Annotated in this window: 415 protein-coding genes, 7 tRNA genes and 3 pseudogenes (2 of these 425 running past the window's edge); 227 read left to right on the forward strand and 198 right to left on the reverse strand. The window is 58.9% G+C overall.

Features of this window, described 5'->3' with window-relative positions; translation table 11 throughout:
• A protein-coding gene (locus DESLA_RS0101835; RefSeq protein ID WP_051434286.1) for a KamA family radical SAM protein crosses the window boundary here: on the forward strand, positions 1-813 show its 3' portion. Its footprint begins 300 nt before the window's first position; the window shows 813 of its 1,113 coding nt (coding positions 301-1,113); its start codon lies off the left edge, out of view; its stop codon occupies positions 811-813.
• Between the two features lie 153 nt (positions 814-966).
• On the opposite strand, the gene DESLA_RS18125 is transcribed toward DESLA_RS0101835, so the two are convergent.
• The 5 genes from DESLA_RS18125 to DESLA_RS0101860 all read right to left on the reverse strand — a co-directional run bounded on the left by DESLA_RS18125 (position 967) and on the right by DESLA_RS0101860 (position 4,677).
• Positions 967-1,287 carry a type II toxin-antitoxin system YafQ family toxin gene (locus DESLA_RS18125; protein WP_035261213.1) on the reverse strand — a complete coding sequence of 107 codons (321 nt, stop codon included), beginning with the start codon at positions 1,285-1,287 and terminating at the stop codon, positions 967-969.
• Positions 1,259-1,537 (reverse strand): type II toxin-antitoxin system RelB/DinJ family antitoxin, encoded by a 279-nt coding sequence (locus DESLA_RS0101845; RefSeq protein WP_028571163.1) that lies wholly within the window; start codon positions 1,535-1,537, stop codon positions 1,259-1,261. Before DESLA_RS0101845 ends, DESLA_RS18125 begins: the two co-directional genes overlap by 29 nt.
• Positions 1,538-1,641: 104 nt before the next feature.
• On the reverse strand, positions 1,642-3,699 hold the full coding sequence (locus DESLA_RS23525) for an alpha-1,4-glucan--maltose-1-phosphate maltosyltransferase (RefSeq protein WP_028571164.1): 2,058 nt from the start codon (positions 3,697-3,699) through the stop codon (positions 1,642-1,644).
• Positions 3,700-3,713: 14 nt separating this feature from the next.
• On the reverse strand, positions 3,714-4,448 hold the full coding sequence (locus tag DESLA_RS18130) for a HesA/MoeB/ThiF family protein (protein ID WP_156932834.1): 735 nt from the start codon (positions 4,446-4,448) through the stop codon (positions 3,714-3,716).
• A gap of 4 nt (positions 4,449-4,452) precedes the next feature.
• Complete coding sequence (locus DESLA_RS0101860; RefSeq protein WP_028571165.1) at positions 4,453-4,677, reverse strand: MoaD/ThiS family protein; 225 nt, start codon at positions 4,675-4,677, stop codon at positions 4,453-4,455.
• Positions 4,678-5,105: 428 nt separating this feature from the next.
• Between DESLA_RS0101860 and DESLA_RS0101870 the strand changes: the two genes are divergently transcribed.
• From DESLA_RS0101870 to lptA, 4 genes are all read left to right on the forward strand, one after another.
• Positions 5,106-6,785 carry a DegT/DnrJ/EryC1/StrS family aminotransferase gene (locus DESLA_RS0101870; protein ID WP_337833213.1) on the forward strand — a complete coding sequence of 560 codons (1,680 nt, stop codon included), beginning with the start codon at positions 5,106-5,108 and terminating at the stop codon, positions 6,783-6,785.
• 32 nt (positions 6,786-6,817) lie between these two features.
• Positions 6,818-7,819 carry a Gfo/Idh/MocA family protein gene (locus DESLA_RS18135; RefSeq protein WP_156932835.1) on the forward strand — a complete coding sequence of 334 codons (1,002 nt, stop codon included), beginning with the start codon at positions 6,818-6,820 and terminating at the stop codon, positions 7,817-7,819.
• Positions 7,820-7,821: 2 nt separating this feature from the next.
• On the forward strand, positions 7,822-8,973 hold the full coding sequence (gene lpxB / locus DESLA_RS0101880) for a lipid-A-disaccharide synthase (RefSeq protein ID WP_035261217.1): 1,152 nt from the start codon (positions 7,822-7,824) through the stop codon (positions 8,971-8,973).
• Between the two features lie 343 nt (positions 8,974-9,316).
• A complete protein-coding gene (lptA, locus tag DESLA_RS18140) occupies positions 9,317-9,826 on the forward strand; it encodes a lipopolysaccharide transport periplasmic protein LptA (protein ID WP_169732581.1) in 510 nt (169 codons plus the stop codon).
• A 78-nt stretch (positions 9,827-9,904) separates the two neighbouring features.
• Here lptA and lptE read toward each other — a convergent pair whose 3' ends face one another.
• Together lptE and DESLA_RS18150 are read right to left on the reverse strand one after the other, a co-directional pair.
• A complete protein-coding gene (lptE, locus tag DESLA_RS18145; RefSeq protein WP_051434290.1) occupies positions 9,905-10,402 on the reverse strand; it encodes an LPS assembly lipoprotein LptE in 498 nt (165 codons plus the stop codon).
• A gap of 60 nt (positions 10,403-10,462) precedes the next feature.
• Entirely contained in the window at positions 10,463-12,883 is a 2,421-nt protein-coding gene (locus tag DESLA_RS18150) for an LPS-assembly protein LptD (protein ID WP_051434291.1), read from the reverse strand.
• Between the two features lie 207 nt (positions 12,884-13,090).
• Here DESLA_RS18150 and DESLA_RS0101905 point away from each other — a divergent pair, with 207 nt between their 5' ends.
• Positions 13,091-13,537: a hypothetical protein gene (locus tag DESLA_RS0101905; RefSeq protein ID WP_156932836.1), complete on the forward strand. Its 447-nt coding sequence runs from the start codon at positions 13,091-13,093 to the stop codon at positions 13,535-13,537.
• Positions 13,538-13,629: 92 nt separating this feature from the next.
• On the opposite strand, the gene DESLA_RS0101910 is transcribed toward DESLA_RS0101905, so the two are convergent.
• From DESLA_RS0101910 to DESLA_RS18155, 3 genes are all read right to left on the reverse strand, one after another.
• Complete coding sequence (locus DESLA_RS0101910; protein WP_028571171.1) at positions 13,630-14,976, reverse strand: glutamine synthetase family protein; 1,347 nt, start codon at positions 14,974-14,976, stop codon at positions 13,630-13,632.
• Between the two features lie 378 nt (positions 14,977-15,354).
• Entirely contained in the window at positions 15,355-15,969 is a 615-nt protein-coding gene (gene aroL / locus DESLA_RS0101915) for a shikimate kinase AroL (RefSeq protein ID WP_051434292.1), read from the reverse strand.
• Positions 15,966-19,163, reverse strand: coding sequence for an HAD-IA family hydrolase (locus DESLA_RS18155; protein WP_051434293.1), 3,198 nt, complete (start codon positions 19,161-19,163; stop codon positions 15,966-15,968). The genes aroL and DESLA_RS18155 overlap by 4 nt, the downstream gene beginning before the upstream one ends.
• A 360-nt stretch (positions 19,164-19,523) precedes the next feature.
• Here DESLA_RS18155 and DESLA_RS0101925 point away from each other — a divergent pair, with 360 nt between their 5' ends.
• Positions 19,524-20,792 (forward strand): radical SAM family protein, encoded by a 1,269-nt coding sequence (locus tag DESLA_RS0101925; RefSeq protein WP_028571173.1) that lies wholly within the window; start codon positions 19,524-19,526, stop codon positions 20,790-20,792.
• A gap of 63 nt (positions 20,793-20,855) precedes the next feature.
• Here DESLA_RS0101925 and purM read toward each other — a convergent pair whose 3' ends face one another.
• A complete protein-coding gene (gene purM / locus DESLA_RS0101930) occupies positions 20,856-21,908 on the reverse strand; it encodes a phosphoribosylformylglycinamidine cyclo-ligase (protein WP_028571174.1) in 1,053 nt (350 codons plus the stop codon).
• Positions 21,909-22,213: 305 nt separating this feature from the next.
• Here purM and DESLA_RS0101935 point away from each other — a divergent pair, with 305 nt between their 5' ends.
• The 5 genes from DESLA_RS0101935 to DESLA_RS0101960 all read left to right on the forward strand — a co-directional run bounded on the left by DESLA_RS0101935 (position 22,214) and on the right by DESLA_RS0101960 (position 25,704).
• Entirely contained in the window at positions 22,214-22,642 is a 429-nt protein-coding gene (locus DESLA_RS0101935; protein ID WP_028571175.1) for a hypothetical protein, read from the forward strand.
• 214 nt (positions 22,643-22,856) lie between these two features.
• Positions 22,857-23,921 carry an AmmeMemoRadiSam system radical SAM enzyme gene (gene amrS, locus DESLA_RS18160; RefSeq protein WP_035261220.1) on the forward strand — a complete coding sequence of 355 codons (1,065 nt, stop codon included), beginning with the start codon at positions 22,857-22,859 and terminating at the stop codon, positions 23,919-23,921.
• Positions 23,918-24,424 carry a cob(I)yrinic acid a,c-diamide adenosyltransferase gene (locus tag DESLA_RS0101945; protein WP_028571176.1) on the forward strand — a complete coding sequence of 169 codons (507 nt, stop codon included), beginning with the start codon at positions 23,918-23,920 and terminating at the stop codon, positions 24,422-24,424. The genes amrS and DESLA_RS0101945 overlap by 4 nt, the downstream gene beginning before the upstream one ends.
• A 272-nt stretch (positions 24,425-24,696) precedes the next feature.
• Positions 24,697-24,773: transfer RNA gene (locus DESLA_RS0101955), tRNA-Pro, on the forward strand.
• Between the two features lie 67 nt (positions 24,774-24,840).
• A complete protein-coding gene (locus DESLA_RS0101960; protein ID WP_028571178.1) occupies positions 24,841-25,704 on the forward strand; it encodes a YitT family protein in 864 nt (287 codons plus the stop codon).
• An 8-nt stretch (positions 25,705-25,712) separates the two neighbouring features.
• Here the strand turns inward: DESLA_RS0101960 and DESLA_RS0101965 are convergent, their stop codons facing one another.
• From DESLA_RS0101965 to DESLA_RS0102010, 9 genes are all read right to left on the reverse strand, one after another.
• Positions 25,713-26,483, reverse strand: a complete 771-nt coding sequence (locus tag DESLA_RS0101965) for a hypothetical protein (protein ID WP_051434294.1) — start codon at positions 26,481-26,483, stop codon at positions 25,713-25,715.
• 4 nt (positions 26,484-26,487) lie between these two features.
• Complete coding sequence (locus tag DESLA_RS18165) at positions 26,488-27,246, reverse strand: energy-coupling factor ABC transporter ATP-binding protein (RefSeq protein WP_051434295.1); 759 nt, start codon at positions 27,244-27,246, stop codon at positions 26,488-26,490.
• A complete protein-coding gene (locus DESLA_RS0101975) occupies positions 27,243-27,812 on the reverse strand; it encodes a biotin transporter BioY (RefSeq protein WP_028571180.1) in 570 nt (189 codons plus the stop codon). The genes DESLA_RS18165 and DESLA_RS0101975 overlap by 4 nt, the downstream gene beginning before the upstream one ends.
• A 98-nt stretch (positions 27,813-27,910) precedes the next feature.
• Complete coding sequence (locus tag DESLA_RS23530) at positions 27,911-28,951, reverse strand: rhodanese-like domain-containing protein (RefSeq protein WP_271121201.1); 1,041 nt, start codon at positions 28,949-28,951, stop codon at positions 27,911-27,913.
• Positions 28,952-29,056: 105 nt separating this feature from the next.
• The gene (locus tag DESLA_RS0101990; protein ID WP_028571181.1) at positions 29,057-30,352 is read right to left on the reverse strand and encodes a rhodanese-like domain-containing protein; all 1,296 of its coding nucleotides are present in this window, start codon (positions 30,350-30,352) and stop codon (positions 29,057-29,059) included.
• Between the two features lie 138 nt (positions 30,353-30,490).
• Positions 30,491-31,216 carry a formate dehydrogenase subunit gamma gene (locus DESLA_RS0101995; protein WP_028571182.1) on the reverse strand — a complete coding sequence of 242 codons (726 nt, stop codon included), beginning with the start codon at positions 31,214-31,216 and terminating at the stop codon, positions 30,491-30,493.
• Positions 31,217-31,227: 11 nt separating this feature from the next.
• Entirely contained in the window at positions 31,228-32,004 is a 777-nt protein-coding gene (locus DESLA_RS0102000) for a 4Fe-4S dicluster domain-containing protein (RefSeq protein WP_028571183.1), read from the reverse strand.
• The gene (locus tag DESLA_RS0102005) at positions 32,004-34,196 is read right to left on the reverse strand and encodes a molybdopterin-containing oxidoreductase family protein (protein ID WP_028571184.1); all 2,193 of its coding nucleotides are present in this window, start codon (positions 34,194-34,196) and stop codon (positions 32,004-32,006) included. Before DESLA_RS0102005 ends, DESLA_RS0102000 begins: the two co-directional genes overlap by 1 nt.
• A gap of 308 nt (positions 34,197-34,504) precedes the next feature.
• Entirely contained in the window at positions 34,505-34,849 is a 345-nt protein-coding gene (locus DESLA_RS0102010) for a c-type cytochrome (RefSeq protein WP_028571185.1), read from the reverse strand.
• Positions 34,850-35,243: 394 nt separating this feature from the next.
• Between DESLA_RS0102010 and DESLA_RS18180 the strand changes: the two genes are divergently transcribed.
• The 4 genes from DESLA_RS18180 (at position 35,244) to DESLA_RS0102030 (ending at position 38,469) form a co-directional block, all read left to right on the forward strand.
• Entirely contained in the window at positions 35,244-36,587 is a 1,344-nt protein-coding gene (locus DESLA_RS18180; RefSeq protein ID WP_051434832.1) for a sigma-54-dependent Fis family transcriptional regulator, read from the forward strand.
• 2 nt (positions 36,588-36,589) lie between these two features.
• A complete protein-coding gene (gene tsaA / locus DESLA_RS22155; protein ID WP_028571186.1) occupies positions 36,590-37,621 on the forward strand; it encodes a tRNA (N6-threonylcarbamoyladenosine(37)-N6)-methyltransferase TrmO in 1,032 nt (343 codons plus the stop codon).
• A gap of 74 nt (positions 37,622-37,695) precedes the next feature.
• Complete coding sequence (wrbA, locus tag DESLA_RS0102025; protein ID WP_028571187.1) at positions 37,696-38,310, forward strand: NAD(P)H:quinone oxidoreductase; 615 nt, start codon at positions 37,696-37,698, stop codon at positions 38,308-38,310.
• 83 nt (positions 38,311-38,393) lie between these two features.
• Positions 38,394-38,469: transfer RNA gene (locus DESLA_RS0102030), tRNA-Ala, on the forward strand.
• Between the two features lie 310 nt (positions 38,470-38,779).
• On the opposite strand, the gene DESLA_RS0102035 is transcribed toward DESLA_RS0102030, so the two are convergent.
• From DESLA_RS0102035 to DESLA_RS18205, 21 genes are all read right to left on the reverse strand, one after another.
• Positions 38,780-39,142: a diacylglycerol kinase gene (locus DESLA_RS0102035; protein WP_028571188.1), complete on the reverse strand. Its 363-nt coding sequence runs from the start codon at positions 39,140-39,142 to the stop codon at positions 38,780-38,782.
• Between the two features lie 8 nt (positions 39,143-39,150).
• Complete coding sequence (locus tag DESLA_RS0102040; RefSeq protein ID WP_028571189.1) at positions 39,151-41,472, reverse strand: methyl-accepting chemotaxis protein; 2,322 nt, start codon at positions 41,470-41,472, stop codon at positions 39,151-39,153.
• A gap of 151 nt (positions 41,473-41,623) precedes the next feature.
• On the reverse strand, positions 41,624-43,243 hold the full coding sequence (locus tag DESLA_RS0102045) for an ABC transporter ATP-binding protein (protein ID WP_028571190.1): 1,620 nt from the start codon (positions 43,241-43,243) through the stop codon (positions 41,624-41,626).
• A gap of 247 nt (positions 43,244-43,490) precedes the next feature.
• Positions 43,491-44,516 carry an ABC transporter permease gene (locus DESLA_RS0102050; protein WP_028571191.1) on the reverse strand — a complete coding sequence of 342 codons (1,026 nt, stop codon included), beginning with the start codon at positions 44,514-44,516 and terminating at the stop codon, positions 43,491-43,493.
• Between the two features lie 10 nt (positions 44,517-44,526).
• Positions 44,527-45,603, reverse strand: a complete 1,077-nt coding sequence (gene lpxK / locus DESLA_RS18185) for a tetraacyldisaccharide 4'-kinase (RefSeq protein WP_051434297.1) — start codon at positions 45,601-45,603, stop codon at positions 44,527-44,529.
• A gap of 151 nt (positions 45,604-45,754) precedes the next feature.
• Positions 45,755-46,519, reverse strand: a complete 765-nt coding sequence (locus DESLA_RS0102060) for an enoyl-ACP reductase FabI (protein WP_028571192.1) — start codon at positions 46,517-46,519, stop codon at positions 45,755-45,757.
• A gap of 67 nt (positions 46,520-46,586) precedes the next feature.
• Entirely contained in the window at positions 46,587-47,486 is a 900-nt protein-coding gene (locus DESLA_RS0102065) for a phosphoribosylaminoimidazolesuccinocarboxamide synthase (protein WP_028571193.1), read from the reverse strand.
• A gap of 199 nt (positions 47,487-47,685) precedes the next feature.
• Positions 47,686-48,987: a histidinol dehydrogenase gene (gene hisD / locus DESLA_RS0102070; protein ID WP_028571194.1), complete on the reverse strand. Its 1,302-nt coding sequence runs from the start codon at positions 48,985-48,987 to the stop codon at positions 47,686-47,688.
• Positions 48,988-49,138: 151 nt separating this feature from the next.
• The gene (locus DESLA_RS0102075; protein ID WP_028571195.1) at positions 49,139-49,351 is read right to left on the reverse strand and encodes a type II toxin-antitoxin system HicA family toxin; all 213 of its coding nucleotides are present in this window, start codon (positions 49,349-49,351) and stop codon (positions 49,139-49,141) included.
• Positions 49,344-49,544 carry a type II toxin-antitoxin system HicB family antitoxin gene (locus tag DESLA_RS0102080; RefSeq protein ID WP_028571196.1) on the reverse strand — a complete coding sequence of 67 codons (201 nt, stop codon included), beginning with the start codon at positions 49,542-49,544 and terminating at the stop codon, positions 49,344-49,346. The genes DESLA_RS0102075 and DESLA_RS0102080 overlap by 8 nt, the downstream gene beginning before the upstream one ends.
• Positions 49,545-49,658: 114 nt before the next feature.
• Positions 49,659-51,389 carry a Na(+)/H(+) antiporter subunit D gene (locus DESLA_RS18190; RefSeq protein ID WP_035261228.1) on the reverse strand — a complete coding sequence of 577 codons (1,731 nt, stop codon included), beginning with the start codon at positions 51,387-51,389 and terminating at the stop codon, positions 49,659-49,661.
• Positions 51,379-51,630, reverse strand: coding sequence for a hypothetical protein (locus tag DESLA_RS18195; RefSeq protein ID WP_035261231.1), 252 nt, complete (start codon positions 51,628-51,630; stop codon positions 51,379-51,381). The genes DESLA_RS18190 and DESLA_RS18195 overlap by 11 nt, the downstream gene beginning before the upstream one ends.
• Entirely contained in the window at positions 51,627-53,162 is a 1,536-nt protein-coding gene (locus DESLA_RS18200; protein ID WP_035261233.1) for a monovalent cation/H+ antiporter subunit D family protein, read from the reverse strand. The genes DESLA_RS18195 and DESLA_RS18200 overlap by 4 nt, the downstream gene beginning before the upstream one ends.
• Positions 53,163-53,174: 12 nt before the next feature.
• Positions 53,175-54,671, reverse strand: coding sequence for a complex I subunit 5 family protein (locus DESLA_RS0102100; protein ID WP_028571197.1), 1,497 nt, complete (start codon positions 54,669-54,671; stop codon positions 53,175-53,177).
• The gene (locus DESLA_RS0102105; protein WP_028571198.1) at positions 54,668-55,036 is read right to left on the reverse strand and encodes a cation:proton antiporter subunit C; all 369 of its coding nucleotides are present in this window, start codon (positions 55,034-55,036) and stop codon (positions 54,668-54,670) included. Before DESLA_RS0102105 ends, DESLA_RS0102100 begins: the two co-directional genes overlap by 4 nt.
• 2 nt (positions 55,037-55,038) lie before the next feature.
• Entirely contained in the window at positions 55,039-55,509 is a 471-nt protein-coding gene (locus DESLA_RS0102110; protein ID WP_084031816.1) for an MnhB domain-containing protein, read from the reverse strand.
• The gene (gene mbhE, locus DESLA_RS0102115) at positions 55,506-55,808 is read right to left on the reverse strand and encodes a hydrogen gas-evolving membrane-bound hydrogenase subunit E (protein WP_028571200.1); all 303 of its coding nucleotides are present in this window, start codon (positions 55,806-55,808) and stop codon (positions 55,506-55,508) included. The genes DESLA_RS0102110 and mbhE overlap by 4 nt, the downstream gene beginning before the upstream one ends.
• Positions 55,805-56,050, reverse strand: coding sequence for a hydrogenase subunit MbhD domain-containing protein (locus tag DESLA_RS0102120; RefSeq protein ID WP_028571201.1), 246 nt, complete (start codon positions 56,048-56,050; stop codon positions 55,805-55,807). Before DESLA_RS0102120 ends, mbhE begins: the two co-directional genes overlap by 4 nt.
• Positions 56,051-56,053: 3 nt before the next feature.
• Complete coding sequence (mnhG, locus tag DESLA_RS0102125) at positions 56,054-56,374, reverse strand: monovalent cation/H(+) antiporter subunit G (RefSeq protein ID WP_028571202.1); 321 nt, start codon at positions 56,372-56,374, stop codon at positions 56,054-56,056.
• The gene (locus DESLA_RS0102130) at positions 56,371-56,643 is read right to left on the reverse strand and encodes an MrpF/PhaF family protein (protein ID WP_028571203.1); all 273 of its coding nucleotides are present in this window, start codon (positions 56,641-56,643) and stop codon (positions 56,371-56,373) included. The genes mnhG and DESLA_RS0102130 overlap by 4 nt, the downstream gene beginning before the upstream one ends.
• The gene (locus DESLA_RS18205; protein WP_156932837.1) at positions 56,644-57,219 is read right to left on the reverse strand and encodes a Na+/H+ antiporter subunit E; all 576 of its coding nucleotides are present in this window, start codon (positions 57,217-57,219) and stop codon (positions 56,644-56,646) included.
• A gap of 346 nt (positions 57,220-57,565) precedes the next feature.
• Here DESLA_RS18205 and uvrC point away from each other — a divergent pair, with 346 nt between their 5' ends.
• Complete coding sequence (gene uvrC / locus DESLA_RS18210; RefSeq protein ID WP_035261239.1) at positions 57,566-59,566, forward strand: excinuclease ABC subunit UvrC; 2,001 nt, start codon at positions 57,566-57,568, stop codon at positions 59,564-59,566.
• Positions 59,567-60,052: 486 nt separating this feature from the next.
• Here uvrC and DESLA_RS0102145 read toward each other — a convergent pair whose 3' ends face one another.
• Together DESLA_RS0102145 and DESLA_RS0102150 are read right to left on the reverse strand one after the other, a co-directional pair.
• Positions 60,053-60,787 (reverse strand): metal-dependent hydrolase, encoded by a 735-nt coding sequence (locus tag DESLA_RS0102145; RefSeq protein ID WP_028571204.1) that lies wholly within the window; start codon positions 60,785-60,787, stop codon positions 60,053-60,055.
• A gap of 390 nt (positions 60,788-61,177) precedes the next feature.
• Positions 61,178-61,459: a hypothetical protein gene (locus DESLA_RS0102150; RefSeq protein WP_028571205.1), complete on the reverse strand. Its 282-nt coding sequence runs from the start codon at positions 61,457-61,459 to the stop codon at positions 61,178-61,180.
• A gap of 270 nt (positions 61,460-61,729) precedes the next feature.
• Here DESLA_RS0102150 and DESLA_RS0102155 point away from each other — a divergent pair, with 270 nt between their 5' ends.
• Positions 61,730-62,986, forward strand: a complete 1,257-nt coding sequence (locus tag DESLA_RS0102155; protein WP_028571206.1) for an AAA family ATPase — start codon at positions 61,730-61,732, stop codon at positions 62,984-62,986.
• 260 nt (positions 62,987-63,246) lie between these two features.
• On the opposite strand, the gene DESLA_RS18215 is transcribed toward DESLA_RS0102155, so the two are convergent.
• Both DESLA_RS18215 and DESLA_RS0102165 read right to left on the reverse strand, forming a co-directional pair.
• Positions 63,247-63,870 (reverse strand): UbiX family flavin prenyltransferase, encoded by a 624-nt coding sequence (locus DESLA_RS18215; RefSeq protein ID WP_051434299.1) that lies wholly within the window; start codon positions 63,868-63,870, stop codon positions 63,247-63,249.
• An 8-nt stretch (positions 63,871-63,878) separates the two neighbouring features.
• Positions 63,879-65,288 (reverse strand): UbiD family decarboxylase, encoded by a 1,410-nt coding sequence (locus DESLA_RS0102165; RefSeq protein WP_028571207.1) that lies wholly within the window; start codon positions 65,286-65,288, stop codon positions 63,879-63,881.
• 98 nt (positions 65,289-65,386) lie between these two features.
• Between DESLA_RS0102165 and DESLA_RS0102170 the strand changes: the two genes are divergently transcribed.
• Positions 65,387-65,463, forward strand: a tRNA-Arg gene (locus tag DESLA_RS0102170).
• A gap of 115 nt (positions 65,464-65,578) precedes the next feature.
• Here the strand turns inward: DESLA_RS0102170 and DESLA_RS23635 are convergent.
• The 7 genes from DESLA_RS23635 to wecB all read right to left on the reverse strand — a co-directional run bounded on the left by DESLA_RS23635 (position 65,579) and on the right by wecB (position 75,090).
• On the reverse strand, positions 65,579-65,758 hold the full coding sequence (locus tag DESLA_RS23635; protein WP_084031818.1) for a type II toxin-antitoxin system HicA family toxin: 180 nt from the start codon (positions 65,756-65,758) through the stop codon (positions 65,579-65,581).
• Positions 65,755-65,973: a type II toxin-antitoxin system HicB family antitoxin gene (locus DESLA_RS0102175; RefSeq protein ID WP_028571208.1), complete on the reverse strand. Its 219-nt coding sequence runs from the start codon at positions 65,971-65,973 to the stop codon at positions 65,755-65,757. The genes DESLA_RS23635 and DESLA_RS0102175 overlap by 4 nt, the downstream gene beginning before the upstream one ends.
• Positions 65,974-66,432: 459 nt before the next feature.
• The gene (locus DESLA_RS0102180) at positions 66,433-67,107 is read right to left on the reverse strand and encodes an HAD family hydrolase (protein WP_028571209.1); all 675 of its coding nucleotides are present in this window, start codon (positions 67,105-67,107) and stop codon (positions 66,433-66,435) included.
• Positions 67,108-67,145: 38 nt separating this feature from the next.
• On the reverse strand, positions 67,146-68,150 hold the full coding sequence (locus DESLA_RS0102185; protein WP_028571210.1) for a DUF4434 domain-containing protein: 1,005 nt from the start codon (positions 68,148-68,150) through the stop codon (positions 67,146-67,148).
• 34 nt (positions 68,151-68,184) lie between these two features.
• Complete coding sequence (locus tag DESLA_RS0102190) at positions 68,185-71,640, reverse strand: NfrA family protein (protein WP_028571211.1); 3,456 nt, start codon at positions 71,638-71,640, stop codon at positions 68,185-68,187.
• A complete protein-coding gene (locus DESLA_RS0102195; RefSeq protein ID WP_028571212.1) occupies positions 71,637-73,907 on the reverse strand; it encodes a glycosyl transferase family protein in 2,271 nt (756 codons plus the stop codon). Before DESLA_RS0102195 ends, DESLA_RS0102190 begins: the two co-directional genes overlap by 4 nt.
• A 4-nt stretch (positions 73,908-73,911) precedes the next feature.
• Entirely contained in the window at positions 73,912-75,090 is a 1,179-nt protein-coding gene (gene wecB, locus DESLA_RS0102200; RefSeq protein WP_028571213.1) for a non-hydrolyzing UDP-N-acetylglucosamine 2-epimerase, read from the reverse strand.
• 464 nt (positions 75,091-75,554) lie between these two features.
• Here wecB and ercA point away from each other — a divergent pair, with 464 nt between their 5' ends.
• Genes ercA through DESLA_RS0102225 form a run of 5 tightly spaced genes read left to right on the forward strand, consistent with a single transcriptional unit; the run spans position 75,555 to position 84,336 of the window.
• Positions 75,555-76,724 carry an alcohol dehydrogenase-like regulatory protein ErcA gene (gene ercA, locus DESLA_RS0102205; protein WP_028571214.1) on the forward strand — a complete coding sequence of 390 codons (1,170 nt, stop codon included), beginning with the start codon at positions 75,555-75,557 and terminating at the stop codon, positions 76,722-76,724.
• Positions 76,705-78,468 (forward strand): hybrid sensor histidine kinase/response regulator, encoded by a 1,764-nt coding sequence (locus tag DESLA_RS18220; protein WP_084031820.1) that lies wholly within the window; start codon positions 76,705-76,707, stop codon positions 78,466-78,468. Before ercA ends, DESLA_RS18220 begins: the two co-directional genes overlap by 20 nt.
• Positions 78,469-78,524: 56 nt before the next feature.
• Entirely contained in the window at positions 78,525-79,811 is a 1,287-nt protein-coding gene (locus DESLA_RS0102215) for an ABC transporter substrate-binding protein (protein ID WP_028571215.1), read from the forward strand.
• A complete protein-coding gene (locus tag DESLA_RS21380; protein WP_051434301.1) occupies positions 79,808-83,365 on the forward strand; it encodes a response regulator in 3,558 nt (1,185 codons plus the stop codon). Before DESLA_RS0102215 ends, DESLA_RS21380 begins: the two co-directional genes overlap by 4 nt.
• Positions 83,366-83,370: 5 nt before the next feature.
• A complete protein-coding gene (locus tag DESLA_RS0102225) occupies positions 83,371-84,336 on the forward strand; it encodes a response regulator (protein WP_035261243.1) in 966 nt (321 codons plus the stop codon).
• 22 nt (positions 84,337-84,358) lie between these two features.
• On the opposite strand, the gene DESLA_RS0102230 is transcribed toward DESLA_RS0102225, so the two are convergent.
• Together DESLA_RS0102230 and DESLA_RS0102235 are read right to left on the reverse strand one after the other, a co-directional pair.
• Positions 84,359-84,754, reverse strand: a complete 396-nt coding sequence (locus tag DESLA_RS0102230; RefSeq protein ID WP_028571217.1) for a response regulator — start codon at positions 84,752-84,754, stop codon at positions 84,359-84,361.
• Between the two features lie 100 nt (positions 84,755-84,854).
• Entirely contained in the window at positions 84,855-85,241 is a 387-nt protein-coding gene (locus DESLA_RS0102235) for a response regulator (RefSeq protein ID WP_028571218.1), read from the reverse strand.
• A gap of 292 nt (positions 85,242-85,533) precedes the next feature.
• On the opposite strand from DESLA_RS0102235, the gene DESLA_RS0102240 reads away from it, so the two are divergent.
• The 4 genes from DESLA_RS0102240 to DESLA_RS0102255 all read left to right on the forward strand — a co-directional run bounded on the left by DESLA_RS0102240 (position 85,534) and on the right by DESLA_RS0102255 (position 90,104).
• The gene (locus tag DESLA_RS0102240; RefSeq protein ID WP_028571219.1) at positions 85,534-86,220 is read left to right on the forward strand and encodes a hypothetical protein; all 687 of its coding nucleotides are present in this window, start codon (positions 85,534-85,536) and stop codon (positions 86,218-86,220) included.
• Positions 86,221-86,300: 80 nt separating this feature from the next.
• Positions 86,301-86,741 carry a winged helix-turn-helix domain-containing protein gene (locus tag DESLA_RS18230; RefSeq protein WP_035261245.1) on the forward strand — a complete coding sequence of 147 codons (441 nt, stop codon included), beginning with the start codon at positions 86,301-86,303 and terminating at the stop codon, positions 86,739-86,741.
• A 188-nt stretch (positions 86,742-86,929) separates the two neighbouring features.
• On the forward strand, positions 86,930-88,603 hold the full coding sequence (locus DESLA_RS0102250) for an FmdE family protein (RefSeq protein WP_245589985.1): 1,674 nt from the start codon (positions 86,930-86,932) through the stop codon (positions 88,601-88,603).
• A gap of 19 nt (positions 88,604-88,622) precedes the next feature.
• Complete coding sequence (locus DESLA_RS0102255; protein WP_028571221.1) at positions 88,623-90,104, forward strand: fused MFS/spermidine synthase; 1,482 nt, start codon at positions 88,623-88,625, stop codon at positions 90,102-90,104.
• A gap of 258 nt (positions 90,105-90,362) precedes the next feature.
• On the opposite strand, the gene DESLA_RS0102260 is transcribed toward DESLA_RS0102255, so the two are convergent.
• Positions 90,363-91,568, reverse strand: coding sequence for a bifunctional nucleoside/nucleotide kinase/histidine phosphatase family protein (locus DESLA_RS0102260; protein ID WP_028571222.1), 1,206 nt, complete (start codon positions 91,566-91,568; stop codon positions 90,363-90,365).
• A gap of 433 nt (positions 91,569-92,001) precedes the next feature.
• Here DESLA_RS0102260 and DESLA_RS0102270 point away from each other — a divergent pair, with 433 nt between their 5' ends.
• The 4 genes from DESLA_RS0102270 to DESLA_RS0102285 all read left to right on the forward strand — a co-directional run bounded on the left by DESLA_RS0102270 (position 92,002) and on the right by DESLA_RS0102285 (position 95,636).
• A complete protein-coding gene (locus tag DESLA_RS0102270) occupies positions 92,002-93,990 on the forward strand; it encodes a BCCT family transporter (RefSeq protein WP_035261248.1) in 1,989 nt (662 codons plus the stop codon).
• 36 nt (positions 93,991-94,026) lie between these two features.
• Positions 94,027-94,341 carry a sll1863 family stress response protein gene (locus tag DESLA_RS0102275; protein WP_028571224.1) on the forward strand — a complete coding sequence of 105 codons (315 nt, stop codon included), beginning with the start codon at positions 94,027-94,029 and terminating at the stop codon, positions 94,339-94,341.
• 234 nt (positions 94,342-94,575) lie between these two features.
• Positions 94,576-95,118, forward strand: a complete 543-nt coding sequence (locus tag DESLA_RS18235) for a sll1863 family stress response protein (RefSeq protein ID WP_051434302.1) — start codon at positions 94,576-94,578, stop codon at positions 95,116-95,118.
• A gap of 44 nt (positions 95,119-95,162) precedes the next feature.
• Positions 95,163-95,636, forward strand: a complete 474-nt coding sequence (locus DESLA_RS0102285; protein ID WP_028571225.1) for a hypothetical protein — start codon at positions 95,163-95,165, stop codon at positions 95,634-95,636.
• A gap of 93 nt (positions 95,637-95,729) precedes the next feature.
• Here DESLA_RS0102285 and DESLA_RS22690 read toward each other — a convergent pair whose 3' ends face one another.
• Complete coding sequence (locus DESLA_RS22690) at positions 95,730-95,882, reverse strand: hypothetical protein (protein ID WP_156932838.1); 153 nt, start codon at positions 95,880-95,882, stop codon at positions 95,730-95,732.
• A gap of 53 nt (positions 95,883-95,935) precedes the next feature.
• On the opposite strand from DESLA_RS22690, the gene DESLA_RS0102295 reads away from it, so the two are divergent.
• The 11 genes from DESLA_RS0102295 to pyk all read left to right on the forward strand — a co-directional run bounded on the left by DESLA_RS0102295 (position 95,936) and on the right by pyk (position 105,926).
• The gene (locus DESLA_RS0102295) at positions 95,936-96,235 is read left to right on the forward strand and encodes an MrpF/PhaF family protein (protein WP_028571226.1); all 300 of its coding nucleotides are present in this window, start codon (positions 95,936-95,938) and stop codon (positions 96,233-96,235) included.
• Between the two features lie 4 nt (positions 96,236-96,239).
• Entirely contained in the window at positions 96,240-96,659 is a 420-nt protein-coding gene (locus DESLA_RS18240) for a cation:proton antiporter (RefSeq protein ID WP_245589986.1), read from the forward strand.
• A complete protein-coding gene (locus tag DESLA_RS0102305) occupies positions 96,656-97,672 on the forward strand; it encodes a hydrogenase subunit MbhD domain-containing protein (RefSeq protein WP_028571227.1) in 1,017 nt (338 codons plus the stop codon). The genes DESLA_RS18240 and DESLA_RS0102305 overlap by 4 nt, the downstream gene beginning before the upstream one ends.
• Positions 97,669-98,037, forward strand: a complete 369-nt coding sequence (locus DESLA_RS18245; protein ID WP_084031823.1) for a sodium:proton antiporter — start codon at positions 97,669-97,671, stop codon at positions 98,035-98,037. The genes DESLA_RS0102305 and DESLA_RS18245 overlap by 4 nt, the downstream gene beginning before the upstream one ends.
• A gap of 14 nt (positions 98,038-98,051) precedes the next feature.
• Positions 98,052-99,608 (forward strand): complex I subunit 5 family protein, encoded by a 1,557-nt coding sequence (locus DESLA_RS18250; protein WP_169732582.1) that lies wholly within the window; start codon positions 98,052-98,054, stop codon positions 99,606-99,608.
• The gene (locus DESLA_RS0102320) at positions 99,605-101,116 is read left to right on the forward strand and encodes a complex I subunit 5 family protein (RefSeq protein WP_028571228.1); all 1,512 of its coding nucleotides are present in this window, start codon (positions 99,605-99,607) and stop codon (positions 101,114-101,116) included. Before DESLA_RS18250 ends, DESLA_RS0102320 begins: the two co-directional genes overlap by 4 nt.
• 189 nt (positions 101,117-101,305) lie before the next feature.
• The gene (locus DESLA_RS0102325; RefSeq protein WP_035261251.1) at positions 101,306-103,138 is read left to right on the forward strand and encodes a complex I subunit 5 family protein; all 1,833 of its coding nucleotides are present in this window, start codon (positions 101,306-101,308) and stop codon (positions 103,136-103,138) included.
• Between the two features lie 9 nt (positions 103,139-103,147).
• Positions 103,148-103,699 carry a Na+/H+ antiporter subunit E gene (locus tag DESLA_RS18255; protein ID WP_084031824.1) on the forward strand — a complete coding sequence of 184 codons (552 nt, stop codon included), beginning with the start codon at positions 103,148-103,150 and terminating at the stop codon, positions 103,697-103,699.
• Positions 103,700-103,878: 179 nt separating this feature from the next.
• On the forward strand, positions 103,879-104,130 hold the full coding sequence (locus DESLA_RS0102335; RefSeq protein ID WP_028571230.1) for a type II toxin-antitoxin system Phd/YefM family antitoxin: 252 nt from the start codon (positions 103,879-103,881) through the stop codon (positions 104,128-104,130).
• On the forward strand, positions 104,120-104,401 hold the full coding sequence (locus tag DESLA_RS0102340; protein WP_028571231.1) for a type II toxin-antitoxin system RelE family toxin: 282 nt from the start codon (positions 104,120-104,122) through the stop codon (positions 104,399-104,401). The genes DESLA_RS0102335 and DESLA_RS0102340 overlap by 11 nt, the downstream gene beginning before the upstream one ends.
• Positions 104,402-104,483: 82 nt before the next feature.
• Positions 104,484-105,926 carry a pyruvate kinase gene (pyk, locus tag DESLA_RS0102345; RefSeq protein WP_028571232.1) on the forward strand — a complete coding sequence of 481 codons (1,443 nt, stop codon included), beginning with the start codon at positions 104,484-104,486 and terminating at the stop codon, positions 105,924-105,926.
• A gap of 32 nt (positions 105,927-105,958) precedes the next feature.
• Here the strand turns inward: pyk and DESLA_RS0102350 are convergent, their stop codons facing one another.
• Positions 105,959-108,160 (reverse strand): bifunctional alpha,alpha-trehalose-phosphate synthase (UDP-forming)/trehalose-phosphatase, encoded by a 2,202-nt coding sequence (locus tag DESLA_RS0102350; RefSeq protein ID WP_028571233.1) that lies wholly within the window; start codon positions 108,158-108,160, stop codon positions 105,959-105,961.
• Between the two features lie 135 nt (positions 108,161-108,295).
• Between DESLA_RS0102350 and uxx1 the strand changes: the two genes are divergently transcribed.
• The gene (gene uxx1 / locus DESLA_RS23535) at positions 108,296-108,502 is read left to right on the forward strand and encodes a UXX-star selenoprotein family 1 (RefSeq protein ID WP_492207358.1); all 207 of its coding nucleotides are present in this window, start codon (positions 108,296-108,298) and stop codon (positions 108,500-108,502) included.
• A 94-nt stretch (positions 108,503-108,596) separates the two neighbouring features.
• Here the strand turns inward: uxx1 and DESLA_RS0102360 are convergent, their stop codons facing one another.
• Entirely contained in the window at positions 108,597-110,399 is a 1,803-nt protein-coding gene (locus DESLA_RS0102360) for a hypothetical protein (protein WP_156932839.1), read from the reverse strand.
• Between the two features lie 362 nt (positions 110,400-110,761).
• Here DESLA_RS0102360 and DESLA_RS0102365 point away from each other — a divergent pair, with 362 nt between their 5' ends.
• Positions 110,762-111,667, forward strand: a complete 906-nt coding sequence (locus DESLA_RS0102365; RefSeq protein WP_028571235.1) for a 50S ribosomal protein L11 methyltransferase — start codon at positions 110,762-110,764, stop codon at positions 111,665-111,667.
• Positions 111,668-111,732: 65 nt separating this feature from the next.
• Here DESLA_RS0102365 and DESLA_RS21385 read toward each other — a convergent pair whose 3' ends face one another.
• Positions 111,733-113,889, reverse strand: coding sequence for a methyl-accepting chemotaxis protein (locus DESLA_RS21385; protein WP_051434306.1), 2,157 nt, complete (start codon positions 113,887-113,889; stop codon positions 111,733-111,735).
• Between the two features lie 437 nt (positions 113,890-114,326).
• Here DESLA_RS21385 and DESLA_RS0102375 point away from each other — a divergent pair, with 437 nt between their 5' ends.
• From DESLA_RS0102375 to DESLA_RS0102405, 7 genes are all read left to right on the forward strand, one after another.
• Positions 114,327-115,484 carry an ABC transporter substrate-binding protein gene (locus DESLA_RS0102375; RefSeq protein ID WP_051434307.1) on the forward strand — a complete coding sequence of 386 codons (1,158 nt, stop codon included), beginning with the start codon at positions 114,327-114,329 and terminating at the stop codon, positions 115,482-115,484.
• A gap of 85 nt (positions 115,485-115,569) precedes the next feature.
• The gene (locus DESLA_RS0102380) at positions 115,570-116,493 is read left to right on the forward strand and encodes a branched-chain amino acid ABC transporter permease (protein WP_028571237.1); all 924 of its coding nucleotides are present in this window, start codon (positions 115,570-115,572) and stop codon (positions 116,491-116,493) included.
• Positions 116,494-116,629: 136 nt separating this feature from the next.
• Positions 116,630-117,643, forward strand: a complete 1,014-nt coding sequence (locus tag DESLA_RS0102385) for a branched-chain amino acid ABC transporter permease (protein WP_028571238.1) — start codon at positions 116,630-116,632, stop codon at positions 117,641-117,643.
• Positions 117,644-117,662: 19 nt separating this feature from the next.
• Positions 117,663-118,430, forward strand: a complete 768-nt coding sequence (locus tag DESLA_RS0102390; RefSeq protein WP_028571239.1) for an ABC transporter ATP-binding protein — start codon at positions 117,663-117,665, stop codon at positions 118,428-118,430.
• On the forward strand, positions 118,427-119,152 hold the full coding sequence (locus DESLA_RS0102395; protein WP_028571240.1) for an ABC transporter ATP-binding protein: 726 nt from the start codon (positions 118,427-118,429) through the stop codon (positions 119,150-119,152). Before DESLA_RS0102390 ends, DESLA_RS0102395 begins: the two co-directional genes overlap by 4 nt.
• A gap of 217 nt (positions 119,153-119,369) precedes the next feature.
• Entirely contained in the window at positions 119,370-119,951 is a 582-nt protein-coding gene (gene thrB / locus DESLA_RS18270) for a homoserine kinase (protein WP_028571241.1), read from the forward strand.
• Positions 119,948-120,937: a hypothetical protein gene (locus DESLA_RS0102405; RefSeq protein WP_028571242.1), complete on the forward strand. Its 990-nt coding sequence runs from the start codon at positions 119,948-119,950 to the stop codon at positions 120,935-120,937. Before thrB ends, DESLA_RS0102405 begins: the two co-directional genes overlap by 4 nt.
• Positions 120,938-121,302: 365 nt before the next feature.
• Here the strand turns inward: DESLA_RS0102405 and DESLA_RS0102410 are convergent, their stop codons facing one another.
• From DESLA_RS0102410 to DESLA_RS0102445, 8 genes are all read right to left on the reverse strand, one after another.
• Positions 121,303-121,686 carry an SgcJ/EcaC family oxidoreductase gene (locus DESLA_RS0102410; protein WP_028571243.1) on the reverse strand — a complete coding sequence of 128 codons (384 nt, stop codon included), beginning with the start codon at positions 121,684-121,686 and terminating at the stop codon, positions 121,303-121,305.
• Positions 121,687-121,771: 85 nt separating this feature from the next.
• A complete protein-coding gene (locus DESLA_RS0102415) occupies positions 121,772-123,238 on the reverse strand; it encodes an SLC13 family permease (protein ID WP_028571244.1) in 1,467 nt (488 codons plus the stop codon).
• Between the two features lie 49 nt (positions 123,239-123,287).
• Positions 123,288-123,857, reverse strand: coding sequence for a hypothetical protein (locus DESLA_RS0102420; RefSeq protein ID WP_028571245.1), 570 nt, complete (start codon positions 123,855-123,857; stop codon positions 123,288-123,290).
• A gap of 25 nt (positions 123,858-123,882) precedes the next feature.
• Positions 123,883-124,272 carry a response regulator gene (locus DESLA_RS0102425; RefSeq protein WP_028571246.1) on the reverse strand — a complete coding sequence of 130 codons (390 nt, stop codon included), beginning with the start codon at positions 124,270-124,272 and terminating at the stop codon, positions 123,883-123,885.
• A gap of 365 nt (positions 124,273-124,637) precedes the next feature.
• On the reverse strand, positions 124,638-126,104 hold the full coding sequence (locus tag DESLA_RS0102430; protein ID WP_028571247.1) for an SLC13 family permease: 1,467 nt from the start codon (positions 126,102-126,104) through the stop codon (positions 124,638-124,640).
• Between the two features lie 75 nt (positions 126,105-126,179).
• Positions 126,180-126,749 (reverse strand): CBS domain-containing protein, encoded by a 570-nt coding sequence (locus tag DESLA_RS0102435; RefSeq protein ID WP_028571248.1) that lies wholly within the window; start codon positions 126,747-126,749, stop codon positions 126,180-126,182.
• A gap of 132 nt (positions 126,750-126,881) precedes the next feature.
• Positions 126,882-127,262: a response regulator gene (locus tag DESLA_RS0102440; RefSeq protein WP_028571249.1), complete on the reverse strand. Its 381-nt coding sequence runs from the start codon at positions 127,260-127,262 to the stop codon at positions 126,882-126,884.
• Positions 127,263-127,544: 282 nt separating this feature from the next.
• Complete coding sequence (locus tag DESLA_RS0102445; RefSeq protein ID WP_156932840.1) at positions 127,545-127,919, reverse strand: dinitrogenase iron-molybdenum cofactor biosynthesis protein; 375 nt, start codon at positions 127,917-127,919, stop codon at positions 127,545-127,547.
• A 262-nt stretch (positions 127,920-128,181) separates the two neighbouring features.
• Here DESLA_RS0102445 and DESLA_RS0102450 point away from each other — a divergent pair, with 262 nt between their 5' ends.
• The 8 genes from DESLA_RS0102450 to DESLA_RS0102490 all read left to right on the forward strand — a co-directional run bounded on the left by DESLA_RS0102450 (position 128,182) and on the right by DESLA_RS0102490 (position 137,541).
• Complete coding sequence (locus DESLA_RS0102450) at positions 128,182-128,757, forward strand: TetR/AcrR family transcriptional regulator (protein WP_028571251.1); 576 nt, start codon at positions 128,182-128,184, stop codon at positions 128,755-128,757.
• Positions 128,758-128,776: 19 nt separating this feature from the next.
• On the forward strand, positions 128,777-129,163 hold the full coding sequence (locus tag DESLA_RS18275; protein ID WP_035261256.1) for a response regulator: 387 nt from the start codon (positions 128,777-128,779) through the stop codon (positions 129,161-129,163).
• A 68-nt stretch (positions 129,164-129,231) separates the two neighbouring features.
• A complete protein-coding gene (locus DESLA_RS0102460; protein ID WP_028571252.1) occupies positions 129,232-130,512 on the forward strand; it encodes a sulfite exporter TauE/SafE family protein in 1,281 nt (426 codons plus the stop codon).
• A 2-nt stretch (positions 130,513-130,514) separates the two neighbouring features.
• Positions 130,515-131,240 carry a hypothetical protein gene (locus tag DESLA_RS0102465; protein WP_051434309.1) on the forward strand — a complete coding sequence of 242 codons (726 nt, stop codon included), beginning with the start codon at positions 130,515-130,517 and terminating at the stop codon, positions 131,238-131,240.
• Positions 131,241-131,512: 272 nt separating this feature from the next.
• Positions 131,513-134,167 carry a PEP/pyruvate-binding domain-containing protein gene (locus DESLA_RS18280; protein WP_035261259.1) on the forward strand — a complete coding sequence of 885 codons (2,655 nt, stop codon included), beginning with the start codon at positions 131,513-131,515 and terminating at the stop codon, positions 134,165-134,167.
• Positions 134,168-134,176: 9 nt separating this feature from the next.
• The gene (locus tag DESLA_RS0102480; RefSeq protein WP_028571254.1) at positions 134,177-135,433 is read left to right on the forward strand and encodes a response regulator; all 1,257 of its coding nucleotides are present in this window, start codon (positions 134,177-134,179) and stop codon (positions 135,431-135,433) included.
• Positions 135,423-137,195, forward strand: coding sequence for a sensor histidine kinase (locus DESLA_RS18285; RefSeq protein WP_035262250.1), 1,773 nt, complete (start codon positions 135,423-135,425; stop codon positions 137,193-137,195). The genes DESLA_RS0102480 and DESLA_RS18285 overlap by 11 nt, the downstream gene beginning before the upstream one ends.
• Complete coding sequence (locus DESLA_RS0102490) at positions 137,173-137,541, forward strand: response regulator (RefSeq protein ID WP_028571255.1); 369 nt, start codon at positions 137,173-137,175, stop codon at positions 137,539-137,541. Before DESLA_RS18285 ends, DESLA_RS0102490 begins: the two co-directional genes overlap by 23 nt.
• Position 137,542: 1 nt before the next feature.
• Here the strand turns inward: DESLA_RS0102490 and DESLA_RS0102495 are convergent, their stop codons facing one another.
• Together DESLA_RS0102495 and DESLA_RS0102500 are read right to left on the reverse strand one after the other, a co-directional pair.
• Positions 137,543-138,763, reverse strand: a complete 1,221-nt coding sequence (locus tag DESLA_RS0102495) for a response regulator (RefSeq protein WP_028571256.1) — start codon at positions 138,761-138,763, stop codon at positions 137,543-137,545.
• A gap of 54 nt (positions 138,764-138,817) precedes the next feature.
• Entirely contained in the window at positions 138,818-140,677 is a 1,860-nt protein-coding gene (locus tag DESLA_RS0102500; protein WP_028571257.1) for an SLC13 family permease, read from the reverse strand.
• A gap of 277 nt (positions 140,678-140,954) precedes the next feature.
• Here DESLA_RS0102500 and DESLA_RS21390 point away from each other — a divergent pair, with 277 nt between their 5' ends.
• Positions 140,955-141,644 carry a sensor histidine kinase gene (locus DESLA_RS21390; protein WP_051434310.1) on the forward strand — a complete coding sequence of 230 codons (690 nt, stop codon included), beginning with the start codon at positions 140,955-140,957 and terminating at the stop codon, positions 141,642-141,644.
• Positions 141,645-141,650: 6 nt separating this feature from the next.
• On the opposite strand, the gene DESLA_RS0102510 is transcribed toward DESLA_RS21390, so the two are convergent.
• The 5 genes from DESLA_RS0102510 to DESLA_RS18300 form a co-directional block, all read right to left on the reverse strand.
• Positions 141,651-144,257: a PEP/pyruvate-binding domain-containing protein gene (locus tag DESLA_RS0102510; RefSeq protein WP_084031829.1), complete on the reverse strand. Its 2,607-nt coding sequence runs from the start codon at positions 144,255-144,257 to the stop codon at positions 141,651-141,653.
• Between the two features lie 44 nt (positions 144,258-144,301).
• Complete coding sequence (locus tag DESLA_RS18295; RefSeq protein ID WP_035261263.1) at positions 144,302-144,694, reverse strand: response regulator; 393 nt, start codon at positions 144,692-144,694, stop codon at positions 144,302-144,304.
• A complete protein-coding gene (locus DESLA_RS0102520) occupies positions 144,691-145,101 on the reverse strand; it encodes a response regulator (RefSeq protein ID WP_051434311.1) in 411 nt (136 codons plus the stop codon). The genes DESLA_RS18295 and DESLA_RS0102520 overlap by 4 nt, the downstream gene beginning before the upstream one ends.
• Positions 145,102-145,111: 10 nt before the next feature.
• The gene (locus DESLA_RS0102525; RefSeq protein ID WP_028571260.1) at positions 145,112-145,543 is read right to left on the reverse strand and encodes a response regulator; all 432 of its coding nucleotides are present in this window, start codon (positions 145,541-145,543) and stop codon (positions 145,112-145,114) included.
• A gap of 139 nt (positions 145,544-145,682) precedes the next feature.
• Entirely contained in the window at positions 145,683-146,708 is a 1,026-nt protein-coding gene (locus DESLA_RS18300) for a sensor histidine kinase (protein WP_051434312.1), read from the reverse strand.
• A 293-nt stretch (positions 146,709-147,001) separates the two neighbouring features.
• On the opposite strand from DESLA_RS18300, the gene DESLA_RS0102540 reads away from it, so the two are divergent.
• Both DESLA_RS0102540 and DESLA_RS0102545 read left to right on the forward strand, forming a co-directional pair.
• Positions 147,002-148,498 (forward strand): sigma-54 interaction domain-containing protein, encoded by a 1,497-nt coding sequence (locus tag DESLA_RS0102540; protein ID WP_051434313.1) that lies wholly within the window; start codon positions 147,002-147,004, stop codon positions 148,496-148,498.
• Between the two features lie 36 nt (positions 148,499-148,534).
• Positions 148,535-148,918, forward strand: coding sequence for a response regulator (locus DESLA_RS0102545; RefSeq protein WP_028571262.1), 384 nt, complete (start codon positions 148,535-148,537; stop codon positions 148,916-148,918).
• A 96-nt stretch (positions 148,919-149,014) separates the two neighbouring features.
• Here DESLA_RS0102545 and DESLA_RS0102550 read toward each other — a convergent pair whose 3' ends face one another.
• Positions 149,015-150,607, reverse strand: a complete 1,593-nt coding sequence (locus DESLA_RS0102550; protein WP_028571263.1) for an FMN-binding glutamate synthase family protein — start codon at positions 150,605-150,607, stop codon at positions 149,015-149,017.
• A 375-nt stretch (positions 150,608-150,982) separates the two neighbouring features.
• Between DESLA_RS0102550 and rnk the strand changes: the two genes are divergently transcribed.
• On the forward strand, positions 150,983-151,396 hold the full coding sequence (rnk, locus tag DESLA_RS0102555) for a nucleoside diphosphate kinase regulator (protein ID WP_028571264.1): 414 nt from the start codon (positions 150,983-150,985) through the stop codon (positions 151,394-151,396).
• 17 nt (positions 151,397-151,413) lie between these two features.
• On the opposite strand, the gene DESLA_RS0102560 is transcribed toward rnk, so the two are convergent.
• The 5 genes from DESLA_RS0102560 to DESLA_RS0102580 form a co-directional block, all read right to left on the reverse strand.
• Positions 151,414-154,164 carry a response regulator gene (locus DESLA_RS0102560; RefSeq protein WP_084031832.1) on the reverse strand — a complete coding sequence of 917 codons (2,751 nt, stop codon included), beginning with the start codon at positions 154,162-154,164 and terminating at the stop codon, positions 151,414-151,416.
• A 270-nt stretch (positions 154,165-154,434) separates the two neighbouring features.
• Positions 154,435-156,651 (reverse strand): PAS domain-containing hybrid sensor histidine kinase/response regulator, encoded by a 2,217-nt coding sequence (locus DESLA_RS21395; RefSeq protein WP_051434314.1) that lies wholly within the window; start codon positions 156,649-156,651, stop codon positions 154,435-154,437.
• Positions 156,652-156,672: 21 nt separating this feature from the next.
• Positions 156,673-157,296: a chemotaxis protein CheC gene (locus tag DESLA_RS0102570; RefSeq protein WP_028571266.1), complete on the reverse strand. Its 624-nt coding sequence runs from the start codon at positions 157,294-157,296 to the stop codon at positions 156,673-156,675.
• Between the two features lie 11 nt (positions 157,297-157,307).
• On the reverse strand, positions 157,308-157,676 hold the full coding sequence (locus DESLA_RS0102575; protein ID WP_028571267.1) for a response regulator: 369 nt from the start codon (positions 157,674-157,676) through the stop codon (positions 157,308-157,310).
• Between the two features lie 202 nt (positions 157,677-157,878).
• Positions 157,879-159,204 carry an OmpP1/FadL family transporter gene (locus tag DESLA_RS0102580; RefSeq protein ID WP_051434315.1) on the reverse strand — a complete coding sequence of 442 codons (1,326 nt, stop codon included), beginning with the start codon at positions 159,202-159,204 and terminating at the stop codon, positions 157,879-157,881.
• Between the two features lie 271 nt (positions 159,205-159,475).
• Here DESLA_RS0102580 and DESLA_RS18310 point away from each other — a divergent pair, with 271 nt between their 5' ends.
• The 15 genes and pseudogenes from DESLA_RS18310 to pal all read left to right on the forward strand — a co-directional run bounded on the left by DESLA_RS18310 (position 159,476) and on the right by pal (position 171,534).
• Positions 159,476-159,970, forward strand: coding sequence for a MarR family winged helix-turn-helix transcriptional regulator (locus tag DESLA_RS18310; RefSeq protein ID WP_084031833.1), 495 nt, complete (start codon positions 159,476-159,478; stop codon positions 159,968-159,970).
• A 492-nt stretch (positions 159,971-160,462) separates the two neighbouring features.
• On the forward strand, positions 160,463-160,756 hold the full coding sequence (locus tag DESLA_RS0102590) for a hypothetical protein (protein ID WP_028571269.1): 294 nt from the start codon (positions 160,463-160,465) through the stop codon (positions 160,754-160,756).
• 47 nt (positions 160,757-160,803) lie between these two features.
• Positions 160,804-161,010 (forward strand): annotated as a pseudogene (cutA, locus tag DESLA_RS23755) (divalent-cation tolerance protein CutA); the annotation flags it as partial.
• 355 nt (positions 161,011-161,365) lie between these two features.
• Entirely contained in the window at positions 161,366-162,292 is a 927-nt protein-coding gene (locus tag DESLA_RS0102600) for a carbohydrate kinase family protein (RefSeq protein WP_028571271.1), read from the forward strand.
• 42 nt (positions 162,293-162,334) lie between these two features.
• On the forward strand, positions 162,335-163,441 hold the full coding sequence (locus DESLA_RS0102605; RefSeq protein ID WP_028571272.1) for a phosphotransferase: 1,107 nt from the start codon (positions 162,335-162,337) through the stop codon (positions 163,439-163,441).
• A 24-nt stretch (positions 163,442-163,465) separates the two neighbouring features.
• The gene (locus DESLA_RS0102610) at positions 163,466-164,047 is read left to right on the forward strand and encodes an adenylyl-sulfate kinase (protein ID WP_028571273.1); all 582 of its coding nucleotides are present in this window, start codon (positions 163,466-163,468) and stop codon (positions 164,045-164,047) included.
• Positions 164,044-165,408, forward strand: a complete 1,365-nt coding sequence (gene miaB / locus DESLA_RS0102615) for a tRNA (N6-isopentenyl adenosine(37)-C2)-methylthiotransferase MiaB (protein ID WP_028571274.1) — start codon at positions 164,044-164,046, stop codon at positions 165,406-165,408. The genes DESLA_RS0102610 and miaB overlap by 4 nt, the downstream gene beginning before the upstream one ends.
• The gene (locus DESLA_RS0102620; protein ID WP_028571275.1) at positions 165,405-165,899 is read left to right on the forward strand and encodes a bifunctional nuclease family protein; all 495 of its coding nucleotides are present in this window, start codon (positions 165,405-165,407) and stop codon (positions 165,897-165,899) included. Before miaB ends, DESLA_RS0102620 begins: the two co-directional genes overlap by 4 nt.
• 7 nt (positions 165,900-165,906) lie before the next feature.
• Positions 165,907-166,569, forward strand: coding sequence for a histidinol phosphate phosphatase domain-containing protein (locus DESLA_RS0102625; protein ID WP_028571276.1), 663 nt, complete (start codon positions 165,907-165,909; stop codon positions 166,567-166,569).
• A gap of 50 nt (positions 166,570-166,619) precedes the next feature.
• Complete coding sequence (locus DESLA_RS0102630) at positions 166,620-167,369, forward strand: NAD-dependent deacylase (RefSeq protein ID WP_028571277.1); 750 nt, start codon at positions 166,620-166,622, stop codon at positions 167,367-167,369.
• A gap of 85 nt (positions 167,370-167,454) precedes the next feature.
• Positions 167,455-168,189 (forward strand): MotA/TolQ/ExbB proton channel family protein, encoded by a 735-nt coding sequence (locus DESLA_RS0102635; RefSeq protein WP_028571278.1) that lies wholly within the window; start codon positions 167,455-167,457, stop codon positions 168,187-168,189.
• Between the two features lie 24 nt (positions 168,190-168,213).
• Positions 168,214-168,624 carry an ExbD/TolR family protein gene (locus DESLA_RS0102640; protein ID WP_028571279.1) on the forward strand — a complete coding sequence of 137 codons (411 nt, stop codon included), beginning with the start codon at positions 168,214-168,216 and terminating at the stop codon, positions 168,622-168,624.
• A gap of 36 nt (positions 168,625-168,660) precedes the next feature.
• Positions 168,661-169,581 carry a cell envelope integrity protein TolA gene (tolA, locus tag DESLA_RS0102645; RefSeq protein ID WP_051434317.1) on the forward strand — a complete coding sequence of 307 codons (921 nt, stop codon included), beginning with the start codon at positions 168,661-168,663 and terminating at the stop codon, positions 169,579-169,581.
• Between the two features lie 6 nt (positions 169,582-169,587).
• Positions 169,588-170,919: a TolB family protein gene (locus DESLA_RS0102650; RefSeq protein WP_035261269.1), complete on the forward strand. Its 1,332-nt coding sequence runs from the start codon at positions 169,588-169,590 to the stop codon at positions 170,917-170,919.
• Between the two features lie 39 nt (positions 170,920-170,958).
• Positions 170,959-171,534: a peptidoglycan-associated lipoprotein Pal gene (pal, locus tag DESLA_RS0102655; RefSeq protein ID WP_028571282.1), complete on the forward strand. Its 576-nt coding sequence runs from the start codon at positions 170,959-170,961 to the stop codon at positions 171,532-171,534.
• A gap of 112 nt (positions 171,535-171,646) precedes the next feature.
• Here pal and DESLA_RS0102660 read toward each other — a convergent pair whose 3' ends face one another.
• On the reverse strand, positions 171,647-172,114 hold the full coding sequence (locus DESLA_RS0102660; protein ID WP_028571283.1) for a phosphatidylglycerophosphatase A family protein: 468 nt from the start codon (positions 172,112-172,114) through the stop codon (positions 171,647-171,649).
• An 85-nt stretch (positions 172,115-172,199) separates the two neighbouring features.
• Positions 172,200-172,796 (reverse strand): DUF1134 domain-containing protein, encoded by a 597-nt coding sequence (locus tag DESLA_RS18315; RefSeq protein WP_051434318.1) that lies wholly within the window; start codon positions 172,794-172,796, stop codon positions 172,200-172,202.
• Positions 172,797-173,031: 235 nt separating this feature from the next.
• Between DESLA_RS18315 and DESLA_RS18320 the strand changes: the two genes are divergently transcribed.
• Positions 173,032-176,196 carry a hypothetical protein gene (locus DESLA_RS18320; protein ID WP_051434319.1) on the forward strand — a complete coding sequence of 1,055 codons (3,165 nt, stop codon included), beginning with the start codon at positions 173,032-173,034 and terminating at the stop codon, positions 176,194-176,196.
• 32 nt (positions 176,197-176,228) lie between these two features.
• Here the strand turns inward: DESLA_RS18320 and DESLA_RS23760 are convergent, their stop codons facing one another.
• Both DESLA_RS23760 and DESLA_RS18325 read right to left on the reverse strand, forming a co-directional pair.
• Entirely contained in the window at positions 176,229-176,741 is a 513-nt protein-coding gene (locus DESLA_RS23760; protein ID WP_435050753.1) for a sensor histidine kinase, read from the reverse strand.
• A gap of 36 nt (positions 176,742-176,777) precedes the next feature.
• Positions 176,778-178,061 (reverse strand): annotated as a pseudogene (locus DESLA_RS18325) (sensor histidine kinase); the annotation flags it as partial.
• 373 nt (positions 178,062-178,434) lie between these two features.
• On the opposite strand from DESLA_RS18325, the gene DESLA_RS0102680 reads away from it, so the two are divergent.
• Together DESLA_RS0102680 and DESLA_RS0102685 are read left to right on the forward strand one after the other, a co-directional pair.
• Positions 178,435-179,670, forward strand: coding sequence for an inorganic phosphate transporter (locus DESLA_RS0102680; RefSeq protein ID WP_028571284.1), 1,236 nt, complete (start codon positions 178,435-178,437; stop codon positions 179,668-179,670).
• Between the two features lie 29 nt (positions 179,671-179,699).
• Positions 179,700-180,377, forward strand: a complete 678-nt coding sequence (locus DESLA_RS0102685) for a DUF47 domain-containing protein (RefSeq protein WP_028571285.1) — start codon at positions 179,700-179,702, stop codon at positions 180,375-180,377.
• 272 nt (positions 180,378-180,649) lie between these two features.
• Here DESLA_RS0102685 and DESLA_RS0102690 read toward each other — a convergent pair whose 3' ends face one another.
• The gene (locus DESLA_RS0102690; protein WP_028571286.1) at positions 180,650-183,307 is read right to left on the reverse strand and encodes a cytochrome ubiquinol oxidase subunit I; all 2,658 of its coding nucleotides are present in this window, start codon (positions 183,305-183,307) and stop codon (positions 180,650-180,652) included.
• Complete coding sequence (locus DESLA_RS0102695) at positions 183,304-184,377, reverse strand: hypothetical protein (protein WP_028571287.1); 1,074 nt, start codon at positions 184,375-184,377, stop codon at positions 183,304-183,306. Before DESLA_RS0102695 ends, DESLA_RS0102690 begins: the two co-directional genes overlap by 4 nt.
• Before the next feature lie 535 nt (positions 184,378-184,912).
• Between DESLA_RS0102695 and DESLA_RS0102705 the strand changes: the two genes are divergently transcribed.
• Positions 184,913-188,173 carry a PAS domain-containing protein gene (locus DESLA_RS0102705; protein WP_028571289.1) on the forward strand — a complete coding sequence of 1,087 codons (3,261 nt, stop codon included), beginning with the start codon at positions 184,913-184,915 and terminating at the stop codon, positions 188,171-188,173.
• Between the two features lie 33 nt (positions 188,174-188,206).
• On the opposite strand, the gene DESLA_RS0102710 is transcribed toward DESLA_RS0102705, so the two are convergent.
• Positions 188,207-189,607 carry a sigma-54-dependent transcriptional regulator gene (locus tag DESLA_RS0102710; protein WP_051434320.1) on the reverse strand — a complete coding sequence of 467 codons (1,401 nt, stop codon included), beginning with the start codon at positions 189,605-189,607 and terminating at the stop codon, positions 188,207-188,209.
• 2 nt (positions 189,608-189,609) lie between these two features.
• Positions 189,610-191,115, reverse strand: a complete 1,506-nt coding sequence (locus DESLA_RS0102715) for a sensor histidine kinase (RefSeq protein WP_051434321.1) — start codon at positions 191,113-191,115, stop codon at positions 189,610-189,612.
• Between the two features lie 264 nt (positions 191,116-191,379).
• On the opposite strand from DESLA_RS0102715, the gene DESLA_RS21400 reads away from it, so the two are divergent.
• Both DESLA_RS21400 and DESLA_RS0102730 read left to right on the forward strand, forming a co-directional pair.
• Positions 191,380-191,778 carry a DUF4168 domain-containing protein gene (locus tag DESLA_RS21400; protein ID WP_169732583.1) on the forward strand — a complete coding sequence of 133 codons (399 nt, stop codon included), beginning with the start codon at positions 191,380-191,382 and terminating at the stop codon, positions 191,776-191,778.
• Positions 191,779-191,808: 30 nt separating this feature from the next.
• A complete protein-coding gene (locus DESLA_RS0102730; protein ID WP_028571292.1) occupies positions 191,809-192,084 on the forward strand; it encodes a hypothetical protein in 276 nt (91 codons plus the stop codon).
• 103 nt (positions 192,085-192,187) lie between these two features.
• Here DESLA_RS0102730 and DESLA_RS0102735 read toward each other — a convergent pair whose 3' ends face one another.
• Together DESLA_RS0102735 and DESLA_RS0102740 are read right to left on the reverse strand one after the other, a co-directional pair.
• The gene (locus DESLA_RS0102735) at positions 192,188-192,532 is read right to left on the reverse strand and encodes a tRNA-binding protein (protein ID WP_028571293.1); all 345 of its coding nucleotides are present in this window, start codon (positions 192,530-192,532) and stop codon (positions 192,188-192,190) included.
• Between the two features lies 1 nt (position 192,533).
• A pseudogene (locus DESLA_RS0102740) lies at positions 192,534-192,746 on the reverse strand (tautomerase family protein); the annotation flags it as partial.
• 537 nt (positions 192,747-193,283) lie between these two features.
• Here DESLA_RS0102740 and DESLA_RS0102745 point away from each other — a divergent pair.
• Positions 193,284-195,752, forward strand: a complete 2,469-nt coding sequence (locus DESLA_RS0102745) for a sensor domain-containing protein (protein ID WP_028571295.1) — start codon at positions 193,284-193,286, stop codon at positions 195,750-195,752.
• Between the two features lie 164 nt (positions 195,753-195,916).
• Here DESLA_RS0102745 and DESLA_RS18335 read toward each other — a convergent pair whose 3' ends face one another.
• Complete coding sequence (locus tag DESLA_RS18335) at positions 195,917-196,501, reverse strand: 4Fe-4S dicluster domain-containing protein (RefSeq protein ID WP_084031835.1); 585 nt, start codon at positions 196,499-196,501, stop codon at positions 195,917-195,919.
• Positions 196,494-197,603, reverse strand: coding sequence for an FAD-dependent oxidoreductase (locus DESLA_RS18340; protein ID WP_084031836.1), 1,110 nt, complete (start codon positions 197,601-197,603; stop codon positions 196,494-196,496). The genes DESLA_RS18335 and DESLA_RS18340 overlap by 8 nt, the downstream gene beginning before the upstream one ends.
• A 347-nt stretch (positions 197,604-197,950) precedes the next feature.
• On the opposite strand from DESLA_RS18340, the gene DESLA_RS0102760 reads away from it, so the two are divergent.
• Together DESLA_RS0102760 and DESLA_RS0102765 are read left to right on the forward strand one after the other, a co-directional pair.
• Positions 197,951-198,268 carry a carboxymuconolactone decarboxylase family protein gene (locus tag DESLA_RS0102760; RefSeq protein ID WP_028571296.1) on the forward strand — a complete coding sequence of 106 codons (318 nt, stop codon included), beginning with the start codon at positions 197,951-197,953 and terminating at the stop codon, positions 198,266-198,268.
• Positions 198,269-198,297: 29 nt separating this feature from the next.
• Positions 198,298-199,650: a dihydrolipoyl dehydrogenase family protein gene (locus DESLA_RS0102765; protein ID WP_028571297.1), complete on the forward strand. Its 1,353-nt coding sequence runs from the start codon at positions 198,298-198,300 to the stop codon at positions 199,648-199,650.
• A gap of 391 nt (positions 199,651-200,041) precedes the next feature.
• Here the strand turns inward: DESLA_RS0102765 and DESLA_RS0102770 are convergent, their stop codons facing one another.
• Positions 200,042-200,566, reverse strand: coding sequence for a type 1 glutamine amidotransferase domain-containing protein (locus DESLA_RS0102770; protein ID WP_028571298.1), 525 nt, complete (start codon positions 200,564-200,566; stop codon positions 200,042-200,044).
• 309 nt (positions 200,567-200,875) lie between these two features.
• On the opposite strand from DESLA_RS0102770, the gene DESLA_RS0102775 reads away from it, so the two are divergent.
• Entirely contained in the window at positions 200,876-202,840 is a 1,965-nt protein-coding gene (locus tag DESLA_RS0102775) for an ABC-F family ATP-binding cassette domain-containing protein (RefSeq protein WP_028571299.1), read from the forward strand.
• Between the two features lie 103 nt (positions 202,841-202,943).
• On the opposite strand, the gene DESLA_RS0102780 is transcribed toward DESLA_RS0102775, so the two are convergent.
• The 3 genes from DESLA_RS0102780 to DESLA_RS18345 all read right to left on the reverse strand — a co-directional run bounded on the left by DESLA_RS0102780 (position 202,944) and on the right by DESLA_RS18345 (position 205,049).
• The gene (locus DESLA_RS0102780) at positions 202,944-203,396 is read right to left on the reverse strand and encodes a PIN domain-containing protein (protein ID WP_028571300.1); all 453 of its coding nucleotides are present in this window, start codon (positions 203,394-203,396) and stop codon (positions 202,944-202,946) included.
• The gene (locus DESLA_RS0102785; RefSeq protein WP_028571301.1) at positions 203,356-203,580 is read right to left on the reverse strand and encodes a hypothetical protein; all 225 of its coding nucleotides are present in this window, start codon (positions 203,578-203,580) and stop codon (positions 203,356-203,358) included. Before DESLA_RS0102785 ends, DESLA_RS0102780 begins: the two co-directional genes overlap by 41 nt.
• A 329-nt stretch (positions 203,581-203,909) precedes the next feature.
• Positions 203,910-205,049, reverse strand: a complete 1,140-nt coding sequence (locus DESLA_RS18345) for a sigma 54-interacting transcriptional regulator (RefSeq protein ID WP_051434324.1) — start codon at positions 205,047-205,049, stop codon at positions 203,910-203,912.
• Between the two features lie 155 nt (positions 205,050-205,204).
• Between DESLA_RS18345 and DESLA_RS0102795 the strand changes: the two genes are divergently transcribed.
• From DESLA_RS0102795 to pspC, 3 genes are read left to right on the forward strand one after another with little or no spacing between them, the layout of a single operon-like run.
• The gene (locus tag DESLA_RS0102795; RefSeq protein WP_028571302.1) at positions 205,205-205,960 is read left to right on the forward strand and encodes a PspA/IM30 family protein; all 756 of its coding nucleotides are present in this window, start codon (positions 205,205-205,207) and stop codon (positions 205,958-205,960) included.
• Between the two features lie 49 nt (positions 205,961-206,009).
• A complete protein-coding gene (locus DESLA_RS0102800) occupies positions 206,010-206,258 on the forward strand; it encodes an envelope stress response membrane protein PspB (RefSeq protein WP_028571303.1) in 249 nt (82 codons plus the stop codon).
• Positions 206,255-206,632 (forward strand): envelope stress response membrane protein PspC, encoded by a 378-nt coding sequence (pspC, locus tag DESLA_RS18350; RefSeq protein WP_035261276.1) that lies wholly within the window; start codon positions 206,255-206,257, stop codon positions 206,630-206,632. The genes DESLA_RS0102800 and pspC overlap by 4 nt, the downstream gene beginning before the upstream one ends.
• A 14-nt stretch (positions 206,633-206,646) precedes the next feature.
• On the opposite strand, the gene DESLA_RS23640 is transcribed toward pspC, so the two are convergent.
• From DESLA_RS23640 to DESLA_RS0102825, 4 genes are read right to left on the reverse strand one after another with little or no spacing between them, the layout of a single operon-like run.
• On the reverse strand, positions 206,647-206,931 hold the full coding sequence (locus DESLA_RS23640) for a type II toxin-antitoxin system RelE family toxin (protein ID WP_353740156.1): 285 nt from the start codon (positions 206,929-206,931) through the stop codon (positions 206,647-206,649).
• Positions 206,922-207,149: a hypothetical protein gene (locus DESLA_RS0102815; RefSeq protein WP_028571305.1), complete on the reverse strand. Its 228-nt coding sequence runs from the start codon at positions 207,147-207,149 to the stop codon at positions 206,922-206,924. The genes DESLA_RS23640 and DESLA_RS0102815 overlap by 10 nt, the downstream gene beginning before the upstream one ends.
• A 34-nt stretch (positions 207,150-207,183) precedes the next feature.
• Entirely contained in the window at positions 207,184-208,653 is a 1,470-nt protein-coding gene (gnd, locus tag DESLA_RS0102820; protein WP_028571306.1) for a decarboxylating NADP(+)-dependent phosphogluconate dehydrogenase, read from the reverse strand.
• 32 nt (positions 208,654-208,685) lie between these two features.
• The gene (locus DESLA_RS0102825; RefSeq protein ID WP_211239016.1) at positions 208,686-209,075 is read right to left on the reverse strand and encodes a DUF1622 domain-containing protein; all 390 of its coding nucleotides are present in this window, start codon (positions 209,073-209,075) and stop codon (positions 208,686-208,688) included.
• Between the two features lie 76 nt (positions 209,076-209,151).
• Between DESLA_RS0102825 and DESLA_RS0102830 the strand changes: the two genes are divergently transcribed.
• On the forward strand, positions 209,152-209,631 hold the full coding sequence (locus DESLA_RS0102830) for a rhodanese-like domain-containing protein (protein WP_169732584.1): 480 nt from the start codon (positions 209,152-209,154) through the stop codon (positions 209,629-209,631).
• A 22-nt stretch (positions 209,632-209,653) separates the two neighbouring features.
• Here the strand turns inward: DESLA_RS0102830 and DESLA_RS0102835 are convergent, their stop codons facing one another.
• The 9 genes from DESLA_RS0102835 to hisS all read right to left on the reverse strand — a co-directional run bounded on the left by DESLA_RS0102835 (position 209,654) and on the right by hisS (position 218,572).
• Positions 209,654-210,505 carry a flagellin N-terminal helical domain-containing protein gene (locus DESLA_RS0102835; RefSeq protein WP_028571309.1) on the reverse strand — a complete coding sequence of 284 codons (852 nt, stop codon included), beginning with the start codon at positions 210,503-210,505 and terminating at the stop codon, positions 209,654-209,656.
• Between the two features lie 254 nt (positions 210,506-210,759).
• Positions 210,760-212,085: an RsmB/NOP family class I SAM-dependent RNA methyltransferase gene (locus DESLA_RS0102840; protein ID WP_028571310.1), complete on the reverse strand. Its 1,326-nt coding sequence runs from the start codon at positions 212,083-212,085 to the stop codon at positions 210,760-210,762.
• A 54-nt stretch (positions 212,086-212,139) separates the two neighbouring features.
• The gene (locus DESLA_RS0102845) at positions 212,140-212,388 is read right to left on the reverse strand and encodes a DUF2442 domain-containing protein (protein WP_035261280.1); all 249 of its coding nucleotides are present in this window, start codon (positions 212,386-212,388) and stop codon (positions 212,140-212,142) included.
• 10 nt (positions 212,389-212,398) lie between these two features.
• Positions 212,399-212,668: a DUF4160 domain-containing protein gene (locus DESLA_RS0102850; protein ID WP_028571312.1), complete on the reverse strand. Its 270-nt coding sequence runs from the start codon at positions 212,666-212,668 to the stop codon at positions 212,399-212,401.
• 68 nt (positions 212,669-212,736) lie between these two features.
• Positions 212,737-213,510: a DUF116 domain-containing protein gene (locus DESLA_RS18355; RefSeq protein ID WP_435050754.1), complete on the reverse strand. Its 774-nt coding sequence runs from the start codon at positions 213,508-213,510 to the stop codon at positions 212,737-212,739.
• A gap of 65 nt (positions 213,511-213,575) precedes the next feature.
• Entirely contained in the window at positions 213,576-214,670 is a 1,095-nt protein-coding gene (gene fmt, locus DESLA_RS0102860) for a methionyl-tRNA formyltransferase (RefSeq protein ID WP_084031839.1), read from the reverse strand.
• Positions 214,652-215,155: a peptide deformylase gene (gene def / locus DESLA_RS0102865; RefSeq protein WP_028571314.1), complete on the reverse strand. Its 504-nt coding sequence runs from the start codon at positions 215,153-215,155 to the stop codon at positions 214,652-214,654. The genes fmt and def overlap by 19 nt, the downstream gene beginning before the upstream one ends.
• Positions 215,156-215,164: 9 nt before the next feature.
• Positions 215,165-216,964, reverse strand: coding sequence for an aspartate--tRNA ligase (gene aspS / locus DESLA_RS0102870; RefSeq protein WP_028571315.1), 1,800 nt, complete (start codon positions 216,962-216,964; stop codon positions 215,165-215,167).
• Between the two features lie 345 nt (positions 216,965-217,309).
• Positions 217,310-218,572 carry a histidine--tRNA ligase gene (hisS, locus tag DESLA_RS0102875; protein ID WP_028571316.1) on the reverse strand — a complete coding sequence of 421 codons (1,263 nt, stop codon included), beginning with the start codon at positions 218,570-218,572 and terminating at the stop codon, positions 217,310-217,312.
• A 241-nt stretch (positions 218,573-218,813) separates the two neighbouring features.
• Here hisS and DESLA_RS0102880 point away from each other — a divergent pair, with 241 nt between their 5' ends.
• The 3 genes from DESLA_RS0102880 to DESLA_RS0102890 all read left to right on the forward strand — a co-directional run bounded on the left by DESLA_RS0102880 (position 218,814) and on the right by DESLA_RS0102890 (position 222,079).
• A complete protein-coding gene (locus tag DESLA_RS0102880; RefSeq protein ID WP_035261283.1) occupies positions 218,814-219,551 on the forward strand; it encodes a molybdopterin-guanine dinucleotide biosynthesis protein MobB in 738 nt (245 codons plus the stop codon).
• Positions 219,548-220,855, forward strand: a complete 1,308-nt coding sequence (locus tag DESLA_RS0102885) for a molybdopterin molybdotransferase MoeA (RefSeq protein WP_028571318.1) — start codon at positions 219,548-219,550, stop codon at positions 220,853-220,855. Before DESLA_RS0102880 ends, DESLA_RS0102885 begins: the two co-directional genes overlap by 4 nt.
• A gap of 255 nt (positions 220,856-221,110) precedes the next feature.
• Entirely contained in the window at positions 221,111-222,079 is a 969-nt protein-coding gene (locus DESLA_RS0102890) for a carbamate kinase (protein ID WP_028571319.1), read from the forward strand.
• 105 nt (positions 222,080-222,184) lie between these two features.
• Here the strand turns inward: DESLA_RS0102890 and DESLA_RS0102895 are convergent, their stop codons facing one another.
• The 3 genes from DESLA_RS0102895 to DESLA_RS0102905 are packed head-to-tail and all read right to left on the reverse strand — an operon-like array spanning position 222,185 to position 223,489.
• Positions 222,185-222,637 carry an Hsp20/alpha crystallin family protein gene (locus tag DESLA_RS0102895; RefSeq protein WP_028571320.1) on the reverse strand — a complete coding sequence of 151 codons (453 nt, stop codon included), beginning with the start codon at positions 222,635-222,637 and terminating at the stop codon, positions 222,185-222,187.
• A 51-nt stretch (positions 222,638-222,688) separates the two neighbouring features.
• Entirely contained in the window at positions 222,689-223,057 is a 369-nt protein-coding gene (locus DESLA_RS0102900) for an Hsp20/alpha crystallin family protein (RefSeq protein WP_028571321.1), read from the reverse strand.
• Between the two features lie 18 nt (positions 223,058-223,075).
• Positions 223,076-223,489 carry an Hsp20/alpha crystallin family protein gene (locus tag DESLA_RS0102905; protein WP_028571322.1) on the reverse strand — a complete coding sequence of 138 codons (414 nt, stop codon included), beginning with the start codon at positions 223,487-223,489 and terminating at the stop codon, positions 223,076-223,078.
• 234 nt (positions 223,490-223,723) lie between these two features.
• On the opposite strand from DESLA_RS0102905, the gene DESLA_RS0102910 reads away from it, so the two are divergent.
• Positions 223,724-224,275: a class I SAM-dependent methyltransferase gene (locus DESLA_RS0102910; RefSeq protein ID WP_028571323.1), complete on the forward strand. Its 552-nt coding sequence runs from the start codon at positions 223,724-223,726 to the stop codon at positions 224,273-224,275.
• A 15-nt stretch (positions 224,276-224,290) separates the two neighbouring features.
• On the opposite strand, the gene tmk is transcribed toward DESLA_RS0102910, so the two are convergent.
• Complete coding sequence (gene tmk / locus DESLA_RS0102915; RefSeq protein ID WP_028571324.1) at positions 224,291-224,938, reverse strand: dTMP kinase; 648 nt, start codon at positions 224,936-224,938, stop codon at positions 224,291-224,293.
• Between the two features lie 595 nt (positions 224,939-225,533).
• On the opposite strand from tmk, the gene DESLA_RS22170 reads away from it, so the two are divergent.
• A complete protein-coding gene (locus tag DESLA_RS22170) occupies positions 225,534-226,187 on the forward strand; it encodes a hypothetical protein (RefSeq protein WP_084031840.1) in 654 nt (217 codons plus the stop codon).
• Complete coding sequence (locus DESLA_RS22175) at positions 226,177-226,929, forward strand: class I SAM-dependent methyltransferase (RefSeq protein ID WP_084031841.1); 753 nt, start codon at positions 226,177-226,179, stop codon at positions 226,927-226,929. The genes DESLA_RS22170 and DESLA_RS22175 overlap by 11 nt, the downstream gene beginning before the upstream one ends.
• A 71-nt stretch (positions 226,930-227,000) precedes the next feature.
• On the opposite strand, the gene DESLA_RS18360 is transcribed toward DESLA_RS22175, so the two are convergent.
• A complete protein-coding gene (locus DESLA_RS18360) occupies positions 227,001-228,080 on the reverse strand; it encodes a 3'-5' exoribonuclease YhaM family protein (RefSeq protein WP_084031842.1) in 1,080 nt (359 codons plus the stop codon).
• Between the two features lie 149 nt (positions 228,081-228,229).
• Here DESLA_RS18360 and DESLA_RS0102925 point away from each other — a divergent pair, with 149 nt between their 5' ends.
• The 19 genes from DESLA_RS0102925 to DESLA_RS0103020 all read left to right on the forward strand — a co-directional run bounded on the left by DESLA_RS0102925 (position 228,230) and on the right by DESLA_RS0103020 (position 244,147).
• On the forward strand, positions 228,230-228,478 hold the full coding sequence (locus DESLA_RS0102925) for a 4Fe-4S dicluster domain-containing protein (RefSeq protein ID WP_028571325.1): 249 nt from the start codon (positions 228,230-228,232) through the stop codon (positions 228,476-228,478).
• Entirely contained in the window at positions 228,462-229,625 is a 1,164-nt protein-coding gene (locus tag DESLA_RS0102930; RefSeq protein ID WP_028571326.1) for a 2-oxoacid:acceptor oxidoreductase subunit alpha, read from the forward strand. Before DESLA_RS0102925 ends, DESLA_RS0102930 begins: the two co-directional genes overlap by 17 nt.
• Before the next feature lie 18 nt (positions 229,626-229,643).
• The gene (locus DESLA_RS0102935; RefSeq protein WP_028571327.1) at positions 229,644-230,480 is read left to right on the forward strand and encodes a 2-oxoacid:ferredoxin oxidoreductase subunit beta; all 837 of its coding nucleotides are present in this window, start codon (positions 229,644-229,646) and stop codon (positions 230,478-230,480) included.
• Positions 230,477-231,061, forward strand: a complete 585-nt coding sequence (locus DESLA_RS18365) for a 2-oxoacid:acceptor oxidoreductase family protein (RefSeq protein ID WP_035261286.1) — start codon at positions 230,477-230,479, stop codon at positions 231,059-231,061. Before DESLA_RS0102935 ends, DESLA_RS18365 begins: the two co-directional genes overlap by 4 nt.
• Positions 231,046-231,801: a 5'/3'-nucleotidase SurE gene (gene surE, locus DESLA_RS0102945; protein WP_028571328.1), complete on the forward strand. Its 756-nt coding sequence runs from the start codon at positions 231,046-231,048 to the stop codon at positions 231,799-231,801. The genes DESLA_RS18365 and surE overlap by 16 nt, the downstream gene beginning before the upstream one ends.
• An 83-nt stretch (positions 231,802-231,884) precedes the next feature.
• Positions 231,885-232,604 carry a hypothetical protein gene (locus tag DESLA_RS0102950; protein WP_028571329.1) on the forward strand — a complete coding sequence of 240 codons (720 nt, stop codon included), beginning with the start codon at positions 231,885-231,887 and terminating at the stop codon, positions 232,602-232,604.
• Between the two features lie 77 nt (positions 232,605-232,681).
• Complete coding sequence (locus DESLA_RS0102955) at positions 232,682-233,857, forward strand: homocysteine biosynthesis protein (RefSeq protein WP_028571330.1); 1,176 nt, start codon at positions 232,682-232,684, stop codon at positions 233,855-233,857.
• Complete coding sequence (gene larE / locus DESLA_RS18370) at positions 233,854-234,690, forward strand: ATP-dependent sacrificial sulfur transferase LarE (RefSeq protein ID WP_051434325.1); 837 nt, start codon at positions 233,854-233,856, stop codon at positions 234,688-234,690. Before DESLA_RS0102955 ends, larE begins: the two co-directional genes overlap by 4 nt.
• A gap of 49 nt (positions 234,691-234,739) precedes the next feature.
• Positions 234,740-235,885 (forward strand): DUF362 domain-containing protein, encoded by a 1,146-nt coding sequence (locus DESLA_RS0102965; protein ID WP_028571331.1) that lies wholly within the window; start codon positions 234,740-234,742, stop codon positions 235,883-235,885.
• Between the two features lie 458 nt (positions 235,886-236,343).
• Positions 236,344-236,655 (forward strand): FmdB family zinc ribbon protein, encoded by a 312-nt coding sequence (locus DESLA_RS0102975; RefSeq protein ID WP_028571332.1) that lies wholly within the window; start codon positions 236,344-236,346, stop codon positions 236,653-236,655.
• A gap of 56 nt (positions 236,656-236,711) precedes the next feature.
• A complete protein-coding gene (gene purB, locus DESLA_RS0102980; RefSeq protein ID WP_028571333.1) occupies positions 236,712-238,004 on the forward strand; it encodes an adenylosuccinate lyase in 1,293 nt (430 codons plus the stop codon).
• 9 nt (positions 238,005-238,013) lie between these two features.
• A complete protein-coding gene (pyrE, locus tag DESLA_RS0102985; RefSeq protein ID WP_028571334.1) occupies positions 238,014-238,586 on the forward strand; it encodes an orotate phosphoribosyltransferase in 573 nt (190 codons plus the stop codon).
• Positions 238,570-239,172 (forward strand): hypothetical protein, encoded by a 603-nt coding sequence (locus DESLA_RS0102990; protein WP_028571335.1) that lies wholly within the window; start codon positions 238,570-238,572, stop codon positions 239,170-239,172. Before pyrE ends, DESLA_RS0102990 begins: the two co-directional genes overlap by 17 nt.
• Positions 239,173-239,234: 62 nt before the next feature.
• The gene (locus tag DESLA_RS0102995) at positions 239,235-239,936 is read left to right on the forward strand and encodes a hypothetical protein (protein ID WP_028571336.1); all 702 of its coding nucleotides are present in this window, start codon (positions 239,235-239,237) and stop codon (positions 239,934-239,936) included.
• A 46-nt stretch (positions 239,937-239,982) separates the two neighbouring features.
• A tRNA-Lys gene (locus DESLA_RS0103000) sits at positions 239,983-240,058 on the forward strand.
• Positions 240,059-240,063: 5 nt separating this feature from the next.
• Positions 240,064-240,139 (forward strand) — tRNA-Glu (locus tag DESLA_RS0103005).
• Positions 240,140-240,330: 191 nt separating this feature from the next.
• Positions 240,331-242,202: a bacteriohemerythrin gene (locus DESLA_RS18375; protein ID WP_051434326.1), complete on the forward strand. Its 1,872-nt coding sequence runs from the start codon at positions 240,331-240,333 to the stop codon at positions 242,200-242,202.
• A 123-nt stretch (positions 242,203-242,325) separates the two neighbouring features.
• Positions 242,326-242,604 (forward strand): hypothetical protein, encoded by a 279-nt coding sequence (locus DESLA_RS0103015; RefSeq protein ID WP_028571337.1) that lies wholly within the window; start codon positions 242,326-242,328, stop codon positions 242,602-242,604.
• Positions 242,597-244,147, forward strand: a complete 1,551-nt coding sequence (locus DESLA_RS0103020) for an ABC1 kinase family protein (RefSeq protein ID WP_028571338.1) — start codon at positions 242,597-242,599, stop codon at positions 244,145-244,147. The genes DESLA_RS0103015 and DESLA_RS0103020 overlap by 8 nt, the downstream gene beginning before the upstream one ends.
• Positions 244,148-244,152: 5 nt before the next feature.
• On the opposite strand, the gene DESLA_RS18380 is transcribed toward DESLA_RS0103020, so the two are convergent.
• Positions 244,153-245,079 carry a DMT family transporter gene (locus DESLA_RS18380; protein ID WP_035261289.1) on the reverse strand — a complete coding sequence of 309 codons (927 nt, stop codon included), beginning with the start codon at positions 245,077-245,079 and terminating at the stop codon, positions 244,153-244,155.
• Between the two features lie 384 nt (positions 245,080-245,463).
• Between DESLA_RS18380 and DESLA_RS0103030 the strand changes: the two genes are divergently transcribed.
• Positions 245,464-246,225: an HAD family hydrolase gene (locus DESLA_RS0103030; protein WP_051434327.1), complete on the forward strand. Its 762-nt coding sequence runs from the start codon at positions 245,464-245,466 to the stop codon at positions 246,223-246,225.
• Positions 246,226-246,239: 14 nt separating this feature from the next.
• Here the strand turns inward: DESLA_RS0103030 and DESLA_RS0103035 are convergent, their stop codons facing one another.
• Positions 246,240-246,542 (reverse strand): hypothetical protein, encoded by a 303-nt coding sequence (locus tag DESLA_RS0103035; protein WP_028571340.1) that lies wholly within the window; start codon positions 246,540-246,542, stop codon positions 246,240-246,242.
• Positions 246,543-246,665: 123 nt separating this feature from the next.
• Positions 246,666-246,971 (reverse strand): hypothetical protein, encoded by a 306-nt coding sequence (locus tag DESLA_RS0103040; protein WP_245589988.1) that lies wholly within the window; start codon positions 246,969-246,971, stop codon positions 246,666-246,668.
• A 216-nt stretch (positions 246,972-247,187) separates the two neighbouring features.
• On the opposite strand from DESLA_RS0103040, the gene DESLA_RS0103045 reads away from it, so the two are divergent.
• The 3 genes from DESLA_RS0103045 (at position 247,188) to DESLA_RS0103060 (ending at position 249,556) form a co-directional block, all read left to right on the forward strand.
• Positions 247,188-248,438 (forward strand): NupC/NupG family nucleoside CNT transporter, encoded by a 1,251-nt coding sequence (locus DESLA_RS0103045; RefSeq protein WP_156932842.1) that lies wholly within the window; start codon positions 247,188-247,190, stop codon positions 248,436-248,438.
• A gap of 263 nt (positions 248,439-248,701) precedes the next feature.
• On the forward strand, positions 248,702-249,088 hold the full coding sequence (locus tag DESLA_RS0103050; RefSeq protein WP_028571343.1) for a hypothetical protein: 387 nt from the start codon (positions 248,702-248,704) through the stop codon (positions 249,086-249,088).
• Between the two features lie 117 nt (positions 249,089-249,205).
• Positions 249,206-249,556: a hypothetical protein gene (locus tag DESLA_RS0103060; RefSeq protein ID WP_028571344.1), complete on the forward strand. Its 351-nt coding sequence runs from the start codon at positions 249,206-249,208 to the stop codon at positions 249,554-249,556.
• A 155-nt stretch (positions 249,557-249,711) separates the two neighbouring features.
• On the opposite strand, the gene DESLA_RS0103065 is transcribed toward DESLA_RS0103060, so the two are convergent.
• Positions 249,712-250,008, reverse strand: coding sequence for a hypothetical protein (locus tag DESLA_RS0103065; protein WP_028571345.1), 297 nt, complete (start codon positions 250,006-250,008; stop codon positions 249,712-249,714).
• A gap of 108 nt (positions 250,009-250,116) precedes the next feature.
• Between DESLA_RS0103065 and DESLA_RS0103070 the strand changes: the two genes are divergently transcribed.
• From DESLA_RS0103070 to folD, 6 genes are all read left to right on the forward strand, one after another.
• Positions 250,117-251,550: a sigma-54 interaction domain-containing protein gene (locus DESLA_RS0103070; RefSeq protein WP_028571346.1), complete on the forward strand. Its 1,434-nt coding sequence runs from the start codon at positions 250,117-250,119 to the stop codon at positions 251,548-251,550.
• A gap of 42 nt (positions 251,551-251,592) precedes the next feature.
• Positions 251,593-252,396: an MBL fold metallo-hydrolase gene (locus DESLA_RS0103075; RefSeq protein ID WP_028571347.1), complete on the forward strand. Its 804-nt coding sequence runs from the start codon at positions 251,593-251,595 to the stop codon at positions 252,394-252,396.
• On the forward strand, positions 252,389-253,753 hold the full coding sequence (locus DESLA_RS0103080) for an MFS transporter (protein ID WP_211239017.1): 1,365 nt from the start codon (positions 252,389-252,391) through the stop codon (positions 253,751-253,753). The genes DESLA_RS0103075 and DESLA_RS0103080 overlap by 8 nt, the downstream gene beginning before the upstream one ends.
• Before the next feature lie 287 nt (positions 253,754-254,040).
• A complete protein-coding gene (locus DESLA_RS0103085) occupies positions 254,041-254,844 on the forward strand; it encodes a type III pantothenate kinase (protein WP_028571349.1) in 804 nt (267 codons plus the stop codon).
• Entirely contained in the window at positions 254,841-256,154 is a 1,314-nt protein-coding gene (eno, locus tag DESLA_RS0103090) for a phosphopyruvate hydratase (protein WP_028571350.1), read from the forward strand. Before DESLA_RS0103085 ends, eno begins: the two co-directional genes overlap by 4 nt.
• Positions 256,155-256,159: 5 nt before the next feature.
• Positions 256,160-257,008, forward strand: a complete 849-nt coding sequence (folD, locus tag DESLA_RS0103095) for a bifunctional methylenetetrahydrofolate dehydrogenase/methenyltetrahydrofolate cyclohydrolase FolD (RefSeq protein WP_035262304.1) — start codon at positions 256,160-256,162, stop codon at positions 257,006-257,008.
• A 26-nt stretch (positions 257,009-257,034) separates the two neighbouring features.
• Here folD and DESLA_RS18385 read toward each other — a convergent pair whose 3' ends face one another.
• The 13 genes from DESLA_RS18385 to DESLA_RS0103160 form a co-directional block, all read right to left on the reverse strand.
• Positions 257,035-257,391 carry a hypothetical protein gene (locus DESLA_RS18385; protein ID WP_051434328.1) on the reverse strand — a complete coding sequence of 119 codons (357 nt, stop codon included), beginning with the start codon at positions 257,389-257,391 and terminating at the stop codon, positions 257,035-257,037.
• Complete coding sequence (locus DESLA_RS0103105; RefSeq protein ID WP_028571352.1) at positions 257,392-258,000, reverse strand: DUF8043 domain-containing protein; 609 nt, start codon at positions 257,998-258,000, stop codon at positions 257,392-257,394.
• Positions 258,001-258,062: 62 nt separating this feature from the next.
• Positions 258,063-259,646 (reverse strand): glycosyltransferase family 9 protein, encoded by a 1,584-nt coding sequence (locus tag DESLA_RS0103110; protein WP_028571353.1) that lies wholly within the window; start codon positions 259,644-259,646, stop codon positions 258,063-258,065.
• 69 nt (positions 259,647-259,715) lie between these two features.
• Entirely contained in the window at positions 259,716-260,297 is a 582-nt protein-coding gene (locus DESLA_RS0103115; RefSeq protein ID WP_051434329.1) for a Fe-S-containing hydro-lyase, read from the reverse strand.
• On the reverse strand, positions 260,261-261,100 hold the full coding sequence (locus tag DESLA_RS0103120) for a fumarate hydratase (RefSeq protein ID WP_028571355.1): 840 nt from the start codon (positions 261,098-261,100) through the stop codon (positions 260,261-260,263). The genes DESLA_RS0103115 and DESLA_RS0103120 overlap by 37 nt, the downstream gene beginning before the upstream one ends.
• Positions 261,101-261,110: 10 nt before the next feature.
• Positions 261,111-261,857 (reverse strand): fumarate reductase iron-sulfur subunit, encoded by a 747-nt coding sequence (locus tag DESLA_RS0103125; protein ID WP_028571356.1) that lies wholly within the window; start codon positions 261,855-261,857, stop codon positions 261,111-261,113.
• A 69-nt stretch (positions 261,858-261,926) separates the two neighbouring features.
• Positions 261,927-263,756, reverse strand: a complete 1,830-nt coding sequence (locus tag DESLA_RS0103130; protein WP_028571357.1) for a fumarate reductase flavoprotein subunit — start codon at positions 263,754-263,756, stop codon at positions 261,927-261,929.
• A gap of 57 nt (positions 263,757-263,813) precedes the next feature.
• Entirely contained in the window at positions 263,814-264,470 is a 657-nt protein-coding gene (locus DESLA_RS0103135) for a succinate dehydrogenase/fumarate reductase transmembrane subunit (RefSeq protein WP_028571358.1), read from the reverse strand.
• A 104-nt stretch (positions 264,471-264,574) separates the two neighbouring features.
• Positions 264,575-265,378 carry a tetratricopeptide repeat protein gene (locus tag DESLA_RS0103140; protein WP_028571359.1) on the reverse strand — a complete coding sequence of 268 codons (804 nt, stop codon included), beginning with the start codon at positions 265,376-265,378 and terminating at the stop codon, positions 264,575-264,577.
• A 10-nt stretch (positions 265,379-265,388) separates the two neighbouring features.
• Entirely contained in the window at positions 265,389-266,540 is a 1,152-nt protein-coding gene (gene carA, locus DESLA_RS0103145; protein WP_028571360.1) for a glutamine-hydrolyzing carbamoyl-phosphate synthase small subunit, read from the reverse strand.
• 40 nt (positions 266,541-266,580) lie between these two features.
• Positions 266,581-267,339: a 3-deoxy-manno-octulosonate cytidylyltransferase gene (gene kdsB / locus DESLA_RS0103150; RefSeq protein WP_028571361.1), complete on the reverse strand. Its 759-nt coding sequence runs from the start codon at positions 267,337-267,339 to the stop codon at positions 266,581-266,583.
• Complete coding sequence (locus DESLA_RS0103155; RefSeq protein WP_028571362.1) at positions 267,336-268,640, reverse strand: homoserine dehydrogenase; 1,305 nt, start codon at positions 268,638-268,640, stop codon at positions 267,336-267,338. Before DESLA_RS0103155 ends, kdsB begins: the two co-directional genes overlap by 4 nt.
• Positions 268,625-269,815 (reverse strand): aminotransferase class I/II-fold pyridoxal phosphate-dependent enzyme, encoded by a 1,191-nt coding sequence (locus DESLA_RS0103160; protein ID WP_028571363.1) that lies wholly within the window; start codon positions 269,813-269,815, stop codon positions 268,625-268,627. The genes DESLA_RS0103155 and DESLA_RS0103160 overlap by 16 nt, the downstream gene beginning before the upstream one ends.
• A 171-nt stretch (positions 269,816-269,986) precedes the next feature.
• On the opposite strand from DESLA_RS0103160, the gene DESLA_RS0103165 reads away from it, so the two are divergent.
• Positions 269,987-270,081 (forward strand) — tRNA-Ser (locus DESLA_RS0103165).
• A gap of 298 nt (positions 270,082-270,379) precedes the next feature.
• On the opposite strand, the gene DESLA_RS0103170 is transcribed toward DESLA_RS0103165, so the two are convergent.
• The 10 genes from DESLA_RS0103170 to DESLA_RS0103220 all read right to left on the reverse strand — a co-directional run bounded on the left by DESLA_RS0103170 (position 270,380) and on the right by DESLA_RS0103220 (position 280,412).
• A complete protein-coding gene (locus DESLA_RS0103170) occupies positions 270,380-273,436 on the reverse strand; it encodes an efflux RND transporter permease subunit (RefSeq protein ID WP_028571364.1) in 3,057 nt (1,018 codons plus the stop codon).
• Positions 273,437-273,475: 39 nt separating this feature from the next.
• Positions 273,476-274,585, reverse strand: a complete 1,110-nt coding sequence (locus DESLA_RS18390) for an efflux RND transporter periplasmic adaptor subunit (RefSeq protein ID WP_035261292.1) — start codon at positions 274,583-274,585, stop codon at positions 273,476-273,478.
• A gap of 22 nt (positions 274,586-274,607) precedes the next feature.
• A complete protein-coding gene (locus DESLA_RS0103180) occupies positions 274,608-275,177 on the reverse strand; it encodes a TVP38/TMEM64 family protein (RefSeq protein ID WP_028571365.1) in 570 nt (189 codons plus the stop codon).
• Positions 275,174-276,358 (reverse strand): AI-2E family transporter, encoded by a 1,185-nt coding sequence (locus DESLA_RS18395; RefSeq protein WP_051434330.1) that lies wholly within the window; start codon positions 276,356-276,358, stop codon positions 275,174-275,176. Before DESLA_RS18395 ends, DESLA_RS0103180 begins: the two co-directional genes overlap by 4 nt.
• A gap of 73 nt (positions 276,359-276,431) precedes the next feature.
• The gene (locus tag DESLA_RS0103190) at positions 276,432-276,641 is read right to left on the reverse strand and encodes a cold-shock protein (RefSeq protein WP_028571366.1); all 210 of its coding nucleotides are present in this window, start codon (positions 276,639-276,641) and stop codon (positions 276,432-276,434) included.
• Between the two features lie 133 nt (positions 276,642-276,774).
• The gene (gene cbiB, locus DESLA_RS0103195) at positions 276,775-277,719 is read right to left on the reverse strand and encodes an adenosylcobinamide-phosphate synthase CbiB (protein ID WP_028571367.1); all 945 of its coding nucleotides are present in this window, start codon (positions 277,717-277,719) and stop codon (positions 276,775-276,777) included.
• 151 nt (positions 277,720-277,870) lie between these two features.
• Positions 277,871-278,119, reverse strand: a complete 249-nt coding sequence (locus tag DESLA_RS18400; protein WP_035261294.1) for a hypothetical protein — start codon at positions 278,117-278,119, stop codon at positions 277,871-277,873.
• Positions 278,120-278,130: 11 nt separating this feature from the next.
• Entirely contained in the window at positions 278,131-279,816 is a 1,686-nt protein-coding gene (gene ettA / locus DESLA_RS0103205; RefSeq protein WP_028571368.1) for an energy-dependent translational throttle protein EttA, read from the reverse strand.
• Between the two features lie 117 nt (positions 279,817-279,933).
• Positions 279,934-280,122, reverse strand: a complete 189-nt coding sequence (locus DESLA_RS0103215) for a hypothetical protein (RefSeq protein ID WP_435050748.1) — start codon at positions 280,120-280,122, stop codon at positions 279,934-279,936.
• Between the two features lie 17 nt (positions 280,123-280,139).
• Positions 280,140-280,412, reverse strand: coding sequence for an HU family DNA-binding protein (locus tag DESLA_RS0103220; protein WP_028571370.1), 273 nt, complete (start codon positions 280,410-280,412; stop codon positions 280,140-280,142).
• A gap of 323 nt (positions 280,413-280,735) precedes the next feature.
• On the opposite strand from DESLA_RS0103220, the gene DESLA_RS0103225 reads away from it, so the two are divergent.
• Positions 280,736-281,203: a hypothetical protein gene (locus DESLA_RS0103225; protein WP_028571371.1), complete on the forward strand. Its 468-nt coding sequence runs from the start codon at positions 280,736-280,738 to the stop codon at positions 281,201-281,203.
• A gap of 27 nt (positions 281,204-281,230) precedes the next feature.
• On the opposite strand, the gene DESLA_RS0103230 is transcribed toward DESLA_RS0103225, so the two are convergent.
• The gene (locus DESLA_RS0103230; protein ID WP_028571372.1) at positions 281,231-282,136 is read right to left on the reverse strand and encodes an LOG family protein; all 906 of its coding nucleotides are present in this window, start codon (positions 282,134-282,136) and stop codon (positions 281,231-281,233) included.
• A gap of 178 nt (positions 282,137-282,314) precedes the next feature.
• Here DESLA_RS0103230 and DESLA_RS0103235 point away from each other — a divergent pair, with 178 nt between their 5' ends.
• From DESLA_RS0103235 to argH, 4 genes are all read left to right on the forward strand, one after another.
• Entirely contained in the window at positions 282,315-283,514 is a 1,200-nt protein-coding gene (locus DESLA_RS0103235) for an aminopeptidase (RefSeq protein ID WP_028571373.1), read from the forward strand.
• Positions 283,515-283,933: 419 nt separating this feature from the next.
• Positions 283,934-284,842: an ornithine carbamoyltransferase gene (gene argF, locus DESLA_RS0103245; RefSeq protein WP_028571374.1), complete on the forward strand. Its 909-nt coding sequence runs from the start codon at positions 283,934-283,936 to the stop codon at positions 284,840-284,842.
• Between the two features lie 33 nt (positions 284,843-284,875).
• Positions 284,876-286,069 carry an argininosuccinate synthase gene (locus DESLA_RS0103250; protein ID WP_028571375.1) on the forward strand — a complete coding sequence of 398 codons (1,194 nt, stop codon included), beginning with the start codon at positions 284,876-284,878 and terminating at the stop codon, positions 286,067-286,069.
• Entirely contained in the window at positions 286,069-287,478 is a 1,410-nt protein-coding gene (argH, locus tag DESLA_RS0103255) for an argininosuccinate lyase (RefSeq protein ID WP_028571376.1), read from the forward strand. The genes DESLA_RS0103250 and argH overlap by 1 nt, the downstream gene beginning before the upstream one ends.
• A gap of 111 nt (positions 287,479-287,589) precedes the next feature.
• Here the strand turns inward: argH and DESLA_RS0103260 are convergent.
• Positions 287,590-287,683 (reverse strand) — tRNA-Sec (locus DESLA_RS0103260).
• Between the two features lie 268 nt (positions 287,684-287,951).
• Between DESLA_RS0103260 and ftsH the strand changes: the two genes are divergently transcribed.
• The 7 genes from ftsH (at position 287,952) to priA (ending at position 297,910) form a co-directional block, all read left to right on the forward strand.
• Complete coding sequence (gene ftsH, locus DESLA_RS18405) at positions 287,952-290,009, forward strand: ATP-dependent zinc metalloprotease FtsH (RefSeq protein ID WP_084031845.1); 2,058 nt, start codon at positions 287,952-287,954, stop codon at positions 290,007-290,009.
• A gap of 19 nt (positions 290,010-290,028) precedes the next feature.
• Positions 290,029-290,919 carry a dihydropteroate synthase gene (gene folP / locus DESLA_RS0103275; protein WP_028571377.1) on the forward strand — a complete coding sequence of 297 codons (891 nt, stop codon included), beginning with the start codon at positions 290,029-290,031 and terminating at the stop codon, positions 290,917-290,919.
• On the forward strand, positions 290,913-291,668 hold the full coding sequence (gene cdaA, locus DESLA_RS0103280) for a diadenylate cyclase CdaA (protein ID WP_028571378.1): 756 nt from the start codon (positions 290,913-290,915) through the stop codon (positions 291,666-291,668). Before folP ends, cdaA begins: the two co-directional genes overlap by 7 nt.
• A complete protein-coding gene (locus DESLA_RS0103285; protein WP_028571379.1) occupies positions 291,665-292,609 on the forward strand; it encodes a CdaR family protein in 945 nt (314 codons plus the stop codon). Before cdaA ends, DESLA_RS0103285 begins: the two co-directional genes overlap by 4 nt.
• Positions 292,610-292,656: 47 nt before the next feature.
• The gene (gene glmM / locus DESLA_RS0103290; RefSeq protein WP_028571380.1) at positions 292,657-294,009 is read left to right on the forward strand and encodes a phosphoglucosamine mutase; all 1,353 of its coding nucleotides are present in this window, start codon (positions 292,657-292,659) and stop codon (positions 294,007-294,009) included.
• 250 nt (positions 294,010-294,259) lie between these two features.
• Positions 294,260-295,132, forward strand: a complete 873-nt coding sequence (gene galU, locus DESLA_RS0103295; RefSeq protein ID WP_028571381.1) for a UTP--glucose-1-phosphate uridylyltransferase GalU — start codon at positions 294,260-294,262, stop codon at positions 295,130-295,132.
• 165 nt (positions 295,133-295,297) lie between these two features.
• Positions 295,298-297,910 (forward strand): replication restart helicase PriA, encoded by a 2,613-nt coding sequence (priA, locus tag DESLA_RS0103300; RefSeq protein WP_028571382.1) that lies wholly within the window; start codon positions 295,298-295,300, stop codon positions 297,908-297,910.
• Positions 297,911-297,928: 18 nt separating this feature from the next.
• Here priA and DESLA_RS22695 read toward each other — a convergent pair whose 3' ends face one another.
• Together DESLA_RS22695 and DESLA_RS0103310 are read right to left on the reverse strand one after the other, a co-directional pair.
• Complete coding sequence (locus DESLA_RS22695; protein WP_156932843.1) at positions 297,929-298,093, reverse strand: hypothetical protein; 165 nt, start codon at positions 298,091-298,093, stop codon at positions 297,929-297,931.
• Between the two features lie 101 nt (positions 298,094-298,194).
• Entirely contained in the window at positions 298,195-299,427 is a 1,233-nt protein-coding gene (locus DESLA_RS0103310; RefSeq protein WP_337833214.1) for an ATP-binding protein, read from the reverse strand.
• 240 nt (positions 299,428-299,667) lie between these two features.
• On the opposite strand from DESLA_RS0103310, the gene DESLA_RS0103320 reads away from it, so the two are divergent.
• From DESLA_RS0103320 to DESLA_RS21410, 19 genes are all read left to right on the forward strand, one after another.
• Positions 299,668-300,021: a type II toxin-antitoxin system RelE/ParE family toxin gene (locus DESLA_RS0103320; RefSeq protein ID WP_245589989.1), complete on the forward strand. Its 354-nt coding sequence runs from the start codon at positions 299,668-299,670 to the stop codon at positions 300,019-300,021.
• Between the two features lies 1 nt (position 300,022).
• Positions 300,023-300,307 (forward strand): addiction module antidote protein, encoded by a 285-nt coding sequence (locus tag DESLA_RS0103325; RefSeq protein ID WP_028571385.1) that lies wholly within the window; start codon positions 300,023-300,025, stop codon positions 300,305-300,307.
• Positions 300,308-300,369: 62 nt separating this feature from the next.
• A complete protein-coding gene (locus DESLA_RS22700; protein WP_156932844.1) occupies positions 300,370-300,552 on the forward strand; it encodes a hypothetical protein in 183 nt (60 codons plus the stop codon).
• 420 nt (positions 300,553-300,972) lie between these two features.
• Entirely contained in the window at positions 300,973-301,251 is a 279-nt protein-coding gene (locus DESLA_RS23100; RefSeq protein WP_169732585.1) for a hypothetical protein, read from the forward strand.
• The gene (locus tag DESLA_RS0103335) at positions 301,244-301,864 is read left to right on the forward strand and encodes a nucleotidyl transferase AbiEii/AbiGii toxin family protein (RefSeq protein WP_028571387.1); all 621 of its coding nucleotides are present in this window, start codon (positions 301,244-301,246) and stop codon (positions 301,862-301,864) included. Before DESLA_RS23100 ends, DESLA_RS0103335 begins: the two co-directional genes overlap by 8 nt.
• Before the next feature lie 712 nt (positions 301,865-302,576).
• On the forward strand, positions 302,577-303,641 hold the full coding sequence (locus DESLA_RS0103340; RefSeq protein WP_084032177.1) for an N-acetylneuraminate synthase family protein: 1,065 nt from the start codon (positions 302,577-302,579) through the stop codon (positions 303,639-303,641).
• A complete protein-coding gene (neuC, locus tag DESLA_RS0103345) occupies positions 303,634-304,788 on the forward strand; it encodes a UDP-N-acetylglucosamine 2-epimerase (protein ID WP_028571389.1) in 1,155 nt (384 codons plus the stop codon). Before DESLA_RS0103340 ends, neuC begins: the two co-directional genes overlap by 8 nt.
• Positions 304,781-305,647 carry a class I SAM-dependent methyltransferase gene (locus DESLA_RS21405; RefSeq protein WP_084031847.1) on the forward strand — a complete coding sequence of 289 codons (867 nt, stop codon included), beginning with the start codon at positions 304,781-304,783 and terminating at the stop codon, positions 305,645-305,647. Before neuC ends, DESLA_RS21405 begins: the two co-directional genes overlap by 8 nt.
• Complete coding sequence (locus DESLA_RS0103355) at positions 305,644-306,345, forward strand: acylneuraminate cytidylyltransferase family protein (RefSeq protein ID WP_028571391.1); 702 nt, start codon at positions 305,644-305,646, stop codon at positions 306,343-306,345. The genes DESLA_RS21405 and DESLA_RS0103355 overlap by 4 nt, the downstream gene beginning before the upstream one ends.
• 73 nt (positions 306,346-306,418) lie before the next feature.
• The gene (locus DESLA_RS0103360) at positions 306,419-307,378 is read left to right on the forward strand and encodes an NAD(P)-dependent oxidoreductase (protein WP_028571392.1); all 960 of its coding nucleotides are present in this window, start codon (positions 306,419-306,421) and stop codon (positions 307,376-307,378) included.
• Position 307,379: 1 nt separating this feature from the next.
• Positions 307,380-308,165, forward strand: a complete 786-nt coding sequence (locus tag DESLA_RS0103365) for an O-methyltransferase (RefSeq protein ID WP_028571393.1) — start codon at positions 307,380-307,382, stop codon at positions 308,163-308,165.
• Positions 308,166-308,313: 148 nt separating this feature from the next.
• Positions 308,314-309,348, forward strand: coding sequence for a class I SAM-dependent methyltransferase (locus DESLA_RS22180; RefSeq protein WP_084031848.1), 1,035 nt, complete (start codon positions 308,314-308,316; stop codon positions 309,346-309,348).
• Between the two features lie 46 nt (positions 309,349-309,394).
• A complete protein-coding gene (locus DESLA_RS22185) occupies positions 309,395-312,631 on the forward strand; it encodes a surface carbohydrate biosynthesis protein (protein ID WP_084031849.1) in 3,237 nt (1,078 codons plus the stop codon).
• Positions 312,624-314,789, forward strand: a complete 2,166-nt coding sequence (locus DESLA_RS22190; protein WP_084031850.1) for a glycosyltransferase — start codon at positions 312,624-312,626, stop codon at positions 314,787-314,789. The genes DESLA_RS22185 and DESLA_RS22190 overlap by 8 nt, the downstream gene beginning before the upstream one ends.
• Positions 314,790-315,067: 278 nt before the next feature.
• Complete coding sequence (locus DESLA_RS22195; RefSeq protein ID WP_084031851.1) at positions 315,068-315,799, forward strand: class I SAM-dependent methyltransferase; 732 nt, start codon at positions 315,068-315,070, stop codon at positions 315,797-315,799.
• A 44-nt stretch (positions 315,800-315,843) separates the two neighbouring features.
• Positions 315,844-318,432, forward strand: coding sequence for a glycosyltransferase (locus tag DESLA_RS22200; RefSeq protein WP_084031852.1), 2,589 nt, complete (start codon positions 315,844-315,846; stop codon positions 318,430-318,432).
• Between the two features lie 24 nt (positions 318,433-318,456).
• Positions 318,457-319,890 carry an RNA-binding domain-containing protein gene (locus DESLA_RS18420; RefSeq protein ID WP_051434332.1) on the forward strand — a complete coding sequence of 478 codons (1,434 nt, stop codon included), beginning with the start codon at positions 318,457-318,459 and terminating at the stop codon, positions 319,888-319,890.
• A 74-nt stretch (positions 319,891-319,964) separates the two neighbouring features.
• Positions 319,965-321,737: a glycosyltransferase family 4 protein gene (locus tag DESLA_RS0103415; protein WP_028571397.1), complete on the forward strand. Its 1,773-nt coding sequence runs from the start codon at positions 319,965-319,967 to the stop codon at positions 321,735-321,737.
• Entirely contained in the window at positions 321,734-323,371 is a 1,638-nt protein-coding gene (locus tag DESLA_RS21410) for a glycosyltransferase family 2 protein (RefSeq protein ID WP_051434333.1), read from the forward strand. The genes DESLA_RS0103415 and DESLA_RS21410 overlap by 4 nt, the downstream gene beginning before the upstream one ends.
• Here DESLA_RS21410 and DESLA_RS22205 read toward each other — a convergent pair.
• From DESLA_RS22205 to DESLA_RS0103505, 16 genes are all read right to left on the reverse strand, one after another.
• The gene (locus tag DESLA_RS22205; protein WP_035261305.1) at positions 323,343-324,401 is read right to left on the reverse strand and encodes a radical SAM family protein; all 1,059 of its coding nucleotides are present in this window, start codon (positions 324,399-324,401) and stop codon (positions 323,343-323,345) included. The genes DESLA_RS21410 and DESLA_RS22205 overlap by 29 nt on opposite strands.
• A 52-nt stretch (positions 324,402-324,453) precedes the next feature.
• Positions 324,454-325,128 carry a phosphocholine cytidylyltransferase family protein gene (locus DESLA_RS0103430; protein WP_028571398.1) on the reverse strand — a complete coding sequence of 225 codons (675 nt, stop codon included), beginning with the start codon at positions 325,126-325,128 and terminating at the stop codon, positions 324,454-324,456.
• A gap of 184 nt (positions 325,129-325,312) precedes the next feature.
• Positions 325,313-326,497 (reverse strand): CDP-glycerol glycerophosphotransferase family protein, encoded by a 1,185-nt coding sequence (locus DESLA_RS0103440; protein WP_028571400.1) that lies wholly within the window; start codon positions 326,495-326,497, stop codon positions 325,313-325,315.
• 133 nt (positions 326,498-326,630) lie between these two features.
• A complete protein-coding gene (locus DESLA_RS18435) occupies positions 326,631-328,274 on the reverse strand; it encodes a glycosyltransferase family 2 protein (RefSeq protein ID WP_051434335.1) in 1,644 nt (547 codons plus the stop codon).
• Positions 328,275-328,363: 89 nt separating this feature from the next.
• Positions 328,364-329,605, reverse strand: a complete 1,242-nt coding sequence (locus DESLA_RS0103450) for a glycosyltransferase family 2 protein (protein ID WP_028571401.1) — start codon at positions 329,603-329,605, stop codon at positions 328,364-328,366.
• Complete coding sequence (locus DESLA_RS0103455; RefSeq protein WP_028571402.1) at positions 329,602-330,984, reverse strand: protoporphyrinogen/coproporphyrinogen oxidase; 1,383 nt, start codon at positions 330,982-330,984, stop codon at positions 329,602-329,604. The genes DESLA_RS0103450 and DESLA_RS0103455 overlap by 4 nt, the downstream gene beginning before the upstream one ends.
• Positions 330,985-330,988: 4 nt before the next feature.
• A complete protein-coding gene (locus DESLA_RS18440) occupies positions 330,989-332,692 on the reverse strand; it encodes a glycosyltransferase family 2 protein (protein ID WP_051434336.1) in 1,704 nt (567 codons plus the stop codon).
• Positions 332,693-332,696: 4 nt separating this feature from the next.
• The gene (locus DESLA_RS23105) at positions 332,697-333,290 is read right to left on the reverse strand and encodes a hypothetical protein (protein ID WP_028571403.1); all 594 of its coding nucleotides are present in this window, start codon (positions 333,288-333,290) and stop codon (positions 332,697-332,699) included.
• Between the two features lie 97 nt (positions 333,291-333,387).
• Positions 333,388-333,840, reverse strand: coding sequence for a type VII toxin-antitoxin system HepT family RNase toxin (hepT, locus tag DESLA_RS0103470; RefSeq protein WP_028571404.1), 453 nt, complete (start codon positions 333,838-333,840; stop codon positions 333,388-333,390).
• Complete coding sequence (locus DESLA_RS0103475; protein ID WP_169732586.1) at positions 333,837-334,283, reverse strand: nucleotidyltransferase domain-containing protein; 447 nt, start codon at positions 334,281-334,283, stop codon at positions 333,837-333,839. The genes hepT and DESLA_RS0103475 overlap by 4 nt, the downstream gene beginning before the upstream one ends.
• Positions 334,284-334,338: 55 nt before the next feature.
• Positions 334,339-335,421, reverse strand: a complete 1,083-nt coding sequence (locus DESLA_RS18445; protein ID WP_051434337.1) for a glycosyltransferase — start codon at positions 335,419-335,421, stop codon at positions 334,339-334,341.
• A gap of 346 nt (positions 335,422-335,767) precedes the next feature.
• On the reverse strand, positions 335,768-336,640 hold the full coding sequence (locus tag DESLA_RS22210) for a glycosyltransferase family 2 protein (protein ID WP_169732587.1): 873 nt from the start codon (positions 336,638-336,640) through the stop codon (positions 335,768-335,770).
• A 135-nt stretch (positions 336,641-336,775) separates the two neighbouring features.
• Positions 336,776-336,952 (reverse strand): hypothetical protein, encoded by a 177-nt coding sequence (locus tag DESLA_RS22705; RefSeq protein WP_156932847.1) that lies wholly within the window; start codon positions 336,950-336,952, stop codon positions 336,776-336,778.
• Between the two features lie 27 nt (positions 336,953-336,979).
• The gene (locus DESLA_RS0103495; protein ID WP_028571406.1) at positions 336,980-337,312 is read right to left on the reverse strand and encodes a ferredoxin-thioredoxin reductase catalytic domain-containing protein; all 333 of its coding nucleotides are present in this window, start codon (positions 337,310-337,312) and stop codon (positions 336,980-336,982) included.
• Complete coding sequence (locus DESLA_RS18450; protein ID WP_051434338.1) at positions 337,309-337,593, reverse strand: glutaredoxin family protein; 285 nt, start codon at positions 337,591-337,593, stop codon at positions 337,309-337,311. The genes DESLA_RS0103495 and DESLA_RS18450 overlap by 4 nt, the downstream gene beginning before the upstream one ends.
• Before the next feature lie 53 nt (positions 337,594-337,646).
• Complete coding sequence (locus DESLA_RS0103505) at positions 337,647-338,621, reverse strand: D-2-hydroxyacid dehydrogenase (protein ID WP_028571407.1); 975 nt, start codon at positions 338,619-338,621, stop codon at positions 337,647-337,649.
• A gap of 306 nt (positions 338,622-338,927) precedes the next feature.
• Here DESLA_RS0103505 and DESLA_RS0103510 point away from each other — a divergent pair, with 306 nt between their 5' ends.
• Positions 338,928-340,280: a UDP-glucose dehydrogenase family protein gene (locus tag DESLA_RS0103510; protein WP_028571408.1), complete on the forward strand. Its 1,353-nt coding sequence runs from the start codon at positions 338,928-338,930 to the stop codon at positions 340,278-340,280.
• A 124-nt stretch (positions 340,281-340,404) separates the two neighbouring features.
• On the opposite strand, the gene DESLA_RS18455 is transcribed toward DESLA_RS0103510, so the two are convergent.
• Positions 340,405-340,662: a hypothetical protein gene (locus DESLA_RS18455; protein ID WP_051434339.1), complete on the reverse strand. Its 258-nt coding sequence runs from the start codon at positions 340,660-340,662 to the stop codon at positions 340,405-340,407.
• 448 nt (positions 340,663-341,110) lie between these two features.
• Here DESLA_RS18455 and mfd point away from each other — a divergent pair, with 448 nt between their 5' ends.
• The 19 genes from mfd (at position 341,111) to DESLA_RS0103620 (ending at position 365,639) form a co-directional block, all read left to right on the forward strand.
• A complete protein-coding gene (gene mfd, locus DESLA_RS0103520; RefSeq protein ID WP_035261308.1) occupies positions 341,111-344,629 on the forward strand; it encodes a transcription-repair coupling factor in 3,519 nt (1,172 codons plus the stop codon).
• Positions 344,630-344,634: 5 nt separating this feature from the next.
• Entirely contained in the window at positions 344,635-345,621 is a 987-nt protein-coding gene (locus tag DESLA_RS18460) for a peptidylprolyl isomerase (protein WP_156932848.1), read from the forward strand.
• A gap of 194 nt (positions 345,622-345,815) precedes the next feature.
• Complete coding sequence (locus DESLA_RS18465) at positions 345,816-346,760, forward strand: SurA N-terminal domain-containing protein (protein ID WP_051434341.1); 945 nt, start codon at positions 345,816-345,818, stop codon at positions 346,758-346,760.
• A gap of 105 nt (positions 346,761-346,865) precedes the next feature.
• A complete protein-coding gene (locus DESLA_RS0103535) occupies positions 346,866-347,987 on the forward strand; it encodes a helix-turn-helix domain-containing protein (RefSeq protein WP_028571410.1) in 1,122 nt (373 codons plus the stop codon).
• 36 nt (positions 347,988-348,023) lie between these two features.
• Positions 348,024-348,827: a DNA repair protein RecO gene (recO, locus tag DESLA_RS0103540; RefSeq protein ID WP_028571411.1), complete on the forward strand. Its 804-nt coding sequence runs from the start codon at positions 348,024-348,026 to the stop codon at positions 348,825-348,827.
• 49 nt (positions 348,828-348,876) lie between these two features.
• A complete protein-coding gene (glyQ, locus tag DESLA_RS18470; RefSeq protein ID WP_051434342.1) occupies positions 348,877-349,803 on the forward strand; it encodes a glycine--tRNA ligase subunit alpha in 927 nt (308 codons plus the stop codon).
• Complete coding sequence (gene glyS / locus DESLA_RS0103550; RefSeq protein ID WP_028571412.1) at positions 349,800-351,902, forward strand: glycine--tRNA ligase subunit beta; 2,103 nt, start codon at positions 349,800-349,802, stop codon at positions 351,900-351,902. The genes glyQ and glyS overlap by 4 nt, the downstream gene beginning before the upstream one ends.
• A gap of 19 nt (positions 351,903-351,921) precedes the next feature.
• Positions 351,922-352,065, forward strand: a complete 144-nt coding sequence (locus tag DESLA_RS22710; protein ID WP_156932849.1) for a hypothetical protein — start codon at positions 351,922-351,924, stop codon at positions 352,063-352,065.
• A gap of 239 nt (positions 352,066-352,304) precedes the next feature.
• On the forward strand, positions 352,305-352,571 hold the full coding sequence (gene rpsT, locus DESLA_RS0103565) for a 30S ribosomal protein S20 (protein ID WP_028571413.1): 267 nt from the start codon (positions 352,305-352,307) through the stop codon (positions 352,569-352,571).
• A gap of 262 nt (positions 352,572-352,833) precedes the next feature.
• Positions 352,834-353,817, forward strand: coding sequence for a UDP-glucose 4-epimerase family protein (locus DESLA_RS18475; protein ID WP_051434343.1), 984 nt, complete (start codon positions 352,834-352,836; stop codon positions 353,815-353,817).
• 29 nt (positions 353,818-353,846) lie between these two features.
• On the forward strand, positions 353,847-354,950 hold the full coding sequence (locus tag DESLA_RS18480; RefSeq protein WP_035261311.1) for an MraY family glycosyltransferase: 1,104 nt from the start codon (positions 353,847-353,849) through the stop codon (positions 354,948-354,950).
• 97 nt (positions 354,951-355,047) lie between these two features.
• Positions 355,048-355,473: an acyl-CoA thioesterase gene (locus DESLA_RS0103580; RefSeq protein ID WP_028571414.1), complete on the forward strand. Its 426-nt coding sequence runs from the start codon at positions 355,048-355,050 to the stop codon at positions 355,471-355,473.
• Between the two features lie 239 nt (positions 355,474-355,712).
• Entirely contained in the window at positions 355,713-357,251 is a 1,539-nt protein-coding gene (locus DESLA_RS0103585) for an SDR family oxidoreductase (protein WP_028571415.1), read from the forward strand.
• A gap of 263 nt (positions 357,252-357,514) precedes the next feature.
• The gene (locus DESLA_RS0103595; RefSeq protein WP_028571416.1) at positions 357,515-358,933 is read left to right on the forward strand and encodes an ATP-grasp domain-containing protein; all 1,419 of its coding nucleotides are present in this window, start codon (positions 357,515-357,517) and stop codon (positions 358,931-358,933) included.
• A 2-nt stretch (positions 358,934-358,935) separates the two neighbouring features.
• Positions 358,936-360,519, forward strand: coding sequence for a KamA family radical SAM protein (locus DESLA_RS0103600; RefSeq protein ID WP_035261313.1), 1,584 nt, complete (start codon positions 358,936-358,938; stop codon positions 360,517-360,519).
• Between the two features lie 7 nt (positions 360,520-360,526).
• Positions 360,527-361,681 (forward strand): M20 family metallopeptidase, encoded by a 1,155-nt coding sequence (locus DESLA_RS0103605; protein ID WP_028571418.1) that lies wholly within the window; start codon positions 360,527-360,529, stop codon positions 361,679-361,681.
• A 114-nt stretch (positions 361,682-361,795) separates the two neighbouring features.
• Positions 361,796-362,755, forward strand: a complete 960-nt coding sequence (locus DESLA_RS0103610; protein WP_028571419.1) for a TAXI family TRAP transporter solute-binding subunit — start codon at positions 361,796-361,798, stop codon at positions 362,753-362,755.
• Between the two features lie 88 nt (positions 362,756-362,843).
• Complete coding sequence (locus DESLA_RS18485) at positions 362,844-365,093, forward strand: TRAP transporter permease (protein ID WP_084031858.1); 2,250 nt, start codon at positions 362,844-362,846, stop codon at positions 365,091-365,093.
• 108 nt (positions 365,094-365,201) lie between these two features.
• On the forward strand, positions 365,202-365,639 hold the full coding sequence (locus DESLA_RS0103620) for a universal stress protein (RefSeq protein ID WP_028571420.1): 438 nt from the start codon (positions 365,202-365,204) through the stop codon (positions 365,637-365,639).
• Between the two features lie 278 nt (positions 365,640-365,917).
• On the opposite strand, the gene DESLA_RS0103625 is transcribed toward DESLA_RS0103620, so the two are convergent.
• The 4 genes from DESLA_RS0103625 to DESLA_RS0103640 all read right to left on the reverse strand — a co-directional run bounded on the left by DESLA_RS0103625 (position 365,918) and on the right by DESLA_RS0103640 (position 371,142).
• Entirely contained in the window at positions 365,918-366,889 is a 972-nt protein-coding gene (locus tag DESLA_RS0103625; RefSeq protein WP_028571421.1) for a hypothetical protein, read from the reverse strand.
• A gap of 128 nt (positions 366,890-367,017) precedes the next feature.
• Positions 367,018-367,605, reverse strand: a complete 588-nt coding sequence (gene plsY, locus DESLA_RS0103630; protein WP_028571422.1) for a glycerol-3-phosphate 1-O-acyltransferase PlsY — start codon at positions 367,603-367,605, stop codon at positions 367,018-367,020.
• Positions 367,606-367,608: 3 nt separating this feature from the next.
• A complete protein-coding gene (locus DESLA_RS0103635) occupies positions 367,609-369,696 on the reverse strand; it encodes a ribonuclease catalytic domain-containing protein (RefSeq protein ID WP_028571423.1) in 2,088 nt (695 codons plus the stop codon).
• A gap of 171 nt (positions 369,697-369,867) precedes the next feature.
• Positions 369,868-371,142, reverse strand: a complete 1,275-nt coding sequence (locus DESLA_RS0103640; RefSeq protein WP_028571424.1) for an IMP cyclohydrolase — start codon at positions 371,140-371,142, stop codon at positions 369,868-369,870.
• Between the two features lie 188 nt (positions 371,143-371,330).
• Here DESLA_RS0103640 and DESLA_RS22220 point away from each other — a divergent pair, with 188 nt between their 5' ends.
• Positions 371,331-371,657 (forward strand): hypothetical protein, encoded by a 327-nt coding sequence (locus DESLA_RS22220; protein WP_028571425.1) that lies wholly within the window; start codon positions 371,331-371,333, stop codon positions 371,655-371,657.
• On the opposite strand, the gene DESLA_RS18490 is transcribed toward DESLA_RS22220, so the two are convergent.
• On the reverse strand, positions 371,580-373,061 hold the full coding sequence (locus DESLA_RS18490; protein WP_051434344.1) for an MltF family protein: 1,482 nt from the start codon (positions 373,059-373,061) through the stop codon (positions 371,580-371,582). The genes DESLA_RS22220 and DESLA_RS18490 overlap by 78 nt on opposite strands.
• A gap of 291 nt (positions 373,062-373,352) precedes the next feature.
• On the opposite strand from DESLA_RS18490, the gene DESLA_RS0103655 reads away from it, so the two are divergent.
• From DESLA_RS0103655 to DESLA_RS22715, 17 genes are all read left to right on the forward strand, one after another.
• A complete protein-coding gene (locus DESLA_RS0103655) occupies positions 373,353-374,636 on the forward strand; it encodes an adenylosuccinate synthase (protein WP_028571426.1) in 1,284 nt (427 codons plus the stop codon).
• 12 nt (positions 374,637-374,648) lie between these two features.
• Positions 374,649-375,662, forward strand: coding sequence for a DNA polymerase III subunit delta' (locus tag DESLA_RS18495; protein WP_051434345.1), 1,014 nt, complete (start codon positions 374,649-374,651; stop codon positions 375,660-375,662).
• A 410-nt stretch (positions 375,663-376,072) separates the two neighbouring features.
• Positions 376,073-376,357 (forward strand): FeoA family protein, encoded by a 285-nt coding sequence (locus DESLA_RS0103665; protein ID WP_084032178.1) that lies wholly within the window; start codon positions 376,073-376,075, stop codon positions 376,355-376,357.
• A gap of 178 nt (positions 376,358-376,535) precedes the next feature.
• Entirely contained in the window at positions 376,536-379,073 is a 2,538-nt protein-coding gene (gene feoB / locus DESLA_RS18500; protein WP_051434346.1) for a ferrous iron transport protein B, read from the forward strand.
• 2 nt (positions 379,074-379,075) lie between these two features.
• Positions 379,076-379,264 (forward strand): FeoB-associated Cys-rich membrane protein, encoded by a 189-nt coding sequence (locus tag DESLA_RS23785; RefSeq protein WP_028571428.1) that lies wholly within the window; start codon positions 379,076-379,078, stop codon positions 379,262-379,264.
• Positions 379,265-379,446: 182 nt separating this feature from the next.
• Entirely contained in the window at positions 379,447-379,767 is a 321-nt protein-coding gene (locus DESLA_RS0103680; RefSeq protein WP_028571429.1) for a hypothetical protein, read from the forward strand.
• A gap of 101 nt (positions 379,768-379,868) precedes the next feature.
• Positions 379,869-380,693, forward strand: coding sequence for a DUF4198 domain-containing protein (locus DESLA_RS0103685; RefSeq protein ID WP_028571430.1), 825 nt, complete (start codon positions 379,869-379,871; stop codon positions 380,691-380,693).
• A 199-nt stretch (positions 380,694-380,892) separates the two neighbouring features.
• The gene (locus DESLA_RS21420; RefSeq protein ID WP_051434347.1) at positions 380,893-381,309 is read left to right on the forward strand and encodes an HMA2 domain-containing protein; all 417 of its coding nucleotides are present in this window, start codon (positions 380,893-380,895) and stop codon (positions 381,307-381,309) included.
• 171 nt (positions 381,310-381,480) lie between these two features.
• On the forward strand, positions 381,481-381,786 hold the full coding sequence (locus tag DESLA_RS0103695) for an HMA2 domain-containing protein (protein WP_028571431.1): 306 nt from the start codon (positions 381,481-381,483) through the stop codon (positions 381,784-381,786).
• Positions 381,787-381,855: 69 nt separating this feature from the next.
• On the forward strand, positions 381,856-382,194 hold the full coding sequence (locus DESLA_RS0103700) for a hypothetical protein (RefSeq protein ID WP_028571432.1): 339 nt from the start codon (positions 381,856-381,858) through the stop codon (positions 382,192-382,194).
• On the forward strand, positions 382,161-382,481 hold the full coding sequence (locus DESLA_RS0103705) for a hypothetical protein (RefSeq protein ID WP_028571433.1): 321 nt from the start codon (positions 382,161-382,163) through the stop codon (positions 382,479-382,481). The genes DESLA_RS0103700 and DESLA_RS0103705 overlap by 34 nt, the downstream gene beginning before the upstream one ends.
• Positions 382,478-382,906 carry a thioredoxin family protein gene (locus DESLA_RS18515; protein ID WP_051434348.1) on the forward strand — a complete coding sequence of 143 codons (429 nt, stop codon included), beginning with the start codon at positions 382,478-382,480 and terminating at the stop codon, positions 382,904-382,906. The genes DESLA_RS0103705 and DESLA_RS18515 overlap by 4 nt, the downstream gene beginning before the upstream one ends.
• Before the next feature lie 41 nt (positions 382,907-382,947).
• Positions 382,948-384,048, forward strand: a complete 1,101-nt coding sequence (locus DESLA_RS21425; protein WP_028571434.1) for a sensor histidine kinase — start codon at positions 382,948-382,950, stop codon at positions 384,046-384,048.
• Between the two features lie 182 nt (positions 384,049-384,230).
• On the forward strand, positions 384,231-384,638 hold the full coding sequence (locus DESLA_RS0103720; RefSeq protein ID WP_156932851.1) for a hypothetical protein: 408 nt from the start codon (positions 384,231-384,233) through the stop codon (positions 384,636-384,638).
• Positions 384,639-384,733: 95 nt separating this feature from the next.
• The gene (locus tag DESLA_RS0103725; protein WP_028571436.1) at positions 384,734-385,012 is read left to right on the forward strand and encodes a DUF2325 domain-containing protein; all 279 of its coding nucleotides are present in this window, start codon (positions 384,734-384,736) and stop codon (positions 385,010-385,012) included.
• A 35-nt stretch (positions 385,013-385,047) separates the two neighbouring features.
• Positions 385,048-385,494 (forward strand): flavodoxin, encoded by a 447-nt coding sequence (locus DESLA_RS0103730; RefSeq protein ID WP_028571437.1) that lies wholly within the window; start codon positions 385,048-385,050, stop codon positions 385,492-385,494.
• Positions 385,495-385,712: 218 nt separating this feature from the next.
• Positions 385,713-385,865 (forward strand): hypothetical protein, encoded by a 153-nt coding sequence (locus tag DESLA_RS22715; RefSeq protein ID WP_156932852.1) that lies wholly within the window; start codon positions 385,713-385,715, stop codon positions 385,863-385,865.
• A gap of 2 nt (positions 385,866-385,867) precedes the next feature.
• Here the strand turns inward: DESLA_RS22715 and DESLA_RS21430 are convergent, their stop codons facing one another.
• The 6 genes from DESLA_RS21430 to DESLA_RS22720 all read right to left on the reverse strand — a co-directional run bounded on the left by DESLA_RS21430 (position 385,868) and on the right by DESLA_RS22720 (position 394,015).
• Positions 385,868-388,312 carry a cache domain-containing protein gene (locus DESLA_RS21430; protein ID WP_051434349.1) on the reverse strand — a complete coding sequence of 815 codons (2,445 nt, stop codon included), beginning with the start codon at positions 388,310-388,312 and terminating at the stop codon, positions 385,868-385,870.
• Positions 388,313-388,364: 52 nt separating this feature from the next.
• Positions 388,365-389,036 (reverse strand): PAS domain-containing protein, encoded by a 672-nt coding sequence (locus DESLA_RS0103745; RefSeq protein ID WP_084031859.1) that lies wholly within the window; start codon positions 389,034-389,036, stop codon positions 388,365-388,367.
• The gene (locus tag DESLA_RS18530; RefSeq protein ID WP_084031860.1) at positions 388,940-389,371 is read right to left on the reverse strand and encodes a helix-turn-helix domain-containing protein; all 432 of its coding nucleotides are present in this window, start codon (positions 389,369-389,371) and stop codon (positions 388,940-388,942) included. The genes DESLA_RS0103745 and DESLA_RS18530 overlap by 97 nt, the downstream gene beginning before the upstream one ends.
• A 414-nt stretch (positions 389,372-389,785) precedes the next feature.
• Positions 389,786-392,230, reverse strand: a complete 2,445-nt coding sequence (locus tag DESLA_RS21435) for a cache domain-containing protein (RefSeq protein WP_051434350.1) — start codon at positions 392,228-392,230, stop codon at positions 389,786-389,788.
• 9 nt (positions 392,231-392,239) lie between these two features.
• Positions 392,240-393,769 carry a PAS domain S-box protein gene (locus tag DESLA_RS0103760; RefSeq protein WP_028571439.1) on the reverse strand — a complete coding sequence of 510 codons (1,530 nt, stop codon included), beginning with the start codon at positions 393,767-393,769 and terminating at the stop codon, positions 392,240-392,242.
• Positions 393,770-393,868: 99 nt separating this feature from the next.
• Complete coding sequence (locus DESLA_RS22720; protein WP_156932853.1) at positions 393,869-394,015, reverse strand: hypothetical protein; 147 nt, start codon at positions 394,013-394,015, stop codon at positions 393,869-393,871.
• A 268-nt stretch (positions 394,016-394,283) separates the two neighbouring features.
• On the opposite strand from DESLA_RS22720, the gene DESLA_RS0103770 reads away from it, so the two are divergent.
• From DESLA_RS0103770 to DESLA_RS21440, 6 genes are all read left to right on the forward strand, one after another.
• On the forward strand, positions 394,284-395,060 hold the full coding sequence (locus tag DESLA_RS0103770; protein WP_028571440.1) for an amidohydrolase family protein: 777 nt from the start codon (positions 394,284-394,286) through the stop codon (positions 395,058-395,060).
• Between the two features lie 498 nt (positions 395,061-395,558).
• Complete coding sequence (locus tag DESLA_RS0103775) at positions 395,559-396,533, forward strand: GGDEF domain-containing protein (RefSeq protein WP_051434351.1); 975 nt, start codon at positions 395,559-395,561, stop codon at positions 396,531-396,533.
• Position 396,534: 1 nt separating this feature from the next.
• Entirely contained in the window at positions 396,535-397,287 is a 753-nt protein-coding gene (locus DESLA_RS18540; RefSeq protein ID WP_245589991.1) for an HD-GYP domain-containing protein, read from the forward strand.
• Positions 397,288-397,325: 38 nt separating this feature from the next.
• Positions 397,326-397,631: a BrnA antitoxin family protein gene (locus DESLA_RS0103785; RefSeq protein ID WP_211239018.1), complete on the forward strand. Its 306-nt coding sequence runs from the start codon at positions 397,326-397,328 to the stop codon at positions 397,629-397,631.
• A 696-nt stretch (positions 397,632-398,327) separates the two neighbouring features.
• Positions 398,328-398,537, forward strand: coding sequence for a hypothetical protein (locus DESLA_RS0103790; protein WP_199221549.1), 210 nt, complete (start codon positions 398,328-398,330; stop codon positions 398,535-398,537).
• Between the two features lie 701 nt (positions 398,538-399,238).
• Complete coding sequence (locus DESLA_RS21440) at positions 399,239-400,288, forward strand: type II secretion system protein (RefSeq protein WP_028571444.1); 1,050 nt, start codon at positions 399,239-399,241, stop codon at positions 400,286-400,288.
• Positions 400,289-400,562: 274 nt separating this feature from the next.
• On the opposite strand, the gene DESLA_RS0103800 is transcribed toward DESLA_RS21440, so the two are convergent.
• Positions 400,563-400,802 (reverse strand): antitoxin, encoded by a 240-nt coding sequence (locus tag DESLA_RS0103800; RefSeq protein ID WP_028571445.1) that lies wholly within the window; start codon positions 400,800-400,802, stop codon positions 400,563-400,565.
• A gap of 129 nt (positions 400,803-400,931) precedes the next feature.
• Here DESLA_RS0103800 and DESLA_RS18550 point away from each other — a divergent pair, with 129 nt between their 5' ends.
• From DESLA_RS18550 to DESLA_RS0103825, 5 genes are all read left to right on the forward strand, one after another.
• Complete coding sequence (locus DESLA_RS18550; RefSeq protein WP_035261321.1) at positions 400,932-402,710, forward strand: type II secretion system protein; 1,779 nt, start codon at positions 400,932-400,934, stop codon at positions 402,708-402,710.
• Between the two features lie 43 nt (positions 402,711-402,753).
• A complete protein-coding gene (locus DESLA_RS0103810) occupies positions 402,754-404,337 on the forward strand; it encodes a hypothetical protein (RefSeq protein WP_028571446.1) in 1,584 nt (527 codons plus the stop codon).
• The gene (locus DESLA_RS0103815; protein ID WP_028571447.1) at positions 404,312-404,857 is read left to right on the forward strand and encodes a coiled-coil domain-containing protein; all 546 of its coding nucleotides are present in this window, start codon (positions 404,312-404,314) and stop codon (positions 404,855-404,857) included. The genes DESLA_RS0103810 and DESLA_RS0103815 overlap by 26 nt, the downstream gene beginning before the upstream one ends.
• A gap of 89 nt (positions 404,858-404,946) precedes the next feature.
• The gene (locus DESLA_RS0103820; protein ID WP_028571448.1) at positions 404,947-405,327 is read left to right on the forward strand and encodes a hypothetical protein; all 381 of its coding nucleotides are present in this window, start codon (positions 404,947-404,949) and stop codon (positions 405,325-405,327) included.
• Positions 405,320-407,185 carry a type II secretion system protein GspD gene (locus tag DESLA_RS0103825; RefSeq protein ID WP_169732589.1) on the forward strand — a complete coding sequence of 622 codons (1,866 nt, stop codon included), beginning with the start codon at positions 405,320-405,322 and terminating at the stop codon, positions 407,183-407,185. Before DESLA_RS0103820 ends, DESLA_RS0103825 begins: the two co-directional genes overlap by 8 nt.
• 220 nt (positions 407,186-407,405) lie before the next feature.
• Here the strand turns inward: DESLA_RS0103825 and DESLA_RS0103830 are convergent, their stop codons facing one another.
• Positions 407,406-407,690, reverse strand: a complete 285-nt coding sequence (locus tag DESLA_RS0103830) for a CopG family antitoxin (RefSeq protein ID WP_035261324.1) — start codon at positions 407,688-407,690, stop codon at positions 407,406-407,408.
• A 541-nt stretch (positions 407,691-408,231) separates the two neighbouring features.
• On the opposite strand from DESLA_RS0103830, the gene DESLA_RS18555 reads away from it, so the two are divergent.
• The 6 genes from DESLA_RS18555 (at position 408,232) to DESLA_RS0103865 (ending at position 415,187) form a co-directional block, all read left to right on the forward strand.
• Positions 408,232-409,410 carry a type IV pilus twitching motility protein PilT gene (locus DESLA_RS18555; protein WP_084031863.1) on the forward strand — a complete coding sequence of 393 codons (1,179 nt, stop codon included), beginning with the start codon at positions 408,232-408,234 and terminating at the stop codon, positions 409,408-409,410.
• 3 nt (positions 409,411-409,413) lie between these two features.
• Complete coding sequence (locus DESLA_RS0103845) at positions 409,414-411,084, forward strand: GspE/PulE family protein (protein ID WP_028571452.1); 1,671 nt, start codon at positions 409,414-409,416, stop codon at positions 411,082-411,084.
• Between the two features lie 155 nt (positions 411,085-411,239).
• Positions 411,240-412,445: a type II secretion system F family protein gene (locus DESLA_RS0103850; protein WP_028571453.1), complete on the forward strand. Its 1,206-nt coding sequence runs from the start codon at positions 411,240-411,242 to the stop codon at positions 412,443-412,445.
• A gap of 184 nt (positions 412,446-412,629) precedes the next feature.
• Positions 412,630-413,523, forward strand: coding sequence for a peptidyl-prolyl cis-trans isomerase (locus DESLA_RS0103855; protein WP_169732590.1), 894 nt, complete (start codon positions 412,630-412,632; stop codon positions 413,521-413,523).
• A gap of 180 nt (positions 413,524-413,703) precedes the next feature.
• Entirely contained in the window at positions 413,704-414,273 is a 570-nt protein-coding gene (locus tag DESLA_RS0103860) for a hypothetical protein (RefSeq protein ID WP_028571455.1), read from the forward strand.
• A 296-nt stretch (positions 414,274-414,569) separates the two neighbouring features.
• A complete protein-coding gene (locus tag DESLA_RS0103865; RefSeq protein ID WP_028571456.1) occupies positions 414,570-415,187 on the forward strand; it encodes a hypothetical protein in 618 nt (205 codons plus the stop codon).
• 243 nt (positions 415,188-415,430) lie between these two features.
• Here the strand turns inward: DESLA_RS0103865 and DESLA_RS0103870 are convergent, their stop codons facing one another.
• From DESLA_RS0103870 to DESLA_RS0103880, 3 genes are all read right to left on the reverse strand, one after another.
• Complete coding sequence (locus DESLA_RS0103870) at positions 415,431-416,570, reverse strand: murein transglycosylase domain-containing protein (RefSeq protein WP_028571457.1); 1,140 nt, start codon at positions 416,568-416,570, stop codon at positions 415,431-415,433.
• A gap of 31 nt (positions 416,571-416,601) precedes the next feature.
• Positions 416,602-419,280 carry a PocR ligand-binding domain-containing protein gene (locus tag DESLA_RS21445; RefSeq protein WP_051434352.1) on the reverse strand — a complete coding sequence of 893 codons (2,679 nt, stop codon included), beginning with the start codon at positions 419,278-419,280 and terminating at the stop codon, positions 416,602-416,604.
• 223 nt (positions 419,281-419,503) lie between these two features.
• Positions 419,504-420,838 carry a CBS domain-containing protein gene (locus DESLA_RS0103880; RefSeq protein ID WP_028571458.1) on the reverse strand — a complete coding sequence of 445 codons (1,335 nt, stop codon included), beginning with the start codon at positions 420,836-420,838 and terminating at the stop codon, positions 419,504-419,506.
• Between the two features lie 421 nt (positions 420,839-421,259).
• Between DESLA_RS0103880 and DESLA_RS0103885 the strand changes: the two genes are divergently transcribed.
• Positions 421,260-423,797, forward strand: coding sequence for a glycogen/starch/alpha-glucan phosphorylase (locus tag DESLA_RS0103885; RefSeq protein ID WP_084031866.1), 2,538 nt, complete (start codon positions 421,260-421,262; stop codon positions 423,795-423,797).
• 89 nt (positions 423,798-423,886) lie between these two features.
• On the opposite strand, the gene DESLA_RS18565 is transcribed toward DESLA_RS0103885, so the two are convergent.
• Positions 423,887-424,882 carry a nucleoside recognition domain-containing protein gene (locus DESLA_RS18565; protein WP_051434353.1) on the reverse strand — a complete coding sequence of 332 codons (996 nt, stop codon included), beginning with the start codon at positions 424,880-424,882 and terminating at the stop codon, positions 423,887-423,889.
• A 125-nt stretch (positions 424,883-425,007) separates the two neighbouring features.
• Here DESLA_RS18565 and DESLA_RS22725 point away from each other — a divergent pair, with 125 nt between their 5' ends.
• The 11 genes from DESLA_RS22725 (at position 425,008) to DESLA_RS18585 (ending at position 440,511) form a co-directional block, all read left to right on the forward strand.
• On the forward strand, positions 425,008-425,208 hold the full coding sequence (locus tag DESLA_RS22725; RefSeq protein ID WP_156932854.1) for a hypothetical protein: 201 nt from the start codon (positions 425,008-425,010) through the stop codon (positions 425,206-425,208).
• A 144-nt stretch (positions 425,209-425,352) separates the two neighbouring features.
• Positions 425,353-428,715, forward strand: a complete 3,363-nt coding sequence (locus tag DESLA_RS0103895; protein ID WP_028571460.1) for a PAS domain S-box protein — start codon at positions 425,353-425,355, stop codon at positions 428,713-428,715.
• Between the two features lie 3 nt (positions 428,716-428,718).
• On the forward strand, positions 428,719-429,636 hold the full coding sequence (locus DESLA_RS0103900) for a diguanylate cyclase domain-containing protein (protein ID WP_028571461.1): 918 nt from the start codon (positions 428,719-428,721) through the stop codon (positions 429,634-429,636).
• A 390-nt stretch (positions 429,637-430,026) separates the two neighbouring features.
• Entirely contained in the window at positions 430,027-432,186 is a 2,160-nt protein-coding gene (locus tag DESLA_RS0103905) for a methyl-accepting chemotaxis protein (RefSeq protein ID WP_028571462.1), read from the forward strand.
• Between the two features lie 564 nt (positions 432,187-432,750).
• Positions 432,751-433,233: a chemotaxis protein CheW gene (locus tag DESLA_RS0103915; protein WP_028571463.1), complete on the forward strand. Its 483-nt coding sequence runs from the start codon at positions 432,751-432,753 to the stop codon at positions 433,231-433,233.
• Between the two features lie 390 nt (positions 433,234-433,623).
• On the forward strand, positions 433,624-435,780 hold the full coding sequence (locus DESLA_RS21450; protein WP_051434354.1) for a HAMP domain-containing methyl-accepting chemotaxis protein: 2,157 nt from the start codon (positions 433,624-433,626) through the stop codon (positions 435,778-435,780).
• 138 nt (positions 435,781-435,918) lie between these two features.
• Positions 435,919-436,512, forward strand: coding sequence for a helix-turn-helix domain-containing protein (locus tag DESLA_RS21455; RefSeq protein ID WP_051434355.1), 594 nt, complete (start codon positions 435,919-435,921; stop codon positions 436,510-436,512).
• A 47-nt stretch (positions 436,513-436,559) separates the two neighbouring features.
• A complete protein-coding gene (locus DESLA_RS0103930) occupies positions 436,560-437,846 on the forward strand; it encodes a PAS domain-containing protein (RefSeq protein WP_028571464.1) in 1,287 nt (428 codons plus the stop codon).
• Positions 437,780-438,526 (forward strand): sensor histidine kinase, encoded by a 747-nt coding sequence (locus DESLA_RS18580; protein ID WP_051434356.1) that lies wholly within the window; start codon positions 437,780-437,782, stop codon positions 438,524-438,526. The genes DESLA_RS0103930 and DESLA_RS18580 overlap by 67 nt, the downstream gene beginning before the upstream one ends.
• Before the next feature lie 56 nt (positions 438,527-438,582).
• On the forward strand, positions 438,583-438,777 hold the full coding sequence (locus DESLA_RS0103940) for a PLDc N-terminal domain-containing protein (protein ID WP_028571465.1): 195 nt from the start codon (positions 438,583-438,585) through the stop codon (positions 438,775-438,777).
• A gap of 63 nt (positions 438,778-438,840) precedes the next feature.
• Positions 438,841-440,511: a carboxylesterase/lipase family protein gene (locus DESLA_RS18585; protein WP_211239019.1), complete on the forward strand. Its 1,671-nt coding sequence runs from the start codon at positions 438,841-438,843 to the stop codon at positions 440,509-440,511.
• Between the two features lie 431 nt (positions 440,512-440,942).
• Here the strand turns inward: DESLA_RS18585 and DESLA_RS0103955 are convergent, their stop codons facing one another.
• The 19 genes from DESLA_RS0103955 to DESLA_RS18615 all read right to left on the reverse strand — a co-directional run.
• A complete protein-coding gene (locus tag DESLA_RS0103955; protein ID WP_051434357.1) occupies positions 440,943-441,884 on the reverse strand; it encodes an AAA family ATPase in 942 nt (313 codons plus the stop codon).
• Positions 441,885-442,042: 158 nt separating this feature from the next.
• Positions 442,043-443,785 carry an NAD+ synthase gene (locus DESLA_RS0103960; protein WP_028571468.1) on the reverse strand — a complete coding sequence of 581 codons (1,743 nt, stop codon included), beginning with the start codon at positions 443,783-443,785 and terminating at the stop codon, positions 442,043-442,045.
• A gap of 205 nt (positions 443,786-443,990) precedes the next feature.
• Positions 443,991-444,527, reverse strand: a complete 537-nt coding sequence (ybeY, locus tag DESLA_RS0103965; protein WP_084031868.1) for an rRNA maturation RNase YbeY — start codon at positions 444,525-444,527, stop codon at positions 443,991-443,993.
• Positions 444,457-446,760: an HD family phosphohydrolase gene (locus DESLA_RS18590; RefSeq protein ID WP_051434359.1), complete on the reverse strand. Its 2,304-nt coding sequence runs from the start codon at positions 446,758-446,760 to the stop codon at positions 444,457-444,459. The genes ybeY and DESLA_RS18590 overlap by 71 nt, the downstream gene beginning before the upstream one ends.
• On the reverse strand, positions 446,720-447,697 hold the full coding sequence (locus DESLA_RS0103975; protein ID WP_028571470.1) for a PhoH family protein: 978 nt from the start codon (positions 447,695-447,697) through the stop codon (positions 446,720-446,722). Before DESLA_RS0103975 ends, DESLA_RS18590 begins: the two co-directional genes overlap by 41 nt.
• Before the next feature lie 31 nt (positions 447,698-447,728).
• The gene (moaA, locus tag DESLA_RS0103980) at positions 447,729-448,790 is read right to left on the reverse strand and encodes a GTP 3',8-cyclase MoaA (protein WP_245589992.1); all 1,062 of its coding nucleotides are present in this window, start codon (positions 448,788-448,790) and stop codon (positions 447,729-447,731) included.
• Between the two features lie 36 nt (positions 448,791-448,826).
• The gene (locus DESLA_RS18595) at positions 448,827-450,479 is read right to left on the reverse strand and encodes an NFACT RNA binding domain-containing protein (protein ID WP_051434360.1); all 1,653 of its coding nucleotides are present in this window, start codon (positions 450,477-450,479) and stop codon (positions 448,827-448,829) included.
• Positions 450,480-450,842 (reverse strand): RNA polymerase-binding protein DksA, encoded by a 363-nt coding sequence (gene dksA / locus DESLA_RS0103990; RefSeq protein WP_028571472.1) that lies wholly within the window; start codon positions 450,840-450,842, stop codon positions 450,480-450,482.
• 302 nt (positions 450,843-451,144) lie between these two features.
• Entirely contained in the window at positions 451,145-452,152 is a 1,008-nt protein-coding gene (locus tag DESLA_RS0103995) for a Tim44 domain-containing protein (protein WP_051434361.1), read from the reverse strand.
• A 161-nt stretch (positions 452,153-452,313) separates the two neighbouring features.
• Positions 452,314-453,597, reverse strand: a complete 1,284-nt coding sequence (locus DESLA_RS22730; RefSeq protein WP_156932855.1) for a hypothetical protein — start codon at positions 453,595-453,597, stop codon at positions 452,314-452,316.
• Positions 453,598-453,622: 25 nt separating this feature from the next.
• Positions 453,623-454,153: a PilW family protein gene (locus tag DESLA_RS0104005; RefSeq protein ID WP_028571474.1), complete on the reverse strand. Its 531-nt coding sequence runs from the start codon at positions 454,151-454,153 to the stop codon at positions 453,623-453,625.
• Between the two features lie 4 nt (positions 454,154-454,157).
• Entirely contained in the window at positions 454,158-454,619 is a 462-nt protein-coding gene (locus DESLA_RS0104010; protein WP_028571475.1) for a type II secretion system protein, read from the reverse strand.
• On the reverse strand, positions 454,616-455,089 hold the full coding sequence (locus DESLA_RS18600; RefSeq protein WP_051434362.1) for a prepilin-type N-terminal cleavage/methylation domain-containing protein: 474 nt from the start codon (positions 455,087-455,089) through the stop codon (positions 454,616-454,618). Before DESLA_RS18600 ends, DESLA_RS0104010 begins: the two co-directional genes overlap by 4 nt.
• A gap of 280 nt (positions 455,090-455,369) precedes the next feature.
• Positions 455,370-455,858 (reverse strand): hypothetical protein, encoded by a 489-nt coding sequence (locus tag DESLA_RS0104020; RefSeq protein ID WP_028571476.1) that lies wholly within the window; start codon positions 455,856-455,858, stop codon positions 455,370-455,372.
• A 357-nt stretch (positions 455,859-456,215) separates the two neighbouring features.
• Positions 456,216-456,602 (reverse strand): type II secretion system protein, encoded by a 387-nt coding sequence (locus DESLA_RS23540; RefSeq protein ID WP_281172395.1) that lies wholly within the window; start codon positions 456,600-456,602, stop codon positions 456,216-456,218.
• A 436-nt stretch (positions 456,603-457,038) separates the two neighbouring features.
• Positions 457,039-457,290: a DUF2283 domain-containing protein gene (locus DESLA_RS18610; RefSeq protein WP_051434363.1), complete on the reverse strand. Its 252-nt coding sequence runs from the start codon at positions 457,288-457,290 to the stop codon at positions 457,039-457,041.
• Positions 457,291-457,641: 351 nt separating this feature from the next.
• Positions 457,642-458,862 carry a type II secretion system F family protein gene (locus DESLA_RS0104040; RefSeq protein WP_028571478.1) on the reverse strand — a complete coding sequence of 407 codons (1,221 nt, stop codon included), beginning with the start codon at positions 458,860-458,862 and terminating at the stop codon, positions 457,642-457,644.
• A 175-nt stretch (positions 458,863-459,037) separates the two neighbouring features.
• Entirely contained in the window at positions 459,038-460,735 is a 1,698-nt protein-coding gene (locus DESLA_RS0104050; protein ID WP_028571479.1) for a GspE/PulE family protein, read from the reverse strand.
• Positions 460,736-460,850: 115 nt separating this feature from the next.
• Positions 460,851-461,373 carry the 3' portion of a secretin GspD/PilQ domain-containing protein gene (locus DESLA_RS18615; protein ID WP_051434364.1) on the reverse strand. It continues 1,148 nt past the right edge of the window, so 523 of the gene's 1,671 nt are visible here — the last part of the coding sequence; its start codon lies off the right edge, out of view; it ends in the stop codon at positions 460,851-460,853.

Consider the following 461,373-nt stretch of genomic DNA (forward strand, 5'->3'; position numbering starts at 1 on the left):
GGATACTGCCGGTTCTGTTTCCGCAAACGGCTGTTCATCCACCCGGAGCAGCGCGAATTCCTGACGGACGTGGACGCGGCCCTGGACTACGTGCGCGGCCATCCGGAAATCAACAACGTCCTAATCACCGGCGGGGACGGTCTGATGCTGCCTACGGCCCGGTTGGAGCGGATCGTCTCCGGGCTGCGGGGGATCGACCACGTCCGGATCATCCGCGTGGGCACCAAGCTGATGGCCTACAACCCGTACCGGGTGCTCAATGATCCGGAACTGATCCGACTCGTGGAGCGGTACAGCCTGCCGGATCGGCGGATGTACTTCATGCTCCATTTCAATCATCCCCGGGAGATCACCGAGCAAAGCATCGCCGCCTGCGACATGCTGCTCAGAGCCGGAGCCGTGCTCTGCAACCAGACCCCCATGCTGCGCGGGGTGAACGACACGCCGGAGGTCCTGGGCGAACTGTTCAACAAGCTCTCCTACATCGGCGTGCCGCCCTACTACGTGTTCCTGTGCCGGCCCACGGTGGGCAACCTGCCCTTTGCCGTGCCCGTGGAACAGGCGCATAACATTTTTCTGGGGGCCAAGAGCATGTGTTCGGGTCTGGCCAAACGGCCCCGGCTGACCATGTCCCACGCCACGGGCAAGATCGAGGTCCTGGCCTCCACCTCGGACCAGATGATCTTCCGCTACCACCGGGCCGCGACCCCGGAGCAGAGCGCGGAAGTGGTCATCTGCAAAAAGAACCCCGAAGCCTACTGGTTCGACGATTATCAGGAGATCATGGAAGTGGTCAGTTTGGGCGACGGGTAGTTTTCATTCGCAACAGAGGCAAGCAAAAAGCCGGGGCGCCGCGATGGAATATCGCGGCGCCCCGGCTTTTTTGGGGGGAGACACTTTGGGGAGCTTCAAAATACGGAGAAATACTTCATCCGTCGGCATCTCTTCAAGATTGTATCGGGCGGTTCACTTTCCAAAAAGCTCCGAGTGCGTACCAGCACGGACGAAAACGATGGAGTCGCCAGCAAGGCGGTAGATCAAGAGAAAATCGCCGCCTATATGGCATTCCCGATGATCACTCCAATTCCCTTTCAGTTGATGATCCTTCCATTCCGGGCCAAGCGGCACGTCATTGGCCACCAACTGAAGCATCACACCTTTGAGAAGGTTCATGTCATATCGGGCGCTGCGGGAAAGTCGTTCCCAGTCTTTCAAGAATTGCTTGGCGTAGTCCGTCGCGCGAGGCGGACGGGTTCGTTTACTTCCGGGCGCTTTTTTCGAGGTCATCCATCAACGCCTCGGGTGTGGTGAACCGCAAAGGCCGGGAAGCCATTATTTCACGCGCTTCCTCCATCGCAGCCTGCGTCTCGGCGTTTGGAACCTTGAGCTCCAGGGGGAAGGCCTGATCAGCAATGATGCGTTTCAAGAGAATCCGCACGGCGTCAGAAACCGTCAGCCCCATGGAACCCAAGGCCTGAACGGCTTGATCCTTCATTGCCGTATCGACGCGGACATGAAGCATGGATGTTTGCGGCATACTCAAAGTCTCCTTTCGATCCACAATGTATCTCTTTTGGTATACGGTCAAGTAGGGGCACGGCGCGCCGTGCCCCTACGCGAACAGAGGCGGGCTGGAGGGGATCAGAGAAAATAGTCGAAGTCGTGTTCGCGCTTCATGGTGCGTTTCAGGGTCAGGATGCGGGCCGGGAGGGTGTGGGGGTTGAGTTCCAGGGTGGGGTGCCGGTTTTGCCAGATGAAGCGTTCGCCGCTGAGTTCGTCCTTGAGCAGGAAGGGGCGGCCTTCGGTCAGGCCCAGCTCTTCCAGGGGCAGGTCCAGCTGGCCGGTTTGGGGCTGGAACGGGTCCAGGACCACCGCGATGAGCAGGGTGTCCGCTCCGTCGTCCGTGGTTTTGAGGTAGCAGATGATGTTGTCGTTGGTCACCGGGACGAAGCGCAGATTGTCCGTGCGGTGCAGGGCCGGGTGGTCGCGGCGGATCCGGTTGACCCGGGCGATCAGCTCCTTGAGGTTGCCCGGTTGGTCCCAATTCCAGCGGCGGCACTCGAATTTTTCCGAATCCAGGTATTCTTCCTTGCCGGGCAGGGCCTCGGCCACGCACAGTTCGAAGACCGGGCCGTAGATCCCGTAGCTGCTGGAGAGGGTCGCGGCCAGGATCAGGCGGATCATGAAGGCCGGTCGTCCGCCGTACTGGAGGTATTCCGGAAGAATGTCCGGAGTGTTGGGCCAGAAGTTGGGGCGGAAGCAGTCCCGCAGCTCGGTGCGGGTCAGTTCGGTCATGTATTCGGTCAGCTCGGCCTTTGTGTTGCGCCAGGTGAAGTAGGTGTAGGACTGGGAAAAGCCCAGCTTGCCCAGTCTGGCCATGATCTTGGGCCGGGTGAAGGCCTCGGCCAGGAAGATCACGTCCGGGTGGTCGGCGCGGATGGTCGAGATCAGCCAGTGCCAGAAGGCGAAGGGCTTGGTGTGCGGGTTGTCCACCCGGAAGATCAGGACGCCCTTGTCGATCCAGAACCGGACCACGTCCGCCAGTTCCCGCCACAGGGCCTCCCAATCCTTTGTTTCGAAGTGAAAGGGCAGCACGTCCTGGTATTTCTTGGGAGGATTCTCCGCGTACTGCACCGTGCCGTCGGGTCGCCACAGGAACCAGTCCGGATGCTCCCGGACATAAGGGTGGTCCGGGGCGCACTGAAAGGCCAGGTCCAGGGCGATTTCCAGACCGTGGGCCCGGGCCTGGGCCGTGAGTTCGGCGAAGTCGTCCCAGGAGCCCAGTTCCGGGTGCAGGGCCGTGTGCCCGCCTTCCTCCGCGCCGATGGCCCAGGGGGAGCCGGGTTCGTCGGGCTTGGCCGCCACCGCGTTGTTCCTGCCCTTGCGGTTGGCCCGGCCGATGGGATGGATGGGCGGAAAGTAGAGGACGTCGAAGCCCATCCGGGAAATCTCCGGCAGCAGGCGGATCACGTCGCGCAGGGTTCCGTGACGACCCGGCTCCGGTGACCAGGAACGGGGAAACAGTTCGTACCAGGTGCTGTACAAGGCACGTTTTCGTTCCACATGCAGACTGAGAACACGAGGATAGCGGGTGATCAGTTCCTGGTCCGGAAGGGCGTGGACGGCTTGGAGCAGGGCGGGGTTTTCCAGTTGGGCCAGGGCGGCTGGTGGGTGGGCTTGGGTGGAAATCAGCGCTTCCCCTGCCTTGCGCAGGAGGTCTTCCAGGTCCGGGCGTCCGGCTTCCCTGGCCCGAGCGGCGATGGCCCGCAACAGGGCCGCGACGGAGAGCAGGTCCACGGAAATGTCCTGGCCCGCGTCCAGCTTTCTGTGCATGCCGTGGAGCAGGGTGCCGTAGTGGTCGACCCAGGCTTCCAAGGCGTATTCGTACTCCCCGGTGCGCTCCGGCGTGACCCGGGCTTCCCAGAGGTCGTTGGGCAGGGGGCGCATGGGGTGGAGGGTCCACTGATCCGTCTCGTTCGCCTGATCCGCCTGATCGGCCTGATCTGTCTGTCCCGCCTGACCCGTGCCGCGAGGGCGGAAGAGCAGCCGGGCCTGGATCTGGTCGTGGCCGTCGGTGAAGATGTCGGCCCGGACCACGAACTCTTCGCCGACAACCCGTTTGGCGGCGAAATGTCCGTCTTCGATCTCCGGACGGACCTGCTCAATGATCACGCGGTGGCGTCCGCTGGATGGGTGCATGGCGTCTCCTGGGGTTATTGGGAGGTGGAAGGCAGTGTGATGCGCTCCCAGGAAGGGTCGGTGAGGTCGATTAGTTGCAGGCAACCGTGAAACAGGGGGCGATGGCCGCAAGCCACGGCCACGGCCTCGCGGCACTGCAACGCGGCGACCAGCCAGACGCAGGGGGCCAGGGTGCCCAGGGGAACTTCCGCGTCTTCTGTCCGGTCGTTCTGGCCCAGCACGCCCTGGAAAATGCCCGGGTCCGGATCTCCCGGAAGCTGGGTGGTGATGAAGCCGGTCCAGCCGGCCACTGCCGCGCTGATCACGGGCAGGCCGGCTTGGGCCGCGGCCTTGCGCAGGGCCAGCTTGGTGGGCAGGTCCCCCAGGGCGTCCAGGACGATGTCCGCGCCCTGGATGAAGTCCGGCATGTCCTTGGGGGCGACGACGGCCTGCCGGGTGGAGAGGTCCACTTCCGAGTTCACGGCCTGGATTCGCTCCAAGGCCGCCTCGGCCTTGGGCCGTCCGATGGTCGACTCCAGGCAGAACAACTGGCGGTTGAGGTTGCTGGCCTCGAACACGTCGCCGTCCGCGGCTCGAATCCAGCCCTGGTCCCTGCGGCCGAAGCCCATCCGGGCCAGCATTTCCAAAAGGGTTCCTCCCAGACCGCCGAGACCCAATTGGCAGATCCGGGCCGCGTGCAGCCGTTGCTGATCCGCCTCGGAAAGCGTTGAGAAGTTTCGGATATAACGCTGGTCAAGGGATGCGGACATGGCCTCAACCACCTCCAACCGCTGGAAAGAGACCGACCCGGTCGCCCTCCTGCAGTTCGTATTCCGGGCCGACGATCACGCCGTTGGCGAAGGAAATCTTGATCTCGCCCTCGGGAATGCCCAGAAAGGCGATCAGGTCCCGGAGCATGGGCTTTGGTCCGAGATGGAATTCGCTCTCTTTGGGCTGAAATTTGGCCAGGGTGGCGTAGCATTTGACTTCGAGCAGCATGGGAGATCCTTGGTTGATGATGAACGATGGCCCGTCGAGGCGGGGAGGGAGCCGTTCCGGGGTTTTCTCCGCAACACGATAAAAAATGTAAAGAAGCCGGGGCGGATGGTCAACTGGAAGTGGAGGAGGAAAGGAGGGCAAATTTGATCTCGATTCTCACGCGCTCTCGGATCGGTATTGAAATCGGAATCGCTATCGAAATCGAACGTCAATGGCACTAAAGATATCGTAATCACAGGATGATGCACAGTATTTTTTCGATAGCGATTTCGATACCGATTTGGATCGGAAAGAGGGATATTGAAAATCTTTCGCGGAGACGGGAGGGAGGCGCGCGGGCATGTGAAAGAACCTTTTGACATCCGTGGGGCAACAACCTAAATTTCGCCTCTTTTGCCCGCCCTATATCATTTCGAGGTACAATAACCATGCATCAGTTTGTTTTGGATAGCGATGCTCTGGCCTTGGCGCTGGAGATCGCGGCGTCGGACTCCGTCCCGGACGAGGACCGGGAGCGTACGGCCATGGCTTCTCTGCTCGCCATGGCCGGGGACGAGACACTCGGGTTGTGGGTTCATCCGCACACGGTGTCCGACCGCTTGACCCGAAGGCGACGAGAGCTCGCCCTGGAAGGTATCTTTCCGACGAAAGAGAAGGAATCCGTCTCGGAGTTGGCGGGGGGGATGGCCGCCCTGCTGGAGACCGTCCGCCTGCTGCCCGCTCCAGGCGTGCAGTTGTTGCAGGTTTTGCATCAGGAAGCTGCGGACCCGCTGCTGGACCTGACCCTTCTCGCTGCTGAAGAGTACCTTGAAAGCTTCGTGCTTGTTTCGCGTCTGGCCGAAGACTCGTCGGTCCGACGGCTCACCCCGGAAGCCTGCGTGCGCCTGGTGGCCGAGGAATTGGAATCCGAATTGTCCGAAAACGGGGCGACTCCCGTGCCCCCCGTTCCCTTTGTCGATTTGAAGGCCCAGCAGATGAGCATCTACCCGGTCCTGGAAGCGAACATCTTCCAGGTCGTGAAGAGCTGCAAGTTCATTCTCGGGCCGGAAGTGGAGGAGCTGGAACAGCGCCTGGCCGACTACACCAAAACGCGGCACGTGGTGTCCTGCTCATCGGGCACCGAAGCCCTGGCCCTGGCCCTGATGGCCTACGACATCGGGCCCGGAGACGCGGTCTTCACCACGCCGTTCAGTTTCATCGCCACGGCCGAGGTGATCTGCCTGCGGGGGGCCACGCCGATATTCGTGGACATCGATCCCCGGACCTTCAATCTGGACCCGGAAAAGCTGGACGCGGCCGTGACCGCCCTGGTTTCCGGAAAGGGCGATCACCCGTTGCCCGATGCGGCCCGAGGGCTGACGCCCCGGGCCGTGATCACCGTGGACCTGTTCGGTCTGCCCGCGGACCATGCCCGCATTCGCGAGGTCGCGGTCAGGCACGGCTTGCGGGTCATCGAGGACGCGGCCCAGTCCTTCGGCGGGATGGAGCATGGCCGACGGGCCTGCGCCCTGGGCGACATCGGCTGCACGTCGTTTTTTCCGGCCAAGCCTCTGGGCGGGTACGGCGAAGGCGGGGCCTGCTTCACGGACGACGCGGAGTTGGCCGAGCGGATGCGGTCCATCCGGGTCCACGGTCAGGGTACGTCGCGCTATGAACATGCTCGGCTGGGCACCAACGCCCGTTTGGACAGCCTGCAAGCGGCCGTCTTGCTGGCCAAGATGGACGTCTTCCCCCTGGAACTGGAGCGTCGCGAAGCATTGGCCGCCGCCTATTCCCGGCTTCTGGAACCCTGCGCCCTGACTCCTCCGTACATTCCCGAAGGGTTCGGCTCGGCCTGGGCCCAGTACTCCCTGCTGGCTCGGGACGAGGCCCATCGGGACGCCTGCCGTCAAGCCCTGACGGATGCCGGGATTCCCAGCGTGATCTACTACCCCATTCCCCTGCATCTGCAACGCGTTTTCCTGCCGTTGGGCTACGCGCCGGGGGACCTGCCGGTCTGCGAGGCCACGTCGCGACGCATTTTCAGCCTGCCCATGCACCCCTATCTGCCCAGCCGAACCCAGGAGCGGATCGCCAGGATTCTGTGCGATATCGCGCCGCGGAATTGAACGCCGTGGCACATCACGAAAATGAGAGCATCATGAACGATTCCCAACCACTCAAAGTCGGCCTGATCGGGGTCGGCAAGATGGGCGGCAACCATTTACGGGTGCTGTCCTACATGAAACCGGTGCAGGTGGTCTTCATTCACGACCGCAACCGGGACAAGGAGGCCAGGCTGGCCGAGGAATACGGCACGCGACCGGCCGAGGACCTGGAAAAGGATCTGGCCCTGGTGGACGCCGTGGTCCTGGCCACGCCGACCTCCACCCACCTGGAGTACATCGAGCTGGCCAGCCGGTTCGTAACCAATATGTTCGTGGAAAAGCCGCTCACGGACAGCCTGGAGACCACCCGGGCCGCGGCTAGGCTGGCCCGTGACAAGGGCCTGCGCATCCAGGTGGGCTTTATCGAGCGCTTCAACCCCGTGGTCACGGAACTGGTCAAGATCGTCGGCCGCTCCGCGGACGTGGTGAACATGGATCTGACCCGCACGGACAAGGTGCCGGACCGCAATCTGGACGTGGACGTGGTGCTGGATCTGATGGTTCACGACCTGGACCTGGCCCTGCATCTGCGCGGTCCGGTGGAGCGGATTCAGGCCTTCGGGCATGCCCAGGACGGGCTGACCGCCCTGGCGCACGCCGTATTGGTCCACAGCAACGGGACCATTTCCCGGGTCATGGCCAGCAAGATCACCGAAAAACGGATCCGTCAGATCGCCGTGACCTGTCCGGAGATGTACGTGGAGGCGGACCTGCTGCAAAAGGAACTGGTCCTGCATCGCAAGACCGTGGCCCAGCGCTACGCGGATCTGTCCCTGGCCTCGGTGCGCGAGGCCGTTTTCGTGCCCCATGAGGAGGCCCTGCTGGGGCAGTTGCTGGCCTTTGCCGGATACTGCCGGGGTCGGGACTGCTCCATCCCCGCCTCCGTGCCCACGGTGGAAGCGGCGGTGGCGTCCATGGAACTGGCCGAGGTGATCCGCAAAAGCATCACGGAAAACGCCACCGCGCCGGTTTCGTACCAGCCCATCGGGTTCTGAGCATGGCCGCGCTCCGGGTTTGGCTGAGCGCCTGCGAACCTTCCGGGGACCTGCACGCCGGGCTGTTGGCCGGGGCGCTGCGGGAGCTGCACCCAGGAATCCAGCTCTCCGGCATGGGCGGTCCGACCATGGAGGAACAGGGAGTCGACCTGCGGCTGCGCATGGAGGGGCTTTCGGTGATGGGCGTCTCCGAAGTGTTCGCTTATCTGCCCCGAGTGTTCGGGATGTGGCGGACCATCCGCAAAGAGTTGGCCGCGTGGCGACCCGACGCCGTGGTTCTGGTGGATTCGCCGGACTTTCATTTCCGGGTGGCCCGAATGGCCTCCTCCCTGGGCATCCCGGTCTTCTACTACATCAGCCCCCAGGTCTGGGCTTGGCGGCAAGGCCGGGTCGAGTTCCTGAAGCGGCACGTGCGGCGGGTGTTTTGCATCCTGCCCTTTGAGCCGGAGTTTTATCGCGCACGGGGGATGGACGCGGAGTTCGTCGGCCATCCCCTGGTCGGTGAATTGTCGCGCCCCGAAATTCTGTCCATCGTCCCAAAGCCGAACCGGATCGGCATTCTGCCTGGCAGCCGCAAATCGGAAATCCAGCGGATGATGCCGATTTTCGGCCAGGCGGCCCAGGAACTGCTCACGGAGAACCCGAAGCTCGAGTTTTGCGTGGTCAAGGCGCCCAGCGTCGGCGAGGAACTGCTTCGCGAGCACTGCCCGGCTCAGCTTCCCTTGCGCTTCATCGAAGCCAAGGACCGCTACGCGGCCATGCGTTCCTGCGCCCTGATTCTGGCCACCTCCGGAACCGCGACCCTGGAATGCGCCCTGCTCCAGGTGCCGACCATCGTAGCCTACCGCTTCTCCCGGCTCAGCTTCCTGGTCGGCGTACGGCTGGTCAGGGTGCCGGCCATCAGCCTGGCCAATCTCGTGCTGCGTCGAGCGGTGCTTCCGGAGTTTATCCAGAATCAGGCCCGGTCGGAGACCATCGCGGCCCAGGCCCGGGAATGGCTCGCTCACCCAAAACGGATGGATCGTATTCGCCATGAGTTGGCCCGGTTGCCCGAACTTCTTGCCTCTTCCTCCGGCTTCTCCGAAGAGCCACGGGAAGCTCCGGCTCAACGCACCGCCGCGATGATCCTGCGCGATCTTTCAGGTCGGGGCTGATTTTTGATTATTTCGCTGACAGCGAGAGCGGTGACGTTCAGGAAGATTGATCTCGATCCTCACCCGCTATCTGAATCGGTATCGAAATCGAAATCGTGATCGAAATCGAACATCATGTCCAAGAAGATGACGTAATCACAGGTTGATGCACAGCATTTTTTTTATTGCGATTTTGATCTCGATTCGGATTTTGATGAGAACAGATTGCCCTGAGGTGACGTTTCTTGGCGCTTTACATCCTCGACGATTCCAGAGTAGCTTTTTTCACAGTGCCTTTACGGGGCTTCCACACAAGGCGCCAACAGTTCCAGTCAATTCAACCTCAATGCAGGAGAACAGCGAGATGGTACGATTAGTGAAAATCATGGCGACCACTTTGGTTTTGGCGTGCATTGCCGCGTATGTCCATGCCCAGGATCAAGTCCCGGTGAAGATCCTCTCCGACCAGATGGATTATGTTCAGGAGAACAACACCGTCATTTTTCGCGGCAACGTCCATGTGGACCGCGAGGACTTCCAGATTTGGAGCGACAAGCTGACGGTGTTCATGGAGTCTTCCGGGGAGCAGGGGCAAATGTCCATGGGTCCGGACGGCTCCCAGGACATCGAGAAGCTGCTTGCCGAAGGCTCCGTGCGCATCGAACGCGACAAGCAGGTGGGCACCAGCGAAAAGGCCACGTATTGGACCAAGCGCGGCGTCGTGGTCATGGAAGGCAATCCCGTGCTCAAAGACGGCGAAAGCTCCATCAGCGGCGAAGTGATCACCTACCACCTGGAAGACAATCGCGGGGTGGTGGAGGGCGGTGAGCGTCAGCGGGTTCAGGCGATTTTTATGGCTCCGCCCACGCCATAGTCGGCGCATTGGGACAATGAATAAAAAAGGCGGCTCCGCGAGGAGCCGCCTTTTTTATTCTCGTTTCGCGGGAAGTTTTCAATAGTCCGCGCCCAGGGCGTCTGCCGTGCGGCGGATGGCGTTCTCAATGGCCCGTTCTCCGGCGGCGACTTCATTGGTTCCGGTCTCAAAGGTTTCATAATCGGAAATATGGCCGGAGGACCAGATCCGCGAGCCGTCGACCGCGCTGAGAAACTCGGTCTCCAGGATGACGGTGGCGCGCTCTCTGAGCGTCTGATCCTGGGCTCCGGAGAGTTCCGTGTCCGTGGAATAGGCGATGATGCGCAGGACGACGTGCGCTTGAGCCTGCTCGGCGTCGACCCAGTTCACCTGGGCGCGGCGGGTGAATTCGTCGCGAAATCGCGAGCGGAGATACGGATCAATCCAGGCTTCGAGGGTTGGGTTGTCCACTTCCTGAATATGAATGTTCACCACTCCGCTGGGGAGGGTGATCGGGGCGCTGGCGCTGAAGTGGTAGCCGCAACCCACCAGAAGGAGGAAGAGGCCTATTGTCAGGTATGGGAAAGTCCGTTGCATGCTTGCTGTCCTTTGCGTTGTCGTGGGTGAATGATGGTGCGTCGGCGTTTGTGAGGACGACTAAAGGCCCAAGCCCAGCATGTCCTCCAACCCCTTGAGGGATACTCGCAGTTCGAAGCGATCTTCGTCCTGGGTCTGGGAAAAGAGGAAATCCAGAAAATAACACTGGTGGGTGAAGCCGATACCGAAAATCTTTTCGAGGTCTTCCTTGGCCAACATGTCTCGCTTGAAATCCGCACGCGCGAACCAGCCCCGAGGCAGATGGACCAGGCCGCCGATGCGGAGAATCTCGCGTTTTTGCTGGTTCTGGCGCCAAATGTCGTCGGTGACTTCGGACCGGAAGTCGAACCCGAAATAGGCCGAACCCAGGCCGGGATAACTCCCGTACAACAGATGTTCATGTTCGGTGATGGTGTTCATGTAGGGCGAATACCAGGATCGGGTGATCAAATCGATGTATCTTCCCGGCGAAAAGACCACGTCCGTCCGGATGTCGGAGAAGGGGCGGCGTTCGTATTGATCCAGATTATCGCCGCGATCGGCCTCTTCGATGTCGTACGCCTGGTCGAAGCGAACCCGCAGGAAGTCGCGATAGGTGGTCTCGACCCGGAGCATGTCCTCGGTAAGAGGCGTGTCTTCGGTTCCTGGACGTCGCACGACGACCTGGTCCATGCGTCGATTGAAGATGTTGTGCAAGCTGTAGGAGAGCAGATTGCGCTTGTTGATCCGGTCGTCGCGGGTGAAAAGCGGGTTTTCGTCCTGGTCCACGTGGGGAATGTACGAGTAGGTCAATTCGGGCTGGATCGTGTGCTTCATCCTGGTCCAGTACGCATTGCCGACATTGTCCAGGGTCGGCGTGATCCGGTCCTGTTTATCAAAGTCATAGATGTTGAATAAAGAGGTGAAGGCGTCCACGCGGAAATCGGGAATCCCGCGCTCGTTGAAGTCCTTGGATTCGTTCACGCTGTCCGGGATTCCCGTGACTTGCTGGTGCTTATCGATGGCGTACAGGGTTTGGCGCCAACCGGCGCTGGGGGTCACGGTACCGAAGCCGGTGGTCCAGGGCAGACTGAGGCGCGGATATATATCGGCTCGGGCGCCGGTGGTTCCCTTTTCGCGCCAGAAATAGACGGCTTGGGTCCTGGCCTCCAACTCAAACGGAGACTCTCCGATGCGGGTTTTGTAGAAATCCAGGTTCAACTCGGGGAGACGCTGCAGGGTGGGGTTTTCGTTGCTGGGATTGTTGTCGGTCCAGTACTGGAGGGCCTGGGTGTAGTACATCGCCCCGCGGAACCCGACCTGGCTCCAGTTGCGGCTGAGTTCCACGGCGTTACTCCGATACAGGGAGTCGATGTTGTTCATCCCCCGGCCGAAGTCGCGGAGCATGGTGTCGTGGACCCTGGTGTATCCGGTATGTCCGTGCTTGAATTCGCGCAGGTAGTTCTGGTCGGAGACCATGTCCAGATCCAGCTTGGTCCGCCACAAGGGGTCGCCAAGGTAGCCGTCGTACTTGCCGCGAATCCAATAGCGGTGCTTGTTGTCCCGGGTCAGGCCGTCCCCGCGGAACTGGGGATCCTCGTCGGCCTCGGTGGAGGCGGTTTTGGAGTCGTGCAGCCAGTCGGCCTGCCAGACGCCCTTGGAGTCCAGATTGTTGAAATGACGGTATTCCATACCGGTCATCACGCCGCGCTTGCTCATCATGTTGGCGTAGAAGGTGGCGTCTTGTTCCTCATCAATGGCCCAGTAGTAGGGCAGGGTGAGGCCGGCTCCCAAGCGGGAGCTGAAGGACGGTTCGGGGATCAGGAAGCCGCTTTGGCGTTCGGTCTTGACCGGAAAAATCATGTACGGAGAGTAGAGAACGGGTGTGTCCTTGACCTGAAAGCGGGGGTGCCACATCTGGGCGTAGCCGCCGGAGGTGACTTCGCCCTCGCTGCTTTTGATGGACCACGCCGGAACCGGACCGTCGCAGGTGGTGAGGTGCGCCCCCCTGAAGGCGTAGGTCTGTTCGCAGCGCTTTTCCAGCAGTTCCCCGCGAATATACACGTGGTCCTGGGCCAGGAACATCTCCCCGTCCGTTACCCAGCCAACGTTGTTCAACAGGTCGAAGTCCGCCTTCCGGCCCACGAGAATATCTCCGTCCCATTCGATCCGGACGTTGCCGTCGAGAAAAGCGAAGCCGGTCTCCCGAAAATAACGGGCCGTGTCCGCCTGGATCAGATTCGGGCCCTGCCGGATCAGTACGTTGCCCTGGGCTTCGAAAACCTGTTCGGCTTGCAGGGACTCGACCCGGTCGGCCTCCAGGGTCCAGGGAAGCTCGGAGTCCATGGAAAAATCTTGCTGGAACATGGACTGGGCGTTTCCGGGGCGCGGCCAGGCGAGCAACAGGCAGAGCAAGACCCAGAGCAGCGCCCAGAGATGGTTCGGAAGGACCGGAAGCGCGGAGGGCCGGAAGCGGAGGGGGGGATGGAACGAGTTCGTCATGGGGAAAAGGACTCCTTGGCGAAAGCAGTATGATGACAAAACTGCATTCCCTTAATCCGTTTCAGGATTTGAGTAAAGAAGGTCTTGTTTCCAGGTAGGACATGGTTTAGAGATGCGCACATGGACTTTGGGGGTTGTTTGCGGTGCCTGGTCGCGCGTGGTTTGGCCGCAAGGCCCGGCAACATTTTGAAGCCGTGGAGGATAAAGGTGAACATGCTGAAGTTCGGACGATGGTACATGATCTGTTTCGTGGCGGTGAGTCTGCTGGTGATCGTCACGGGGTGCGGCAAGAAAGGCTGGCCCGAGCCGCGACTGGACGAGGACCGCTTTTCCTGGGGCCAAATCCAGCATCAGCGTCAGGGAGCGTGTCTGGACGCGAGGGCTCTGGTGCACGGGGCTGCCAACAAGCTCGGATTCGTCTATTTGGAGTGGATGCGCCTGGACACCGCGGAGGATTGTCCGGACTGCCCCTTTGAGGTGACCGAAAGGGTTCGCCTGGGCGACGGTTCCAGCGAGTTCAAACGGCAAAACGGGGTGATCCGGATCTTATATTGCGAGTGGGATCCCGACGCTTCATACAGGTGGCGGTTGGTGGGCATGAACGTCCACCGCGGATTGGGCTCGGTACCCTCCCAGGTAGAGTTCTCCCGCTGATAATACCGTATTTACAGGGTTCGCTAAGAACGAGAACGCCCCGGCGCCTTCAAAGGTGCCGGGGCGTTCTTGTTCTCGGGCTTGATCGAAATCTACAGCAGAGGCAGGTACCGGTCGATTTCGTACTGGGACACCTGGATGCGGTAGTCGTCCCATTCCTTTTTCTTGTTTTCGATGAACTTGGAAAAGATATGTTCGCCCAGAGCTTCCTTGAGCAGAGAGCTTTGCTCAAGGATTGCCACGGCGTCCCCGAGGCTGCCCGGCAAGGCGTCGATATGGTGCTGGGAACGTTCCGAGGCGGACATTTCAAAGATGTCCTCTTCCACGGGGTCCGGCAGTTTGTAGTTCTCTTCCATGCCCTTGAGGCCGGCGGCGAGCATCACGGCGAAGGCCAGGTAAGGGTTGCAGGCCGGGTCAGGGGAGCGCAGCTCCACGCGGGTGGCGACCTCCTTGCCGGGCTTGTACAGCGGCACCCGGACCAGGGAAGAGCGGTTACGACGGGCCCAGGCCAGGTAGACCGGGGCTTCGTAGCCCGGAACCAGCCGTTTGTAGGAGTTCACCCACTGGTTGGTGACGGCGCAGAATTCCGGGGCGTGCTTGAGCAGGCCGGCGATGTAGCTCTTGCATTCAGCGCTGAGAAAATGCTTGTCGTTGGCGTCGTAAAAGATGTTCTTGCCGTTCTTAAACAAGGACTGGTGGGTGTGCATCCCACTGCCGTTCTGACCGAAGATGGGTTTGGGCATGAAGGAGCAGTAGCAGCCGTGCTTGCGGGCGATCTCCTTGCACACGACCTTGTAGGTCACGGCGATGTCGGCCATTTGCAAGGCCTCGGCGTAGCGCAGGTCGATCTCGTGCTGGCTGGGGGCCACCTCGTGATGGCTGTACTCCACGGTGATGCCCATGCGGTTCAGGGCGAAGATGATGTCCCGGCGGACATCGTTGCCTAGATCCAGAGGCGGGGCGTCGAAGTATCCGCCCTGGTCGATGATGATCGGTTCGTGGGCGGAGTCGAACAGAAAGAATTCCAGTTCCGGGCCGACGTAGAACGTGTACCCCTTTTCCGCGGCCTTGCTCAGGATGCGCTTGAGAACGTACCGGCTGTCCGCGACATAGGATGTTCCATCGGGGTTTTTGATGTCGCAGAACATCCGGGCCACCGGGCGGTCCATGGGACGCCAGGGGACCATCTGAAAGGTTGTCGGGTCCGGAATAGCGACCATGTCGCTTTCGTGGATCCGGGCGAAGCCGAGAATGGAAGATCCGTCGAAGCCCATGCCTTCTTCAAAAGCGTTTTCCAATTCACTGATGGTGATCTGAAAGCTCTTCAGGGTTCCGATGACGTCCACGAACCAGAATTGAACGAAGCTGACATTGTAGTCGCGCACCGCCTTCATCACGTCGTCGGCATTTTTGCAGTTGAATACGGGTGAATCGGTCATGCGGGGGAACCTCCGAATGTTAAAAATTGAAGTATCTACTCAGCACATTTCGTGTCCGCCCTTGCTCCGGCAATCGGAGTCGGGGTCGCTATCGGAATCGGAATCGGAATAGGAATAGGAAAAATTATGAACGCTTCCCAGCGTTTTCGATCCCGATACCGATCCCGACTCCGACCCCGGCAACGGTATTACTCTATGCTGAATAGTTACAAATTGAGAACCGTGACGAGGAGCATTCAAGTTCAAGGCCATTTGGAGAAAGAAGAAGAATAACGAAAAGGTGGCGTTTCAGCCGTTTGTCGGCGCACGAAAATACTCTTCAAAAATGTAAATTTTGATGTGTGCTGATGGAGGGCCTGTACGTTTTTGTAAAAAGCATCATCGGGCATTGAGTTTCTCCTTGGCGTTCTGGAGAACGGCGTCAAGGCTGTCCTCGGAGCGCAGAATATGGTCGGCCAGATTCATGTAGATCGGGCTGCGCTGGATATTGCTTTGGATCAGTTCCTGCTCCGGAGTCAGGCCGGAGAGGGGCGGTCGGTGGTCCGGAGTGGGTGCCGCGTTCAATCGTCCGAGCAGGGTGGAGATTTCGGCCATCAAATAGAAGGTTGTTCCGGATTGTTGAATCAGTTCTTGATTATCCGCGGCCAGGACGATGCCGCCACCGGTGGCCACGACCTGGCCGCGCCGGGCGCAGACCTCCCGTAAGGCCTCGGACTCCAGGACGCGAAAGGTATCCCAGCCGTCCTCGGCCACGATGTCGGCGATGCTCCGTCCGGCCTTGTCCACAACCAGAGCGTCGGTGTCCACGAAGCGCATCTCCAGGCGCTCAGCCAGGAGTTTGCCCAGGGTGGACTTGCCGCTGGCCCGGAGCCCGACCAGGAAAATGTTGGTCGATTGTGGATCGAAGACGTCTCGTTTTCGTGTTTCCGGCGCGTGGACCATTCGGGCGTCGGGATCGCCCACCTGTACGGTGTTTTGGATGAACCTGTTCATACCTCGATCCGCCAATCCATGGGCATGGGGTCATCCGGAAAATCAGCTTCGGTGCATCGGCCCGGAAGCAGGTGGAACGTCTTGTCGTCCAGGGCGATGGTCCGTTCCTCGCCCTCGCGGCCGGTGATGGACAGCCTGGCTCGGCCGTGTTCCAACTCCACATCGTACCAGGTCCGCTGGAGCTGGAAGCGGAAGGACAGCTTTTGCCAGTGCTCCGGCAGCCGGGGCTGGATCACGGGATGCTCTCCGGTGAGTTGCAGCCCGGCGAAGCAGCGCAAGATAATGTCCAGGGTGGCGGCCATCACTCCGGTATGGATGCCCTCCTTGGTGGTCCCGCCCTGGGTGTCGTAGACGTCGCTTTTCATGGCTTCCACGAACCAGCGCCACGTTCCGGCGTCGGAGTGGATGAAGTAGGAAACCACGGCGTGGACCACCTTGCTCAAGGTGGAACCGTGGCTGGTGCGCGGTTCGTAGAAGTCGTAATTCTTCTGGAGCAGTTCCAAGGGGTCTTCGATCTCGTGCCCGAGTTCGCGCAGAATGTGCGCCACCTCGCCGGGGTCCAGCAGGTAGTACATCATCAGCACGTCGGCCTGCTTGGCCAGTTTATAGTGGTCCGGGCTGTCCCCCTCGGCCTTGAGGATGCGGTCCATGCGATGGATGTCGTAGTAGCGGCGGCGGTAGGCGTCCCAGTCCAGCTCTTTCAAGTCCATATATCCGTCGAACTGGTGGATGATGCCATCAGGAGACAGCAGCACGTTCAGTTTGTGGATCATGTCCCGCCACTTCTCCGTCTCCGAGAGGTCGAAGCCGATCTGCTCGCGCAGCTTCTTCATGGTCGCGGCGGGCAGGCGCTCCACCAGTTCCAGTGCCCGTTCCAGGAGCCAGACCACCATGACGTTGGTGTAGGCGTTGTCCTTGATGCCGGGCTCCTCGGATCCAGGCAGCTTTTCATGGAACTCGTCCGGTCCCATCACGCCCTCGATGTGGTAGCGGTCCGTCTCGGGATCGAACCTGGCGATGTCCGCCCAGAACCGGGCGATTTCCAGAAGCATTTCCGCGCCGTGGTCCCGCAGGAATCGCTCGTCCTTGGACCAGTTTACGTAGCGCCAGACATTGGCGAAAATGGCGATGGAAACGTGGCGTTGACGGCGGCTGAGATCCGGGTCCCAGGTCTTGCCGGCGGGGTTGTAGTGGATTTCCTGGGTTTCCTCGTCCCCGCCGTCCGCGGTCTGCCAGGGGTACATGGCGCCCTTGTATCCGTATTGCCGGGCGTATTCCCGGGCCCCGTCCAGTCGGTGATAGCGGTAGAGCAGCAGGGAACGGGAGATTTCCGGAAAGTGGAGATCGAAAAACGGCAGGATGTAGATCTCGTCCCAGAAAATATGACCGCGGTAGGCCTCGCCGTGCAGCCCTCGGGCGGGCATCCCGGTGTAGAGCAGACGGTTGTGGGGCGAGGCCGTGGTCAGGAGGTGGTAGATGTGCAGCCGGGTGGTGCGCTGAATGAAGCGGTCGCCCTGGATGCGGATGTCCGCCTTGTCCCACAGCGCGGCCCAGGCGCGTTCGTGGGCGCTGCAAATCTTGGCGAAGGACGCCTGTTTTCCGGCCAGGTTGGAAGCCGCACTGCCCAGATCCTGGACTCCGTCCAGGGAGCTGTACACCGCGACGATCTTTTCCAGGGCGTAGGTTCGGTTCTCATGGGCATGGAAGCGCAATTCCTCCCCGATTTCCGCGTCGTTCTTGAAAACCTCACGTTCCGGAGACAGGGGCTTGTTCTCCTCCAGCAGACGACTTTGGGCCTCCATGTGGATCTGGTAGCCGGAGCCGGTGGTCTTGACCCGCAGGCAGACTCCGCCGGAAGTTCGGCCGGAGTGCATCAGCTCCAGGTGCTTGGACGTCAGCTGGGAATACCGGGGCACGCCTGCGTTTTCCACGTTGCCGTCCAGGCTGACCCGCATGGTGATGGGCGCGGAGTAGTTGATGGGCGTCAGCTCGAAGCGCAGCGCGCAGAGATGCGGCTCGGCCATACTGGCCAGACGTTTGGACTGAATCCGGGTGATCAGGCCGTGGACGTCCCGGCAGATCATGGTCCGTTGGAGCACGCCGCGGCGCAGATCCAACTCCTGCTTGTAGCTGAGCAGTTCCATTTGCAGCGGGCTCAGGAATTTGCCGTTGCCGATCTTGAATTCCACGGGCAGCCAGTTCGGGCAGTTCACGAAGTCGTTGTTGAAGATTTCCTTGCCGTGGACCATGCTCGGGACGCGGTTGAAAATGCCCGCCATGTAGGTTCCGGGGTAATGGTTGAAGGAGGCCCGCTCGCCTTCAAAACACCCTCGCGTGCCGATGTAGCCGTTGCCCACGGTGGTCAGGGTTTCGCGCAGCTTCTCGTCACCGCGATCCAGGCCGACATAGGCGAGCTTCCAGCCGTCCCCGGGCAGTTCGTGCTCGAACCAGGCCCGGATGTCCTCGGGGCAGGTTTCCGATAAGTCGCCCAAGACCATGTCCGCGCCGAACTGGCGCAGCATTTCTCCTTCGCCGTTGCGAGCCAGGCCGATGACCATTCCGAAGTTGCCGGCCCGTCCGGCCTGGACCCCGGCCAGGGCGTCGTCCACCACCAGGCATTCCCCGGGGTACCGGCCCATGGCCTTGGCCGCGGCCAGGAGCATGTCCGGATGGGGTTTTTCCCGCAGGCTTTGTTCGCGGAGCATTTCGTCATCCATGCGCACGTCGTACAGGCCTTCCAGACCCGCAAGCTTCAGAATGCAGTCGCAGTTCAGGCTGGAAGAGGTGATTCCGATTTGAAAGCCATCGTTTTTGAGGGATTTCAGGAGTTCGACCGAGGAGTCGATGATTTTCGGGCCATGGGTGTTGAGCATGTCCAGGAACAGGTCGTTTTTTCGACGACACAAGCCGTGGATGGTCTGGGCTTCGGCCGAGTCATCCGAGCGACCATAGGGCGGTTCGATGTTTCGGGATTTGAAAAAACTCAGCGCTCCTTCAAAGCCCGGACGGCGTTCCAGATGGTTGCGGTAGTCGCCTTGGGGGTCAAAGGGCCGGAACGGGCTGCCTTCCTTTTCGGCGACGTTTTCCAGGAACGGATTGAGGATCTGCTCCCAAGCCTTGGCGTGCAGATGGTCGGTGCTGGTCAACACGCCGCCCAGATCGAAGATGGCCGCCTTGGGTTTTATTCCGGTCATGATTCCTCCCGAAAGGCATAAGGGTTGCAAAGGTTTAAAATCGGAGTAACCAAGTCAGCGCATTTTGCGTGCGGCCTCATTTCGGCATTGGATTCGTGCCTCTGCGGGAATGACTTGTCTTGCCGTGGCGTCTTGGAACCAGTCATACCCGCGAAGGCGGGTATCCAGCCTTTTCACGGATCAGCCGAATGGTTACGTCGTCTGAAGGTTCTGGTCGCGTATTCTGAGCAACGAAACGGATCAGGTCAACCTTGTGGAGAGAATTCTCTTGAAAAAACGAGATCAACCACGGATTGCCAAGGAACGGAGGATGTCCTATCCGTCGGGGCGGAAAAAACGCTGATGGAGAGAGGCCCGAACATGAACAAGCACGTCGACGTCAATCCCCGCATGGTCTTCGCGGACCGGCGCGGACGGATCTTCGATCATCCTTCCCTGGGCATGGTGTGCCGGAGTGGCTGGGAATTTCGACGTCCGGAGCCCGAGGAACTGATCCCGCTACCGAAGGAATGCGAGTTGTTTTTGCTCCCTGGTCGGCGTGCCCTGGGCTGGGACGGGGACCGAGGGCGGATCGAGGCGGGAGATCGGACCGCAGTGGCGGCCTTTGTCAGTCCGGGGCATACGCTGAGCGCGGTTTGCGCCTATGAGACGGATCCCGGCGCTCCGGTTCTGCCGCTGTTCGCGTACGGCGCGGTGGGGTATGCCCGGGGGCGGTTTTGGGTCTGCGCGACCCGGGTGGATGAAGACCCGCGACAACGATTTGAGGGCATCTCTCCGAAGCGGATCCAGGCCGGGGCCAGGCAATGGTTGAAGACGTTTCCCAACAATCGGCTGGTTCGGCATCTGGCCGACTGCGCCCTGGTCTCGTCCTGCCCGGCGGCTCGAAACCTGGCCCTGGGGCGGTACGAAGCGCCCTTGCCCACGTCGCGTTCCTGCAATGCCCGCTGCGTGGGCTGTTTGTCCCTGCAACCGCCGGACTCGGGCTTTCCCTCCACCCAGAACCGGATCCGGTTTCAGCCTTCGGCCCGGGAAATCGTGGAAATCATGAACCAGCATGGACAACGGGAACCCCGGGCCATTTTTTCCTTTGGCCAGGGGTGCGAGGGCGAGCCTTTGACCGAGGCGGAATTGATCGCCCGGGCGGTACAGGATTTTCGGGCCTCCGGCGGCCAAGGGACCGTGAACGTGAACACCAACGCCGGTCTGCCGGAGACGATTCCGGATCTGGTCCGGGCCGGGATGTCCTCGATCCGGGTCAGCCTGAACAGCGCTCGGGAAGCGGTGTATGCGCGATACCATCGCCCCCAGGGCTACGCCTTCAGTGACGTGCGGGAAAGCATCCGCAAGGCCAAGCAAGGTGGCCTGTTCGTGTCCCTGAATTATCTATTTTTTCCGGGGATCAGCGACAGGCCCGAAGACGTCGCGGCCCTGATCGACTTGGTCAGGGCCGAACGAGTGGATTTCATCCAGCTCCGGAACATGAATCTCGATCCGGAGGTATATCTTGGTTTGTATGGGGACATGAGCGAGGAGCGGGAGACCGGAATGGACTTGCGATCAATGATCCAGGAGCTGCGACATCAAGCTCCGTGGATTCGCTTCGGCTACTTCAATCCATATCTGGGCTGAGGGGCGGGCTTTTGAACAGCCCGCGGAATCGGGCTGTATCAACATGCCGCCAGTCGTCTCGGATCAGAAGACGATCCGCACCTGTTCTTCGTCCTTATCCTTGCGCTCGTGGAGTTCGCCGATCAGGAAGGCTTCCTGGTTCTGGGCGTTGAGCCGGGAAATGATCTCTTCGGCGTGCTGTTTATCCACCACGAGCAGGAAGCCGATGCCGACGTTGAAGATTTGGTGCATTTCCTCCCAGGAAAGCCGGCCGGCCTGTTTGGCCCACAGAAATTCCTGGGCCACGGGCCAGGAGCCGAACTGGATCGAGGCCAGCAACTGGTTGGGGATGATCCGGGGAATGTTGTCGTAAAATCCGCCGCCGGTAATGTGGACCATGCCTTTGATGGGCAGGTCGCGCAGCAGGTTCAGCACCGGCTTGACGTAGATCTTGGTGGGGCTGAGCAGGACGTCAGCCACGGAGTTCTGGGTTCCGGGGAAGGTGTCCTGACCTTGCAGCCTGGATTCGGCAAGCACTTTACGCACCAGGGAGTAGCCGTTGGCGTGGAATCCCGAGGAGGCCAGCCCGATGAGTTGGTCTCCGGGGCTGGAACGTGAGCCGTCGATGATTTTGGTGTCTTCGACGATGCCGACGCAAAAACCGGCCAGATCATACTCTCCTGGAGAATAAAAGTCCGGCATCTCGGCGGTTTCCCCGCCCAATAGGGCGCACCCGGCCTCCTTGCAGCCCGCGGCGATGCCGGTCACGACCTGTTCGGCCTGGTCCAGGTCCAACTTGCCCGTGGCGAAGTAGTCCAGGAAGAAGAGCGGCTTGGCGCCCTGAACGAGGATATCGTTGACATTCATGGCTACCAGGTCGATACCTATGGTGTCGTGGCGCTGAAAGGCGAAGGCCAGCTTCAGCTTGGTGCCCACGCCGTCCGTGGCCGCGACCAGCACCGGCTCGTTGAACTGGTTCATGTCCGGCTTGAACAGACCGCCGAACCCGCCGATGTCCGAAATGACGCCCTTGGTGTGGGTGGTTGAAATGGCTTTCTTGATCCGATCGACAAGCCGATTGCCTGCCTGGATGTCAACGCCGGCCTGTTGATAGGCCTGAGAGCGATGAGGCATCATGATGACGGTTGCTCCTTGGGAAGGTGATGACGAACGATTCGGGAGAACTACCACTCCCGCGATCATTGTTCAAGGAAAATACTCGGGCTCGTCCAGGACGGATTTCTTCTCGATCCTCACCCGCTATCTGGATCGGTATCGAAATCGAAATCGAAATCGGAATGGGAATCGGAATTTGGAATTGGAAAATGCAGTTCATCACCTCGTGATTACGTCATCTTCTTGGACATGCGTTCGATTTCGATCACGATTTCGATTTGGATTTGGATTTCGATGAGTGTAGCGTCAGGATAAGGAGGTATGGGATGCTTTGTCGATGGATATGGATATTCGGGCTTGGATTCGTCGTGGCCGTGTTTCCGTGTTTCGCGACCGCCGAGGAGTCATGGAGGTCGCACATCCTGGCTCAAGCGGCAGGTGGAGCGTACATTGGCACGGACGAGCGCTCGGGCGACTCCGTGATCCGAGTCGGCCCTTCCGGGGAAGCAAAACCGGGAACCCGGATGTACATGGACAGGAATCCCGGTCCCGGCGGCGACTTGGGGGACAGGGTGATCCATGTGGTCCCGCCCCCGGAGGAAAAGCAGGAAACCGAGGTGCTTTTCGGACCGTTGCTGATCACTCCGGAAATTACCTGGCCTGAAAACACCTGGCGTGGCATGACCAAGCCGGACCCGCGCGTGCCGCATGGTCGCATGCCTAGGGAGCAAAGGGCACCCGGAAGGCGGGAGTAAGACCATTTTAATGCAAAGCTTCTCTTTCGGTATCGGTATCGGTATCGGTATCGGGGTCGAATTAGGATTATTGGCGAACAAACAGTATCGATCCCGATCCCGATACCGACGCCGACCCCGATAACTGCATTTTCTCAAGCGAATAACGCATTGCCGAAGTAGAATTGGTATAAGGCCGAGAGAGGCCCGAATTGGAACCAGCGAGGAGGTGGTGATGAACACGTTCCTGAATTGTCCAACGGATGAGGCCCGTCTCTGGAAGCCGCTCAAGGAGGAAAAGGTGCAGTGTCGGCTTTGCGCTCACTTCTGCGTGATCGCCGAGGCCGAGCGAGGACGATGCGGCGTGCGGGTCAATCGGCAAGGCCGGTTGTATACCCTGGTTCGGGACACCGTGGCCGCGCTGAACCTCGATCCGGTGGAGAAGAAGCCGCTGTATCACTATTTCCCCGGCACCAAGACCCTCTCCCTGGGAACCATGGGCTGCAATCTGTCCTGCTCCTTTTGCCAGAATTCCAGCTTGTCCCAGCCGCCGCGCCGGGGTGAGGCCGTGCGGGGGGAGCGGGTGCAAGCGGAAGCCGTGGTGGACTTGGCCGTGCGTTCCAAGGCCGCCAGCATCTCATACACCTATTCGGAGCCCACGGTATTTTTCGAACTGGTGGAAGACGTCGCCACGCGGGCCGGGGAGCGGGGTCTGGGGAACATTATCGTGTCCAACGGGTTTCAAAGCAGGGAATGCCTGGAGTCCTGGGGGCCGTTGATCAACGCGGCGAACATCGACCTGAAGGCGTTCACCGAAGGGTTCTACAAAGACATCTGCGGGGCCGGGCTTCAGCCTGTTCTGGACAATCTGAAGATCATTCGCGGGCTGGGGTGGTGGTTGGAAGTCACCACCTTGCTCATCCCCGGACTGAATGACGACCCTGGCGAATTGCGGGCCATGGCCGACTTCATTTGCCGGGAATTGGGGCCCCAAACACCCTGGCACCTGTCGCGCTTTCATCCGGACCATGTCATGCTGGACAGACCGCCTACTCCGCCGCAAACTTTGCGGCGGGCCTGGGAGATCGGCAAGGAGTCCGGATTGTTTCATGTCTATGTCGGCAACATCACCGGGGTTGCCGGCGAACAGACCGAATGTTCCGGATGCGGGGCGGCTCTGCTTCGTCGTAACGGGTTTCAGGCCGCCAACATTGGAATGCGTGACGGAGCGTGCCGAGCGTGCGGCGCTCCGGTGGAAGGACACGGCATGGAAATCATGCCGCTGGAGGCATCGACGTGATCGTGGTGTACACCGGAGACGGCAAAGGCAAGACTTCCGCGGCCATGGGGCAGATCATCAGGGCCCTGGGACACGGCCTGCGCGTGGCCTGCGCGCAGTTCATGAAACGGGACGACGTTGCCGGGGAACAACGGTTTCTGGCGTCCCAGCTCGGTGACGACTTCCTTGTCGGCGGTCTGGGATTTTTTCGGGACAACCAGGACCGGACCAGGCACCGGGAGGCGGCCCTGAGCACCCTGGCCTGGGTCTCGTCCAAGGTCGAAGCCGACGTCCAGGTCCTGGTGTTGGACGAGCTCCTGTACGCCCTGGGCGCGGGCGTGCTGGAGCAGAAAGAACTGCAAGCCTTGCTGGACAGGGCCCGAGAGCGAGACGTGCATCTGGTCCTTACCGGGCGCGGTCTCCCGGAATGGCTCGGGCGCCAGGCGGACCTGATTACGGAAATGCTCCCCGTCAAACACCCCTTCAACCAGGGCCAGGGGGCGTTAAAAGGCATTGATTTTTGACGCGTCGGGTCGTAGCGGGCAATACTCAGGGCCAATCTGTTCTCATCAAAATCCACGTCGCGATCGAAATCGGAATCGGAATTGGAATTGGAAAATGCAGTGCAACACCTCGTGATTACACCATCGTTATTGGAGATGATGTTCGATTTCGATCGCGATTTCGATTTCGATACCGATTCAGATAGCGGGCAGGGATTGAGAACAAAATTGCCCTGGGGCAAGTCCGCCGCGGACTTGCCTTACTTCATTGATTCGACTAGTTGTTCGGGGATCGGGGCGTAGCGCAGTTTGGCAGCGCACCTGCCTTGGGAGCAGGGGGCCGGAGGTTCAAATCCTCTCGCCCCGACCAGTGGAACAACGAAGGGTTGCGATGGGTGATCATCGCGACCCTTTTCCTTTTTCTTTGGAGGCCGAGGATGACGAAGCGGGTTGAGAGATTTACGTATACGATCTGGTGGAACCTTTTGTTGATCACCGTTGGGTCGGTGATCATTTCCGCCGCGATGAAGGGCATCGTGGTGCATCACGCGTTCGTTCCCGGCGGGGTGTTCGGCGTCGGACTGCTGATCTTTTATGCGTTCCCGGTGGTATCCGCCGGCATTGTGTACTTTCTTTTGAACATCCCTTTGTTCGTGGTGGGCTGGGTCAATGTCAGTCGGCGATTTTTTTTCTACAGCCTGTATGCCATGGTCGTCGCCACCTTGACCTACGAGCTGATCGATCTGGACTTCGGCATTCAGGACCAGCTTTACGCGGCCATTGCCGCCGGAGGGATCATCGGTTTCGGGGCGGGCATCGTGCTGCGCTCCCTGGGGTCCAACGGAGGGCTGGACGTGGTGGCCGTGTTGTTGAACCAGAAGTACAACATCGGCATCGGGAAAACCTACTTTATCTTCAATTTTGCCTTGTTCAGCGTCAGCTTGCTGGTGCTGGACATTGACCTGATCATTGCCTCCCTGATTCTTGTATTCATCACCTCCGTGGTCCTGGAATCCACCCTGGGCTTGTTCAACCAACGCAAGCTCGTCCTGATCATCTCCGATCGCAGCCAGGAGATCGCCGACGAAATGATCAACCACCTGAAGATGGGCGCGACGTTCATCCGCGGTCACGGGGCTTACTCCCGGAAGGATAAGGACATCATCATGGCCATCACCAACAACATCGTCTTAAAACGCCTGGAAGAGCTTGTTTTTTCCAAGGACGAGCACGCCATTTTCGTCGTGGAAAACACATTCAACGTGCTGGGCTCCAGTTTCGCCAAGCGCAAGATTTATTGAACGGCTCGTTATTCCGTCAGAATCAGGCCAAGTTGCGAAAGCACTCCCCAAAGGACACCCAAGACCAGAATCGGGATCAGGACCGCAGCCCATTCTTCAGGTTTAACCGCTCGTTCCGGTCGCCAGGCCTCGGGGCAATCCAGATCTCGGGCGGCCACGGCCAGGGTTTGGGTCCATGTTGTCTGACTGAGTACCCGGAGCAGGGCCAGGGGGATCAGGCGGAGGCGGGTCGTCCAGGGGCAGTCCGGCCAGCGCATGGTCAGGCCTTGGCGCAGTCCGCCGACAGCCGCCAGGGCCAGGGGCAGGAAATGGATCATCAGGCTCAGGGCCAGGGCGGTTTTCCAGGCTCGGGAGCCGAGCACGGGCCGCAGGTACCAGGCCAGGCCGAGGCCCAACCGACGCGGGGAGGTGGACAGGGTCAGGGTGAAGCCCAGCAGGAGAAGTGTTGTCAGCCTGACCCCCAACTCGGCTCCCGCTCCCAATCCGGCGAGCAGCTCGGCCCCTGCCCAGATATCCAGTCCGCACTTGAGTCCGGACCAGACCGAAACAAAAAGAAACGCCATCCGCCACAACGTCCCGTTGGCCCTGGTGAATCCCCCCAGGGCCCGGCAGGACGCCCCGGCGAACAGCGTCAGAAAAAACAAGATCGGCAGGGGAAGCTGCCAGAGGACCATGCCGACGAGCAGGGCAAAGGCCAGCTTGGGGCGGGCGTCCAGGGCCAGGAGGGCGCGGCCGAGTCCGTCGCGTGGGGTTGGGGCGAGCAGGGGGATGAAGGTCATGCTTTCAGGTGAGTGGGGTCGGGGCCGGAGATGGGGCGTGGCGATCGTCCCAGGGCAGGATGCCCAGCCCGGCTCGCCAGGAGCAAGGCGGGCGCACGTCCAGGGACTCCAGAAGGGGGAAGACCTCCCGGGCCGGGCCAAAGGCCGTTTGGCGACCGCCGGACAGGACCAGCCACAGGTCGGCCAGATCGGCCAGGGGTTCCAGGTCGTGGCAGGCGATGATCTGGGTCAGGCCGCTGTCCCGGTTGGCCTGGAGCATGGTCCGGATTTCCCGGATGCCCGGATAGTCCAGCCCGGCAAAGGGTTCGTCCAGGAGCAGCAGTTCCGGGCGGGGCAGCAGGGCCGTGGCCAGGCAGAGTTTGCGTTTCTGGCCGTGGGACAGGGTATGCACCGGGGTGTCCGGCCCGGGCAGGTGCAGACGGGCGGCCAGATCCAGGGCTTCGCCGCGGCGCTCAGGAGCCAGCCCCAGACAAATGTCCTCGTCGATGGTGGTCCCGATAATGCTCAGATCCGCCTCCTGGAGCACCAGGGCGGCTTTGCGTCGCACCGTCTCGCCATCCTGAAGCGCGTCCTTTCCAGCGACCCGGAGGGTGCCGGATGAAGGCGGCAGCAGTCCGGCCAACAGAGCGAGCAGCGTCGACTTGCCAGCTCCGTTGGGACCGACGAGGCCGAGGATTCGCCCTTTGTCCAGAGTGAAGGCTATGTCCCGGAGGATGGGAGCGGACGGCGCATAGGCAAAATGAACCGAGGCGGCGCTGATCACCGTGGCAGCAACCCCCGACCGTGCATGATCCGCCAGGTGGCCACGGCCATGACCAGCTTGACCAGATCCTGCAGGATGAACGGCAGGAAGCCGATGGTCAGGGCTTTGTTCCAGCCGATGTCCAGAACGCGGACCAGGTTGAGCAGGCCACAAGCGTAGAGCAGGGCCAGACCCAGCAGTCCGGCCAGCAAGCCGAGGGCCCAACTGGGTGTTTGGCTGGGTGTCCGGGCGGTCTTCCGAGCCTGGGTGAGCAGGCCGATGGCCCCGGCGGCCAGGACGAAGCCGATCAGATAGCCGCCCGTGGGGCCGAAAAGCACGGCCAGGCCGGATTTCCCCCCGGCGAAGACGGGCAGGCCGATGCTCCCGGCGGCGACGAAGAGCAGGACCGCGATCATCCCGTGGGGCCAGCCCAGCAGAAAACCGGCCAGCATGATGAACAAGGGCTGCATGGAAAAGGGCACCGGCCCCAGGGGAATGGACAAAAACGACCCCACGGCGATCAAGGAGGCCATCAAGGCGGTCCAGACCATGACGTGGAGGGATTGCAAGGAGGTGGTGGCGGGCATGGTGAGCGATTCTTCCTGGTTGAGGGTGATCAAAAAGGCCGCGTAACCGAAGTATGTTAAGAGACCTCTCAAGATCGCACAAGCCCCACTTTTCCTCCCTATTGCGCCACCACGGCCTTCCTGATCAGTTCGAACAACGCATCCACGTCCTCCAACCCTCCCTCGTGGTACAGCACCACCTGGACCCGGGCGTCGGGCAGGATTTTGACCAGGTAGATCAGCGGGATTTCACCGGCGCCCACGGATTCGAACATGACTTGGCGTTCGTCGGGCAGGAGCGGATACGGCACGTGGTGCGAGCGCTTGAAGCGCAGCACGCTGCGCTGGGTGTCGCCCACGCCGATGCCGATCATTTTCAGGCGCGGTCCGACTCCGGGGTCGTTGTGGAGCAGGGTGAACAGACGGTTATATTGCTCCACCTCCTGGACGCACTGGTGGCAGTGCTCGCCGTAGTACTTGAGCAGGACGAACTCCGCGGGCACGTCGGCCAGGAAAAAATTGGCCGATTCCTGCTCCAGCCCCAGGTAGGCGAAATCCTCCGTTCTGTCCGAGGCGGTGAGCACGCAGGGCGGGAAGTACTGACCGGGCTGGAGCCGATGAGATCGGACTTCGCAGACTTGAAGGTCCGGGTAGTGTTCGCGCCAGGCGATGTACCCGGCGGGGTAGCGGATGACGTTGGCGTATCCCAGGCGCACGGCCCAGGCTGCGGCGATCTCGCTGAGCAGTCAGCGAAAGTCCCGGCAGTAGATCACGATGGGCCGATCCTTGTCCGGCCCGAAGGTGTCCAGCATGGCTTGGCGGCGCTCGGGGGGCAGGTCGCCCCGGTCGCGCAGATCCACGGGCAGGCTCACGGCCTCGGGCATATGGCCGGAAACGAACTCGTAGGAAAAGCGCACGTCCACCAGCAGCACGTCAGGATTTTCGTCCATCAACCGACGCAGTTCCGGGGTGGTGATCAGGGTGTAGCCGTCTCGGTCCGCGCTGCGCTGGGCCTGGGTGAACAGGGGCGAGGTTTCTTCGGCTGCCTGGACAACGCTGCCCTGGGGCGCGGCCAGGGCTGGCCAGGCGCTGGAGAGCAGGAACAGGGATACGGCCAATGCCTTGAAACGGTTGGCGAAGTGGTTTCGATTCATGAGCATGGAAAGCCTCCCGTGTCGTGAAGTGAACAAAAAAGCCGTCCTCCCCCGGCTTGCCGGGCTTGGACGGCCTGATTCTATCTCATCGAGCGAACCGCGATCAGAGCGTTAATTGATCGTGAATTCACCCGCGGGAGTGTAACTGACGTTGGCGTCGACATAGTAGACGTCCTTCAGGTCTGGACGCATGAACTGGAAGAGGTAATAGGCTTCTCCACTGCGCGCGCCCGTGGAGCAGATGAAGACGATGGGCTTGTCATCCGTGCTGAAGACAGCGATCTGGTCTTCCAGTTCGTTCACGGTCATGTTCAGGGCGCTGGGGATGTGTCCGGCGGCGAACTCTGCCGGGGAACGGACGTCGATGAGCTGGATGCTCCCCGGGTTGTCCTTCATCAGTTGGACGAAGAAGTCGTTGTCAATGGTCCCTTCAGCCGAACCGCTTTTCAGGGTGCCTTCTTCAGCCGGAGCCTTGGGCGCGGCCGGGGCCGCGACAGTCATGTGCGGGCCGTCGGCGGTCCAGACCACGTAGCCGCGTTCCACCCACTCGGGATCCCCGGCGGGGTAAACGGCGATATTGGTGTAGCCCAGGGCCTCGGCCTTCCAGGCGGACTGATGGCTCAAGGGGCAGTGCGTCCCGCCGCAATAGAAGATCAGTTTGGTGTTTTTGTCCGCTGGCAGGACCTCGGCGGCCATCCGGTCGAACTGGCTGTCCGGCAGGCTGACGGCGGTGGGGATGTGGCCCACGTCGTAGCGGGGCTGCTTGGGCCGGGAGTCGATGATCATCACGTCGGTCACCGGAGTGGCCGAGAGCACGGCCCGGGCCACGATGGGCCGGACGGTGTCGATGGTGATCTGGGTGTGGTAGGGTTCAGGAACCTGGGCCTTGTCCAATTCGGGGAGCGGGGTGCGCACGTCGCGGGCGGTCCAGACTTGGTAGCCCAGCTTGACCCATTCCGGATCCCCGGCGGGATACACGGCCACGTTGGTGTAGCCCAGGGCCTCGGCCTTCCAGGCGGACTGGTGGCTCAGGGGGCAGTGCAGGCCGCCGCAGTAGAAGACCAGCAGCGTGCTTTTGTCCGCGGGGAGGACTTCCGCGGCCCGACTGTCGAACTGGCTGTCCGGCATGCTGACGGCGGTGGGGATATGCCCGACGTCGTAGCGGGGTTGTTTGGGCCGGGAGTCGATGATCATGAAATCCGTGGGCGATTCGCTGCGCAGCATGGCCTCAAAGACCAGCGGCTTGACGAACTCGATGTCCACCAGGGTGTGGTAGGGTTCCGGGACCTGGGCCGGGTCCAGGTCGAACTTCGCGGTTTTGGGGCCGTGGTGCCCGGCGCAACCGGCCAGAAACAGGACCGCCAGGGCGGAGATGATCAGCCGCATGGTAATCGAATATTTTCGCATGTTCTCGCTCCTTGGGTTGATGGTTTCGCTGCGGGCGTCTCTCCCGCGGCATGTTTTTTCAGCGTGTAGTGCCAGGTTTTTCAGGTAAAGGCGGTTCGCTCAGTAGAGGCGATTCGCGAACCGCCCCTCCAGCACCCTTCACCCTTCGACCTTCCTTTCCTCCCCAGCCACTTCCTCGTACCACAACTGGTGATGGTGCTTGGCGTAGTGTTCGGGAACGGTGCCGGTGAACATGGACTTGAAGGCCGGCTTTTCCTCCTTGGAAATGGCGGCCATGTAGATGTGCACCAGCATTCCGGCGGTGACCAGGCCGACCGTGAGGTAGTGGATGGTCCGGGACCAGGCCGCGGGATCAGGGTTGTCGAGCATGATGGGGGAGAGGAACATGATCACGCCCGTGACCACGATGACGATCCCGCCCAGCACCGTGGCCTGGGCGAAGAGCTTCTGCCCGAAGTTGTAGAAACCCTGGGGCGGCATGTCCGGGGTCATGCCGAAGCGCTGAAAGCCCTTCTTGCCCATGGTCATCTTCAGGTTCATCTTCATGAACCAGGTCATGTCCCTGGACGGGGAGACGGTGAAGACTTCTTTCAGGAAGAGCCATGTCTCCCTGGGCTTGAGCAGCACGTAAAGCACGAACACCCCGGCCCAGATCAGGCCCAGATACTGGTGTACGGCCAGTAGGTTCTCGCCGCCCCCGAACAGGGCGCGCATCAGGTTCGGCCACCACGCACCCAGAGGATTGAGCTGGTCGTTCTTGATCAGCCCCAGGCCGGTGAGCAGCAGGGCGATCCAGCAGAAGGCGTTGAACCAGTGGATGAAAATGGACAACTTGTCATGTCGATGAATCAGTTTTTCACTCATGGCACACACCTTTAGTCCTGCTTGGAGACTGTCGATTCAGGGGGGTTTGCTTCGTGCTCGTCGTCCTCTGGATCTGGCGGGTCCGGAGCAAAGGCCTGCTTGGCCCACATCCCGGCAACGCCCAGGGCGGACAGCCCCACGGCGACCGTGACCAGCGGATTGACCAGCGAGGCCATGACTGAATAGGCCTGTGGATACTCCACGTCTCCTGGCCAGTCCGCGGGCTCCGTGGCCGCGATATAGTACAGGTTGGGCTGGGTATCGATGTTTTTACTGGTCACCCGCACCGTGGTTTTTTCCCGCAGCAGCCGGGAGACTTCGCTGTCCGGATCGTTGAGATCCCCGAAGACCCGTGCCTTGGTGGGACAGGTGTCCACGCAGGCCGGAACCAGTCCCCGGGCCAGTCTGCCCGAGCTGAAGCAGAAGTCGCATTTGTCCGGAACGCGTTTTTCCGGATGCCGGTACCGGGCCCCGTAGGGACAGGCCCGCACGCAGTTGCCGCAGCCGATGCATAGGGATTCATTGACGTGGACGATCCCGGTTTCCCGATCCTTGAACGTGGCCCCGCTGGGACAGGCCGTGACGCAGGTGGGCACGTCGCACTGCATGCACCCGCCGGGCTGGAAATGGGTCCGGGTCAGCTTGCCCAGGGAAAAGTCCGGGGTGGTGTGCTTGATCCAATTGCGCCAGTACCCCTTGGGCACGTTGTTCTGGACCTTGCAGGAAACCATGCAGCCCTTGCAGTCGATACAGACGGAAGAGTCCACGACCATGGCGTATTTTTTCATCAGCCCACCTTCCTGCTCACGGTTACAAGGGTCTCATGCATGGCCATGTTGCCGGAAATATGGTCCACGTGATCCTCCAGGACTTCGGCGATGCTGGCTCCCCGGTTGTGCACCAAGCGCTGGCCCGGAGAGAGCGCCCCGAAGCCGGTGGCCATGTACACGGTGTCTTTTTCAATGCCCTCGAAGAATTTCAAGGCCAGTTCCACCTGGGCGACACCGCTGGTCACGAAGACCCGCTCTCCGTCGCCAAAGCCCATCCGCGTGGCCGTTTTGGGGTGAATCCAGAGGGTGTTTTCCTCTTCGAACTCAATGAGCAGGGCGTTGTTGGTATTGCTGTGGGTGAAGAAGGCCGTGCGGCCCACCACCAGACGGAGCTTGCCCTCTTCCCGACGCGGTGGCTTGTACGTCGGCATGGGGTCCAGGCCCATGTTGGCGTAACGCTGGTTGTAGAGCTCGATCTTCTGGGCCTGGGTCTTCAGCGGCACGTCGAAGTAGATGCCGTAAACCTTGCTGGGGTTGTAGTAGACCCCGTCTTCCTTGATGGCCTGGGCCGCTTCGGGGATGCTGGCCAATTGCCATTCCCGGTACTGGTCGATGGTGAAGTCGAACGTTTCCGGAAAACCCAGGCGCTTGGACAGCTCGGTACATATCCAGCGCATGTCCCGGGACTCGTACATCGCCGGGACCACGGCGTCGCGCCAGATGGCGCAGGCGCAGGCCGAGGAGCCCTGCAGGGCCGAGACCGGGTCGTTGCGTTCCAGAAAGCTGGGAGAGGGCAGGAGCAGGTCCGAGTACCAGGCCGTGTCGGTCATGGCGATGTCCGCGTTGACGATGAAGTCGAGATGGTCGAGCATCTCGATGGTCTTCTTGCGATTGGCCGCGGTCTGCATGAAGTTGGTCTTGAAGGTGAACCAGCCCCGGATGGGGTAAGGCTCTTCCTTGATGATCGCGTCGCGCATCAGCTTGAACGAGCCCTCGTGATGGATCAGGCCCGGGGCCATGCCGTGGTCGATGCGGTCGTCCGGGTTGTCGTCGTACCAGGGGATGTCGAAGTACGGGGCGCGTACGCCGACTTCCCGTGACGCCAGGATTCCGCCGGGGCGGTCCCAGTTGGCCAGCAGGGCGTTGACGATGGCCATGGAGCGGCGAATCTGGGAAGAATCCTCATAGTCCGAGGTTCGTCGTCCGGTATAGACCATGGCCGTGGGGGCCGCGGCGGCGATTTCCCGGGCAATGCGCCGGATGTCCTCGGCCGGTATTCCGGTCTCCCCGGCGGCCCATTCCGGGCTGTATTCGCGGACATGGGCGCGCAACTCCTCCAAACCGAAGAGCATTTCGTCCGCGAACTGGCGATCGTACAGCCCCTCGTGAATAATCACATGGGCCAGGGCCAGGAAAAAAGCCATATCCGTGTGCGGCCGGATGGAGAACCACTCGTCGGCCATGGCCGCGGTCTTGGTGTAGCGCGGGTCCAGGACGACAATCTTACAGCCGTTTTTGCGGGCCTCCATCAGGTCGATGGTGTCCGGAGTGATGATGGCCTCAAAGGGGTTGGCCCCGGCGATGATGATGTACTTGGTGTACAGCACGTCCGGGTAGGGAGTCTCCCCGAAGGTGTCCAGATAGGCCCGGGCGTTGCTCAGCAGGCACAAGGTTTCGTGGGAAGTAATGTTGTAGGAGCCGAAGACCTCGGCGAAGCGGATCAGGAACTGGGACTGCATGTCCGAGCCGGGTGAGAACATGACTCCGCAGCGGGTATACTTTTCAGCGATGCGCTCAAACTGCTCGGCGGTGTGGTCCAGGGCCTGGTCCCAGGAGAGGCGCTGCCACTTGCCCTCGCCCCGGGCCCCCTTGCGCAGCAGAGGGTGTTTGAGTCGGTCCGGGTCGTAGATGTGCGCCGTGGCCGCGTTGCCCCGGGCGCAGAGCATGCCTCGGGATTTGAGGAATTTCGGGTTGGGGTCCAGCTTGATCACCCGACCGTTCTGGACCCTGGCGATCATCCCGCACCGGTTGAAACACATGTCGCAGGCCGTGTAGTGATCGGTGATCGGCCCGGCCTGAAGGGCCGGAGCCGCGGCGTGTCCGGTGGACACCAGGCCCGTTAGGGCCGGGACCCCGGCCGCGGCGGTCATGGCCGCCGCGGATGCCCGCAGGAAATTACGTCGTGAAAGTGTTTTCGTCGTCTCATCCATGCCAAGCTCCTCGTGGGACCCAGCCCGGATTCAGCGGGCCCCGCTGAATCCGGGCATACGTCCGGAGTCGGTTCTCGGTTCACAAGCCAACGAATCGGCTTTATGACGAGTGTTCAGCCCTTTTTTGGGCTTATAACATCCTGCCCTGTAACTGCTCAAAAAGGTCGGGCGCAGCCAGAACGTTACCTTAAGCATCTGGATTCCCGCCTTCGCGGGAATGACTTCAATTCGTACGCTTTTCGAAGCTCGTCATGCCCGCGAAGGCGGGCATCCAGGCTCTGCTTGCCATAAGTTTCAGAGTTACACCGTTATCCGCACTTGGCCGGAGTCGGGGAGTCCATGGCTCCGTCATACAAGTACTGATAGATGTCCAGGCGATCCTGGTCCGAGAGCTTCTCGCCCCAATGTTCAACACAAGGCATTTCCGTGTAGGCGTCGAATACCGCTTTCCAGTCGGCCTGGGTCTTGGAGTCCGGGCCGAGGTAGTGTGAAGGAACAGCTCCCACCGGGTTTTCCATGTGACAGGGGCGGCATTCCTGGCGGAACAGGAACCGGCCTTTCCGGGCGTTGCCGGCTTCAGCGGCGACGGAAATGCCAATGTAGGATGCCAGGATGACCGCGACGCCGATGCCCATCAATGTTTGCTTTCTCATGCTCGTCTCCTTTTCGTGGTTATATGATTTTGGGTGCGTTCAATGTCGGTTGGTACGCCTCACTAAGCAGAATGTATGCCAGTTAGGGGTGTGTTGCTATAAGCTTTTGAATGATATATGTTTTATCTTCCCTCCTTCTGCTTTTTGGACCGCCAACAGGGTCTGATGTGTGAGGGTGTGCGTTGACAGGTGTTTAATCATGTCCATAAATTGATGAACAGCCGTTCGACGAGGCAACGGTTTTTTTAGTCTCGTACTCATGATACACGTTTTTGGAGAGAGCATGCAACCGGCAAAATTACTTGAAAACACCTTTCAATCCGGCGGCCCGGCTCAGGGCCGGGCCGGGCAGTTTCCGCCGTTCGACGCGCATTGGCGGCAGATTCTCGAAGTCATGCAGGAGGGGCTGCTTTTGGTGGACGCCAACGGGACCATCAAGTTGGTCAACAAGGCCATGGAAGAAATCACCGGTTATTCCCGCGATGAGCTGATCGAGTCCTCCTGCTCCATTTTCAATTGCGACGCCTGCAAGCGCGTCCGCTCCGACGCTCGCCATGCTTGGTGCAAACTCTTCGAAAAAAAAGACTTCGTGCGCAAGAGATGTCACATCATGCGCAAGGACGGCACGTACGTACATATCCTGAAAACGGCTTCCGTGCTCTACGATGACGACGGCCAGCCTTTCGGCGCCGTGGAAACCTTGACCGACGTCTCCGAGCTGGACCGCAAGGAACATGAACTCCAGCAGCTTTCCCGGCTGTTGGACGAGCGGACCATTTTTCACGGCATGGTCGGTCGTTCCGCCAAAATGCAGAATATTTTTCGGCTGGTGGAAAAGGCCGCCCAAAGCGACGCGCCGGTGTTTATCTGCGGCGAATCCGGTACGGGTAAGGAATTGGTGGCCAGGGCGATCCATGATCTGGGGCCGCGATCCGAAGAACCTTTCGTGCAGTTCAACTGCGCGGCCCTGAATGAATCGCTGTTGGAAAGCGAGCTGTTCGGCCACGTCAAAGGGGCTTTTACCGGTGCGTTCCGTCATCGCCAGGGCCGGTTTGAAGCGGCCCACGGCGGGGATATCTTTCTGGACGAGATCGGCGACCTGCCCATGTCCGTCCAGGTCAAACTGCTCCGCGTTCTGGAGACCAAGACCTTCGAGCGGGTAGGGGACAACCGGCAGCTTTCCGTGGACGTGCGGATCATCACCGCCACCAATAAATATCTTCCGAAGTTGATTTCCGAAGGCCTGTTTCGGGAGGACCTGTTCTACCGGATCAACGTGATCCCCATCCGGTTGCCGGCATTGCGCGAGCGGCGGGACGACATCCCGTTGCTGGCGGATTTTTTCATCCAACGCCTGCGCTCCAAAAGCGAAAAGGACATCAAGGGATTGAGTCCCATGACCTTGGGCATGTTCATGAGGTATTCCTGGCCCGGCAACGTGCGCGAACTGAAAAGCGTATTGGAGTACGCCTTTGTTCTGGCCGACCGCGGACAGATCGAACCGGAGCATCTGCCCATGGATATTCAGGTTCCGGTGCCCACGAAAGGCCCGACGGAATCCGTCGCTTCCCAGGCCTGTCCCGCGGAAGCCGATCAGAAGACGCAATTGGTGGAGGCCTTGCGCCGCACCGGAGGGAATAAGTCCGAGGCAGCGCGGATTCTAGGCATCAATCGGGTGACTGTGTTTAATCGGATGCGCAAGTACGGGGTCGACATGAAAACCGTGATCCAGGTGTAGCCATGGACCAGAACTTGATCTTGGCCCTGACTCCCGTCGGCGTGGTTCGTTCGCCGCTCATACGTCTGGAGGACTGCCCCAAACAGGGGCTGGAGAACGGCCCCACGGCCCGGATCGAGATCGACGCCGCGTTTCTCGATGCCCTGGACGGCCTGGCCTTGGGCGCGGAGATCCTGGTTTTCACCTGGATGCATTTGGCCGAGCGGGATCGTTTGAAAGCCAGGGCCCGGGGCAATCCGGACAACCCGCTGCAAGGGGTCTTCGCCCTGCGCTCGCCCCATCGCCCCAACCCCCTCGGCCTGCACCAGGTCCGGATTGTCGGGCTGGACGCGGAACGGGGAATGTTGGACGTCTTCCCTCTGGAAGCCGTGGACGGGACCCCGGTTGTGGACGTCAAGCCGGTCTTGGAACGGGGCCGCGGCGACGGAACGCCCTACGGCCTGCCCTGGGGCCCCCGGATCAGCGCCCGGGAAGCGGGCTTGATACGCGAGGCCGGGAGTCGGGCCTGGCAACGGGGGCTGATGGCCGGTCTGAACGGAAACATCAGTCTGCGCCAGGGCGATGCCATGATCATCACGGTTTCCGGAAGTGCCAAGGGGCGGCTGCGGCCCGGCGACCTGGCCCTGGTCAACCTGGCCTCCGGAACGGTGACCGGCCCGGGCCGACCCTCCACCGAGGCGACCCTGCACCGGGCCGTATATGCGTCACAGTCCAAGGCCCAGGCGGTATTGCACGTCCATCCTCCCCATTTGCTGGCCCTGAGTCTGGCCAAGCCCCAGGACGACCTGCTGGAACTGCCGCTCTTCGAAGCGGATGTCTGGTCCCGGAAAATGATCCGTCTGGCCCCGCTCCAGCCCGGATGCGAGGCCCTGGCCAAGCAAGTGGGCCGGGCGGCCATGGCCTACCCGGCCCTGTTCATGGAACGCCACGGTCTGGTCTGTTGGGGGCGGGACATGGACGAGGCTTTGGCCCTGGCCGAGGAGCTGGAGAGCTTGGCTCGGATCGACGTGCTGAATCGGAGCATGGTGGGCTGAAGTTGACTTCCCAGCGCGGAACAGTGAACATGACTCAATCTGTTTGTCCGAACATAAGCCCAAAGGAGTCCATTATGAAAGCCCTCGTTGTCTACTATTCGATGTACGGACACATCCACGCCCTGGCCGAGGCCATGGTTCAGGGAGTCGGTCAGGTGCCGGGCGCGACCGTTGAACTGCGTCGGGTTCCGGAAACGCTCCCCGAAGAGGTTCTTGCCAAGATGGGCGCTTTGGACGCGCAAAAAAAACTCACGACGGTCCCGGTCTGCACCGTGGACGAACTGGCCGAGGCCGATGCGATCATCTTCGGCACCCCGACCCGGTTCGGGAATATGTGCGGTCAGATGCGCCAGTTCCTGGACGCCACCGGCGGGCTCTGGGCCGAGGGCAAACTGATCGGCAAGGTCGGCAGCGTGTTCACCAGCTCCGCCACCCAGCACGGCGGCCAGGAATCCACCATCCTGACCTTCATTCCCTTCCTGTTGCACCAGGGCATGGTAGTGGTCGGTCTGCCCTATTCCTTCCAGGGCCAGATGCGCATGGATGAAATCACCGGCGGCTCCCCCTACGGCATCTCCACCATCGTCGGCGGTCAGGGCGAACGCATGCCCAGCGAAAACGAACTGGAAGGCGCCCGCTTCCAGGGACGCCATGTCGCTGAAATCGCGACGAAACTGGCCAAGCCGTAATCCATTGCCCAACGAACCGGAAAAAAAATCTTTCAACCCACTTGACTTCTCCGGCTATTTGAATAGATTCCGGCTCTTCGCACGGGGCTGTAGCTCAGCTGGGAGAGCGCTTGAATGGCATTCAAGAGGTCAGCGGTTCGATCCCGCTCAGCTCCACCAAGAAAATCAAAGGGTTTAAGCAGAAATGCTTAAACCCTTTTTTCGTTCCCACCATTTCCATTCCCACTTTTTTCCCACTATGGATTGTCGGTTTTCTACCAATTCTACTTCGGCAATGCGTTTTTCGCTTGAGAAAATGCAGTTATCGGGGTCGGTATCGGTATCGGGATAGATACTGTTTGTTCGCCAATAACCCTAATTCGACCCCGATACCGATACCGATACCGAAAGAGAAGCTTTGAATTAGAAATGGTTTTACTTGGGAAGTGAGGCGTGACATCAAGGAGGGATGGGGAAGGGGGCGAAGGAGTCAGCCGAGAAGAACCAAGGCCCAGACCACCGGGACGAGGAGGAGGGAGAGCAGGACGGCTGCGGAGCCGATGTCTTTGGCCCTGCCGGACAGCTCGTTGTGCTCCATTCCTATCCGGTCCACCACGGCTTCCACGGCGGAATTCAGCAACTCGACGATCAGGACCAGGACCACGCTGCCCAGCAGCAAGGCCCGTTCCACGCCGCCTTCTCCCAGCCACAACGCGACGGGGACCAGCGCCAGAGCGGCCAGAACCTCCAGCCGAAAGGCCTCTTCGTTGCGCCACGCGCTACGCAGTCCCAGTAGGGAACAGACAAATGCCTGGATCAGCCTGGGGATGCCTCGTAAACCGCTTTTTCCCATGGTGGGCCTCAGCACGAAACCTGCATTTCCTGGATCAGATCCCGCAGGCGGCGGATCTGGTCCACGAGACCGGCGAGTTCCTGTTCCGCCAAGGCCATGCCCTGGGCGGTCTCCGTGGAAATTCGGCTGATCTCGGAAACGGACCGGCTGACCTCCTCGCTGGCCGCGGATTGCTGGTTGCTGGCCGCGGCCATGGCCCCGACCTGGGAAGCGTTGTTTTCCACGAGGTCGGCGATCACTTGCAAGGACGCATCGGAGCGGGTGGCCAGCTCGGCGGAAGCCGTGACATAGTCCGTGGCCGATCGCACCGCGGAGATGCCGCGGTGGGTTCCGTCCTGGATTGAGGCAATGGATTCCGAGACTTCCTTGGTGGCGGCCATGGTTTTTTCGGCCAGCTTGCGCACCTCGTCGGCCACCACGGCGAACCCGCGACCCGCGTCCCCGGCCCGGGCCGCCTCGATGGCCGCGTTCAGGGCCAGAAGGTTGGTCTGGTCGGCGATATCCTCGATCACCGTGATTACCCGGCCGATGTTCTGGGCCCGTTCGCCCAGGACGTTCATGTCCGCCTGGAGGCTTTGCGTCTGCTGCTGAACCTGGGTGATGGAATCCACGACCTGGTTGACCAGCCCCCGGCCTTCCAGGGCTTGTGATTTGGCCTCATCCGAGTTTTGCGCGGCATGTCCGGCGTTGGCGGCGATTTCCTGGATCGAGGCGTTCATCTCCTCCATGGCCGTAGCTGTTTCCGCGGAGCGCTGTTCCTGCCGACGGGAACCGTCGCCCGCCTGAGTCACCTGTTTGGCGATGCGTTCCATCGCGTCGGAGACCTGCTGGGAAATTTCCTGAACCCGGGCCGCCACGCTTTCGATTTGCGTATTCTTGCCCTTGATCTCGGCTTCCTGCTCTCGGATGGTGGTCAAATCGTAGTATAGGGTCAGGACGCCGGTCAGGTTGCCGTCCCAGTCGTAAATGGGGTTGGCGTTGACGCTTAGGATTTTCTTGCGCCCCTGGACCAGTACTTCCATTTCGCCCTCCACGCGGCGTTTCTCGATGAGCGCCTGAGAGGATCTGGTCCGACGTCCGGCCTCGCCATGAAAAAACAGACCGGCATCCTGGAATTGATAGTCTTCCGGAGCGCCTTCCTTGGCTAAAATTTCCAGCAACAAGCGGTTCGTGTGGGTGATGCGGGATTCGGAGTCCAGGATGAGAAAAGGAAAGTTGGCGGAAATGCTCTTCAGGACACCCTCGGAAAAGCCCAGCTTGTTTTTCAATTCCTGGACCATGGCGGTCAGATTGCCGGCCAGTTCCGCCAGTTCGAACCGAAATCTTCCGTCCAGACGAGCGCCCAGGTCGCCGTGAGTGACCTTGCCGGCGTAGGACTCGATGGAAGTCAGGGGAGCCAGGACGTACCGCCTGAGCATGAGGATGATCAAGCCGGCCAGGAGCAAGGCCATGAACAAGCCGCTGGCGATCAGGGTGTTGCGTTGGCGGTTGGGCACGGTGTTCATCTCCGCGGCGTCAATGACGGTGCAGACCTTCCATCCGTTGAGCGGCATGGTGGTCACGGCCATGAGCATGGCCCGGCCATCGTGGCTGAAGGAGATCAGGCCCTGCTGGATGTCCATGGCCTGCCCCAGGCCGCTCTCGGCACCGGAGGTCAGAATGCGCCCCGGCTCCCGGCCATGGGCCGCCAGGCGGCCGTCATTGTCCAGAATGGCCGCGAAGCCGGTTTGACCGACGGAAATCGTATCGATGAACTGCCGGGTGAAGTTGTCCCACCGGGTGGAAACGGATACGCCGCCGGCGACCTGGCCGGTCAGGTCGCGAACCACCGCGGCGGCGCTCATGGTCGGCGCAACACCGCCCATGGCCCTGCGTACCCGGTTCTCGACGACCACCCCTTGGCCTGTGAACAATGTCCGCATGAACGGCTCGTCCTTCAGGGACATGCCGGTCAAGTCCCGGTCGTCGGCGTTGTAGCCGACGATGACGTCGCCATTTTCGTCAAACAGCGTCACGGCCCAGATATCCCCGTAGCCGCTCATGAAGTTGGTGATGATCCGGGAGGCGTCCTGGCGAAAATAGTCGGACTGCAGGGCGCTTTCAAAGGCGTTCTGCTCCGCCAGGGATGCCGTCAGGGAGACGAGGTTGTGGATGGAGTTCTCCAGGACCCGTGAGGTGGAATCGGCGACATTGTGCATGGTTCGGGTCTGCAACGTAAAGGCCATGTCGGACGTGGACTTGTTGACGTAAATGATCAACGCGCCGATGGACAGCGCCACGGAAAGGGTCACGACCAGGATCAACTGCGTGTTCAGGCTGCGAATGTTCATGCTCGGGCTCGAAGGAAAGGGTGATGGACATTACGGATTACGGTGGGTCAAAAGCAGACTCCTATATGGCTTTCATGTCGAAGTAAAACCTTGCAGCCGGTTTTACGTAAATGTAACATTCGCTACTGAACAAATCGGGCACCCGGAAAGATCAGACATCCGCCGCGGCCTCCAAGTCAAAGGCCGCGGCCATCAATGCGCGCGTGTAGGGGTGTTTGGGCCGGGAGACGACGTCTTGGGCCGGGCCCTGTTCGACCACATGCCCATGGTGCATGACCAGGATGTCGTGACTCATGGCCCGGACCACCCGCAGATCGTGGCTGATGAACAGGTAGGCGGTGCCGTGCTCGTGTTGCAGGGTGCGCAGCAGGTCCACGACCTGGGCCTGGACGGACATGTCCAGGGCCGAGGTCGGTTCGTCCAGGACCAGCACGTCCGGCTTGAGAATCATGGCCCGGGCGATGGCGATGCGCTGGCGCTGGCCCCCGGAGAATTCGTGGGGATAGCGGTGGCGGCTTTCCGGGTCCAGGCCGACTTCCTCCAGGGCCGAGGCGATCAGGGCATCCCGCTCCCGTCCGGCATGTCCCAGGCGATGCACGGCCAACCCCTCGCCGATGATCTGAGCAATGGACATCCGCGGATTGAGGCTGCCGAAAGGGTCCTGGAAAACGATCTGCATGTTCCGCCTGAGTGGGCGCAGGGCGCGGGGGGGCAACTGGTGGATTTCCCGGCCCTGGAAGACGATCCGGCCCGTGGAGGCGTTCAGGCGCAGTAGAGCCAACCCCAGGGTGGTCTTGCCCGAGCCGGATTCCCCGACCACGCCCAAGGTCCGGCCGGGATACAGCCGTACGTTCACGCCGTTGACGGCCTTGACGTGCCCCTTGGTGCGCTTAAGCAGTCCTTTCCTGATCGGAAACCAGACATTGACCTCCCGCCCGGCGAGTACCGGCTCCGTGGAAGCGGGGTCGGCCACCGGGCCGTCCCGGGGCTCGGCCTTCAAGAGCCGTTGGGTGTAAGGATGCTCCGGCGTGGTGAAGACCCGCTCCATCGGACCGGACTCAACGATTTTGCCCTCCCGCATCACGCAGACGTCGTCGGCGTTTTTGCGCACGATGTTCAGATCGTGGGTGATCAGGAGCATGGCCATGCCCAGGCGTTGTTGCAAATCCTTGAGCAGGGCCAGCACCTGGGCCTGGATGGTCACGTCCAGAGCCGTGGTCGGCTCGTCGGCGATGAGCAGATCCGGGTTGTTGGCCAGGGCCATGGCGATCATCACCCTCTGACATTGACCCCCGGAAAGCTGATGCGGCCAGGAGGACAGCTTTTGTCCGGGATCGTCCAGGCCCACCAGTTCCAGAAGCTCCACGGCCCGCGCTCTGGCTTGGTCCGGAGCAAGCTTCTGGTGCAGGCGCAGGGTTTCCACGATCTGCTTTTCCACCGTGTGCAAGGGGTTGAGCGAGCTGTGCGGCTCCTGAAAGATCATCCCGATCCGTCCCCCGCGCACTTCGCGCAGCACCGCTTCCGAAGCGCCCAGCAATTCCTGGCCGTCCAGCAGAATCGAGCCGCCGGGGTGAAAGGCCTGGGGATAGGGTAGCAATTGAACCAGGGACAGGGCCGTGACCGATTTTCCGGAACCGGACTCGCCCACCAGGGCCATGGTTCGCCCCTTACGCAGCGTGAACCCGACGTTTTGCACGGCGGGAACGATGGCCCCGGAGCCGTGAAAGGAGACGGACAGGTCGCTGACGTGGAGCAGGGGGGAAGTGGGCATGGGGGGAAGTCAGAGGGCTGAAGGCTGATTTATAAGTAGATGTTGGGGCAACTCTTATGGAGTTGGGATCGAAATCGAAATCGTGATCGCAATCGAGAATAACGACTCTACGCTGGGACGATACCGATTTCGATACCGATTTCGATTCCAAGCGGGTTCTGGGTATCGCATCATGTTGATCGCAAATCAGATCGAGGGGGGCCGACAATGGCTCCGCGTGCGGCTGGGAAAAGAATTGGTTTCGTCATCATACCGTCTTCTTCCTCGGATCAAAAGCGTCCCTGGCTGCCTCGCCGATGAAGATCAGCAGGCTGAGCATTACGGCCAGGACCATGAAGGCGGTGATGCCCAGCCAGGGGGCCTGGAGGTTGGCCTTGCCCTGGGCCAGGAGTTCCCCCAGGGACGGGGAGCCCGGCGGCAGGCCGAAGCCGAGGAAGTCCAGGGACGTCAGGGTGGTGATGGAGCCGTTGAGGATGAAGGGCAGGAAGGTCAGGGTGGCCACCATGGCGTTGGGAAGGATGTGCCGGAACATGATGGTCAGGTTGCCAACGCCCAGGGCCCGGGCCGCCCGGACATAGTCGAAATTGCGGGTCCGCAGGAATTCCGCCCGGACCACGCCCACCAGGGCCATCCAGGAAAAAAGCAGCATGATCAGCAGCAGCCACCAGAAACTGGGCTCGATCAGGGCCGAGAGGATGATGATCAGGTAGAGCAGGGGCAGGCCGGACCAGATTTCCATGAACCGCTGGAAGAGCAGGTCGGTCCAGCCGCCGAAATAGCCCTGGACCGCCCCGGCGGCAATGCCGATGACCGTACTGGAAAGGGTCAGGAGCAGGCCGAACAGCACGGAAATCCGAAAGCCATAAATGACCCGGGCCAGCACGTCCCGGCCCTGGTCGTCGGTGCCGAGCCAGTTTTCCCAGCTGGGCGGGGAGGGGGCCGGGACGTCCAGGTTGAAATTCACGGTCTGGTGGCTGTAGGCGATGGGCGGCCAGAGCATCCAGCCCTTTTCCCGGATCAGGTCGGCCACGAACGGGTCGCGATAATAGGCCTCAATGGGGAAGTCCCCGCCAAAGGCGGTTTCCGGATAAACCTGGAAAATTGGGAAGAACCACTGCGCGTCGTAGCGGACCAGGAGCGGCTTTTCATTGGCGATGAAGTCCGCGCCCAGGGTGGTCAGGAACAAGACCAGAAAGATCCACAGCGACCAATACCCGCGCCGGTTCTTCCGGAAATTGGCCCAGCGGCGTTGATTCAGGGGGCTCAGACGCATGGGCGGACCATCATACCTGGGTCAAGCGGCGTTCCAGCCAGTCCTCGAACCGGGGAGCGTCGGTGGTGAACGGCGCGAATCGGACCGACATGTCCAGGCTCCACCACTGCGGCGCCTGGATCGGCCCTCGGTTCGCCTCCTGTTCCTGGGGCAGTACGTCGCGGATTTTGACGGCGTCCTTGGCCGTGCAGACCAGGTGATCCGTGTTTGCGGTTGCGGCTTTTTGGGCCAGCCGGGCGACGTCCTTGGCGGAAAAGGGATGGTGATCGGCAAAGGCGTCGAAGCGGACCGGCTTGCGGCCCAGGAAGGTTGAAGCCGTGTGCTCCACGGACAACGGGTCGGCCACGCCGCTGAACAGGAGGTAGCGTCCCTCGGCTTGGGAGGGCAGATCATCCCGGCGTTCTCCGGTGCGGAGGTTGGTTAGGAGCAGGGGCAGCGGGGTGAAAAAAAAGATCGGTTTTTTGTACGTTCCAAGCTGGTGGTCGATCCGTTCCCGTAGGCTGGCGTTCATCATCTTCAGGTCCGGCAGCTTGATCAGGAAGGCGTCCGCCCGGGACAGAGCGGAGGGGCCTTCGCGCCAGGGGCCGCTGGGCACGACTCTGTTCCAGTCGGTGTCCAGGTCCTGGAGGGTCAGCAGCGCCAAGTTCACGTCCCGGGCCACCGCCATGTGCTGCAATCCGTCGTCCAGCAGGAACAGATCCGGTTGCCATGCGTCCCAGGCCCATTTTCCGGCCCGGGCGCGTTTGGGGTCCACCACGATCCTGGCAGCCGGGTTGGAACGGGCCAGCAGCAATGGCTCGTCACCGGCTTCATGCGGGGAGGCGTCCGATTCGACAAGGAAAGGAAGGCGGGGAGGATGGGCGCGGTAGCCGCGGGTCAGCAGCACGCATTGCTTGTTGTTCTCCGCGGCCCAATTCAGCAACCAGGCGCAGACCGGGGTCTTGCCCGTGCCGCCCCAGCGGACGTTGCCCACGCTGATGCAGGGCCGGGGCGGTCGCCATGCGGAGAAAACGCCTCGGACGTAGGCGGCGGCGCGCAGGGCCATCAATGCGCGGTACAGCGCGGCAGGTGGGGAGAGGAGACGCATGCGCAATAGCTCAGTATGGCCGGGAAAATCGTGCTCGTGTTCAGCCGGTTGCGGTGTTCGGAATCGATTTCGATTTCGATTGCGATTGCGATTTCGATAAGGAACACCGCTTTATTGAGCACGAGCACGATTTGAGATCGTGGACCAGGTGTCACATGCCCATGATGTTATAGCCGGCGTCCACGTAGATGGTTTCTCCGGTGATGCAGGTGGAAAAGTCCGAGGCCAGGAACAAGGCCAGACCGGCGGCGTCTTCCTGGGTCACGTTGCGCTTCAGGGGCGCGCGGTCCTCGACGTGCTTGAAGATCTGCTTCATCCCGGAGATGCCCGAGGAGGCCAGGGTTTTCAGCGGGCCGGAGCTGATGGCGTTGACCCGGACCCCGCGCGCGCCCATGTCCACGGACAGATAGCGGACGCTGGCCTCCAGGGCGGCCTTGGCCACGCCCATGACGTTGTAGTTGGGAATGACCTTTTCCGCGCCGTAGTAGCTCAGCGCCATGACCGACCCGCCCTCGGACATCTGGGGCTCGAAGGCCTTGCACAGGGTCACCAGGGAGTAGCAGGACACGTCCAAGGCCAGGGCGAAGCCGGCGCGGGAGGTGTCCACGTAGCGTCCGGCCAAGTCGTCCCGGTTGGCGAAGGCCACGGAATGGACCAGGATGTCCACGCCGCCCCATTTTTCGGCGACAATCTGGGCAGCGGAGGCGATTTCCTCGTCCTTGGTCACGTCGCAGGGAAAAATGAAGTCCCCGCCCAACTCCTCGTTGATGGGCTCAACCCGTTTGCGGATGGCGGCGTTGACGAAGTTCAGGGCGATGGACGCGCCCTGATTCTTGAAGATCTTGGCGATGGCGTAGGCGATGCTGCGATCGTTGGCCACGCCAAAGATCAGTGCCTTTTTTCCGGATACGAGCATGCGAGTCTCCTTTGATGGTGTTCGCGGGACCGAAAGAATATTCAGGGAAAGGTTATTGGGAGATGGGTCAGGGAAGTTCCAGCCGTTGGCCGGTGAGCATGGCGTAGGCGTCCAGGTAGCGGTCCCGGGTCTGCTCAACGACGTCCGGGGGCAGGTTCGGGCCGGGCGCTTTTTTGTTCCAGCCGCTTTTGGTCAGCCAGTCCCGCAGGTATTGTTTGTCGAAGCTGGGCTGGGAATGGCCCGGAGCGTAGCCCTTCTGGGGCCAGAACCGGGAGGAGTCCGGGGTCAGGACTTCGTCGATGAGCAACAGCTCGTCGCCCACGAGACCGAACTCGAACTTGGTGTCCGCGATGATCAGGCCCAGGCCTTTGGCGTATTCCCGAGCCTGGGAGTAGATGTCCAGGGAAATGCGCTCCACGGCGGCGAACCGCTCCTGCCCCAGGAGTTCCGCGGCCTTGGCCACGGAGATGTTCTCATCGTGTTCGCCCACCTCGGCCTTGGTGGAGGGGGTGAACAGCGGTGGGATCAGTTCCTGGGATTCCTGGAGCCCCGAGGGGAGTTGGTGCCCGCAGACCATGCCGGTGTCCTGGTAGTCCTTCCAGCCGGAGCCGGTGATGTAGCCGCGCACGATGCACTCCACCGGCAGCGGGGCCGCCTTGCGGACCAGCACGGACCGACCTTCCAGTTGGTCCGCATAGGGGTGCAGGGCCTTGGGAAAGTCGGCGACATCGGCGGCCAGGAGATGGTTGGGGACAACGGCGCGCATCCGATCCATCCAGAACAGGGTGATTTTGTTCAAGACCACGCCCTTGTAAGGGATCGGATCGGGCAGGACCACGTCGAAGGCGGACATCCGGTCCGTGGTTACGATGAGCAGGGTGTCCGCTGAGACTTCGTAGATGTCTCGAACCTTGCCGCGGGAGAGCAGCTTAATTTCAGGCAGGGATGTTTGACTGAGGATTTTCATGGTTTTCCGCGATCAGTGGGTTGGGGTTGATGGGCGTTCTTCTTGGTGATTCACGGGCAATACATTGTTGGCGGGAAGAAAAAAGTCAACTCTTGTCACTCCAAGCACTTGATCCGTCAGTCCGCATGCGTGACGATTTTGGAGCAGTTGCCTCCGTGATTCGGCATTTTGGATGACGGAGTGCCTGCCTAATGGCGGTTCAGCCTCTTTGTAGAACCGAGCGGGCGTGGGCGTCCAGCCCTTCCAGCGTCGCCAGTCGGGCCACGGCCGGGCCGTGTTCGGCGACATACGCGCACGACGTGGCGATTATGTTGGATTTCTTGATGAAGTTGTCCACGGAAAGGCCGGAAGTGAAGCGAGCCGTGCCCATGGTGGGCAGGACGTGATTTGGTCCGGCGAAGTAGTCGCCGATGGGTTCCGGGCAGTGATGGCCCATGAATACGGCCCCGGCGTTGCGGATCAGTCCCAGAAGCCGCCAGGGATCGTCCACGCACAGTTCCAGGTGTTCCGGGGCCAGAAGGTTGATCAACTCCGTGCCGACACGAATGTCGGGCACGAGGATCAGGGCGCCCCAGTCAGCCAGGGATTGCGCGGCGGTTTCCGAACGCGGGAGTTCCGCCAATTGCCTGGAGAGCGCGGCCTTGACGTTGTCCAGGAGCGACTGGCTGTCGGAGACGAGGATGGAGGCGGCCAGGGGGTCGTGTTCGGCCTGGGAGAGCATGTCAGCGGCCACCCATTCGGGATTGGCGGAAGCGTCGGCCAGGATGGCGATCTCGCTGGGCCCGGCGATCATGTCGATGCCAACCTGGCCCACCAGCAGGCGCTTGGCCGTGGTCACGTAGATGTTGCCCGGCCCGGCGATGACGTCCACCGCCGGTACCGTCCCGGTGCCGAAGGCCAAAGCGGCCACGGCCCAGGCGCTGCCCAGGCGGTAGACCTCGGTGATGCCCAGCAGGGCCGCGGTGGCCAGGATATAGGCGTCCAGGGTCCCATCGGCCCGGGGCGGGGAAACCGCGGCCACGGCGTCCACTCCGGCCACCTGGGCCGGAACGGCGTTCATGATCAGGCTGGAAATCAAGGGCGTGGTCCCGCCCTGGCCCCCGGGAACATACAGGCCCACCCGCTCCACGGGCCGAACCATCTGGCCGAGGATGGTTCCGTCCGGCTTGGTCTGGAACCAGGAGCGTTGGACCTGCTGCTCATGAAAACCGCGCACATTGCCGATGGCGGCTTCCAGGATGGCGACGTCTTCCGAAGGGATGGAGGCCAGGGCCGCGGACAGATCGGCCTCTGGAACGCGGATCATATCCGCCTGAAAGTCGGGGCAGTCAAAGCGGCGGGTGTAGTCGACCAGGGCCTCGTCCCCTTGTTCCCGGACCTGGGTTAAAATGTCGCGAACCCGTTGTTCCATGGAGAGATCCGGACTCCAACGCCCCTTGAGCCAATCATTCAAGGCCCGCCAGTCGTCCTTCGAGGCATAGCGTAATTCACGGCACGGCAAAATGGTGCTCCTTCATGTGGTTGAAAAAAGTATGGGCAAGTATTCGCGTATGCGCATCGGACAAAAGATGGAGGCGTGAAGCAACGCGGTAAGCGGTTTGAATCGCGGTGGAGGAGGCAGTATGGTCAGTTGGTTGAAGAGGGGCAGCATGTCAGACAAGTTTTTTGAACTCGTCAACCGTCAACCCCGCATCCCTGATAATTCCGCCCATGGTGAAGGCATCCACGGGATTTGCGCGAGGGATGGTCAGAATCCTCTCGCCGTTGGTCATGGTGATATGTTTTCTTGTTCGAACAACCCGGAAGCCGCATTTTTCAAAAGCTTTAACGGCTCGTTGGTGGTTGATCCCGGCAAGTTTAGGCATGAGCGACTTCTACGTACCGTACTTCCTTTTCCGCGGACAGCAAGTCCATGACATGAACATAGTCCTCAATGGCTTCCTTGATATTCTCAAGGGCTTCTTCTTCCGTGGCCCCTTGCGACCAGCACCCTGGGAGGCCGGGCACCCGAACGGAATATCCTTCATCGGTTTTTTGGATATTTACGGAATATCTCATGTAACGTCCTTTTTCGGCTGGCTGTGCCCTCTGTGAAGAGTCGGACTTGAAAAAACAAACGGGCTTCTTTTACGAAGCCCGCTTGGTGAGGTCAATGTTTGCGGATGGAGGGCATCAGCGCCAGAGGCTCCAGGCTGCTACGGCAACCGTGACCAGCAGGGTCAGGGTGATGGGCGTGCTCAAGGGCTGACGGTCGGCGTCCGCGTCGAAGTCGCGCAACGGTCGATGCAGGGTACGCAAAACATGCATGGGGTCCGAGGAAAGGAAGGATACGAAGTCGGCGAAGCGGAAGCTCAGTCGTTCCGCGGTGTCGAAGAAGACGTTCACCCAGCCGATGAAGAACCGGCGCAGGTACGGGGCCAAGCGGCGATAGAACCAGTCCACGTCCAGGGAGATCTTGTCCTTGGGCGTCAGCTTGGCCCGGACCAGCCAGAACCCGAGGAACGTGAAGATCAGGATCTGAGTGGTTTCCACCAGCAATGGGATGGCGAACGGGGTGAAGTCCATGAAATAGGGCAGTTCGGCATAGAGCAGCCCGGGAAAGACGCCGTAGATCACGCAGAGCACGGCCACGCCGGTCATGGCCGCGAACATGCCCGTGGGGATGGGCCGCAGCTGGGCGTGGTGCGTTTTCTCTTCATGGAACCAAGTATAGTAGGGCAGCTTGATGCCGACGGAGAGAAACGTGCCCACGGAAGCGAAGATGAGCAGGAACTTCACGGCGTAGGCGGAGCTTTCCCCGGCCGCGGTGATGATCATGGTCTTGCTGATAAAGCCCATGAACAGCGGAAAGCCGGAGATGGACAGAGCCCCGACCATGTACAGGACCAGGACCCATTTCATCCGCGACGCCAGGGCTCCCAACTCGCTGAGCTTGCTGGTGCCCGCTGCGTAGAGCACGGCGCCGGTGGCCATGAACATCAGGGTCTTATACAGGATATTGCTGAAGGCAAAGGCCGCGGCGCCGTTGAGGGCCAATTCCGTGCCGATGCCCACGGCGGCGATCATGTATCCGACCTGGCTGATGATATGGTAGGAGAGAATTGCCCGAATATCGTTGGCCAAAAACGCGTAACTCACGCCCCAGAGGGCCATGGCCACGCCCATGATCATCAGGATCGGCCAGCCGGGAAAGAGGACGATGGCCACGTAGACCGCGACCTTGGTGGTGAAGGCGCTGAGAACGCAGGCTCCGGTGATGGTCGCCTTGGGATAGGCGTCCGGCAGCCAGGCATGCAGGGGGACCATGGCCGCGTTGATCATCACGCCGAAGAACATCAGCCAGGCGGCCAGGGATTCACCGGGAGCGAATCCACTTTCAGGCAACAAGAGCGAGCCGGTGGACTGGGCGTGGACGATGATTCCCGCCAGCAGGAGACTCCCGCCGAACAGGTGGTACAGCAGGTAGCGCATACCGGCCTGCTGGGAGGACTTGGTGCGCTGCGCCCAGATCAGATAGGTGGAACCGGCGGCCATGATTTCCCAGCAGACCAGCAGGGTGAAGAAGTCGCCGCAAAAGGTCACGCCCAGGGCGCCGCCGGCGTACAGCAGGGCCGCGGCCTGTTGCCCGGTTTCGCGCATGTGCAGGGCGTACACCCCGCAGAAAAAGGCGATCAGGGCGAAGATGATCCCAAAGACCCGACTGAGCTGGGTGACCTGGAGGACCACCAACTCGTAATGGGCAAAGGGCATGGTGACCACGGTTCCCAGGGGAATGGTCAGGATGAGGATCAACGCGGCGATGGGGAATGCCAGGAAGGCCGCGGGCCGGGCGTTCTTGGGCAACAGGGGCAGGATGATCAGCCCCAGCCACATGACGAGAACCGGAGGCAGTTCAATGGGCATTGGTGTTCACTTCCTGATCGGTATCTTGGTCTTGCTGAAGAGCGTCATAGTAGTTGGGCTTCTGGGCGATGAACAGGTTCGCGCAGAATTTGGCCACGAATATGAGCACAAGGCTGCCGGCGAACCCAAATACGGCGAAAAAGCCGGGAATGGCTTCCCACCAGTAATGGTGTTCGATGAATTGGCCAATGACCGAAAGCAAGGTGAGGCCGAGTAGAACGATCCAGTGCCACTTTTTCATGGCCAGACTCCCGAAGCGGTGAAGATTGCCGGCAGCTGGAAGACGCTTTGCGAGATGCCCGCTGCCAGGTCATACATGTTGAGAATAAAATTGGGCTGCAGGCCCAGCACGACGGACAACGTGGCGACGATGCAGATGGGCACGACCATGAACAGCGAGGCCTCCCCATGCTTTTCCAGGTCCTTGCCGCCGGGGCGGAAGAAAGCCCGCTGAACGATGGGAAAGAAGTAGGCGGCGTTGAGCAGACCGCTGAGCAGGAAGATGCCCAGGATGATGGTCTGGTCCGCGGCCATGGCCCCCTGACAGAGGAACCATTTACTGACAAAGGCGTTGATGGGCGGCACGCCGGCCAGGCCCAGGGCCCCGATGGTGAAGGCCCCCATGGTCCAGGGCATCACCCTGCCGATGCCGTCCAGCTGGGATATCTTGGTCTTATGCAAATTGACGTAGATGGCTCCGGCGCAGAAAAAGAGGCAGATCTTGGTCGTGGCGTGGTTGGAGAGGTGCAGCAGCCCGCCGGTGAAGCCCTCGGGGGTGAGCAGGGCCACGCCGAGCACGATGTAGGACAGGTGCCCCACCGTGGAATAGGCCAGCCGACGTTTCAGGTCGTCCTGGTTCAGGGCGATCAGCGATGCCAGGATGACCGTGGCTCCGGAGAAGGTGGCCAGGATCAGGTTCAGGCTGAATTCATGCATCACTTCCGGTCCGAAAATGAACCCCACGACCCGGATTACGCCGAAAACCCCGGCCTTGACCACGGCCACCGCATGGAGCAGGGCGGAGACCGGTGTCGGAGCGACCATGGCCGCGGGCAGCCAGCTCTGGAGGGGCATGATGCCGGCTTTTACGCCCACCCCGGCGATGAACAGGATGAAGACCACCTTGATCAGTACGGGGTCGAGCACGATCCCGCCGAAGATTCCGCCGGGATTGAAATCCAGCGTGCCGGCGATGGAATAGGTGATCCCGATGGCCGCGATGAGCACCACGCCTGCGGACATGGCGTAGAGCAGATACTGCCGTCCGGAGCGCATGGCCTCCTTGTTTTCCTTGTGGATGACCAACGGATAGGTGGCCAGGGACAGGATTTCGTAGAAAATCAAAAAGGTAAGCAGGTTGGCCGAAAAGGCGATGCCGATGGTGGCCGAGAGGCAGACCGCGAAGCTGGCGAAGTAGCGGGTCTGCTTTTTTTCATTGGCCCCGCGCATGTAGCCGATGGAGTAGAACGAGGTCAGAATCCACAGGCCCGAAGCGACCACGGCGAAGAGCATGCCCACGGCATCGGCCCGCAGCTTCAGGGCGATGTCCGGAGAGGCCGAGATCTGGACAATGGTGAATTCCGCCACTTCTCCGGCCATGACGCCGGGCAGCAGGGACAGAACCAACGGGAACTTGATGAACGCCGCGGCCAGGGTCCAGAACTCGCGCATGTTCGGCCGGTTGGTGCTGGCATAGATCAGCGGGACCGCTGCCAGGGAAACCAGGACCGCCAGAAAGGGAACCGAGGACGTATAGGTGACGATTTCGTGCATTTTAGTAGTCCCTTAGAGCCAGCCGGGGATCATGGGCACGATGAGGTTGGTGACGATCCAGGCGTTGGCGAAGCCCAGCACCAGGAGGCTGATGGCCAGAAAGAGGGTTGGAATGAGCATGGACGCCGGGGCTTCATTGCGGGCGATGGTCTGTTCGCTGTAGTCCACGCCGCCGGTTTCCTGCGGTTTGAGGTACATCCGCTCCATCACCCGGAAAAAATAGGCGACGTTGAGAATGGTGCTGATCAGCAGGGCCGTGAGGAAAATCCAGTGGGACTGTTCAATGGCGCCCAGGGCCAGATACCACTTTCCGAAGAAGCCGGCCGTGGGCGGCAGGCCGATCATGGAGATGGCGGCCAGGGTGAAGGCCGCGGACGTCCAGGGCATGGATTTGCGCAGGCCGTTGGTCATCTGGGGGATGGAACTGTGGCCGAGGCGCAGGCGCATGTTGCCGCTGACCAAAAAGAGGCAGCACTTCATCACGGCATGATTCAGGGCGTGCAGGATGGCCCCGATGAAGCCCAGGGGCGAGGCCAAGGCGATGCCCACGGCGATGTACCCGACCTGGGCCACGCTGCTGTAAGCCAGCATTCGCTTCAGCTCGGACTGGCAGATGGCCATGATCGAGCCCCAGATGATTCCAATCGCGCCCAGGTATCCGATGATCGCGAGGATATCCAGTTCGTTGCGCAGATAGTCCGGGTCCACCACGAAGAACAGGACCCGTAACAGGACATAGGCCGAAACCTTGGTGCCGATGGGCGCGATCAAGGCCGTGGCCGTGGTGGAGGCATGGGTGTAGGCGTCCGGCAACCAGGCGTGCATCGGAAACAAGGCCATCTTCAGGGCCGTGCCCAGGACGATGAGCACCAGGCCGACGATCACTGCCGGTGAATCCTGGACCAGGGGCATCAGCTCGGCGATATCCGCCATGTTCAGGGTGCCGGTGCTGATGAAAATCAGAGCCACTCCCAACAGGTAGAAGGTCGCGCCCACGGTGCCCATGACCAGGTAGCGGAAGGCCGAGACCACGGCCCGCTTGTCGCCGATGGCGACCAGGGCGTATCCGGCCAGTGCTCCGATCTCCAGGAAGACGTAGAGGTTGAAGAGGTCGCCGGTCATCACCATCCCGGCCAGTCCGCCCAGGAGGAGCATGGACAGACTGTAGAAGGCGATCTCTTTCTGGGGGATTTCGTATTCCACGCTGCGTTTGCCGAAGACCATCACGATGAAGGTCACGCCGCAAAGCAGGGTACAGACAAAGGCGGAGAGGGGGTCCAGGACGAATTCGATCCCGATGGGCGGCATCCAACCGGCGATGTGGTAGCTGATCCGACCCTGGGCCAGGGTGGCCTGCATGCCGATTACGGAAAAATACAGGGCCAAGGCCGATCCCAGGACCGCGGTCAGGTGCGCCGCGGCGCGATGCACGGACCCCACCAGGGGGACGAGCATGGCCGCGAAGAGGAACGTGATCGGGATGAGGACGGGAGCTTGGGAGCTGATCATTTCATCCGCTCCAGGAGGGTTGGTTCGTCAAGGGTTTTGAATTCCCGGTAGATGCCGATGAGCAAAGCCAGGGCCACGCCCAGGGTGACCACGGCCACGACGATGGCGGTAAGCATCAGGGTGTGCGGCAGAGGATTGAGGTAGAGCTCAGGATTTTCCACGCCGTAACGCGGATCCAGGACCGTGACGCCAGCCCCTTCCTTGTAGGCGCTGACAATCCAGAACAAGATCGTACAGGCCGCGACCACGGACATGCCCAGGACTTTTTTCATCAGATTCTGCTTCATCATCATCCCGTAAAGTCCGATGGTGAACGTAGCGGCCAGAAAGATGTAGGCGTAATAGCCTTGGATGAATTCGATCATGGTCAACATCCTAACAGGTCGTCGTAAATGGAGACGAGCGTTGTCATGACGGTTATGGTTACTCCTACCTCAATCATCAGGATGCCGTAGTAGCGGAGGTAGGCCGGGTCGAGCCATGGCATGGGGAGAAAGTGGTAGTCCAGAAAGTTGCCTCCGAAGAGAACGGCCACCAGGCCGATTCCCGCGAAGATCAACGCCCCCAGGGCGCTGAGGCGCAGGGTAATCCAAGAGGGCATGATCGGCTGGGACAGGGAGGTTCCCAGGCTTAAACGCAGCAGCAAAATCGCCGCTGCCAGAAGCACGCCGCCTTGAAAGCCGCCTCCAGGACTGTAGTGGCCGTGAAAAAAAACGTACAGGCCGATAAGCAGAATAACGGGGGAGATGCCCCGGCTGGCCAAATGGATGATGGGGCTCTCGGTGGGCGCCATCATGGTCGTTTCCTTGCTGCACAATTCCACGTTTCTGCTGCTCATGGCTTCCTCCGTCGAACGTTCAGAATGAAGAAGCAGGCGATCCCGCCGGCAAAGACGACGATGACCTCGCCCATGGTATCAAATGCCCGGTAGTCGGCGAGGATGACCGTGACCATGTTCGGGGTTTTGGTGTCTTTATAGGCGTGCTGGATGAAGTAGGTTCCAGCAACCGGTGTGCCCGCGGGGTTGACGTGCTGGTGCACCGGAGCCGTAACGTCGCCCCGGGGCGGCAGGTTCGTGACCGCGATGATCAAAATGCCCAGAAAGGCCAGAAGAAGGAAATATTGAAGTGTTTTCAATCTCGACTCTTCCTTGATGTCATGAGGATGGCGACAATGCTGAACACACCCACGGCGCCCGCGCCGACCACCGCCTCGGTGAAGGCTACGTCGATGGCCCCCAGGGAGACCATGATCGCCGCGGTGAGAAAGCTGAAGATGGTCAAGATGACCGCCGCGGCCAGCAGATTGCGGACCGAGAGGCCGACGACCGCGGAAACGATCAGGATTACGAAAAGAAGGAATTCAATCATCCAATGCATGGATCAACCCTCGTTCTTAGGGTTTCCGTACCAAGGCTTCATGCCGTAGAGCAGGGCGCGGCGGGCCAGGGCATGGGCGGCGACGGGGCTGGTAAAGGCCACGAAGACGATGATCAGCAGGAGTTTGGCAGCGTTCAGGGTGAATCCCTCGAATACGGCCAAGCCGGTCAGGAACATCAAGATGCCCAGGGTGTCCACTTTCCCGGAGGCATGGGCCCGGGTGAAGAAGTCCGGCAGACGATTGATGCCGATGCTGCCCACGAGCATGAAGAACGTTCCACCCAGGACGAGAAGGACGGCCAGTCCGTCTTGAAGAAAGGTCATTTCGCGGCCCTCGCGCTGGAACGAAAATATTTGGCCATGGCGATCACGCCGACGAAGTTCAGGATGGCGTAGCCCAGCGAGATGTCGATGAACATGTCCAGGCGATCGAACATCAGGCCGAAGAGCAGGATCAGGGTCAGGATCTTCGCTCCGACAGCGGCGGATCCCAGCAGGCGGTCGAAGACCGTCGGCCCCTTGTAGACCCGATAAAACGGGATCAGCAGGGCAATGCACAGGACCAAGGCGATGGTGATGAAAAAGGTCTGCATCTATTTCCCCCGTCCGGAAGTGATCAGTTCAATATCGCAGCACATGTCCTCACGTTCACACTCCCGCATGTACAGCCGGGCCACCCTGGCTTCCATGTCGCCGCTGACCAGGTCTTCCTCGGTGTCCCGGGTCAGGGCGTGGACCGTGAACAGATCGTCTTCGATGTCCAGGGTTAAGGTGCCCGGAGTCAGGGTGATGGAGTTGCCGAGAATGACCCGGGCCAGGACGTTGGGCTGCTTGGAGGTGAAGCGGACGATCATCGGTTCGATGGGCATCTTGGGATGCAGGACCACGTAGGCCACGTAGACGCCGGACTTGATGATCTGCCAGACCAGCCAGAACAGATAGACGATCAGCCTGGGGATGATGATCCGGGTCGAGCCGCAAGGTTCGTCCTTGGCCAGGGGGATGGAGTTGAGCTTGCCGCTGAGCCAGATGACGAAAGCGATGGAGATGGCTCCCCAGAGCAGGTAGATGGCGTCAAGCTTGCCGCTGAGAATCAGCCAGATGGCCGATAGCAGCAGGATCTGGAGGATCAACCCGCGGTGGCGAAGCCAGAAGGATGTGTTGTTCATTGTGCTAAAGGGAAACACCCGGTTGAAAGAGGAACGGTTGCGTTGCAAGGACAACTTTGCACATTTTGGAACAAGGTGGGCAGGGCTTATGTTATTTCAGGGCCTGCTGTCAAGATTATCAGCCAAAAAAAGGTCATTTATCGACTGGATTGTGATTTCGTGGACAAGGGGGCATGCGGGTGGGCGCTATGCCGATTGAAAGGCGCTTTCCGTGGGTGATGGCTCGACCTTGGCACGTGAAGATACTGCACGTGAAGATACTGGTTGTTGAGGTCAGAGGCTGTCAGCGCTAGTATGCAGTGCTTCTGGTCGTTTTCGTCCACCTTCCTTCACCCCATCGACTTCCATGACTGAACCAGTTGTTTCGCACCTTGGTCGCCAAGAGCCGCGGTCGTTTTCCCTCTCCCGTGACCATCCCGAAGGCCCCGGCGTCTATCTGTTCAAGGACGCCAAGGGGCGGATTCTCTATGTCGGCAAGGCCAAGAACCTGCGCCGCCGGTTGGCGTCCTACTTTCGGCCTCCGGCGCAGCTCCCGCTCAAAACCCGAGCCATGGTCGCCAAATCGGCGGCGGTGGACACGCTGTGCACCACCACGGAGAAGGAAGCCCTGCTCCTGGAGTCCAGCCTGATCAAAAAGCATCGTCCCCGTTACAACATCTGCCTGCGCGACGACAAGCAGTACGTGCTGTTCAAGCTGGACGCCCAGACCGAATATCCCCGCCTGACCCTGACGCGCAGGGTGCTCAAGGACGGGGCCCTGTACTACGGCCCGTTCATCTCCTCCCAGGCCGCCCGCCAGACCCTCAAGGCCGTGCACCGCTTGTTCAAACTGCGCCGCTGCAAGGACACGGTGTTCCGCAACCGGATCCGGCCCTGCCTTTACCACCACATGGGCCAGTGCCTCGGGCCGTGCGTGCTGGAGGTCTCCAGGGAGAACTACGCGGACATGGTCCGCAGGGTGCGGATGTTTCTGGGCGGTCGATCCAAGGAGCTGGCGGCACTTCTCAAGAAGCGCATGCAGGACCACTCCGAACGGCTGGAGTACGAAAAGGCCGCGGAGATTCGCGACCTGCTCAAAGGGATTCAACAAACCCTGGAACGCCAGGTGGTCGTGCTGTCCGACGAGTTGGACCGGGACGTGATCGGCCTGGTCCGCAACGCCCGTGGCGTGGGGCTGAGCGTCCTGTTCATTCGACAGGGGCGGCTTCTGGATAGCAAGAGTTTTTTTTGGCCCGCGGTGGAAGAGTCTGGAGGTGACGAGCGGGCATCCCTCGGGATGATGGATGGCCTGGAAGTCCAGCTGACCGAGAATGCGGAACACCCTGCAATCAAACAGAGCCAGGCTGTGGACGGAATGGAGGGTGAAGCGGTCGGCGGTCTGGAGGACGAGGACGGCGGCGGCGAGGTGCTTGAGAGCTTCCTGGTCCAGTTCTATGGCCCGGAGCGGTTCATCCCGGAGCGGATCGTCCTGCCGACGCGGTTGTCGTCGGGAACCGTGGAGAACGAGTCCATTGTCCAGTTGCTGGCCGAACGCCGCGGTGCGTTGGTCCGCCTGACCGCGGCCCGGGGCGAGGCCGAGCGGCGGCTGGTGGACATGGCCGAGGCCAATGCGCTGGAAGCCATGAAGCGGAGGGAGCCGGACCTGGCCGCGCTTTTGGCCGCCGGTCTGCGCCTGGCGACCCCGGTCCGGCGCATTGAGGCCGTGGACGTCTCGCATCTGGGCGGGCAGGGCGTCCGGGTGGGCATGGTGGTCTTCGAGGACGGGCGGCCGCGCACGGACGCCTATCGCGTCCACGCCATGCCCGAGCTGGAGGGAACCCATGACGACTACCTGGCCCTGGCCCACTGGGCCGAGCGGCGGATCAAGGCCGGGCCGCCGTGGCCGGATTTGCTGCTCATCGACGGCGGCCTGGGGCAGCTCGCCGCCGTGCAGAGAGTCTGTTCCGCCGCGGGTCTGGAACAAACCTGGAACCTGGCCGCCATGGCCAAGGCAGGCCGCCGGGGCGGGGAACTGGAGGACAAGGTGTTCCGACCGGGCCGCAAGAATCCGCTCCCGCTTCGGCCCGGAAGCAGGGAACTGCTTTTTTTGCAGCAGATCCGGGACGCGGCGCATCGGTTCGTGATCTCCCGGCAGCGCCAAGCCCGGAAACGCAAGGCCCTGGACACCCGCCTGGAAGCCATCCCCGGCGTAGGACCAAAGACCGCCAGACTGCTCTGGAACCACTATCCGGACATCGCGGCCATGGTCCGGGCCTCCCTGGAAGAGCTGACGGCCCTGCCCGGCCTGGGGGCGGATAAGGCCAGGAAGGTTTATGAGGGGTTGCGGGAAGGCCGGGACAAGGGCTGACCCGCCAAACTTCAAGCCAGGGAGATGGCCGTTTCCAAATTGCCGGTTTGTTTCAGATTTATGACTTCAGAGTTCCCTGGATGATTCTCCAAAAATCTCAAATCAAAAAGAAATGGTATCTGCTCAGCACATTTTACGTCCGCTCTTGTTCCGGCAATCGGGGTCGGGGTCGGTATCGGAATCGAAACAGGAAAAATTAAGAACGCATCCCAGCGTTTTCGATCCCGATTCCGATTCCGATTCCGACCCCGACAACAGCATTGCTTTGTGCTGAGTAGTTACAAATCATCAATCCTCAATCCTTCCGGTAAATTCAGAACAGTCAACTCCCCTAACTGAGTGTTGAAAAAGTCCTTATCCGGCAGTCCGTTCAAAAAAACCAAGTGCAAGGAGCAAAAAAAGTTCAAGGTCGAAGCGTATTTATTCATACGTGAGAGTTTGAACTTTTTGCAGCGACGCAGCAATTGGGAGTTTTTCAACGGACTGCTAATCCCCGGCGAGTCGGGCCACGAAATCCAGGCTCTGCTTGCCCATGATCAGGGTCTGGCCGGGCTTCATGGCGTTGAGCCGCACTTTCGGGGCGTGGATGCCCAATTGTTCGGCGAAGTTGTCGCAGTTCTGCTCCAGAACCGGGAACGAACCCCAGTGCATGGGCACGACTTCCCCGCACTGGAGCAGGGCGCAGGCCATGGCCGCCTGCCTGGGGTCCATGGTGAACACTCCGCCGATGGGCAACAGGGCCAGGTCGATGTTGAACATTCGCCCGAAGAGTTCCATGGACGAGAAAATGCCCGTATCTCCTGCGTGATAGACGCAGGTCCCGTCTTCCAGGGTCAGGATGTAGCCCACGGCCAGACCGGTTTCCGAGGAGTGCTGGGCCTGAACCATGGTCGCCTGGAGAGTATGGAAGGACACCGTGCCGCCGATGTTCATGCCGATGCCGTTGACCACCTGATCCGCGGGCAGGCCGAGGTTTTTGAGCTTGGCCACGGTTTCCACGATGCCCAGCAGGTGCGCTCCGGTTCGTTTGCAGATTTCAACGGCCTGACCGACATGGTCCCCGTGATCGTGGGTGATCAGCACCAAATCCACCTTGTCCAGGGCTTCGTGCGTGGTTCGCGAGGACGGGTTGCCGTCGAACCAGGGGTCGATCAGCACGCTCAGGCTGGGTGTGACAATCTGAAATGCGGCATGTCCATGCCAGATCAATCGATGTTCCATTACGAGCCTCCTGTTGACGTCGAGGTGAAGATCAGAGGGCACTGCGCGGTTTTACATATCCTAAGGAATATGGCTGTTACTGAAATACCGTTTTTGAATTTGGTAGTGCAGGCATCTTGCCTGCACGGACAGGCAGGATGCCTATCCTACCATTGAGACATGCCTCTTGCCCAGTCTTGCAGAGCAAAAAGCACGGGTGGGGCAAAAACGGTACATCAGCATCCGCCAACTCCCTAAGTCAGCAATTCGTTCAAAACCAGGTGCAGGAGCAAAAAGTTCAATCGCAGGATGCTATTTTTCATATGCGAGAATTGGAAATTTCTCAATGTACCTGAGTGTGGAAACTTGAGAGGCGGGTTTGTACCCGAACCCCGATCCTCATCGCCGGTTTCAGTTTTCCCCGGCGATGGCACCTTCTCCTGTTTCATTCGCTTGCGCCCTTCCAGGTAATACCAGCGCAGCGCCTCTCGACGGACCGCGAACGATCAGGAGCCAGATACGATTGCTTCCACTCCAAATGTCGTTTAAAGGCTTCAGCATTTGGTACATTATCGGTTTTCCGAAGCCAGTACCGGGTTTGAGGATGGCTTCCCGATACGCGTGATAAGGTTCCGGTGGGACACTGGCCTTCATGACCTTCTCCCATTCGTCAACAGTAATCACGGTTTTCATCCATCATTTCCTCCGAAGTTGGCTTTATGCCCCGCTCTTGTGGTGATTATATGGCTGCCGCATAAAGCTAACTTCAGCACAAAGCATAAAGCTGACCTCGGATTTAGGAAGGATTTGGCAGGCGTTTCTCAATATGCTGAAATAGCATGTCAAATGCGGACAATTTTATCAAAAAGTGCTTGTCAAATCAGCTGGTGTTAAGGCCGGGAATTTGGAGGGGCGGATTTTTGTGAATTCCGCATAATAACACTGTTAGCAGAGGAAAAATGCATGAGTAATACCCTAAAACCTGGAGATGTATTTGTCCCAGGCCAATTCCCCATCGAAGAGTCGAATGCCTACGCAGACCGAGGGACTCCCCAAAAAGATACTGCGACGGCTCTAAGGCGGGGTTACGTGCCCTTGGTATATGGCGGATATGGCGTCGGTAAGTCGAGTATGGTAGCTCGTGTCGCTAAGAGCTTTGAACATGAAAACAAATTGGTTTATGTGGAAACAGTCTACGCGAAATCGCTTGATGCCATTTTTAAACAGGTTCTTGAAGCGCTTGGCTATGAAGTTACCGTCCAGCGTACGACGCAAAACAACAATAAGACAACATCTAGTGTAGGAACAGAGGTCGAAGGAGGAGTCTTCCAAGTTCTGAAAGCCAAAGTCAAAGGTGGATTGTCAAAAAGCAGAGAAGACAATCAAACAATCGTTAATGAATTAGTTGTCACATCACCTACGGAATCAAAAATAATAGATGTATGCGAAGAGAACGGTATTCTTCTGATTATAGATGAGTTGCATCGAGCTGATCAATCACTTACAAATGATCTAAGTGCCTTTTTAAAAGCATATGCAAATAAAAATTGTAAAAAATTTAAAATTGCATTATTGGGTACTGAGAATGAGGCATCTCGGCTTGTTATTAGTGATCCTGGCACAGATAGGTTGCTGGAAGAAATATCCCTTCCGCCTTTGAGCGCATTGGAGGCGGAAGAAATAATCTCAACTGGCTTTCCAAGGCTTGAAATAGCAGTTTCACAAGAAGTCAAAGATGATCTTGTTAAGTATTCAGTGGGCTCGCCTTTTGTATTGCAGTTTCTTTGCCTAGAGGTTTCAGAAGCTAGTGAAGAAGAATCAAAGCGACCGATTCGATATGAAGATATTGAAGTTGCTTTAAAAAATTATGCACGTCGAAAGGCTCAAAGATTAATTCGAGAATACCGCGCGGCTATAGAAACTAGTGGCGACAAGCGTTATCGAAAGCAGATACTGCTAGCCATGGCAAATAGTGATGATGAATATGTCACTATGGAGTTTCTTGTCGAGGAGATATCGAAGTCACTTGGTGAGAGCGTTCCCGCCACTGCTCTCTCTGGACCGTTAAGAGCACTTAAAACGGAAAAATATGGCTCAATCCTAAGAGATGTAGAGAATCCCGCTGGTGGTGGCAGGCTCTCTAACTATTCTGGATTTTCTGATCCAGCTATGAAGGCGATTATTAGGATGGTAGAAGCGTCACCTGTCGCAATTGGCTAACAATACGGTCAACGGGACCGCTTTTCCGCGCCGCCTTCGGCTCTACTCCAAAGCGGCCCGTTACCTCGGCGTTGGGCTTTCCCAAATCACTCCGAGAGGAACCGGAACTATCAACCGTTATACCCCCCCCAAAAAAAAATGGCGGCTATGTCGACTACAACCCCGTTTTCGTCAGCTTGCGAAGCCGAGCGGTCCAGGCGTTGCTGACCAAATTCCTTGGCGCATCACCTCATTCATCAAGTCAGCTTCAAACGCCTTCCTCATTCCCCTGCCAAGCCAACAGTTATCGCGCGGGAAGAGGGGGCGACGTTGTGCTGTTCACCCCATCTGGGAGTCAGGCTGTGATCGATCCGCAGGGCGTCCAGGATTCGGCCGGCCAGTTGGTCTACAAGTTCCTGCAAGGTGCGGGGGCGGTGGTAAAAGCCGGGACTGGCCGGCATGACCACGGCTCCGGCGCGGGTTGCGGCGAGCATGTTTTCCAGGTGTATGGCATTTAAAGGGGTTTCCCTGGCGACGAGAACCAGGGGGCGGCGTTCCTTCAAGGTGACGTCCGCGGCTCTATGGATCAGGTTGTTGCCCAATCCGTGCGCTATGGCGGCCAGGCTGGCCATGGAACAGGGACAGACCACCATGCCCTGGTGCTGCCAGGAGCCGCTGGCCGGAGGCGCGGCAAGGTCGTCCTGAGCGTAGCTGCAATGCGCTTTGCCCAGCAGACTCTCCTGGGGCAGGCCCAGTTCCTGGTTCCAGACCAGCCATCCGGCCTGGGATACGATCAGGTGCAGTTCGCAGAAATTTTGCAGATACCCGGCCAGGGTTTCGGCATAGGCCATGCCGCTGGCTCCGGTGACGGCCAGGACGATGCGGTTTCGCGCGGGTTGGGACATATTGGAGGCTACCTTTGTTGGAGGGTTTGCCAGAGTCGTTGGATGGTCTCGGAGAAGCGCGGATCGGAATGGGTCGGCATGCGCCGGGCCGGAGGCTTGGCCCGGGCGTCCAGGAGCAGTTTTCCGCCTTGTCCCGGCGTTGTCGATGGATGCCATGGGGCCAGCGGACCCTGAATGCGGACCATGTCGCGGTCCGGGTCCAGGCAGTTGCCCAGGCGCCAGAGAACCTGGGAAACGTCCGCGCAGTCCACGAATTCATCCACGGCCACCAGAAAGCGAAACCGGCGCAGCTCGCGTTCCTCGCTCAAGCAACGCAGCAACTCCAACGCATTTGGTGCATCATGCTGGTCCGAGTCCAGGACGACGAACAGAAAGTTTTGGTAGATGCCCTCCATGGGCAGGGCGATGTCCCGGATTTCGAGATATGCGGAGCACAGTCGGGCTCGGAGCATCGCTTCCTGGGCCTTGGCCATCCAGGTGCTTTCCGAAGGTGGTGGGCCGGCGACGATGCACGGCAGGATCGGGGCCGCTGCCTGGGAGATGGCACGTAACCGGAGGACCGGGCAGGGGCGTGGAGTGCTCAGCAGTCCGGTGTGGTTTCCGAAAGGGCCTTCCAAAGCCCGTTCTTCAGGTAGCGCGTACCCCTCCAGGACAAATTGGCTTGTGGCCGGGACCAGCAGGTCTACTGTGCGGCAACGGGCCAACGACAGCCGGGTGTTCGTCACGCGGGCCGCGAACTCCAACTCGTCCACCTCCCGCGGCAAGGACAGCCCGCTGGCCAGGAGCACGGACGGAGGCACGCCCAGGGCCACGGCGACTTCCAGTGGTCGCTTCATCGCTTTGGCCGCTTGAAAATGTTCCGCCGCGTCGCTGCCCGGATGCCAGCCCAAGGTCGCTCTGGTATTGTCCAGGATTTGGATTCGGTAGATTCCCGCGTTGCGCCGTCCGGTCCGGGGATGCCTGGTTACGACCACCCCGGCCGTCAGACAGGGCCCGACGTCGCCCGGCCAGAGCGTCATGCGCGGCAGGTGCTGAAAGGTGGCCTCAGGTCCGGTAAGGGAATGTTCCTGGCAGGGCGGTTCATCCACGATGTCAAAAAAATCATCGTGATGATCCGCATCGCCGGGTGTTTCCAGTGCAAGACTGGATTTGCCCAGAAGAAGGCGGTCAGCCTCGTTCCCGAAGTCTCGGAGCGAGGCATGGTTCAGGGCCAGGGCGATGCGTTCTTCCGAGGCCAAGGCGTTGGTCAGGATGGGATGCTTCGAGTCGCGGACGTTCCTGAAAAGCAGAGCCGGTCCTTGCTCGCGTACGGCCATGGCGCTCAGGGCGGCTATTTCCAAGTGGGGGACCACCGGCGCGTCGACGACCATCAGGGCATCGCGTCGGGCAAGTTCCTCCAGAAAACGCGGTAGGTCCATGGGACGGAGTGTAGGCGATCCCCGGAAAAAAACCAATCACGGCCAAATTCGAATTCCTTGACAATCGTTCAGCCGTAGATGTAAATGTACCCTCTTTCGGGCAATTAGCTCAGTTGGATAGAGCGTTGGCCTCCGGAGCCAAAGGCCGCAGGTTCGAATCCTGCATTGCCCACCAAAAAATCAAGGGTTTACGATGAAAAATCGTAAACCCTTTTTTGTTGTCTTTTCATACCCACCTGCGCGTCAATTGCGGCGATTCAAGTGGAAGATGTTTTTGAATTTTGAAACGCTCAAATAACGCTGAGGTTTTTCAGAATTTTTATAGCCAGTGGTTCTTTGACTTCAGTATGTCTCGGGACAGCTTCCACAACGCCGGTGCGGGGGTTGATCCACAATGAGTGCGCACTGCCCTCCCTTTTCAGATAGCAACCAGCCATGCGCAGTCTTCGCTCTAAATCTCTTCGCTTCATCCGACCATGACCTTTTCCTGGATAGCATCGGCAGGAAGGCCGCGAAGAATGTCCGCCATTCGATCCTCCAGAATCATTTCAATGGCCTGCCGCAAGCTCTCCTTTGTTTCCTCAATGGTTTCCCCTTGGCCGTTGGCTCCGGAAATCTCCGGGCAGACCGCCCAGTAGCCGCCTTCTGGGGCTTGCTCAATGATGGCTGTTAATTCAGCTTTCATAATTTCCTCACGGTTCGCTGTTTGCAGTGCGCGATATAGGGCCCTAATTCAACTCACCCCGAAATTTCCTCGAAAGCCGGAACACAAACACCTTGCGCGGCTTCAGGGTGATGACTTCGCTGGTCGCTGGTTGTTGGGTCGGGATGCCATGAAACTCTGTCCTCCCGGCCCAAACATCTGGACGCGGCCTTACGAGAATCGGCTTCAGCTATGGTGAATTCATCCTCCAGGGCCGCTCGCTCTCGGATGAACTCGGGGTCATGAACAAAATTTTGGCGGGTCCGCTCATGGTCATGGTTCAAGCTCCTTCAGTCCGGCCAGGGCAGGTAGGGTGCGCCGATCCGCACCAGTTGGCAAGTGCACGATGAAGGGAAAAGTGCTCACGCAGGCCTTGGAACGAGCTCCACTTTCAGCTTGGTGCCGGTGGTCTGGGCATATCTGATGTTCTAGTCTGCACGATCAACAGTCAGCAGCCAACCATTCCAGCAGTTCCATTGGGGTGCGCAGGACCACGCGTGCACCGGCGGCGCGGAGTTCTTCAGGGCCGCGGAAGCCCCAGGCCGCGCCGAGCGGGGTCATGCCGGCGGCCTGGGCGGTGCGCATGTCCACATCGGAGTCGCCGAGAAAAAGAATGGCGCCGGGGTGCAGCCCCAGGTGCTCGGCCGTCTCCAGGGCCGTGGTCGGGTCGGGTTTGCGGGGTTTGTCCGGATGCGCGCCCATGACCACTCGAAAAAGGTTTGCCGAGAAAAAGTGGTCGACCATGGCCAAGGTGGCGTCGTGGGGTTTGTTGGACAGTACGGTCATCGGAACGCTCTTGTCCCGCAAGGCGTTCAGGAGGTGGTCGATCCCGTGGTACGGCTTGGTCTTGTTGGCCCATCCGCGGGCGTAGACCTCTCGCATTTCCGAAACGATCTCGGCGACCCGCCGATCTTCGCGGCGTTCTTCCTCCGGCATGGCCCGGCGGACCAGCATGGTCACTCCGTTGCCGACGAATCGCCGGTAGGCGTCCAAGGGGTGCGTGGGCCAGTGGTGCTCGGCCAAAACCGTGTTCATGGCGTCGGCCAGGTCTTCCAGCGTGTCGAGCAGGGTTCCGTCAAGGTCGAAGATGACGCCTTGGAATGGAGCGGTGGACATCAATGCATCTCCGGTGGAGCGTTGAGGTGTGTCATGGCTCATTCCTGTTTCAGTCCAGAAATGCCCAGATATGTTACATAGTCGGTATACAAAACCTCGGCGAGGGTGTTGCCAGCCAAGGGGTGGAGGTAATCCGGGATGCTGAAGGCCACGATGTCGTTGCCCGCGAGGGTTTGGGCCTGGAGCAGTTGTTGTTCGATTCGTTCCATGGGCGCTGGAATAAAGCCGAGGCCGTCTTCCGTCGGGGCGAAGGTTTCCACGATGACGCGAAGACGCGCGCCGGTCCGTGGGATGGATGCCGCCAAAGCCTCAAGGTATGCCGCTGACTCGGCGTGCAGAAGACGTTCGGTACCCAGGCCGTCCTGGTACAGCACTTCCGTGATGTTTCCGGACTGAGCCAGGTCGGCCATGAGCGCGGCAAATCCGGCTGGATCGTTGTGTCCGGTGGCGAAGCACGAGACGGTCACTTCCACTTCCGGGGAGAGTTCGCGCAATCCGTCGGTGAGCCGGGCCAAATGCTTAGTGAGCCGGTTCAGGCGTTCCGGGTCGATCCAGGTGGCGTCGTCGATTTCCTGTGGAATATAAAAACCCGCGAAAACCGGATCCTTGCCGTATCGCTCGACCAAGGTCCGGGCCAGGGAAAGCTGGTCCTGGAGCAGGCGGTTCAGGAAGACCTCCACAAGTCCGGCTTCATTCTTGATTTTTTCCCACCAAGCGCGGTCTTCAGTCAGGCCGAAACGGACCGACAGGCCATGCCGCCTCGCCGCATCGACGAGCAGGTCCACGGCGGGAGCGGGATCGACGCGGTCGTGGGGAACGTCCATGCGCTGGTCAGGGGTCAGTCGCCAGAAAAACGCCGGTTCGGTGATCAGCGACCACTGGAGGATGATTTCCCGGACTCCCATGGCCTTCAGGTCCGCGCAAAGCGTGTCCCAGGTCTGCTCGGACCATTCGGCGTGACGGTCCCAGATCTGGATGAAGGTGGCGGAGAAAGCCGGGGGAGAATCGGCCCGGACTGGAAGCGCGCCCCAGGTCAGGGCCAAGCTCGTCAGCAGCGCCCACCAGGTAACCCGGAGTCTAGAACCGGAACAAAAGTGTCGCGAAAAGGGCGTCGATTTGATCGTCCTGGATGTTGTCCACATTGAATACTCTGCCGATTTTGTAGGTCAAAAGGAGTTCCACGCTCTTGCGGGGCAAGGTGTACTTGTCCTCGTCGTACAGGTAGCGGGCCGAAAGGCCGAGGCCGCCTTCGTAAAAAGAGACGTCGTCGGCCCTGGAGCCTGACCACCATTTGGCGTCGGCAACCAGAAACGGCGTGAGGATCATGTTGTCGTGCACCTTCCAGTTAAAGCCTTGGCGGCCCTCCACATAGGCGGCCAGTCGGGAGGGAGACTCCAGGTAGGCGTCGACTTCCCCGAACAGAAATGAGTAATTCCAGAACGTTTCATTGGGACGGATTCGGTCCGAATCGTCGAACAGGGAAAGCATGGCCCGGGCGACCCAATTGTCTTCGCCCTCCCCGGAAAGAGCAAAGAGCCGTTCCACTCCCAGGTTCAGGTTGTACTGTTTCAGGGGCTTGTAGCGCAGGCCCAGGGCCGCTTCCCAGGAGTTGTCCCGCACGCGCAGGCTGTCCGGCTCCATGCTCCAGCCCAGTCGCCCGATGAGCTTGAATATTCGGTGATCCTGGAATCCCCATTCCGGCGGGATCCAGCCGAGTTCGATCCCCGATGACGTACGCAGCACGTCCCGGCCCGGCGCGGCCAATCCGCCGAGGGTTCCGGTTTTGCCCGAAGTGTAGGTCAGCCAGAAATCCAGGTCCACGGCATTGCGCAAGGCGCGTATTTCGCCGCGCATCCTCCGGACGTCCTCGGCTACGGCTTGGGCCTGTTCTTCACCTTCCATGGGGCGCAGGGGAGCGTTGTCGATGGCGTCCATGAAGTGCTCCACGGCCTCATCGTTGTCGCCCTGGCGCATGGCGATGTAGCCCAAATCCTGATGCACCGCGAGGAAGTCCGGCTCGTGCAGGGCTGCTTCGCTCAAAAGAGGCCGGGCTTCGTCCAGGTGGTCCAGGCCCAGAAATTCGTAGCCCGACGCCATCAGCATCGCCGGCGTTCCGTGCAGGTTGGCGGCTTGCGCGAAAGCTTTGGCCGCGGCTTGATGATCTTCCTTGCGACGATAAATCCCGCCCAACTCAAACCAAAGCTCCGCGAGCCGCTCATCGCCGTGCTCTCGATTCTCGGTCCAAGCCAGTGCGTCCCGATAAAGAGCCTCTGCTTCGTCCAGGCGATCGAGAGCTCCGCTGATTCGCGCCAGTAAGACGATTCCCGGAGGTTGGTCGTGCTCCGGAAAATCGGTTTGATCCAGAACGCGAAGCAGGTCGTCGGCACGTTTCGCATCCCCACTGGAAAACGAGGCCCTGGCCAGGCGATAGCGTGTTTCCGGGGTGTCTTGCAGTTTCAGGGCCTGTTCGTACCAGTCGGCGGCCAGATCATGGCGGGCAAGTGCCTCGTTCAGATAGCCTAAAAGCATCAGCACGGGGTACTGTTCTGCTTTCGGCAACACGCTCAGATCCGTATCCAAATCCGTCTGCCCACGCATGAACGGGGCTTGGCTGAGAGAGTACAGGGCCAGGCCGGGTTGATCGAGGCGTTGATAGGATCTGGCCAAGCCGATCCAGGCCATATCTCCGGCGCCAAGCTCGGCCGCCCGGGCAAAGGCGTCCCGAGCCCGGCGGTAAAGGTCCATCGAGGCCAGGGCATAACCAAGCCGGAGCATGCGTCCGGGCTGTTCGCCATCTCGAATCACGGCGCGTTCCAGGGCTTGCAGCGCCCGGATGCGCTCGCCTTGGCCGATGAGGATGTCCACGGAGGATTCCGCGATTCGAGCGGCTTCTTCCGGTGGGAGACCGGGTTGATCCTCGGCTTGTTCAAGAAAGGCCACGGTTCGTTCCGGCCAGCCTGGCAGGGCCCGGACTTCTTCCAAGCGGGCCAGGCGCAGCAGAACGTCGGCTCGCTCCGATCCGTCAGCCGCATCCTCCAGAAGAGTGACCAGGACGTCGCTTGCCTGGTCCGGCCTGTTGCCCTCCAAAAACAATCTCTGTGCGCGTTCCAGGAGGTCCGCTCGCTTTTCCGCGTCCACCGCGGGCAAGTCCGCGGCGCGGAGCAGGGTCAGCGCCGCGGCGTCCGGACTGCCGACCTGTCGCTGCAGATGCGCCGCGGACTCCATGGCTCGAAGTCGGTCCTTTGGGTCGGCATCGGTGTTACCGGCCAATTGCAGGGACGTGGCGATGGCTTGGTCCATCCGTCCAGCCCTGGCCCAGAACCCGACGATCATTTCCGCCATGGCGGAATCCTTCAGTCCACCGGCTTTCCAGGCTTTTTCGTAGTTTTGGGCCGCGATGTCAAAGCGTTCCTCCTTCACGGCCAGCGCACCCAGGGTGGCCCAGGATGCCGGAGTGAGGTCGTCTTGGGCGGCCTGCTCAAAAGCCAGACTCGCTCCTCGGAAGTCGCCGAGACGCTCGCGGATGACGCCGAGCATGACCAGGGCCCGCTTGCGCTTTTCCGGGTCGGTGGTCTTTGCGAGGATTTCAGCGTGTTGTTCGGCTTCCTGGAGCTGTCCGAGGTCGAAAAGCAACTGCGCGAGATGCTCGCGGGCTTGCTGATCACCTGCTTCCACGGCTCGGCGGTAGTGCTCCGCGGCCTCACTGGGAAGGTCGGCGCGCAGAGCCAGTTCGGCCAATCGCGGTTCCAGGCTGGGGGGGGGCTGGTTCACGGTGGATTGCAGAAGCAGCGATCGTGCTCTTGCGTATTGCCCCACATGGATGGCCTCTTCGGAGGCGGCCGCGAGGGCTTGTTCGCGGGTTTCCCTGGTTTTGGCCTGGATTGCGGCTGTTTCCAGCGAGTCCAGGGCCAGGGCGTGCTCACCGAGAGCGGAAAGGGCGAATCCTCGGACCAGGTTCGGTGACCACGAGAGCTCTTCCTGGACTGATCCGTCGAGAAGAGCCAGAACTTGGTGGAAATCCTCCCGAGCCATGGCCCGGTTGACCAGGGTCAGGAGGATGTCGTTGTGTTGTTTCTCGGAGATATCCGCTAAACTCAGGGCCCGTTGAAAATCGACCTGGGCTTCGTCCCAGCGTCCCAGACGGTCCAGTGCCCAGGCCCGATACAAAAGCGGGACCAGGGCGTTTGGTCGGTTTTCCAGAATCCGACCGGCGTGTTCGACGATTTCAGGGTCATTTCCAAACTGCTCCAGCAAAACGATCAACTGGAGCCGTACGTTGTCCTCAATGGGGTCGATGTCCAGCAATGCCCGCAATTCGTTGGCCGCGCCATGAATGTCGCCCTTGGCTTGCAGCCGATTGGCCATGTCCTGGTGCGGCCAGGTACGGTTCGTGCGGAGTTCCCGGGCAATGACGCCTTCGCGTTCCCGAGGGATCTCAAACCTGGGAAGTTGTTCCTCGGCATGCGTGGCCCAAGGGAGGAAAAAAAGGACAAGGCCGAGGAAAAACAAGACGCGAACAAGGAGGTGCTTCATGCATCGGTTCCGGAGATACGGGTCGAAAGAGATTCCAATGTTGCCTGATCGATCACACCCATGTCGGTCAGAATTGTTTCCAGCTGTCTGGTCTTTCTGTTTTGTAAGTGCAGGGCTTCATCCAGTTGGGCTTGCGTTATGACACCTCGCTCCAGGAGACAGGTTCCCACCGGGGCGATGTCCCGTCCGTTCTCCAAGCATGATTTGAGTTCGCTGAGACTGGATCTGTCCAGATGTCCAAGTGCTGTAAAAACTTCTCCGAGACTCCGGTATCCCTTTCGCTGCCTCTTGCGGGCCTCGGCGAGTTGTTCCGGAGTGAGCAGTTCCAGACGGAGGAGTTCCGCTGTGAGTTTCTCTTCATGCGATTCTCGTGCCAATCGATCGTAGCCAAAGCGTATCGCGAAGGACAGGTCGCCGCGGGTGGTCAGACGCAACTCGACCGGACGGTCGATGTCGCTCGCCAATTGTCTGATTTCATCGGAGTCCGGCATGGATTCCATGGCCAGGATCAAGCCTCCGTTCGGGGAGAGACCCACCGGAAAGAGGCGTTGTCGTCGGGCCATGCCGAGCGGGACCATGGCAATGACCTCTTTGTCCACGGCATACGGATCGACGGGGGTAGTCTGAAGGCTGAGTTGGATCCCCAGGGTCTGTAAAAGTTTGTCCTCTTCAATGACGCCCATGTCCTCCAGGATCGCGCCCAGAGGTTGGCCGGTGGCTTTTTGACGCTCCAGGGCCGTGTCCAACTGGGCCACGGTCACGAACCGGCGATCCAGCAGCAAGTCGCCCAACCGGCGCCGATAGCGGACCAGTTCTTCTTCACTCGGGTAGGAGTGGTCGGTCTTGTCCCAGGCCACGGGGGCCCCGGTGAGCAGGTATCGGACGTAAAGCCTGATGGCCCGGATGGTGGCGAAAAAATTGATGACGTTGGCCCAGATCAATCGGAAGGGGCTCAGGGCGGCCTGAGCGATGTTATAGGTTCGGGCCACGTACCAGGCCCGCATGCCGAGCTGCCAGAGCAGCAGGCCAAGGTTGGCCAGCATCAGATGGAAAAGGATCGTTCCGCCGGTGACAACCGGGGGGTAGCGATAGGCGTCGGGGAAGAAATACACGTAGCCCCAGACGGCCAGATAGACCGGCACCAGGATGTTGGCCAGCATGTTCACCTGATTGGTGATCAATCCAACCCTGTCCCTGGCCAGCATGTACCGGGTCCAGAATCCGCCCACCCAGCCGATGGTTTCCCAGGCCTGCAAGGTGATGCCCAAAATCCAGCGTGATTTTTGGCGGACCGCGGTGCGAAAGGTGCTGGGGAAGAATTCCCGAACGCCGATATAATCCCGCTTGCGGGCAGAATATTCACGGCCGGTCAGGCGGCTTTTTCGGCGCACGGTGCGCTCAAAGGCCACCCGGGAGAATATCTGGCGCACTCCGGGAACGTCGCCCAGGCGGATGCCGAAGTCGTAGTCTTCGGTCACCGAACCGATGGTGAAAAGGCGATTCTGATTCTTTTGAGCCAGGCCGAGCAGCAATTTTCTGGAAAAGGCCGTTCCGACTCCGGCGGAGGGGAGGTTCCCGGTGAGCAGCTCCCGGACGACCATGTCTCGGGAGTGGTTCGTGGCGAACTCATCCAGGTAGGTGCCCATGGTGAATTGCCACCACTTGGGTTCCATGGGGAGAACCGGAACCTGGACCATGTCCATCCGGGGAATCAGGTAATTGAAGAGTTTGAGAAGCATGGGATGGAGGATGTCTTCGGAGTCCTCCATGACGATGATCTCGAATTCGGTGCCGTGCTCCTTCTCGTAATGGCGGATGCCCTCGAAAATCCAGTTCAGGCAGTCGGCTTTGGAGGTCGGACCGTCCTTGGGGCAAACGATGCGCTCCACGTTGCCGAAGCGTTCCCGAACAAGGTCCACTTCCCGCTGCGTGGCCGGGTCATTGGGATACGTACCGACGAAAAAGACGTAGTTGGAATAGTTGAGCACCTTGATGGAGTTTTCCAGCATGCGACTGATGACCGCGGACTCATCCCAGCATGGAATCATTATGGCGATGAACTGTTCGGGGCGGCCCGTCAGGTCGGCTTCGGTGAGGTGCTTGGACTTTCGAAACCCGAAGATGAACACTCGCCGCCAGACTTCAATGCCGATGCGGACCAGGTCGATGAACAGATCGCTGAGCCCGTTCAGAAAAAAGACCAGTCCGAAGACCCACAGGCCGGCCTTCAGAAAGATGAGCAGAACGGGCAGGAAATCCAGAAGCATGCGCTTATGCCTCAACCTCGGAACAGGTTCCGAAGAAGGTTTCTTCCGGGAGCAGCAAGGGACGTTCTCCGCGCAGAAAACGCCTGGTCGCCAGGACGATGCGCCGCGATGCCCGGCCGTCGCCGAAGGGATTGCCGGTCCGGCGTATGATTCGGGAAACCTCGGACCGCTTGGCGAGCACCTCGCCGACGGCTTGAATCACTGTTTGGGGGTCCGTGCCCACTATCCGGGCCTGACCGCAGTCCACGGCCTCGGCGCGTTCGGTGACGTCGCGGGTGACCAGGACCGGTACGCCGAATGAAGGGGCTTCTTCCTGCACGCCTCCGGAGTCGGTCAGGATCAGTTCGGCTTGGTACATCATCCGAACAAATTCCAGGTACGGAACGGACGGGAGCAGAACGATCCGGTCATGGTGTCCGAGGATTTGTCGCGCGGTTTGTTGGACAATCGGGTTGGCGTGAACCGGAAACACCGCGACCACGTCCGGATGGTCCTGAACGATGGTTTCCACGGCCCGGCAAATATTTTCCAGGCCTCGGCCCCACGATTCCCGGCGGTGAGCCGTGACCAGAATCAGTCGGCGGCCCTGGAGGCGGCTTTGGACGTCCTGGGCCAGGGGGCCCAGTTTGTCCGCGAAATGCAGCAAGGCGTCCACCACGGTATTGCCCGTGACGGCGATGTTCTCCGCTGGGACGTGCTCGGCCAGCAATTCCAAGGCCGCCGAGTCCGTGGGCGCGAAGTGCGGTCCGGTCAGGATGGAGACCAGGCGACGATTGGCTTCCTCGGGAAAAGGGTTTTGGAGGTCATGGCTCCGCAGGCCTGCTTCCACGTGTCCCACGGGCACGTGATGATAAAACGCGGCCAGGGCCGCGGCCAGGACCGTGCTGGTATCGCCCTGGACCAGGAGCAGATCCGGACGGTGGCTTTTGATTTCCTGGTCCATGACGCGGAGCACGTCCGCGGATATCTCTGCCAGGGATTGGCCCGGGCGCATGATTTCAAGGTCGCGGTCGGGTTGTAAATCGAAGGAGTCCAGGATCTGCGTCAGCATTTCCCTGTGCTGTCCGGTACTCAACACCCGGACCGAGAACTCATCGGGGAAGTCGCGAAAAGCGGCGATGACAGGGGCCATTTTCACGGCTTCGGGCCGTGTTCCGAGAACGATGTCGATGGAGTGGGGCATGGGAAAGGGGTTGGGGTTGGGGGATGGGTGGGGAGGTACTCGCTTGCCGCGTCTTTTCTATTCACTTCTGAACCGAAACACCAGAGCGTAAGGTGGAGCGAGGTAGAGAAGTGGTCGGGTATCATCTTGTTGCTCGGCGTAGTTTTTTTTGTATCTACTCAGCACATTTTGTGTCCGCCCTTGCTCCAGCAATCGGGGTCGGTATCGGAATCGGAGTCGGAATCGGAACAGGAAGAATTTAGAACGCTTCCCAGCGTTTTCGATCCCGATCCCGATTCCGACTCCGACCCCGGCAAAGGCATTACTCTGTGCTGAGTAGTTACGTTTTTTTTTTGAGATTCTCCACCGTCGTCTCTGGATTATTCAGTTTTTTTGCGATAAGACCTTTTTCAGGCTCGAATTCCATTCCCAATCACGTTGTCGTGGCTGGGGGCGCTTTGCGGTCCCGGTTTGGAGGTGCGGCCATGTATCAAGCTTCCATGGAGAATTTGCGGAAATTCGTGGCCCCGGAGTTTGTTTTCGGGGTGGGGGCGCGTCGGCTTGTCGGGCAGTTTGCCCGGAACTTCTCGGTGCGGCGTGTTCTGGTGGTGGTGGACGAGGTGGTCGGCGGGCTGCCGTGGACCACGGACGTCCTCGGCAGTCTGGATCAGGCGAATCTGGAGTATCGCATTTTCTCCGACCTTTCTCCCAACCCTCGGGCGGACGAGGTCATGCGGGGGGCGAGGTATTATCTTCAGGAGGATTGCCAGGCCATCGTCGCTCTGGGCGGCGGCAGCGCCCTGGACTGTGCCAAGGGGGTCGGCATCGTCTGCGTCAATAATAAGCCTATCCTGGATTTTGAAGGTGTGGACAACGTTCCCGTGCCCGGACCGCCTTTGATCTGCATTCCCAGCACCGCGGGCAGTTCCGCCGACGTCTCCCAGTTCGCGATCATCACGGACCAGGCGCGCAAGGTGAAAATCGCCATCGTGAGCAAGGCCATGGTTCCGGATATCGCCCTGATTGATCCGGAAACCACGGTCAGCATGTCGCCGCATCTCACGGCCTGCACCGGCTACGACGCCCTGACCCATGCTGTGGAAGCCTATGTGTCCAACGCCAGCTCGGCCATTACGGACCTGCACGCCCTGGAGGCCGTCCGCCTGGTCGGCAAGCATTTGCCGCGCGCGGTGGAGGCACCCCTGGACATGGAGGCTCGGTCCGGAATGATGCTGGCCTCGCTGCATGCCGGGCTGGCCTTTTCCAACGCCAGCCTGGGCGCGACCCACGCCATGGCCCACAGTCTCGGCGGACTGTTGGATCTGCCCCATGGCGAGTGCAACGCCATTCTGCTCAGCCGGGTGGTGGACTTCAATTTCCAAGCCGTCCCGGATCGTTATTTGCGGGTGGCTGAAGCCCTGGGGCTGGATTGTCGAGGGCTGGAGGTCGAGGGGCGACGCCAGGCGCTGGTGCAGGGGCTGACGGCGTTGCGCAAGCAGGTCGGACTGACCAGGGACCTGGAAGAACTGGGCGTCAGTCAAGCGGATATCGAGGGATTGTCCCGGCAGGCCGTGTGCGATCCCTGCATGGTCACCAACCCTGTCCACCCTGCCGTGGAAGACATCGAACGATTGTATGTCCGAAACTCTGAATAAAACCATCCCGCCGGAAGTCCTTCTCTCCGAGGGCGATGCGGGCGTCGGTCCTCAAGGGACGACCACGAACCGCGATGCCTTGCGTCGCCGGATCATCGGTCTGGGCGAGGGGTCCATCCATAAAAGCTATTACCCGCAGTTGCAGCAGCGCTTGCGGGAGCTGCATCGCTTCAAGACCCTGCTGGACGGCAGCAATGAAGGCATTTTTCTGATTCGGTTGCCAAATTCGCTCCAAACGGATTCGCGCGAAACGGATTCCGGCGTGCCGGATGGCGACATGCCGGATGTCGACATGGTGGACGTGAACGAATCAGCCTGTGCCCAGCTCGGCTACTCCTGCCAGGAAATTCTGGAACTCTCATTTTTCGATCTTTTTCCAACCAAGGATCATCGTCGGCTGGAGTCGTTTCTCTCCACCATGGACCAATCCGAGCACGGGCGGTCCATTATCACGGAGTTCATTCGCTCCAATGGAGAATGTTTTCCCGTGGAAGTCTCCTCGCGGCTGGTCCGGTTCGATCTGGACCCTTACGCCGTGGTCGTGGCCCGGGACATCACCGAACGGTTGCGCATGGAGGAGGAACTGCAACGAGCCGGAAACCTGGAAGCCCTTGGGGTGCTGGCCGGAGGCATTGCGCATGATTTCAATAATTTTTTGACGGCGATCATGAACCAGATTTCCTTGGCCAAGCTGCATTTGGATCAGGCGGATCATGTTCTGGAAAAGTTGACCTACGCGGAAAACGCCTGCTTGCAGGCCAAAGGATTGACCCAGCAACTGTTGACCTTTGCCAAGGGCGGGGAGCCCGTGCGCAAGATCACTTCCATGGCGAGTTTGGTCGGCGATGCCTTGCGATTGGTTCTGGCCGGAACCAACGTCAAACCCATGCTGACCATTCCCGATGATTTATGGCTGGTGGACATTGATTCGGGACAGATTTCGCAGGTTTTGAACAATCTCCTGATCAACGCGGTTCAGGCCATGCCCGAGGGCGGGATGTTGCGCGTGACCGTGCGCAACGTGATACACGCCAAGGGGGGGGGAGAATCGACGTTCGGAGAGCATTTGCCCCATGGCGACCATCTCTGCGTGACCATCCAGGATAGTGGCCCGGGAATTCCCGAAGAGACGTTGGCCAAAATTTTCGATCCCTACTTTACCACCAAGCCCCAGGGCAGTGGCCTCGGATTGGCCACTTCCTATTCGATCATCCGGAAGCACGGGGGAACACTCACCGTACGGTCCAAGCAGGGACAGGGCGCGACGTTCATGTTTTGCCTGCCCGCCACGCGGTTCGAGACGGATTCGGCTCACAGCCAACCCAGTGAGCCTTTTCACTCCGCTGAGGTGGCCCATCATATTCTCTTCATGGACGATGACGACATGATTCGCGAATCCATGGGCGAGATTCTGGAGGACATCGGCTATACGGTGACGCTGGTCCGGGACGGACGAGAGGCCTTGGAGGCGCTGCATCAGGCGCGGGAGGACAACCAGGTGTTCGACGTGGCCATCATGGACCTGACCATTCCCGGCGGCATGGGCGGAGCGGAGGCGGTCGGGCGGCTGAAGGCCGTGGATCCGCTGCTCAAAGCCGTGGTTTCCAGCGGCTACAGCACGGCTCCGGCCATGGCCCACTATCGGGAATACGGTTTTGACGCCGTGGTGGCCAAGCCCTATACGGTGAACGAGTTGCGAAGCGTTTTGGCTCGATTGTTGAGTGGAGACGAGGAAGAAGGATGAACGACCGAAAACTTTTTTTGAATCAATATGTGGTTCAGGAGTCGGCGAGCACGCACATGAAAGCAAGTTGGTTGTTGAAGTGGATCCAAGAGGCAGGGGGACTGTTTGCGCTTTTGCTTTTCGTACTGTTTTTGGGGATTCCGGCCCTGGCCTCCGATGATGAGCCGGAGCCGATCCGGGTGGGCATGTCCGGGGCGTTCAGCGGGCCGATTCGGGCTCTGGGCATCGAAGTGTACCGCGGGGCCATGGCGTATTTCGAGCATGTCAACCGCCGAGGAGGAATCAACGGTCGGCCCGTTACCTTTCTGGCTTACGACGATGCGTATGATCCGGCCTTGGCCCTGGAAAACGCGGTCCGGCTGTTGGAGCAGGACCGGGTGGACGCGTTGTTCAGCTTCGTGGGCACGCCCACCGTGACCCGCGTCCTGCCCCTGCTCAAGGTTTATGACGACAGAGACATTTCTCTATTCTTCCCGGTGACCGGAGCTGAACCTCAGCGCCAGCCGCCCTATGGCGGTTACGTCTTCAATTTGCGGGCTTCCTACGCTCAGGAAGTGGACGCTTTGGTCCGGGAATTCGTTCGGTTGGGAAAAACCCGGTTCGCGATCCTTTACCAGGCCGATTCCTATGGCCGCAGCGGTTGGGAGGGGCTGCGCAACGCCTTGCATCGGCACTCGCTCTCCATTGTGGAGGAGGCCACCTATTCCCGAGGGTTTCGGTTTGAACAAAGCATGGGCAAGCAGGTGGACATTTTGCGCGACGCGGACCCGGACGTGGTCATCAGCATCGCCTCCTACGCCGCTGCCGCCGCCTTTATCCGCGAGGCTCGGGACCTGGACTGGGGCGTGCCCGTGGCCAACGTCTCCTTCGTGGCCAGCGAAAGCATGCTGGAGTTGCTGCTGGAGCAGGAGCGACGTACGGAGCGGAGCTATACCTGTAACCTGGTCAATTCGCAGGTGGTGCCCAGCTACGAGGACTATTCGCTGTGGGGGGTGATGGAGTATCGATGGATCATGGATCAGTGCGTCTGTAAGCTGCCCGGGCAACTCGCCCCGGACCATTATGATCCCTTGCCCTACAGCTTCGCCAGCTTCGAGGGCATGCTCAACGCCAAGGTGTTCACGGAACTCGCGCGGAAAATTCCGTTGGGTGAGCTGGCCGCTGACGAGAATGGTGAGTTTGAAGCCGTCCCTCTGCTGATCAACCTGGGCATCGGCGCGCCGGTTTTTCTGGGTGCGGGACGTCGTCAGGGAATGGACGCCGTCTATTTCTCCACTGTCCGGGACGGTCGTTTCGTCCCGCTGCACGACTGGAAGCAATGGTCCGAGGAGGGGCGGCGATGAAATCTTCCAAGCTGTTTCGCAAGACGCTCCTGGCCATGATTATTATTTTCGGAGCCATGGCCACGGTCTCCTCCCTGTACTCCGGATGGACCCTGCACCGGCAGTTGATGCTTGAAAACGAAAGCAAGGGCGTGGCCATTGCCCGAAGTATCGCCAACTCCAGCACGGAGCTGCTTTTGAATCGGGACGCCGCCACTGTGCAGGCGGTGATCGATCAGTATCTGGAAATCAAAAACGTGGCCTACGTTTATGTCCAGGATCGCTCTGGGGACGTGATCTCCCATACGTTTACGCCCAGGGCGCCCGAGGAGTTGCTGCGCCTTCGCCCTTCCTCGGTCACTGATCGAATGCCCTACCATGAAATCGATCTGCAAAAGGTCAAGGTACCGGCCCTGGGCATGGTGTTGGACATCGCGCACCCCATCCTCGGCGGGCTGGCCGGGACCGTGCATGTGGGCATGGACCTGGACAGTATCAACTCCTTCATCTGGCGGGAAATTCTGTTCCAGCACGGGATGTTCATCTTTTTTTTCGTGGTGGGCATCGGCGTGGCCTTCATCCTGATGAACCGCATCTCCAGGCCTTTGACCCAACTCTCGGACTATGCCAAGCGCGTGGCTGATCATGAATTCGACGCCCCGCTGCATGTCAGTTCCAAGGATGAGATCGGGGACCTGGCCGGGACCATGCAACGGATGGCCCGGCATCTGGACGAAATGATCTCCGGACTGCACGGACGGATTCAGGCCGCCACGCGGGAACTCCAGGACAACCTGATTTTTTTCAACGCCATCTACATGAACATGGCCAACGGCATGATGGTCTACGACTTGCGGGGCAATCTCCTGCAGTTCAATCCCGCGGCCCGGACCATGCTGGACTATTCCGAGCAGGAGTTCGCCACCAAAAGTATGGAGGACCTGTTCGGCGGCGATGTCGCGCGGCGGGTGTTCGAGGAAATGCGGCAATTTGCCGAGCGAACAGAGGCTTCCTCTGATCTCGCGGCGGGTCCTGACGAAAAGCGACGCTATCAGGTGCTGGTTCCGAACAAGGGCGGCAAAAAGCTGGATATCGAAATCGTGGCCACGATCCTGCGCCTCGGCAACGAGGCGTTCGTGATTCTACTGGTGCGCAACGTCACCTCGGCGAAGCGTGCGCAACGCGCCCTGAAGCATGCTCATCTGGTGCTTGACCGCCGGGTCAGGGATCGGACCGGCGAGCTTCACTCCGTGGTGGAGCAGCTCAGCCAGGAGGTGACGGAACGGATGAAGGCCGAGGAGGAGTTGCGCCGGGCCAGGGACGCAGCGGAGGCGGCCAACCGTGCCAAGAGCGAATTCGTGGCCAATATGAGCCACGAAATCCGCACTCCGATGAACGGGGTGGTGGGCATGACCGAACTGTTGGCCCGTACCGACCTGAGCGATCAGCAGCGTCATTACACCATGACCGTCAAGAGATCCGCGGAGGCGTTACTGGGGATCATCAACGACATCCTGGACTTCTCCAAGCTGGAGGCCGGCAAGCTGAGCATTGAATCCATTTCATTCAACCTGCGGGTCATCGTCGAGGAAATGGCCCACCTGCTGGCGGCCCGGGCCGAGGAAAAGGGCCTGGAGCTGATCATCCGCTATCCCCCGTCGTGTCCGGACCGCTTCGTGGGCGATCCGGGTCGAATTCGTCAGGTGCTGACCAACTTGCTGGGCAACGCCATCAAGTTCACGGAGCGGGGGCATGTCTATCTGGGCGTGGACTGCCTGGATCTGGACCAGGGCCGCCACGAATTGCGGATCGCCGTGGAGGACACCGGAATCGGCATTTCCCAGGAGATGGTTGAACGGATATTCGAGTCCTTCACCCAGGCGGATCAGTCCACGACCCGAGTCTATGGCGGTACCGGGCTGGGACTGTCCATCTCCCGTCAGATCGTGGAATTGATGGGCGGCAAAATTCAGGTCCAAAGTCGACTTGGGCAAGGCTCGACCTTTACGATGGTCCTGGAATTGCGCGGGGCCGAACAGGTCGAGATGGACATTCCCCAGGCCGTGGACATGGAGTCGTTGCGGGTGCTGGTGGTGGACGACAATCCGGTCAACTTGGAAATTTTGGAGGAATTGCTCCAAGGGTGGCGGATTCAGGCCGGCCTGGCCGACTCCGGAGCGCGGGCCCTTGAACTGCTGCGACAAGGAGTTTCCAACGGCACGCCCTATCAGATCGCGATTCTGGATTTTCACATGCCGGGAATGGACGGGGAGGAACTGGCTCGGAGGATCAAGGCTGATCCGGACCTGAACCCGACGAAACTCGTTCTGCTCAGCTCCATGGGCAAGCGAGGCGACGCCAAGCGGATGGAGCACGTGGGCTTTGCCGCGTATCTGCTTAAGCCGGTGTTGCAGTCGCATCTCTATGATACGTTGACGCTGCTGGCCAGCCGGAAAGGTCGGGACCCGGGCGGCCTGATCACCCGGCACCGCATCGCCGAGGCCCGGGCGGCCCAAGAGGGACGAGAATCCGGTGGACGGGGCCTGGGGGGCAAAATCCTGCTGGTGGAGGACAATCTGGTCAATCAGGAAGTCGCCAAAGGATTACTCAAGGAGATAGGGGCTTCCGTGGACGTAGTCGGTAATGGGCGCGAGGCCGTGGAGGCCGTGCGGGCCGCAAAGTACGACTTGGTGTTTATGGATTGTCAGATGCCGATCATGGACGGGTTCGAGGCCACCAGGCGCATTCGGGAAGGCGAGTCCGGCGGTCGGCGCACGCCCATCGTGGCCATGACCGCCCACGCCATGGAAAAGGACCGGGAGAAATGTCTGGCCGCTGGAATGGATGATTATCTTTCCAAGCCGGTGAAGACCGGTGACTTAGTCCGTATCCTTGAAAAATATCCGCCTGACCGATCCGATGTGCGCGACACGGACGGGCCTTCACCGCTCGGAGATGCTCGTGGCGATAAAAGCGAGGAGGATCAGGACCACGGACATGGCGAGATCATCGACAGGGCCATGGCGCTGTTTATCAAGCATACCCCGGAAATTCTGGCCCAGCTTCTCGCGGCGGAGGGGAAACGGGATGTGGCCAATGCCCGGATGTGCGCGCATACCCTGAAGGGCAGCGCGGCCAACTTGCGTCTGGAGGACGTTCGCGGGGCGGCCGAAAATCTGGAGACGGCCCTGGAGCATGAGGACTGGGCGCAAGTCAAGCCGCTGATCGCCGCGATCCAGGCGCGGGTGGAGGCGATGATCGCGACACGAGCGCCAAGCGTTCAAGAAGGTGATTTGGAAAAAGTCGACGAGGATCTGGCCGTGCGGGCTTTCGTTTTGGCCGTACGGGACGACCCGTCCGCGGCGACGCACTGGAATGATCTCCGCAAGGCCTTGAAGTCCAGAAACGTTCGGCGTATCGCGACCCTTGGCGAAGAGCTGACGGTAATGCTCGAAGCCGGGGGACTTCCGGAGGCCGCGGCCTGGCCTCGTTCCCTGCACGGTCACGCCCGGGACATGGACATGGCCGCCTTGCGCGACGCCTACGCGAAGCTGACTCGGATCGAGGAGTTGTGAGCACCATGAAGACGGTTTTGATTGCCGATGATTCACCGAGCAACCTGCATTTGTTGCACGATATCCTGACAAAATCCGGTTATGAGGTCTTGGTGGCGGAAAACGGAGAGGAAGTCCTGGAGATCACCGAAGAAGAGACTCCGGACATTTTTCTGCTGGACATCATGATGCCCGGCATGGACGGCCTGGAGCTGTGTTGCAGGATCAAATCCATGAGCCGCTTCACGGCCACGCCCATCGTCTTCATCACGGCCAAGAATTCCTCGGAGGACATTGTACGGGGTTTTGCCGCCGGAGCGGTGGATTATATTCCCAAGCCGTTCAACGAGGCGGAAATCCTGGCCCGGGTGCAGACCCACATCCGTCTGCACGACGTGTTGATGGAACTGGAGCGGTTGCGGCAACTGGCTCTGGACGCCAATCCCTTGACTCAGTTGCCGGGCAACAATTCCATCGTCAAGGCCATCTCCGAGGCCTTGAATGATCAGCGGCCCCTGAGCGTGGTCTACGTGGACATCGACAACTTCAAGGCCTTCAACGACAAATACGGGTTCGCTGCCGGTGATCAGGTCTTGCGTTTTACGGCGAACCGGATCGTCGCGGCGGTGGAAACGGCTTGCGGCAAGGGGCGGATGGTGGGTCACGTGGGCGGCGACGATTTCGTGTTCATTGCTCCCACGGACTGTACCCGGACCGCCGTGGATCGGCTGATCCGGGATTTCGACGAAGGGATTCGCTCCTTCTACTCTGGAGAAGACCTGGAGAAAGGCGAAATACGGGTCAAGGACCGCAACGGAAATCTACGGTTTTTTCCATTGATGACCATCAGCCTGGGAGTGGTGGAAGTGGATAAAAAATCCTTCAGCCATCACTTGGAGGTCTCCGCCATGTGTGCGGAGGTCAAGAAAGTCGCCAAGAGCATTACGGGAAGTTCTTTTTTTATCAATCGCCGGAGCGCAGTCGGCGATTGATAAGGGCGGCTGTCCCGGTCCGTCAGAGCGAAATACTGCCCAGGGCCGTGTCCAGGCCTTCCTTGCTCAACGGCTTGGTCAGATAGCAGGTGGCCATGCCGTGAAAAAAGGCTTGGCAGACATTTTTTTGGTCCTCAAGGCAGGAGACCATGATCACCTTGACTTCGCTTCCAGGGGGAACGCCGCGGTCTTTTTCCACCTTGCGGATGGCTTTCAGCGCCTCATGACCGTCCATGACCGGCATCATGATGTCCATGAGAATCAAGGTGTACGGATCCTGGTCGTCCAGAGCCATGGCGAACGCCTGGACGGCTTCCTCACCGTTGGCGGCCATGTTGATGTGGGACGCCTTTTCGCGCATGAACGTCTGCATTACCACGCGATTCGCCAAGTCGTCATCGACGATAAGAACCTTCATAAGCTTGCTCCTTTGCAAACTGGGGAAACGGCATGATCGGTTTAAAAACCTGGTTTGCTTCCCAAGGCCCGTGAAGTTGCCGTCTTATGCCATTTCTAATTCAAAGCTTCTCTTTCGCGATATATTTGCGCAAAACCTGTTCCAACTGCTGATAGGTGGTGGGTTTGGCGAGATAGTCATTCATGCCGGAGGCCAGGAATTTTTCCTTGTCTCCCGGCATGGCATACGCCGTCAGGGCGATGATGGGTGTTTTGGGATTGTATCGGGAGCCGTCGTGGGCCCGGATGATCTCGGTGGCTTCCACTCCGTTCATGATCGGCAACTGGATATCCATCAGAATGCAGTCCACGGTTTCCTGTTCCAACACTTCCAGGGCCCGTCGTCCGTCTTCGGCCTCACGAACGGTGAAGCCGCCTTTTTCCAAGAGCTTTTTGAGCGCGAATCTGTTGAGTTGGTCGTCCTCAACCACGAGAATTCGTGCGGACATGATTCTCTACCCTGGTTATTTCTTGCTCCGTCCAAGGCTTGTCCACCGGACGGAGGTAGGCTAGTTTTTTCAGTAGAGCGCCTTGCTCTGGTTCCCATCGGGCCTTTGCGGGCGTTGGACCGTTTCTTGCTTGATAACTTGCCAGATAAATGCAGGAGTCGCAAAAAATTTAGTTTAAAACGACTTCACGGCTTCATAAAGGTAATCGCCATAAAACGCAAACCTGAGCCACGAGAAGCCGTCCAGGCAACACTCTTTCCGTCGACCGATTGATAATCGTACCCGTCTCACCATGAACGCATCTTACGATGACCGAAACGAAGCGCATTCGCCCCTGCTTGTGCGCGACCAGCGACTGATCACCTCCTGCGCTCTGGACATCATCTCAGCGGTGGAGCGGACTCGGGGAATGCCCTTGCAGCCGCGGGACCGGATGGCTCTGAAGCTGTTGACGCCCAGAAATTCGGCTCTGTTGGTTCGGGAAAAGCAGCGACATTTGGGCTGTCGTCAGGTCAGTTTCGACATTAAGACCGACGACCTCGGCCTGGGCTCCTACCAGCTTGTTCCTTCCGGGGTTCATGTTTTGAATCACGAGGGCGTCTGGTGGAGCGACAAGTATGGGGTCGGGCGGTTTCTCTGGAATCTCTATGTCGGCGAGAATCCTCAGGCCGGGATGATGCGGGTTCTGGAACGTTTGTTCAAGTTCAAGATTTCCGGAGTGTTCGGCCCTCGGGCAAATTTTTCGGTCCGGGAAAAGACGGGAACCATTGAGGGCGATGTCCGCCCCGACCTGCGGCTGTACATCCACCGCCGCGAAGGAAGCGTGGAGACGTCCTTGCGGAAGCTGATCAAGGCCCGGGCCATTTTCCGTCCTAAAGACCTGGGGCTCCAGCTCGACGGCAATGAGAACGGCCGAATTGCCCTCCTGTTCGGCAAGTTCAAACGCTACGCCGTCAGCTTCACCATGCAGAAAATCTAGAACGCACGGCGACCGAAGGTCTGTCCGGGTCAAGAAACCGTCGCTTGATGTTATGTTTGTATTAGCATATGGAAGTGCCCATGCAAAAAAATACATCTCCGTCCATGCGCCTGCACCTCTGGCTGGAAAACGACCGGGGCGCGTTGATCGGCCTGGGCCGGGCCATGCTCCTGGTCAGGATCAGGGAATGCGGTTCGTTGCGCCGGGCCGCGGAGAAGCTGGGTATTTCCTACCGGGCGGCCTGGGGCAAGATTCGGCAGGCTCAGGAGTATCTGGGAGAGGATCTGGTCCGCAAGGAGGGCAAGGGCTATGTGCTCACCGACTTCGGCGAGCACTTGGCCGACGGCTTTTTGAAGTGGCACGACGCAGTGGAGCGCTGCGCCCTGGCCTTGGCCCAAGAGCATTTTCCCTGGCCGGTGCTGCCGTATCGTTCTTCGCCCGGCTCGCCCACACCACCTGCTTTCGGCTCTGTTTCGACACCAACAGATTCCGCTGATGATACGGATTTGCATTCAATATGACACGCGAAGACACCGCCATGTTCCAAATCGAATCGTGATCGAAATCGTTCTTGAACAAACATATTGCAATACTTCGTGATAACGAGTTTTTTCGATTTCGATTTCGATTTCGATTTCGATCCGGACTCTAATGCCTCGTTGACCTGAGCAATATCTTTATTGAAAGCAAGATGGAATAAGGAGCATCCATGACCACTGAAGAGATCGTGAAAGAGACCTCGGAAGGCCAAGCCGTGTACGTTGGTTCTCAGTCGTTCGACGATTTTGTCTTGCAGGTTCGTGATTTTCACGGATCCGCCGCGCCCGGGCTGGTGCTGGGGGGCTTCATGGTCGAGGAGGCCCGGCGGCATCTGCCCGAGAATACGCTCTTCGACGCCATCTCCGAAACCACGCACTGTCTGCCGGACGCCGTGCAGCTGCTCACGCCCTGCACCATCGGCAACGGCTGGCTGCGGGTGATCAACCTGGGTCGATACGCCCTGACCTTGTACGACAAGTATTCCGGCGGCGGCGTCCGGATTTACCTGGACCCGGAAAAGGTCGCCGACTGGTCGGCCATCCGGACCTGGTACATGAAGCTTCTGCCCAAGAAGGAGCAGGACAGCGCGGCCTTGTTCGCGGAGATCAAGGCTGCCGGGGCAAGCGTGTGCAGCCTGGAGACGGTTCAAGTGGCCCCTCATCTGATGCAGCGTAAAGGGCGGGGCGGCATCATGGTCTGTCCGGTCTGCAAGGAGGCCTATCCTCAGCTGGACGGCCGGATCTGCCGGGCCTGCCAGGGGGAAGCCCCTTATGTGCAGAATATGGCCGCCCCGGTGGCGCCCGAGCCCCGGGCCGTGCCCGTGGACCAGGCCGTGGGCCGCAAGGTCTTGCACGACATGACCCGGATCGAGCCGGGCAAGACCAAGGACGCGGTGTTCGTCAAGGGCCAGGAGATCAGCGTAGGCGATATCTGCCGGTTGCAGCAGATGGGCCGGATGCGGGTCTATGTCCAGGAGTCCGAAGCTGAATCCGGCGAGGGAGCGGACTGGGTGCATGAAAACGAGGCCGCCGAGACCTTTGCCCGGGCCATGGCCGGGGAGGGGGTGGATCTGCGTCTGCCGCCCAGGGAAGGCAAGGTCGATCTGCTGGCCGCCCGGGACGGGCTGCTCACCGTGGAACGGGATCGGCTGGAAGCCTTCAACTTGGTTCCGGAGGTAATGTGCGCCTCCCGGCACGACGCCGTGCTGGTCAAGCAGGGCATGACCGTGGCTGGGACCAGGGCCATTCCGCTGTATCTGTCCCGGCATCGGTTTTTGCGGGCCATGAGCGTCTTGGAGCCGGGACCGCTGTTTTCCGTCCTGCCGCTGCGCAAGGCCAAGGCCGGCGTATTGGTCACGGGTACGGAAGTGTTTCAGGGACTGGTGGAGGATAAATTCGTGCCCATTGTCGGTTCCAAAGTGCAGGCCCTGGGGAGCGAGGTTTTGGCCAGCCGGATCGTCCCGGACAGCAAAGAGGCGATCGTCATCGCGGTCCGAGAGCTTCTGGATTTGGGCGCGGATCTGCTGATCACCACGGCCGGATTGTCCGTGGACCCGGACGACGTGACCCGCCAGGCCCTGTTGGAAGCCGGAGCCGAGGATATGCTCTACGGCGCACCCATTCTGCCCGGAACCATGACCCTTTTCGGGCGCATCGGCTCGGTCCGGGTCCTGGGAATTCCCGCCTGCGCGTTGTTTTTCAAGACCACCAGCCTGGATCTGTTCCTGCCCAGGCTCCTGGCCGGGCGCAGCGTCAGCCGGAGTGAGCTGGCTCGGATGGGGGCCGGTTCCCTGTGCATGCAGTGCCGGACGTGTTCTTTCCCCAAATGTCCTTTCGGCAAATAGCTTTGGGAATCGGATCGTTATGCTGGAACTGACCGTATTTCTCTGTGGGGCCGTGGTGATGATCCTGGAGCTGACCGGTTCGCGGCTCATGGCCCCGTTCCTGGGTACGTCCCTGGTGGTCTGGACCGGCCTGATCGGCGTGGTCCTGGCCGCGTTGAGCATCGGCTACTGGTGGGGCGGTCGTTTGGCGGACCAGGGACCGACCAGGTCCGGCCTGGCTTGGATCGTCTTCTGGGCCGGGGTGTTGATCGCCTTGACGGCGGTGCTTCAGGCCCCGGTTTTACGTCTGATCCAGGGCCATGTGCCCGGTCTGCGTCTCGGGGTGCTCCTGGCCACCGTGAGCCTGTTCGGCCCGGCAAGCATCCTTCTGGGGATGATCGCCCCCTATGCCGTGAAGATGAAACTGGCCTCCCTGGAGCATTCCGGGGCCGTGGTCGGGCGAATGTACGCCCTGTCCACCATCGGCAGCATCGTGGGCACGTTTCTGGCCGGCTTCGTGCTCCTGTCCTTTTTCGGCAGTCTGCCCATTTTGCTGGTCCTGGGCGCGGTCATGGCTCTCTTGGCCATGGCCTTGTCCCCGCGCTCCGGCATGGTTGTGAAAAGTGCGTTTCTGGCCGTGTTGATCGTGGGCGGATTCCTGCACGTCCAGTATCGCCAGGCCCTGGCGGCCCAGGGCTACTTTGATCTGGACACGGCCTACAACCGGATCATCGTGGCCGAGGCCGAAGAGGAAAGCTCGGGCCGCCGAATGCGGATCATGTCCACCGGGCCGGGTTGGCTCCAGTCCGCCATGTACCTGGACGATCCCGTGGAGCTGGCCCTCCCGTACACGCGCTTCTTCCGACTCGCCGAGCTGTACGTTCCTGATCACCGGCGGGTCCTGATGGTCGGCGGGGGCGGGTACTCGTATCCCAAACATCTGATGCGGACCCGGACGGACCTGGAACTGGACGTGGTGGAGATCGACCCGGTCTTCACGAAACTGGCCCGGAATCATTTCGGGTTTGATCCGGACGGGACGCCGGGGCAGCGGATCGAAATCCATCACCAGGACGCCCGCCGCTTTCTGAATCAGACCCACGCGCCCTACGACGTGATCATTCTGGACGCCTTCAGTTCCCATTATTCCGTCCCCTTTCAACTGACCACCCGCGAGGCCATGGCACGCATTTCCGCCAACCTGGCCGACCGCGGGGTGGTCGTGGTCAACCTGATCTCCGCCGTTTCCGGGCCGGACGGGCGCATGCTCCGGGCCCTGCTGGCGACCATGGACGCCGTGTTCACCCAGGTGGAGACGTTCCTGGTGGCCGATCCCGCCGATCCCGAGCGGGTCCAGAACATCGTCCTGATCGCCGGGAACAGCCCGTTGCTCGATGTGGACTCAGAGCAAAGCCATTCCAAATTGACCGCCAAACTCGCCCACCGCTGGCCCCGCCCCATCCCTCGCGACATCCCCGTATTGACCGACGCTCTGGCCCCGGTGGAGCGATATTTGCCCTGACGGGTTCCTCTGGCCGCGATAACTCTATCCTCTGTTGTCACTCTTGCAATTTTCTGCTTCCTCTCCCCTTGGGCATTTTTGTTCTCTGGAGAATCTCAATATTTTTAGGGGTGTAGATTGCAAGATGCTCAAGAGTCTCCCAGGGTTGGCCAAAAATCATCGAAATCGGAATCGCCATCGAAATCGGAAAGTTACCTGAAATCGATTTCGATCACGATTTCGATTTCGATACCGATCCAGAGTGCCCGTGGTTCAGGCCTAAAACCGTTTCAGCTCGAAGAGCTTCTTGGTCTGCGTGGAGACAATGTGGAAGTATCTATCCTGGGGGATGAAGATGTAGGGTACGTCTTCCAGGCGGCGATAGAGGAAGTACGAGAGGATCATTCGGTTCACGGCCTGATGGCCGATGATCACGATATGCTCCGCCCTGCCGCTGAGATACAAGGCCTTCTTGATGCCGATCTGAATTCTGGATTGCAGGGTGACATATCCTTCGCCGCCGGGGTAAATGTAGTGATACTTGTCCATGCTCCGGGCGAGATGGATTTCCGGGTAGCGCTCCCGAATCTCGTCATAGGTCAGTGCATCGCAGGTTCCGGAACGGATTTCGTCGAATTCCCGCAGGGCGACGTGGGCGCATTCCGCCTGGGCGGCAATGATCGGCCGGGCCATCTGGATCGTTCTGCGCTTGGTGCTGGTAAAAATGAATGGAATCCGGGTGGTCCTGAAATGCTCGCCCAGCAACCCGGCCTGGGACAATCCCTTTTCAGTGAGGGGCGAGTCCCCCCCGATGCGCCGTTCCTGGTTAAAGTAGGTTTCCCCGTGCCGGATCAGGTAGAGATTCTGGATCATGTCCGAGACCAGGATGTCCCGGATGCGGGGATAGTGCGGAATGTTGTCGGTCGTCTTTTCCCGGACCACCCTGTTTTGCAGAGAGTTGAGCACCACGTAGTTGCTCTCCCTGTCCAAGGGCTCATATCTGTTTGCGTAGAACTGGATGCGATCCGTGAAGCTCTTGATCGCCTCGGGCAAGGTCATGTGCCCGAACTCAGAAATTTTTGTCTTGTGCGTGATGCTGGTGGTCAGCAATTCCTCGTCGTCGTTGACGCACTCGATGAATAATACAGGGACTTGCTCCATGCCTCGGCGGATAGTGTCTCGTCGTTCCCGACTGATATTCGTGGCGTCAAGAATGGCGATATCCCCGCCTCCGTCGAGGAATTGACTGGCGGATTGCAAATTCTGGCGCGCGATCCATTCCCGCAGGCGGACCCCTTCCAGATTGTCGGGGCTGAAGAAGTCGGCGGATGCCGTGTTCTCAGGGAGTATGCTTCGGCGGACCTCCCCGTTGTTGAAGATCGCAACGTTGAAGTTTTCCGCTTCCAGACTCTCCCGGAGGCGGCAGGCGATGGTGGACTTGCCGCGGGCCGGGAGGCCGACCATGACGATGCAGAGTTTTTTCATGATATTGAAGGAATTCCTGAAGACAATGGCATGTCGCCTTCTTTGTTTCGGGTGAAAAACAAGGAGTAGCTTTCGTTGAACGTCTTGGGTCCGTATTTCATTGGCGGCCCATTGCGCAAGGGACGGTTTTGAAACCCGCGCCTACGACCGATCGTGTTTCAAACGATCCGGTTGATCATCCTCCGTCTAGCGCATAACCTGCGTTATCTTTTTTTGCGTCTTTCCCGTGATGAAATCGAGCGGCTGAAACAGAGCACGTTCGCGGCCGTTCAAGTCGAAAAGCCCGTCCATGTCCCGTTCGCGGGACTGAATGGCGGTTTGGTCCGAGGATGACGACGACGTGGAAACGAGAGTGCGTTTGCCCCATGAGTTGATCCAAAGTCGTACACCTGATCGTATAGTCTGATTTGAATCCGTCAACCAAGGAGGAAGAATGGGCAATCCTGGTGAAAGCCAAGACCTGAAACCCCGCGTACAGATCAACCCCCCGGTTTTTTTCGGATCAGCCGGACTGATTCTGGTCTTCGTGATCTTTGCCATGGTCGCTCCGGAGCGTGCGGGTGCGTTGTTCGGCAACATACAGGGATGGATCGTGCATTCGGCCGGCTGGTTCTATGTTCTGGCCGTCGCAACCTTTCTGCTTTTCGTCGTCTACCTGGCTCTGTCCGGATACGGTCGGATCAAGCTCGGTCCGGATCACAGCGAGCCGGACTACAGTTACATTTCCTGGTTTGCCATGCTTTTTTCCGCGGGCATGGGCATTGGGTTGATGTTTTTCGGCGTGGCCGAGCCGGTGATGCACTATATGAGTCCGCCCGTGGGCGACCCGGAAACCGTGGCCGCGGCCCGGGAGTCCATGAAGATCACTTTTTTTCACTGGGGCGTGCATGCCTGGGCCATTTACGCCGTGGTGGCCATTTCCCTGGCCTATTTCTCCTATCGCCACGACCTGCCGTTGACCATCCGTTCAGCGTTCTATCCCCTGATCGGCGACCGGATTTACGGACCCATCGGCCATGCCGTGGACGTGTTCGCCATCCTGGGAACCATGTTCGGGGTGGCCACCTCACTGGGCTTCGGGGCAATGCAGGTCAATTCCGGCCTGGAATACCTCTTCGGCGTGCCCAATACGGTCTCTGTGCAGATGACCCTCATCGCGATCATCACGGCCATTGCCATCGTGTCCGTGGTCCTGGGGTTGGACGGCGGCATTAAACGGCTGTCCGAGCTGAATATGATTCTGGCCGTGGTTCTGCTGGCTTTCGTGCTCGTGGTCGGCCCCACGGTCTTCCTGTTGCAGACTCTGACACAGAATATTGGGGCCTACGTGGCGGACATCGTGAACACGACCTTCAACCTCTATGCTTATGAGCCCACGGGCTGGATCGGTGGCTGGACCCTGTTCTACTGGGGCTGGTGGATCGCCTGGGCGCCTTTCGTCGGCATGTTCATCGCACGGGTCTCCCGGGGCCGGACCATTCGGGAATTCGTCCTGGGCGTACTGCTGGTGCCCGTTGGCTTCACCTTCATGTGGATGACCTTTTTCGGGAACACGGCCCTGCACATGATCATGGTTCAGGGCGTCACCGGTTTGGGCGAGGCCGTGGCAGCGGATACTACCATGGCTTTGTTCAATTTCTTCGAACAACTGCCCCTGTCCGGCATCGTCTCGTTGATCGCTACGATTTTGGTGGTGACCTTCTTCGTGACTTCGTCGGACTCCGGTTCCCTGGTCATCGACATGCTGGCCTCCGGCGGCGAGGAGGACGCACCGGTCTGGCAGCGCATTTTCTGGGCCTCCAGCGAAGGCTTCGTGGCCGCGGCCTTACTGTTGGCCGGCGGCCTGGGCGCGTTGCAGACCGCATCCATCGCCAGCGCGTTCCCGTTCACCGTGATCATGCTCTTGATGTGCTGGGGACTGTTGCGGGCTTTGCATATCGACGTGGTCAAACGAGCCAGCCTGCGGACCGCCGTGCTCATGCCCCAGGTGGGAACCAAGCCCATATCCTGGCAGAAACGGCTTACGGCTCTGTTGCACCATCCCACCAAGAACGAGGTGTTGGAGTTCACTCAGGGAACGGCGGCGGATGCGCTGCGGGAAGTGGCCGACGAACTTGAGCGACGAAACTTCAAGGTCCGGGTGGAGCAGGGTGAGGACGGCCGAGTTTGGCTGGAAGTGCTGCACGGAGAGGAGATCGATTTCTTTTATTCCGTGCGTCCCCGAATCTACACCCCGCCGGCTTTTGCCATGCGCGACACCAAGAAGCGACGCGGAGAGAAACTGAAGTTCTATCGCGCCGAGGTGCATCTCGGCGAAGGTGGCCAGGACTACGACGTGATGGGTTGGACCAAGGAACAGATCATTTCCGACGTGGTCGACCACTATGAAAAGCATCTGCATTTCTTGCACACGGTGCGGTAAAAATGAATCCCGGCAACTGGACAAAAAGGAGAGGCCATGTTTGAAAACCGAGAAGCCTACATTCGCAAGCTGAAGGCAAAAATCGACGAATGGAACGCCGACATCGACAAGCTGGCGGCAAAGGCCAAACAGGTCAAAGCGGAAAAGGAGATCGAGTACCGCGATCAGATCGAAGCCTTGCGGGTCAAACGAGACGAGGTGGAGGAGAAGATCGCCGAGTTGCGCAAAGGGAGTGAGGCCGGTTGGGAAGATCTCAGGAAGAACGTGGAACGGTCCTGGGAAGCGCTGAAGGAGGGGTACTCCGCGGCAAAAGCTCGATATGAGCGGGATGTGGATGATTCCAGGAAGTAGAATTTTTTAGAATCTACTCAGCACATTTTGTGTCCGCTCTTGCTCCGGCAATCGGGGTCGGCGCTTCGCTATCGGAGTCGGAATCGAAACAGGAAGAATTGAGAACCCTTCCCAGCGTTTTCGATTCCGATCCCGATCCCGATCCCGATTCCGACGCCGACCCCGGCAACAGCATAACTCTGTGCTGAGTAGTTACTTTTTTCATTCCGTAAGCCGAAATAATGGGAGGAAGTCATGAAAAAAGGATGGGAAGGAACGATAGGCGTGGTTTTGCTTGCCATGGCGATGATCATTTGTTCGGCTTGGACCGGTTCGGCCCAGAATGTTGAGCATGGCCCGGACGCCGTGCCGGTTGAAGCCCCTGGCGAAGCCTCGGTCGAAGCCTCCTTTGAGGAGGTGCGCAAGGAGATGCGGGAGTTGGGCCAAGCCCTGGGTCGGTATGGGGTGGAGCAGCGGGACAGGGCTCTGGAACGGTCCAAGCCGGCTTTGGAGGATTTGGACCGTCGCCTGGACGCCCTGGAAAAGTCCATTGAGAACAATTGGGACGAGATGAGCCAAGCCGCTCGGGAGCGTTCGCGCCGAGCGATGCGCGAACTGCGGCGGCAACGGGTAGAACTGGCGGAAAGGTACGGCGCCCTGAAAAGCTCTTCGGCGGGTGCTTGGGAACAGATGCGGGAGGGGTTTCTGGACGCCTTTTCCGTGCTCAACGAGGCTTGGGAAAAGTCCATCGAGGAATTCCGCGAACAACGAGACGCGAAGGACGAGGTCAAGTTGTAGCGGGACTGATGAAACCACGAATCAGAATTACAAGGGAAAATCACATGCGTAAACGCATTGTTTCGTCCGGGGCCGAGGCCCCCACGACCCCGGAAGGGGAATGGCTGAATCTGGAGGAGGTCGCGGAAGTGGAGATCACCTCCGAAGACCCGGAGCATCCTGTCGAGCACGCCCTGTTGCCGGGCCATCCCTCTGGGTGGCGGGCCGGAAGACCCGGGGAGCAAACCATAAGGTTCCTTTTCGACGAACCCCAAAGTATTCGCAGAATCTGGATTCATTTCGAGGAAGCCGAAGTGGAGCGAACCCACGAGTTCGTCCTGCGCTGGTCCGCCGACAACGGCCAGACCTTCACGGACATCGTTCGCCAACAGTGGAACTTCAGTCCGGACGGGATGCGGGAGGAAAGCGAAAACATCTACCTGGACGCCTCCGGAGTGACCACCCTGGAATTGACCATTAAGCCGGACATCAGCGACGAGAACGCCGTCGCCACCCTGGCTCAGTTGCGCATAGGATAGCAGTGAAAAACTCCCAATTGCTGCGTCGCTGCAAAAAGGAGTTTTTTGAACGGACTGTCGACCAAGGACTTTATCAGCACCCAGAGTAACTACTCAGCACAGAGTAATGCCGTTGCCGGGGTCGGCGTCGGAATCGGGATCGGGATCGAAAACGCTGGGATGCGTTCTCAATTCTTCCTGTTCCGATTCCGACTCCGATAGCGAAGCGCCGACCCCGATCCCGATGGCCAGATCAAGAACGGACACAAAATGTGCTGAGTAGATACCACCTAGATAGACTTTGCCTTGAAAGGCCCCCTATGCAGACATTCTATCTCGGCGTGGCCTGCTTCCTCCTGCTGACCATGATCGTCGGCCTGATTCGGGTGTTTCGCGGGCCGCGGCAGGAGGACCGGCTGGTGGCCGTCCAACTTTTCGGGACCACGGGGGTGGCCGTGTTGTTGCTGTTGGCCGCGGCCTTCGATGCCCCGGCCATGCGCAACACGGCCATGGTCTTCGCCGTCCTGGCCGTCCTGGCGGTGATGGCCTTTGTGCGCGGTTCTCGAGAGCACGACGGGCGCGGCAAGGGTCGCGACTCCGGCGGCGGGGCGGGGGGGTAGGAGCGTGTTCGACGCGGTGGTCTCGGGATCGGCTGTTTTGCTCTGCCTGGTGGGAGCATTCTTTTTTCTGGCCGGGACAGTGGGGCTGCTGCGGTTTCCGGACGCCATGAGCCGGATTCATGCCTTGACCAAGGCCGACAACCTCGGCCTGGGGCTGATCGCCCTTGCCTTGATGGTAACCAGCGGGTCCGTGAGCACGGCCCTGAAAATTCTCTTGATCTGGCTGGTGGCCCTGGCGGGCAGTTCATCCATCTGCTTCCTGCTGGGCCGCAACATGTTGGTCCAAGAGCAAGGCGGCGACGATGTCGAAAACCAAACGCCCCGCGATACCGGCATCAATTCATTCCATTCCTCAAGCCCCATAAACCCCATTGGTCCTATAGGTCGCATAGGCCCCACAAACCCCAAGAGCCCCACCTCATGACTCCGTCCCTGGTTTTTGATTTGCTGCTGGCCGGGGCCCTGCTGCTGGTCAGTTGGCGGTTGCTGCAAGCCTCGGATCTGTTCCAGGCCACGGTGTTGTTCATCTCCTTCGGGTTGTTTCTGGCCCTGGCCTGGGTGCGCCTTCGCGCCCCGGACATCGCTTTGGCCGAGGCCGCGGTGGGCGCGGGGCTGGCCGGGGTGCTGCTGTTCGGGACGTTCAAGCGTATCGAGCCCCAGGCTGACCAGGCTGGCCAAACCGGCCAACCCTCTCAAGGGAGCGGCCCCGCTGACGAGCCTTTTGTCGCCGGGGCCTGCCGACTGGACCGGGCCGCGGCCTGCCCGGGCCGTTTCCACTATCTCCTGGCCGGAGTGGGGGCCGTTGCCCTGACAGCGTTGCTGGTCCTGGCCGTCCTGGACCTGCCGCGCCACGGGGACGGACTGACCGGGGTCGTGGCCCAAAAACTGGGCTCTTCCGGGGTGGAGCACCCGGTGACCGCCGTGCTGCTCAACTTCCGGTTGTACGATACCTGGCTGGAGTTGGGCGTCCTGCTTTTGGCCCTGATGGGCGTGTTCGGGGTGCGCGGGGCGCATGACCTGCGCGGGCTGCCCAAGCGTCCGGCCCCTTCGCCCTTGCCGCGTCGACTGGTGGGCCTATTGGGTCCGTTGGTCGTGATGGTCGCGGCGCACCTGCTCTGGCTGGGAGACCACGCTCCGGGAGGAGCCTTTCAGGCCGGAGTGGTCCTGGCAGCCGGGCTGGTCCTGCTGCGCTTGACCGGCTTGTCTTCCGTGGATCGGCTGCCTCGGACCGCCTTGCTCTCCTGCGTGGTCGTGGGCTTCGCGGCCATCCTGCTCCTGGCCGTGTTGACCGCGTTTGGACCGCAAAGTTTTCCCCTGGAATACCCGTCGGCCTGGGCCGGTACGCTGATTCTGGCCTTGGAGGTCGCGGCCACCGTGTCCATCGGCGTGACCCTGGCCGCGCTGGTGGCCGTGGTTTTGGTGGTGGACGAGCAATGACCACCTTTCTGGTGTACTCCCTGACCGCGGCCCTGTTGGCGGGCTTGGGCGTCCACGGCTTGATCACCCGCAGGCATCTGCTGCGGGTGATCATGGCCCTGAACGTGATCGCGGGAGGGGTGTTTCTGCTGCTGATCAGCACGGCGTATCGTAATCAGGGAGATTTTGCCGACCCCGTGCCCCAGGCCATGGTCCTGACCGGAATCGTGGTGGCCATCAGCGCCACGGCTTTTGCCCTGGCCCTGTTGCGCCGGATTTACCAGGCTCAACACAAGGGCCTGGCCAGGGAAGGAGGGCAAAGCAGGGACACGAACAAGGAGTGGTCCGAAGATGCTTCAAGCACGAAGGACGGGCCGATTCCATGAGTCAGGCGGCGTGGATGATTCTGATTCCGTTCGTGGGCGGCGTGGCCTGCCTGCTGCTCCGGGGCCGGGCCGTGGCCTGGGCCGGACTGGCCGCCTCAGCGGTCACGGCCTGGACCTGTCTGCCGCTGCTGCGCCATGTCTGGCTCTTTGGCCCGGTCCGGATCGACCTGGGCGGGTGGGCCGCGCCCCTGGGCATCGGGCTGTACCTGGACGGCCTGGGGGCGATGTTCTTGTTGCTCACTGCTATCGTCGGCCTGCTGGTGGGCGTGTATGCCCTGGCTTTTTTCGGACGGGGACGGGAATACGCACGGATGGAGCCCTATTTCTGGCCCGTCTGGCTGGTGCTCTGGGGCGGGTTGAACGGCGTGTATCTCAGTGCGGACGTGTTCAACGCCTACGTGCTGTTGGAGATGGTCGGGCTGGGGGCCGTGGGATTGACCGTGCTTTCCGGGACCAACGACTCCCTGGTGGCCGGGCTGCGCTATCTCTTGGCGACCATGTTCGGGTCGTTGATCTATCTGCTGGGCGTGGCCCTGCTCTACGCCCAGACCGGTCAGTTGGACATCTTTCTGCTGGCCGAATCCGTGGACGGTTCGTTTCCCGTGCTGGTCGCCTTTGGGCTGATGACCGGCGGATTGCTGATCAAGGCCGCGTTGCTGCCGTTTCATTTCTGGCTGCCTCCGGCTCATGCCGGAGCTCCGGCCCCGGTCAGCGCCATCCTTTCCGGGATGGTGACCAAGGCGTCGTTTTTCCTGTTGTTGCGAATCTGGTTCGTGGTTTTTCCGGACGTCACGGCCCCGGTGGCGGGGCAGTTGCTGGGCGTCCTGGGGGCCGCGGCCGTGCTCTGGGGTTCCCTCCAGGCCGTGCGTCAGACCCGGTTGAAGCTTCTGGTGGCCTATTCCACGGTGGGCCAACTGGGGTATCTGTTTTTTGTTTTCGCCCTGCTCACGCCCTCGGGCGGGGCAGCCTGGAGCGAGGGCTGGGCGAGCATGGCCTGGACCGGCACGGTCTTCCATGTCTTTTCCCACGGGCTGGCCAAGGCGGCCCTGTTCATGGCCGCGGGCTGTCTGCTGCTGGCCATGGGCACGGACGAACTGGCGGCCATGCGGGACATCGCCGGGCGGTTGCCCGTGGTCACCTTCACGTTGGGCGTGGCGGGAGTGAGCCTGATGGGCCTGCCGCCCAGCGCCGGATTCGTGGCCAAGTGGATGCTGCTCAAGGCCTCCCTGGCCAGCGGGCAATGGTGGTGGGCCGTGGTCATCGCCCTGGGCGGCCTGCTCACCGCGGCCTATGTCTTTAAGATTCTTTCATTTACTTTTGTGCCGGTGGGCGGAGATGATTCAAACGCCGATACGGCTGCCGACGAACGTCAGGTCTCGAGGAATTCCGGCATTCCGGAGCTGGGTCCGGTTCCCGCGTTGATGACCCTGTCGGCCCTGATTCTGGCCGCGCTTTGCGTGCTGTTCGGATTCCGGGCCGAGGAAGTGATTGCTTTGCTGCTTCGAGACATGGGGCTCGAACCACCCTTTGATGCGGTGCTGATGGGAAATTTTGGCGGAGGCCGGCCATGACCATGACCTCCTGGCTGCCGTTGATCGTGTTGTGCAGCTCTTTGTTTACCGGGCTGATCATCTTTCTCCTGCCTGAGGAGCGTTCCGGGTGGCGGACGGCCCTGAACATGACCGGGGCCACTGTGAAGGTGGTCGGGGTTTTTGTCATGGCCTGGGGCGTGCTGGTCCAGGGGGCCGTGTACGAAGCGCGCTTCACCATGGGTCTGGGATTCGACTTCGTGCTGCACGTGGACCTGCTGTCCCTGGCCTTTGTCTCTCTGTCCAGCAATCTCTGGTTCCTGACAACCCTGTATGCCGTGGGTTATCTGAAAGGATCCCGGAACCGGAACCGTTTTTTCGGGTTCTTCAGCCTGTGCGTAACTGCGTCCACCGGCGTGGCCCTGGCCGGAAACCTGATCACGTTTTTCATCTTCTACGAGTTCCTGACCCTGGTCACCTATCCCTTGGTGGTCCACCAGGGCACGCCGCAAGCCCTGGCCGCCGGTCGGACGTATCTGTGGTACGCCATGAGCGCGGGGGCCGTGCTGTTTCTGGGCGTGGTCGGGCTTCAAACCTTGGCCGGTCCCTATGATTTCGTTTCCGGCGGGGTCCTGGGGAGCTTGGAGCACATCGGGCCGTGGGAGGCTCGGATCATCTTCGCCTTGCTGATCTGCGGGCTGGCCGTGAAGATCGCCTTCGTGCCCCTGCATGGCTGGCTGCCCGCGGCCATGGTCGCCCCGGCCCCGGTCAGCGCCTTGCTGCACGCCGTGGCCGTGGTCAAAGCCGGTGCTTTCGGCGTGCTCCGGGTGGTTCAGGACGTCTTCGGCAAGGACTTCGCGGCCCAGATCGGGGTGTTGGAGCCCTTGGCCGCCGTGGTGGTCGCCACGATCCTCTTCGGCTCCCTGCGGGCCTTGATGCAGAATGAACTGAAGCGCCGCCTGGCTTATTCCACGGTCAGCCAAGTGTCCTACATCGCCCTGGGCGCGGTGATCCTCGGCCCCCTGGCCACGGTGGGCGGGCTGGCCCATCTGGTTCATCAGGGGATCATGAAGATCACCCTGTTTTTCTGCGCCGGTATCTTCGCCCGATCCAGGAATATCCACCGCATCGACCAGATGGACGGCCTGGGCCGGACCATGCCCGTGACCATGGCCCTGTTCACCATCGCGGCCCTGGGCATGATCGGGGTTCCGCCGGTGGCCGGGTTTGTCAGCAAATGGTACCTGGCCCAGGGCGGCATCCAGGCCGGGCAGGATTGGGTGGTGGCGGTCCTGGTGCTCAGCAGCCTGCTCAACGCGGCCTATTTCCTGCCCATCCTGCACCGGGCCTGGTTTCGGCCCTGCGGAGGAGAGCCGGATCTTGGCGGCGAACAGGCCCGGTGCGGAATCTGGGAGGCGCCGTGGATGCTCCTGCTGCCCACTCTGGCCACGGCCTTTTTCTCCCTGGCCGCCGGGGTGTTCGCCGGATGGGAGTGGAGCCCCTTGGGCGTGGCGGAAATGATCACCATGGGTCGGGGGGCTTTTCCGTGAATCGCGGGATTCTTTTGTTTTCGGTTTCTCGATATATTCCGACTGAATCGAAATCGAAATCGAAATCGTTCTTGAACAAACCACGGAAGGATCGGCCATCCGCAAGGGCGGACACATAGGTCCGCCTCTACGTTACGACGACCTTCCGCATAGGGCCATCCTGGAAGGAAAGAGAGGCATCCAAACGAAATGATCTGGCTGATCGTCATCGGCTTTCCGCTGCTCTTCTGCTGCCTGCTCGGCCATGTCCGAACGCGAGGCCTGGCCGCCGGGCCGGGACTTTGGCTGGCGTCGTTGCCGGCCCTGGGGCTCGCTTTGGTCGGCGGAGGCGTGACGCCGGGCGTCTTTCCGGCCCTGTTTCTGGAAACCATACTGCATTTCGGGACCTATGGGCGAGTTTTTCTGCTTTTGGCCGCCGTGCTCTGGACCGCCGCCGGCCTGTTCGCCCGGTCAGCGGCGCAAGGCGGGTCCGACGGTCGGGATCGCTTTCGGTTCGCCTTCTTTTTCTTGGTTACCTTGAGCGGCAACATCGGGGTCTGCGTGGCCCAGGACCTGGCCTCGTTCTATGTCTTTTTCGCCATGATGAGTTTCGCCGCCTACGGGTTGATCATCCACGACCAGACGCCTAGGGCGCTCCATGCCGGGAAGATCTATCTGATCATGACCGTGATCGGCGAGGTGCTGCTGGCCGCGGCCTTTTTCTATGCCGGGATCATCGCGGACAGCCTGCTGTTCACGGACGCTGCCCAGGCCCTGGCAAGCACGGAGGCCGGATGGAACCGAAACACCCTGGTCTTCTCCCTGGCCCTGGTCGGGTTCGGGATCAAGGCCGGGGTGATCGGGCTGCATATCTGGCTGCCCCTGGCCCATCCGGCGGCACCCACCGCGGCCAGCGCGGTGCTCAGCGGGGTGATGATCAAGATCGGCCTGCTGGGCTGGCTGCAACTGTTTCCGCTTTTTGCAGGGCCGGCGGCCTGGGGGATGGTGATGGCCTGGCTGGGATTGTCCGGCGCGGTCTATGCCGCCGCGGTCGGGTTTACCCGGCATGACCCAAAGACCATCCTGGCCTATTCCAGCGTCAGTCAGATGGGGCTGATGACCATGGCCGTGGGCTTCGCCCTGGCCGTTCAAAGCCAGGACGGCGGAACGTCTCCGGAGGATGCCCTCCTGTCGGCGGGAATGTTGCTGTTCGTGCTGGTCCACGGCCTGGCCAAGGGCGCGCTGTTTCTCGGCGTCGGCGTGGCCAAGGCGACGCAATGGGGGACGGCCCGGGCGCGGTGGCTCCTGGCCGGCTTGGCCGCTGCCGGGCTGGTCCTGGCCGGAGCGCCGTTCACCGGCGGAGCCCTGGTCAAGCAGTCCCTGAAATCCGGAGCCGAGCAGTTGTCACCGGTCTGGAGCGGTATTTTCAGCGCCGTGCTGCCCCTGACCGCCGTGGGCACGACCTTGCTGATGGCCGTGTTCTTTTGGCGGGTCCGGCGAAGCATGGCCGCGGGAGTTGACCGTTCTCAAGTACACGGCGAAGCCGCACAGGAATTGAAGAGCGCGAAGGCGAGCCGGGGTATGGTTTTGGCCTGGGGCGGTCTGTTGGTCCTGGTGCTTGGGGTGGTTCCTTTGGCGTCTCTTATGGTGCCTGAATCGTTCAATGCATTGAATGGCCTTGCCGGAAAAGGCTGGAAAGGCCTCTGGGACGGATTGTGGCCCATTGTCCTGGGATTGGTGGCCGCTGGACTGTTGCTCAGCCTGAACCAGGGGGGCGGTGAACGCAAAGGGGTGGACGATCTGGTTCTGGAAGTTGTGGAACGGAACGCGACCAGGCTGCATGCCCGGTGGCTGGGCAGCCCGTACTGTGATCCGGCCTGCGGGACCATTGATTTCGTGGCCTGGTCGGACCGGATTCTGCAAAGCCGGTGGATGCAGACCGTTCCGGATCGGATCGAGCGGCGGCTGCTGTACTGGCATACCGTGGGCGTGTTGTTCGTCGGGTTTGTATTGGTTTTTCTGGTCTTGACCTGGTTGGGGTAGGTGGCGGCCATGGCGGAATCGAGAATCGAGTCCAGGGATAATTCTTCTGAATCGGCCCGGAGTCCCGAGTGGAGTCTTCCCCGCCCGGGCGGCATCTTGGCCCGGATATTGGGATTCAGCCTGCTCTGGTGGATTCTGACCGAAGGCGGATCACTCCTTTCCATCCTGGGGCTGCTCGGGGTCGGACTGGCCGTGCTGGCCAGCTTTCGGTTGTTGCCGCCAAGGTCCTGGCCCCTGCGGCCTTTGGCCGTGGTCCGTTTTTTGCCGTACTTTCTGTGGCAGTCCCTGCTTGGCGGCCTGGACGTGGCCTCGCGGGCCATGCGGCTTCGGGTGGACCTGACGCCCACCGTGATCACTCACGTCTTTGCTCAGGAATCCGAGTCGGTCCGGGTGCTCTTCCTCTGGGTGGTCAGCCTCCTGCCCGGCACGGCCGCCGTGGACCTGCAAGGCGACAAAGCCCGGATCCACGTCCTGGACCAACGTCTCGCGGACTCCGCGACCTTACGGGAGCTGGAACGGAGGATCGCGGGGATGTTTCAGGGCGGCGGATACGTCGGCTGATCCGGAATGGACGCGTAACTCTTCGGGAAAGGCAACGGTCTGTTGCAGGGCATATATATTTTAAAATTCAGTTAGTTATCTTTCCATGGCGCCATGGCTGCAAGTCGGGCATCAGCTTGACGAGACCTTTTTTTAGGTCTTATTGGAGAGTTTCAGCTAATAATTGCAGGAGACATCTCATGCCGACAAATCTCGTTCTCGTGGACACTACGGCCAGCATATCCGATCTCAAGAAAAATCCCATGAAGACCGTGGAGGCGGGAGACGGCTTTCCCGTGGCGATTTTGAACCGGAACAAACCGGCCTTTTACTGTGTTCCGTCCAGGGCCTACGAGGCCCTCATGGACAGGCTGGAAGACCTGGAGTTGAACGCATTGGCCGATGCCCGCAAGGATCAGCCGGAAGTGGAAGTCAGTCTCGATGAATTATAAGCTGCGATTCAAGGAGCAAGCCTTGAAGGAATGGCAAAAGCTGAGTGAACATCTCCGAGAACAATTCAAACGTAAGCTCCAGGAAAGACTGCGCAACCCACATATTCCAGCTTCTCGTTTGTCCGGAAGCGCGAACCGATATAAGATCAAGCTGAAAAGTGCGGGATATCGCCTGGTCTACGAAGTCCGTGACGCGACGCTCGTGATTGTGGTCATCGCAGTGGGGAAGCGTGAGCGTGGTTCTGTTTACAAGACGGCGGCGAAGCGCTGAAGCGTGGCTTATCGGGTGATCCATGGTAACTTCCGAAAACCCGCTGTTTGCTTAATTCATATCCAACTCAGGAGACAACCGCATGAAAACAAAAGTCGTGGTCACGGTAGGGCCGGCAATCGATTCGGAGGACATGCTGCGCCAAATGATCGAGCAAGGGGTGCGCATCTTTCGGTTGAATTTTTCCCATGGCGACCGGTCCTATTTTGAAACGATCATTGCCCGGTTGAAGAAACTGGAGACCGGGATGGACGTTGCTCTGAGTCTGTTGCAGGACCTTTCGGGGCCGAAAATCCGGATCGGTGAAATCGCGGACGCTCCCTGGGACGTGCATAAGGATGATTTACTGTACATGGGTCTGCCGGGTGGGCAAAAAGATATGGAGGCCGTCGGCCAGAGCATCAAAGGATTGCGCTGGGTGGATCTGGATCAGCCGAATATGCTGGAAGTCCTGGAGAGGGGGGATACGGTGACCCTCAGCGACGGCGGCTTGCAGTTCCAGGTCGTGGAAAAGCCCGACGCCCGGACGGTTCTGCTCAAGGCGCTCAACGCGGGTTTGTTGTCGTCCAAAAAGGGCGTGGCCTTTCCCGGCAAGGTCAGCCCATTGCCGGCATTCACGCCCAAGGATCGCCAGGACCTGGCCTATGGCCTGGAGTTGGGGGTGAACGTGGTGGCCTTGTCCTTTGTTCAGGACGCTCAGGACATCCGCTCTCTGATCAACGAGATGGAGCGCCTCGGCCACCGGGTTCCGGTGATCGCCAAGCTGGAGCGGCGCAACGCCGTGGAGAATCTTCAGGAGATTCTGGAATTGGTGGACGGGATCATGGTCGCCCGGGGCGACCTGGGGCTGGAGTGCCCCCTGGCCACCCTGCCGGGCTTGCAAAAAGAGATCATCAAAGCCTGCAACCAGGCCGGCAAGCCGGTGATCGTGGCCACCCAGATGCTGCTGTCCATGGTGGACAATCCCGTGCCGACCCGGGCCGAGATCACGGACGTGGCCAACGCCATTCACGACGGGACGGACTGCGTGATGCTCTCCGAGGAGACCGCCATCGGCAACCATTCCCTGGGAGCGGTGCGGACCATGCGGGAGATCGGCCTGGAGGCCGAGCGCTTCGGCGCGAAACATTATCGGGGGCCGAAAGCGCCCAAGGATCAATCCGATCCGGCCTGGTTCCTGGCCTATGCCGCCTGCTTACTGGCGGAAAAAGCCCAGGTTCGCGCTCTGGTGGCCCACAGCATTTCCGGGGCCACGATCCGTCATCTCAGCGCTTGTCGCCCGGAACAGCCCATCCACGCCCTCTGCCCGGACTACCCGGCGCGTCAGTTCCTGAATTTCTCCAAAGGCGTCCTGCCGCACTCCATCAAGGAACAACTTTCGGATCACCTGGACCGAACCGAGTACTTCGTGGACAGCAACCCGGATTTCTTCGCCACCGGCGAGGCCGTGGTCATCACCGCCGGCCAGCCCAAACCCCGCCAGGACCGCGTGGCCACGAACCTGGTCAAGATTTACGTGAAGTGAGGGATTCAGGTGCGACTGTGCCTTGTAGCTGATCACAACGTAAAGTTCTTCAGCAGCACCCCGGCACCTCGCGGATTGCGGATATTGTAGGTGGCGTGGGACAGGTCGTGGCCGACACGGAGGGTTACGGCATGGTCCGGTAGGGTTTTGAACATTTCCTCGTCGCTTTCCGCATCGCCCATGGCCAGGATGAAGTCCCACTGTCGCTTGGAGCTGAAGTGCATGGCGGCCACGGCCTTGCTGATTCCGGCGCTGCGCACTTCGACCACCATGGGGCTTTGCAGGATCTGAATGCCCACGTTGGAGGCCAGTCCTCGCAGGGTTTCAGCCAGTTCCCGGGCCCGTTGCGCACCGAGGTTGCGATCTGCCTGGCGATAGTGCCAGGCCATGGAAAAGTCCTTGTCCTCGACAAAGGTACCCGGCACCCGTGAGCTGAAACGCTCCAGGATCGGGCGGATCTGATCCTTCCATTCGTTGAGCAGGGGGCGGATCATTCGCCACTGGCCGTCGGTCTCCCGAACCCAGACCCCGTGTTCGGCCACCAGGGCCACGGGCAGGCCGTCCAGACAGCGCTCCAGGTTGTGCCTGTCCCGGCCGCTGAAGATGGCCACCTGGGTCTCGGGCAGGGCGGCCAGGGTTTGGAGAGTGGCCCGGATTTCCTCCGAAGGGCAGGCCATGGACGGCGCGTCGTGAAAGGGTACCAGGGTGCCGTCGTAGTCCAGCAGCAGCAGGCGGCTTGAGGCGGACTTGCATTGGCGCACCATCTCCCCGGCTGCGTCGGCGCTGATGAACGTGGACTCCATTTGTTCCTGTTCAGCCTTGACGTGCAGCAGGGAATTCATGAAGTCCTCGGCCCAATGGTTGACGTCAAAGCGCTCCAACCGGTTTTTGAGCAGGGTCATGATCCGGCGCTGCTCCTCTTCCGGCGTTTCCAGGGCCTTGTGAATGGCTTCGGCGAGGTCCGTCAGGCTGTTGGGGTTGACGATCAGGGTCTCTCCCAGTTCGATGGCCGCTCCGGCGGTCTCGCTGAGCACCAGTACCCCCAGGTCGTCGGTCTTGGCCGCGATGTACTCCTTGGCGATCAAATTCATTCCGTCGCGCAGCGGAGTGACCAGGGCCACGTCGCTGATGTCGTAGAGCATGGTCAGTTCGCGCAGCGGGTAGGTGGTGTACTGGTAGATGAGCGGGGACCAGGACAGCTTGCCGAACCGGCCGTTGATCGCCCCCACCAACTCGTCGATCTGCTTCTTCATCTCCTGGTACTTGCCCACCCCGGTACGGGACGGGACCACCACCAACATCAGGACGACCCGCTCATGCCACTCCGGGTACAGTTCCAGAAATTTCTCGTACCCCCGCAGCCGGTTGGCGATGCCCTTGCTGTAGTCCAGACGGTCGATGGAAAGCATGATCTTGGTTGATCCCAGAGAATCGCGCAGTTCGCGTTTTTCATCCTGGGTGCGCTGGTCCCGGGCGGCCTGGGCGAATTTGTGGTAGTCGATGCCCATGGGAAACGTGTCCACCTTGACCAGCCGGTCCCCGACCATGATCTTGCCCAGATGGTGCTCCAAACCCAGAATGGCCGAGACGCTGCGCAGGAAATGCTGGGAATAGTCATAAGTATGAAAGCCGATCAGATCCGAGCCCAAGAGACCTTGCAGCAGACGGGTGCGCCAGGTGCTGGGCAGGAGGCGGAAGATTTCATAGGATGGGAAAGGAATGTGCAGGAAAAAGCCGCTGGTCACGTCCGGTCTATGGGAACGGATCATCTCCGGCAGGAGCATGATCTGGTAATCATGCACCCAGACCACGTCGTCCGGTTCCAGTTCGGACTCCACGGCTTGACGGAAGATGTCGTTGACCTGGACGTAGCTGTCCCAGGACGCCTCATCGAATTCGACATAGGACGGAAAATAGTGGAACAGGGGCCAGAGGGTGGAGTTGCAGAACCCGAGGTAGAAGCTGTCCATCTGGTCCGGGGTCACGTTGACCGGACATATCCGGAACTTGCCCATGATCCGGGAGGAGAAGTCGAATCGGCTCGGGTCGTCCAGATACATCCCCGGCCAGCCGATCCACAGCGGGTCGCCGCTGAACGGTGAATTTTGGTTCAGGGAGTCCAGGTAGGAATTCAACCCCGTGGCCAGTCCGCCCACGGATTCCTTGGCGATGATTCTGCCGTCCTCCTCCACCAGATTGATGGGCAGTCGATTGGATACGATGACGAGACGCATTCTTGCTCCTTGCAGTCCATATCAGGTTCAGGCCGGAGCCTTCCGGCTCCGCTCAACGGTCGACTATCAGGTTGACTCAGGAAAGCGGTGAATGTCAAACATCACCTTGATCTCTGACACTTCAAAACAAGGAGGATGACCATGAGCCAGACGATCATCTACGGAAAGCAGGGCTGACCCTATACCACCAACGCCCGTGAGGCGAATCCCGGCCATGTTTATTATGACGTGAAGATGGATGCCGGCCGGATGGAAGAAATGCTGAAGCTCAGCCAGGGGCGGCGCAAGGTGCCCGTTATCGTGGCCGACGGAAAGGTGACCGTGGGCTTTGGGGGAACCTGAGGCGTCTAGACCTTCGGCGGTCGCCGAAGAATATTGGCCCGGTACCTGGCGCGATCCGTGAGCCGGGTACCGTTTTTTTTCGTTTTTTCGATCATTAATCCCTGCGTCTGAGCAACGCGGCGAAAATTATCCGGCTCAGCTCATGACAGCCTAGGTCTTTGATTGGCCACCAATTCAGCTTTCCGGAGTTGGATCGGACGGCTTCGGCCTGGAATTGGAGTCCGGCGCGCAAGGCGTTCTGGCCCTGACGCAAAGTGACCAGTCGAAATGACAGAAGGATGTCGCCGTTGTTCTGCTTGCCCGAAGGCATGTGCAAGTGAAGCAGGCCGGAAGGAGAGTTCCCAGCGGAGTGTACCGCTTCGAGCTTTGCTCGAAAATTGTCCGTATTGACCGCGAGACACGCGCCACCCGCGGAAATGTCTTCCAGCCAGATTCTCGCGGAAGGTTCCGAGGTAATAGCCACGGGCTCTCCTGGCTCGGAAAGTGCCGCCATGGATTTCGGAAGCTTATGGACTTCAAGGTGAATATTGACGGATTGTATCGATAACAGGTCAGCGGTCATGCGAGGAAATTTTCGGTCTAGGGGAAAGAGATCGTCGATGGGTTCAATTACCAAGGCGGCGACGTTTTTCGATACTGGTTTGACGTGCCGGAGCCTGCATGTACAGGCGTAGAAACGCAGATCTTGGAGCTTATGAGGGATGGAGAATCTGAGAATCAGAGCTTCTTCAGTGGCTGCCTCGCATCGGCCTTGCACCGATCCTTCCACAGTGAGAATCAGGTACTGATCCTTCAGTTCCTTCATCCGGCAAGTAAGCCCAGGGCGCGTGAGGCCTGATTCCGGTAAGAATTCCAGTGACACTGGTGTGTTTTGTGGGATCCTTTCCAGAATCAGACGGCTGTGATATGTTTGCGGTTGGCCGCTTGTTTGATCTTCATTGGAAAGTAGGCCGGCACGAAGTCGATTTCGTCCGCTACGTTCTTTCTGGAGCAGGTGGGCTCGCAGTTTGCTCCGCCAATAGGTTAGGGCCAACGACTCTACGAAATCAGTCTGCATGAGCCTTTCGTGTCTATAGTGGCTGCCAGGGGATTTTGCAGTATTCCCCTTGATAAAAGCAGCTCGAAAGTATTCGACCTGTTCCTGAACGGAACCGTTTTTTACTTTGGATAAATTATTTTGTGGGTTTGTCTTCCATAAATCACAAAAATAGTCATGCAAGGAAAAAAAGAGAGTGGCAGCACCGGAGACCACCATGACATGGGTATGAAGTGGGTCGGAGCATATTGCTTCCTGAAAGCGCAAAAAATTATCTGGGATTCTACTTGTTCTCTGTTTGGCTCGGAGCAGCTCAAGGCAAGCATCGCGATGGGCGTTGCCCCCGAAGTTTTCCAGGCAAAAAGTTCCGGCCATGGCCAACCTGCGACGCAGAGGCATGGTCATGAAGTCGGAACGTCTTTGAAAAAACGGGTTGTCTTCCCTGAAGACGTATTCTTTTCCGGCAAGAAACCTGAAAAACGAATTCTCATTCAATACTGAACGCCGCTGGCCGAAAACTTGCCAGGTTTCGTCGGGGGGGGCCGCCTGAAGATGGTCGTAGTCAAGCCACAAGACCATGCTGTCCAGGATGTCGTGCCAGACTTCGGAGTGGTTGAGATAGGATTTCAGGGGTTCCTTGCAGCCGTCGCTTCGGAAGGTGTTCACCAGCCAGTCGGGCAGAGGCTTGAGGGTGGCGTGCCGGTCCGCTGGGCAGCCGGAAAGGATCTGTTGCAGTAAACGTTCAAGGCTTTGAACGAAGTCGAGTCCGTCGGCACCTTTTCCGAGTCGCCACCCTCGATTTATGAGTTGATTGAGAAGGTTGCCCACGAAATGTTCATGGGGGATGGTTGTGGAGATCATTGATTGATTGTGCCGACCGATTTAAGCAAAGGGTTTTGTGCGTCGCGTTTCTAAATGTAATTGTCGAGGTTCGAAAGCGAAGGCCGCCATGGCACCCCCGTTCGTTTTATGAGGGAAGGTCCGAATCAATATATTGGAATACTTCGCGAAAATTCGTAGACGAGCCTTTCGCTCTCCGTTTCTGTTGTTCATCTTTTCGATAGTATTGCAGGTTTTGCGATAATTGAAAATACCAATGGCACGGATAAGGCAAGTCTTTATTTTTAGTTTTCTTTAATATCATGATATGTTTGAAAAAGTGTGACGTTGGGGCTGAGTTGTGAAGAACGTTGACCATGTATTTACGATGGAACAAGAGAGCCATGAAACTATCGCGAATAGAGTTGCTGGTGGTGGAAGAGGATGAGGATCGGTTTGCCGGGTTTCTGGCGCAACGGGTGTCCTGGGGGTGGGAGGTGGATTATCCGGAGTCCGGGCGGGTTCGGTTTGTGATCTATTGTGAAACCGAGGACCAGACGAAGGCAACGGGCCGTGATTCGGACCCGGCTCAGGAGTTCCCGCGCGGCGTGGCCAGTGAACTCCTGCGGGACGTTCGGCGGGAGTGGCCGGGCGTGGTCTGTTCCGAGTCCACGTATGAGGACCAGGACTGGAGTGAATCCTGGAAAGAGTTCTTCATTCCCGTGCGGGTTGAGGACACGTTCCTGGTGCTGCCGCCCTGGCTGAAGTCGGAGGGCGAGGCTTCGGGGCTGATCCCCTTGCTCATCGAGCCGAAAATGGCCTTTGGCACCGGGCATCACGCCACCACGGCCCTTTGTCTGAAGGCCATCGCCATGTTGTGGAGGGAAGAGGCCGTTTCCGGGAATACCGGGTTTCTGGACCTGGGAACCGGCTCGGGCATTCTGGCCCTGGCCTGCGCCAAGCTCGGGATGACCGGTCTGGCCCTGGACATCGATCCCGTGGCCGTGGCCAACGCATTGGAAAACATGGCTCTGAACGACGTTTCCCAAGGAGTGGCCATCCGCAAGGGCGGGCTGGAGATACTTGATCCGGACCGGCGCTTCGGGCTGATTTTGGCCAATATCCTGGCCGGTCCATTGGTGCATATGGCGCCGACCCTGGCTCGACGCCTGGAGTCCGGGGCGGGCATGGTCCTGTCCGGTATTCTTCGGGAGCAGGCCGAGCGGGTGGAAAACGCCTATCGCGACCAAGGGCTGGCCACCCCACGAAGGCTGACGGAGGGTGAATGGGTCGCGCTGATCTGGGCATGAACGGCAAGGGCCTCACGTCGTCTCCGACGTGAGGCCTTTGCTTTTATCGCCATTATCGACTGCTGCTATCCGACGCGCTTCAATTCCTCCACAAGGCTGTCCAGTTCCCCCAGGCCGGCGTTCAGATCCTTGATAGCCCTGGATGTCGACTGCATGGCTTCGGCGTTATCCGTGGAAATGCGGTCAATTTCCTCCACTGAGCGGGTGATCTGCTCGCTGGCCGCGGATTGTTGTTCCGCCGCGGTGGCGATGGAGCGGACCTGGTCCGAGGTGGATTCGGCCAGATTGACGATTTCCCGCAGCTCCTTGCCGGACTTGGCGGCCAACTGGGTGGCGCCTTTGACCGACTCCACGGTCTGGTCCACGCTGGCCGCATTGTCCCGGACCTCCACCTGGATGGCGGAGATGTAGTCGCCGACCTCCTTGGTGGCGGTCATGGTCTTCTCGGCCAGTTTGCGGACTTCGTCGGCCACCACGGCGAAGCCGCGTCCGGCGTCTCCGGCCCGGGCCGCCTCGATGGCCGCGTTCAGGGCCAACAAGTTGGTCTGGTCCGCGATGTCGTCGATGACGGTCATGATCCGACCGATGCCCTCGGCCTTTTCTCCCAGGCTGGTGATCTTCTTTTTCAGATCCAGGGCGTTGCGCTGCACGTCGGCAATGGCCTTGACCGCGTTTTGAACGATGTCCGCGCCGGATTGCGCCTTGATCCTGGCCTGATCCGAGCCTTCGGCCGCATGGGAGGCGTTTTTGGCCACTTCCAGCACCGTGGCGTTCATCTGTTCCGTGGACGTGGCTGTTTCCCCGGTGCGCATCTTCTGCTGCTCGGATCCCTGCCTTGCGGTATCCACATGTCTGGACATCTCCTGGGCCGAAGCGGCGATTTGGGCCACGACCTGGTCGATGCGCTCCGCGGCCTGAAGCATGCCGTCCCGGCGGGCCCGCTCAGCTTCCTTGCGGGCTTCCTCGGCGTCCTGGGTGCAGACGTTGGCCCGGTCCACGGCTTCGGCCGCTTCCTTGGTTTTTTGTTCGGCCTCGATGATTTTATCCCGCAGGTTGCCGACCATGGTATTCATGGCAATGCCCAGTTCTTCCATTTCGTCACGGGAGGCGAGGTTGACGCGGGTTTCCAGATCGCCGGCACCGACTTTTTGGGCAAAGCCGAGCAGTTGCTTCATGGGCTTGAGAATCGCGGCCCACACCGTGGCCTGGCCCACCACGGCGAAGACCAGAAGAATGACCCCGATCAACCCGATCAACAACCAGGTGATGTGGCGAATCAGTTCCTGCTCTTTGGAAATGTCCAGAACGTAAACCATCACCCCGATTTGTCGTCCGCCGTAATCTTCCAGCGGGAAAGCCGTCAGGGAGAAGTTGTCATGGATGGCCACGGAGAGTTGTGATTTGGCCTGGCCGAGCAGGGCTGGGGTGATCAGGCTGTTCACCGCCGGATCGTCTGCCCCGGAGACCTGTACGTACTGATTTCCGATTAACGGATGCTTTTGAGCGTCCTGCAGGCGCTGGGCGATGTGCAACAAGTCCGAATTCATGAACAGAAGCAGGTGCTGTCCTTCCCCAGCGGCCGCGGTCCGCAGGATTGGTTCGAATTCCACCAGCATCTCCACGCTGCCCAGGTGTTCGCCCCGGGTGGAGGTCAGGGGCAAGACGCTACGGATGTCGAAGCCTCCGACGCCGACCTCAAGACCCTGCACCATGCGCCGTTCCCGGTTGGCTTCCATGACGGTTTGGCGAAAGCCGGAGATATCGTCGGAAATGTCGATCCATTCGCCGTCACGCCGGAAGTTGTGGTCCCGCCACAAACGCACCAAGCTTCTCCCGTTGGGCAGGTGAAAGTGGAGTTTCAGTCGGTCATCCATCACTGCCTCGTAGCCTTGCAGGGTGTGGAGCAATTCGTTGCGTAACATCTGGCGGGCCTGCCGGAGCATGGGGTCGGCCTCGTCGTCAATGTTTCCGGAAAGGGCGATCTGATAGGCCCGTTGGACCGCCTGCAATCTGGTGAACAGCGCCGTCAATTCCTGGGCTTTCATGCTCGCCATATCCATGGCCGCCTCAATCTCAGCCACCTTGCCCAGGCCGATCTGGGTGACGAATTCGTTGCTCAGACGTTTCAGATTGGAGTCCGTTACGAAATACATGACCGCGCCCAGCATGAGCAGGGCGATGAACAAGGGGATGAATACTTTTTCACGGAGCTTGATGCGCACGGAAAACTCTCCTGTTGTGGCGGGGATTATGGGAGTGATCAAAGATGCGACGGCGACAACCGCTGTCTGAGACGTCACGTTCTTGTGAAAGCCGAAAGTTGACTAAATTGTAATGATTTGATTGGATTTGCTGAAATATCGAGGTTGACGGCTCACAAGCTTGTTTTTTTCATAAGACTGCTCGAGGCTTTGCCAAGAAAACAAATTGAGGTCAAGCAATCGCCACTCTTGTTCATGTTTTCACGAAGATCATGTGAAGCCGAGGGATGCCCGGATGGGCAGAATTGTAAAATTTGGTCAAAATAATAGGCACCACCTCTTTTGTTTTGTTGAAACTTCGTCTAAGTCCTCCTTCATCCCATGGTAGTGGGTCCGTTAACCATTTATTCAGGAGGCGAGCGATGTCTTTACGGCGAGTAAGTATTCTTTTTTCGGTAATGATTCTTGGATGTTTCTTTGTTTTGGGAGGGCAGGGCGAGTACTCCCGGGCCGATGCGTCCGATCCCATCACCCTCGGGTTCGTCATCCCGCTGACCGGGGACATTCCCAAGGTCGGGGAATCCTCCCGCTATGCCGCTGAAATGCTGCGTGAGGAGATCATGGCCCAGGGCGGCCTGGAAATCGGCGGAGTCAAGCATGAACTGCGCTTCATCTACGAGGACAACGAATCCAAACCGGAGTCCGCGGTCATGACCATGCTCAAGCTGATCGACCGGGACCGCGTTCTGGCCATTGTCGGCCCGCAGTCCAGCAAGCAGGCCGTGCCCGCCGGGCAGGTGGCCAACGACAACCGCACTCCGATGATCTCTCCCTGGTCCACCAATCCTGATGCGACATTGAATCGTCCCTGGGTCTTCCGAGCTGCGTTCCTGGATCCGTTTCAGGCTCCCGTGGCCGTGGATTTTGCCATGAAGCAGTTTAATGCCGACAAGGCAGCCGTGCTTTTTGCTCTGGCGAATGATTACAGCAAAGGACTGGCCGAATTTTTTCGGGATGATTTTGAATCGAAAAATGGCAAAGGCTCCGTTGTGGCCTTTGAATCCTACGGCGACCGGGATCAAGACTTCAGCGCCCAGCTGACCAAGATCCTCGCGGCCCAGCCGGACTTCATCTTCCTGCCCAACAACTACAACGAAGTGGCCTTGATCGTGCGCCAGGCCAGCGACCTGGGCTGGACCGGCCCGTTCATGGGCGCCGACGCTTGGGGCTCCGCCGAGCTGATGACCCTGTGCGGCGACCTGTGCAAAGGCCACTATTTCTCCACCCACTACGCCGCTGCCGGGGCCACCGGGGCCACCAAGGATTTCATCGAGAAGTACCAGGCCAAGTACGGCTACACGCCGGACGACGTGGCCGCCCTGACCTGGGATGCGACACGTCTGGTCCTTGAAGCCATCCAATCCACCGGCGGTTTGACCGGCAACCTGCGCAACGACCGGGCCGCCATCCGTGACGCCATGGCCGCCATCGAAGAGTTCGACGGCATTACCGGCTCCATGCGTTTCGACGACGAAGGCGACCCCATCAAGTGCGCCGTGGTGGTCAAAATCAACGACGCCGGCGAATTCGAATTCACCGAGTCCGTTTGTCCGTAACCTGATCTAATAATCACTGATCCGGGACGGACGTTCAACGTCCGTCCCGGATCAGCTTCCAACCTTTTCTTCCCGAGGGCTTGTCGTGGAATCACTGTTTCAGAACATCATGAACGCCTTGCAGTGGGGCAGCTTCTACTCCCTGATCGCCCTGGGCTATTGCCTGGTCTACGGGGTGCTGCGCCTGATCAACTTCGCCCATGGCGACATCTTCATGGTCGGCGCGTTCATCGCCTACTTTGCGGCCACTTTTTTGATGGGCACGTACACGGACTTTTCCTTCGGCCTTTCCAATCCCATGGTGCTGCTCCTGACCATTCCCATCACCATGATTCTCACGGCCGGGGTGGGCGTGACCATCGAGCGGGTGGCCTACCGCCCGTTGCGCAACAAGGGGGCGCACCGGCTGTACGTGGTGATCACGGCCCTGATGTGCGGCCTGATTCTCCAGCACGCCAACCTGGCCGTGCTGGGCGCCAGCCGGCGCAGCTTTCCGGATTTGGTGGAGCGCAGCGTGTACACCATCGGCGGGGTCACGTTCACCAATCTGCGCGTGGCCACCATTCTTGCCGCGTTTTTGGTCTTCGCCATGCTCTACACCATCATCTCCAAAACGCGGATCGGCATGGCCATGCGGGCCATTTCCTATGATCGCTTCGCCATTCCGCTGATGGGCATTCCCGTGGCCACCATCGTGGTGATCACCTTTATTCTCGGCTCGTCCCTGGCCGGGCTGGCCGGACTGCTCTATTCCATGTCCTATCCGGTCCTGGAACCGTACATGGGCGCGATGATCGGCTGGAAGGCCTTTATCGCCGCGGTTGTCGGCGGGATCGGGGACATCCGGGGGGCCTTCGTGGGCGGCTTTCTGCTCGGCTTTTTGGAAATCATGGTCGTGGCTTTTTTCCCGTCCACCTTCCGGGACCTCATCGCCTTCAGCATCCTGCTGCTGATCCTGTCCATCAAACCCACGGGCATCTTCGGCATGGCCCAGACGACGAAGATCTAGGGCGGTTCAAGGGTTCAACGGTTCACGGTTGTTGCAACCTGAACTGAACGTGGCCTCTTGTTTTTTTCTGATCAACCGCTGAACCGCTGAACCGTGAACCCCTGAACCTCTTATCCTGCACAGGCGGACCGAATCCATGCAGCGTTTTACCGTCCCCATATTGCTGGCCGCGCTTTTTGCCGGGCTGATCGGCATGAGCCAGGGCGGCATGATCGATCTTTACATCCAGTCCGTGATCATGTTCATGGGCATCAATATCATCCTTTCCTCCAGCCTGAACATCGTCAACGGCTACATGGGCGAGTTCTCCTGCGGGCACGCCGGGTTCATGGCCGTGGGAGCGTATGTTTCCTCCCTGCTTTCGGTCTGGCTGCTCACCGACGACCGGGTTTTCGGACCGGCGGTGCTGTCCCCGGAGCTGGCCCTGATCATCTTTCCCCTGTGTCTGCTGGGCGGCGCCGTGGCCGCGGCCCTGGCCGGGCTGCTGGTGGCCATTCCCTCGTTCAAGACACGGGACGACTACCTGGCCATCATCACCATCGCTTCCCTGTACATCATCAAGAGCACCATCGAGAACATCAGCGCCATTGGCGGCCCTCGTGGGTTCATGGGCATGCGTTCCGTGGTGGTGTTCATGGAGGACGTGATCGAGCTGCCCTGGATGATGATCTGGATATTCATCTGCACCGTCTTCACCGTCTGGATCATCCGGCGCTTCGTCTCCTCCACCTACGGCAAGGGGATCATCGCCATCCGTCAGGACGAGGTGGCCGCGGAGATCATGAGCGTGAACACCAACAAGATGAAGGTGGTGGCGTTCATGCTTTCCTCCGGCCTGGCCGGTCTGGCCGGAGGGCTGTTCGCCCACGTCCTGGGCTACGTGAACCCCGGAGCCTTCGGAATCCTGAAGACCACGGAAATCATGGTCATGGTCTATCTGGGCGGCATGGGCTCCCTTACCGGATCGGTGCTTTCCGCCGTGTTGTTCACGCTGCTGATGGAGGCCATGCGGCCCTTGCAGATCATCAAATGGGTGATCGTGCCCCTGATGCTGATCATTTTGATGCACTTCCGGCCCGAAGGGATCATGGGCAACCGGGAGCTGTCCGATATTTTTCCGCGCCTGCGCCGCTGGTTTCAGTTCAAGTAGGGTGGGAGGAGAGCGATAAATGGCCTTGCTGGAAATTCAATCCGTGACCCAGGTTTTTGGCGGCTTGTGCGCCTTGTCCGACTTCAACCTGCGCTTTGACGGCGGCGAGCTGAACGGTCTGATCGGCCCCAACGGCGCGGGCAAGACCACGGTCTTCAATCTGGTCAGCGGCTTTTACAAGCCCACCCAGGGAAACATTCTGTTCAAGGGCACGGACACCCGACGTCTCAAGCCGCACAAGATCACGGCCCTGGGCGTGGCCCGAACCTTTCAGAACATCCGGCTCTGGCACGACATGACCGTGCTGGACAACATCCGTCTGGCCCGGCACCAGACCCTGGGCTACAATCTGGTGGACGCCCTGGTCCGGACCCGTCGCTATCAACGGGCCGAGGCGGATATCGAGCACAGCGCCCATGAAATACTGGAAGCCCTGCGCCTGGACCGCCATGCCCAGGAGTGTCCCCGAAACCTGCCCTATGGATTGCAGCGACGGGTGGAGATCGCCCGGGCCCTGGCGGGCAAGCCGTCCCTGCTGCTTTTGGACGAACCGGCGGCAGGGTTGAACTCCACGGACATCGAAGGCCTGATTGAACTGATCCGCTGGATTCACAAGGAGTTCAAGCTGACCATCTGGATGATCGAGCACCAGATGGACGTGGTCATGAGCCTGTGCACCTGGATCAAGGTGATCGACTTCGGCGCGACCATTGCCGAAGGCACGCCCGACCAGATTCAGAACAATCCCGACGTGATCAAAGCCTATCTGGGAGATGGAGCGCTGTGATGCTTTCAGTGGATAACCTCAAGGTCAAATACGGTAATATTCAGGCCCTGCACGGAATCAGCTTTCATGTGGATCAGGGCGAGGTGGTCACCCTGATCGGGGCCAACGGCGCGGGGAAATCCACCACCCTGATGTCCATCGCCCGCCTGACCCCGCCGGAGGCCCCCCGGGTCACGGAAGGGGACATCCGTTTTCAAGGGCAAAGCCTGTTGAAAATCCAGGCCCACGATGTGGTGGCCAACCTGAAGATCGCCCTCTGCCCGGAAGGGCGGCATATTTTCGGCAACCTGACGGTCATGGAGAACCTGCAACTGGCCACGTATTCCCGGAAGCCCGGCGAGAATCTGGAACAGGAATACCAACAGATTTTCGACCTGTTTCCCCGGTTGCATGAACGCCGCCACCAGCGTAGCGAATCACTGAGCGGCGGCGAACAGCAGATGCTGGCCGTGAGTCGGGCCCTGATGACCGGATGCAGGTTTCTGATGCTGGACGAGCCGTCCATGGGCCTGGCCCCGCTGTTGATGTACGACATGTTCCGGGCCCTGAAACGCCTGAACCAGAACGGCATGACCATTCTGCTTGTGGAGCAGAACGCCCGCCTGGCCCTCCAGTTCGCCCACCGGGCCTACGTCCTGGATACCGGCGAGATTCGCGTCTCCGGCCCCTGCTCCGAACTCATGGACCACCCGGAGATCAAGAAGGCCTATCTCGGCGGGTAGTCCTGGGCAGATTTGTTCTCGACCCTCAACCATTATCTGATATCGGTATCGAAATCGAAATCGAAATCGAAATCGTGATCGAAATCGATCTCTGACAAAAATGCTTCACATTTCGATACCAACAGTTTTCTGATGCCAATTCCGATTTCGATCGCGATTTCGATTTCGACCTCGATTGTGATCTGACTTCCAGTGTGATCTGACTTCCAGCTTCCCCATGCCCATCCCTTATCCCGACCTCCGCAAAACCTCTCCAGACCTCGCCCCGCGGACCGTGCCCTGCGTCAGTCTGATCGGCATGGCCGGGGCCGGGAAGAGCACCCTGGGCCGGGCCCTGGCCCAGGATTTGGGTTGGGCGCTGGTGGATACGGATCGGCTGATGGAGGCGCACTGGGGCGCTCCCTTGCAGACATTGCTGGACCGGTTCGGCCTGGATGGCTTTTTGCGGGCCGAAGAAGACGTGGTGGCGAAGCTCTGGCTGTGGCGGACCGTGGTGGCCACCGGCGGGAGCGTGGTCTACGGACCCAGAGCTGTAGGGCGCTTGCGGGAACTGGGGCCGGTGGTTTATCTGCGGGTCGGGGTGGGCACGGTCTGTGATCGGGTCCGGGATGCCCGGGGCCGGGGCCTGGCCAGACGGCCGGGACAAAGCCTGGAACAGCTTTATGCCGAGCGCGAACCGCTCTACCAGGCCGCCGCGGACCTGGCCCTGGACATGGACGATTGCTCCATTAGCAACGCTCTGGAACGACTTCGTCCGTGGCTGCAAGACCAACTGAAAAAAACATCGGGACAAACATGAAGCAAAAAAGAGGACCCATTGCTCTGGGCGCACCGGATCGTGGAAGCGTGATTATTTCCTGGATGCCGGTGATTTTGTCCGTGATCGCGGCTCTGGCCTTGAGTCTGGAATACTGGCTGATGGAGACCGGGCGGGGTGGGTTGTGCCCCACTGCGGGATGCGCCGTGGTCGGGACCTTCGTCAAATTCGGCGAAAAGGCCTTTATCGGCTTGGGAGTGATCTTTTTCTGGCTTCTGGCCGGCGCTTTTTTTCTGGCCCGGCAATGGGACAAGAACTGGCTTTGGCTGCTCATCGCCATCATCTTGACCGCCGGCTTGGCGTTCGACGGTGGCATCCTGGGCTTCCAGCGTTTCGGGATCCAGGAAGCCTGTGTGCTTTGTTATGCCGTGGGCGTGGCCCTGTTGCTGATTCTGCTGGCCTACGGAGTAGCCCGGAAGTCCCTGGCCGCCGTGGTCATGGGATTGGCCGTTTGGACCGCGGCCTTCGCTTCCCAGGCAATGTTCCTGTTCCCCGAGCGAACCCCGGACCTGCGGGAGACCGTCCTGGTCACCCACCGCGCGGACACCTCCACCTATCCCCAACTCTATTACTTTTTCAGTCTGCACTGCCCTTTCTGCACCCATGTCCTGGCCAGTCTGGCCACGCATCCCCCGGTCAGCGGCGAATGGAACCTCGTGCCCCTGGATACCCAGCCCGAGGACCAGCGCAAGCTCACGGCCCTTCTGGGCCTGCCGGAAACCGCCGACAACCCGTTCCAAGCCATTCTCCTGGTGGAGCAATCGGCCGCTCCGGACATCGCTATTCAGCCCCAGGTCGCCGATGCCGCGCGCAAGGGAGGCACGTTCCTGCGCAACAGCGGCTTTCGCGGCGTCCCTCTGCTGATCATCCAGGAATCCCCCACCAAACGCGTCGTCCTCCAGGGCCGCGACCCCATCCTGAACTACCTGCTGGAAAAGCGGATTATTCCGTTTCGGCTGTTTTTCTAAAGAATTTCGGTATCTACTCAGCACATTTTGTGTCCGCCCTTGCTCCGGCAATCGGAGTCGGGGTCGCTATCGGAATCGGAATCGGAATCGGAACAGGAAAAATTATGAACGCTTCCCAGCGTTTTCGATCCCGATAGCGAAGCGCCGATCCCGACTCCGACCCCGGCAACGGTATTACTCTATGCTGAATAGTTATGAATTCCGGTCTTCTGGGCCAGGATTCTTTAGCTTGTCGTATAGGCTATTACGGGGCAAAGCTGGCGAGTTCTTCCTGCTTCTGTACCGCAGCTGCGAGTGCCGCTCTTGGCACTCCTCACCTGACTTGCACGGCCCCGCTCTCGCGGGGCCGTTTTTTTAAGCTTTTCTTACTTTTCCGGCATGGCCGAGGAGTGGTGCTCCACGATCAGCCAGTGGTCGCCGAACCACTGGTAGACGTAGGTGAACCGGGCGGCCACGGAGAAGGGCTCCTGGCCGTCGGGGCTGAAGGTGAAGGTGTACACCCCGGAGTTGATGGCAATGTCGCCGTAGACCCGGATGTTGCTTTCATTGATCACGCCGCTGGGCTTCTTGGCCAGGAAGTGGACGAAGTAGTCCCGGATTTCGGCGTGGTTGTGGCGGACCTGGTTGGACACCGTGGGCAGCAGGATGCCGTTGAAGGCGTACATGGCCACCACGTTGTCCGGGTTGCCGCTCTGGACGGCCTGGTTCCACTTGTCGAACAGGGCGCTGATTTCTTCCTTGCACTTCATGTTTGGATTCTCCTTGTTTGTATGGTTGGCCTCCCGGCCCGGGTTGCGGGCCGGGAGGATTGGGGTGATGTCGGCCTCAGCCGGATCAATCCAGAAGGATCGGCATGCCCAACAGCGGCCAGATCAACAGCACGGCCAGACCCACCAAGCCCATGAGCATGATGGAGGCCGGAATGCCGTAGGCGAAGAATTCACCGCTGGTGAACTGCTTGGAGTTGTAGGCAATGGCGTTGGGCGCCGCGCCGACCAGGAGCAGGAAGGGCATGCCCGCGGTGACCAGGCAGGCGAAGACGATGACTTCCGGAGCCACGCCCAGGTAGGGGGCGACCACCAGGGACACCGGGATGGAGATGGCGATGGCCGCCACGTTCATGATGAAGTTGGTCATCAGCATGACGAAGAAGGCGATGGCCATGACGAAGACGAACCAGTGGGCCTCGGTGAAAAAGCCCAGCCAGTTGATGGCCAGCCATTCAGCGGCTCCGGTCTGCCAGAGGCAGAAGCCCATGCTCATGGCTCCGGCGAAGAGCAGGATGATGTTCCACGGAACGTCTTCCAGGTCCTTGATGTCCAGGATTCGCAAGATGAAAAAGAGAATCGTGGAGACCAGGAGCACCGCTGCCTTGTTGAAGGGAGCCAGGGCCGGGATGAAGGACTGCAGGGACAGGAACAGGATTACGCCGAAAATGATGACCGAGGCCACGATCTCGTTGCGGGTGATCGGCCCCATATCTGCGCTGAGTTGACGGGCCTTGTCCCGCAGTCCGGGGATGACGTCTTTTTCCGGCTTGAGGAAGATCATGAAAAAGCCCCAAAGCAGAAAAACCATCAACCAGCCGATGGGGAACATGTAGTAGGTCAGCTCGAAGAAGGAGATGCTCTTTCCAGTAATTTCCTCGTAAAATCCCAGGGCGACAATACCCCGGGCCGCGCCGAGCAGGGTGACGATGCTGCCGGCCCCGGCCACGAAGGCCATGCCGATGAACAGCCCCTTGCCGAATTTGGTGGGCCGGTCGCCCTCGCCGTACAATGCGTAAATGGACAGCAGCAGCGGGTACATGGTGGCGGCCACCGCGGTGTGGGCCATGACGTGGGTCAGCAGGGCCGTGACCACGAAACAGCCGAGATAGATCATGGACGTGCGCTCACCCACGATGATCAGCATTTTGTAGGCCAGCCGCTTGGTGATGCCCACCTTGGTGAACACCGCGCCGATGATCAGGGAGCCGAAGATGAACAGGACCGAGGGGTCCATGAAGTCCTTGAAGGCGTCCTGGGCCGGTCGGATGAAGAACAGGGCCTGGACCACGCCGATGGTCAGCCCGGTGACGCCGATGGGCAAGACCTCGAACACCCACCAAGTTCCGGCCAGCAGGAACAGGGCCAAGGCGGCCTTGCCCTGCGGCGACAAGACGAAGGATTTGCCCATGGGGTCTACTGCGTCGGGCCATGGTGGCGAATAATAGACGACCGTAAACAGGAACAGGCCGAGAAAGAGAAAAAACAGCCGTTTGAAATCAATTTTGGATGGGGTTGCTTGTGCAGCGCTCACGCCTCGTCCTCCTTAAATGTTTTCGGGAATTGTAGTGGTGAAAGGGTCGTTACGCTTTGGAAGGCTTGAGGCCGCAAGATTGTACCACCTTGCAGATGGCCGTGTAGACGTCGGAAAAGCGCAGCAAGCCGGTGATGTTCTCTTCCTCCATGACGAACAGGGAGTCGTGCCCGGTGGTGACGAAAAGGTGAAAGGCGCTGTCCATGCGGTCCGTCAGTTTTACTGAATGAAGGGCCCCCGGCTTGCTGACCAGGCGTTCGGCCTTGATTTCCCCGGCTTTGTGGCACAGGTCGCTCAGGGGTTCCTGCCAGAGCATGTAGTCCCGCTTCATGGATTCCACGATCTGCGGCAGGCCGTAGCGGATGTCGTCCTTGAAGCTGTCGATCTTGTCGTATTGCGGCTCCAGGCCGCGGACCACGTCCTTGGGCGAAATCTTGCCCACGACGGCCCCGCTCTGGTCCTCCACCAGCAGGATGCGCTGTTTGCCCGAGCCGGCCAGAAATTCTTCATTGGCTTTTTCCAGAGCCAGCATGACCTCGTAAAAATAGGCTTGATCGGAAATCCGTGGAAATTGATCCACGGGACGCATAAGTTCGCGAATTGTCAACGTCGTGTCCACGAGATGTCCTCCTGTTGCATCCCCATCAGCTTTTCGGTTCGTGCGGGGATATGGTTTGCGGTTTGGTTTCAGCCAGTTTGATCTTGGTACACAGCAAGTCAATGTCGCAGGGCGCCAGAATGTCGTCAAAGGCTCCCATTTTCATGCCTTCAATGGAGTACTGCAAACAATCCGGGGTGGTCATCAGGATAACGTTGGTCAACGGACTGGCGGAGCGGATGGCGCGCAACATCTCCAGACCCTTCTGGCCCACTCCGCTCAGGCCGAGCAGAATGACGCGAAATGTTCGTTCCTTGAGCAGGTGCAAAACGTCGTCCAGATTCTCGCCGGTATAGACCGTAAAGTCGCGCTGGCGGAGATGATGGACCAGGTTGTCCCGAAAGAGCTGGTCGGACTCGACGACAAGTAGGGGCATCGGTTCTCCATCGGCCGGATCGCCTTCAGGGACGGGTCTGAAACAGTTTGTTCAAAAAAGCACATGCCAATGGAGATTTCCATCGACCAGGCTTGTCCTTGGTCATGGCGTTGAGGCGTTTCATTTTGTTTCGCCTTGAGAAGCCCTGCTGAATTGCCACGTCAACGCTAGTCTCATTTCGAGACATTCCCCGATAGTTTTTTTTTTCACGTAAATCAAGATGGCTTGAAAGAGTCGAAACCGCGGGAAGGCGACCGACTGTCGAGAGTCTGTGCCAGGGACGAGAGAAAGGGGCGGGAAAGGGAAGAGCGTCTCCCGGTCCGTTTTTCGGACCGGGAGACGCAAATGGAGGGACTATTGGGCGGCTATTGGGCGAGCACCGGCATGCCAAGCAACGGCCAGATCAGCAGTACGGCCAGGGCCACCAGGGCCATGAGCAGGATCGAGGCCGGGATGCCGGCGGCGAAGAACTCGCCGCTGGTGAACTGCTTGGAGTTGTAGGCGATGGCATTGGGCGCCGCGCCCACCAGGAGCAGGAAGGGCATGCCCGCGGTGATCAGGCACGCGAAGACCACGACTTCCGGAGCCATGCCGAGATAGGGAGCGACCACCAGGGCCACGGGCATGGAGATGGCGATGGCGGCCACGTTCATGATGAAGTTGGTCATGACCATCACGAAGAAGGCCATGGCCAGGATAAAGACGAACCAGTGGGCGTTCTGGAAAAAGCTCAGCCAGTTGATGGCCAGCCACTCGGCGGCCCCGGTCTGCCAGAGGCAGAAGCCCATGCTCATGGCCCCGGAAAAGAGCAGAACGATGTTCCAGGGGATGTCTTCCAGATCCTTGATGTCCAGGATCTTCAGGATGAAGAAGAGGACCGTGGAGACCAGGAGTACCGCGGCCTTGTTGAACTGGGCCAGGACCGGGATAAAGGATTGCAGGGACAGGAAGACGATGACCGAGAGAATGATGGACCCGGAGATGATTTCATTGCGGGTGATGGGGCCCATTTCCCGGCTGAGCTGCCTGGCCTTTTCCCGTAGACCGACGATGCTGGATTTTTCCGGCTTGAAGAGGACCATGATCAGCCCCCAGAGCATGAAGACCATCAGCCAGCCCACCGGGGCCATGTAGTAGGTCAACTCGAAAAAGGTGATCTCGTTGCCGGTGATCTCGTTGTAAAACCCCAAGGCCACGATGCCACGGGCCGCGCCGAGCAGGGTGATGATGCTGCCCGCGCCGGCGATGAAGGCCATGCCGATGAACAGCCCCTTTCCGAACTTGGTGGGCCGGTCGCCCTCGCCGTACAGGGCGTAGATGGACAGCAACAGAGGATACATGGTGGCGGCCACCGCGGTGTGGGCCATGACGTGGGTCAGCAAAGCCGTGACCACGAAACATCCCAGGTAGATCATGGAGGTGCGCTCGCCCACGATGGAGAGCATTTTGTAAGCCATCCGCTTGGTGATGCCCACCTTGGTGAAGACCATGCCGATGACAAGGGACCCGAAGATGAACAGCACCGAGGGGTCCATGAAGTCCTTGAAGGCCGCGCTGGCCGGACGGATGAAGAACAGAGCCTGGACCACGCCGATGGTCAGGCCGGTGATGCCGATGGGCAGGACCTCGAACACCCACCAGGTCCCGGCCAGCAGGAACAAGGCTATAGCGGCTTTGCCTTCCGTGGACAGAACGAAGGTCTTACCCATGGGGTCCACGGCGTCGGGCCAGGGCGGGGCGTAGTAGACCACGGTAAACAGAAACATGCCGAGAAAGAGAAAAAACAGCCGCTTGAAATCGATCTTGGATGGCGTTGCCTGTATGGTGCTCACGATTTTTGCTCCTTGAGAAATGTGAGGTGGATTCTGATTCTGAACGGTCACCGGTGACATGTCGCGACACGGCGGCTATGCCGTGGGCGCTTTGAGGCCGCAGGCCTGAACGACCTCGCGGATGGCTGCATAGAGATCGGAAAAGCGCAGCAGGCCGACGACGGCGTCGTTTTCCACGACGAACAGGGAATTACGGCGGGAAGTGACGAAGATGTGCAGGATATTGTCCATCTTTTCGTCGATGTTCACGGTCTGGTTCGGCTCCGGTTTATTCATGAAGGTTTCCACCCGCACTTCCGCGGCCTTGCGGCACAGATCGTCCAGCGGTTCCTGCCACAGCCGCAATTCCTCCTTCATGGACTGGACGACCTGGGGCACGCCGTAGCGGATGTCGTCGCTGAGACTGTCGACCCGGTCGTACTTGGGCTCCAGCCCCCGGACCACGTCCATGGGAGTGATCTTGCCGATGACCCTTCCCCTTTCGTCCTCCACCAGTAAAATGCGTTGTCTGATTTTTCCGGACTGAAATGCTTCATCGGCTTTTTGCAGAGCCAGCATGGCTTCATGGAAAAAGGACCGGCCGGAAATGCGTGGAAATTGGTCTACCGGACGCATCAGTTCGCGAATGGTAAATGTGGTGTTCACTCGTTTATCCTCCTTGGTTACGTCGTCGTTCTCGCCTCGGCGGCGGGTTACTGGTTTTGCAGCTCGCTCGCCCGCGATGAGCGCAAAATCGATCGCTTTCCATAGCCGCTTTTCAGAAATCCTTTTCCGGAATCAGGGAGGTTTCGTGCGTCTGGCTCTTTGCGACGCGGCCCGCCTGATTTTCGCGCAGAGCAAATCGATGTCGTAAGGCACCGGGACATCGTCAAAAGCTCCCATTTTCATCCCCTCAATGGCGTAATGCAGACAGTCCGGGGGCGTCATCAGGATCACCCTGGTCTTGGGGCTTGTCGCGAGGATGATCCGCAGAAACTCCAATGCCTCGCGCCCGACTCCCTCCAAACCAAGCAGAGCCACGTCCACGGCGCATTCTTCCAGTATGCGCGTTACGCTCGCCCTGGTTTGCCCCGCGCGCACCGTGAAACCCCGTTGGCGCAGATGATGGGTCAGATTGTCGCGAACGAGATGATCGGTCTCGATAACAAGTAGGCACATTGATTCTCCCTTGACCGGCGGCTCCCGAAACGAGGCCGGACAGCGACCTCGTGAGCGCGGATCTCCTGAATGAACGTCACCAAAGGCGCTTGGCCGTCATTCGGATACAATGAGTTGAGCAAATCATGTGCCAGATGTAACAAGCAATGATATCAATAGGATAATAAGGAGTGGCGGGCGATGAGTGCGAAGATGAATTAAAATGAATTAAAATGAATCAACCAGGGTGTTTCTAGTTGAAACAATTTGAGGCGAGAGGGGAGGAGGAGGGAGGGAGTTCTGTCAGGCCGGACGCTGGATGTCTCCGGGCTGGAGGTGGGTCTCCAGGCAACGGCGGATGGCCCACTGGTAGTCGCCGATGACGGAATCGACGACCCGGACATCTTTCCAGGTCAGGTAATCGTAGTATTCCTGTTCGATTCCGCCGCAGATGAGCACGGTGATCTTTTCGGTAAGAATCAAGCGGCAAAGGTCCTCGGCCGACGGATGCGGCAGGACCAGGGTTTTTTCCATGATTTTGCTTCCGTCGGGAGCGAACTCGGCGATGAACAACCCTAGAGCCAAATCGAAACGAGGGGCCACGTCGTCCTCATGCAGGACGACCATGATTTTTCGGGGCTTGGCAATGCTGCCTGGCTTGGAGTTCTTGCGTTTCATGGGCGGTTTCCAATGGCCCGAAGGGCCTGGGAGGATTGGGGGAAGGGGGGATTGCTCGGCTGAGCCAGCCCGTTCTTACCTTTGAGCGATGATTTCGACAAGCCGAGGGGGCGTCGCTGATGTCGGCCAAATCTTTCTTTGGGCATCCGCTCGGAGAGTTTTGATGCTTGACAAGATTTTTTGAAATCGATAAGGCCGAATCGAACTGACCGAGTACTCACTCGGGAGCTTGTTCAAAATTTATCAAATCAAGGAGCTCACCGTGTCCTATCGCATCGAAATCCTGAACGCGGCCTCAAAGCTGTTCGCCGAGCGCGGCTTCAAGGATACGTCCATCGCCGATCTCTCCAAGCTCAGCGGGGCCGCGGAGGGGACTATTTTCCACCACTTCAAGAACAAGGAAGGCATCCTGATCGAGCTGCTGATCAAGGTGAAGAAGGACACCCTGCGGGAAGTTTCGGAGAACATCGAAAAGCAGGGAACCGGCATGGAACTGGTGGAGCGCGCGGTGCACCAGTTTTTCACGCTCTCGGAAACCATGGAGTTCGAATTTTTGCTTTTGTTCCGCAACTATCCCTATCAACTCGCGGCCGTGAACCCGGATTGCCGCAAGTGCATCGAGGAAATCTACAACTGTTTCCTGGAGCTGTTCATCGAAGGCATCGAAAAGGGCCGGCAAGATGGCACCATCCGGGACTGCAAGCCGTTTCGTACGGCGGTCATTCTTTTCGCTCTGGTGGTGGGCATCGTTCGGTTCAAGTTGTTCAACCTCTATCCCGTGGAGTCCTTTTACGCCGAGATCATGGACTCCTGTCGCAAGATGCTGGAACCGCGCTGAACAGACACGAGGAGGCGTCATGCACATTCTCTTGATCGACGACGAACGGACTTTTCTGGAAACCATCATCACGCGGCTGCGGCTGCGCGGCATCGCGGCCGAGGGCGTGGATTCCGGGGAGAAGGCGTTGGAAGCCATGCGGGGCAAAGCATTTGACGCCGTGGTCTTGGACGTGAGCATGCCGGGCATGGACGGGGTGGCCACGTTGCGGGAGTTGAAGCGCATCAATTCCGAGGTTCCCGTGATCATGCTCACCGGGCACGCCACGCTGGAAACCGCGGATCAAGGCATGGATCTGGGGGCGTTCGACTACATGATGAAGCCCTGTCCCATCGATGAACTGCTGGACAAGGTCTCCGAAGCGATCCGGAGCCGCGGCGAAGGGGGTGAGGCAAGACCAGGATAACCAACACGCTCGCTCTGTTCGGGGATCGTCCACCTTACTCTGAACTTCTTCCCTGGAGGAATTTAAAAATGCGATTTTTCAGAAACCTGGCCGCGATGATGCATCTCGGGGCCGTCCAATACGCCAAGTGGGACTATGAAACGTCCATGAACATTCTCAGGAGCAGGAAGCGGATGTTCATTCTGATGCTTCTGCTTATTCCCTGTGCCATCGGCGTGGGGTTGTCCCACGCGGATCTGCCGGAAATGCTGGGCGGGAAGTATTCCTACATGCCCAGCTTCTACTCCCCCTTCATCTTCTACATTTCGATCCTGATCGGCATGTTCGCCGGCCTGATCACCGGGTGCATCGGCGCGGGCGGCGGCTTCATCATCACCCCGGCCCTGATGAGCGCCGGGATCAAGGGCATTCTGGCCGTGGGCACGGACCTGTTCCATATCTTCGCCAAGGCGATCATGGGCACCGTGATCCACAGGAAGTTGGGCAACGTCTCCGTGGCCCTGGCCGTGGCTTTTCTTGTGGGCGCGGGCGTGGGCGTGACCGGCGGCGGCGTGGTCAACCGGACCTTGTATGAAATCAACCCGATCCTCAGCGACACATTCATCAGCGTGATGTTCGTGGTGCTGCTGGGTTTTTTGGGCACCTACGCCATGCTGGACTTCCTGCGGGCGCGCAAGGTGGACATCGTTGACGTGCACGGCGGCAGCGGCGGTCATGGGGCGCACGGCTCCGAACCCACCGGACCGGGTATGGCCGCGAAGATCCAGGCCATGAAGATTCCGCCGATGATCACCTTTGACCAGGATCTGGTCCCCGGCGGCAAGCAGCTTTCCGCCTGGTTCGTGGCCATCTGCGGCGTGGTGGTCGGCTTTGTCTCCGCGATCATGGGCGTGGGCGGCGGCTTCCTGACCTTCCCCATCTTCGTCTACCTGATGGGCGTGTCCTCTTTCACCACCATCGGCACGGACATCCTGCAGATCATCTTCACCGCCGGCTACGCTTCCATCGCCCAGTACGCCATCTACGGGTTCATCTTCTACACCCTGGCCATGGGCATGCTGCTGGGCTCGCTGATCGGCATCCAGATCGGAGCCATGACCACCAAGGTGGTCAAGGGGATCTACATTCGCGGTTTTTACGCCACGACCATCCTGGGCGGGTTCATCAACCGGCTGTTCGTGTTGCCGGAAAAGATGGGCGACATGGGCTATCTGAACATTTCTCCGGGCATGGGCAAGGCGCTCAGCGCCACGGGTAATGTTTTGTTCTTCATCATTATCGGCATCTTCGCCGCGTGGGTCTTCTATATGTTCTTTACGAACATGAAGACCCTGAAAGGGGAGGAATAGTCATGATCAACAAGAAGGAATTGAACATCGGACTGTTTCTGTGCGCCAGTTTTTTCATCATCTTCGGAGTGATGTGGTCGCCGTTGTTTCCGGGTCTGGAAAACGACAAGGTCAATGCTTTCCATGCCGCGGACAATCTGTTCAACTCCATTTCCAAGGGCTCGGCCTACTTCATGGAACAGATGGAAGAGAAAAATGAAGCGTTCCTGGGTAAGACATTCAAGGCCAGCCTCGACGTGGGCAACGAGCGTCGGGCCGTGATGGCCCAAGCCGTGCTTCAGTCCGCGCGGGCAGGAGTCTCCCCGGACGGGGCCACCGTGCATGTGGAGGGAGACCTGGGGCTGATCGTCCAGGCCGCGATCACGGACTCCCGGGATATGTTCCACAACGACGGTCAACGGGTCGGAGCCCGGTACGGCTACGGCGAGGCCGACGCCCGGGAATTGATGTATGTCTGGTATCGGCTGTTCAAGGACTTGGAAAACGAGATGAACCACCAGGAACGTTTCGCGGATGCGAAACACGTGGCCGAGGTGATTTCCAAGTCCGTGGAAGTGGGCTACAATTTTTACGGCATCGTCCCCGAAAGCGCCCGCTCCAAGGCCGGCATCCTGACTTTCAGCTTGGTCTTTTACGTCATCTACACCCTGTGGTGGGGCATGGCCATCCTGTATATGTTCGAAGGGATCGGCATGAAGATGAAGGCCGGGAAGAAGAAGGAAGTGTAGGACGTGGGTTCAATGGTTCAGGGGTTCGCGGTTCAACGGTTGCCGTGGACCCCTGGACCGGAAACCTTCACGCTATCTTTTCACTGCTGATGCATTGCCGTATGCGAAATCGAAATCGAAATCGAATTCCAAAAGGAATGCAAATCATCTTTTCATTCCATCATCCTCATTATATGATTTTCGATTTCGATCCCGATTTCGATCTCGATTTCGATTTCGATCTCGATACATGGGATGCCCCAGAGCACGCTTACCGCTGAACCCCTCCCCCCATGACCGCACTGCTCATCCACATCAAACGCCTGTTCAACCGGACTCCGGAGATCGACGAGGTCGAGGCCGCGGCGGTGAGCGCGCTGTTCAAGGGCAAGTACAATTCCTTCAAGCGGCTTTTGGAAGCCAACAACCAGGCTTTGCGGGTGATGACCGAGCTGGATCAGACCCTGAAGGGCATGCACAGCTTCGGCATGGTCTTTGTGCGGTCCCGGTGTACGGCGGTTACGGTGGACGTCTATTCCATCGTCAAGAATCTCCGGGAATTGGCGGGTGGCGGATACGCGGATCTGGAGCCGGCCTTCCGGAAGATCCGCGCTGATATCCGCGAGATCCTGGAGCGACGTCGCGTGAGTCCGGTCACGGACCTTGTCCTGGACCTGGAGGCGGTGGACAAGGAAATGGCCGACGCCGTGGGCGGCAAGATGGCCAATCTCGGTGAAATTCTGAAGCGCTTCCCGGATTTGCGTATTCCCCACGGGTTTGTGGTCACCGCCGCCGGGTACGAGCGGTTCATGGCCCACACCACGCTGCAAAAGGAGATCGACCGTCGACTTCAGTCCACGGAAATGGACGACCCTTCGGCTCTGTACCGGGTCAGCTCGGAGATCCAGTTGGCGATCATCAATGCCGAAATTCCCGAGGATCTGCGCCGGGCCATTGAGGCGGCGTATGTCCGGCTGGAGGCGCGGACTCGTGGCGGGGTCAAGGTTTCCCTGCGTTCCAGCGCGGTGGGGGAGGACGCCTCCGGAGCGTCCTTCGCGGGCCAGTACCGGTCCGAGCTGAACGTCAATCCAAACAACCTGCTGGCTTCATTCAAGGAAATTTTGGCTGGAAAGTATTCCGTGACCGCCATTTCCTACCGTTTGAACCGGGGCATCAAGGACGAGGACGTGCCCATGTGCGTGGGGTGCATGGCCATGGTGGACGCTCGTGCCGGAGGAGTGGCCTATTCCCGCAGTCCGACGGACATTCGGGCGGACGCGTTGCTGATCAACGCCGTGCCCGGCCTGCCCAAGGCCGTGGTGGACGGCAGCGTGACTCCGGACCTGTGGGTCGTCTCCCGGACCGATCCGGAGCGGATACTGAAGGAAGTGGTGGCGGAGAAGACGGAAAAATTTCAATGCCTGCCCGAGGAAGGCGTGACCCGCGTGGATCTTGATCCGGCCGAAGGACGTCTTCCCTCCTTGGACCGGGCCATGGTCGTCCAGGTGGCCCGGGCGACCAGACGGCTGGAAGAAGGGTTTCAGACTCCGGTGGACGTGGAATGGGTGCTGGACGAAGAGGGCCGTCTGGTGATCGTGCAGTGCCGCCCGTTGATGCAGTTGCCGCAAGAGGGGGGCGCGGAAAGCGTTGCCCCGAATGAAGCTGTGACCGGCGAAACAGCGCCGGATGACGTGGTGCTTCAGGGCGGGGATACGGCCAGTCCCGGCATTGCCGCCGGGCCGGTCTTCGTGGTCCGGGCCAACGACGATATGCTGCGGTTTCCAACGGGCGCGGTCCTGGTGGCCGTCCAGGCCCATCCCCGCTGGGCCACGCTGCTGCCCCGGGCCGCGGCCGTGATCACCGAAACCGGAGGCATCACCGGGCATCTGGCCAACGTGGCCCGGGAGTTCGGGGTTCCGGCGTTGTTCAACGTCCCCGAGGCAACGCGAAAACTCGGGACCGGGGACGAGGTCACCCTGGACGCGGACATGCGTCGGGTGCATTCCGGCCGAGTGAAACGGCTTTTGGCCCAGCAACGACCTCGCAAGGGACTGATGGAAGGGACCCCGGTCCATGAGACCTTGAAGGAGGTGGTCCGGCTGATCACGCCGCTGAACCTGACCGATCCGGCCGGACGGGATTTCAAGGCCGGGAATTGTCGGACCCTGCATGACATCACCCGCTTTTGTCATGAAATGAGCGTCCGGGAGATGTTCTCCTTTGGACAGGAGACGGCCCTGGTCCGGCGGGCCGGCAAGCGTCTGGTGGTGGACGTGCCCATGCAGTGGTGGGTGCTGGACCTGGAGGACGGGTTCCGGGAACCGGTGGTCGGTCCGCACGTGCATATCTCCAATATCGTGTCCTTGCCCATGCAGGCGCTGTGGGCCGGGATCACGGCCAAGCCCTGGGCCGGGCCTCCGGCCGTGGACGGCAGGGGGTTCATGTCCGTGATGTTGCAGGCCGCCTCCAACCCGAACCTCAACGCCGACGGGGCCTCGGAGTACGCCCAGCGCAATTACTTCATGATTTCGAAATATTTCTGCAATCTGACCTCCAGGATGGGCTTTCATTTCTCCACGGTGGAGACCCTGGCGGGCGACCCGGCCTATGAGAACTACGCCCGGTTTTCATTCAAGGGCGGAGCCGCGGATCTGCGGCGACGGGTCATGCGCACCCGGTTCATCGCGTCCGTGCTGGAGGAGCAAGGCTTTGAAATCGAGTCCCACGAGGACATGCTCATCGCCCGGATCAGCGGCCGCCCCCTGGAGGAAACATTGGCGGCTTTGCGGATTCTCGGTTATCTGACCATCCATACCCGGCAGCTGGACATGATTATGCTCAATCCGGACCAGGTGTCCTATTACCGGACCATGCTGTGCGCGGACATCGGGGGCATGGTCCAAAACGGGAAATGCATTTTGGAACAGACATCGGACCTCCAACAATAAGGTGCGGCCATGGGCATTATCAGTATTTTTCACGGGTGCTTCTGTCACGAAGGGGAGGTCGTCGCGCTGGTTGCCGAACGGGTCGGCGCGGTGGTGCTGGACGATCCGAAACTGCTGGAGCTGACCCAGACCCGGTTCGGGGTGCAGGCCCTGGCCCTGGAGCGGTCCTTGTTCCAGGGGAAGCGGACGGGGGCCTTTCTCGCCGTTGAAAAGCGGCATCATCTGGCCATGGTCCGCCGGACCCTGGCGGACAAACTGGTGGACCTGGAACAGGACAAGATTCTCTGTTCGGGTTTTCTGGCGCACCTGGTGCCCCGTTCCGTGAACCACGTCTTTCACGTCTGCCTGATCGCGGAGTTCGGATATCGGGTGGACCGGACCATGGCCGATCTGAAGCTTTCCCTGGACCTGGCTCGGGAGCGGGTAGCCGGGGACGACCGTGTTCGGGCGACCTGGACCGAGGAACTGCTCCGCAAGGAGCCCTGGGACCATACATTGTACGATCTGGTCCTGCCCATGGACCGCAAAAGCGTGGAGGAAGCCGCGGACGCCATCGTAGAGCACTCCCGCAAGGATCTGCTGCAACCCGACGATCTGTCCCGCGAGGCGTTGCGGGATTTTCAGCTCCAGGCCGCGGTGGAACTGGCCCTGGCCGAAGAAGGGCACGCGGGGCAGGTCAAGGCGGAGAGCGGCCGGGTCGAGCTGCTCATCACCCAGAACGTGATCATGCTTTCCAAGCTGGAAGAGGAACTGCGGGACATCGCAATCCGGGTCCCTGGGGTCGAGGAAGTGATCATCAACCTGAGTCCGGAATTCTACCAAAAGACCATGTATCGACAACATCAGCCCGAAAAACGGAATAAATTGTTGCTGGTGGATGACGAACGGGAGTTCGTGCATACCTTGTCCGAGCGGCTTTTGATGCGGGAAATCGGCTCCGCGGTGGTGTATGACGGGGAGCAAGCCCTGGCCTTCGTGGAGGAGGACGAGCCGGACGTGATGGTCTTGGACCTGAAAATGCCCGGAATCGACGGTTTGGAGGTTCTGCGCCGGGTCAAGGCGGCCCATCCCCAGGTCCAGGTGATCATCCTCACCGGCCACGGTTCCAAGGAGGATGAACGCAACTGCCTGGACGCCGGAGCCTTCGCCTACCTGCAAAAACCGGTGGACATCGACGTCCTGACCCGACTCCTGGAACAGGCTCGCGTCCGGGAAGAGGAACAGCCCCGGACGACACATCCGGGTGAGCATGAAAATGGCGCGTAACGCCCTCGTCGCGCTGTGGGAGCGCTTCAAGCCGGCGTTCTGGGACGCCGCCGATCCTCCGGAGCCCGAGGCCGGGGGAGGAGGATTCAACTATCGGCGGATCTGGAAACTGGTCGTGCTGCTGGTAACCACGGTGTCCGTGGTGCCGCTGCTGTTGATCACGTTCATGGACTACAACCTGAACCGCAGGGCCATGCAGGCGGATTTCGTCTATCCGATCAACAGCCTGCTTTCCAACACCAAGCTGAGTCTCTCCTCGTTTCTTCAGCAACGCCGGGCTGTGTTGGAATTCATCATCGCCGAGCATTCGTTCGAAGATCTTTCGGACGAGTTTTTTCTCCATGAACTCTACCACAACATGAAGGCGGCTTTCGGCGGATTCGTTGATGTCGGTCTGATCGACGGACAGGGAAAACAACTGGCCTATGTCGGACCGTTCGATCTGAAGGGCAAGGATTATTCAGAACAGGACTGGTTTACCGAAGTCATGGATCGACGGGTGTTCATCAGCGACGTTTTTCTGGGGTTTCGGGACGTGCCGCATTTTGTGATCGCCGTGAAACGGATCTGCTACGACGGCACGATCATGATTCTTCGAGCGACCATCGACACGGAACAGTTCTTCAATCTGGTGCAGTCCTTGAACCTGCGAGCCACGACGGACGCGTTTCTGGTCAATCGGCAAGGCGTGCTGCAAACCCCCAGCTTTTCTCACGGCGATGTGTTGAGCGAGATTCCGTATCCCGTACCTCCGTACTCGGAGGTTCCGGTCATTCTTGAAATCGATGACACACGCCGAAACCCCGCGTACCTGGGGTACGTTTACGTGGAAAATACGCCGTTCATCTTCATGGTCGTCAAGCAGCAACAGGAAATGATGCGCAACTGGTGGCGGTTGCGCTTGGAAATGCTTGGTTTCCTGTTGATCAGCGTGACCTGTATCGTTGCGGTCATTCTGACCTCGGCCACCATGTTGGTACGGCGAATTTACGACGCGGACATGAAGCGTTCCATCGCCTTGCACACCATGGAGCACACCAACAAGATGGCCTCCATCGGTCGTTTGGCCGCGGGGGTGGCTCATGAAATCAACAATCCGTTGGCCGTAATCAATGAAAAGGCCGGTTTGATCAAGGATCTCTTTTCCTTTTCGGACAAGTACGGCCAGGACAAGAAGCTGTTGTCGCTGGTGGACTCCATTCTCGGGTCCGTGGAGCGCTGCAGCGCCATCACCCATCGGCTGCTGGGCTTTGCCCGGCATGTGGACGTGCAGTGGGAGCGGGTGGACGTGGTCCAAACGGTCCGGGACGTCCTGGGCTTTCTGGACAAGGAGGCCCAGTACCGGGCCATCGAGGTCAGCCTGGACGTTCCGGAAATTGTTCCGGAGATCGTCACGGACAAGGGTCAGTTGCAGCAGGTGCTGCTGAACATCGTGAACAACGCTTTTGCCGCGGTTCGGGACGGTGGACGGATCGCCATTGTCCTGAGCGTCCCCGAATCTTCAGAGGTCCGGATCGCCATCACGGATAACGGGTGCGGCATTTCCCCGGAAAACATGAAGCGGATCTTCGAACCCTTCTTTTCCACCAAGCCGAAACACGGCACGGGGTTGGGGCTGTCCATCACCTACGGACTTGTCAAAAAACTGGGCGGGATGATCGAGGTTCAGAGCGAGCTGGGTCTGGGGACCACGTTTACGATAACCCTGCCGGTGACTCACGCTCAAAAGGAGGAGGAAGGTGCGAATTCTGCTTGTGGATGATGAACTGGAGCTTGTTTCCGCCTTGGCCGAACGGCTGGCGATCCGGGGCATCGCCGCGGACTATGCCACCACCGGAGACCAGGCCCTGCGTTTGGCCGGAGAAAATGACTACGATCTGGCCGTGCTGGACGTGAAGATGCCTCACGTGAGCGGTTTGGAACTGTGGGATCGGCTCCACGTTTTGCATCCGCGAATGCGTTGCATCTTTCTGACCGGGCACACCTCGGAGCGGGACTTTCAGGCCGGAACCCGGGCCGGGGCGCTGTATCTGCTCAAGCCGTTGAAAATCGAGGTGCTGATTCAAAATATTCGCAAATTGTTGGAGAGCCGGGGGGAGGGAGGGTGACTCACCCCTTCCCTCGTTCGCTGTCCAACGTGGCGTAGGCCCGGCGGATGGTTTCGGTGAGTTCCCTGAAGTCCACGGGCTTTTGCAGGCAGGCGAAGGCCCCGTGGTTCAGGCAGGCTTGAAAATCTTCCTCGTTGCCCGTACCGGAAAGGATGATCACCGGCACCCGGGGGTGGCCTTGGCGAATGATGCGCAGGACGTCCATGCCGTGGATTTCAGGCATTTTCAAATCCAGGAGGATCACTTCGGGCTCGTCTTCCTCGACCACCCGCAGGGCCTGTTCCCCGCTGGTGACCACGGCCGCGCCCATTTCACGCATTTTGAGCCGTTCGGACAGCGTCACGGCGAAATCCCGCTCGTCGTCCACCACCAGCACCTTGGCCGGGTTTTCAAAGTCAAAAGGGCGGTAGACGTCGGTCCGGTAGAGGTCCGGGCCCATCCTGATCTCCAGGGGGGCGTCCCCGGCCTCATCCCGGACGATGGCCCGCAATTCTTCTTCCAGGCGTTCCGGCCGGATCACGTTCATGTCCACGCGAAGCTCGATCCGGCCCTGTTTGACGTCCGCCCGGAACACATGACCTTTGACGGCCAGGGCCGCTTCGACTCCGGCGGCCAGGGCGAAGTCCGTTGCCGCCTGGGAGGATTCCTGGGTGGGCAGGGTCACGGCGCGCCGGGCCCGGTCCTGGATCAGATCCGCGGCGTCCTGGGGCGAGGTCGCGTCCATGGGGATCAGGATGTCGCAGGGCGAGGCGCGTGCGGGGTCTCTCTGGGCCAGATACTCGGTCCAGCGGGTTCTGGCCTCGTCTTCCTGGGCGATCAACTTGGCCAGAGCCTTGGGGTCCAGGTGGTGGGACCGGGCCGCGGTCCGAAGCCGAAATGCCTCGTCAGCGGTCAGGCAGACCTTGAGCACATGGGTCATGGTCTTGGGAACCAGGGAGCCGGCCAGGCCCAGAAGCAGCAGGTCGTCCTCAAGCAGGTGTCGGGCAACCACGGCCTTGTAGCAGCTCACGCAGCGTTCCCGTTCCCGGGTGAAGGCGTTGAACACGGACGGTTTGCCGAACAGAGAGCGGTAGAACTTGTTTTCCGACAGGTTGTAGGTGGAGGCGGCTTCGGCGATGATCCGGCGGTCTTCCAGGATCTTCAGGGAGAGGGCCTCGGCAACGGCGTGGGCCACTTCCTGTTCCTGGCAGTAGGCGGGGCTGTATATGGTCAGGATGGGCATGGAGCGACCTCGCGGCTGTCCGTTGAACAGCTGAATAAGGATTTTTCAACACAGTTAAAAGAGCAGGTTGAGCACCGTCAAGGAGACGACCAGGAAGAGCACGGTCATGATCCCCCCGGCGCGCAGGAAGTCGGCGTTGCGGTAGCCGCCGGGTCCCATGATCAGGGCGTTGACCTGGTGCGTGGGGATCAGGAAGGAGTTGGACGTACTGATGGCCACGGTCAGGGCGAACATGGCCGGATCGGCTCCGGCCAGCACGGCGATGTTCACGGCCAGGGGCACCAGCAGAACCGTGGCTCCCACGTTGGACATCAGCAGGGTGAAGACCGTGCTGAGCACGGCCACCGCGGCCTGGAGCACCCAGACCGGCACGTCGCCCAGCAGGTTGATGGTCTGCACCGCGATCCAGGCCGCCGTGCCCGTGGTTTCCACGGCCAAGCCCAGGGGAATCAGGCTGGCCAGCAGGAAGACCGACTGCCAGCTCACGCTTTTGTAAGCCTCATCCATGGTCAGCACGCCGCTGACGATCATGGCCGCGGCCCCGGCCATCAGGGAGACGGACAAGCGCAGGTCGCTGAACAGCACCAGCCCCAGGGTGATCAGCGAAATGGCCAGGGCGTGGGGCATCTTTTCGTGCAGGATCACCTCGTGGGGAAAGTTGGAGGTGACCACCACGAAGTCCGGGTTCTTCTCCAGGGCAGCCAGGTCTTCCCAGAGGCTGTGCAGGACCAACGTGTCTCCGGATTGCAAAGGCAGGTCCCGCAGGTTGCCGCGGATCACCTTGCCTCCTCGGTTCACTGCCAGGACCGAGATGCCGTGGGTCTTGCGCATCCGGACGTCCTGGAACGTCTTGCCGATCAGGTTGGAACGCGGCGGGACGACCACCTCGGAAATTCCGGCCTGGGACGCGGAAAGCACTTCGGCGAAGTGGGTGAGCATGCCCGAGCATTGCAGGTCCATCTCCTGGCAGACGTCGCCGATGTCCTTGCGCGCGCCGAGCAGGCCTATCTGGGAACCGGCCTGGATGACGATGTCGTGGGCCGGCGCGATGCGCAGATCCCGGCTTTGGTACAGGCCGATGACGGCGACCCGGTTGCCGAACAGGCTTTCGGCGTCGGCCACGGTCTTACCGTCCAAAAGGCTGCCGGCAAAGACGTGGATTTCGAAGATGTCCCCTTCCAGGCCGTACAACCGGCGGAAGTACTCCACCGTGGAAACCTCTTGGTCCTGCCCTTTTTGGGCCGGCAGGACGAAGGGCCCCAGGAGCACGAAATAGATGATGCCGGTCAGAATCAGAGCGACGCCCACCGGTGTCACGTCGAAGATGGCGAAGGTGCGCATGGGGGCCACGCCTTCGGGCAGCATCCGATTGGAGGTGGCGATCAGATCATTGAGCAGGATCAGCGGGCTGGAGCCGATCATGGTCAGGGTCCCGCCGAGAATGGCGCAAAAGCCCATGGGCATCAGCAGGCGGGACATGGGCAGGCCGGTTCGCATGGCGATGCGCTTGATCACGGACATGAACAGGGCCGCCGCGCCCACGTTCTGCATGAACCCGGAGACCACGCCCACGGTTCCGGAGATGACCGGCACGATCCGGCGTTCGGTCTGTCCGCCGACGCGCAGGATCAGGGAAGCCAGCTTGTTCATCAGGCCTGTTTTGTCCAGGGCCTTGCCCAGAATGATCACGGCGATGATGGAGATCACCGCGTTGCTGGCGAAGCCCCGGAACAACTGGTCGCCGGGGACCAGGGCGGGCACGCCGGGGATCAGGCCCATGACGCCCAGGATCATCATGATGGTCACCGCGGCCACGTCCACCCGGACCACTTCGGAGATGAACAGGACGACGGTCAAACCGAGAATACCCAGGACCCAAAGCATTTCCGGAGTCAATGGAATCGTTTCAGCCATGCGCTCCCCGCTTGTTGAAGATGATTCGCTTCATTGGCCGATCTTTCCAGCGGCGATCCGGGCCGTGATCCCGGGCCATTGGCGGGCGGTCCGGGCTGGAAGGAGCTCTTCCTGTAGCTCATGGTCCGGGACGTGTCGACCTGATCTCGATTAGCGGCGCTTTTGTTTGGTTCAGGGTGGAGATGTCGATGATGGGGTCACGGCACTTTTCAGTCAGTCCGGGGATAAGCGCGGGATGCAGACCGATGGACAACTTCTTTCCACAAAGCGAGGGCACATGCAGCGCGAGGAATGGAAACGGCTTTATCGTCAGGAACTCGGGTTTTTCGCGGCGATTTCGGCCAGCGTTACTCATGAAATCAAGAACCATCTGGCGATTATCAACGAACAAAACGGGTTGCTGGGAGACATGCTGGCCATGGACGCCGATGATGGTCCAGCCTACCGAAAGCGCCTGGGCAAGGTGGTCCAGGACGTGGCCGATCAGGTGATCAAGGCGGACGGGGTGGTCCGGCGCTTCAACACCTTTGCCCATACGGCCGACAGTCCGGTTGGGGCCGTGGACGTCGCGGACTTTCTGAAGCTGTTTGGAGAGATATCCGCGAGGCTGGCGCGGCGCAAGGGGGCGACCGTGCTCGTGGAACCGGGTGCTGAATGCGTAACCATCCGGACCAGACCCTTTGAACTGCTCCATTTGCTGTTTTGCGCGATGAACGTTCTGCTTGGTTCCGGAACCTCCAAGGGGGCTTTGAGGCTCCGGCTGGAGTCTGATTCTGAGGGGATCCGCGTTCGGATGTCCGGGAACGGGGGCAATGGGGCTGCCGGGGCGCAAGCTTCCGACCCGGCCCTGGCTCTGCTTCTTCAGCGTCTCCAGGCCCGTCTGGTCTTGGCTTCCGACGGGACGGGCCTCACGCTGGGTTTGCCGATGGAACTCGTTGAAGACCGAGAAAAGACCAGAATCTCTTGATCCCACTCACGATAGCGGATCGTCGAAGTCGAGATTCCAGGGGGCTTTCGGGCGTTGGACAAACCCGATCAGCGCACCGAGAAAGGCCGCGCGACGGCGCAGTTCCGACGGATCGTGCCCCGTGGACCAAGCGCACAAGCCGTCCGGGGCGTGGTCCACAAAGAAGCCGCGAACCCGGATCGTTTCGACCACGACGTTTTGCACGTCCGGGAGCGGGGTCCAGGGAGGGAACCACTGCCAGAGGAAGCTCAAGGCGTTGCGGGTTGGTGATGCCTCATGGATCTGAATGGTAAACAGGGCGCGTTCCAGTGAGAGGTTGAGCAGGGTCGTGCTTCCGGAAAGGATGAATATCCGCGGGCGGGGTGCTGAAAGCGGGCGGACCGCGGCCCGCAGGCGGCGAATGAACCGGAAGAGGCGGAACTGGCGGGGAGAATTGGCGTAAAGGGTCCAGTCCGCTCGGGCGATGCCCGTCCAGACGGCGTTGAGCACTGGATGCAAAACAGGATGGAACGCCGACGCTTGAGTCTCCAGGGAAGAGGGACGGCCCACCTGCTTTTCCAGGCGCGGATCGTCCAGGTCCAGGACCCACCAATTCAGCGGATGAGGGACCGCCAGGTGGTGGAGCAGGCCGGGCGCATGAGACAGCTTCAGGATTTGGCGGCAAGCGAGCAGTCGACTGGCCTGGGCCGCGTCCCGGAGACTCCGAACGTTTTCCGGCATGATGCGCGGGGCCAAAGGGTTGACCCGGCTCAAGGGAGCCGCTTGGCTCAGTATCGTGGCCAGGGTCGCGTGGGCGGGGGTTGCCGATTGAGCGGGATGTGGAGTGGAATGATTCAGGGAGCTGCTCCCGCGAGGGAGCGCGACCTGTGGCGAAGGGGGAGCGAGGACGTTGCGGTTGGTCGCGTCGACGACGACATCTTGTCCGCTTTGCAGCAGGGTCGTGGCGTTGTGGACGCCGCAGAGCACGGGAATCTGAAATTCACGGGCAATGGAGGCCAGATGGCTGAACTCCCCGCCTGTTTCGACCACCACCGCGGCGACGTAGGGCACAACCCCGGACCAGCGCCGCAAGGGGCGGGCGACGACCAGGACTGATCCTTCCGGGACGTGCAGCAGGTCGTTGTTGGTGCGCGCGACGAAGACCCGCCCGGCGCCCAGGCCCGGACAAGCCGACTCGGTTCCTTGAGCCAGAAGGGGCTCCTCGTTGGCGGATGGGGCTGGGGATGGTCGAGGGAGCGACGATGGGCCTGGCGCTCCGGAAGAGGATGCATGGCGAACATGCCGGAGCTGCTGGATAAAAAAATCACCGTCCTTGGACAGTGCCCACTCCATGCATAACGGACCGCCGCAATGGGCTTCCAGCTCCATGCCCAGCCGGGCCACGTCCACAATCCGCTCATCCTCCAACGCGGGCTGGTCGCGCATCGAGGGCGGGTTGGCCAGGAGGGAAACCCCTTCCTCAGCGAGAAACGCCGTGAATTTTTGCGGTTTATCGACAATCCGCCGGGCGATGATGCGTGACGACTCGCGAGACACTTCCCATTCGTCCGGCTGGACATAGCCCTCGAAAACAGCCTTGGCCAGGCCGGGGACCGCGAGGACATGCACCAAGGTGGACGCCGACGATGCGGAATGCCGGGTGACGACCTGCCCGGCGGCCATGGTGTCCACCATGGCCGAGCAGACCACGGCCATGGGCTGGTCCTCGACCCGCAATCCTCGAATTCGGCGGTGGCTCATGGCCGCCGGGCCATATTGGGAAGCCAGGACCTCCTTGTAGGCCATGAGCAGCAGGTCTTCGCCCACATTGACTTCGATGCGGTGCTGCCCGGTGAACGAGCGTTCCGGGGGGGCTTCTCCGACGCAGCTGGGGCGCAGGACGACGCGCACGCCGCGATGTCCGGCGGCGGATTCCAGCTCGCGGTACGCTGCCCGGACCGCCGTTTGCAATCGATCCGGCAGCGGGGCGGTGATGATGCGTTGTTGCAGTTCCGAGCTGAGCCGCAACTGATCCACCAACGTGGCGCTTTCGTGGATTTGCAAAAGCCGGTTGAGTTCGTCCGCCAAACCCTGGTGGGCCATGAACAGCCGGTATGCCTCGGCGGTGATCACGAATCCGTCCGGAACACGCCACCCTGAAAGGCTCGAACGCGGGCGAAGTCGGCGAACGTTCCCCAGCAAGGCCGCCTTGTATCCCACGGTCAGGGCGTTATCCGCGTTCACCAGGGCAAGGGGAACGACCAACTCCGGATCTTCCGACGGCCCCGGAGGCGCGGTGGCGATGTGGATGGTTTGAGCCAAGATCCGGAACGGTCCCTCAATATCGCTCACATCCCGCGTGCTCATTTCCCGGACCGAGCGCAACATGGCGAAGATCGAAACGCACATGCGGGTGCTCTGGACCCGCAGGGTGGTCATGGTCGGCGGGGAGGCGTCTCGCGAGGCGAGTTCGCACACCGCGACGCGGCTCAGGAATTCGGTATCCGCGTTGGCGAGACGGTCCCAGGCCTGCCGCAGTCCGGGCAGATTCTCTACGCTACGGGATATGGCCTCTTCCCGTTTGCGGGTGGACGTGGGCAATTGCTCAAGGAGCCTGGATAGCGTGGAGGGCATGGTCGGGGGCGGAGCCGGGAGGTCGAAAGCGCAGGGACGACGGATCAGGCTTGGGAGAAGTCCGAGCGGGCATCGGAGAGCACGGCCTCGTTGATTTTGGACAGAATTTCGTCCAGGTTGCCGGGCTTCATCAGGTAGTCCAACGCACCGAGGCGCTGGGCTGTTTGGGCGGACTCCAGAGAAGCGTATCCCGTGAGAACGACAACCTGGGTGGCGGGGTGGCTCTGCTTCAGCATTTGGAGCATGTCCAAGCCGTCCATGTCTTGCAGGCGCAGGTCCAGGAGCACCACGTCCGCGGGGTCCTCGGCCATCATTTCCAGGGCCGCCCAGCCTTTTTGGACCCCGCGGACGGTGAAATTGCGCTTTTGCAGTCGTTTGACCAGGGGAACTCGGAAATCTTCCTGGTCGTCCACCACCAGTACGTTGGTCCGCTTCACGCGGCTTGCGTCCCTGGATGGCGCGCCAGGGCGCCGATTTTGTTCAGCAGTTCGTCCAGGTCACATGGTTTCATCAGGTAATCCGCTGCTCCCAGGGCCAGACCTTCCCTGGCGGCCTGTTCCGATCCGTGTCCGGTCAAAATGATCACCGGCATGGCCGGGTCCAGGATCTTGAATATCTTCAACACCTCGATGCCGTCCAAGTCCTCCATTTTCAGATCCAGTACGGCGACGTCATAGGATCCTCCGCGCAGGGCGCGAACGCCTTCTTTGCCGGAGAGGACGGAGGTTACGGCAACGTCGCGCCGACGCAGACGCTTGGTCAGTACGTCGACGAAGCCCTGTTCGTCGTCCACCAGCAGAACGTGAAGGGCCGCCAAGGGAGAGGTCCGGGAAGCGGTGGGCATGAACTCGAAATCAAGCTCGTCGATGCATGACTTCCCTGGCTTCGGCCTCGCGGATCTTTTCTTCCCGCTCGCGCTTGATCCGTTCGGCTTTTTTGACCTTTTCCACCAAGTCGTCGATTTCCGCCGGTTTCATCAGGTAGTCGAAAGCACCCAGCTTCATGCCGTCAATGGCCGACTCCACGGTTCCATGGCCGGTGAGCATGATCACCTCGACCAAGGGGAAGCGGCTCTTGATTTCCTTGAGCGTTGCGATCCCGTCCATGCCGGGCATTTTCACGTCCAGGACCGCGATGTCGATGTCGTGGTGCTTGTCCAGTTGATCCAGGGCCTCTTGTCCGCTGTAGGCGGTGAAGATTTCAAAGTCCCGCTTGGACAACCGTTTGACCATGGTGTCCACGAATGGAACTTCATCGTCCACGAGAAGAATCTTTGCCAGTGACATGTGCAGCCTCCGGGGTTGGTTGTTCAAAGGGTGAGACGAAGGTCTCCGTTTCCGGCGTCGGCGTGGGATTGACGCACGGTAAATTTTTCACAAAGAAGTCCGGTGTGGTTTTGAAGCGGCCGTGCTTTTTTGTCCGTGATCATGTCCTCGCGCTTTCGGCAACTTTCCGCTCTTTTGAGTCCTTGGTCAAGGGGAGACGGATGGTGATGGTCGTGCCGACGTTGACCTGGCTGGCTACGGTGATGTCGCCGCCCATGTTTTTGACGATGGTGTAGCAGATGGAAAGTCCTAGGCCTGTGCCCTTGCCCACTGGTTTCGTGGTGAAGAAGGGATCGAAAATCCGGGAAAGGTTGGCTTTGGGAATGCCCATGCCCGTGTCCGCGACGGCGACCTCGGCCATGTCTGCGACGGTGTGGGTGGTGACGGTGATCGTCCCCCCCCTGCCTTCCAAGGCGTCCAGGGCGTTGTTGAACAGGTTCAGAAGAACCTGCTGTATTTCCGAAGCTGAAGCCGTGATGGGCGGCAGGTCGTCGGCCAGGTGCAGTTCGATGCGGGCGTTGGCGTAACGGGCGTGATTTTCGGACAAGGCGCCGACGTCCCGGATCATGGCGTTAAGATGCACCTCCTGCATCCGTAGGTCCGACTTGCGGGCGAAGCTGAGCATCTTGTGGGTGATATCCTTGCAGCGGGCGCCCTGGGTTCGGATTTGGCCCAACGCCCGGCGTAACTCGTCGAAGTTTCGGGAGTTGGCCATCTCGGCGTCTTCTTGCAGCAGGTCCTCCATCCATCCGGCCTCTTCGACCATGATCGCCACCGGGTTGTTGATTTCATGGGCGATGCCAGCGGCCAGTTCGCCGATGGAGGCCATTTTCCCGGCTTCGATGAACTGTTCGCTCATGGTCTCCATGACCAGTGACTCGCGCAGTGCCTCACTGGCCATGCAGCGGCGCAAAAAGACCATCGCCGCGCCGATGCCGAACAGGCCGAGGCCGAGGAGTCCGGCCAGAATGACGCGCAGGGGGTAGCTTTCAGGAGCCAGGATGGCGGGCGGGGAGGATGTAAGGCTGAACCAGAATACCGTCATGGCGGCCAAGTAGGGCAGGGCGGCGAGACCGACGGCCATGAGCACGGTTAGGGAGCGGTATCTGGAAGCGTGTTCGGACATGGGCCGTTTCCTGGGATTCATCCTTGCAAGTCAGCTATGGTTGCCTTTATCCTTGACTGGTGTTTTGTTCAAGTGGCTGGTGTCTTGGTATTCATAACCAATCTGTTCTTATCACAATCCACGTCGCGATCGGAATCGAAATCGGAAAATGCTATGCATCACCTCGTGATTACACCATCTTTATTGGACATGACGTTCGATTGCGATGACGATTTCGATTTCGATACCGATTCAAGTAGCGGGTAGGGATTGAGAACAAAATTGCCCTGTCTTGTTATTCATGGAGTCTTGATTTGTCTGAAATACATGGGTTGTTTTCCCGGGCGGTTTCGTTTCAGGGATTGTTGGATGAAATTCCGCTGGGAGCGATGATTTTGGATCGGGAGCGACGGATCGTGGCCGTGAACCGGGCCATGGAAGCGTTGACCGGTTTTGATCGACTGGATGCCCGCGGAATCCGTTGCGCGCATATTTTGCGCAACGCGGTGTGCATTGAGAACTGTCCGGTGGAACGGGAGCGGTTTGACCAGGAGACGGCGCCCTGTTGTCTGGATGGAAACGTCGTCAACCGGGATCGCAAGAAAATTCCGGTTCGGATCACCGTGACTCCGTTGACGGACGTGGGGGGTGGGTGCTGTGGGTATCTGGAAACCGTTGAAAACATCCGACACTCAGGAGAATGGTCCTGGAAGGCCGAGCATGCCGCCCGCTTCGGACACCTGATCGGAAACAGTCCCCAAATGGAGCGCATCTTCCAGATCCTGCCCATGATCGGGCAGACGGACTCCTCCGTGCTGATCACCGGGGAGACCGGGACAGGAAAGGACATCATCGCGGAAGCCATCCATCTGGCCTCGGACCGGGCCAAGGGCGCGTTCATCAAGGTCAACTGCGGGGCCCTGCCGGAAACGCTTCTGGAATCCGAACTGTTCGGCCATCAAAAAGGAGCCTTTACCGGAGCCACGGAAAGCAAGCCCGGACGGTTCAAGCTGGCTCACAACGGCACCTTGTTCCTTACGGAAATCGGGGATCTGCCACTGGGGTTGCAAACCAAGCTTTTGACCTTTCTGGACGACAAGACCGTTTTTCCTTTGGGCAGCGGCCAGGGAACCAAGGTCAACGTCCGAATCGTCGCCGCGACCCTTCGAGATCTGGAAACAATGGTCCGGTCCGGACAATTCCGCAGCGACCTGCTTTTTCGGCTGAACGTGATCCGCATCCATCTGCCCCCGCTGCGCGAACGCGAGGGCGACGTGCGGCGGCTTCTGGACCAGTTCCTGCGCACCTTTGCCATGCAGGCCAACAAGACCATCTCGGGGTTTTCCCAGGAAGCCCTGGACGTTCTGCTGGACTACGATTATCCGGGTAATGTCCGGGAGTTGAAGAATATCGTGGAATATGCCGCGACCTTCTGTTTTACGGAAACGGTCCAGCGCGCCCATCTGCCGGACTACCTGCTTCGGGAAGGACGTCCCGAGCCCGAATTCTCCTCCAGCCTGGTCGCTGCTCGCAAGAGCCAACAAAACTTCCTCGACGAGGTTCGACCCGGCCCGAACGATCATTTATGGGATGAAACAGGGCAAGAGCGAGGAAATTCTTCCATACCGACCGATCCACCGAGCGTTCCACTGGGCGTCTCAATGGGCTCGACCTGGAAGGACATGGAAAAGCAGATGATCCTGGAAGCGTTGCGGCAGGCCAAGGGCAAGCGCGGCCAAGCCGCGGACGCACTGGGCTGGGGGCGGAGCACTTTGTGGCGGAAAATGAAGCTGTTGGGGCTGGATACCTGAAGCGCTGAAGCGGCCACTCGTAAGGAGAACAAAGGCATGGAAAACGTCAGAATGCTGCTGGTGGACGACGAGGCGGATTTTTTATCCACCATCATCAAGCGTTTGAAACACCGCGGTTACGACGTACACGGGGCCGCCGGAGGAGACGAGGCCCTGGAACTGCTCCAACGCCTCGAAATGGACGTAGTGGTCTTGGACGTGAAGATGCCAGGCCGGGACGGCCTGAACCTGCTCCAGGAAATCAAGGGCCGCTGGCCCCTGGTGGAGGTGATCATGCTCACCGGACATGCCTCCGTGGAGTCCGGAATCCGAGGCATGGAACTCGGAGCCTTCGACTACCTGATGAAACCCGCCAAACTGGACGAACTGCTCCAAAAAGTCCGGCAGGCGGTGGAGCGGAAGCAGTTGCGGGAGGGGTAGCACATTGTGAAGACATGGTAATAGTGGTGAAGAGGGGGCAAAAAAAGGGCGCACCGTGGTGCGCCCTTTTGTGTTTCGTTTTGGAGGAAGCGTTTCTCAGCTGTTCAAAATCTCCATGGCCTCATCCAGATACGCGTCCATGACGTAGGGGATGCCGGTGAGTTTGGCGCATTCCTCGGTCAGGGACATCAGTTCGTTGCGGGTAATGGACGGGAGGTTGAAGCAGCGGGCTCCGGCCATGAGTTGTTGCAGGCCGACCCTGATCCGGTCGCAGTAGCTGTAGATGCCCACCGCGCCCAGGGGGATGTTGGGCATTTCGTCCGCGCCTACCAAGTCCTTGACCTTGGAATAGTCGGTGAAGATTTCCTCCGGGGTGGTCCCGTAGGCCGAGACGGTCTTGGGCAGATCCTTTTCGATCATCCATTTGGCGATGTTTTTGCCCACCATGCCCGGGATCATCAGGGCCCGGCCCATACAGACCGCCTTGGTGTACGGAGCACCCAGGGCCAATGCCTTGAAAATGCCGTCCTCGCTGGAAAAGGCCCCGGCAAAGGCCAGGTCGGGCACGCGCAGACCGCGTCCTTCCAGGTGCTTGGCGAATTTGTAGGCTGCCGTGTGCAGGTACAGGCTGGGCACGCCCCATTCGGCCATCATCCGCCAGGGGCTCATGCCCGTGCCGCCGGGCGCGCCGTCGATGGTCAGCAGATCGATTTCCGCCTTGCTGCTCCAGCGCATGGCCAGGGCCAGTTCGCGCATGCCGTAGGCCCCGGTCTTCAGGGTGATCCGCTTGTAGCCCAGCTTTCGCAACCGCTGGACCTCGGCCATGAAGGACTCCTCGGAAATGAAGCCCAGCCGACTGTGCCGCTCGAACTCCTTGATGCCGCCGGAGTTGAAGGCCGCCTGATTGACCGGGTCGGATGGGTCCGGGGTGACGATGTAGCCCCGGCGTTGCAGTTCCAGAGCCCGTTCCAGGCTGTGGACCATGATCTCCCCGCCGATGGACTTGGCGCCCTGACCCCATTTCAGTTCGATGGACTCCTGGCCGTGCTTGTCGATCAGGTATTCGGCCACGCCGAGTCGGCCGTCCTCCACGTTCATCTGGACCAGCATCTCGCCGAATCCGCGGTGATAGCGGCGATAAACATCGATGCGCCGGTCCATTTCCGGGGACTTGACGACCATGTTCTGGCTGTTCAGCTCCAGGCCGGGGTCGATGCCGCAGACGTTCTCGCCGCAGACCAGGCTGATGCCGCTGATGGCCGCGCCCATGGCGAAATGCTCCCAGTTGGCCCGGGCGATTTCCGTGGAACCCAGCGCTCCGGTGAAAATCGGCACTTCCATGGCGGTCTTGGAGTTCCAGCCGTATTCGGTGCGGGTGTCCACCTTGGGAAACAGGGCCGTATCCGGTCCGGGCTCCACGCCTTCGGGCATGCCCTTGGCGCCCATGGCGTAGCCCTGGATGTTCAGATGGGAATAGTCCAGGGGATAGTCCTTGTCCCCGCCGGCCGTGACCTTGCCGAACGGTCCGGGATAGATCACTTCGCGGCCGCGAAACGTGGACTTGAAGATTTCACAATTGCCCCGGCAACCGTCCACGCAGCGGGTACATATCCCGCTCATGGCCACGACGCTCTTGGAGCGGTTGAAGCTCTGGGTGGCTTCGTTGGCATTGGGTTTGTTCAGGTTCATGTTTTCCTCCGAAAAAAGACATTAGTGCGGACAAGCCCGGATTGACTACATTATTGTAGGGAGGAAAGGCAAGGGGGCAGGCCCATTTTGTTCTCGGAAAAATCGCTATAATTTCAGATTCGTAGGATGATGGGTGTCCAGGGGATAACGCCTTGGGTGGACTAGAAAACACCGAAATCGTGATCGAAATCGATTTCTGGTATCTTTCCGATTTCGATAGCGATTTCGATTTCGATCCAGAGCGCCTACGGCCAGGGAGCAAATCTGCCTGGGCAAGGGGGAGAGGTAGTCTCCTTCGGCTTGCCTTTTCCAGAAATATGGGCTTGATGACCTTTGCCTGCGTACAACACCCATTCTGATCAACGAGAGGAAATCGTGCGGAAAAAACCAAATATCATCGTGTCGTCAGTGGATGCCAAGCGACTGGAGACGTTGCTGGACTCCCTTTCATCGAACTCGTTTCCAGGCATGGCCGAACTGGAGGCGGAACTGGAGCGGGCCGAGATCGTCGCGCCGGAGGAGGTTCCCGGGACAGTGGTAACCATGAATTCCACGGTGAAGTTTCGGGTGGAACCCTCCGGAGAGGAGTTCGTCATGACCTTGGTCTATCCGGGCAGCGAGGATTCCCAGGGGCAAAAGATATCCATTCTGGCCCCGGTGGGTAGTGCGTTGTTGGGTTTGACCCAGGGGGATGAAATCGAATGGCCGCGACCCGGCGGCGGGATGATGCGGGTTTCCATCGTGGACGTGATCTACCAGCCCGAGCGTTCCGGAGATTATCGCATGTAGCGAATCAGGGCGGCTGGTTACTCGGAAACGCCTTGCGAAAGTATCTCGCGCACCGTTTCCGTCAGGGTCTGAAGCTGGAAGGGCTTGCCCAGGAATCCCGCGGCCCCGGTGGCCAGGACGCTGGAGCCATAGCCGTCGGCAACGTAGCCGCTGACGATCAGGACCCGGAGCTTCGGGTTCAGCTTCAACAGGACATTCAGGGTTTTCAGACCGCCCATGCCCGGCATGTTCAGATCCAGGACCACGAGATGGAACGCTTCGGGGTCGGCCTGAATTCGGTCCAAGGCTTGCTCCCCGCGAGAGGCCTCCTCCACTGCGTATCCTTGCAGCCGCAGACCTTCCACGGTGGTTTCCCTGACCAGATCGTCGTCGTCCACGACGAGAATTCTGATTTGAGTGGAGTCGGCGCTGTCCTGGTCGTCAAATTGATGGAAGGATTTTGGCGGAGCGGGGATTGGTTCGTCCGGGAACATCTGAGAGGGGTCCGGGGGGTGGTCCGTGGCCGGGAAGTCGATGACAAAGGTTGTTCCGCTGCCCGGCGTGCTGATGCAGGTGATGCGGCCTCCGTGGCTTTGGACCGTGCCGTAGACCGAGGCCAGCCCCAGTCCGGTACCTTTGTCCACCTCCTTGGTGGTGAAGAAGGGATCGAAAATTTTCTGGGCCGTGTCTTGGTCCATGCCGGTACCGGTGTCCGTGACCAATAGGCGGACCACATTCGTCGGGGATGACGGGGGGCCGTCTTCATCCGGGATGTTCAGGGTGGTGATCGTCAGGGCGCCGACTCCGGCCATGGCGTCGGCGGCATTGGTGCCGAGGTTGAGAATGATCTGCTCGATTTGAAGTGGGTCGGCCAGGATCGGCCTCAAGTCCGGGGCCAGGTGGACGCGGATGTCGATCATCTTGGGGATGGTCCGCTGGAGAATGGCTACCGCTTCCGTGATTTCCCGGTTCAGGTCCATGGGCCGGTGGTCGCCTGGAGTCTTCCTGCTGTAGGCCAGGAGCTGGCGGATCAGCTCCGCGCCCCGGTTGCAGGCCTTGCGGATGCTCAGCAGACCCAGGTAGTCTTCGTCCTGTTTGGTTTTTCGGCCCAGCATGAGCTGGGCCATGCCGCCCACTGCCTGGAGGATGTTGTTGAAGTCGTGAGCCATGCCTCCGGCCAGGGTACCCAAGGCCTCGATCTTCTGGGCTTGGCGCAACTGCTCCTCCAGCTCCTTTTCCTGGGTAATGTCGCTGAGAAAGCCGTCGTAGGAAATCAGGGTTCCATCCCGGTCCCGGACGGCCTTGGTGTTCATGGAAACCCAAAGCGGCGTCCCGTCGCGGCGTTTCAGCCGCACCTGGTAGTTCTTGACCATATCGTGGCGTTCCAGTTCCTGCTTGTAGGCATCCCGATCCGCGGGATCGACGTAGAGCTGGGCCGCGATGTCCGTGATCGCGTCCAGCATCTCTTGCGGTGAGTCGTAGCCGACAAGCTCGGCGTACATCGGGTTGACCCGCAGGAATCGTCCATCCGGCGTGGACTGAAAGACGGCCACCGGCGCGTTGTCGAAGAGCTCCTTGTATTTGCTCTCGGCCCTGGCCTGGGCGGCCTCGGCCTGTTTGCGCTTCGTGATGTTTCGAAACGTCCCTTCCACACCGAGTATGTGGCCTTCGCCGTCGGTGTACAGTCGGCTGTTGGTGGAAACGAAGACCGGGGCGCCGTCCCGGCGTTTCAGGGTGACCTCGTAATCCAGAACCTCGCCCTGACGTTTCAGGGCCAGCAGCAGTCCTTGCCGTTCCTCCGGGTGCAGATAAAACGAGGCCGCCGGGCGACCAATGATTTCCTCCAGGCTGGAGCAGCCGAACATTGGGAGGGCCGACGGGCTGACCAGAATGATGTTCCCCTGAGCGTCTGTTCGATAGTAGACGTCCAGTATGTTTTCCAGCACGGACCGGTAGCGGGCTTCGCTTTTGCGCAGCTCCTGGGTGCGTTCCTCCAGGCGTTCCTCGACCCGTAACAAAGCCCGTTCCCTTCGAGCCTTGGCGCAGAGATCAATAAGGTAGTCCGGGCTGAAGGGCTTGCGCACATAGGCCGCGGCGCCTTTGCGAATGCATTTCAAGGCGATTTCCGGTTTGGAATCGCTGGTGATCACGATGCACACCGTTTCCGGCCGAAGGCTCATGAATTCTTCCAGGACTGAGTCGCCGAGCTGGTCGGGCAAATGGTAGTCCAGGATTACCAGTTCGAAGGGCAGTTTGTGAAACAGATCACGGCCTTCGGCCGCGGTCAGGGCCACATGGGCCCGGTATCCCTGGGCGGCGAACTCGCTTTGCAACAAGAGAGCCATGGAGCGGCTGTCTTCGATGATCAGGACCAAGCGGTCCAGCGGTTGCTTGTGTCCTCGGAGCAGGTCGCGGACCGTTTTCAGAAAGTGGGGAATATTCAGGGGGATGGGTTCGAAGGCGTCGGCCCCGGTTTCAGCGGTGACCCGCGCGGCTTCCTCGCCCGAGAAGGTAGCCGAAGCCACCATCAGCGGGACGGTATTGAACTCCTGGTAAGTGGGGGAGCGCAACAGACGGCAGAACCGCCATCCGTCTATCAGGGGCATGTACAGGTCGGTGAGGATCAAATCCGGCGGAGGGTCGGCGGCCATGCCTTGCAAAGCCTCCTCGGCCGAGGAGAAGGGACGGACCCGCAGCCCCTCACCGCGTAGCAGGTTGGTCATGATCGTCAGTTGGGCCTGGTCGTCGTTGACCAACACGACGCAAGGAGATTTTCTTTCGTTCGTCATTATTTCAGATGGGATGCAGCAGGGTGAAGGCCGGTGCGGCTATGCGACAATGCTGATAAATTTGTATCTACTCAGCACAGAGTAATGCTGTTGCCGGAGTCGGAGTCGGAGTCGGAATCGGGATCGGAATCGAAAACGCTGGGAGGCGTTCTAAATTCTTCCTGTTCCGATACCTGCTCCGATAGCGAAGCGCCGACCCCGTCCCCGATTGCCGGAGCAAGAGCGGACACAAAATGTGCTGAGTAGATACTATTTTTTTTATGGTTATGCTCATTTTGCGGTTTCCGGGGCCTCTGGGATGCGTTTCAACTCCGCGAGGAGCATATGCAAACCGTTTTGCGTTTCCAGAACATTTCCACTTTTCGCCGCCGTTTCCACGACCAGGGCTGCGTCCCGGGCCGGGTCGGCGCAGAGCGTAGCCAGCGCTCCTTTGATCTTGTGGGCCAGCCGGGCCGTTTCCTGAAGGTCCGGGCCGTGGAGAAGGGGGATGATGTGCTCCTGGTATTCGGGCAGCTCTTCCTGGCTAAAGCGCAAGACAATTTTTTGCCACAGTTTGTCGTTGCCCAGAAATCGTGACTTGACGTCCTGAAGATTGAACACCGGTCGCGAATCAATGCAGGGATCGGGAACGGGCTCGGAATCGGGAACCGACGGTGTCCGTGGAGATTCGCTGGGGGAGGTTGAAAAAGTGAAAAGGCGCGTCTCGGCGGACCGTGCCGTCAGCAAGCGCTGGATTTCGGCATGCAGCTGGTCGCCCTGGATCGGCTTGGGCGAGAAGCCGTCCAGGCCCTTGCTTAAGAAGGATTTCCGCTCTTCGGGCAGCACGTAGGCGGTGAGGGCGATAATCGGCGTACGCGGCATGCCTCGATCCCGTTCCAGGTCGCGGATACGGGTCGTGGCTTCCAGACCGTCCATTTCCGGCATCTGGATGTCCATGAGAATGATGTCGTAGGCTCTGCCCTGGAAGGCTCGAACGGCCTCGACTCCGCTGGAAACCACGTCGAAGCTGTATCCATGCTGCCCCAAAATGAAGGCGAGGTATTGCTGGTTGAGGTCCACGTCCTCGGCAACCAGGATGTGGGCCGAAGGGTGCGCATCAGGCGAGCCAGCTGTTTTTGGCGTGTCCGCTGTTTTGGGCATGCACGCTGTTTCGGGCGTCCTGGGCGACGCGGTGGTCGTGGGGGAAGGCGATGCTGTTTGCGCCATGTCGCAAGCCGAGAGGGGCGGAGGTTCGCTGGAAGGTGGTTCTGACGCCGGGAACGCGGCGTCATGTAAAGGAATGACGAAGGAAAACATGCTGCCCTGGCCGACGGTGCTTTGGAATGACAAATTTCCTCCCATCAGCTCGACTAGGCGTTGGCACAAGGACAGCCCCAGTCCGGTGCCCCCGTAGGTTTTCGCGTAGGAACTGTCGGCTTGGGAAAAAGGCTGAAACAGACATTCCCCGGTTGTGGCGGCAATGCCGATTCCGGTGTCTCGGACCTGGAAGCGCAGGGCCGGGCCGAGGTCGGGGGCGTCGATGCGTTCCACGCCGAAGGTGATCCGGCCCTGGGTGGTGAATTTGACGGCATTGTCCAGTAAGTTGCGGAGTACCTGCTCCAAACGGGTGGGGTCGAGGCACGACGTTTGGGGCAGGTTGGGCCCCATCTCCAGTCGGAGTTCCAGGTTCTTGGCTTGGGCCGGAAAGGAATAGAGGTGCCTGCAGCGCTCCATGAGCGGTTCCAAGGCCACGTTTTCAGGACGCAGTTCCAGCTTTCCGGCCTCGACCTTGGACAGATCCAGGATGTCGTTGATGATTTGCAGCAGGGACTGGGCGGAATCCGTGGTCATCCGCAACAGCGTCAGCTTTTCCGGGTCCCTTTCATCGCTGGAGAGCATGTCCAGGGCGCCGAGTATCCCGCTCATGGGGGTGCGGATTTCATGGCTCATGTTGGCCAGAAAGATGCTCTTGGCCGCGTTGGCTTCCTGGGCTTGCTCGGCCATGCGCACGGCTTGGGCGCTGGATTCCTCCAACTTGGCGTTGGTCGCTTCCAACTGGGCCAGGACGCGGCGCAGCTCGTCCTCGGCCTGTTTGCGCTGGATCAGCCGGGTGTTCACCTCGGTGACGTCCTGGATCATGAACATGGCCTGAAAAACGTTGTCCGGTCCGCGCATGGGGCTGATGGTGACGTGCTGAAGCCGGTGCGAACCGTCCGGAAGCTTGGCCGGGATCAGATATTTGTGGATGTGGGAGGAAAAAATGATCGGCGGGCCGCCGCGCAGGACCGACTCAATGCGGGTAGAGAAGCGCTTCTCGGTAAACAAGGGATAGAATTCCCGGATGTCTCGGTCGATGATTCCCGTTTCCCCCAGTCCGGTCCAGTACGCCAGGCACTTGTTCCAGAAGACGACGCGGTAGTCGGCGTCCAGGACCAGAACGCCCAGGGGGATGTGGTCGAGAATCCTGAATCGGTCGGCGTCCGCGCTGGCGGTCGTGGCGTTGTCCATGACAATGGATATCCGGTGGGCTCAGCCGTCCAGAGGCATTCCCTGCTCGGCCATGATCCTGTTCAGGGCCGCCAGCAGACTGTCGAAGGTTCGCAAGCGGAACATGACCAGGATGTCTCCCTGGATCAGGCGTTCCTCCAGGACGAAGTTGGTCTTGGCCAGCAGAAGCATGTTGTCGCGTGGACCGTCGCTGAGCAGCAGGTCGGCGAAGCTGGTTTCGTAATAATCCGGGGGCAGGTATTCGATATGCTCCATGAGCAGGTTGCCGATGGAGCCCATGACGCCGTTGAGGACGATGTTGCCCACCTCCTGCAGCACGCCCATGCGCATCATGTCCATGTCTTCGGCCACGGGCTCTTCGCCGAGGATGATGGTGATCAGCTTGTTGGCGCTTTCCGGGGGGAACATCAACGAGGCCATGCCGGAGAATTTTCCACTGAAGCTGAGTTTGATGGCCGTGACTTTTTGCGTGGCGTCGATGATCTCGCCGGAAAGCATCTTTTCGATGGGAACGACGATCACTTCCGGAGCGAACAGGCTGACGTGCTGGCCGCTCATCTGGTTCAAGGTGCCCGCTGCATGGCCCACGCCGATGTTGATCAGCTCCTGAAGGACGTCCAGTTGATTCGAGGTGAGTTGGCCCATCGAAAACCTCCCTAGCTCGGCGACGCGCCGGTCAACTCGGTGAGCAGCGCTGCCAGCTTTTGAGCCGGGAAGGGCTTGCTCAGAATATCCCTGGCGCCCAGCTTCCGGCAACGGTCCTTGGAACTTTCCTGAATGTCAGCGGAGATGACCACCACGGGAACGGTGGATCCCTGGGTTTGCAACGCTTCCAGAACCTCGAAGCCGTTGAGTACGGGCATGTTCAGGTCCAGCAGGACCACGTCCGGGGCGTGTTCGGCCACGGCGTCCAGGCATTCCCGACCGTTTTTGGCCTCGATCACTTCGTGTCCGAGGCTCTTGACCGCCTTGGTCAAAGCAGAACGTTGAAACATGGAGTCGTCGGCAATAAGCACTTTCGGCATGGGGGCTCCCATTCGTTCATGGTTTAGTGGTGCAACGGATCACGGTTTGGTTCGAGGAACACCGTGAAGCCGCAACAAAACATCTTTTGCAGGGATCGCGGCCAAGGTCAAGAATGGCGGGAACGAATGGCTTGTTGCGCGGGGGAGGCGGAGAATAGGGCCCGGCGCGAGGGGATGCGCCGGGCCCGTGAAGCGGGCGGGATTAGAAGCGGTAGCTCAGACTCGTTCCGATCAGGTGGGTGCGCCCATCCTTGAACGTGCTGTCCAGCACGCCGTCGGCCGGCCGGCCTTTGATGCTGCGATCGCCGAACCAGAGGTACGAATAGGAGAAGTCCAGGCTGAGGTTGTCCCAGGCCAAACCGAGGCCGGTGGTGATGATGTTCCGGTCGTTGGTGGGGGTCATGTAGTCGGCGTATTCGTCGTCGTCCGGGATCTGGTCGTAGACGTAGCCGAGCCGCAGTTTGATCAAGTCGGTCAGGTCGTATTCCGCGCCGAACTGAAAGCGCCAGACGTCGTTCCAATTTTTCTGGGCCGAGGAAACTTTGTTGTCGCCCATGGGCGATCCCGGGGTCAGGGCGTTGCCGTAAGTGATTTCCAGCTTGTCGTAGGTGCTCCAGAGGGTGTAGATGGCGTTGGCTTCCAGGCTCAGCCTTTCAATAGGCCGGAACATGACGCCGAGCCCGAAGGAGTCGGGCAGGGTGAGGTCGCCCTCGGCGGAGGTGTTGTTGAAGTAGCCCAGGGCCATGGCCGCGGGGTTGCGTTTGAACGTGGCATCGCCCTTGATGGTCTGCTTGACCCGGCTTTTGTAGGTCAGGCCCAGAGCCCAGGTGTCGTTGGGCTTGTAATGCAGGGCGATGTTCCCGCCGACGCCCCAGGAGTCACCCTCGAGTTCGGCGCGCATCCCTCCCAAGGCCTGGCCGACCATGCGCTTCTGGTAATAATCGAACCACATCACCTCCGCGCCCACGGCCACCGACACGGAGTCAGTCAGTTTGTAGGCCAGGTTCGGGTTGAAAGAGAGCGATTTGACACGTGTAAAAAGGTTATTGTACTCACCCGGCCAACCGTCCGGGAACTCTGTTCCCAGACCGAATCTGTTGTATACGCCGAGGCCCAGCCAGATTCTGTCGCTCATCTGGCGGGTGACGTAGGCATGAGGCGGGATCCAGGTGTTGCTCTTGATGCTGGTGGTGTCGCCGGGAGTTTCAATATCTCCTTCGGGCATCACCAGGGAGAAGCCGACCATGGTCTGGGTCCCTTCAAGCTGAGTGATTCCCGCGGGATTGTAGGCCACGGCCGAAGGGTCGTCCGCCCGCCCGATCATGGTTCCCCCCATGGATGTCCCCCTGGCCCCGAATTCGTACAGGGCGAAGCCCGCCCCGTAGGCCGGACCGACGCCGAGCAGTCCCATAATCAGGACAAGACCGAGGGCTAAAAATTTGGATATCCCAAGGGAGCGTCCCCCGTACCCTCCACGGGCGCGGCTTCGAGTGATGCCGAAGCGTTGCGAATCATCGGTGCGTGCCATACGTCCTCCTGTTGCGGTTGCCAATTCTGGAAATGGATCATCGCCGCGGCTGGGCCCAATGCTTGTTTCGCCGAGCAGTGCTCCCGTGCCGCTGGACCTTTTTTTCCCTGGAGGAAAAAAATGGTATTCGACGGAGCTGGAGGCGAAGCAGGGCACGTCCGCGATCGTTCATCAAGCTTTCAGAACGCGGTGATCCCGGCCTATACATCAACAGGCCTGCCTATGTTGTCGGGTCTGGAAAAAGTCAACCAATAATTGGAGTGGCAACTAAATGGCTGCATGGATGGAGAAGATGTTGCACATGGACTTGGAGGACTCTCCCGGATTTCTGGTCAACAGGGCGGCGCTGCGCATTAAAAGGGAGTTTCACCGCTTGCTGGAAGAGCAAGGCTATTCCGTGACCCCGGAGCAGTGCGTGGTCCTGTGGCGGCTTTGGAGCCACGAAGGCGGAGTGCAGCGTGAACTGGCCTCGACCACCTTTAAGGACATGACCAACATGACTCGCATCCTCGACGGCCTGGAACGCCGTCAGTTGGTGGTGCGCCAACGCGACGAGCACGATCGCCGATGCAGTCGGATATTCCTGACCGCCGAAGGCCGGGCCCTGCGCGAGGGGATCTTGGGCGTCGCCGGGCAACTGGCCGAACAAGCCTATCGCGGCCTGAGTGAAAAGCAAATCAGAGAGTTCAAGGACGTCTTGTCGCTGATCTACTCCAATCTGAACGACGCCCCCAAGGCCGAACCATCCGCGGCGACGTTCGAGTAGGGGCACGGCGCGCCGGGCCCCTATTTATGAATGCAGATTATCGACCTATCATCCCTTCGCGGGGAACCATCCCTTTTCTCCATGGACTTTCCGTGGCGAGGCTGGGTATCCTTGCCTCTCGTCAGGGCTATTTTGTACTCTGCAAAATCTCTATAATTTCAGAGCGGTAGATTGCAGTATGTTCAAGGGGAAACTCCAGGGCCAGCAATCATCGAAATCGAAATCGAAATCGCTATCGAAATCGGAAAGTTACCAGAAGTCGATTTCGATCACGATTTCGATTTCGATACCGATTCAGAGCGCCCGTAGTGCGAGAACAAATCCGCCCTGTGCCTCGCATGGCCCACGTTGCTTTCTTTTCCGAAAGCTCATAGCCTGATTTGCGGTTCTCGAATTCTTGATTCAGATGCGACTGTGCATGACGATCTTGGTCGGTGAGCCTGTGTGCGTCGTTTTTCAAAACGTCGATTCGCAATGCTAAGGAGAAACCAAATGAACAGACTCAGAGCGATCCTTGGATTGTCCATGGCCGGCTTTGTATTGATCGCCGCTGTGGCTGCCGTATCCCCCAAAACACCAAGTGAAGCTTTGGGCCAGGCGCTGGACGGCGCGGTCCTGGTCAAGGAGCGTTGTACGCAATGCCATGACCTGGTGCGCGTGGAACGCCGCGTCGGTCAGGACCGGGCCTGGTGGGAGCGGACCGTGGAGCGGATGCAGGGCAAGCGCGTCGACCTGCTCGACGACGCCGAACGCAACGCCGTGCTGGACCATTTGTCCGGCACGTAGAGGAGGCGACCATGCAGCCGATCATGGTCTACATGACCGCGGAATCCATGGACCAGGCCAAAACCGTCGCCCGCGAGCTGATTTCCAACCGCCTGGCGGCCTGCGTGAACATCCTGGATCACATGCAATCCCTTTATTGGTGGGAAGGAAAGGTGGAGGAAAGCGGCGAAGTGGTGATCCTGGCCAAGACCAGGGCCGAACTGCTGCCCGCCCTGGCCGAACGGGTTCGGGCCGTCCACTCTTACGACTGCCCCTGCATCGTCTCCTGGCCCCTCACCGACGGCCACCAACCCTTCCTCGACTGGATCGGCCGGGAAACAGCTTCCGCGGTTAAATAGAGCTTTATACTCGCGTAAGCCATGCGCTTATCTCCACGAGAACAAGCCACCATTTCTCAGTTGGCCAAGCAGGTTTTCGGAACTTCGAGCAGCGTTATCCTGTGTCGCGGAGTGCGATCTGCATATTGAGCGCATCCGGCACGCCTGCAATCATGTTCAGTCTTTTTTCCTTTGAGTCCATCCGGTTATGATGTCGTCGTCATCAGGATCACCGCGCCAGGGCGTTGGTGTTTTTTTTCGTTCACCACTTAACACGTACCACGAGGCAACCATGCAGATTCTCGTTTCCGGGTCCATCGCCTATGACCGCATCATGCCCTTTCCCGGCCGCTTTGCCGATCACATTATGCCGGACAAGATTCATATTTTGAACGTCTGTTTTCTGGTCAACGGCGTGAACGAGAAATTTGGGGGCACGGCCGGGAACATTGCCTACACCCTGCGTCTGCTGGGCGAGAAACCCCGGATTCTGGCCTCGGTGGGCGACAAGGATTTTGGCAACTACGTCCAGTGGCTGGAGAAGCTGGAGATGGATCAAACGGGCATCCGTGTCATTCCGGACGAGCTGACCGCCTCGGCCTATATCACCACGGACCAGTCCGACAACCAGATTACCGGATTCAACCCCGCGGCCATGAATCATTCCTCGGAGTATGATTTCTCCAATGTGGTCCCTCAGGACACCCTGGCCGTGGTCGCTCCGGGCAACCTTCAGGACATGGCCGGGTACAGCCGGATCTACCGTGAAAAAGGCGTGCGCTACATTTTCGATCCGGGCCAGAACATCCCGGCTTTTTCCGGCGAGGTAATGCTGGAGATGCTCACCGGCGCGGAGATTCTCATTTCCAACGACTACGAATTGGAGATGATCATGAAGAACACCGGGGTGGATCGGGCCGAGCTGCTGACCCGGGCCAAGACCATCATCACCACCCTGGGCGAACAGGGCTGCACGGTGCTCCGATCCGGTGAAGAAACCCGGCTGGCGGCGGCCAAGGTCGCCAAGGTGGTCGATCCCACCGGGGCCGGGGATTGTTTCCGGGCCGGGCTGATCAAGGGCTTGGTGGAGGGCCGGGACGTGACCGAGGCCGCCAAGGTTGCCCTGACCAGCGCGGCCTACGCCGTGGAACACCACGGCACCCAGGAGCACCACTTCACGGTGGAGCAGTTCTGGGCCAGGTACGCGGAAAACTTCTGATCATTTTCCCAAACGGCAAACGAGATTCCACGGGAGGTTCCCATGCCCATGCGCAATCAAAAACGCCCAGCCTTGCAGATGCATCTGGATTATTTGCGGCAGTATCTGCGGGACCAGTTCGGCCCGGACGCCCAGCTCCTGGAAGCAAGTGAAATGGGTGCCCAGGGAACCCAGGGCATGAAGGATTTCGGCTACGGCAAGCCGGTGTACATTCGCTTCGAGCAGGGCGGAGAGACCAGAGAGACGGTGCTTTCCACCATGCGCGGGGACAAGTACGGGCATCAGTTCTACTGGGACCGGGCCGCGATCATGATGTTCCAGTACGAGGCCGGGGGGCTGATGGACAAGCATGTCCGTCCCCTGGGATTGGGCTATGTGGACCGTGACGGCGCGATGATTCCGGTGCGGGCCCCCCAGGAATTCTTCATGGTCAACGAGATGGTCCAGGGCTACGACTATTACCGGGATCTGGAGCGAATTCGCCGAACCGGGCTGGAACCCGAGGACCTGGCCAAGGCCAAAGCCTTTGCCCTGTGGCTGGCCGAGGTGCATGGCCAAAAAATGGATGATTCCGACCTTTACTGGCGACGGATCCGGAATCTGATCGGGGCGTCGGAGTGTATTTTCGGGCTGGTGGACTCCTATCCACACCCCTATGAGCACTTTACGCCGGAGCGCTTCCAGGCCCTGGAACGGCGACTGGTGGACTGGCGCTGGAAGCTGCGCGGCTATGCCCACCGTCTGGCCGCGGTGCACGGAGATTTTCATCCCTGGAACGTGTTGATCCTACCCGACGGCGACTTCCGGGTCCTGGACCGCAGCCGGGGCGAGTGGGGCGACGGGGCGGACGACGTTTCGACCATGAGTTGCAACTACCTGCTCTTCGGCCTGTACGACCAACCACGGCTTTCCGGAGATTTCGAACGGCTGTACCGGACCTTCTGGGACACCTATCTGGAACGGACCAATGACCGGGAAATCCTGGAAGTCATTGCCCCGTTCCACGTCTTCCGCGCCCTGGTCATCGCCTCGCCGGAATGGTACCCCGGCCACCCTTTGGACGTGCGCCTCGGGTTGTTCCGATTCATGGAAAACGTCCTGGCCGACGAACGGTTCGCCTATGACCGGATCAACGACTATATGGACTGAGTCGTGCCCGATTCCAAGAACTCCATGACTACTGTGCGTCCTGGCGGCTGGGCCGTGTGGTTCACCGGGCTGCCCGGCTGCGGAAAGAGCACCCTGGCCAAGGCAGTGGGCCGCGTTTTGGAGGAGCGTGGGGCCTCGGTCATCCACCTGGAAATGGACGCCCGCCGCAAGGTCTACTTTCCGACCCCGACCTATTCCCCCGAGGAACGCACCCAAGCCTACGAGCGATTTATCCGGGAGGCCGCGGACCTGGTCGCCCAGGGCCATGGCGTGCTCATGGATGGCACGGCTCATCGCTTGGCGGTGCGGACCGCGGCTCGAAACCGGATTCGGCGATTCGCCGAAGTCTTTATCCGGTGCCCCCTGGACGTGGCCATGGCCCGGGAACGGGGGCGGCCCGAAGGGCTGGTCATGGCCGGGTTGTATGAAAAGGCTCTGGATCGACAACGCACCGGTCGCGAACATCCCGGCTTGGGGCAGGTGATCGGAGTGGACGTTCCCTTTGAAGAAAACCCCGACGCGGAATGCGTGGTGGACGGCGCGGTCTCGACCATTGATCAAGCCAGGGACCAGGTGTTGCGATTTTTGGAGAAATGGTTCTCATGAGCGCTCCGCGATTTCACATCACGACCTTCGGTTGTCAGATGAACGTCCACGATTCCCAGTGGCTCGCCCGGTCTTTGGAAGGCCTGGGTTGGGGGCAGGGCACGGAGATCGACGCCGGGGTCCTGGTTCTGAACACGTGCAGCGTGCGGGAGAAGCCGGAACAGAAGGTCTACAGCCATTTGGGCCGACTGCGGGACCTGTGGCTGCGCAACCCCGAACTGCTGGTGGCCGTGGGCGGTTGCGTGGCCCAGCAGGTGGGGGAGGCCTTTTTCGCGCGGTTTCCATACGTTCGGCTCGTTTTCGGTCCGGACGGACTGCCCATGGTCCCTGACGCCCTGGCCCGTTTGATCCGCGAACCCGGTTTGCGACTCAGCCTCCTGGACTTCACGGAGTCCTTCCCCGAGCGTGATGCGGCCCTGCCCGGGCAAAACGTCCAACGCCAGGCCTACGTCACCATCATGCAGGGGTGTGATAATTTTTGCGCCTACTGCATCGTCCCGCTGACCAGGGGCCGCCAGCGCTCCAGGTCCAGCGGGTCGATTCTCGACGAATGCCGGGGTCTGGTGGACCGGGGTGTACGGGAGATCACCCTGCTGGGCCAGAACGTGAACAGTTATGGGCTGGATTCGAAGGGTGCGGAGACAGCTGGAGAACCTGGGTTTCCGGCCTTGCTGGAGGCCATCGCCTCCCTGCCCGGGCTGCGGCGACTGCGTTTCACCACTTCCCACCCCAAGGATCTGTCTCCGGCAACCATCGACGCGTTCGGTCGTCACCCGAACCTGTGCCCCCACCTGCATCTGCCTCTTCAGTCGGGTTCGGATGCGGTATTGCGGGCCATGGGCCGAAAATATACACTTGACCGCTATCTCGACTTGGTTGAGGGATTGCGTCGGGCTCGCCCGGAAATAGCCCTGACCACGGACCTGATCGTCGGCTTTCCCGGCGAAACGGATCGGGATTTCCAGCACACCCTGGACGCCATGCGCCACGTGGGCTTTGCGAGCAGTTTTTCTTTTGTCTATTCGGACCGTCCCGGAACCAGGGCCGCGAACATGGACGGCAAACTGGACCGGGACGTGAAGGCCGAACGGTTGCGGGAGCTGCAGGACGTGCAGGCCGAACTGTCCGAGCAGTGGCTGCGCGGGATGGTCGGCAGCCGGGTCGAGGTACTGGTGGAAGGCGAGAGCAAGAAAACGTCGGAAGACCTCCCGAGCTGTCGCGGGCGAGATGAATTCGGGCAGACCGTGAATTTTCCCGTAACGTCGGGAGTTCCGCGGGATTTGATCGGGAGCGTCGTTCCGGTGCGGATTCGGGAGGCCAAAAAGCATTCGCTGTGGGGATGCATGGAGGAGGACGGATGATTGAAATGCACATCTACGGACTGGCCCTGGACGAGGACAGTCAGGTTCCGGTGCTGATCCTCAAGGACAAGTCGGATAAACAGGTTCTGCCCATCTGGATCGGGGCCATGGAAGCCGTGGCCATCTCCATGGTCCTCAACGATGTTCGTCTGCCCCGCCCCATGACCCATGATCTGCTGCTCCAGGCCATCGAGGCTCTGGGCGGCGAGGTGCGCAACGTGGACGTGGTCCGGCTGCACGACAACACCTATTTCGCGGAAATCGAGGTGCTTCAGGGAGAGTCACTGAAGCGGATCGATTCCCGACCCTCGGACGCCATCGCCCTGGGCTTGCGGGCCCAGGTGCCGATCCGGGTCAGCGAGGAGGTTTTGGCCCATATCGTGGAGGTGCGCGAAAACCGGTACCAGGCGGTTCTGAAGACCGAGGACGCCCAGCAATGGAATGAGATCCTGGAAAAATACACTATTGACGACACCAAATACAAAATGTGATCCGCTTATGATTGATCTGCACACCCACACCCTGTTCAGCGACGGAGCCCTGCTGCCCACGGAACTGGCCCGACGGGCCAAGGCCGCCGGGTACCAGGCCATGGCCTTCACCGATCACGTGGATGCCAGCAATCTGTTTCTGGTCTTGGAAAACGTTGGCCGCGTGGCCGCCCAGGGCGCGACGTACCTTGGGCTGGACATCCTGCTGGGCGTGGAATTGACCCACGTTCCTCCCGGATTGATAGCCCGCTTGGCGGATTCGGCCCGGATGAACGGGGCCGAACTGGTGGTCGTCCACGGCGAAACCATTGTCGAACCCGTGGAACTGGGCACGAATCTGGCGGCCATCGAAGCCGGAGTGGACATCCTGGCCCACCCCGGATTGATTACCCCCGAGGAGGCCCAACTGGCCGCCGAGCGGGGCGTGCACCTGGAAATCACCACCCGCAAGGGCCACAGCCTGACCAACGGCCACGTGGCGGCCATGGCCCGCCGCTTCGGCGCGAAACTGGTGATCAACAACGACGCCCACGCCCCTGGGGATCTGATCTCCCGCGACCAGCGCCGCCGCGTCGCCCTGGGTGCCGGCCTGACCCAGGACGAATATCTGCAAGCCGAGGCCAATTCGTGGGCCTTGGTGGACAGGGGAAGGCGGAAGGGAGAGGGATGAGGGCTCAACCCCTGAACCGTGAACCGTTGAACCCCTGAACCCCCACCACCATGTCCAACCTTATCGACCAGGCAGCCGATATCTGGCGTTCCTCGCGGAGCGTCGTCGCGTTGACCGGGGCCGGGATTTCCGTGCCCAGCGGGATTCCGGATTTTCGCAGCCCCGGCGGGTTGTGGTCCCGGTTCGACGCCAACGTGGTGGCCAGCACCTGGGGCCTGGAACGCAACCCCAAGGCGGTGTGGGAGTTTCTCCTGGACGCTTTGACCATGTTTGGGAACGCCGCGCCCAACCCGGCTCATTTGGCGCTGACCCGGCTGGAGCAGGCCGGACGGCTGGACGTGGTGATCACCCAGAACATCGACGGTTTGCACCAGCAGGCCGGCACGCGCAACGTGATCGAGTTTCACGGAAACTGCCGTGGGTTTTACTGCAACGCCTGTCGGCGCGATTATTCCACCAAGGCGGCTGAGGGGTTGACCTCCGCGGACCTGCCCTGGATGTGCGAGGCCTGCGGCGGCGTGGTCCGCCCGTCGTTGGTCTTTTTCGGCGAGGCCATCCCCCAGGCGGCCTTGACCGAAAGCCAGCGCTGGAGCAACCGGGCCGATCTGGCGGTGATTATCGGCACCTCCGGCGACGTGGCTCCGGCCAACATCATCCCTTATCAGGTCAAGGCCGGAGGCGGTCGGGTGGTGGAGATCAACCTGGGGCCGACCAGTTACGGCGATCTGGCCGACGTTCGCTTGGACCTGCCGGCCGAAGAGTGCCTGCCGGAGCTGGTGGAACGGTTGGAGGGGGATTGAGTTCAGGAGTCAGGAGTTTGAACCGGACTTGAGCGGACGCGCGAAACGGCATCAATAATCACAAACAGGTACAGGAAATTCATTCATGGAGCTTCTTCCGCAGACAGGCATTTGGGATCTGGTCCGTCAGGCGACCATCGTGGTGCAACTGGTGATGCTGCTCTTGGTGGGCATGTCTCTGGCCAGTTGGAGCATCATTTTCTACAAGATCATGATTCTGCGCCGGGCCAAGCAGCAGGCCCTGGTGGACTTCAAGCGCTTTCAGAGCGCCCCGGACCTTGGGTCAGCGGTTCATATCCTGGCTCGCGGCGCGGACTCGCCGCTCTACCCCCTGGCCTACCAGGCAGTGGCCGAACTGAAGCGGCTGGAAGGGGCCACCATGCCCGCGGCCCAGAAGAGCAAAATCGCCATGGACAACCTCCGCCGCGTCCTGCGTCAAAACGTCAGCAGCACCATGCGTAATCTGGCTTCCTCGCTCTCGTTCCTGGCCACCTGCGCCAGTTCGGCCCCGTTTATCGGGCTGTTCGGCACGGTCTGGGGGATCATGCATTCGTTCCATGCCATCGGGCAGATGGGCAGCGCTTCCCTGGCCACCGTGGCCCCGGGCTTGTCCGAAGCGCTGGTGGCCACGGCCATCGGCTTGGCTGTGGCCATCCCCGCGTCCGTGGCCTACAATTACTTTCGGGGAATGCTGGGCAGCATCGAGGTGGAGCTGATCAATTTCGCCGGGGCGTTCTTGAACCGGGTTCAACGTGAGCTGCCCTGGGTTTCCGGGCAGTTGGAGCCCGAGGAGAACGGGCTGGCGGAACACGAAATCTAGGCGCTCCCGGGCAAGGAGAAAGTTATGGAAGGCCATACCGGTCAAGGATATATGGACCAGATGAACGTGGTCCCGTTCGTCGACGTCATGCTCGTATTGCTGGTGATCTTCATGGCCACGGCGCCCTTTATGACCGAGGGGCTGGAGGTGGATCTACCCCAGACCCGGACCGTGCAGACCCTGCCGCAGGACGAAGACACCTTGGTCTTGACCATCCGAAGCGACGGCTCCATTTTTCTGGATCAATACGAGGTGGCCTTGGGCGGGCTGGGTGAGCATGTCCAGCGCTTGATCCAGACCCGTGACAGAATTCTCTATCTGCGCGCGGACAAGGACGTGCCTTACGGGCTGGTGGTCCAGGTGATGGCCGAAGCCCGCGAGGCCGGCGTTGAGCGGCTGGGCATCGTAGCCGAGTCCGAGCCTCGGGAACCATAAGCCGGTTACCAATACGGGGCGATTTTCGAGGTGAGGGTGGGCATTCCTACACATATTCTGGTTTTTGGGTTGTCCCTGCTTCTGCATGTCGGCGTGCTGGGGCTTGGATTGTTCCAGCTGTCTTCCAGCAAGCAGATCCGGGTCGATCTGAGCAAGCCCGTTGTCTATCAGGTGGATTTGGTCCGCCTTGATCCGCCCGCTCCCGGGCGTCCCGCTCCCTTGGCCCCTTCCGCCCCGGCTCCCGCGCCGCCGGTCCCGGCGGCCCAGGAACAACCCAAACCCGCGCCCAAGCCGGCGGTGACGCCTCCCGCGCCGCCGCCACCGCAGCCCAAGGCTGAGGTCCCCATCCCGGAGCCGCCCAAACCGACCCCCGAACCCAAACCGGCGCCGAAGCCGGAACCCAAGCCGGAACCCAAACCCGAACCACCGAAACCCAAGCCGGAACCCAAACCCGAACCACCGAAACCCGCTCCGAGTCCTCCCAAACCAGAGCCACCGCGACAACCCGCTCGGACCGAACCGACCCGGGAGCAGGTCATGGCCGAGGCCCTTGGGGCCGTGCAGCGGGATGTGGCACAACGGGCCCAGCCGGATGCAAGAGATCAGGCCCTGGCCGGCCTGCGCCAAAGCGGGGCCACCGGTTCCGGCGGTGCGGACGGACAGGCCGGGAGTGGTTACGGGGGGCTGTTGGAAGTTTACGCGCAGATGGTGGAGAATCGGGTCAAGGCCCAGTGGCGGTTCCCCAAGGGCGCTTCGCGACAGGATCTCAGCGCGGTGCTGGATATCTCCCTGGACCGGGACGGTCGTGTCCTGGGCAGCCGCGTGGTGCGTTCCTCCGGGCATTCCGGTTTCGACGCCTCCGCGGAACGAGCAGTGGAGGAGACCGGGCAACTGCCGCCTCCGCCTCGTCCCGACTTGCGTACCGTCCGCATCACGTTCAATCTTCAGGAGTTGTAACCAAATATGCACTTGTTTCATGTATCTGACCCGCGACGCTTGGCGCTGCTTTTGTTGATCCTGTCGTGCGTGGTCTTCTCGGTCCGAGACGTCGGCGCGCAACAAACCTTGAGCATCGATATCTTCGGCCCGGGGCAGTCCCAACTGAACATGGTCATGGCCAAGCCCCTGGGACTGGCCGCGGGACAGCAGCCTCCGGCCGAGGCCGATACTCTTGCCGGATATCTGGAGGATTATCTCGGATTCATGCCGTTTTTGCGGCTGATTCCGGGGAGCCGTATCTTGGGAGGTGACGTGCTGCCCGGAGTCACGGCCCAGGACATGGATTTCCGTCGGTTTCGGCTGGAACGGGTCGATCTCGTGCTTACCGCCGGATGGGGCGGTCCGAGCGGTCCGGTGGAGCTACGGGTCTTCGAGACCTTTGAACAGCGGCTGATTCTGGGCAAGGCCTACACTGGGGCGACCCCGGCGGATCTGCCCGAGATCGCGGCCAGGTTTTGCGCGGACCTCATGGCGGAACTGACCGGGCAGGGGGATTTTTTTCGTTCCACCTTGGCGGTGGTCCGGACCCACGGAGAGAACAAGGAAATCTGGGCCTCCTCTCCCCTGGGCCAGGGGATGCGTCAGGTGACCAGCCTGGGGGGCATCAGCATGAGCCCGGCCTGGTCCAGGGACGGACGACGACTGGTGTTCACCCTGATCAAAGACGGCCGGCATTATCTGGGGATTCTGGACAAGGAAAGCGGTGACGTTCGACGCGTTCAACTGCCTGGGAACAGTGTGATTTCTCCGGTATTCGACCACAGAGGCAATATTTTCGTCAGCTTGAATCCGGAAGGCAGTCCGAACATTTACCAGCTTTCCGAGGATCTGCGCATGGGCCCAAGAGTGGTTCAGAGCTGGGCCATCGATATTTCGCCGAGTTTCGACGCTACGGGCTCGAAAATGGCTTATGTTTCCAGCAGGCTCGGAAATCCTCATATTTTTGTTGTGGACATTGCCTCCGGGGAGTCCCGCCGGGTTACGTACGAGGGGACCTACAATACCAATCCCAGCCTGAGCCCGGACGGGCGACTGGTGGTTTTTTCTCGCCAAACCAGCGAAGGGCATAGAATTTTTATGCACGACCTGCTTACGGGGAGGGAACGGCAGTTGACTTTTGGGCCAAGAAATGATGTCAGTCCGGCTTGGGCACCGGATAGTTATTTTATTGCATTCAGTTCCAATCGGAGTGGGGAGTACAAGATTTATCTGACCACCCGGAACGGCGACGAGGCCCGGCTGGTGCCCCTGGGCGAGGGAGAGTTCGCGTCGCCGGCCTGGACGCGGCAACCGTGATGCGTTTTTTTCATCAACAGTTTTTTAAGGAGAAAAGGTATGAGGGGGAATTGGGTTGTTGGATTGGGGCTGATCCTGGCCATGATGCTGGCCTTCGGGTCTGGCTGCGCCAAGAAGCAGGTTGATTCGAGCCCGGTGGGCGTCAGTGCCGAACAGGCCGCTGAAGAGGCGAGACTGCGGGAAGAGGCCAGACTGCGGGAGCAGCAACTGGCTGAAGAGCGTTTGGCCAGGGAGCGTTCCGAATCGGAACGGGCCCGGTTGGGCCAGGTGGCTGAAATGATCACCGCGAACATGATTCATTTTGACTTTGACAGATACGACCTGCGTTCGGACGCTCGGGAAGTCTTGCAGACCAAGGCCGAGTTGCTGAAGCAAAACCCGGATGTCCGCCTGCTGATTGAAGGTCATACCGACGAACGAGGCACCTCCGAGTACAACCTGGCCTTGGGTGAGCGCCGTGCCCGGGCCGCGTATGAGTTCCTGGTCCTTTTGGGCATCAGCCCCAATCGACTGCAGATCGTCAGCTACGGCAAGGAACGCCCCTTGAATCCGGCCAGCAACGAGACCGCCTGGGCCCAGAACCGTCGCGCGCAGTTCCGGATACTTGATATGTAGGAATGTGAAAGGTTCTTGAACCGACCACGAATAAAAAACGCCGCCGGGGTTGCCCGGCGGCGTTTTTTATTCGGCGTGGGGGCTATGCGTGCCAGTCCTGTCTGTATTGCGACTATGTCAGCAAAACCACGAGCCAGAGCAGGGTCGCCGCCGGTAGCGCGGCCACCGCGTCGTCGAGCATCACCCCCAGCCCTCCGGGAACCCGCCGTTCCACCGTGCGAACCGGCCAGGGTTTGAGAATATCGGCAACTCGGAAGAACACGAAGCCCGCGGCCAGTTGCAGGGGGGTCAGCGCGGCAAAGGGCAGCAGAGTCAACCACTGACCCAACAACTCGTCCACCACCACGCATCCGGGATCCTTGCGTCCGAATAACCGCTCGGCCCTGGCCGCGGCCCAGGTCCCGACCACCAGCACACCCGCAAGTACCAGCACGCGCAGGGAAAAAGACAGCGGCATGAACAGCCATGGAGCGGCGACCACCGCGGCCAGGGAGCCCCATGTCCCCGGAGCCTTGGGCAGAAGGCCGAACGGTCCGAGGGTGGCGATGGTCGAAGCGACGCGGTCGAGAAAAGCGGGCATGGGGTTATCTTTCGTGTGGGCCCGACCGGTTGTTCAGAAGCGCGGTAAATACGCTTCCGTCATAAGTGCCGAGCCCGGAACGGCATCAGAACGGGTTGATGTGCTCCTGTCTCGTGTAGTGCAGGTAGCCCACGCTGGCACCCAGGCGCAGGCCGACACCGGTGCGGATGGGCGCGAGGACGATCTCATTGCTCTTTTGGTAGTTCATGCTGAACCCGCCGAGGACGTAGACACTGCCGTCCACCCCTGGGAAACGCTGGAAAATCAGGTTGGGGTCGGTCAGGTTGTAGACCAGGGTGAAGACCTTCGCGGCATGCAGCCCAACGTCGAAGCCCATGGACGGCCCCTGCCAGTACACGTCAACAGGGGATTGCCCCTTTAGCTGCAACTGCCCCTTGCCGTAACGCAGCCCGACCACCAAGGCCCCGCCGGCCTCGTCGCCCTTGATGAATCCGGTTGGACGGCCTTGGTCGGCGAATACTCTGTTCAGGATGTCGGCCAACCCTTCGGTGGTCCCTTCGAAAAAGCCCTCCACCTGATTACGGATTTCTTCCTCGCTGTAGGTTTGGGATTCGCTTTCCATTTCAGGGGGGGCTTGGGCCATGACCTGGGTCAGGGCCAGGAAGGAGCAGAGCCAAGCCGTCAGCCCCATGACGATGATCGTACGTCGAAAAGTGTTCATGATTTTCTCCGGGTTGTCTCGGTTTGTGAGTCAGGATGACGTTTCCTGTCGGACCGTTATTTCAAGCGATGATCCACATGCGACACTACTTTGAACGGCGGGCATGATCAAGATGGAAAGGCTTGAAGATACAGGGCGGCGGAATTGTGCATTGTTCCGGATATTGTTACATTGAGGTTACGAAAGTGCGTCGTTTTTCGATTTTGCCAATTTTTCAACATTTCATGGATATTTCGTGAAGCTGTCGACCTTTGTGGACCGTCTTTATTTCGACCGGAAGGACTTCGAGCTGTTGGCCATCGTCAACGATGTTCTGCAGGGCGAAGACGAGCCGAACTTGAAGAGCTTGCTCACGCCGTACCTGCATCCTCACGGTATCAAGGAGATGGCCGCCAGCACCGGGTTGCGGGTGGCCTACGCCGTGGTTCGGCTGTTTCGTTCCCTGGAGCGCAGCGACGTTGAGGAGCGATTGCGCACCCTGCAGGCGTTGCGGGAGGAAATTTTCTCCATGTCCGGTGTGGCGCTGCGCAACAATACGGCTCGGGTGCTGCTGCAGATCATGAAGGAGCTGGTTCGGGCCGAGGACGAGAGCGCCAAACTCCAACTCGCACGGGATTTCCGGGACGCGGCCACTGGACGCCCTCGGGCCATTGCCCGTCAGTTGCGCAAGTACCATTTGGTGGAAATGCCGGAGGCCTGGAACCAGATCGCCTTTGACGATCATGTCCACGACGCCAACACCAAGGGCCGTAAATCCGCCACCCACCTGATCATGGACGCCTGGATCAAGGGCATCCGACGGCTGCGGGTGATCTATTACAACTCCCTGACTCCGGAGGTGGCCGAGGAACTGATGCGTGCGGCTGAAATCATGGAGGTGGACGTTCGGGTCGGGCTGGAATTTTCGCCGCGGTTTCGCGGAAGGTATCTTCGCTTGATCTGGACGCCGCGAGGCTTCACGGACACCCGTGATTTTCTGGGGTTCATCCGCCAACCGGATGTCCAGGAGTTCATGGACGAGGGCCGCCGTGCTTCCGATTTCAAACAGGCCTATGTCTTCGCGGTCCTGGACGCCTTCAACGAGACCCACCGCCTGGAGATCACCCGTCGTTTCGGCGTGCTGATGCCCGAGCTGTCCAGGGACGACCTGCTGCATCTCGTCGGCACCGGACAACCTTCCTTGCACCACCTGGGCAAGTTGATCCACGATTCCCTGTTGTCGCTCTTTCGGGAGCGACTGGACGATTTGCACGAATGCTGCGCTTTTGGCGGGGACGACCAACGCCGGGCCGCCATGGAGCTGGCCGAGGATATGAATCGGTTCGACGCCGAGGCCGTGATTGAGGGCTATCTGCGCCCTGCTCGAAATCCCAAGCTTTTCAACCCGTTCGTGCCGGCGGATGACGACCAGGCCCCGTCATTGTTGCGGGCGTCCCTGCCGGAACTGCTGGCCCGTTTGGAGCGCCTGCACGCCCGATTCCGGATCACGCTGGGGCTCAGCGGACTGTGGGCCGAAGATGTCCTGGAACTGTTGGATCAAGCCCGGGGCCGGATTACTCGTTTGGAATCCTTCAATTTCAAGGATGCCGTGTATGGGCGATGTCCGGATCACGTCCGCATCCTGGAACTGCAAGCCGCCCTCAATTCCGGCAATGCCGTGCGCCTGAAGCGTCTGGTCATGGACATCGTGCACCGGGTGGAGGGCGACCCGGAACGCGATTCGGGCCAAAAGGCTGCGCTACGAAAAATTCTTGAGGAGTTGGAGCATTTTCGGGGGTATTACCGGAACACGATGCTCAAGTCGCGCATCGGTACGGACTCCACCGGCGGATCAGCCAAGATTCCGGGGATGGGGCTGGTCGTGGTGGACACGCTGCCCAAGAAGAGCCGACGGCAGGTGGAACACCTCCGCGGCGAGCCCGAGAACAGGCTTGGATCCGCCCATGGAAGCACTCCCTTGAACGCTCTCGGAACGGTCCAGGAATCTTCGCGAGCCTGCGTTTCCGGAAACGGCAGGCGGTGCATTCCCATTCGGATCGATGTGGCTCTGCGCCGGACGTACAGCCTTGGTCGCCGCAACCAGGGGCAAAGCCGGTGCCTGGGTCTGGGTTTTGGCCTGGGAGAGCAGGTTACGCGAAGCTTATCGCGTCGTCTGCTTCGCCCGGTAAGCGAGGAGTGGCTGGTGGAAGGATATCGTTGCGTTCCGCCTGACCAAAGCAATATTCGCCTGCTGGGCGGGTACGCCAGCGAGGAGGAAAAGAAGCTGCGCCTGGACTGCACCGCCACGTCCAAGGCCAAGGAGCGCCCGCATTCGCGCTACCTGAACACGCATCTTAAGAATTTGCTGAAAATTCTGTGCGGCTTTGTTCCGGCCTTCGCCACCTTTGCTCTGACCAAGGACTGGTGGGTGCTGGCGTACTTCGGGGCGTTGATCTGGTTCGGGATCACCGGGGTGCGCAACATTATCCAGGCCGTGCTCGGGGCCGGGGGATTACGGCGGACTCCGTTTTTGCACTGGAGCGAATACGTCAAATGGAATCGGATCTCAGATTCGTTGATGTACACCGGGTTTTCGGTGCCGCTGTTGGATTTGCTGGTCAAGACCATGCTTCTGGATCGGGGGATGGGGATCACTGCCGAGTCCGGGCCGATGGCGCTGTATGCCGTGATGGCGGTGGTCAACGGGCTGTACCTGGCCGGGCACAATTTGTTTCGCGGACTGCCCAAGGCCGCGGCCGTGGGCAACCTGTTCCGGACGATACTCTCCATTCCATTGGCCTTGATTCTGAATTTTCTGCTCGGCTTTGCCTTGGGGGCGGCCGGCGTGCCGGCGGTGGGGGTGGTGCTTCAGAACTGGGCCGCGGTCATTTCCAAGCTGGCCTCGGACATCGTGGCCGGGTTCATTGAGGGGCTGGCCGACCGAGCCGTGAACTTTCGGGAGCGGAGCTTGGACTACGCGGCCAAACTGCGCCGGATGTTCGACGTGTACGCCGGCCTGGAGCTGCGGCATCCGGATACCGAAGTGCTCAGCGTCCTGGAAAAACCGGAGCGTTTCGTCTGCGCGGCGACAAGGGAGGAAGAGAGTCTGAACCTGGCTGTTATTGTTAATGCCCTGGATTTGATGTACTTCTGGATGTATCAGCCCCGGGCGCGGCATGTACTGGAACGGCTGATGCGCCAGATGAGCCAGGAGGAGCGACGGGTTTTTCTGCTCTCCCAATATGTGCTCCAGCGCGAACGGGATATCTCCCAGCTCTTTCTGGACGGCCTGGTGGGCAAGAACTTTTCTCGCGCCCTGGCCTTTTATCTCCACGGTTGGCGGGGCTATCTGGAGGACATCCAGCGTCTCGCCGTGCATCTGCCGTCCGCGGAAAGGGGGGGCCGTCCGGCCTCTTGCTGACCCCCGGCAAGGAAGATGGGCGAGTATCCTGATCAACTCGCCCCGGATTTCCTGCCTTGCTGCGCGGCCTTAAGGGTGAACAGAAAGGTCGCGCCTTCGCCCGGGATGCTTTCCACCCATATTCGGCCGCCGTGGTGGCGGACGATGTGCTTGCAGATGGCCAGCCCCAGGCCCGTTCCGCCGTTGCCCTCGCTACGGGCCGCGTCCTGGCGGTAGAACCGTTCAAAGAGGCGTTCCTGGTGTTCGCGGGGAATCCCGGCGCCGTGGTCCCGGATGGCGAAGACCATGTATTCGCCATCCGGACGGCAGGAAATGGTCACCTTGCCTTTTTCGGGGCTGAATCGGATGGCGTTTTCCAGAATGTTCTGAAAAACCTGGACGAGCCGGGACTTGTCGCCAAGCACCCATGCACCTTCCGGGGCACCTCCTGGAGCGCCTCTTTGGCTCCTGCCCGACTCCAGATTGTTTTCGAACCGGATTTGCTTGCCCTGGGCCAAGGGGGCGCACATCTCCATGGCCGAGCGCAAGGACTCGGCGGCGTCCATGATCTCCAGGGTGTTGCTGGGAGCCTCGGCCTCCAGGCGGGCCAGTTTGAGCAGATCCGTGACGATGTTCGCCATGTGTTCGGCATTGCGCTGGATGATCCGTAAAAAGGAGCGGGCGGTTTCCGGGTCCGGCGGCGGGTCGCCCAGCAGGGTTTCGGTGTAGCCTTTGATGGATGTCAGCGGGGTGCGCATTTCGTGGGAGACGTTGGCCACGAAGTCCCTGCGAATTTTCTCCATCCGCCTGGGCAGGCTGACGTCCTGGACCACCAGCACGGCTCGTTGACCGCCGGAGGGGTCCTGATAAGTGTTGATTCTGGCTTCAAGTTCGTTCCCGCCGGGGCGATGGAGCAACAGGCGTTCTTCCTGGTCCGACATGCCGTGCAGGACGCGCTCCATGGCTGAGGCCAGTTCCGGCTCCAGAGTGGCCTCCAGGATGGTTTTGCCTTCCAGTTTCTGTAATTTCGGGAAGAATTTGCGAAAAGCCGGGTTGGCGGAAACGATTCGTCCATTCTGCCCCAGGGTGAGCACGGCCTCGCTCAAGCCGTTGAACAGGGCTTCGAGCTGAGCCTTTTGTTCCTCCATGTGGTTCACGTGCCGGGAAATTTCTTCGGCCATGGTATTCACGGCCTCGGCCAAGGGAGAGAATTCGCTGCCCCGGTCGACGTGCAAGCGGCGGTCATAGGCTCCTTTGCCCACATCGGAAACCAGATTGATCAGCCGCCTGATGGAGGAGAAAATCGTCTGGGTGAACCAGAAGCTCAGCAGCAGTGAGACGATCAGGCAAATTCCGAGAATGATGAAGAAGCGCTTCTTGAGAATGTCCACTTGGTCGTACAGGTTGGACAGGGGCAGGGCGATGCGCAGCACTCCGGCGGTTTCGTCGCCCATGGGACAGCGCTGGGCGACATAGATCAAGTCCCTGCCGATGGTGCCGCTCAGCCGGATGTCCGTGCCGACGCGGCCTTCCCGGGCGACCATGATTTCCGGGCGCGTTCCGTGGTCTTCCACCTCCGCCAGGCGGTCGGCCCGGACATGGCTGTCCGCCGCGACCCGGCCATTGACGGTATAGGTCAACCGGACGTCCATCCGTCCCCCAATCTCGGTGGCCCAGGCCTGCATCGCGGCTTCATCGCCGTGAAATCCCGCGGAGAGGAACTGCCAGCAGGTGGCGTTGAGCAATTTTTGGGCCCGGTCCTGGCCGTGGTCGATCAGGTCTGAGCGGACGGTTTGGGCCAGGAAGACGTACATGGGGATGAACACGGCCAGTAACAACCCCCAGAACAGGGCCAGAATTCGAAAACGCAGGGATGATTTCGCCATGGCGGGCCTCAAGGAGTTCGGGCGAGACGTCGTATCTGCGCCCGATACGTTGATAATTGATGGTTAAAGCAAAAAACAGGTCGGGAGATGCCGTGACAACTTGGGACGACCTGGGAACGACCTGGAAGGTTTGTTGAGAGCCAAGCCAGGTCCGCGGAAGGAACCGATCTTCTGCTACAGGACCTTTGTTACAAGATGTTGACGATATTTTGACAAACAGGTGAAGATTCTATACTTGGCGGTTTCTCCATGGCCGTTCTTGAAGCTTTTTTCCACATCTTACGGCGGATACCCTTGAGCCGCAACGAGCTGGAGTCGGAGCGCCGATCATAAAGCTCGAAACATTTCCGGAACATAACCTACCCCATACATAATGGACCTCGTCACCATCGTCCTGATTCTGGCTGTTGTCGGAGGCCTGCTGATGGCCTTCAGCATCGGCGCCAACGACGCCGCCAACGCCATGGCCTCCTCCGTGGGTTCACGGGCCATCACCGTCAAACAGGCGGTGCTGATTGCTTCCACTCTGGCTTTCGCGGGCGCCGTGTTTCTCGGCGCCAACGTAGCCGCGACCATCTCCAGGGGGATTATCAATCCGGAGATGATTCCGGATCAAAATATCCTGATGTTGGGGATGTTGGCGGCGTTGCTTTCTGCCGGGTTGTGGGTACTTCTGGCCACGCTGTTCGGCTTTCCGGTTTCCACCACCCATTCCATCGTCGGGAGCATTCTCGGTTTCGGGTTCGTGGCGGGCGGGCCGGAGGTAGTCCGGTGGGGCACAATGGTCGGCATTGTGCTGTCCTGGATCATTTCACCGTTTTTTGGAGCTTTGCTGGCCTACCTGGTCTTTTCGCACATTCGCAAAAAAGTCTTGAGTGCTCGGGACTTTGTCCGCAACGCCAAGCTATGGGCCCCTTTTTGGCTGGCCATGACCGTGGTTTTGGTGATGACGTCCTTTTTGCTGAAGATGCCCATGGGCAAGGCCCTTGGAATCAGCGTCTACGCCATTTTCGGCTTTGCTTGCGTCGTGGCTGCGGTGGTCTGGGGCGTCGGCTACCTGGTGGTGGGCCGACTTCTGCACGGCGTGGAGCAGGGGCCGGAATCCATGGAGGAACTGTTTCGGCGGATGCAGATCGGCATGGCCTGCTACATGGCCCTGTCCCTGGGGGCGAATGACGTGGCCAACGCCATCGGGCCCGTGGCGGCTATTTGGGTTATCGCCCGAACCGGAGGTTTGGCGGCCACGGCCGAGGTGCCTCTCTGGCTTTTGCTGTTTGGAGGAATGGGCATTGCCGTGGGGGTTATGGTGCTCGGGAAGCGGGTCATGTCTACTGTGGGGGAACGGATCACTCTGCTGACCAACACCCGCGGTTTTTCCGTGGGCTTCGGTGCGGCCACCACGGTTCTGATGGCCTCGAATCTGGGGATGCCGGTTTCCACCACCCATGCTACGGTGGGCGGTGTGGTTGGAGTCGGCCTGGCAAGAGGTTTTGCCGCGGTGGATTTTCGGGTTTTGGGGAAAATTGTGATGTACTGGTTGCTGACCGTTCCAATCGCCGCCTTTACGTCCATTGTTATTTTTCAACTATTACGATGGTCCGTGTATTAAGAGCGGGCCGCACGCCCACGAGGTGACGTATGCGGGTTCGAATTCCTTTTTTGAGCATGATTGGCGGGCGTTCGCCCATGGACGGTCTGCTGGAGCACTACAGTCAGGTGGAAGCCGCCATGACGATCATCAACGAGTCGTTGTTGTGCTATATTGGTGGCGGCAGTGCGTGCAAGGAGTTCCAGCTTTTGAAGCAGGAACTGGATCAGCTTGAGGAAAAGGCGGACAAGATCAAGCGCAACACCCGCAACCATTTGCCCCGCGGTCTGTTCATGGCCGTGGATAAGACCTTGTTTCTGAACTACACCCGGGCCCAGGACAACATCCTGGACTCGGCCCAGGACGCTCTGGACTGGCTGAACATCCATACGGTGAAGATCCCCGGAACCTTGCGCACCGGCGGCTTGACCATGGTCGAGGGCGCGATTCGGACCGTGGAACTGCTCAAGCCGGCTCTGGAAGGGACCATCCGGCTACTGCACACGGACTTCGCGGACCGCCAAGCGGTCAAGGACGGCTACCGGGCCGTGCGCAGCCAGCACAACGACGTGCGCAAGATGAAGTCCTTGCTGTTTCGCGAACTGTTCAGCGCGGATATGGAATTCAAGGACGTCTTCCAACTTCTGCATTTTTTCGAATACATGCACGAGATGAGTCACAACGCCGAAGGCTGCGCGGACATCCTGCGGGCGATGATCGCGAGATAAAGGGAAGAAGTCAGAATTCAGGAGCCAGGAGCCAGAATTCAGGAGGTGGAGTGCCCGGAGGTTTGCCCTTCATTCCGTTTTGATTTGCGAAAAAATGAACAAGCTTTCATGTGGCTGACGGCCTCATGAAACACTTAAAAAAGGTAGCTCGCAAGAGCTGCCTTTTGTTTTTTCCGCCTGTAGGGGCGCGGCACGCCGTGCCCCTACAGGCTCCTGCATTCTGAGTTCTGACTCCTGAATTCTGACTCCTGAATTCTCAATTCCCCCTCATCTCAATACTTCACCGTATTCGGGTGGTGGAAGTCGTAGTACATTTCCTCGATGTGGCAGACCGCGCAGTTGTCACGGCTGCCGATCACGCCCTTGTTGCCCTGGTATTGCAGGGGCTGGACGGCGTCCAGGTCCGGGTGGAACGCGTTTACTGCCGGGTATTCGGCGTGGGTGGGGCCGTGGCAGGCCTGGCACATCAGGCCGGATTCGTCGGTGCGCAGGCGGTACAGTCCCGAAGGGCCGCGGACCCAGTCGTTGAAGGCGGAAACGTCGCGACTTACGGGGCGTTCATAGTCCACGTGGCAGGACAGGCAGTCCGGCTGGTCGTTCCACGGCGTGCGCGGGTTGATGTCGTCCACCGTGCTGACCACCCGGGGCCGCAGGTCGCGCATCAGCCGCTGGGCCTGGGGCTTGCCGGCCTCTTGTTCGCCCTTGAGCAGGGTCAGGGCGTGGTCTTCCAGGGTGCCGTGGCAATGGGTGCAGGTCAGTCCGACCTCACTGGCGTGGACCCCTCGGGCGCAGTACGTGAAGCTGTCCGGCCCGGTGGGGTGGCAGGCGTGGCAGGGTTCCGGGCCGGGGCGGTCCAGCAGGTAGTGGACGTGGAAGCCGTGGATGGCCGCGGGCAGATTCAGCCGCTGGGGGTCGCCCTCGGCGTTCAGCAGCGGATCCGGGTGGCAGCTTTGGCAGAGTACCGGATTGCCCTGTTCGGCCTGGGCCAGCAAGGTGGTTCCGTGGCGACGGTCATGCACGGCCAGGACGTCCGAGGCCGTGTCCGCGGCAATGCCCATGGCCCCGTCCCGACGCCAGGTTCCGCCGTGACAGTTGTGACAGCCCACCTCGGTGGAGACCGGGGCGACGGCCTGGGTCATGGCCAGCAACTCGCCGGTTTCGGCGTTCCGGGCCTCAATGGTGAAGATCGGATAGGGATTCAGGGAGCCGTCGTCCGCATAGGGCAGGACCGGAATTCCGCTGGCCATGAAGGTCCGGAAGGTCGGGTTGAGGGTCATTTCCCCGGTCAGTCCCATTCCGGTGGGCCCCACGTTGCGCGGCAGTTCCTTGCCGATCAGGGAGTCCGCGTAGTCCCAGAACTCCACCTGGGAGGCCGGGTCCCTGGAGCCCGGAGGCGCGGTGTAGGTGATGACCACGTTCTCGGTGACGATTTCCGGCTGGAAATCCCGGCGGACCAACTGGGCGTAAAGCGTACTGCCCGGGGGCAGCAGGGACCAGTGGGCGTCGCAGTCCGTGATGCACTTTTCGCCCAGGTTGCACCAGGCCAGCAGCACATACTCGTCCTGGTCCGGATCAAAGGGCGGGATGGTCACCTCGGCTGTTTGTTCCGGTCGTTGAGGCAGCCCTTGATCCGGAAGGGGCGCTTCCCGCTTGTGGACCGCGTGAACCAGAAAGTTGGCCAGGGCGTCGCGTTCCTGGGGCGTGCCCGCGAAGCGGGGCATGTATTCGTAGACCCGGCCGATGCCGGAGATCATCGCGTCCATGCCGAAGACCCCGAACTTGGCGGTCAGCGGACGGATGTCGTTGAGCGGACCATCGATGGAATGGCAGGACGAACACTGCCCTCGGAACAGCTCCCGTCCGGCGGCCTGCTTGTTGGCCTCGGTGATTTCCCGGTGTTGGGTCCACTTGGCGGACTGGAGGTATCCGGCCTGGGTGATGGCGTCCTCGGTGCCCTTGATGATGGCGTTGGAGTACATGTGGCCGTAGATCACGTAGGGTCGGCGCCCGGCCTCGCGGATCATCTCGAAGCTGCCCATGTAGAACAGGCCGATGGCCAGCAGGACCAAGGCCATGGGCCGTTTGATCCCCGCGGGCATGCGCACGGCCATGATCAGGCCGCCGATGAACAGCAGGGCCGATATCCACAAAAAGCCCTGGAAGTAGGGCACGATTTCCGGGTTGCGGCCCAGGATCATGGCCGTGGGACCTTCGGGCAGGATGGACACGTACCACCAGCCGGAGAGCAGCAGAAAGCCGAAGGGAACCAGCAGCCACTTGGCGCAGTGCCGGACCAGGGTTTCGCGCAGTTCCGGGTCCTTTTCCCAGGTGGCGGTGACAAAGCCGTAGAGTCCGGCCAGGATTAGGGCGATGAAGGTCCGGAAGGCCAGGGCCGGCCAAAAGGACGGATTAAAGAAGCCGTCCCAGAAGTCCCGGGTGGTCAGCCAGTCTCCGGGGGTGAGCATGAAGCCGATGATCCCGTTGATCATGAACAGGGACATCCAGGCAAAGAAGAAATACAGCCAGCCGATGAGCATGTGCCGACGGGGCTCCATTTTACCGAAGGTGTAGAAGTAGACGAAGATGGCCACGATCTCGGCCAGAAAAAAGACCCACTCGATGGCCCAGGCAAAGACGAAGGTGTGGATCAGCTGGGAGGTGGCCGCCGGGGCGACCAGGGAAATGGTGAACCAGATGCCCACCCCGGTCAGGGCCCCGAAAACCAGGGTCACGATCAGGAAGAACTTGGCGTGGCGGTGGGTGTAGTCCAGGATGCCTCGGTTGTTTTCCCGTAAGCCCTTGCGCTCGGTGAGCACCAGAAACAGCCCCCCGCCGATGGCGAAGTGGGCGATGAAGACATGGATGATGGCGATGACCGCGATGAGCAGGCCGCCGCCGGCCCAATACAGTTCCCAGACAGGATAACTCATGAGCGCACCTCCTTCCCGGCCATCGCGCCTTGTTTGAGCATCCAGGCAATGGCCCCCAGCCCCAGGACCAGGGTGATGATGAACAGGATCAGGGGCAGCTGTTCATTGGTCACGACCCGGTCGCTGACCTGAAAATACGGGCTGAGATAGGCGTCCCGAAGCAGGTCGCGCTGGTAGACCATCACGGAAACCGTGGCTACCAGCAGGCCCGTGGTCAGGTAGACCTTTTGGCGCATGGCCGTGATCACGCTAAGCACGGCCAGGGAAACGCCGACCAGCAGGACGGCCGTATGCAGGTTCGATCCGCCCATGAACAGCAGGAGAATGGGTTGGGGCAAGGCCACCAGAAACCAGATGCCCACGGCGACCTGGACCATGGTGGCGTAGGCGAACCAGGCCATGCCGTGGGTCACCCAGCGCCGGGCGTCGGGTTCGCCCCGGGCGGCCTTGTGCTGCCAGAGCAGGGCCAGAAACAGCCCGGCCACGGCCAGGGAGGCGACCACGAAATGCAGGTAGCGGGGGATCAGGGTGGGATCGCCCAGGTTGAGCAAGGTCCCGTCCGGTCGATCAAAATAGCCCGGCCAGACATCGGGCCTGAGCATCAGGGTCATGTTGTTGGTGTAAATGAAGGCCGTGGCCAGCAGACAGACCGCGGTCACGGCGATGAACACCGTGCGCAGCGCCCCCAGGGAGACGTATTTGAAATCGTAGATGTAGGCGCTGACATAGGCCAGCATGACCAAGCCGACCACGGCCAGCCAATACACGGCCATGAGCACGCTGCTGGTGTACAGGAACTGACCGTAGAGCACCTGCAGGAACAACAGCGGAGCCACACCGAAGTTTACGGTGAAGGCCACGATGAACGGCAGCTTCCGGGAAATATCCACGGTCAACGGCTCGGTCTCGGCCTTGCCCCGCAGGTGGTGGACCAGGGCGATGACCGACGAGCCGAGCATGACGTTCATGAACAGCAGGTGGATGATGAAGGTGAGCAGCAAAAAGCCGTAGAACCAACCCCATGCAACGGGAATGGGCAGGGCCTCGGGGATCAGTGCGGCGGGGTCCATAATGCGTCTCCAGGTTTAGCAGTCCGTTGAAAAACTCCCAATTGCTGCGTCGCTGCAAAAAGTTCAAACTCTCACGTATGAATAAATACGCTTCGACCTTGAACTTTTTTTGCTCCTTGCACTTGGGGTTTTTGAACGGACTGCCGGATAAGGACTTTTTCAACACCCAGTTAGTGTGCGGCAATACCGCTACCTTCATCATGCCGGGGAATCAAGCATGGCTGATGAGGATCCATTTCCGGCTTCAGGAAGGGCCGAAACGCGGCGGCCTGTGGCAGATCAAGGAACTCCGCGTCTCCAAAATCCTTGAAACAGTTCCTTGTTTTCATCACTTCATGTTTTATTCAATGAAGTGGAAAAAGAGCCTCAAAAGGGACATTGCAGGTTGTTTCGTGTTGAGTCGTTTTTTGCTAAAAATCTCACAAATCTTATTCAACAGAAGTCTCTCCAGGCACCCCGCGTCTTCGACTTCTCCCATTCTCCCTACGGGCCGAAAATAAAAACTGATCATGTCAGAATCACAATGGAGCTGCCCATGTACGCCACCCCACCTCTCAGGTGCAATAACGAACCTCCTGCCGGCCTAGATTTTCGGAACATCTTCGACAACGCCCCCATCGGCATTTTCACGTCCACGCTAGATGGCCGCTTCACCTCGGCGAACCTCTTCCTGGCTCGAATGTTCGGCTATGAGTCGCCCGAGGTGTTGTTGGAGTCAGTTACGGATATTGCCTCTCAAATCTATGTTGACCCGGAAGATCGAAAGCAACTCTCGCGACTCCTGGAAGTTCACGATACAACGATTAAAAATGAATGCCGATTCCGTCATCGTGACGGGACGGTATTTTGGGGCAGCAGGAACGTACAAGCTGTCAGGGAGCAAGACGGAAGAGTCGTGTCTTATTTTGGTTTTATCACGGACATTGCCGGAATTTTTCAGGACGTTGCCGAGCAGAGGAAGATCGAGAACGATTTGCGGGTGAGCGAGGAACGGTTCAGATTAAGCATGGATGCCACCAGTGACGGGGTCTGGGACTGGGATATTCAGACGGACCAAGTCTATTACAGTCCGGGTTATGTCAGGATGCTCGGTTATGAGGCCAGCGATGTTCCCGGACATCTGAACTCATGGCTTGATCTTATCCACCCGGAGGACAAGCAAAAAGCCATTGAAGCGAACAGGGACTGCATTGAAAATAGAATTGAGTCCTTTGCTGTCGAATTTCGCATGCAAGCCAGGGATGGAGCCTGGAAATGGATTTTTGGACGTGGCCGTGCGGTGACAAGGGATGCATCAGGCCGGGCAATTCGCATGATAGGCACCCATCAAGATATTACCGAGCGCAAGCAAAATGAAGAAAAGTTGCTGGTGTACAAGGCGGCAGTGGAACAGTCCATCGATGGTATCGCCTTGGCTGACATGGATGGTGTTCTTCGGTTTGTGAACAAAGCATGGGCAGAGATGCACGGCTACTCTGCTGAAGAACTCGTCGGCCAGCACCTGAGTGTCTCCCACACTCCGGAGCAGATGGAGCATGAAGTCGCTCCTCATTTCGAAACATTGATCACAACCGGCTCGTGGCAAGGCGAGTTGGGGCATGCCCGCAAGGATGGGTCAACGTTTCCGGCGTACATGACGACGACAGTCCTTAGAGGGGAGGATAAGCCGCTCAGTGTGGTTGCTACCGTCCGCGATATTACCAAAAAGGTCAAAATTCGTGAGCGACAGCGTTTCCACAATCACTTCCGCGCCCTGACGGCTGAAGCATCTTCGCGCTTTGTACTGATTCATGATGGCGATACCTTCGATGATGCTGTTGGCTACGTGCTGGAATCACTGGGAAAACTGTTCGATGTGGACCGAAGCTATCTCTTGCGCTTTTCCGAAGACCTCTCCACGATGACCAATACGCACGAGTGGTGCGCTTCCGGTATCTCTCCACAAATTGACCGCATGCAGAACTATCCCACAGACCACTTTCCTTGGATGATGCGTCGCATGAAAGGACTGCGACCGGTGCATATCCCTGATGTGAACGAATTGCCGGACGAGGCAGCCGCGGAAAGGACGGAGTTTCATTTCCAGGACATCCAGTCCTTGCTCTGCCTGCCAATATATTGTGACCAGAAGAAGCTGATCGGTTTCATGGGCTTCGACGCCGTCCGCTCGCCTCATGTCTGGCATTTGGAGCAGATCGTCCTGCTCCAAATGCTTGCCGAGATTCTCGGAAGCGTGATCTCCCGCATGGAAGCCATGAACGCTTTGGCAGAGAGCGAAGCAAGGTTTCGCTTTCTGGCTGAAAACGCCGGAGACTTCATCTATAAAATGACTCTCCCGGATGGCGTATATGAATATGCCAGCCCCTCTGCCAAGGCAGTCACAGGATATGCCCAGGAAGAATTTTATGACAATCCGGGATTGATCCACACGATTATTCATCCTGAAAGCCGCGACTATTTGAACGAGCAGTGGAAATCCGTTCTCGAAGGCGATGAGTCTGGTTTTTTCGAATACCGGATTGTTGATCCTCATGGAGATGTCAGATGGCTTTCCCAGACCAACACCTATCTGAAAGACGATAGCGGGAGCATCATCAGCTTGGCTGGCATTGTCCGTGACGTCACCAAAAGTAAAAATGACGAAGAGGCGATACGCAAGCAAACAGCACTGCTTGAAGCCATTTTGGACAATATTCCGGACATCATGAGCGTCAAGTGTCCGGATATGAGCATCATTCGTTACAACAAGGCCGGATATCGTTTTCTTGGCAAGACCAAGGAGCAGGTTTACGGCAGAAAATGTTACGAAGTCATTGGCAGTAAAATGATGTGTCAGCCATGTGCAAGCCGTGAAGCAATACTATCGAAAAAAATGGTGGTCTTGGAGCAATACTTGCCTGATCTGAATAGACATATGAACTGTCGGGCCAATCCGATTCTGAATGCGGACGGCGAGGTTGAATATACGGTGGAACTGATACAGGACATCACGGATCGCAAGCAGGCGGAGGAGAAAATCAACCACATCAATCAACAGCTTCACCAAGCCAACGCGGAAAAGGACCAGCTTCTCGCCGTCATTGCCCATGATCTCAAGTCCCCCATGTCCGGCATCGTGCTCTCGATGGAAATGCTGGCCACCCAACCTGGGGTAATGTCCGAAGTGGAGTTCCGGCTCCTTGCAACGGAACTGCATAAGACCGCCAGAAACACCTTCGAATTGATGGAAGACCTCCTGCAATGGGCGCGCTTGCAACAGGGAGGCATCAACTACTCGCCCACGCCGTGCAACCTCAAGGATATGGTCGACAGGACAATCTCCACGGCCCAAGGCGTAGCCAAGGGCAAGGACATCGGCATCCGCGTGGACATTGCGCAAAACCTGCGTGCCCTGATCGACCAGCCCATGATCAGGACCGTGATCCGCAATATCCTGTTGAACGCCCTCAAATTCACCCCGCGCGGCGGAGAAATCGTCATCAGGGCTCAGCAGACCGAACAACATGTGACCATGGCGATTCAGGACAACGGCATCGGTATGGACGAACGGGTTCTGTCCTCTGTCTTTGCCCTGGGAGAAGCCAAAAGGCGACTGGGCACTGAAGGCGAAAGTGGAACCGGCCTGGGGCTGATGCTGTGCAAGCAGTTCATCGAACGGCACGGTGGACTCATCTGGATTGAGAGTTCCCTGGGACAGGGCACCACTGTGTGTTTCACCATCGCGGCCGCGCCGGACCAGGCTGCGGCCATCATGGCTGTGGACTCTTGGCCGGCACGTCCGCCAACAGGCAGGTGATGCCGGCTGGATCAGCAGGGGCTTCTGTTCGTGTCAGTCCTGCTCGAGCTTCCGGTAGAGCGTGCGGCGGTGGATGTCGAGGATGGCGGCGGCGCGGCGTTTGTTGCCGTTCACTGCGTCCAGGACATGGCGAATGTAGTGTTGTTCAGCCTGGGCCAGGGTGGGCAGATGTTCTCCGCTCGCGGCCATGGCCGTCAAGAGCGGGGCTGATTGCAAGGTCGGCTGGCTGCCGCCGTCCCTGATCCGACTGGGAAGGTGGGCGGGTAGAATGGTGGTCCCGTCGCAAAAGGTTACGGCTCGTTCCATGGCGTTTCGCAGTTCGCGCACATTTCCCGGAAAAGAATAGTTTTTAAGAATATCCAGGGCTTTTTGATCAAATCCTTGGATGCTCTTGTCCACTTGGATGCTGAATCGACGCAGGAAGTGACCGGCCAACAGCTCCAGATCGTCACCGCGTTCCCGCAAAGGCGGGAGTCTGAGGGTGAATGTCTCCAGACGAAAAAAAAGGTCCTCGCGAAATTTTCCGGCCTCGACCTCCTGCTCCAGGTCCCGGTGGGTGGCGGCCACGGTGCGGACATCGACCTGTTCCTCCTTGTCCGCCCCCACTGGGCGCACTTTGCCGTCCTGGAGGATGCGCAGCAGCTTGGCTTGCAGGAAGAGAGGCATTTCGGAGATTTCGTCCAAAAACAGGGTCCCACTCTCGGCTTCGGCGAACAGCCCCCGCCGAGCCTTGCCCGCGCCGGTAAAGGCGCCGGCTTTGTGGCCGAAAAACTCGCTTTCCAGCAACTGTTCCGGGATGCCGGCACAGTTTACGGCCTGAAACGCCCCTTTTCGCGGGCTGGCCGCATGCACCGCCCTGGCCACCAATTCCTTGCCCGTTCCCGACTCACCCAGGATCAGCACCGGCCCATCGGCTCGGGACACGCGGCCGATCTGCTCGAAAAGGCCGCGCATGGCCGGGCTTTGGCCAATCATGCCGTGAAAGGCGTCCTGGCTCAGATAATCCCGGATGCGTTGAACTTCCTGGCGCAACGCCCTGTTTTTCAACACCCGAACCACCGTCAGGATGAAGTGGTCCAGATCCAGGGGTTTGGTCAGGAAGTCCTCGGCTCCGGCCTTGAGCGCCTCCACGGCCTTGGAAATACTTCCAAAAGCCGTGATCAGGAGAAAGTCCGGAGGGTTGTCCATCTCCTCGCTTCTGACCCGTTGCAACAGCTCCAGACCGTCAATTCCCGGCAATCGCAGATCGCTGACCACCAACTCCGGGTGCCATTCCTGGATTACGGCCAGGGCCTTTTCGGCATTGTCCACCCAGCGGGCGGTGAGGTCGTGGTCGTCCAGTTCCTGACTCAGGAGCTGTCCGAAAGACTGATCGTCCTCGACGACCAGCACCTTGCTGCCGCCGACATGCTGCTCTGTTTGGCGCGGTGCCATGCTCATCTCTCCTCAACACGGATCGTGGGTTGGTGGTCAACGGGCAGCCAGATGCGAAAGAATGCTCCGCCCAGCCGACTCTTGCCGACATCGATGCCTCCGCCGTGGTCTCGAAGAATACCGTGAACCACTGCCAAACCCAGCCCGGTGCCATGGCCGACGCTTTTGGTCGTGAAGAACGGTTCAAACAACTTGGATTTTATTTCATCAGCAATGCCCGGACCGTCGTCATCCACCTGCATCCACGCCTGGTCGCCTTCCCTGCCCCAGGAAACGACGACCCGCCCACCGGAAGCGGACTGGACGGCGTTGCGGATCAGGTTGACCAGGGCCTGCTCCATGCGCACCGCATCCAGGTTGATCTGGAAGGTTTCATTTGTCTCGTTCAAGGGAAAGGCCGTTTCCAGATGAGTCCGGTGCTTGTCGGCTTCTTCGCTTGTCGCGGACAAGGCGGAGCGGATCAGTTGCACCAGGGAGGTCGGTTTTTTGCGTAATGCGTTGCCGCGACTGAAATCCAGAAGCTGGCGGATGATGTGTTCCATACGGTCTACTTCCCGGCGAATGTCGCGCAGCGTCTCCACGACCCCGGCGTCCAGGTCGGCCTTGCGCAAGGCGCGTTGCGCCTTGCCGCTGACGACGCTCAAGGGCGTACCCAGTTCATGGGCCACGCCGGCGGCCAGCTGCCCGATGGCGGCCAGTTTTTCGGCCTGACGCAATTGGGCCTGCAATTGGACCTGTCTGATGCGTCGCTCCCGGAGTTCGGCCTTGGCCTCTTCAATGGTATCCAGCATGCGGTTGAATTGCCGACCGATGGTCACGATTTCCCCTGGTCCGTGGGGCCAAAAACGATGGCCCCGGTCCCCCTGGGTCACCCTGGAGATGCTGGTTCCCAGGCTGGAGAGGTGGCGGCCCAGGGCGCGGTGGTGCCCGAAGAGCACGAGCCCGGACATGCCCAGCAACCCCAAGCCCAGACCCAGTGCGACGCGGACGCGAAGAGCCCGGACATCCTCCTGGATGTCGCTTTTTCGCCGGGTCAGTTGGAGCAGGCCGTTGACCTTGCCGCCGGAGTCGCTCAGCGGAACGAAGTACGAGAAAACCTCTCGCCCGGCCACATGTCCGTACTCCCCGCGCTGCTTGCCGTCCGCGGCCAGCTCGGTCAGCCGGTCCTGCTCCGGCGTTGGTTCGCTTCGCCCGGCCGAGGCGATCAGGCGCCCCTGCCGATCATACACATACGCACTGTAGACCCTGCCGATGGAAAAGGCGGACTCTACGGCCCTCAGGACGCTGCCTTTGCGGTCCAGTTCCATTGAGTGGCTGAGCGGCAATTGCAGCGCCCTGGCCACCAGCTCCAGATCCTTTTGCATCCGGTGCTCGATATTTCGCTCCACGAGCTGCAGGAGCAGGTAACCGGTCAGCCCCATGGCCAGGGCCAGGGGCAGGACGACGGAGATGACCAGGGCTGTACGCAGACTGAAGTAGTCGGACAACGCCGGAATACGAGGGAGCATGATCCTCCTAAGCTTGGACTGGGATGAAGTTGCACATGTGGCTTTTTTATACATATCAAATGAGCGCATTTCAAGGACGATCAGGGTGGACATTGTTTCCGCTTCGTTTGGCAACATGCGTCAATATCTTGTATTATATGTGTATTTTTAATTTTTCTTGTGGTTGCGAGGGAGACTGTTTCGGTTCTGGCACGGTGCATGCTTAAAAAGGGATGATGCCGCTTGATGACCTTGCGGCTCAAATTCTTTCGGAGGTTTTTGAAGATGAAGAAGTTAATTTTGCTGCTGACCGGATCGACCCTCACCTGTTTGCTCGTTTTGGCCTTGAGCGTGGGCGTTCACGCCCAAACTGGTCAAGCCGAAGGACAGCAGATGATGCAGCAACCTGGAACCACGGCTCAATTCAGTGATGCCGAGCTTCAAAAAGTAGCGACCGCATACCTGGAAATTCATGAGATTCGCATGGAATTGCAGGAAACCCTGGCCGGGGTGACTGATCCGGAGTCCGCACAGCAAATGCAGGAGCAGGCGGGAGCCGCCATGGTCCAGGCCGTCCAGGACAGCGGGTTGGACGTGGACACGTATAATCAGGTCATGCAGGAAGTGCAGGTGAGCACCGAGTTGCAGGAAAAGATGGCGTCCAAGCTGGACCAGATGCAGTAGAACGGAGTGAACCTGAATGGAGGAACGCTGATGTTCGGTAAAAAGACCGTTCCCTTGTTGATTCTGGCAATGGGGATGTTTTTGGGATCTGCTTGCGGCCCGGACCCGGAGGAGTATGAAATACCGGCCAGGCCTGGAGAAAGCCCTCCGGGGTACGAACTGCCGCCTGGTCAGGAGCGACCCCAGGAGCGTTCATTGATGCAGCCTGAAGCCCCAATGGGAGAGTCGGAGCCAGGTCAGGGCTTGCAACCCAATGGACAAGGTCGGGAGCAAGGCGTGCCGTTTGATGCACAGCCGAAGCAATAACGTTGAGTCACTAACCAACCACCAGCTTACAGCTGGTGGTTGGTTATTTGTGTTGCGTAGAGGTCGACATTGACTGGGTGTCGGTGACCTCTCGTTTCAACACTCACCCCAGCTTGGCCCCGTTGGGGACGGGCTTATCCGGGACGGCCAGAATCACCCCTCCGTCCGGGCGGTAGAAGCCGGTCAGCAGGAATTCGGACCGGATCGGGCCGATCCGCTTGACCGGGAAGTTGGTTACCCCGACCACCTGCCGACCGATGAGTTCCTCCGGTGCGTAATGGTCCGTGACCTGGGCACTGGTCCGTTTGCGGCCGACTTCCGGGCCGAAATCCACCTCCACGATGTAGGCCGGTTTGCGGGCCTCGGGAAAAGGCCGTGCGTCCACCACCGTGCCCACGCGTATCTCCACCCGTTCGAAATCTTGCCAGGAAATGGTCTCCTCGGCCATTTCACCCCTCCTTCCGCTTGCGGCGCAGGGCGGTGACCGGTACCCCGCCGATGCCCCAGTTGTCCGTCTCCACCTCGTCGATGACCACCACCGTGGTCTCCGGGTTCTTGCCCAACACGTCGGCCAGCAGTCGGGTGACGCCCCGGATCAGCAGGTCCTTCTGTTCCGCTGTGGCTCCCTCCCTGGTGATCTTGATGTTCACGTACGGCATGGATTTCTCCTGATTCGAATGAGTTTGTAACTACTCAGCACAGAGAGTAATTCTGTTGCCGGGGTCGGAATCGGGATCGGAATCGGGATCGAAAACGCTGGGATGCGTTCTAAATTCTTCATGTTTCGATTCCGACTCCGATAGCGAAGCGCCGACCCCGATACCGATTGCCGGAGAAGAGCGGACACAAAATGTACTGAGTAGTTACGGCTATGAAAGACCGGGCTTCTCGGCATGCTCTCTGCAGAGAAGCCCGGGTGTCGCCCTTGGATCGACCGCGCTTCCGGCGCACGGGACCGCGGGGATCATGGTCAGGCCACGGCTTTTGCGATTTAAGCGGCGATCGGTTTTGGTCGCCCTGTTTATTCACCAATCAAACAAAATTGTAACATGATGTTCATGAATCTTACAAATCCAATCACTCATTCCGTATCCAGCGCCGAGGGCGTTCGGGTTTCCGAAAGCGTCGTCGGGAGTGTTTTCGGCGATGCCTTGGCTCCGTTTCCCGTTACCGCGTCCGTTCTTTTCGGTCCAGAGGCGATGGAAGCCAACCTTCCGGAAGGCGCCGAGGCCTTTATGCAGCTTTTCGCCGGATCACCCAATGCCGTGGTTCTGCGCGACCAGGAGGGCCGGATGGTCGTCCACAACGCCGTTTTCGAGCGGATGTTCGGGCCGCTGGGCGCACGTGCCGCCGGGGAGGCGAAACCGCGGTTGCGGGATATATTGCAGCCATGCACGGGGTTTGATGTCCAGGCTGAGCGGGTCTGGAGCGGTGATGCGGACTTTCAGGGCGTTGATGTCTGCTGGCGGGCAATTGGGGGCCGGACCGTGGAAACCTGCGCCTCCCAGTTTTCCATTGCCATGGCCGATGGCCGCCGGTTTTCCTGGTGCATCTTCGTGGACATCTCCGACCGCAAGCAGGCGGAACGAATGCTTCAGGACGCGGAAACCAAGTACCGTTCCATTTTCGTCAATGCCGTGGAGGGCATTTTTCAGACCACCCCGGACGGGCGCTATCTGGACGTCAATCCATCCCTGGCCCGGATTTACGGCTATGCCTCGCCCCAGGAGATGATCCGGGCCTTCCGGGACATCAAGACGCAGCTCTACGTCGATCCTCTGCGCCGGGACGAGTTCGTGCGGGTCATGGACCAGAATCACGAGGTCTGGGACTTTGTCTCCGAGATTTACAAAAAAGACGGAAGCCGGATCTGGATTTCGGAAAATGCCCGGGCCGTGTACGATGATCGCGGAAATATCGCCTACTTCGAGGGGACCGTGGTGGACATCACCCGGCGCAAGCTGGCGGAAGAGGCCCTGGAAACCCAGCGGGAACTGTTCACTCAGTTGTTCGCCAATTCGCCCCAGGCCATCGTGCTCACGGACATGGACCGCAACGTGATCAACGCCAACCAGGCCTTTGAACGGCTTTTCGGGTTCCGGGCCGAAGACATTCGCGGATTTTCCATCCGCGGTTTCATCGTGCCCGAGGAATTGATGGCCGACATGGAAACCTTCCGCGCCGCCGTGCTCTCGGGCAACTCCATGCAGGCCGAGACCCAGCGCCGCCACAAGGACGGTCGGCTGATTCCGGTGTCCATGATCGGTTTCCCGTTGATGGTCCGCGGGGTCATTCAGGGCGTGGTTTTCATTTATCAGGACATTTCCGAGCGTAAGGCCTTTGAGGAGCAGATCACCCATCAGGCCTTTCACGATGGCCTGACCGGCCTGCCCAATCGCAGCCTGTTCGCCGAGCGGCTGGCCCGGGCCGTGGAGCGGGGCAAACGACGCACGGACTACCATTATGCGGTGATCATGGTGGACCTGGACAAGTTCAAGGCGGTCAACGACACCCTGGGCCACCAGGCCGGCGATGACCTGTTGATCGAAGTGGGCCGTCGGCTGTCCGGATGCGTCCGGTCCATGGACACCGTGGCCCGGCTGGGCGGAGACGAGTTCGCGCTGATTCTGGAGGAATTGGCCTCGGAGGAGGAAGCCCTGACCATTGTCCGGCGGATTGAGGAAACCCTGCGCCGGTCCCTGGTGCTGGTTTCCGGTGAAGTCCGGCCCGAGGCCAGCATCGGGGTGGTCATGCACTCCGGGGAGTACGCCCGGGCCGAGGATATCCTGCGCGACGCGGACATCGCCATGTACCGGGCCAAGGAACTGCGCTGCGGCAATCTGCTCTTCGACCGCTCCATGCGCCTGGAACTGCAGGAATCCATGAACATGGAAAACGAGCTGCGTCTGGCAGTAGGCGACGAAGCCTTGGCCGTGCACTACCAGCCCATCATTCGCGTGGACGACGGCGGGCTGGAGGGCTTCGAGGCTCTGTTGCGCTGGAATCACCCGACCATGGGCCAGGTGCCGCCTTCCCGGTTCATTCCTCTGGCCGAAGAAACCGGGCTGATCCTGCCTCTGGGCCGGTTCGTAATGCGGGAAGCTTGCCGTCAGTTGGCTTTATGGCGTGAAGAACTGCCCGGTGGCACCGATCTGTCCATGAGCGTGAACGTCTCCTGCCTGCAATTCTTGCGGGATAATATCGTGGATTACGTGGCCGAGGTGCTCCGAGATCTGGACCTGAAGCCGGAAGCCCTGAAGCTGGAAATCACCGAAACCGTGCTGATGCACGATCCGGCCCACACGGCCCGGGAGCTGCAACGGCTCAAGGACCTGGGCGTGCGGATCGCCATCGACGACTTCGGTACCGGCTATTCCTCCTTGAGCTATCTCCAGCAGCTGCCCATCGATCACCTGAAAATCGACCGCTCCTTCATCAGCGGCACCGAGCAGTCCGAAGGCAACCCGCACATCGTCAACTCGATCATCTCCCTGGCCAGGGCTCTGGGGCTCTCGGTCATCGCCGAAGGCGTGGAGCGGGAGGAACAGCTGTCCTGCCTGCGCGATCTGCGCTGCGACAACGCCCAAGGCTTCATGTTTTCCTGTCCGTTGGACGCAAAAGGGGCAGCGGGGTATATTGCGCGCTGTTTTGAGGAGCGGGAGAAATAGCCGATAAACGATCCGTTCGCGAAGGTGCTTCTTCAAGGAGTCAAGGTCGAAATCGCAATCGAAATCGGTATCCCCGTCATTCTTTGACCAGCTGATTTCCTCGATTTCGATCGCGATTTCGATTTCGAGTATTGCCTCGGAGACAGGGCATCAGCCAAGATCGGTCAACCGTTCTGTTCTTCCTCCTTTTTCGTCGTGCCTGCCGCATAACCTTCCACGCTCACGGATTTTTTCATGGCCCGCAGTCCGACCTGGGTGCCGAACCGTTCCGGGTGCATGTGGGACTGGACGATGCCCTCGGCCACCCGCTGGCGCAGTTCGGCCTCGATTTTTTCCGGGGAGCCGAACAAGATCGCCCCGCAGGGACAGATTTCCACGCAGGCCGGCGTCATCCCTTTGGCCCGGCGTTCGGCGCAGAGATCGCATTTGGCCACGGGATTTGGGCCGGTTCGGGAATGGGAGATGGCGGCAAAGGGGCAGACCGAGAGGCAGACCATGCAGCCCACGCAGGCCTTGGGCTGGAGGATGACCGCGCCTTCGTCGTCCTGGTAAAAGGCGTTGACGTTGCAGGCCTTGAGGCAGGCCGGGTTGGTGCAGTGGTGGCAGCTGATGGGCACGGTGATTCCGTCGCTGGTCCGGGTCATGTGGATCCGGGGCTGGCCGTACAGGTACCCGCAGACCGCCTCGCAGCTTTCGCAGCCGATGCACAGGTTGTAGTCGATGTACAGGGTTTTCTTGGACTTAGACATCGGCCACCTCCTTCCGGGACGCCTTGTTCTTCGTGTCCCCGGTCGTTTCCCCCGCCATTTCCCCTCTGGGGGGGGCCGCATCCAGCGGATGGGCCTTGATCCAGCCGTCCAGGGACTCAGCGGCCTTCAGGCCGCTGAGAATGGCCCGGCCGATCTTGGACGGCCCGGTGAGCACGTCCCCGGCCACGAAGACACCTTCGAACTTGGTCATCTGCAGCCAGCCATGGCCGTCCTTGGAAATGTCCTCCAGGCGCAGCTCCCTGGGAAAGGGGTTGGTGGGCACCTCGCCGATGGCCGCCACCACCAAGTCCACGTCCAGCTCCTGTTCCCGTGTTTCCTCGCCTTGGGTGAAAACCAGTCGCCGGGCTTTACCATCCCCGACGATTCGCTTCGGGGAGGTTCGTTCCACCCAACGCACCCCGCGCTGACGCAGGAGCTTGATCTCCATCCGTCCGGCCGGGGCCTCGTCCACCGTCTTGCGGTAGAGCAGGGTGATTTCCTCGGCTCCCAGGCGCAAGCAGCTTTGAACCACGTCCACCGCGGACAATCCCGCGCCGATCACCGCCACCCGTTGTCCTTCGACTTTTGGAGGGGCGACCAGGGGCGTCTGGGTCGGGGATTGAGTCATCTTGCAGGCCCGCAAGGGAAAGAGAAACTCCAGTGACGTATAGACTCCGGACAGGTCTTCGCCGGGGATGTTCAGTCGTCGCGGTCGCCAACTGCCGGTGCAGATCAGCACGGCAGCGCATTCATGCAGCAGTTCGGACAGACTGACCATTTCGTCCACGAATTCATCCCCGGACTCGCAGACCTTGTCCTGGGTGCAGATCTTCGTACAGAAATGGAACCGCACGCCGTACTCCTCGGCAAGCTTTTCAGCGGCGTCCTCGATGCGCCGGGCCGGAATCCGGAAGCCGGGAATGCCGAAGACAAGCAGTCCACCGGCCTTGGGCAATTTGTCGTAGACATGCACCTCATACCCGGCGCAAGCCAGCCAGCCGGCCGCGGACAACCCGGCCGGCCCGGACCCGACCACCGCCGCCTTCAACCCGTTGGGCGGAGGCGGCGCGGAACAGAGAAACGCGTAGTTCATGGTGTTCATTGGCATTGATCCTCTTGAGAAAACGGCTATCAGTCCGTTGAAAAACTCCCAATTGCTTCGTCACCGCAAAAAATCCAAACTCTCCCGTATCACAACTACGACCTTGAACTTTTTTTGCTCCTTGCTCTTGGGGTTTTTGAACGAACTGCCGAGAAGGACTTTTCAACATTCAGCTATCGTTCGATAATGAGACGAAATAGAGGCTGCTGGATAACCTACTCCTTCTTTGCTAGATTGCAAGGCTGTTGGCGCTATTGCGCGGTGAGCGGCCTGAGTGGAAGGATATGCGTCCTCTACGGAGCGGGCCGCCCGTAATCCCTGATCATAACCTCAAGAAGGAGATGCAAATGTCCAAGGACAAATTGCCGAAGAATTTTCAGAAGTTGCAGCAGAATCATCCCGACTTCATGGCCGCCGTGGGCAATCTGGGCAAGGCCGTGCGCGAGGCCGGTCCGCTGGATGAGAAGACCATCAACCTGCTCCAGATGGCCGCAGCCGCGGCTCTGCGCATGGAAGGGGCGGTGCACAGCCATGCCCGCCGGGCCATGACCGCCGGGGCCACGGAAGTGGAAGTGCGCCACGCCCTGATCGTGCTCACCTCGACCATTGGCTTTCCGGCCGTGGCCACGGCCACGAGTTGGGTCAACGACGTGAGCGAAGATTAAAAAAAACGAAAACGGAACCTGGAGGCGAAATGCAACGGCACGACGTGATCGTCATCGGATCCGGAACGGCCGGGTATACAGCGGCCCATGCCTGTCGCAAGGCCGGAAAGAGCGTCCTGGTGGTGGACAAGCGGCCCTTTGGCGGAACCTGCGCCATGCGCGGCTGCCAGCCCAAGAAGATTCTGGTGGCCGCGGTTCAGGCCGTGCATGGGGCCAATGCCCTGCACGGGCAGGGCGTGACCGGAGAAAGCCGCTTGGATTGGCCTTCCTTGATGCGCTTCAAACGCGACTTCACCGATGCCGTGCCCCAGGGTACGGAGCAGGGCTTCCTGGACGCCGGGATGCGCACGGCCCACGGTCTGGCCACGTTCGTTGGCCCTCGCCGATTGCGGATCGGAGAAGAGGAGCATGAAGCCGGGCATATCGTCATCGCCGCCGGGGCCGTACCCAGAAAACTGAAGATTCCCGGCGACGAGGTGCTGCTGGACAGCGACGTTTTCCTGGAACTGGACGCGCTTCCGGAAAGCATCGCCTTCGTGGGCGGCGGATTCGTCTGCTTTGAATTCGCCTTTATCTGCGCCCTGGCCGGGGTGCGCACCACGGTCATCCATCGCGGCGACCGCTTTCTGCGCAACTTTGACCCGGACCTGGTGGCCTTGCTTATGGAGGCCGGCAAGGCTCGGGGGATCGAGTTTCTGCCCGAAACCAACGTTGTCGCGGTGCGCAGGGATGGACGCGATATCGTGCTTGACCTGGACGGGTCAGGGCCGACGTCCCTGCGTGTTCAATCGGCCGTGGCCGCCGTCGGGCGGGTGCCGGACCTGGACGGGCTGGGGCTGGACGTTGCCGGAGTCAGCGAAACCCCGAGAGGGATCAGCGTGAACGCCTTCATGCAAAGCGTCTCCAACCCGGCTGTGTATGCCGTGGGCGACGCTGCGGATGCGCCGTTCGCCCTGGCCACCACCGCGGACATGGAGGCCGAGACCGCGGCGACCAACATTCTTCAGGGCAACACCACCGAGGCGGACCACGTAGCCGTTCCCAGCGTCGTGTTTTCTGTTCCGTCCCTGGCCACCGTGGGCATGAGCGAGAAGCAGGCCCGCCAGGCCTCAGTGGAGCAAGGCTTCAAGCTCACCGTGAATACCGCCGACGCCACGGGCTGGATGACCTCCCGGCGTATCGGCCAGAAGCACGCGGCCTACAAGGTCATCCTGAACAAGGACGCCGGAACGATCCTGGGAGCGCACCTGCTGGGCCACAACGCCGGGGAGATGATCAATATTCTGGCCCTGGCCATCAAGTTCGGCCTGACCAGAACGCAGCTCAAAAGCCTGCTCTGGGCCTACCCGACCCATGTTTCGGACATCAAGTACATGATTTGATCGGGATGGTTCAAAACCTGTTGACATTGGAAGAATTAAACCGCCCGCTTCGCTCAGGACACGGAGGACGCCAAGAAGAGATTTTGCCTTCCGCTGGGTAACTACTTAGTACATTTTGTGTCCGATCTTGCTCCGGCAATCGGTGTCGGGGTCGGCGCTTCGCTATCGGAGTCGGAATCGAAACAGGAGGAATTTAGAACGCATCCCAGCGTTTTCGATCCCGATCCCGATTCCGACCCCGGCAACAGAATTACTCTGTGCTGAGTAGTTACTCCGCTGGAGAGATGCGGAAGGCAAAAGGCTCGCCGCCTATCGGCGATCTTTTCCTTTGCGTCCCTGGCGTCCTGAGCGACCATCGGGAGCGGGCGGTTCGTCTGAATGCCTGTAACGATCAGACCCGGCCCAAAGCCCCAACCACCGCGCGCATGAAGGCCGGCAGATCGTCCGGGGTGCGGCTGGTGATCAGGCCTCCGTCCTCCACGACCTCCTGGTCCACCCAGTTTGCTCCGGCATGGATCAGGTCGTCCTTGATGGCGAAATACGAGGTCACTGTGCGGCCCTGAAGGATCTTGGCCGAGGCCAGCATCCAGCCGGCGTGGCAGATGGCGGCCACGACCTTGCCCTGGTTGGTCAGTTCCCGGACCAGCGAAACCATGGCCGGGTCGCGGCGCATGAAGTCCGGGGCGTACCCCCCGGGAATGACCAGCCCGGCGAACTCCGCCGGGTTCAGATCCTTGGCCGCGGCCGTGCTTTTGGCTGTGGTTCCGACCTTGCTGGAATAGACCACCCCGGCCTTGGCGCCGACCACCTCCACATGAGCCCCGGTTTCCAGGAGCCGGTAGTAGGGGTAGATGAACTCGTAATCATTGAACAGTTCCGCGACCATGATCATGACCTTCTTGCCGGACAGTTCCATATTCTCCTCCAGTGTCACCGCGCGAACGCGGGTTGTGGTTGCGTGACGCTTTTTCCAAAACACCGCCACGGTATCCCAAAACAGATCGAGTCGCAAAATGCGTGTTTTTTCTTCACGAATTTTGTTGACAGCTGATGTGAAAGCCTTGGTTATATTAACCTTTCACAGCTCTGCCTATTGACAAATACTCTATTTTTTGATCAATCCTGACCCCTGACCCCTGACCCCTGACCCCTGACCCCTGACCCCTGACCCCTGACCCCTGACCCCTGACCCCTGACCCCTGACCCCTGACTTTCCAATAGAATTATGTCCAAACTCACCATTCATGCCCTGACCAAGTCTTACGGCGGTCGGGATATTTTCAAGGATTTCAATCTGGAAATCGTCGGCGGAACCCGCCTGGCGGTGGTCGGCGCCAACGGCGCGGGCAAATCCACCTTGCTGCGCATTCTGGCCGGAGAATCCCACCCCGACAGCGGACGGGTGATTTTTTCCACCGGGGCGCGTCTGGGGTACGTGGCCCAGGAACTGGACGCGGGCGACCTGGAGCGCGGGCTGTTGCCCTGGGTCATGGACGCCCTGCCGTCCTGGGCCGGGTTTTGGCATCGCTGGGAAGAGGCTGTTCAGCGCCGGGATGAAGCGGCCTTGAAGAATCTGGCCGAGGAGCAGACCGTGCTGGAGCACCAGCTCGGCTACAGCCCGGAACACCGGGCCAAGACCATCCTCTGCGGCCTGGGCTTTGCCGATGCCGATCTGGGCAAGCCGCTGCAAGCCCTGAGCGGGGGCTGGCGGGAGCGGGCCAAGCTGGCCCGGGTGCTCACCGCCGGGGCGGACGTGCTGCTTCTGGACGAGCCCACCAACCACCTGGACCTGGAGGCCGTGACCTGGCTGGAGGAATATCTGCTCGGGTTTGACGGCGTCCTGATTTTTGTGGCCCATGACCGGGTCTTTCTGGACAAGGTGGCCACCCAGACCCTGTATTTAGGCGAAGCCAAGCCTATTCTCCGGCCCGGCACGTTTTCCGAATTCCTGGCCTGGCGGGAAGAGATGGAGCAGCAGTGGGAGCGCCAGGCCGCGGCCATTGACGATAAGATTCGTCATCAGGCCGTGTTTATCGACCGTTTCCGGTTCAAGGCCAGCAAGGCCCGGCAAGCCCAGAGCAAGTTGAAGAGCACGGACAAGCTGCAGAAGGAACTGGAAGAACTGCGCGGCCAGCGCCCGGAAATCCGGGCCAAGACCCTGTCCTTCTCCCTGCCGGAACCCAGCCGGGGGGATCAGACGGTTTTGGCCGCCGCGGATCTCGGTTTCGCCTTTGACGACGGTCGACCGCTCTGGCCGCCGCTGACCTTTCAGCTTTACCGGGGGCAGAAGGTGGCCCTGGCCGGACCCAACGGCGCGGGCAAGACCACGCTGCTCAAGCTGATCAGCGGGGATCTGGCGCCGAATACCGGGCGGATCAAGGTCGGCCCGAATACGGTCATGGGCTATTTCAGCCAGCACCAGACTGAAATTCTGAATCCGAAAACCTCGGTCCTGTCTGAAATGCGTCGCCTGGCCGGACCCAAGGCCAGCCATTACGAGGTCTGCTCCATTCTCGGGCTGTTTTTGCTGGGCGAGGAGTACTGGGAACGTCCGGTGGCCGGCCTCAGCGGCGGGGAGAAAAGCCGCCTGCTGCTGGCCTCCCTGTTTGCGGCCCGGGCCAATTTTTTGGTCCTGGACGAACCGACCAACCACCTGGACTTGGAAAGCCGGGAAGCCTTGATTCGCGCCCTGGAGGAATACACCGGGACTCTGATCTTCGTGGCCCACGACCGCCGCCTGCTGGCCGAGGCGGCCCAGGAAGTCTGGGCCGTGGGGCCGGAAGGACTGCACGTGTTCTCTCGCGGGTACGATGAGTATGAGGAGCATCGCCGCGCGACCCTCTCCGAGTGCGTCGTGGAAAAGCCTTCCCAGGTCGGCAAGGTTTCACGCCAGGAGGACAAGGAACGCCGCCGGGCCGAGGCTGAGCGCCGCAACGCGCTTTCCCGCAAGCTCAAGCCGTTGAAAGCCGAATACGTCCAGGCCGAGTCCGAACTGGAAACGGTCTTGACGCGCCAGAGCGAACTGGAACAAATCCTGGCCGATCCGGAAACCTATGCCCGGAGCGAGGAATTTACCCGTCTGAGCAAGGAATATCATGACGTTGAGCAACAGGCTGAGCGTCTGATGCTTCGGTTGGAAGAGTTGGAAGGCCGGATCGGGGAAGGAGAGAGGGCCGTGGCGGACGCGTGAACAAGGACAGGGCGCTACTCGTTACAATTTAGGAACGTTGAGGCTGCCCTGGTCTGTTTGGTGAATGGCCGCCTGAAGTGGCTCTTGGCCATTCCTTTCGCGATCAATCCGTCGTGATCAGCGGATTGATGGCCACGACTCCGCGATATGTCTGGCCGGGGCTGAGATCTTCGGAATAGAGATATTCGCAGTTGGCTTTTTCAGCGGCGGCAATGATCAGTGAATCCCAGAAGGAAAGCCGCGACAGCATGCTGATGTCAATGGCCTGTTCGATCAACTCCAAGTCATTGTTGACGATTTCCATGTTGCGAAAGGTATGGATGATGTTTTTAACGATGAATGGGTCGGCCTTCAGCTTGGTTGTGGCCACGACATAGAATTCGTTGATCACCTGCGTGGAGATGACCGGCTGGTGAGTATCGGTGAGGGTTTTCAGGATTGTGCGAGCCTTGTCTCGTTTCAGAGGCTCCTTTTGGTCGAGGGCATAGACAAAAAGATTTGTATCGATGAAAATTTTAGACACGATACAAATCCTCTCGTGACCAAGTCTGTTCACCGGAAGCCACATCCGCTTCATCCATCAGGGCAAACGTGTTTTCGAGCCAATTGCTTTGCTTCTGGGCCACGGCTTGCTGGACCAACTTCCGGACGAAAAGATTGAAAGATATATTGTGCGACCGTGCGTACTCCCTTCCGGCCCGCAGCAACTCTTCGTCCATCGAGAGGGTGATGTTCTTCATGGCGCACTCCTTTTTTACACAGGCTATGTGCGCACAGAAGGCTTGTCAAGGAAAGCGCTTCGATCGCTTCGGGCTATATTTATCTCAAAATGTCGTATCTACTCAGCACATTTTGTATCCGCTCTTGCTCCGGCAATCGGAGTCGGGGTCGCTATCGGTATCGGAATCGGAACAGGAAAAATTTTGAACGCTTCCCAGCGTTTTCGATCCCGATACCGATACCGATCCCGATACCGATCCCGACTCCGATCCCGACTCCGACCCCGACTCCGACCCCGACTCCGACCCCGACTCCGACCCCGACAACTGCATTACTCTATGCTGAATAGTTACAAAAAGCCTTTATTTTCAGGGTCATCTCGACTCGTCACCTCATCAGAGCCAACATCCGCCTCAAACCCGAGAACATCCCGATGTTTCCGGTACAGGCCGCGGAACTGGTTGTAGCGCAGGCCGAGGAGTTCCGCGGCTTGGCGCTGGTTGAACCTGGCTTGGAGCAAGGTTCGGCGGAGATAGCGGCGTTCCAGTTTGGCTACGGCTTCCGGCAGGCTGAGTTGCTCGGGCAAGAATGGTTCTTCATGCGCCATGTTTTGTCCAGCCGGGGAACTTGAGCCCGGATGTCGCACTTCTTGTCCGGCCTGGGGTGATCGTTCCGGAGCTGCGGCCTTTGTCGCGGATGGTGATGCGGCAAAGGGATCAAGGACCACATCATTGATCACCGTCGCGTCACCGGCCCGGAACACGGCCCTCTCCACGACGTTTTTCAACTCCCGCACATTGCCCGGCCAGGAATACGTTTCCAGGGTCTTAACCACGGGTGCCGACAGGCGCGGCGGTTCGGCACGGCCCAGTTCCACGGCCATTCGGGCCGCGAAATGTTCGGCCAACAGGACCGCGTCACCGGACCGCTCACGCAGCGGTGGAACGCGCAGAACCTCGAAGGCCAGACGGTCCAGCAGGTCGGGCTTGAACCGCCCCTGGACCGCCAGGGCGACGAGATCGGCGTTGGTGGCCGCGATAATTCGTACGTCCACCTCCAGAGGCGTGGCTCCGCCAAGGCGCTCCACGACTTGGTATTCGGCCACGCGCAGGATCTTTTCCTGCATGCCCAGGGGCATGGTTCCGATTTCGTCCAGAAAGAGGGTGCCCTTGTGCGCCGCTTCAAACCGGCCGCGCCGCAACCGGACCGCTCCGGTAAACGCTCCTGGCTCATGGCCGAAGAGTTCGGACTCCAGAAGCGATTCGGACAAAGCCGAGCAGTTCACGGCCACCAGGGGACCCTGCCAGCGATGGGAATGGTAGTGCAGCCGAATTGCGGCCAATTCCTTGCCCGTTCCCCGCTCACCGACGATGATCACGGGCCGGTTCACCTTGGCCACGGCAACCAGGCGCTCCTGAAAGGCCAGGAAGGCGTCCGAGCGTCCCAGGGCCTCAAGCGTCGCGGAAATGTTTGTGGTCAAATTTGTCATAACTTGTTCTTTAATGCCGAATATTGCCTGATTTCGTCAAGCAGTATTGTTCCTGTTTTTCGCAACACACCGAAATATCAACTAATATCCGTTGGCACGCCATATGCTTTTCCGGAGCTGATTATATCGCCCCAAACCGCAAGGAGGACCAAGTCATGGGTATTTTCACCCGATTTCGCGACATCATCAGTTCCAATATCAACGCCATGCTGGAAAAGGCCGAAGATCCGGAAAAGCTGCTGCGCCTGATGATCCAGGAGATGGAGGAAACCCTGGTGGAACTCAAGGCCTCCTGCGCCGGGGCCATGGCCGCCGCGGTCAGGATTCGCAGGGAATGGGAGCAGGTGGACGCCAAGATCCTGGGCTGGGGAGACAAAGCCGCCATGGCCGTGGACAAGGGCTACGAAGACCTGGCCAGGGAAGCCCTGCTGGAGAAACGGGAGCTGGAGGCCAAGGCCGATCGGTTGGCCGAGGAGTTGGCGGAAAGCGAGGGCATTATCGAAGGCTACAAGGACGATATCGCCACGCTGGAGGAAAAGCTGCTTTCGGCCAAGGACAAGCAGCGCCTTCTGGTCCAGCGCCACATGCGCGCCAAGGGCCGCAAGCGAGCCGGCCTGGATCTGCGCCGGGCCGACTCCCATGCGGCCATGCTGCGCTTCGATGAGTTCGAACAGCGCATCGACCGGATGGAGGCCGAAGCGGAGTTGGCCGGTCCCTGGGCAACTCCCTCCGCTGGTCGTCAACGACGGGGTAAAGGCGAGGAGCCCTTTACGCTGGAGGAAAAATTCGCCAAATTGGCCGCGGACGAAGATATCGAACGTGAGCTGGCCGAGCTGCGCTCCAGAAAAACGGCTCCGGCAGGCCCAACAGGCTCTGGCCAGACCAGCCGGACCGACCAGAACGGGCTGTAATCAGTTTCGGCCTGTCGCCAACTTCCCAACACTTTCAAGGAACACCGCCATGATGGGTTTTCTGACCACTCTGGTTCTCGCCGGAACGGCGTTGATCATCGTTTTCTTCCTGGGCGTAATCGTGCTCACCGGCATTCGCCACTTCCGTTCCGGACCGGACGGTCGGATTTCCTCGGATGAAACCGACGAAGCCCGCATGATCCAGGAGATCTATCGCGGCCTGGAAAAACTGGACGCCCGGGTGGACAACCTGGAATCCATCCTGATGCGCAAAAACGAAGAAGGTGGTCCACAATGATCGACCATGCGGGCCGGGATCGGCTCTACCGCTCCAGGAGCGGCATGATTCTCGGGGTGTGCAAGGGCTTGGCCCGATATTTCGACGTGTCCCTGTTCTGGACACGGGTCATCGCCGTGCTGTTGATGTTCTTCACCGGTTTCTGGCCCCTGGTGGGCATCTATCTGCTGGCCGGATTCCTGCTCAAACCCGAACCCGTGCTGCCCTTGAACAACGACGAGGAAAGCGATTTTTACCAAGCCTACGCCCGTTCCAGAAACGAGGGGCTTTCCAGGATCAAAAGCAAGTTCGACCGCCTGGACAAACGCATCCGCCGCCTGGAAAACGTCGTCACCTCCAAGGAATTCGACTGGGATCGCCGGTTTAAGCGTTAACGTGAAAAGGAAAATCAGCCTCTACCGACTGCAACGTGATACACAATTTTTCGATGACAGATACAGTAGATCAAGATCAGGTCATCTTTAACCTTGTATATCACTCGGTAGTCACCGATTCTCATCTTCCAGTAGCCTTTCAATGTCTTTCGCAGAGGTAATCCGTAGGCATTGGGAGCAATCAGCAACCGAGATTCAATGGCCTTTTTTATACGCTCTCGCATCTCGGAACTGATATTTTGCAGGTCTTTCGTCTTAACATCATGGTGATAAACCAACCGATAAGAATTCAAGACCAAACCTCTTCGTGGGACAGGGCCTTGTCGTGATCAAATGAGCATGCTCGTTGGTCCGCTATATTCGCCATGGTGACATCTTCCCTGATCTCCATCGCTTCCTTGACCAAATCGCGCATGATTATGGACATCGAAACGCCATGCCCCTGGGCGAGCTCACTTACAGCTCCGTAAAGTTCTCCACCCAACTCCACATCCACTCTTGTTTTTTCTGTCGGCATATCATTCACCTCTGATTGTCTTCTGGTGAGAAAGTCAAATGTTATAGGTCGACGACGCCGTCTCTCCTCCCGTTCCCGTCCAATTGGTGTGGAAGAATTCCCCTCTGGGCTTGTCGATGCGCTCGTAGGTGTGTGCGCCGAAGTAGTCGCGCTGGGCCTGGAGCAGGTTGGCCGGGAGGCGTTCGCAGCGGTAGCCGTCGTAGTAGCACAGGGACGCGGCCACCACCGGGGCCGGGACGCCCAGATCCACCGCCGTTTTCAGGACCGTGCGCCACGCGGCCTGGGCCCCGGCCAGGACTTCGCGAAAATACGGAGCCAGCAGGAGGTTGGCCAGTTCCGGATCGGCATCGTAGGCTTCCTTGATCGTGCCCAGAAAACGGGCCCGGATGATGCACCCTTCCCGCCAGAGCAGGGCGATTTCCCCGAGGTTCAGGTTCCATCCATATTCCAGGGAGGCCGCGCGCAACAGTTGAAATCCCTGGGCGTAAGAACAAATCTTGGCCGCGTAGACGGCTTTCTCCAACTGATCCACGAACGCGGCCGCGTCGCCGTCAACGCCTTGCGAGGAGTCCTTGCCTGGGCCGGAAAGGTACGGTCCGGCAGCGACCCGCTCCTCCTTGATCGCGGAAAGGAACCGGGCAAAGACTGCCTCGGCGATCTGGGGGATGGCCACGCCTAGGTCCAGGCCGACCTGGGAGGTCCACTTGCCCGTGCCTTTCTGGCCGGCCGTGTCCAGGATCAGGTCAACGGTGGGCCTCCCGCTTTCCGGATCCACATGCCCGAGAATGTCCGCGGTGATCTCAATCAGATAGGAGTCCAGTTCCCTGGTGTTCCAGGCCGCGAATATGGGTTGGATCTGTTCCGCGCCCAGGCCCAGGCCCTGGGACAGCAGGTGGTAGGCCTCGCAGATCAGCTGCATGTCGCCGTACTCGATCCCGTTGTGGACCATTTTCACGAAATGCCCGGACCCGTCGGGTCCAACCCAGTCGCAACACGGGGTGCCGTCCGCCACCTTGGCCGCGATGGCCTGGAAGATCGGCTTCAGCGCCGGCCAGGCCAGGGCGTTGCCGCCGGGCATGATGGACGGCCCGAGCAGGGCCCCTTCCTCTCCTCCGGAAACCCCGGCCCCGACGTACAGCAAGCCTTTCGCGGCCAGATCCGTGCAGCGCCGGGTCGTGTCCAGGTAGGAACTGTTGCCGCCGTCCACGAGGATGTCTCCCGGCTCCAGCAGCGGTTCCAGAGCGTCGATGAGCTGATCCACGGCCGCGCCGGCCCGGATCATGAGCATGATCCGGCGAGGTCGTTCCAGGCTGGCGACCAGCTCCTCCAAAGTCCGGCATCCGACCAGATTCTTGCCCCGGCCCCGGCCGGCCAGAAAGGCGCCCACCTTGTCCACGGTCCGGTTGTGGCAGGCCACCCTGAACCCCTTGCTTTCCATGTTCAGGATCAGATTTTCGCCCATCACCGCCAAACCGATCACCCCGATATCCGCGAGCTTGTTCATCCGTTTTTCCTCTTTCGTGGTTGCTGGTTGCGTCACACAAAGTTTCCGTTCTCACTGGCCTCGCGGGGCCGTCGCCAGGGTAGATGGCCGTTCAGCTCGATTTCCAGGGAAAAGCTGAGAAAGGTCCGGATCAATACCAAAAGCCCCAACAGAGCGACATGCTGTAAGTTGAAATTGTGGGTGGCGGTCAAGATGATGTCCCCGGCCACCAGCAGTTCCAAACCCAGCAAAATGGCCTTGCCCATGCCGCGACGATAGTCGTGATAGAAGCGATCCGTATTGCGATGCACCCAGGAACGGTACAAAAAGAGTCCGGTGGTGGCCACCACGCCGACGCAGATTATCGCCACGCCCAGAGCCTCCATGCTCAAGGCGGCGTAATACATGAAACGAACGAACAAACCAATGGGCTCTCCAACCATGTCGCGCTCCAATGCTCAAATGTGTCAAGAAAAACGAGCCTTGATTCCTGCCCAAAGAGGCCCTACAGAGACTCCCATGCCTACCTCGTCTCCAAAGCCCTCAATGTGGTACCTGATCCCCGCGGCGCTTCTGGCTCTGCTGGTCGCGGTGCTGATTTTTCACTACGCGACCCAGTCCTCATCAACAACCGCTTCGGGAGAAAACCTTACGGCCAAAGCCGCCTGGGAGCTGGTTCAGGAAGGAGAGCTGAGCATCGTGGACATCCGGCGTCCGGAAGAGTGGCGGCAAACCGGAACGCCTCAAGGCGCGATCCGGCTGTCCTTCGAAACCCACCCCGAAGGGCCGGAAGGCTTCCTCCGGGACCTGGAAGCGGCCCTGGAATCCGACAAGACCCGACCCTTCGCCATCATCTGCCGCACCGGCAACCGCACCGGCCTCTTGCTTCCCTTCCTGCACGCCAACGGATTCACCGCGACCAGGGCCATCCCCGAAGGCATGGCCGGCAGCAGCCATGGCCGAGGCTGGCTGCGCCACGGCCTGCCCCTGGATCGCTGAATGGACCGCTGAACCCGGCCCCTCACCCCGTCTCGTCCACAATTCGCCCGGAGTTGCGAAACAGCAAATCCAGCAGGATTTGTTCCAGCGACTTCGTGGGCACATGCCGCCGAGCCTCCACGGCCTGATCCAGCAGATCAGCCTGGGATTCCAGTGAGGCGGCCTGATATTCCAGGCCGTCCTGGCGGCGGGTGTAAATGTCTTCGATGAGGGTCATGTCGCCGATATAGCCGGACAGGGTCTGCAATTGGTTGTCCAGATCACCGCCCGCACTATCGTCAAGATTCGCGCCAGTAAGGTTACCCCACGCAAAATCGGAATTCGCTGCATCCAGCGCCCGGAAAGTGAGATCAAACCCGCCATCCGGAAAACCCTGGATATGCACCTCCCCATCCGCTGAAATCTGCTCGGTGTCCCATTGACTTTTGTCCAGGAGGGCGATGTTGTTGTACCGTGTGGCCCCAATGGTGCTTGTGATGCGTTCGCGCAAGGCATCGTAGTCGTCCTTATCCTCTTGAGAGATTGTCCCGCCCTCGTCGATTTTTGTCTGAACGGATTTCGCCAACGCCTCCATCTCTTCCAGCAGCCCCTTGATGGTGCTCACAGCCTCCTTGGCGATGCCCATCATCGCTCCTCCTTCCTTCACGTTCCGGGCATTCTGCCGGATCGTCCGGCTGTCCGCGCGGAGCTTTCCGGTAATGGCCTCGTCGAAGGGATTGGTCAGGGGCTGGACCGGCTGGCGGCCCAGGATCATGGACCGCAGGTTGGCGCCCACGCTGGAGCCGTGAAAATAGGCGTTCATCAGCATGTCCTGCTGCCAGAGCTGATTGGCCGTATCGTAAAGCACGAGCCGTTGCAGGTCACTTAAAGCCATGATGGTCCCCCTGTTGATGGGTGGAAGATCAGATTGGTTGTGGACCCGGACCCCAGCCGTATCAGAAACTTGACCATGGCACGCATCATGTTCCGTTCCCCTTTAGGCCAAAAGATCGTCGCGGCTTGGATAGAAAGACATTAGTCTTTAGCTATCCTCAGCGGGTTGGAATTTCAATCCATTGATCATGATTTTCCCGGCGAGAGTGACGGGGGGCGACATGAATTGGTAAATGTAGGGTGGGCTTTACTGTTTCATTTTCTCTCCAGCACTGCTCCCCAGAAGAACTCTCCGGCTGGCGAATCCGGCGGGGTGGCGTATTGGGTGGTGATGGTGAAGGCGGGATGATTGTTCAGGAAGTGAGTCATTCTGGATTGGTTTTCGTCGGGATTGAGCGTGCAGGTGATGTAGACGATGCGTCCGCCCGGGGCCAGGCTCGCTGCAGCTTGTTGGAGGATGCGGTTTTGGAGGGCGATCAGGGGGGGGATGTCCTTGGGGGTGCGTTTCCACTTGCTGTCCGGGCGACGGGCCAGGACGCCGAGGCCGGAGCAGGGTACGTCCAGCAGGATGGTTCGGGGCTGCTCCTTCCAGGGCGGCGGTGCGTCGGCCCGGGCCAGGACCACTGGGATGGGGGGCAGGCCCAGGCGGCGGAGTTCCTGGACGAGGCCACGCAGCCGGACCGGATTGGGATCGCTGGCAAGCACTCGCTTTTGGCCTCGCTCCAGTAGGTAAGCGGTTTTTCCGCCCCTTCCGGCGCAGGCGTCCCAGATCGGCTCCGGCCAGGAGCCCGCCCCCAGGGCTCGCAAGACACGTTGGGCTTCCAGGCTTTGCCGGGAGACGGCTCCGTTTCGGATGTCCTCGGTCAGGTCCGGAAACGCCCGGCGGGCCGTTTCTCGGGAACAGGCGATGCTTAGGGAATCGAGGATTTCCAGTTCCGGGGCAAAGGCTTCCACCTGACGGGTCAGGGCGTCCCGCCGAGGATGCAGCGGGTTGATCCGCAGCCCCAACGGAGCAGGCGAGGACTGGGCCTCGGCCAGCCTGGAAGCCGTGTCCAGGCCGTATCCGTTGATCCACAGATCAACGATCCACAGCGGCAGGGAATGGTAGCGGGAGAGAAAGGTCCGCTCGTCAGTTCGCTCATTTGGCGCGTCCCGGCGATAGAAATCCGGGTCAAGCAGGGTCTGGGACTGTTCGTAAACCCAGGTCATCCAGGCCGAAGCCACCTTGGCCAGTCCGCCTCCCCACTTCTTGCGCACCCGGTTGGTCAGCCAGGACCGGGTAGCGAATTCCGGAATCCGCTCCAGAAAAAGCGCCTCGTATCCGGCTAGTTCCAGGGCTGTCCGGCACTGGGGCGGCAGATTGCCGGGCTTGCGCAGGAAGCGGTCCAGACAAAAGGCCAGCCTGCCCTTGTGGCGCAGATACCCGTAACACAACTCCGCCGCCAGGTTGGCGTCCCGGACGTCGAGCTTGCGCTCGCGAATCTGGCCGTCCAAGGCAAACTGCGCGTCATCGCCCCGTATGATCCGGCCCAGGGCGGCCAGGGCCGCGAGGCGGGCCGGGGGGATTGTCGGTTGGGGCATGACGATTACGTTCTCGTTGCGTCCACGAGAGGCATGCTGGAGGTTTACTGTTGCTCAAACAGAAGATGGTGTCGCGGGCAATCCGTCATGATAGATGGTTTCCGGCGCGATATCGATGTCCCCGGGCCATGTCACCGTACCGTAGTCCACCCTGGCCAGGGAGAAAAAGCCGGGATTCTCCAGGCGCTGGTAGATAGGATAGTGAAGGTAAGGGCGCATGTCGAAGCGTCGTACTTCACCCGTGTTGAAAGTGACGACGAGATGATAATCCTGGATCGATTTTACGGCGGTTACTTCAATCATGTCCGTCCTCTCAACGTAATGGTTCAATGGGAAACACCGACTCGCCGTTCACGGCCAACGTCCAGTTGGCCATGAGTTCTTCATCATGAATCGCAATCCAGGCTTGCACAAGTCGAAGTTTTTTCGAAGGAATTTCGCCTTCAAGCAATTCACCGCTAGGAATGGCGACAACAGCTTTCATCCCCTGGTATTCGACATGCAGGTGCGGCAGTTTGTGTTGTTTGTTGTCCATGTACAACAAACGAACAATGATTCCGTAAAACATGCTGATGGTCGGCATGGCGCTGCTCCTTGTGAAAATGGAGATCGAAGGGTGTCGCTGACTTACAAAGGTCCTCCCTGCCTTCGTCAGCTTCGAGCGGGTACGGCCAAAAAGCGTTGCAGGGCGGCTTCGATGTTGGGCAGGTCCACCAGGGTGTCCAGGCAGGGGCCGAAGGGGCGTTGGTTGAGGACGCCGTAGACCGGGATGGGGTAGGTGTCCTGGATGCCGCTGGACAGGTCCCGGGCGCAGGCCACGGCGATGATCAGCTTGGGTTTGTTCTGGACCACGATCCGCCGGGCGATGGTTCCGCCCGTGGCGATGGCGATGCGGATGCCGTAGGTTTCCGCCAGGCCGATCAGTCCGTCCAGGGGGCATTCGCCGCAGCGCTTGCAGTGGTTGATGTCGTAGGTCAGGCGCCTTGGGCAGCGGGAATTTTGCAGGCAGTGGGGCAGCAGAAGCAGTATTTCGTGGGGTTGGAACCGGCCTCGTTCCGAGGTGACCAGCTCGTTGTTCACCTTGATGAAGGACAGTCGGATGTCGTCCCTGGGAATGTTGAACAGCCGCCCCAGAAGGGTCATCAGGGGCAGAAAGAGCTTGATGGTGATCCCCCGAAACCGCGAACTGAGGGGAAAGCTGCGGCTCAGGAGAATGTTCAGGACCAGGCCGATGGAGGACCAGAGGATCATGCTCCCCAGGGCCAGCAGGGCGACGGCCAGCAGACCCGAGGCCAGGGGATGAATATTTTGCAGGCCGATGAAGGGGATGACCCATAAGACGACCAGAACCAGACACAGCAGCAGCGAGGTGCCCAGGATCAGGCCGATGAACAGCCGCTTTCCGGGATTGGAGACCGTTTCCAGGAATTCCGGGTCCAGGTCCTGCTTCCGATCCTGCTTTTGGGGCGGCTCAAGCGGCTTCAGGGACATCAGGACTCCTCGGGCGGGGGACAGACCGGCTCGTCCGGCCCCAGGCAAAGGTTGTCGCCGGGACGGAATTGGCGCAGGTAGCCGCAGCAGAAGGCCTGGGCGTCCATGCGCTTGGCGTCGGAAGGGTGGACGTGGCGGACCAGATAGGCCTTGTCCCGGCAGGCGACGGCCAGCATGTCGCCCTGCATGCCGATGAACGAGCCGGGGGCGGGCTTGTCGCCCTCAAGAAGTTCGCCGACGTGGCCGGGATGCACGGCGATCTTTCGCCTGGTCTGGTTGTCTTCGGGCAGAAAGAAATAGGCTCCGGGCCAGGGATGCATGGCTCGGACGTGGTCATGAACGACCCGGGCCGGCTGGTTCCAGTCGATCAGCCCCATGTCCTTGGTCAGCCGGGGGGCGTAGGAGGCCAGGGAGTGATCCTGTTCCACGGCGACCAGCGTACCGGCCCGGTGCCGGGCCAGGGTTTCCAGCAACAGTCTGCCGCCCTGGGCGGCCAGGTTGTCGTGCAGGGTCTGGGCCGTGTCGTTGATGTCGATGCCCATGGCCCGCTGCAGGAGGATCGGCCCGGTATCCATGCCCTTGGCCATGCGCATGATGGTGATTCCGGTGACCGGGTCCCCGGCCAGGAGCGCGGCCTGGATGGGCGAAGCGCCTCGGTAGCGCGGCAGCAGGGAGGCATGGACGTTCAGGCAGCCGTGTCTGGGCAGGTTCAGTACTGTTTCTGGAAAGATCAGGCCATAGGCCGCGACGATGAAGAAGTCCGCCTGAAAGGCTTCCAGCTCCGCGACCATGGCCGGATCCTTGAGGGTTTCCGGCTGCAGGACCGGATAGCCCTTGGTCAGGGCCAGTTCCTTGACCGCGGACGGTTTGCAGGCCCGGCCCCGGCCGCAGGGGCGGTCCGGCTGGGTGACCACGGCCAGAATACGGACGTGTTGATCCGTACTCAGGTCGTCCAGTATCCGGGCGGCAAAGGGCGGGGTGCCGAAATACACCACTCGCAACGGGTCGCCGGAATCGGACGGCGTCCCGGGGGGAGGAACGGGCGCGGGAATGGGCCCGGGAATGATCGGGCGCGTCAATGTTTCTTGAGCCATTTTTTCAACTTCTGCTCGTAGAGTGAACGTTTGAGACGGCTGATCTTATCGATGAAGAGCACGCCGTCCAGGTGGTCCAGTTCGTGTTGGAGGCAGATGGCCAGCATGCCGTCCACTTCCAGGTCCACGGGTTGGCCGTCCAGGTTCAGGGCCTGCAACCGGATGCGCTCGGCCCGCTGGACCTTGCTCCGGTAGTTCATCACGCTCAGGCATCCTTCGCTGGATTCCACCTGGCCCTGGGCCTCGACGATCCGGGGGTTGACGAAAACCAGCGGCTCCTCGCGCTTGTCCGGACCGCTCGCGTCCACCACGATCAACCGGCACGACTCGCCCACCTGGGGTGCGGCCAAGCCGAGGCCCTCCTTGTTGTACATGGTTTCCAGCATGTCCTCGGCCAGTTGGCAAATCTCCGGGGTGACGGTCTCGATTTCAGCCGCGGTCTTGGCCAGAATCGGGTCCGGGTAGGTCAGTACGGGGCGAATCATCAGCCGAACCTACTTTACCGCTTCCCGGGCCTTTAATCCCAACTCGCGCAACTGGACGTTGGACACGGGCGAAGGGGCCTGGGTCATCAGGCACGAGGCCTTCTGGGTTTTGGGGAAGGCGATCACGTCCCGGATGGAGGCTGACCCGGTCATCAGCATCACCAGCCGGTCCAGGCCAAAAGCGATCCCGGCATGGGGCGGGGCGCCGTATTCCAGGGCCTTGAGCAGAAAGCCGAACTGCCTGCGGGCCTCTTCTTCGTCAATGCCCAGGGCCGCGAACATCCGCTCCTGCATGGTCGCGGAATGGATGCGCACGGATCCGCCGCCGATCTCGTAGCCGTTCAGGCACAGGTCGTAGGCCTTGGCCAGAGCCTCACCGGGCTGGTTCACCATGAGCTCCTCGTGGCCGTCCTGGGGGCTGGTGAAGGGATGGTGCCGGGCCACCCAGCGCTGGGCGTCCGGGTCGTGCTCCAGGAGCGGAAAGTCCGTAATCCAGACCGGTTGAAAGCTGGTTTCATCCACCAGGTTGAACCGCTGGGCCAGCTCCAGGCGCAAATTGCCCAGGGCCGCGTTGACCACGTCCGGGGAGGCGGCCTGGAAAAAGACGATGTCGCCTTCCTTCAACCCCAGGGCCGCAGTCAGCCCGGCCCGCTCCTCCTGCGAGAGGAACTTGGCGATGGGTGACTGCCACTCGTCGGCCTTGATCTTGATCCAGGCCAGGCCCTGGGCCCCGTAAATCTTCACGAATTCGGTCAGCTGGTCGATGTCGTTGCGGGACAGGCTCGACCCTCCGGGCAGGACCAGGGCCTTGACCAGCTTGGCTGAGGCGAACAGCTTGAACTGGGAGCCGCGGACGATGTCCGTCACGTCATGCAGCAGCAGGTCGAAGCGGATGTCCGGCTTGTCCACCCCGTAGGAGCCCATGGCTTGGTCGTAGGTCAGGCGGGGGAATGGGTCGGGCAGGTCGATGTCCAGGGCCTGCTTGAACACCTGGCGAATCATCCGCTCGGCCAGATCCATGACCTGGGCCTGATCCACGAAGGACAGCTCCAGGTCGATCTGGGTGAACTCCGGCTGGCGGTCGGCGCGCAGGTCCTCGTCGCGGAAACAGCGCACGATCTGATAATAGCGGTCCATGCCCGCGACCATGAACAATTGCTTGAAGAGCTGCGGCGATTGGGGCAGGGCATAGAACGAGCCCGGATTCATGCGGCTGGGGACCAGGAAATCCCGTGCGCCCTCGGGGGTGCTTTTCGTCAGGATCGGGGTTTCCAGTTCCAGGAAGCCTTCCTGGTTCAGAAAATTCCGGAAGGCCTGGGTGGCCTTGTGCCGCAGAATCAGGTTGCGGGTGCACTGGGGACGGCGCAGATCCAGATAGCGATACTCCAGGCGGGTTGACTCGGTGACTTCCACCCGGTCCTCAATGGGAAAGGGCGGAGTCTTGGCGCTGTTGAGCAGCTTCCAGGAACGCACCTCCACTTCCACGTCCCCGGTGGGCAAACCCGGATTGCGCATCCCTTCGGGCCGGGCGCGAACCACACCTTGAATGGCCAGGACGTACTCGGAGCGCAGCACGTGCGCCCGGGCATGGGCCTCGGCGTTGATCTCCGGGTTGAACACCACCTGGGTCCGGCCGTGCAGGTCGCGCAGGTCGATGAAGATCAGCCCGCCGTGGTCCCGGCGAAACTGGACCCAGCCCATCAGACAGACCTCTTGGTCGGTGTCCGTAATCCGTAGTTGAGAGCAATGATGGCTGCGCTGCCAGTCGCCCAGAGCCTCGCATTCGCGCTGTGATGTGGTTTCGGTCATGGGGTGAAAATCCTTGCAGAAGAATGTGACAAGTAAAAGGTGCAGTCCGATCAAAAAAACACGTGTAAGGAGCAAGAAATGTGTAATTACTCAGCACATTATGTGTCCGCTCCTGTTCCGGCAATCGGTGTCGGGGTCGCTATCGGTATCGGAATCGAAACAGAAAAATATTGAGCGCATCCCCGCATTATCGATCCCGATCCCGATCCCGATTCCGACCCCGGCAACAGAATTACTCTGTGCTGAATAGGTACAAAATGTTTAAGATCGAAACGTATGTTATTGATACGTGAGAGTTTGAACGATTTGCAGCGACGCAGCAATTGGGAGTATTTCAACGGACTGCTACGCGCCGCCCGCCATCCGGTTCAGCAGATTCCCCGGCAGATCCGCTTCGGACACGACATATTGTTCGCCGTCGCGCATGTCCTTGACCGCCACGGTGCACTGAGCCGCCCCGTCCTCGTCCAGCATCAGGGCGAAGCGGGCTCCGGCCTTGTTCGCGGAGCGCATCTGGCTTTTCAGGCTGCGGAAGGCGTAGGGGAACTCCACGGAAAAACGTTGACCGCGCAGAACCTGGGCGATTTCCAGGGCTTTTTCCAGAAGGGTTTCGGCATGCACGGCAATGTACACGTCCACTCCCGGATCCGGCTGCTCCGGGGCCAGCATGGCCAGACGCTCCAGGCCGCAGGCAAAGCCGATGCCCGATACGTCCGGGCCGCCGAGCTGTTTGACCAGACCGTCGTAGCGCCCGCCCCCGGCCACCGAGGACTGGGCGCCGATGTCCGTGGAAACCACTTCAAAGGTCGTGCGCTGGTAGTAGTCCAGGCCGCGGACCAGCAGGGGATTGAGCGTGACCTGGAGCCGGGAGCGGCCCAGCAGGTCCAGCACGGCGTCGAAATGCACCCGGCAGGCGTCGCAGTTATGGTCCGTGATTACCGGCGCGCCCGTGGTCAAGGCCTTGCATCCGGGAACCTTGCAGTCCAGGACGCGCAATGGATTGGTGGTTATCCGACGCTGGCAGTCCTCGCACAGGCCCGATTGGTCCACGTCCCGGAGGTAGTCATCCAGGGCGGCCCGAAACGTCGGTCGGCAGGCGGCGCAGCCCAGGCTGTTGAGCTGGTATTCCAGGCCGGTCAGGCCGATTTCCGAGAGAAAACGGTGGAGCATGAACAGCATGTCCACGTCCACGAGGTGGGAGGCTGATCCCAGAATTTCGACGTTGATCTGATGAAACTGGCGCTGGCGGCCCATTTGCGGACGCTCGTAGCGGAACATGGGGCCCAGGGTGAAGAACTTGAGCACCTCGTCCTGGCGCAACAGCTTGTGCTGGATGCAGGCCCGCAGTACCCCGGCGGTGGCCTCGGGCCGCAGGGTCATGGAGCGGCCTTTGCGGTCCGGAAAGGAGTACATCTCCTTCTGAACCACGTCGGTCTCGTCGCCGATGCCCCGCACGAAGAGTTCCGTGTACTCGATGATCGGCGTGCGCAATTCCCGACAGCCGTATCCGGCAAAGACATCCCGGGCCGTGGCTTCGATGGAGGTGAACAGGTCGCTTTTCGGCGAAAAAAGGTCCACGAATCCTTTGCCGCTTTGTATCATGGTCATCGTTTTTCCTTGAGGGGTGGGAACAACAAAAGCAGGCTGCAATGGGCCTGGAGTGATGGGCGGACCTTGGTCGAACCCGTCACCAGCGTCTCAAAAAGCGAAACTGAATTTTTTAGCGCAATCAAGGTAGCCTGTCAAAACAGCCCCATGGGCTTGTTTGCCCGAGAAATCGTTTCTGCTATCCTCGACGAATCAAGCGAGCCAAGGATTAATAGAAGGCATAAACCAAGGAGACGCCAACATGACCACGCGAGCCATGGGCTTCGTCGGTTTTCATAAATCCGGTAAAACAACCTTGGTGACCCAGGTGGCGCAGCATTTGCGCGACCAGGGGCACCGGGTGGGGATCATCAAAAGCAGTCATCATCCCTTTGATCTGGGAGCGACGGACACGGGCAAGCTGGCCGGGACCGGATGCCCCGTGGCCGGGATCAATCCGGACCAGACCATGCTCGTGCTGCCCAATTCCATGCCGATCATGTCCGCCTGGTCCCTGCTGGACGCGGACATTCTTCTGGTGGAAGGCGGAAAAAAGCTGACCTTCCTGCCCCGGATCATTTTGCCGCGAACCGAGCCGGGTTCAACGGATGACCCCGCGGGCCTGGCCGACGGCCTGGCCCTGGCCGCCTGGGAGCAGGAAGAAGCCACGGGCCTGCCCGTCTGCTCAACTGTTGACGAGGTCGCGGATTTGGTGCTCCAGCGCGGGTTCCTGCTTCCGGCTCTGGACTGCGGTGCCTGCGGACGGGAAGACTGCGCGGAGCTGGCCCGGGACGTGGTGGCCGGAAGGGCCTCTCCCGATGATTGCAAGGCCGTTGAGGACGCCTTTTCCGTGCGCGTGAACGGCGTGCCTCTGGGCATGAATCCTTTCGTGGCCAGGATCATGGCCTCGACCCTCCGGGGTATGCTGTGTCAGCTCAAGGGCTACGCGCCCGGGACCATTGATATTCATCTCGGCCCGGCTTCCGGAGGAACGTCATGAAGGAGTCGTTTTTTCAGGTCGTTTCCATTGCCCGGTTTGTCGAGACCCTGAAGACCTTTTCCCGTACCGCGACCCTGGAGCGGGAAATCGCCGGAGCTTTCGGCATGGTCCTGGCCGAACCCGTGGTTGCGGCGGAGGATCTGCCCTTGATGCACCGCTCCTGCATGGACGGTTACGCGGTGCGGGCCGCGGACACCTTCGGAGCCTCGGAGTCCAACCCCACCTACCTGGATCTGGCCTTTGCCGTGGCCATCGAAACCCCGTCCGATGCGGCCCTGGAGCCGGGAACCTGCGCCCGGATCACCACCGGCGGGAGTCTGCCCCAGGGCGCGGACGCCGTGGTCATGGTCGAACAGACCCTGGAAATGGGCGGACAGGGAACGCCAGAGGCTGTTGGCGGGGAGGCCGCGGGCGGGCTGGGCGGCACGACCATCGAGATTCATAAATCCCTGTCTCCCTGGGACAACGTGATGCTCCGCGGGGAGGACGTTCAGGCCGGGGAGACGCTGCTTCAGCCCGGCACGCGCCTGGACGGGGCCCGGATCGGCCTGCTGGCGGCCCTGGGGTATTCGCGGGTTCGGGTACATGCCCCGGTCACCGTGGGCATCCTTTCCACCGGCGACGAAGTGGTGGCCGTGGACCAGCCGGTACGACCCGGGCTGGTCCGGGACGTCAATTCCCACACCCTCGCGGCCCTGGCCGAAGCCGCCGGAGCCAGAGCCGTTCGCCTCGGGCTGGTCCGGGACGATCTGCAAGCCTTGGCCTCGGCCCTGGAAAAGGGGCTGGAGGAGTGCGACGTGGTTCTGGTGTCCGGCGGCAGTTCCGTGGGTACCCGTGATCATTCCCTGGAAGCCCTGGAACGGCTGCCCGGCGGGGAAATCCTGGCCCACGGCGTGGCCATGAGCCCCGGCAAGCCGACAATTCTGGCCCGGGCGGAGACGGATACCGGCCTCAAGGCCGTTCTCGGTCTGCCCGGGCAGGTGGCCAGCGCCCAGGTGGTGATGCAGGTTCTGGTTCTGCCTTTCCTGGCACATCTCCAGGGCCTGAATCACGCCTTCGACCCCGGCCCCCTGGAGACAGTCCCGGCCCGCTTGTCCCGCAACGTGGCCTCCCGGCAGGGCCGTACGGACTTTGTCCGGGTCGCCCTGAGCCGGGACACGGACGGCGGCCTCGTGGCCACTCCGGTCTTGGGCAAATCCGGTCTGCTGAAGACCCTGCTCCAGGCCCAGGGGCTGATGGAAATTCCGGAAAACCGGGAAGGGTTCACCGCCGGGACCGAGGTCATGGTGCGTCCGCTGGTTTAATACCATTTCTAATTCAAAGCTTCTCTTTCGGTATCGGTATCGGTATCGGGATCGGTATCGGGGTCGAGGTCGAATTAGGATTATTGGCGAACAACAGTATCTATCCCGATCCCGATCCCGATACCGATACCGACGCCGACCCCGATAACTGCATTTTCTCAAGCGAAAAACGCATTGCCGAAGTAGGATTGGTATAAGGTGTGAGCCTCTGTTTGCAATCCTTCATCCTGTTCAAGAATTGAGAGAATTTGAACCATGTCGAAATCCAATCCGGTGGTCATTGCCGTGGGCGGCAATTCGCTGATCAGCGAAAAAGAAAAAGTCACGGTGGAGGATCAGTACGAGGCCATCCGGGGGACCGTGCGCCATGTCGCCGACGTCATTGAAGCCGGCCGCCAGGTCTGCGTCACCCACGGCAACGGGCCCCAGGTGGGCTTTATCCTGCGGCGCTCGGAGATCGCCCGAAAGGTGGCCGGGATGCATCCCGTGCCGCTGGCTTCCTGCGTGGCGGACACCCAGGGCGCCATCGGCTGGCAGATCCAGCAGGCCTTGTCCAACGAGCTGCGCCGTCGCGGCCTGGGAGCGACCCATCGCGGCATGGCCGTGAGCGTGGTCACCCAGGTTCTGGTGGATGTGGACGATCCGGGTTTCGTTGATCCGGACAAGTTCGTGGGTGAAGTTTACCAGGAGGCGGACCTGCCTGTTTTGCGCGAGGAGTATCCGCACTGGGTGCTCAAGCCGGACCGGGGCCGGGGATGGCGGCGGGTCGTGCCCAGTCCCAAGCCGCTGGAGATCGTTGAACTGCCCGTGATCCGTTCCCTGCTGGAACAGGGCTTCAACGTGGTGGCCGTGGGAGGCGGAGGCGTGCCGGTGGTTCGCGGCGACGACGGAGAGCTGCGCGGAGTGGCCGCGGTCATCGACAAGGATTTGGCCACCGGCCTGCTGGCCACGACCCTGGGCGCGGACTTACTGGTGGTTTCCACGTCCGTGCCCAAGGTCAGCCTCAACTACGGCACTCCGGATCAAACGGACCTGGCCGACGTGACAGCCCAGGAGATGCGCACCTACCTGGCCCAGGGGCACTTTCCTCCCGGAAGCATGGGGCCGAAGATCGCGGCGGCCATCGACTTTCTCGCCAAGGGGGGCAAGGAGGTGATCATCACCTGTCCGGACAATCTGAAGAACGCTCTGGAGTCCGGGGGCGGGACGCGCATCACCCCCTAACGGCCTCTCGGGACGCTCTTTTCAAGATGCGCCGAAAGAAAAAGCCCGCGCCGGAACTCCCGGCACGGGCTTTTTTGATTGATTGAAAGGGGCCGGAAAGCGGGCTCAGCTTTCGATGGAAATGCGTTTGGTCTGGGCCTTTTCGCTTTTGGGCAGGGTGACCTTCAACACGCCGTTCTTGAACTTGGCCGTGACCTTGTCGGACTGGATTTCCGCAGGCAACGGGATGGAGCGGCTGAAGCTGCCGTAGGAGCATTCCCGGTGTACGGCGTTTTTCTTCTTCTCCTCTCGTTCTTCTTTCTTCACGCCGCGCAGAACCAGATAGTTGTTTTCAACGTGCAGTTCCACGTCCTCAGCCTCCAAGCCTGGTAGTTCGGCATTGACCAGCACGGCCTGTTCGGTTTCGGAGACGTCCACGGCGGGCATCATTTTTTCAAACGATTCCCTGGCCGGAAACGGAGACGAAAAATATGGCTCCATCATGCTGAACAAATCCGGTTGTCGCGCACTCTCGACGTTGCCTTTGGGCCGCAACACGGGAAAGAAACGATTCAACATGGAAAACACCTCCTCATGTGATCATCTCTGAAGTATTGCCGTTGTTCGAAGTTATTCCAACTCAACCTGGATCTTTCGGGGCAGGGCTTGTTCCGCCTTGGGCAGGTGCAGTTCCAGGACCCCGTTTTTCAAGGTGGCCTTGATCTTTTCCCGGTCCACGATGTGCGACAGGGTGAAGGCCCGGGTGTATTCCACATTGCCGAATTCCACGTGAATCCGGTTCTCGTTGGTCACCCCCTGGTAGGCGGACTTGCCGCCGATACGCAGTTCGTCGTCCGAGAGGTCGATGACCAGGTCCTCCTTGCGCACCCCGGGCATATCCACATAGATGAAGAATCCGTCGCCGGTCTCCAGAATGTCGGTGGCCGGCTTCATCCTCGGCAATCCCTTGGCTTCGGTTTGGGCGATATTTTTGTTCATGATTCTCCTCCTGTGATGCTAATTCATGTCGATGGAAATTTTGCGGGGCTTAGTGTCCTCGGATTTAGGCAGCCGAATTTCCAGGAGACCGTTCTTGGCCACGGCCTTGACCTTATCCACGTCCACCGGGGCGTTGATGTTCACCACCCGCTGAAAATTCCCCGTGGGGCGCTCCTGGCGGAAGTACTTGCCCTTTTCGATCTTTCGTTCGCCCTTGATCACCAGGGTCGAATCCGTAAAGGTCAGGTCGATGTCCTCCACGCTGACTCCGGGAATTTCGCAACGCACGTACAGAGCTTCCGCGTCCTCGCTGATGTTCAGCGGAGGGTAGGCGACCCTGCGCTGGCTGATGTTCAACGGGCCCCACAGCTCGTTGAAGACCCTGTCGAAATTGTCCATGCCGCCGTAGAAGGGACTCATGTCGATAACCATACTATCCTCCTTATACAAAATTGGTGTTGGTGTTGCCTTACGGTCCTTTAACTAAACATGGGGAAGAGGCAGTCAAGATAATGACGAAAAAAATATTTGGCCAAAAATAATAAATTATTTTTTGGTGTTGTAGGTGTTTGTGTGTCCTGCCCCGCTACGGATATGGAGTGCGTCCGGCACATCCCGCGGCTGAGCGCGGGGCAAGAAATCGTAGACTGAAGAAAAGGAGGCGCGATGGGTCACGAAGGACGACAGAGCCAGGCATCCGAACTGCTTCAATCCTGGGCGCGGCTGCTTGACCCGAACCACATCCCCGGGCCGGTCCTGGACCTGGCCTGCGGCGACGGGCGCAACGGGATATATGCGGCCCGACACGGCCTGGAGGTGATTTGCTGCGACCGGTCCCGACCTGCGTTGAGGCAGGCGCGGCGGGAGGCCAGGGCTCGGGGCGTCCGGATCAGGTTGTGGTGGACGGACCTGGAGGCAGCGGACAGAACGGCGCTACCGAAAAACACGTTCGGCGCGGTGCTGGTCTTCCGCTACCTGCACAGGCCGCTGATCCCGGAAATCCGTCGGGCCGTGCGCCCCGGTGGATATGTGATCTACGAGACCTTCACCGCGGACCAGCCCAAATTCGGCCCCCCACGCAACCCGGACCACCTGCTCAAACCGGAAGAGTTGGAGGAGTGGTTCAGAGATTGGGAGGTGCTGCATCGGTTCGAGGGCGTCCTGACCGATCCGGATCGGGCCATGGCCCGGATCGTGGCCCGGAAGCCGAGCGCCTGACGTCACTTCCGATGCTTACTGTTGCTCGATGATTTCCAGCCTGGAGCACACGGTCGGCCAAACCCGCCCAAATACTTCTTCCGGTGCTCCGTCCGCCGGAATCACGATGTAGCGGCTCGGGTTCTCCGCGGCCAGGGCCAGGTAGCCGTCCCGGATGCGTTGGTGAAAGGCCGCCTCTTCGGCCTCGAATCGGCCTTCGGCCTCGGTTTGGCCTTGATCCGCATTGCGGGATCGGGCCCGGGCCAGTCCGGTTTCCACGGGCAGGTCCAGGATCAAGGTCAAATCAGGCCAGCAGCCGTCCACGGCCACGGTGTTTAGCTGGTGGATCAGGGATACGTCCAGGCCTCGCCCGTAACCCTGGTAGGCCACGGTGGAGTCCGTGAATCGGTCGCAGAGCACCACCGTGCCCGCGGCCAAAGCCGGGCGGATCACCTGGGCCACATGCTGGGCCCGGTCGGCGAGATACAGGAACAACTCACTCAGTGGCGTCAACCCTTCCCCCTCCCGCCCAAGCAACAAGCTTCGCAACCGGACCCCCAAATGACAGCCTCCCGGCTGTCGCGTCCAGAGCGTCGAAACGCCCCGTTGCTGGAGATGGTCGAGCACCATCCGACTCTGCGTACTCTTTCCGCAGCCTTCGATACCTTCGAACGTGATGAACATGATTTATCCGGAAGACGCTTGAAATGATTGAAGGTGAAACAGCGAAGAAACGGTCAAAATCAAAAGATCAGCATGGAATATCCATGCTGAAATCATCGACGATCAGGCGAGTACTCCGCGAAGCTGGTCCATGACCGTTCCTGATATCTCTCCAGTTGCAATAGCGGAAATGAGCATGACCGGCTACTGCTTCCCGATGTGGGCATTCATTCGCCTTATCAGAGAAGTGGACTGATAATCCGGGATTGGGTAGCAGACAAACCTGAGGATGCGAGTTTGTGAGGAAATCCTACGCGAATTAGCCTTTGAGTCGAGGGTGGAATCTGGTCGCGTCAAGCTGCTTGTCCGCGGATCAGTACTGAAATGGGCAACTCTTGGGCGCGACCGCTCTTGATAACTTTTATGTGCTGCTTGCTGTTCTAGTTGAACTTAGCATCACAACATCGGAGATATGAAAATGCAAGTGTTTACGTACTAATGTCCCTTAAAAAATATTAGAAGCAGACATTAGAAATTTAATTATTAAAATTAGAGATTATACTTAGGAATGTCCATTCATTGAGTTCTTTCAGGGCCATCATGAAAAGGGTTAAATATGCTGAAGATTATTAAAATAGCGCTTTACGCATTCATTATCATATTTTGTTTAACAAACTTACTTGCACTAGCAGGGCTCGGATATCTTTGGTTTAGTCCAGGAGCAAGTGCGCTTACAGACTTGCCATATCTCGATAAACTTGTAACTGCTGCAATACTTGAAATTATTGTTGTGGTAATAGTATTGGTTACCAAGGGGTTTAGGTATTTACCTGAAGTTGAAAATCACAATACAGAAGATATGACTCTGTCATTTATGAAAAAATTTGTATCCAGCGGAAGTACAGTGCAGATTGTTAGTAGTCGATTGTCATGGATTCGAAATTCTAAGGATCTAATGGACACAATAAAGAAAAAAGCAAAAGATGGTGCTTGTGTTGAGGTAATCACTCCAAATCCTGTCGAAGATGAAATTCGAAATGATTTAGAGCAGGACGGAATTGTATTTTTCGTAACAAATGAATCTACTTCTCCTGAGGCACGGTTTACATTAGTCAATGGGAATCGAAGCGGTGCAGAGAGGCTTGCTATTGCTAGGGGATCACATCCTGAACATGAGGTGACGATATTCGATAATCACTCTGGACCACAGATTGTTGGAATGGCGAAAGACATTATTCGGAAGTCAAAGGAAAAAGCTAATGCCAAATAGATGGGATGGTTTTGCATCAATACGACAGAATCAGATTGAATCAGGGAAGGACCTGACATTTTCTAAAGTTTTTCTACCTTACTACAATGATTTAGTGAAGGAGCTTTGTCCGGAGTCGCTGTTGGAAGTGGGATGTGGCACAGGTCATCTTTCAGTTAATATTTGCAGTAATATAAGTACTGCAGTTGCAATAGAGCCATCAGAAGGTATGTATGCGGTAGCAGAACAGGTGGTAAAAGAAAGTTGTGTTCAGCTTTTTTGTCTAAGAGTTGAAGAGTATCGATGTCCACACCCTTTTGATTTAATCATTTCCCATATGGTTTTGCAGCTCGTTGATAATTTGGATTTATTTATTGAAAGCGTAGCTAATTTTATGGAAAAAGAATCTCAATTTGTGTTTGCTATTCCTCATCCTTGTTTTTACAACAATTATAAATTATTTTTTGATTCATCTGAATATAAATATATGTGCGAAATTAAAAAGACTATCTCTTTTTCCATAACAAACGATCCGAATAAAATAATTTCTGGCGTCCCTTACTGTCACAGACCACTTTCACAATACTTTTCTGTGCTCAAGAAGTTCGGATTTTATGTTGTTGACTTCAAAGAAATATTTCCAGATCAAGAAATACAATCACTTTATGGTGTGGACTGGAAGTTTCCTCGGTATTGCGTATTTCATGCTCAGAGAAAAAAAGGCAATCCGGTGCTCAAAAAAGCGAACAATAGCTCTTTCTGACGCTCTTTCACATAAGTTGAGTGTACGTTTCAGCTTGCCCGTGGCCGTGTATCCAAAACACCGGCACCCTCTCATTCCCCGTTCTCAGACACATCCGCATACGTCGGCCGCAATTCATGCAGAAAGCTGCGAACGCCGGGACGTTCCGTCCGGGTTGCCGTTGCCGGGCGCTTGGCTTCCGGTTTGGGGGTGCGTTCCGGGCGGTGGAATTGGCGTTCCATGCTGCGTTGGTAGGGGGTCCAGGAGGTTTCCTCGGGGAGGGCGTCCACCAGAACGTTGGTCATGTTCACCTTGGCGTCCAGGTTGTCGGCGTAGTGCAGAATCAGGGCTTCGGAGGTCTTGGGGAGGCTGGGGGAGCCGTATTCGTAGGTTCCGTGGTGGCTGGCCAGCAGGTGTTTGAGGTGCAGCTTCAGGCCCGTGGTAAGGTCGTCGTTTTTGGCCAGGAACGGTTCGAGCACTTCCAGGCCCAGCAGGATATGGCCCAGCAGCCGTCCGGGATCGGTGTAGTCGCGCTGGACTCCGGCATCCAGCTCCCAGGCCTTGCCCAGGTCGTGGAACACCGCGCCCACCAGCAGGACTTGCCGATCCACCTCCGGATACTGGTCGCTGATGGCCAAGCTCAGGCGGCAGACCGACAGGGTGTGTTCCAGCAGGCCGCCGATGTAGGCGTGGTGCATGGACTTGGCGCCCGGTGCGAGCAGGAGGCGGGAGCGGATTTCGGAGTTCTGGAGGACCTTGCGGCAGAATTTGCGCCACGGGGCGTGATGCAGTTCCCGCTTGCACAGCTCCTCCAGTTCCTGGAGCATTTCCTCGGGCTCCCGGACGCTGCGCGGCAGGAACAGCGACCAGTCGATCTGGTCCCGTGGGGCCGCGACGGTTTCCAGTTGCTCGATGCGGAACTGGAGCTGGTCCCGGAACAGGTCCGCGCTTCCGGCGACCCGAACCACTTCACCCACGGGCAGTTCCGGATAATTCTGACTGACCGGACTCCATATCTTTCCATCCACGGCCCCGCGGGCGTCCTGCAACCGCACCTGCCAGTACGGGCCGTTGCGGGCCTGGCCCTGCCTGGCCTCCACCAGGACGAACATCTCGTCGATCCGCGTTCCGGGCTGAATGTCCGGAATGAACATTTTTTTTTGCACGGCCATGTTGAAATCCTCTGTCGGTTGCGCTAAGGCCAACCTTCCGTCTCTCGCGCAAAAGACGGATCGTGTTCGTGGAAGTGCGGCTCGCCCGCACTCATGTCGCCTTTCCGGTTGCGCACGGCGACGATCTTCCCAGCACATGTAGCGTGATTATGGCCAAAAAGAAAGAACAAGCGGTGGTTTCCATCTATCCTGACTGGTGCAAGGGGTGCGGCGTCTGCGTGGCCTTCTGTCCCGGTCATGTCTTGGAACTGGGACCGGACGGCAAAGCCAGGGTCATTGAGGGCGCATCTTGCCGGAACTGCGGGTTTTGCGAGTACCACTGTCCGGATTTCGCCATTGTGGTGAAGATGAAACGCAGCACAGCCAACAAAGAAGTCGACCATGCCCACGAAGGTTAAGAAAAATCAGCGCAAGGAAGAGCGGGCCATTTTCGCTCTGGGCAACGAGGCCGTGGTGGAGGGGGCCCTGCTGGCCGGGTGTTCCTTTTTTGCCGGATACCCCATTACGCCGTCCACGGAAATCGCCGAAATCATGGCCGAACGCCTGCCCGGAATCCCGGAAGGGGTGTTCATCCAGATGGAGGATGAAATCGCCAGCCTGGGAGCGGTGATCGGCGCGTCCCTGGCCGGTCGCAAATCCATGACCGCCACGTCGGGGCCGGGATTTTCCCTGATGCAGGAACACATCGGCTACGCTTCCATGACCGAGACGCCGCTGGTGATCGTCAACGTGATGCGCGGCGGCCCGAGCACCGGGATGCCCACCAGTCCGGCCCAGGGCGACGTGCAGCAGGCCCGCTGGGGCACCCACGGCGACCACCCGATCATCGTCCTTTCAGCCAGCGACGTGCAGGAGTGTCTGGACATGACCGTGCGGGCCTTCAACCTGTCCGAAAAGTACCGCTCGCCCGTCATTCTCCTGCTGGACGAGATCACGGCCCATACCCGTGAAAAAATTCATATCCCCGACCGGGAGACCTACGAAATTTTTTCCCGGATCAAGCCGACCATGCCGCCGGAATGGTTCGTGCCCTACGAGGAATCCATGCGCGGGGTCCCGCCCATGCCGGCTTTGGGAGATGGCTACCGGTTCCACGTCACCGGCCTGACCCACGACGTCAACGGGTATCCCACTTCCCGGCCCGACGAAGTGGAAAAGCTGATGCAGCGGTTGTTCCGTAAAATCGATCAATTTTTCTACGACATCCAGATCGTCGAGGAGACGGCCTGCGAGGACGCCGAGGTAGCGGTGATCGCCTACGGCTGCGTCGCCCGATCCGCCCATCTGGCCGTGTTGCAGGCCCGGGAAAAGGGCATCAAGGCCGGTCTGCTCAAGCTGAAGACCCTGTTCCCCTTCCCAAGGCCGGCCGTGGACCGGATAATCCGGCAATGCCGGACCGTCATCGTCCCGGAACTGAACATGGGCCAGATGTCCCGTGAGGTGAAGCGCGTGAACGACGGTCACAGCCGGATCCGCACCTTGAACCGAATCGACGGGCAGATCATCACTCCGGCGGAGATTCTCAAACTGCTCCAAAAAGCGTAGCAGACAGGAAACAAAATCATGGCAGAAGTTACCCAACTGATTCATCACTATCTGCGGCACAACAAGCGTTTCCCGCATGTCTTGTGCCCCGGATGCGGTCACGGGATCGTGCTCGGCTCCCTGGTGCGCTGCGTGCATCAGCTCGGCCTGTCCAAGGACGAAGTGGTGCTGGTGGCCGGGATCGGCTGTTCCGGGCGGATCGCGGTCTATGTTGACTTCAACACCGTGCACACCACCCACGGCCGGGCCCTGACCTTCGCCACCGGGATCAAAATGGCCAACCCGAAGCTGAAGGTCATCGCGGTGATGGGCGACGGAGATGCGCTGTCCATCGGCGGCAATCACTTCCTGCACGCGGCCCGGCGCAACATCGGCGTGACCGCCCTGATCCTGAACAACAACATCTACGGGATGACCGGCGGCCAGAGTTCCTCCACCACGGCGGAGAACTGCTATTCCACCACCAGCCCCTACGGGCAGCAGGAGCAGTCCTTCGACATCGTCAATCTGGCCAAGGCCGCCGGGGCGCCCTACGTGGCCCGAAGCACCGTGCTGCACGTCAAACTGCTGGACCGGATTCTGACCACGGCCTTGGAACGGCCCGGGTTCAACCTGGTGGAGGTGCTCACCCCCTGCCACACCCAGTTCGGGCGCAAGAACAAGTTCAAGACCAACGTGGACATGTACCAGTGGTACAAGAAGAACGCCACGCCCATTGAAGCCTTGGACAAGCTGTCCGAGGCGGAGCGGGCCAAACGCACGCCCATCGGGATTTTCGTCGAAGAGAACCGGCCCTCCTTGGAGGAACGCCATGCCGCGATCAAGGCCCGCTTGACGGACGGAGCGCCATCATGAAGAACCCTCAAGAAATCCAACGCTTTGAGTTGCGGCTTTCCGGCCTGGGCGGACAGGGGATTCTGACCCTGGGCAAGGTGCTGGGCGCCGGACTGGCCCTGGAAGAAGGCTACTTCGTGGCCCAGACCCAGAGTTATGGTCCCGAGGCCCGGGGCGGCGCCAGCCGCTCGGACCTGGTGATCAGCTCCCAGCCCATCAGCTACCCCAAGCCGGAACAGCTGGACCTGCTGGTGGCGCTCAGCCAGGAAGCCTGCAATCAGTATTACCGCCACCTCAAGCCGGGCGGCTATCTGCTTGTGGACGACTCCCTGGTCAAGCAGACCCCGACCAACATCTACTGGGGCCTGCCCTTCACCACCCTGGCCAAGGACAAGCTGGGCATGGTCCAGGCCGCGAACATGGTCCTGCTGGGGGCCCTGGCCCATCTGGTGCCCTTCATCCTGCCCAGGGCCATGAAAAAGGGGCTGGAAACCAGCTTGAACCCTCGATTCTTGGAATCCAATCTCAAGGCGTTTCAGCTCGGCTTGACCCAGGCCAAAAAGAAATATCCCGACGTGCAGTCCCAATGGACATCCTCCTAACCAACGACGACGGGATCTACGCCCTGGGGCTGCGGGCCATGTACCGGGCTCTGTGCCGGGCCGGGCATACCGTGCACGTGGTCGCCCCGCTGACCGAGCAATCCGCGGTGGGGCACGCCATCACCCTGAGCCTGCCCTTGAAGATCAAGCACCTCCGGGAGCCGGACTTTCAGGGCGTCGGGGTATCCGGAACACCGGTGGACTGCGCCAAGCTGGCCCTGAGTTCGCTGCTGGACGCGCCGCCGGACGTCCTGATTTCCGGCATCAACAATGGGGCCAACGTGGGCGTGGACATCCTCTATTCCGGCACGGTCTCCGCGGCCACGGAAGGGGCCCTGGCCGGGATGCCTTCCCTGGCCGTATCCATGGACAACTTCCATCCCGCGAACCTGGACGACCAGGCGGATTACACGGTGCGCCTGGTTCAGGACATGGACTGGGCCGCGCTGCCCCCTCGCTGCCTGCTGAACCTGAACTTTCCGGACCGGGATTTGCGCGAGGTCCTGGGGCTGCGTTGCTGTCCCCAAACCCAGGCCGTGTACCACGACAAGCACGACCATCGGGTTGACCCGCGCGGCGTGGGCTACTACTGGCTGCACGGCGAAATCCCGCCCGACGAAGTCGGCCACGACACGGACCGCGGCCTGCTCAGCCAGGGCTATATCACTTTGACTCCCCTGCGTTTCGACTTCACGGACTACAAGACCATGGAGCGCTTGCAGCGTGATATTTTACGATAAGATTTTAACTGTTTGTTATGTTGTTACAACAATTTTTTTTCTGCTAATTATTTCTCTGTAAACATGAAAGGATCAGCGCCAGGATGGCAAGGAAGCTACCTATCGTCAAGAATGATGATTCAATCGACCATTCGATATTGATTGATTTTACAGAGACTGCAGTATTACTTCAACTTGAAAAATATACTTTTAAGTGCTGTAGTTGCGATCAAAGGATAAGAGTGCATGCGTTTAAAAAGAAAGTTTGTCTTTCATGTCCAAATTGCAATGAGAAAAACTATATCAACTATAAAGATGAATTTCTTTTTTTCAGTTGCACAGATTTTGATATTAACGATTATATTGATTTAGACTCTGAAGATAGCAATTTGAATTCTGAAAATGATGAATCTAATAATGTAGATTATTTTGAAAATGATTTGAAAAATATCGATATAAAATATTTTTTTGCTCGTTTAGGACTTGGAGTCGATTATAAGAAACTATTTTATTTCCATTCCATATTTTCTTTTATTGTTTTTTTGTCTTTACTGTTCTTATATCAAGAATACACTGGTTACAGCAATATTGCCTTCGTGCATTTTGTTGTTGGCGGTATTTTTATATTGATATTTGATACTTTTTTTGTTTCTTTTTTTGAAAAGAAATTAACAGTAGATACTATTGGCATATTGAATAAAGACTATAACACAAAACAAAAAATGTACTTTCTTCACGAAATGTACTTTAACAACTTAAAATTATTTAAGTACATTTTGTATGCTCTTGTTTTTGCATTTTCTTTGTTTATGTCAAGCATGTAGAAATGTTTTGATGGTATGGTGTTAACATTGGTATAGCTAGTTTTTATTTACATATTTTTACGGTACTATTTTGACGTATGAGCGAACCAAAGAAAGTCAAGAAAACCATCCGGGAGATCAACGACCGGATCAACAAAGGCAAGGCCGTGGTGCTCACGGCCAGGGAAATGATCGACGCCGTGAAATCCATGGGCAAGGTCAAGGCGGCCCGGGAAGTGGACGTTGTCACCACGGGCACCTTTTCCCCCATGTGTTCCTCGGGCCTGCTCTTCAACATGGGCCAGCCCGAGCCGCCGCTGATCAAGGCATCCAAGGTCTGGCTGAACGATGTTCCGGCCTACGGCGGACTGGCTGCGGTGGACGCGTATCTCGGGGTCACCGAGCCCGCGGAGGACGATCCGCTGAACAAGGTTTTTCCGGGGCGGTTCAAGTACGGCGGCGGCCATGTGATCGAGGATCTGCTCCGGGGCGAGAAGGTCCGGTTGCGCGCGACGGGCTATGGAACGGACTGTTATCCCCGCAGAACCCTGGAGCGGGAATACGCCCTGGGGGACTTTCGCAGCGCGGACCTGCTCAACCCCCGCAACGCCTACCAGAACTACAACTGCGCGGTGAACTTCGGCGATAAGGTCATCTACACCTACATGGGGCCGATCAAGCCGCGCTGCGCCAACGCCAACTACGCCACCTCCGGGGCTCTGAGCCCGCTGTTCAACGATCCGTATTTCCGGACCATCGGCCTGGGCACGAAAATTTTTCTCGGTGGTGGAACGGGCTGGGTGATCGGAGCCGGAACCCAGCATAATCCCAAGCCGCAACGCACCGAACGCGGTCTGCCCCTGACTCCCTCCGGGACACTGATGGTCAAGGGCGACCTCAAGGGCATGCAGGCCCGCTATCTGCGCGGGATCAGCTTTCTGGGCTACGGCTGCTCCCTGAACGTCGGCCTGGGCATTCCCATCCCGATCCTGGATGAGGAAATGGCCTGGTTCACCGGGGTCAGCGACGCGGACATCATGGTTCCCGTGGTGGACTACGGCCACGACTACCCCAACGGCGTGGCCCGAAACCACGGGCATGTCAGCTACGCCGAGCTACGCTCCGGAACCATTCGCGTGGGCGACCGGGATACGGCCACCGTGCCCCTGACCAGCTACACGCTGTCCCTGGAAATCGCCCAGACCCTCAAGCAGTGGATCGAAAAAGACGGCTTCACCCTTGGCGAGGCCCAGGAGAAAATTCCCGCCGAGTGACAACGCTCTCGCCCACGATCTCCTCGGCCACCAGGCTCGAAGCCCTGCGCGCCCGCCTGGAGGCCTTGCAGCCGGGCTTGATCGCGGTTTCCGGCGGTGTGGACAGCCGGTTTCTGGTACATGTTTCCCGGCTCTGGAACCTGGAATTTCAGACCGTGCATGCCGCGGGGCCGCATCAGTCGGCCCTGGAGCAGCGTCAGACCATGGCCTTGTTGCGGGCCCAAGACGTGATCCCACATGTCATCCGGTTCGACCCGCTCTCTCAGCCCGAAGTCCGCGATAATTCCCGCCTGCGGTGCTATTGGTGCAAGAAGGCGCTGTTTTCGATATTTCAGGAGATGGCCGCCGCTGAATCGCCGCGGTCCGTCCTGGACGGGACCCATCTCGACGACTTGACGGCCCACCGGCCCGGCCAAAAGGCGCTCCAGGAACTGGGCGTACACAGCCCGCTGGCCCAGGCGGGTCTGACCAAGGCCGACATTCGCCGAGCCGCGGCGAGGCTCGACCTCGAAGCGCCGGACCAGCCCTCCCGAGCTTGCCTGTTGACCCGCTTTCCCTATGATCGCCGGGTGACGGTCGCGGACCTGGAAGCGGTGGGGCGGGTGGAAGACGGTCTCTCTGCCCTGGGCTTGAGCCGGTTTCGTTTTCGGGTCACGGGACGGGAACGCAACCTGTTGCAGATTCATCCAGACGAGAGCCATGCATTGCGCGACCAAGAGGAGCACCTGCGAGACCTGATCGTCGGGGCGGGCCTTGGTTCCTTCGAGGTGTCGATCACCCCTCGGCTCTCGGGCTATTTCGACGCCCCCATCGACTCCGGCGCTCATTCCTGACTTCAACCTTTCACTTTTCACCTTCAACCTTCTTACCCCCACCACACCCATGCCCAGCGACGTTTTCTTCTGGAACCTGCGCGCGACCCGCAAGGCCGCGTACGATGTCCGCCTGCGTCGGTTGCTCAAGGCCGGCGGCGTGTCCGACGTGGTGCGGTCCGGGGACCTGGCCGCGGTCAAGATGCACTTCGGCGAATCCGGCGTGACCGGGTTCATCACCCCGACCTGGGTGCGGCCCATCGTCGCGTTCCTGCGCAAGCTCGGGGCCAGACCGTTTTTGACCGACACCAACACCCTGTATGTCGGACAACGCGGCGAGGCCGTTTCCCACGGCATGCTGGCCGCGGAGCACGGGTTTGATCCGCTGCTCCTCCAGGCCCCGGTGATCATCGCCGATGGATTGAACAGCCGCAACGAAGTCTCCGTGCCGTTTCCGGGCAAACATGTTCAGGAGGCCCATCTGGCCGGGGACATCCTGGCCGCGGATTCCCTGCTGACCCTGTCCCACTTCAAGGGCCACGAACTGGCCGGTATCGGCGGCAGCCTGAAAAACCTGGCCATGGGCTGCGCCACCCGCCGGGGCAAAATGCACCAGCACGGCTGCCTGGCCCCCATGGTCCACGCGGACAAGTGCAAGGGCTGCGGAGCGTGTGTGGAGGTTTGCGCGTCCGGTGCGCTGCGCGTTCGTCCTGAAGGGCCAAAAGGGCATGAAGGCAAGGTCGAACTGAATCCGGAACTGTGCGTCGGCTGCGGGGCCTGTCTGCATGTCTGCCGGGAAAAATGCCTGGCCGTGGACTGGAAAACCGACGTGACGGCGTTCGTGGAACGGATGATGGAGTATGCCGCGGCGGTGCTCCGGGCCATGGAGACGCCGCAGCGTCCCTCTCCGGCCTGCGTTCACGTCAGCTTCGTGACCCAGGTCACGCCCCAATGCGACTGCGCCGGATACAGCGACAAGCCCGTGTGTCCGGACATCGGGGTTCTGGTTTCCCGTGACCCGGTGGCCCTGGACCAGGCCTGCCTGGACATGGTCAACGCGGCCCCCCCCCTGCACCCCAGCCACCTTCCCCCGGACATCCGTCCCGGGGACGACAAATTCCGGGCCATGCACCCCCATGTTCCGGAGGATTACGGTTTGGCGTACGCCGAGGGGCTGGGCATCGGCACGCGAAACTATGTCGTTCGGGAGATTTGACGTGGCGGATTGGCCCATCACCAAATCGAAATCGAAATCGAAATCGAAATCGGAAAATACTGTGCACCACCCCACGCGATGGTGTCATCTTTTTTGATATGTCGTTCGATTTCGATCACGATTTCGATTTCGATTCGGGTAGCGCGTGAGGATCGAGAAAACACGTCTGCCCTGACTCGATCATCATGGGAAATGGACAACGGCACATTTTGAGCATATAATACCCTGTTCTTACTTCGAAGTGATGTCGTCTCCCGTTGACAGGGGGATGCACCGTATTAAATTTCAACCCCTCGGGAGGAATCATGGGACGCCATAAGAAAATCGAACGGAAAAAAGAACTGGATCGCCGCCGTCAACGTCGCGAGAAGCGCATGAAGCAGCGCATCCGGGAGGCCAAGGAGGCGAAGTAGCCGCCGGCCGTCGACATTTTCATTTCATCAAGGAGAGCGGAAGTTATGCCGATATATGAGTATCGCTGTCAGGAGTGTCAGCAAATCTTCGAGCAGTGGCAGAAGGATTACAGCGACCAGGACAAATCCTGTCCTGTCTGTGGCGGTCAATCCCAGCGCCTGATTTCCAACACGTCCTTTGTTTTGAAGGGCTCGGGCTGGTATGTCACGGATTACTGTAAGAACGCGGCGTCTTCCGGAGGCAACGGCAATAAGACGGAGAGCACGGAAGCCAAGACGGATGCGCCGGCCAAGGAAGCTCCGGCCAAATCAGCGGAGCCTTCGACGTCCGGCTCCAGCGCGCCTGCCGCCGACTAAATTTGTGTGGAAAGGCAGCCTGAAGAGGCTGCCTTTTTTGCGACAAAGGACGGAACATGATCGAGCGTTACACCCGCCCGGAAATGGGGCGGCTCTGGACCCTGGAAGCGCGCTTCCAGGCCTGGCTGGAGGTGGAGCTGGCCGTTTGCGAAGGCTGGCATGAACTCGGCCACATTCCGGATGAGGATATCCGCAACATCCGGGAGCGAGCCGGTTTCGACCTGGAACGGATCCTGGAGATCGAGGAGCGCACCCGGCACGACGTGATCGCCTTCCTTACCGCGGTGGAGGAGAAGACCGGGCCTTCGGCCAGGTATATCCACCTGGGGTGCACCTCGTCGGACATCGTGGATACGGCCAACGCCCTGCTTCTGGTGCGGGCCGGGCGAATCATTTCCTCGGGTCTGGACGGGCTTCTGGCCGTTCTGCGCGATGCCGCGGAACAGTACAAATTGCTCCCGGCCATGGGCCGCACCCACGGCATCCACGCCGAACCCATCACCCTGGGGCTGAAGTTCGCCGGGTTTTACGCCGAATTCGACCGCCATCGCCGACGCTGGAACGACGCCGTGGAAAACATCCGCTTCGGCAAGATCTCCGGGGCCGTGGGGACCTACGCCCACCTGGAACCACGCCTGGAAGCCCTGGCTTGCGATCGGCTTGGACTGAACGTGGACCCCATCTCCACGCAGATCATCCAGCGCGACCGTCACGCCCAGTATTTCACCACCCTGGCCATTATTGCCGGCGGCATCGAACGGCTGTGCGTGGAACTGCGGCACTTGCAGCGCACCGAGGTCCGGGAACTGGAGGAAGGCTTCGGCAAGGGGCAGAAGGGCTCGTCGGCCATGCCGCACAAGAAGAACCCCATTTCCGCGGAAAACCTGACCGGTCTGGCCCGGCTGCTGCGGGGCAACGCCCTGGCCGCCCTGGAGAACATGGCCCTTTGGCACGAGCGGGACATCAGCCATTCCTCGGTGGAACGGGTGATCATGCCGGATTCCACCATCCTCATGGACTACATGCTGCACCGGCTCACCGGGCTGCTTTCCGGAATCCGGGTGCATGAAGACAATGTCGCGCGCAATCTGGGAGCTTCCCAAGGCCTTTTCTTTTCCCAGCGCATCCTTTTGGCGTTGGTGGAAAAAGGGTTGCAGCGCCAGGAAGCTTACGAACTGGTCCAGGGACTGGCCATGCGGGCCTGGGAGAAAAAAACGCCCTTCGAGGACCTGGTCCGGGCCAGCGAGGGAATCACGGCCCGGCTTTCCCCGGAAACTTTGGACGACCTCTTTGACCTGAACTATTTTTTTCGGCATGTAGACCTCATTTATGATCGGGTCTTTGTTTAGGAGACGATTGTGAACCATTGGCGCAAACAACTGGCCGCACTGCTGATGGCCAAATCCTACTTGGAAAAGGACGTCGTCCTGACGTCGGGCAAGCGCAGCAACTATTACTTCGACTGCAAACAAACGGCCCTGCATCCCGAGGGCGCGTTTTTGATCGGCAGTCTGTTCGTCCAGATGCTGCGCGACGATCCTGACGCCGCATCCATTCAAGGGGTTGCTGGGATGACCCTGGGCGCGGATCCGCTGGTCACCGCCACCTCCCTGGTCGCACGGGCCGAAGGGCTTTCCTGGCCGGCCATGATCGTGCGCAAGGAAGCCAAGGGGCACGGCACGGCCAGTTACCTGGAAGGCTTGGCCAATTTTCAGGCCGGCGACCGGGTGGTCGTACTGGAAGACGTGGCCACCACCGGAGGTAGTGCGCTCAAGGCCTGTCGGCGTCTGACGGACGCCGGGTTCGTGGTTCACCGGGTCTGTTGCATTCTGGATCGCGAAGAGGGGGCTACCGAAGCCCTCGCCGCGGCCGGTCTTCCCTTTACCGCCCTTTACACAAGGAGCCAGTTGCTGCATGAGGCCGGCGCATAGTTGGTTCATCCTGATTCTTTTGCTTGGCGTCGCCCTTTCGCAGCCCGGGTGCCAGGGACGTTCGGTCAGTGAACTGCTCTGGCCCGACCTGCATGACGCCTACTTCCAGTTGACCAAATCCTGGAGCCGCTCCGACGTGGTCCGGGACGGCCTGGAGACGGAAACCCGTGTCGTGGCCCTGCTCGAATCCGCGACATGGCGGAAAGCCTATGTCGGGCGGTATTCGAAAATTTTCGAACTGACGGCGGATGAGGCCCGAAAAATGCTGGCCGACCAGCTCCAAGCAGCGGATGAGTACACGGACTTCGTCGTGTCCGTGGCCAGCACCTATTCGGACGACGCCCGTCTGACCCATCGCCTGACCCAGTGGCGGGTGCTGTTGCGCCAATCTCCGGATCAAACCGTCCAGCCCCTGGAAATCCGCCACCTGGACGTCCACCCGTCCCAACTTCAGGCTTTCTATCCGTACCACCACCCCTGGCAACGGTACTACAAAGTCCGGTTCCCGAAGACAGACGCCCCCATCGAACTGCTCTTCACCGGCCCAGCCGGCGGCTTCTCCCTGATGTGGGAGGAAAGCGACTGATGATCGATCCTTTTGCGCCGACGCCGTAGAGGCGAGCACACCCAACACCGACGAGGTTTCGCGTGGGCAAGGACGACAAGCTCAATCTGATCATCATGCGCGACGATACCCGGGTTCGCCGGTATCGGCTGCGCGTGGCGTGGTTCAGGTTTTTTCTCTACCTGCAAATTGCCCTGATTCTCGCGGCCGCGGGCGGTTCGTACGCCGGGATCGTCTATTGGGGGCAGCACCTTGAACTGGTGAACGCCAACAAGGATCTGCGAGCCCAGCTGTCCGACCAGTCCATCCAATTGGAACGACTTCAGAATATTCAGGAAATCCTTAAGACCAGCGATCCGGAGGAAATTCATTCTCTGTTCAGCACGGTGACCAAGGAACGCCAGAGTCTGCCCCAGGTCGTCAACCTCCAGGAAATCTTCGTGGCCAAGGACCTGCAAATGGCCGGAGTTGCCAATTTGCAGGTCAAAAAGGCCGGAGAGGATCTGCGCATCAATTTCGAGCTGAACAATCTCGCCGAGGGAACCTTGTCCGGGGAGATCAAGGTCTATTTCATCACCCAGGAAGCCTCGGTCCTCGAAGCCCAGGGCGATGAGAACGAACTGAGCTTTGAAATCCAACGATTCCGCCGCGTCAATTCGATGTTGAAGGTTCCTTCCGGCTTGGACCTGGACACGATTTTTGCTATCCGTGTGGTCATTTTCAGCAATGACGACGAAGAAGTCTTCACCCAGACCTACCCGGTCGCTAATATCCTGACGAGCTGAATTTCTTGACAGGGTACTCGAAAGTCCATATAAAGCTTCGTTTTCGGGGTCGTTAACTCAGTCGGTAGAGTATCTGCCTTTTAAGCAGAGAGTCGAAGGTTCGAGTCCTTCACGACCCACCAAAAACGTCCCCATCGTCTAGTGGCCTAGGACGCTGGCCTCTCACGCCGGTAACAGGGGTTCAAATCCCCTTGGGGACGCCAAGAAAAATCAAAGGGTTGCAAGCTGTCACGCTTGCAACCCTTTTTTTTGGGCTTTCCAACCTTCACGAGGCATTCGATGTTTTTGATCGAGAAACCCTTGCCAGAAATTCGGCTATGGAACAAAGTAAGTCCGACTTGGAGTCATGGCTCCAGGGTGCCGTGTGCGTATTGATCAAACTGGAGGTAATCCGATGGTTGTGTTTCAGTCCTTGAATGCCGGCGTATTGGCGAGGGTCGGCGGGATGTTGCTGCTTGTGCTGGTCGGGTGTTTTTTGATTTACGGCCATCAGCGCACACTGATCACCCAGCGGGTCGAGCAGGAAGTCCACGACATGATGGCCGCGACGTTGAATCAGCGAATGGCCGACACGGTCGATGTGGATGTGCCGCCGCGCCTTGTTCAGAGCATTGTCAACGAGGCCATGCGGGGGGCCTTGCTGTTGATCACCCTGGCGGCGTTGGGTTTCGTGGCCCTGGCCGTGATGCTGTTCGTCACCTTGCGTCGGCATGTGTTGGTCCCGTTGCGGTCCATCACCAATTTTGCCGGGAAGGTGGCCCAGGGCAACTGGGACGCCGATCCCAGCGGACGGTTTCAGTATGAACTGCTGGAATTGAAGGGCGTCCTGACGCGGATGGTCGCCAACCTGCGTACGCTGAATGAGGATGCGTTGCGCAAGGGCGAACAGGCTGAACAGAAGGCCGTCGCCGCTCAGGAGGCCATGGAGCAGGCCAGAAACCAGGAGCGCAAGGTGTCCTCGCTCATGAACCGGATGACCGCGGCAGCGGGCAAGGCCAAGAACGTTTCGGAACGGGTGTTCGCCGGGATCAACGAACTTTCCGAACAGGTGGACGCCGTGAACCAGGGCGTGGGGGTGCAGCATGACCGGATGACCGAGATCGCCACGGCCATGGAGGAGATGAACGCCACCGTACTGGAGGTGGCCAAAAACGCCTCCATGGCCGCGGAACATGCCGACAACTCCCAGGAAAAGGCCGATACCGGGGCCAAGGAGGTGCTGCGCACCGTGGAGTCCTTCGAGCATATCCGGGAACGGGTGTTTATCCTTAAGGAGACCATGGGCCAGTTGGGGGTCCAGGTGGAGAGCATCGGCAAGATCATGACCGTAATTTCTGACATCGCGGATCAAACCAACCTGTTGGCCTTGAACGCGGCCATCGAGGCGGCCCGGGCCGGAGACGCCGGCCGAGGCTTTTCCGTGGTGGCCGACGAGGTGCGCAAGCTGGCGGAAAAGACCATGAGCGCCACGGTGGAGGTCCGCCACGCTGTGGATACTATCCAGGCCCATACCCGCGAGAACATCCAGTCCCTGGAGACCACCACCGAGGACATCGTGGCCAGCACCGAGGCCGCGACCAAGGCCGGCGGACTGATGCGCGAAATCCTCGGGCTCGTCGAGGAAACCACGAGCATGGTCACGTCCATTGCCACTGCGGCGGAAGAGCAGTCCGCCACCAGCGAGGAGATCAACCGGGCAGTGACCGACGTGACCCGGATCGCCTCGGAAACTTCCGAAGGCATGGACCGTTCCGCGAAGGCCCTGGTGGAGATCGCCAGCCAGGTGGAGGAGTTGGATACGGTCACCCAGGCCATTACCGGAGAGAGCAGCGTGGACATGGTCGCTTCCGGGGACGCCGACACCCTGATCCAATGGTCCAACGACCTGTCCGTGGACATCTCCGGGATCGACGATCAGCATAAGATACTGGTGGGCATGATCAACGAACTGCACGCCGCGATGAAGAAGGGCAAGTCCCGGGACGCGCTCTTGAGGATCTTCGAACGGTTGCGCGAATACACCGCGTCTCACTTCGCCAATGAGGAGAAGCTGTTCAAGAAGCACGGCTACCCCGAAACCGAGGAACACATCGCCGCGCACAAGGCATTCGTGGGCAAGGTCGTGGAATGGGAGCGGGCCGTTTCTTCGGGTAAGGCCACTGTGTCCATGGAAATCATGCGCTTTCTCAAGCAGTGGCTGACCGGGCATATCATGGGCGTGGACAAGCGCTACGCGCCGTTTCTGAAACAGAAGGGCGTGCTGTGAGTCGAGGGGCGGGCTTCAGGCATTTGGCTTCTGGCATTTGGCTTCTGGCTTGACCTGCCCATGGGCCTTGATTACCCGTGAATTCTGAACCCTTGAACCCATCAATTCGAAGGAGACCAACGCATGAAACCGACGGACCTGCTGCATATCGGATTGGGAGCGGCATTCATGGCCAAGGAGAAGATTGAGACCCAGCTCAAGGATTTGGAACAGTTGGGAGCCATCAGCAAGGATGAATTGAATCGCTTCGTGGAGGAAGCCCAGCAGCGTGCCAGACAGGAAACCGACGTCCTGGACGCCAGGATCAAGGAAAAGGTCGCCGAGGCTGCCCGGGAACTGGGTTTGGCCACCAAGGAGGATATCGCGGAGATCAAGGCGTTGTTGATGAAACGGAATGCATAATTATTACGCTCCGCGACGAATCTGGAGCGCTTTCAGGTTTCTGGCGACCATTTTCGCCACGGTCCTGAAGCGCAAGCATATTCTCTTCATTCCGCCCCTGGGGCCGACGGCCTTGAAAAAGACCGTCCTGGATCTGGGCGTCAGCTTCATCAAGCTGGCCCAGGTCCTGGCCACGCGGGCGGATTTTTTTACCGAAGAGTATCTGGTGGAATTGCGCACCATCCACGACGAGGTCGCGCCCATGACCCAGGCCGATCTGGACGTGATGTACCGCCGGGCCTTCGGCGACTCTCCGCCCTTTGTCCGGTTCGAATCCGAGCCCATGGCCAGCGCATCCATCGGGCAGGTTCACTGGGCCCAGCTGGCGGACGGCACTGAAGTCGCCGTGAAGATCCGGCGGCTGGACATCGAACGCAAGGTCCGGGTGGACATCCGGATTCTGGAATTCTTCCTGGGCCTGTTCCGTCCGTTTTTCAGCGTCTACACCCGCAACTCATTGGAAGCCGTATTGACCGAATTCTCGGCCATGATCCTCAAGGAAGTGGACATGACCATCGAGCGGGACAATCTGCGCAAGTTCCGGGAGATGTACACCCGAGACGACGTCCATTTTCCCAGCTATTACCATGAATACAGCAACCGGGACGTCCTGGTGATGAGCTTCGAGCACGGGGTTCGGGTGGACGACGCGGCGGCCCTGGAGCGGCTGCACATCCCGTTCAACCGGATCATGGACACCCTGGTGGACTTCTACACCGAGCAGATGTTGGTCAAGGGGCTGTTCCACGCGGACCCGCATCCGGGCAACCTGTTCGTGCGCGAGGACGGGACCCTGGTGCTGCTGGATTTCGGGATGGTCAAGCGCCTGACCAACTCCTCCAAGATGGCCATGATCGAGATGGTGGAGGCGGCCTCGGCCCGGGATTTCGAGATGTTCATCGCGGCCTGCGAGCGTCTGGGGGTGATCACGCCCTCGGCTCCGCCCGAGGAAATGCTGGAATTCGCGGAGAAGATGTTCGACATCTTCGGGAACATCGACCTGGACGCGGCCAGCATGCAGACCCTGGCCCTGGACGTGCTCTTTTCCATGAAGGAGACGCCCTTCAAGATGCCCCAGGAGGTGGTTTACGTGCTTCGGGCCAGTACGTTGATCGAGGGGCTGGGCACCAATTACGTGGAGAACTTCAACGGGGTGAAGGACATTCTGCCCGTGCTTCGGGAGAAGCTGCCCAAGGCCCTGGGGTTCGACAAGGGGCTGGTCAGCCAGGTCCGCCGGGAGATCAGCACCCTGCCCATGACCTTCAAGCGGATCAAAACGATCATCACGGACCTCAGCGAACAAAAGCTGCAAGTCAAAATCTCCCGGCATACCGTGGATCAGATCAACGAGCGGTTGCGGGGACTCCTGCGTCCGCTGGTAAGCGGTTTTTTGTGCATCATCGCCGCGTTTTTCGTGTTGCAACTGGACGTGGAATACGGAAGGACCGTGGCGGTGACGCTGTTCGGGTTCGGCGTGCTGCGGATGCTGCTCGGGGTACGCTGAGCAGGTCAGCTTTTCGGCGTATGCCGGACGGTCAACTCCACGGGGCGGCTTGAGGCTTGGTTGCCCTGGCTGAGAAAGACGCCGATCACGACCAGAAACGCCGCCGCGTACTGCATGGGCATGAGCCGTTCACCAAGGATCAGCCAGCCCAGAAACAGGGTGATCACCGGGATCAGGTTCACGAAGATCGAAGCCTGGCCCGCCGGAAGGCGGCTGATGCCGAAATTGTAGAACCAGTAGGCCACGATGGTCACGCCGATGCCCAGGTAGAGGATGGAGAGCACGGCTCCCAGGTGGAAGGTGTCCGGCATGGTTGTGCCGGGCAGGAACATGATCGGTAGGAAAAAAACGCAGCCCACAAAGGCCTGGACCGTGGTCAGGAACAGCGGGCTGTAGCGGACGCAGAGCTTCTTCAGGGCGATCATGCTTCCCGTGGCGCAGCACATGGCTAAAAATTCCAGGAAGTTGCCGAGCAAGGGATTGGGAGCGTGGTCCGTGGTCTCCGAAAGCAGGGTCAGCCAGATCACCCCCAGGATGGCCAGAAGAAAACCGAACCACGTCCGGGGCCGCAGACGTTCCTTGAGCACCACCCAGGCCGCCATGGCTACCATGAGCGGCAGCATGGCCACGACCATCCCGGCCTGGGAGGCGCTGGTATAGGTCAGGGCCATGCCTTCGCAGACAAAGTACAGGCAGGGTTCGCACAGGGCCATGAACAGCAGGAGTTTCCAGTCTCCGCGCTGGTACCGTACGGACTTGAAGCGCCTGACCAGAAGCAGCAGACAGCCGCTGGCCAGGACCATCCGGGCGAAGACCACGAACATCGGCCCGTACACCCCGATGGCCAGCTTCATGGCGATGAACGACCCGGCCCAAAGCACCGTGGCCGCGAACAACGCCCCCGTGGCCAGCCGATCCACGCCGCGCAACATGATTTCTCCTTACTTTCAGAGTAACTCCTCACCAGTGGTCCGGCATGTCTCGATTTTTCGACCTCGCAACTCCTTTGCCGGCCTCGTACCATCGAACCATTGCGTGAATAAACAACATTTCGTGCTTCACGTGCCCGGCAATGGTTCGATGAACGATTCCCGGCTCAGTCAAACAAGCGATGCCGAAAAATCGAGACATGCCGGACCAATTCATGCCTTGCAGTGAGAATGTGCTGAGCAGTTACCTTTCAGATTGAGATGTCCACCGATTCGAAAATCGTATTGATGGGCCGCAGAGCGCCGTGATGCCCTGTGCCAGTTCCGTCATGGGGTGTCAAACCGGCGCTGATGCATTTTTTGACCCTTTGTCCCAAGGAGGTTTCCATGACCAACCCCACGAATGTCCCGACTTTGACCAAAGACCGTTTTGACGCCGTGATTTTTGACATGGACGGCGTGGTCACCGACACCGCCGGCCTGCACGGCAAGGCCTGGAAGGAGATGTTCGACCGGTTTCTGGAAGAACACGCCCGGAAGAGCGGGGTCCCCCAGGAACCGTTTGATCTTGGCCGGGACTACCTGGATTACGTGGACGGCAAGCCCCGTTTTGACGGGGTGCGCGGCTTTTTGGCGTCCAGGAGCATATCCCTGCCCGAAGGCTCGCTGGAGGACGAACCGGGCACGGGCAGCGTTTACGCTCTGGGCAACTGGAAAAACAGGCTGTTCGGCAAACTGCTGGAAGAGGAGGGGGCCGTGACCTATCCCGGTACGGTGGAATTGATTCACAAGCTGCACGACGGCGGATTCAAGACCGCGATCATCTCCTCCAGCAAGAACGCGGAGACGATTCTGCGTTCCGCGGAAGCGCTCGAATTGTTCGAAGCCAAGGTGGACGGCGTGGATTCCCTGGAGTTGGGCATTGACGGCAAGCCCGCGCCGGACATCTTTCTGAGCGCGGCTCGGGAACTGGGCGTGGAACCGAGCCGGGCCGTGGTGGTGGAAGACGCCGTTTCCGGGGTCCAGGCCGGAAGGGCCGGCAACTTCGGTCTGGTGATCGGGGTGGACCGGGGCGGCAACCGGGAGGCTCTGCTAGCCAACGGCGCGGACGTGGTGGTGGCGGATTTGGACGAAGTGTCCGTGGAGTGAGCCATCTCGCCTGGTCAGCTTTCGAGACTGGACGAAGAGCCCTGTTCGCGGCCTTTGTCCGTCTCCCGGCCGGCAAGGGCGCGGTTGCGGCGGTGAAGCAGGGCCATGGCCAGCAACAGGCCGACCACGGTCACCACGTCGTGCCGAAGCAAGAACAAGATGGTCCAGATTGCCAAGCCGAAAAACAGCGCGGCGTGGTTGAAAAGATGTGAGCGAGCAGAGAGAAAGCGATGCCTGGCGACAGCCTGCCCGACGACGAAAATCGTGACGCCCGTGAGCCCGGCAAGGGCTAATGTTGGTTCAAGGACGGCGTACACGGACCCTGGGTGCAAAGAAGATGGGGATCGAAAGTTTCAGGACGGTGGAAACTTGAAGCCATGCGGACGGCATGGTGCGGGAGGGGCCGTCCGCATGGCAACAGGAGGGGGTTGGGAAGTTTCTTAGGTGGTGATGTCGGCAATAGCGCCCTTGCCGGTGGCATACGCACTGAGGACATTCTTGGCAAAGTCGTAGGTTTGATTCATGTCGCCGGAGCCACCCATGGCGCCCCCAGGGCCGTTGTTCATGTATTCAAAGGTCTTGTTTACAACGGCGGCTCCAAAGGTCTGCTTGTCCACCGGAGCAAAAGAAGAGCCGGAGGCGTTGTTCAGGGTGTCCATGGTCTTTTCCACCACCGCCGCGCCGAAATTCGACCTGCTTTGCATGCCCGGAGATTGCCATGCCGATTCAATACCAGTGATGCTCATGTCGGTCCCTCCTTGCTCATTTTTTATAGAGTGCCTCCACGATAACCGGATGAGAAGCAGATGGCAATGCTTATCGTAAAATCGAGTGGAGTCGTGAAGCTCTTCCATAATGTGAGCCGCGGGAACGGCCAAAACCGCGTATTGAAGCCATTCACGTTTTGGTGCTAAGAGCCTGACAAGCAACTTTTTTCCCCCTTGAAAATTCAGGAGCCTTCGATGTCTCTGCTCTCCGTGCAAAGTGCATTCGGCCTTTTGGCTTTCGTCCTGATTGCCTGGGCCTTGTCGGAAAACCGGAGGGCTGTTCGGCCTCGTTTGATTCTTGCCGGGATCGGTCTGCAATTGGGTCTGGCCCTGGTTCTGCTCAAATTGCCTATTTTTACCGATTTCTTCCTGCTTCTGAACAATGCCGCCGAAGCCCTGGAAAGCGGCACCCGGGCCGGGACCACCTTTGTCTTCGGCTACCTCGGCGGCGGGCCCCTGCCTTTTGAGGAACCTTACAGCGGGGCGGCGTACATCTTCGCCTTCCGTGCCCTGCCCGTGATCATCGTCACCGGGGCTCTGACCGCCTTGCTCTATCACTGGAGGATCATCCCGGTCCTGGTCCGGGGTTTTTCCGCCGTACTGCGGCGGACCTTGGGCATTGGCGGGGCTCTGGGAGTGGGCGCCGCGGCCAACGTCTTTGCCGGCATGGTGGAATCCCCGTTGTTCATCCGTCCCTATGTCGCCTCCCTGACCCGCAGCGAACTCTTCGCCCTGATGACCTGCGGCATGGCCACCGTCGCCGGGACCGTGCTCGTGCTCTATGCCGGGATCGTCGGGGCCGTGGTGCCCGGAGCACTGGGGCACATCATGGCCGCGTCCCTGATCAGTGCTCCGGCGGCGATTCTGGTTTCCGGACTCCTGATTCCGGAAACCGAATCGCCGACCATGGGAGAGGTCGTTCCACCCGTGGAAACCGCCTCCTCCATGGACGCCGTGGTCAAGGGCACGGGCTTCGGACTGCACATGTATCTGCATATCGTGGCCTTACTGGTGGTCCTGGTGGCGCTGGTCAGCATGGTCAACGCCGCATTGGGGATGCTGCCAAGTTTGGCAGAGGAGGCGCTAACCCTCCAAAGGCTTTTGGGATACGTGATGATGCCCCTGGTCTGGTTGGCCGGGATTCCCTGGAGCGAGGCCCACGCAGCCGGGGGGCTGATGGGCGTGAAGGTGATCCTGAACGAATTGCTGGCTTACCTGGAGATGGCCGCGCTGCCCGAAGGGACGCTCTCCCCGCGCAGCACCCTGATCGTGACCTACGCCATGTGCGGATTCGCGAATATCGGCAGCCTGGGCATCCTGATCGGTGGACTGATCAGCATCGCGCCGGAGCGCAGCCGGGAAATCACGGCCCTGGGCCCACGTTCGATCCTCTCCGGGGTTCTGGCCACCTTGATGACCGGGGCCGTTGTTGGGATTTTGAGTTGAATCATGGCCGGTTTGACGGAATTACCGGGAACAAGACTCTTCCGGTTCAAGCGTACCTGGTAGGAAAGGACTCAAAATCATGCGAACCGTCCGCTCCTCCAATAAATGTTGGCAGTGCCAACGAAATTGGCGCAAATCGGTTGGCTCGGCTTGGTTGGCGCTTTTTCAATTGCCTAAAATAATATCATTTTTTATGGCATGGATCGTGCTATATTGTAAAACATCATCCCATTCACCATTCAACACTCCAGAGGAGATTGAAAATGCGTAAATTCAGCCTGACCGCTTTCCTGGCCCTGGCCCTGTTGTTCGTGGCGTCTTCCCCCTCCCATGCCGCCTCCCATGCCCCCTCGGGCACTTACATCGACTGCATTCATGGCTGCCCTGACCTGATCGTCTGCAGCAACTGCTGCAACGCGGTGTTCAGCGACGTCCTGACGACATGCGACGCAAACCGGGACCGATGCGAGGCCCTGTGCCCTCCGGGAGCCGTGGACTGTTTGAACAACTGCATGCGTGACAGGAATGACTGCCTGGGGCAGGGTTCCCGGGATTTCGTTTGCCCGCAATGGCAGGAAGGTGTTCCGCAAGCCGGTTTGACAAAATCAACGGACCCAACGTGCGCGTATTGTCATGAGGATGATCGTTAAATGATTTGACCCTTTGGCTGGAAGGGTCTGTCGCTGAGGACAGCCTCATCCCGCCAAAGACAATAGCCTGGAATCACTCTGAATATGCCAAAAAGCCAAACGACGTGGAGAACGAACATGCGCGGAATCATCAGAACGGTTTCGGTCACGAGCCTTATCATCGCGGCGACGCTTCTGGCGGCTGGGAATCTCTTTGCCAGAACCCTCATCTGCAATAACAACGAAGACCATTTTTCGAAGCGGTGCACGATCCATCCATATGCCGTCACCAAGGTGGTGGATGGAAACGTCGTAAAGGGTCACCTCATCGGGTGCCAGTTCAAGTCTTATACGTGCATCAACGGGCTATGTCTGGATAATTACGGACCAAACCAGATCAACTACTCTCTCAGCATGCACGATCACCCGGGCTTCTGCGACTTGCTCTGTCGCAACCCCATGTGTACGGACCCGCTGGGGTGGCAGTAACCCTTTATCAGTCCGTTGAAAAACTCCCAATTGCTGCGTCGCTGCAAAAAGTTCAAACTCTCACGTATGAATAAATACGCTTCGACCTTGAACTTTTTTTGCTCCTTGCACTTGGGGTTTTTGAACGGACTGCCGGATAAGGACTTTTTCAACACTCAGTTATGACCACCGCGCATGAACGCCGACCACCTTACTCCCCTGCGGGAGATGACCGTCCTCCTGGCCGAGGATGATACGGAAGCGCTGGCCCCGCTGGCCCGAACCCTGCGCATGTTCTTCAGTCGGGTGCTGGAAGCCGCGAACAGAGCCAGACCCTGGCTCTGTTCGCGGCCCAGACCGTCCATCTGGCCATCCTGTTCGCCCTGGCCTTTCTGCCCAAGGTGTCCGGTTTTTTGCTGGACCTGCCCCCTCAAAAAGTCTCTCCGTGAACTATCGACGTGCTGCACGACCATCTATATTATGTTCTCCGTCGATGATTAACGCCTGTGGGCCAAACACCTGGGCCAGGCACATGGGGTGACGTTTGGCGTGGAGAATACTTTTTTCAACAGGATAAAAGCATGCAAACCACCGAAGACGGACATGAATCTCTTTCTCCGGGGCTGGAACAGCTTCTGACCGCCATGGAGCAGATTTGCAACGAACTGGCCTGGGGGCGGTATGATCGGGCTGGGGAATTGTTCGAGTTGACCCGGAAGGCGGAGTATCCTTTCCCGGTGGCCAAGCTGGCCGAGTCCTTCGGCATGATGCTGGTCAAGGTGGAGGCCAGGGAATATCGGTTGGAAGGAATGGTCGCGGAGTTGCGGCGGGTCGGTGATGAGTTGCGCGAGGCAAGGCGGCGGCTGCTTCGGGAGAACCAGGGGCTCAAGCAAGGCTTGATCGAACGGTATTCGGCCAAGCAAATCGTGGGGCAAAGCCCGACCGTGCGGGCCGTTCTGGACCAGGTGGAGCGGATCGCGGACACCTCCATCAGCGTGCTGATCACCGGTGAAACCGGTACGGGCAAGGAACTGCTGGCCAAGGCCCTGCACTACAATTCTCCGCGCAAGGCCGGGCCGTTCATCGCCGTCAACTGCTCGGCCGTGCCGGAAACCTTGTTCGAGAGGGAGTTGTTCGGAATCGACAAGGGCGTGGCCACCGGCGTGCTGATGCACCGCGGCCTGCTGGAACAAGCCCAGGGCGGGACCCTGTTGCTGGATGAGGTTGGGGACATGCCCTTGTCCTGCCAGGGCAAGATGCTTCGCGTCCTGGAGGAGCGGGAACTGACACGGGTGGGCGGCACGCGGCCCTTGCCCGTGGATGTCCGGATCATCGCCGCCACGAACAAGGACATGGGGCTGGCCGTCCAGACCGGGGCCTTTCGCGGGGACCTGTTCTACCGACTGAACGTGATGTCGCTGCATTTGCCGCCTTTGCGCGAGCGCGGGGAAGACGTCCTCGCGCTGGTGCACCACTTTTTGAACGTCCACTCCCGGACTATGGGCCGGGATCGGCCTCGGTTGACCAAGTCGGCCCTGGAAGCCCTGCTGCGCTATGACTGGCCGGGGAATGTCCGTGAGTTGAGCAACGAGATGGAGCGCTTGGTGGCGCTGTCTTTTGCCGATGAGGTGCATCTGGAGGATCTGTCTTCCAGGATCACCGGCAACCAGGATCGTGGGCCGACGGTGATTTCGGACGCAGTACCAGACGCAGTACCAGACGCAGTGCCAGGCGCGAGCCACGTGGTTCCTTCTTCGGTACCGTCCGAGCCAAGCCCCTCTCCCAAACCGTCCAAACAGCCCCGTCCGCGTGGCTCGGCTTCCGGTCCTTCCCATGAACGTGGTTCGAGTTTGCCCATTGTAACGGTTCCCGCGAGTTTGGCTGAAACTGAAAAAATGCTCGTCCGGAACGCCTTGCGGGCCACCGGAGGGAACAAGACCCAGGCCGCCAGACTGTTGGGGATAAGCCGCGAGGGGCTGCGCAAGAAGCTGAAACGGTTGGCCGAAGCCGAATGACCAGAGTCGTCGGCCGTCCTTGAACTTCAAGCCGGAGCAATCATGCGCATCTGTTTTCTCGGCGTCGGCGAGGCCTTTGACGAACACTACCCAAACACATCCCTGCTGGTTTCCATTCCCAGCCCGGACAGCGGGTTCCATATGCTTCTGGATTGCGGATTCACGGCCCCGGCGGCCTATTACCGCCATGCCCCGGGAGACGCGCGGTCCGGCTCCGGGCTTGACGCGATCTGGATATCCCATTTTCACGGAGATCATTTTCTGGGCCTGCCGCTGCTTTTGCTGCGCTTCTGGGAAGAAGGGCGAACTCGGCCCCTGACCATCGTCGGTCAGGCCGGGGTCGAGGAAAAGGTCTGGGCCGCCTTCGAGCTGGCTTATCCCGGGTTCCGGCCTCGTCTGCGCTATCCCGTGCGCTTTCAGGAGGCCGCTTCCGGCCAGGTGATCGAAGTCGCCGGGGCGCGGTGGAGTTTCGCTCTTGGCGATCACAGCGTCGCGACGCCGTGTCTGGCCGTGCGTCTGGATTGCGACGGGGGGGCCGTGATGTACAGCGGGGACGGTCGGCCCACTTTGGCCACGGCGGAACTGGCCCGGGACGTGGACCTGCTCGTTCACGAGGCCTACGGCCTGGAGCCGGACACTCCCGGCCATGGCGGGGTTCCGGGCTGCCTGGAGCTGGCCCGCGACGTCCGGGCCCGCAATCTGGCTCTGGTGCATGTCAACCGTCGGGTGCGGCGGGAGAGCGCGGGAACCATCCGGGCCATGCTTGCCCAGGTCATGGGTGGGCACGGCTTCCTGCCCGAACCCGGCGACGTGATCACGCCGGACCGCGACCCGGATCATGGCTGATTCCCAAGGCGCGGCGCTCGCATCCATGGCGCGGCCCATGGCCTCCAGGCGGGAAATTTTCGGCTGGGCCATGTTCGATCTGGCCAACCAGGCCTACACCACGCTGATCATCACCGTGGTCTTCGGCGTGGTCTTCACCCGGGTGATCGTGGGCGACAGTCCGGATTACCGTCTGGGAAACCTTCTCTGGAGCGTTTCCCTGGCCGTGAGTTACGCCCTGGTGATCGTGATCGCCCCGATCTGCGGGGCGATCATGGACCACGGCGCGGTGAAAAAGCGGTTTCTGTTCGCCAGCTACCTGCTGACCGTGATTTCCACGGCCTGCCTGTACTTCGTCGCCCCCGGCCAGATCGCCCTGGCCATGACCCTGATCATCGTCTCCAATTTCGGCTACGCCGTGGGGGAGTCCTTCATCGCCGGGTTCCTGCCCAGCCTGGGGCCGCCGGAAAAGCTCGGCCGGATTTCCGGGTTCGGCTGGGCCCTGGGATATGTGGGCGGGCTTTTGGCCACCGGGTTCGTGCTCCTGGGGCTGGGCGGGATCGCGGAGGACAACTTCGCCAACCTGCGCTTCGTGGGACCGCTGGCGGCCCTGTTCTTCCTGGTGGGCGCGATTCCCACCTTTCTCTGGCTCCGGGAGCCGCGACTTCAGCGGGCTTCCTCGGGCCATCGCCCTGTTCCGTCCAGGCTGGCTTACTTGCGCATCGGATTCGACCGCGTAGCCTGGACCCTGACCCGGCTGGGCCGGTTCCGGGACCTCGGCCTGTTCCTGGGCTCCCTGTTCTTCGCCATGGCCGGGCTGTCCATCATCATCAGCTTCGCCTTCATCTACGGAGATCAGATCATCCGCTGGGACCCATTGTACCAGATGCTGATGTTCGTGCTGACCCAGATCACGGCGGCAGCCGGGGCGTTTCTGTTCGGCCTGCTCCAGGACCGGATCGGCGCCAAGCGCACCTACAACCTGACCCTGCTGCTCTGGATCGCGGCAGTGACCATGATCGCCGCCACGCCGCAACTGACCGTGCTGCTCAACCGCCTCGCCGGGCTCTCCCTGGAGCCGCAGCAGGTCTTCCTCGGAGCGGGCTGTATGGCCGGATTCGGACTCGGTTCGCTCCAGTCCTCGGCCAGAGCCCTGGTGGGCCGACTGACGCCCCTGGGCAAAGCGGCCGAGTTTTTCGGCTTTTGGGGCATGACCGTCAAACTGGCGTCCATCTTCGGCATCCTGGGCCTGGGCGTGCTCCAGGTCCGGTTCGGATTACAGCTCTCCGTGCTGCTCTGCCTGGTGTTTTTCATCGCGGCTCTGATCGTTTCCCTGACGGTCAACGAACAAAGAGGGGAACTGGCGGCCCGGATTTGAACGGCAAGCGGGCCGGAGATGGGTCAAGTCTGCTCTTGGCTCGCCAGTATTCCTTTTTCATCGAATCCACCCTTCCCCGAAGCGCTTTTTCCTACTTCAGCCTGGACTGGAGCCGGAGCAGGATGCTGCTGACCGTGCTGTTGGTATTCCAAATGTCTCCGCGATACAAGAAACCGTATCGTTGTTACCGCCGGTCCGGACCGGCGGTGACTCGGCCTCTTGTCATTTTCCGGCTTTTCATTCATTGCTTTGCCTTCCGCAACCATCAATCCCGCCCCTCCTTTCCCATGCCTCATCTCCTTCTGCTGGACATCGGCAACACGAACACCAAGATCGGCGTGGTGCGTGACGACGCGATTCTTGGGACCTACAGCCTGCCCACCAATCGGGATTCCACGGCGGACGCCTGGGGGTTGCGGATTGTGCAGATCCTTGGTCTGCACGGGTTGCGTCCGGGCGACGTGTCGGGTTGGGTGGTCTGCTCCGTGGTGCCGCCGGTGGGCGAACTGATCCGGGCCGCCGGGGAGCGGTTCTGCGGCTGTCCGGTGTTTTTCGTGCCCGAAGACCTGCCCCTGCCTTTGGAGAACCGCTATGCGCGGCCTTACGAGGTGGGCGCCGACCGATTGGTGGCCGGGTACGCGGCCCGTTCGCTTTTTTCCAGCCGTTCGTTGATCGTGGTGGACTTCGGCACGGCCACGACCTTTGACTGCATTCAGGATAACGCCTATTTAGGCGGATTGATCTGTCCCGGCTTGTATTCCTCGGCCGCGGCCCTGGCTTCGAAAACCGCCAAGCTGCCGACCATCGCCCTGGACGGGGCCGAACCCGGTCCCCGTATTGGCCGGAGCACGGCGGAAAGTCTCCGTCACGGGATGATCTTCGGGTTCGCGGCCATGGTGGAGGGGCTGTGCGTCCGCTTGAAGGCCCAGTTGGCCCCGCCCGTGGAGGTGGTGGTCACCGGCGGGCCGGCCAAGACGCTGGTGGAGGTTTGTTCCGGGATTGATCACCATCAACCGGATTTGTTGATGCGAGGCTTGGTGAAGACCTCTTTGGATAATGCACACATGTTACGAAAAGGAGTACTTGTATGAGCAGCACCATTGTCGGCGTTTGGGCCAGAGAAATTCTTGATTCCCGCGGTAATCCCACGGTGGAGGTGGAGGTCTCCCTGGAGTCCGGCGCCACGGGGCGTTCGGCCGTACCTTCCGGAGCCTCCACCGGAACCCGTGAAGCCCTGGAGATGCGCGACAACGACCCGCGCCGCTACGCCGGCAAGGGCGTGATGACCGCGGTGGAGCATGTCCGCGAGGAGATCGCGGACTCAGTGATCGGTCTGGATGCCTTGAGCCAGCTCCGGGTGGACCAGGCACTGTTGGACCTGGACGGCACGGAGAACAAGTCCAGGTTGGGGGCCAATGCGCTGCTGGGCGTGTCCATGGCCACGGCCCGGGCCGCGGCCAATTATCTGGGCCTGCCATTGTTTCAGTACCTGGGCGGAGTGAACGCCAAAATTCTGCCGGTGCCGATGATGAACATCCTGAACGGCGGGGCCCACGCGCCCAACAACCTGGACATCCAGGAATTCATGATCCTGCCCCTGGGGGCCGCGTCCTTTTCCGAAGCCTTGCGCATGGGCGCGGAAACCTTTCACGCCCTGAAGAGCATCCTTACCAAAGACAAGCACATCACCTCGGTGGGCGACGAGGGCGGTTTTGCGCCGAATCTCAAGAGCCACAAGGAGGCCTTCCAGTACATCATGCGGGCCATTGATGCGGCCGGGTACCAGCCGGGCATTGAAATCGCCCTGGCCATCGACGCCGCGGCCTCGGAATTTTACAAGGACGGCAAGTACGTGCTCAGCGGCGAGAACCTGCAATTGTCCTCGGAAGAATTGATCGACTACTATAGTCAGTTTACCCAGGAATTCCCGCTGATCTCCATTGAAGACGGCCATGCCGAGGGCGACTGGGACGGCTGGCGGAAGATGACCCTGGCCTTCGAGGACCGGATTCAGATCGTGGGCGACGACATCTTCGTGACCAATCCGGACATCCTGGCCGAGGGCATCCAGGAAGGCATCGCCAACGCCATCCTGGTCAAGTTGAACCAGATCGGCACGGTCACCGAAACCCTGGACACCATTGAACTGGCCAAGTCCGCTTCCTACGGCACGGTCATTTCCCACCGCTCCGGAGAGACCGAGGACGCCTTCATTGCTGATTTGGCCGTGGGCCTAAACTCCGGTCAGATCAAGACCGGCTCCCTGTGCCGCTCCGACCGGCTGGCCAAGTACAATCAGTTGCTGCGTATCGAAGAGGTGCTGGAAGAGCAGGGCGCGTATTTCGGCCCGAGCATGATCGCCCAGTGGCTGGACGATGAAACGGATGAGGACGACGCGTGAGCGCGGTGCTGCTGGACGGCAAGCGCACGGCCGCGGCCATGCGCGAGGAACTGAGGCGGGAAGTGGCCGATTTGGCCGCTTCCCGCGGTTTGCCACCGGGCTTGGCCGTGATTCTGGTGGGCGAGGACCCGGCCTCCCAGGTGTATGTGCGCAACAAAGAGCGGGCCTGCGTCGAGGTGGGGATTGTTTCCCGGAGTCTGCGCCTGCCGGGGGACGTGACGCAGGATCACCTGGAAGGCCTGATTCGCGATCTGAACGCGGATCGGTCCATCCACGGCATCCTGCTGCAACTGCCGTTGCCGCGAGGGTTGGAAGCCCAGCGCTGCCTGGAACTGATTGATCCGAAGAAGGATGTGGATGGGTTTCATCCCGAGAACATGGGGCGGCTGACCTTGGGCCTGCCGGGGCTGCGACCCTGCACGCCCGCCGGGGTTCTGGAACTTTTGGTCCGGTACGACCTGAGCGTGGCCGGGAAAAAGGCCGTGGTCGTGGGCCGCAGCAACATCGTGGGCAAGCCGTTGGCCCTGTTGCTGGCGCAGCCCACTGCCCAGGGCAACGCCACGGTGACCTTGTGCCATTCCCGTACACCGGATTTGGCCGGGGAAATGCGGCGGGCGGACTTCCTGTTCCTGGCCGTGGGCCGTCCCCGATTCGCCACCGCGGACATGGTTGCCCCAGGGGCCGTGGTGGTGGACGTGGGCATCAACCGCACGGACCAGGGCTTGGTCGGCGATGCTGATTTCGACGCCTTGCGCGACCGGGTCGCCGCGATCACCCCGGTTCCCGGCGGAATCGGCCCGATGACCATCGTCCAACTGCTGCGTAACACGGTCCAGACGTACGCTGAAAACTGAGTTTCGGCTCCGCAAGCCGCTTCTGCTTACCCCTTTAGTTGGACGAATTTGGCCTCCGACACAGCGGTGGGCATGCTGTTGCGGTATCCGGAATACCCCTGGCTTTGGCGGCGGGTGCGGAGCAGATCGTCCTTGAGCAGCTTGTGCAGTCGTCTGGCCTCGGCGCTGACTTGGCTGTGTACGGCCTGCAACTGTTCCATCTTGTTCAGGAAAATGTCCTGGGATATCCGTCCCCGACCGTGCCAAGCCATGTCCAGGAGTCGGCCCCGGTCGTTGGCCAGGGCCTCGGCCTGTTCCACGTTGCCTTCGGTGAGCATGTTCAGCTCAAGTCGCCCGAGATCCAGGGCCTCGTCCAGATAGGATTCGACTTCGGCGGTGTGCATTCATCCCTCCCGAATGGACTTGCGGACGTCTTCCCGGAGTTGGGCCACGATGCTTTTCCAGCGTTCCACCAGCGGATGAAATTCGTATTCCAGCAGGTCGGAAAGCAAAATCCAGTCCTCGTTTTCCTGAACTTCCAGCATTTCCGTGAACAGTTCGGAAAGGTCGTTCACCGCGTCCTCGAATTGCGGGTTGGCCGAAAGGGCGAACTCGTCGCGCAATGCGCCGATCATTCCCAGAAAATCGCGGGTCACGTCCAGAAGATCCTGGTACATTTCCAAGGCTTCGGCGTCGTCGGCCCGGCGGAACAGGTCGGCGATCTGCTTGGAGCCTTCGCTCATCAGACGGATGACCTTGTACAGCTCCCGGGCGATGTTCACGCCCATTTCCGGGACGCCCATGGTCTTGATCTCGACCTTCTGAATGTCCCGACAATCCACGTCTTCGGCCTGATGGGGGTAGATCTCCGAGAATGCCTCGTCGTTGACGAGCACGTCGGTGACGATCCGATTGTCCAGGTGTTTCATGCTCATCAGCCCGATGAGCAGTTCGTCCAGATTGGTAAAATTGGTGATGTTGAAATCAGATTTTTGACCGTCGATAATGATCATCGCAAGAACCTCCTGAAGGTGGGTAGGGATTTCCCACTCCAATTCAAGATTCGTGCCGAGAATTAATGACGGTCAAAGGCGTCCTTCCAGGCCAAAGCCAGGTTCAGGTAGCGGTGCGTGAGGTGAAGAACCCCGGCGATGTCCCGGCCTTGGTCTTGGGACTCCGTCAACCACAGTCGGCCCAGGACCGGAAAGAACGGGTCCGCTTGCCAATGGGCCTGGAGACGTTCCCAATAGGCCATGAATTTTTGCTTGATCCTGGGCAGGGGGGATATGGCCAGAACCTGGGCCTGGCTTTCCAGAATGCGCAGCAAGGCGATCGACTGTTCCAGAGAGGTCAGGATTTGCGACCGGGTCTCGGCCGGCAGGGAAGGAAGGTGGTCGGGGGGACGGATGTCGGACCGTTGGTCAAGAAATTGACGATAATAGTGCCGTTGGACGCGGATCCATTGGGTGCGCAGGTCTGTTTCCTGGCCGGTGAGTGCCGACAAATCCAGAAATCCGTGAGCGTCCCGGCAGGTTTTCCAGGCCCGGACGGAATGCAGGTCCGGGCTCCCAGAGGGCTGTTCGCGGGCCGCTTGGGGCAGGAGATGGGCGCGGATAAGCTCGAAAACCTGTCCCGGCGTGATGGCTTGGCGGCATTCTTCCCGGCGACCGCAGGCCGTGCCGAAGGCGCAGGGATGACAGGCCAGGTTCGGTTCAAGGCAGAGGCTGTTTTCCCGGTACGGCCCGGTGTCCCAGGGTTGGGCCGTCGCCAGGAAAATGGCGGCCACGGGGCGGCCGAGACCGGCGGCCAGGTGCATGGTGCCGGTGTCGTTGGTCACCAGCAGATCGGCGTGGCAGAGGACAGCGGCCAACTCCGGCAAGGAGGTCCGGCCGATCAGGTCGATGAACGGGGCTGAGGCCTTGGCCGCGTAACCGTCCACGAGACGACGCTCCGATGCCGTGCCCAGGAGTACCGGGCAGAGCCCGAACCGCTCCCAAAGCAGGCCGCCGAGCTGGGCAAAATATTCCTCCGGCCACTGCCTGCGTGGCTCGCTGGTCCCGAGTTGCAGGGCCACGTAGCCCCGGCGGGAGGAAGCGGCGGTGGTCGGAGCGGCTTCCAGCATCGCTTGGACGTGATCCAAGGCTTCCTGGTCTGGCTTGGCCAGCTCCAGGTCGCGGCCGGATACCGGTAAATCCGCCGCGCGCAGCATCAGGTCCACCAGGTTGAACGGACTGCATCCCCGATTCATGGTGGAAGTCTGCAAAAAAGCGGCCCAGGCGTTGCCGTAATATCCAAAGCCCTGCTCATCCAGGCCAAAACCGGAAACCGGGCCGGTGGTCAGGACCCGGGCCAGCAGGCGGGCGCTTTGGATCGGGGTCAGGTTCAGCAGCGGCGAGGTGGAATGATCTCGGACAATGGCGTGTTTCCAGGCGGCGAGGCGTTCCAGGGCTGCGGGCCAGCTGCGGTCCAGGTCAGCCAGCAGACCGGCCCCGGGCAGGGCGAAGACCTCTTCCGCGTCCGGCAGAAACCTCGTCGCCCCGGCAAAGTTGTCCAGACAGATGAGGGCCGTTGAATGCCCCTGGTCCCGCAATCCAGCGATGACCGGCTGCGTCTGCAGCAGGTCGCCGAAGCGGGTCAAATTCATGACCAGGGTGCGCATGGTTGGATTGAGAGACCGGTGCGGACGGATTCCTTGTCGTCCATGAGCGTCCCTCCGAACGGCGAAAGGTTAGCCGGGCAGATTCGGTTTGGCGTAGAGTTCGCCTCCAAAGGCGTCGTTGACCACCAGCAAGGGAAAGTCCCGGACCTCCAGTTCCCGGACAGCCTCCGGGCCGAGGTCTTCGAAGGCGATGATCTTGGAAGACTCAATACGTTGGGAGAGCAGGGCCCCGGCTCCGCCGGTGGCCCCGAAGTAGACGGCGTTGTGGCGGACCAGGGCGTCCTTGACGTCCTGGCTGCGCTTGCCCTTGCCGATGGTCGCCTTGACTCCGAGGCTGTGCAGTCGGGGCGTGTAACTGTCCATGCGGTAGCTGGTGGTGGGGCCGGCGGAGCCGATGGGCCGACCTTCCGGGGCCGGGGACGGGCCGACGTAGTAGATGACCGCACCCTTGAGGGGAAAGGGCAGTTCCGAGCCGCTTTCCAGGGCCTGGATGATCTTTTTGTGCGCCGCGTCCCGGGCCGTGTAGATGATGCCGGAGAGCAGCACCCGGTCCCCGACCTTGAGTTGAATCACGTCCTCGTCGCGCAGAGGGGCCTGCAATCGATATTCCTTGCTCACAGCTCCACCTCCTCGTGGCGTGCGGAATGGCATTGAACGTTCACGGCCAGGGGCAGGCTGGCGATATGGCAGGGGGCCATGCTGATGCGCACCCCCAGGCAGGTGGTGTCGCCGCCCAGGCCCATGGGGCCGATGCCCAGGGTGTTGATCTCTTCCAGCAGTTCCTGTTCCATCCGGGCGATTTCCGGGTCCGGATGGGGCTGGTCCAGCGGGCGGAGCAGGGCTTGCTTGGCCAGCTTGGGGGCCAGCTCGAAGGAACCGCCGATGCCGATGCCGAGCATGGTCGGCGGGCAGGGGTTGGGACCGGCCTCGGCCACCCGGCCCAGGACGAAGTCCTTGATGCCTTTCCAGCCCTGGGCCGGAGAGAGCATGGTCACCCGGGACATGTTCTCGCTGCCTCCGCCCTTGGCCATGAAGGATATTTTCAAGCCGTCCCCTTCCACGAGGTCCACGTGAATCACGGCGGGGGTATTGTCGCCGGTGTTCTTGCGGGTCAGGGGATGGCACATGGATTTGCGCAGCAGACCGTCCTGGTAGCCACGGACCATGCCCTGGGTAATGGCCTCGCGCAGGTTCGCGCCTTCCACCCGGCACTGTTCGCCCAGTTCCACGAAAAAGACGGCCATGCCCGTGTCCTGGCAAAGCGGCAGGCCGCTTTCCCTGGCCAAGGCCGCGTTTTCCTCAAGCTGCCCGAGGATTTCCCGCCCCGAGGGGGAGCTTTCATTTTCCTTGGCGCGGCTGATGGCGGCCAGGACGTCCGGAGGCAGGACGCGGTTGGCCCGGACCACCATTTCCGCGACCCGGTCCGCGATATCGGATGATGTGACGGTACGCACGGCTGTCTCCTTATTTCCTTTTCCACGGCAACAGATTCATGATGCCGGCCCACCCCATTTTCCAGCGCAGCATGCCCAGCTGATCCTGCAAGGGCAGATGCTTGGGGCAGACGTCCTCGCAGGCCAGAAGGCCCATGCAGCCGAAGATGCCCTGGTCGTTGCCCACGATGTCGAAGTAGTCCTGTTCCGTGCGCTTGTCCCGCGGGTCGAGAACAAAGCGGGCCAGGCGGTTCAGCCCGGCGGCGCCCAGAAAATCGGGACGCATGATCGCTGTGCCGCAGGCGGCCACGCAGCAGCCGCACTCGATGCAGCGTTCCAGTTCGTAGATTTCCTCGGCCACGGCGTTGTCCATGCGTTCTTCCAAGGCCTTGGGGTCGAAGTCCTTGTCCGTGTGCACCCAGGAGCGGACTCGTTGGGCCATGTTCCGAAACCAAGTCCCCGTATCCACGGAGAGATCGCCCACCAGGGTGAAAAAGGGCAGGGGCATCAAGGTGATGGCGTCCGGAAGGTCCTTGGTCTTGGTATGACAGGCCAGACCCGGACGACCGTTGACAACCATGGCGCAGGCTCCGCAGATCCCGGCCCGGCAACAGAAATCGAATTGTAAGCCGGGGTCTTGTTCCTCGCGGATTCTGTTCAGGGCGATGAACAGGGTCATGTGGTTGGTCTCGTCCAGGACAAAGGTGTCCGTATGCGGCACGGAGATCGGGTCCTGGGGATTATAGCGAAAAATGGAAAAGGTCAGGTTCCTGGCCATGCGGTTCCTCGTTTTGCGTGATGAGAGTATGGATGCGGCCTTGGGCGTTGTTGAAAAGTGATTTCCAGCCTATTCCTTGGTCTCCGCCGGGATGATCTTGCCGCCGCCGTAGCCGCGTTCGCCCGGGGGGATGGACCAGACTTGGGAGACCGGTTCGTAGTTCAGGGTCGGCAGGGGAGCGCCGGGTTGCCAGGTGGCCAGGGTGCGCACCAGCCAGTCGCGGTCGTTGCGTTCCGGGTAGTCTTCCCGGGCATGGCTGCCCCGGCTTTCCGTGCGTTGCAGGGCTCCCTGGGCCACGCACAGGGCCAGGCGGACCATACCCGGCAAGCGCAGGGCCAGAGCCAGTTCCGGGTTCGCGCCCCGACCGTTGGAGCGCAGACCGATTTTATTGGCCCGTTCATGGACTTCCTGGAGCGTTTGGACGCAGGCTTCCAGGTCCTTGGCGTTGCGGAAGATGCCCGCGCCGTGCATCAGGGCGTCGTACATGGCGTTGCGCACGGTGAAGACGTTTTCCTTGCCGTCGGCCTTGGAAATCAGACGCTTGGTCCGGTCTTGCTGCTGGGCGGCGAAGTCCCGGATCAAGCCGGTGGGATAGGAAACCTGGTGGTTTCGGAGGTATTCCACGACCTTCGCGCCGACGATCATTCCGGCGACCACGGTTTCGGCCAGGGAGTTGCCGCCCAGGCGATTGAATCCGTGCATGTCCCAACAGGCCGCCTCTCCGGCGGAGAACAGGCCTTTCAGGCCGTAGGCCAAGCCGTCCTTGTCCGTGCGCACTCCCCCCATGCTGTAGTGCTGGGTGGGGCGGACCGGGATCAGGTTTACGGCAGGATCGATGCCCAGGAAATTCTTGCAGATTTCGTCCACTTCCCGCAGCTTGGTGGCCAGATGGTGGCAGCCCAGGTGACGGATATCCAGCCAGAGGTGGTCGCCGTACGGGCTGGGGACGCCCAGACCCTGGCGCATGTGGTGGGTCATCCAGCGGGAGACCACGTCCCGTGAGGCCAGTTCGGCCTTGTCCGGTTCGTAGTCGGGCATGAAGCGGTGTTCATTCTTGTCCAGCAAGGTCCCGCCGTCGCCGCGGCAGCCTTCGGTGACCAGGATGTCCGTGGGCACGATGCCCGTGGGATGGAACTGGACCGCCTCCATGTTGCCCAGGGGGACGACTCCGGTGTCCAGGGCGATGATCAGGCCGCCGCCGTCGTTGATCACGGCATTGGTGGATTCCCGGTAGATCCGGCCGAAACCGCCGGTGGCGATGAGGGTGACCCGGGCCAGATAGACGCGCAACTCGCCGGTTTTCAGGCACCGGACCACCGCGCCCAGACAGTTTTCTCCGTCGTGGATCAGGCTGAGGGCCTCGATCTTGTCATGGACCGCAACGCCCAACTGCACGGCCCGGTTGTCCATGGTGTAGAGTACGGTGTGGCCCGTGCCGTCGGAGGTGTAGCAGGTTCGCCATTTGGCCGTGCCGCCGAAGGCCCGGGCCGTGATCAGCCCTTCCTTCTCCTGCTTTTCTTCCTTCTCGAACAGCTTGCCACCCTTGAAATAGGTGGACTTGCCCGGCACGACCCGGTTCCAGGGTACGCCCCAGGCCGCCAACTGGCGCATGGCAATGGGCGCGTTGTCGCAGAACAGCCGGGCCACCTCCTGATCGCAGCCCCAGTCCGAACCTTTGACCGTGTCCTCGAAATGCACGTCCGGAGAATCCCCCTCGCCCATGGCGCAGTTGCCCAGGGCTGCCTGCATGCCCCCCTGCGCAGCGGAAGAGTGGGAGCGGCGGGCCGGGACAAGGCTCAGACAGGTGACGTCGAATCCGGCGGCGGCGGCCTCGATGGCCACGCGCTCTCCGGCGAGTCCGGCGCCGATGCACAGAAGGTCGGTTTGGAAGGTCTGCATGTGGTCTATCCTTATCTTATGCTTGAAATAACTGTGAACCGTGAACCCGCATCCCCGCTATATCGCGAGAAAGTAAAACCGGAGCAGGGCCATCAGGCCGATGAAGATGAATCCGGCGGTGACGATGTACTCGATGCGCTGCATTTTCGGTCGATCAGCCCGGCCCACGAATCCCCACTTTACGGCGATCCGGTACAAGCCCACGCCTACGTGCAGTTCCACCAGGGGCAGCAAAACGAGATAGAAGCCCATCCAGAAACCGTCCTGAATCCGGGCCGCGCTTTTCTCCGCGGTGATGGGCAGGTCCGTGAGCACCACCCACATGTGGATCGCCCCCATGATCAGAATAATCATGGCCGTGACCACCTGCGCGAGCCAGAGCCAGGTGTCCTTGTGGGCCAGCATCCGGGAGTGCTTCCAGATTTTGGATTGCTGTTCGGCCCGGAAAGGAATCTTGCGGGCCGCCAGCACGAAGTGCAGCAGGAAGATCAAGCCGATCAACGGGCCGCCCACTTGGGCCATGTAGGTGGCCTCGAAAAAATGGGCGATGGCGTTCATCACTCCCGGACCGATGATCACGCTGGCCACCAGTATCATGTGCGCCCACATGAACAGGATCAGGCCGGCGCCGGTGAGCATCTGCAGCCAGTCGAGACAGGCCGAAGCGCGGGAGGGGCTGGGGACGTAGACGGCGGTATCGATGGAAGTGGACATGGAACGTCGTCCTTTGGCAAAATGGGGTGTACGGGGTCGGGCCGTGACAAAACCCTGATTGATAGAGAGTATTGAGGACAATTGTCAACGCATGGAAAAAATGATCAGCCCTTTTGCTTGCGTTGGGCGAAATCCCGCATTTTTTTGGCCTGCTCCAGGTCGGGGTTAAGGATCATGGCCTTGGAAGCGGCTTGCTCGGCCTTATCCCATTGGGCCCGGTCGACATAGACGCGGCCCAGGTTGAAATAAAGCCGTTCGTCGTCCGTGGACAGCTTCAGGGCCTGCAGAAAACACTGTTCCGCCTCCTCGAACTTGCCCAGCTTGCGCAGGCCCATGCCGATGCGGTTCAGCAGATGGACGGATTCCGGGTTGTTCCGCAAGGATTCGAGCAGGTAGGTGAAGGCTTGGTCGAACTGGCCGGCCTCGAGGAACAGTTCGCCGATGTCCACCCGGAGCTCCTGATCGTCGTGGAAATACTTGAGCATCTTGTCGAAGAACTGGCCCGCGGGATCGTACTGGCCTTCCAGGATCAACTGTTGGCCCTTGGCTAGTCCTTCCTGCTTGCGGCGTTCCCGTTCGGCCAGCATGTCTCTGGCGTCCTGGACCGCGCTTTCCTGCAGCTCGCCCAGCAATTCCCGGAGCATACTCTGGAGTTCGGCTTCCTCACCGGGTGTGTATTTGAGCAGGATCGGGTAGATTTTGCGCAGATTGGCGTCACCGTTGAGCTGATAGACGGCTTTCTCCAGGGAACGCTCAAAGTCCGCCTTTTCGCTTTTCATCAAAGGCGTACGGATGATCTGGCCCAGGGCGTCGTGCAGCGCCAGGACCGCGGGCAGGACTTTTTGTTGCTTAAGCAGGGTGCCGATGCCCGCCAGCGAGGCCCGGGCCTTGATCAGTTCCTTGGACATGGGAGCCCTCCTAACGTTTGCCGACCACGTCGTCCAACATGGAGATGAAGCGGTCGAAGAACGAGCGACAGTCGTGGGGGCCGGGACCGGCTTCGGGGTGGTGCTGGACGGCCATCAGCGGCTTGGTCTTGTGCCGGAAGCCTTCCAGGGTGTTGTCATTGAGATTGATGTGGGTGGGTTCGTAAAAATCGGCCTGCCCGAAGTCTACGCAAAAACCGTGGTTTTGGGAGGAAATCTCCACCCGGCCCGTGGCCAGTTCCTTGACCGGATGGTTCAGGCCGTGGTGGCCGAACTTCAGTTTGAAGGTGGTCCCGCCCAGGGCCAGTCCCATGATCTGCTGACCCAGACAGATTCCGGCCATGGGCAGTTTGTCCGTGAGCGTTCTCGCGGTCTGGACCGCCTCGGTCACCGCCGCCGGGTCGCCCGGTCCGTTGCCCAGAAACACCGCGTCCGGCTTCAGGGCCAGGACCTGATCCGCCGTGAAGGTGGACGGGACCATCAGCAGGTCCAATCCCTTTTCCTGGAGAATGCGCAGGATGCTCCACTTGATGCCGAAATCGAAGACCACCACCCGGTATGCCCGGCCAGTTCGCCCGCCAGCACCTCGGTCGGGCCAGGAAAAGCCCTGGTCGATGTTCACCGGCTGCGGCCCTTGGCCGTCCCAGACGTACGGGCCGGGAACATTGACCCGCTGGACCAGGTTCGCTCCCTCCATGGAAGGCAGAGCCCGGGCCTGTTCCACCAGCTCCTGGACCGGGACGTTCCGGGTGGAGATGATGCCGCGCTGGGCTCCATGAATGCGTAGATGCCGGGTCAGAGCCCGGGTGTCGATGCCTTCCAGGCCGACCACCCCGGCGTCGCGCAGATAGTCCGGCAGGGACTGGGTGGCCCGCCAGTTGGAGGGTTGCTTGCAGCACTCCTTGACGATCATCGCCTCCACCTGGACCCGGTCGGACTCCACGTCTTCGGGGTTGACCCCGTAGTTGCCCATCAGCGGATAGGTCATGCAGACCATCTGGCCGATGTACGAGGGGTCGGTGAGCACTTCCTGATATCCGGTCATGCCGGTGTTGAAAATCACCTCGCCGCCGGCTTCGCCTTCGCCGGTAAAGGAGCGTCCGGCGAACCAGGCGCCGTCTTCAAGGGCCAATATTGCGCGCATGTCGTGCCTCATGTGGGTTTGTCGTGATGATGGCCGAAATTCAGGCCAATCCTTGCTCCCGGAGCAGCGTGCAAACGCTGGGGACGTCCTCGGGCCGGTCCACGCCGTGGGTGCGGTGCTCCGTGCGCAGAACGCGGATGGGAATGCCTGCTTCAAGAAGCCGTAGTTGTTCCAGTTTTTCAATCTGTTCCAGCTTGCCCGGACCCAGGTCGACAAAGGCGCGCAGGGTGCGCATCCGGAAGGCGTACAGTCCGATATGGCCCAGAAATTCGCCGGTTCCTTCCCTGGGGTAAGGGATCAGGGCGCGGGAGAAGTAGAGGGCTTGGCCCTGGGCGTCGGTGACGACCTTGACCACGTCGGGACTCCGGGCCTCTTCGGGAGAAAGCGGTCTGGCCAATGTGCTCACCTGGACGGCTGGGTCGTCAAAGGGGCTGAGCAGCAATGTCAACAGTTCCGGGCACAGGGCCGGTTCGTCGCCCTGGATGTTGACCACCACGTCGTCCGTGTCGACCCCCAGTCGTTCAGCGGCTTCCAGAGTCCGGTCAGTGCCGCTGGGGTGGTCGTCGCGGGTCATGGTCGCCGGAATGTCCAGCTCCCCGGCCACGTCCAGAATGCGTTGGTCGTCCGTGGCCAGGGTCACGCCGCACAGTTCCGGACAGGCCCGGGCTCGCTGGTACACGTGCCAGATCATGGGCTTGCCCAGAATGTCGGTCAGCGGCTTGCCCGGAAAACGAGTGGAAGCGAAGCGGGCCGGGATGATTCCGTGGCACCGTGGTCTATCGCGGCAAACAGCGTTCATGCCGGGGAGGGGAGTATCCTGTGATGCACCGTGGGGGCGGTGATGAAGCTTTGCCCATCGATTTCGCCGACGGCCGCCTGGACGTCCTGGGCCTGGGCCTTGTGGGTGACGATGACCACCGGAACGCTGCGTCCCGTCGGTGACCCCTTCTGGACCACCTGGGCAATGCTGATGTTGCGTTGCCCGAGCATCCCGGCGATGCTGGCCAGCACGCCGGGGCGATCCTGGACGGAAAAGCGGAAATAGTGCCGGGAGCGAACCAGTTCGGGGGGCAGAATGCGGGCCGGGGGCAGGGTGGCGTTCTGGAAGCCCGTATTGTCCGGGGCCCGGCCGTTGCGAACCAGGCTCATGATGTCCGCGAGCACGGCGCTGCCCGTGGGCAGGTCTCCGGCGCCCTGGCCGTAGAGCATGATCGGCCCCACCGCGTCGCCGTCCAGGAGGATGGCGTTGAACGGGCCGTCCACCTTGCCCAGGATGGCCTCCCGCCGGACCAGGGCCGTGAACACCCCGGCGTCCAGCAGGCCGTCGGACTCCCGGACCTGGGCGATGAGCTTGATCCGATAGCCGAACTCCTCGGCAAAGGCGATGTCCTGTGGGTCCACGTGGGTGATGCCCGTGACCGGCAGGCTGCCCAGGGGATAGTCCTGACCATGGGCCAGCCGGATCAGCAGAATCAGCTTGTGGGCCGCGTCCAGGCCTTCGATGTCCAGGGTGGGGTCGGCCTCGGCATAGCCCTTGACCTGGGCCTGGCGCAGGGCGGTCTGGAAGTCCAGCCCCCGGGAGGTCATTTCCGAGAGGATGAAGTTGGCCGTGCCGTTGAGTATGCCGGTGAGCACCTTGATCCGATTGCCGGCCAGCCCTTCCTTGAGGGTCTGGACAATGGGAATACCCCCGGCGATGCTCGCTTCGTAACCCAGGCCCACCCCATGTTCCGCGGCCAGGGCGAAAAGTTCGTTGCTCCGTTTGGCCAGCAAGGCCTTGTTGGCCGTGACCACGTGCCGACCCGAGCGTAGGGATTTCGTGATCAGTTCGTAGGCGGTGTCCTGGCCGCCCATCAACTCCACGATGATGTCCAGTTCCGGATCGTCGAGCAAATCCTGGATGTCGGCGGTCAGCCGGATGGGCATGTCCTCTGGAACGTCACGGACTTTGGACGGATCGCGGACCAAAGCGGTTTTGATCGTCACGCGTCGGCCCAGCCGTCGCTCGATCCAATCCGCGTTGGAGGCCAGGATCTTGGCCAGCCCCGTGCCCACGGTGCCCAGTCCGGCCAGTCCCAGGCGGATCAGCTCTCCGGACATGATTCCCCCGAAATGACTTTGCGCAATCCGCGGATTGCCTGATTGATGCGGTGGCGGTTCTCCACCAGGGCGAAGCGGACGTGGTCGTCGCCGTAGTTTCCGAAACCAAGCCCCGGAGACACGGCCACCTTGCCTTCCCGCAGGAGCAGCTTGGAGAACTCCACCGAACCCATGCTTCGGAATTCTTCGGGAATCTGGGCCCAGACGAACATCGTGCCCTTGGGCGAGGGAACGTCCCAGCCGATGCGGTGCAGGCCTTCGATCAGTGCATCCCGGCGATCCTTGTAGGTCTCCACGATTTCCTGGACGCAGTCCTGAGGGCCGTTCAGGGCGATGATCGCCGCGATCTGAACGGGCTGGAACATGCCGTAGTCCAGATAGCTCTTGATCCGGGTCAGGGCCTGAACCATGTCCCGGTTGCCCGCGCAAAATCCGACCCGCCAGCCGGCCATGGAGTAGCTCTTGGACAAGGAGAAGAACTCTACGCCCACGTCCTTGGCGCCCTTGGCCTGCAAAAAGCTGGGGGCCTGATAGCCGTCAAAGGTCAGGTCGGCGTAGGCCAGATCGTGGATCACGTACATTTTGTGTTCCTTGGCGAAATCCACGATCTTTTCGAAAAAGGCCAGGTCCACGCACTGGGTGGTGGGATTGTGCGGATAGGAGATGATCAGCACCTTGGGCTGGGGCCAGGTCTGGCGGGTGGCCACCATCAGATCTTCGAAAAAGTCCCGGTCCCGACCAATGGGGATGCGTCGGACATCCGCGCCGGCGATGATCGCCGAGTAGGGATGGATGGGATATGTCGGGTCCTGGGCAAAGACCACGTCGCCGGGGCTGAGCATGACCATGGCCAGGTGGGCCAAGCCTTCCTTGGCGCCCAGGGTGACCACGGACTCCTGGTCCGGGTTCAGCTCCACCCCGAACCGCCGCCAGTACCAGTCGCAGATGGCCAGGCGCAACTTGGGAATACCCTTGGAAGCGGAGTAGCGATGGTTCGTGGCCTTGTGCGCGGCTTCGCACAGCTTGTCCACGATGTGCTTGGGCGTGGCCAGGTCCGGATTGCCCATGCCGAGATCAATGATGTCCTCCCCTTGATGACGCATCCGGGCCTTGAGTTCGTTGACCACGGCGAAAACATAGGGGGGCAGTCTGTGTACGCGAGGAAATTGTTCCATGAAGGGCCTGCCGTTAAGGTAAGATGTCCAGGAAAAACCGGTCGTGGAATGTATCCGGGGGGCGTGGTTCTGTCAAAGGCGGGCGCACTATCCGAACTGTAGGGGCGGACGCACAGGTCCGCTCCTACTTGACCCGGTCCGAAGATTTGGATAGGAGACTGTCCTCTTTGGGGAGAGGTGGCCGAGGCGGACGAAGGCGCTCGCCTGCTAAGCGAGTATAGGGGCTAAAACTTCTATCGAGGGTTCGAATCCCTCCCTCTCCGCCAAAAAAAAATGCCTTTCCGCTTTTTTTCCCCTCTTTTCCTTCGCTTTTCCTCCGTTTATTCGCTTGATCTCCTTTTGTTTCTCTGCCTCCACTGATTAGATTTCTGGTAATTACTCAGTACATTTTGTGTCCGCTCTTGCTCCGGCAATCGGTATCGGGGTCGGAATCGAAACAGGAAGAATTAAGAAGCATCCCAGCGTTTTCGATCCCGATCCCGATTCCGACCCCGGCAGCAGAATCACTCTGTGCTGAGTAGTTACGATTTCTGTTCGATTCCGGACGGCTTTGCCGCTCCAGGCCTACGACTTCGCGAACCGCACCCGGAAGAACGCGGCGTAGAGCACCGGGCAGAGCACCAGGGTGAACAGGGAGGAGAAGGCCAGGCCGAAGATCAGGACGTTGGCCATGGGCCGCCACATGTCGCCGCCCAGCACGGCCAGGGGGACCAGGCCCATGATCGTGGTGACCGCGGTGAGGAAGATGGCCCGCAGCCGTTCCAGCACCGCGTTGACCACCAGTTCCTGTTCCGGCTTGCCCTCGGCCCGTTCGATGTCCATCCGGTCCAGGATCAGGATGGCGTTGTTCACGATGATCCCCACCAGGCTGATCATGCCCAGCATGGCCATGAACCCGAAGGGCTCCCGGGTCAGCAGCAGGCCGACGCTGATTCCGACCATCATCGGCGGGATGGTCAGCAGGATGATCAGAAAGCGGCGGATGGAGTTGAACTGCACGATGAGCACCAGGGCCAGCAGGCCCATGGCCAGAGGCACCCCGGCCATGACCGAGGCGTTGGCCTCGGTGCTTTCCTCCACCTCTCCGCCGTACTCCACGAAATAGTGATCCGGCCATTCCGGCCCCTGGACGATCCGGTCTATCCGGGCCTGGACCTCGGTCAGGACGTCCTCGGCGTAGCGCCCGGAGATCTCCACCTTTACGGTCATGGTCCGGGTCTGGTCCCTGCGACGGATGTCGCTGGGCTGCCAGGTCAGCCTGGTGGAGGCCAGTTGGAGCAGAGGCACGCTTTGGCCGTCTTCAAAGGCATAGACGTTGAGCCCCTCGATGTTGCCCAGATCCTCTCGAAAGCTCTCCTGGGCCCGCAGGACCACGGGCACAAGGTTGTCGCCTTCCCGGAACTGGGTGGCCGTGAGGCCGGAGATCTGGGTTTGCAGGGACAAGGCGATGTCCTGGGTGCTCAGCCCGGCGCGTTTGGCCTGCTCCTGGTTCACGTCCACGACCATTTTCTTGGTCCATTCGCCCCAGTCGTCGTAGATGGCACTGATGCCCTCGATGGGAGCGATGGCCTGGCTGATTGCGTCCCGTAGCCGGTACAGGGCGCCAATATCCGGGCCGGAGACGCGGATCTGGATCGGCGCGCCCACGGGCGGGCCCAGTTCCAGGCGACGCACCGTATGCCGGGCGTCTGGAAAGTGATCGTCCAGATAAACCCTGGTGGACCGGATCAGCGGACCGACGTCCTCCAGAGTTTTGGTGTTCACGATGACGAAGGCGTAGTTGGGATTGGGGTGTTCCGGGTTCACGGCGAGGTCCCAACGCGGGCCGCCGTCGCCGATGAACGCGCCCAGGGAGGCCACGCCGGGTTGATCGATCAAGTGGGCTTCCAGATCGGCCAACCGGTCCGCGGTGGAGCGGATATCCGTGCCAAAGGGCTGCCAGAAGTCGATGGTGAACATTTCCCGGTCATTGGGCGGGAAGAAGATGGCCGGCACCAGGCTGAAGGCCGCGGTCCCGCCGATGGTCAGCAGCAGGGCGAAGGTCAGAAAGAGCGTCCGCCGTCGCAGACAGAACAGCAGCAGAGCCCGGAATCCCCGATACCAGAACCCGGAAAAAGGCTGGCCACCGTTTTGGCGCTCCCTTTGGCGTGGTTTCTGGAAATAGTAACTGAGCAGGGGGACCATGGTCAGGGAGAATATCCAGGACAGCAGCAGGGTCAGGCTGACCACGATGAACAGAGACGTGGTGTATTCGCCGGTCTCGGACTTGGCCATGGGGATGGGCATGAAGGCGAAGATCGTGGTCAGGGAGGAGGTCAGCAGGGGAAACCAGAGCTCGCGCACCGACCGGACGGCCGCGTTGAGGCGGTCTTCGCCCCGGTTCAAACGGACCAGAATGTTTTCGCTGACCACCACGCCGTTGGCCACCAGCAGACCCAGGGCGATGATGAACGAGGCGATGGACACCCGTTGCAGGTCCACGCCGAACACGGGCATCAGGGCGATGCAGGTCAGGATGGACATAGGGATGATCAGCCCGGCCACGATGCCGGTGCGCAGTCCCGTGAATACGAACATGGCCCCGACCACGAAGACGAAGGCCAAAAACAGGTTGACCATGAAGTCGTCAATGGCCGTGCGGACGAAATCCGGCTGGAAAAGCAGGATATCCAGATCCAGGCCCATGGGCAGGTTGGCCCGCAGCTCGGTCAGTCGTTCCTGGACCCTATCCCCCAGATCCGTGATCTTGCCGCCCTGGGCCATGCTCACGGCCACGATCAGGGTGCGCTGGCCGTTGAACCGGGCCATGGGATCGGGCGGGTCCACGTAGTCCCGGGTGATGGTGGCGAAATCCCGCAGGGAAATGTTGTCGGCTCGCCCTGGTAAGCGAAAGGTGACCTGGGCCAGGTCGTCCAGGGAGGTGAATTCGCCGGTGGGCTCGATGACGATCCGTTCCGTGCCCACCAGGGCCACGCCGCTGGGCTGAATGGCGTTCTGGGCGCGGAGCAGGTGGAGCACATGGGCCGGGCTGAAGCCGAACTCGGCCAGCCGGGCATTGGAAAACTCCACGAAGATGCGCTCTTCCTGGACCCCGTGCAGCGATACCTTGCCCACGTCCTCCAGGCGCAGAAGCTGATCCCGGATATGGTCCGCGGCGTCCTTCATCTCCCGGTAGGTGTAGCCGTCTCCGGTCAGGGCGATGAGAATACCGAACACATCGCCGAACTCGTCGTTGACCATGGACGGCAGAACGCCGTCAGGCAGGTCCGGGGCCGCGTCGGCCACCTTGTTGCGCAGGTTCTGCCAGATCGGGCCCAGATCCTTGAACCGCTGCTGGATGTTCACCTCAATGATGGACAGGCCGGACATGGACTGGGAGGTGATATAATCCACCTCCGCGATTTCCCGGATGCGCTCCTCCAGCTTGTCCGTGACCAGTTCTTCCACGCGCTGAGGCGATGCGCCGGGAAAGGGGGTGATCACCAGGGCGACGCGCACGGTGAATTCGGGGTCTTCCAGGCGAGGGATGCTCAGGTAGGTGCTCAGCCCGAGAAAGGCCAGGAGGGCGAAGACGACCAGGGAAGTCCGGTTGTTTTGGATGCACCAGGCGGCGATGTTCATGAGGGGGGAAGGCTGAAGGGTGAAGGTTGAAGTCAGAGGTCAGGAGGCGTTTTGGGGGAGGCGGACTTTTTGGCCTTGTTCCAGGCGGTGGACGCCGCGGATGACGATGATTTCGCCGCCGAGCAGGCCGTCCAGGATTTGCAGCCCCCCGGGGAGCAGGCGGCCCGCGATGACGGGTTGGCGGTGGACGGTGCCGGAGTTGGTGCCGGAGTTGGTGTCGGATTCGGGATCCACCAGCCAGACGGCCTGTTCCCCGGAGGGCAGGCCGAAGACGGCTTCCACGGGAACCAGGGTGAAAGGCCGGGAGTTTGCGTGGGAAAAGGTGAACCGGGCCATGCCGATCATGCCGGGACGGACTTGCGGCGCGGGCTCGGCCAGACGCAGCTTGACCGGAAAGGTGCTCACCGGTCCTGGAGTGATCCCGACCTCGCTGACCGTGGCATCGTAGGGTTGGTTCGGAAGCACGTCGAAGATCACCTGGGCCGGTTCGCCTGGTTGAACCTGGTGGATCAGTTGATCCGGCAGGCCGACTTCGAACTCCAGATCGTCGTCGGTGCTGAGGACGACGATGGGCTGTCCGGAGGAAACGGTCTGATGGTTCTCCACCGGCACTTCGGAGATGGTCCCGGCCATGGGCGCGGTCAACCTGGTGTAGGAGAACTGTTGGCGGACCAGTTCCAGACTTTTGCCCATCGCGGCCAGTTGGGCCTGAGCCGTCTCAAATTCGGCCCGGACCTGATCCAGTTCGCTTTTGCTGACGCTGTCCGCTTCGAACAATGTCTGAAATCGTTCGTAATCCGCCTTGGCCCGTGTGAAGGCCGCCCGGGCCTGGACGGTCTGGGCTTCCAGTTCCATGACCTTCAGCTCAAAATCCGTGGGGTCCAGCCGGGCGATCAGCTCCCCGGCGCGGATCCGCTGGCCTATCTGGACGGGCAGTTCCCGCAGCACGCCGGAGACCTGAAAGCTGAGCGCCATGTCCCGGGAGGCGCGGGCCATGCCGGAAAAGCTTCGTACGACTTGGCTCTGTGGTGGCTCCACGACCATGGTCTTCACCGGCCGCGGTCCCGGCGCGTAAAGTGGCTCGGGTTCGGCGCAACCGGTAAAAAGAAGCAGGACGCAAAGAAAGATTGTTGGACGGAGAAAAAGCAAGAATGGATCTCCTGATAGATGGTCAAAGCGAGTGATCTGGTCGCGGACGCTTTCGCAGCCGCTTGGAAACATCATAGGCCAGCCACAGGGCCAAGACAACCAGGATGATCTTGCCGGTAAGCTGGAATCTAGTCACCTCGTGGACGGCGTAGGCTTCCATGAGCAGGGCCGGGATTTTACCCAGGGTGGAGGCAGTGGCGAAAAGGAGCAGAGATGTTTTGCCCACCGCAGCGCCCAGGGTCGAGACAACGGCCGGGGCAAAGGGCAGCAGGCGGAGCAGGAAGATGAGCTGAAAGGCTTCCCGGCCTTGGGCGTTGATCAGGGCCTTGGCTCTGGGGTAGCGGTTCAGGGCCGTCTGGGCCGAGGACCGAAATCCGGCCCGGTAGAGCAGGAAGGCCGTGACCGCGCCCAGGGACTCGCCCAGAAACGAGACAAAGGCGCCCGTCCAGAAGCCGAACAGGACGATGTTCGCCGCGGTGATGAAGAATGTGGGAAAGACGCCGCTGATGGTGGCCAGGACGTTCAGGCCGATGCTGACCAGCGCGGCGTACATGCCGTAATGGCGCAACAGCTCGACGAGGGATTCGGTCATGACGCGGTTTCGGCCTCAGAGGGCGACCGGTCCCGGTTCGTCGCGACGGCGAGGTATTTCTTGCGCACCAGTCGCCAGACCACCACGAAAAAAGCGGTCAGCGGGATGGCCAGGATCATGCCCAGGATGCCGCCCAGGGCCTTGCCCCAGAAAAAAATGGCGATGATGATCATCAGCGGGTGCAGCCCGGTGCCCCGGGCCATGATCCGTGGGGTGAGCAGATAGCTTTCCAGGAGTTGGACCGCGACGAAGATAGCCAGCACCAGGGCCAGGAGGAACAGTCCGCCGTCCTGTTGCAGGTAGGCCAGGGGCAGAACCGTGAGCAGGCCCAGGAGGCTGCCCAGGTAGGGAATGATGTTCAGCAGGCCGATGACGATGCCCAGCAGGGTCCCGAATTTCAGGCCGGCCAGGGTAAAGCCGACGGCCATGAGCACGCCCATGATCAGCCCGATCAGGATCTGGCCCCGAAAAAAGGCGACCATGATCCGGGCGAACTCGCCGGTCAGAAACGTGATGTCCTCCCGCAGCCAGGGCGGGATGAAGGAGAGTTGTTCGTCCAGAGCGCGCAACGGGTCCTTGTCCGTGAGCAGGAAGAAGAACAGATAGACCGGGATGATCGCCGTTCCGGCGACAAGGGTGAAGGTGCGGCCCAGGAATTCTCCCAGGGTGTTCAGGGCCGGCAGGGAGGTCTGGATGATCTTTTGCAGGTGTTCAGTCCAGGATTGCAGGTGTTCGCGGAGGACTTCCGGATTCAGGGACTCCTCGGCCCAGGTCGCGGCGTCTGGGAACAGGCGGGCGATCAAACGGGACAGCTGTTCGGCGAGGACCGGAAGGTGTTCGATCAGGGAACGAACCTGGGAGAGGATTTCCGGCAGGATCAAGGCCCCCAGCAGAGCCAAGGTCAGCAGGACGATGCCGTAGAGCAGGAGAATGGCCGTGATGCGTCCGAGATGCAGGATGCGCTGGAACCAGTGGACCAGCGGCTTGAGCAGCAGGGCCAGGATCCCGGCCGCGGCCAGGGGCCAGAGCACGTCGGAAAAGTAGACCACCAGGCCTTGGAGCAGCAGGAAGACGCCGAAGAAGAACGCGCCGATCAGGTTCAGCGCCAGGACCACCAGGGCCACGCTGATCAAGCGGCGTTGCAGGGGCGTCAAAAAGTCGGAAATATCGGAACGGGACATGGCTGAAGTGGGGCCGAACCAACAAAAAAGGCCGCTGAGCAAAGCGGCCTTTTTTGCTATATGTTGCGTGAATTTAGTCGAGTTCCTGGACGTTCGAGGCTTGCAGGCCCTTGTCGCCGTCGACGATCTCGAAGGAAACCCTGGCTCCCTCCCGCAGCGTCTTGAACCCGCCGCCCTCAATGGCCGAGAAATGAACGAAAACGTCCTTGCCGTCTTCCTGACCATCCGGAGTGATGAAACCGTAGCCTTTCTGCTTGCTGAACCACTTTACTACACCTTCCATAAAAAAAAGACCTCCTTAAAGAAATACAGAGAGTTGGCCTTAGGGCTGGCCTGAGCGGCGCGATGCACGCTCTTTCTTTGGTTGGCGGATACTCTCGTTTGTCCGAGGGGTCAAGTGAAAGATGGAACGTTGCTCAAAGCACGGAAAAAGCAAGCATCATGAACAGCGCCATCAGAACCAGCCCGACGCAGACTCCCAGGCCGGCGAGCAGGGTCAGTCGGAATAGGTCGTTCAGCTTTTGGTCCGTCCAGGTTTGGCCTTCCGGCCCGAGCCAGGGCTTGACCTTGGCTTGGCCGAAGTAGCGGGTCGGGCCGCCCATTCCGGCCCGGAGGGTCAGGGCCGCGGCGGCCATGGGCCAGCCCGCGTTGGGGCTTTCGGTCTGGCCCGCGGCGTGGCGTAGTTCGGGTAGGCGAACGGCGGGGTGGCCCAGCAGACGGGCCGCTATCGTCAAGGCCAGGGCGGTCAACCGGGCCGGGAGAAAGGCCAGGAGGTCGTCGGTCCGGGCCGCGGCCCAGCCCAGTTCCCGCCAGCGCGGCGTCTTGTACCCCCACATGGAATCCATGGTGCTCACGGTCTTGTAGGCCCACAGTCCGGCGGGGCCGAGGCAGACCAGGTAGAAAAACGGGGCCGTGAAGGCGTCGTTGAGGTTTTCACTGATGGTTTCGGCCAGGGCCCGGCGGATGCCGTTTTCGTCCAGTTGATCCACGTCCCGGCTGACCAGCCCGGAAAGGGCCGCTCTGGCGGCTTCGATATCCTGCTCGTGGAGCAATCGGGCGACCCGGCGTCCTTCCTGGAGCAGTCCGCCCAGGGCCAGCCCGGCGAAGCTGAAATACAGGGCCGACAACCAGCCGAGAATGGGCAGGGAGGCGATCAGTTGGATCGCGAGTCCCACGCCCAAGGCCAAGCCCAGAACGCAAAGCAGTCCAGCCAGGCGCGGAGGGAGCGGAGAGAACCGGGCCAGGCGCTCCAGGCGGTCCAGCAGCCATCCGACGAGCCGTACCGGATGCGGCCAGTTCGGCGGATCCTTGAGCCAGAGATCCAGGGCTGCGGCCAGCAGAGGAATGGTCAACCAGAGCATTTATGCTTTATGAGGGCACTGAATCGGTATCGAAATCGAAATCGTGATCGAAATCGGACGTTATGTGGCGTAATCACGGGGGATGCACGGTATTTTTCGATTTCGATTGGGATTGGCCCAGGGTATTTTTGACTCGACGCGGAAAGAAGCTTCAGTCCGGAAACAGGCAGAGCTGCACTTCCCGCTGCTTCCGAGGGGCGGGGGCCGTCTCGGAAGCAGCGGGAAGTGCTTTCGCCTTTGGTTTGCGGCGGGGAAAGGGATTTGTGCCGGAACGGAAGGGATGCAGAACGCAGGCGACGTCCGGGCAGAGGCGGACCTCTTTGGGGCTGCCCCCGCAGCATTCCAGGCACTTGGCCCGGATGGCCTTGAGCGGATTGCGATGGGTGCGCTTTTTGGCCATGGTTGAAGAGATCAGCCGCGGCTGAACTTGCGGTACTTGATCCGTTTGGGAACGTCGGCGTCCTTGCCCAGGCGTTGCCGTCGATCTTCCTCATATTCGGTGAAGTTCCCGTCGAAAAAGGTCACCTGGCTGTCGCCCTCAAAGGCCATGATGTGGGTGGCAATGCGATCCAGGAACCAGCGGTCGTGGCTGATCACCAGGACCGCTCCGGCGAAGTTCAGCAGGGCGTCTTCCAGGGCGCGCATGGTGTTCACGTCCAGGTCGTTGGTGGGCTCGTCCAGCAGCAGGACGTTGGCCCCTTCCTTGAGCATGCGGGCCAGGTGGACCCGGTTGCGCTCCCCGCCGGAGAGCAGGCCCACCTTTTTTTGTTGATCCGCGCCGGTGATGTTGAAGCGGCCCAGGTAGGCCCGGGCGTTGACGTCGCGATTGCCCAGGCGGATCAGGTCGTGGCCGTCGCTGATCATCTCGAAGACGGTTTTGTCCGCTTCCAAGTCGTCCCGTTTTTGGTCCACGTAGGCCAGCTTCACGGTCTCGCCCACGGCGATTCGGCCGGAATCCGGCTGTTCCTGGCCGGAGATCATTCGGAACAGGGTGGTCTTACCGGCCCCGTTGGGACCGATGATCCCCACGATGGCGCCGGGAGGAATCAGAAAGTCGGCGTTGGCCAGGAGCATCCGGTCCCCGTAGGCCTTGCACAGGTCCTGGGCTTCGATCACCTTCTGGCCCAGCCGGGGGCCCGGCGGGATATAGATTTCCAGCTCTTTGCCCCGTTTTTCGGATTCCTGGGACAGGAGCTGCTCGTAGGCCCCGATCCGGGCCTTGCTTTTGGCGTGCCGGGCCCGGGGAGACATCCTGATCCACTCCAGTTCCCGCTGCAGGGTCTTCTGGCGGTCGCTCTCGGCTTTTTCTTCCTGGCGCAGACGTTCCTTCTTCTGGTCCAGCCAGGAGGAGTAGTTGCCCTTCCAGGGGATGCCCTTGCCCCGGTCCAACTCCAGGATCCAGCCGGCCACGTTGTCCAGGAAGTAGCGATCGTGAGTCACGGCGATGATGGTCCCCGGATACTGGTGGAGGTGATGCTCCAACCAGGCCACGGATTCGGCGTCCAGGTGGTTGGTGGGCTCATCCAAGAGCAGGATGTCCGGCTGCTGGAGCAGCAGGCGGCACAGGGCCACCCGCCGACGCTCACCGCCGGAGACGAGGTTCAACGGCATGTCCGGGGGCGGGCAGCGCAGGGCGTCCATGGCCATTTCCAGACGGCTTTCCAGTTCCCAGGCGTTCAGGGCGTCCAGCTTTTCCTGGACCGAAGCCTGTCGGGCCAGCAGGGCGTCCATGGCCTCGTCGCTCATGGGTTCCGCGAACTGGGCGTTGATTTCCTCGAATTCCTTGAGCAACCGGACGGATTCCCCGGCGCCTTCCTCCACGACCTCCAGAACCGTGCGTGGTTCATTGGCCAGTGGTTCCTGTTCCAGGTAGCCGATGGTATGCCCCGGGGCCAGGGATGTTGACCCCTGGAAATCCTGGTCCACTCCGGCCAGGATTTTCAGCAGCGTGCTCTTTCCGGAGCCGTTCATCCCCAGGACGCCGATTTTCGCCCCGTAAAAATAGGAAAGGGAAATATCCTTCAGGATCGGTTTCTTGTCGTAATACTTGCTGACCCTGTGCATGGAATAGATGATTTTTTTATCGTCAGTGCTCATGGTTTTTCCGAGGTGCCCGGAACTGGTTCTGGGCTGGTTCAATGGAGGTGGATATGAAAAAAAAACGGACACCCTCCCGAAGAGGGTGTCCGGTTTGAAGGAAAATTTATGGACAGGCTAATGACCGTGTCCGTGTCCGTCATCGTTGAGGGTGTCCTTGATGGATTTCAAGACAACGACGCCCACGCCCGTGCCGATAAGGATCAGCGCCAAGTAAAAGGCGCCCATGAAAATGGCGTGGTCGGGCATCCACCAGGGGATGTCCTGGGGCAGAAAACTTTGAATGGTTTCTCCGGGAAGCATCATTCTCTCCTGTGCAAAAGTTAGTTGACGGCGTCCTTAAGCAGTTTGCCGGGGCGAAACTTGACGACCTTGCTGGCCGGAATCTTGATTTCTTCTCCGGTCCGGGGATTGCGGCCGGTGCGCTCCTGGCGCTGCTGAACCTCAAAGGTGCCGAAGCCGGTCAAGGTCAGCTTTCCGTTGGCGGAAAGAATTTCCTCAACGGAATCAATAAAGGCATTGAGGGCGCTCTCCGCGCTCGCCTTGGTCATTCCCGCCTTGTTGGCGACTTTCGCTACCAGATCCGCCTTTGTCATAACGCTTTCTCCTTTTGCACTTAATGGTGATGGTGAGAAAAAAAACTGTCAGATTGACAGCCCTATCAACGACCTTCCTTGGACGGCCTCTAGCCCAAAGCCGCCGCCATTGCAAGAAACCAAGGGAAAAAATAGTGGAAACCACGTGTTCACCGTGGATGATTCGGTTTGCCATATATAATCCCTTTCAAGATGTCCATGGTTTTGTCCGCTCACGAACAACTTGTCACCGAACAAACGATTGCGCTACGACCGCATGAACGGACGTGTTTGTTTGAAAGGCGTGATCGACATATCCTCAACAGATACCAAGGAGCAAGAAGATGCCGCGACGGGCGCCTTTGGAAGCGGAAATGTACTCCCATCTCGGGCCTTCGCGTTTTTCAGCCCTGGGTTTTCTCGGCGAGGATGCCCGGGACTGGGAGGATATCCTGGCCGACGACGCACGAACCCTGGAAGGCTTGGGAGTGAGCAGGAAGCAGCTGGTTGAAGAGCTGCGAGAGGTTTACGAACGGGCGGTGAAGGCCGGTGGGGATCCGGTACCGGTGGGCCCGGGAAGTGTCGCGGAGTGCCTGGAGTGCCGGGGGCGGATTCCTTCGCCGTTTCCAGGCGAGGGTACCTTTCCCAAGCATCAGGTCCGGGTGTTCCGCGAGCAAGGGGCGGAATCGCTCGTCATCACCCCTTTGGCCCTGCACCTGATCGAGCGACATGGCTTTTTTCAGGGCATCGGTTCGCCCTTCCGGATCGATCCCGTCCAAGCCGTCGCGATGCTGGGGCTGGGCGGCGAGTGAACAAAGCGAACGACTTTTCCTCCGGGCTCAGCGCTTGCGTTCCAGATTGTCGAAAGCCGCGATCCGGTCCCAGGCCTCATCGGCGGTTTCCACGAACTCGAACAGCTCCAGGTCCCGGGGCGAAACGGTCCCGGCTTCCACCAGAGCCCCGAAGTTGATGACCTTATTCCAGAATTGGGAGCCGAAGAGCAAAACCGGCATGGGGGCGATCTTTCCGGTCTGGATCAGGGTCAGGGCGTCGAACAGCTCGTCCAGGGTGCCGAATCCGCCGGGGAAAATCACCAGGGCCCTGGCCCGGATCAGAAAGTGCATTTTGCGGATGGCGAAATAGTGAAACTGGAAGCTGAGTTCCGGCGTAATATAGGGGTTGGGGGCCTGCTCATGAGGCAGGACGATGTTCAGGCCGATACTTTTGGCCTGGACTTCCGCCGCCCCGCGGTTGGCCGCCTCCATGATTCCCGGACCGCCGCCGGTGATCACCACATGGGTTTTTTTCTCCTCGCACTGGCAGTTTTCCGATATGATCCGGGAAAGCTTGCGGGCTTCCTCGTAATAGCGGCTGTGCTCCAGCGCGCTTTTGGCGGCCTGGAGTCGGGCCGTTGCGCCTTTGTCTTCGGGGCCGTCGGGCTGGTTCCCGACGGCGGCCAAGGCCTCGTCCAGCCGGGACTGGGCGGTTTCGGCGTCCAGCAGCCTGGCGCTGCCGAAAACCACCACCGTGGACTCGATCCGATTATCCCGCATCAGCATTTCGGGCTTGAGCAGTTCCAACTGGAGGCGAACCGGGCGCAGTTCATCCTGGAGAATAAAATCTTTGTCCAGAAAGGCCAAGCGATAGGCCGCGGATTCGGTCTGTGGCGTGGAAGGCTGCTGTTGGGCCCTTGCGACGTCGTTTTGTGCCGAAGGGAAAAGGGTTTCCGGGTGGCTGGCGGCCATGGACGTCCTCCTTGCTGATTGGTGGGTTGGGGGAAAGGGAACTTGTTGGCCTGTTTTTCCGGGATCGTCAATCTTATCGCCCGAGCCTCCAGGGCGTCGCTTGCAAAATCGGCGATGACGCCCTATCCATTCCCGATTGTTACGGTTCATGAACAAAAAACAAGGAGATCATCGCAGAATGTTGACGGAAAAACACCTGGACGCCTATGCCCAGGTCATGATCTGGGCTCTGGACACGGCCAGGAGGCGAAAGCTGCGCAAGGGCAATGTCGTCCTGCTGCAATCCGATCCCGCGGCTTCGGCCCTGGCCGAGAAAATATACGCGCTGCTGCTGGGTCGCTCGCTGCAACCCGTGGTGCGCTGGAATCCCACGGTGCGCATGGAGCACGATTTCTACGCCCTGGGTGAGGACAAACAGCTCACGTTTCACCCTCCGGGGACCAAGGAGTTGTTGGGAGCCTTGCACGGCGCGATCCACCTGCGTGCACCGGAGTCTTTGACCCACCTACGCGACGTTCGTCCGGAACGGATCAGCCTGGCCACCCTGGCCCGCAGGCCGCTTCGGGACATCCTGGACGCCCGGGAACAGCGGGGTCTGTTCGGCTGGACCCTGGCCATGCTGCCCACCCAGGAGATGGCCCAGGCCGCGGGCATGGACCTGGACGCCTACTCCCGGCAAATCGTGAACGCTTGTTACCTGGACGCCGACGATGCCGTGGCCGGTTGGCGGGAAGTTTTCGACGCGGTCAGCCGGATCAAGCGCTGGCTGAACAAAATGAACCCGAAGACGCTCCGGGTGGAATCCGAAGGCATGGACCTGGAGGTCTCCATCGGCGAACAACGCAAATGGGTGGGCCTGTCCGGCCACAATATCCCCAGTTTCGAGATTTTTCTTTCTCCGGACTGGCGAGGGGTCCGCGGCGTGTACGTCGCCGATCAACCGTCTTACCGCAACGGCAACCTGGTTTCCGGAGTGCGTTTGGAGTTCACGGATGGAAGGGTGACGTCCGCCCAGGCCGAACAGGGCGAGGCATTCCTGCGTTCCCAGGTGGCCATGGACGCCGGAGCGGCCCAGGTCGGCGAGTTTTCCCTGACCGACAAGCGTTTCTCCCGCATCAACGCCTTCATGGCCAATACCTTGTTCGACGAGAACTACGGCGGCGAACACGGTAACTGCCATTTGGCCCTGGGGTCGTCCTACGTGGAGTCCTTTTCCGGCAACGTCGCGGACCTGGACAAGCGCCGCAAGCGCGGCCTCGGATTCAACGAATCCGCCCTGCACTGGGATCTGGTCAACACCCACACCAAGGTCGTCACGGCCCGGCTGCGATCGGGAAAGACTCGGGTGATCTATGAGAATGGGGAGTTTTGCTTTTAACAGTCCGTTGAAAAACTCCCAATTGCTGCGTCGCTGCAAAAAGTTCAAACTCTCACGTATGAATAAATACGCTTCGACCTTGAACTTTTTTTTGCTCCTTGCACTTGGGGTTTTTGAACGGACTGCCGGATAAGGACTTTTTCAACACTCAGTTAAGGATTTCCTTGTCTCATGGACAATCGAGGCGACTTTTTTCGTGTCGATTTGCCGAGCAATCACACCGCGTCTTCTCCGTTCAGGAGGCGCGGTTTTTGGTTCTTTACACCGACAATCCCCCAGGCTATGTTCATCATTTTTCTTTCCGCAAGAGTTGCTTGCGATACGTGTTCGTGGTGCGTGTTCGTGGCGCGGATCGGGTCGTGGAGTTTGTTCATCTTGAATCCCCCCCGTGAGTGTTTGAGGGGGCGCGTGAGGGCGTTATGGCTCGACATTTTTTGCAGATAACCGATTTGAAACGTTCCGAGGCCTGGAACATGTTGACCAGGGCCAAGGAGATCAAGGCCTCCAATTGGCGTTCGTCCCTGCTCGACGGCAAGACGTTGATCCTGCTGTTCGAAAAGGCCTCAACCCGGACGCGGATTTCCTTTGAAGTGGCCATCCGGGCCCTGGGCGGCGACGTGCTGTTCATGACCAACAAGGAGTCCCAGCTCGGTCGGAACGAACCGTTGCGGGACACGGCCCGGGTTTTCGGACGCTACGTCCAGGGCGTGGTGGTGCGGACATTTGCCCAGGAAGTGCTCGAAGAGCTGGCTTCGGCGGGCGGGATCCCGGTGATCAACGCCCTGACCGACCTGCATCATCCCTGTCAGGTGATGAGCGACATGCTGACTGTTTTCGAGCAGACGCCGGACATCCCGAGCCTGAAGATCGCCTGGGTGGGCGATGGGAACAACATGGCCAATTCCTGGCTGCATGCGGCCATGCATTTTCCCTTTGCCCTGCATTTGGCCGTGCCTCAGGGATATGAGCCGAATCCGGAGGTTTTGCAGCAGGCCCGGGAGAACGGGGCCAACGTGGTGGTGACCAACGATCCCAGGGAGGCCGTGAGCGAGGCCCACTACGTCAACACCGACGTCTGGGCTTCCATGGGCCAAGAGGACTCGGCGGAGGAACGGCGGGAGATTTTCGCGCCCTTCCAGGTCAACTCCCGGCTTCTGGCCTTGGCCCGGCCGGACTGCAAGGTCCTGCACTGCCTGCCGGCCAAGCGCGGGGAGGAGATTACCGACGAGGTCATGGAAGGCGAGGCCTCCGTGGTCTGGGACCAGGCCGAGAATCGGCTGCATATGCAGAAGGCCTTGCTGGAATGGGTTTTTGAGGAACAGAATTAACGAAATCCACTTGAACAGGACGGGTGCTCGGCAATGAATCAAAAAATTGAAAAGGTCGTATTGGCCTACTCCGGCGGTCTGGATACGTCGGTGATTCTGAAGTGGATCAAGGAAACCTATTCCTGCGAGGTGATCGCCTTTACCGCGGATCTGGGCCAGGGAGAGGACCTTTCCGGCGTGGAGCGCCGGGCCCTGGATACCGGCGCGACCAAGGCTTATGTCGAGGATTTGCGCGAGGAGTTCGCCAGGGACTATATATTCCCGATGATGCGGGCCAACGCGGTGTACGAGGGCCGCTATCTGCTGGGAACCTCCATCGCCCGGCCCCTGATCGCCAAGCGGATGGTGGAGATCGCCCGGGCCGAGGGGGCTCAGGCCATTGCTCACGGGGCCACGGGCAAAGGCAACGACCAGGTCCGGTTCGAATTGACCGCCGCGGCCCTGGACAAAACCTTGAAAACCATCGCTCCCTGGCGGGAGTGGGATCTGCGTTCGCGCACGGACTGCGTCGAATACGCCAGAAAGCACGGCATTCCCGTGACCGTGACCAAGGACAAGCCCTATTCCTGTGACGGCAATCTCCTGCACCTCTCCTTTGAAGGCGGTGAATTGGAAGACCCCTGGGCCGAGCCCGGACCGCACACCTACCTGATGTGCGTGCCGCCGGAGCAGGCCCCGGACCAGCCGGAGATCTCGACCATCGAATTCGAGGCCGGGAATCCCGTGGCTCTTAACGGTCAGTCCATGAGTCCGGCAACGATCATGGCCGAGCTGAACGTTCTGGGCGGGCGGCACGGCATCGGTCGTCTGGACATGGTGGAAAGCCGTTTTGTGGGCATGAAGTCCCGCGGAGTCTACGAAACACCGGGCGGAACGGTCTTGCAGACCGCTCACCGCGACCTGGAGGGCCTGACCATGGACCGCGAAACCATGCGCCTGCGCGATCAGTTGATCCCGCAATACGCGGCCATGGTCTACAACGGTTTCTGGTTCGCTCCGGAGCGGGAGGCCCTGCAGGCCTTCATCGACAAGACCCAGGAACGGGTCCGAGGCACGGTGCGGCTGAAACTGTATAAAGGAGCGGTCTCTGTACTGGGTCGCAAGTCGGACGTTTCCCTGTACAATCCTGAACTGGCCACCTTCGAGCAAGACATGGTTTACGACCAGGCCGACGCGGCCGGGTTCATCCGGTTGAACGCCCTGCGACTGCGGGCCTGGAACCAGTAATGTCCGGGAAAGAATCCACAGGCAAACTCTGGGGCGGACGGTTCGAGGCAGCCACGAACCGGCTCGTGGAGCAGTATACGGCTTCGGTCGGGGCGGATCGCCGCTTGGCCTTGCAGGACATCCGGGGTTCCATGGCCCATGCCCGGATGCTGGGCAAGCAGGGTGTTTTGCGAGCCGAGGACGTGGACGCCATTCTGGACGGGTTGCGGCGGGTCGAAGCCGAGGTCGCGGCCGGGACGTTCGTTTGGAAAGACGAACTGGAAGACGTGCACATGAATATTGAAGCCCGGTTGACCGAGCTGATCGGCGAAGCCGGCAAGCGGCTGCACACCGGACGCAGCCGCAACGACCAGGTGGCCCTGGACTTCCGGCTGCATGTGGACGAGGCTCTGGAGCAATGGCAGGGTGCTCTGCATGAGCTGATCGCTGTGCTGGTCCGCCGGGCCGAAGAGCACGTCCGGACCCTGCTGCCCGGCTGCACCCATTTGCAGCCGGCCCAGCCGGTCAGTCTGGCCCAGCATCTCCTGGCCTACGCCTGGATGTGTCGCCGGGATTTCGACCGGGTCGCCGACGCCCGCCAGCGGGTCCGGGTCAGCCCCTTGGGTGCCGCGGCTCTGGCCGGGACCACCTATCCCATTGACCCGGAAATGGTCGCCCGGGAAGTGGGGTTTTCCAAAATTTTCACCAACAGCATGGACGCTGTGGCGGACCGAGACTTTGTCATGGAGTCCGTATTCTGCGCCTGCGTGATCATGGCCCACTTGTCTCGGCTCTGTGAGGAGTTGATCCTTTGGGCCAACCCGGCCTTCGGATTCGTGCGGCTGCCAGACGCGTTTGCCACGGGATCAAGCATCATGCCTCAGAAAAAGAACCCGGACGTGGCCGAGCTGATGCGCGGCAAGACCGGGCGGGTCTACGGCGATCTGACGGCCTTGTTGACTCTGGTCAAGGGCCTGCCGCTGACGTACAATCGAGACATGCAGGAAGACAAGGAGCCGTTTTTCGACGCGGACACGACCGTGTCGTCCTCATTGCGGCTGATGGCCGCGATGATGGCCGAAATGGAGTTCGTCCCCGAGCGGATGTTGGCCCTGCTGCGCAAGGGCTTTCTTAATGCCACGGAACTGGCCGACTATTTGGCGGGCAAGGGCTTGGCCTTTCGCGACGCCCACCATGTCGTCGGGCGGGCCGTGGCCTTTGCCGAGGAGCGGAGGCTGGGTCTGGAGGATCTGTCTCTGGAAGCGTTGCGGTCATTTTCCCCGCTGATCGAGGAAGACGTCTTCACGGTGCTGGATTACCACCAGGCCGTGGCCCGGCGCTCAGCGCCGGGGGGCACGGGGGAAGGGCCGGTGCGCGGGCAAGTCGCCGATCTCCGAACGTGGCTGGAGGCCGTGCGCCCATCGATGTGATCGGTGACTGAGGGGCTACACAGAGAAGCTTTTGGTGCGAATGACGCGGAGACTGTTCGAGGGGTGGCGCGCGGTGAGGTGAACGCGGGATGAGCCGGAGCGAGGGGGAAATGGCGGAAGCGTATAGGAGTCGAACCTACCGACGACCTCTCGACCGTCCACTGGATTTGAAGTCCAGGCGCCACACCGGTGACGAAACGCTTCCTCAATTCGTGCTCAATGCTTACGCAGTACTTGATTGGGCTTGCTGCTTGGCGAACAGCGGTGACTTGTATCCATTTCGTTCTTGATCCGCAAGCGCGGGATGAGAAAAACTCGGAGTGAATTCGTTTCTGAACCTCGGATTAGGCGTGGAATCGTAGTGTGCTTTATCTGGCCAGTTCCGCAATCCTTTTTGAAATGACGCTCGATTTCGATCCCGATTTCGATTTCGATTATGTTGACGTGACAAACTGATACCGGAGGAATCTTCATTGAATAATTTTTCTAAGAACCTGCTGCTCTGGGCCACCATATCCGTGGTCATGGTGGTTCTGTTCAATATGTTCAGCCAGCCGCCGGCGCCGGAGCAGAGGCTGAGCTACAGCGAGTTGTTGACCCGTGTGCGCGCCGGTGAAATCACCGAGGTCAAGGTCCAGGGACAGCGAATCCAGGGCGTTCTGCTTAACGAACAGCGTTTTGTTTCGTTCAATCCCAACGATCCGAACCTGGTGCAGACGCTTCTGGACAACAATGTGCGCGTGGTGGCCGAGCCCGAGGACCAGTCGCCGTGGTACTTCACGGTGCTCATCTCCTGGTTTCCGATGCTGCTGCTAATCGGCGTCTGGATCTTTTTCATGCGCCAGATGCAGTCCGGCGGTGGGCGGGCCATGTCTTTCGGACGGTCCCGGGCCAAGATGCTCAGCGAGGAATCCACCAAAGTCACCTTCGAGGACGTAGCCGGGGTGGACGAGGCCAAGGAAGAGCTGATGGAGGTGGTGGAGTTTTTACGCGAGCCCAAGAAATTCACCCGCCTGGGCGGGCGGATTCCCAAGGGCGTCCTGCTGGTCGGTTCGCCGGGAACCGGAAAGACCCTCCTGGCCCGGGCCGTGGCCGGCGAGGCCGGGGTGCCGTTTTTCTCCATCTCCGGCTCGGACTTCGTGGAGATGTTCGTGGGCGTGGGCGCGGCCCGGGTCCGGGATCTGTTCACCCAGGGCAAGAAGAACGCGCCCTGTTTGATTTTCATCGACGAGATCGACGCCGTGGGACGGCAGCGAGGGGCTGGACTGGGCGGCGGGCATGACGAGCGGGAACAGACCCTGAACCAGATGCTCGTGGAAATGGACGGGTTTGAATCCAACGAGGGCGTGATCCTGATCGCGGCCACCAACCGTCCGGATGTTTTGGACCCGGCCTTGCTGCGCCCGGGTCGATTCGACCGCCAAGTGGTGGTCCCGTCGCCTGATTTGCGCGGCCGGGTGCGCATTCTGCAGGTCCATGCCAAACGCACGCCCATGGCCAAGGGAGTTGATTTGGAATCCCTGGCCAAGGGAACTCCGGGCATGTCCGGAGCTGACCTGGAAAACCTGGTCAACGAGGCGGCCCTGCACGCGGCCCGAAAAGGCAAGGAACAGCTGGACATGCGGGACTTTGAGGAAGCCAAGGACAAGCTGCTCATGGGCAAGGAGCGGCGGAGCATGATCCTCAGCGACGACGAAAAGAAAACCACGGCCTATCACGAGGCCGGTCACGCCCTGGTGGCCCGTCTGCTTCCCGGCACGGACCCGGTGCACAAGGTGTCCATCATTCCCCGAGGCATGGCCCTGGGCGTGACCATGCAGCTTCCGGACGACGACCGGCACAACTACAGCCGATCCTATCTGGAAAAGACCCTGGCCGTGCTGATGGCTGGTCGAGTTGCCGAGGAGATCATCTTCGATCAACTGACCACCGGAGCGGGCAACGACATTGAACGGGCCACGAAAATGGCCCGGAAGATGGTCTGCCAGTGGGGCATGAGCGACACCCTGGGGCCGCTTTCCCTGGGGGAAAACAACGACCATGTCTTTCTGGGCCGGGAGATCGCTCACCATAAGGATTACAGCGAACAAACCGCTCAGGTGATCGACGGGGAAATCAAGGGCTTCGTGACGAGGGCACACGGCAAGGCCAAGCAGCTTCTGGAAAAAAATATCGATGTTCTGCACGCCGTGGCCGGCGCGCTTCTGGAGCGGGAGACCATAACCGGCGCGGACATTACTCTGCTGATGAAGGGCGAGCCGCTACCGCCCATGAGCCCGACTCTCGCGAAGCCGGTCCGGAAGGAAGCTGAAACGATGCCTGAAGCGGCATCCGGGACTGGATTCGGCGACGACAAAGGCGGGGGCGAAAAAGAGGCGGAAGCAGAGAGAGCCGACTTCGAGCAGTCCGCCAAGCCTTCCGAGTCTTCCGACGCCACCGACGGACGTTCTGAAGACAAGGACGGCGCGGACGACACAGACGACGCGGACGAGTTCGCCCTGGAAGAGCCGGACAAAACCAATCGGTCTTGACTTGGTCACGACATTTCGGATGCGGCCCGTTTCTTCCTGGCGAATCAAGGATGGTCGTTGGATCGATCTAGCCGATCCGGTGATCATGGGGGTGGTGAACTGCACCCCGGACTCGTTTTATGACGGAGGGCGGCATGACGAGCCCGACGCCGCTCTTCGTCATGGTCTGTTGCTGGCCTCTCAAGGCGCGCTGATCCTGGACGTGGGCGGAGAGTCCACTCGCCCCGGCTCTCGTCCCGTGAGCGTTCAGCAGGAGTTGGAACGAGTGCTGCCCGTGGTTCGCGGGTTGTCGTCGGCGACGACGTCTCCGGAGGCCGAACCTTCCGTCGCTTCTCCGGTACTATCCATCGACACGACCAAATCCACGGTGGCGGCCCGGTGCCTTCAGGCCGGGGCGGCCATTGTCAACGACGTCTCCGGGTGTCGGTTCGATCCGGGGCTTTTGGACGTACTGGCTCAGTTCAAGCCCGGCTATGTATTGATGCACGCCCAGGGCAATCCGGAAAGAATGCAGCATGATCCGCGGTACGACGACGTCGTGGACGCGGTGCGTCGGTTTTTCGAGCAACGGTTGGACGCCTTGGCGCGTTCCGGGCTGCCGGAAGAACATGTGGTTCTCGATCCCGGCATCGGCTTCGGCAAGCGGCTGGAGCATAACCTGGAATTGCTGCGCAACATCGAGGTGTTTCAGGAATTGGGCCGTCCGATTCTGGTGGGCGTTTCCAACAAGTCGCTCTGGAAGGACCTTTTGGGTCTGGAACTGGAAGAGCGGGGGACGGTCACCCAGGTGGCCGCGGCCTTGCTCGCGGCTCGGGGCGTGTTGATCCATCGGATGCACGACGTGCGGGCCACGGCGCGAACATTGCGGGTTGAAAAGGCCCTGCGCGTCCGGGGAGGGCCGACATGCTAGAGATGCCGATCAACATTCCGATAAGCATTCGGGACATGGTGGACATCGGTCTGGTAACTTTCGCCTTTTACCGACTGATTCTGCTGGTCAAGGGAACGCGGGCCGTTTCGGTGATCTACGGCCTGGTCCTGATCCTGGTTATCTTCTACCTGTCCGACGAGTTCGGCTTGTTCACCCTGAACTGGTTGCTGGCCAATTTTCTCGGCTCGCTTTTCCTGGTGATCATTATTTTCTTTCAGCAGGACATCCGAAAAGCCCTGTCCGAGTTGGGGGCCGGAAGCTTATGGCGGCGACGCAAGGTTTCGGACCAGCTGGTGAACGAAGTCGTCTTCGCGGCCCTGAACATGGCCAAGTCCCGCATCGGGGCCTTGATCGTCCTTGAACGCGGCGTCCCCCTGGGGGACATCATTGCCCGTGGCGTGGAAATCAAGGCCGACCTGACCCGTGAATTGCTGGTGACCATTTTTTACCCGAACACTCCCCTGCATGACGGAGCGGTGGTCGTCCGGGGGGGGCGGATTGAGGCCGCGGGCTGCATTCTTCCGTTGTCCTCCGGCGTGGATCACTCCGCGAAGCTGGGGACCCGGCACCGGGCCGCCATCGGGGTCAGCGAGGAAACCGACGCCGTGGCCTTGGTGGTCTCCGAGGAGCGCGGCATCATCTCCATTGCTCAGGGCGGACGGTTGACCGAAGACCTGAGTGAAGCCCAACTCAAGGACATGCTGCGCGAAGTTCTGGAGCAATCATGATACCACGCGCCAATTGGCAATATCTGGCCTTGGCCTTCGCCCTGGCCGTGTTCTCCTGGTATCTCGTTTCCGGGCGGGAGAAGGTGGACTCCTGGATTCAGGTGCCCGTGGAAATGGTCAATATGCCGCAGGGATACATCGTGCGGCAGGGCATGGTCAATCGGATCGAGGTCCGGGTCCGCGGGCCGCGCCCCATGGTCCGGACCATTGACATGCGTAATGCTTTCTACCCCTTGGACCTTGCGGAATTGCAGGTCGGTTTGAACCAAATTGACTTCGAAACCCGGAACCTGAATCTGTCCCGGGCCATTGAAGTGGTGGAAATCATGCCGTCCCGGGTTGAACTGCTCGTGGACCGGCTGATGACCAAAACCATTCCCGTGAACAAGAACGTCGTCGTCGACCTGGACGAGGACTTCGAATTGCGTCGATCCGCTGTGACGCCGCCGGGAGTGGTGCTCCGGGGGCCGTTGGTGATGGTGGAGCCCGTGGAGGAGGTGGAAACCCAGCCCGTCAAGGTGGAGGGCGACCGCCCCGGGCTGGTGGAAACGACCGTTGGGTTGGTCTTGCCTCCGGAAGTAGAGGCCAGTCCCAGCCGGGTGGTGGTGCAACTTGATTTTCGTGAGAAGCGGACCGAAGTGTCCCTGGACCGAGAAATTCAGGCCACGAGGCCCTCGGGCATGGTCATGACGCTTGAGCCGACCTCGATCCGCCTGACGCTCTCCGTTCCGGTATCCCTGGCCCGCGACCCCGGGCTTGAGGATCAGGTGCGGGTGATAGTCTCCCCGGTGGGAGAGTTGCCCGTTGGGGAGCACGAGGTGGGGTACCGGGTTGAATTGCCTTCCGGAGTGACGTTGACGCAGAGTGAGCCGGAACGGATACGGGTGGCGCTTGAACTGGAAGAAGCCGGTCCTCCGGGTGAAGCAAGCGTCGGCGAGTGATTGAACCAATACAAAGCAGATATGCGAACGATATAGCGAGGTGCTTAATGCGGAAAGGTCTTTTTGGAACGGACGGTATGCGCGGCCAGGTGAATATTTTCCCCATGCTTCCGGAGATCGCCCTTCGGCTGGGGCTGGCCGTGGGGCAAATGTTGCGCAACGGTTCGCGGCGACACCGGGTGGTGATCGGCAAGGATACGCGCTTGTCGGGGTACGTGTTCGAGACGGCCCTGACTTCCGGATTTTGCGCGGCGGGGATGGACGTCTATCTTGTCGGTCCCATGCCCACCCCGGCCATTTCCTTTCTGACCCGCAACATGCGCGCCGACGTCGGCGTGGTCATTTCCGCCTCGCACAATCCGTTCATGGACAACGGGATCAAGCTGTTCGACAATCTGGGATTCAAGCTGGCCGACGCCATGGAAGACAGTATCTCGGAGTTGATTCTCTCCCCGGATACGGATTGGGAGTATCCGCAGCCGGAAAACGTAGGCAAGGCCGCTCGGATTCAGGATAGTCTGGGGCGGTACCTGGTGTTTTTGAAGAACACCATCCCTTCGACCATGACCTTCGACGGGGTGAAGGTGGTCTTGGACTGCGCCAACGGCGCGACGTACAAGGTCGCCCCCTTGCTGTTCGAGGAACTGGGGGCCAAGGTCGAGGAAATCGGCACGGAGCCCGACGGATTGAACATCAATCGCAAGTGCGGTTCCCTCTATCCGGAACTCGTGGCGCATCGCGTCCTGGAATCCGGGGCGGACATCGGCCTGGCCCTGGACGGTGACGGAGACCGGCTGATCGTCACGGACGAGCAGGGGACCGTGCTGGACGGCGACCAGATCATGGCCATTTGCGCCCAGGACATGATGCAAAACGGCACGTTGCCCGGCAATACCCTGGTGGCCACGGTGATGAGCAACATGTCTCTGGAACTGTTCATGCGGGACCATGGCGGCAGACTGTTGCGCACGCCCGTGGGCGACCGCTACGTGGTGGAGGCCATGCGCCGCGAAGGCGCGGTGTTCGGCGGCGAGCAGTCCGGCCACTTGATCTTTCTGAACCATTGCACCACGGGGGACGGTATCCTGGCGGCCCTGCAACTGATGCGGATCATGCAGGAAAAAGGCAAGCCGCTGTCCGAGCTGGCCGGGCAGTTGAAGCCGTTTCCCCAGGTGCTGGTCAACGTTCACGTGGAGCGCAAAATCCCCTTCGAACAATCCCCGGAAGTGGCCAAGGCCGTGGCTGAGGCTGAGGAAAAGCTCGGGGCCAGGGGGCGCGTGCTGCTGCGCTACTCCGGAACCGAGCCGGTGGCCCGGGTCATGGTGGAAGGCGAGGATTCCGTCCTGGTTCAGCGGCTTGCCGATGAACTGGTGGACGTCTTGCATACGTATTTGCGATAGACTGTTTGCACGAATGGGGATAGACTTGAGCCGATTGTCGGAGGCAAAGCTTCCTGCGCAAGTTTCCGGCGAAAGCTTTCGGCGACTTGCATTTTTGACCTTTTGCGTTCCAGGATTGGTCGCAATTCATTCGAATGATATAAAAAAAGATAGTTTTGTGTTTTTTCGCATCGATGCCGGGCGTGTTCCTCTGTGGCGTTTTCACCAGTGATATCCGTCAGCATTGATCCAAACGAAGGAGATTGTTCCGATGCAGATCAGAAAAGTCGTCATTCCCGTGGCTGGCTGGGGAACCAGGTCGTTGCCGGCAACCAAGAACATCCCCAAGGAAATGCTTCCGGTGTTCAAAAAGCCGGCCGTGCAGCACATCGTCGAGGAAGCCATGTATTCCGGGTTGACGGACGTGGTTTTCGTGAACAACTCCAATAAGAAGATCATTGAGGACCATTTTGACTACAACTGGGCCTTGGAGGACCTGCTGCAACGGACCGGGAAAACGGCGCTATTGGAGGAGGTTCGGGCCGTTGCCGAGATGGTGAACATCATTTCCGTGCGCCAGAAAAAGCAGTTGGGGCTGGGACACGCCGTGCTCTGCGCCAAGGAGGTCATCAAGCAGGAACCCTTCGCCTTGATGCTCGGGGACGACCTGATGTTCGGGATGGAGCCGGGCATCAAGCAGTTGCTGGACGTGGCCTTGTCAGAAAATATGTCCGTGGTCGGCGTGATCGAGGTCGCCGCGGAAAAAGTGAGCAGCTATGGGATCATCCATGGCGAAGAGTTCGCTCCGGGAGTCTATCGGGTTCGCTCCATGGTGGAGAAGCCGGCTCCGGCCCAGGCGCCTTCAAGGATGGCCGTGGTCGGACGCTACGTGCTCATGCCGGAAATATTCGAACATCTCGAAGGGGCCGAGCCGGGTCACGGCGGCGAGATTCAGATCACGGACGCACTGATGAAACTGGCTCAGAAGAATCGCCTCCTGGCGGTGAAGATGCGCGGGATGCGCTTCGACGTGGGCGACTGGAGCGACTATCTCACGGCCAACATTTATTTCGCCTTGCAAGACGAGTCGTTGCGCGAGGAATTGGTAGGCAAGCTGAAGAATTTGCTTCCTTTCAATTGTTGATCGCGGCGGACTCGATTTTGATCCCCCGGTTTTTCGAGCCGACTGCACCATGGGGCGTGCGGTCGGCTCGTTGCGTTTCATCCCCCTGTACAACTCGACAACAAGGGAGCCCCGGGCCTTACTGATGGACAAGCTTTGGACGAATCTTCTTGCGAGACGAGCGGCATGACCCAGGCTTGGAATGTGGCTCTTTGCAGCCCGCCGTACCTCGTTTTCACTTATGCGATGCCTGATTGCCTGCCTCCCGAGGCCTGGGCCGCCGGACAGCGTGTGATGGTCCCGGTGGGCAAAAGGACGCGGATGGGGGTGATCATGGAGCCATCCGCGGTCGAAGACGGAGGGCGGACCTTGAAGCCCATGATTTGGCCCCTGGACCAGGAACTGCTCCTGACAGACGCCGTTCTGGACTTGGTCCGGCACCTGGCCAGACGCCAGATGGTCCCGGAGGGACTCGTTCTTTCCAGCATCCTGCCCAAGGCTCTGCGTTCCGGGCAACCACGCTTCAGGCTGGTGGACGGTTCGGCGACGCGGCGGTGGACCTTGGAGGAAATGAGCCGTCTTCGCGCCGAGGAGTCGGCGCGACTCGGACAGGCTTGGATGGAAGGCCGACTGTGTCTGGAGCAAAATCAGCGCAAGGGGAACGACGACGTCCTTTATACCTTGCTGCGCGACCCTCCCTGGGGCCTGCGCCCCAAGGCCAAACGGCAACAAGCCGTCCTGGAGCACTTGTTCGCTCACGGCAGCGCTTCTTTGAGCGGTATCGCTCGAGGCGTGGCCGTTGTTCAGGATCAATCCCTCTTTGCGGATCATGGTCCGGATGGTGCGCTGGTCCAGTGCGCTGGGGAAACGGATCAAATCCCGGTCCGGGACGCATTTTCAGTGCGTGAGACGAAACAAGGTCTTAAGCGTGTTATGGCGGACTTGGTCCGCAAGGGGCTGGTCCAGGCCGTGCCGGTTCTTTCCGCCCAAAAGACTGACTGGGAGGCTGAATGGGAGGCTGACGGGCAGGCTCACAAGCCGACCCGAGCGCTTTCCGATGCTGCACGGGGGCTCTCGCAATCATCCCCGGATGTCCTTTCCGGCACTTCCGATGTTCCTTCCCTTGAATGCCACCCTCTCTCCGACGAGCAGGCCGATGCGCTCGGGGCCCTGGAAGCAGATCTGCGTCTGACCCTGGAGCCTGTACCGGAAGATGTCCGGAGTCCTGACGGCTCTCCGAGGCAAGTTCGTGTCCGCCTGGTCCACGGCGTGACCGGCAGCGGCAAGACCCTGCTGTATCTTCGGTTGGCTCGAGCGGCTCTGGCCCAGGGAAGGAGCGTGCTGTTGCTGGCCCCGGAGGTGGCCTTGTCCGCCCAGCTTTGGAGCGAGGTGAACCAGTTTTTTCCCCAGACGCCTCGACACTGGTATCACGGTTCGCTTCCCGCCGGGACCAGGCTGGGGGTGTTTCGCGCCCTGCGCCACCAGGCCACGCCCCAGATCGTGGTGGGCACCCGATCCGCGCTGTTTTTACCTTTCGCCAACTTGGGGTTGATCGTGGTGGACGAGGAGCACGACGCCTCCTACAAGCAGGACGAGGGATTCACGTATCAGGCCAAGGAAGTGGCCTATTTCCGGATCAAGCAGCAGGGCGGCCTGCTGCTGCTGGGTTCGGCCACGCCGGACATCAAGACCTTTCACGCCGCCGACCAGAGCGAGATCAACAGCGTTACCCTGCGTCACCGAGTCAGTCGCAAGCCGTTGCCCGAAATCCAACTTGTGGACATGCGCCCGGAGCCTCGCTCCGCCCCGCTTTCCCAGCTCTGTCGATCCGAGTTGGAGGGCGCGCTCCAGCGCGGAGAGCAGGCCATGTTTTTGCTCAACCGTCGCGGCTTCGCGCCGCTGGTCTCTTGCCTAGATTGCGGCACGGCCCCGAAATGTCCGCGCTGCGAAGTGGGGCTGACCTATCACAAGGGGTGGGAGCGCCTGCTGTGCCATTACTGCGGCTTTGCTCAGCCTTTCCCTTTTGGGTGCGGCCAGTGCGGTGGAACCCGGTTCCTGCCTCTGGGCGAGGGGACCGAGGGGCTGGAAGAGTACCTGGAGAACCTTGGGGACTCGGGCCTGGGAATCGTTCGCCTGGACCGGGACAGCACTCGGCGCAAGGGGAGCCTGGATCAAATCCTCAAGGCCTTTAGTCAAGGACGGGCCCAGGTGATGGTCGGAACACAGATGCTCAGCAAGGGCCATCATTTCCCAGGCGTGACCCTGGTCGTGGCCGTGGACGGGGACGTCGGGCTGAATCTTCCGGACTATCGGGCCGCGGAAAAAACGTTTCAACTGCTTGTCCAACTGGCAGGGAGGGCCGGACGAGGAGATCGGCCGGGTAGGGTGCTGATTCAGACGCGCAATCCGGACCATCCCTGTTGGGAGCACATTCGGACCGGCAACTACGAGGGATTTTTCGCACAGGAACTGGAACGCCGCCGCAAATTCGCCTACCCGCCCTTCGTAAAGCTGGCCATGATCCGGTTGAGCTATCCGCGTGAATGGGAGGAAGGCGCGGCCCTGGTGGCCACGGCCGGTGACCACCTGCGCCGCGAAGGAACGCGACTGGGCCTCCGGGTCCTCGGCCCTGCCCCGGCTCCCCTGGGGTTGCTCAACGGCCGCAAACGCTTCCAGTGCCTGCTCAAGGCCATGTCCTGGCAAAACCTGCGTGAAGCCTTCACGGCCATGCGCTCCACCCTCCCCGGTTCCTCCCCTCTTCGCGTGACCCTGGACTTGGACCCGGTGAACATGCTTTAATAGTCCGTTGAAAAACTCTCAATTGCTGCGTCGATCGTCGAAGCAGGCGTCATGTTTGAGTTGCGCCTTCTTTAGAGGAGTGCCGAGACGGCGATTCGCGCGGTACAGTTTTTCCCGTTCAATGAGAAGCGCCAGCCGTTCAGCCTCGGTGAAGGTGTAGTTCCTGGCCCCGAGCACGGCCACGAAAATCTGCGCCTGCCGGACCTCTCCGGTGACGGGGTCGCAGATGGAGAGGGTCTGGTCGGCAAACTCGATGAACAGCGAAGCGAGTGACGTTCAACGCTTCAAGTGTCAACAGATTTTGTGCCGTACAAAAGCAACCCTTTCAAATTGTTCCAGGAAATCACTTCGGCATTGCTTCTGTTCTGGTTTGCGTTGCCACCGTACACGACACAGGGCTTGGCCGCCGAATCCCCAGCCAGATTTACATAATACTCCAATCCCTTGAAGAAGTCCGGGGACACTGTACGACCTGCCTTGATTTCCATGGGAAGCTGAGAACCTCCCTGGTCGATGAGGCAGTCCACCTCATTTCCGGTTTTATCTCTCCAAAAATAGCAGTTCATTTGCTTGCCCTGGTTGTATCGTTTCTTGATCAACTCGGTGATCACCAGGGATTCAAATAAAGCACCTTTTAGGTAATGGGTTCGTAATTGTTCCGGACTCTGGATTTCCAGGAGGTGCGCCGCAAGCCCCGGGTCATAAAAATACAGCTTGGGCATTTTGACCAGTCTCTTGCCGAAATTTTGATGATAGGGGCGGAGCAGGAAAACAATGAAGCTGGCTTCCAGAAGGGATATCCACGATTTTACCGTGGTATGCGATATACCGCATTCATTGGCCAGGGCGGACATGTTCAGGAGCTGCCCGGTCCTGCCCGCGCACGATTTGAGAAAAAGTTGAAACTGTCCAAGGTCGGCGATATTCTTTATCGCCCGTACATCGCGTTCAATATAGGTCTGGACATAACTGGGATAAAAATCCTGCGCGGGGATGCCCATCTTGTATATCCGTGGGTATAATCCGGTGAACAGATAGTCCTCATAATCCTCCCGTGGGTGCGACGGGAAGATTTCATCCAGGGAAAAGGGAAGAAGCCTGAGCACGGCGGTCCTTCCGGCAAGAGACTGACTGATCTTCTCATAGAGCAAAAAGTCGCTGGAACCGGTCAGGATGAATTGCCCGGGCTGATCCTTTTGGTCCACCACGGTCTGGATATAGGAAAATATCTCGGGAACTTTCTGGGCTTCGTCAATGACCGCGTTTTCATAGGTCTTCAAAAAACCGCGTGGATCCTGGCGGGCAAAGAGCAGTGTATCCGGGTCTTCACAAGAGACGTAGGGCTTTTCGGGAAACACTTTTCTGACCAAAGTCGATTTGCCGGACTGCCTTGGTCCGGTCAGGGTAACCACTGGAAATTTTTTCGATATGGAGATCAGGTAATCTTCCATCTCCCGGTTGATGTAGGTCATCTGCCACCTTCCTTGTATACCGGCTTTTTTTTGATCCGATATCATCGGCGTGGACAATTTGCAAATCGAAATTTCAAATTGTCCGAATATTTTGGGAGATGGTTTCGATTAACCATAGCCTGGCTGTGCGTATTGGTTGAAATTGACGATTTGTCGCTTATTACATATGCAAAGTATGCGCATTCACAACAAGGAGAGGTATGCTCGTTGCCATTGATAAAAGAGACAGTATCAGTTTGCTCAGAGGCTTGGCCCATGATACCATAATCAGCGCCCAGTGCTACAATGCATTTTTCATGGCAAAGAACAGAGCGTAAAGAAGAGCAGAGCGTGATGATTGAAGTTCGCAAAACCGATCATTTTCTGGAATGGTTCCAGTCCTTGAAGGATATTCGTGTCCGTTCCAGAATACAGGCGCGTATTGACAGGGCCGAAATTGGCAATCTCGGTGACTGTCAACCAGTGGGCGCGGGTGTTTCTGAGATGCGGATTCACTTTGGGGCTGGATACCGTGTGTACTTTCTACAGCATGGTTCTGCCTTGATCATTTTGCTGGCTGGAGGCGATAAAAGCAGTCAACGCCGTGATATTGATGCCGCAATCGAACTTGCGGAGCAACTTCGTATGGAGGGACAATGAGATGGGCTTAAAAACAACCCGCTGGGATTCAGCCGAGTTTTTGCAAACCGATGCGGATATAGTTGCCTACTTTGACGCCGTACTGGAAGAGGGAGACCCTGCCCTGATTACGCATGCTCTGGGTATTATTGCCCGGGCCAAAGGGTTGAACCAGATAGCCCAGGAAACCGGGATTGGCAGGGATGTCCTCGGCAAGGCCCTCACAGCCGACGGCAACCCGGAATTTGCAACAGTGTTCAACGTCATGAAATCCCTGGGCCTGAAACTGCACGCCATGCCGGCATGAGTCCTTGAAAATGCTTTTTCATCTATGCGGCCGCCGGAAAACAGGAAGCGGTTGACATTGACTTGGCCATTGTCAGCCCGGATTTTTCTGAAGATCTATTTTCAGAGCGCGTCTACTTGATGAAGTTGGCCCTGTCAGTTGATGACCGCCTTGAACCAAGCCCGTTTCGCCCCGATGATTTCACCAGGGATAATCCTTTGGTGAATGAAATCAGCAGTACAGGGATCGAGTTGAATTGTGAATGATTGATGTTTATCTTCCAGCTTCTGTGTTTTTGCGTGCCTTCCATGGACAACATCTTTCTAAATTTCTTCCTACGGAACACACGGAAGGCCACGGGAATGTAAAGAGTCGCAAGAGCTTTGTTGATATGGTGCGGTTGAAAATGGGTGCTGCTCTACGGAATAAGCCTGTTGGGGTTGCGTGCAAGCGGGAGAACATGATTGAGTGGGAAGTTTTTAACTCCAGAGATTTTTGACTTTTTCCGAATTATTTTGGTCTTTTGGATATAGAATGCTGTGCTTTGAAAGACAAAAGTTGTCTGTAAGGGGTCAAGATAGGCCTTTTTAGGTGGTCAAGATTAATAATTACAGGTGGTTGCTGGTCTCAGAGACCCAGCCAACGACCCTTGCCCAGCCCACAGCCAGAACTGAAAGGCAATCCTAATGTGTGTAAAACCAATCACCCTTTCCCAGTATAGGCGCTTAGTTGCTCCACGTCCCTGGCTCTGGTGGGATGTGGCGGACATTGCCCGCTTGTCCGTGGACAGCGTGGTCGAGAGCATTCTCACCCGTGGGGACTGGCCCGATTTTCTGGAAGCCCTGGACGAGTTGGGCACGGACCAGGTTCGGGAAGTTTTCTTCAGGCAAATCAATCGCCAGCGGAATAACTACCGACCCCAGACCCGGAATCTGTATCAGGTTTATTTTGAACGTCATGCATGAAGAGATTTTGAACATAAACCAGAAAAGGGTTGCCGAATCCGTCCTCCCCAGGTTCACCTCTGATTTCATCTTATGCGGGGGCACAGCCGTTGCCCTGCAACTTGGCCATCGTCGATCCATCGATTTCGACCTGGTCTCGTTCACTGAAATCAATACCGACCGAATCATCCGGCACTTGAATGCCGCAAAAGCAGTCATTGAACATACAATCGTTTCCTCCATCGACGAATTAACCGTCGTGGTCAATGGTGTGAAGCTCACGTTTTTCTCCTTTCCTTTCCGTGTCCCTGCTCAGGTCACCTGGTCTTGGGCTCATATGACGATGCCCACCCTGCTGGATCTTGCCTCCATGAAGGCTTACGCCCTTGGGCGGCGAGGAAAATGGAAGGACTACGTTGATTTGTATTTTCTTTTTCAAGGCCATGTCTCCATGCCGAAGCTTGTTGAGAACTGTCGAAGAATATTTCAGGGAGCCTTCAATGAGCGGCTTTTCCGTGAGCAACTCTGCTATTTTGACGACGTGGATATGTCTGAAGCGGTTGCCTATCTCGGGGAAGGCCCGAGTGACGGCGATATTCAAAGTTTCCTGATTTCTTTGGCGGCCTCAGGCTGACCCATGCGCAACCCGATGACCGCATCAACGCAACTCCCTGATCACTTCGATCTTCTCCTTCGTCGCATAACTTGCACCTGAACCTTGGTCTTTGGCATTTTAGCCTTTGAGCTTTCAGCCACGAGCCATCAAGTACCAGCTCCGAGTTACAGCAATTCCGGCCTGAAATTTGCTTGAGTTTTTCCAAAACCTTTCAGCAGGCAAGCCATGCCCATTGATAATCAAGCATATTCGCCATTTTCAAGCTCCGCCAAGGAGTGTCAAATCATTGTTCCGTACCGGCAAGGTGCGGCATGAGAGCGTATTTGGACTGTGGAATTGGGCGTCGGGAGCAAGAGCTTTGTTGATATGCTGCGGCTGAAAATGGGTGCTGCTTCACGGAAAATGCCTGTTGCGGTTGCGCATGAGAATCCTGGTGGATACGGTCGGGGCAAGCACGAGAATATGATTGAGGGGGGAGTTTTTAGCTCCAGCGATTTTTGATATTTGCCGAATTATTTTAGTCTGTTGGATATACAAAGCTGTGCTTTGAAAGACAAAAGTTGTCTGTAAGGGGTCAAAATAGCCCTTTTTTGGGATCAAAGTCAATAATTACAGTTGGTTGATGGTCTCAGAGGCCCAGCCCAAAATGCTGATAGACTGGCTTTTCTGCACCCGGATTCTGGTTTTTTGGGATAAATTTATGGAATTTGCAACCTGGAACAAGTGTCACATGAGCGAATTGCACACCCTGACCTTGTTAGATATTCAAAATCGCATAATTGGGCCTAATCACCCATCTTTCATTATTGCTGAAATCGCTCAAACCCATGATGGTTCCCTAGGTCTTGCCCACTCATATATCGATGCCGCAGCAGACCTTGGCGCGGATGCTGTGAAATTCCAGACCCATATTGCTGATGCGGAGTCCACTCTGGATGAGCCTTTCCGAATTAAGTTCTCCAGCCAGGATGCTACACGCTATGACTATTGGAAGCGAATGGAGTTCACCTCCGAGCAGTGGCAAGGGTTGGCTGATCATTGCAGCAAAAAAGGCCTGTTTTTTTTGAGTTCCCCTTTCTCAATTCAGGCAGTGGAGCTTCTTGAAAAGATTGGCGTACCTGCCTGGAAAATCGGCTCTGGCGAGGCTGTTTCCGGAGATATCCTGGATGCTGTTTTGGGCACTGGCAAGCCGGTGCTGGCCAGTACGGGGATGAGCACGTTTCTAGAAATAGATGCCCTCGTAGGCAGTTTTAGAAAAAAGGAAACCTCTTTTGCCTTGTTTCAATGCACCAGCAAGTATCCAGTTGATTTAAGCGAGATAGGCCTTAACCTGATCCAGGAGATGAAAAAGCGTTATGCCTGTCCAGTGGGCCTGTCTGACCATTCGGGCAGTATTTACCCCGCACTTGCAGCAATGGCCCAGGGGGCAGACATTATTGAGGCTCATATTGTGTTTGACAAGCGTATGTTTGGTCCAGATACCCCGGCTTCTCTGACAGTGGATGAATTCAAGCTGTTAACGCAGGCCAGGGATGCTTTTCATAAGATGAACAGCAACCCTGTAAACAAGGATAAAATGGCCGATTGTATGCAGGAAATGCGCGGCATGTTCGGCAAAAGCCTCGCCCCCATCAAAGATCTGTCAGCAGGCACTATGCTGACCCATGATCTTTTAACCGCCAAAAAACCAGCAGCCGGCATTCCCGCTGATCAAAAAGACACAATTGTGGGCAAAAAGCTTAAGAATGATGTAAGCAAGAAAAGATTGTTGCGCTGGGAGGATATCTATGAGTAAGAAGAAAGTCTGTGTTGTGGTGAACAGCCGGGCTAACTATGGCCGGATCAAGAGTTTTCTTTCAGCGGTTCAGAAGCATCCGGATTTACATTTGCAGCTCATTGTCGGCGCATCAGCCATGCTTTACCGTTTTGGTTCTGCAATAGACATTATCCGTGAGGATGGATTTGAACCGACAAGCGTTGTTTACTCCATTGTGGAAGGTGAAAACCCATCCACCATGGCTAAATCTGCTGGTCTTGGTATCCTGGAGCTGGCTACTCAGCTTGAAAATCTCAAGCCGGATATCGTTCTTACAGTTGCGGATCGTTTTGAAACTATAGCTACAGCAGTGGCTGCCAGCTACATGAATATTCCTGTGGCACACACCCAGGGTGGTGAACTTACAGGCTCCATTGATGAGTCAGTAAGACATGCTATTACCAAGCTTTCGCACATCCACTTCCCGGCCACGCAGCGGGCCGGGGAAATACTGGCGCAAATGGGAGAAGATCCTTCCAGGATATTCGTAACAGGATGCCCGGCCATGGATTTGGCCGCAGAATCTTGTAAGCAGAACTGCGATGATCTGTTTCAGAAATATGGAGGTACTGGAAAGGTTCTGGACTGGAACCAACCATTTCTGGTGGTACTGCAGCACCCGGTGACCACTGAATATGATAAAGCCTATTATCAGACAAGACAGACACTGGAATCTGTAAAAAAAACAAATATGCAGACCGTCTGGTTCTGGCCAAATGTTGATGCCGGATCTGATGCAGTGTCCAAAGCACTGCGGACGTATATTGCTCAAAACGACAAAGCACCTTTCCATTTCTATAGAAACTTCTCACCTGAAGACTACGTCCGTCTTATAAAGCGCTGCTCCTGCATTGTGGGTAATTCGTCCAGCGGTATCCGGGAGGGTTCATTTCTGGGAACTCCGTGCGTGAATATTGGCAGCAGGCAAAATCAAAGAGAGAGAGCCCATAATGTAGTGGATGTGGGCCATGACGCCGAGGCCATTTTTCAGGCCGTAACGGCCCAGGTCAGCCACGGCAGGTATGTGCCCAGCTTCCTTTACGGCGACGGCAAGGCCGGGGAAAGGATGGCGGAGGTGCTGGTGAAAAATCATGTGACCATCCAGAAGCAATTCTTCCATGGCTGAAGGTTCAGCGACATCCGGCAGCGTCCGCGCATTCGACGCTAACTGGAGCGGCAGAAAAGAGGCCCAGTACAACCACTGGACCAGGGGCCGACCTCGGAATCAAATCCAGTTGGCCTTTCGTCGGCATTGGCTGTTGTTTCAATCCATCATGCATGGCCGGGGGTATCGCTCATGCTTGGAGGTCGGTTGCGGGAGGGGCAGCATCTCCAGTTATTTCGCGGACAGCGGGATGGAGTGCACGCTGCTGGACGCATCCGAAAGCGTCCTGGATACGGCCCGGAGCATCTTCATGCGCAACGGGCACGGGGCCAGGTTCGTGCATGGCAATGCCCTGGCCCTGCCCTTTGAGGACCACAGCTTTGACGTGGTGGTCAGCATTGGGCTGCTGGAACACTTTGAGGATGTCTGCGGCCCCATCCATGAGCAGCACAGGATACTCCGGCCCGGGGGCCTGTTTCTAGGCTATATCGTGCCGGAGCGCCCGGACAATGTGCAGCGGTATTTTCGCTGGGTGAATTCGATCCTGGCCGCCATTGCCGCTTTTCGCCAGGGAAAGGAAGCCGAAATGGCGCACAAGGCCGACATCTACCGGTCCGACTACGGCTCCCAGCGGTACCTGTCCGTGATCAACGCCCTGCCGACCCGTGATCTTCTGGTTTCCGGCGTGTACCCCATGCCCATGATCTCGCATTCGCCCGCGTTCCCCTTCACCCTGCTACCGGCCCCGGCGGAACTGATCCTGGCCCGACTGTTCGAGGCGGCGCTGTGGCTGAGAGGACGATGCAGTCCAAAAGACCCGTGGCTGTGTGACGAAAAGTTCGGCCAGGCGTTTCTGGTGGCCTGGACAAAGGAGCAATGATGGCGTTTGTCCTGGGGGTTATTCCGGCGCGGGGCGGTTCCAAGGGCATCCCGTTGAAAAACATTGCTCCGGTTGCGGGCAAGCCCTTGATCGGCCACACCATCGAGGCCGCCCTGGGCAGCAGACGGCTCAACGCCTGCACCCTGTCCACGGACTGCCAGGCCATAGCCGACTGCGCCGCCGGGTTCGGGTTGCCCGCCAGGGAATTGCGACCCGCGCATTTGGCCACGGATACGGCCAGCAATACCGATGCCGTGATCCACGCCGTGCAGCAGTTTGAACATGCGGAGCAGCACCTGGTTGACGTGATCGTCCTGCTGCAGCCCACGGCCCCCATGCGCACCGCCACGGACATCGACGCCGCCCTGGACCTGTTTTTCGCATCCGAGGCCAGATCCCTGATCAGTGTGTACGAAGGCAACAACGTGCATCCCAATATGATGTACTTTGAACGCGGCGGCAGGCTGGAGCCGGTGCTCACCGCAGGCGCTCTTCCCGGCAGACGCCAGGAGTTCCGGCCCGTTTTCGTCCGCAACGGGGCCTTGTACATCGCGACCCGGGATCAGCTTTTCACCAACAAGGCTTTTGTGGACACCGCCCCCGCGGCCTATGTCATGTCCCGGGAGCGGTCAGTGAACATTGACGAGCCTTTTGACCTGGAAATGGCCCAGTGGTTGATGAGTCGCAAGAATTCTTGATCTTGCACGGATCGTTTCTACACTACACTGAGCTTCATGCTCTTCATGCTCTTCATAGCAAAAATTCATCCTAATGGTAACCAACTCACGCATCCTCAACCTGGAACCGGAAGGCTACAGCCCCAAAGCCAGAGCCGTGCTGGAGCGGCTCGGCCAGGTGGACGACGGCCCCATGAACCGGGCGGAGCTTTTGGACCGGATTTGTGAGTACGACGTTATGATTGTGCGTCTTGGCCACAGAATAGACGCCCAGGTCATGGAGGCCGCCCAACGCCTCAAAACCATCGTCACCGCCACCACGGGGTTGAATCATATTGACATGAACGAGGCCCAAGGCAGGGGGATCACGGTTCTGTCCCTGCAAGGCGAACGGGCCTTTCTGGACAACATTCATGCCACGGCCGAGCATACCTGGGCGCTGCTTCTGGCTTTGCTCCGGAAACTGCCTCAAGCCCATCGGCATGTCCTTTCCGGCGGTTGGGATCGGGACCGGTTCAAAGGCAGCGAACTGCATGGCCGGATACTGGGCATCATCGGGCTGGGTCGGCTGGGGACCAAGGTTGCAGGGTACGGGGCTGCCTTTGGCATGCGGGTTATGGGGTATGAGAGCAACAGAGCGCACCCCATGCTAGCGAACGTTGAACACATGAATCTGGATCAGGTGCTGAGCCAGTCCGACGTGATCAGCCTGCATGTGAATTACTTCCCGGAGAATCATGCCATGATCAGCCGGAAGGATTTGTCCCGCATGAAGCCCGGTGCTGTGTTGATCAACACGTCCAGGGGCGAGTTGGTGGATGAGAGCGCCTTGCTGAAGGCCCTTGAGTCCGGTCGGCTGGGTGGGGCGGCGCTGGATGTGCTTTGTGGGGAGTATGCCGGGTGGGAGGCATCAGAGGGGTTGCTGGAGTATGCCAGGAAGCACGACAATTTGATCCTGACTCCGCATGTTGGGGGCTGCACGTTCGATTCCATGGAAATGACGGAAGTGTTTATGGCTGAAAAGCTAATTCGCCACTTGAAAAGGGAGACATGAGTTGGACATCTACGCAATCACTGAAGCAGAGGGCAGAGGAATACTTGATGGGCAAGGTGTCGCCGACCTGTTGCAGGAAGGCGCTGATACAGAAATCAAGCCCAAATGGGACGACCTTGCAAGACTGTACATGCTGGTGCGAGAACGCAAGCCGTTTCATATCCTAGAGTTCGGTTCGGGCTTCTCAACAATTGTGATGGCTTCCGCCTTAAAGCAAAACTGGGAAGAATGCCGTGATATTCTGGCTAGACAGTCAGGCAGTCAGGCAGTCAGGCAGATTCTATACGAACGGCCACAAATGGTGTCAATTGAATCATCTAAAAAATGGATGCTCAATACCAGGGAAAAAGTTGAAAAAGGAGGGCTTGCTGAGTTTACGGATATTGTCTTCTCAAATGTTTCAATCGCTGAATATCAGGGACAAGTCTGCCATTTTTATGATGAACTTCCCGATGTTGTGCCGGATTTTGTCTACATGGATGGCCCTGATCCTTCCACGGTCAAGGGCAGCATAAACGGGATTTCATTCAAGAGGTCTAAAAGAACAGTCATGTCCGGTGATATTCTTAAATATGAATCTACCTTATTGCCAAGTTTTTTCATGATCGTGGATGGCAGGACCAATAATGCTAGGTTTTTGCAAAGAATGTTATTAAGGAAGTACGATGTAATTTATCATAAAAAAGCAGACGTGACAACATTTCAGCTGAAAGAGCCACGACTTGGAATCAAGAATGTTTTTGGCTGGGAAGCGTATTCTGATTTGCTAAAAAAAAACAATCCATAACCCAATATTGCCCGATCCATTAGTTAACGCAATCATATATATATGTGTGTGTGTGTGTGTGATGTTGGGCGTTTTTTAATTTTTGTGTCATTCTGAGAGAATTCTAGCTCCACAATGCAAACTAAATATTGCCAATAAATAAACTACTATGAATATACTAATTAAAAATATGTTTTTTGGTGAAAATGACCATACTTATTGTGAATTAACTACAAAAAATGATTATGAACAGAATAAGATTTGTTGTAAATGTAAAATTCTTATGAGAGATATAATTGTAGTAAAAAATATTAATTTTGATAATGGATTGTCTTTGTCTTTATGTGAAAAATGTGGCTATATAAAACAAACTAGAAGTTTGTCAGATGTTTATTTAAAAAAACATTTTTTAAAAAAATGGTTGTCTAAAGTTAAAAGATTATTTATTGAAGATAATTCAGTGTATTTAGAACTGGAAAAATATTTTATATATTATAAAAAAATGAAGGTTCTTGATATTGGATGTGGGAATGGTGACAAATTGTTGTCATTTTATAATAATAATCATGATGTATATGGAGTTGAGCCGTCAATAAATAGAGTGAAGGAAGCTTTGTTTCGAATAAAGGATTTAAAAATCGAAAATAATTTCGCTGAGCCATATTTAATTAAAAATGAAGTTAAATTTGATATAGTTATTATATATAATGTTTTGCAATTTGTTAAAGATCCATTTTTTTTGCTTGAATTAATTTCTAAAAATCTTACAGATGGTGGTGTAGTTTATATCCGTGCTCAAAAATATAGTTATTCAAATTTTTATTATTTAGCTCTTTCTGGACTTATTAGATCATACCTATCTTTGCATTGTATGAAGGAATTTATTTTACGTAATAATTTTGAAATTCTAAAATTCGTAGATGATCCGTTTACTTTGATATTAAGGAAAAGTGAAAAAAAATCTAAAAACTACAAAAATATAAATAAATTTAGAAAAATTAGCATAAATGATATAAAAATTTATTTTGAAAAAACAATTTTTACACCTGAGAATATGAGTTCAAGAAAAATTTTAATTGAAGAAAATAGGAAAATAGATAACCAATTAGCAAAAAGAGAGATTGAAATGTATATTTTAAGTAAAAAAGAACTTCCTTTAGCTTTAATTTTTGAAAATGATAAATTTCCTGTTTTACTAAAATAGGTGCTTGTATAGTATTCACAATTGTTTATATTGTAAGGATTAAACTATGAAACGTGACTGGCTTTATTTGCCAATTGAGTTAAAAGTTAGAGACCTTCACTCACGAATATTGCTGGCATGTTTTGCTGCTGTGAGAGGTATTAAATCGATTGTTGGGCATAAACTTGAAGTTCAACACAAAATAAGAGAATGCCCTCCAGGGTTTTTCTTGATGTACGGCTTTGTTGATAGCTACTTGAATAATTATGAGAAAATTATAAAATATGGTCACAAGGTTGTTGCTCAAGACGATGAAGGGTTAGTTGTTTGGCAAAATGATATGTATCAGAAATTTCGTGTTTCTAGCTCTGTTTTAGAAAAGGTAAGTCAAGTATACGCATGGGGGCAAAATCAGAAGCAACTGATTGATAATTGGAGCCCAAAAACTAAAGAAAAAATATTGATCACAGGTAGTCCTCGTTTCGATTTGCTGCGCAAGCCATTTATCCAGGCATTAGATGTCGATGCTCAAAGTATCAGAAAAAAAATAGGGCCTTATATTCTTATCAACACCAACTTTGGTAGGGCAAATCATTTTAAAGGCACGCAGTATTACATTCAGACCAAAAGAGAGCAGTACGTAACTGACAATATAAGCAGTAAATTTTTTGAAGGTTGTTTGGAATTTCAGAAATATATTTATTATAGTTATATTGAAATGGTATTCGAACTCAGTTCAAAGTTTCCAGAAACGATGATCGTCATAAGGCCTCATCCATCCGAAAATCATGATGCATGGCGTAAGCATGTACTTGGCTTATCAAATGTGAAAGTTATTCACGATGGTTGTGTTTTGCCATGGATTTTAGGTTCAGAAGTGCTTATACATAATGGCTGCACTACAGGTGTCGAAGCATACATGTTGAATAAACCTGTTATAGCCTATCGCCCTGTAATTAATGAGACCTATGAGCCAGTATTACCCAACCAACTCAGCCATCAAACTTTTACCAAAAATGAATTGATTAAAGTTGTTAAGTCTTACTTAGCATGCTCAAAGACACTTCGAACACCTGACATGGATGAAATTGCTAATTTCTATATTGAATCAATGGGGAATTCTTTTGCATCCGAAAAAATAGTTGACAAACTATGTGATAGTCAAGAGCAAATAACAATTGATGAAAAACGTGAATCGTATATATATAAACATCTTACATCGAATTGTTCAGAAGCATTTAATTCAAAAAGTATGTTAATTAATGATTATATTAGACATAAATTCAGTGGGCTGTCTATTAATGAAATTTGTGATTATCTGCATAGACTAAAGCAAGCTTATAGCCGTTTTTTAAGAATTACTGTAAAACAAATTGGCGAGACTTGTTTTCTTTTTGAATACGATGGCAAAAATAAAACAATCACGACAGCAGATACTGATTCCAGTTTGATAGGTGGTAAAAATATATTCTCAAAGGACGGTTTTATTTTTAGTGATAAAATTCACCAAGTTTTTTTTGGCTATTATGACATTACACCTTTCAGCCCTGATGAATCTAAGCTTTTAGCCGTTCATGCACCCATCGAGAATGTGACCCCGGCACCCAACAGCCAAGTCAAAGTCGGCTATTACGATCTTAGTCAGCAGGTTCCAGAATTTCAGGCTGTCGATATCTCAAGCACATGGTGCTGGCAGATGGGGTGCAGGCTGCAATGGTACCCAGCTGCAGGTGGGAATGCTATCCTGTATAACAGGCTTGTGAATGGAAAATATGGTAGTGTTATTCAGGATATCCATTCAAAAAATATTCTTAAGGCATATTCATATCCGATGTATGCTGTCAGCCCAGATGGACGTTGGGGGCTATCCATTAACTTTTCGCGCTTGCAAAGACTTAGACCTGGGTATGGCTATACATCTTTGCCAGACGGAACCCAGAACAATTTTGCACCTATTCGTGACGGCATCTGGCGTATTGACATGAAAAATGGGAGGGCAAAATTCCTTCTTTCTTTGAGAAGAGTGAAAGATATCAAGCCACATAAAAGTATGGAAGGTGCGGAGCATTATTTCAATCACTTACTCTTCAATCCTTCAAGCACACGCTTTCTTTTCATGCACTTATGGGTGAAAGATGGCAAAAGATATAGCAGGTTGCTTACAGCAGATTGTGACGGTTCGAATATACATGTCGTGAATAATGAAGGAGTTAGTTCGCATTACACATGGAAAAATGATGATTCTATTTTAGTATATTCTTTCCACAAAGAGAATGGCTTTAATTATTATCTGTATCAAGATAAGTCAAGCGAACGAATGATTGTTGGAAAAGATATATTGAAGGAAGATGGGCATCCAACTTTTATTCCATCAAGTAACGATTTGATAACTGATACATATCCTAATATAAATAGAATACAATCATTGATTTATTATCATTTTAAAAGCAATAATTATAGTGTTATCCACTCTTCATATGTTCCGGATTGTTTTAAAGGCGAGATTCGTTGTGATTTTCATCCACGATTAAGCAATTTAGGTCGTTTTGTATGTATAGATGAATTAATTGATTTTCGGAGAACTATGAAAATAATAGATATAAGTAGGCTTCATGTCGACAACAAATCAATAAATGACTCCATGATTAATGACAACAGCACAATCAATTCACAGTATTGCAGCAATCGGATTGATAGACAATTTCGTTTGGCTAGGATTTGGTCTAATAAGGAATTGTTGAAAATATCTTCTTTGTTTTCTGGTGAAATTGTAAATATTTCTGGATGGAAGGATGAAGATAAGGAAGGAAAAAAGTACAAAGATTATTTCACTAATGCGGATAGATATTGGATTACAAATTTCTCTGGTTACCGTGGCATTCAAAATGTAGATAACGAAATATTTCTTGATTTAGCTGCGGATTTGCCTAGTGATCTTAATAAAAAATTCGATGTTTGCTTTAATCATACAACCCTTGAGCATATATTTGATTTTAGGAGAGCTTTTAAGAATATTTGTGAAATGTCGAAAGACATCGTGATTGTTGTTGTTCCATTTTCGCAAGTGGAGCATGAGTCTGATTCTTACAATGATTTTTGGAGGTTTGCTCCATCATCTATGAGAAAATTGTTTTCTGAAAATTCTTTAACTGTTATTTATGAATCGTGGAATAATGATTTTAATTCCGCGACGTATCTTTTTTTTGTAGGATCTCGTTTTCCAGATAACTGGAAAGGGATGATTAAATCATGTAAGCCTGTGAACCCAGCAGGAAATTGGATTGGTATGATCGAACATGAATAACCTTAATTCTAAAAGTCAACTAACATTAGATCAAGTTACAGTAGTTATCAGGTCTGTAGGTGAACGAACCGAAAACTATTCAGTTCACCTTGCTACTCAGCAAGTCATTGATAATAATATTTTCATCGTTCGTAAAACGCCTTTTTCAGAAGCACTTCGCGAATCTTTTAAGATCGGAATCGAAAAAGGTTTGCCGTGGACAGTCTGCATTGATGCAGATGTCCTCATCAAACCAAACTCCCTGCGAGATTTGTTAGATATTGCTAATCGGCAACGAAGAGACATGTTCGAAATTCAAGGACAGATTCTTGACAATTTTTTTGGGGGCCCTCGCGATGGTGGTCCTCATATGTATAGAACTTCATTATTATCCAAAGCAATTGATTTTATCCCAGAAGAAGGTACCGGCTTGCGTCCAGAAAACTTCACGATATTGAAAATGAAGGAAAGTGGCTATCCGCATGTGCAGATACCTCAAGTTCTCGGGCTTCATGACTTCGAGCAGTATTATCGTGATATTTTTCGAAAATGCTATGTTCAGGCACATAAGCACTCGCAATTTATTGAAAAATTTATCAATTACTGGAGGCTAATGGCCGAGGAAGATAAAGACTTTGAAGTCGCTTTATGGGGGCTTGCCGCTGGGATAGCTAAAACAAATAATATCCGTGTAGATGTGCTTAACACTCCTTTTGAGTTTTTTGATTTTTTGAAAGACAAAGACTTTGTTGAAAAAAACAGCTTGGATCATGCAGACCTAAGTTTCCAAAATTTCGAAGAGAAATTATTTAGGAATTACCACGAGAAGAAGTTTGAACCCGTTTTCCCAACGACCTATTTTAAAGACAGGAATTTATCTAGGCAGCATATTGCTCAGTCAACTGCTTCAAAAGGCACCATTCGAAAAACGAAGTCGCCTCTCCGATTAGTGCATATTAATACCCACGACATCATGGGTGGTGCCGCAAAATCAACATGGCGGTTGGCTGAGGCTCAGCGCCAGCGTGGCCATCAGGCTGACCTCCTGGTGGGATTTAAAAACTCCAACCATCCTTCGGTTCACAGATTTGACCCTGATGCTAGCCCTACTCACATCCAACGCTGTCAAGAGCAGGGTCTTTTGTACTACGAATTTCAAGGGAGTCATAAACTTCCAGGCCATCAGCTTATAAATAATGCTGATTTGATTCATTTCCAAAATCTTCACGGTGGATATTTCAATCCCTTTTCCATACCTAGAATTTCAAAGATCAAGCCCATAGTCTGGACATTGCGTGATATGCAATCAGTTACAGGGCATTGCGCTCATTCATTGGAGTGTGATCGGTGGCAGACTGGATGCGGTGATTGTCCTGATTTAAATGTCTATCCCCAAATTCATTATGATTCGACCGCAAGACTCTGGGAGGATAAAAAGACTATCTATAGCAAATCAAAAATGCATATTGTCTGTCCGAGTAATTGGATAAAGAAAATTGTTGAGAAGAGTATTCTTTCTGAACATTCTGTAGATTTGATTTATAATAGTGTTGATACGGATGTTTTTTTTCCACATAACAGGCTTGAAGTGCGCCGCGAGCTTGGACTTCCTGAAAATTGTGTATTGGTCGGAGCAGTCGCTCACTGTGGAAGTTTAGGTAATCCATGGAAAGGTGGCGAGTATACTCTGGAAGCCCTGAAATATCTCTGGGAAAAGTATCCTCAACTGATATTTGTAAATATCGGGGCGTCGCATCAGAGTCTGAACTGTGACCAACGAATAGTCAACATTCCTCACGTTGATGACGAAGGCTTTCTTTCCAAGCTATACTCCTCGCTAGACTTATTTTTATACACTACCCTGGCTGACACCTGTCCATTGGTGGTAATTGAAGCATTATCATGCGGTTTGCCCGTTGTCTCTTTTGCTACTGGTGGCGTCCCTGAATTGGTAACACAAGGTGAGGATGGCTTCGTCACGCCAAGAAAGGATGTCCGCTCTCTGGTCAAAGCTGCTGAGACACTACTAAAGATTCCAGAACTTCGGGGTGAGTATTCTTGTAATGCACGCAAAAACGCTGTCCAACGTTTTTCGATACGTGATATGGTAGATAAATATGAAAATGTATATTTTAAAGCCATAGATGACTTTAAATCTGTAAATCGTAAAACTCTTTGATTCCCTTGACGGCATTCCGGACATGGTGGTGCATCAGGTCAATGGATATCTGGCGCCGGTTGGAGATGACAAGGGGCTGGGTGAGGGGATGCGGTGGGTCATGGAGCAGGAAATGGTTGGGGTAAGATTCGGGGGAGACGGCGCTGAGCCGGTATAATTTGCCGTTGCAGGCGGGGCGGTACCGGGAGTTGTATGAAGAAATTCTTAAGTGAAACAATGCGATGTGAATAGGGCTAGTTTTTCATGCTTTCAATTTATTTTTTAGAGTGAGTAATAATATGCCGGAACTAGATTGGAATTTAAAGGAATGGGGATCTAAAGAGAATTGGGAAAAATTTTCAGGTGGAGAATTATGGTCACAGGGTTGGGGAGGATCTTTCGCACAATGGTATGGCTTGATATTTCCTCGGATAGCTAACTTTTTGCCGTGCGAAACAATGCTTGAAATAGCGCCAGGGTATGGACGATGGACACAGTATATTATCAATTATTGCAAGAATTTTTATGCTGTAGACATATCGCAGGAATGTGTTGATATTTGTAGTAATAAATGGGGTAATAGAGGAAAATTTTATAAGACAGATGGTAAAAGCTTGCCGTTTGATTGTGAATTTGACTTTGTATTTTCTTTTGATTCGCTAGTGCATGTAGAATATGAGATTATAAAAGAATATATTGGAAAAATTATCAAATTATTAAAAAATGATGGATTTGCATTTATACATCATTCGAATCTTTTTGAATACAGAAAAAAAATGCCATCTAAGACACACGCGCGTGCACCAAGTGTCTCGGCTAGTCATATCGAAAAATTAGTTGATAAGTGTGGCGGAAAAGTTGTTATTCAAGAAAAAGTGAATTGGGGAACTTCAGAATTAATTGATTGCTTTTCTCTTTTTACAAAAGGAAAAAGTAACAAATACGAAACTAAATATTTGGAGAACAATGCGCTGATGGATAATGCAAGTTACATTAGAAACTATTTAGCACCATATAGTATTACTAAATAGGCTATGTTGTTTATACAAATGCATCGAAGACAAAGGATTATCTAATGAGTATGGCGGTAGATATTAGTTATCCCAGGATTAGCATTGTTACGCCATCATTTAATCAAGGAGATTATATTGAAAAATCAATCTTGTCAATTATCGACCAAGGTTATCCAAATCTTGAGTATATAATTATTGATGGTGGCAGCACTGACAATACAGTAGAAATTATCAAAAAATACGAAAAGCATTTGACCTACTGGGTCACCGAACCGGATAGAGGGCAGTCACATGCCATAAACAAGGGGCTGGCTCATTGCACGGGGGATATTTTTAATTGGTTGAATTCTGATGACTACCTGCTATCAGAAGCATTATTCGCTATAGCAGATTCATATAAAAAAAATAGATATGCTGCTGCGTGGATTGGTAGTTGCAAAAGAGTCGATGAGAATGGTAATACTCTTGCATATATATTTCCAAATGGACTATTTCGAGAACATATTGGCCTTAACTGGAATGGAAGAGTTTTTTATCAACCTGCATGCTTTCTTAATTTAAAACTTGTAAAAAATGTTTGCGGTTTAAATGAACAAAAAAAATATTGTATGGACTATGATTTGTATATGCGCTTGTTCCATGAAAATGCAAAAATTGAAAAAGTTGATAAGATTTTATCATGTGCAATTCTTCAAAAAAATGCAAAAACCGTTGCCGATAGTAGACAATCTTGGGCTGAACTTGCATATACAATGCTTGATCATGGTTTTCATGAAGGGAGTTTAGAAATATTTGATCGTCTGACAAAGGGGACACCATGTAGGTATACAATCCCTGATTCAGTTAAAGTAGAACTCAAAACGCGTTCAGAATCGTATAAAAAGTTATTTTATAAATCATTGAGTGATATCGGATATGAAAAAAAAATACTTATTGTCAGTAATTTTTCTGAAAACGCTAAAAGTTTATCAGTTCTTGTTGCCAAAATTATTTCTGATATTTTTTTTCTGTTTAGAAATGTGAAGTTTATTCTTCATGGACATAATTCTAGCGAGTTTTGTCAAATTATCAATTATCCTTTTGTTACATGTATTGATAACATTACATCTATTGCAAATCAAATTGACATATGTATTTTTTTCGATTCTACACAAGCAACAAAAAATGTAATAAAAAAATTATCAATGAATTTTGTTGCTATTATCATTCCATCTTCTTCATCTATAGAATTTGTTGATGGTCGTAATTGTTTTACTTATGATTTTAGTAATTATGAACTTATTCTGTATAAAGCTTTGCAAGCTCTAAATGATCAGCCTACACGAAAAAATTTGCAATTACAAGTATTTTTAGATTATAGTACACCAGCAAATTTTTTTTATTATAATCAAACAAACAAGATTCTTTTTGTCTGTCACAACTGCCCTCCCTACAACACTTCCGGAGCACAGCTTTATGTCCTGAACTTGGCCAAGGAACTCAAAACACTCGGCCATGACGTTTCCTTTTTTTATCCCGTAGACATCAGCAAACGCCAGACTGACGAGGACAAAACGCCCTATGCCGTTGTTTCGACGGAATATGAAGGACTGAAAGTCCATCAAACCAACGTCATGGATGGCTCAACGGATCTGTTTGAAAATCCCCAGTACATGTTTGCCAATGAAAGCGTGGAGCAGCAATTCGAGGAGCTGTTACGGCGAGAACAGTTTGACCAGGTCCATTTTCACCTGCTCTACCGCTTAAGTGCCCGCCTGCCCTTGATCGCCAAGGCATTGAACATTCCTACGACGGCCACCCTACATGACTACTGGCTGCTATGCGCCATGGGACACTTGATTGATACCAAGGGCCGGGAGTGCTCAGGGCCTGAATCGCCGGAAAAGTGCGCTCGTTGCCTGGGAGGATTTCAGGCCGATCCCGCCAAAGAAGTAATTGAGTTCTTTCGTCTTCGACAGCAGGTCATTCAAGCCGGATACGGGGCTATCGACAGAAATTTTTCGCCATCAAGGCATTTAGCTGACGTACATGCTCGTTATGGCTTCTCACGACCCGCCGTGCTTCCTTTGGGATGGCCGGCTATTCAGGCTCCTCGCACAAGCCAAACTCAAAAAGCCAAGATTATTCTTGGCTTCATCGGCCAGATAGTCTACCGCAAGGGACTTGATCTGCTCGTTAAGGTCGTGAAGGAACTGGACGTGGCATTGCAGGACAAATTCGAGCTGCACATTCACGGGACCGTGCATCAGCCGCAGTTTTTTGACGCCGTTATGGGAACGATCAAAGATAATCCTAGCGTCAAGTTTTTCGGGCCGTACAAACATAATGACCTTGGAAACATCCTTTCTTCCTTTGACGTCACCGTGATCCCTTCCCGCCAGGAAAACTATCCTCTAACCGTACTGGAATCCCTTTCCGCCAAAGTGCCGGTGATCGCCTCGGATGTGGGCGGGGTGCGGGAAATGTTCCAGGACAAAGTGGAAGGCTTTCTCTTTCCGCGGGAGGACACGACGCGGCTGACGAAAATCGTCCGCATGCTCCTGACGCAGCCCGACCTCTTGGCCACCATGCGCACCAAGATCCGACCGATCAAGACCATGCGACAGAATGCCGAAGAATATGCGCGGGTGTATAAAGAAATGCCGGGATAAGACATGATGCTGGAATGAAACAAAATGCTGGGATGCTGGGATGAGAAAGGCGGTGGGAAAGTGAAAGATGGGAGGCAGGGAGAAATCCGCGTCCCACATGAGAAAGAGGTTGCGGTGGAGTCGCAGCATATTGAGCGAAAGCAGTCTTTTGGCAAGGAAGTCATTATCTCCCTTGTCGCCTTTGCCAATACCGACGGAGGCACCGTGGTCGTCGGTGTTGACGACCACGGTGTGCCATGCGGGCTCAATATTGGTCCTGAGAAGATTCAGCGTTACCTCAACGAGATCAAGATCGCCACGTATCCCCAGATCATGCCCAAGGCGTGGGTTGAAGAAAGAAGCGGCAAGCAGGTGCTCATTTTTCAAATCAACGAGTACCCGGTCAAACCGGTGGCCTACAAGAACCGGTACTACAAGCGGGTGCACAACAGCAATCACCTGCTGACTCTTGAAGAGATCGTTGATTTGCAACAACAGTCTCTCTCGGTTTCATTCGATGCCTATCCCAGCCTCGCTCAACTGAATGCGTTGAATGTTGATCTAATTGCGCGTTTTTTTGAGAGGGTGAACAACAGGGGCAGGGTTGCACTGCGCGACGACATGTCGGCAAACCTTGTCAAGCTGAAGCTCATCCGGGGTGGAAATGTTACCCTGGCGGCACAATTCCTTTTCGGTATTCCAGATTGTCATATTCGCCTCGGCCGCTTCAAGTCAGAAGCGACAATTATTGACGACAACGTGGTCAGGACACCTCTGATGCTCGCGGTTGAGGAGGCGCTGACATTAATAAAAAGACACATCAACCTTTCGTATCATTTTGACGGCGGCATTGAGCGAAAAGAGCGTTGGCAATACCCTCTGGAAGCCATCCGGGAGCTGTTACTCAACGCTGTCGTGCATCGGGACTACAAGAATGCTTCTGACGTAGTAGTCAAGATTTTTGATGACCGAATCCTGTTTTCAAACCCAGGAAGGCTCTATGGTAATTTGCGCGTTTCGGATTTAGAGCGCGATGATTATGTCTCGTCGATACGGAATCGACTCCTGGCGGAGGCATTCTATTTGATGGGAGATATTGAGCGCTATGGAACGGGGTTCGTCCGGATCAGAGAATATTTGCGGGATTACCCGGAACTCAAACTGAAGATTGAAGAAATCGGGAATTTTTTTACAGTCGAATTGCGCCATTCCCCCCCAATCTCCCCCCCAATCTCCCCCCCAATCTCCCCCCCAATCATCACGGTGACCGAGCTTGAACGGCGCCTGCTCGAACTGTTGCTTAAGAACCCCGCAGCAAGCAGTAGCGATTTAGCCCAAGAGTTGTCTATGACCCGGGGCACGGTCAAGGAGTATTTGGGGAGATTGAAGAAAAAGAGCGCCCTGGTGCGTGAGGGCTCAACCAGGACAGGGCACTGGGTGTTAACAGATGCAGGGCAGGGGATTCTTTCAAATGACTAAACGAATTCTGATCCTCCGCCCGGGACAGACCGGGCCCGGCGTTATCAGGCATGGAATACGGTGAGGAATCAGTCATGAATCAGATTCTTCAAGCGCTGAGTCAAGTATTGCCACAGGGTGCCCGCCTTTTCTCCGGCCAAGAGGCGGGACGCGGTGATCCATCCATATTCAGGGCGTTTTCTGCGCAGGTTATTCGGAAAAACGAGGTCCTCATCAAGCAGGGGGAGAATCAAAAAGCACAGGAAATGGCAGTCGCGCTTCTGGCCGCATATCCTTTGGAAAAGACAGCCGGGCTGCATCTTATGCAGGTATTGGGGCGGTGCGGGAATATTCTGGAGGGATATAGACTGGGCAAGCTGTATGCCACGCTTTTCCCAGAAGACCAGGACTTCTTCAGGCTAATGGCGGAGTATCTGCGCATACTTGCCATGCATTGCGACGACGATGCCCAGGCTATGGGCCTGCTGGACGGAGCGGCTTTGCTTGATCCGGCTTTGCCTCGTGTCTGGAGTGACCTTGCGAACCGTCTTCAACTCCTTGACCAGCGAGATGCACTTGAACGTACACGACAATGGGCGGCGAGCTTCAAGCCGCAAATTTCTTGTATGAATTCGGTTGGTTCTCTGAATAGCACTCACGGTAAACGTATTCGGGTCTGGTATGTATCCCACTCCTTCGGCTTTGAGGCTGGTGGAATAAACGGCGTATCCCAGGCCAAGTCCATGACATTGAGTTCGATTATCCGGGGGGGAGATGGACCAGAGGTCTCCGTCATCACCCCTTTGCGTCCTGAACTTCCGGAAGCCATGGGGGAATTCGCTCAGACATTGCCGCGCATAACAAAGGGGGATGGCTTCTCGTGGCCTTTGTGGCAGGGCACCACGACCCTGCCACAGGGGGGTATACGTTTTTGCCGCCCGGAGGATGGCGGCAAGCCTGACCTCGTCATTGTTGAAGGTCTGCGGCTCACCGCGCACCACTATCTTGAACGGCTGGGCTTCCCGGACAACTGTCCCAAAGTGTTCATTCATCACTCATCTCCGGATCATTTCACTGACAAATATAGGGGTGAACAGGAGTTGCCGGCCACCTTGGAAGCCCTTGCCAAGTATGATGGTTTTGTCTGCGTTTCAAGCAATGTCATTGAAGAATGGAAGCGTTTTGAGACATTGGCCGCCAAGCCGTGGGTGCATATCCCCAATTGCGCACGCGAGGAGGAGGCAGCAGACTTACTGAAAATCGATCCCGGTAGATTACGCGAAAAATTGGGCTTGCCGCAAGATGGCTTTATAGGTTTATGCCTTGCCAGCGTACAGTGGCGCAAGGGACAGGACATATTACTACAACAGTTACGTGAGGTCACTCACAAACGCCCAGATGCGCTTTTTATATTTGTCGGGCCGATCTTCACGGAATGGGGGGGGCAACAAATTATGGAACTGGGAAATAAATTTTTACAAAAACATGTTCGCTTTCTCGGCGTACAGCTCAACGCCCTGGAATATATTCATGCCTCCGACTGCCTGGTTTTACCGTCGCGAGAAGAGGCCTTGCCTTTGACTATTCTTGAAGCCATGTGTCTGGGGAAAACAAGCGTGGCTTCCGATGTCAACGGGATCCCGGAATTGATTGAGGACAAGGTCACGGGCTTGTTGTTTTCACACGACAATCCAAGGCAACTGGCCAAACATCTTCTGACATTGATTGACAATCCCGTGCAGGCTCAACACTTGGGAAAGCAAGCTCTCAATCGATACCACACCTTGTTTTCTCGCAAGCAGCACGCCATGCGCTGGAGGGAATCCATTGAAATGCTTGTTGCCCAAAACAAAGAGAAAAATCCATGAACGAAGATTTTCAGTATGTCTCTCCTGGCATTGTCCCGGAACTGAACGCGTTGACCCTTGATGAGGTGTGTCAGCATTTGGCGACGCATCTGAATAGTTTCATTTTGGATGATAGCCTGGGAGCTGCGTATTTCAACCGCTTTGTCCATGACGAAACGTTAGCTTCGAATACGCGGGCATTGAATTGTTTTTTTTATATTCTTCGCAAAATGGGGCAGATCGACCCGTTTAATCCGACCATCATCAATATGACGCAGCAAACAGCGCCTTCGCCAGAAAAGAAGATTAAGTTAAAATTATTGATGAATACGACTTTGACCCAGGAAAAGATCGCTCAGGTCCAGAAGTTTTTACAGGGTGAAAAGAGTGTGAATGGCCGAGGAGAACTTGTAAGGTGCCTGCGGCATAACTGTAGTGATGTGGCATTGGCAAATTACTTGCTGGATTTCGATCTCTCCTCTGGACATAACCCCCAAGAGTGGATGAAAACGTTTCATCCTCCTGATATATTTAAAAAAGAATGGGAATGTCGGAAAATCTATCTTTATGCTCGATCAGGAAACACAATCAAAGCGCTGAAGCATTGGGAGCGTGTTGCCGACAACGAGAACGAAGTCCCCGAAACCATCCTCAATTACGCGGCTGCTTGCCTCATCAGGAATAACGCGAAAGACGCCGCTGCAAGTCTGCTCAAGCAATCATTGAGGCTTGACGCTTCGCAGCCTCCTGTCAACTATTTGAGCGAGGAGCTTCAATCTCCATTTTGCGTGGATAAACACGTTGTCCAGACAAAGGATATCATTATTGGAGTTTATACGCACAACAAAGCTGACCTGTTGCAGCAAACCCTCCAGAGCCTGCGACAGTCATGCCTTGGAAAAGCGCGTTGCTTTCTTTTGCTCAACGGCTGCAGTGACGAGAGTTTTTCCGTGGCCCGGGCAGCGAAGGAAGACTTTCCGGACGGTCAGCTTTCTGTATTTCAGATGCCGATCAATATCGGCGCTCCGGCTGCGCGGAATTTTCTGGTTCATGAGGCATTGAAGACGGAATGCGATTATATGGCATTTCTGGACGACGATGTCGTGATACCTGAAAACTGGCTGCAAAGCCTGGCCACGGCCATTCAGGAAGAACCAGGGATCGGGGCGGTGGGATGCAAGATCATGAACCCTCAACCGGCCTCGACAATGCAGTACCTTTTCCGGGATGTTTCGATCGTCAAGAAGGGCATCTTCAGGTTGAGCCTGGCAACGCCTTTTTGGACTATTGATCCAGGCTTTTACGGGATTCGCAGGGATGTCGACTCAGTCATGGGGTGTTGCCACTTGATCAAAAGGGAGTGCCTGGAGCAGGTGCCCGAGTTTGACATCCAGTTTTCCCCCAGCCAATTGGATGACGTGGCGTTCCATTTGGATCTGCGCCTGAAAGGGTATCGAGTCCGTTACCTCGGGCAACTGGAATGCACCCATTATCGTTCAACCGGTTTCCAGTCTCCAAAAACAAGCAATCATGGGAGTTCTCTGGGAAACGACGTGAAATTCTATTATCGCTTCAAAGGAATGTTTCAGCGGATGCGTGATTGGCAACGCAAGCGTAATGAAGGTATTATACCGACTTTAGATTCGTTGTGTTAGTTCGAAGTAATACCTTGAGGTTTCTCAAAGCTGGTAAATACTCTTGATCTTGAGATAATGCCTGTCGAAATAATAAATTCGCATCTTGGTATTCTCCCTTTTGAAATTTGATTAATCCTGCAAGATTACTGTATTCTTTGCTTATATCATAATTATTTTCAATATATCTGAGCCGATTTTCACTTTCAAGCACATCTCCTCTATTAAGCATTATGGCTGCGGCATGGATATGGTATTGTTGCTCAAGACTTTCGTTGAAAGGCTTCCTACCTGGCTCCACTTTCCATGGCCCTGATCGCAATTTTTGAGAAAAATTGCAATAGCTACAAGCGTCAAGAGGATATCTTTTGCGCCAGAACCAGAAACTGTCCCTGTTAAACTGTTTTAAGTCATAGATCATGTCTTTGCTTGCCAGAAATGCATCTGGGATCATTCCTTTGGGTGCAAATCGGGTATAAGCGCCAGCTCCGCAACGCCCCATGCGCATATCTGAAAGCAGAGCCGTGCACTCAACATTACCGCAATACAGTTGGGGTTGTTCAGGACTATTCCAAAATTCCAGCTTGTTGAAGACTGCTTTGTCACAAAAGTCGATACAGATGTTTGGATTGATTTCTCGAATTTTATTCAACAGCTTTGATACTACCTGTTCTCCTCCGAGTCGTCGCATGATCGTCGGGTAGCGGGATACTCGCAGCGTGTTGATAACTAACCATAAATCTTTGTAAAGACGAATATCTTCAAGGCTGAGCCAAAAACCATTGGTCGTCAGCATCAATGGTTTGCGATATCGCTCCAATAAAGCATAAGCAAAGCCGGTCAAGTCTTGATGTAGAAAAGGCTCTCCGCCCATAATAGAAAGAGAATGATAGTGGATGTCGTTTTTTTTGAGCACATCGAGGCCGTCAAAATATTCCTTTGCTTCATATTCTCTTGAGGCGGCAAAAGGAGAATAATTATGGCACCATCGACAGTTATGATTGCAATGATCCACGGCATGTACTTCCAGCCAGCCGAATGCGTTAGCCATGAATAGCTCCTGACTTCGGTATGTTGTTTGTATAGGGGGAGACTCTCTTGCTTCAACTTCTGGCAAACATTTCCTGAGCCTGGGTCCAATCTTCCGGAAAATCAACCTCGATACATCTGTGCTCGCTAATATCCAATGGAATGAATTCAACCCCGCCGCGAATCATGAATTCCAAGCCGCGTTCAAAATAATCCTGGTCCTCGCAACGCTTCAGATTTTTCACCAAACAGGGCAGATATCCGGCCAAAATTTTGTTGATCCCCACGGCTTCGCCTTCCCCGTTTTCGATATTTTTTGAAATAGCAATAATTTTCCCTGACTCGTCCGTGCGGTACTTGACCTCCTCGGCTTCGCACTTCTTGCGGTCCACGGCGATCACATTGTTTTCGGCCGCGACCACCGTGCGAAGCACTTCGGTATCAAAGACCACATCACCGTTGGCCCAAATCACGTCGTCCTCCAAGTCTTCGACCGCGTGCAACAGGCTTTGGGAGGTGTTGGTGATGTAGAAGAGCGGGTTGTAGCGGAAGAACACGTTCGGGTGCTGCTCCATGACCAGGGTCTTTTTGAAGCCGACGACAACGATGATCTCGCGGATGCCGACCTCTCGGAAGATTCTGATTTGTCTGCCCAGGATTGTCTCGCCAGTGGGGAGGATGGCCAGGGACTTGGGGAGAGGGCGGCCCAGGCGGCTGCCGACGCCAGCGGCTAGAATGACGGCTTTCATGGTGCTCCTTTATGTTCTCTCGCCAAGATCGCCAAGAATCGCAAAGGGGGATTTTACTGCTTTACAGGCAAATGTCTTGGCATTTTTGATTCATATCTTTGCGCAATTTGCGGGCTTGAGCGAGTCTTCGAGCGGGCGAGAGGAATTTTTTTCTCTCGCGAAGATCGCCAAGGTTCGCTAAGGGTCACGTATTCACAAATCGTTCCACGAGGTATTTTCCAAGGCGTGCGGCGGCTTTGCCGTCGTGGTTGGTGAAGGATTTGGCGGCCAGGGCTTCGCGTTTGGCTTGGTGCGGGTCTTCGTCGCGGGCCAGGAGCGCTTCGAGGTAGGTAAAAAGTTCATCCTGGGTCACGGCATGGAAGCCTGGCGTCATTTCCTGGTAGTTGAAGAGCAGGGACCGACTGGAGGTCACATAGCGTTCCAGGTCATAGGGATAGAACAGGATTGGCCGGTTGGTCAGGAGAAAATCGAAGTACACGGAAGAATAGTCCGTGAGCAGCAGATCCGTGATGCGCAGCAGCGGGTAGACGTCCGAAGTGGATTCGGCCATGTGGACCGTGGCCGGGAGTCGTCCTTGCAATCGTGCCGCGACATACGGATGCAGTTTGCAGATGAAAAGAATCTTGTGGCGCTGGTTGAATGCATGCAGACGGGCAAAGTCGATCATTCCCTCTTCCAGCGGCCCCCCGCCGGCATCACGAAACGTGGGCATGAATAGGATGGTTTTGCCCCCCTGCTTTCTGGTTTGCATCATCCGGGCGTACAGTGTCGCATCCACGTTAAGCATGTCCATCCCCTGGGGAGGGCGCGAGAGCACGTCGTTGCGCGGGTAGCCGAGCTCGGGGAAGGCATCTGCCTTGAAGGCGCGGGCAAAGGCGTGTTCCGAGAAAAAGGGTGACGTTGAGAGAACGCTGTCGTAGCCGGAGTACATCTCGGTCAGGTACCTTGCTTTTTCCGGAGTCATGTTCACCGGGGAGTCGATTTCCGGGAATCCAATGGCTTTGAGGGGAATTCCGTGCCAGAGTTGGACGACCTTGGCCGGACTGACCAACATGGTGAGTAGCTGATCATGTCGCCACCAGAAGTCGTCGCAAACCACGATCCTGGCTTGCAGGAGATGATCGACGGCTTCTTGGGCGCTCAGGTGAACAGCCGGAAGATTGGCCCGGCGTAACGCGAGGCAGGTGTTGCGATGAGCGCCGATAAAAACGCAACGCAGTTCCGGAACATGTGTAGCGCAATGCAGAAAGGCGTACTTCACGTTGTCGATGAATTGGCCATCCTTGCGGCCGAGAAAGACGACATGATTCATCCGTCTGGGGGTTGTCGCCACCAAACGAGCGATGGAACGTAGCGATTGTCCATCCATGAAAAAAATCCTTTTTGTTGGTACATTTGCAGGGTCACGCGAAATATCTCCCCGGATTCCTTAAACATGACCGATTGTTGAGTTTGCTGGCCTCCTGACAGACCATGGGCACGCCGCGACCGTACTGGACTCATCAGCTTCCTTTCCCAAACACCTCGTCTTGCCAAAAAGCCTGATCCACCCCACGTGATTCCCGGTCAATAACCGCCAGTTCACGTTCCGTGAACTTGTGCTCCATCTTGATATGATTGCCCAGGACATGGGCGTCCCAGGCCGCGTCTTTGGGGGCGCGGCGCTGGTCGTGGGATGTACTGACCACCGCCACCCGGCCATCGTACACGGCCTGCCCCCCGGCCTTCCATATCTGGATGTTGTGCTCCAAATCGTCCACTTGCGAGGGGGAAAAGCGGATGTCGAAGCTGGGTACCCCCAGTCGGTTCCATTTTTTCAAGTCAAAAAGATGACAACAGCCCATCACCGACAGGCATGGCCGGCGATAGTCGAACTGGCCCAGATCCATGAACAGGGGGGCGTTGTTGGTGCAGCGGATGGTTTTGTCGCCGGTTTCCTGGAAATAGCGGTACACGTATTGAATTGTCCGGATATCGCCGGGGTTGACGCCTTTGGGGCCAACGACAACGGCTTTGAGAAAAAGCTGGAAATCCTGGAGGTAGCAGGCCAGCCAGTCCCGGGGCAGGAGGACGTCGTCGTCCAGATAGGCCAGATAATCGGCTTCCTGGGTTTCCGGGAGGGTGAACAGCCAGTTGCGGGCCGCCGGGGCGCCGATGTTCACGGGCAGGTGGATGATGGTTACGGGTCGGCCTTGGGCCAGGGTCTGGACCGCGCTGTCCAGTTCTTCCGAGGTGAAGGCCGTGGAGCCGTTGTTGAGCAGGGTGATTTGGCTCGGGCCGATATTTGAGGCCAGCAGGCTTTCCAGGGTGCGCAGGGTGGTTGCCAGCTTGTTGAAGGTGTAGAAGCCGATGTGGACCTTGGACTTTTCCACCAGAGCCGGATCTGCTTTCGGCTGGTCCAGCTCCCAGAGTCGGTAGCGCAGGTGCGGCTGGTGCGGTTCCCAGGCCAGGGAGCGCAGCCAGAACATTCGGGCCGTGTCCGTGCGGCCTTCGTGCAGGGCCAATTCGGCCTTGAGGTTCAGGCTGAGAAAACTCTCCGGCCCCTGGTTCAGCAATTCGAGGGTCAGGGTCTCATCGCCGGACTTCCAGGTCGCCCAGGCCAGCAGCGGGGCCGTGGCCGGGCCATACGGACCTTGGGTGAACCGTTCAGCCCACCTCACGAAACGCTCCTTTTCCCCCCATTGCCAGAACTTTGATAGCCCCAGAAAGTGGACCAGGGAGGCGGGCGAGGTTGTCAGGATCTGCTCCAGGTGCTCCGGATCGTCACCGCATTGCTCAATGAGCGGATGAGCCTGCTCCATGGTTAATCCCGAGGCGTCTTGGGGCAAGGCTTCGAACCAGGCGTGAAAATCCGGAGACGATCCGGTCATGGGCAAGAGCTGGCCCAACAGCCCGCGGACATTGGGGTCGCAAGGGTTCATCACCAGGGCCTGGCGCAACAATCCGGTGGCCAGATCGATGCGGGCTGCGGATTGGGAATCCTGGGACGGGGCGAGGCCCTCCAGCAGTTTTTGCGCGGCCCAGACGGCATGGCCGGGGTCAAAATAGCCCTGGAAGCGGTGCAACCAGGAGATGTGGTCGAGGATGGTCGGTTGTTGATGCATGGCGTTTCTCTGGTGAGGGCTGGGATGCAGTGCATGGTTCATAAGACAATTCCTTCTTGCATCTATACTATTTCACGTCGTTAATTTTTAACGATGCCGGAGTTCGAAATCTGATTTGATGACTTGTGTCATCAATGATTTGGCGGACAGGCCTCGCGATATAGGCGTTCCAGGTAATTATCCTCAGCCATTCGCGCCTGATTCGCTAAATGCGCGGCTTTTCGGCGCAGGGTGTGCGGATCGGCGAGGATGCGGTTGATGACCGTGATCTTGCTTTGTGTTTCCGCGGCCAACTGCTTTTGCCCGCATTTCAGCGCGGCCCGCAGCAGATGCGTGTAAGCGGCGAGAGAGGGACACAGGGTGGCCTGGTGTAGACGTAATTCCAGGGCCTGGGGCCAGTCCCCGTGTTTTTGCAGAATCTGGCCAGCGGCCTCGTAACCGGCCGACCAGAGCGGGTGGGGTTTCAGGAGGTTGAGCAATGAATCCAACGGGGCCTTGGAGAGGGGGGAGAGGCGCTCGGTATCCTCGTCCGACATGGCCGCGTGGGGCAGCAGCCACGGGGTCAGGCGCAGTTCCAGGCCGTCATGCAGCAGATGATGGTGCAGGTCCGGGATGATCAAGGTTTCGCAGCGTTCCTGGAACAGTCGGGCGTTGGCTTGGTCGTGGTCGAAGCGTCCGGGCGTCTGGCTGGTGTGATGGATGATCTCGCTTTCCGGAACGCAGCGCAGGCCCAGTCCCTGCTCGCGGATGCGGGCGCAGAGTTCCAGGTCTTCAAAACCGTTCATGTATCCGGGGTAAAAGCCGCCCAATGCCAAGAACTGGGAACGTCGCAGCAGCAGGGCCGCCGCGCTCAGGGCCTGAACCGAGCGATCCGGGCGCACCAGAGGGTGGGTGGCTGGGAAGAGTTCGTAGAGGTGTGAGACATTCTTTTGGGGGCAAAAGGCCACTCCGAGATGCTGCACGCGGTGCTGATTTTTGTCGCCGTCCGGGTAGAGCAGCAGCGGCCCCGCGGCTCCAAGCCTTGGTTGCGTGGTCAGGGCGCGGCGTAGCGGTTCGAACCAGCCTAGCCTGGGCACGGTGTCGTTGTTCAGGAAAAAGAGCAGCTCGCCCCGAGCCGTGTGCGCGGCCAGATTGCAGGCCGGTCCGAAACCCAGATTCATGTCCTGGCGCAGAACCGCGAATCGTTCCACGAACAGCTCGTGACCCAAGGGAGAACAGGCCTCCAGGGTGGCGTCTTGCGAGGCGTTGTCCACCACGATCACTTCGAAGAAGTTCCCATGTGTGGCGGCCCGCAGGCTGTGCAGGCATTGCCGGGTCAGGGGCCACTGGTTGTGGACCGGAATGATGATGGACAGGAGCGGAGCAGCGGTCATGCGGGCAGGATGTAGGTTTTCTCCGCATGTCCGAGAACCATCCGCTCCGCCCATTCCACGCCCTGCATTACGGAGTGGTCCATGTTGCCCACCTCGTATTTCCAGCCACCGAAGCGTCCGCGGGAGAAGATCCCCAAGGATTCGAGCCAGGGCTGGATCAGGTTCAGGGCCGCGTCCCGTTCCAGGCAGGGGATGGGGTAGCCGTAGTCCGCGGTGTGCTCCCAGGTGGAGACGATCCGCTGGGCGTCGTCCGCTCGCATCAGCTCCACGTCTTCCAGGCCAACGATGGTGTCCTGCAATAAGGCCGCCTGGTCCACGGTTTTGTGCGCGGAAAAAGAGACCTCGGCCATCAGGGCTCGTTGTTCGCCGGGCCGGGCCGTGTTGTTGGCTGAATAGTTGTGAAAGTTCGTGACCCGGTAGAAGGGGTTGGAGAATTCCGGAAAGTACATCCAGCAGGTGTCGTCGGGACGCGTCTCCTCCAGTCCGACGCCCAGGATATGCACTCCGTTATGCTTGAGATTCCGGGCCGCGGCGCGGATTGGTTCGGGGGGCCCGTTGCCAGTGCTCATGGCGGTCAGGATCAGCCAGTCCAGGGGGGCGGTGTTCAGCAGGGCGTCGTAGGTGATGGCGGTTCCGTCGGCGCAGGTGACCATCTTGGCTGTGGTGTTGATGCGGACCACCGCTGTGTTGAGGCGAATCCGGTCCGCATGCCGCCGGGCCAGGCGGGTGAAGATCTCCCCAGTTCCGTCGTTCAAGGGAAAGCGGAACAGATTGTTCGGTCCCCAGGAGACGTCGTCGTGCTGAAAAACGATGTTCTTCAGAACGCGGCGCACGTCCACCACGCTGACCCGCTCGCCGATCCAATGCCAGGCCATGGTTTCCGGTGGATGAGCCCAGACCTTGAAGTTGTAGGGAAACAGAAACAGGTCCGCGATGCCTGGACCGAAGACCTGGAGTATCCAGTCGCGGAAGTGGGCGGGAGTTCCGGTGGCCGGTTTCTGCTCATGCAGGTCAAGCAAACCTTCGATGCATTGCCATTGTAAATCCGGCGGCAAGTGGCGGATGTTGTTCTGGAACGGGTAGGGGGCCCAGGTCCCGGCGATGCGGATCATGGCCTTGCGCTGGTGCTCCAGGTAGTCCCGGCCCAGGAGGTCGTCCAGCAGGCGGTCAAAATAGTCGTAATGGGAAAAGACCACATGGCCGCCAATATCCCAGGTGAAGCCCTGGTCGTCGCGGAAGCTGGCCGATAGGCCGCCGGGATAGACGCTTTTTTCCAGGATCAGGTAGTCCGTAACGTCCAGTTCCCGCAGGCGCTGGGCCGCGCCCAAGCCGGTGGGGCCGGCACCGAGGATCAGGTAGGCAACATGGTGGGTGGGCATACGTTCACATCCATTCTTGCAGGTCGCCGTGTTCGGCCATGGTTCGGACCTTGGCCAGCAGGTCTTCCTGGGTCGCGGCGCGGTCCAGGGCCGCGATTTGCTCCACTTGCTCCGGAGCGTACTTATGGTGCAGCTTGTACTCGTTGGCCATGGCGCTGCCATATTGCTGTGTGTTGTTCAGGGTCGCCCGGCCGGTGCGTTTCAGGTGTCCGATTTCGAGGTGGCCGGAATAGACCGCCGGACGGCCGTTCAGGCCCAGCCGCAGGTCGTGATCCAGGTCGTCGAATTGCGATGGCGAGAAGCGCAGGTCAAAGTCGCCGCATTCCAGCAGCACGTCCCGGGCAAAGAGGTGGCAGCAGCCGGTTACCGAGGAGCAGGGCCGCAAGTAGCTGAACTGACCCTGATCAAGAACCTGATGATGCAGGTTGGACAGCCTGAAGGAGGTCCAACCTTCCGAGGCGTCCGGACGGTCCGTGGGCTTCAATTCGCGCACGTGCAGATCCGCGCTTTGGATGGAGGTCGGGTTGTGAAAGTCCACCACCTTGCAGCCCCAGACTCCGGCTTCGGGGTAGGCCTCGCAAGCCGCTCCCAGCCGTTCCAGCCAGTCTTCCGGCAGGCTGACGTCGTCGTCCAGATAGACCAGCCAGTCCGCCTCGCGGCATTCCGGCAGATGCATCAGCCAGTTGCGGGCCGCCGGAGCGCCCACGTTTACGGGCAAGGAGATTACCTGAAAGCGCTCCGGGCCGAGCCGGTCCTGCCAACCTCGGAGCAGGTCCGGCGTCTGATCCGTACTGGCGTTGTCCAGAACCGCCACCCTGGCACCGTGCAGCTTCGTGGCCTGGAGGCTGTCCAGGGTCACGGCCAGTTCCTCGGCCTTGTTGAAGGAATAGAGCAGGATCATGGTTCTGCCCGGTAGGATTGTCCGTTGTTGATCCACGCCAAGCAAGGCGTCGTGCATCTTCAAAATCAGGCCGGTCTGCCACGGGCGCTGACGCAGGGTTTGCCGCCAGTGATGGAAGGCCTGATCCCGGTTGCCCTCTGTATAGGCCAAGTCGCCCAGCAAGCGCTGCCCGCAGGCCGAGGACATGGCGATTTCCTGTGCCGTGTCCAGCATTCGGTCTGAAACCGGGAGCCCTTGCAATATCCGTAGCTCGGCCCGGATGCGTTGGCCCAGCAAAGGCATGGCCGCAGGCCAAAGACGGTTCATGCAGTCCTCGATCCATGCCCATTCCTGCTCGTACGGCCCCACCATGAGCGCCTGCTGCCACCAGTAGAGATTTTCTTGATCCTTGCCGAGCATTTGTTCCAGAAAACGGCACATCTTTTGCGTTTCCCGGCGCTGGACCAGGTGTGCATAGTAGGTGTTCTGTTTCGGTGGTTGCCACTTTTGGGCCACATAGCGGAATATGTCGATCAAATGTTCGGGGAGGCCGGGAATTTTTTGCTGCAGCATCAACAACTGCCCGGCAAGTTGCCCGTCCAGCGGATCCTCCTCCCATGCCGCAAGCAGCATGTCCAAACCGAGGGAAACGCAAAACGAGGCCTGGGCCGGAGACGCTCCGGAAACCGCCTGATTCAGGGCCTGTTCGGCCATGGTGACCAGATGCAGCTTGCCCACGCTGCCCAGCAGAAGATTGTCCTGGAGTGGTTCGGGCAGCCTATTCCAGAACGCGGGGGGCGCGGTACGCCCTGTTGAAGCCTGGGGCATTGGTTCACTCTCCGTTGGGCTGGGGCAAGGAGGCGGGGTGGGTGTTTTGTTCCCGTTGCCGGTCCGCCTCCTCGCGCTGTTGCAGAAAAGCCTGGATTGCTTCCAGAGGGGTGGCGCTTTGCTCCAGGATGTCGCGATTGTGGAGGAAAATGAGGCTTCGGAAACTGCTTTCTTCCGGATGATGCTGGTCAAATCCTTTTGTGAACCATTCGTGTGTATCCCGCAGGAAGCGTTCCACCTCATGACGCCGCGCTCGTTCCCGGATGCGCTTGGCGTACTGGTCATGGTACCACAGTAAAAGTCGCTCAAAAGAGAATGATCGCAGATGCCTTTCCGCCTCGGCCAAATCGTGGGCAATATCCGTCAGTATGCCCCGATACACGACGAAATAAACGGACTGTTGGTTGAGAGTCCGGCAAGCGTTGCAGTACAGCCCCTCGCGCACGATGCGTAGTTCTTCGGCATGCCCGATGCAATCGCCGATGCGGAAATCCCCCAGGATATTTTCAAAGGCCTTGGTCTGGGTGGAGGTGATCCGGGCTTGGCAGGCCGTGCAGGTCAGCGGCTGGGGGAAGTGGACGGTGTCATAAATGCCCATGACGGTTCTCCTGATTTGGAAGGAGTAAAAAAGTCGATGAGTTTATTTCGGCTGCGGCGTGTCGTATTGATACAGAGGATCAGATGCCTCTTGACGCTTATGGTCGCGGAGACTCGAGAACCGACGAAAGCCAGCAACGCAGGGCCTCAAGCACCATCTCCAGGTCTTCCAAGTGGTTGGCGCAGATGTCCTGGATTTCAACGTTCGATACCTCGTGGTAAAAATGGACCATCCGGTTGCGATAGCCTGCTAATGTCCGGAATTGGTCCGCCAGATCATTGGAAATGACGCCGTGCTTGGCCAATGCTGGCCCGATCTCTTTGTACTCTTCCACTGCGATAGCGAACTGTTTGGTCAGGATGTGTCTGCCCAGATCCAGAAGGGCTTTCAGGGCTCTACGCAAGCACGACTCGCAGGCCAGTGCATTGCGCGGGTCCGTGTGGAACTGCATTGGATCGTGAATCGGCATGTTCCGAATACTCTGGAGCATACTTTGGACCCACTGGATACGATCGGTAACGACGCGACGGGAAAGATGCCCACTGGTCATGCTTGGCCTCCGAGAATGAGGTTGACTCGTTCTCTGTGCAGGGGAAGCAGGTCGCCGGCCCGGCGCAGAATGTAGAGGTCGTACTCGTCCGCCTGGTCCTCGTCCGTAGTAAACAACCGTTCACCCTGGACAATGTTGGAGGCCAGAAAAGGCGGTGCTTGCGGCAGAATGACCAAGTCCACGCGATGGACTCCGAAAAGGTCTTCCAGGTCAATGGTCAGGTTCACGACGCGCCGTATCGGCAGCCGGATTCCCGACTCAGGCAGGGCTCCCAGGTCAAGATCCGACGTGGACGCGGCCATGTCCTGGATGTTGTTTTCCAACCAGTCAGCGGCCTCCTTGGCTCTGCTTCCGAAGGCATATAATGCGGAGATGCTATGCTCTCGACACAAGACCGCAAGCTTGGCTGTGCGCGGAGGGGATATGCGTTCATGACAGTTCATGGCCGTACAACTTTCTTTTGGACCGCGTTATCCTGCGGAGCAGGATGCTGAGTCATTATTTGGGAATGGGTTTCTGCAATAATCCTGAGGTATTTTGTCGGAGAGCCGGTGGGGTTTTCTCGGCGGCATGGTAATAGGCCTGTCGCAGTGGATGTCCCGGAGGCAAAGAGTCGCTGAGATGCAGAAACAACGGCCGAAGGATGTCACAATGGATGGCCGTGGATGCCCGTAGGCGATTGGCGATCAGGGCGGACCAGTCGTGTTCGCGCAGCCGGTTGGTGAAGGCTGCGGCGCGGTGGGAGGCCCGGTGGTCGGCGTTGACCTTGGCCTGGCCGTTGCGGGCCAGGCGGGCGCGGAGCGCGTCGTCGGCCAGGAGGCGACGAAGCTGGTGGAGCAGGTCCGCGACGTCGTTTCCGTCCGGCGATTGGTCGTAAAGCCAGAGGTTCTCGCCGTGGCAAAACAGATCGTCCTGGCCGTGGCCGATGCGCGGGGTGAGCAGGGTGCTGCCGCAGGCCAGGGCCTCCACGACCCGGAAGTTCAGGTCGTTCAGGTCGCAGAAGTTGAGGACGACTTTGGCCTGGGGGAACAGTTCCTGAAATTTGCCCTGGCGGACTTCCAGGCCTGGAAGTTCCTGCCTGAGGGCTTGCAGGGCCGCGTGGCGTCTGGGCGTCAAGGTGGCGTCGACCTTGCCCACGAACAGGGCGTCCCAGATTTGGTTCTTGGGCGCGGGTTGGAGAGTGTCCGGGACAAACGGCGGTGTCCACAGTGTCCGGTTCGCGTCCAAAAACCTTCCGGTAAAGCGGGGCAGATGGTCCCGCAGGCTGACAAGGCAAAGATCAAAGGCCTGGGCGTACAACGGATGCCAGGAGTGGATGTGCGAGTCCACGCTGTAGAGCACGGTCAGGCTGGGGCAGGTATGCGGGTCCAGCAGGGGCGGGGGGCCGCTGTAGTCGGCGATCACCAGCACGTCGGGCGGGCTTGGCAGATCCGCGAACAGCTCACGCCAGGAGACCGCTGCGGGCTGGTATTGCCGCTTGATCGTCGTGACCCAGCCAGCGTCGGAAAGGGCGCCGGAGAAGAAAGCCGCACCGAACCAGAGCAGGGTGGGAGGGCTGGAGTCTCTGACGTTGTTGGTCATATGTGATTTGGAACAGAAAGAAATGTGTAACCTTGGAAACGGAATGGAGGTTTCACGAGAAAGTCCCAACAGGGCCGGGAAAGAAGTAATTTTGTTTTTGGCATCTATTATAGCTTGTCATAACTGCTGAAGCTTGATTTAATTGATTCGTGCTCGCTTAGTATTATTTGAAGAGTTTTTTGTTCAATTGTGTTTAGTACATTTTTTGAAAAGAAAGAAATGAATTCCATGCAATATACTTCAAGTGGGTAATGTGAAATATTGTATTTTTTTTGATATTCTTCAATTTTTGACATTTCTAGAGTGTCATGATTGATGAAGTATTGAATTTTTGGATATTCTGAAATTATATTTGTAAATGTTGAAAGAAAAACAGAGCAATTTGATTTTTTTCAGAATTTTTGCTTATTATTTTCAGTGTGTCAATTGTTGCATATACGAATAAAAGAATATCAAGGTATGCAAATTCATTTATGTAATGCTCATTATTTATTCTCAATTTAAATGTCGCCAAGAGAAAACTAAGGGTGTCTCTAAACGGTGAATCCTCATTCAGCTGCTCTCGGAAGCTTTTCCATTGACCTTTCCATATTCTGTTTACAGCTGTGTATCTATTGTAACGTCGAAGTTCAAATGCTTGAACATGCTTGTTTGAGAAAAGCTTGTAGCCTCTTTGATAAATTTCTTGAGAGAACCATATGTCTTCTGCCAGTACACCTTTGAAATTGCTGAATCCTCCAGAACTATTCCAGACATCTTTCCGAAAGAGCCATGCTCCTCCGTTGTTCAATTTTTTTGGATATTCAGTTGCTGGATATCTTATGTAAAATTTTATGTATCTATCAACAATAGTTTCGTTGAAGAAGTAGGTTATTCCAGAAGTGACGATGCCGATATCTTGACGAGCAGAAAATTGTATATTTTTGTATAACCATTCTGAATTTAAACGTATATCGCAATCTAAAGAAAGAACAAATTTTCCTGTGACAGCTGAAATACCAGCCTGTTTTGCATCTGCAAATCCATGATTGCTTGAAAGCCTGATGACGGTTGCTTTATCAGTCCAATAGCTCCGAATGGAACCATCGTCAACGACTATGATTTGAGAAGGTTGCAGAGTCCATGAATCTATGCTTTCAAGCAAATCGTCAACTAGACAGTGGTCGTTGTAGGTATATGTCACCAATGTGACATCTGGTGAAAAAATTTTTGATTTCAACGAATATACCATCAAAATACAAATATTGATCACACAGGTGTATTTGCAGAGTAATTATAGGCTAAAATGCTAAATCTGTTGAGCCGCAAGGCCGCGAAAAAGATAAGCCAGAAGGCATTTGTGGCCTTCTCGGGATCATCCTTTTTTTGTCTTAAGCGCCGCCCGCAAACGATCCCGCTCCGCGGTGGCCCGGAGCAGTTCCAGGTCGATCTCTTCCCTGCGGGGAGGTGGGGCCTGCTCCAGTTCATGGCGCAGGCGTTCCACCTTCCGTTCCAGGGCATAGAGTTCTTGGGCCAGGGCGCGTACGGACATTTCGGGGAAAAATCGGTCAAATGGTCGTCAAGCCGGGGAGCGCCGTTCCGGCACGTACTCGTGGGGAATCAGGTCTTCGTTCCACTCCCGGGAGACGTACAGGCCGCAGTAGCAGCTGCCGTACTCCTTGACGTCCGGTTCCCGGTAGACGCAAGGACAGATGATGTCCTTGTCCTGGTTTCGATCTCCGGAAGCCAGGCGGCAGGGGCAGACCATGTAGCCGTGGCGGTCCTTGTTGGTCAGCAGGGATGCCATCAGCTCCAAGACCATTTCCTTGTCCTTGTTGAAGAAATAGCCCTTGGGCTCCTGGATCTTGCGCAAGGTTTCGTAAAGCCGGGCGGCATTTTGGTCGGCACTCATGATGCGGACGGCTCCTTGGCCTGAGCTGGATCGATGCCCAGGGCTTTTTCGATTTCTTCCTTTTTGAAGCCGACGATCACCGAGTCGCCGATAAGGATGGTCGGGAAGCTCTGGGCCGGATTGTACTGTTTCATTTCAGTCAGGGCGTCGGTGCGTTCCTGGCCGGTCATCCAGTCCAGATGCACCGGGGTGTATTCCGCGCCGCATTGGTCCAGAAATTCCTTGGCCCGCTTGCAGTGAATGCAGGTGCTCAGGGCGTAGACGCGTATGGGGGCAGGCATGTGGGGCTCCTTGTTTGGGGTTGTGGGAAAATCGTGTTGGGCAAGTCCCGGCGTTATTCGGATGAAGCGGGTTGATTGACGACGTTGGTGGGCCGACCTGACAGAAAGGCCTTGATGTTTTCCACCGTTGCGTCCAGGAGCCGCTTGCGGGAACTCAGGCTGGCCCAGGCCATGTGCGGGGTGATGAGGCAGTTCTTGGCGGAGAGCAGCGGGTTGTCAGGACGGATGGGCTCTTCGGAGACCACGTCCACCGCGGCCCCGCCCAAGGATTCGTTGTTCAGGGCTTCGGCCAAGTCGGTCTCGTTGACCAGAGCACCTCGGGCCGTATTGATGAAAAAGGCCGTTTTTTTCATCCGGGCCAGCAAGGTCTTGTCGACGAAGCCGACATTGTCAGGCTTCAGGGGGCAATGCAGGCTGATTACGTCCGCTTCCGCGAACACGTCTTCCAAGGCCTTCCAGGCAAAGGGCTTGTAAGAAGGCGTTTCCCTGATCCGAGGGGTGTAGACCAGGATGTCCATGCCCAGGGCGTGGGCCAGTTCGGCCACCAGGCGTCCGGTGCGGCCAAAGCCGACGATGCCCATTTTCAGCCCGGAGAGTTCGATCTGCGGGGTCTTCCAAAAGCAGAAGTCCCCGGCCTTGGCCCATGCCCCGGCCCGGACCTCCCGGTCGTGCAGGGCAACCCGGTGGCAGTGTTCCAGGATCAGGGCCAGGACGAACTGGGCCACGGACTTGGCGGCGTAGCTGGGCACGTTGGAGACGGGAACGCCGCGCGCCGATGCGGCGTCCAGGTCCACCACATCGTAGCCCGTGGCCATCACGGCGATGAACCGCAATGAGTCCAGCTTGGCCAGAGTATCCGCCCGCAGTGGGGTCTTGTTGGTCAAGAGAATGTCCGCGGACAGGGCCCTGGGCAGGATGTCCCCGGCGGCGGTCCGGTCATGGACCGTCACCGTGCCCAAGGCCTCCAGGTGCGTCCAGGGATTGTCGCCGGGATTGATGGTCTTGCCGTCCAGCACGACGATGTTCATAAGCGATCTCCAGAAAGGGTCTTCAGGACGTATTGGGTGAAGCGAATTGGGAAATTGGAGTTCCGCTGGTGTTCGGCGTCCCGTGATGGCTACCACTGATGAATGATGAATATCAAGCATTAATGATGAAACCAGATCAACCCTTTCATATGAATAGGAAAATGTTGTTGAAAAATGACATCCCCGGGAGCCGTCTTCAATACCTGGGGGTTGTGCCCGGTATGCGGGAGCGGTAAGAGAGCGTCGCACTTGGCGCGATTGCCATGGATGCAAGGAACAACATTTTGTGAAGGAGATCAATTCGTCATGAATCTATGTATTGTCGGCACGGGATACGTCGGGTTGGTCACGGCGGCGTGTTTCGCGGAAATGGGCAACAACGTGGTTTGCGTGGACGTGAATCCGGAAATCGTGAAGAACCTGACCCAGGGCAAAATCCATATCTTCGAGCCGGGGTTGGAAGAGATCGTGCAGCGGAACACGGAGCAGGGCCGATTGCGGTTCACCACGGACTTGACCGATGGTCTGGATTCGGCCTTGTTCGTGATGATTTGCGTGGGGACCCCTTCCCGCCCCGACGGAAGCTGCGATCTGCGCTTCGTTCATCAGGTGGCCCGGGACGTGGGCAGACAGATGCGGGAGTACAAGGTCGTGGTGAACAAATCCACGGTCCCGGTGGGTACGGCCGATCAGGTGCGGGCGCTGATCCTGGAAGAACAGCAGGCTCGCGGGGTGAGCATCGAGTTCGACGTGGTCTCCAATCCGGAATTTCTCAAGGAAGGCGACGCGGTCAACGATTTCATGAAGCCGGACCGGGTGGTGGTGGGCACGGACAACGTCCGGGTAGCCGAGCTGCTCAAGGCCCTGTACGCGCCTTTTGCCCGCAGTCGGGAAAAGCTGATCATCATGGGCGTACGCAGTTCGGAGATGACCAAATACGCCGCCAACTGCATGCTGGCCACCAAGATTTCGTTCATTAACGAAATCGCCAATATCTGCGACCGGGTCGGCGCGGACGTCAATGATGTGCGCATGGGCATCGGTTCGGATTCACGCATTGGTCGGCATTTCATCTACCCCGGTTTGGGGTACGGCGGATCCTGCTTTCCCAAGGATGTCCGCGCCCTGATCGACACGGCCGTGAGCAGCGGCTACGAACCCGGGGTGCTCAAGGCAGTGGACGGCTTGAACATGCGCCAGAAGCGGAGCCTGGTGGACAAGATTTCCGCTTACTTCGCCCAGCAAGGCGGGGTGCGGGACAAGACCCTGGCCCTATGGGGCGTGGCCTTCAAGCCGAACACGGACGACATCCGGGAGGCTCCGGCCCTGGAGCTGATCGCGGAATTGACCTCGGCCGGGATGCGGGTCCGGGCCTTTGACCCGGCGGCGGGGGAAAAGGCTCGCGAGGTCCTGGCGGATAATCCGTTGGTATCCTTTCATGCCAGCCAGTACGAAGTGCTGGACGGCGCGGACGTGCTGGCCGTGGCCACGGAGTGGAACCAGTTCCGCAATCCGGATTTTCAGCGGATACGTCAGACCCTGACCGAGCCGATTATTTTTGACGGCCGCAATCTGTATGATCCGGAATTTCTGAAGCGCTTCGATCTGGAGTACGTCTGCATCGGCCGAGGGCATTCGGCGGGCAAGGCCGCGGCGTAGAACTCTGCTGAGGGGAGCAACGCACGCATCGTAGGGGCACGGCGCGCCGTGCCCCTACGATGCGTGTTTTTATATGATGCGTGTACCGGGAAAGGAACACCCGGAAAGGGTCAGTATGGCAGGGTCAGAAGGGGCAGGGCGTTTCGATGCGCGGTTGAGTGGCGAAGGGTTGGCCTCGCTGGCAGAAACGCAGTTGCAGTTCCTGCAGGATGAGCCGTTCGTAGTTTTCCGCCGGTAGTGCCGGGTAGATGTCGTGTTCGTGAAAGAATCCTTCCATGAATTGGCTCTCTTCCCAAAAATCCAAAAGATCCTCATCGCCGAGCATCTTGACGTGTTCGTCCAAGGATACCGATACGGCGGAGTGTTCGTGGTAATAAGCCATGCTGCTGGATGACCTCCGGTGGGGTTTTGCCGGGCGCGCGGCGACGCTCCCGAATCGCGACAGGGCGCAGTTGTAATGAACTGGGAGATTTTTGCAACCGGATGTGGGGAAAGGTCAGGGCAGGTTTGCTCCCGTTTCCAACGCGCTATCATATCGAAATCGAAATCGATATCGATTGTGATGCCGATCCAATCGGGATACATTTGTGATAATCGTGAAGTAGGTTACCCTGCATAGCTGAGTGTTGAAAAAGTCCTTATCCGGCAGTCCGTTCAAAAACCCCAAGTGCAAGGAGCAAAAAAAGTTCAAGGTCGAAGCGTATTTATTCATACGTGAGAGTTTGAACTTTTTGCAGCGACGCAGCAATTGGGAGTTTTTCAACGGACTGATAGAGGGTCGGATTGGATGGTGAGGTGGGGATGGTAATGATGAGGCGAGGTGACGGTTCGTGTATTTGACCAAAGACGTTCAGGAGTTTCTGCGCGGACGCAAGGACGCGCTGTCCATTCATAAAAGCGGTCCGGCGACCCAGGCCTACCTGGCCGAAGCCTTGTTGGCCAAAGGGCGAAACGTGGTGCTGGTGGTCCCGGAGGCCAAGCAGGTTCCGGAAATGGAGGCTCTGGTCCGGCTGTTTTCCCGGGACGAGCATGACTTGTTCTGGAAGCGGCGCTGGTTCTCCTTGCCCGCCTATCCGCCCGAGGACCCGTTGCATGCGGACCCGAACGCCTGGAGCCGACGGTGGTTGACCCTGTTCGCGCTGCACGTTGCTGTGCGGCCCTTTGGCCTGGTGCTGAGCGTGGAAAATTTTCTGCCCAAGTGGCCGCCCCGGGAGGAAGTGGAGAACGCGTTTTTGCACCTGAGCGTGGGCGAGGAAATTTCCCCGGACCTGATCCTGGAGCAGCTGATTTCCTGGGGCTACCGGCGGTCGTCCATGGTTGGCGCCGTTGGCGAGACGGCCCGGCGCGGCGACATCCTGGACGTGTTCCCTCCGGGCTTTGAGATCCCGTTGCGGATGGAGTTTTTCGGTGAGCACCTGGAAAGCATGCGTCTGTTCGAACCCTTGCGTCAGCGCTCCATGGCGGACGTCCCGGACGCGATCATTCTGCCGGTGGCTCCGGCCCTGCTGAGCCCGGAGTCCATGTCCCGGGCCCAGGCCTGCTGGCAGCGTTTCGATGCCACCGGTGAGGTCTCGGACCGCGGCCACGGGGCCTTGCTGCGGGCTTTGGAGCGCGGGGACGGGCGGATGGCGCCGGGGGTGTACTACGAGCGGTTCTCGACTCTGAACCAATGGATACCCGAGAACACCACGTTTCTGCTTTCCGGGTCGTCCCAACTGCGACCGCGGTTGGAGGAAGGCGAGTGGGCCTGGCAGGCTTTTCTTGAAGAGGCCGCACGGGAGAACGACTGCGAGGCCGAGGTTCGTTGGCTGCGGACCAACGTGATTCAGCCCGCGTCCTCGGCCAGATTGGCGTGGCACAACCAGCGCCAGATGGTTTTCGAGGATCTGCTCATCGGCGTGGATCGCCAAGGCGTCGACCTGCCGGAAAAGACTTTCGGCTCGTTCCAGGAACTGTTCTGGCGTCCCGAGGCCCGGCAACGCCCCTGGAGCACGCTGGTGCAGGCCCTGCGCACGTGGCGGGATGAGCGGCCCCAGGTGTTGATCTCCTTTCATTCGGATCATTCCCGGAAGCGGTTCGGCAAGCGGCTGGCCGAAGAAGGTATTTCCTTTAATGAATCCTTCGATCCCCAAGGCCAGGGGGTGGCCCTGGTTCGCTCCTCCCTGCGCAAGGGGCTGGACCTGGAATGGAACGGCCTGCTGCTTTTGGCCGAGGATGTGCTCCAGCCCGACGAAAAAAAAGGCCCGGCCCGCCAAGCCCACAAAAAAGGCTTTTCCGGGCTGGATTCCTTTGACGAGTTGTCTTCCGGGGATTTGCTGGTGCACCGGGATTACGGCCTGGGCCGCTTCGACGGGTTGCACCGGGTCCGGATCGGGGACGCGGCCAACGATTATCTGCTGATCGAGTACGCCGGAGAGGACAAGCTGTATCTGCCCGTGGACCGCTTGAATCTGGTTCAGCGTTACAAAGGCCCCGAGAGTGCGTCACCGAGTCTGGATCGGCTGGGCGGGGCGCAGTGGGCCAAGACCAAGGAGCGGGCGCGCAAGGCCATCGAGCAGATCGCCCAGGATCTGGTGGAAATTTATGCCTATCGGCGGATTGCCAAGGGCTACGCCTACAGTCCGATGAACGAGATGTATCGGGATTTCGAGGCCTCCTTTGGGTACGAGGAGACTCCGGACCAGTCCCGGGCCATCGACGACGTGCTGGCGGACATGGATCTGCCCCAGCCCATGGACCGCTTGGTTTGCGGAGACGTGGGCTTCGGCAAGACCGAGGTGGCCATGCGCTCAGCCTTCCGGGCGGTAATGGACGGCAAGCAGGTGGCCCTGCTCTGCCCGACCACGATCCTGGCCGAGCAGCACTACCAGAATTTCCGGATGCGCATGGAACATTTTCCGGTCCAGGTGGCCATGCTCAGCCGGTTCGTGCCCAGGGTCCGCCAGAAGCAGATTCTCGAGGCCGCGGCACGGGGCCGGGTGGACATCCTCATCGGCACCCACCGGCTGATCTCCGACGACGTGCATCTGCCCAACCTGGGCCTGCTGATCCTGGACGAGGAACAGCGTTTCGGGGTCAAGCACAAGGAAAAGCTCAAGAAACTGCGCAAGAACGTGGACGTGCTGACCCTCACGGCCACGCCTATTCCCCGAACCCTCCAACTTTCTCTTTCCGGAATTCGTTCCCTGAGCGTGATCGAGACCCCGCCCGTGGATCGCAAGCCGGTGCAGACCTTTCTTCTGGAACGCGACCCGGGAATGCTTCGCCAGGCGTTGGCCCAGGAACTGGAACGCGGCGGACAGGTGTTCTGGGTGCATAACCGGGTCCAGGGGCTGGAGCAGGTGGTGGAATACGTGCGCTCCCTGGCCCCGGAGGCTCGGATCGGCATGGCCCACGGTCAGATGAGCCCGACCATGCTGGAGGAGGCCATGCACAAGTTCTGGCACGGCGAGTTGGACATCCTGGTTTGCACCGCAATCATCGAATCCGGCTTGGACTTTCCCCGGGCCAACACCCTGATCGTGGACCAAGCCCAGATGTTCGGGCTGGGACAGCTCTATCAACTACGGGGTCGGGTGGGCCGCAGCGAACGCCAGGCCTTTGCCTATTTCGTAGTGAACAACCTGGACGGCCTGCCGGAATCCACCCGCAAGCGGTTGCAAGTCATCCTGGACATGGATTATCTGGGCGCGGGTTTTTTCGTGGCCATGGAGGATCTGCGGCTGCGCGGGGCCGGGAACATCCTGGGCGAGACCCAGTCCGGGACCATTTCCAAGGTCGGGCTGGAGTTGTTTCTGGAAATGCTGGAGAACGAAGTCCGGCGACTCAAGGGCGAAGCCCCCCGGGAGGATGCCCAGACCGAAATGAACGTCCTTTACCCGGCGCATATTCCGGAAGACTACATCCCCGAGGCCCGGGACCGACTGCATTTCTACAAGGCCTTGTCCTCGGCGGCCACGGATGAGGCGGCTCTGGAGATCGAGGGGGAAATCAAGGATCGATTTGGAAATTTTCCCGAGGAACTGCGGACTTTTGAGGAAGTCGTCCGGCTGAAACGGCTGCTGTCCTCCCTGAAAGCGGTCAAGGCCGATCTGCTGCCGGGCAAAGTGGTCGTGGTCTGGCCGGATGGGACCAACGGGAGAAAGGACGGGGTCGGCGACTCAGGTGGGGCGGACGCCGTCCTGGACGCCATCGTCCCCTGGGTCCTTCAACACCAGGACCAGGCAAGGCTGCTCCCCCCAAACCGGGTGGAGTTGCGCTTTGCGGACAAGGCGGCTAACTATAGACATTTGCAACAAGCCACGGCCCTGCTTTCCGAGCTGAAGCCGTCACGTCCCGCTTCCTCATGATCTCCATGCGTCAATATTCCTTGTGGCCCAGCGCTTTCCAAACCAAAGGACCGGCTGTTTTTCCGGCTGCCGCCCTGACTGTTTGTTTGGGCCTGGTCTTGCTGTTCACCTTGGTGTCGGGATGCTCCGCGCCATTCGATGAACAGGGCGTCGTGGCTCGGATTAACGGAGAGCCCGTGCTGCTTTCCGAAGTTGAGGCCGTGCATGATCTGAAGTATCTGGCGGGCATGACGCACCAGGTGGACTCCTTGCACCGCCTGCAAGAAGAGTACGGCACGGTGCTGACCGAAATCCTGGTCCAGCGCTTGGTGGCCGGGTATCTGGTTGATCAGGGTCTGGCCGTGACCGACGAGGACGTGGCGGCGGCGGAGATGGTGGTCCGGGCCGATTATCCGGAAGGGGCTTTCGAGCAGATGCTGATCGAGGAGTATATCCATCTGGATCGATGGCGGGAGCAGCTTCGGGCCGGGCTGAATCAGGAAAAACTGGTCCAGAAGGTGCTGCGGCCTTCCATATCCATTGATTATCTGGAAGTGGACGCCTATTATCGGGAACATATCGCCGACTTTTATCTTCAACCTCGGGTGCGGTTTCTGCTGATCCAAGGTCAGGAACGGGATTTGGTGAAGAAGGTGCTGGACCTCTCCGCCACCGAGCCTGATCCCGACGTGCTGGGGAAGCGTTTCGACAGGGTGGACGTGCATGCCTATGCCTTGCGGGAGGACAACATCCCCGGAGACTGGCAGGCCCTGTTGTCCGGCTTGGAGCCCAGAGAGGCGACGAATATTTTGTCGCGCAACCCGGAAGGATATCAAGTTTTGGTCTTGTTGGAGCGCACCGAGGGCAGAATCGTCGATCCGGCCCAGGCCTATCCACTGGTGGAGCGGATTCTGCTTGAGAGCAAGCTTCGGGATGCCTTTGACGCTTGGCTCGCGGAAGCATTGCAATCCGCCAGCATTCAGGTCAACCATCAACTACTGGCACGGGAATGACTCTTTTTTGCAATTATTCAGCTCATCCGTCCGAGAGCGGACTGGATTCCCGCGTTCGCGGGAATGACGTTTTACTCTGTCGCCTCCGAATCAGTCATGCCCGCGAAGGGTATCCAGGGTCGGAATGAGGCTTTTTCCAGGGTGTGCTGAATAGTTCCTTTTTTTGAATTGAAGTCTCTGATTGGAGAAACGGAATGCGATATTTTTGGCAGCTTGTGATCCTGGGTGCTGTCTTCTTTTTGTCGGCAACCGCCGGGCCTGCTTCGGCCCGAGACGTGGTGGATCGGATCGTCGCCGTGGTCAACGGTGACGTCATAACCTTGTTTGAACTGAATCAGCGTTATCGGCCTTTTGTGGAGCAGTTCCAGGGCCAGGACCTGGGCGAGGCGGAGAAACGCATGCTTCTGGACGCTAAGCGCCAACTCTTGGATCGAATGATCGACGAGGTTCTGTTGCGCCAGGAGGCTCAACGCCTGGAAATCGCCGTGACGGACCTGGAGGTCCAGACCCAGGCGCGGCAATTGCGCGAGCGGGCGGGGTTGAGCGAGCTTCAGTTTCAGGAGCAGTTGACGCTTCAAGGGTTGAACCGGGAGCAGTACGAGCGCCGGTTGCGGGATGAAATGCTTCGACATCGGTTGCTGGGCTTCATGGTCCGCCGCAAGGTCGTGGTCACTTCGGATGAGGTTCGGGCCTTTTACGAGGCCAACAAAGAAGAATTCGCTCAGCAACGTCGGGTTCGTCTCGGTCTGATCCTGTTCGACTCCCAGACTCTGGCCGAGGAGATCCTGGCCCGGATTCAGGCTGGAGAGCTGTCCTTCGGCGAGGCCGCGGGACGATATTCCAGAGGCCCCGGAGCGGAGCAAGGCGGAGACATGGGAATGTTCGCCTGGGGAGATTTGTCACCGAACTGGCGTGGGGCCGTGGAACCATTGCGTGTTGGGGACGTTTCCTCGGTTGTTCTGATCCAGGACCGCCCGGCCGTAATCAAGTTGCTGGAAGAGGAAGCCGGCGAATTGAAGACCCTGGCCGACGTGGAGGAGCAAATCCGCGAGATGTTGATGGAACCGCTCCTGGATGAGCGATATGATATCTATATGGAAAATTTGCGGAACAGGGCCTTGATCGATGTTCGGCTCTAGCTGTTCATCATAATGCGGTTATTTCCGGCGCGGCCGCGCTCATGTCTCGGTGGATCACGGTGAAGGCCAGGCACTGAAAACGGATACGCTGTTTTGGAGAACACTATGGATCTGAAGGAATTCGGGCGACTGCTGCAAGAAGAGCGTCTCCGGCAGGGCTTGGAAATCGCGGACGTGATGGACAAGACCAAGATCAGTCGGATGAACTTGATGGCCATTGAAGAGGGGAACGAACAGGCCCTGCCGCATCCGGTCTATGCCAAGGGATTCGTCAAGAATTACGCGCGGTTTTTGGGGATGGACGCGGATAAAATGGGCAACACCCTGGCCCAGATTTATGTTTCCAAAGACGAGTCGGATTATGATGATCTGGTTTTGGCCGATGCCGAGAAACTGCCGGCCGTGCGGGAGGGCTGGCCGCGGTTTGTCGGTATTGTCGTTGGAGTACTGTTGCTCCTGGCGCTCATCGGGTCCGGGGTCTGGTTTTTCAAGGATGATATTCGCGGATTATTTTCCAGCGACGCCCCTGAAGACGTTTCATCCGTGAGCACCGGTCGTCCCGGATCGGAGCCGTTCCTTGGCCCCGCGCCTCACGGGGAACCCTTTGCGAGAGAAGGCGATCTTGGAATTGGAACCGAACCTGGGTCCCTGGCGTTTCCTTCCTTGGCCGAGGAACCAATCAGCGAGACTCCGGAAGACGCCGGGTTGCCGGAGTTGGAGTCCCAGACGATAGAAGACGCGATTCCGGATCGTCCGGTCCCTGAAACCGGGCCTCGAACTCCGTCCGTCGCGGAGCCACCCCAGGAAACTCCCCAAGAAACTCCCTCTGCGACTCCCCCGGGAACGACTCCGGAATCCCCTCCAACGCCTGATCCGGCTCCCGCAAGCACACCTGAATCCACGGGTGAAACGGCTCAAACCGGGGCCTTGCCCCAAGAGCGACGTCCAGAGGAGGCTCGGGTTGCTCAAGAACCTGCGCTTACTCCGGCGGGAGTCGAGAAGACATTGGAAATTCGGGCCACGGAAAATTGTTGGCTCTCCGCTCAAGCCGACGGCGCTCGCCCTCGGGAAGCATTTTTACGACCCGGGGAACGATTCGTTATTACGTTTGAAAACACCCTGGAAGTCCGTTTGGGCAATGCCGGTGGAGTGGTTCTGTATATGGACGGGAACCCGTGGCCCTTCTCGGCTCGCTCCGGTGAAGTCATGTCCCTGCGTTTTCCCTGACAAGCGTCCCACGTGGTTTCGTCGTAAGGGCGCGTCGTGTACCGGGAGTGGACCGGCGAAGGCCTGATTTTCAAAGTCGGCCGGTTTCGTGAGATCGACTGCTGGGTTCGTTTTTTTTCTCCGAATCTGGGAATGGTCACGGCCATGGCCTTCGGTGGAGCCAAGAGTCGACGCCGCTTTTGCGGCTGTCTGGACGCCTTGAACAGCGTGCTGTTCAAGGTGCGCTTTTTTCCTGCCAAGGATCGCCATGTGCTGGAGGAAGCGACCCTGCTGCGCGGATTTTCCCGGTTGCGTCACGATGCGAGCCGGGTCGGGCTGGCGGCGAATTGCCTGCAATTCGTCCAGGCCTTGCGGATCAGTTCCGAGGAAGCCTCGACGATTCATGGGCTGCTGTTGGAAACCTTGGACGTCCTGAATCAGGCCGAGGACGTTCCTCCGGTGTTCGCGCAGCTTTTTCGGGCCAAGATATGCTTCACCCAGGGGTATGCTCCGGAGCTGAGCACGTGCTCGGTTTGCGGACGTGCGATGGCTGAGCCGCAATGCGGAGAGCGGCCTGTCGAGCCACAAAACGTAAAGAGGCTTGATCGCCCCCGGATGACCTTGGCCATGGAGACAGGCGGGATATATTGCGCCCACTGTCCCCCGGCGGGCGGGCACCAACTCCGGATCGGACCGGAAACCCGTTCCATCCTGAACAGCCTGTCTTCCAGCGGGCCCCGACAATGGGCGGCCCTGTCCATGTCCCCGAGTGCGCGAGGCGAGCTGTTCCAGATGGTGGACGGGTACGTGCGACGTCATCTCGGCCTGCGCTGGCGCAACGGTCGGTTCGTCACGGAGTGAAGGCCGTAGTAGATTGTTTTTTCGAAACTCTTTCAAATCAGGAACCGTAATGTATTTTCAAGACATTATTTTCGCCTTGCAAACCTATTGGGGGCAACGGGGGTGCGTGGTGCAGCAGCCCTACGACATTGAAGTGGGGGCGGGGACGTTTAACCCGGCCACCTTCTTGCGGGTCATCGGGCCGGAACCCTGGAACGTGGCCTACGTGGAGCCTTCCCGCAGGCCCACGGACGGCCGGTACGGCGAGAATCCAAACCGTTTGCAGCACTATTACCAGTTCCAGGTAATCATGAAGCCGTCGCCCAACCGCATTCAGGAAATGTACCTGGAAAGTTTGGCCGTCCTGGGCATCCGGGCCGATGAGCACGATATCCGGTTCGTGGAGGACGACTGGGAGTCTCCCACGCTGGGGGCCTGGGGGCTGGGCTGGGAAGTCTGGCTCAATGGGATGGAGGTGACCCAGTTCACCTATTTTCAGCAGGTCGGGGGCATCGACCTGAAGCCGATCAGCGTGGAAATCACCTACGGCCTGGAGCGGTTGGCCATGTATCTCCAGGAAAAGGAATCGGTCTACGACCTGCAATGGAACCAGACCGTCACCTACGGCCAGGTGCATCATCAAGGCGAGGTGGAGCACTCCCGATACAATTTCGAGGCCGCGGACGCGGATATGTTGGCCCGCCTTTTCGAGATGTACGAGGCGGAAAGCACCCGTTTGGGCGAGGCCGGCCTGCCCTGGCCGGCTTATGACTATTGCTTGAAGTGTTCACACACTTTCAACTTACTGGATGCGCGAGGAGCCATATCCATCACGGAACGGACAGGGTATATCGCCCGGGTGCGCAAGCTGGCCTCCCGGGTGGCCAGGCTGTACGCGGCCCAGCGTGAAGAACTGGGCCTGCCCATGCTCACTCCCGCGGGCCAGCCCGGTTCACGGCCAGAGGTTCAGCCCGATACATCCGGAGGTGCGTCATGAGCAGCGTGCCGTTTATTCTGGAACTGGGGACCGAGGAAATGCCGGCCGGCTTTCTTGCGCCTCTGGAACGGCAATTGGCCGCGGACCTGACCCAAGCTCTGGAAACGGCCCGGATTCAGGCCGCTCCGGTGCGGACCGCCTCGACGCCCAGGCGGTTGACCGTGTTCTGCCCGAGCATGGACCAGCACCAGCAGGTGATGGAGGAACTGTTTATCGGCCCCCCCTGGAAGGCCGCCTTTGGTCCGGACGGCCAGCCTCTGAAGCCGGCCTTGGGGTTTGCTTCGGGACACGGGGTGGAGCCCTCTCAGCTGTTCGCCCACGAAACCCCGAAAGGGGCCTACGCCGCGGTACGCAAGCAGGTGGGCGGCGGTCGCGGCACGGACATTCTGCCCGGGCTGTTGGCCGACATCATCGCCGGTCTGACCTTTCCCAAAAAAATGCGCTGGGCCGACGGGGACACGGCTTTCGGGCGCCCGTTGCGCTGGATACTCTGCCTGCTGGGAGCGGACGTGGTGGATGTCCGGTACGCCGGCGTCGTTGCGGACCGCATGACCTACGGGCACCGGGTCATGGGGCGAGGTCCGTGGAACGTCCGGGAGGCCGGGGAGTTTTTTTCGATTTTGGCGGATCAGGGACAAGTCGTCCTGGAGAGCGCCGTCCGACGGAAGACCGTCATTGCGCAAGGCGACGACTTGGCCGCCGGACGCGGGGCGCGGATCGTCTGGAAGGATCGATTGTTGGATGAAGTGACCCAGCTCGTGGAGCATCCAGTGCCCGTGCTGGCCGGCTTTGACCCCTCCTACCTGGAACTGCCTCGAGAAGTCTTGCTGACCAGCATGGAACAGCACCAGAAGAGTTTCGGCGTGGAGGACGCGTCCGGTAACCTGCTGCCTAATTTTCTGACCGTAATCAACCTGCGGCCCAAGGACGAACGGTTGGTGCGCAAGGGCTGGGAGCGGGTGCTACGGGCTCGGCTCGAAGACGCCCGGTTCTTTTTTCGTGCCGACTGTCGGGCTTCCTCCGCGACATGGCTGAACATGTTGGAGAACGTCGTCTTTTTGGCGCCGTTGGGAAGCATGGGGGACAAGTGCCGACGATTGGAGCGTTTGACCGGGGTTCTGGCCAAGACATTTCTGCCCGAGAGCCGGGAGCAGGCCGCTCGAGCCGGGCTTTTGGCCAAAATGGATCTGGTATCGGAGATGGTCAAGGAGTTCGCTGAATTACAAGGGACCATGGGCGGAATCTACGCCCGTCGGCAGGGTGAAGCGGACCTTGTGGCCCAGGCCGTGGCCGAGCAGTATCTGCCCGCCGGCCCGGACAGCCCGGTTCCTACCTCCCGCCTGGGTGCGTTGCTGGCCATGGCGGACAAGGCCGACACCCTCACGGGATGCTTCGGTCTGGAGATGACCCCCACCGGGGCCAACGATCCTTACGCCCTGCGCCGGGCCGCCCTGGGGATTTGTCGGATCATCATGGAACACGGTCTGCGCCTGGACCTGGAGCAGCTGCTGGCGGACGCCCAGGAAACCTATGGCCCGATTGCCTGGAAAGTCGCACCCGGAGAGAGCCGGGCCAAGCTGATGGATTTTTTCGGCCAACGCCTGAAAGCCTATTTCCAGGGTCAGGGCTATCCCACCCGGATCGTGGACGCCGCTGTTGGGGCCGGGTTCGCGGATGTCTGGGCTCTGCGGGCCAAGGTCGAGGCGTTGCTGCGCTTCAGCAAGGAGCCGGAATTCACGGCCTCGGTGCAGACCTTCAAGCGGGCCGCGAACATCATCCGGAAGCAAGCCGCGGATAATGCCGACGGCTCGAGTCTCAGCGGCGCTTGCGACAAAGCCTTGCTCGTCGAGCCTCAGGAAAAGGCTCTTGCCGAGGCCTGGCAAGCCATCATCCCCCGCTGGGAGGAGATGGCGGCCCAGGATCGGTACGCGGACATGCTGGCCTTGCTCCTGGAGATCAAGCCCTTCGTGGACGACCTGTTCGACAATGTCATGGTCATGTGTCCGGAGACGGAGTTACGGATCAACCGCCTGAACCTGCTCAAGTCTCTCGTGGACCGGTTTGACGTGCTTGCCGACTTTCCGGCCTTACAGGTTTAGCGGCTGAAACTGCTGCCCTGTGAACCAGGGATTTGTTCTCATCGAAATCGCTATCGAAATCGCTATCGAAATCGCTATCGAAATCGGTATCGAAATCGGTATCGAAATCGGTATCGAAATCGGTATCGAAATCGGAATGGAAATGCTGTGCATCACCTCGTGATTTTGTCATCTTCTTGGACATGAAGTTCGATTTCGATCACGATTTCGATTTCGATACCGATTCAGTGATAGCGAATGAGGATGGAGAGCAAATCCGCCCTGACCCGTGAACGAAATTCCTTGACAACTCGGCGCTCTTTTGCGTAGGTATCTCTTTTTTGCCAAGCGAGACGACCCGAAAGGCACAACGTGCCGCCCATATTCAATTTTATCGATTCTATTCTTTGAGGAGGAAAGACATTGGCTAATCATGCATCGGCACTCAAGCGGCACCGGCAGAGCCTGAAGGCTCAGGCCCGCAATAAGGCGACCAAGACCCGGATCAAGAATGCCATGAAGGCGGTTCGTCAGGCCGTGGAGCAGAAGGATTTGGAACAAGCTCAGGCCCAATTGGCCCAGGCCACCACCGTTTTGGACAAGGCCGCCGGAAAAAAAGTTATTCACTGGGGTTGCGCGGCCCGAAAGGTGTCCCGCCTGACCCTGGCGGTCAATACGTTGAAAGACTGATCACTCTTTTGTTTTTTCGTCATGAAGCCCGTCGCGCGATTGCCGTGACGGGCTTTTTTCGTTTGGCGTTCCCTCGCCGGAGGTCCGAGTCGGCGGTTTGCAAAGACGGTATGAACGGGTAAGGGATGGTGGCTGTGCCTGATACAGGATGGGTTATTGGGCAGGCAGGATGCCCTCTATAGCATTGGCTGCCTGGAGTTTATGAGCAATAGCAGTTGGATTTTCAGCGCGAAACGCACACCTCTGACGGATTGGAGAATTCATGATGGAGAAGCGGATATTGGTCACCGGGGCGAACGGTTTCGTGGGGCGGACGCTGTGTTCTGCTTTGCGAGACCAGGGCCATGCGGTCCGCGCCGCCGTGCGCACTCGGAGCGTTTTGGACGACGTCCCGCCTTTGGCGGCGGAAGGCGTGGGCGACGAGGACATCGTCGAGGTGGGCGATATTGACGGGGAAACGGACTGGTCCGAAGCCCTGGACGGGGTCCGGGTCGTGGTGCATCTGGCTGGGCGGGCGCACAGGATTCAGGACAAGGCCAAGGCTCTGAGCGCCTATCGGGTGGTGAACCTGGACGGCACGGAGAATCTGGCTCGCCAGGCCGCGAAAAGCGGCGTGGGGAGGGTGGTCTTCGCCAGCTCGGTCAAGGTCAACGGGGAGCAGACCCATGGCCGCCCCTTTACCGAAGACGATCCGCCCGGGCCCGAGGACCCTTACGGGATTACCAAATGGGAAGCCGAACAGGTCCTGGCCGAGGCATCCGCCGCCAGTGGCCTGGAAGTGACGATTCTCCGTCCGCCCCTGGTGCACGGCCCCGGGGTCAAGGGCAACCTGTTGCGCCTGATGGACGGCATCCGCCAAGGTCGGACCTTGCCCCTGGGCGCGGTTCGGAACACGCGAAGCATGCTCGGGTTGGAGAACCTCTGCTCCGCGCTGAGTCTGTGCGTCTCTCATGCGACGACCGGAACCTATCTCCTGGCGGACACGGAAACGATTTCGTCTCGTGATTTGGTCCGAACTCTGGCCGAGGGCATGGGCCGCAAGGCCAAGCTGTTCTCCGTGCCCGTGGCCTGGATGGAGGTGGCGGCCAAGGTCGCCGGGCGACAGTCCGAATTTCGGCGGCTGACCGGTTCCCTTGAGGTGGACGCGGGAAAAATCCGGCGCGAACTGGGCTGGACCCCGGCCAAAAGCCTGGAAGACGGCCTGCTGGATATGGCCCGTTGGTATATGGCCGCGAAGGCGGCTTGACGCAATGTTGACGCAAAGTTGACTTTGAGATGAACCTTGGTCCCGGCCTGTCTTTCCTCGCGCCCTTATTCGCGGCGCTCTTCTCCAGCGCGGTCCTGACCGCCTACCTGGCGTCCGGCAGAGCTCGGTTGCGCATCCTGGACCATCCCAACGAGCGTTCCCTGCACCATACCCCCGTCCCCCGGACCGGGGGGCTGGCCATCCTGGCCGGTCTGGCCGTCGGCATGGTCGTTGCCTTGGTGATGGACGTGCTTGTTCCGGGCGCGCGAGGGCAAGACGCGCTGATCCGCGAAGCGTTTCCGGAGCTGCTCTGGCCGTTGGGCGGGGCGATCCTGGTGGCCTTGATTTCCTTTGCCGACGACCAAAAAGGCGTCGGAGTGGTCCCCCGGTTTGCCGTGCATGTCGCGGCCACGGGCGTCGTCCTGGTCGGCGGCTTGGCCTTGCGTGGTCTGGATCTGGGGGCTTGGGGCTGGATCTGGCCGGGACTTGCGGGCGTACTTTTTTCCGGCCTCTTCATGGTCTGGATGACCAATCTCTACAATTTCATGGACGGCATGGACGGCTTTGCCGGGGGCATGGGGCTGATCGGGTTCGGCTTTCTGGGGGTGTTCGGCTGGCTGGCCGGAGAGTCCGGTTATGCTCTGGTCTGTTGGAGCACGGCCCTGGCCTGCCTGGGCTTCCTTGCCTTCAACTTCCCTCCGGCCAGGATCTTCATGGGCGACACCGGGGCTTCCACCCTGGGGTTCTGGGCCGGGGCGTTGATCCTTTGGGCCGAGGCCCGAGGGATGTTTCCATTCTGGGCCGGGGTACTGGTTTTTTCACCATTCATCGTGGACGCCACCGTGACCTTGCTGCGACGTCTGCTGGCCGGAGAAAGAATCTGGCAGGCCCATCGCAGCCATTATTATCAGCGCCTGGTCCAGTTGGGTTGGGGGCACCGTAAAACCGTGCTGGTCGAATACGCCGTGATGCTGGCCGCCGGATCATCAGGCTTGATCCTGATTCAGCTTGGGAAATCGGTGTGGGTTTTACCCGGCCTGCTGCTCTGGGCGTTGATCTATCTTATCCTGGCGTTGCTGGTGGGGCGGATGGAAAGGCGGCTGTCGCAAACCGGCCGGGTGGAAATCGTTTGACGCGGATGCAAACGCTCGGATATCTACGTTATGAAGAACTGGCCAAGCCCTTTCACTTACCTTGTAGGAGCGATCTCTGCTTGAAAAGGAATATTTTATGACGAACCATGACTTCACCCTGGAAATGTCCGTTCGCGACTATGAATGCGACATGCAGGGGATTGTGAACAACGCGGTCTATCAGAACTATCTTGAGCATGTCCGCCATGAATGCATGAAGTCCGTGGGCATCGACTTCAAGCAATATACCATGATGGGCATTTATTTCGTCGTGGTCCGGGCGGAAATCGACTACAAGAGTGCCCTGACCAGCGGAGATTCCTTTGTCGTCGGCCTGAGTCTGGTCAAGGAGTCCCGGCTCCGAATGGTCTTTTACCAAGATATTCACCGCCTGCCGGATCAAAAGCTCGTGCTCAAGGCCAAAATCACCGCCACGGCCCTGAACCAGCAGGGCAGGCCGGAAATTCCCAAGGAAGTGGAAGACGTTATCAGGGCGCGTTTTGTGGAGAAGGAGAATCAGTGACTGATTATTGAGGGGAATATAGCAGTCCGTGGAAAAACTCCCAATTGCTGCGTCGCTGCAAAAAGTTCAAACTCTCACGTATGAATAAATACGCTTCGACCTTGAACTTTTTTTGCTCCTTGCACTTGGGGTTTTTGAACGGACTGCCGGATAAGGACTTTTTCAACACTCAGATAGATGAAAGGTGCGACCCTGAAAGGTCGCGAGCCAATGGCATGGTCTGAGAAGGGGGGATGGATATGTCCGAACAGCGCGTGTTGGTCACCGGGGCCACGGGATACATCGGCGGACGACTGATCAAGAAGCTGCTGGAACGCGGGCACGCGGTAACGGCCATGGCCCGTTCCCTGGGCAAGGTGGGGTGCCGACCCTGGGCCGGGCATCCGTTGGTGCGCCTGGCTCAGGGCGACGTCATGGACCAGGCTTCCCTGGAACGGGCCATGGAGGACTGCACCGCGGCCTATTATCTCGTGCATTCCATGACTCCGGGGGCCAAGGACTTCGCTTCGTCCGACAGGGTCGCGGCGGAGAACATGGCCCGGGCCGCGGATAATCAGGGGCTGTCGCGGATCATCTACCTGGGCGGCCTGGGGGAGGAGAGCGACGCGCATCTGAGCAAGCACCTGCGTTCCCGGTTGGAGGTGGCCAAGGTGTTGCGGGAGGGGCGCGTCCCCGTGACCTTTTTGCGGGCGGCGATGATCATCGGGTCGGGCAGTGCGTCGTTCGAGATTCTGCGCTACCTGACCGAACGGCTGCCGGTGATGATCACCCCGCGCTGGGTGCGCACCGAATGCCAGCCCATCGCCGTGTCCAACGTCATCGAGTACCTTTCGGGCTGTCTGGAACATCCGGAAACCACCGGCCAGACGTACGACATCGGCGGTCCGGACGTGCTGACCTATGCCCAAATGTTTCAATTGTACGCCGAAATTGCCGGACTGCCGAAGCGGGTACTGATTCCGGTCCCGCTTCTGACCCCTCATCTTTCCTCATTGTGGATCAATTTCGTGACGCCGATTCCCACGATCCTGGCCAAGCCGTTGGTGCTGGGACTGCGCAACCGGGTGGTCTGCTCGGAGAACCGGATTCGGGAGATCATCCCCCAGCCGCTGTTGACCTGCCGGGAAGCCATCACCACGGCCTTGCGGAAAATCGAGCAACTGGACGTGGAGACCTGCTGGAGCGACGCCGGGTTTCAGCCTCCGCCGGAGTGGCTGGATTGCGGGGACGCGGCCTATGCCGGGGGCACGCTGCTGGGTTTGTCCTACCACATCAAGATCGCGGCCAAGCCGGAGGAAGTCTGGCCCGTGGTGGCCGCCCTGGGCGGGGAAACCGGCTGGTACTACGGCGATTGGCTCTGGCGGCTGCGCGGGTTCATGGACCGGGTGGTCGGCGGGGTGGGGTTGCGGCGCGGGCGACGGCATCCAACGGAAATTCGGGTCGGCGACGCCCTGGACTTCTGGCGGGTGCTTCAACTGGAACCCGGGCGGCGTTTGCGCCTGTTGGCGGAAATGAAGACACCCGGGGAAGCCCTGCTGGACTTCGAACTGCGTCCCTCCGGCCAGGATGGAGCGTACACGGAAATCATCGAGCGATCCCGGTTTCTGCCCAAGGGACTGTGGGGCTTGGCCTACTGGTACGTCACCTATCCGTTCCATATCCTGATCTTCAAGGGCATGCTGGAAAAAATCGCCCATCAGACGGGACGGGCCGCCGGACCGGCCAAGCCGCTGGGGCCATCGTCCACCACGAGTTGCGCTTTGCCCGGTGGACGCTAACAGGGCCGAACGTCACTTGGTTGGTATTCTGGACGCTGGAGCTTGGGAACGATCGAAACATCGAAATCGAAATCGCTATCGAAATCGGAAAGTTGCCAGAAATCGATTTTGGTCACGATTTCGATTCCGATTTCGATAACGATCCAGAGCGCCTGCGGCTCGATAACAGATCAGCCCTGCCGTGAACCCCAAAACGATTGACCTCGCCATGGAAAGGGCCTACCGAGAGCACATTTTATCCGGATGCCTTGGAGGGCGAGAACATGTTCATGGAGGACGATGTCTTTTTTTCAGACATCAAGCTGGACCCCGAGGTTTCGTACTTTCTGTACATTGGTGAAATCAAGACGGATTGCCTGAACCAGTTCGTCAAGGAGACCCTGTCCAAAATTCACGGACGGCCTTTTGATTTCATCTCCATCCTGTCGGACGTGCTGGAATCCTACCCGCACAAGAACACCCTGGTGATCAATCCCATGGCCCGGGAACTGTACCGGGCCAAGGGGCGCAAGGTCAGTTTCCGGATCGCCCCGAGGACCTTCGCGTCCATGGTCTCGGCTTCCGCCGCGGTCAACGATCTGATCCGGCAACTCCTGGACAAGCAGGGTCAGGTGTTCATCCACGTCTTCGAATCCGTGCCGGAGCTGACCCTGGCTTTGATTCCCGACGTGCGCATCCTCGGTCCCAGCGGACACATCGCCAATATCTGGAACAACAAGCTTTACCAGCTACAGATGCTCAAGGGCACGGCCCCGCTGATCGACTACCGGGTTTGCGCGGACGCGGAGCACATGCTGGAAACGGCACGGGATCTCTGGGGGGAATGGCCGGACGGCATTTTCGTCAGCCAGCCCTATTCCGCGGCCGGGGTAAACAGCTTCCTGGCCACTACTCAGGAGGAGATCGAGACCAAAGTCGCCCACCTCAAGGGGAAGTTCTTCATCAGTCGCTATATTCCCCACCTTGACGATCCCACCGTGCTTGGCGTCGTGGCCGGACCCTCCGACGTCTTCATTGCGGCCATCGCGGACCAGGAGATTCAGGACGGAAACAAGTTTCGCGGATCGACCTTTCCGTCGGCGTTGTCTTCCGCCTTGCAGCAGGAACTGCGAGAGATCACCCGCAAGGTGGGGCAGGTCATGGGCCGCAGCGGGTATCGCGGGATTTTCGGCTGCGATTACGTTGTCGACGGCCAGGGCCGGATTTATTTCGTGGAAGTCAATGCCCGGAAACAGGGCACCACCATGGAAATGTGCTGTACCCTGGAAAACGCGTTGCCCGCGGACACGCCCGGCTTGTTGGAACTGGAGTACCACGCCGTGATGCACAATCGGTTTCCGGAAAACAAGATGGAAATCGTCGACGCTCTGGGAGACATTTGTTGGCGGACCTACAATTACAAGTTGGACACGGAAGCCGAGACCAATCAGATCGTGCCCGTTGATGAGGATGAACGAACCCTGTTCAGGGAGGTCAAGGCGGGCAGACAGGACCACGGCGTGATCGTGATGGAACATGTCGGCGGCAGGCTTGCCGTGCAACCTGGGACGTTCCTGGGTCGCGTGGTGGCCGTTGGTCACACCCGGGCGCAGTTGGAAGAGGATATCCGTCTGGGCATCCAACAGCTCAAGGAATCCATTTTCGATACGCTACAGACCCAAACCACAACGAAGGATGACTGATCATGAGCAGCACGACCCCGCATGTCTTGGATTCGTTTACCGAGGTTTTTTTTGAAGACTTGTTCATGGCCGAGGGGGATACTTCCGCATCGGAAGTACAACTTGCCGCTGTGGCTGAGTTGAAGGACGCGGCCTTGACCCAGGACCGCACCGGCCCCATTGTCGAACTCTTCGCGGAATTGGCTCGGATTCATGGTGAGCAGGGCCTGACACCGGAACAGCTTGGCCTGACCCGGGAGGAACTTGTCACGTTGGCGGACAAGCATGCCAAACTGGATGAACACGGTGTGACCGTGGGTGGACGAGTAGGCAAGGCCCTGCCCATTGTCGCCGAAGCCAAGTCCCGGATCACCGACTATCTGGAACGCCACGCCGTGGAAGCCCCCAGCGGGATCGAGGCCTGGGAGCGAATCCAGGAGAATCAGGCCCGAATCAAGCGCGTACTGGGCATGACCGACGAGGACTGGAACTCCTATTCCGGACAGTTGCGCCATGCCGTGGAGGACGTGGACGCGCTGGCCTCGATTATCGATCTGCCGGCCAAGGCCGTGGAGGAGGTCCGACGGGTCACCCAAACCTACCGGATGCGCCTGACCCCATACTATGCCAGTCTGATCCTACCGAATCGGAGCAACGACCCCGTGCTGCTTCAGGCCGTGCCCACCGCGGAAATGATCGACAACGCCGGGGTGGAGATCCCGCCGGTGGCCGCGGACCATTCCCCGGCCCGGCTGATCGACCAGTTCTATCCCCGGGTGGTGACCATCAAGGCCACCAACATGTGCGCCATGTACTGTACCCACTGTCTGCGCATCGCGCACATCGGCGCCAAGGACCGGATCTACAGCAAGGAAGCCTACGGCGAAGCTCTGGACTATATCCGGGGCAACCCGGAAATCCGGGACGTCCTGGTTACCGGCGGAGACGCTTTCGTGCTGCCCAACTCCATGCTGGAATGGCTCCTGGGTGAACTGGACTCCATCGAGCATGTGCGGATGAAGCGGCTGGGGACCAGGATCCCGGTCACCACGCCGCAGCGGGTGGACGGGGCATTGCTGGACATCCTGGAGGCCAGCAATGAGCGCAAGCCGGTGCGCGTGGTCACTCAGATCAATACGGCCCAGGAGATCACTCCGGTGTCCAAGGCCGCGTTCAAGGCGATTTCCGGGCGCGTCATGGCAGTGATGAACCAGGCCGTGCTGCTCAAGGGCATCAACGATACGAAGGTCAAGATGTGGAAGCTGTGCGAGACCATCCAGGAGTCCTACGTCCGGCCCTACTACGTGTTCAATTGCAGCTACCGCAACCCGCAGTTCACGCATCTGCGCGTTCCCGTGGCCACGGGACAGGAGATCATCGAGAGCATGTACGGCAACATCTCCGGTGATGCCATCCCCCGGTACATCGCCACGGCCGGCGGCAAGATTCCCCTGCACAAGACCAACCTTCTCGGGCGCAAGGACGGCAACCTGCGGATGCAGAAGCCCTGGAACGAGGAGCGGGTGATGTATCCGGACGCTGATCCCGGAGAGTACGCCCGCCAGGATTTCGGATTTGCCAGGTATCGGGTCGACACGGAAAAATAGTCGCCCCATGCACGATCAAATCATCGCCTATCTGGCGGAAAAGGAAACCGAAGCCGTTGAACTGTTGCGGCGTTTGGTGGAGATCCAGAGCGGCAGCCGGAACAAGCCGGGCCTGGACCTTATGGCCGAGGTCATGGGCGAGATCCTGGGGCAGGTCTTGCCGGACGTCCGAGTCCTGCCCTTTGCCGACTACGGGAACATGGTCCAGGCTTCCTCCGGACCATGGAGCCGTGGCGAATCCGGCTTCGCCCTGGTGGGACACATGGATACCGTATTCCCCGCGGACACGTCGTTCACCACCTTTCAGGAAGACGGCGAGATCTGTCGCGGGCCCGGGGTTTACGACATGAAGGGCGGCCTGGTGGTGGGCGTTTACGCGCTCAAGGCGCTCCGGAGCCTGGGCGTTTTGAATGACATGCCGGTGACGTTTTTGTGTAATTCCGACGAGGAGATCGGCTCCCCGGCTTCCCGGCCCTGGATCGAGGAGCAAGCCGTGCGTGGTCTGGCCTGTTTGGTGTTTGAAGGCGGGGGGCTGAACCGGGAAGTGGTCACGGGCCGCAAGGGCAGGCTGGGTTTGCGGGTGACGGTTCGCGGAAGGGCCGGGCACGCGGCCAAGGGCGGCTCCAAGGCCAGCGCGATCCTGGAACTGGCCCACAAGATCACGGCTTTGGAAGCCTTGAACCACGACGTGGAAATCACCGTGAACGTGGGCCGCGTGGAGGGCGGGATCGGGCCGAATACCGTCCCGGAACTGGCTCAGGCCTTGGTGGACGCCCGGTTTCTCTCACCTGAAGGTCAATCCCGGCTGCGGGAGTCGATGGCGGATATTTTCGCGGATCAAACCGTTCCCGGTACGTCCTGCGAGCATGTCGAAACCACGGGCCGTCCTGCCATGCCCCAATCCGAGGCGAATAAGCACCTGTACGCGGCGGCCCGGAGGCAGGCGGCGCTGTTGGGATACGACTTGCCCGACGAGCTGCGTTTCGGAGTTTCCGACGCCAACTTCATTGCCGACCGGGGCGTTCCGGTTCTGGACGGGCTGGGACCGCTGGGCGATCTGGATCATAGCGACAAAGAATACATCGTCAGGCGCAGTCTGCTGGAGCGGTCCGCCCTGGTCGCCTCATTGCTGCTGGATTTGTGGACCAACCGGCCCCGTTGACCGCGAATCCTCGGCGTTTGACATCAGCACTCATCTTCGGCATATCACTTCGGACAAGATTGGTGAGAGGTGAATTTGTTTGATTTTTAACATTTTTGTTATGGAGGTGTGAGTATGGTAGGAAAGAAATGGTTCGTAGCCTTGGTCGTCGCCCTTGGATTGGCGTTGTCCGCGCCCCAGGCCATGGCGAAGCAGGACATTCTGTTCGGCGGAGCGTCCATTACCGGTGTTTACTATCAGGTCGCCCTGCAGATCAGCAACATGATGAACAAGCACATGGGCGGGGAGTACAACTACATCGGTCGGCCCACCGGCGGCTCGGTGTTCAACATCAACGCCCTGGATCGCGGAGCGTTCGACTTCGCCGTGGCCCAGTCCGACCGGAATTTTCAGGGCTTCAACGGCACCGCGGACTGGGAAGGCAAGCCGGTCACGGCTTTGCGCAGCGTGTTCAGCATGCATCCCGAGACCGTCATGCTGGTCACCCGCAAAGATACGGGCATTACCAGCGTTGACGGCTTGAAGGGCAAGCGGGTGAACATCGGCAATCCCGGTTCCGGTCAGCGCGGCAATGCCGAAGATGTCCTGCGCATGTACGGGCTGGATTTCAACACGGATTTCCGGGCCGAGGCGCTCCAGCAGCATGAAGCTTCCCGGGCCCTGGTGGACCGCAACATCGACGCTTTTTTCTACACCGTGGGCAACCCCAGCGCGGCCATTGAAGAGCCCGCCCAGTCGGTGGATCTGGACATGGTTCCCCTGAATTCCGACGCCGTCAAGGCGTTCGTTGCCGAGCATCCCTTTTACATCACGACCAGCATCCCGGCCGGCACATACCGCGGCATTGACCGGGACATCGAGACCTACGCCGTGACCGCCACCGTGGTCACCAACGACTCCGTCTCTGAGCAGGTGGTCTACGACATGGTCAAGACGGTATTTGAAAACCTGGATGAGTTGCGGGCTTCCCACGCCGCTTTCCGTCATCTGAAGCCCGAGGAAATGCTGCAGGGTCTTTCCGCTCCGCTGCATCCCGGCGCCGAGAAGTACTATAAGGAAAAAGGCTGGATGTAGCCTGTCTTGTTTGCTCAGGGGCGGTTTGCGAACCGCCCCTGTTTTGTTCCTCCCTCCGCATTGTTCTCACAAGCACTAAAGGTCCGCCATGACCGATCAGGAACGTACCGAAACTACGCCGCGAGGCGTTGAGCACGCCGTCGAACCTGACACAGAGGGTTCGCGCAAGAAAACCCGGGTCCGTCAGTCCGCCGAAGACATGGTGGCCATGGTCGAAGCCGGGGCTCGGGAGCCGAAGCATCCAGTCGCTGCCTGGATCATCACCCTGTTGTGTCTGGCGTGGTCCGGATTTCAGTTGTATCTGGCCTATGAGCCGATGAACTCCCACATCGCCCGTTCCTGGCACCTGGGATTCGCCATCTGCCTCGCCTTTTTGGCCTACCCGGCCTACAAGCAGTACAGTCCGCCCATGTGGGTCACCTGGACCCGGAAGATGATTCCCAGCTTCGCCCGTCGCTCCATCCGGACGCATATCCCGATTTACGACATCCTGCTGGCCATTCTGGCCACGGCCGGGGCCCTGTACATCTGGTGGGACTACAGCGGGATCATCACCCGGATGGGCCTGCCTTCGCAGCTGGACATCTGGATGGGCGTGATCCTGGTCGTGCTGCTGCTGGAAGCGGCAAGGCGCGCTCTGGGGCCGGCCCTGGCAGTTCTGGCGGGCATTTTTTTGCTGTACACCATTATTGGTCCTCATTTGCCCGCGCTGTTGCGCCACCGGGGCGTTCCCCTGGATTTCATCATCAGCGACATGTACCTGACCACTACGGGCATTTTCGGCGTTCCTCTGGGCGTGTCCACGGACTTCGTGTTCTTGTTCGTCCTCTTCGGGGCTCTTCTGGACCGGGCCGGGGGGGGCAAATATTTCATCGACGTGGCCTTTTCAGCCCTGGGCACCTTCCGGGGCGGTCCGGCCAAGGCCGCGGTCATGGCCTCCGGGTTGACCGGCCTTGTTTCCGGCTCCTCCATCGCCAACACCGTGACCACCGGAACCTTCACCATTCCGCTGATGAAAAAGGTCGGCTTTCCGGCGCACAAGGCCGCGGCCATCGAAGTGGCTTCCTCGGTCAACGGGCAACTCATGCCGCCGATCATGGGCGCCGCGGCGTTCATCATGGCCGAGATCATCGGGATACCGTACCTGGACGTGGTTCGCGCGGCCTTGTTTCCGGCCCTGATCGCATATCTGGCCTTGCTGTACATCGTACACCTGGAGGCCCTGAAAATGGGCATCAAGGCCCTGCCGCGCAAGGAACTGCCCAAGTTCGGCAAGACCGTGCTCCGGGGCTGTCACTTCATCATTCCCCTGGGCGTGCTGATCTTTTATTTGGTGATCATGCGCCGTTCCCCCATCGCCTCGGCGCTGTACGCCATTGAGAGCCTGGTCGTGATCATGCTCGTCCAGCGGCCGATCATCGCCTTCCTGTCCCTGGGCATGCACAAGCGGGCCGGGACCCTGGACCCGAACATCGACCTGAAGCGCTTTTTGCTGACCGCCACCTGGCAGGGGCTGCACGATGTCTGGAGCGGGATGATCATGGGAGCGCGGAACATGGTTTCCGTGGGCGTGGCGACGGCCACGGCCGGGATCATCGTCGGCGTGGTGACCATCACCGGTTTGGTGGGTCGCTTCATCACCATCATCGCCACCCTGTCCATGGGCAACATCGTGCTTATGCTGGTCTTTACGGCCATCACCAGTCTGATCCTGGGCATGGGCATGCCCACCACGGCCAACTACATCATCATGGCCACGCTGACCGCGCCGGTGATCATCCAGCTCGGCGGAGACGCCGGATTGATCTTCCCGCTGATCGCGGCCCACTTGTTCGTTTTTTATTTCGGCATCCTGGCCGACGTGACTCCGCCGGTGGGCCTGGCGGCCTATGCCGGAGCGGCCATTGCCCGCACGGACCCGATCAAGACCGGGGTTCAAGGGTTCGCCTACAGCCTGCGTACGGGCATCCTGCCGTTCATCTTCCTGTTCAATACCGAGCTGTTGATGATTTCCGGGGTGACCGAAACCGGCAAGGTGATCTGGCTGGAGGATCCATGGTATCTGACCTGGGTTTTTTTCTCCGGTCTGATCGCCATGTTCGCCTTTGCCTCGGCCCTGCAAGGCTGGCTGGTCACGCGCTGCAACTGGCTGGAGCGGCTCTTCCTGCTGTCCGTCTGCGCCACCACCTTCCGCCCGGGCGTCTTCGCGGCCTACCTGCCCTTCGATCGTCTGGGCATGCAGATCCTCGGCGTGGCCATGTACTTCTCCCTGTTCGCGTGGCAGATGTACCGGTCGAAACGAACAGGCGGCGACGCCATGACTTCCCCGGCTTGTTGACGCAGACCCCGTGCTTTCAAAAAACAAGACCACGGACTCGGCATTTTATACCATTGAACCGCTGGACCGTTGATCCCCTGAACCCTCCAATCCGACAGTGGAGTCGACATGTACAAGCGCATCCTTGTTCCCATTGATATCCAGGAAGGCGAGCGCACCCGAAAGATGAGCCTTGAGCGCGCCGCCGAGTTATGCCGGTTTTATGATGCGAAGATGTTTGCCCTGACCGTGGTTCCGGACATGGGCATGCCCATCGTGGCCGACTACTTTCCCTCCGACGCCGGCGACAAGATCGTGGCCGACGCGGAAAGTCTCCTGCACGAGCTGGTGGACGCCCATATCCCCGACGACATCGACGTCCAGCACCTCGTGGCCCAGGGCTCCATCTATCGCCGGATTTTGCGTATGGCCGAAAAAGTCGAAGCCGACCTGATCATCATGCCCGCCCACCGCATCAAACTGCAAGACTACCTCCTCGGCACCAACACCTCCAAGGTCGTCCGCCACGCCAAGTGCTCGGTTCTCGTGTTGCGTTGCGAGAGCTGAGTTTGTTCGGAGAGATGGCTGGTTCAATCGTAACTACTCAGCACAGAGTAATTCTGTTGCCGGGGTCGGAATCGGAATCGGGATCGGGATCGAAAGCGCTGGGATGCGTTCTCAATTCTTCCTGTTTCGATTCCGACTCCGATACCGACCCCGACACCGATTGCCGGAGCATGAACGGACGCAAAATGTGCTGAGTAGATACGTTCAATCTTGCAAAGCACTTCCTCTCCGATAGCATGCCGGGGGCTGTGAGGCCTCCGGCATTTTTTTTCTCCGGTCTAAAAACTCCAACTAATCTTGGCCTCGAACCCTAAAGTCGCGTCCAGGTCGTGGCTTCGGCGTTTGTCGCCGCCGGAGTCGGAGACTTCCAGTCTTCGGTTGAAGTTGTAGGTCGGGCCGATGCGCAGCAGCAGGGTGGGGGTGGGGGTGACGTCCAGATAAAGGCCGGTGGTGAACATCCGTGATCGGACATATCCTCTGGGCATGACGGTACTGTCGTCAGCCAGGCGGTAGGTGTCCGAGTTGATGCCGAATCCCAGCCAGGTGGACCAGACAGGGGATACGGTGTAGCGCAATTCGCTTTTCGGGAATCCGAGTCGGCCGGAGAAGCCCGGGGCGCGGGGATTGCGGTACTGTAAAAAGGGACCGGCCATGGCGAAAGTGCTGGAAAAAGCGAATTTGGTGGTGGGATCCACGCCGATGAATCCTCCCAGGCCCACGGTCCAGTCTTCATTCCAGGCATAGACTAGGCCTCCGTTGGCAGCCACGCCCACGGACCGGGAGAGCTCCCGCTCGAACCCGGAACGGATCGCTCCCTGGACAAAGTAGGACCAGCGTTGGGAAAGAATACCGCGCTGGTTGACCATGAAGGTCAGCACGTGCAGCGAATCCCATGGGGCATCCTGTCCGTTTCCAAAAGGCAGGGCGCTCTTGTCCTCCCAGGAATACCAGTTGGAGTGCCAGCCCAGACTGAAGCGGGACCAGGAGGCGTCTGCCCGGGTCTGGGTCACGGAGACTTTGCCCTGGTCGTCGCCCACGGCACTGTTGAACAGATGAAAACCGCTGAGCGCGACGCTTCCGGATGGGGCGCCAAATCCAGGCCTACTTTGGGTGGAAGCTGGTGGGCCATCCTGCCCGTGGGCCGGGCCTACGAGAACCAGGGTGGCCGCGATGAGCAGGGCGATGAAAAATGGCAGTCGGGGTTTGACTCTCCACGGGGATACATTTCGACTCGCGCGGGACAGGGACATGTGAAGGACCTCCAAAGAATGCGATATCAATAATGTGGTGGGTATCCAGTGCTTTCTGTATGGTGAGCTGAGTTGTTGCAAAAAAAAATCCCGCCATGCGCGAGCATGGCGGGAGCGGGAAAAGTCCGCTAGGCGCGGCATCTCCAGGATTGTTCCTCGCCTTGGGCGAGGCGCTGGATGTTGTCCTTGTGCCGCGAGTAAACCAGGGCCATGATGACCAAGGTCACCGGAAGCAGGCTGTAGGATTCGGTCAGCAGCATGAAGATGGGCATCAGGGTGACCAGGACCAGGGAGCCCAGGGAGACGTACCCGCCCAGCTTGATTACGGTCAGACAGACGATCAGGGCCAATACGGCCGGCCAGAAGGCCAGTCCAAGAAAGATGCCCACGGTGGTGGCCACGCCTTTGCCGCCTTTGCCGTCCAGAAACACGGAGAACATGTGCCCCAGGAGCACGGCCAGGGCGGTGAGGGACAGGAACAGCCAGGAGTCGCTGAAGGAGGCGGCCACGCCCACGGCGAAAAGGCCTTTGAGGGCGTCCAGGATCAGCGTCATCGCGCCACAGCATGTGCCGCAAACCCGGGCCACGTTGGTCGCGCCCATGTTTTTGCTGCCGTGCAGCCGCGGGTCGGGCAGTCCGCGCATTTTGGTCAACAGCAGGCCGAAAGGAATGGCCCCGATCAGATAACTCATGCCCAGCCATAAAATGCTCAACATCGTCTACTCCTTTTCCTCGGTTTGATCATCAATAATCTCCACAACCTTGATTTCATTTAGTAATGGATCAATCCTTCCCAGGCGGAGGCCGTAGTTTCCACCGATGAGAAACTTGTCCCCCAGCAGGCGCTTGGGCGCTCGGACCTGTACCTGCTCGGCGGGCAAAGAGAATACCGCCTGAGTCGGTGTTTCGTCCACTAAAATCGCGCCCCAAATTTTGTCGTTGGCGCTTTGTTGGCGTAAATACTCCAGTTTCCAGTAGCGCGACCGGGTTCGTTGCACTCGGCCCACCGCCTCCATCCTGGCCCGCCAAAAGGGGAGTGCGGCGTCCAGGTCCCGCTTGGTCAACCGGGCCGATCCCTGGTCCAGTCGGGAAGCCACCTGGGCCAGGTTGATGAAATCCACGTAGCGCCGCAACGGCGAGGTGATGGAGGCGTAGGCCGAGACGCCGAGGCTGGCGTGGGGCGCGGGCTTGGTCTGGATGGCGGCGTTGGCCAGCAGGCGGGACAGGCGGTACATGTCTTCCGGTCGCGTGTAGCACCCGCCGATACCCGGTGGAAGGGCGACGTTCTGGGTCCGGAAAAGCAGGGGAACTTCGTGCTCCCGCGCCCATCCGGCCAGCCGCGTGTTGGCCAGGACCATGAATTCGCTGACCAGGAGCTGAGCCTTGGGCGAGGCCGGCTTTTCCTCCCGAACGACTCGGATGCCCGCGCCTTCACCGACCAGTTTCAGATGCGGGTCCTGCTGATCAAAGACCACGGCGTTGTCGGCGATGCGGTGGTCGCGGAGCATCTCGGCCAGGACATGGGCCGAGGCGAAGGGTTCGATTCCGGCCAGGATGTCCGCCTCCACCTGTTCGTAGTGCGTATTGGCATGCACCCGGACCCAGCCCAGGCGCGGCTCGATGGAGCGGACCCGGGCTTCGGGGTCCAGGTCCAATTCCAGAAGCAGGGCTGGTCGCTCCACGTCCTGGCGCAGGCTGAACAACTCGATGCCCAACCGTTCCGGAAGCATGTGGCTGACGCCTTCGAGAAGATAGAGGCTGGAAGCCCGTTGCGACACGGCCTGGTCCAGTTCCGAGAGCCAGGACCATTCCAGACAGGGCCGGGCGATGGCCAGGGTCAGGCGGAATCCCTGGTCCGCGGTCCGTTCCAGGGCGAAGGCGTCGTCGATGTCCCGGGTGGACGGGGAGTCCACGCTGAACAGCGTCAGGGGGGCCGGAGGAGAGACGCGGCCTCGGACCGCTTCTTCCAAGCGCTGAATCTCCGGCAGGAATTCTCGGCTCCAGTCGTCTTGCCAATCGTAGTCAGCCTGGGCCAGCAGATAGTTGTGGTGGGCCGGTACGAGTCCCCAGGCTTGGGCCAGGAGCAGGGCTTGCTGGGGATGATCCGGGATGCGCTTGGTCAGGTTGCGCCAAAGGTCGTCCGTGGCCGGGTCCTCGGGCTGATTGATGCGTCGCAGCAGCAGTTCCCTGAGTTTCGTGGCCGTGGATTCCAGAGGAGGCGGGAAGGAGGCATCGGTTTTCCCGGACGCTTTCGAAACTCCGATTTGCCACAAGTGGTGGAAAAAGTCCTGTCCGGCCGCAACCAGTTCCTGGTGCTCACGGGCCGCTTCCTGTTCGGTCAACCGGGCGAGGACGGTTTGTTCCGGATAGATCAGAAACGACGGCGGCTGAAACTTGAAATGGGTCTTGGCCTCCAGCAGAACGCGACCCAGGGCCGAACGCTGATCCGGGCCGGGTTCCTCCCAGAGCAGGTCGGCGAACCATTCCAAAGGGGCCGCGTCCAACTCGCCCTGGGCCAAGCTCCAGATCTCCATGACGTCGATGGACTCGGTCAACGCCTTGCGGGATTCCAAGTGTCGGGCCAGCCGCTCTTCATTCTCAGCGCGGGTGGCCGGGAGGGCATACTTCGGACCGTGCCAGGGCAGGAGCCTGGCCGCCGGCAGGTTCATTTCCCGGCCTCTCTGGGTGAACAGGCGGGTTCGCCCGCCCTGTTCCTCCAGCATCACGGCCAGGTTGACCTGGTTGTCCTGCAGGTATTCGACCAGGGAGCCGGGGCCGGGGGACGAGGAGGGGGAAGATGAGGTCAAAACGAATTCCGGATTCTTTTAGTTGACTGTTGAAAAAGTCATTGTCTCCAGTCCGTTCAAAAATTCCAAGTGCAAGGAGCAAAAAAAGTTCAAGGTCGAAGCGTATTTATTGATACGTGAGAGTTTGAACTTTTTGCAGCGACGCAGCAATTGGGAGTTTTCAACGGACTGTTAGTGCCGAAAGGAGCGCTGCCCGGTGAAAACCATGGCCACCTGGGGATCAGCCTGGTTGACCGCGGTGATGACCTCATGATCCCGGATGGAGCCGCCGGGCTGGGCGATGGCCGTGACGCCCTGGGCCACGGCCAGGTCCACGCCGTCCCGAAAGGGGAAGAAGCCGTCGGAAACCAGGACCGTTCCGGGCAGGCCGCCCTTTGCCGTCTCGGTCCGGGCCTGGATGTCTACCAGAATCCGACGCGCTTCCGGGTCGGTCTCGGCCTTGTTCTGAAGCTCGTAAAGGGAAACGCCCTGTTCGGTGAAGCTGAGCCAGTCCGCGTATTTGGTGTAGGCTTTGTGAATGGTCAACTGGACGCATCCGACCCGGTCCTGCTCGCCGGTGCCCACGGCCACGGTGGCCCCGTCGCGGACAAAGAGCACGGAGTTGGAGGTCACGCCGGCCTCCACGGCCCAGGCAAAGAGCAGGTCGTCCATTTCCCTGGCATTGGGCGTCCTGGCCTGGAGCAGGACACCGTCGCGCTCGGCCTTGGACGGCAGGAAATCCTGGGGACCGCGGATGCGGTTGCGGAACGAGAACTGGACGATCACTCCGCCGTCGGCCAAGGATTTGACGTCCAGGAAGGGCTTGTCCGCGAAGGTTTTCAACTCCGCCAATCCGGGAATGCGCAGAATGCGCAGGTTCTTGCGCTTTTTGAGGATGTTCAGGGCCTCGGGGTCATACTCCGGGGCCGCCACCACCTCGAAGTAGGATTCGTTAATGAACGCAGCGCAGGCCGCATCCACGCCGCGATTGACCACCACCGTACCCCCGAAGGCCGCGATCCGGTCGCTCCAGAACGCTTTTTTCAGGGCGGTCTCCAGCCCCTGGTCGTTCCAGGCCGCGCCGCAGGGGTTGTTGTGCTTCAGGATCACCGCGGCGGGCTTGGCGTGCAGGTACTGAAGAATGTTGATCCCGTTGTCCACGTCCGTGAGATTGATCTTGCCGGGGTGCTTGCCGGCCTGGAGCATGTGCTCTTCGGTCAGGGCGGAGACCAGGCCGTCCCCGGCCTCGCGAAAGGCCACGCCGTCCAGTTCCAGCGTCCCTTGGGCCAGGGCGTACAGGGCCGCCGGCTGGTCCGGATTTTCTCCGTACCGCAGCCCCCGATCCTCCCCGTCGATGTGCCAGGTACGCTTTTCGAACTTTAATTCTTGGTCACCCAGGGTGATGGTCATGGTCCTGGGAAACGGGTCCGTGGACAGGGTGCGGTAGACGGTTTTCAGGTCGGACATGGTCGCTCCTCATACTGCTTGGGGTGTGGCTTGGGTTGATGTTCAGATCGGCTTTCGCCTCCTGCCCCCAACATTTCACCTTGAAAACATCGGACGGAAGGCATAGAAAAACGAATTGCGGCAGTGTGCGGTTTTTCTGAGAGGTGAACCGTGAACCCTTACAAACAAACGAAGGCAGGGCATTACTCGTGGAAAAGGTGTTAATCAAGCTGGCCGACCAGCTTGCCCAGTTCGATGAAGCGTCGTTGACGTCGTTGATGGACAAATATGAAGGAATGGCCGGTGAGTTTCAGCCCACGAAAAAATGGGAGCAGGCCGTGATGGTCTTGGGGTTGATCCAAGTGGTCCGCTGGAAAAATCATCTCTTCAACTATCATTGGGCCGAGCAGCAAAAACCCCGGAAGACGCTGGAGGCTCCGGCCTTGCCGCTGACCGCGTCAGGAAAAAAGGCGCGGACGCCCAAGCCGGCCAAGGTGCTTCCCTTCCGGTCGTTCAAGAACGAGGAGCCCGTTTAGGACGTAATAGTAGTACCGAATCGCCTCAACGTGGGCCACGGCTTCAAAGCCTCTGGTGTAGCCGTGGCGCGCCTTGCTGTAATAGTCGCGTTGGCTGAGCAGGGGAAAGACGCGCTTCACGTCGTTCCAACTTGTCTTCTTCAGCCCGAGGCTCTCGGCCAGGGCCATGGCGTCCCATGTATGACCGAGGCCTTGGTTGTAGGCGGACAAGGCCAGGAACCAGCGATCCCACTCGGAAAGGTCCGTGTTATCCAGTCGGTTCCAAATTTGGCGCAGGTACCGCGCACCGGCCAGGATGCTTTTGTTAGGGTTCATGGGGTCGTCCAGGCCGAGTTCCTGGGCCGTGACCTGGGTGATCTGCATGATTCCGCGCACCCCGGTCCGGCTGACCGCTTCGGGGTCGAACCGGGATTCATGATAGATCAGAGCGATGAGCAGCAACGGGTCTATTTCGTAGCGCTGGGCCGCCTTGAGGATGGTCGGGCCGTACCGAGGCAGTTCACGCTGGAGGGTTTCCATCAGGTGCAGCAGGGCGAAGCGGTCGCTGCTTTCCGGAATGAATCCGAGATATTTGTCCTGAATCCGCTCCAACGCATTGTCCTGGGTCATATTATTCCAGAATTCGGTCAGCTTTGGGGCGATCAGGTTACGGTCGTCGCGCCAGAACCAGCGGTATTCCAGAGTCGTTTCCAGGCTGTGGGCCAGTTGGAAGTCGGCGTAGAACGGTCCCCAAAGAGAGAAACGCCCGGTATCCACGAGGGTAAAGCGAGCCTCGGTTTCGACCATGGCCGCGAGCTGCACCGGAAGCGACGCTTCCTCTGTCAACAGTGGGGCCTCGGAGCACGTCGCATCGTCCAGGCCCAGGTCGTTCCGGTCCATGTCGTCCAGCAACTGGAGGAAGGTCAGGCGCAGGAGAGGGTTCTCCGGGAGCAGGACCTTGCGGCGACAGAGGTCCGACGGGTCCTGGGGAGGGTGGTGGTGACGCTGATGGACCACCCCCACGGGATGACGGGCGTAGACAGGCCCGGAGGCCACCGGGGTCACCAGGGAGTCCAGAAAGGGTCGGGACGGCGCGTATCCGACGCCGACCAGCAAGTCGGCCCGGTGATGGCGCAGTTCGTCCCAGGCCGGTCCGGGGCCGTCCATGTGCAGCCAGATCGGATGCACGCCGGCCTGCTCGGCGAACAGTTCCACTAGTTCCCGTTCCAGACCCGGTCCGTAGGGCGATATTCGGGAATGGACCAGTTCGGACTCCGGAGCCAAGACCCGGACAACCGGCTTGATCAGGCCGGGCGGGCGGGCGTCCCAGAGCAGTTTGTTCACCAGGACCAGCTGGGCGAACACCAGGAGAAAAACGAAAAGGCGGAGATGTCTGACAAGCAGGAGATACGGGGTTCGTTTCATATCGGGAGAGGGGAGTCGAGGAGGAGCTATGGAAGCCGGGAAAGGAAAAGGGTGTGTTCAAGAACCCCCAAGGGTGGGTTGGCAATCATCGAAATCGCTATCGAAATCGAAAATTTGCCGGAAATCGATTTCGATCACGATTTCGATTTCGATACCGATCCGGAGCGCCCGGGGTTCGAGAAAAATCTGTCCTGGGAAATTTCAAGACGTGCATTGACTTTGCGGACGGCCTTTTTTAGGGAGATGGGTCGTCTTGCGCAAACGAATAGATATACTTTTAAGGAGCGGTTCATGTCAAACGTCGTCGTGGTGGGCACCCAGTGGGGTGATGAAGGCAAGGGCAAGATCGTCGATTTGCTGACGGAACGGGCGGATCTGATCGTCCGGTTTCAAGGCGGAAACAACGCCGGTCATACCCTGGTCGTCGGCGAGAAGACCTTCATCCTGCACCTGATTCCCTCGGGAATACTGCACCCCGGCAAGGTCTGCCTGATCGGCAACGGCGTGGTTCTGGATCCGGAGGTTTTTTGCCGGGAACTGGATGCCCTGGCCGAGCGCGGATTGGACGTGGGTCCGGAGCGGATTCTGATCAGTCCCAAGACCCATGTGATCATGCCCTACCACAAGGTTCTGGACAAACTCCGCGAGGAGAAGCGCACCGGCGAGAAGATCGGCACCACGGGCCGGGGCATCGGGCCGTGCTATGAGGATAAGGCGGCCCGGGTGGGCATCCGGGTTGGAGACTTCCGCTCGTCGGATCTCGTGCGGGCCAAGATCGTTCAGGCCCTGGCCGAGAAAAACGCCTTGTTCACCCACTATTACGGCGCCCGAGCCATGGACGTGGACGCGGTGCTGGAAGAGGTTTTGGAGTCCGGCCGACGCCTCGTGGCCCATCTCGGCGATGTTTCGGAGCGCATTGCCGAGGCCGTGGCGGACGGACGCAGCGTGCTCTTCGAGGGCGCCCAGGGAACCCACCTGGACATTGATCACGGCACCTATCCCTTCGTGACCTCCTCCAACACCGTGGCCGGGAACGTGGCCGCCGGGGCGGGGTGTTCGCCGGGGATGCTGGGCACGGTCATGGGCATCGTCAAGGCCTACACCACCCGGGTCGGCTCCGGTCCCTTTCCCACGGAACTCTTCGACCCCGTGGGCGAGCACTTGCAGCGGCAAGGCGGGGAGTTCGGCGCGACCACGGGCCGTAAACGGCGCTGCGGCTGGCTGGACCTGCCCTTGCTACGCGAATCCATCCGCCTGAACGGCGTGGCGGAGATCGTCCTGACCAAGCTGGACGTGCTCAGCGGTCTGGATCGGATACGGATCTGCGTCGGATATGAGCTGAACGGCCGGGAGCTGGCGTATCCGCCCCAGGAAGAAGGCCTGCTGGCCGCGGTGAAGCCCGTTTACGTCGACGTGCCCGGCTGGTCCGAGGACATCGACAAGGCCGCGACATGGGACGACCTGCCGGAGGCCGCACGGGCGTATATCCTTCGGCTGGAAAAAGAGCTGAACGTTCCGGTGACTATCGTCTCCGTGGGCCCGGATCGACGTCAGACCATCGAACGCCGCGCATAACGGGAGCCGATCATGGCCAGGACGGCCTCCCAGGCCCAGGCCCAGACCCGGACCAAGAGCCCAACCAAAAAGCAGACCCAGGACGAGGCCCAGGACTGGGCCCCGAGGGTCGTGCCGGATTTGTTCCGGATTCCGGGCCAGGATCGGGTGGTGGGCATCCTGGCTCGCCTGCTTTCCCGCCCACCCCGGGTGCTTCTCTTGGAAGGCGGGACCGCCGAAGAGCGCCAAAAGCTCGGTCTGTATTGGACGGCTCTGCTTAATTGCTCGGCGCTCCCGCCGTCCTCCTCCCTCCATCCCTCTCCTTACGACTCTTCGTTAGCTTTGCCCGGCGGGCCGAGGCCTTGTGAGCAGTGCCCCGCGTGCAGCCGGATTCGGGACGGCGTGTTTCTGGACCTGGTCTATCTGGACGGCAGGGAAGGGCGGATCGGCATTGATACGGTCCGGGAACTGCGCGGCCTGCTGGGCCAGGCCCCCCGGGACGCGAAGCGCCGGGTGGTCGTCCTGGGCGAGGCCCAGGAGCTGACCGAAGAGGCGGGCAACGCTCTGCTCAAATCCATGGAAGATACCGAAACCCGCAACGCCTACGTCTTGCTGGCTCCTCAGCGGGAGCGCCTGTTGCGCACTCTGGTATCCAGAAGCTGGGTCGCCACCCTGTCCTGGGATTTGGACGGGGTTCAGGAGCGAGAAGGGGGGTCGGATCCGGAATGGACCGAGGCCCTGGCCCGATTCCTGAAGACCGGCCGGGACTGGTTCGGCCGGACCATGGTCAAGGGCCAGGTGGACCGGCCGCTGGCTTTTCATGTGATCCACGCCTGCCGCCGGGGTCTGATCCGGGCCTGCCAGGGCCGAACGGATTCGTCCCTGGCCCGGGCGTTCCTCGAACAAGGGAGCCCGGCGGCCTGGCGGGCCGTTGATCTGCGCCTGGACGAGGCCGAGCAGGCCCTGCGAACCCAGGTCTCCCCGCCCTTGGTTCTGGACTGGCTGGCCGTGGGGCTGCGCGGGGCGCTGCGAGCACCGCTTCGCTGAGCACGAGAAGGACGATTTACTGTATCTACTCAGCATATTTTGTATCCGCCCTTGCTCCGGCAATCGGAGTCGGGGTCGCTATCGGAATCGGAATCGGAACAGGAAAAATTTTGAACGCTTCCCAGCGTTTTCGATCCCGATCCCGACTCCGACCTCGACTCCGACCCCGACTCCGACCCCGGCAACAGCATTACTCTATGCTGAATAGGTACATACGAATGAAGTTCCTGATGTGACGAAAGCAGGTTGCATGGTTGACATTGAAACTGCTTATCATTAAATACCATCATCCAGCGCCACTGATTGAGCCCGATCGGGGTTTTGCGGGTCGTGGTTTGGAATCATCGTGAGCGTCCTCAACAAGCAAGGAGAATCAAGCCATGTTGCACCGTTTCCGGAAACAAAAAGCAATGCCGCTCCAAGAATGCCCTTCCTGTGCGCAGACCACGCAGAGCGGAAATGGCGAGGACCAGACGCTGACCAACGTAGCCAACGGGTGCCGGTGTCGGATTCGACGGCACAGGGCGCATGGGGCCATCCGGCAGCGCCTGCTGGACCTGGGCTTTGTTCCCAACGCGGAAATTGAAATGGTCCGTTGCGCCACGCTGGGCGATCCGTTGGAGATGCGCGTCGGCGACTACTACGTCACCCTGCGCAAGCGGGAAGCTGATTTGATCGACGTGCGGGCCGCCTAGTCGGGCTCGTTCCTGTCGTACGCAGGATCAAGTCGAATCTTCCGGTTTTGAATTGATCTTGAAAATCATTTTGGTAGTTACTGTGATTTTTTTTTCTTCCAAATAGCTTCCCGGAGAGACGGCCACCCGCGGTCTTCCCGCGGTCTCTTGGGAACTGCACGATAATCTGAAGGATAGCATGTCACCCGCCAAGAAAAACATCATGATCGGGCTGGCCGGTCAGCAGAACGCCGGCAAGTCGACCATCTTCAACATGCTCACCGGGGCGAACCAGCATATCGCCAACTACCCCGGCGTGACCGTGGACAAAAAGACCGGCAATTATCACGACGAGCTGGGTCGGGTGGAGGTCGTGGACCTGCCAGGGACCTACAGTCTGACCTCCTTTTCCCTGGAAGAGCGGGTGGCCCGGGATTTTTTGTTGCGGGAGCGGCCCGACGCCATCCTCAACGTCATCGACGCCTCCAGTTTGCGCCGGGGGCTGTATTTTACCTTCCAGATTCTGGAAATGTCGTTTCCCGTGGTCATGGCTCTGAACATGGTGGACGTGGCCGCGGCCCAAGGGCGCAAGATCGATCACGAAAAGCTGGGCAGGCTGCTGGGCATCGAAGTCGTGCCCACGGTGGGTCGCAAGGGCCGGGGCAAGCTGGAACTGCGTCCGGCCCTGCGCCGCGCGGCTCGCGAGGAACGGGGTGAGGATGAAGGATTCCAGGATCAGCATGGTTTGCGGATCAATTACGAAGAGCTGGAAGAACACATCGCCGCTGTCCACGAGCATTTGCTGGAATCGGAAAATTTGGTCAAGGCCGTCCCCTTGCGCTGGATGGCGGTCAAGCTCCTGGAGGGCGACTCCGAGGCCCTGAAGCTGTTGCGACGACACCATGCCCGTGCTGATGCCGTAATGGACGCGGTATCCGCGGCCACCGCCGCGTTCCAGGAAAAAATGGACATCACCCCGGCGGACTATATCGTCACTTGCCGGGACCGTCTGGCAGCCTCCCTGGTGGAGCAGTGCGTGGAGGTGACCAAGGCGGACACGGTGCGCTTTTCCGAAAAAATCGACCGGGTGCTTCTGCACCGGGCCTTTGCCCCGATCTTTCTGGTGCTCACGGTTTACCTGATCTACGAGCTGTCCATCGTCCAGGGCTACAAGCTGACCTTCCTGACTTGGCCGGCCCTGGCTTGGGTGCGATCCTTCGCGGCCGGGCTCCTGCCGGACCCCGGCTTGCTGCACGACACCATGCTTCGGTCCATGTCCTTGTGGATGGTGGACAGCGTGAACACTCTGCTGAATTACGTGCCCATCTTCCTGATTCTCTTCGCCCTGATCGCGATCCTGGAGGATTCCGGGTACATGGCCCGGATCGCCTTTATTCTGGATCGGGTCTTTCAAAGTTTCGGTCTACACGGCCAGTCCACGCTGCCGTTCATCCTGGGCGGGGTGTTCACCGGCGGCTGCGCCGTGCCCGGGATCATGGCCACCAAAGGCATTCCGGACGAGCGTTCCCGCCTGGCCACGATTCTGACCGTGCCGTACATGAACTGCCTGGCCAAAATCCCGCTCTACACCCTGCTGGTCTCCATCTATTTCGCGGCCTACAAATCCTATCTGATGTTGTTCATCTCCACGATCACCATTATCATGGCCATGATCATCGCCAAGCTGCTCACCTCGACCATTCTGCGCGGCCGGGAAACGGCTCCGTTCGTCATGGAGATGCCCAACTACCACATGCCCACGCTGATGGGCGTGTTGCGCCGCGCCGTTGACCGGACCTGGGTCTACATCAAAAAGGTGGGAACCATCGTGGTGGCCGTGGCCATCGTGGTCTACGTTTTGTTGCAGTTCCCAGGACTGCCGGCCGAACGCATGGCCTATTTCGACGGACGTATGAACGAGGCCGTCGCCGCCTTTCACGAAGACATTCGGGAGACGGCCTACGCCGAAATCCTGGCCGACGCCGCCGCGGTGCTTAACCTGCTCAACGTGGCCAATACCTACCGCGAGGCCAAGCTGGCCGCATCCACCCAGGAGGCTTCCTCCGCGGTAGATGCTCGCTACGAGGCCCTGCACCCGGAGATTTTTCCCCTGCTGCGCCCCAGGGACCCGGAAGCCCGCAACCTGAGCCGGTCCTTGCGCTCCTTGTCCACGGAACGTTCCAATCTGCGCACGGCCATTCGCGAAGAGACCATCGTCTACAGCTACTTCGGCACCGTGGGTCGGGCTCTGGAGCCGGTGACCAAGTACGCGGGCTTTGACTGGAAGATCAACGTGGCACTGATCAGTTCCTTCGCTGCCCGTGAATCCAGCGTGGCCACGCTGGGAGTGCTGTTCCAGGAAGGGGCCGACGAACAACTGTCCCTGGAGGAACGCATGGGCCAGGAAGGCGCAGCCACCGGGTTCACTCCCTTGCACGCCTTTGCCTTGATTCTCTTTTTCGCCTTGTACCCTCCCTGCCTGGCCACCACGATCATGGTCAAGGTCCAGACCGGTTCCTACAAATGGATGCTTTTCTCAATCATCTTCCCAACGGTATTTGGTCTGGCCGTGGCCAGCGGGGTGTTCACCATCAGCTCCTGGCTCGGTTTGAGCGGCATCCAGGCCATGTTCGGATTCTACTTCCTGGCCCTGGGCACGGCCATCGGCCTGTCTTTTTTGCCTGATCCGGCCTGGAAGAGACCGGGAACGGCCATCACCCACGCCAAGGAGGCCTGATCATGTTCTGGGAATACCTGATTCTGGGAGTTCTGTTGGCCTGGGCCGTCTTTTATATTTGGAAATCGTTTTTTAAAAAGAAAGGCTGCTCCTGCGATTCCTGCCCATCGGCTTTGAAGTTGCCGGGGCAGGAAGGGATTGGGGATTTGCGGCGGGACGGGAAAGAGAAAGGGGGGAGGGATGAAACCTGAGACCTGAGGGGGAAGACGTTCTTGGTTCGTTGTTCTTCGTTGGAAAAATCGCGGGCTGGCGGAGATGGGAGCGTGAACCCGGATGCCCGCCACCCCTCGCTTCATTCCCCTCCTGGGAGGGGCCAGGGGTAGGTTCTTTTGGTATTATTTACACCATTTTTTGATTAGTGGAGGATACTGACATGTTGCGACGCGGATTGATTTTGTTTGTTTTGGCGGGGTTTCTGACGGTCGCGGGGACGGCTTCGGCGCACACGCCGCTGTTTTCCTGCTTCGACAACGCCGACGGGACCATCTACTGCGAAGGCGGATTTTCCGACGGCTCCAGCGCGTCCGGGGTTCCGATCATTGTCAAGGATGCATCCGGAGAGGTGATTTTGTCTCTCCAATTGTCCGGAAACAGCGATGTGGAGTTCGATAAGCCCGAGGGAGAGTACTCCGTTGTTTTCGACGGCGGCGAGGGGCATGATATTCTGATTCCCGGCTCACAGATTTTCGAGTAGGAAGTGTCCGGACCGCGGGGGATCCTTCGGCTCGGTTTTCAGTCATTGTTGAGAAAGATTGTTGTTATTAACATTATGTAAACCCTGAAATGGAGGAAGAAATGAAACGTGGATTGTTGCTTGCCGGACTGTTGACCCTGTTCTTGAGCGTCCCGGCCCTGGCCCACTTCCAGATGCTCTACACCCCGGAGAGCGCCCTGGAGCAGGGCGGAGAGATGAGTCTGAAGCTGGTCTTCACGCATCCTTTTGACGGTGATCATATCATGGACATGGATCCGGTCCAGGAGTTCTACGTGGCGCATCAGCGCGGCGAGGAAGGCGAACCCCGGAAGACCGATCTGAAGGAGTATCTCTCGGAGATCACCTGGAAGGGCCTGGACGACGCGGCGGGCAAGGCTTTTGACGCCAACCTTCCGGCCCGCGTGGTTCGCTCCATGGGAGACTACGTTTTCGTTCTGGTTCCGACTCCCTACTATGAAAAGGCTGATGAAGGATACATCCAGCAGTTCACCAAGATGATCGTGAACGTGGGCGGCATGCCCGGCAATTGGTCCGAGCCCCTGGGTTTGCCCGCCGAGATCGTGCCCCTGAACAAGCCGTACGCCAATTGGACCGGCGGGGTGTTCACCGGCGTGGTCATGTCCAACGGCGAGCCGGTTCCGAACATCGAGGTCGAGGTCGAGTACCTGAACGTGGACGTGGACATGACCGCTAACTCCTTTGTCGGCGAGCCCAAGATCGAGGCCCCGCATCCGGCCTTTGAAACCATGTCCGTGATGGCCAACGGTAAGGGCGAGTTTTCCATCGGTCTGCCCAAGGCCGGCTGGTGGGGCATCGCCGTGCCGGACGTGGTCGAACTGGAGCACGACGGCAAGGAAATGGTTCAAGAAGCCGTGCTTTGGATCCAGGTCACGGATATTCCGTAAGCCCCTCCTGAAGCGCCCCGACTTCATCGTTCTTCACCGTAGTTGATGGAGTCGGGGCGGTTTTGTTGTTTCTTGTTGCGCAGGGAACAAATTGCTTTGTAAGCAAACAGACTTCAAGGCATAGTGACTTATTCAGGATAGCCAGGAGGTGCGAAATGAACATGCTGATGAAAAATGGATTGTGGTTGCTGGCAACACGATGTACGTCAGTTCCATTCCCGGAAGACTCCGGATTCGCACCGAGGATCAGGCCGCGTTGCAACGTTTGGCTGAATCCGTCGGCAAGCTGGGGGGCGTTCTCGCTGTTCAACTCAATCCACGTACCGGAAGCCTGTTGGTCCATTACGAGGACGAGTCCAAGGTCGAGGCCGCGCTGCTCAAAGCCCTGAAAAAAATCCCCCGCTCGGACACCGCCCTGGTGCCCAAATCTACGTCCAAGGCGTCGAACAAGGCCGCCTACATGACCATCGCCAAGCGAGGCATGCTCTCCAGCCTCGGCCTGGCCATGCTTTTCGCCCTTATCGACAGGGAAGACGGGCACATTTTTACCGGGACCATGTTTCTCGGCTTCCTGGGTTGCCATCTGTACGGGTATCGGAAGCGGGTGCTGGCGTAGGGGGGACGTTCGTCGTTCGTTGTGCTCCGCTCCTCGTTCTTTGTTGGGAGTGTCGCGGAGGATCGGGCTTTGCGCCACTTTTTTCCTTGAGAGCAAAAGATGGGTCAGCAAAGTGCAACCGGTGACAGCAAGGAACGTCGAACCAAGAACCAAAAACCAAGAACCAAAACAATGCATTTATCCGATCTCGCCAGCCTACGTCGCTATCTGACCATCAAGCATCACATTCCCGGACGCATCAGGCTGCTTTTTAATCCGGTCCTGGTTTCCCGGCCCGAGGTTCGGGAATTGATGGCCACGCATTCGGAGTTGCCGCCGGGCGTGTTTTCCGTTCGGGTCAATGCTTTGGCCCTGTCCTTGGTCATCGAATACGATTCGGAGCGCATCGCTCCGGCGCTGTTGGATGAACTGGTCACTGCGGGCGACGATCGGGTGGTGGAGGTTCTGCGAGAACTGGGCGAAAGATTGATGACGTGATCGTTCTCGCGAATCAAGTCATCTCTTGATACGCCATGAACCATTCCAACCAAGACAGCCGATCGTATCATGGACACATCTTCGGTCATCGACTTCCTGAACGAGAGCATCGCTGAACTGCATAAGAAGGTCGACGATCAGGGACGCATCCTGGCGAAACTGACCATACTGCGAGCAAATATTGATATTGATGGTCAGTCTTGTTACCTTTGCGATTATCATCGGGAGAAGCATCTGGAAGGCGCCATTCGCGAGGCGATTCTGGTTCTGGAGCAGAGCAAGCGCAATTTTCGTTCCAAGCAGCTTGAAACACTGCGCAAGCGCCTCATGGAAGCGCTGCTGGACGTCGATTCCGAAGCACTGGAGAACACACCATGTCCCACGACTTTTCCGTCTCCACGGAGCTGATCTCCGGAGAGCTGCGGATCAAGGCCCGCGGAGAGTTCGACCGCAAGGCCGCGCGTATGTTGCTTGATCTACTCCGGGACCATGAATCCGGGCAGGAATGGTTGGTCATCGATACCAGGGAACTCTGGCGGGTGCATACTCACGCCTGCACGGTCTTCAGGGAGGGAATATACCGATTTCGGCGTATCGAGCCCCGGTTGAGATTTATCGGCAGCAAGGGCCGGGCCATGGCCGGACGGCGGGAACTGGTGATGCATGGTGAACATCGCGAAGGGAGTTTTGCATGACTTCTCGATGGACGAAACCTCCGACCTGGGGCGGCAAACGGCTCGTGGTGTTGACCCTGGGCCTGGTGCTGGTGGCCACGGTTTACTTTGGAACCGACGTATCCCGGGGCAACCGGGGTGGTCCGCCGACGGGTTCCGCCGGTCGGGTCGCCCTGCTTCAGTTGACCGCCGAGCACTGCCCGGCCTGCCGGGACATGGAGCCGACTCTGGAGATGATCCGGCAAAGTCATGGGGAGCGGGTGCTGATTCGCCAAGTGGATGTCTTCCAACGGGCGGGAGCGGCATCGAGGTACGGCGTGAGCACGATTCCGGCCCATTTGTTCTTCGACCACCAGGGCCGCGAGCGGTATCGTCACGAAGGCGTCATGGACCGGGAGTCCGTGCTCAGGGTCCTGGATGAACTGTTGGCGGAACTGGACGGGTGAGCAGCGCAATTCCAACATCGATAAGATTACGGAGGTGGAAGATGGTGAACAGACTCGGCGCCTTGGTGCGCCGGAGATGGAGCGGCTTCGTGGAGGAGGGCGTATTCGGTTCCGAGGGGAGGACCGTCGAAGTACGAAGGAGGCCTTCCGAAGATGCCCCGCGACCTTTCGAATCCGGCAATGTTCACCCCGACGTCAAGATTCGCTCCCGGGAGGATTGCCTGGCCGCCGAGCCCGTGATGGTCTGGCCGGCCGATGCCTGCCGCGTGGTTCGGGAACTCAATGCCAGGGTCGCGGAATTGGAGGAAAGCAATGCGACGCTCCGGAGGAGAGACGAGGCGCACCAATTTCGCGTCGCGCCGGAAACGCCCAGCGCCGTGAGAGACGTGCTCGACGAGGCCCGGTGCTTCGTGGATGAGACCAAGGCTCTCAAATGCGAGTTCTTGCGCACCGTGAACCATGAACTGCGGACCCCGCTCAACGGCGCGAAAGGGATGTTGCAGGCGTTGCGGGAGACGAATCTTGATGCGGAGCAGATGGAGTATGTCGACCAGGGACTGGCCTCTTGCGAGACATTGGACAGGGCGGTCCGGGATATCCTGGATTACAACACCTTGAATCCCGGCTGCGTCCAGTTGGAACGCAAGCCGTTGGACATCGCCGACATCCTGCATGATGTCGAGCAGGTTTATACTCCGGGCTGTGTCGAAAAGGGGCTGGATTTCGTGATCCGTAAGGACTCTTCCGTCAGAGGACTGTTTTTAGGAGACGCGGCGAGATTGAAACAGATTTTCCGTCACCTGCTGGACAATGCCCTGCGGTTTACTCTTTCAGGTGAAATTCGCGTCGAGGCGTCTTGTTTGTCCGAGGCGGGGAACGGTCGGGTCCGGCTCTGCCTGAGCGTTCACGACACGGGTATGGGAATTCCCGAGGATTGTTTGGAACGTGTTCTCGAGCCATTTGCCCAGGTTGAAGCGGGATTGACCAAGACATTCTCTGGTTGCGGTCTGGGGCTGGCCATGGTCAGGAAGCTGGTCGGGTTGATGGATGGACAGTTTAGGCTAGAGAGCCTTGAAGGGGCGTACACTTCGGCCTATTGCATCTTGAGCCTGGAGCGGTTGCCCGGAGAGGACGACTGCTGAATGGTCGGAGTGGGGAAAATATTGAAGTGAAAATTCTACTTGATAAAAGAAATCATTTTCTATATCTTTTTTCTCAAGCGGAATCTTCAGGCTCTGAAGAGCGGAGTAAAACATCCTCCGCCTATCGTGTCGCCACAAAAAATCTTTTCACGGATCGGATAACCCTTAGAGGAGAAGCCATCATGGACTCGACGTTTCGGATGCGGACTAGAAAAAGCATGGGCAACCTGCATGTGCGATTGGAAGGAATTTTGGATACCAATTCCGCGACTTCCCTGGCACTTGTCCTGCGTGAGGAAGCCGCGACCTGCCGAAAGTTTTTTATCAATACCGAGGATTTGGAACGTGTGGAACCTCTGGGAGCGTCCGCGTTGCGAACGTTCATGACGGAGTTCGCGCAAAATACCGCCGAGGACGTGAGTACGCGGATCTACTTCAAGGGGAAGAACGGCGCTCAGGTCGCCATGGAAGGTCAACGGGTGCTCCAGACCAAGCCGTCCTCCGGGTGCAAATGCTCTGGGAAATGCAAGGTCTGCAAATGCGCCCAGCGGATGGAAGGGAGTCCCCACCGATCATCGTGTCACGGATAACCTCTGGGTTGATTCGAATGTTGGGAAATGACTTTTGTCTGCTTTACATGATATCGAGTTTCAATTGCATTTTTAACTAGATTGGAGATTGTCATATGTGCGCAACCTTGATCGGCGGCATGGACCGCCTGAAGCCGAATTATTTGCAGACCGCCAAAAAGGCGGGAATCAGTCTGAAAATTTTCACCGGCAAGGAAAACTCCATCTCCTCCTCTCTGGGGGACAGTGAAATGATCATCATCTTTACCAACAAGGTCTCCCATCAGGCCCGCAACGAGGCCATGCAGGTGGCCAAGACCCGGAACATCCCCGTGCATATGCTGCATTCCTGCGGTGTTTCCAGTCTGAAGAAATGTTTGCAGGGCACGGCGTAAGCACGGCAAAATCCATTATTCAAGGAGAATGCATCATGAGCAAGGTTTTGATCGTTTACGGCTCGACCACCGGGAATACCGAGCATGTGGCCGAGGTAATCGGGGAGGTGCTCCGGAAGTCAGGCAAGGAGGTCGTGGTCAAAAACGTTACGGATGCCAAAGTCGAGGAACTGGGAAGCGAGTACGACCTGACCTTGCTGGGCGTGTCCACCTGGGGGGACGAAGATGTCGAGTTTCAGGAGGATTTCGACTCCTTCTACCAGGACATGGACGACGCCGAACTGGAGGGCAGGAAGGTCGCCCTGTTCGGTTGCGGGGACTCCAGCTACGAGCATTTTTGCGGGGCCGTGGTGCTGTTGCGGCAAAAGGTGGAAGGCCTGTCCGCGGATCTGGTCAACGAGCCCCTGCTCATCGACGGTGATCCGTCCGTCATGCGATCCGAGATCGAAGAATGGGCCGAGGAAGTTGGGAGGGCGGCGTGAGAGGAGAGGGCTGAAGCCTGAGGGATGAGACCTGAGACTGGGTGGCGGATGTTCTTCGTTCGTTGTTCTTCGTTGGAGGATGACGCGCGGAGAAAGGGGGCTTTATGCCCCTATTTGCCTGAAAGCGAAAGGCGGGTCAGCACGGAGCAACGAGCGAACAGCAACGAACGAAGAACGAAGAACCACGAACGTCAAACAAAGAGCAGACGGAGAATACCATGATCGACTTGGATAAAGCGCGTCAGGAGTACGCGGAACGGCGACAGGAGTTGATTCGGATGCGGGAGCGGTGGATTGATGAGATGCGGGATTTCTCGGTGTTTCTTCGGGATAGGGCTGAGAGAGAAAGCAGTGAGAAAGCCGACGAATAATCTCAGATCCTGGCTTCGACCAGGAGCTTGTTGAGCAGTCTCCTGATTTGCTGGATGGTATAGGGTTTGGCTATCGAGCCGACAAAGCCGTATTCTTGAAAATTGGCCATCACCGGGTCGCTGGAATAGCCGCTGGAGGCCACGACCTTGGCGGCGGGGTCGAGTTTGAGGATTTCCCGGACCGCCTCCTTGCCGCCCATGCCGCCGGGGATGGTCAGGTCCATGATCACGACGTCGAAAGGAAGCCCGTCAGCCATGGCCTGTTTGTACTGGGCCACGGCCTCCTCGCCGTTCTGGACCGGAACGGCCGCATGGCCCAGGTGTTCCATCAGGTCCACGCTGATGTCGAGGACCATCACATCGTCGTCCATCACCAGGATGCGCCCTCCCGGATGGTCCGGATCAATCTCTTCGGTGGCGCGGGACGTCGGCAGAGCGGTGGGCACGGCTGGTAAAAAAACATGGAACGTCGTTCCCTGATCGGGCGCGGATTCCACCGTAACGACGCCGCCGTGGCGTTTGATGATGGAATAACTTGAAGCCAGACCGAGCCCCGAACCGTGGTCCTTGGTGGTGAAGTACGGATCGAATATCTTGGTCAGGTGTTCCGGCGAGATGCCGTGTCCCTGGTCGGTCACGGAAATCCGCGTGAACGGTCCGGAATTGCTGATGGCTTCAGGGAGATTTGGGCCGTCGATATTGCCTCCGGTCAGGGTGACCACGCCGCCTTGGGGCATGGCATGGTGGGCGTTGATCACTAAATTGTGGACCACCCGGCTGACTTGGTCCGGATCGGCGTGGACGGGCCAAAGGTCGCCGGGAAGATCAAAAACGCATTTGGCGTTGGTCCCGCTCAGGGCGAACTCGGCCGACTCCCTCACCAATTCAGCCAGGGGCAAAATATCTTTGACGGGTGTGCCGCCCTTGGCAAAGGTCAGCATCTGTTGAGTCAGGGCCTTGCCTCGGTAGGTGGCTCTTTCGGCCTCGCTGAGTTTGTGCTCGGCTTTGTCCGCATCGGTCAGGGAGAGCTTGGCTGAGGTAATGTTTCCCAGGATCGCGGTCAGAATGTTGTTGAAGTCGTGGGCGATGCTTCCGGCCAGAATTCCCAGGGATTCAAGTTTTTCGGCTTTAAGGGCTTCGTCCAGGAGGCGCTGCTTTTCGGTCTCGTCCCGGAAGGCCAACACCACGCCGATCATCCGGCTTTCCTTGTCCCTGAGCGGAGCCGCGTTGGTCGCGATGAGCCGGTGCTTTCCGTCCTTGGAAGCAAGGCGGCTGGTGCCGTCCAACTGGCGAATGATCCCGTTCGCCAAGACCAAGCGGATCATATTCTCGGCTTCCTCGAAACGCTCATTCCGGAGCTGGAACACTTCGGACAAGAGACGCCCCCGGGCTTCATCCTGAGACCAGCCGGTCAATTCCTCGGCGGTCTTGTTCAAAAACAGTACCTTCTTTTCCGTGTCCGCCGCGATCACTCCGTCGCCGATGGATCGCAGAATCACGGCCAACCGCTCCGAGGCCAATTCCGCCACCTCGGCCATGCGGTGCGCCTCCATTCTGTTGTTCTCAGCCTGGGCCAGGGCGCTTCTCAAATTGGCGACCATTTCAGTGATGGCCTGCATCAATCGCCGCGCTTCTCCGTAAAAGCGCCCGGTGACTTTGGCGTTGAGGTCTCCGGCGGAAACCTTGTCCGCATAATCGGCTAAAATGCCCAGGGATCTGGTGAACACGATGGAGGCGAGCAGGGCCGCGGGCAGGACGAGAAGCAGAATGAACAGCGAAAACGTGATCACCTCCACGCGCAAGACGCGCATTTCGGCCTGAATGTCGTCGATGTACAGGCCGGTGCCCAGAATCCAACCCCAGGGCTCGAAGAGCAGCGCATAGGAGACCTTGGGATACCATGCTTCTTCGGCCATGCCTTCGGAATGCGGCCTGGGCCACATATAGGTCACGAAGCCGTCTCTGGTCTGCGTGACAACCTCGACAATCGCCCAGGTGATGTTCTTTTCACGGGCAAAATTCTGTATCGGGCCGTTCACGCCGTACTGGATGCGTGTGACGCAATAGTACAGAGGGTTGTCCGGCAAAGCGTCTTCCAGTTCCGAGATAAAGGGATGCATGATAAGTCGGAGGTCGAGCGCATCATTACTTCTGATCCAAAGATAACCGTCCCGTCCGTAGCGAATGTGCCTGAGCCGTTCTTTGGCGCGATTCTGAGCCTCTTCCAGGGTCAATTCTCCGACCCGGACTCGTTGCTGATATTCGCCGAGCAGGGAGTGGACCGAACGCGCGACGTGCATCAGTGCTTCCTTCCTGCCGTGCAGCAGCCGCTCTTGCATCAAGGGCAGGAAATAGAACAGAATCATCCCGCAAAAGACGAGAACGAGCGCCAGGATCAGCCCGAAGGTCTTGGCGGGGATGGACAGGTTCAGGAGTTTGGTGAGCATGGAGTGTCTGAGATTCGGGGAGGCGGAATCCGGGTTCAAAGGGGTAACGGCATTAATCGGAATTGCAATCGAAACAAGCCTGTTGGCATCGTGTTTTGGGACAAGTTTGTTTATGGCCGATTTCGATTGCGATTGCGATTTCGATACGGATGCGCGGCACCCGGACCAGGCCCTGGACCATCAAGCCGACTCCAGAAAATTTTTTGCCCAGCTTATGGCTTGATTCTGGACTTTCGCGGCCAGTTGCCGCCTGATGGCAAGTGTATTCAGGATTGCCTCGGCTTGAGACCAGTTTCCGCTTTCGGAAGCAAGCGCAAGGTCCAGCCAGGCTTTGCAGTTCCGGGTCGTCGCCCAGCAGGGCTCGATATTTTTCCTCGCTCGTTCGTAACGCCTTCTCCATCCATTTACGTTCGCTGATGTCCATGGCCATGCCAATGAGCACGGGGGAGCCCGACCCATCCGTGGTCAAGTGAGCCTGATCGTGCATCCAGCGCCATGTCCCGTCCTTTGCTTGGATCCGATACTCCAGGTCGATGGGATGTCTTTGCATGGCGGACTCAATGGCCGCGTCAACCTTGGCGGCGTCTTCTGGATGGATGGAGCGGTTCCAGAGCATGGGGGCGTTCATCAGTTCCCCCGCGAGGTCTTCCGTTCGGGAAAGCCGAACGGGCACCGCAAGACCTCTGACCATGTTTCCCGGCCCGTTGCGAAGTTGAAGCCCCATGTGCCGACCCCGGCAACAAGGTGAACATCGGCACTGCGGAAGGACAAAGCGGTCGATCGTTCCTCCGTGTCCGCTGCCAGGTTTTTCGATCCGCTTCCCGGCGACAGGGAAAAATTAGCCACCTCCGTCCCCAGGGCTTCAGCAGTCTTGACCAGTAGCTCAACGGAGGGATATCCGCAGCCTCTCTCGATCAACCCGACGTGCTGCGCCGTCACGCCCAGACGCATGGCCAGTTGCTCTCGATTCATGTTGTTCAGCAGACGAAAGAACCTCAGTCGCTCCCCGACCACGCATTCCGTGGTGCCTCTCTCGTTTTTTGATGCCAAATATGTCATACTATGCTGAAAGTGAAGCCCGGAGCAAGAAACTTAGATATTTTTTTGCTGTGATTCTCACTGCATGGAAACGCGATATGTTTCAATTTATCCGGCTTATTCTCTATTTTTTAACGCGATTCTCGCAAAAAAACACAACCACAAAAGCGGCTGTTTTTCCTTTGGCCGTGCGTTCCCGGAGGTGAAGACGGATTTCTGCTCATCCATGCTCAATCCTTCCACATGGTCCTTCAGTGGGCACGATTTCTCTTCATTTTGATTAGTTATGGATGATCAGGTCGAACGAGATGTTCTCCCGAGCTCAGCTTGATATTCCGAGGATTTGATTTTCCGGTTGTGACGGGCCGGTATCCACAAGGCGGCGATGCATACCGTGACCACCACCCCGGAACCGGGTCGTGCTGGCAATCAAAATTAGCTCACGGACGGAACCAGGAGCTTGTTGAGCAGTCTCCTGATTTGCTGGATGGTATAGGGTTTGGCTATCGAGCCGACAAAGCCGAATTCTTGAAAATTGGCCATCACCGGGTCGCTGGAATAGCCGCTGGAGGCCACGACCTTGGCGGCGGGGTCGAGTTTGAGGATTTCCCGGACCGCCTCCTTGCCGCCCATGCCGCCGGGGATGGTCAGGTCCATGATCACGACGTCGAAAGGAAGCCCGTCAGCCATGGCCTGTTTGTACCGGGCCACGGCCTCCTCGCCGTTCTGGACCGGAACGGCCGCATGGCCCAGGTGTTCCATCAGGTCCACGCTGATGTCGAGGACCATCACATCGTCGTCCATCATCAATACGCGTCCCTTCTCGGGGACCGACTCATCCTTTTCGGCTTGGCGAGGTGTGGGGGATGCGGTGGGAACGGCGGGCAGATAAACATGGAACGTCGTGCCTTGTCCGGGCACGGATTCCACCGTGATGACGCCTCCGTGTCGCTTGATGATGGAATAGCTTGAAGCCAGGCCGAGCCCGGAGCCGTGGGTTTTGGTTGTGAAATACGGATCGAAAATCCTGGTCAGGTGCTCCGGGGAGATGCCGTGTCCCTGGTCGGTCACGGAAAGACGCGTGAACGGTCCGGAATCGAGGATGGCCTCCGGGAGTTTTGGGGCGTCGATATTCGCCCCGGTCAGGGTGACAAGGCCGCCTTGGGGCATGGCATGGTGGGCGTTGAGGGCCAGGTTGTGGATCACCCGGCTGATTTGGTCCGGATCGGCGTGGACGGACCAGAGATCGTCGGGAAGTTGGAAAACGCATTTGGCGCTGGTTCCACGCAGGGCGAATTCTGCCGACTCTCGCGCCAGCTCGCCCAGGGGCAGGATTTCCCGGACGGGAGTGCCGCCCTTGGCAAAGGTCAACATTTGTTGGGTCAGGCCCTTGCCTCGGTAGGTGGCGCTTTCAGCCTCGCGGAGCTTGCGTTCGGCCTTGTCCGGTTCGGCCAGGGACAGCCGGGCCGAGGTGATGTTGCCCAGGATCGCGGTCAGGGTGTTGTTGAAGTCGTGGGCGATACCTCCGGCCAAAATCCCCAGAGACTCCAGCTTTTCGGCCTTGAGAGCCTCGTCCAGAAGTCGTTGCTTCTCGGTTTCGTCCCGGAAGGCGAGCACCACGCCGATCACCCGGCTTTCCTTGTCTCTGATCGGGGCCGCGTTGGATGCGACGAGCCGGAGCTTTCCGTCCCTGGAGACAAGGTGGCCGGTACCGCCCAACTGGAGTACGATCCCCTTTTCCAAGAGTTGACGAACCAGAACATCGACCTGTCCGAAACGATCATCCCGCATCTGGAGCACTTCGGACAGGGGCAGCCCATGGGCCTCATCCTGGGACCAGCCGGTCAGTTCCTCGGCGGCCTTGTTCAGAAACAGCACCTTCCCCCCGGTGTCCGCGGCGATAACCCCATCGCCGATGGATCGCAGAATCACGGCCAATCGCTCCGAGGCCAGTTCCGCCGCCTCGGCCAACCGCTGCGCCTCCATCCTGCTGTTTTCGGCCTGGGCCAGGGCGCTTTTTAGATTGCCAACCATTTCGGTAATGGCCTGCATCAACCGCCGCGCTTCACCGTAAAAGCGCCCGGTGACTCCGGCGTTGAGGTCTCCGGCGGAGACCTTGTCCGCATAATCGGCTAAAACGCCCAGGGACTTGGTGAACACGATGGAGGCAAGCAAGGCCGCGGGTAGGACAAGAAACAGGATAATCAGCGAAAACGTGACCATCTCCACGCGCAAAACGCGCATTTCGGCCTCAATGTCGTCGATGTACAGGCCGGTGCCCAGAATCCAGCCCCAAGGTTCAAAGAGCAACAAATAGGATTCCTTGGGGTGCCTCTCCGCGTTGATGCTCGTTTGATGCGGCTTTGGCCAGTTGTAGGCCACGAAGCCATCTCCGGTCGTTTGGACGACCTCGGTAAAGATCAACAGTAAATTGGCCATGGTTCCCGGAAGCAGCTTCACCGACCCTTGAAAGCCGTACTCCATGCGCATGACCTCGGCGGTCAGAGGGGCGTCCTGTTCCGTGCCGTCCAGGTCCGGAATGGTCGGATGCATCAGCAGGCGCGGCATGGATGCGGCGTTGTCGCTGATCCAGAGATAATCACCCCGTCCGTAGCGCATATGCTTGATCCGTCTCTTGGCGCGCTCCTGGGCCTCATCCAGGGTCAATTCTCCGGCCCGGACTCGTTGTTGATATTCGTCAAGCAGGGAGTGGGCCGAACGCGCGACGTGCATCAGCGCTTCCTTCCTGCCGTACAGCAGCCGCTCTTGCATCAAGGGCAGGAAATAGAACAGAATCATCGCGCAAAAAACCAGGACGAGCGCCAGGATCAGCCCGAAGGTCTTGGCGGGGATGGACAGGTTCATGAATTTGATGAACATCGGTTGCCTTTATTCCAGCTTGGCCGCGGTCTGCTTCAATTCCGTCACGTTCATGAGCATGACCAGGGCGCCATCGTACTCGCCTGCGTCCGTGAACAACGGTGCGGCGGAAATCATCACCCAAATGATTTGACCGTTTTTATGAATGATGCTGGCTGGAAAGCGCACACTGTGGCCCGCCCGGTTCTGCTCCGCGAAAAATTGGATACGTCCGGTTTCTTCAGGGGCAATAAAGTCCAGGGCCGAGCCCCCCAGCAGTTCCGCCGCGGAGCGTCCTCCAAGCTTTTGTATCCGGGCATTGGCGAACATGATCCGTAAGTGCCGGTCCAACCGTAATACGCCCTCATTTGCTGTTTCCAAGATTAGTCGATGCTGTTCCTCGCTTTGACGAAGCCGTTCCTGGGCCGCCATGACCGCCGTCAGGTCGTGGAGCGTGACGATAACGCCGAGTATTTCTTTGTTTTTTAGGCAAGGAGTAAGAAATACCCGCATATATCGTCGTCCTAGCCTTCCATAGCTGAACCATCCTTCCTTGATCTTCGCTTGCCCGTGGGTTTGAGCTTTCTCCATATCAGGTAGAATGGCTCGATCAAAAAAATCACGTCCCCAGCGTTCGATCAACATATCGTTATACAGCCGTCCCTCAAGCTTCCTCAAGGAGATACCCGCAAGTCGGGCATACGCGGGATTGACCTTTTTTACCAAGCCGGACCTGTCCACGAATATCTGAGCGTCCAGAGAACCGGCGATCATCAGATCGGATATTCGCAAACCTTGTTCGGCCTTATTTCGTTCAAGAATCTCTTGTTGCAACCTTTCCACGGTCAGGGCCAGTTCCTTGTTCCGCTCCAGCATGTACGTTTCCTGTTGTCTCTGGTTGTGTACAAAAGAGCGGTGCAGGGAGATGCAGTCCGTCACTTCCCGGACGGTCACCAGAAGGCCGTTTTCGTTATCCGTCTCGAAGCCCAAAGGCTCGGCCTGGACCATGATCATGCGCTGCACCGGACCTTTCCCGGTCAAGGGAACCAGGATGCCTCGTTCGTTCGGGTCCTGAGCGGAAGAGTGAATGAAGGATTCGACCGCCGCCCTGTCCATGGAACGTACATGCTTGAGAAACCGCTTTAGGGTTGGTTTGACGGAAAAGGGGCGGTAGCCCAGCAAGGTGTACAAGGAAGCGGACCATGTTCCGTGCCTGGAAGAAGAGGGAAGGAACCATGCTCCGATTCTGGTGGAAATGATCTCGTTGTTAGAGATGGCTGCTGTTGGCTCCTGGATGGATGCGGGAGGAAGTTCGGAACAGTTCTGAGGCGGGGAGGGGTCATGAAAGAGAAATAAGGTTACTGGGGCGATATCCAAAGCCCGGCAAAGTTTTTCCAGGAGAGCGAAGGAGGGAGTTGAGAGGCCGCGCTCGATGCGGCTGATTTGTTTCAGGCTCAAGCCGACCTTTTCCGCTAATCCGGATTGGGTCAAACGCTGCAGAGAGCGATAATATCGAAGCCGCTCACCGAACCGTCTGGCTACCGATAAGTCTTCATTCATAGGACTCCTCTGCAAGGCGAACGAGGTCCGTCATCGTATGGGATGTCGCCCGGTTGTTCGGGAACCGTTTCGACGTTTCACGCCGATATAGCTCCGTAATCAATCGAAATTGATAGAGCTGTTCTTCATCCATTGCAACACCTCCTGCAACTCGTTGCCCACATCCTTGCGAGCAACCGCATCCCGAACACCTTTTTTGAACGGCTCAAGGTCGAAGGCAAATTGAAGAATTATGTCAGAAATCATTTATCTATCACATATGAACACAGTGTACAGCCCTGATAATGTCCAATTATGATCATTTTTGGAAGGTGACATGAAAATCATGAGAGGGGCATCGGGGGGAAGGACGGACCGCGGTACGGCTGGAGGTGTTGGTTTTGGTTGACAATCAATCCGTCTCTGGCCGAAAGACTTCCGCTTTTGGCGATCATTAGACAGCCCGCTTCTTTGAGCACAGCGGCTGTCTTGTCTTTCACGAAAAATTAGGCTTTGAAACCATCACGTAATGACCATGCATACCGACTGGCACACCCACGCCTTCCACCCCAAGATCGCTCACAAGGTTCTGGCCCAATTGCGCGGGCATTACGGGATAGACCCCGTGGGCACGGGCTTGCCCGAGGATTTGATTTTCCGGTTGCGACGGGCTGGCATCCACAAGGCGGCGGTGCATACCGCGGCCACCACCCCGGACCAGGTCGTGCCGGCGAACAACTGGTCCATGTTCATGCAGACCGAGCATCCCGAGTTGATCGCCTTTGGAACCCTGCATCCCGGGTTTATGAACTGGGAACGGGAGTTGGTCCGCCTGGAAACGGCCGGAATCAAGGGCCTGAAGTTTCATCCGGATTTCCAGGGATTCCGGCTTGACGATCCGGTCCTGTATCCGCTTTTCGAGGCCATTGGCAACCGGTTCGCGCTCATGTTTCACGTCGGCGACCGGCTTCCTCCGGACCTGAATCCGTCCAGCCCGGCCAAACTGGCCAAAATCCGCCGCGATTTTCCGAAATTGACGATCATCGCGGCGCACTTCGGCGGCTATCTGCATTGGGACCAGGCCCTGGAGGTCCTGGCCGGGACCGACGTGTATCTGGACACCTCCAGTTCCTTGCCCTTTATGCCCCGGGATCTGATGCGCGGACTGCTGCGCAAGCATCCCAGGGAACGGCTGCTGTTCGGCAGCGACTATCCGCTGTTCGATCCCCTGGACGAGATCCGGCTTTTGGAAACCAATGCCGGACTGCGGGAGGAGGAGATTGAGGCGGTGTTGGGGAACGGAGTTTTTTGAGGGCTGAGGGGGGAAGAGAGGGCTGAAGGATGAGACCTGAGATCTGAATGATGGGGAAGGCGTTCGTTGTTTGCTGGTGGGCGGGAAGGGAGAATTGTCTTGATCCTCACCCACTATCTGGATCGAAATCGAAATCGTAATCGAAATCGAACGGCATGTCCAAAAAGATGATGTAATCACAGGGTGATGCACAGTAATTTTCGATTTCAATCTCGATTTCGATTTCGATGAGAACAGATTTGCCTTGGAGAGGTGCCTTCGTTCTGGTGGAGATCCCCTCCTGCGAGGGGTAGGGGTGGGTTGGGGAAAGAGAGGGGGGCTGGGATTTGAAACTTGTGACCAATGGAGTTTTTGCTGGATTTTGAAAATAATTTTCAAATTTGTTGACGAATGGGGTGGTTGCGGATAGATGAGATATCGCGGGTTGAGGGGGGGCGAGGAGAGGTGGGGTTGAGATATGTGTTTTGAATCAATGGGAAATTTATGGCGGAAATATCCATGATCGTTGACAAGCCCGGTGTCGCGACGCGGTTGTATGGCGCGCTGGTCCGTCCGGTGGTGGACTTTGTTTACGGGTGGAGCGTGACCATCAAGGTCCGGCTGCTGCTCGTCGCCCTGATCGTCCTGCCGTCTATCGGCGGGTTGATCTTGCTGGAGTCCCGCCCGGCGGATCTGCAAACCTACTTCATCTTCGCCCTGGTCGGGACACTGGCCTTTATCGGACCTCTTTCCAAGATCGTGGCCGACTATCTGGTCATGCGCGACCTGCGGGAGGTGGAGCGGTTTTGCCTGAAGCTGAAGGCCGGAAATTATCACGTCAAGTTTGATTTGCCGCCCCAGGTGGACGAGGAGCGGGACGTTCTGGTCCTCAAGCGCAACCTGAACTGGATGGCTCACGTGATTTCCCGCCGGGAGATGCAGTTGGAGGCGGAACTGGCCAAGACCCACAAGGAGCGGGTCCGGTTCGCGGACATGTCCTTGAGGGACCAGCTCACCGGGCTGTTCAACCGGCGGGGGATGGAGGAAAAGCTGAGTGAATTGGCCCACGAGGCCTGGACTACGGATCGTCCGCTGACCATGCTCTTCCTGGACGCGGACAAGTTCAAGGCGGTCAACGACACGTACGGCCACCAGGCCGGGGACGATCTGCTGCGCAACCTGGGCGCGATCATCCGGGCCAACGTCAGGGAGGGCATCGACGTTCCCTTCCGTTACGGCGGCGACGAATTTGGCGTCCTGCTGGTGGGTATCGAACTGGAACGGGCCGAGACCATCGCGGGGCGGGTCCTGCGCGCCTACAACGAGATTCGGATCGGTGAAACCAGCCTGAGCATCGGCGTCGCCATGATGGTCAAGACCAAAGACGGCCACCTTGACGACGCCGTGAGAATGCTGTCCCAGGCGGACCAAGCCGCCTATGAGGCCAAGCGCGGAGGAGGGAGTCGCGTGCATGTTCACAAGGAGAGCTCATAACATGTTCATGGGATCGGAAGCGTTTCGTTTACGAGTGGATTCGCTGGGATGTGGGGCGTCGGGCGAGGTTTTGGGCGAGGGGTTGAGCGAAGTTGGGTGCACTTCCGGGATCTGCGAGTCCTTGCACCAGATCGCGGCTGCACTGGGAAACGCCATCGATGCCAAGGACCACTCCACCAGTTCCCACTCCCGGCAGGTGGCCGACCTGGCCCGTTGCCTGGCCCTGCGGGCTGGCATGTCCATCCATCAGGCCGAGGTGATCCACATCGCCGGCCATCTGCACGACATCGGCAAGATCGGCATCCCGGACGAAGTGCTGTGCAAACGCGAACCGCTGACCGACGCGGAGTGGGCCATGATTCGCCAACACCCCGCCATCGGGGCCAGGATCGTCGCCCCTGTGCACATCATGAACGGGTCCACGGGCATCGCCAAAATGATCCTGCACCACCATGAGCGCTGGGATGGACGAGGCTACCCAAATCGGCTGCGCGGCGAAAACATCCCCCTGGGGGCGCGGATTCTGTGCCTCGCGGACAGCTTTTCCGCGATGATGGAATCCCGTGCCTACCGAAACCGACTGACCCTGGGCGGCTCCATCGAGGAACTCCGCCGCAACTCAGGAAGCCAGTTCGATCCGGAACTGTGCGGGCTGATGGTCGACATGCTGCGGGAAGCCGGAGTGGCGGACGAGTACTGTACGCTGGATCTGCTGGTCACCCGGATCATTGCCTCGGATCATCAGTTTCCGTAAAGCTGGCCGGGAGGAACGGGAGGTGTATCACGAATGGCTTGAACAAGATTTTGACGGCGCGTGAAGATATCCTGGCCGCGACCAGGAATCCGCCGCCCGGCGGGGATTATGTCTGGGACGGCCAGGACGAAGCCGACCGCCCCCTGGCCCGCAAGGAAATACAGGCCGCACTTGAAGTCGTCCGCAAGGGCCGAGGCCGCCCTAAAGGGTCAGGGACGAAAGAACAGGTGGCCGTTCGTTTCGACAAGGATATCCTAGAGGTCTTTCGTGCGGCCGGTCCAGGCTGGCAGACGCGCATGAACGACGCCCTGCGCGACTGGCTCAGGACGCATTCGTCGACATAGGTGGGCTGAGGGATGAGACCTGAGAACTGAGGGGGCGGTTGACGTTCTTGGTTTGTTGTTTTTCGTTCGTTGTTCTTGGTTCCTCGTCGAGGATTGGAGGGTGGGCGGAGGTTGAGGGGAAAGCTGAATCTCCACGGAACCGCGGATCATTCCCCTCCTGGGAGGGGCCGGGGGTGGGTGACGGGTGGAAGGGGCTACCGATCCATGAACGAAGAACAAAGAACAACGAACATTAAAAAATTCTGGTCTTGAAAATAATTTTCAAAATTCTTGACAGGTTTTTCATTTCGGGCTAGAGGTACACTCGAATTTGGTCACGGATCGTTCTACGGGCTTCGGACGCGCAAGCGGTCGCGGAGCAAGTGGGGGCGGGACGACGGCACATACGTAGGGGAAAGGAATTGTTTCCCTGTTATGCCGTGGTCCCGCTTTTTTTTGGTCCGTGAAGTTTTCAGCCGTGATTTCGTCTGGATCGGCAAGGGCGAGTGCCTTGTTCTGGTGTGGCAAAGAGTAACGTAAACAGGAAAACGATAATCGGAATCCTTACCTTGTATGTATAAAGTGCAATCCGTTCGAATGATCTACTCTGGTCCATCCTCCGGCCCGGTCAGTCGGCCCGACTGTTCACATCACGCGCCCAGCCAGAACCCGATTCAGGTTCGGGGCGACGGGCGGGAACCGAAACAGGAGACGGGCGTGACCAATGTATTGCGCGGAGTGCATACTCCGATCCTCGAAAAGATTCTCGAACTCTATACCGACCTCTATCTCCATGACGGCTTCGGGACCGTCACCGTGGAGATGCGCTTCCTCAGGCGGGGTCAGAAAGAAATCATCGTCAGCAGCGGAAAGGAATACCGCTTTGTGGTGGATTGGCCGGAAGGCGCTCGCGAGGAGGGGAAGTGATGCGCCCCTCCACGTCTCCCGCGAGCAGCCGTTCCCTACCTCCAAGCACGGCCTTCCACCCGGCGACCTTCCGTGACGACGATGACGGGCGGCAAGTGGTGCGTACCGTTGATTACCGGCAAATCTGTCATGCAGACTCCATCAACACTCCTTCCAAGTCGGTACGCGACACACGACCGGCGCTCCAACACTCCCGCACCGAAACAAAACAGCGATCCTCCAGGCGTTGTTTCACGGCAGCGGGAATGGACGGGGCGTCGGTCGTGCCGGTCGGTCTGTCCCCCCCAAGGGGGGGAGATGTTATTCCGTTCGTTGTTCTTCGTTCTTGGTTGTTGGTTTGCGGTAGTGCTTGGACATTGCCGGACTGCACTGCCAGCCTGGCAGTGGCGGATTTCCGGAGCAAGCCGTGCAACCGGCGGTAATCCAACTGCTCGCGCAAGAAAACGAAGAACGAAGAACAACGAACGAAAAAACACATTCGAGGAGGTGATGCCGAACAAGAAAAACGCTTCCCCTGTCGCGGCGAGGGGCCGGAAGGGGAGAGTTGGTGGGGAGGATTTGAATACGTCAGGGATGACGTAGGCGGGGGTTCTCCTCATCGGCTGTGTGTATCGGAATTGTTGGTCTTTTGTTTCGCGGTAGACTCTGGGGGTGAGTTGCTGCTCCATTCAAACCCTCATTTTTTATACGGAGTTAATCTCATGTTGAAACGGAAAATGAATCGGAAAAAAGGACAGCTAGGTTTCACCCTTTTGGAAATCCTGGTGGTCGTGGCCATCATGGGCTTCCTGGTCGCCATGGTCGCCCCGCGGTTTGCGGGCATCACCGACGGCACCGTTGACGTGGTTTGCGACACCAACCAGCAACGCATGATCGCGGCCCTGTCCGCGTATAACGAGCAAAAGGGTACCCTGCCCGGAGGCATGGTCAACCTTGTGGATGAAGAAGGTCCTCTGACCGATGGTATCGCTGCCGGTTACCTCAGGCCCACCCACACCGGTGAACTGGAATACCCGGACGAGGGACAGGCTACTTTTTTCGAGGAATTTTACGAGCGGAACCTGTTCCAGGTGCATATCCTGGACGAGGATGAAGTCAAGGAACTGCGCACTTTGGGTATCGGCTCGGTGTACAACCTGAACGCCTATAATTACGAAGGTCTCGACCCTGCTGCTGGGTACACAGAAGCTACTGATCAGCAAGACCCTCTGCGCCGCCAAGCCGTAAATACAGGCATGGGCGTGCTAATGGTCGGTATGGGCGCTGAAGATGCCACTTCTTCTCTTGAAGGCCCCGCTGCTGTGGATGCCGCTGGCATTCTTGACACTGACTACGACGAATGGGGTAACCCGGATTGGCTCGGCCGGATCATCCTGGGCGTGGGTCCGGATTCCAGCTTGATCAAGGAAGGCATGATCTCCGCAGCTGGTTTGTGCCCCGGCGGCATCAACAACGACCAAGTGTATTGGAACAATTACAACGTGCTTCTGCCGCGTCTGGAAGCCACCGTCGCTCGTTACGACGGTTCCATGATGACTTACCTGTTCGCCAAGGCCAGCGGTGGTTCCTATCGTGAGTTCGACTTGACCGAGGCCCAGGAAGGCTACATGTTCCTGACTCAATGCCCGGAAGGCCATCGTTTCGCCACTCCGGATGAGTTCTCTGAGTGGGCCATCTACGCTGCCGCTGATGATGCGGAAGCCACACGTACAACTGCGGAAACCGCACTGGAAACCTTTTTTGAAGACTAGGCCGGATATTGACCTGACCTAATTCTTCATTTCGACCATTAGCTCACGGGAGGGGCCATCTGGCTCCTCCCGTGGATTTTGAAAATGATTCGCCTTTTATCTTTGCATGCCACCCAGGAGGGGGATCGTTCGTCTCGTCCGCCTCGCACGGGCCCTCCAAGCGGCTCTCCTTCCTGGGTGAGATGAGAAGATGTTGTTTCGTTCTTGGTTCGTCGTTGGAAAGCCAACCTACCCCTGGCCCCTCCAGGGAGGGGATAAAGGGATGGTTGAGGGATTACAGATGCACATCATCCAGGGGAGGCAACCCGGAGTCCATATCCGGAAAAATCTCATTGATGGCGGACAACGTGGCAAGCGTACCCAGCAACCCTTTTGTCCTGACCGGCTCGATGATCAGCCGATCACCCTCACGGCGGATGATGGCCGAGTCGGCATCCAGTTCAAACTCCTTGGGAATGCGAATGGCTTGGCAGCAGCCACTGCGAAAAATACGAACATGACGCGCCATATTCATGCAGATCCCTCCTTTCGTCGTCAGCATGTATTCTGCCTAGATCGGCCGGGAGATGTGCGTCAAGAACGAAGAACGACGAACGAAGAATAGCGGCGTAGCCGCAAAACGAAGAACGACGAACAAATTTACATGAAAAACAAAGGCTTTACCCTCCTGGAAGTGCTTGTCGTGATCGGGATCATGGGCTTGATGGCAGCCATGATCTGGCCCATGCGGGGGACTTTGGACGATTCGCAGCGGGAACGGGTAACCATCGAGAAAATGGACGCCATCGTCGAGGCCATCCTCGGGCACGAGCAGATCAAGGACCACTATGACCTCAGCCGGACCATCGGCGGGTATGTGGGGGATATTGGGAAGTGGCCGGAGTTGTATGAGCCGGGGGGGGGCGGCGGTCTGGACGGGGAGCGTGGAGAGTTTGTCGGAGGGCGATTCCAGTGGGAGCGGCCGTTCAAAAATCTAAAAATTGATGGCGACACGAAAAAAGAAAGCCTGGGTCAGCCACGGGGGCTGTGGGCGAAGGACGAGGTTGCTGCCGAAGACAGAAGCAAGTGGAAAGGCCCCTACCTGACCCCGCCGGTAACCCGCAACCCGGCCCTGGGCAAACATTACGCCAAGAATCAGGCGGAATATGAGGGCTTGGACCCAACTGACCGTGAATATTTCCACCTCCTGCAAGGCAGTGAGCAGCTTACGGACGGCTGGAACCGGGCGTTCCGGTTTTTTATCATCGGCGAAACAGGCGAAACATTCTGTATCGTCTCCCTGGGGCCGCGCGGGTTTGGGTACGAAGATGATTATGAACAGGACTGCGACCCGGATTCCCCGGAAAACCAGGGCAAGATCGTCAGGGCGTTGCATAAGAGCGAATGGGGTGCGGTACTGGCGGCGCGAGCGTTACGTAGCACTTCGACCCATCAATTGATCTTCATCACCCAGGACCACATGGACCGCATGGTCCGCGCCCTGATCGGCGAATCTCCCTCCGGCCCGAATACCGGATACACCGGCGATCTTCTGGACTGGCCGGAGTTGTTCAACTGGGTGTGCCGTGATGACGGGGGAAATATGGTCGATTGCGAAGATGAGATTGCCGTTAGTGGGACCGGGAAATGGGAATATGAATGTGAGGATCAGTCTTTCTCTGATAAAATAGCGTTCAAATATGGGCAACCACGCGGACTTTGGGAACGTGGCGAGCTGGCCACCAGCTGGCTCGGCGTGGGTTGGCGGCACGCCTATCTTGAAGCGCCGGACGGGACTAATGAGAGCGAAGAACTCAAGGACGCCTGGGACAACGCTTATCATTTTTTCAGAGTTGTGGAGCAAATCAACGGCAACAATTTGGAACAGTTCATGATTCTTTCCGGCGGGGAGTCGGGGGCTTTTCATTTTCCCCCGGCGGATGAATCGGGAGAGCCCTATGTCGACCCGGATTATCTTAAAGCTGGAGGCCCTGCTGTCTTATCGAAAAGAGTCCGTTTTTATATGAATCACTACAATCCCGATCATCCTTCAAATCAGGACAATATCGTACGCATCGTCCGGCGCAACGAATGGTTGCCGGGCTTTATGGATGTGACGCTGGCCATCGCGGGAGGCGACTGCAATGAGGTCAAATGCGGAATATACGGTGTTTTGCCTGATCAATCCGACCTTGTTTCCCATGAGGTGATCGATGATCTGTGCGTGTTCAAGGCTAAGTATGACGACAACGGTGGCGATAAGCAGATCGTCACCGGTGGCAGATATTGGGTTTGCTGGGAAGGCGGAGGTGATGAGCCTAGTCCGGGCGATAACGCATGGTGGAAGATTTTCAGCACCTATGGCCATCCGGCAAAGAATGTGAACGTTAGTCTGAACGCTTCAGACTTTCAGCCTTTGCCCGACCCCGAAGAAGACGAATAAACTGATTTCCTCTGCCAACCTCCGAAACGACAAACGTCCCTCAATGCCCCGCATTTCCCTCCCCAAAATCGGCCGTCCGAATTTCTCCAAACTTCTGTCCCGCCTGCCCATGCTCGGCGCGTTGTGCCTGGGCGTGGAGTATGTGGAGGATGAGGTTCGGGCGGCTTTGGTTCGGGCCAAAGGGCGGGAGCGGGAGATCATGGAGTTCGTGGCGGTCAAGGCGCCGGAAGCCGGGGATGATCTGCCGGGCATCGCTCAGCTTCAGGAAGTCCGCAAGCGCCTGAACTGCAAGCAGAACATCCAAACCGTGTTCGTCACACCCCTGGCTCGCCTGGTGGTCCTGCCCATGAACCGGGAGCGGGTTTTGAGCATGCGCAGCCACTTGCTGACCGAAGCCGTAAAGTGGGAGGCCGAGACGTATACCGGCGTTCCAGGAAATCAGTCCCTGGCCGGGGTGGAGGTGGAGAAAACTCGTGTGGAGCCGGGGCAGATCCAGGAAGAGCTTGAAGAGATCATGGTTCATGTGGCCGTGCTGGAACAGAACGTTTATCGGGCGGCCAAGGAGCGTTTCCGTCTGGCCGGGCTGAAGCTGTCCCGGGTCTATCCCGGCGAGGTCTGCTTTCATGTGCCCTTGTTGTATCAGCACGAAGAATCGGACCGTGGCGTGCTGGAGATCGGCACGGCTTCTTCGGGGTTTGCTCTGCTCAGGGGCGGCTCGACCCTGGCCATCAACGCCATGAACGTCACGGCGGAGATGATCCGGGCGCATCTGGACGGTCGGGCTTTGCCGGACCTGGAAGACAGCTTGCGCTTCAACTTCGGCCAAGCGCCGGGGCCGCTGCCCGTGGCCCTGACCGGGGTCGGGGCAATGGATCATCGGATTGTGGCCTTTCTACGTACTCTGGCCCCTACTGGAGTCGAGCCGGTGCTTTTGCAACGCACCTCCGGCCTGACCACGGCGGGCTCCGAGGAAGGCCCGATGTTCGCCACGGCCGCGGGCGCGGCCATGCGTGAGCTGGGCGGCAAGGGCATGCAGACCATCGGCATTTCCGACGCCGTGCCCGCGGCGGTGCGCATCCGGCAGAGCATTTACCTGATGCCCTTGGCCGCGGCCTCGTTTCTGTTCGTGGTCCTGTTGGGTCACAATCTGTTGATGCGCTATCAGGAGAAAGATCTGCTGGAACAGCGCCGGGGCATTGAGACCCAGCTTTCCGAGCGCAAGAAAGAACATGACGAGGCCAACCGTCTGCAAGGCGACATTCAGAAGGTTGACGAGCGGATCAGAGAGTTACGGGAACAGTTGAAGTACATAAGGGATGACTGGGACACACCCTTGCAAGCCAGGATTGACATGTACGACGCCTTGATTCGGAATCTTCCGGAAACAGTGGCTCTGATCGGCATTCGTCATGATCAACGCGAGTCTGGCAGGTACGTTGTCAGCGGTGAAGCCGTGTCGCCCTCGGCGATACTCGAATTCGCCCTGCGGTTGCGGGAAGAAGCGGGGATGTCCGTGGACGTGCAACGTCTGGAGCCGCAACAACAGACACGCGGCAAGGGCTCCGCGTCCCATCGATTCGTGATGCATCTGGAGGCGGGAAGTGGCCAGAAAGCTGACCAAACTTGAAAAATTCGGCCTGATCGCCGCAGTGATCACTGGCATGCTCTTTTTCTACCTCAAGCATGTCTACGACCCTCAGCAACAGGCCCTGGTCCGGGCGAGGGAGCAGTTAAACCGGAGCATCACCCAGTTCAACGAAATGCAGGCCGCGGAACCGCCGTTTCAACTGCGGCGACGCTTGGAAACCCAACGGGAGGCCCTGGCGGAACTGGAGCAGGAATTGACAGTGCTGGACATCCGTGTCGGTGACGAGGAAGCCCTGATCCGCGCACAGCACTGGGCGTATCAAGAGATGGAGCGCCGTAATCTGCGCGTGCTGAACGTGGTCCCTCGCGGCGTTGAAAAGAAGCATCTCGAATGGCGGATATTCAGGATCACGGCTGAAGGCGATTTCAGAAGTCTCGTGGGTATGCTCCGAGAACTTCGCACCTACAACACTCCGATGCTCGTGGAGCAGGTCAGCGTTTCCAGGGATGACAAACCCTGGTTGTTGAAGATGGTTATGGACTTGTGGATCGTGAGATAGCCGTACGCTGTAAAGATCTCATTTTTCGCTGTATCGCGGTTTGGATTCGGTGAGTGGATTATTTATTTAGGATAACAGGAATCAAATTCATGTTTGTTTTGAAGCGTTCCATATTAAAAATCGGGCTGGTCGGCATGTTCGTCTTTTGCGTGATGTACTGCTGGATTGCTCCGGCATCGGCACGGGAGCCGTTTTTCAGCCCCATTCCGCCCTTGGAAGCCTACGACTTTCCCAAAGCCGCGGATGAAATCAAGCTGCGCGGCCTGCTGCTCACCGAGGACTCCTTTCGGGCCGTGGTCTATTTGCGGACTTCTCGGGTCTACCGGGTGCTCCGGCCCCTGGACCGGCTGGAGGTGATGGTGGACGGCCTGCGGCACGAGTTCCGGGTGGAGGGCATGGGCGAGCGTCGCTTGGTGCTGCGCGGAGAGGATGATTACTGGTACGAGATCGGGGTGGAAGAGCGTGAGTAGGACATCCGGCCACGAATCGCGGAGCGTTGCCCTGGAAGACCTGCTTACGGCCCCTTTGCTTCCGGCGGCTTGGGGAGTGGGGGGGCTGGTTCTGATCTGCCTGCTTTTGGCAATTCTCACGGGCTGCAAGACCGTACAGCCCGCGGCCCAGCTTCAGTACACGCCGCCAGCTCCGGTATTGCAGCGCGACACCCAGCCCATCGTGCGCATTCCCCAGAAAGATCCGGACATGCGGTTGATTAGTTCGCATCGCCCCACGTCCCAGGACCGGGCCATGCGTTCGGGTTTTCGGCATCCTGACAGCGATACGAAGATCAAGGAGGTTTTCTTCCAGGATGTTCCTCTGCATATCGCGGCGGAACTCTTCAATGAGGTGGGCGGCGTCAACCTCATGCTTCAGGGAGAGGTGACTGAAAAGAAAGTCCGTCTGTTTTTGCGCGACGTGACCTTGGGTTCGGCCGTGGAGGCCTTGTTGCGAGGCAACGAACTGTGGTTCCGCACGGACGGCCGGGTGACCGCAGTGATGACCGAGCAAGCCTTTGCCGACACCATGGTCTTTCACCAATCCGAGAAGATCCAGGCATTTTTCATGCGCTACACCAATGCCCAGGACATGGCCGCCCTTTTGGCCACGCTGCTCGGCCCGGAGGTGGAATTCCGGGACATGAGCGGGCAGTCGGTCTACGGGCATTTGGAGGCCCATAGCGTGGGCAGCAGCGCGGATGAGCCGGGTAAGCTCGATGACCTTACGGCGGAAGAGCGACGCAGGCTTGTGCAGTTGGGCGAGGCCGAGACCACCCAGCACATGGAAGAGGCCAGCAGTGCCCTGGGCCGTCGGTTGCCGGCCATCGTCACGGTGTTCAAGAAGAACAATTCCATTGTGGTTCGATCCATGGACGAGGGGCTGTTGCGGCACATCACCGGCATGATCCGGGAACTGGATACCCCGGTCCGTCAGGTGTTGCTGGAGGTACGGATCGTAAGGCTGGAGCTGGGAGACGGCTTTCAGTCGTTCTTCGATTTTTCCTATGGAGATTTCGGGAATACCAGTGACCGGAACATCAGTCGGGATGGGTTCTATCAAACCGATTTCACCACCCTGGGAGGCGTGGGACAATTGGCGACGGATACCTTGTCCTATGTTTTCTCAACGGATCTGCTCAATGCGCGCATGCAGCTTTTCGCCCAGGAAAACCGGTTGAACACCATAGCTTCCCCGTTTCTGATGACCGCGGACAACGCCGAGGTCCGTTTCTTCGTGGGCAAGCAGGTCCCGTTGCGCACGGGAGTGACTAAGGAGACCATCCGGGCCAGCGACCTGCAGGACCTAGTCATCTTCATGCCCCAGATCAGCAACCGGGAACTGGGCACGGACCTGGAGATCAAGAGCTTCATCAATGCGGATCGGACCATCACAATGGAGATCGTGGCTCTCATCGAGTCCGCGAATTTGAACGTCTCCAGCATCACCTTGATCAACGACGCGACGGGGACACCGATCACCTTTCCCCTGGACGGCGTGGACAAGAGCGAACTGCAATCCATCCTCTCCGTACCCACGGGCAACACCGTGGCCCTGGGCGGATTCATCGACATCGAGGACCAAGACTACGAACAAAAAGTCCCGCTTCTGGGGGACGTCCCTGTCCTGGGCTACCTGTTCAAAAAGGTGGAACGCAGAGCATCGCGCACGGAAACCGTCATCCTGATCACCCCGCACGTCATGGGCGCACCTGACGAAGCCCCGGACACGACCCGCCGTTTTCTGGAAAGAAGCAGCCGGGTTTTGGACGAGGCGGAAGAGGCGAAAGAGCGCGTGATTCCGGAGGGTATGTTGTTTAAGCCGGTGGAAGAGTGAAGGGGGAAGGAAGAGATGTTGTTTTGTTCTTTGTTCTTGGTTCTTCGTTTGCGGAAGATGTTGTTTTGTTCGTCGTTCGTTGTTCTTCGTTAAAATGCCAACCACCCCTGGCCCCTCCAGGGGAGGGGAATGGTCGGCGGTTTCGAGGATATTCAGCTTGACGCTCCAACCTCCGAAATCTCGTGGAAACCAAGAACGAAGAACGACGAACCGACAACAATCACATCACCGAGGACGATATCCTGTCATTGGCATACTTGTGGATCAGGGAACTGATCAATGTTTGGTACGGGATGCCTTCCCGGATGGCCTTGGCCTTGATTTTTTGGATGTCGGATTCCAGGAGGCGGATGCTGATGGCTTTTTTTTTGTTGATCGTCCTGTCGACCAGGTCTGAAAAAGCCCGCATCTCCGCGGCCATGTCCGGGGGCTGTTGATAGTTGTTCCGGTGGATCGATTCGATCATCTCCTGCTCTTCCTGGTCCAGGTAGGGGATGGTGTTCATGATTGGGGCTCCTTTTTGAGAAGATGAGCGTATTTCTTATGATATTTTCTGTCGGGATAGATTGTTTTCAAAAAAACGCTGGATTCGCTTTCCACGAATGGAACAATATGGACATACCCATTGAGATCGACCACCAAAATTTTTTGATGGGGGTACCTGTCCCGGCGAGGATGGACTTCGATGGCCAGAAGTCTGTTTTCCTGGACTGCCAGCAGGACATCCTCGAAACAAATCCCGCGTTGCTCAAGGAATCGCGAATTCTTGTCCTCGCTCCAGAGTAGGTTTTTCAAAGTTCAAATCTCCTTGGAGAATGTAATGAATATACAGAGTGAATACAAGAGACGACAGGCGTTGTTTTGTTCCTTGTTCATCGTTCTTCGTTGAAATGCCAATCACCCCTGGCCCCTCCCAGGAGGGGGCAGGCTCAGCGCTGGATCGGGAGGGGGAGACTTTGGCTCGGTTTCCGACGACGAACAAAGAACGACGAACATAATAACATTTTCCGACAACGAACAACGAACAGATAAACGAACACAAACCCATGACCACCATCACTCAACAAATCGTAAAAGAGCACAAGCCCGAGAGCATGGAGGAACTGTTGGCCAAGACCGTGGAGTTGGATGCTTCGGATTTGCATCTGACCTATGGCGAGCCGCCGGTGTTCCGGATTGGCGGGGATCTGCGGCCCATGAGTTGCGAGGCGTATGCGCATGAGGAGATTCGGGGTTTGCTTGATCAGGTCATGCCGCCGCGCTACGCGACGGTGCTGGAGGAGAAGCGCTCTGTGGACTTTGCCGTGAGCAGCTCCTCGGTGGGACGGTTTCGGTTCGCGGCCTATTATCAACGCGGGGCCTTGTCTCTGGCCATCCGCCTTCTGGCCAAGGGCATCCCGGATTTTCAGAGCCTGGGCCTGCCGCAGAGCATGGCCCGGCTGCCCACGTTCCGGGACGGGCTGGTGCTGGTCACCGGCGTGACCGGCTCGGGCAAGTCCACCACCCTGGCGGCGATCATCGACGCCATCAACCGGGCGGAGCGCAAGAACATCATCACGGTGGAGGACCCCATCGAGTACGTGCACCAGAACTGCAACTGCATCATCAATCAGCGGGAGCTGCACACGGACGTGCACTCCTTTCCCGACGCGCTGCGCGACTCCCTGCGCGCGGACCCGGACGTGATCCTGGTGGGCGAAATCCGGGACCTGGACACCATGCGCACCGCGATCATGGCCGCGGAAACCGGGCACCTGGTTTTTTCCACCCTGCACTCCAAGGATGCCATGTCCAGCGTGAACCGCATGGTGGGTTCGTTCCCGGCCGGGGAACAGACCCAGATCCGGCAGCAGCTTTCCTCCACCCTGCGGGCCGTGGTCTCCCAGCGGCTTTTGCTTCGGGCGGACAAGTGCGGACGGGTTCCGGCGGTGGAATTGATGTTCGCCACCACGGGCATTTCGAACCTGATCCGGCTGGCCAAGGACGACATGATCTACTCGGCCATCGAAACCGGCCAGTGCGACGGCATGCAGACCATGGAGCAATCCCTCGTCGGCCTGATGGAGACCGGATTGATCTCCAGCGAGACGGCCCTGCTTTCGGCCAAGAACCAGGAAATGATGCGCAATCGCCTGACTTTGCGCGGCCTTCTGAATACCGGGACGTGTACGTCCAGGAGCCGGGTTCGTCCGGTGCCTTCAAGTGTCGGAAATGGAGCCAGATAGACCATGATGACTCGCGGCGACCGCTTCGGCGGCTACCTGGTCCAGCAGGGCCTGATCACCGGGGAGAACCTGGAGCATGTTCTGTCCGTACAGCGGGTGGTCCAGGAAAAGATCGGTCAGTTGCTGGTCCGGGAAGGATTGCTCTCCGAGGATCAGGTGATGCGGGCCTTGTCCGAGTTCACCAAGATTCCCCTGTACATCGGAAACGGGACGCCCTCGGATCCTCGTGTGGTGCGCCTGATTCCCGAAAAAATGGCTCGCCGGGCCGGGGTGATGCCCTTGATGCGCAACGAGGCCAATGAACTCTTGCTGGCCTGCAACGGACCGGTGCCCCGGGCCATGCTCCAGAATATTTCCCGCCTGGTCCGTGCCCCGGTGCGTCTGGTTCTGGTCACGGAGCGGCAACTGCGCAAGCTCCAGCAGATGGCCTACGCCCGGGAATTCGACACCACGATCGACTTCCGGACTCAGGCGGTGAACGGTGAAGATCTGAACGTGGTGGTGGAGCTGCTGGAGAAGCTGATGGTCCGGGCCATTTCCCAGAACAACGTGTCGGACATTCACTTTGAACCGGAAATGGACGGCTTTCTGGTCCGCTTTCGCGAGGACGGGATGCTGCGCCGGGTGGAGTCCCTGCCCGCGGCCATGGGCCAAAAGCTGATCTCCCGGATCAAGGTTCTGGCCAACCTGGATATAGCTGAGCGCCGTGCGCCTCAGGACGGCTCCTTCGCCTTCCAGCCCACGCGGCTGAAGGTTGAGGTGGAGGCCGTGAACCTGCGCGTGTCCATCCTGCCGGTGAACTACGGCGAAAAAGCCGTACTCCGGCTGCTGCCGCCCCACGACGAGGAAGTCCGGCTGGACTCCCTGGGCATGGATGAGAAGAGTCTGACCAGATTCAAGTCCATCCTGCGCTCCCCGCATGGTCTGATCCTGGTCACCGGCCCCACGGGATCGGGGAAGTCCACGACCCTGTACGGGGCCCTGCAACTGCTGCGCTCGGATACGACGAACATCACCTCCCTGGAAGATCCGGTGGAACTGACCCTGCGCGGGGTGAACCAGACCCAGGTGGACGGCGGCGTGCGGCTGGACTTCGCCTCCGGGCTGCGGTCCATCCTGCGCCAGGACCCGGACATCATCATGGTCGGCGAGATCCGGGACACGGACACCCTACGGGTCTCCCTGCGGGCCTCCATCACCGGCCACCTGGTGCTCTCCACCCTGCACACCAACGACGCGCCCAGCTCCTTTTCCCGGCTCCTGGACATGGGCGGGGAGTCCTTCCTGGTGGCCGTCTCGGCCCGGGCCATCCTGGCCCAGCGCCTGGTGCGCCTGGTCTGCGCCCACTGCAAGCAACCCCGGCCCGTGAACCGGGCCGAACTGGACATGCTGGGCCTGCGGGACACGCCCGAGGGCGCGTTCATGATCCACCGTTCGCTCAATGGCTGCGAGCTGTGCAACCACAAGGGCTACAGCGGCCGGGTCGGCCTGTTCGAACTGCTGGTGGTGGACGAGGAACTGCGCGAACGCATCATGCACGGCGCCACAACCCACGAAATCGCCCGCACGGCCAAAGCCGCCGGCAACTACCGCTCCCTGCTGGAAGACGGCGTGGACAAGGTCAAAATGGGTTTGACTACGCCGGAGGAGATTATGCGGGTGACGATGGAATAGATGTTGTTTCGTTCGTCGTTCTTTGTTCTTTGTTGGAGTAGCGAGCTTTCTTTTTGCTGTCGTGCGCTGATTTGAATCAAGAACGAAGAACAAAGAACGAAGAACAGCGGCGTAGCCGCCAACGAAGAACGACGAACAAAGAACGAGAAAACATCATGCCCTATTTCGACTGCCGCGCCATGGATCCGGGCGGGAACATGATTCGGTTGCGCATCGAGGCTGAGAGTCAGGGGGGGGCGGCGGCTGAGGCGCGGGCCAGGGGGGTGACCCTGATATCCTTGGAAGAGGCCGGGGGCGGCGGCGGTTTTGATGCATTTTCGCCCACGCGGTTTCTGCCCGTGACCACCAAGGACAAGGTGCTTCTGTTTCGGATGCTGGCCACATTGGTCAAGTCCGAGGTCACGGTGACCCAGGCCATCCGCATTCTGCACGACCAGACCGATCGGATGAACGTCAAGGCCGTGCTGGCCGAGGTTCTGTCCAGGGTCGAGGGCGGTTCGCCGCTTTCCGATGCTTTGTCCCACCATCCGCGGGTGTTCTCGCCCATGATGGTCAATCTGATCCGGGCCGGGGAAATGGGGGGCATCCTGGACACGGTCTTTCAGCGCATCGCCGACTATATTGAACGCCGGTCCAGCTTGCGCAAAAAGCTGATGATGTCCTTCTTTTATCCGGGGATCGTGCTGGTGGTGGGCCTGGGCGTGGTGGTGTTCATGGTGTTGTTCGTGATTCCCCGGTTCATGGGGCTGATTCAGGGCAAGCTGCCGCCCGTGACCCAGTTTTTGATGGATTCCACCGCCTTTCTGCAGGACAACGGTCTGAACATGCTCATTGGCCTGGGCGCGGGGATCGGAGCGTTGGCCGTGATGCACGCCGTGCCCCTGACCAGATACTATCTGGATCGGGGCAAGGTCTATCTGCCGGTGATCGGGCCGATCATCCGCCTGGGCGTGGTGGTCTCCTTTTCGCGAACCTTCAGCCTGCTCCTGGAGAGCCGGATACCCATGGTGGAAGCCCTGCGGGCCACCAGCGCGACCATCCCGAATACGGCCGTGAACGCATTTTTGGACAGGACCGTGGACCGGGTCATGGCCGGAGAGCCGCTTTCCGTCACGCTCAAGGAGAGCTGGGCCTTCACGCCCATCACCATGTCCATGGCCAATATCGGCGAACACTCCGGCCTGATGAGCGAATCCATGCTCACCGTGGCCGAGGTGCATGAGAAACTGCTGGAGGACAAAATCGCCCGGATGAGCGCCATGGTCGAACCGGCCCTGATCCTGACCCTTGGCGGCGTGGTCGGGCTGGTGGTCTATGGGCTGATTTCCGGGATGCTGGCCATGTACGCCGGATCGATGTGAGGAGGAGTCGTTTTTCCGTTCGTCGTTCTTTGTTCTTCGTTGGAGAGGCGAGGAGGTTGGTTGCTGTAATATCTGAATAAGAATGATGAACAATGAACGAAGAACGCCGAACGAAGAACAACCAGCAATGAACAGCGGCGCAGCCGTCGAACGAAGAACAACGAACATTACTAAAGGAGTACACATGTCGATTCTACGTAATACCGAGATGAAATTGCTTTTCATTTTTTTTATCTTCGCCATGCTGCTTGGATGCCAGGAGGTTGAGGTTTCGCATAGGACGGGCGGCGGGGCGGAGTCGGACGGCAGCGCCGTTTCGAAGTGGATGGACGAGTCGTTTCTGCTGGCTTACGCTCGCCGGATGGTCGATACCAAGGAACACGCCGGACGGGTCACGCCGGAATATGTGCTGGAGCATGTCCTGAATATGGAATCGCTGATTCGCGAGGCCCGGGACCAGGGTCTCACGGAGATGGCGGAATTCCGGCAGGCCGTGCATCAATTCCAGGCCGAACTGTTGCTGCGTACGTTGCAGCCGGATCTGGTCGCCGAAGTTCCGAGAGAGAGCATTACGGACGAGGATGCCCGGGCCTTTTTCGAGGAGAACATCGGGATGTACTCCCTGCCGGACACCTACGCGGCAACCGTTTTCCACACCCTGGATGAAGGCGAAGCGGGCATTCTGGGCGGCGCGGAAGATCGCGAGGCTCTGGACGCGATGGCCGAAGACTTACCGGGCGTGGAAGTGTTGGCCCTGGAGCCGATGCCCTTGGGGCGGTTTCCGGGCGAATGGGCGGAATGCCTCCAAGCACTGGAGCTCGGAGAATGCAGTCCGGTGGTGATGCACGAGGATCGCTTCGCGGTGGTGTGCCTGGAAGATGCGCGGACGAACCGAACGCAGGACTTCGAGCAGCGCAAGGAATACATCCGCAACGACGTCCTCTACTCCCGCTATCGCGCGGCCTGGGGCGAAGCCTACGAACATCTGCGCGAAAAGCACGGTATTGAGATCGACCCGGAAGTAGCGGAGCGGTTCAGGGAAAAGGGGGAAGAGATAGAAATGAGGGATGAGAGCTGAGACCTGAGGGGGAAGGGGTTATCTCGTTCGTCGTTCTTTGTTTTTCGTTGAATAAGCCAACCCTCCCCTGGCCCCTCACAGGAGGGGGATGGTTCACGCTAGATCGGGGGGGCAGGCCTTGGCTCGGTTTCCGACGTCGAACGAAGAACGACGAACAATGAACCAAAAAACGGAGCTACAATGACTGACAATGCAAACGAAATTCTTTCTAACCGCAAAACATGCATCTGGCTGATGCTGGCCTTGTTGGTGGCTATTTGGGTGGGTGGCGTCGGGAATGCCTGGGGACACAGTACCGAGGGGTTGGTGCGGGCGCAGTTGGACAAGGAGCGGCCGACCTACGACGACTTCGCTTTTTTCATCGAACCCTACGTGAACCAGGAGAAGTACAAGGGCGTGCATCAGCCGTACATGGGGCGATTCTACGCTATGGACGACGTGATGGAATTACGGCTCGAAGGCCGGGAGGCCGAGGCCACCTTTGAGGTTCTGGACATGCGGGGCAACGACCGCTTTTTGGATACGATGCGCTTCATCCGCGGCGACGACGGCGTCTGGCGTTACATGGAAGCCGAGGGTGGCCCTCGGGAAGTATACACCTATATTCCGGAATGGCAGCACATCCTGAAGACCAAAGTCCAACCCGCAAGCATGATCGGCCTGCCCGTGATGCTGGCGCTGTTGATCTGGTTGCGCTTGCGCCGGAAGAAGGGGCCGAAGCAGGTGGCGGAATCTATCGAGCCGACGTGAACAAAAGTCTCCGGGAGTCTATGGTTCCATGAGTCTATGGTTCCATCTTCCGTGCGTCGCGGAGCGAATCGCACGAGGGCGGGGCGGGATCGCTGGAGCAATTCGGGCGAGGCGGGCAATGGCGGATTACCAGTCAAAGAGAAGAGCGCCATGGACCATGCCACGTCCCGTGCCATACTCCGTCGTCCATGCGAATGTACGATACCCGGCCATCGATTCCAGGTGGTACGATTCGTGCTTTTGGAACAGCCATGCAGAATTTTCCCCTGTTCAACCTCATGACATAGGAGCGCGGGATGTCGACGCAAGCGATTGATTCGGCAGTATACGGCTATTCCTGGCAGCAGGCCGTCAACTCCGGCCAGACCGCCGAGACGGCTCAACAAACTCGGACGCAGCAGTCCGGCGCGAGTTCCGGGCAAACCTCTCTCAAGTCCCAGGTTCGGGGGCATATCGAGTCCTTGCTGGAGGACATTCCGAGATCATACGGCAAGCTTACCTTCCAAGACGTGTTAAACTACAAGGAAAGCCGGGAGAAGGAATGGTCTGACAGCTTCAAGGCGGACATGGCCGCGCTGGGGGTGAACACAACGACCTCCCTCAGCCTTAGCCTTGATCCGTCCACGGGGTTGATCGAGGCCAACGGGAACCACCCGGACAAGGCGGTCGTCGATCAATATTTCCTCGACAACCCGGACATGGCTGAGATGTTCGAAAAGGACGTGCAGTTAAGCAAGCTGACCGGCATCGCGGAACGCAAGCTTTCCCCCATGGAACTGCGCCAAAGCCTGAGCATGCAGAATATGGCCGTCTGGTTCGAGTCCTCGCTGTCCAGCTCGTCCCTTTTTGCCGGCGGCGGCATGGTCTTTGGTCAGGCCGGGACAGGCTACGCCGGTCTGGACCTGCGCGTGTAACCGCCCACCCCCTGGCTCATCCCTGGAGGGGAATGGATTACGGGTCGGCGCGATCAATTCTTCAAGTTTCAGCCCTCAGGTCTCATCCCTCTCTTTTGTCACGGATGAGGCAACGGGGTTTTGAGGAGGGTGGCGGCTGGGTTCGAGGCGGCTTCTTCTGATTATCCCAAGCCCGAAGCTCGCCAGTCATAGCGTCCTCCGTCCATCGGAATTTCGATACGCTTATCCCATACGTTTTGAGGGCTATCGCAGTGCCGCGTATTTTGACTTGAGCCGGACAACCTTGGGCAGGTAGTTGCGTGTCTCTTGGTACGGCAGATTTCGGACAAGGCGTTCGTACACTTCTTGCGGTGAGGCTGCGTTGATTCTGGCGACGGCTTGATTGCGGTCGCGGTGGAAGGCTCGCAGCACGTTGCCGCTTCCGGTATTGTATCCCGCGATCGCGCAGTATTCCCGGCTTCTCGGGTTTTGGACCATTTTGAGGTATCGGGTGTCGAGGATGTGCAGGTAGGCCGTTCCCATGCGGATGTTGTTTTCGGGAACGAACAGATACTCTCTGGTCGGGGTGCCCGGACGGCCGTAGAGGAGCTGGTGGCAGTCCCGCCCCGCGGTGGTCGGGACGATCTGCATCAGGCCGTAGGCCGGAACGTGGCTTACGGCGTAGGGATTGAAGCTGCTTTCCGCCTCCATGATCGCGTAGATCAGGTCCGGGGGCTGGTTGAATCTTCCGGCGTTTCGGATCACGGAATCCTGAAATTTGAACTGCTGTCGGCCCTGGTATTCCCGGACCATTTCGAAGGCAACGAAATGGACCCGCGAGCGCCCGGACCCGCTTGTTTCGTAGCGTGTCCGGAGCAGGTGGTCCGCATAGCGCTCGGCTCGCCAGGCCCAGCGGATATTCTGGTTTTCATGGTCCACGACCAGGCCGAAGAGAAAGGGTTGTCCGCCGATTTTGACCTCCTTGTCGCTGAGCAGGTCCACGGTGGTCGGGTCTTCCGGGGTGAGCAGGGTCGCGACAATGGCATGCCGGAGCGCGTCCCGGGGAGCATCCTGTCTTCTGGTTTCCACGCGGATGCGTCCGGTTTCAAAGTTCACCACGGCGCGGCTTTGATAGTCGTCGGTGTATTTGACGTACTCGGTTTCCGTGGGAACCTTCCGGTCTTTCCAGTACCGTTGAATTTTGCTGATCAGGGTGGAAACCTGACGCCGGACTAGTTGATCGACCTCCGGAACGCCGGATGTCGGAATGTATGCCCCTACGGCCCCGGCCACATCCCCGGAAAGGGCGCGATGGGTCGATCTGATGCCTTTTTCCACTTCCCGATGCGTACACCCGAAAAGGAGCGCCGTCGGGATCAGGGTGAGGAATGATCGCCGATTCAATGTCGGGCTCCACGGTCTTGGGGCAGGTTGGTCATTGGTCACACGTTCCATCTTTTTGAGTAGGAATGTCTCCATCGAGAGATATCCGGGGTAACGAGAAGGTGAAGACCGTCCCTTGCCCTGGCTTGCTTTCAGCCCAGATTCGGCCGCCGTGTTTTTCGATGAACTCCTTGCACAAGAGCAGGCCCAGGCCCGAGCCGCGTTCGCCTTCGGTGCCGCGCAGGGAGGTTCTGCGATCCAGGGCGAAGAGGCCGCATAGAATGGTCTCGTCCATGCCCACTCCGGTATCCCGGATCGAGATGCGGACTGTTTCCTCGTCCTGTTCCGCGGTGATCGTGATCTCGCCTTGACGTTGGGTGAATTTGACCGCGTTGAACAGCAGGTTGCGGACCACGGTGCTGAGCATGGGAGGATCGGCGAGGATGGAGATGTGTTCCGGGACCGAGCAGCGTACGGCGATGGCTTTTTGGCGGGCGCTCGGTTCGATGAGTTCCAGGGTGCCCCGGATCAGGGTCGTGAGAGGTTGCGGCTGGGGCTCAAAGGGGGTGATGCCGCGTTGCATCCGGGCCCAGTCCAGGAGATTGTTCAGCAGGTTGTAGAGATTTTCCGCGCTGCCTTTCATGTCCTCGGCAAGTTTGCGGATGTCTTCCTGGCTCATGTCCTCGATGTGCCCGACCATCAAACGGATGAAGGAGAGAAAGCCGATGAACGGCGAACGCAGGTCATGGGCGATGATGGCGAAAAACTTGTCCTTGTCCGCCAGGGTCCCTTCAAGTCGGGCGTTGACCTGGCGCAGTTCGTCCTTGACCTGGTCCTGCTCGGCCATGGCCCGGGCCAGCTTGACCTGGCCGAAGCTGAGGGTGGACACCAGATCCGCCAGGCGGGCGTAGAAGGCCATGGCCTGGTCGACGGTGTTCCGGTCATATCGCGGTACCCGGTCCAGCGCATTCAGGTAGGCTTCGGGGTCGAAGCCGTACCTGTGAGCCTGTTCCCGGAACAGCTCTCGATCCGGCATGTCGTCCGTAAACAGGAATTGGCCCAGAAACATGTTGCCCAGGTGACGGCCGCCGATGATGATCGGCGTGGCCATGTCCCAGAGATTGTTCTTGCACTTGTAGAGCTTGAAGGTCCCGGGTTCGCCCACGGTGGAGAGCAATGTATCGCTTTCGATGCAATTGCGCAGGGCGTCGGGGTGGGATCGGTGGAATTTCGTGCAGATGTCCTGCCATCCGGAGGCTACCAGCACTTTGCCGTGCAGGTCCACGATGGCGCTGCCGATGTGAGTCAGGCGGTGGAAGTCCTCCATCAGCAGTTGGATGGCCCGTGTGTCGATGATGTCTTCCAGGTCCAACTCGCCCACGTCTCCGTCCGGAGAGAGCAGGGCGTCGAGCTTGTTCCGGACCCTGACTTCGCTTTCGCGCAGGGCCTGGTCCATGCTTTTGCGCTCGGTGATGTCCTTGATCAGGCCGTCGTAGGCCGTCAATTCCCCCTGGGAGTTCAGCCTGGCGACGATGGTGTTGCTCACCCAGCGCCGTTGACCGTCCTTGCGGATGATCCGGTGTTCCACCGGCTCGGCCCGGCCCTCCTCGAGCACCTTGCGGGCCTGCTCCCGGACCAGCTCTTGGTCCTCGGGCAGGACCATGTTGATCCAAAGGTAGGGATCCGCGGCGAATTCCTCGTCCGTGAAGCCGGTTATGGCGACGCAGGCCGGACTGTGCACGGTTTGAGCGGCCCGGCCGTCCTCAACACGGACGGTGTACAGATAATCGGTCAGACATTCCGTGATCCGTCGGTAGCGTTCCTCGCTTTCCAGCAGAGTTTCCTCGGCTCGTTTGCGCTCGGCGATGTCCCAGGCCAGATCGGCCAGGGAGGCCAGGACGTCCAGATCCTCGGCTCCGTAATCCGTGGGCTTGTTGCCCACGCCGAGAATGGCCACGATCCGTTCGTCGCGCTGCACCGGAACCACCATTTCCCGGAGAATCGGGGCATGGCCCTCGGGCAGCCCCCGACGGTGGGGCAGGGCGGCATAATCGTTGTGGATCACCGGGGCGCGGGTGCGGACGCAGTCGGCCCAGACCCCGGCTCTGCTCACCGGGTAGTGGGTACCGGCGGAGGGACCGGTGGTGCAGCTTTCCATGACGGTTCTGGTGGACCAGGTTTGAAGGACGATGGTGGATTGGTCGTCTTCAAGAAAGTGAAAAAAACCGATCCGACTGGCGGTGAGTTGTTCGGCTTCAGCCAGCGTGGCCCGGAGCAGTTCGGCCAAACTTCCGGAGCGAGCCAGGTGTTGAAGCCGGTCCCGGGCGGCCATGATCGATTCCGTGCGCTTGCGTTCTGAAATGTCCGAAAGAAACCCTTGGTGGAGCAGCACCCGCCCGGCGGAGGCCCGGACCACGCGCACCGTGGCCGAAGTCCAGAGCGGCGTACCGTCGCGGCGGACCAAGCGGCATTCATAATTCACAAGCTCGTCGTTCTGATCCAGAAGGCGGACCAATGTCTCCCGGTCCTCCGGATCGGCGAACACCTGGACGGCGATGTCCGTCACCGATGCCAGCAACTCTTCTTCTGAGTTGTATCCCAGCAAGCGGACCATGGCCGGATTGGCGCTGAGAAACCGGCCTTCCGGGGTGGCCGTGAATACGCCCATGGGCGTGTTGGCCACGAGTGCTTCATAGTCATGGAGGGAGTCGCTGGGAGACGTGGGGATCATGAAATCTCCATGTTCGGTTCAGTTGCTATCCTGAATCTATCGGTATCGAAATCGTGATCGAAATCGAACCTCATGTCCAAGAAGATGACTTAACACGAGGTATGCACGGCATTTTTCCGATTTCGATTTCCATCGCGATGTCGATACCGATTTGGTTTTGAGAACAAATCTGCCCTGCGCGCCGTGCCCAACGGTGACGATTGGTCCATCCCCGCGAAGCAAATCACAATTCGTACATATTCAAAATGACGGACGCCCTGGTGATCTCACCGACCAAACGATCATCTTCCACAACAGGCAGGAATCCCAGATCGGAATGGGTCATCAGATGCAGGGCCTCGCGCAGGCCCTGGTCCGGATGCACGACGGGGACGTTGTGGTGGAGCATGGAGGTCACGGATTTGTCCCATTGCCGATCTTGCTTGATTTTCCGGAGTTGGCTTTTATGCAAGACGCCCAGAAGTCTGCCTTGTTCGTTCACCACCGGCAAGGCTTGGCGGCCAAGTTGGTTTCCGGGCCGGCCGTCGGTCCTTGAAGCGCTTTGGTTCTCTGGTCGCTCCAGGATGGCCGCGGCTTCCCGGAGGGTGTGCGTGGGGCTGAGTCCGGCGGAGACCGGGGTCATCAGTTCGCGGACTTGCGTCTGGCTGGTTCGGGCCTTGCGGATCAGTTCCAGGACTTGGCTTCGCGTCGATTCCAACGAGGCCTGGACAACGGCGGAACCGGCCCCGGGGTGGCCTCCGCCGCCCAGGCGGCGGACCACGGCGCCCACGTCGAACAGCTTGGGGTTGCCGCGTCCGATGACCGCGGTCTTGCGGGAACCCATGGGGAAAATCCCGAATGCGGCGTCGAGCCCTTGAATCTCCATGAACTTGGAGACCACCGTGGGCAACATGTTCAATTCCTTGCGGGCGTCCTGGACACAGACTCCCACGCGCAGGTCGTCAAGGCGGACGATTTCCGGTTCGGCCAGCATCCGGGAAAACAGATCCAGGTGACGGTCGTCCAGGGAACTGTCCAGGTACGCGCAAGCCACGTTCAGGTCCGCCCCGTTCTCCAGCAGGAAGGCGGCCATCCGCGCGTCCCGAGCCGTGGTGTTGGGAAAGGACAAGGAACCGGTGTCGTCGTAAATGCCAAGTAAAAACAAGGTGGCGTGGATCGGGGAAAAGGCCGTGTCCTGGGCCTGAAAGCGTTCCAAAAGCAGGGTAACCGCGGCCCCGACCTCTTCCCGGTGTTCCTTCGTGGCGGCGATGGTTCCGCGGGCCATGTGGTGGTCCCAGACGGTTACCGGAAGGTCGTCCCGAGCGGCCAGGTCCCGCATTGCGTCCAACCGTTCCCAACTGGAAGTGTCCGTGACCACCAACTCGTCCACGGCGGCCAGGTCCACGGAGTCCCGGTGGTTCAGCCGGAGCATATCCCAGTGCACGGCCAGGAAGTCGCGCACCGCCGGCTGCACGTGGGACGGGACAAGGCGCGTTGCGCCGGGATGCAGGAAGGCGGCGGCGACCATGGACGCCAGGGCGTCGAAGTCGGTGTTGACGTGGGTGGTCACGAGAATCATTCGCGTATCTCCTGTCCGGGGCTCGTCGTCAAAGACCAGGCTTTCCAGGAAAGCCCCGATTGCTTTTCCTCTAGCTGATTCCGGGCGTGTCTACAATCACGATTGCGTTTGCAACACACCCTGATCTTCGCTAGGATTCCGGGCACGTTCACGGATTGTCGCGGGATACGGTGATCGTCGGGACAGTGGAGCAATTAAACAAAAAAGGTAACTATTCAGCACCGAGTAGTGCCGGTGCCGGTGCCGGTGCCGGTGCCGTTGCCGGTGTCGGTGTCGGGATCGGAATCGGGATCGAAAACGCTGGGAAGCGTTCAAATTTTTCCTGTTCCGATTCCGATTCCGATAGCGACCCCGACTCCGATTGTCGGAGCAAGGGCGGATACAAAATGTGCTGAGTAGATACACAAAAAAGGACAATTCCATGGCCAAGAAGAATAAGGGCAAAGCAGAAGCGGGAGCCTCCCCGGACCGGAAAAGTCGTCTCGTCCAGTGGGACGGCGATTTGCACGGCGGCGACAGCGTGGAAGGGCTCAAGCGCGACATCGTGCGGCACGTGGTGACCAGTCTGGGCAACGATTATGCCCGGCCCAACGCATTCACGTATTATAACGGCCTGGCCCTGGCCATCCGCGATCGGATGATCGCGCAATGGATCAAAACCCAGCGTTCGTACTACAATGAACAGGCCAAGCGGGTGTACTACCTGTCCATGGAATATCTGCACGGCAAGTCGCTGTTGAACAGTCTGCACTGTCTGGGGTTGCACGATCTGGCCAAGGAAGCCTTGGCCGAATTCGGCCTGGACCTGGAAGACGTGGCCGAGGTGGAGTGGGACGCCGGGCTGGGCAACGGCGGTCTGGGCCGCCTGGCCTCCTGCTATCTGGACTCCATGGCCACCCAGTGCATCTCCGGCTACGGCTACGGCATCCGTTACGATTACGGCATGTTTCACCAGACCATCGAAAACGGGGCCCAGGTGGAGCAGCCGGACAACTGGACCAAGCATGGCACCCCCTGGGAGTTCGACCGGGCCCGGTTCATGACCCCGGTCAACTTTTTCGGCCGGGTCCGGACCTGGGTGGACGACCAGGGCCGGCTGCGTCACGATTGGGTGGACACGGAAAAAGTCCTGGCCATGGCCTGCGACCTGCTCGTTCCGGGGTACCGCAACGGTCGGGCCATCAACATGCGGCTCTGGGCCGCCAAGTCGGATACGGAATTCAACCTGGAGTTCTTCAATACCGGAGACTACATCGGCGCGCTGGAGGCCAAGATCCGGGACGAGACCATCTCCAAGGTGCTCTATCCCAGCGACGACAAGCTCCAAGGCCGGGTGCTCCGGCTCTGTCAGCAGTATTTCTTCGTTGCCGCGTCCCTGGACGACATTCTGCGCCGTTACAAAAAAAAGTTCGAGACGTTTGATCAGCTACCGGAAATGGTGGTCATCCAGCTCAACGACACCCACCCGACCATCGCCATTCCCGAACTGATGCGCGTCCTGGTGGACGAGGAACTGTTGGACTGGGACACGGCCTGGGATCTGTGCACCAGGGTCTTCGCCTACACCAATCACACCATCCTGCCAGAGGCTTTGGAAACCTGGCCCTGCTCCCTGATCCAGCGGGTCCTGCCCCGACACATGGAAATCATCTACGAGATCAACCACCGCTTTATGCAGTGGCTGGACGGACTGGACGACGGCCATCCCGACCCTGCCGGTCGTAAATCCCGGCTGTCCATCATCCAGGAACACCCGGAAAAGGCCGTGCGCATGGCCAATCTGGCCATTGTGGGCAGCTTTTCGGTCAACGGCGTGGCGGCCATGCACACGGAGATCATCAAAAGCTCGGTGTTTCCGGAGTTCCACGCCGTATTTCCAGGGCGGTTCCGCAACGTGACCAACGGCGTCACCCCGAGGCGCTGGCTGAACCAGTGCAATCCCGGTCTTGCCGAATTGATCTCACAAAAGATTTCCGGCAACTGGCTGTACAACCTGGACCGGCTCCACGATCTGATTCCCCATGCCGATGACCAAGCCTTCCGGACGGCGTGGCGGGACGTCAAACGGGCCAACAAGGAGCGCCTGGCCGCGTACGTGAGCCGCAAGCTGGGCTTTGAATGCAACCTGGACGCCATGTTCGACGTGCAGGTCAAGCGCATCCATGAATACAAGCGCCAGCTGCTCAACGTGCTGCATGTGATCACCCTCTATAACCGGATCAAGGCCGACCCCGCAAAGGATGTCGTCCCCCGAACCGTGTTTTTCGGCGGCAAGGCCGCGCCGGCCTATTTCATGGCCAAACTGATCATCCGGCTGATCAACGGCGTGGCCGACGTGGTCAACCCCGATCCGGACGTGGCCGGTCGGCTGCAAGTGGTTTTTCTGCCCAACTATTGCGTGTCCCAGGCCGAGCGGATCATCCCGGCCACGGAATTGTCCGAGCAGATATCCACGGCCGGCTTCGAAGCCTCGGGAACCGGAAACATGAAGTTCGCCATCAACGGGGCTCTGACCATCGGCACCCTGGACGGGGCCAACGTGGAAATGCTGGAAGAGATCGGGGCGGAAAACATGTTCATCTTCGGCCGCACCGCCGACGAGATCAAGGCGTTGCGCCGCGGCGGGTACAATCCCTGGCAATTCTGCGAAAACGATCCGGAGCTGAAGCAGGTGCTGTCCATGATCTCCGGCAACGTCTTCTCCCCCCACAATCACGGCCTGTTCGCGCCGATTATCGACAACCTGCTGCACCACGGTGACTACTTCTGCGTCCTGGCGGACTACCGGGCCTACGTGGAGTGTCAGGAACAGGTCAGCACCCTCTACCGGGACCAGGACGAATGGACCCGGCGCTCCATTCTGAACACCGCCAACATGGGCAAGTTCTCCAGCGACCGCTCGGTCATGGACTACGCCCAAAACATCTGGGGCGTGGACCCTCAAGCCTGTCTGCTTTAATCCTGGAGCTTTGTTTAGTATTCAGTCGCCGATGAGTAAATGTATTCATCGGTGACTGAATAAAATTCCTTCCGCTCCCGCTGTAATTTTCAAGGCGTCCGGGGACGAATCAGTAAGGCGTTGATCACCCTTTCCGGGAGGCGGGCCACGGTCCAGGCCAGGATCCAGAGAAAGACCAGGGAAAAGGCCATCCTGGCCCAAAGCACGCCGCTGACGTCCGCGCCCAGCAGGAGCATCAGCAGGGTGTCTTCGATCAGGCTGTGGCACAGGCCCATGAAGGTCAGGGCCAGGAAGACGTCCTTGGCCGGGATGCGTCCTGACCGGGCCTCGTGGATGATCAGCCCTCCACCGTAGGAGAGGCCCAGGGTCATGCCGACGATGGTGATGGTCCCGGCTTCCCGGCCGATGCCCATGGATTTGAGCAACGGGGAGAGCAGGCGGATCATCAGGTCCGTGACGCCCAGACGCTTGAGCACGTCCAGGAGCATGAGCATGATCAATACAATCACCGCGATTCCCGCCAGATTGCGGACTTCCCGCAGCATCCAGGCTGTCCAGCCTGCCGGTGGAGCGTCCGGGAACCAGGACGGCTGGACCGGCGTGGTCCCCCAATTCAGCCATCCGTAGCCCAGATGCAGCAGCCAGCCGCAGAGCATGGCCGCTCCGATCCGCACGACGAGCTGGGTACGCACCCGGGCCCCGGAGCGCCGGGCGATGCTCAATTCCACGGGCAAGCCGTGGGCGATGAGCATCATGGTCGCCAGGACCGTGACCTGGGCCGAGGTCAGGGGCGCTTCCGGCAGCAAGGTGATCAGAACCACGGCCGCGGCGTAGAGATTGGTCAAAAGCGCCGTGGCCCAGACCAGCCCCATGGGACCGGGCAGCCCGAACAGCTCCATCATCGGCCCCATGCCCCGGCCGACCACGTCCACCAGACCCAATTCCTGGGATACCTTCATCACGATCATCACCGGGATCATGACTTTGAACAACGCCGCGCAGACTTGTCCGGCGGCGAGGATGTTGCGGCGCAAGAAGTCTTGCGAGGCGTACAGAGCGGTGAACAAGGCGTTGGGGGAGGGCATGGCGGGCGCGACGATCCTTTGTTTTGAGGGTTGCGTGAGGCCTATGGAGGTCCGGCTTCGCTGTCAACCCGTTCGTCACCAGTCCGCAGGGCATTTTTGTTCTCGCACTACAGGCGCTCTGAATCGTGATCGAAATCGAAATCGAAATCGGAAAGTTACCAAAAATCGATTTCGATCACGATTTCGATTTCGATTTCGATGATTCCTGGCCCACCCTGGAGGTTCCCTTAGAACATGCTGCAATCTACAGTTTTGAAATACAGATATTTTGCAGAGAACAAAACGGCCCGTCACCAGTCCGTATCGCCTTTTTAGGCTGTGATTGACTTTGCCCGGACCTGTGCCCAGGATACAGCTGTTCGTAACAGAGTAGTCATGAATGTCCGCCGGTATTTCGGCCGGTATCTCGGGCGCGTGCTCAGCAAAGCGGTGTTCGTGCCCGGAATCGCCCACCCACGAGATCGTATTTCATGAAACGACACTATCTGACGGAATGGTTGCTGCTGGGGGCCCTGTTGTCGGCTCTCGGCGGGTTCGTCGCGCACACGTTGTACAGCGACTACCGTGAAGTCGAGGCCTTTGAGCAGGAACGGTTGTCCGGACAGGTCAGGGTATTGCGGGACAATCTGACGCTCCAGCTTTCCTCCGTCAATCAGATTCTCAGCAGCATCGTGGATGAGTTGGAAACCTGGAAGGGGCAAGCCGACGGCCTGGACCGGGCCAATGTCCGCCTGAAGGCATTTGTCCAAGCCATGCCCGTGGTGCGGACGTTGCTTATCCTGGATGCCCAGGGCGTGGTCGTGGCGGGCAACCGTCCGGAAGTGCTCGGGACCGGTTTTTTTGAGCGCGCCTATTTTCAAGCCCCGTTGCGCGCCCCGGACGCCGACACTCTGTATGTCGGTCCTCCCTTTACCACGGCCCTGGGGGTCTGGGCCTTGAACGTGGTGCGCATGGTTCCCGGGCCGGAGGGGGAATTCGACGGCGTGGTCAGCGCGACCATCAATCCGGATTTTTTCAAAATCATCTTCGATTCCGTGCGCTATGCTCCGGATATGTGGGTCTCCGCGGCCCATGGAGAGGGACAACACTTTTTAACCATCCCGGAGCACATGACCCGGCCCGCCCAGGACCTGCTCCGAGCCGACGCCCTTGCGACGCCTTCGGTCAATGCCGACGAGAGCGGAGGCGTCGTTCATTTTCGCGATCACGGGATGATGGTCGCCCTGAGCGCGATGCAACCGTCGTCCCTGAACATGGACTATCCGTTGCTCGTCTGGCTCGGTCGCGACCTGGACGCGCTGTATGCTTCCTGGAAAGCATATGTCTTCACGTTGGGAGGCCTGTTCGCCCTGTTGACCGCGGCCTCGGTGCTCGTGCTTTGGGCCGACCAACGGCGACGGGCTCATGTCGCGGCGAGCATGGCCGCGGCGGATGAGGCATTGCGGCAAAAGAGCGTTGAGTTGGAACGGTTTTTCAACGTCTCCCTGGATCTACTCTGCATTGCCGACGTCCACGGGCGATTTATCCGGCTGAACCCTGAATGGGAAAAAGTGCTCGGATATCCGCTTTCCGAGCTTGAGGGCCGACCGTATCTGGACTTTGTCCACCCCGACGACGTGGACCAGACCCAGGCCGCAAGCACGCACCTGAACTCGCAACAGGACGTGCTGTTTTTTGAAAATCGTTTTCGCGCCCGGGACGGTTCGTATCGATGGATCGAGTGGCGTTCCAAACCCCAGGGGGAAATCATCCACTCGGCGGCCCGGGACGTCACGGAGCGCAAGCGGACCGAGCAGGCCCTGGCCCAAGCCGTGGCGCGGTATCGCGGCATCTTTGAACGAGCCGTGACCGGAATCGCCTTTGCGGACGAAACCGGGAGCATCATCACCTTCAACGACAGCTTCGCTCATCTGCTCGAATACCCGGGGGGCGAGTTGATCGGCATGAATTTCAGCCGATTCACGCACCCGGACGATATTTCCTTGGAAGTGGAGTTCTTCAAGGAAATCATGGGCGGCGAGCGTGAGGATTATCGTCTGGAAAAGCGCTACCTCACCAGGTCCGGCCGGGTGGTATGGGCGGATCTTTCCGTGGCCGCGATCCGGGACGAACAAGGGAGGGTGGTCAACTTCGTCGGCATGGTGGTGGATATTTCCGATCGCAAGCAGGTTGAAGCGGATCTGGTCCAGGCTAAGGAGGCGGCTGAGACGGCGTTCAAAACTAAAAGCACTTTTCTGGCCAACATGAGTCATGAAATCCGCACTCCCCTGAACGCGGTGATCGGCCTGACCCAGCTTTGCCTGGAAACTCAACTGAATCCCCCGCAGCGCGACTATTTGCAAAAGGTGCTGCGCTCGTCCAGGATGCTGTTGCGCATCCTCAACGATATCCTGGACTATTCCAAGATCGAGGCCGGGCGGCTGGTTCTGGAGCAGCGGGTTTTTGCCCTGAATGAGGTCCTGGATCAATTGAGCGCATTAATGGAAGCGCCGGTCAAAGAAAAAGGACTGGATCTCTCCTTTCTGGTGGAACCGAATGTTCCCCGCAGCCTTGTGGGCGACTCGCTGCGCCTGGAACAGGCCCTGAGCAACCTGCTGAGCAACGCCGTGAAGTTCACGGAACGCGGCGGAGTGGAACTGCGCGTCGGTCTGGTGGGACGAGACGCTGAACAGGTTCGACTACGGTTCGCCGTGAAAGATACGGGCATCGGCATCAAGCCCGAGGAGCGGGAACGGCTCTTCACTGTTTTCACCCAGGCCGACGCGTCCACCACCCGCAAATTCGGCGGCACGGGGCTGGGGCTGACCATCAGCAAATTCCTGGCCGAAATGATGCACGGCGACCTGGACTTTGAAAGCGTTCCGGGCCGGGGCAGCACCTTCGTGCTCACCGCGAACTTTCAATCCGTGGCGGAAACGGAACTCGGGCAACCTTCCGCTTCCTTCACCGCGACGAACCTTCCGGATATCCGGACCTTGGTCGAGTCCATTCGGGGGGCGCGGATCTTGTTGGTCGAAGATGATGTCATTAACGAGGAAGTTGCCCGGGAATATCTCCAGCAGGCCGGTTTGCGGGTCACCGTTGCTCATAACGGGCTGGAGGCCGTCCAGGCGGTGCAAGCGGTTTTCGAGGACGCCAAGGCCGTGAAGGACGTCGACCGCCCCCATCGGTTCGACGCCGTGCTGATGGACGTGCAGATGCCGGTGATGAACGGTCTGGAGGCGACCCGACGCATCCGCGCCGCGGAGGTTCAGGGTTCACGGTTCAACGGTTCAACGGTTGGAGAAACGGCGGATGACGGTATTGGTGTAGGGGCGCACTGCGGTGCGCCCGACGGAGTTGCGCCAATTGCAACCCATGCCGACGACACCACGGAAACAACCGTGAACCGTGAACCCTACGACCGTGAACCCCACATTCCGATCATCGCCATGACCGCCGGGGCCATGGCTCAAGACCGGGAAGAATGTCTGGCCGCGGGCATGGACGACTATCTGTCCAAGCCCATTGAACAACACAAACTGTTCGCCGTCCTGGCCAAGTGGATCGCCGTCGCCAATAGCACGGATATCCAAAATATTCCGGATGCTTCAGGAGAGCCGGATGCCGAGGTCGCCCTGGCAATCCTGGACCGGATGATCCGTTTGGTGGAAGGCGGGGACTTGGTTGAGGAAGCCGTGCTGGAGCGATTGGAACGGGCCTTGGCCGGAGAAGAGCGGGCCTTGATGGAGGAAGTGCGGCGCTGTCTGGAACGCTTTGATTACGAATCCGCCTTCGCCGTCCTCCAGGCGATGCGAACCGCCGTGTCGTCGCAACCGGAACAAGGAGCATGACCCATGTCCGAATCCCAGGAACTCCGATCCGTACTGATCGTGGACGACGTTCCCGTCAACATCCAGGTACTGGCCGAGGCCCTGCGCACGGACTACCGGGTGCGCATCGCGGCCAACGGCCCAAAGGCCCTGATTATCGCCGCGTCCGACGACCCGCCGGACATCATCCTGCTGGACGTCATGATGCCGGAGATGGACGGGTACGAAGTCTGCCGGCGGCTCAAGAACGCTCCGGAAACCAAGGACATCCCCGTGATCTTCGTCACGGCCAAAAGCTCCAGCGAGGACGAGGCCCTGGGGCTGAACCTCGGGGCCGTGGACTATATCACCAAGCCGTTCAGCATCCCGGTGGTCAAGGCCAGGGTACGCACCCACGTCCAGTTGAAGGCCCGCACGGAAATGCTGGAACGGTTGGCCATGGTGGACGGGCTGACCGGAATCGCCAATCGGCGCAGTTTCGACCAGAGCCTGGAGCATGAATGGAAGCGCGCATCCCGAAACGCCCTGCCCATCAGCGTGGTCATGATCGATATCGACCATTTCAAGCCTTATAACGACAACTACGGCCACGGGGCCGGGGACATCTGCCTGCAACAGGTGGCCGGAGCGTTGCGCTCCGTGGTTCAACGTCCGGCGGACCTGGTCGCCCGCTACGGCGGCGAGGAGTTCGCGGCCCTGCTCCCGGAGACCGACGTTCAAGGAGCCGAGATGATCGCCTCGGCCATGCGCGAGGCCGTCTCCAACCTCAAACTGCCCCACGAACACTCCCCGGTCGCGGACCACATAACCGTCTCCCTGGGCCACGCCACCAGCTTCGCCCAGCCGGCCGCATTGCCCCGGAGCCTGGTGGACGCAGCGGACGGCGCCCTCTATAAAGCCAAGGAATCCGGGCGTAATCGGGTGCAGGCCGCTGAGGAGTAGGACCAGCGCAGCGCGCCGCCATTCAGGCGGCGCGCCTCCCGGCGCTTTTATGTCGAGGTCGCACATTTTCCAACGACACTGCCACCTGATATATTTCAACATTTCGCCATCCATTCCCGATCCTCACCGCCCAGCCAAGCTCTCTCCTCCTCGACGTCAGCCCCTCCCTTTCAAAAAATATCGCCAATACGCCATTTCATGTCGTATACGCACGGTCATTTTGCTGTTATCATCATAAATTTACATAATATCCAGAGCAGGTTTGACGCCTTGTTTTCCAACGCTCTCGGTCATGGTCTCAACCTGTAGATCATGATCCGTGAGCCAGGGGCAAGGCCATAGCGTACTGTCAAGGATGTAAGCTGGAGAGCAACTAACTAAGGAGGAATAGTGCAATTGAATCTGAAGACGAAGATGATCTGCTTCACGTTGGCTGTGAGCATAATCCCTATGGCCGTAGTGGGGTGGTACGGGACTTATAAAGGGGCTGAGGCCGTTTCGACCTCGGTTTTCCAGCAGCTTGAATCCGTAAGAGACGTGAAGAAGCACGCCCTGGAAGGACTGATACAGAGGTGGTTCGGCGACCTGAACATGCTTCAGAGCGACGATGCCGCCGGCCGGGCTCTGGATGAGTTCGCCGACCACGCCGCAGCATCCGGCGTCCGGCCCGGTGCCAGGATGGATATTCAAGCAAGGCGTTACAAATCGCTTCATCAGGAGTTTTTGCCCGACCTGGAAGGGTATGTCACCGTGCAAGGCTACTACGACGTTTTCGTCATTGGCGGCGACGGTCGGATCCTGTTCACCCAGGCCGAGGAGCCAGATTTGGGAGAGGACTTGTCCAAAGGCGTACTTGCCAACAGCGGACTCGCCAAGGCCTGGGCCGGGGCGATGCAGGGCGGGCAGGTGTTCATCGACTTTTCTCCCTACAGCCCGTCCAACGGCGAACCGGCCGCCTTCATCGCCGGACCGATTCACCAAGGGGGGCGGGTCGCGGGGGTCGTCGCCTTGCAGGTCTCCTTGGGGGAGGTCAACGCCTTGACGACCCTGCGCTCGGGCATGGGCCGAACCGGAGAAACCTACCTGGTGGGCCAGGACAAGCTGATGCGCTCGGATTCCTATCTCGACCCGGTCAACCATACGGTCAAGGCTTCGTTTGCCGACCCCATCAAAGGCAAGGTGGACACCGAACCCGTTCGAAAGGCCTTGGCCGGAGCGACCGGCGTCGGGATTTTCCTTGATTACAACGACAATCCGGTGCTCTCGGCTTATACGCGTATTTCCATCGGTGATACGCATTGGGCCTTGCTGGCCGAGATCGATGAGGCTGAAGCCTTCGCGCCGATCACGGCGCTGCGCGTGGCCGCGATGATTATGGGCACGATCATGCTGGTGCTGGTGGTTGTTTCGACTCTGGTCATCCTGCGTCGCGAGCTGCTCCAGCCCTTCGCGAGCTTGCAGTCCTTCGCCGGCGAGGTCGCCGCCGGGAACCTGGACGCTGAAGCGGAAGGCAATTTCAAGGCTGAATTGGGTCAGCTCAAAGAGTCCGTCTCCACCATGGTCTCCAACCTCAAGATTAAGATCAGCGAGGCGGACGCCAAAGCCCGAGAGGCCGCGGAGCAGATGGAAAAGGCCAGGGCCGCCTCGGAAGCCGCGGAGGCCGCCAAACGGCAAGCGGAGCAATCTAATGAGGATATCCTCCAGGCCGCGGCCACTGTGGAACGCGTCGTGGAACGAATGACCACGGCTTCGGAGCAGTTGGCGGCCCAGGTGGAGCAGTCCAGCCGGGGCGCGGAGGAGCAGAAGAACCGCACCGGGGAGACGGCCACGGCCATGGAGGAAATGAACGCCACGGTCCTGGAAGTGGCAAAGAACGCCTCGTCCGCGGCCGAGGGATCGGACAAGGCCCGTGTCAAGGCCCAGGACGGCGCTGGCGTGGTCTCCCAGGCTGTGGCGGCCATAAACGTGGTGGAGCAGAAGACGCAGGCCATGAAGGGCGACTTGAACAAACTTGGCCAACAGGCCGAGCAGATCGGCCGGATCATGACCGTGATTGAGGACATCGCCGACCAAACCAATTTGCTGGCCTTGAACGCGGCCATCGAAGCGGCCCGGGCCGGAGACGCCGGGAGGGGATTCGCCGTGGTGGCCGACGAGGTGCGTAAGCTGGCCGAAAAGACCATGAATGCCACCAAGGAGGTGGGCGACGCCATCATGGCCATCCAGGAAGGCACCAAGGGCAGCCTCCGGGGCATGGAACAGGCCGTTGAAGCCGTGGGCGAGGCCACCAAGCTGGCCAATGTTTCGGGTCAGTCGTTGCAGGAAATCGTAACCCTGGTGGAGGAAGCCGCGGACCAGGTCCGCTCCATCGCCACCGCCGCGGAGGAACAATCCTCGGCCAGCGAGGAGATCAACCGCAGCGTGGAGGACATCAACCGGATCTCCATGGAGACCAGCGATGTCATGGATCAGTCGGCCCAGGCCGTGTCCGAACTGGCCCGCCAGGCCGTGGAACTGCGCACCTTGGTGCAGCAACTCAAGCAGGATTGATCATTTCGCCCGGCCTGGATTCAGCCCGGGCCGGGCGATGATTTCCTCTCACTTTTTATACAGGCTAAGGATGCGAGCAAAAGCAACCTGAACAGTGTGGTAGCTATCCGTGCCGCGTCAATCCTCCGTAGGGGCGGCCCTCGCGGTCGCCCTGGATGGGCGCGGCAACCCGGGCAGCAGCAATATCTGACATTCCAATCCTTCGCGTAGAACCAGGGCGCAGGCATCCTGCCTGTCCCACCATTTTGAGATACCTCCTGCCGCTTCTCGCGGAATAGAAAGCGCGGACGCGGCATGCCCTCCTTACCCAGTCTCTCCTGAACAACGCTCACAGCGTTGTTCCCTCCCCTCAAAAAAAGCCTCGAATACGCCGCTTCGTGACGTATACGTACGGACTTTTTTTGTGTTATCATCATACTGTTAAAATAATTTTCAGAACAGATTTGACGCCTTTGTTCCCCTTGGAGTCCTTCTCGGCCATGGTCTCCAACCTGAAGATCATGATCCGTGAGCCGGGGGCAAGGGGCCAATACTTAGAGCATGAACCAGCATGGGAGGAGAAAAATGCACAGTCAACAGGAGTCGCCGGGCAAGGATGGAACCTTGCTGCAACTGGTCACGTTTAACATTGGAGACGAGGAGTTCGGGGTGGAGATCCTCAAGGTGCAGGAGATCATCCGGATGATGGGCATCACCCGGGTGCCCAAGGCTCCGGATTTCGTGGAGGGAGTGATCAATCTGCGGGGCAAGGTCATTCCGATCATTGATCTGCGGACACGTTTCGGCATGACCGCCCAGGATCACGACAAGCACACCCGGATCATCGTCATCGAGATCAACGCCGTCATCGTCGGCTTCGTGGTGGATTCGGTGTCCGAGGTGCTGCGCATTCCGGCCAACACCGTGGAACCGCCGCCGCCCATCATTGCCGGGATCGAATCCGAGTACATCAGCGGGGTGGGCAAGCTGGCGGATCGGTTGTTGATATTGCTGGACCTGGACCGGCTACTGAGCAGGGGCGAGCAGAGCATGCTGTCGGGGCTGTAACAGCGAACAATCTTTACCAGGAAAGCCGCCGGGCCGTGGGGAACCACTCCGGGCCGGAAATGCGGCACATGGAGCGATGACGGCAACGCGAGGCGTATCGGGGTGTATCGGTTTGTCGACAAACGAACAGGGTTTGGCAAGCGGCTGCATCCTTGTTTTCCCGAGAGGTACTTTTTTCGTAACTACTCAGCACAGAGTAATTCTGTTGCCGGGGTCGGAATCGGAATCGGGATCGGGATCGAAAACGCTGGGATGCGTTCTAAATTTCTTCCTGTTTCGATTCCGACTCCGATAGCGAAGCGCCGACCCCGACACCGATTGGAGCAAGATCGGACACAAAATGTACTGAGTAGTTACCTTTTTTCAACCTTAAAGAACGGAGGAACCTGAATGCGTTTACGTGATGTTGCCATTGGCAGGAAAATCATCGCCGGATTTCTGTGCGTCGCAATGCTGACGCTGTTTGTCGGCGGTGTCGGGTATTATGGTCTGACACAGATGGAGGACTCCATCGACGAGATCGGCGAGGTGCGGCTGCCGAGTGTCCAGAGTGTTCTGATCATGGAATTCCAAATGGCTGAACTTGCTCAGTCGTTGCGGACCCTGCTTAATCCGCGCAACAACATGGAGGTCCGCGAAGCGCAGTACAAGCAGTTCGCGGAGGCCCGTGAGAAATATCGAGCCGCCATGGCGATTTACGAGCCGCTCCCTCAGCGTGCCGACGAAGCCCAGGAATGGCGGGCGTTCATGCAAATGCTGCCGCGGTGGGGCGAGGCGAATGACGAATTGATGGCGCTGCATAAGGAATTCGATCGGATCGGTATTCTTGATCCGGATGAACTTGCTGAACAACTGCAGCAGTTCCGTGGAGATCTGTACCAATTGGAATTGCAGGTCGCGAATCTGTTGTTGGGCGTCAGCACGTTCGAGGGCCATGACGATGTCCAGGCGACTGATTTTGGAAAGTGGCGCGAAAATCCCCGAACGGATGCAGGCCCCATCGTCAACGACGCCGTTCTGAAAGTACTCGGCGACATCCGCGGCGCGCATGACCAGGTGTACCAAACCGTGGGCGCCATCCGCGCCGCCACGACCGTTGAGAATCATCAGGAAGCCGTGCGGCTGTTCAGCCGGGTCATGCAACCCGCGGTCGATGAAGTCCTGGAAGGGCTCTATCGTATCCTGGAAGAAACTGGACGGGCGGATGCGCTTTTTGAACGTATCGGCGACCTGACCATGGGCCGGGTGCGCGACCTGCAATATCAGGCGATGGACCATCTTGAACGAATAGTGGAAATCAACCTGGAGATCAGCGACGCGGAAGTGGAATCCGCGCATCGGAAGGCCGTCTTTCTGGAAATGCTGGCTTTGATCGTCGCCATCGTCGGCGTGCTGGTGGCGGTTATCCTCGGTGTGACGATCAGCCGGATGGTCGCCGGGCCGATGACCCGCTTGACGAGATATGCCGAGACCGTGGCCCAGGGGGATTTGGACGCCAAATCGGACATTGATCAAAAGGATGAAGTCGGCCAGTTGAATCAGAGCATCCAGGCCATGGTCCAATCCCTGGTCGAAAAGATGCGGGAAGCCGCGCGCCAGAGTACGTTGGCCCAACAGGAGACCGAAAAGGCCAAGTCCGCCTCGGAAGCCGCGGAGGCCGCCAAACGGCAGGCGGAGCAATCCAAGGAGAACATCCTCCAGGCCGCGGACGTCGTGGAGGGCGTCGTGGAGCGGATGACCACGGCGTCGGAGCAGCTTTCCGCCCAGGTGGAGCAGGCCAGCCGGGGCGCGGAGGAGCAGAAGAACCGCACCGGGGAGACGGCCACGGCCATGGAGGAGATGAACGCCACGGTCCTGGAAGTGGCCAAAAATGCTTCCTCCGCGGCCGAAGGTTCTGAAAATGCCCGGGGCAAGGCCCAAGACGGCGCGAGCGTGGTCTCTCAGGCGGTGGCGGCCATTAATCGGGTGGAAAGCACGACCGAGGCCATGAAGGACGATCTGACCAAGCTCGGGCGGCAGGCCGAGCAGATCGGCCGGATCATGACCGTGATCGAGGATATCGCGGACCAGACCAATTTGCTGGCTCTGAACGCGGCCATCGAAGCGGCCCGGGCCGGAGACGCCGGGAGAGGCTTCGCCGTGGTGGCCGACGAGGTGCGCAAGCTGGCCGAGAAGACCATGAATGCCACCAAGGAAGTGGGCGACGCCATCATGGCCATCCAGGACGGCACCAAGGACAGCCTCCGGGGCATGGAACAGGCCGTCGAAGCCGTGGGCGAGGCCACCAAGCTGGCCACTGTCTCGGGTCAGGCTCTGCGGGAGATCGTTTCCCTGGTGGAGGAAGCCTCGGACCAGGTCCGCTCCATCGCCACCGCCGCGGAGGAACAGTCCGCGGCCAGCGAGGAGATCAACCGCGGGATGGAGGACATCAACCGGATCTCCACGGAAACCAGCGAGGTCATGGACCAGTCGGCCCAGGCCGTGTCCGAACTGGCCCGCCAGGCCGTGGAACTGCGCACCCTGGTGCAACAACTCAAGCAGGGTTGATCATTCGCCCGGCCCGGCTCTATTCTGGCCGGGCCGGGCGATATCTTCCTCTCACGGCATCTTGCGTCAAGAACGGCACAACCTCAAAAGGAGAGACGGTTTGGGGCAGAACTCTTCGGGGAACGAAAGGAGGGGCACATGAACCAATGGTCAAATTCGGTTCGCCGGCTCGGAGAGCGATTGAAATATTTGCGGACGTTGAAAAACATGACCCAGGCCGAACTGGCGCTAAAGCTCGATATCAGCCTGCGACAGTATAACCGCGTTGAACGGGGCGAGTCGCAGCCGACCATCACGTTATTGGAACGGATTTGCGCGGTTCTTGATTCATGCTTGGCCACGCTGTTTCTGGTTGCGGACGAAAAGGGACGAGGTGTCTGTCTCGAAAAAACGGGACAAAACCAAGCGACTTGCGGACATTCTCTGGCCGGGATGTGGGCTTTGAGGACTTCGTCCGGACCATCTCGCTGGTCCGCTTCCTTGTATCAGCTTCTTGGCTACACGCCTTTTTCCGTCAAACCCACCTTGAATCGCTTTTTGAAGCATGTTTCGCCGGAGGAACAATCCGTGTTCAAGGCGTTTATTGATGCGGCGAAGCAATCTGGAAACATCGGGAGCCAGTTCCTCCATATAGTCACCAAATCCTCGGAAAATCGCTTTGTGATTCTTTCCAGGGATTTCTTTCCTGGTCAAAGCAACATGAAGAACCATATATTCTTATTCAGGATATAACGGATCAAATTCTTCTAGAGCGTGCTCTCAATCGCGATAAAGAACAGTTGGAGAAATATGTTCGGGAAAGAAATACCGATCTTGAGTTGACACTGTCTCGATATCAGCAGGAGATTTCAGAGCGAATCAAGACTGAAGAAGTCTTGAAAATTTTCAAGTTAATAGTCAGGGAATCGAATAATCCGCAAGCATACGTTGACAATAAAGGCATTATCGTCATCGCGAACACTGCATATGAAAAACTTGTCAACATGACCGCAATGGAAATTGTTGGGAAGGACTACGAAACACTCATTTCCAGAATACGAGGGCGCGCATGTTATGACCTTGAAATAAAACCTTGCCTGGATACCGTCTTCCTGCGTGGGGAGAGAACGTATCGGGCAGGATGGGTGCCCGGGGAGTATGGCCGCAGATTTCTCAGTCGGACGTATGCGCCATGCAGGGACGGAGAAAAAATAGCAGGAGTGATAATCACGATACATGACATCACCCACCTGATGATCGCACTTGATCAACTCGCGGAAACCGAAGCCCGTTTTCGCAATCTTCTCGAGAATTTCCCCAACGTGGCCGTTCAAGGGTATCGGCAGGACGGCACGATCTTCTACTGGAATTTGGCTTCGGAACACATCTACGGCTATTCAGCCGAGGAAGCCGTGGGCCGCAATATCCTGGACTTAGTCATTCCTCCGGGAATACGGGAGGAAGTCAAAGTGGCGATGCGGCAGATGGCCCATTCCGGTGTGACGATCCCCGCATCCGAATGGTGGCTGGTACGCAAGGACGGCACCCCGGTCCTCGTGTATTCCAGTCACGCGATCGTCAAAAAAGAAGGCGTTCTTCCTGAGTTGTTCTGCACTGATATAGATCTCACCGAAAGAATGCTGGCAGAAAAGGCATTGCTCGAACAAAAAGCCCACCTGAGATCAATCCTTGATACGATACGGGATGGTTTCTGCATCGTCGACTTGCGGGGCAATCTCGTCGACGTCAACGAGGCGTACTGTCGCATGACCGGGTACAGCAGGGGAGAGCTGCTACGCCTGAACATCAAAGACCTGGAAGGCGACGAAACGCCGTCTGAAATCGCGGAAAGAGTGGAGCGCATCATCACGAATGGTTGCGAGCTGTTCGAGCTCCGGTACCGCAAGAGCGACGGAACACTTCGCAACTTCGAGATCTCCTCGACATTGCTGAATGAGAATGGAGGGCAGGTCGTCAATTTTTGCGGGACATCACGGAACGGAAGCGGGCCGAAGCAGCGTTGGCCGAAGCCAAGGAAACCGCGGAAGAGGCCAGTCGGGCCAAAAGCGACTTCCTGGCCAAGATGAGCCACGAGGTCCGGACTCCACTGAGCGGGATTGTCGGCTTGGTCAATCTGCTTGCGGATACCTCGCTTGATGAGGAGCAGCGTGAGTACGTCACGCACATTTCCAAGAGTTCGGAAAAAATGCTCAAATTGCTCTGCTCTTTGCTGGACCTCTCCAGAATCGAGGCCGGTAAAATCGAGCTTGAGGAAGAGCCCTTCTCGCTCCGCTGGACCGTGGAAGATGTGGTGAATTTGATGATTCCGTTAGCCCGTCAAAAGAACCTGACCCTCAAGTGGGACATCGCGGAAAACGTCCCGGGTTTTCTTGGCGGTGACATGGACAGGCTGCGGCAAGTTCTGTTGAATCTCGTCGGCAACGCCATCAAGTTCACGGATCAGGGCACGGTGGATGTGCTGTGCGGTCTGGAGTCGATTGACGGGGCAAGGGCTCTGATGCGTTTCACGGTCACGGATACGGGGGTCGGCGTTCCGGCGGACCAGATTGATGCGCTGTTCTCCCCGTATGTTCGCGGAAAAAACGTGAACTCCCGATATTCCGGCACCGGGTTGGGCTTGGCCATCTGCAAGGAACTGGTGGAATTGATGGGCGGCGAAATCCGGGTGCAAAGCACGGAAGGCGAAGGTTCGACGTTCTGGTTCACGGCGTGGTTCACGTTACTTGAGGCAGTAGGTGAAGACTGATAACAGTATTACCATCTTGATTCCAACCCCCGAAAAACTCGAACCAGGAGGCAACCGTGATAGAAGTCGGCGGAATATTCAGCTTGATCCTGCTCATCGCCTGTGTTTGGGCCATTGTTCAGGTTTTTCAAAGCCGTGCGAGCACCGGTTCGAAGGTGTTCTGGGTCGTCCTGATCCTCCTTCTGCCCTTGATCGGATTGATTATCTGGTTCGTGGCCGGGCCACGCGGCTCCGGATATCAAATCCGCTGAAACGCCGGATGTGGGACCTGACGTTTTTCAATTCTCATACTCTTTTACATTGCGGAGGTTGTCATGACTGGTGGTGTGCGCTTGAGCTGTTTTCTCCGGAAGGCCGTGGCGATGCTCTGTCTCTGCTGCGTTGGTTTCGTGGCGGTCAATGAGGAGGGGAACGCGACGAGCGTCGTTGATCCGACCGTGGTGATGACCGACAAGGGAGCGGTGCGTGGTGTGGTGCGCGACGGCGTGCGCGAATTCAAGGGGATTCCGTATGCCCAGGCGCCGGTGGGCGAATTGCGCTGGGCGCCTCCCCAACCCGTTTCGGCCTGGACCGAGACGCTGGACGCCACGCAATACCGCACCATCTGCCCGCAAGTGGAGCGCTACGGCATTCCCGAGTCCAGCGAGGACGAGGACTGTCTGCACCTGAACGTCACTGCGCCTTACAAGGATGTCGAGGATCTTTCGCGCAAGCGTCCGGTCATCGTCTGGTTGCACGGCGGGGCGTTCGTGGGCGGCTCCAGCGCGTTGTATCCGTTGGATTACATGGCCACGCGCGGCGACGTGGTGATGGTGTCGATGAATTATCGTCTCGGCGTGTTCGGCTTTACGGCGCATCCGTCTTTCGACGCGGATCACAACGGCGGCTACGGACTGGAGGATCAGCGCGCCGCGTTGCGCTGGGTCAGGCGGAACATCGCCGCGTTTGGCGGCGATCCGGATACCATTACCATCGCCGGGGAATCAGCCGGGGGCTCGGGGGTGTGCATGCACCTGCTCGCGCCGGACGAAACGCGCGGGCTGTTCCACAAGGCGATCATCATGAGCGCGGGGTGCGTTACGCCTTTGCCCAGCGTCGACGATGCCAACAAGATCGGGCGGCAGATAGCCTCGGAAGTCGGCTGTGATGAAGAAAATGGCTCGCTTGCCTGCCTGCGCGGTAAAACGGTCAAGGAGCTGCTCGACGCGGGGACGAAGGTTGCCGGTTCGAACATCCTGACCTTCATGCCGAGCATCGGCAACAAGACCAATCCACTGCCCGGCGCCCAGGCGTTCCCGGCCGGCGAATTCGTTCAGGTTCCGGTAATCTATGGCGGCACGCGCGACGAGCTGCGCCTGTACGTGGCCTATGCCATGCAGGCCGGACAGAAAATCACCGAGGAGAACTATGAAGCGCTCTTGAAGCAGACCTATGACGAAAAGTCCGAAGCCATCGCGAAGCAGTATCCCGTTGCCAATTACTCGTCGGCCCCGGCCGCGCTGGGCACGGTATGGTCGGATTTCCGCCCTGACGTTGGCCTGAACCATTGCATTTATCTGGAATCAGCCAAGCTGATCCGCAAGTTGGCGCCGGTTTATCAGTACGTGTTCGCCGACGGTGACGCGCCGCCGGTGACCACCAATCCGGGTTTCGAGATGGGCGCGGTGCATTCCTCCGAACTGCCCTACATGTTTCCGCATTACGACAACACCCGGCAGCTCGCCGGTCCTGATCTGGCCCCGGCCTCTCAGAAACTCGCCGAGCAGATGGTGGACTATTTCACGCACTTTGCCCGCGAGGGCCAACCCGTTGCCGAGGGGGCGCCGGAATGGAATATTTTTGACCGGGACGATCGGGTCATGAATTTCGAGCCGGGCAATCTTGGGTATTTCAATGCCGCGGCCGCGCATTATTGTACATTCTGGAAAGGTCTGTACCCGGATATCCTGACCCAGAGCGGCCAGGATTCGGGAACGCCTCAATGAGATTCGTTGCTTCCTCAACCGTTCACTTTTGGTAAGGGAGTTCACCCAGGGCCGCGGGAACGCTCTCGAAAACAGCAATGTTCCCTTTTTGGTGGCCAAAAGGTAGAGCAATCTTCATTACAGTAACCCCTGTTACAGTAACCGCTGTTACTGTAACAGGGGTTACCTTTTAGCGGGAGGGGCGGTCTTGCGGGAAATGCGAGCGCAATCCGAGCAGGGCGGAAGGATGACCGTGATTACCGGGTGGAGGCGGGTGGGGGAGACCAGGGTGGTCCGAGAGAGAAAGACTACAACATCATCCACAAGGTCCCCCCTGTTCGTCAAACCTGGTTCCCGGTTCCAGAAATACGCCATGGACGACAATTTCCTCAATTTTTGGTTCCATCTCACCTTCAAGCGGTAAGCTACGAAAGTGGGACCGTGCGAACCCATCACGGATGAGGCAACGGGGTTTTGAGGAGGGTGGCGGCGGGGTTCGCAGCGGTTTCTTCTGAACCCTGGGTGGTGTCGGGATGGCTGAGGAAGGAAGATTGAAGGCGATGGTTGGTGACGGCGGGGAGGACGGTCTGGACGTGTTCGGGCAGGACCATGGTTTGGCCTTCCAGGAAGGCCCAGGCCTGGGCCGCGCGGAGCAGGGCGCGTCCGGCCCGGGGGGAGAGGCCGGTCTGGAAGGCCGCTGAGCGGCGCGAGGTTTTGAGCAGGGCCTGGACATAGTCCAGGAGGGCGTCGGAAACGTGGACCTCCAGGACGGCTTGCTGCAATTCCAGAAGCCGCTCCGGCTTGAGCAAGGCCGATGCTCCGCGCAGGGCTTCACGGGGATCGTCGATGCGCAGGAGTTCGCGCTCCGTGGCCGCATCCGGGTAGCCCAGGCTGATGCGCATCAGAAAGCGGTCCAGTTGAGATTCGGGCAGGGGGTAGGTGCCGATCTGGTGGAGCGGATTCTGGGTGGCGATGACGAAAAACGGATGGGGCAACGCCCTGGTCCGGCCGTCCATGGTCACCTGGCCCTCTTCCATGGCCTCCAGCAGGGCGCTTTGGGTTTTCGGCGTGGCCCGGTTGATTTCGTCGGCCAGAATAACCTGGGAAAAGATCGGTCCGGGGTGGAAGCTGAAGGTCTGCTCTCTGCGGTCGTAGATCGAGACGCCGAGGATGTCCGCGGGCAAGAGGTCGCTGGTGAACTGGATGCGCTGCATGTTCAGACCCAGGATTCGAGCCATGGCCTCGGCCAGGGTGGTCTTGCCCACCCCGGGAATGTCCTCGATCAGCAAATGCCCCTTGGCCAGCAGACAGGCCAGGGCCAGCCCGACTTCGCGTTTCTTGCCCAGCAGGTGGCGGCTGATGCCCGTCAGGACGGGCTGAAGTTCGTGATGCAATCGTTCTCCTTTATTAAAAACTTGTCAGATTCTGCAGGCTGTTCAAAAACCCCCGATGGCAAGGCGCAAAAAAAGTTCAAGGCCGAAGCGTATTTAGTCATACGTGAGGGTTTGAACTTTTTGCAGCAACGCAGCTAGCGGGGTTTTTCAACAGCCTGTTAAATCGGCCAGCGGGCCGCGATGGGCATGCGCCAGCCGGAGCCGAAGGCCACGTCGGTGATTTTCAGGCCGGGCGCGGCTTGGCGGCGTTTGAACTCCGCGTTTTTGATCAGCCCGACCACCCGGTGGACGTCCTCCGGGGCGAAGCCTTCGCGGATGATTTCTTCGCTGGATTGGTGCAACTGGACCACGCGCTCCAGGATGGCGTCCAGGATGTTGTATTCCGGGAGGCTGTCCTGATCGGTCTGGTTCGGACGGAGCTCGGCCGTGGGCGGACGGGTCAGGATGCGCTCCGGGATCACGGGCCCGCGACGGGCGTTCAGCCAGCGGGACGTGGCGTAGACCAGGGTTTTGGGCACGTCGGCGATGACCGCCAGGCCTCCGGCCATGTCCCCGTACATGGTGCAGTAGCCCACGGCCAGTTCGGATTTGTTCCCCGTGGTCAGCAGCATGGCCCGGTACTTGTTGGACAGGGCCATCAGCAGGTTGCCCCGGATTCGGGCCTGGATGTTCTCCTCGGTCACGTCCGCCTCATACCCGGCGAAGGCCTGGGTCAGGGAGGCGTCGAAGCCCCGCATCAGATCCTCGATGGGCAGGGTGAGGTGCTTGACGCCCAGGTTGGCGGCCAGGGCCACGGCGTCGTCGATGCTGGCCCGGCTGGTGTAGGGCGAGGGCAGGAGCACGGCCAGGACGTTTTCCGGCCCCAGGGCTTCGGCGGCGATGGCCGCGGTCAGGGCCGAGTCGATCCCGCCGGATAGGCCGAGCAGGGCCTTGCTGAAGCCGATTTTCCGCAGGTAGTCCCGGACCCCCAGGACCAGAGCATTCCATACTTCCTCTTCCCGCGACCCGTCGCCAGCCGACGCGGCCACAATGGAGGGCGGTGAAGAGACCGCAATCGACGCGGTCGGCGTTTGGTCCGGCGCAACGGCAACAGCCAGACGGTCGGCTCTCCGATGCGAATCTTCGTCCGTCCTCATTTCGATATCCACCACGATCAGGTCTTCGGCAAAGGCCGCGGCCGCCGCGATTTGTCCGCCCTTGGCGTCAAAGGCGCAACCTCGTCCGTCGAAGATCAGGTCGTCGTTGCCGCCCACCTGATTGACGTAGACCAGGGGCAGGCGATGCTTGGCAGCCATGTTCGCCAGCATGCGCAGCCGGAAGCCGTGTTTGTCCAGATGGAACGGGGACGCGGAAAGGTTGACCACGCAATGCACGCGCTGCTCGACCAGCCGCTGCACCGGGTCCATCCGGTAGCGCCGCGACGTCCAGAAGTCCTTGTCGTTCCAAATATCCTCGCAGATGGTCACCCCGATCCGCCGTCCGTCCAACTCGAACCAGCCTGGAGCGTCGAAGGGCTCGAAATAACGGTCCTCATCAAAGACGTCGTACGTGGGCAGAAGGGTCTTGTGGAAGATGTCCTGGATTTCTCCGCCGCGTAACAGGGCCGCGCAGTTCCAGAGCGGGCGGCCCTGGCCGGACGTGTTCGGCTCGGCCAAGCCTACCAGCACGGGCGGGGCGTCGGCTAGGTCCCGACCCAGAGTGCGCAGTACGGCCCAGCCGGCGTCGATGAATCCCTTGTTCAGCAGCAGGTCCCGGGGTGGGTAGCCCAACAGGGACAGTTCCGAGGTGACGCACAGGGCCGCGTTTTGGCGGGCCGCGGCGTGGACGGCGTCGGCGATCTTGCGGGCGTTTCCGTCCAGATCGCCGACAGTGTAGTTGTTTTGGAGCAGGGCGATACGCATTGGGTGGTGGGATCAAGGGTTCACGGTTGTCAAATATTGGCGCTGCCGGGACACTTTCATCTCCGTCGTCGGACAAAGATTTTCAACCACGGGGCACACGGGGATCACGGGGAAATAAACCCTGGTTTTACAGAATATGTTCCTCGTGTCCCCCGTGATCCCCGTGATCCCCGTGGTTACATCTTCAGTGGCGTTGCTTCTTGCCCTAAAAGGTCGCTGTAGCATCAGGGGCTTCTCGCAAGTGTTCGACGACGTGTTCGGTCAGGTCGTCCATGATTTCACCGTGATCGAAGCCGGCCAGGTGGAGCAGGGCGTGGGTCAGCAGGCGGATGAAGTGGTCGCGCGGGGCCTGGCCGTAGAGGAAGGCCTCCCGGAGCACCGCGTCCGCGCTGATGACGATGGAGCCGCGGATATTCGGATCGGGCTCGGAGGTTGGGGCCGACTCCGCCGGAAAGCTGAGCACGTTGGTCGGGCCCGCTCCGCCCAGGTGCTTTTGGTGCAGGTCTGTGATTCCCTTGTCCGAAGTGATCCGAAGTTCCAACACTGGTTGGCCGAAAGCGCCGGAAAGGCCCGCGACGTCCAGAATCCGGGTCACCATATCCCGGAGCGCCGCGCGGTTCAACGGGAGAACCGGATGGCGCAGGGTCTCGGGGTCCCGCAGCAGGCTGAGTTCAGCGGGCCGGGGCGAGGCGGGGCGAGGGCGTTTTCGCGGATTCGGACTTGGACGGCGTTGGGGCGGCATGGATTCCGGGTTTGGGATAGTCGATGCGTTGGTGAAAAATTCCGGTCAGGATGCGTTGAAAGGTTTCGCTGAGGATGTTCAGGTCCTTCAGGCTGAGGTCCGATTCGTCCAGCTGGCCTTCGTTGAACACGGTGCGTACCAAGTTCTGGATGTGGTTGCGCACTCGGCTGGGCGTGGGGTCCACCAGGGTTCGGCTGGAAGCCTCGATGGCGTCGGCCAGAAGAATGATCCCGGCTTCCTTGGTTTGCGGCTTGGGACCCGGATACCGGAAATCGTCCTCCCGGACACATTCCGTGCCCTTTTCTTCGCATATTTTGAGCGCTTTCTGGTAAAAATAGACGATCAGCCGCGACCCGTGATGCTGCTGGATCAAATCCGTGATTTCCGCTCCCAGTTTGTGTTCCGAGGCCAGTTCAGCGCCCTTTTTGACGTGAGAGATCAGGATCAGGGCGCTCATGGACGGGGCCAGCTTGTCATGGCGGTTCTCGCAGCCGAACTGATTCTCGATAAAGTAGTGCGGGTTCTTGATCTTGCCGATGTCGTGGTACAGGGCCGCGACCTTGGCCAGCAAAGGATTGGCGCCCACGGCCTTGGCTCCGGCCTCGGCCATGTTGGCCACGATCAGGCAGTGGTGGTAGGTCCCTGGAGCGTTGACCATCAAGGACTGGAGCAAGGGTTGTTCCAGGCTCATCATTTCCAGGAGCTTGAACCGCGAGGTGTAGCCGAACAGATATTCCACCACCGGGCTGAAGGCCAGGAGCAATAGGATCGACAGCATCGCTCCGGCGGCGCTGAACGCCGCGCCTGCGGCGAGCCAGGAGAGGCTTTGGAAGTCCAGAAGGTTCAGGGCGGCCCAGGTTCCCAGGAGCAGGCCGAGCAGGGGCAGCCCCGCGCGCAGGATGTCCGTCCTGGTCTGGGCGCCGCGCAGGAGCATGGCGCAGCCTACAGCGCCCACAAGGTAGAACAGGAATACGTCGAACCCGGCATGAAGCATCTGGGTGCAGAGAAAGGCCAGCAGAGCTCCGGCAAAAACACAGATCAGCAAGGGAAAGAACAGGGCCAGCACCCCGGCGGCCCCGGCCACGGGCAGGCTGTACACGAAGATGTCCGGGGTCATGGTCAACAGTTCCCGGCTCAGGGGGAAGCGGTACAGGGCCACGAACTTGGCCATGGCCGCGAAGGTGAGCATCACCGAGGCCAGCAGCAGAGCGTCCTTGGTGGTCAGCTGTCTGCCGGGAGGGGCAGCGGCGTTGAAAATGCCCAGGCTGAAGATCAGAGAGATGATCAGCACCCCGCTGAAGCGGTCCCAGTCGTACCCGCCATCCCGGGCGGCGAAAAAGGCCTGCATTTTTTGCTGCTGTTCCGCGGTGACCCGTTCGGCCTTGCGAACGATGATCTCGCCCTTTTTGATCTGGTAGAAAACAGGTTCCACGGACTGCACCGCGCTGGTCAACCGGGCCTGGGTCGCTTCCTGATTCAGAGTCAGGTTGGGCCGCAGCAGGGGGGCCAACAGCTCTTCCACGGCGCGACGCGTGGTTACCGGCAGGTTCAGGTTGACCCGCAGGTGCAGGTCCAGGGCGCGCATCACGCCGTCCAGGTCCGGAAAGTCCGCGGCGCTGAGATGCAGTTGTTCGTTGTCCGTGGCCAGATCCCGGACGATCATTCCGGAGGCGACGTCCGAGGCGAACCTGCGGTCGGCCAGAACGCCTTTCTGATAAGTACTCTCCAGCCAGGGCAGGACTTCCAGAACCACCATATTCTGGAAGGACTGTCTGTTCCATTCGGCCCACATCCCGGCCGGAATGCGGATGTTCAGCTCCTCGGCAACCAGGTTCTGGACCTGAGGCGTGGTTTCCGGCGTGGCCGAGGCGATCACGTCCAGCAGGCTGACGATTCTGCGGGCCATCTGAGCAAAGGGCATCTGGGCCAGGTCGAAGATCGGCGGCTGGCTTCGGGCCACCATGTCTCGGCGCGCGAGGGTGGATTCCTGGTCTTCGATGAGCAGGTCCCGGGGCGCGGTGACGTCGTGGCCGGCGATCTCGCCCTTGACGAAAATCCTTGCTCCGGGCTCGAAGCTCAACCCGGAAAGGACGGCCACCAGCACCATGCCGCCCATGAACACCAGCAGGCCGCTGAACCGGCTCTCCGGCGGCGTTCCTCCCGGCTTGGGAGAAAGCGCGGAGGATTTGGAGCTAGGCTTTTTGGGGGGCGTCTTGGCGTGTGAATCGGTCATAGGCATGGACGATCCGGCCCACCAGCGGGTGCCTGATCACGTCTTCCTCGTGAAAATGGATGAATTCGAGCCCCGCGACCCCGGACAGCACTTTTTCGGCCTGGACCAGTCCGGATCTGGCGTGCACGGGCAGGTCGATCTGGGTCACGTCCCCGGTGACCACGGCCTTGGAGCCGAAGCCCAGCCTGGTCAGGAACATCTTCATCTGTTCCTGGGTCGTGTTCTGGGCTTCGTCCAGGATGATGAACGCATCGTTGAGCGTGCGCCCGCGCATGAAAGCCAGGGGAGCGATTTCAATCACCCCGGTTTCCAGCATCTCCTGAACCTTGTGAAATTCCAGCATGTCGTGCAGGGCATCGTACAATGGGCGCAGATAAGGGTTGACCTTTTCCACCAGATCGCCGGGCAGAAAGCCCAGCTTTTCTCCGGCCTCGACGGCCGGCCTGGTCAGCACCAGTCGCTTGACTTCCTTCTTGGTCAGGGCCGCCACGGCCATGGCCACGGCCAGATAGGTCTTTCCCGTGCCCGCCGGGCCGATGCCGAAAACCAGATCCTTGCCGCGGATGGCCTGCAGGTAGCGGCGCTGACTGACGGTTCGGGGGGTGATGGTGCGTTTGGGGGAGGCGGCGTAGACCACATCCTTGAACACGGTCTTGATGTCGGCCTGGGGGTCGCGGCACAGGATGCGCCAGGCATGGTCCACGTCCTGGGCCTGAATGGACGTATTGGCCCGTTGCAGGCCGTGCAGCTGCACGAGGCAGTTGGCGGCCTGGTCCACCGTCTGCTGGTCTGCGCCGCGCAACACGGCCACGGAACCCCGGCTGTCCGCCGTGATCCCGCTCAACTCCGCGAGCTGGCGCAAATGGGCGTTGTGCGGTCCGAACAGTTTTTGAGCCTCGGAGGCGCTTTGAAATTCAAGACAGCGTTCAACGGTCATTTTGGGTGTTTTTTTGGCTCATCTTTTTGGGTCATCCCCCGATGGCGGACATGATTTTACGGCACACGGAACGCTCCCGGCCCTGGGCAGCCAGGAGTTCGTGGCCCATGGGCTTGATTTTGCCGGCCCGGATGATCACCTGGCGCAGATGCTCCCGTCCCAGTTTGGGCGAGCGGAGGATGGGGCGCAGGCGATATTCCTTGTCCGAAAAAAGACAGGTGCGCAACCGTCCGTCAGGAGTAATCCGCAGACGGTTGCATTGACCGCAGAAATGGGAGCTCAATGGGGAAATCACGCCGATGCGCCCCTTGCCTTCAGCGAGTGAAAACATCCTGGCCGGGCCTTTGCGCTTATCCCGTCCCTCCACGGGCACGAGGCGGGCGATGGTCCCGGCCTCGCGCAGGATTTCCGCGGCCGTCCAGAGCTGGTCCGGGGTCCAGACGGTTTGCTCGCCCATGGGCATGAACTCGATGAACCGCAGATCCAGGGGCAGCCGTTCCGCCAGCCGGACGAAGTCTGGCAACTCGTCGTCATTGACGCCTTTCAGGGCCACGACGTTGATCTTGACCCGCAGTCCGTGCTCCAGGCACTGATCAATGGCCCCGCGGACCTGAAGAAAGAAGTCCCGTCCGGTGATGCGCTGGAATTTTTGTCGATCCAGGGTGTCCAGGGAGATGTTCAATCCCTGGATTCCGATTTCCTTGAGCGCCGGGATCTTGCCGGACAAGAGCGTGGCGTTGGTGGTCAGGCGCATGTCCAGGTGCGGATGACGCTGGAGGATCTGTTCCAGAAAGTGCAGAAAATTTTTGCGGATGAAGGGTTCGCCGCCGGTCAGACGGACTTTGGAAATGTTCAGCTCCGAGGCCACGGCGATCAATTCCAGGCTCTCCTCGTAACTGAGCATCTGGTCGTGGGGCAGCATTTTCAAAGCCGCGCAGGACGACCGGCAGTATAGACAGCGCAGGTTGCAGCGATCCGTGATGCTCAGTCGCAGATAATTTATGCTTCGTCCATGCTGGTCGGTCATGGTTTCGGAAAGCATGGGGCCGAGGCTTGGGAGGATGCTCGGGTCGGGGTGCTTGGGAAGCGTCATGGTGGGTGTGGAATATAAGGCTGTTTGATTCGATGTCTACACCGAGACTCGTAGCTTGGCTTCCAACTCCGGATCCAGGGCCACGTTCAGGGTGCGCAGGACCCGGTCCACCGCGGCCATGCCCGGCGTCCCCTTGACCGGACGCACGTACTTGACCTGAGCGCAGATGATCGTGGCTCGTGCGGCCCCGGAAAAGTGGCTGGCCAATCCGGCCAGGCTGGCGGCTTCCTCCATGGTTCGCTCCGGGACGTCCCGGCCCGGGGAGTCTCGCTTTAGGACCAGGTGCGCTCCAGGACCGTCCGCCGCGTGAAACCAGTAGTCGAACGGGCTGGCCGCCTTGGTCAGGAGGTGGTGATTGGCCTTCTGGTTCTTGCCGCGCAAGAGAACAAAGCCGTCGCTACTCAAAAAGCGATGCAGGGGCAAGGCCCGTTCGTCATTGGGGCGGTTTCGGGCTTTCGGGGCCGGTGGACGATGATCCCAAGACGCGCCCGAAAATGCCCTCGAAGAAGCCTCTGAAGACGCCGTGGTTCGCGCTCCCACCGCCCCGGCACGTCCCGGCTCCGGATTTGATTGGAGCTGTTCGCGACGTTTTTGCACATGCGTCAACCCGCGCCGCCCTTTCTCGGCCAACTGGAACCAGCGTTGCATGTTCTCGAGAATGGTCAGGCGCTTGTCGAAAATCAGCTCAACGGTTTCGCCTTTTGGATCGGTCAGGGTCAGCCGCTCGACCTTGGAGCGGGGCGTGAGCTGCTGCGCCGGAAGCTGGTAGAGGTGACAACGGATCAACTCGGCCTGGTCGGCAAGACGAACGTACTCGCGTAGCCGGTGTTCATCCGCGTCCAGGTTGCGACGTAGCCGCGCGATGCGTTTGAGTTCCCGGGGTTCGGGGGCGGCTGGTCCGTTTGAGGCTTGATCCGGGAAGAAAATCTCCTCGGCCAGGAGATTCGCGGCCTGGAAGGCCGATGAGCTTGTCTGCTCGTCGCGTCCCTGGCGCAGGGACTGGGGAAGCGGCCACGCGAGAACCCAGGGTCGGCTCGGACTCTGGGATTTGCCGCCCTGGGGAGCGCGGTAGACAAAATAGGTTTCGGGTGCGCCGCCGGATCGGAGGGCGTCCAGCAGAGAGCGCCCTTGGTCTTCGGGCAGGGCGTGTATGGTGCGACGCAGCAGGGGGGAGACGTGGGGATGGGTTTGCCAGATTTGGTCGTCGTCGCGGATTTGCTCCCAGGTCGGCCAGGAGACGGGTCCCGAGGCGTCGTCCGAATTCGTCGCCGCCAATGAGTCGATATCGAGAGGCTCCGGCTCCGGTTCCGGCTCTGGCTGGTCGGACAAAAGTACGCCTTTTTGCGCGTCCAGAATGAGCCATGCTTGCGGCTCATGACGACCTAGGCCGAATGTTAGTCGACGCCGAACCCAGTCGGCCCGACAGCGCAGAATTCGAAGGCCCTGAACGTGCTTGCGCAAACGCATCACCTGGGCCGCGGGGGTGGCCGGGTTCTCCGGCGCATGCGGGGAGAGGGTCAGGGCGACATCCGCGGGATGGTGGGCGAAGAGCAAAAAGCGGGGATGGTCTGCGGGCTGGAGCCGAAAGGACCACCACCCAGGGCGCGGGGAGTAAATCCGCTCCAGGCGTCTGCCCAGCAGCATGGGCCGGATTTCTTCGACCAGGCCGCGAAAAAGGAGCGCCTCCATTTAATCGCCGCGCAACTGCTCCTCTTCTTCACGAGCGCTTTTGCACTTGATGCACAAGGTGGTCACCGGTCTGGCCTTGAGCCGCTGAATACTGATATCGTCGCCGCAGTCCTCGCAGAGGCCGAAGGTCCCGTTTTGAATCCGGGCCAGGGCTTCCTGGATTTTGGGAATCAGCTTCCGTTCCCGGTCTCGCAGGCGCAACATGAAGGAACGGTCGGTTTCCATGGTCGCCCTGTCGGAGGGATCGGCATAGACTTCGCGGTGGTCGGTCATGTCGTCCAGCGTGTCGGAACCGCGCTGGTTGATGTCCCGGATATTATCCTTGAGCATTTTTTCAAAAAAATCCAAATCTTTCTGTTCCATGGTCCCTCCGTGGCGATAAAAGCCGATTGCGGGGTGTGCTGGGCGGATACATCCTGAAGCTGTGTTGCGACTGGCAAGCACAAAAATAAAAAATACGAATGAAAGCTGCCTGTGAATCAACCGCCGCCCTCGGCGAAAAACAAGTATTATAGGAACGACGGCATGGAATGGCAATACGTCGCGACATGCGTCGTTGGCGTTCGCGCTGGGACGTTTTGAAAAACAAAGGAGCAGCCCCGATCCCGATAATCGGTTCATGGGACTGCTCCCGGAAACGGCGAACGCGATTTCAGAAAACGCCGTCAGTCGACCTGCTGAATGCCCTCCAGCAACCAGACGCCTTTTCCGTCCGAAGACCTGCTGAAATGCCAGATTTCCTGAATTTGAGACGGTTGAGCCGAACTGGAGTCTTCCCGAAGCAGGACGTCGAACAGCACGCTGCATACCGTGTCGTCGCCTTCTTCCTGGACTTCGAGCAAGGCGGCGTCCACCTGAAGCAGTTCGGTTTGGCCCATCATCGGCGCGGAGGCCTGCTGACGCTTGATTTCCGCGAACACCTCCCGAGTCGTAAAGTTGCGGATGTCGTCAATGTCGCGGTTGTTCCAGGACTTCTGCAAGCGGGCATAGGCCGCCTTGGCGCCGGAGAGAAATTCGTCCACGTCAAAGCCTTCAGGAATGGTGAGTCCGGAGGACGAAGCTCCGGAAGGCTCGGCGTTCAGGGCGTCCCAGGCGCTTTTTTCTCCAGATATGCCGGAAGATGAGTCGGAAGACGAGCCGGAAGAAGCGGAAGGCGAACTCCGGTGCAAAACCAGCTCCGGACGGTCTTCCGTCCCGCCATAAGGCGGTCCTTGGGCCGCGACCGGACCTGCTGGCTGGGCGGCCAGGCGACGGGAGCGGACAAAGCGGAAAATCAGAAAGAGAATCAGCCCGATGACCAGGATGTCGATGAAGTTGATCCCGGAAAAGGCGTCCAGGCCTCCGAAGAGCAAGGAGCCGATCAGCCCGCCCAGGAGCATGCCGCCCAACATCCCGCCGAGCATGCCGCCCATCCCGGGCCGCGCCGGGGCCTGCTGAGCGGACTGCTGCCCCTGCTGGCGGCTTTGTTGACCGGTTTGCTGCTGGGTCTGTTGCTGCTGGGTTTGGCGTTGCGTAGGTTGCGCGGGTTGTTGCGCCGGACGCTGATAGCTGGGCCGCGACCCGAAGGACCGGCTGCCGCCGAACCTCTGGGCCTCCGCGATTTCCGTCAGAATAAAGCCTCCAACGGCGAGCAGACAGACCAAGGAACCAAGAAAAACCGTAAATCGTGACACGCTGTACCTCCCGAAAAATTTTCGGAACCTTAATGCACAGGGCGGTGGTGTCAAGTTTAGCGGTCAGAGGTTACCGATTTCGAACTTCCTGGGGCTGCGGTTGAAGCAGGGGAGGAAGGTGGGGGGGAGTGGGATAGAGGGGGAAGGTGTAGTGTGGACCTTTACTGGTTTGATATAGGGATATCCTCGGTTGTATCAAAAAAGTCTTCGATGTTTACAAATGTTACGTTTGTTCCTCCGCTTGTCACAAAGAAACCGTCTCTGGCAATTACCGTTCCTTGAAAAAAAGATCCATTAAACGTAACCTTCCCGTATGGCGCGATCAAAACTCCAGTAAGACCACTCCCGCCAAGACCTGTAATGGTGATATCTCCCTTGCTTACAATGACGACATTGTATGCTGTTGGCCGCCAAGATGTGGATGAATAGCTGTCCGCAAATATTTTTAGGCCACTCGATAGCGTCCCAGAAGATATATATCCCTGATCCGCATACCATGGATCTGGCCTTGGTCCGGGAACATCATACTGTGGCATCTCTAAACTATCATCATATCCTGGTGCTTCGTTAATGTTATCGATATTGATGCATTTTGATAGAATTGACTCGTTGTAGTTGCTTGGATGGGTTATACTGCCAGTATAGTAAATACGAGAATCATTCGAGAGCCATGGAGTCCATCCCAGTTCAATATTTCCTTTTACATAGACATTCCCATGTATATTGGCATCTTTTAAAGAGAAATTTCCATTCACATAGACATCGCCATAAATATCGCGATCACCTCCCCATAATCGAAGATCTCCGTTTATTAAAATAATACCAGGATCAATACTGGATCCTAAACTCGCACTTCCCCCATCTAGATCGACATTCCCGCCAATAAAGATATTTGAGACACTGATACGACTTCCACGATTGAAATCTCCAGTATTAAGATCGCCTTGGACAACTATTGTTGCTCCGTGGCCTTGAACAATGTTGCCAGAGAATTGTAATTGACTTCCATAGACGAAAACATTTTCTTCGATGATATAATCTGTAAAAGTACGATCATCTGGATCATCTGTCGCGCTGCCAGAAATACGATATCTTGCCTCAAGAAGTGTTTCTTTATGCACTGTTGCAATCACAGTAATAACATCTCCATTGCGATCAATTGTAAAATTTCCTTGGTTGTCGGCAAGTACATAAACACCTTCATTCGCTCCCGTTAGCGCATAATTCAACCCAGACTCCGCCAAATAACGTGCCTGCTGATACGGATCCTGCGTCAGTTCGGTGAAAGTGGAGGTGGTTGTCAGGCGGACGATACCGACGCCCAGGGCGGACATGATGAGTATGGCCGCGATAATGAAGATGAGGGATGCGCCTTGTTGCTGGGAAGGGGGGCGATGTAGGAGAGTGGCGGCAAGTTGTTTGACGCGAAGGGAAATGGGGCGCATGGATCAGCTCCGGGAAGGCGGTGATTCAGGAACAGGATTCCGGGGTAATGGAAGTCTTGAAGGGTAAATTGGCTCCGTTTTCACCTGTAAGTACGAGTTCGATGGTATAAGGCGGTTTGTTGCCGTTGGAGGTCACGTTAAAGCTTGTGACACTGTCCGTCAGGGCTACCCCGTTGAGTTGCAGTTCATTGCCGTTTCTCTCGAAATTCATGGTCATGGCCGGGTCGTCGCATGTCGTGACCTCTATGCTGTTAGGCGATGTGGATGTGGCTTTACCGTCTTGGATACGGGACAATTCCCGCATTACTCTGGTCATGGCCACTTGGGCTTTTTGAGAGAGATGGGCGTTGTCTTGGGCAAATGTGTAGCTACGTACGGCATTGACCAGGAGGAAGCCGCCAAAGGTGGCGACGATGCCGAGAAGGAGAATCGTGACGATGATTTCGATGAGTGTGAAGCCGGATGGTTGAGAGGATGTTTTGCAGCGTCGCTTCAAAACGCCAAGTTTTTTGAGGGGCTTCCCTCGCGATTTGGATTTAGGAGTCAGCAGGGGCATACGGTTAGTCCGCCGGGGTAAAAAGATACGTTACTTTTTCACTTGAACCGGACGTCTTCCTCATTTCCACCTTGAGAATTTGCAAAGCCGGGTCCGTGCAGTCTCCGCTGTCGTCATCGCCCTTGTTTTCCTCGTACACGTCATTGATCAGAACGAATCTCAAGCAGTAGTGTTCCAATTCAAGTCCGTGATCGTCAAGGCAAGCGTTGGAAAAGTTTTTCACGCATTCTTCTACAGCTTCCAAATCTTCCAGCGCCGCGGCGATACCGCATTCGGCAACCAACTCAGCCATACAGGCGTTGACCTTCAGACTCTGGTCCAGACGAAAAATCGGGTCCGAACTTCTGGTCAGTGCCGAACCGATGAACGGGGCGAGCATGGCGGCCAGAAAGCCGAACATGACGATGGTGATGATCAGCTCAAGCAGCGTGAAGCCGGAAGAATGACGGTGGAGAGAGCGGGTCATGGGATGAATCCGGTTTCCTGGGTGATGGTGATGGCTTGGGTGCCGACGGATATGGTTTGATCATTCCCCATTACATTACCACCGGAATCAATCGGCTGGCCGCGGCCCGGGCTGAACCTGAAGGTCGTCAGGGGACTAATATTTGCCGGAATATTCTCCAAATAAGGTTCGCTCTCTCCTGGTAAGTTCGGAACGCCACCAGTCTCCCTGATCAGAACATACTTGTTGCTTGTCTCAATCTCTATCCCCCAATAGACGACATCCGCCATGGCCCGAATCTGCGCATACCGTAGATGCGTCTTGAGCGTATTGGCCGCGGCAACATCCTCGGCGTCCGTGCCGGAAAACCGAACAACCGCCACCACGGCCAGAATGCCCAGAAGAATGATCACGACGATCACTTCCATCAGGGTGAAGCCGAGGGATACGGGCGTCGGCTTGGTATGAGGGGGGGAGGGAGGTGGTTTCATGATATTCCCACGAGTTGAACGTGACGGGAAACGTGCGTAATTCGATGGTTTCGTCCCAGTTGAAGCGCTCCGGCATTTGGTAGCGCCCTTTGTCCAGGACGTAGCGCTCCGCCAAGTCCAGGTCCGGAAAGAACAGGAGGTATTCGGATACGCCGAATTCCTCGTAGAGCTGTTATTTGATCGCCGTGTCCCTGAAGGCTGAAGATTTGGCCCCGATCATTGATGACCGGGGCCGGCGGGCCTTGGATGCTTTGAGGCGTGAGATATTCCCCGCGTCGGCTCAGAATACGTTGAACAGCCTTCCAAGCATGCCGACCATGGAAATGGCTGAGAAGGTCATGGCAAAGGTGAACAACCGGAATGACTGGGCGCGATTCTCACGCAGTCCCTCGTCGATTCGCTTGTCGATGCGCTCAATGATTTTGTCCAGCTTGGCATCCACCTGCTGGAAGCGCTGATCCACCTGCTCGAAACGCTTGTCCACCTGCTCGAAGCGCCTGTTCATCTCGGCTTTCAATGCTTGCTGCGAGCTTTCCACCTGCTCGAAGCGCCTGTCCATATCGACCTTCAGCGCTTGTTGCGATGTTTCAAGCTGCTTGAACTTGTCGTTCAATATATCGAATTTGTAATCAAACTTGTCTTCGAGGTGGTCGAAGCGTTTTTCAAAATATTGCGATGTGGGGATGAACCGGACGATGAGGGCTTCGATGGTCTTTTCGTTAATGACCATATCGCCGGATTTTTCCGAGGAGTTTTGGACTTCGCTCATATTGGCCGCCTCTTTTCGTGAGTTGATGAGGGCCAAACGTATGTTAAAAGCCTTGATACTTCAATAGCCGGTGCGACGCCTTGCGTCAGGGATTTCTTGAACATGCCGTCAAATCGTTCCCACGCTCTGCGTCCAGTGAAGGCCGCAGGAGCGGCCGTCGGAATGCTCCCACGCGGAGCGTGGGAGCAAGAGAACCTACGTGTAACGCGGGAGCAAGAAAGTCAGGTCGTTCGGAATGCTAAACTCGGGAGCCAGGGGAAACTTTGCCTTCCTCCTTGATTTTCTTATCTATGGATGTCCCTTAATTCACTCGTCCCTCCGGCAAATCCCGGGGGGGGGGGACGAAATAAGCTTCTTTTATGGTGCGTTCCACGTTGTTGTGACGTCTTTTCCTTCATAGCCAGCTGTAATTTCAACTGTTAATGATGTTGCATTCCATTCGTTACTTGGACTTGCTTCGCAAGATAATGTGGGTAGTACTTTTCCGCTTAACGCAACATCGTCGCAAGCGGCTTCAGGATCATTTGGCCCTTTTCCAAGTAAGCTTGCAGCATATGCAAGGGACAGAGCAGATTGAGCTGCGGCGGCAACTCCCCAGGCATTGGCTTCCCGAGCATCATCTTGTAGATCATAAAATTTTGGTAAAGCCGCTGCCGCCAAAATCCCCAAAATAACAATTACCGCGATCAATTCAATCAACGTAAAACCGCCCTGGCCAGCTTTGTTCATATTTTTCCTTTCCATGAGTTCCTCCGCAAAGTTTATCTGTTCCAACGCGACGACTCCCGCGTTTCCGCTTTTCGAGTTTTTATGCGATTCGTGTGCCAATTGTTGAGTTGGAAGGGGTTTTTCCGGTGTTTGTTGAGAATTGGCGTTGGGAGTGGGTGGGGTGGCAGTGCGTTTGTGAGATATTGATGACTCACTCTGTAGGTCGTGACTGGAGGTGTGTCAAGGTTTTGGCGGATTTTTTTTGAGGGTTGTCTGGGGGGAATGCTGGGATTGGGGAATGCTGGGATGCTGGGATGCTGGGATACGCTTCGTTCCCACGCGGAGCGTGGGAACGATGATGAAACCTTCGATTTTATCGCACCATCTTCGTCAAATCCCACATGGGCATGAAGATGGCCAGGGCGAAGAAGCCGACGACTCCGGCCGGGAGCATCAAAAGCCGGGCTCTTCATCAAGCCGCGATTCGATGATCTTGCCCAGGTGAGGGGGGCCGCAGCAGTGATGGATCGAACTCGATAGTGTAGGATAACAACGTATCAAGATTCATCTTTTTTGATGCATCAAGAATTTCTATGCCCGTTAACTTTCCATCTTCCGTCGTATCGATATTAACCCCTTCCTTGATTTCAACAACACCGTCCGGAATGGAATCACTCAGGTGAATGTATATTGCATCAACTTGCTGATCGTAGTGAATCTTCATTGTGGCACTCCTTTTTTCAACGGATAACTTGAAATGACTGTCATGGCATCGGATTCAACCGAGACGACTATCTTGAGAGGATAGGCAAGACTTCATTTGGCAGTCTTCCCGAATGTGTATCTGCAATCCCGAAGGGATTTGGTCATATAGCCGGTGGTTTTAACCACCGGTAGGAGTGGATTTCGAATTGAGTCCCGAAGGGACGACGTTACTGAAATTTACAAGAACGTCGTCCCTTCAGGACTTGAAATTGTTGTATATGTCATTCCGGTGGTTGAAACCACCGGCTATACGACGTCTCCCTTTCAGGGAGATTGTATTGCTGAAGAATATTCGTCCCATGACACCACGTCACCGCACCATCTTGGTCAAATCCCACATCGGCATGAAGATGGCCAGCGCGAAGAAGCCGACCACGGCGGCCAGGAGCAGGGTCAGGATGGGGGTGATCATTTCGGACATTCGGCCGACGGCGTAGTCCACTTCGTAGTCGTAGTGGGCCGAGACCACGGACATCATTTCGTCCAGGTTCCCGCTTTCCTCGCCCACGGCGATCATGCTGACGATCATGGGCGTGAACTTGTCGGACGTGCGCAGGGGGCCGGAGATGCCGCGGCCTTCGCGGAGTTTATCCTGGAGGTTGTCGAACTCCCTGGCAATGGCCGCGTTGCCGATGACCTCGCTGAGAATGCCCATGGATTCCAGGACCGTGACGCCGCTGCTTTGGAGCAGGGCGAAGATGCTGGCGAAGCGGGACATGGCCGCCTTTTGCAGGACCGGGCCGATCAGGGGGATTTTCAGGAACAGGGCGTGCCAGAACAGTTTGCCGCGTGTCGTGCGGTAGGAGAGAATCACGCCGACGATCAGGCCGATCAGGCCGCCCAGAAGGACGTGCCAATAATTTGTCAGGCCGTCGTACATGGCGATGCAGATTCTGGTGGGCAGGGGCAGCTCAATGTTCGCGGACTGGAAAATGCCCACGAACTGCGGGATGACGAAGGTCAGCAGGAACAGGAAGGCCCCGAACAGGGTGACCAGGACGATGACCGGATAGGTCAGGGCGGCCTTGATCTTCTTGCGGACCTTGTGTTCGTGGTCGATGAGAAAGATCAGTCGTTCCAGGACCTGGGACAGGGTGCCGCTGATCTCTCCGGCCCGGATCATGGAGCAGTAAAGTTTGGAGAAGATTTTCGGGTGGCGGCTCATGGCCGCGAAAATGGACGCGCCCTGGCGCAGGTCTTCACGGATCGCCACGAGGGCGCGCTTCAGCGATGGGTTCTCCACCTGGGCCTGGAGGATTTCCAGCAGGTTGATCACCGAGATCCCGGCGTCCAGCATGGTGCGCATCTGCTTGGTGAACAGGATCATATCCTCGGGCTTGACCTTGGCCGCGAACAGACTCCTGGTCCTGCTCTCGCCTCCGGGCCCGGCCGAGGAATCCTGGCGTACGGACGTCGGGAAGTTGCCCTGGGCCGCGATACGGGTCTTGGCCTGATCCTCGGAGTCGGCCTCAATGGTCCCGGTGATCCAGGCGCCGGTTTCCGTCAGGGCTTCGTAGCGATAGTGGGGCATGGTGGGGTGGGGAGAAAATTTTCAAAACTTATCCAACGAACTTTGGACAGTTCCTCATCGCATCGGACGAGCGTCCGGATCTTGTGAAGCGGCGAATTCGATATCCTTGTCGGACATCTTTTTGACCCGTTGAAGATCACTTTTCAAGGCCTTTTCCATAGATATTCACCTCCACTCACCCCAGCACGTTGGAAGCGGCCTCCTCGGCCGTGGTGATGCCTTTGGCCACCTTGACCGCGGCGTCGCGGACCAGGGGGCGGAGTTTGCCGGATTTGACCTGGGAACGGAAGATGTCCCGGGCCGAGGCCCGTTGGAGGATCATTTCCTGAACCTCGTCGTCCACGGTGAGCACCTCGAAGACTCCGGTGCGGCCCTGGTAGCCGACCTGGTTGCAGCGAGAGCAGCCCTGGCCGCGGAAAAAGGTGATCTTTTGGGTCCGGGCCAGGCCCAAGGCCTCCAGGATCGGCTTGGGCGGGCTGTAGGCTTCCTTGCAAAAGGGGCAGATCTTGCGCACCAAGCGCTGGGCGATCACCACCAGCAGGGTGGAGGCCACCAGAAAAGGTTCGACATCCATTTCCATCAGTCTGGTCACGGCCCCGGCGGCATTGTTGGTGTGCAGGGTGGAGAGCAGCTTGTGCCCGGTCAGGGCGGCCTGCACGGCGATTTCGGCGGTTTCGGCGTCCCGGATTTCGCCGACCATGATCACGTCGGGATCCTGGCGCAGGATGGAGCGCAAGCCGGAGGCAAAGGTCATTCCGGCCCGGCGGTTGAGCTGGACTTGGCGGATTTTCTCCACCCGGTACTCCACCGGATCTTCCAGGGTGATGATGTTCACGTCCGGCTGGTTCATCTGTTTGAGCAGGGCGTAGAGGGAGGAGCTTTTACCGCTGCCCGTGGGGCCGGTGGCCAGGAGCATGCCGTAGGGCCGGGTGATGGCCTCCAGCAGCTTGTTCCGATCCTCCTCGATCATGCCCAGGTCGTCCAGGGTCATGATCTGTCCGCTGCGGTGCAACAGGCGCAGTACCAGGTTTTCCCCGTGAATGGTGGGCAGGGAAGAGACCCGGACATGGATTTCCCGGTTGTCCAGAGTGAAGGAGAATCGACCGTCCTGGGGCATGCGGGAGACGGAAATGTCCATGCCGGAGATGATTTTGATTCTGGAGACAATGGGCAGGAACACGTTTCTGGGCGGGGCCGGGACCTCCCGCAGCTTGCCGTCCACTCGAAACCGCAGGTGGACGATGGTCTTTTCCGGGCTGATATGGATGTCGCTGGCGTTCTCCCGAACGGCCTGGGCCAGAATGGAGTTCACCAGACGGATGATCGGAGCCTCTTCGGCCATGTCCTGTAGGGAAGACAGGGATACGGCTTCCGTGGTCTCCGTATCCTCGAAAATCGCCTCGTCGTCCAGATCCCGCAAGGCGTCGCCCATCTGGGTTGAGGAGCCGTAGATGCTGTAGATCAGGTCGGTCAGCTCCCGCTGGGTGCAGATGACCGGCTCCACTTCCATGTTGGTCAGGATTTCCAGGTCGTCCAACGTGTTCAGATCCAAGGGATCCGGCATGGCCACGTTGAGCAGGTTGCCTCGTCGGGCCAACGGGGCGACCTTGTTGCGACGGGCGAAGTCCTGGGGAATCAGGGCGGCCAGATGGGTGTCGACGGGGAACTTCTCGGGCAGGAATTTCTCAATGTTCAGCTGACGACTGATGACGTCGTAAATCTGCTGTTCCCGGACCACCCCCCGGTTGATCAGATACTCCCCGAGCTTGACCCCGGCTTTCTTCTGCTCCAGCAGGGCTTCCTTGAGCTGGGTCGCGTCGATCAGCCCGGCGTCCACCAGCATGTCGCCGAGGCGTTTGCGTTCTCTGGCCATTGGATGGTTGGGTTTTAGGTCGTCCAAAAAGTATTGTCTGGTGTCAATTTGACCGCAGGAAGTATGTTCATAAAGATGTTCATTTTCGGCTTTGATATTCTCGGCATCACACCGCTCATTGAAAGAAAGGCCGTGGGGCGGTGTTTTGAGACAGGGGAATCGACCGCTGCGGGATGATGGTCGGGGTGATGAAGATGAGGACCTCTTCCATGTCCAGCCTGGAAGCGTCGCGCCGGAACAGCGCCCCCAGCCCGGGCAGATCCTTGAGCCAGGGCACGCCGTCCAGGCGGCGGCTGGTCAATTCCTTGGTCAGGCCTGAAATGACCACGGTTTCTTCATTTCCCACCACGAGCGAGGTCTGGGTTTCCTTCTTGATGATGAATGGGTTGCCTTCCACCTGTCTGGTTAAATCCACTTCGTCCTTCTTAACCCTGATGTCCAGCCGCAGGTGCTCGGTGTCCACCACATGGGGAGTGATTTCCAGGCGCAGGACGGCGTCCTCGAATTTCACCTCTCTGTTGCCGTCCTTGTCCCTGGACACGTAGGGCACTTTCTCGCCGTTCTCCGTAAAGGCCATCAGGTTGTTCATGGTGGTGATGGAGGGCGAGGACAGGATGTTCAGCTTGCCGTCCTGTTGC

This window comes from Desulfonatronum lacustre DSM 10312 (genome assembly GCF_000519265.1).
GTDB lineage: Bacteria > Desulfobacterota > Desulfovibrionia > Desulfovibrionales > Desulfonatronaceae > Desulfonatronum > Desulfonatronum lacustre.

Coding starts and splice junctions, on each gene's coding strand:
- DESLA_RS18125 (WP_035261213.1), bottom strand. CDS start 1,287: ATGACCTCGAAAAAAGCGCCCGGAAGTAAACGAACCCGTCCGCCTCGC.
- DESLA_RS0101845 (WP_028571163.1), bottom strand. CDS start 1,537: ATGCCGCAAACATCCATGCTTCATGTCCGCGTCGATACGGCAATGAAG.
- DESLA_RS23525 (WP_028571164.1), bottom strand. CDS start 3,699: ATGCACCCATCCAGCGGACGCCACCGCGTGATCATTGAGCAGGTCCGT.
- DESLA_RS18130 (WP_156932834.1), bottom strand. CDS start 4,448: ATGTCCGCATCCCTTGACCAGCGTTATATCCGAAACTTCTCAACGCTT.
- DESLA_RS0101860 (WP_028571165.1), bottom strand. CDS start 4,677: ATGCTGCTCGAAGTCAAATGCTACGCCACCCTGGCCAAATTTCAGCCC.
- DESLA_RS0101870 (WP_337833213.1), top strand. CDS start 5,106: ATGCATCAGTTTGTTTTGGATAGCGATGCTCTGGCCTTGGCGCTGGAG.
- DESLA_RS18135 (WP_156932835.1), top strand. CDS start 6,818: ATGAACGATTCCCAACCACTCAAAGTCGGCCTGATCGGGGTCGGCAAG.
- lpxB (WP_035261217.1), top strand. CDS start 7,822: ATGGCCGCGCTCCGGGTTTGGCTGAGCGCCTGCGAACCTTCCGGGGAC.
- lptA (WP_169732581.1), top strand. CDS start 9,317: ATGGTACGATTAGTGAAAATCATGGCGACCACTTTGGTTTTGGCGTGC.
- lptE (WP_051434290.1), bottom strand. CDS start 10,402: ATGCAACGGACTTTCCCATACCTGACAATAGGCCTCTTCCTCCTTCTG.
- DESLA_RS18150 (WP_051434291.1), bottom strand. CDS start 12,883: ATGACGAACTCGTTCCATCCCCCCCTCCGCTTCCGGCCCTCCGCGCTT.
- DESLA_RS0101910 (WP_028571171.1), bottom strand. CDS start 14,976: ATGACCGATTCACCCGTATTCAACTGCAAAAATGCCGACGACGTGATG.
- aroL (WP_051434292.1), bottom strand. CDS start 15,969: ATGAACAGGTTCATCCAAAACACCGTACAGGTGGGCGATCCCGACGCC.
- DESLA_RS18155 (WP_051434293.1), bottom strand. CDS start 19,163: ATGACCGGAATAAAACCCAAGGCGGCCATCTTCGATCTGGGCGGCGTG.
- DESLA_RS0101925 (WP_028571173.1), top strand. CDS start 19,524: ATGAACAAGCACGTCGACGTCAATCCCCGCATGGTCTTCGCGGACCGG.
- purM (WP_028571174.1), bottom strand. CDS start 21,908: ATGATGCCTCATCGCTCTCAGGCCTATCAACAGGCCGGCGTTGACATC.
- DESLA_RS0101935 (WP_028571175.1), top strand. CDS start 22,214: ATGCTTTGTCGATGGATATGGATATTCGGGCTTGGATTCGTCGTGGCC.
- amrS (WP_035261220.1), top strand. CDS start 22,857: ATGAACACGTTCCTGAATTGTCCAACGGATGAGGCCCGTCTCTGGAAG.
- DESLA_RS0101960 (WP_028571178.1), top strand. CDS start 24,841: ATGACGAAGCGGGTTGAGAGATTTACGTATACGATCTGGTGGAACCTT.
- DESLA_RS0101965 (WP_051434294.1), bottom strand. CDS start 26,483: ATGACCTTCATCCCCCTGCTCGCCCCAACCCCACGCGACGGACTCGGC.
- DESLA_RS0101975 (WP_028571180.1), bottom strand. CDS start 27,812: ATGCCCGCCACCACCTCCTTGCAATCCCTCCACGTCATGGTCTGGACC.
- DESLA_RS0101990 (WP_028571181.1), bottom strand. CDS start 30,352: ATGCGAAAATATTCGATTACCATGCGGCTGATCATCTCCGCCCTGGCG.
- DESLA_RS0101995 (WP_028571182.1), bottom strand. CDS start 31,216: ATGAGTGAAAAACTGATTCATCGACATGACAAGTTGTCCATTTTCATC.
- DESLA_RS0102000 (WP_028571183.1), bottom strand. CDS start 32,004: ATGAAAAAATACGCCATGGTCGTGGACTCTTCCGTCTGTATCGACTGC.
- DESLA_RS0102005 (WP_028571184.1), bottom strand. CDS start 34,196: ATGGATGAGACGACGAAAACACTTTCACGACGTAATTTCCTGCGGGCA.
- DESLA_RS0102010 (WP_028571185.1), bottom strand. CDS start 34,849: ATGAGAAAGCAAACATTGATGGGCATCGGCGTCGCGGTCATCCTGGCA.
- DESLA_RS18180 (WP_051434832.1), top strand. CDS start 35,244: ATGCAGGAGGGGCTGCTTTTGGTGGACGCCAACGGGACCATCAAGTTG.
- tsaA (WP_028571186.1), top strand. CDS start 36,590: ATGGACCAGAACTTGATCTTGGCCCTGACTCCCGTCGGCGTGGTTCGT.
- wrbA (WP_028571187.1), top strand. CDS start 37,696: ATGAAAGCCCTCGTTGTCTACTATTCGATGTACGGACACATCCACGCC.
- DESLA_RS0102035 (WP_028571188.1), bottom strand. CDS start 39,142: ATGGGAAAAAGCGGTTTACGAGGCATCCCCAGGCTGATCCAGGCATTT.
- DESLA_RS0102040 (WP_028571189.1), bottom strand. CDS start 41,472: ATGAACATTCGCAGCCTGAACACGCAGTTGATCCTGGTCGTGACCCTT.
- DESLA_RS0102045 (WP_028571190.1), bottom strand. CDS start 43,243: ATGCCCACTTCCCCCCTGCTCCACGTCAGCGACCTGTCCGTCTCCTTT.
- DESLA_RS0102050 (WP_028571191.1), bottom strand. CDS start 44,516: ATGCGTCTGAGCCCCCTGAATCAACGCCGCTGGGCCAATTTCCGGAAG.
- lpxK (WP_051434297.1), bottom strand. CDS start 45,603: ATGCGTCTCCTCTCCCCACCTGCCGCGCTGTACCGCGCATTGATGGCC.
- DESLA_RS0102060 (WP_028571192.1), bottom strand. CDS start 46,519: ATGCTCGTATCCGGAAAAAAGGCACTGATCTTTGGCGTGGCCAACGAT.
- DESLA_RS0102065 (WP_028571193.1), bottom strand. CDS start 47,486: ATGAAAATCCTCAGTCAAACATCCCTGCCTGAAATTAAGCTGCTCTCC.
- DESLA_RS0102075 (WP_028571195.1), bottom strand. CDS start 49,351: ATGCCTAAACTTGCCGGGATCAACCACCAACGAGCCGTTAAAGCTTTT.
- DESLA_RS0102080 (WP_028571196.1), bottom strand. CDS start 49,544: ATGAGATATTCCGTAAATATCCAAAAAACCGATGAAGGATATTCCGTT.
- DESLA_RS18190 (WP_035261228.1), bottom strand. CDS start 51,389: ATGCCCATTGAACTGCCTCCGGTTCTCGTCATGTGGCTGGGGCTGATC.
- DESLA_RS18195 (WP_035261231.1), bottom strand. CDS start 51,630: ATGAAAAAGTGGCACTGGATCGTTCTACTCGGCCTCACCTTGCTTTCG.
- DESLA_RS18200 (WP_035261233.1), bottom strand. CDS start 53,162: ATGCACGAAATCGTCACCTATACGTCCTCGGTTCCCTTTCTGGCGGTC.
- DESLA_RS0102100 (WP_028571197.1), bottom strand. CDS start 54,671: ATGATCAGCTCCCAAGCTCCCGTCCTCATCCCGATCACGTTCCTCTTC.
- DESLA_RS0102105 (WP_028571198.1), bottom strand. CDS start 55,036: ATGATCGAATTCATCCAAGGCTATTACGCCTACATCTTTCTGGCCGCT.
- DESLA_RS0102110 (WP_084031816.1), bottom strand. CDS start 55,509: ATGAGCAGCAGAAACGTGGAATTGTGCAGCAAGGAAACGACCATGATG.
- DESLA_RS0102120 (WP_028571201.1), bottom strand. CDS start 56,050: ATGCATTGGATGATTGAATTCCTTCTTTTCGTAATCCTGATCGTTTCC.
- mnhG (WP_028571202.1), bottom strand. CDS start 56,374: ATGACCTTTCTTCAAGACGGACTGGCCGTCCTTCTCGTCCTGGGTGGA.
- DESLA_RS0102130 (WP_028571203.1), bottom strand. CDS start 56,643: ATGCAGACCTTTTTCATCACCATCGCCTTGGTCCTGTGCATTGCCCTG.
- DESLA_RS18205 (WP_156932837.1), bottom strand. CDS start 57,219: ATGAACAACACATCCTTCTGGCTTCGCCACCGCGGGTTGATCCTCCAG.
- uvrC (WP_035261239.1), top strand. CDS start 57,566: ATGACTGAACCAGTTGTTTCGCACCTTGGTCGCCAAGAGCCGCGGTCG.
- DESLA_RS0102145 (WP_028571204.1), bottom strand. CDS start 60,787: ATGGAACATCGATTGATCTGGCATGGACATGCCGCATTTCAGATTGTC.
- DESLA_RS0102150 (WP_028571205.1), bottom strand. CDS start 61,459: ATGAAAACCGTGATTACTGTTGACGAATGGGAGAAGGTCATGAAGGCC.
- DESLA_RS0102155 (WP_028571206.1), top strand. CDS start 61,730: ATGAGTAATACCCTAAAACCTGGAGATGTATTTGTCCCAGGCCAATTC.
- DESLA_RS18215 (WP_051434299.1), bottom strand. CDS start 63,870: ATGTCCCAACCCGCGCGAAACCGCATCGTCCTGGCCGTCACCGGAGCC.
- DESLA_RS0102165 (WP_028571207.1), bottom strand. CDS start 65,288: ATGGACCTACCGCGTTTTCTGGAGGAACTTGCCCGACGCGATGCCCTG.
- DESLA_RS23635 (WP_084031818.1), bottom strand. CDS start 65,758: ATGAAGCGAAGAGATTTAGAGCGAAGACTGCGCATGGCTGGTTGCTAT.
- DESLA_RS0102175 (WP_028571208.1), bottom strand. CDS start 65,973: ATGAAAGCTGAATTAACAGCCATCATTGAGCAAGCCCCAGAAGGCGGC.
- DESLA_RS0102180 (WP_028571209.1), bottom strand. CDS start 67,107: ATGTCCACCGCTCCATTCCAAGGCGTCATCTTCGACCTTGACGGAACC.
- DESLA_RS0102190 (WP_028571211.1), bottom strand. CDS start 71,640: ATGAAGCACCTCCTTGTTCGCGTCTTGTTTTTCCTCGGCCTTGTCCTT.
- DESLA_RS0102195 (WP_028571212.1), bottom strand. CDS start 73,907: ATGCTTCTGGATTTCCTGCCCGTTCTGCTCATCTTTCTGAAGGCCGGC.
- wecB (WP_028571213.1), bottom strand. CDS start 75,090: ATGCCCCACTCCATCGACATCGTTCTCGGAACACGGCCCGAAGCCGTG.
- ercA (WP_028571214.1), top strand. CDS start 75,555: ATGTATCAAGCTTCCATGGAGAATTTGCGGAAATTCGTGGCCCCGGAG.
- DESLA_RS18220 (WP_084031820.1), top strand. CDS start 76,705: ATGTCCGAAACTCTGAATAAAACCATCCCGCCGGAAGTCCTTCTCTCC.
- DESLA_RS0102215 (WP_028571215.1), top strand. CDS start 78,525: ATGAAAGCAAGTTGGTTGTTGAAGTGGATCCAAGAGGCAGGGGGACTG.
- DESLA_RS21380 (WP_051434301.1), top strand. CDS start 79,808: ATGAAATCTTCCAAGCTGTTTCGCAAGACGCTCCTGGCCATGATTATT.
- DESLA_RS0102225 (WP_035261243.1), top strand. CDS start 83,371: ATGAAGACGGTTTTGATTGCCGATGATTCACCGAGCAACCTGCATTTG.
- DESLA_RS0102230 (WP_028571217.1), bottom strand. CDS start 84,754: ATGAAGGTTCTTATCGTCGATGACGACTTGGCGAATCGCGTGGTAATG.
- DESLA_RS0102235 (WP_028571218.1), bottom strand. CDS start 85,241: ATGTCCGCACGAATTCTCGTGGTTGAGGACGACCAACTCAACAGATTC.
- DESLA_RS0102240 (WP_028571219.1), top strand. CDS start 85,534: ATGAACGCATCTTACGATGACCGAAACGAAGCGCATTCGCCCCTGCTT.
- DESLA_RS18230 (WP_035261245.1), top strand. CDS start 86,301: ATGCAAAAAAATACATCTCCGTCCATGCGCCTGCACCTCTGGCTGGAA.
- DESLA_RS0102250 (WP_245589985.1), top strand. CDS start 86,930: ATGACCACTGAAGAGATCGTGAAAGAGACCTCGGAAGGCCAAGCCGTG.
- DESLA_RS0102255 (WP_028571221.1), top strand. CDS start 88,623: ATGCTGGAACTGACCGTATTTCTCTGTGGGGCCGTGGTGATGATCCTG.
- DESLA_RS0102260 (WP_028571222.1), bottom strand. CDS start 91,568: ATGAAAAAACTCTGCATCGTCATGGTCGGCCTCCCGGCCCGCGGCAAG.
- DESLA_RS0102270 (WP_035261248.1), top strand. CDS start 92,002: ATGGGCAATCCTGGTGAAAGCCAAGACCTGAAACCCCGCGTACAGATC.
- DESLA_RS0102275 (WP_028571224.1), top strand. CDS start 94,027: ATGTTTGAAAACCGAGAAGCCTACATTCGCAAGCTGAAGGCAAAAATC.
- DESLA_RS18235 (WP_051434302.1), top strand. CDS start 94,576: ATGAAAAAAGGATGGGAAGGAACGATAGGCGTGGTTTTGCTTGCCATG.
- DESLA_RS0102285 (WP_028571225.1), top strand. CDS start 95,163: ATGCGTAAACGCATTGTTTCGTCCGGGGCCGAGGCCCCCACGACCCCG.
- DESLA_RS0102295 (WP_028571226.1), top strand. CDS start 95,936: ATGCAGACATTCTATCTCGGCGTGGCCTGCTTCCTCCTGCTGACCATG.
- DESLA_RS0102305 (WP_028571227.1), top strand. CDS start 96,656: ATGACTCCGTCCCTGGTTTTTGATTTGCTGCTGGCCGGGGCCCTGCTG.
- DESLA_RS18245 (WP_084031823.1), top strand. CDS start 97,669: ATGACCACCTTTCTGGTGTACTCCCTGACCGCGGCCCTGTTGGCGGGC.
- DESLA_RS18250 (WP_169732582.1), top strand. CDS start 98,052: ATGATTCTGATTCCGTTCGTGGGCGGCGTGGCCTGCCTGCTGCTCCGG.
- DESLA_RS0102320 (WP_028571228.1), top strand. CDS start 99,605: ATGACCATGACCTCCTGGCTGCCGTTGATCGTGTTGTGCAGCTCTTTG.
- DESLA_RS0102325 (WP_035261251.1), top strand. CDS start 101,306: ATGATCTGGCTGATCGTCATCGGCTTTCCGCTGCTCTTCTGCTGCCTG.
- DESLA_RS18255 (WP_084031824.1), top strand. CDS start 103,148: ATGGCGGAATCGAGAATCGAGTCCAGGGATAATTCTTCTGAATCGGCC.
- DESLA_RS0102335 (WP_028571230.1), top strand. CDS start 103,879: ATGCCGACAAATCTCGTTCTCGTGGACACTACGGCCAGCATATCCGAT.
- DESLA_RS0102340 (WP_028571231.1), top strand. CDS start 104,120: ATGAATTATAAGCTGCGATTCAAGGAGCAAGCCTTGAAGGAATGGCAA.
- pyk (WP_028571232.1), top strand. CDS start 104,484: ATGAAAACAAAAGTCGTGGTCACGGTAGGGCCGGCAATCGATTCGGAG.
- DESLA_RS0102350 (WP_028571233.1), bottom strand. CDS start 108,160: ATGCGTCTCGTCATCGTATCCAATCGACTGCCCATCAATCTGGTGGAG.
- DESLA_RS0102360 (WP_156932839.1), bottom strand. CDS start 110,399: ATGATCTCCACAACCATCCCCCATGAACATTTCGTGGGCAACCTTCTC.
- DESLA_RS0102365 (WP_028571235.1), top strand. CDS start 110,762: ATGAAACTATCGCGAATAGAGTTGCTGGTGGTGGAAGAGGATGAGGAT.
- DESLA_RS0102375 (WP_051434307.1), top strand. CDS start 114,327: ATGATTCTTGGATGTTTCTTTGTTTTGGGAGGGCAGGGCGAGTACTCC.
- DESLA_RS0102385 (WP_028571238.1), top strand. CDS start 116,630: ATGCAGCGTTTTACCGTCCCCATATTGCTGGCCGCGCTTTTTGCCGGG.
- DESLA_RS0102390 (WP_028571239.1), top strand. CDS start 117,663: ATGGCCTTGCTGGAAATTCAATCCGTGACCCAGGTTTTTGGCGGCTTG.
- thrB (WP_028571241.1), top strand. CDS start 119,370: ATGCCCATCCCTTATCCCGACCTCCGCAAAACCTCTCCAGACCTCGCC.
- DESLA_RS0102405 (WP_028571242.1), top strand. CDS start 119,948: ATGAAGCAAAAAAGAGGACCCATTGCTCTGGGCGCACCGGATCGTGGA.
- DESLA_RS0102410 (WP_028571243.1), bottom strand. CDS start 121,686: ATGAAGTGCAAGGAAGAAATCAGCGCCCTGTTCGACAAGTGGAACCAG.
- DESLA_RS0102425 (WP_028571246.1), bottom strand. CDS start 124,272: ATGCCCCTACTTGTCGTCGAGTCCGACCAGCTCTTTCGGGACAACCTG.
- DESLA_RS0102440 (WP_028571249.1), bottom strand. CDS start 127,262: ATGTGCCTACTTGTTATCGAGACCGATCATCTCGTTCGCGACAATCTG.
- DESLA_RS0102445 (WP_156932840.1), bottom strand. CDS start 127,919: ATGAAACGCAAGAACTCCAAGCCAGGCAGCATTGCCAAGCCCCGAAAA.
- DESLA_RS18275 (WP_035261256.1), top strand. CDS start 128,777: ATGCACATTCTCTTGATCGACGACGAACGGACTTTTCTGGAAACCATC.
- DESLA_RS0102460 (WP_028571252.1), top strand. CDS start 129,232: ATGCGATTTTTCAGAAACCTGGCCGCGATGATGCATCTCGGGGCCGTC.
- DESLA_RS0102465 (WP_051434309.1), top strand. CDS start 130,515: ATGATCAACAAGAAGGAATTGAACATCGGACTGTTTCTGTGCGCCAGT.
- DESLA_RS18280 (WP_035261259.1), top strand. CDS start 131,513: ATGACCGCACTGCTCATCCACATCAAACGCCTGTTCAACCGGACTCCG.
- DESLA_RS0102480 (WP_028571254.1), top strand. CDS start 134,177: ATGGGCATTATCAGTATTTTTCACGGGTGCTTCTGTCACGAAGGGGAG.
- DESLA_RS18285 (WP_035262250.1), top strand. CDS start 135,423: ATGGCGCGTAACGCCCTCGTCGCGCTGTGGGAGCGCTTCAAGCCGGCG.
- DESLA_RS0102495 (WP_028571256.1), bottom strand. CDS start 138,763: ATGCCCATCCTGACCATATACAGCCCCGCCTACTGCCAGGAACAGGAA.
- DESLA_RS0102500 (WP_028571257.1), bottom strand. CDS start 140,677: ATGGCTGAAACGATTCCATTGACTCCGGAAATGCTTTGGGTCCTGGGT.
- DESLA_RS21390 (WP_051434310.1), top strand. CDS start 140,955: ATGCAGCGCGAGGAATGGAAACGGCTTTATCGTCAGGAACTCGGGTTT.
- DESLA_RS0102510 (WP_084031829.1), bottom strand. CDS start 144,257: ATGCCCTCCACGCTATCCAGGCTCCTTGAGCAATTGCCCACGTCCACC.
- DESLA_RS0102520 (WP_051434311.1), bottom strand. CDS start 145,101: ATGCCCACCGCTTCCCGGACCTCTCCCTTGGCGGCCCTTCACGTTCTG.
- DESLA_RS0102525 (WP_028571260.1), bottom strand. CDS start 145,543: ATGTCACTGGCAAAGATTCTTCTCGTGGACGATGAAGTTCCATTCGTG.
- DESLA_RS18300 (WP_051434312.1), bottom strand. CDS start 146,708: ATGTCCGAACACGCTTCCAGATACCGCTCCCTAACCGTGCTCATGGCC.
- DESLA_RS0102545 (WP_028571262.1), top strand. CDS start 148,535: ATGGAAAACGTCAGAATGCTGCTGGTGGACGACGAGGCGGATTTTTTA.
- DESLA_RS0102550 (WP_028571263.1), bottom strand. CDS start 150,607: ATGAACCTGAACAAACCCAATGCCAACGAAGCCACCCAGAGCTTCAAC.
- DESLA_RS0102560 (WP_084031832.1), bottom strand. CDS start 154,164: ATGACGAACGAAAGAAAATCTCCTTGCGTCGTGTTGGTCAACGACGAC.
- DESLA_RS21395 (WP_051434314.1), bottom strand. CDS start 156,651: ATGGACAACGCCACGACCGCCAGCGCGGACGCCGACCGATTCAGGATT.
- DESLA_RS0102570 (WP_028571266.1), bottom strand. CDS start 157,296: ATGGGCCAACTCACCTCGAATCAACTGGACGTCCTTCAGGAGCTGATC.
- DESLA_RS0102575 (WP_028571267.1), bottom strand. CDS start 157,676: ATGCCGAAAGTGCTTATTGCCGACGACTCCATGTTTCAACGTTCTGCT.
- DESLA_RS0102580 (WP_051434315.1), bottom strand. CDS start 159,204: ATGGCACGCACCGATGATTCGCAACGCTTCGGCATCACTCGAAGCCGC.
- DESLA_RS18310 (WP_084031833.1), top strand. CDS start 159,476: ATGGCTGCATGGATGGAGAAGATGTTGCACATGGACTTGGAGGACTCT.
- DESLA_RS0102590 (WP_028571269.1), top strand. CDS start 160,463: ATGAACAGACTCAGAGCGATCCTTGGATTGTCCATGGCCGGCTTTGTA.
- DESLA_RS0102600 (WP_028571271.1), top strand. CDS start 161,366: ATGCAGATTCTCGTTTCCGGGTCCATCGCCTATGACCGCATCATGCCC.
- DESLA_RS0102605 (WP_028571272.1), top strand. CDS start 162,335: ATGCCCATGCGCAATCAAAAACGCCCAGCCTTGCAGATGCATCTGGAT.
- DESLA_RS0102610 (WP_028571273.1), top strand. CDS start 163,466: ATGACTACTGTGCGTCCTGGCGGCTGGGCCGTGTGGTTCACCGGGCTG.
- miaB (WP_028571274.1), top strand. CDS start 164,044: ATGAGCGCTCCGCGATTTCACATCACGACCTTCGGTTGTCAGATGAAC.
- DESLA_RS0102620 (WP_028571275.1), top strand. CDS start 165,405: ATGATTGAAATGCACATCTACGGACTGGCCCTGGACGAGGACAGTCAG.
- DESLA_RS0102625 (WP_028571276.1), top strand. CDS start 165,907: ATGATTGATCTGCACACCCACACCCTGTTCAGCGACGGAGCCCTGCTG.
- DESLA_RS0102630 (WP_028571277.1), top strand. CDS start 166,620: ATGTCCAACCTTATCGACCAGGCAGCCGATATCTGGCGTTCCTCGCGG.
- DESLA_RS0102635 (WP_028571278.1), top strand. CDS start 167,455: ATGGAGCTTCTTCCGCAGACAGGCATTTGGGATCTGGTCCGTCAGGCG.
- DESLA_RS0102640 (WP_028571279.1), top strand. CDS start 168,214: ATGGAAGGCCATACCGGTCAAGGATATATGGACCAGATGAACGTGGTC.
- DESLA_RS0102650 (WP_035261269.1), top strand. CDS start 169,588: ATGCACTTGTTTCATGTATCTGACCCGCGACGCTTGGCGCTGCTTTTG.
- pal (WP_028571282.1), top strand. CDS start 170,959: ATGAGGGGGAATTGGGTTGTTGGATTGGGGCTGATCCTGGCCATGATG.
- DESLA_RS0102660 (WP_028571283.1), bottom strand. CDS start 172,114: ATGCCCGCTTTTCTCGACCGCGTCGCTTCGACCATCGCCACCCTCGGA.
- DESLA_RS18315 (WP_051434318.1), bottom strand. CDS start 172,796: ATGAACACTTTTCGACGTACGATCATCGTCATGGGGCTGACGGCTTGG.
- DESLA_RS23760 (WP_435050753.1), bottom strand. CDS start 176,741: ATGGACGCCGCCGAGTCCTTGCGCTCGGCCATGGAGATGTGCGCCCCC.
- DESLA_RS0102680 (WP_028571284.1), top strand. CDS start 178,435: ATGGACCTCGTCACCATCGTCCTGATTCTGGCTGTTGTCGGAGGCCTG.
- DESLA_RS0102685 (WP_028571285.1), top strand. CDS start 179,700: ATGCGGGTTCGAATTCCTTTTTTGAGCATGATTGGCGGGCGTTCGCCC.
- DESLA_RS0102690 (WP_028571286.1), bottom strand. CDS start 183,307: ATGAGTTATCCTGTCTGGGAACTGTATTGGGCCGGCGGCGGCCTGCTC.
- DESLA_RS0102695 (WP_028571287.1), bottom strand. CDS start 184,377: ATGGACCCCGCCGCACTGATCCCCGAGGCCCTGCCCATTCCCGTTGCA.
- DESLA_RS0102705 (WP_028571289.1), top strand. CDS start 184,913: ATGTACGCCACCCCACCTCTCAGGTGCAATAACGAACCTCCTGCCGGC.
- DESLA_RS0102710 (WP_051434320.1), bottom strand. CDS start 189,607: ATGGCACCGCGCCAAACAGAGCAGCATGTCGGCGGCAGCAAGGTGCTG.
- DESLA_RS0102715 (WP_051434321.1), bottom strand. CDS start 191,115: ATGCTCCCTCGTATTCCGGCGTTGTCCGACTACTTCAGTCTGCGTACA.
- DESLA_RS21400 (WP_169732583.1), top strand. CDS start 191,380: ATGAAGAAGTTAATTTTGCTGCTGACCGGATCGACCCTCACCTGTTTG.
- DESLA_RS0102730 (WP_028571292.1), top strand. CDS start 191,809: ATGTTCGGTAAAAAGACCGTTCCCTTGTTGATTCTGGCAATGGGGATG.
- DESLA_RS0102735 (WP_028571293.1), bottom strand. CDS start 192,532: ATGGCCGAGGAGACCATTTCCTGGCAAGATTTCGAACGGGTGGAGATA.
- DESLA_RS0102745 (WP_028571295.1), top strand. CDS start 193,284: ATGGAAGCCAACCTTCCGGAAGGCGCCGAGGCCTTTATGCAGCTTTTC.
- DESLA_RS18335 (WP_084031835.1), bottom strand. CDS start 196,501: ATGTCTAAGTCCAAGAAAACCCTGTACATCGACTACAACCTGTGCATC.
- DESLA_RS18340 (WP_084031836.1), bottom strand. CDS start 197,603: ATGAACACCATGAACTACGCGTTTCTCTGTTCCGCGCCGCCTCCGCCC.
- DESLA_RS0102760 (WP_028571296.1), top strand. CDS start 197,951: ATGTCCAAGGACAAATTGCCGAAGAATTTTCAGAAGTTGCAGCAGAAT.
- DESLA_RS0102765 (WP_028571297.1), top strand. CDS start 198,298: ATGCAACGGCACGACGTGATCGTCATCGGATCCGGAACGGCCGGGTAT.
- DESLA_RS0102770 (WP_028571298.1), bottom strand. CDS start 200,566: ATGGAACTGTCCGGCAAGAAGGTCATGATCATGGTCGCGGAACTGTTC.
- DESLA_RS0102775 (WP_028571299.1), top strand. CDS start 200,876: ATGTCCAAACTCACCATTCATGCCCTGACCAAGTCTTACGGCGGTCGG.
- DESLA_RS0102785 (WP_028571301.1), bottom strand. CDS start 203,580: ATGAAGAACATCACCCTCTCGATGGACGAAGAGTTGCTGCGGGCCGGA.
- DESLA_RS18345 (WP_051434324.1), bottom strand. CDS start 205,049: ATGACAAATTTGACCACAAACATTTCCGCGACGCTTGAGGCCCTGGGA.
- DESLA_RS0102795 (WP_028571302.1), top strand. CDS start 205,205: ATGGGTATTTTCACCCGATTTCGCGACATCATCAGTTCCAATATCAAC.
- DESLA_RS0102800 (WP_028571303.1), top strand. CDS start 206,010: ATGATGGGTTTTCTGACCACTCTGGTTCTCGCCGGAACGGCGTTGATC.
- pspC (WP_035261276.1), top strand. CDS start 206,255: ATGATCGACCATGCGGGCCGGGATCGGCTCTACCGCTCCAGGAGCGGC.
- DESLA_RS0102815 (WP_028571305.1), bottom strand. CDS start 207,149: ATGCCGACAGAAAAAACAAGAGTGGATGTGGAGTTGGGTGGAGAACTT.
- gnd (WP_028571306.1), bottom strand. CDS start 208,653: ATGAACAAGCTCGCGGATATCGGGGTGATCGGTTTGGCGGTGATGGGC.
- DESLA_RS0102825 (WP_211239016.1), bottom strand. CDS start 209,075: ATGGTTGGAGAGCCCATTGGTTTGTTCGTTCGTTTCATGTATTACGCC.
- DESLA_RS0102830 (WP_169732584.1), top strand. CDS start 209,152: ATGCCTACCTCGTCTCCAAAGCCCTCAATGTGGTACCTGATCCCCGCG.
- DESLA_RS0102835 (WP_028571309.1), bottom strand. CDS start 210,505: ATGGCTTTAAGTGACCTGCAACGGCTCGTGCTTTACGATACGGCCAAT.
- DESLA_RS0102840 (WP_028571310.1), bottom strand. CDS start 212,085: ATGCCCCAACCGACAATCCCCCCGGCCCGCCTCGCGGCCCTGGCCGCC.
- DESLA_RS0102845 (WP_035261280.1), bottom strand. CDS start 212,388: ATGATTGAAGTAACCGCCGTAAAATCGATCCAGGATTATCATCTCGTC.
- DESLA_RS0102850 (WP_028571312.1), bottom strand. CDS start 212,668: ATGCCGACCATCAGCATGTTTTACGGAATCATTGTTCGTTTGTTGTAC.
- fmt (WP_084031839.1), bottom strand. CDS start 214,670: ATGGCTCAAGAAACATTGACGCGCCCGATCATTCCCGGGCCCATTCCC.
- def (WP_028571314.1), bottom strand. CDS start 215,155: ATGATTCGCCCCGTACTGACCTACCCGGACCCGATTCTGGCCAAGACC.
- aspS (WP_028571315.1), bottom strand. CDS start 216,964: ATGACCGAAACCACATCACAGCGCGAATGCGAGGCTCTGGGCGACTGG.
- hisS (WP_028571316.1), bottom strand. CDS start 218,572: ATGACCATGATACAAAGCGGCAAAGGATTCGTGGACCTTTTTTCGCCG.
- DESLA_RS0102880 (WP_035261283.1), top strand. CDS start 218,814: ATGACCACGCGAGCCATGGGCTTCGTCGGTTTTCATAAATCCGGTAAA.
- DESLA_RS0102885 (WP_028571318.1), top strand. CDS start 219,548: ATGAAGGAGTCGTTTTTTCAGGTCGTTTCCATTGCCCGGTTTGTCGAG.
- DESLA_RS0102890 (WP_028571319.1), top strand. CDS start 221,111: ATGTCGAAATCCAATCCGGTGGTCATTGCCGTGGGCGGCAATTCGCTG.
- DESLA_RS0102895 (WP_028571320.1), bottom strand. CDS start 222,637: ATGTTGAATCGTTTCTTTCCCGTGTTGCGGCCCAAAGGCAACGTCGAG.
- DESLA_RS0102900 (WP_028571321.1), bottom strand. CDS start 223,057: ATGAACAAAAATATCGCCCAAACCGAAGCCAAGGGATTGCCGAGGATG.
- DESLA_RS0102905 (WP_028571322.1), bottom strand. CDS start 223,489: ATGGTTATCGACATGAGTCCCTTCTACGGCGGCATGGACAATTTCGAC.
- DESLA_RS0102910 (WP_028571323.1), top strand. CDS start 223,724: ATGGGTCACGAAGGACGACAGAGCCAGGCATCCGAACTGCTTCAATCC.
- tmk (WP_028571324.1), bottom strand. CDS start 224,938: ATGTTCATCACGTTCGAAGGTATCGAAGGCTGCGGAAAGAGTACGCAG.
- DESLA_RS22170 (WP_084031840.1), top strand. CDS start 225,534: ATGCTGAAGATTATTAAAATAGCGCTTTACGCATTCATTATCATATTT.
- DESLA_RS22175 (WP_084031841.1), top strand. CDS start 226,177: ATGCCAAATAGATGGGATGGTTTTGCATCAATACGACAGAATCAGATT.
- DESLA_RS18360 (WP_084031842.1), bottom strand. CDS start 228,080: ATGGCCGTGCAAAAAAAAATGTTCATTCCGGACATTCAGCCCGGAACG.
- DESLA_RS0102925 (WP_028571325.1), top strand. CDS start 228,230: ATGGCCAAAAAGAAAGAACAAGCGGTGGTTTCCATCTATCCTGACTGG.
- DESLA_RS0102930 (WP_028571326.1), top strand. CDS start 228,462: ATGCCCACGAAGGTTAAGAAAAATCAGCGCAAGGAAGAGCGGGCCATT.
- DESLA_RS0102935 (WP_028571327.1), top strand. CDS start 229,644: ATGGCAGAAGTTACCCAACTGATTCATCACTATCTGCGGCACAACAAG.
- DESLA_RS18365 (WP_035261286.1), top strand. CDS start 230,477: ATGAAGAACCCTCAAGAAATCCAACGCTTTGAGTTGCGGCTTTCCGGC.
- surE (WP_028571328.1), top strand. CDS start 231,046: ATGGACATCCTCCTAACCAACGACGACGGGATCTACGCCCTGGGGCTG.
- DESLA_RS0102950 (WP_028571329.1), top strand. CDS start 231,885: ATGGCAAGGAAGCTACCTATCGTCAAGAATGATGATTCAATCGACCAT.
- DESLA_RS0102955 (WP_028571330.1), top strand. CDS start 232,682: ATGAGCGAACCAAAGAAAGTCAAGAAAACCATCCGGGAGATCAACGAC.
- DESLA_RS0102965 (WP_028571331.1), top strand. CDS start 234,740: ATGCCCAGCGACGTTTTCTTCTGGAACCTGCGCGCGACCCGCAAGGCC.
- DESLA_RS0102975 (WP_028571332.1), top strand. CDS start 236,344: ATGCCGATATATGAGTATCGCTGTCAGGAGTGTCAGCAAATCTTCGAG.
- purB (WP_028571333.1), top strand. CDS start 236,712: ATGATCGAGCGTTACACCCGCCCGGAAATGGGGCGGCTCTGGACCCTG.
- DESLA_RS0102990 (WP_028571335.1), top strand. CDS start 238,570: ATGAGGCCGGCGCATAGTTGGTTCATCCTGATTCTTTTGCTTGGCGTC.
- DESLA_RS18375 (WP_051434326.1), top strand. CDS start 240,331: ATGGTTGTGTTTCAGTCCTTGAATGCCGGCGTATTGGCGAGGGTCGGC.
- DESLA_RS0103015 (WP_028571337.1), top strand. CDS start 242,326: ATGAAACCGACGGACCTGCTGCATATCGGATTGGGAGCGGCATTCATG.
- DESLA_RS0103020 (WP_028571338.1), top strand. CDS start 242,597: ATGCATAATTATTACGCTCCGCGACGAATCTGGAGCGCTTTCAGGTTT.
- DESLA_RS18380 (WP_035261289.1), bottom strand. CDS start 245,079: ATGTTGCGCGGCGTGGATCGGCTGGCCACGGGGGCGTTGTTCGCGGCC.
- DESLA_RS0103030 (WP_051434327.1), top strand. CDS start 245,464: ATGACCAACCCCACGAATGTCCCGACTTTGACCAAAGACCGTTTTGAC.
- DESLA_RS0103040 (WP_245589988.1), bottom strand. CDS start 246,971: ATGAGCATCACTGGTATTGAATCGGCATGGCAATCTCCGGGCATGCAA.
- DESLA_RS0103045 (WP_156932842.1), top strand. CDS start 247,188: ATGTCTCTGCTCTCCGTGCAAAGTGCATTCGGCCTTTTGGCTTTCGTC.
- DESLA_RS0103050 (WP_028571343.1), top strand. CDS start 248,702: ATGCGTAAATTCAGCCTGACCGCTTTCCTGGCCCTGGCCCTGTTGTTC.
- DESLA_RS0103060 (WP_028571344.1), top strand. CDS start 249,206: ATGCGCGGAATCATCAGAACGGTTTCGGTCACGAGCCTTATCATCGCG.
- DESLA_RS0103065 (WP_028571345.1), bottom strand. CDS start 250,008: ATGGTCGTGCAGCACGTCGATAGTTCACGGAGAGACTTTTTGAGGGGG.
- DESLA_RS0103070 (WP_028571346.1), top strand. CDS start 250,117: ATGCAAACCACCGAAGACGGACATGAATCTCTTTCTCCGGGGCTGGAA.
- DESLA_RS0103075 (WP_028571347.1), top strand. CDS start 251,593: ATGCGCATCTGTTTTCTCGGCGTCGGCGAGGCCTTTGACGAACACTAC.
- DESLA_RS0103080 (WP_211239017.1), top strand. CDS start 252,389: ATGGCTGATTCCCAAGGCGCGGCGCTCGCATCCATGGCGCGGCCCATG.
- DESLA_RS0103085 (WP_028571349.1), top strand. CDS start 254,041: ATGCCTCATCTCCTTCTGCTGGACATCGGCAACACGAACACCAAGATC.
- eno (WP_028571350.1), top strand. CDS start 254,841: ATGAGCAGCACCATTGTCGGCGTTTGGGCCAGAGAAATTCTTGATTCC.
- DESLA_RS18385 (WP_051434328.1), bottom strand. CDS start 257,391: ATGCACACCGCCGAAGTCGAATCCTATCTGGACGAGGCCCTGGATCTC.
- DESLA_RS0103105 (WP_028571352.1), bottom strand. CDS start 258,000: ATGATCATTATCGACGGTCAAAAATCTGATTTCAACATCACCAATTTT.
- DESLA_RS0103110 (WP_028571353.1), bottom strand. CDS start 259,646: ATGCGCACCCTGGTCATGAATTTGACCCGCTTCGGCGACCTGCTGCAG.
- DESLA_RS0103115 (WP_051434329.1), bottom strand. CDS start 260,297: ATGCCATTCCGCACGCCACGAGGAGGTGGAGCTGTGAGCAAGGAATAT.
- DESLA_RS0103125 (WP_028571356.1), bottom strand. CDS start 261,857: ATGGCCAGGAACCTGACCTTTTCCATTTTTCGCTATAATCCCCAGGAC.
- DESLA_RS0103130 (WP_028571357.1), bottom strand. CDS start 263,756: ATGCAGACCTTCCAAACCGACCTTCTGTGCATCGGCGCCGGACTCGCC.
- DESLA_RS0103135 (WP_028571358.1), bottom strand. CDS start 264,470: ATGTCCACTTCCATCGATACCGCCGTCTACGTCCCCAGCCCCTCCCGC.
- DESLA_RS0103140 (WP_028571359.1), bottom strand. CDS start 265,378: ATGTCCAAGGAACTGATCAAGGCCCGGGCCTCGCTGGCGGGCATCGGC.
- carA (WP_028571360.1), bottom strand. CDS start 266,540: ATGCGCGCAATATTGGCCCTTGAAGACGGCGCCTGGTTCGCCGGACGC.
- kdsB (WP_028571361.1), bottom strand. CDS start 267,339: ATGAACGCTGTTTGCCGCGATAGACCACGGTGCCACGGAATCATCCCG.
- DESLA_RS0103155 (WP_028571362.1), bottom strand. CDS start 268,640: ATGTCCGGAGAGCTGATCCGCCTGGGACTGGCCGGACTGGGCACCGTG.
- DESLA_RS0103160 (WP_028571363.1), bottom strand. CDS start 269,815: ATGGAACAATTTCCTCGCGTACACAGACTGCCCCCCTATGTTTTCGCC.
- DESLA_RS0103170 (WP_028571364.1), bottom strand. CDS start 273,436: ATGAACATCGCCGCCTGGTGCATCCAAAACAACCGGACTTCCCTGGTC.
- DESLA_RS0103180 (WP_028571365.1), bottom strand. CDS start 275,177: ATGACCGAATCCCTCGTCGAGCTGTTGCGCCATTACGGCATGTACGCC.
- DESLA_RS18395 (WP_051434330.1), bottom strand. CDS start 276,358: ATGTCCCGTTCCGATATTTCCGACTTTTTGACGCCCCTGCAACGCCGC.
- DESLA_RS0103190 (WP_028571366.1), bottom strand. CDS start 276,641: ATGGAAGGTGTAGTAAAGTGGTTCAGCAAGCAGAAAGGCTACGGTTTC.
- cbiB (WP_028571367.1), bottom strand. CDS start 277,719: ATGCTCTGGTTGACCATTCCTCTGCTGGCCGCAGCCCTGGATCTCTGG.
- DESLA_RS18400 (WP_035261294.1), bottom strand. CDS start 278,119: ATGGCCAAAAAGCGCACCCATCGCAATCCGCTCAAGGCCATCCGGGCC.
- ettA (WP_028571368.1), bottom strand. CDS start 279,816: ATGAGCACTGACGATAAAAAAATCATCTATTCCATGCACAGGGTCAGC.
- DESLA_RS0103215 (WP_435050748.1), bottom strand. CDS start 280,122: ATGATGCTTCCCGGAGAAACCATTCAAAGTTTTCTGCCCCAGGACATC.
- DESLA_RS0103220 (WP_028571370.1), bottom strand. CDS start 280,412: ATGACAAAGGCGGATCTGGTAGCGAAAGTCGCCAACAAGGCGGGAATG.
- DESLA_RS0103225 (WP_028571371.1), top strand. CDS start 280,736: ATGCCGCGACGGGCGCCTTTGGAAGCGGAAATGTACTCCCATCTCGGG.
- DESLA_RS0103230 (WP_028571372.1), bottom strand. CDS start 282,136: ATGGCCGCCAGCCACCCGGAAACCCTTTTCCCTTCGGCACAAAACGAC.
- DESLA_RS0103235 (WP_028571373.1), top strand. CDS start 282,315: ATGTTGACGGAAAAACACCTGGACGCCTATGCCCAGGTCATGATCTGG.
- argF (WP_028571374.1), top strand. CDS start 283,934: ATGGCTCGACATTTTTTGCAGATAACCGATTTGAAACGTTCCGAGGCC.
- DESLA_RS0103250 (WP_028571375.1), top strand. CDS start 284,876: ATGAATCAAAAAATTGAAAAGGTCGTATTGGCCTACTCCGGCGGTCTG.
- argH (WP_028571376.1), top strand. CDS start 286,069: ATGTCCGGGAAAGAATCCACAGGCAAACTCTGGGGCGGACGGTTCGAG.
- folP (WP_028571377.1), top strand. CDS start 290,029: ATGCGGCCCGTTTCTTCCTGGCGAATCAAGGATGGTCGTTGGATCGAT.
- cdaA (WP_028571378.1), top strand. CDS start 290,913: ATGCTAGAGATGCCGATCAACATTCCGATAAGCATTCGGGACATGGTG.
- DESLA_RS0103285 (WP_028571379.1), top strand. CDS start 291,665: ATGATACCACGCGCCAATTGGCAATATCTGGCCTTGGCCTTCGCCCTG.
- glmM (WP_028571380.1), top strand. CDS start 292,657: ATGCGGAAAGGTCTTTTTGGAACGGACGGTATGCGCGGCCAGGTGAAT.
- galU (WP_028571381.1), top strand. CDS start 294,260: ATGCAGATCAGAAAAGTCGTCATTCCCGTGGCTGGCTGGGGAACCAGG.
- priA (WP_028571382.1), top strand. CDS start 295,298: ATGACCCAGGCTTGGAATGTGGCTCTTTGCAGCCCGCCGTACCTCGTT.
- DESLA_RS0103310 (WP_337833214.1), bottom strand. CDS start 299,427: ATGATATCGGATCAAAAAAAAGCCGGTATACAAGGAAGGTGGCAGATG.
- DESLA_RS0103320 (WP_245589989.1), top strand. CDS start 299,668: ATGCATTTTTCATGGCAAAGAACAGAGCGTAAAGAAGAGCAGAGCGTG.
- DESLA_RS0103325 (WP_028571385.1), top strand. CDS start 300,023: ATGGGCTTAAAAACAACCCGCTGGGATTCAGCCGAGTTTTTGCAAACC.
- DESLA_RS23100 (WP_169732585.1), top strand. CDS start 300,973: ATGTGTGTAAAACCAATCACCCTTTCCCAGTATAGGCGCTTAGTTGCT.
- DESLA_RS0103335 (WP_028571387.1), top strand. CDS start 301,244: ATGCATGAAGAGATTTTGAACATAAACCAGAAAAGGGTTGCCGAATCC.
- DESLA_RS0103340 (WP_084032177.1), top strand. CDS start 302,577: ATGAGCGAATTGCACACCCTGACCTTGTTAGATATTCAAAATCGCATA.
- neuC (WP_028571389.1), top strand. CDS start 303,634: ATGAGTAAGAAGAAAGTCTGTGTTGTGGTGAACAGCCGGGCTAACTAT.
- DESLA_RS21405 (WP_084031847.1), top strand. CDS start 304,781: ATGGCTGAAGGTTCAGCGACATCCGGCAGCGTCCGCGCATTCGACGCT.
- DESLA_RS0103355 (WP_028571391.1), top strand. CDS start 305,644: ATGATGGCGTTTGTCCTGGGGGTTATTCCGGCGCGGGGCGGTTCCAAG.
- DESLA_RS0103360 (WP_028571392.1), top strand. CDS start 306,419: ATGGTAACCAACTCACGCATCCTCAACCTGGAACCGGAAGGCTACAGC.
- DESLA_RS22180 (WP_084031848.1), top strand. CDS start 308,314: ATGAATATACTAATTAAAAATATGTTTTTTGGTGAAAATGACCATACT.
- DESLA_RS22185 (WP_084031849.1), top strand. CDS start 309,395: ATGAAACGTGACTGGCTTTATTTGCCAATTGAGTTAAAAGTTAGAGAC.
- DESLA_RS22190 (WP_084031850.1), top strand. CDS start 312,624: ATGAATAACCTTAATTCTAAAAGTCAACTAACATTAGATCAAGTTACA.
- DESLA_RS22195 (WP_084031851.1), top strand. CDS start 315,068: ATGCCGGAACTAGATTGGAATTTAAAGGAATGGGGATCTAAAGAGAAT.
- DESLA_RS22200 (WP_084031852.1), top strand. CDS start 315,844: ATGAGTATGGCGGTAGATATTAGTTATCCCAGGATTAGCATTGTTACG.
- DESLA_RS18420 (WP_051434332.1), top strand. CDS start 318,457: ATGCTGGGATGCTGGGATGAGAAAGGCGGTGGGAAAGTGAAAGATGGG.
- DESLA_RS0103415 (WP_028571397.1), top strand. CDS start 319,965: ATGAATCAGATTCTTCAAGCGCTGAGTCAAGTATTGCCACAGGGTGCC.
- DESLA_RS21410 (WP_051434333.1), top strand. CDS start 321,734: ATGAACGAAGATTTTCAGTATGTCTCTCCTGGCATTGTCCCGGAACTG.
- DESLA_RS22205 (WP_035261305.1), bottom strand. CDS start 324,401: ATGGCTAACGCATTCGGCTGGCTGGAAGTACATGCCGTGGATCATTGC.
- DESLA_RS0103430 (WP_028571398.1), bottom strand. CDS start 325,128: ATGAAAGCCGTCATTCTAGCCGCTGGCGTCGGCAGCCGCCTGGGCCGC.
- DESLA_RS0103440 (WP_028571400.1), bottom strand. CDS start 326,497: ATGGATGGACAATCGCTACGTTCCATCGCTCGTTTGGTGGCGACAACC.
- DESLA_RS18435 (WP_051434335.1), bottom strand. CDS start 328,274: ATGAACCATGCACTGCATCCCAGCCCTCACCAGAGAAACGCCATGCAT.
- DESLA_RS0103450 (WP_028571401.1), bottom strand. CDS start 329,605: ATGACCGCTGCTCCGCTCCTGTCCATCATCATTCCGGTCCACAACCAG.
- DESLA_RS0103455 (WP_028571402.1), bottom strand. CDS start 330,984: ATGCCCACCCACCATGTTGCCTACCTGATCCTCGGTGCCGGCCCCACC.
- DESLA_RS18440 (WP_051434336.1), bottom strand. CDS start 332,692: ATGCCCCAGGCTTCAACAGGGCGTACCGCGCCCCCCGCGTTCTGGAAT.
- DESLA_RS23105 (WP_028571403.1), bottom strand. CDS start 333,290: ATGGGCATTTATGACACCGTCCACTTCCCCCAGCCGCTGACCTGCACG.
- hepT (WP_028571404.1), bottom strand. CDS start 333,840: ATGACCAGTGGGCATCTTTCCCGTCGCGTCGTTACCGATCGTATCCAG.
- DESLA_RS0103475 (WP_169732586.1), bottom strand. CDS start 334,283: ATGAACTGTCATGAACGCATATCCCCTCCGCGCACAGCCAAGCTTGCG.
- DESLA_RS18445 (WP_051434337.1), bottom strand. CDS start 335,421: ATGACCAACAACGTCAGAGACTCCAGCCCTCCCACCCTGCTCTGGTTC.
- DESLA_RS22705 (WP_156932847.1), bottom strand. CDS start 336,952: ATGTCCGTACGCGCCCTGGCCCAAGAACTCTATGCCCTGGAACGGAAG.
- DESLA_RS0103495 (WP_028571406.1), bottom strand. CDS start 337,312: ATGAGTGCCGACCAAAATGCCGCCCGGCTTTACGAAACCTTGCGCAAG.
- DESLA_RS18450 (WP_051434338.1), bottom strand. CDS start 337,593: ATGCCTGCCCCCATACGCGTCTACGCCCTGAGCACCTGCATTCACTGC.
- DESLA_RS0103505 (WP_028571407.1), bottom strand. CDS start 338,621: ATGAACATCGTCGTGCTGGACGGCAAGACCATCAATCCCGGCGACAAT.
- DESLA_RS0103510 (WP_028571408.1), top strand. CDS start 338,928: ATGAATCTATGTATTGTCGGCACGGGATACGTCGGGTTGGTCACGGCG.
- DESLA_RS18455 (WP_051434339.1), bottom strand. CDS start 340,662: ATGGCTTATTACCACGAACACTCCGCCGTATCGGTATCCTTGGACGAA.
- DESLA_RS18460 (WP_156932848.1), top strand. CDS start 344,635: ATGCGTCAATATTCCTTGTGGCCCAGCGCTTTCCAAACCAAAGGACCG.
- DESLA_RS18465 (WP_051434341.1), top strand. CDS start 345,816: ATGCGATATTTTTGGCAGCTTGTGATCCTGGGTGCTGTCTTCTTTTTG.
- DESLA_RS0103535 (WP_028571410.1), top strand. CDS start 346,866: ATGGATCTGAAGGAATTCGGGCGACTGCTGCAAGAAGAGCGTCTCCGG.
- glyQ (WP_051434342.1), top strand. CDS start 348,877: ATGTATTTTCAAGACATTATTTTCGCCTTGCAAACCTATTGGGGGCAA.
- glyS (WP_028571412.1), top strand. CDS start 349,800: ATGAGCAGCGTGCCGTTTATTCTGGAACTGGGGACCGAGGAAATGCCG.
- DESLA_RS18475 (WP_051434343.1), top strand. CDS start 352,834: ATGATGGAGAAGCGGATATTGGTCACCGGGGCGAACGGTTTCGTGGGG.
- DESLA_RS18480 (WP_035261311.1), top strand. CDS start 353,847: ATGAACCTTGGTCCCGGCCTGTCTTTCCTCGCGCCCTTATTCGCGGCG.
- DESLA_RS0103580 (WP_028571414.1), top strand. CDS start 355,048: ATGACGAACCATGACTTCACCCTGGAAATGTCCGTTCGCGACTATGAA.
- DESLA_RS0103585 (WP_028571415.1), top strand. CDS start 355,713: ATGTCCGAACAGCGCGTGTTGGTCACCGGGGCCACGGGATACATCGGC.
- DESLA_RS0103595 (WP_028571416.1), top strand. CDS start 357,515: ATGTTCATGGAGGACGATGTCTTTTTTTCAGACATCAAGCTGGACCCC.
- DESLA_RS0103600 (WP_035261313.1), top strand. CDS start 358,936: ATGAGCAGCACGACCCCGCATGTCTTGGATTCGTTTACCGAGGTTTTT.
- DESLA_RS0103605 (WP_028571418.1), top strand. CDS start 360,527: ATGCACGATCAAATCATCGCCTATCTGGCGGAAAAGGAAACCGAAGCC.
- DESLA_RS0103610 (WP_028571419.1), top strand. CDS start 361,796: ATGGTAGGAAAGAAATGGTTCGTAGCCTTGGTCGTCGCCCTTGGATTG.
- DESLA_RS18485 (WP_084031858.1), top strand. CDS start 362,844: ATGACCGATCAGGAACGTACCGAAACTACGCCGCGAGGCGTTGAGCAC.
- DESLA_RS0103620 (WP_028571420.1), top strand. CDS start 365,202: ATGTACAAGCGCATCCTTGTTCCCATTGATATCCAGGAAGGCGAGCGC.
- DESLA_RS0103625 (WP_028571421.1), bottom strand. CDS start 366,889: ATGTCCCTGTCCCGCGCGAGTCGAAATGTATCCCCGTGGAGAGTCAAA.
- plsY (WP_028571422.1), bottom strand. CDS start 367,605: ATGTTGAGCATTTTATGGCTGGGCATGAGTTATCTGATCGGGGCCATT.
- DESLA_RS0103640 (WP_028571424.1), bottom strand. CDS start 371,142: ATGTCCGACCTGAAAACCGTCTACCGCACCCTGTCCACGGACCCGTTT.
- DESLA_RS18490 (WP_051434344.1), bottom strand. CDS start 373,061: ATGAAACGAACCCCGTATCTCCTGCTTGTCAGACATCTCCGCCTTTTC.
- DESLA_RS0103655 (WP_028571426.1), top strand. CDS start 373,353: ATGTCAAACGTCGTCGTGGTGGGCACCCAGTGGGGTGATGAAGGCAAG.
- DESLA_RS18495 (WP_051434345.1), top strand. CDS start 374,649: ATGGCCAGGACGGCCTCCCAGGCCCAGGCCCAGACCCGGACCAAGAGC.
- DESLA_RS0103665 (WP_084032178.1), top strand. CDS start 376,073: ATGCCGCTCCAAGAATGCCCTTCCTGTGCGCAGACCACGCAGAGCGGA.
- feoB (WP_051434346.1), top strand. CDS start 376,536: ATGTCACCCGCCAAGAAAAACATCATGATCGGGCTGGCCGGTCAGCAG.
- DESLA_RS23785 (WP_028571428.1), top strand. CDS start 379,076: ATGTTCTGGGAATACCTGATTCTGGGAGTTCTGTTGGCCTGGGCCGTC.
- DESLA_RS0103680 (WP_028571429.1), top strand. CDS start 379,447: ATGTTGCGACGCGGATTGATTTTGTTTGTTTTGGCGGGGTTTCTGACG.
- DESLA_RS0103685 (WP_028571430.1), top strand. CDS start 379,869: ATGAAACGTGGATTGTTGCTTGCCGGACTGTTGACCCTGTTCTTGAGC.
- DESLA_RS21420 (WP_051434347.1), top strand. CDS start 380,893: ATGTACGTCAGTTCCATTCCCGGAAGACTCCGGATTCGCACCGAGGAT.
- DESLA_RS0103695 (WP_028571431.1), top strand. CDS start 381,481: ATGCATTTATCCGATCTCGCCAGCCTACGTCGCTATCTGACCATCAAG.
- DESLA_RS0103700 (WP_028571432.1), top strand. CDS start 381,856: ATGGACACATCTTCGGTCATCGACTTCCTGAACGAGAGCATCGCTGAA.
- DESLA_RS0103705 (WP_028571433.1), top strand. CDS start 382,161: ATGTCCCACGACTTTTCCGTCTCCACGGAGCTGATCTCCGGAGAGCTG.
- DESLA_RS18515 (WP_051434348.1), top strand. CDS start 382,478: ATGACTTCTCGATGGACGAAACCTCCGACCTGGGGCGGCAAACGGCTC.
- DESLA_RS21425 (WP_028571434.1), top strand. CDS start 382,948: ATGGTGAACAGACTCGGCGCCTTGGTGCGCCGGAGATGGAGCGGCTTC.
- DESLA_RS0103720 (WP_156932851.1), top strand. CDS start 384,231: ATGGACTCGACGTTTCGGATGCGGACTAGAAAAAGCATGGGCAACCTG.
- DESLA_RS0103725 (WP_028571436.1), top strand. CDS start 384,734: ATGTGCGCAACCTTGATCGGCGGCATGGACCGCCTGAAGCCGAATTAT.
- DESLA_RS0103730 (WP_028571437.1), top strand. CDS start 385,048: ATGAGCAAGGTTTTGATCGTTTACGGCTCGACCACCGGGAATACCGAG.
- DESLA_RS22715 (WP_156932852.1), top strand. CDS start 385,713: ATGATCGACTTGGATAAAGCGCGTCAGGAGTACGCGGAACGGCGACAG.
- DESLA_RS21430 (WP_051434349.1), bottom strand. CDS start 388,312: ATGCTCACCAAACTCCTGAACCTGTCCATCCCCGCCAAGACCTTCGGG.
- DESLA_RS0103745 (WP_084031859.1), bottom strand. CDS start 389,036: ATGGGGCTTCAACTTCGCAACGGGCCGGGAAACATGGTCAGAGGTCTT.
- DESLA_RS18530 (WP_084031860.1), bottom strand. CDS start 389,371: ATGACATATTTGGCATCAAAAAACGAGAGAGGCACCACGGAATGCGTG.
- DESLA_RS21435 (WP_051434350.1), bottom strand. CDS start 392,230: ATGTTCATCAAATTCATGAACCTGTCCATCCCCGCCAAGACCTTCGGG.
- DESLA_RS0103760 (WP_028571439.1), bottom strand. CDS start 393,769: ATGAATGAAGACTTATCGGTAGCCAGACGGTTCGGTGAGCGGCTTCGA.
- DESLA_RS22720 (WP_156932853.1), bottom strand. CDS start 394,015: ATGATTTCTGACATAATTCTTCAATTTGCCTTCGACCTTGAGCCGTTC.
- DESLA_RS0103770 (WP_028571440.1), top strand. CDS start 394,284: ATGCATACCGACTGGCACACCCACGCCTTCCACCCCAAGATCGCTCAC.
- DESLA_RS0103775 (WP_051434351.1), top strand. CDS start 395,559: ATGATCGTTGACAAGCCCGGTGTCGCGACGCGGTTGTATGGCGCGCTG.
- DESLA_RS18540 (WP_245589991.1), top strand. CDS start 396,535: ATGTTCATGGGATCGGAAGCGTTTCGTTTACGAGTGGATTCGCTGGGA.
- DESLA_RS21440 (WP_028571444.1), top strand. CDS start 399,239: ATGTTGAAACGGAAAATGAATCGGAAAAAAGGACAGCTAGGTTTCACC.
- DESLA_RS0103800 (WP_028571445.1), bottom strand. CDS start 400,802: ATGAATATGGCGCGTCATGTTCGTATTTTTCGCAGTGGCTGCTGCCAA.
- DESLA_RS18550 (WP_035261321.1), top strand. CDS start 400,932: ATGAAAAACAAAGGCTTTACCCTCCTGGAAGTGCTTGTCGTGATCGGG.
- DESLA_RS0103810 (WP_028571446.1), top strand. CDS start 402,754: ATGCCCCGCATTTCCCTCCCCAAAATCGGCCGTCCGAATTTCTCCAAA.
- DESLA_RS0103820 (WP_028571448.1), top strand. CDS start 404,947: ATGTTTGTTTTGAAGCGTTCCATATTAAAAATCGGGCTGGTCGGCATG.
- DESLA_RS0103830 (WP_035261324.1), bottom strand. CDS start 407,690: ATGAACACCATCCCCTACCTGGACCAGGAAGAGCAGGAGATGATCGAA.
- DESLA_RS18555 (WP_084031863.1), top strand. CDS start 408,232: ATGACCACCATCACTCAACAAATCGTAAAAGAGCACAAGCCCGAGAGC.
- DESLA_RS0103845 (WP_028571452.1), top strand. CDS start 409,414: ATGATGACTCGCGGCGACCGCTTCGGCGGCTACCTGGTCCAGCAGGGC.
- DESLA_RS0103850 (WP_028571453.1), top strand. CDS start 411,240: ATGCCCTATTTCGACTGCCGCGCCATGGATCCGGGCGGGAACATGATT.
- DESLA_RS0103855 (WP_169732590.1), top strand. CDS start 412,630: ATGTCGATTCTACGTAATACCGAGATGAAATTGCTTTTCATTTTTTTT.
- DESLA_RS0103860 (WP_028571455.1), top strand. CDS start 413,704: ATGACTGACAATGCAAACGAAATTCTTTCTAACCGCAAAACATGCATC.
- DESLA_RS0103865 (WP_028571456.1), top strand. CDS start 414,570: ATGTCGACGCAAGCGATTGATTCGGCAGTATACGGCTATTCCTGGCAG.
- DESLA_RS21445 (WP_051434352.1), bottom strand. CDS start 419,280: ATGATCCCCACGTCTCCCAGCGACTCCCTCCATGACTATGAAGCACTC.
- DESLA_RS0103880 (WP_028571458.1), bottom strand. CDS start 420,838: ATGATTCTCGTGACCACCCACGTCAACACCGACTTCGACGCCCTGGCG.
- DESLA_RS0103885 (WP_084031866.1), top strand. CDS start 421,260: ATGGCCAAGAAGAATAAGGGCAAAGCAGAAGCGGGAGCCTCCCCGGAC.
- DESLA_RS18565 (WP_051434353.1), bottom strand. CDS start 424,882: ATGCCCTCCCCCAACGCCTTGTTCACCGCTCTGTACGCCTCGCAAGAC.
- DESLA_RS0103895 (WP_028571460.1), top strand. CDS start 425,353: ATGAAACGACACTATCTGACGGAATGGTTGCTGCTGGGGGCCCTGTTG.
- DESLA_RS0103900 (WP_028571461.1), top strand. CDS start 428,719: ATGTCCGAATCCCAGGAACTCCGATCCGTACTGATCGTGGACGACGTT.
- DESLA_RS0103915 (WP_028571463.1), top strand. CDS start 432,751: ATGCACAGTCAACAGGAGTCGCCGGGCAAGGATGGAACCTTGCTGCAA.
- DESLA_RS21450 (WP_051434354.1), top strand. CDS start 433,624: ATGCGTTTACGTGATGTTGCCATTGGCAGGAAAATCATCGCCGGATTT.
- DESLA_RS21455 (WP_051434355.1), top strand. CDS start 435,919: ATGAACCAATGGTCAAATTCGGTTCGCCGGCTCGGAGAGCGATTGAAA.
- DESLA_RS18585 (WP_211239019.1), top strand. CDS start 438,841: ATGACTGGTGGTGTGCGCTTGAGCTGTTTTCTCCGGAAGGCCGTGGCG.
- DESLA_RS0103960 (WP_028571468.1), bottom strand. CDS start 443,785: ATGCGTATCGCCCTGCTCCAAAACAACTACACTGTCGGCGATCTGGAC.
- ybeY (WP_084031868.1), bottom strand. CDS start 444,527: ATGCCGCCCCAACGCCGTCCAAGTCCGAATCCGCGAAAACGCCCTCGC.
- DESLA_RS18590 (WP_051434359.1), bottom strand. CDS start 446,760: ATGACCGATTCACACGCCAAGACGCCCCCCAAAAAGCCTAGCTCCAAA.
- DESLA_RS0103975 (WP_028571470.1), bottom strand. CDS start 447,697: ATGACCGTTGAACGCTGTCTTGAATTTCAAAGCGCCTCCGAGGCTCAA.
- moaA (WP_245589992.1), bottom strand. CDS start 448,790: ATGACGCTTCCCAAGCACCCCGACCCGAGCATCCTCCCAAGCCTCGGC.
- DESLA_RS18595 (WP_051434360.1), bottom strand. CDS start 450,479: ATGGAGGCGCTCCTTTTTCGCGGCCTGGTCGAAGAAATCCGGCCCATG.
- dksA (WP_028571472.1), bottom strand. CDS start 450,842: ATGGAACAGAAAGATTTGGATTTTTTTGAAAAAATGCTCAAGGATAAT.
- DESLA_RS22730 (WP_156932855.1), bottom strand. CDS start 453,597: ATGCGCCCCATTTCCCTTCGCGTCAAACAACTTGCCGCCACTCTCCTA.
- DESLA_RS0104005 (WP_028571474.1), bottom strand. CDS start 454,153: ATGCCCCTGCTGACTCCTAAATCCAAATCGCGAGGGAAGCCCCTCAAA.
- DESLA_RS0104010 (WP_028571475.1), bottom strand. CDS start 454,619: ATGACCCGCTCTCTCCACCGTCATTCTTCCGGCTTCACGCTGCTTGAG.
- DESLA_RS18600 (WP_051434362.1), bottom strand. CDS start 455,089: ATGAAACCACCTCCCTCCCCCCCTCATACCAAGCCGACGCCCGTATCC.
- DESLA_RS0104020 (WP_028571476.1), bottom strand. CDS start 455,858: ATGAGCGAAGTCCAAAACTCCTCGGAAAAATCCGGCGATATGGTCATT.
- DESLA_RS23540 (WP_281172395.1), bottom strand. CDS start 456,602: ATGGAAAGGAAAAATATGAACAAAGCTGGCCAGGGCGGTTTTACGTTG.
- DESLA_RS18610 (WP_051434363.1), bottom strand. CDS start 457,290: ATGAAGATTCACTACGATCAGCAAGTTGATGCAATATACATTCACCTG.
- DESLA_RS0104040 (WP_028571478.1), bottom strand. CDS start 458,862: ATGCCCCACTATCGCTACGAAGCCCTGACGGAAACCGGCGCCTGGATC.
- DESLA_RS0104050 (WP_028571479.1), bottom strand. CDS start 460,735: ATGGCCAGAGAACGCAAACGCCTCGGCGACATGCTGGTGGACGCCGGG.